The organism is Streptococcus oralis subsp. tigurinus, from assembly GCF_002096275.1.
GTDB classification, from domain to species: domain Bacteria; phylum Bacillota; class Bacilli; order Lactobacillales; family Streptococcaceae; genus Streptococcus; species Streptococcus oralis_CN.
Genome location: NZ_NCUG01000018.1, coordinates 517,960 through 957,826 on the forward strand (window position 1 = coordinate 517,960; position 439,867 = coordinate 957,826).

Consider the following 439,867-nt stretch of genomic DNA (forward strand, 5'->3'; position numbering starts at 1 on the left):
AAACTGTTGAAAGTTTTGTGGATAGTAGGGTGAAATAACAAGATAATTCATAGGCAACTCCTTTTATAGATTCATGTGACCAAGGAAATAAGGCATTTGTTTACGCCACCAATCCCAGTCATGGGCAACATCATGTCCCCACTCAGCAAACCAGGCAGGGATTTGTTTCTTGTCAAAGGCTTCTTTCAGTTTGTAGAAGGACGGCAGACCATCTTGTTCCCAAGCACCGAGACCCGTACAGACGACAATCTCCGCCTGACGGTAACGATCGATAAACCAGCTGTCATTCTGATTCCAAATATAATCTACTGGCGAGTTCTGGTAAATAGCATCATCATTGTAGTAATCGCCGACAAAGAAACGTGCGTCGTAAACACCACTGAGGGCAATCACCTTGGTAAAGACATCTGGATGCTGGAGGAAGAAATTGAGTGCATGGTAGCCTCCCATCGAGCAACCTGTCGTCATCATGCCATCAAACCAACCTGTCTTATGCTTGATAAAAGGAATGGCCTCCTCAATCACATAGCGTTCGTAAGCACGGTGCATCTCTGCTTGGTCATGACCATTTTTCCAAGTAGCCAACCAGCTCTCGCTGTCCACACTGGATAGAGTAAAGAACTGAACACGGCCTTCCTCGATAAAGGAAGCACAGGCATCAATCATGCCAAAATCATAGTATTCATTGTGACTGCCACCAGATGAAGCAAAAACCACAACTGGAATCCCAGCGTGTCCATAACGGTTGAGGTACATTTCACGGTTGAGGTTACCACTCCAGTGGCTAAGATGTTCAATATGCATTGGCTTTCTCCTTTCTTAACTTACCATTTCTCTGCAAAAAAACGGAGACAGTCTGGTAAATTTTCCGACCAAGGGATTTCACTATGGATAGCACCAGACTGAACTTTCAAGACAAGATTATCCAAGCCTACTCCACCTGCAATCAAATCATGATAATAGCGAAGCGATGAGTCGATATAGGCTTGCTTGATATTGCCAGCCATCAGAGTCTTGTCCGTATCATCTGCTTCTTCCGTTCCAACATAGATAAAAATGCGCTGTTCAGGCGACAATTTCTTGCGCTCGATATAGCGGTTAAAGGCTTCTTGGTGAAGCCAGTTAGCAGATGAGAAGACACCTAGACAACCAATTCGGTCTTGGTACTCTAGTCCGATAAACTGGGTAATATTGCCTCCTAGTGACGAACCAATCATAGCCGTGTGCTGGCGATCAGCTTTGGTTCGGTAGGTTTCATCGATAAAAGGCTTGACCACCTCCATGACAAACTCGGCATACTCCACACCCTTACCGCCAAACTGCTGGCCTGGGATAGGAGATTCTTGAAACTTCCAAGCCGCATACTCATTCATCCGCCCCATTCCGTCATTATCTATAGCAACGACAATCATGCGACTGATGTCAGGATTTCGTTTAATAGCCGGAATGATCTTCCATGAGTGTCCGATATAAGACTCCTTGCTGTAAAAGACATTTTGTCCATCATGAAAGTAAACAACAGGATAAAAACGGTCTGTGTCTTTCTCGTAGTCCTTAGGCAGAAGCACACGCACACGACGCTCTTTTCCTGTATAAGGAACCTTGAGTTTGTGTTCTTTCATTTTTAAGTAAAAGTAGGAATGATTCATTGTCAGAAAACTCTCTATATTCAAAATTTTATCTCATTATACCATAAAAATAGAAAAAAAGTCAGTAATTGTCCATTTTAAGGATAAATAACTAACTTTTTCATTTATTTTTCTGAATTCTTCTGGATTTTCTGATTAGAGGAGATTGTCAATTAACTCATCGACAGCATCTTTTTCAACCTGGGGAGTGATTTCAGTAATCATGATACCAGCCACTGCTCGCTCAACCAAGCCTTCAACATCCATGCGTGCTTCATACTGCTCTGCATTCTTAATTTTAGGATTGGTCTTAGGACGATCAGGCGCAAAAATAGTACAGCAGTCTTCAAACGGTTGGATAGAAATATCAAAGGTATCGATTTCCTGGGCGATGTCAATGATTTCCAACTTGTCCATCGTAACCACAGGGCGGATGATGGGAGTGTTAGTCACAGCGTTGATAGCCTGCATGCTTTCCAAGGTCTGGCTGGCTACTTGACCAAGACTTTCCCCATTGATGATAACTAAACCATTTCGTACCTCACGGATACGGTCAGTAATGCGCATCATAAAACGACGAGTCAAGGTCATGAGGTAGGCTTCTGGCGCTTTAGTCTTGATTTCCTCTTGAATCTCTGTGAAAGGCACTTCGATAAACTGGATATTGCCGCCAAACTTGGTTAATTTACGGGTCAAATCTTGGGCCTTTTTAAGGGCACCAGGACTCGTGTAAGGTGGGCTGGCAAAGTGAACGGCCTCAATATCTACTCCACGTTTAAGGGCTAGATAACCTGCTACAGGCGAGTCAATCCCTCCTGACAACATGAGCATACCCTTACCAGAAGTACCCACAGGCAAACCACCTGCTCCTCGAATAGTCTCATAGGAAAGATAAGCTGCTTCCTCACGAATCTCCACCTGAAGATTGATGTCCGGATTTTTCATTTGAGCTTGGACATTTGGAATAGCTTCGAATACAGCTCCACCAAGTGTTTGGTTGAGTTCACGACTGTCGAGTTCAAAGTTGTGGTCGCTGCGCTTACTAGAAATCTTAAAGGTCATGCTTTCCTTGTAGATTTCCTTCATAATCTCTTGAACAGAAGACTTCAGAACTTCTACGGACTTTTCGACCTTATATACTGGAGAAAAATTCTGAATCCCGAAGACTTGTTTGAGAGATTCTGCAACTGCTGTGTAGTCGGCTCCATTCAGGTAAGCGTGGGCACGGTCGCGATCAGCAGTTACCTTAACTTGGGGATAGATGGACAAAACGTCCGAAATATTATTACGAAGTTTATTGATGAACCGCATACGGTTTTTGCCCTTGGTTGATAACTCTCCGTAGCGAATCATAATTTCTGAATACTGCATGAATGCTCCTATCTTACTTTTCTAGTTTGATTGTAAATTAATTTTAGTTTGGTCAAGAATTGCTCGACCTGACTCATATCATTTTCAAGATCTAGGCTAAGACGCACAGCTGACTGGGCCTTATCTTTTTCCACTCCCATAGCAATCAAGGTCCCTGCAGGTTTTCCAGCCTTGGATGAACAAGCCGAGGTTGTGGAAATGAAAATGTCATAGTCTTCAAAGGCGTGAACGATGACTTCACCACGAACACCCTTAATCCCAAAAGTCAAGATATGAGGGGCAAAATCATCCTCATCTGAAAAGACAAAAATATCTGGATAATCCAGAAGGGCTTGACGAATGACTGATTTCATCTGCCCTGTCTTATTAGTAAAGATATCTAACTTTTCCATAGATAAACGGAGAGATTTTGCTGTCGCTGCAATCCCTGCCACATTTTCAGTTGTCGAACGATAGTCTCGCTCCTGACCACCACCAGTCAACAGAGGCGTAATTTTCTTACCAGACTTGATATAGACAAAGCCAACACCTCTGACACCATGAAACTTATGACTCGAAAAGGTCGCAAAATCCACTCGATCTGTCAGATATTTTTCAGTCGGAATCTTAGCGAGTGCCTGAACTGCATCAACGTGGAAGGAAATAGTTGGCTTGTCTGCCAACAGTTCTGAGATAGCCTCAATAGGTTGAATAGACCCAATTTCATTGTTTACTGCCATAATGGAGACGAGGGTCGTATCAGGTCGTATCAAAGCTCCTAGAGTCTCAACATCCACAAACCCTTTCTCATCAACTGGAGCAAAATCCACCTCAAAACCTTGACTTTTCAGCCAGAGGGCTGATTCCTTAACTGCTGGATGTTCAATGGCTGATACGATGATGTGCTTGCCAAACTGGGCTTTTTCAAAGGCCACTCCTTTGATGACCCAGTTATCTCCTTCTGTTCCACCAGAGGTAAAGAAGATTTCGTCACTTTTCTTACCAATCAAATCCGCAATTTGCTGACGGGAAGCATCTAAAATTCGTGTTGCCTGATCTCCCAAACGATGGAGACTGGATGGATTTCCTACAATTTTCGAAGCGACCTGAGTATAAGTTTCAAGTGCTTCAGGATAAGGCTTGGTCGTTGCCGAATTATCAAAGTAGATCATGTTTTCTCACGCTTTCTAAAATCACTTCTTCTATTGTATCATGAAACGAAGCTTGCGACAAGAAAGGGCAAGTCCTCTTTTTTTAAGATTTTTTTAAAGAAATGAGGTATAATAAATCATAATTAAAGGAGAGTATCATGTCTAACTATCATAGAACTTCAAAACCAAAAACAGAACACATCAAAAAGGGATTTACTGTCTTTCAAAAAACGATTGCTACCATCGGTAGTATCCTTGGCCTAATCACCGCTACTATCACCATCATGAACGCCATGGATAATAGCAAAAACAATAAAAAAGAACCGACGACAACCCAAACAACTGTTGTCAAGGAGATTCAAAAGGAATCCCCTCAGGAAAATACTACACCTAACAAGGACAACACTTCTACTAAAGAAAATATCCCGCAAGAAGAAACTTCTCAATCCAACACGAAAGAGGAGAAAAAAGAAGAACAGAAAATAACAACTCAGGATTCTTCTACACCTTCCTCAACAAAAGAAACAACTGATAGTGGAAACTCGTCCAAAACGACTAGTTCCGAAAACAAAAGCAATCAATAACTACTAAAATAGCTTCCTTCCAGCTTTGGAAAGAAGCTATTTTTTATTGTTGCAATACTTTTCGTGGTTTGGTTCCCTCAGCTGGACCGATGACACCTGCCATTTCGAGTTCTTCCATCAGGCGGGTCGCACGGTTAAATCCAACCGACAAACGACGCTGAATCATCGAAGCACTGGCTTTCTGCGTCTCGATAACCAGAGCCTTAGCTTCTTCAAAAAGCGGATCGCCACCAGCTTCACCATCTGAAAATTCTCCTTCATTTTCAGAAACCTCACCTGGGTCAAAACTCTCATCATAGTCCGCATCCGCCTGAGCCTTGATGAAGTTTACGATGCGTTCAACATCATCATCCGAGATAAAGGATCCTTGCAGACGGACTGGGTGATTCTCATCGATTGGTTTAAAGAGCATGTCTCCTCGACCGAGCAATTTTTCTGCTCCATTCTCATCCAAGATGGTTCGTGAATCTGTGCCTGATGAAACTGCAAAAGCCACACGAGAGGGGACATTGGCCTTGATAAGACCAGAGATAACATCGACTGATGGACGTTGCGTTGCGAGAATCATGTGAATCCCTGCGGCACGCGCCTTCTGTCCGAGACGAATAATGGCATCTTCCACTTCCTTGCTAGCCACCATCATGAGGTCTGCCAACTCATCTACAATGACAACAATTAAAGGCAGCGGTACTTGTCTGTACTCAGACTGGGCATTGAATTCCTCGACCTTGGCATTGTAACCAGCGATATTTCGTACACCAACCTTAGCGAAGAGTTCATAACGGTTTTCCATCTCATCCACAACCTTTTGCAGAGCCTTGCTGGCCTTGCGTGGATTAGTCACAACGGGAATCAAGAGATGGGGAATGTCGTTATAAACCGATAACTCAACCATCTTTGGATCCACCATCATAAACTTGACCTGGTCTGGTCTTGCTTTCATAAGAATGCTAGCGATAATACCATTAACTGCGACTGACTTCCCTGATCCCGTTGAACCTGCAACAAGTAAGTGGGGCATTTTGGAAAGGTCAAAGGTGCGAGCAGTTCCATTGACAGCCTTACCCAGAGGAATTTCGAGGAGATTTTCTGGTTTTGTTTGAGACTGTTCCCAGAGTTCTCGGAAGGAAACAGTCGCGATTTCTGAGTTAGGAACCTCAATGCCGACTAAGGATTTACCAGGTATTGGTGCTTCAATCCGGACGTCCTTGGCCGCCAAAGCTAGCGCTAAGTCGTCAGCCAAGTTAGAAATGCGATTAACTCGGACTCCCACTGCTGGCTTGACTTCATACTTAGTTACTGATGGGCCGATTTCAGCCCGTTCAACCGTTACCTTGATACCAAAGCTGGCAAAGGTTTCTTCTAAGATTTTGATATTTTCTCGAACAATCTTCTTTTCCTTGGACTGATCTTTGGGTTTATCTGGCGCAAAGAGTTGCAAGCTTGGCAGCTTGTATTCAAGGGCTTCCTTAGCAGAAAAATCAACCTGCACCTCTTCATCCTCAAAATCTTCTTTCTCGTCTGGAACTTCAACGTCAGCTTGAGGGAGGATAATCTCGGGTTCACTCCATTCTTTTTCAGGAATTGGTGGAAGATCATAGTCTGGAACTTCTGGTAAGATTTCTCCAGTTTCAGGATCTACAGAAGGAAGCGGTAGTGCATCCTGTTCTTCTTGTTCTCTCTTGATTCTTGCTGCTTCTTCAGCTTCTTGACGAGTCTTATCTTCTTCTCTCTTGATGAAGCGTTCCTGTTTTCTCTGTTCCTGTTTTTCCATGAAGGATCTGAACTGAGCTCCAATAAAGGCTGCAACATCATAAATAGACCAAGGACTGACCAAGAGAGCCCCAACTAGAATCAAAAAAACTCCAATAAAGTACGATCCGATATTGGAGAAAAGAAAGGATATGGGGATGTAAAGTCCAACACCTAGCAGACCTCCACCAGCAAAGCTAGTCACCCGGATACCAGTCAGATCCGTCATAACTTGAGCCAAGGTCCCTTTTAGAACTGACTGCTCCAAACCAAACTTCCAGACAAGATAGGCCTCAAAAATCAAGAGCAAGCCAGCAAAGATACAGAGAAATCCTGACAGAAGCCCCTCTTGCTTGCGTATCCATTTAAAAAGAAAAAGATAGATGAGGAGGCCACCTATAGCCACATAAGCTAAACTTCCGACTAACAGTCGAATGAGATTATAAAGGGTGATACCCGCAGCACCAAGCTTGAGAGCTGCAATAATCAACAATAAGGCAATTCCTAAGGAAATCAACATCCTCTGGATAGCCTGTTTTCTTTCGAGTTCTGCTTTAGACGGTCTCCGTCTTGTTTTACTTGTATTCTTGTTTGCCATGCTTCTATTATACCATATTTCAGAAACATCTAGAGAAATCAAAAAAATGACTGCATCTACTAGACACAATCATCTTTCGTTGATATTTCTGAATTTTCTATTCTATATGATTTTTCAACAACCTTGTCTCACTACTTCTTCAAAAATCTAATTGCTGATTTTCTTGCCTTCTCAATCTTTTCGATTTCCAACTTCTCTACAGCAGATGTAGGAATCCATTTTTTCCCAAATAAAACTTGAGCTGCTTCTATCATCAGAGCACAAGCCCGAAAGTCCTTTTCTTCTGGAATCGCCTCTCGAAACAAATCCTTCGTTTTCTCCATCAAGACTTCTTTTTCAACTTGATGAAAAGATAATTGCATCAAACTACTGGCAGACCAGGCACGACAAAGTGCATCTTGGTCAGTCAAGAGATGTTGCCCTAAGATTTCTATCTCACTTATTGAACCAATCCAACCTAGGGCAATGATTAGCTTTCTACGATTCGAAGCTTCTGAACTAGGTAAAAGAGAGATTAGAACAGGAAGTACTTGCTTGCAAGAAGATGCATAAAAATCTCTATGTCTTACTTTGGAAAGGATTTTCGCTAGGAAATAAACAATCAAAATGCGTTGACTCTCATCTTCCTCTTGATTGAGAGTTTCCAAAAGATAGTCTATTCCCTCCTGCCCATGCTGGTCAAAACTTGCTTCAAAATTTAGGTCAGTTCCTTCCTCCCAATCGTTGCAAATGAGTTCAAAATGAAAGGCAATTTCTGGGCTCCTACCTAAATCAGCTATAAAATGAATTCGTTTAGAATCAGGAAAATCTTCCTCCACCAAGCTGGCATAGGTTCCTTGTAACGCTTCTTTTGTAAGACTTTTGCGACCGAACTGTTCCTTTTCTAGTTTGTCGATTCCTTCTTTTCTAGAATCACTCATGACACTTATCTCCTCTAAGATATTTGTAGAACTTCAGCATTCTATCATTTAAATTCTCTAAGATTTACCTCTATTATATCACTTTGAAGACCGTTCTCCCTAACTCCATCATCAAAAAATGACTGCCCACTTTCGTGTTCAGTCATTTGAGTATTTGTGATTATTTTTCTAATGGTTTACGAAGGTAACCATAAACCACACCACTTACAATTGCGCCTACCAAGACAGAGGCAAGGTAAAGAAGGGCATTTGAAGTTAGGGCGATAACGAAGATTCCTCCGTGTGGTGCCATGAGTTTGATACCTGCAAGACCAACGAGTCCACCTGCTACTGCCGATCCAAGGATGAAACTTGGAATCGCACGAGCTGGGTCAGCTGCACCAAAAGGAATCGCTCCCTCAGTGATGAATGACAAGCCCATGATGATGTTTGTCAAACCAGAGTTGCGTTCTTCTTTGCTAAATTTGTCTTTGAAAAGAAGAGTTGCGACAAAGATTGCAAGTGGAGGCACCATTCCTCCAGCCATAACTGCTGCCATGGCTACAGAACCGCCTGAAGAAACAGTCGCTGCAAGCGTACCTGTACCAAAGACATAGGCTGCTTTATTGACAGGTCCACCCATGTCGACAGCCATCATACCACCAAGAACGATACCGAGAAGGACCGCTGAGCCTCCTCCAAGTCCGCCAAGGAAGTCATTCATAGCAGTGTTGATTGCTGCCATTGGAATGTTGACAGCCAGCATGACAAATCCTGTCAAAATAGTTCCAAGAAGTGGCAAGAGAAGGATTGATTTAGCACCTTCAAGTGAACGAGGAACTTTAACGTATTTCTTGATGGCAAGAACTAAAGCACCTGCGATAAATCCACCAACAAGGGCACCTAGGAAACCAGATGAGACACCTGCAAGAGTTGAAGTTGCTTCACCACCTGCAGCATAAGGAATTTTACCAAAGGCAAAACCTTCTTTGGCAATAGCACCAGCCACAAAACCAGCGACCAAACCAGGTTTTTCAGCGATAGAGTAGGCAACATATCCTGCAAAGACTGGGAGCATCAAGCCAAAGGCAGCGCCACCGATTTTCATGAACATGGAAGCTAGCTCATGGTAGGATCCGAGATTACCAAGACTATCTTGTGGTACACCAAAAGCTCCGTCGATTAAGAAGGCGAGGGCAATCATGATACCACCACCGATAACGAATGGCAACATTTGTGATACACCACTCATTAAGTGTTTGTAGAAGGCACCACCTATACTTTGTTTTTCATTAGAAGCTGTTGCAGCTTTTGCTCCATGAGCAGCATGGTAAACTTCAGCATCTCCTGATAGGGCCAAGTTGATCAGCTCTTCTGTCTTACGGATACCGTCTGCAACTGGACGATTAACCAAAGGTTTTCCATCGAAACGATCCATCTCAACAGCCTTGTCAGCTGCGATGATAACTGCTTTAGCCTTACGGATATCTTCTGCAGTTAGTTGATTTCCAACACCACTTGCACCGTTGGTTTCAACCTTGATCCCAACACCCATTTCAGCAGCTACTTTTTGAAGGGCTTCTTGGGCCATGTAAGTGTGGGCAATCCCTGTTGTACAAGCTGTAACAGCTACGATAAAGTCGCCAGAGTCATTAGCAGGTACTGGGATAGGATCCTCAGCTTTTTCTGAAGCTTGGTTAAATAGTTCGATAACTTGATCTGCAGATGTTACTTGGCGAAGTTTGTCAGCAAAACCGTCTTTCATCAAGTATTGAGACAATTCTGCCAAGGCTGCCAAGTGAGTGTCATTGGCACCTTCTGGAGCCGCAATCATGAAGAAAAGGTCCGTAGGTTGCCCATCCAAGCTTTCATAGTCAACACCCTTGTTTGACTTAGCAAAGAGAACCGTCGCTTCTTTGACAGCAGAGTTCTTGCTGTGAGGCATAGCGATTCCGTCACCCAAGCCAGTGGAAGTGAGAGCTTCACGCGCTAAAATGCCTTCTTTAAAGGTTTCAAAATCTGTCACATAACCGTGATCTACCAAGCTATGAATCATCTCTTCGATAGCTGCTGTTTTTTCAGTTGCTTGCAAATCCAGCAACATGACGTCTTTTCTCAATAGGTCTTGAATTTTCATCGTTTTTCTACCTCAACTTTTTCATATGTTTCTTTAATAAAGTCCGCTGTTGCCAAGTCATCTGAGAAGGTCGTTGCTGTTCCACAAGCAACTCCCCATTTGAAGGCTTCTACTGCATCTTTAGATTTGACAAATTCACCTGTAAACCCAGCGACCATTGAGTCACCAGCCCCGACTGAATTTTTCACTGTTCCCTTGATGGGCTTAGCGAAGTATGCTCCTTCAGATGTGACAAGAAGGGCACCGTCACCAGCCATAGAGATAATGACGTTTTGAGCTCCTTTGGCCAGTAACTGACGAGCATATTTCTCGATTTCATCTAAACTTTCGAGTTTCACTCCAAAGATAGCTCCAAGCTCGTGATTATTTGGTTTGACCAAAAGTGGCTGATAGTCCAAGCTATCAATCAAGGTCTGTCCTTCAAAGTCACAAACCACTTGGGCACCAGTCTTGCGTGTCAATGCAATCAAATCCTTATAGATAACATTGCCTAGGTTCTTAGCACTCGAACCCGCAAACACAACCGTATCTTCTGCTGTCAGACTTGAAAGAATGGCTTTTAACTCTTCTAGCTGAGCCGGTTCCACATTTGGACCAGTCCCGTTGATTTCTGTTTCTTGGTCTGCTTTAATCTTGACATTGATGCGAGTATCTTCTGCTACTTGGACAAAACGAGTTTCGATTTCTTCTTTTGAAAGGGTATCTGTGATAAATTTACCAGTAAATCCACCGATAAATCCAGTCGCAGTATTAGGAATATCCAAGCGCTTCAAAACACGGCTAACATTGATTCCTTTCCCACCAGCAAACTTATCATCACTGTCCATACGATTGACACTGCCGACTTGAACTTGGTCCAAGCGCACGATATAGTCTATGGATGGATTAAGTGTGACTGTATAAATCATACTTCTATTACCTCCGTTTTCTTCTTAATAGCCTGCAAGAGCTCATGCCCTTGATTTGTAATAACAATGGCGCGTTTGAGAGGTGCTACCTTGGCAAAGCAAGTTTGACCAATCTTTGACGAATCAACCAAGACATAGGTTTGTTTGGCATTCTCTAAAATAGCACGCTTAACGGCTCCCTCCTCCATATCTGGAGTCGTATAATAACCATCGTCGATACCATTCATCCCGATAAAGGCACGGTCAAAGTGCAATTGATTGATTTGGTTAAGAGCAACGCCCCCGATACATGCATCTGTTGCCATCTTGACACTTCCTCCAACCATGACAGTTGGAATTTGTTTTTCAACCAACTGAACCGCATGGTGAATGGAGTTGGTAACAACTGTGATATTCTTATTAACCAATTCCTTGATTAAAAAAGCAGTTGTCGTTCCAGCATCAATAAAGATAACATCTTGTTCCTTAATAAGAGAGGCTGCTTTTTGAGCCAGTAGCTTCTTCTCTTGAAGGTTTTTGACAGATTTTTCTTGGATGGTTTCTTCTTCCTGCAAGGAGTGGGGTAATTCTGCTCCACCATGCACACGGCGAAGCTTGTTTTCTGCCTCCAACTCATCCAAATCTCTTCGTACCGTTGATTCTGATGTTTCTAATAGACTAACCAATTTTTCTAGGGAAACTACATTATGTTTATTTAACTCCTCTAAAATCAGTTGCTTCCGCTCAGTTTTTAACACCAAATCACCTCCTGTTATCGTTTACACTATTCATTCTAGCACAATCCCTACCAAAGTCAAGCATTTTTTATCATTTTCTTTCAAAATCTATCATTTTTCTCATTTCCAAAATTTTTATTGCAAGATAAGTGGCTTTATGGTAGACTATTTGAGTAAGTATTGGAAGATTACTCAAGAGGCTTAAGAGGCCGTGTTGGAAACGCGGTAGGCGTATAACAGCGTGCGTGGGTTCGAATCCCATGTCTTCCGTAGAAAAGAAAAATTATTTTTTAGATACAACAAATGTTGTATCTTTTTTTCTATCCCTTTTTAAAAAAAGAATACCAAGGAATACCAAAGGCAAAAACAAAAAACGTTGATTTAACAACGTTTTTCCAAGGTTGGTGAAAGAATAATGGAGCCGGTGGGAGTCGAACCCACGTCCAAACACCTGCCAACATATTTGTCTACAACCATAGGTTATGTATTGTTTTAACAGTCCCTCGACACATAACTCAAGCCTAGGAACTGCGAGTCTATTAATCTCTTATCAAACCACTAGACAAGGCTTGATCGTATCTCGCTAATCATAAGACCTGTCATTGAACACGAGCAATCCAAATCAGGTCACGCCTGCTGGTTTTTAGGCAGCTAAAGCGTAAGAAGTGTTATTTTTTGCAGTTATATTTAACTGAGCGTTTACGTAGCCACACGGGTTGCAAAATATGCCTCATAATGCCTGTCGAATCCGTAACGACCCCAGGATGTTAGAACTATTATAACCTATCTTCAAAAAAAATGCAAAATCAAGCCGTTTCTTTAGAAAAGAACCCCTTTTAAGGCTTCTGATAAGGCTTGATAACCGGCTACACTTAGATGGAGGCCATCTGTTGTATAGTCTTTTTTGAGTTGTCCTTCTGTATCTGTCAAACTATCATAAACAGGCACAAAATCTACCTGCATATAGGCGGATGCTAGAGCCTCATAGGCTTGATTCCATTCTCTGATCTTTTCATTGGTTCGGATATAAACAGTCTGCTTGTATCTCTCTCCCTCATTGACTGGCAAAATGGAAAGGAGCTTTATTTGTGATAGCGGATAATCTCGGGCAATCGATTGGATTACACGCTCGAGATTATCCAAGGCTTCATTCATGGGAATATCTTTTCCAATATCATTTGTCCCAATTAGGAGAACAATTTGATCGACAGCATCACCATACAGATGGGCGTCTAGATTCTCTAATAACAATCTCGTCTGGTAGCCTCGGACACCCCGATTAACAATCGTCTTGGCAACCCCAAACAACTCTTGAAGAGGGTAATATTCCACTATCGAATCACCAATAAAGATGATATCTGGCTCTAGAACAGATACTTGATTCAATTCACGATACTTGGTTTGAATTTTTTCCTGCTCCTTTAAGAGCCAATTCTCTAATAACTGTACTGCCACCCTATCCCTCTTTCTCTAACCAATTCTCTAGAACTTGATAAACGCCCGCCTGGCTGTTAGCTGGTGCTAGGGCAGTCGCAACTGCCTTGACATTATCATCTGCATTTTCCATCGCATAGGCAATTCCAGCCAGCTCTAACATTTCGACATCATTTTCACTGTCACCAAAAGCCATGACTTGTTCCGATTGCAAATTCCAGCGCTTGAGTAATTCTTCCAATCCCCAAGCCTTGTGAACACCAGCCTGTAGGATATCGATACAACCATAACCACTGGAAACAGCTCTTACATGCCCATTAAAGAGGTCATTGATTTCCCGCAAAACAGAACTTGATCGTTCTTCACCAACGACCATGCTCATTTTAAGCACTCCACCAAAGAGATCCGATCTGAGCTCTTCAACAAAGTTTGTATGCCGATAGAGTTTTTCAATCATCTCAGGAGTCATAAATTTATCAAGTTCTGTAAAAACAGTTCCTTTCTTGACAAAACTCCCATTCATACTGGTAACGACGAACTGATCTCGACACTCTCTCCCTTTAAAATGAAGGAGAGCCTTGTCAACCATAGCATCATCCCAGGTCTGAGCTTGAAGTAATGTATCATACTCAAATATACGAGCACCGTTAGCAACAACCAAGATCACTCGACTCGCCAAGTGTTCTAATAATTGCCTCATTCGATGAACCTCATTTCCCGTCGCAATGACAAAACGGATATCCCTTTGATCCAGCTGATCTAAAATCTTTTCCAAGCGGGGCAGATCCAGCTGACCTCTCGGGTCTAGCAAGGTTCCATCCATGTCTGTTGCAATTAATTTAATCGTCATCATATCTCCTTTAGGGTGAGCACCTACCACTTCAACCCTATATGTTCATTCATTTCTTTATAGGCCGTGTCAATTCGTTCCTTGGTCGCCTCGTCCAACTTGTCACGATGACTGCCTCCCTCGATGAAGTCCTCTAGGATATAGGTCTGATAGAGGAAGAGCGGATAGCCTTCTGGAGAGTAAGTCCCTTTGGGTGTTCGATTGACCCAAGTAGGATGCGCTTTGGCCGTTTCAATCCTTGTCTTGCCATCTTTTTTCTTAATGGTCACATCCATGAGAACACCGCGCTCCGTCCACTTGGCATTTTCCTCGTCTTGCATGGTTTCAATGCGTTGATTTGAGAGGAAATTTCCCATGGAGTAGATGATCAGTTTTTTGTCACCATCTTTTTCAACTGTTTCAGCAGGTTCAACGACGTGAGGATGCCCTCCAAATATAATATCTGCTCCCCAGTCAATCATCTTGTGGTACAGTGTTTTCTGTTCTTCCGTTGGTTCTAGCTGGTACTCAATTCCCATCTGAGGCATGATGACAGTAATATCCGCTTCCTTCTCTGCACGCTCGATTTCCGCCTTCATCTTATCTTCATTCAAATCAGAAAGATAGCGATTATAGTCCTCTTGAGAGATATACTGCTCAATGCCATTAAAACCGTAAGAATAGGCTAGGAGAGCTACCTTGATACCATTGACTTCCTTGATAACTAGTGGAGCTTGGTCACGGGATTCATGTGTGTAGACTCCTATGGGTGTCATCCCTGCCTTTTCAATAGCTTCTGCTGTCGAAACCACTCCCTCAATTTGAGAATCCAAGATGTGATTATGAGCCAAGTCTAGAACTTGGTAGCCTGCATCCTTGATCGCATCCATGACTTCCCCTGGTGCATTAAAGAGAGGATAGCCTGCCAAGTAGTGGTCCTTGTTCACCGTTCCTTCAAAGTCACCAAGCACTAAATCCGCTTGTTTGAGCCAGGGTTTTACATACTCAAAATTTTCATGGAAATCATAGGTTCCATCTTCTTTCAGAGCTGTTCGGTAGATAGGAATATGGTAGAGAAGGTCACCATTTGCCATGATACGAGCTGTCGTTTCGGCAGACTGATTTTCCTTAGACTGACTAGACGTCTGAGCAGAATCAACTGTTTGACCACTCGGACTTGTTCCCTTGTTCCCTTGTACTGCTTGGGTCAACAAGTTCAATCCCATGGACAAGGCAACTGCAAGCAATAACACAATAATAAACTGAGCATTTGTCCAAGATTTATAATTCCTAAAGAAACCAATACTACTCTTCAACAATCCAAAAATAGGACCATGAGACCGTCTATCTTGTCGCTTTTCCATCTTTATTCCCCCCTTGCTTTTACTGCAAGTCTTTTCTTTTATTATACCACAGACAAAAGAGGAATACCGTTTATTATATTATTTTTTAGGAACTTCTGTGACTTTCTTTCTCGCCTATTTTGTGTTATCATGTAGAGGTAATGAAAGGAGAGAAAATGTCTGCTATAGAACGTATTACAAAAGCTGCTCATTTAATTAATATGAACGATATTATCCGTGAGGGGAACCCAACTTTACGCGCGGTTGCTGAGGAGGTCACTTTTCCACTGTCTGACCAGGAAATCATCCTTGGAGAAAAGATGATGCAATTCCTCAAAAATTCTCAGGATCCTGTTATGGCTGAGAAAATGGGCTTGCGTGGTGGGGTTGGATTGGCCGCTCCTCAGTTAGATATCTCAAAACGCATTATCGCTGTTTTAGTGCCCAATATTGTGGAAGAAGGTGAAACTCCTCAGGAAGCCTACGACCTGCAAGCTGTTATGTACAATCCAAAAATCGTCTCTCACTCTGTTCAGGACGCCGCCCTCGGTGAAGGAGAAGGGTGCCTATCTGTCGACCGTGTAGTTCCAGGCTATGTTGTTCGTCATGCCCGCGTCACTGTTGATTACTTTGACAAGGACGGAGAAAAACACCGCATCAAGCTCAAAGGATACAACTCTATCGTTGTCCAACATGAAATTGACCACATCAACGGAATCATGTTCTACGATCGTATCAATGAGAAAGACCCATTTGCTATCAAAGATGGACTCCTCATCCTCGAATAAAGAAAATCCCGTTGCAAGACGGGGTTTTGTGTTATAATAGAGGCATGAAAACAAATGATATTGTCTATGGCGTCCATGCCGTTACTGAAGCCCTCCTTGCAAACACTGGAAACAAACTTTACCTCCAAGAAGATCTCCGAGGTAAGAATGTTGAGAAAGTCAAGGAACTGGCTGCTGAGAAAAAGATATCCATCTCTTGGACTTCAAAAAAATCCCTCTCTGAAATGACCGAAGGCGCTGTCCACCAAGGTTTTGTTCTACGAGTGTCCGAATTTGCCTATAGCGATCTGGATCACATCCTTGCAAAAACACGCCAAGAAGAAAATCCACTTCTATTGATTCTGGATGGTCTAACTGACCCTCACAACTTAGGTTCTATCTTAAGGACTGCTGATGCGACCAATGTTTCAGGTGTCATCATTCCCAAGCACCGTGCCGTCGGAGTGACTCCTGTCGTTGCCAAAACGGCCACAGGTGCTATTGAGCATGTACCGATTGCGCGAGTGACCAACCTCAGTCAAACTCTAGACAAACTCAAGGATGAAGGATTCTGGACCTTTGGAACGGATATGAACGGTACTCCTTGCCACAAGTGGAATACAAAAGGGAAAATCGCCCTCATCATCGGAAATGAAGGAAAAGGCATCTCTAGCAATATCAAAAAACAGGTTGATGAGATGATTACCATTCCGATGAATGGGCATGTTCAAAGCCTCAATGCCAGTGTTGCTGCAGCCATTCTCATGTACGAAGTTTTCCGAAACAGACTATAAAAAAGTTTCCAGTCATCTGATTGGAAACTTTTTTATGATTATACTCAATGAAAATCAAAGAGCAAACTAGGAAGCTAGCCGTAGACAGCTCAAAGCACTGCTTTGAGGTTGTAGATAAGACTGACGAAGTCAGCTCAAAACACTGTTTTGAGGTTGTGGATAGAACTGACGAAGTCAGTACCCATACCTACGGCAAGGTGAAGCTGACGTGGTTTGAAGAGATTTTCGAAGTGTATTAACTATGTTCTGTAATAAATTTATAGGCTTCTTGACCAGCGATAGCCCCATCTCCAACTGCTGTTGTTACTTGGCGAAGGTCTTTCTGGCGAACATCCCCAACCGCAAAGATACCGTCAACGCCAGTTTTCATGTGATTGTCTGTTACGATCCAGCCTGCCTGATCTTGAATATTCAAATCCTTAACAAAATCGCTAACAGGATCCAAACCAACATAGATAAAGACACCACCGAAGGCTTGCTCTGTCACTTGACCTGTTTTTACATTTTCAAATACGACAGATTCTACTCGGTTTTCACCTTTGATTTCCTTGACGACAGAGTCCCAGATAAAGTTGACTTTCTCATTAGCAAAGGCACGGTCTTGCAACACCTTTTGGGCACGAAGTTGGTCGCGACGGTGAACAATGGTAACAGTCTTGGCAAAGCGAGTCAAGAAGAGGGCTTCTTCTACCGCTGAATCTCCACCACCGACTACGAGCAAGTCTTGGTCACGGAAGAAAGCTCCATCACAGACTGCACAGTAAGAAACACCACGACTGTTCAGTTCTTCTTCTCCGGGAACCCCCAAAAGACGGTGTTTTGACCCAGTTGCCACGATGACAGTACGGGTTTCGTAAACTTGATCATCAGTGATTACCTTCTTAAAGTCACCCTTGTCTTCAATATTTTCAACATAGCCATAAAGATGCTCCACTCCAAGGTTTTCAAGTGGTTCAAACATCTTTTCAGCCAATTCAGGTCCACTAATATTTGCATAACCTGGATAGTTTTCAATATCAGATGTGTTATTCATTTGCCCACCTGGCAGACCACCTTCAATCAAAGCCACTTTCAGATTGCTGCGAGCGGCATATAAGGCAGCGGTCATTCCCGCAGGTCCAGCACCGATAATAATCGTATCGTACATTTCGATTCCTTCTTTCTTGTTGTAACTATCTTTATTCTAACTTATTCTTGCTAGTCACGCAAGGATTATGCCTTGAAAACCAAGAGCAAACTCATGACGGCAAAGGATAACACCGGAACGACCAAAACTCCAATCATAATCATATCATAGAGATGAGCTTGACGAGCCTTGGCTGTCTTGTCCACACCAGACATGGCTCTCAATCCAATCCAAATCCCCAGAAAAATCACGACAAGGATGGTCGTTAAGATCAAACTCTCGAAATATAAAGAAAACAGTTGCAGCAGCATGATCTCTCTCGTTTCTATCTTTTTTAAAGAGTAAACTCAGCTAGTCCAACTAACTGAGTTTTCCTTTTTCTATTATATCAAATATAAGTTCGTTTGTAACTAGCGAAGAATTCTTTTGTTCGTTCTTCTTTCGGATGATTGATGATTTCATCCGGTGTGCCAGACTCGATGATTTTCCCTTTATCTAGGAATAAAACCTTATCTGCCACTTGGGTTACAAAAGACATATCGTGACTGACCAAAATCATGGTCTGACCTGACTTGGCAGCGTCTGCAATAGACTTTTCTACTTCACCGACCAACTCTGGGTCAAGGGCTGAAGTGGGCTCATCCAAGAGCAAGACATCTGGTTTCATAGCAAGCGCACGCGCGAGGGCAACCCGTTGCTTTTGTCCACCTGATAAATGGCGAGGATAATGGTTTTCACGGTCAGAAAGACCAACCTTGGCCAACTCTTCCTTAGCGATTTTTGTTGCTTCATCGTCCGATAATTTTTTAACGACAACCAAACCTTCCTTGACATTGTCAAGAGCAGTTCGGCGTTCAAACAAATTAAATTGTTGGAAAACCATGGACAACTTGCGACGAAGGGTTAGGATCTCTTCTTGGCTAATCTTAGAAAAATCAACTTTAAAATTGTCAATCTGAATCGTTCCACTATCTGGAGTTTCAAGGTAGTTCAAACTACGAAGAAAGGTTGACTTCCCAGCTCCAGATGAACCAATCAAAGCCACTACCTCACCTTTTTGAATATCCAAGTCCAGATGATCCAAGACAGTCTGTCCTGAAAAGGATTTGCTTAAATTCGAAATCTTAATCATTAACGAAGGTCTCCTTTCACATCTGTAGACACTGTATCAGGTGCAGAAATAGCCATTTTTCTCTCAATGAAACGACCGAGGCTTTCAATTCCGATATTGACTACCCAATAAACAAGAGCAACGGAGATGAAGCGTTCAAAATAGCGGTAATCAGCTCCACCCAAAATCTGAGCTTGGGCAAAAACTTCCACAACACCTGCGCTAAAGGCTAGAGAAGTCCCCTTGGTCAAACCGATAAGGGAGTTAATCAAAGTCGGTGTCGCTACCACCGCCGCATTTGGAATAATCACGCGACGGTAAACTTGCGCACGAGTCATACCCAAACTGCGTGCCGCCTCAATTTCACCTGGATTAACAGAAAGGATGGCTGCACGAATCGTTTCACTTGCATAAGCCGCCTCATTAAAAGCAAAGGCCACAATCGCAAAAAGCGCTGCTGGAATCGCATTGATATTGAGACCAGTGCCCCATTGCTGGTTGATAGCTTTCAGTGCTAAAGGAATTCCGTAGTAAGTCAACATAAGTTGGACTAGGATTGGGGTACCTTTTAAGAAGCTGACAAAAAAGGCCTGCAAGGGATATAGAATCTTAACACGATTGATTTTAACAATGGCGAAAACCAAGGCCAGCACCAAGCCAAAAATCGCACCTCCAAGCGTCAACATCAAGGTTGTAGGCAGTTGTTGGACAATCCTTGGAATTCCATCAAAAACCGAACGCAAGCTAAAGAGCTTACCATCCGGAATGAGCTGCATCAAACTTTGGTACCAATCTGATGCTAAAAATGTTGTAACAGTCATAAAAACATCCTCTCCTGATAATGATTCATTCTATCATACTTCTGCTCGCAAGCAAATTATTTGCTACGGGCTGATCAGACTTTGTCTATCTTCTAGTTTATCACACTTTAAAACAGGGAGGCTATATATTTTACCTATCAAGGAGATAAATAAAAACTATCTCAAACCTAAGTCCTCATAGGTTTTTCTATAGCCGATTTGTTTAACAGCACCATTCTCCACCAAAATTGGACGTTTCAATAACATGCCATCACTCGCTAGAAGCTTGGCTACTTCTTGTTTTGACAAACTTCCCACCTTATCTTTCAAGCCCAGTTCACGGTATTTGATCCCGCTAGTATTGAAAAATTGTTTCACTTCAAAACCAGAAGTTTCCAACCAGTTCAAAATCACGTCTTCACTTGGGGTTTCTTCTACGATGTGGATATTTTGGTATTCCAGTCCAAGTTTATCCAATTCATTTTTTGCTTTCTTACAAGTTGAACATTTTGGGTATTCGATAAATTCTAACATCTTCTTTTCTTTCTATTTTTTATTTTCTTGAAATGCTACACCTTCATGTTGCAAGAGCCAGGCTTTCTTTTCGACTCCAGATGCATAGCCTGTCAGACGATTGCCTGATCCCAGCACACGGTGGCAGGGTACGAGGATGGACCAAGGATTACGCCCCACTGCTCCGCCAATCGCTTGGGCAGAAGCCACTTGCAGGTCTTGAGCTATTTGTCCGTAAGTTACTGTTTGACCATAAGGAATGTCCTGTAAGTAAGCCCAGACTCGCTTTTCAAAATCTGTTCCAATGGGAGCCAAGGGTAAGTCAGATAGATCCTGAACACTGCCTTCGAAATAGGTATCTAAATAGGAAATAACTTGCTCTAATACAGGATGGCTAGCAACTTCTTCTATCGTTTCGTCTCCTAATCCCCTTTCAAAATGAGTTTGGCCCTGTACCCAAATTCCATACAGATATTGCTCGTCAGCAACTAAGGATAAGGTTCCAATTGGCGACGGGTAGAGCATTTTTGCGTACTTTTTCTGCTTCATTTTTTTAATTTCTGATAGGCCAAACGTTCCCCATCAACTGGAACTTTTCCGACCTGCTGAAATCCTAGCTTTTCAAAAATATGCTGCATGGCCTTGTTTTCTTCATGTGTATCTGAACGAAAATCTAGATAATCAAAACCTTCAATCAAGCCTTCTAGGAAAGTCTGAGCAACACCTTGTCCTTGGACATCTGCTGCCACAGCGATACGGTGAAAGACCAGATATTCTGACTCTCCCCCCTGCCAACTTCCTTCATAAATGGCTTCATAGGCTTCCTCTGGGCTCTTGGTCACAGCAGCATAGGCTAGCAGTTCTCCTTCTTCCAAGGAAACATAGGCTTGGCCTGAGATGATATCGTCAATAATGATGTCAGCATTTGGATAGCCATTTTGCCACTGGTCGCTACCAGACTCAGCTAAGCACTTTTTAGCATCCTCCATCACCTGCATAATTGCATCTACTTCGTTTGGAAAAGCTAAACGAATCTCCATCTTTTCTCCTCATTTCTAACTATTTTCTCTCATCATAGCATAATTTAAAGCTTTCTACAAGCAGTTGAAACTTGACTTTTGTTTTTTATTATTTTATAATCTAGTTATTAAAACTAGATAAAAAGGAGTTGGAAATGAATTCTAACTTTTCCTACCCAAAATGGGAAGACATCCCAAACATTGACCTCTATCTGGATCAGGTTTTGCTTTATGTCAATCAAGTCTGCGCCCCCATCTCTCCGGATAAAGAAAAGGGCCTGACCGCATCTATGGTCAATAACTATGTCAAACATGGTTACCTGATAAAGCCTGACAAGAAGAAATACCAACGCAAACAGATTGCCCGTTTGATTGCTATCACTACTCTCAAATCTGTCTTTTCGATTCAAGAAATCGCTCAGACACTGAATACTCTACACACTTATGCAAGCTCAGACCAGCTCTACGATGCTTTTGTGGACTACATGAACCATGGGATCGATCCAGAGAATCCTATTATCCAAACCAGCTGTCAAACGGTTAAACTCTATCATCAAACTCTAGACTTAATCCTTAACAAAGAAGAGGAGGAAATCCAATGAATACCAGTCTAAAACTCAGTAAAAAGCTCAGTTTTGGAGAGGAAATTGCTAATAGTGTGACCCATGCTGTGGGTGCCGTTATCATGCTCATCCTACTCCCTATTTCATCCACCTATAGTTATGAAGCACACGGATTTTTATCATCTTTTGGTGTTTCAATCTTTGTTATCAGTCTCTTTCTCATGTTCCTCTCGTCAACCATTTACCACTCTATGGCCTATGGTTCGACCCACAAATACGTTTTGCGAATCATCGATCACTCTATGATTTATGTGGCCATAGCGGGCTCTTATACACCAGTCGTATTAACTTTGATGAATAACTGGTTTGGCTATCTGATTATTGCCATTCAGTGGGGAACGACCATCTTTGGCATCCTCTATAAAATCTTTGCTAAAAAGGTCAATGAGAAATTCAGCCTTGCTCTTTATTTGATCATGGGCTGGTTGGTTCTGGCTATCATTCCAGCCATTATCAGTCAAACAACGCCAATTTTCTGGAGTCTCATGGTAACTGGTGGACTCTGTTATACAGTTGGAGCTGGATTTTACGCTAAGAAAAAACCTTATTTCCACATGATTTGGCATCTCTTTATCCTAGCAGCATCTGCACTTCAATATATCGCGATTGTTTATTACATGTAAAAAAGTTGAGAATCATTTTCTCAACTTTTTTCTTTACACATATTGATAAAATACTGGTGCAAGCGAGCATCATCTGTCAATTCTGGATGAAAAGAGGTTACCAGCATATTTTTTTCTTGAGTTGCAACGATTTGATCGTCTACTGTTGCTAGAATTTCTACACCCTCTCCAACACTGCTGATAATTGGTCCACGGATAAAGGTCATGGGAATCTGACCAACTCCCTTACATTCTGCCTCTGTATAGAAACTTCCTAGTTGGCGCCCATAGGCATTGCGCTCTACTACTATGTCCATAGTCGCTAGATGACTTTCTTCCTGAGAAGTAATTTCCTTAGCCAGCAAAATCAAACCCGCACAGGTTCCAAAGACTGGTAAGCCATTGAGAATGGCTTCTCGGATGGGAAGCAGCATGTTCTGGTCTCGTAAGAGCTTGCCCATGGTTGTAGACTCACCGCCAGGTAATATCAAACCGGACAAGTCACTCTGATGTTGTTGAAAATCCTCTAAATTTCTGATTTCGACACTAACAACACCTAACTTTTCTAGCACTTTTGCATGTTCTGCAAAGGCGCCTTGCAAGGCTAATATTCCAATTTTCATCTATTTTCCTCGCTCAGCCATGAGAATTCGGATTTCATTCTCATTGATACCAACCATGGCTTCACCTAGGTCTTCAGAGATTTGAGCCAGAATTTGAGGATTTTGGTAGTTGGTTACGGCCTTAACAATAGCACTTGCTCGTTTAACTGGGTCGCCTGACTTGAAAATACCTGAACCGACAAAGACGCCCTCTGCCCCCAATTGCATCATCAGCGCAGCATCTGCAGGTGTTGCCACACCTCCAGCTGCAAAGTTAACAACTGGCAATTTTCCATGTTCGTGGACGTATTGGACCAATTCTACAGGAACTTGCAAGTCCTTGGCAGCTACATAAAGTTCATCTTCGCGTAGGTTTTGAATACGGCGAATTTCTTGATTCATCATGCGCATATGACGAACGGCTTGAACAATGTCTCCTGTACCCGGTTCTCCTTTGGTACGAATCATAGAAGCTCCTTCAGCGATACGACGCAAGGCTTCACCCAAGTCCTTAGCTCCACAGACAAAAGGAACTTGGAGTTCCTTCTTATCCACATGGAAACGGTCGTCAGCTGGAGCAAGTACTTCACTCTCATCGATATAGTCAATCTCAATAGCCTCTAAAATCTGAGCTTCAACAAAATGCCCGATTCTGACCTTGGCCATCACTGGAATACTGACCGCTTCTTGGATTTCCTTAATCATCTTTGGGTCGCTCATACGGGAAACTCCACCAGCTGCACGAATATCAGCTGGAATCCGCTCCAAGGCCATAACAGCTGCCGCACCAGCAGCCTCTGCAATACAAGCCTGTTCAGGGTTCTGAACATCCATGATAACCCCACCTTTGAGCATCTGCGCCAAATTTTTATTCAGTTCATAACGATTTTCAGTCATTTCTCAATCCTCATCATTTGTATTGGTAGCTACCATTTCATTTTAAGCCAGATTAGAATGAAGTACAAGATAGAAAAACAATAATTGTCTGGGTACAGTAACATAAAAAACTATCTGACCTTAATATAAGGCCAGATAGCTCAGCTATTGTTATTTTTCAGCTGTAAGTGCAGCCATTGTGATGTAGTTGTATGGTTTGTTGAAATGTGGCAAGAAGAATAGGTCTGTCAAGGCCAATTTATCGATTGTTACATGCTCCTGGATAGCAAGTGAGAACATGTGGATTCCCATACTGATAGCAGCATCATGTGAAACCATTTGTGCACCAAGGATTTCGCGGCTGTCTTTGTCAAAAACAATCTTGATGGCAACTTCGTGGTTGTCATGCTTCATAAATTCTGGTTTTTGAAGATCGTTAAAGCCAGTTTCAGTTGCATTGTAACCTGCTGCTTTTGCTTTTTCAAGAGTCAAACCAGTTGAAACCATGTGAAGACCATAGATTGAAATACCGTTTGAGCCTTGCACACCGATTCCTTCCAATTCATGTCCACAAGCATTGTAAGCACCAACGATACCAGTACGTACAGCGTTAGATGCAAGAGCGATGTAGCTTGTATCTTTACGAGCATTGTCATAAACAGTTGCACAGTCACCAACAGCGTATACACCTGGGATAGATGTTTCTTGTTTCTTGTCTACAAGGAAGGCACCGTTGCGGAAGAGTTCAATCTTACCATCTGCAAGAGCTGTGTTTGGACGGAAACCAACAGCAAGAACCACCATATCCACATCAAATGTTTCTTTGTCAGTTACCAAGCGTTCTACTTTGCCGTCACCTTGGATTGCTTTAACAGTTTGACCAAGTGCCAAGCGGATGTTATGGTCTTCCAAGTTCTTAGCCATCATTTGAGTGAAGTCTTTGTCGTAGTAGCCGTTCAAGACAGTATCTACGATGTCAACAAGAACAACTTCTTTTCCAAGACGTTCAAAGGCTTCAGCAAGCTCAACACCAATATAACCACCACCAACAACAGCGATGCGCTCAAGGTGTTTGCTCTTGTCAGCAAGTTTTTCGATGACTTCTTCTGCATTTTGGTACAACTTAACAAATTGAACATTTTCAAGTGTTGCTTTGAATTCGCGGTTACCCTTAACGATTTCAACACCTTCGATTGGAGGCAAGATTGGAGTTGAACCAGTTGCAAAGATTAATTTATCATAAGACTCTTTGTGTTCTTTACCTTCAACTTCAGCAGTCACAACTTTGTTATCGTAGTCAATTGAAAGAACTGGTGAGTTCATGTAAATTTTAGCACCTTTTGCTTCCAATTTTTCTTTATCAGAGTAGAAGAGACCTTCTGGGCCATCAATTTGTTCCCCGATCCAAAGCGCCATTCCACAACCAAGGAATGAAATATTTGAGTTTTGGTCAAATACTACGATTTCGTTCTCATGACCAAAGTTATCCAACATCGTATTAATACAAGCTGTACCAGCATGGTTAGCACCAACTACAACGATTTTACTCATAGAAAAATTCCTACCTTTAATTTTTGATTTACTTTTCTAGTATATCATTTACTGTTAGCGTTTACAAGGTATTTGCTCAGAATTCTCTTTTTTTCAGAAAAAAATACACTTAATATTAACAGGCCTTATTTTTCTATCGTTTTCGTTCTAATTTTGAGCATATTTCTTGACTTTTTTGTCAAAATTCATTTGTGAAAACGCTGACTTTATGGTATGCTAGTTACATGGAAATAAAATGTAAGGGGTTTAATTTTTCTTTAACCAACTTATATTGAATGATTTCCTATGAAAAGAAAGGAGCTGGTAGCTTGTCTCTTCATTCACGTTCTGAACGGCTAATGGGAACAACTATCACGATTTCATTAGTAGATGAGCGGGCAGAAATCCTGCTTCAGGGCGCTTTTGACTTGCTCAAGGAGCTCGAATACCGTTTCAACGCCAATAGTCAAGAATCCGAACTGATGGAAATCAACTACCAGGCTGGAATCGCACCTGTTAAGGTTCATCCTGACCTATTTGAACTGATTGCTCTTGGACTAGAGCACAGCCTAGCTCCCTCTAGCCATCTAAATATCAGTATCGGTCCCTTGATTCAAACCTGGCGAATCGGATTTGCAGATGCACGACTTCCAGAGTTAAACGAAATCGAAGCTGTCTTGCCCCTAGTTGACCCGCATTTTATCAAGTTGGATCCGACTAGCTCTACTGTTTTTTTAGGGAAGAAAGGAATGAAGCTTGATCTAGGTTGCTTAGCCAAGGGCTATAGTGCAGATAAGGTTGCCCAGTATTTAAAAGCACACGGTGTCACCTCTGCCTTGATCAATCTCGGAGGAAATATCCTCACCATCGGGAATAACCAAGCTAAAGAAGGGAAAGCCTGGCAGATTGGGATTCAAGATCCGCAAAATCCTCGTGGCAATCATCTCCTAACCATTCCTGCGTCTAACAAATCCGTTGTCACTTCAGGTATCTATGAACGCCACCTGACAGTAGATGGAAAAGACTATCACCATATCTTTGATAGTGAGACAGGATTCCCTGTCGAAACAGACCTCGCTAGCCTAACGATTGTCTCTGATAAATCCGTTGATGGTGAGATATGGACAACACGCCTTTTCGGAGAACGAAGCGCTTCTATCCTCTGGCAAGTCGAAAGTATAGATGGGATTGAAGCCATCCTCATCGACAAAGAGGGACGCCTTGCATGTTCTTCAGGCCTTCAAAATTGTATTATGTAAAAAGAGAAAGGAAATCTCATGCTAAAACTTATTGCCATTGTTGGAACGAACTCTAAACGTTCTACAAACCGCCAACTGCTCCAATACATGCAAAAACACTTTGCTGATAAAGCTGAAATTGAACTCGTTGAAATCAAGGATATCCCTGTTTTCAACAAACCAGCAGATAAGCAACTTCCAGATGAAATTCTTGAAATTGCTGCTAAAATTGAAGCATCTGACGGTGTGATTATCGGTACTCCTGAGTACGACCACTCTATCCCTGCGGTTTTGATGAGCGCTCTTGCTTGGCTATCTTACGGTATCTACCCACTTTTGAACAAACCAATCATGATCACTGGTGCTTCTTACGGTACACTTGGTTCATCTCGTGCCCAATTGCAACTTCGTCAAATCTTGAATGCTCCTGAAATCAAGGCAAATGTTCTTCCAGATGAATTCTTGCTCTCACACTCTCTTCAAGCATTTAACCCAAGTGGCGACTTGGTTGACCTTGATGTCATCAAGAAATTGGATGCCATCTTTGATGACTTCCGTATCTTTGTGAAGATTACTGAAAAATTGCGCAATGCACAAGAATTGCTTCGCAAAGATGCCGAAGAATTTGACTGGGAAAATTTGTAAGATAGGAGACCGAAAGAATGAAATTTGTTGGACTTGTTGGATCAAACTACGATCAATCATATAACCGCAAACTCTTGGAATTTATCCGTCGAAATTTCAAATTCAAATTTGAATTAGAAGTTCTTGAAATCGACGAAGTTCCAATGTTTAACCAAGACGAAAAATGGGACGAAAGTTTCCAATTGCGCTTCTTGTATAACAAGATTACACGTGCTGATGGTGTCATTATCGCCACTCCTGAGCACAACCACACTATCTCAGCTTCACTCAAATCTGTACTTGAATGGCTTTCATACGAAGTTCATCCATTTGAAAACAAGCCTGTTATGATTGTAGGTGCATCATACTACGACCAAGGAACATCACGTGCCCAAGTTCACCTCCGTAAAATCCTTGATGCTCCAGGTGTCAATGCCTACACGCTTCCAGGTAACGAATTCCTTCTTGGTAAAGCTAAGGAAGCTTTTGATAACGACGGAAATATCACCAACGAAGGCACTGTTAAATTCCTTGAAACTTGCTTAGATAACTTTGTAAAATACGTAGGAGTCGTTTCGAAATTGAAAAAACCAAAACCAATCGAACCAGAAGACTTGGATTGTGGAAAACCAATCGCTACAACCATCACAGAAGTTGATCCTGACGATCCAGAATGGGTAGAAAAAGTTGCTGCAATCACTGGAGCTGTTTCTGGTGATACCTATGTCAAACTGGACCACGGTATCCTGACAGTTAACCAAATTGATATGTTCTTGAAAGCTATGCCATTTGAATTGACATACGCTGACGATAACAACCAATTCCTCTACTACAATAACGCTCACCAAGATCCAGACACCATGTTTGCCAAACGTGTACCACCTCAATCAGGTAACCGTATGTCGACTGTTCATGGATCTCTTCCACCAGCACGTATGAAGAATGTAGAGTGGGTTATCGGAACACTTCGTAACGGAAACCAAGAATACGTCCGTACAATCGTTCCAGGTTCTCCTGCAGGTGTCATCAACACCCACAACTACCAAGCGATGTACTATCCTGACGGATCATACGCTGGTATCAATGAAATTGTCTTTAACTTCCAACCATGGCTTGACTGGTACCTAAAAGAGACTGGTCAACGTTTGGTAGGTGGTAGCGGACCATTTGCTCCTGCCGCTGGAGGTCATGGAGACGCTGATGCTACTTCTGGCGCTTCTGATTCAGGTGACGCTGGAGGCCACGGTGGTGGCGCAGACGCTACTTCTGGCGCAAGTAACTAAGAAACACAAAAGGAGCCAAATGGCTCCTTTTTTATTGCAACAGAAAAGGGGATTGTAAATCATCTACAAACCCCTTTCATTTTATGAGTTAGGATCATCCAAACTACGACCATGTAAACCTTTTTCACGTTGCACTTGGCGTAGTTTTTCTGGCGTTACGTCATTTCCTTCCTCGTCCACAATTTTAATTCCTTCAATATGGTGACGAACAGCACGACGATATCCTTCAATGTATTCCTCACGAAGTTTAGCTTGTTCCACTTTTTCAGCAGAAGTTAAGCCTTCTGTTTTTTTCTTTTTAGCGAGCTCGTTGATACGAGCGATTTTTTTTGAATCCATGTTTATCTCCTTTGTAAAAAGATACAGTTTGTTTAATAGAGAGTCTACTTGGTATTGATTTGGTTAAAGCGTGCAAGCTTAGCTGCTTTCCTGGTCAATTGCGACAAGATGGCCAATCGATTTTGACGAATATCTTGATCATCGGTCATTACCATAGTATTCTCAAAGAAAGCATCAATAATTGGGCTAAGCGCAAAGAGTTGTTCTAATTGCTGACTTGCAGTCCCTGATAAAACGAGTGACTCTACTGCTTCCGCCAAGGCTTTCTCTTCTTCATTTTCAAAAAGAGCAGAATCAACTGTTTCAGATCCTTCAGCTTTCTCAGACAAGTTGAAAGCACGTGAGAGAGATTCGACAGATGATTTGAAGTTTTCTTCTTTGCTTGCTTCTACAAGAGCACTTACTGCTTCCAACATATCCGCCACGACAAAGTTCGAACTTGCAAGGACTGCCTCCTTAATGTCTTTCGGAGTAGAACCCATCATCTTATCAACACGAGCCTTGATAAAGTCCATGACCTCTGCTTTATTTCCATAAGTCAAGCTGTCAAATTTCAAAGTGTAAAGGCTATCAATCAACTCATCCATGGCAATGTGCCAACCAAAAGCATCCAAGATACGAACAACACCTTGAGTTGCACGACGAAGGGCATAAGGGTCATTAGAACCTGATGGAATCAAACCCACTGAGAAGAAACTCAAAATCGTATCCAATTTGTCTGCAATGGCTAGAATGGCTCCAATCTTGCTCTCTGGGAGAGCTCCGTCCGCTGATGTAGGCATGTAGTGTTCACGAATGGAAGCCGCAACTGCTGGAGTTTCCCCAGCAAGAAGGGCATATTTCTCACCCATAATTCCTTGGAGTTCATCAAACTCACCAACCATCCCTGTCAACAAGTCAAACTTATAAATGGATGCTGCGCGGGCAAGATCAATCGTTTCATCCACTGATAAACCAGCTTTTTCCGCCAAAAGGACGGCAATCTGACCTGTACGAATCATGTGTTCACGAAGGGAACCAATCTTTTCATGGAAGGTCACCTGGTTCAATTTTTCAACAAGGTCAGAAATCACCAATTTTTGGTCTTCACGCCAGAAGAATTCACCGTCTTCCAAACGGGCAACCAAGACTTTTTCATTACCCTTGATGACATTTCCCAAATACTCTGCGTTTCCATTACGAACAGAAATGAAGTTTGGCAAGAGTTTACCGTCTTGATCACGAACAACAAAGTAACGTTGGTGTTCCTTCATCGAAGTCACCAAAACTTCTTCTGGAACTTCAAGGTATTTGGCATCAAAACTTCCCATGAAGGCAGTTGGGTATTCAACCAAGTTCAAGACTTCGTTCAGCAAGTCAGCATCAATCTCGATACGTACACCATGTTTTGCCTCGATTTCTTTGATTTGGTCAACAATCATTTGCTCACGTTCACGAGGATCCGCGATTACAAACTGCTTACGAAGGTCTTCTTCGTAGCTCAATGCTGACTGAATCTTAGTTTCTTGTCCCAAGAAACGATGACCACGGCTCACACGACCGCCCTTGATATCAAGGAAATCCAGATCAAACTCCTGCTCGTCCAAGAGAACTGTCAAAGTGTGCACAGGGCGGATATATTCAAAAGTATTGTTAGCCCAGTGCATGCTGACAGGGAAAGTCAATGACTTCAAGACATCTACTACACCTGGAACAATGTTCTCAACTGGTTGGCCCACTTCTTCCTTGGTAACATAGACGTATTCTTCACCCTTGATTTCACGGAATTCAATATCCTCAACTGTCAAGCCTTTCCCACGGACAAATCCTTGAGCTGCTTTGGTGAAGTTTCCATCACCATCCAAGGCAATTTTCTTTGCTGGTCCCTTGAAATCTTCTGTCAAATCAGACTGTTTGTCTGCAAGACCAGTGACACGAACAGCCAAACGGCGTGGTGTTGAGAAGGTTTGAATGGCTTCAAAAGATAGGCGATTTTCTTTGAGAAAGGCTGCCATTTTTTCACCTAGTTGTTTTTCGCTTGGAGTTACTACGTAGGCTGGTAACTCTTCAAGACCGAGTTCTACTAATAAGTTTTTTGTCATGTTTTTTCTCCGAAAGGTATCTTTTTATTTTCCAGTTTGCCTTATGTGATTGGCACGCAAGCAACCAACTTCGTTGTTTCATTGCTAAAATTGGAGTCGAAAGTCTCCAATTTTGCCTAGTATCCTTAGCTTCACTAAGGATACCTTCATCACTGCGGCAACTGGATCAGGGCTCACTCCGTTCGCCCATTTTCGTAATTTGTCACTCTCTTTATTCTGCGTCTTCTGCTAAGAGTTTAGCTCGTGTCGCCTCATCCAAAAGTGGGTAGCCTAGGCGTTTGCGTTCCGCAACAAAGGTTTTAGCTACGACACGGGCCAAGTTACGGATACGAGCGATATAGCCCGCACGCTCGGTTACAGATACGGCACCACGCGCATCAAGCAGGTTAAAGGTATGTGAACATTTGAGAACATAGTCATAGGCAGGGTGAACCAAGCCTTCTTCCAAGGCACGACCAGCTTCCTTTTCAAACTTATCAAAGTTTTCAAGCAACATTTCTTGATCAGAAATTTCAAATGAATATTTTGAATGTTCGTACTCAGGCTGGATGAAGATTTCTCCGTATTTAACACCATCGGCCCACTCGATATCATAGACAGAATCAACTTCCTGAATATAAGAAGCCAAGCGTTCCAAACCATAGGTAACTTCCGCAGTCACAGGGCCAGTTGCCAATCCACCAACTTGTTGGAAATACGTGAACTGAGTGATTTCCATCCCATCAAGCCAAACTTCCCATCCAAGACCAGCTGAACCAGTTGATGGATTTTCCCAGTTGTCTTCAACGAAACGAATATCGTGTTCCAAAGGATTGATACCTAATTTTTCCAAAGACTCAAGGTAAAGTTCTTGGATGTTTGATGGAGAAGGCTTCATAACTACTTGGAATTGGTGGTGTTGGTAAAGACGGTTAGGATTTTCCCCGTAACGACCGTCAGCAGGACGACGTGATGGCTCTACATAAGCCGCATTCCATGGCTCAGGCCCGATAGCACGAAGGAAAGTGTACGGACTCATGGTTCCCGCACCTTTTTCATTGTCATAAGCCTGCATAAGCATACAACCTTGGTCATTCCAAAATTGTTGCAAAGTAAGGATGATTTCCTGGAAAGTCAATTTTTTAGACATTATTTACTCCTTTTTATAAATTCTTGTGACTTTGGATACAAAAAGAACCGTGTCTTTACTCCTAAGTCTGTGACCTAGGGGCGTCAGAAACGCGGTTCCACCCTAATTTATTACTTCATTGTTTTTTAAAATACGACAGAAAGCGCCAGTTTCTTACCTTGTCCTACTTGGCTCCCACTATCCCAAGCTCGCTTGAAGAACGCCATAAGACTTTCTTTCCTAGCTAGTATTATAGCAGATTTTCTAGTTAGTGTAAACCAAAAATGAGTCTGAAAACAAAGTTCCAGACTCATTTAATAGTAAAGCTTCAGAAACTCCTGTTTAAGGATGTCTTTTCGCTTTTGGTTTTTTGCCATGTAGATTTCTCTTGGCTTGTTTCAATGCTGTAATGGCATCTTTGACATCTTCTTGGCTCGCTCCTGGATCATTAAGGAGTTCCTGTGCCTCTTTAAAAGTTAGAAGATAAGCTGCTTTTTCTTTCTTGTCTGCATAGATAAATCTCGCATTCTTTTCTTGGAAAAGGCGTTCATCCTTGACCAGTTTCTTCAGACTAGAGAAGTCAGTAGCTTTGCCATTTAATTTGCTTTTAGCCGTCGCTAGGGCAATGAGAGATTGGTCAATTTGATCCTGTTTGACTTTAGGATCCACAGCTAGTAAGGCAATTTCTTGGAAGGCACGATCATAAGCTCGACGTACTTTTTCCTTGGCATTAGCATATCGTCCAGTTTTAGTCGTTGCATAGTAAGCTTTCATAGCTTCTTTCAAGGCTGTAACGTTCGAATCTTTTCCATCCAAAGCTTTACCAGCAGCCTCAAGACTAGCGAGAACGCCATCAATCAATTCTTGCTTTAATTTGCTTGACAAGGCTGACTGTGCCACTTGGAAAGCTCGGTCATAAGCTTTTCTCTTATCTGCACTACTATTAAAGTAACGAGACGTTTCTACCAGTTCTTTTTGTTGATTTACCGCAGCAATCAGGGCCAACTTAGACACAACAGATAGACGCAAAGCATTATTTCGACCTGGCTGAACGAGCAAGGAAACGAGATCTTCAAGGAGTTCATATCCAGTTGGCAAGGTGACTTGTACAGTATAACGACCTGTAGCAACTTTCTTACCAAAGGCGTATTGACCGTATTTTTCAGCAGGAAGAGTGATACTTGTCCCATCTTCTCCTTTCAGAACCACTGTAGTCGTCTTTGAAACGGCTTGATTGAAGGAAACAGATACTGGTGCATATTCTAGGAGATTTGCTAGGAAGGTAATGGTTTGGAAACTATTTTCTTCCGTCAAGTCAAACTCTTGGGACAAGGCACTGATAAATTTCAATTCTGTTCGATCATAACTGAAAATTTCTGCTGTATAATGACCAAATTGTAAGAAATGAATCGCTTTTGTCTTGTCAACATCGACATATTGCCCCTTGCTATTTTTGATTCGATAGACGTAGAGGGTATCAATATCTTGATTTGTTTTTGCATCCTTCAAGGCAATTTTCACTCGACCACTATTTTGATCGCGCACAAGTTCAGCAAGTGAGATATAGTCTACATTTCCTGCATAGTCCTCAACAAGATAGTAAATATTAGCCTTGTCAACATCCTTAGGAAGTGTATAACTACCGTCAGCATTGGCCTTAATCAGATGGGTGTTCTCAAGCGCACGGGTTCCAGACTGGTCTTTCTCAGATAGAACCATGGTCCCTTTCTGGTCAAATGGTGTGATATAGAAGACTTTTTCTGAAAGGATACCGCCTTGACCCACATCTTTTGGTTTTCGAGCTACGAATTCTTGATTTCCATCTTTAAAGCGAATATAACCACTTGTGATGACAGGTTTTTGAGTATCAATCTGAATTTTAAAGGTTGTGTGTTGTTCTTTAGCTCCTGGAACGTCTGGTGTGTAACTAATAACATAGTCATATAAACCATCTGCAACGGTATTGCCATCAAAATCCTGACCTCTCCAAGCAGTATTATCTAGAATATAACTCTTCAGATTTCTACTGTCACCATCAAAGTAATTCTTACGAAGATCCTTTGCATCACCCTCCCAAATAGGATGTTCATGCTTGGTATCCGTAGCCGCATAAACTGTAGCCCGAAGATTTACAAGATTTCTCAAAGCAACCGTTTTGTATTCAACCAGGTCTTTGTTTCCATCATCATTTGGAGAAATGGCAATACGGACATTCCCTTTTTCGTCCAACTGAAGAATATGCTTACCTTCAGCATTTTGTTCAATCCCCAGAACGGTAATTCGGCGTCCTTGGCGTTGACCTTTAGAAACTAGAAGGTCATTTTGCAAGGTGGCTAGATAGGTCGCATCATTAGAGTAGTTAACTGCAGGATTTTCCTTGTCTACTTCTGTGTAAAATCCATTTTTTCCTTCTCGAACAAGGTTGTAAATTGGTTTTTCGACAGCGGGGAGATTTTGGAATTCACCTCGGAAGCCCATAAATGCAAGACTCACAACATCCCCATCATCTGCTGGATCTACAAATCGAACAAACCCTTCAAGGAAATAGCCATTTGGCATTTGTTTGCTGAGTTCAGCAGCAAATTTTCGAGCATCCACTTTAACAGTGACTGTTTGACTGCTGTGGGCTTTGACCGTCACTTCAGGCCAGACTGTCTCCGTTAGTTTTCGAGGTCGAAGGGTGAATTTTCCATCTTGGACCTCGTCTGTATTGGTATTCACTACCATCTTGAGAGTACGGTCAGTATCTGAAATATTGTGTACAGTGACCTTGAAAGTAAATTGATCTCCAACATTTCCCAAAGTCACACTTGGATAACCATTTTCACCCGTTACATAGAGGTCTGTTGACACTGCAGCAGCTGTGTCCACAATACCAGAACCTTGCTGACGAGGAGAGGTATAAGTGCCTGTGTCCTTATTAACATGTGGTTTTGCAGTTGACATGATCAAGGCCTTGACAGTCTCTGATACTTGCTCAGGAGTCAATTCTGGATGGTGTTTTTGAAGGTATTCCTTAACCAGAACTGCAACACCCGTAACGTGAGGAGCCGCCATACTGGTTCCGCTGATACTACCGTAGGTATTGTCATTAAAGGATGAGTAGATATTGCCGCCAGGAGCTGTCACGTCTGGTTTCAATTGTCCATCGGTAGTCACTCCCCAACTTGAAAAGTCAGATAGCTGATTGGCTACATCAGAAGGACGATTATCCATCTTACCATTAAAAACAATCTTGTAGTTTCCTGATTTTAATGCTTCACCATACTGTTTAGAAATAAATACAGAAGGAATTTTCTTTGCTTCATCATCAATAGCCATATTGATGTTTGCACCTTCTACATTATTGTAGATCAAAGCACCAACTGCACCGTGTTTTCGTGCATTTTTGATCTTCTCTGAAAAGTTCATGGCTCCACGCTGAATGAGGGCAAGTTTCCCAGTTAAATCCAACTTCGCAAAATCTTCTTCACGACCTAACCCTGCTTCGACGTACTCATACTCTTTTCCTTTTTCAAAGTCCTTATCTGCTTCAGGTTGATTATAATCAAATTTTCCGTTATGAAGGCCGGCATTTCCCTCTAGACCTTTGACTTCAAAAACCGCTGTTGTCAATGTTTTGTTGTTGACAGAAGCAACTGAAATAGAATCCTCAACAGTGGATGGATTTCCAACCAAGCCATAGTCTGGGTTTTCGGCTAGTGGTTTTGAATAGCCATTTCCGAATGTATTGCTATTTCCTGCTGAGATAAGAACAGAAACTCCCTTGGCACGAGCCCGTTTGATGGCATCCACAATATCAGAACCAGCATCCACCATAGAACCTGTGCTAGATCCTAAACTCATATTAATAGCATCTGCTCCCAAGGCAACTGCGTCATCAATCGCCTTTACATAAAGGGCAGAACTGGTCGTTTTTTGGCGGTCTGAAAAGACACGCATAAACATAACTTGAGCTTCTGGCGCCACACCATAGACCTTTTCACCATTTGGTGCTTCTTTATCAGGGTTTCCAGCTGCAATCCCTGTTACGTGCATCCCATGAGAAGTTCTTTCTGCTTCTTTGATTTTATCTGTTCCGTCAAAGTAATCGTAGGCATAGACAACCTTATCATTATACCATTTACCGTAGTCGATTCCAGCAGCCTTTTTAGCTGCTTCGATGGCTTCCTTGTTTTTAAATTTTGCTTTTGACGGATCCGAAATTCGAAGAACCTCATGATTCAAATCAAGCCCAGAGTCAATAATGGCAACAACGGTCCCCGTCCCCTTGTAACCAGCCTTCCAAGTTTTTGGTACTGTGATGATATCATTGCTTGAAAGACTATTGGGTTTTGCAGACTCAGCTTTTTCTTGTTCTTTTTCAGTAGTTGCCGTTTCTCCAGTAGTTTTAGGAGCTGTCGTTGCTTGAGCCTCTTTGTTCTCTATGTTAGAAGCCTTCTCAGTAGCAGGCGCTGGACTGGTAGCTACTGTTGTTTCTTTTTGAACGACACCTTGATTTTCTTCATTTGCAACTGTGCTATCTTTTCCTGATTCTTGGGGTTCAGCAGTTTTATCAACCGAAGCTTCTACCTTAGCATCTTGTTTACTAGCATCCTCTTTAGAAGTTTCAGCTTCTTGTTTCTCTCCAACAACTGGAGCTATCCCATTAGTATTGGTTTGGTCAGTTGAAGAGTTTGAGTGTTTATCGTCTTTTAGCTCTGTCTTGATTGCCTGAGTTTGGGCTTGATTTTCACCTGTACTCTGCTCATTGGCATTAACTTGACTTGCTCCAAAAACCAAAGCAGTTCCCAATAAAACTGAAGCAAGACCAAATTTGTATTTCCGTAATGAAAAACGTTGTCGTCTATCCATAAATAATCTCCTTTTTCTTTAAAGTATACCTATTATAACGCAAATAATCAAAAATTTTCATAAAAATCTGAATTGTCACAAAAATGTAATATTTACGTATATATTTTTCTTATTTAATTTTATCATTCGTGTTATTTGCTCTATCAAACCAATATTTTCTAAATTTGTTCATTTATTTCAATTCATAAAATTATTTTATTATACAAATAATTTGGATTTTTATACACAAAAAGACTAGGATTTAAAATTCCTAGTCTTTGTTATTTCGGTATAAATCGATTTTAAAAATTAAAAATCCATCTCATCCACACGAGGTGCTCCAGAAGTCACTGAGATAGTCTTTAAGACTTCTCGCTCGTCTTTGCTGAGTTCAATTCCAAAACAGTCAAGATTGCTCTGGATGCGAGAGGCTGTCACTGACTTAGGTAGAGGTAAAAAACCTTCTGCCAAACTCCAAGCCAAGGCAATTTGAGCCACTGATTTCCCATGCTTAGCAGCAATTTCTTGGACTTCTTTCTGTTCAAACAACTCCCCTTGCCCAAAAGGCCCCCAAGCCTCTAGGAGAATTCCTTTCTCTCTACAGTAGTCAACCACTTCCTCTTGATAAACTCCTGGTGCCAAGCGTACCTGATTGACCGCCGGAATGACTCTTACTGTCTCAAGCAAAGCATCCAAATGATGGGGAAGGAAATTACTAACGCCGATAGCACGGATTTTGCCTTCTTGGTAAAGATCCTCCATCGCTCTCCAGACTTCAGCATTGCGAGTTTTCCATTCGTCATTTTCTCTTAAAGGTTTTGGATTTGGCCAATGGATAAGATACAAATCTAGATAATCCAATCCCAGTTTTTCCATTGATTCTTCAAATGCTTGGCGGGTTTCATCATAGCTGTGATTGGTATTCCAAAGTTTAGTCGTTACAAAGATTTCTTGGCGTGGAACACCGCTATCTCGAATAGCACGACCAACACTCTCCTCATTTTTATAGATAGCTGCAGTATCGATATGACGATAACCAGCCTTTAAAGCTTCTAAAACAGCTTGGTAGGCTACTTCTCCATTTTCAGCCTTCCATGTTCCAAATCCTAGAACAGGAATTGAAACTCCATTATTAAGGGTGTAAGATTTCATCGTTTTTCCTTTCTATGTGAAGAAAATCTAAAGAAACAAAATCCTGATTACCAGTACGCTTGCTCCTTTAGATTTTAACAATTATTGATCACGATCGTAATAGATCTCGTGAGACTTCAAGCGAGAATTGAGCAATTCGGGAACGGTTACAAATGTATACCCTTCACCCTTTAAATACTCAATGACACTTGGTAGGGAATTAACAGAAGGACCATGGATATCATGCATGAGAATGATGGAACCATTACGAACTTGGTGTTGAATTTCTGTCAAAATAGCAGCTTCATTCTTACTCTTCCAGTCTAAACTATCCACATCCCACATGATAAAACTCAAGTCAAGGCTATTTCGAATATCATCAGTAATGGCACCATAAGGTGGGCGCATCAGTTTAGAGCTTGATCCTAAAACTTGAGTCAACAAATCTTCTGTATCAGTGATTTGCTTTTTAGCATCTTCGAGGGATAATTTAGAAAGGATAGGGTGATCCCAGCTATGATTTCCCACAACATGACCTTCCGATTTCATTCGTTTCAGAAGATCTTCATTTCCTGCTATGTTTTTTCCAAGTACAAAGAAGGTTGCCTTTACACCGTACTTAGATAAGGTATCCAAAGCTTGTGGAGTTGTAGTCGGATTTGGACCATCATCAAAGGTCAAGGCAACAACCTTTTTATTTTTCTTAGCAAAGTAAGATTGGTAGAGTTCCGCATCCTTTTCTAATAGATAAGAAGACTCAATGACATCAAAGAAACTGGATATTGGTAAAGCAATTTCTTCAACAGTCTCTCCAGGATTAGCAGGATAAAGGATGATTTGACTATCTTTATAATCAAAACTCCAAGATGCCAAATCCTGATCTGTGAAGCTCTTTATAACTTGATCAATTTTTGCCTGGTCAAGTTTCTTATCTTCTAGAGTTGATTTGATTTGACTCAGTAAGAGTTCCTTAGCCTTGCTTGCATCTTTGAAGAGTTTACTGAGGTCAAAAGCTTTCCCATCTTCAGTCAAGAAAATTTTCCCTAAGGAAGTCTTTTCTTTTTCTTCAACCTTTGCTGCAGACAAATCATAGACTTGCCTACTGATATTACGAGCAACAACTCCCTTAAGGACAGGATCCAGCTGCTCTGTATAATAAAAGACCAGATCCTCTTTATCTTCTAGATTTTCTTTGATATCTTGGTTGATTTTTTCTCTAATAGACGCAATGACCTCCTCTCCTTGCAGAGGGTAGTAGGCAATCACCTCAGCTTGCCCTTTTCGGAAATGGTCCTTCTGACTACCTGAGTTGAATTGCTGGTCCTTTTCGCTTTTTAACGCTTCAATTTTTTGTTCATAAGATTGCTTTTGTAGAACCTTGTAGCCAATGGCACTTCCCAAAAGAATCATAGCGATTCCTAAGATTCCAACAAAGGAAAGCAATATACTTCTCTTTTTATCGTGAGAAACACGGTTCATATTTTTCTTCATATTTCCATCATATCAAATCAAAGCTATTATTTCAATGATAAACAGATAATCTAGCTCCATTTCAAAAAATAAAGAAAAAGCTTAGAATTCTCTAAGCTTCTATTTTAAAAGCGAATTGCTTCACGTGTTTTTTCATATGAAGTCACAAAACGATTTGTAACTCCTGGTTCTGCAACTTCCAAGGCTTGAGAAATCTTCTCAAATGATGCCCGATAGTCAAACTCTTTCTCAAAAATTTCAAGTGCTTCGTTGAAAGCCTCTTGGATGCGTTCATCAAATGAACGGTAGCGATTTGAGTATTGGAGAAGTTGCTCTGTCAAAGTTGCATACTGAACAATGTCATATGTTTCTGTCTCAAGTACTGCCATATCATTCGTTGCAATTTCAAGAATTCGCTTAACAGATTCAATATTAACCTGCGGTTGTTCTAGCTCCGCCATCAAATCTTCAGTGTTATGACTTGCAGTAAAGAAGAGTTTCAAGAAACTTTGAGGGATTCCTGGTAAGTTTCGCTTCTCCATGTAACGTTTGATAGTGTGCAAACGATTCACATAGACATTTGCTTTTTGGCGAGCATTGAGGTCATCTTTTTCAATTTGCGCAAGTCGTTCGCTCACAGAAATTTGCTCATCTTCAATATCTTTGAGATTGCTTTGAAGCATTTCCAACTGTTCTTCAAGAACAGAATAGGCTTGAGCAGATTCTCTTTGGTCCTCTGTTACTTCTAAAATAGCGGTATCAAGTGCAGCTAATTCTTTTTGAAGACGGCGGACATGATTCCCATCACTTTCTGGAAGAAGATAAGTTTTATTTAGGCGTTCAAGATCCTGAACAAGCACCTGGTTATTTTCCTTCAAGTGGTTGAGATAGGTTGGAAGTGTTGAGAGGAGATTCTCAACGACTTTTTGAGCCTCAATTTCATGAGTGAAAATATCATAAAGTGCATTGATTTCTTCTTGAATGCGATTATTTTCATACTCTGCATTGTCCAACTCCAACTGACGAATGTTTTCTTGATTATTCTTCAAAGATTCATGCAAGAGTTGGAAACGTGACTCAATATCTGTTTCAATAAAGTGGTATTTGGCATCCAACAGCTTACGATAGCCCTCTTCCAAATCTGCTAATTGGTCTGGTAATTCCTTTGTCAAGGTTTCAACAAGAGCTGGAATACGATCAACAATATGCGTTAGAGCAAGAATATGATTTTCAGTATCATCTAAGATTGCTGCAGCTTCAACTGGGTCACCTGATGAGTTAAGGGTAACGAATTGAGAGAATTCCGATTGGATATTTTCCAATTGTTTCTCAATCTCAGGAAGAGCTTTCCCATATTTCTCTGAGTCCTCTGCAACCGTATGTTGAAGGGTTTCAAACAAGTCCAAAGCATGTAGGACGCGACCACTGTTCTTAGACTCTTGCTTTTCGAGTTCAGAAAGGGCATTGCGAATAGCTGCAATATCCTCCTCAATCAAACTAATCTGGCTTTCAATTTGATCAATCTTGTGAGCTGCTTTAAAGAAACGGAAAGAATTATTGTAGTTTTCAGCTTCAAAGAGGTGATTTTCGATGTCTGCAAATGAGTTCAGAGATAAATCAACCCATTTTTGATTCCATTCACGAAAGGTTACCTGACTTTGACCAATCAAGTGCATATTTTTAACGGCTTCAACCTCATCATTTACAGGAAGATTGTAGAGTTCTTCTTTTCTTTCTTCAAGCGCCGTTAATCTGCTTACATTACGCTTACGTAGAAAAATGGCTGTTACATAAGCTAAAATCAAAATGATCGCAATCGCAACCATTAGATAAATTAGTTGTCCATTAGACATATCAAACTCCTTTTATACTAGAAACAATCGTAATGATTATATCATATTTTTTAAACCAAGGGAACTATTTCCCACATTTTTTAAACGTCAAGTGTACTGTAAACAGCGTTTTCTTCGATAAATTCGCGACGAGGCTCTACCCGATCGCCCATTAACATATCAAAGATTCTATCTGCTTCAGCAGCATCATCTACTGAAACACGTGCCATCAAGCGATGTTCTGGATCCATGGTTGTTTCCCACAATTGGTGATCATCCATTTCTCCCAGACCTTTATAACGTTGGATGGTGGGCTTTGAGCGCCCTTCACTATGACGTGCTAAGGCTTCTTGGAGTTTAATTTCTTGATCTGTACCTGGCTGGATGTATTCTTTGATCTCACTTCCAACTTTGACCCCATAAATCGGTGGTTGGGCAATATAAACATAACCAGCTTCTAGGATTGGTTTCATGTAGCGGTAAATCAAGGTTAGCAAGAGAGTTCGAATGTGGGCACCATCGACATCGGCATCGGTCATCAAAACGAGTTTTTGGTAACGAGCCTTAGTAACATCAAATTCTGCGCCAAATCCTGTCCCCATGGCTGTGAAGAGACTCCGAATTTCTTCGTTAGCAAGAATTTTATCCATGCTAGCCTTTTCAACGTTCAAGATTTTACCACGAATTGGTAAGATAGCTTGGAACTCACGGTTACGACCAGATTTAGCTGATCCACCAGCCGAGTCTCCTTCGACGATGAAGAGTTCGGTTTCAGCAGGATTATTTGAAGAACAGTCTGCTAGTTTTCCTGGAAGATTGGAAATTTCCAAACCAGATTTCTTGCGAGTGACTTCACGCGCACGCTTGGCAGCCACACGAGCCTTGGCAGCCAAAATTCCTTTTTCCACGATACGCTTGGCAATCTGTGGATTTTCCATGAGAAAATCAGAGAAGGCATCGCTGAAGAGACGATTGGTAATCTTAACTACTTCACTATTGCCCAGCTTTGTCTTGGTTTGCCCTTCAAACTGCGGATTTGGATGCTTGACAGAGATCACAGCAGTCAAACCTTCACGGACATCTTCCCCTGTTAGATTGTCTTCATTGTCTTTTAGTAATTTATTTTTACGAGCATAATCGTTGATAACACGCGTCAGTGCTGTACGGAAACCTTGCTCATGCGTTCCACCTTCATGGGTGTGAATGTTATTGGCGAAACTCATGACATTTTCGTGGTAACCGGTTGTGTACTGCATGGCTACTTCAACAGTAATATCATCCATCTCACCGTCTGTGTAGATTGGTGTGTCAAAGATAACATCCTTGTTCTCGTTGATGTATTCAACATAGCTAGCAATCCCGCCCTCATAATGGTAATGTTTAGTCTGTTCGAGACCTTCACGCTTATCTGTGATGGAGATTCGAAGACCTCGGTTCAAAAAGGCTAGTTCTTGAATACGTTTATTCAATTTGTCAAAATCAAAGGTCGTTGTTTCTGTAAAAATCTCTGGATCCGGTGTGAAGTGAACTGTTGTTCCGGTTCTATCCGTATCTCCAATCACCTCAAGATCAGCAACGACATTCCCACGGTGGTATTCTTGATAATAAATTTTTCCGTTTTTATGAACCCGAACATCTAGTTGAGTTGAGAGGGCATTTACTACTGATGAACCCACACCGTGCAATCCACCTGATACCTTATATCCGCCACCGCCGAACTTTCCTCCAGCGTGAAGAACAGTAAAGACGGTCTCAACAGCAGGACGTCCTGTCTTTTCCTGAATGTCAACAGGGATACCACGTCCATCATCCACAACGGTGATGGAATTATCTGGCTCAATAAGGACTTGGATATGACTGGCAAATCCTGCTAAGGCTTCATCAATTGAATTATCAACGATTTCCCATACTAGATGGTGAAGGCCTTCTTTTGAGGTCGATCCAATATACATACCTGGACGCATACGAACAGCTTCCAGCCCCTCCAAAACTTGAATTTGACTGGCATCATAATCCTGTGCCTGTTGATTTTTGATTTCTTCTGTCATTTTTTCCCTTTTCTTACATGTCTATTGCTTGTCTCAGTGTCGCAACGTTTTTAAAAAGATAGGCATCTAAGCCGGCAGCTTTACCTGCTTCTACATCAATATTTCTGTCTCCAATGACCAAACCGGATGAGATATGATATTTATCACGTAAATAAATCATAGACTCTGGATCTGGTTTCCGTTTGAAACCAGAACTGGCAGTAACGACTTCTGTGAAATAGTCAGCTATCTGAGTCTTTGCAAGAAGTTCTAGCACTTGGTCATTTCGATGAGAGACTAAGAAATGACGGCCACCCTTGTCAGAGATGTCTTTTAGTAACTCTGGAATTCCCTCAAACAAAACTGGGTACTCTAGCTCACGCGCTTCATTCTCTTTGTAGTTTTCTAAAAAATTCTCGATGGCTGGGGCAAACTTCTCAATGGCAAAAGCTGTCGAAACCTTCAAGGCTTCGTAAACACGGTCGTGTTCTTGCTCTATTCCGTATTGGGCTAAGGTCTCTACAAAGGCCGCTGTAGAAGTCTCATAATTATCCAATAGGGTACCACCTAAATCCCATATATAGTCACGATATTTCATACCCTTCATTATACCATTTTTTTACGAAAAAAGCGATGATTTCCTAGATTTTTCCAAGTAAAAAACGAGAGTTTAACCCTCGTTTTACTGTTGATTTTCAAAGACATCTCGATAGAGCATGCCGACTCGTAAACTTTCTGCATCTCCTCCCAACTGCTCTACCAGCTCATAGGCAAAGGCAAGGGCAGTTGACGGTCCTCGGCTAGTTGTCAGATTGCCATCCACAACTACTGTTTCCTTTCGGTAAATTCCGTCACTGATGTTTTCCTGAACACCGTCATAACAGGTAAAGTGCTTGTCTTTCAGGACACCTGCTTGATGGAGGGCGATTGGAGCTGCACAGATAGCTGCAACTTTCTTTCCTGCTTGGTCAAAGGCTTTAATCTGTGAAATGAGGGCTTGATTATCCCGTAGGTGAGCTGAGCCTGGCATACCACCTGGAAGAACTACCAAGTCATAGTCGGACAAATCGCCATCAAAGATACGGTCGGCTTTTACCTGAATGCCATGTGATCCTGTCACCTGCTCTTCAAATCCTACCATATCGCATGAAATGTTTGCTCGACGCAAGACATCAACTACTGTCAAGGCTTCAATTTCTTCAAAACCCTGGGCTAAGATAACTGCTACTTTTGCCATAGTGGCCTCCTTATTTGATTTGTTTTAGGACGACTTTCTTTCGTTTGAATGGAACTTTTCCGCTTTTCTCCTCCGCTAGGTTGGTCTGGTAACTCATAGATAAGAGGAGACCGACACCGATGAGGTTACTAATAATAGCGGAGCCCCCTTGAGAAATGAAAGGCAGAGGAATCCCTGTCAAAGGAAGTAAGCCTGTCACGGCACCGATATTTTCAAAGATATGGAAGAGCAACATCATGATAAATCCAGTCGAAATGTAGGTGTAGAACTGGTTATTTGACCTGAGCGTAATCTTCAACATCCGGTAAATAAGAAGCAAGTACAGGGCAACCACAAAGACTGAACCAATGAAGCCAAAGTCTTCAGCAATTACGGTGAAAATCATATCACTTTCACGTACTGGAATGAGGAGATTGGACACATTGAAACCCTGTCCAAACAAGCCACCACTTCCAATCGCAATTTGCCCCTGCGCCTGTTGGTAAGTCGTTGTTTGCGCAAAGTCAAAGGGATTGAGCCAAGCCAAAATACGGTTGATCTGGTAGGTTGGCATCCCGATCTGATGCAAGAAGGCACGTCCATCCTTGCTTATAAATATGGCCATGAAGCCTGCAACTGCAGTCACTCCTGTCGCAAAAACAGGAATGATAATCTTCCACGAAACTCCTGAAAGAAGAACCATACCGGAAAAAATAGCTACAAAGACCAAGGCAGTCCCTAAGTCACTTTGTAGGGCTAAAAGGACCAGCACTGGGATAGTAAAGCCAATCATCCAAATAATCAACAGGAAATCCAAGGGAATAGTCCGTCGCCATTCCTTGTGTTTTTGAGTGAATTGTACAATGACTCGAGCTAGCATCAAGATATAGGAAATCTTCATGAACTCAGATGGCTGAAAGAGTGTCGTTCCACCAATCGATACCCAGTTCTTGGCACCTGTTGACGCTACAAGATTCGGATTGTAGAAAACAAGAGGGAGGACCATCAAAGCTAGCCCTAGACCATAAAGATAAGGAGTCACCTTCCATAAAAACTCAGTATTGAAGAACATGACCACAAAACCAATGACAAGGCCCAAGGAAATCCAAGCGATTTGCTGGCCTAGTATTGGTAACACATTATTTGGATAGTCATGACTAACTGCTATATAAATGGCCACTACTCCAATCACCAGTAAACAAAACACTGGTAGAAGGAGGCTATAATCGACTCGAGAGTCGAAGGAACGTTTCATATTTTTTACCTTTTCTCTTTCTTGGATTTTTCTTTCATTCTATTGCGACGGGATTGGAGAAAATCAGCTACAGCAGGCTCTAGCTGTTCTCTAGAAAGAACCTGAACAGCCCTTTCTTTTGACAAGGTCTGGGCGATTTGTTTGCCGTAGCGCTTGCTGACAACACGACTGTCTAAGATTACAGCAACCGAACCTTGGTCAGGTCGTCTAACAGTACGACCAAAGGCTTGCTTTAGCCGAATGATAGCCATCGGTAACTGATAATCATAGAAAGGATTTTTCCCTTCTTGACGTAGTTCTTGGTTTAACTTTTTGGTTAACGGCTCTTGGGGATTTTGGAAAGGCAATCTCGGAATCACTTGAAGTACAAATGGATGGGTTGAAAAATCAACTCCTTCCCAGAAACTACCTGTTCCAAGTAAGATCTGTCGTTCACCTTTTTCAAAACGTTTTTTCAGTTGGCTTGGTTCCCCATTTTTATATTGAGCTAGATGCGGTTGGTCGATCAGGCCCGAAACTGCCAGTAACATCTCTTTTGAGGTAAACAAAACCAATAAGGGTTCTTGAAAAGTTTGTAAACTTCGAATGACAGAAGCCACTTCACTCGCATAGTCAAAAGGTGAAACTTCTGTCACAAGAGGAAAGTCATTGATTAAAAAGACTTCTTGTTGCTCCTGCTTTGCTACATCAAGCTTAACAAGCGGAGCATCTGGAAATCCCAATAAATCTGCTAAGGAAACCCGATTGCTGATTTCAAGAGTGGCCGATACTCCTAGGAGCCTACAATCTTCTGGCAATAAATCTGCTAGTATAAAGCGGCCTTTTTTACTTGAACAAATCAGGACATCCTTGCTCGATTTCTCTGCTGGAGCAAGCCAAAATTCACGGTCCGCCGTAAAAAAGTTTGCAAGCTCTCTATACTCTGGAAGAGCTAGCTCCGAAAAATGTTGGCGCAACTGTTCGAGAGAATCCAACCACTTTCCATTCTTAAGACCCGACTGATACTGGTCCATCGAGTAACGACATTCAAAGCCGATACTCTCAAGCAAGCGTTTCTGAACCAAATCTTCCTCTGTCTCTAAGGACTTATCAAGCTGGGTTACAAGTTCCTCAAGTCGATAAGCCTGCTGGGCCAGATTTTCAAGAGCTAGTAGCATTTTTTGAGCTTCATCCAAGATCACCAATCGGTTGTCGACAAACTCGGGATTGTCTTCCAAACGAGTAACCAGATAGGCATGATTGGTCAGAAGAACACGACTGGTCTTGGCCTTGTCCTGCCCTCGTTTCCAAAAATCTTCTGTAGCAAATAAACTTTTCTTTGAAAGCTTGCCATCGTGGACTAGTTCTGGCAGAAAATGCTGATAGCGATAAAGCTGCCCGATTTCATCCAAGTCACCTGTCTCTGTCTCTGTTAGCCAGATGAGCAGTTGCATTTTAAAGCGTGTGAAAAGGCGATTGGACTCCGGTCGATGGAGAACTCGGTGAAAGGCATCCAGTTTTAAATAATTTTGAGGACCCTTGAGACTATGAATTTCCAGATGGAAGACCTCTTTTAAGCGCTGACCTTCTTCTTGCATGATTTGATTTTGAAGAATTTTGGTCGGAACACTCACTAAGATACCTGCTTGACTCTCCAAGTTCAAAGCTGGGAGGAGATAACCATAAGTCTTGCCCAGTCCCGTTTGAGCTTGGATAAAGGAAGTCTGGTCTTCTTCCAATAATTGCTCAATCTTCTCCGCAAATTCCAACTGTTGCGGACGCTCCTCCAGCCCCAATAAAGAAATATTTTTAGCAAAATCTTTGGATAACTTTCGTGGGACTAAGGCTTTGCTTTCCTTTCTGAGGAAAAGCCCATGAAGCTCCATCAAGTCTGGCGAAGATAAGAGCGATTGTTGCTGATAGACCTCCTCAATCACCAGATAACTTTCATAGAGAAGGTTGTCTGCAAGGTTTAATAAGCTTTCTAAGAGCCCTTTAGGTAGCTCAAAAAGTTTTTGACGCATGTAAAGCAAGAGTTCAGCTGTTGCCTGAGCATCTGACAGAGCAGTATGGGCATGTTCCAGCTCAATGCCCAACTCTTGACAAAGGATACCTAAGTTATACTTTTCAAACTGAGGATACAAAACTTGGGCAAGCTCAACTGTATCCACCCGCGGTGTGCGCAATTCATATCCTTCAAAAAAGAGAAATTCTGCAAGAAGGTTGGCATCAAACTGTACATTGTGCGCAACAAAAATACCGTCCTTAACCAATTCAAAAATTTTTCCAGCCACCTGAGAAAACTCTGGTGCCGCAGCCAAACGCTGATCGGTCAGACCCGTTAATTCTTTGATATGAGAATCCAAGGGTTCGTGGGGATTGACATCAGTCGCATACTGATCGATGATTTCACCATTCTCAATCACCACAATGCCTACTTGAATAATTTTTGCCTTGCTTCCGGTGCTGGTCGCCTCTAAATCAACGACCACATACCGATCATTTCTCGCATTCATCATTAAAAATTATATCAAAAAAAGCATGATTTGACACCCCTCAACTTTGATAACAATCTCGCTTCCCTTTTGAGTTTGAGTAAAAATCAAGACCTTAAAAGTGAGAATTCCTCGTAAGTTCAGCAGTTTGTCGCTGGTTCTGAGGTATTTGAAAACCTTATTAACAAAGCTACATCAACATAAAAAGACAACCAAGGTATTAGCTGCCTTTTTGAGATATTTTTTTCATTGTTTTCGGAAGAGCTTTACTAATTTCTGTTGGCAAGACAAGATAGTTTTCTTGAGCAAGTTCTTGCGCGATAGCTGAATGAAGGTGAGTCGCTACCACCACTCTCTCATAGAGGCTGACTTGGTCAAACTGACCTGTAAATCCTGCAATCATCCCAGCCAGTGTATCTCCCATTCCACCAGTTGCTTGATAGGGGCCTCCAACCTGTAACTGATAATATTCAGACTGACCAGCTTGCCAGATACGAGTTGCTGGACCTTTCTCGACTAAAATCGTTCCTTGAGGAAAAGCTGAAAGAGCCCTAGCAGTCGTCTCTGTATTTTGATGGTCAAGAACTATACCAGACAGTCTTTCCCATTCCTTTTGGTGGGGAGTTAGGATGAGCTGACTGGAAGGAAGTGGTAACTGGCCTTTTGCTAAGATGCCCAAAGCACCACCATCTACAATCAAAATCTGGTCACTTCTGAGGTTGTTAAAAACCCATTTTACGAGTTCTTCTCCGAATGCATCCTCTCGCAAACCCGGACCTAACAAGACAACCTCTGCCTTTTCTAACTGTTCTTTTAACAATTGCTGGTCTTGAAGAGAAAATGCCATGGCCTCAGGTAAATGACTGTGCAGAGCCGGAATGTTCTCCTTATCCGTGCCAACAGTCACCAACCCTGCACCACTTTTGACAGCTGCCAAGGCAGCCATGATGATGGCTCCACCATAAGGATAGGTCCCACCAAGCAAGAGCAGACGGCCATAGTCTCCTTTATGACTGGTACGAGAACGTTCAATAATGACTTTTTCTAATAAAGTTTGATCAATCACTTTCATCGTTTTTTCCCTCTCTATTCATTATACTATAAAGTTTATTGACCTTGCATCTTAAACATAAATCTCTTCCTTCATATAGAAAAAGAGAGGACAAAGCCCCTCTACGAAATATCTCTTTTTTCAAAGTCAATTAATTTCTTTTTTACTTTTTGCGACAAAGATAGCAGATAGAGCTAGTCCAACACTTGCCAAGAAAATAGCTGTTTCTGACTGTTTCTCACCAGTTTCTGGCAATCTCTTGTCTTCTTTGGCAATTTGAACTGGTGCTCCTGAAGTCTGAGTTTTTTCTAACGAACTTAGCTTGAACTCTGGTTTCTCTACTGTCGGTGCTGCCTGGTCGCCTACTGTTGATAAGGGACCTGTGTAAGCTGGGAGCTCATGTTTAAAGGCCATAACGGAGTTGACTCCGCCCTGGAACTCAGGTTTCTCTACCATTGGAGCAGCTTGGTCACCTACTGTTGCTAGCGGGCCTGTGTATTCTGGCAATTCATGCACTAGAGCCATCACTGCATTGACGCCACCCTTGAACTCAGGTTTCTCTACTGTTGGAGCAGCTTGATCACCTACTGTCGCTACTGGGCCTGTGTACTCTGGAAGTTCATGTATTAGGGCTTCAACTGCATTGACACCACCTGTGAATTCAGGAACCTCAAGAACGGGTGCTGGCTCTTCGCCCTCGCTTGACTGAACCGGTTCTTCTGTTAATTCTTGATGGAAGCTTGCCAATTCATAAAACTCAGCCTTGCCACCTTCCCAGGCTAATTTGACATCTAGAAGAGTGCCACCATTTCGGATAGCGAAGGTTTGGAGACTAGATGTAATGGCACCGAGGTCTGTCCAACTGTCTTGACCATCCTTGAGTGTTCTAGCAAGAACACGTGCCTTAGCTCCTTCAGGAAGACTGGAAACGAGACGAAGGTGGTTGGCATTGGTTGGCTCAGATAAGTGATACACCAATTCGCCCTTGTCTTTTTCAGACTTGTAGCTGGTCAAGACTTTTCCGTCTACAAGATTATTATAAAGGTTGCCCTGGCTTTCTCCACCGTTTCCTTCTACTGTTGGATCATTGATTGGTTTGACAAATTCACCATCGTTGATGACCAATTCTGTAAAGCCTACAAAACGGGCATCATAGTCTGCTGTATAGAGGACACGGAGATAGTTAGCTTTAACTGGTGTCGTCAATTCACCCTCGATGTAGCGATTTCCTGGCATCTTAGAATCGTGTGTCCAACCATCTGTCAATGAATCATCGTGTTGGCTGTTGGCCACACCATCTCCCACTGTCACAACATCTGTCCAAGTTTTACCATCTTGGCTGACTTGGATCTTACCATCACGAAGATAGTTTTGAGTTCCGTCTTGGATGTAGGCTCTGATCTTCTTGATGGTGCGTTCGCTGCCAAGTTTCAATGTTACATGACCATCTTTACGAGCATAGTCTGAAAACTCAACGAAGTTGTTATAAACACCATCAAACAGTTGATCTAGGTTGTTCAGCTTACGAACATCATTGCTTCCGTATGTTGGATGAATGCCCATAGTTGTAGATTCTAGTTTGGTTGGTTGCACTTCTTTGGTTGTCACAAGGAGAGAAGTGGCTGTCACAGCTTGTTCCTGATCTGTTTTATTGACCAGACGAACATAACGTACCAAGTGGCTCACCACAGATCTGTCTGTCAACTGGCTAGCCGGCGTCCATTCTTGCGCATTTGCAGAGTACTCTAGAGTAAGAGCTGGATTGGCCTGACCTTGGAGCTGGATGCTCTTGATCTGATGGATACGGTCAAGTTTCATACCTAGATAGCTATTTGCAGGAAGTTTAGTTCCAGCTGGAATTTGAAGTTCATAATGTCCCAAGCTATCCACTACCGGCGTTTCCTTCAAGGCATCGACGTTGGTGTCTGTTAAGTCAAAATTTGGACTATCGACATCTACTGTAAATTCCGCAATTCTCCACCACTTATTTAAGGTTTGTGTATTGCGAATGCGAACAAAACGAGTTGTAAATTCTTTCACAATATCAGAAGTTCGTTGCCCTGATAAATTTTGAAGCGTTGTCCAATTTGTACCATCTGCAGAATATTCGATGACACCAGATGCTAGTTTGTCTCGTTCCCCTTGCATCAGATGAACTCGTTTTACTTTGTGCAGCCCACCTAAGTCCATTTTTACCCAGGCTTGCGCTGGTGTGACATTAGTCTGATCAACATGTGCCATCATGGATTCTGTGTTTTCTCGACCATCTTGCATCTGAACAACACTTGTTCCATATTTGTAAACAAGGTTTGGACTTAAACTAATAGTGCCCCTAACCTTCCTACTACCCAATTCTAGGGGTCTGTTAACAGCAATTTCACGCATGGCAAGCCAAGCATTATCCTTCTTAGCTGTTGCTATCATACGAACAGCTTGAGCTGTGATATCGAGGTCATTAAATTCCAGAATACGTTCTCTACCAGTATAAGCGGGGCTCGTTATGGCTATCCATTCTCCATGTTCATTTTGATATTCAACAAGAGCATTACTAAAGGTATAATTATCGGCCGTATTAGTACTCGTAGCGAAACCTAATTTGTGTATTTTAATTGCCTTATTAAAGCGCAAGCCTACATAATCGCCTCTCTCAATCACAATGGTTGTTTTGGCAATCACATGTGTATCAAAGTCACCATCTGTGACTTCTTTCAATCCGCCTTCTATTCCAGCACGATTCGTAATAAATGTTGTCACAAGTTTATCTGGATTCAACATTGCTTGGATATGTAAGGCTAAGTATTCTTTGAGATTATTGATAAATGGTCGAATATGTTGGACACCAAATTCTGCGTATTCATAATGGTCAACGTAAAAGAAGGCATACTTAACTGACTGGTCATAATGTTTGACTCCGGCCTGATAATACTCCCACACCTTGGCATCATTCTTTTCAGTAAGACCTTCTGTAGCTGTTAGGAAAGCTTCAAGCGCGTTCATTTGATCTACTGTATTCTCTAACCAATAGTGAATTTGTTCGATTAATTTCTGATCACCTTTTTCTTTAAGTAATAGAGCATTGGCTTTCAAACCAGCAAAAATTTCCCTCAACTCTTTTCTTTCAGTATCCAGATTTTGACCAGATTTGAGTTTGTTATAGAATTCTGTCAATTTTGGAGCCAATTCTACAGACTCTTCTAATTTAGTGACATGGGGAGGTCTATTTTGATTGCGCATGTGTTTTCCGAGTTCTCGAAAAGCCTTCGAAACACTGCTTTCTTCAAAATGATCATTAACTACATAGTTAAAGGCCATATCGTTGATTTGTTCTGCTTCTTCTACACTTCTCCATTGTTTCCATCCATACTGAGCCATATCAAAAAGTGCCACTTTAGATGCTTCAGATTGTTGCATTGGATTTAGCATAATTCCTTGTGCAAGTGATAAATCAACATTTGGATGTAAGAATTTTTCACCACCTCCAAGAATTAGGTGGGGTTTTGTATTATCATTACATGGCCAGTTAATCCAGAACTGAATTGGACGGTAAGTCTTACCACCTTCTGTTAAATTTTTCTTTAAGTTCGTTAAGAATGTTTGGTCAACAGCCCCCCAGACCTTTCCACCAGTAAGAGTTAAATGGACATTTTCAGGAAGATGTTCATTCAAGGTTCGAAGTTCAGCTTCAGTTCCTTGCCCCATGTACCAGGCAGGAACAAAAATCATATCTTTACGGAGACCACTGTATGTTGTTTGTTTTTCAGTCAACCAATTTGTGATATCCTTCATCAAGCGAACATAACTATGGTAACCACCAACTGGGCTTGGTGCATCATCTGCAAGCACGCCAAATTCACGCACTCCCACGTCCAACAACTGAGTAAACTTAGCCTTTATGGTTGCAAGATCAGCCTGGTAATGCGCTTCATTGCCAAAGCGGATACGATTGTTCATAAATGGATGGATGGTCCAAACATAACGTGTTTTCGTTTGATTACCGACACGTGCAAGTTCTCGGATTTCAGCCAGTTTTTCTTCTGGGTAAAGTTCACGCCATTTCTTATTGTGGTATGGATCATCTTTTGGTGCGAAATAGTATTGAGTTAACTTCAATTCACTTCCATAACGCATCAATTCTTTACGATTTTCATTAGACCATGGATTTCCATAGTAACCTTCGATAAACCCACGGTTCTTGATTTCAGTGTAATCTTCCACTGTCACATTGCGAAGGACTGGCACTTGACTTTCCTTGAGCATATGTTTCAAGGTTGTCAAACCATAAAAGACCGCATCTGTGTCTTTTCCGACGATGGAGATATAGTTGTCCTTGATGGTCAGAGCATAAGCATCAATTTTGTCAAAGAGACCTGCGGAAACCTTGGACAAGTTTTGTTCTGCTTGTGAACCTTGTCCATGCACTCCAAGATAGATATTAGTTGCGTCAGAAACGGTCGTTGTACTAATTTTGTAAGATACTTGATTGTCCTGCAAAACGCTCTTCAAGCGATTGCGAGTATAGATATCGAGTTGATCGCCCATTACCAGATTGACTTGCTTACGAAGGGCTGTGACACCTTCTCCATAAGTCACTTTTTGTGGAGTTGGAAAGACCTTGTACTCTTTTTTGAGATAGTCTGAGCTCTTGCTGGCAGCTTCAATACTGGCTTCGCTAGCTGGTTTGCTTGCTGTAAATTGATTGGCCAATTCAACTGTTCCATCACCTGTTTGCTCTACTTTTGGAGTTTCAGGTGTAATTGGTTGACTAGGTTTAGCGATTTCTTTATCATTTTGTCCTCCACTCATGGCTTCAGACGGATTTGTTTCATTCTCTGGAATTCTAGGTGCTTCAGCTGGTTTAAGATTATTTGTCGAATCAGTAGAACCAATCGTTCCTGTAGTTTCTCCATTTCCAACTGTCGAGCTAGCTTCCTTCCCAGCATTTTCTTCTGCTTTCTTCAAAACTGCTGCAAGTTCATCAGGTAACTTTTCCAATGGCTGAGCTTGAGTTATAGTTCCCTCTTTATCTCCTACATTACCTGTTTCTGCTGCCTCTACTAAATTAACACCAAAGATACTGGCACCAATCATAATAGAAGCTACTCCAATAGCGAATTTACGAATACTGTAATGACAACGTTTATTGAAAAAATTTTTATCCATCTTTATCTTATCTCCTTTCATCCAAACACGAAAGTAAACGATTCCATTTTTACTAGTAAAGACGGAGAGGCCTAATCGGTCCTCTCCATCTCTTCAACTCATTTATCGATGTGATTTTTTATCATCGACTAAGCTATACCAATAGGATAGCATTAGACGCACAAACTAATCCTCTTTTCGTTTTGCAGTTAATAGGGCTGCTGACAAGGCCAAGCTAACACCTGCCAAGAAAATGGCTGTTTCAGATTCTCCCTCACCTGTTTCTGGTAATCTATTTTGCTCTTCTTTTACTACTGAAACATTTGGTTTTATAGTCTGGTCATGAGCTAATAGCTCTACTGGATAATCTGGTTTTTCAAGAACAGGCGCTTCCTCATTTCCTACCGTGGCTAGAACACCATGATACTCTGGAAGTTTATGTTCTAGAGCCATTACAGCATTAACGCCACCCTTAAATTCAGGTTTCTCAACGCTTGGTGCCGCTTGATCTCCTACAGTAGCAAGAGTTCCTGTGTATTCTGGAACTTCGTTTACTGCTGCTTCTACAAAGTTAGCACCTCCTTTGAATTCTGGAACTTCATTGACTGGAGCTAGCTCCTCGCCTTTACTACTTGAAATAGATGCTTTCACTCCTACTTCAACAATGCGATCCTGAGCCTTTCTTTCTTCAGAATGAACAAGACTTCTAGTAGTACCCAAAACTTGAATATAGTCAACTTTTTCTCCATCTTGTCCTTCAGAAACGATACGACGTTGACCTTGAGCAAGTTCAGGGTTTTCACGAATAACTTCTTTAAACGGAAGCGGAGTCTTTTCAATTTCCAAACTTGGAGTTTCTGCTACTAAATTCTTAACGCCTTCTGTTGGTGTTGTTTGGAAGGTAGACTTAAAGTGTAAACGATATTCTTTCACCAGATTTCCATCTTTGGAAACAAGACGAACCAGTGTTGGAAGATTGGCATTTCCAGAATCCACAACTGTAACTACTCCATGTCCACTAGTTGTTGCAGTGACTTTTGGTTTTGAACCCATTGTTGTTAGAGTGTAATCTGTCACATTTGGATCAAAGTTTTCCAATGCTTTTCCGTCGATCGAAATAGTCGCTGATGGTGTTTCCACTTCTAATCCCTTGCCTGCAGAGTAGGCTGTAAATTCTACAAGTGCAAGACCATTGGTGGTAGCCTTACGAGTCATGCGCGCACGAATAGCTGTCGTTTGAACCGGTTCAAAGTTAAACTCGATTGGTTTACCAGCTACTAATTCTCCAGAAGCTTTGTAAGAAATTGGTGCCCAATTTTCTGCCTTGTTAAATGGATGATCGGCATTTTCTTCGTAACGAGAAATCGTACTTGGTTCTGTAAAAGCAGGACCAATATATCTTTCTAGAACCATTTTCTCTGGAGCATCTGTGCCACTATCTTTAAAGAACTGAATGGCTACTTTCCCAATAGATTGAGAAGCAATTTTTCCATCCTTCTTAAAGAGTAATCCAACAGAAGTTTCTTGATTTTTCGGAGTACGAGACCAGTTTGTCCAACGTCCATCTTCATTGTATTTTCCATCATTGATATAGAAAATTCGATCATGTGAAGCTGCTTGAGTATCGTTCGTTGTCGAAGCAAAGGCTTTAGAATCAGTTTCATTGTTGCTTGGATTTTCTGAAATGACTTGATTGCCTTTAGCAACAACTGTCACCTGCATTTTAGTCGTTAGATTTGTACCAATGACATGACCGGTAACTTCAAATGTTCCCTCATGCTCTGTCGCATGTTCAGGAATAGCATCCCACTTCACTGCAAGTTTATCTGTAGTCCAATTAGTTGAAGTTGGATAATAAACACTTACTTCTGAAGGAAGTTGAAGATTGTCTCCAACATTCAAGATTTTAGCACTGTTTTCTGCAGCAAGAGGTTGACTAGTTTCTCTCTCATCATTGCGGAAAATTCGATATTCTTTCAACACCGTACCATCTTCTGCTTTCAAGATAAGACGTGTTGCACCTTTTGGACTTGTTGCAGGAACAACTGTTACCAAACCATTATTGCTAGCTGTTGCTGTGATTTCTTTGCTAGATTGAGGAATATAGTAATCTGTCTTAGATGGATTAAAATGTTCAAGATCCTTGCCATCTACCTTGATAGAAATCTCTGAACTTGTTTCACTTAAGACCTTGTTTCCAAGCACAGTTAGCTCTGTCAGACCAACACCTGATGTTCCATCTGCTTTCTTCATACGAATACGAACAGCGTAGGTTTCGACCTTGTCAAATGTGAAGTGATTGGTTTGAGTTGCAGACAGCTGACTTGGAGCATGTAAGTTTTCAACTGCTTTCCAATTGTCTGGATTATTAAATGGATGATTGCTATCTCGTTGCGCATGACTGACATCACTTGGTAAATCTGGAATTTCTTTACCTACATAATATTCAACTACATATTCTTTTGGAAGACCAATTGCTCCATCAGTATAGAAATCAACCGACAAATTGTTGACAAAACGCTTCGTCAAGTCTCCTGAATTACCAAATAAGATAGAAGCCCAGTCATTATCAGTATTTGTTCTCCAAGTAGTCCATCTATTTTTAGCATCTGATGGCGTTCTTGATACAGTCAAATCGTTCAAGGTGTTGGCTGTGTCATCTCCTCCTGTATTGGATACAATGGCAGCTGGTAATTGTGAACCTGTCCATTGTTTAGAGATATTATTTCCAGCAACCACTTGACTAGACACTCGAACATGAGCTTTAGTTGTCAGATTGCTACCTACTAAACGACCATTGATTTCATAGACCCCTTCAGTTTGACTAAAGTTGGCTGGAACCTGATCCCAAACAACATCTTTATAGATAGTTGTTCCGTTAGAATGGTAAGCCCGAACATTAGCTGGCAATTGAACCGTCTCACCCTTAGGTACTGTGAGACTGATTTCCTCTGCAACTTGCAATCCTTCAACCGTTACAGTCGCTTGAGCTTCAATATCTGTGCCTTCCACATGTCCTTTAAGCGTAAAGCTATGATAGTGCCCCAACTCTTTTTCATCTACCTTATCCCAAGCTACAGATACTTTGCGTGGCAAGCCCTTATCAAATTCTGCTCCAACTTCTTTAGGTAGATTCGGTTGCTGATTGATATCTGTAGAAACAGACACAGGATGAAGTTTCACAATCTTCTTGCTGACTTTATTTTCTTTAATCACCACTTCAGTGGTTACAGATTCTGTTTTCTCTGTTTGATTATCGATTCGAGGTGTCAAAGTCACTCTTCCCTTAGTATAGAGCAATAGATTCTGACCATTCACCTCAAGATGTCCCCCATCAGATGATTTAGCTTCTAAGTGAATATCTGAAGCCGAAAACTCTGTTTGTGAACCATCCTCATAACGACCAATGACGTGATAAGTTAATACTTGATCTTCAGTGGCAGTTTCTTTTCCTTCTACAACCACTTCCAAACGTTTCAAAGCAGGAGCTTCCTTCACAAACTGAATTAAGTAAGTTTGAACCAAGTCACCCTTTTGGTCACTCAAGAAGACAGAAGCCTGATAACCATTATCAGCAGAAACTTGCTGAACAGTTACTTGATATCCGGTAGTCTGAGCTCCAACACTTGGAATAGTTGCAGTGTAAGGAAGGGATACACGGTAATAGGTCTTGCCAGACTCAAAATTCTCAAGAGCTTTACCCCCAACAGTAAGTCCTGTAATGCTACTTGTTGTTTCCTTACTACTTGCGATAAAGGTTGCAGTCACTTCACGGTCGTCATCTACCAATTTACCAGTAGCCTCCGTACGTCCACCTTCCTTGTTCAAAGCAGCAGGGTCTTTCAAGGTCCAAGAAACAACATCAGTATCAATCAAGCTACCATCTGTCAGAACAGCTGTGACCGTTTTATCCAAATCAGCCGCATTCGTTCCAACTGGGACTGTAGCAACTTTTGGTAACCATCTATCTAAAGCAATCACTTTAACAAGTGCCTCAGCTTTAGTTTCTAAACCTTCTACACGTCCAGATACTTTTTTCTCACCTGCGCTTGTAAGCAAGTCAGATGGCATTTCCCAAGTTACAGTCTTTTCCTCAACACTACCGTCACTATAAATAGCTGTTACTGTTTGAGGTAATTCAGGATTTGTCGTCACATCAGTTGTTGCTTTTACAGGAGCAAAGGCTACAAAGTGACGATTTTCTTTCTTACCAGACACCGTTGCGACCGTTGCGCTATCAGATGTCAAACCAGCAGAATCTGCATAAAGAGTAAATTTACCTTCTTTTTCTGTTGATTTTACAATGACAACCCCTTTACCATTGAAAGCACGTCTTTGCCATGTTCCATCTGCTTGAGCTTTGTAGCGTTCACGACTAGCTTGTTCTCCATTATCCACACCAACGATTTGTCCCTGACCATGAAGATTGAAATGAACAAGATTGTTAGCTGTAGGAACCACATTACCATCGCCATCAACAATTTCATAATGGATGTAGGATAGGTCCTTTCCATCTGCAGTGATAACATGCTCTTCTTTAGTCAGACGAACTCTTGCTGGCTCCCCAGCAGTTGTCACACTATCACGCGCAATTTCGTTGCCATTTTCATCTCGAGCAATCGCAGTCAGTGTGCCTGGTTGGTATTTCACAAGCCACTCAAGATACAATTCACTTGGTTTAGCTCCCTCATGATATGGACGTCCATCTTCTGTCCTTTTCTTAGTAAATTCCTTTTTACCAAGCGACTCTCCATTTAAGAACAATTCGACGCTTGCAGCATTTGAGAAGGTACGAACCGGAACCTTTCCATCAATCAGCATCTTGCGATCCTTAAGGGTCTCTTCAGTCCAGTTCCAATGTGGTAAAATGCGAACAGTTGGCTTTTCTTTAGCACTATACCATTCACTACGGTAAAGGTAGAAATCATTCTTTGGTAAACCAGCTGTATCAATAATACCAAAGTAAGAGCTCTTGACAGGTGTACTATCTTGGTTATGCCATGGAGTCGGTTCTCCAATATAGTCAATTCCTGTCCAGATAAATTGTCCAGCATAGCCAGCACGATCACGGTCAAAAGTCCATGATTCAGTAGCTGTTCTTCCCCATCCAACACGGTCATTACCATAGTCAGATTGTTCATAGTGACGATTTGGACGATTGTCATGTCCAAGGATTTGAGCAGGGTTATAATAAGAATCACGCGTCCTAGTAGCTGAAGAGGTTTCAGAACCATAAATGAGCCAGTCTGGATGCGCTCTACGAACAGCATCATAATTACGTTCACCATAGTTCATACCGACAGCATCCATAATTTCTGCGAGTTTCAAGAAATCACCTGTCGCTGCACGACTAAATTTGTTTTCCCCCATGGTTACATAACGCTCAGTATCAATCGCTTTGATAACTGCCTTCAAGCGTTTAGCAGTTTCGATAGAACGAGGACTACCATTTGCCTCCTCTACTTCATTTCCAAGAGACCACATGACGATAGACGGATTGTTCTTATCACGTTCTACCATTGTTCTGAGATCAAAATCAGACCACTTCTCACCCTTCTTAGCCTCCGGATGAGTTGCATCTTGATCAAAGAACCGTCCATAGTCGTAAGTCTTCTTGCCACCATACCAAGTATCAAAAGCTTCCTCTTGAACCAAAAGACCTAAACTAGCTGCAGCATCAAGCAACTGAGGACTCGCTGGATTGTGGGTTGTTCGAATAGAGTTAACCCCCATATCTTTCAAGAGTTTTAATTTACGATAGGTAGCCTTATAATTCTCTTCTGCCCCCAAGGCTCCATTGTCATGGTGAATACTTACTCCGTGGAATTTCATGCGTTCACCATTCAGAGAGAAACCTTCCTTAGCAGTCCAATTGAAATAACGGTAACCAAATGTATCTTCTGTTACATCAACTAGTTGACCTTCTTTATAAACCTTTGTTTTCAACACATACAGTTGAGGATGATAACTTTTTGTCGTCCAAAGAGTTGGTTTATTAACTAGGATTGTTTGTCTGAAATCTGCAGTTTCATTTTCTGCTAAATTCTTCGTTTCAGAGCGGACTAATTCTGAAACAACCTTACCTTCCTTAGTAAAAATTTGTTGTTCCACAAAGACTTTAGCAGCCTTCTTATCCGTATTTTTAATCTTACTTTGAACCTGTGTTTCAACATTCCCTTCTTTTTGCTCAGCAAGTTTTGGAGTAGTGATATGATTACCATTTTCGGCAACATGGACTTTATCACGATAACTAAGGGTTACATCACGATAAATCCCACTTCCTGAATACCAACGACTACTTGGTTGCTTATTGGTCACTTGAACAGTAATTGAATTTTCACTACCATCCTTGTTTAAAAAATCTGTGATATCATATGAAAAATGATTATAGCCACTTGGATAATGTCCGACAAATTTACCATTTACATAGACCTTTGAATCCATGTAAACCCCATCAAAATTGATACGAACATCCTTATTCTTGTCTGCTTCGTCTAATATGAAAGTCTTACGATACCAAGCTGTTCCACCATTTAACTGCCCACCTTCATTACGAGCGGGAGACTTGTGATCAAAGTCAAAATAAATACTCCAATCATGAGGAAGATTCAATTTAGACCAATCATGAACATCCACATCTTTTTTTGAAAAATCTCCTTGGGCATTTAGTTTAAAATACCAATCTTTATTAAAATCTTGTTTTCGTTCCGATAATAGCTGTTTTTCCTTTTCAACTTCGGCTTTGTTTGACTCTCTAGACAGCACTTGCGATTTTTCAGAAGAAGGTTTAATCTCTGTGTCTGCTTTCACTTGGTCCTTTTCAGAAGTTTTTTTAGAATCCTCTTTCACTTCTGTTCCAGCTGTTACTGCAGATTCAACAGGCTTTGGATTTGCCTCTTCAGATTTCTGTTTGTTATCAGCCTTGTTTCCTTCTTCTACTTTATTTGGAGTTTCCCCTTTAGGACTAACCAATTCACGACTACTCTCGTTAGTAGGTGTAGTAGGTTCTGTATCCTTAGTCACTTTGTCTTCTGCCGATTCAGCTTTTGGTTTTACAAACTCACGCCCACCATTCTCATCAGCCTTTGCAATAGCAGCTACCACATCATCGGGAAGCTTATCTAAAGGTTGAGCTTGATGAACAGTTGTTTCTTCTGTTTTAGCATTGGATGAATCCACCTCATCAGCTTGTACAGCAGAAATACCAAATATACTAGCTCCAATCATTACAGATGCCGCACCTATTGCAAATTTACGAATGCTATAATGACAACGTTTATCAAAAAGTCTTTTGTTCATTAAAATCCTCATTTCTTTTTCTTGATACAAAGTAAGCGTTTACTTTATTTTAAAAAATAACCTCCTTCTGAATACACAAACAAGTACCAAGTTTTATAATATATTTTATATATTAAATATATCAAAAGGCACCTTAAATTGCAATTATTTTCCATTAATTGAACCCAATAAAATGATATATAAGAAGGGCTCATTTAAAAGGAATAGTTGCAATGAAAATAGCTTTCGATTCTAGACTCTTTCTACTACAAATTGAATTCCATTAATATCTTTTTCAAACTTCAAATTTATAGTTTATAGACTGCATTACTCTACATAAAAAGAAGGCGAACCTCCTTCTACACTATTTTCCCTTAAATTCCGCAAAAGTCTGTAAGATTTTAGCTGCCACTGCTGGAGAAGGTTCTCCTTTTAGCTCTAACGTGTCATCTGCATATGGAGTAAGACCAGCAAAGTCTCCTATCTGGACTGAATAGAGCGACGTTTTAAACAGTTCAATATCGTTTTGGTCATTTCCAAAAGCGATGAAGTTCTCCCCACATAATTTTTCAACAGTTGTTGCCTTATGAGTATCTAAGGGATTAACATAAAGGCACTTTTCATGCGCATGATAAGACAGATGAGCCTGTCCTAGTCTTTCTAACTGACCAAGCAGATCATCAAGCAAATTCTCATGGTCACCCATATAAACGACTACCTTAATCGGAGTACCCAAGTCCTCAAGTTTCTGATGACGAGCCGCCTTTAGGGGGTCCACACTAGAAATAAATGGAATCTTCTCTACAATCTGACCACTATAGTCAAAGCAATCATCTACAAAGAAAGGGAGATTATAAGTCTGGCAATAATCCACTAGAGCCTGATAAACTTTAGCATCGAGATTCCTTTCGAAGATAGCCTTCCCCAGATGATAGGCTACGCCTCCATTCAACCCTATGACCAAGCGCTGACTGAGTTCAGAACCTAATAAACCCAAACAATCCCGATAAGAGCGAGCTGAGGCAAATACAAGCTCATGCCCATAATCTTCAGCCTTTAAAAGAACCTGCTTAATCTCTTCATCTATGGTCATATAGTCAAAAGATAGTGTTCCATCCAGGTCAAATACGAATTTCATCTTCCTAGTCCTCGTTTAGTGTTCGAAGCGCTGCTTGATAGGTTTGCTCCATTAGCATGGTAATAGTCATAGGGCCAACTCCACCCGGTACAGGTGTGATGTGGCTGGCAAGTGGTGCAACAGCATCATAATCAACATCTCCACAAAGCTTGCCATTCTCATCTCGGTTCATCCCAACGTCAATGACAACCGCTCCCGGTTTGACAAAGTCAGCTGTCACAAACTTAGCGCGACCGATAGCAACCACAAGGATATCCGCCTTAGCAGCCACCTTGGCAAGATGATGGGTGCGTGAGTGTGTCAAGGTCACTGTTGCATTTTTAGCTAAAAGAAGCTGAGCCATCGGTTTTCCAACAATATTTGAACGACCGATAACAACTGCATTTTTACCTTCTAGATCAATTCCATACTCATGAAACATTTCCATAATTCCTGCAGGTGTCGAAGGAATCATAACTGGATGACCAGACCAGAGACGACCCATGTTTAGGGGATGGAAACCATCCACGTCTTTTTCGGGGTCAATGGCTAATAAAACTGCCTCTTCGTCAATATGTTTTGGCAAAGGTAATTGAACCAAAATCCCATGCCAAGCTGGATCTTGATTGTATTTGGCAATCAAGTCTAACAATTCCGCTTGGGTAATGGTCTCTGGAACTCGCACTACTTCACTACGGAAGCCAGCAGCGAGAGCTGACCGTTCCTTATTGCGAACGTAGACTTGGCTGGCAGGATTGTCCCCCACCAAAATCACTACCAATCCTGGAACTAGACCTGTTTCTTCTTTTAGTTTAGCCGTCTTCTCAGCCAACTGTCCTTGTAACTTAGCCGCAAGAGCCTTCCCATCAATAATCTGTGCCATATCTCTTCCCTTTTCTATCAGATATCTTCTATTATAACAAAAAATACCTTGTCATTCTAACATTTCTTGACTAATGGACCTTATAGTCAAAAACTATAAGAAAAAGCCCTTATCGAGCTTTTTTACCTATTTATATTAGGCAAATCTGTCATGCTTTCTTTTTAAACTTTAGGAGCCGGTAAGACTTCATACATATCCTTAATTAATCTCATTAGAAATGACTTATCTTCAAGGTCTTCTATCAAAATCATCTCTTTGGCTCCTTCATAAGGACGTTCAAGCCTAGTCTGTCCCAGTTGATCCATGACCACCTTCACAGGCTTCAGTAACAAACGATTATCATAGATTCCCCCAATAATCTTCTCACGATAATAAAGGATATACTCTCCCATCATTGGACGATAACTCATCTCCTCTAGCTCTGATAGCTGTTCGAGAATAAAATCTAAATATTCTTTACTGGAAGCCATAATGCCTACTCCATTTCTTCTAAAAATGAGGTCTTACAAAACCTTACTCAAAAATTCCTTGGTCCGTTGCTCTTTTGTTTGATCGAAAATCTCCTCTGGTGTTCCATCTTCGACAACAACTCCATCCGCCATAAAGATAACACGGTCTGCTACCTCACGCGCAAAGCCCATTTCATGAGTCACAATCACCATGGTCATCCCTGATTTAGCGAGGTCTTGCATCACAGCTAGAACTTCTCCAACCATCTCAGGGTCTAGGGCTGAAGTCGGCTCATCAAAGAGCAAAACATCTGGTTCCATAGCAAGTCCACGTGCAATAGCAATCCGTTGTTGCTGACCACCTGACAAACTCTGTGGATAGGCCGTTACCTTATCTGGCAAACCAACTTTTTCTAACAGTTCCTGTGCTCTTTTCTCCGCAACTTCCTTGCTTTCACCTTTGGTTTTAATTGGTGACAAAGTGATATTTTCCATCACTGTCATATTGGGAAAGAGGTTGAATTGTTGGAATACCATGCCCATCTTTTCACGCATAGCAAAAAGGTCATTTTTCTTATCAGTGATATCAACTCCTTCAAAGATAACCTTACCTTTACTTGCTTCTTCAAGGAGATTCATCGAACGAAGGAGAGTTGACTTCCCGCTCCCTGACGGTCCGATAATGACCACAACTTCTCCACGTTTAATCTCAAGATTGATGCCTTTTAAAACTTCATTTTTCCCAAAAGACTTATGTAGTTCTTCAATTTTAATCAAAGTTTCTGTCATTATTTCTTGTCTCCTTGTCCAATATGTTTTTCAAATGCTTTCAACGCCACTGTCAAAACAGAGGTCATAATCAAATAGTAAAAGGCTGCAAATAAAAGGGGAGTCAACGGTAAATAAGTTGTTGTTGCTACAGTCGTTGCACCATTCCACAACTCCATCACCCCAATTGCCGACAAGAGGGAACTATCCTTGATAATGGTGATAAATTCATTTCCCAGCGCTGGAAGAATATTCTTGATAGCTTGTGGCAAAATGACATAACGCATGGCATTTTTCGGACGAATACCGAGAGAATATGCGGCCTCTAACTGCCCTTTAGGAACCGCATTGATCCCCGCACGAACAGTTTCTGAAACGTAAGCTCCACTGTTCATAGAAATAATCAGAATACCAGGAATCAAACGAGAAAGATCAACTCCTAAAATTCCCACTTGGATAGTCGGAGCATTGATATGCATAAGAGCAAAGGCAATCATAATCTGAACCATCATCGGAGTTCCACGGAAAATCCAAACATACACATTTGCAAACCAAACGAGTGGTTTAAAGCGTGATCGCTGAGCAAAGGCCAGTAACACACCTATAATGGTCCCTAAGCAGACAACAAGGATGGAAATCAATACGGTAATCAGAGCACCATAGTTAAAATACGGTAAATACTTTGGTAAAAAAGAGAAATTCATATTCAATCAACTTTCTATGTATTAGATTGTATGATTATAACATGAATTGAATTAAAATGCAATCCTTTTTCCCTAATTTTAACAATTAACTTGATCGAATAGAGAAATAGAGAGAAATCACAGTTTTTTTCTAGTCAACTACCTCTTGTTTATGGTAAAATAGAAACGATAAGAAATGGAGGAGAATCAAAATGGAATCACATTTGGTTAGAATCATTAACCGCCTAGAAGCAATGACAAAAGATGGTGGAAATCTAAAACGTAATTTTGAACGTGAAGGTGTTGTTGTCGCAGAAGTTGCATACAGCCACGACGAAGAAAACGGATCACTCTTCACCCTTCGCGATGTAGAAGCTCGTGAAACTTATACCTTTGATAGCATTGATTTGATTGCAATGGAGATCTACGAACTTCTTTACTAATATAAAAACAACGGGCAGTAAGTCCCGATGAATGAGAATCCTTTTTGTCACCACAAATGGGATTTTTTCTTACCTTCAATGTCGCTTGATTCTCCATAAATCCTTCTTTTAAAAACGACCACTTCCCAATCTTTTTACTTGCTTTACACCTTAATCATGCTATAATGAGAGTATAAAACTTTGACTATTCTTGACCTTTTCTTAGGCCAAGTATACGAATGAAATGAGGTAGATGTATGCTCTGTCAAAACTGTAAAATAAACGACTCAACAATTCATCTGTATACCAATATCAATGGACAGCAAAAACAAATTGATCTCTGTCAAAACTGCTATAAAATTATCAAAACAGATCCAAATAATACCCTCTTTAAAGGAATGACTGACTTAAATAATCATGACTTTGATCCTTTCGGCGACTTTTTCAATGATTTGAACAATTTCAAACCTTCTTCTAATAACGTCCCTCCAACTCAATCTGGTGGAGGATATGGAGGAAACGGTGGTTATGGACCTCAAAACCGAGGCCCACTTCAAACACCTCCTAGTCAAGAAAAAGGACTCCTAGAGGAATATGGTATCAATATTACTGAGATTGCTCGTCGGGGAGATATTGACCCTGTTATCGGTCGAGATGAGGAGATTATCCGCGTTATCGAAATCCTCAACCGTCGAACCAAGAACAATCCTGTCCTCATCGGAGAACCGGGTGTTGGTAAAACAGCCGTTGTGGAAGGTCTAGCTCAGAAGATTGTCGATGGTGATGTTCCCCATAAACTCCAAGGCAAGCAGGTCATCCGTCTGGATGTGGTTAGTCTAGTCCAAGGAACAGGGATTCGAGGCCAATTTGAAGAACGTATGCAAAAGCTCATGGAAGAAATTCGCAAACGTGAGGATATCATCCTCTTTATCGATGAAATCCATGAAATTGTTGGTGCGGGATCTGCTGGCGATGGCAATATGGATGCAGGCAATATCCTCAAACCTGCTCTTGCCCGTGGTGAATTGCAAATGGTCGGTGCCACTACTCTCAATGAATACCGCATCATTGAAAAAGATGCTGCCCTCGAGCGCCGTATGCAGCCTGTCAAGGTAGATGAACCAACTGTCGAAGAAACCATTATCATCCTTAAAGGGGTTCAAAAGAAATACGAAGACTACCATCACGTCAAGTATACTGATGCTGCCATCGAAGCTGCTGCAAATCTTTCCAACCGCTACATCCAAGACCGCTTCTTGCCAGACAAGGCTATTGACCTGTTGGACGAAGCTGGTTCTAAGATGAATCTGACACTGAACTTTGTTGATCCTAAAGTGATTGATCAGCGCTTGATTGAGGCTGAAAATCTCAAGGCTCAAGCTACACGAGAGGAAGATTTTGAAAAGGCTGCTTATTTCCGCGATCAGATTGCCAAGTACAAGGAAATGCAGAAAAACAAGGTGACCGATCAGGATACTCCAATCATCAGCGAGAAAACCATTGAACATATCATTGAGCAGAAAACCAATATCCCTGTTGGAGAACTCAAAGAAAAAGAACAGTCTCAGCTTATCCATCTAGCAGACGACCTCAAGGCCCATGTTATAGGTCAAGATGAAGCTGTCGATAAGATTGCCAAAGCCATCCGTCGTAATCGTGTTGGACTTGGAACTCCTAACCGGCCAATCGGAAGCTTCCTCTTTGTCGGACCAACTGGTGTCGGTAAGACAGAACTCTCTAAGCAACTAGCCATTGAGCTCTTTGGTTCTGCTGACAGCATGATTCGCTTTGATATGAGTGAATACATGGAAAAACACAGTGTGGCTAAATTGGTCGGAGCCCCTCCAGGTTATGTTGGTTATGATGAAGCTGGGCAGCTGACTGAAAAGGTTCGTCGCAATCCCTACTCTCTCATCCTTCTCGATGAAGTGGAAAAAGCTCACCCAGATGTTATGCACATGTTCCTTCAAGTATTGGACGATGGTCGTTTGACAGATGGGCAAGGACGAACAGTTAGCTTTAAGGATGCTATCATTATCATGACCTCAAATGCGGGTACTGGTAAGGCCGAAGCCAGCGTTGGTTTTGGGGCAGCTCGTGAAGGTCGAACCAACTCTGTTCTCGGTGAACTCGGCAACTTCTTTAGCCCTGAATTTATGAACCGTTTTGATGGCATCATCGAATTTAAACCTCTCAGCAAGGACAATCTTCTCCAAATCGTCGAACTCATGCTAGCGGATGTCAACAAACGCCTCTCTAGCAACAATATCCACCTCGATGTGACGAACAAGGTCAAGGAAAAGTTGGTTGACTTAGGTTATGATCCAAAAATGGGGGCGCGCCCACTCCGCCGTACCATTCAAGACCATATCGAGGATGCTATCACCGACTACTACCTTGAAAACCCAAGTGAAAAAGACCTCAAGGCAGTCATGACAAGCAATGGCAATATTCAAATCAAATCTGCTAAAAAAACTGAAAAAACAGAAGAGATTGCTTCTGAAATAGAAGAATAAATCTCATAAAAAGAACAGGAAACAAGATTTCCTGTTCTTTTTTTAATTCTCTTCTTGAATTTGATAGCGAAGAATTGTTTTTAATTTGCTTGGCTCCGTTCGATGAAGGTTATTGAGATAAATTTCTCGGTGGACTTCCGAAGTTCTTTTGAGTTTATGAAGTTGACAAAAATGCTCCATCTCTGCAAAAGTCTCATTTTCAGTATCAAAAGGTCCTACATGAAGCATAGCAAGACTTTGGCCCTCTTCTATCATTTCAAAACGAATAGCCTCATAGAGAATATTTGGCTTCTTGATTATGACCTCTTCCAAAGCTTTTTCAAATAGTTCTCTCGTAATAAAATCGGGTTGCCCAATCATAATGCTATAAGAAAGCTCACTTTTTACCAGTTCTCCCTCCTTCTCCTTTTTCCATACACCTTCTAAAGGAAAGACAGTAAAATCAGTGTAAACATCATCCAGAGGAGCTTTTTTATACTTCATCTTTATCGCATAGGCTAAGGCATATAAGGCCCCTACGCGTTCTGAAAAATCTTCTTAATTTGGATCACCTTTACCATCAATCACGATATAGGATTGACCTGATACCTGCAGGATGCTGGGCCTAGCTTTCACTTGATAAAGATCTTTTGCTTCTTTTCTCCATTCGTATTTCATTTGGTTCTTCTCCTTTCTATCTCTAGTATAGCACCAAAACCCTGATATCTTTTGTCAAGGTTTGTAAAGTTTTTGGATTTTTTCTAATCTAGAAAGCAATTCCTTCTTCAGATGATTGGGGGCGAGTATTTCCACCCCATCTAGATAAGACAGGAGGTAAGTATACAGACTTTCATGCTCTGGTAGGACTGTCTTGACATAATAACACCCATTTTTCCCCAAGCTAATCTCATCTTCTGAAAAATCTTCATAAACCCGGAAAGCAAGCTTGGGACTAAACTTCAAGGAAACTTCGATTTGATGTGCCACTTGATCTGAGCCATCAACCCAATCCTCCACATTTTTCTGCTTCATAGTTTCAGTTGTTAGGTGATAATTCCTAATTCTGGATAATTTGAAAAAACGCCACTCTTCTTTCAAACAACAGTAGGCATGAAGGTACCAATCTCTCTTTTTAAATACGAGTCTAAAAGGCTCGACTGTACGAATCGTTTTCTGACCACACCCACCTAGATAAGTAATCACCAGTTGCCTTTTCTCTAGAATAGCATGTTTGATGTTATCGAATAATTCTTTTTGACCTTCTCGCTTTCTCCAGTCAGTCAAGTCTACTTCTATCCAAGGGCTAGTAGAAACTTGAAAAATAGATTCCAATTTTTCAAGTAACAGGTCTTGCCTATCATCGGTCAGGGCTTGAATTCCTTGCAAAGCTGACAGAAGTTCTAATTTTTCATCCTCCGATACGAGAGTACGATCCAGAACAAAGTCTTTCATTAAAAAGATCCCACCTGCCTTTCCAGGAACTGAATAAAGAGGAATTCCCGCCATACTCAACCGCTCAATATCGCGATAAATCGTTCGTACAGATACTTCAAACAATCGAGCTAATTCAGGAGCCGTTGTACTGCCTTTTTCTAAAAGTAGATATAGGATACGAAATAGTCTTGATTCTGCCATAAAATCACCTCTCTTTTATTATACCAGTTATAGTGCTAGGGTTGGAAAGTTTAACTAGACAAGTATTGATCAAGACAAAGTAGCTATTTCTGCACCAGTTCGTTGGTTTATTCTTGACAGCTAGCCCCTTGTCCATTATGATAATAATAAAGATACTAGATAATGAGGAAAATGCAATGGCAAACCCAACTTTTGGTGAAAAAAAAGAGAATGTGACCTACCAGCCCCGCTATGGTGTGTACGCAGTTATTCCGGATGCGGAGAAAAAACAAATTGTCTTAGTTCAAGCTCCCAATGGTGCTTGGTTCTTGCCAGGTGGAGAGATTGAAGCAGGCGAAGACCATCAAGAAGCACTGAAGAGAGAACTAATCGAAGAACTTGGCTTTACAGCTGAGATTGGAACCTATTATGGGCAAGCTGATGAGTATTTCTACTCTCGCCACCGTGATACCTACTACTACAATCCAGCTTATCTCTATGAAGCTATTTCTTTCAAAGAAGCACAAAAACCATTGGAAGATTTTAATCATATTGTTTGGTTTCCTATTAATGAGGCAATTGAAAAACTCAAACGTGGTAGCCATAAATGGGGAATAGAAGCTTGGAAAATCCAGCATGGAATTGACTAAAATACACGATTTTATCCAAAAAGTGCTATAATAGAGTTAGAAAATCGGAGGAACTGTTATGAAGCTTATCAATACGACAAACTCACACTCGCAACTTGTTAAAAGCCAATTAGAAAGCACAGACGCAACTCTTGTCGAGGTCTATTCTGCTGGAAACACAGATGTAGTTTTCACACAAGCCCCGCTTCACTATGAAATCCTCATTTCCAACAAACACCGTGCTATTCGTGAACCTGAAATCGAAACTATCCAAGACTTCTTCTTGAAACGTAAAATCGATAAAGGAAGCATTGATGAAGCTAATATCAAGACGCTTTATTCAGATAAATTGATTGAGATTTCAATCCCTATAAAATGAGAAGACCAGCCAAAAGCTGGTTTTCTTTTGCAAAAAAGATTGGTAGTGCACAGCTACCAATCTTTTAATTTTATTTCACAGCTTCTTTCAAAGCATCTACCTTGTCTAATCGTTCCCATGGAAGGTCAATATCTGTACGTCCCATGTGTCCATAAGCCGCTGTTTGACGGTAAATTGGACGTTTGAGATCCAGCATTTGGATAATTCCTGCAGGGCGAAGGTCAAAGATTTGACGGGCTGCTTTTTCAAGTTTGCTTTCAGCTACTGTTCCTGTACCGAAGGTATCGATACGGACAGAAACAGGCTGCGCAACACCAATAGCATAGGCCAATTGAACTTCTGCTTTCTTGGCAAGACCCGCTGCAACAATATTTTTAGCAATGTAGCGAGCTGCATAAGAGGCTGAACGGTCCACCTTCGTCGCATCCTTACCTGAGAAGGCACCACCACCATGACGAGAGTAGCCACCATAGGTATCCACGATAATCTTACGACCAGTCAAACCTGAGTCCCCTTGAGGTCCACCGATTACAAAGCGACCAGTTGGATTGATGAAGAATTTTGTCTGCTCATCCAAGTAAGAAACTGGGATCACCTCTTTGATAACCTTGTTAATCACATCATTGTGAATTTGTTCATTGCTAACTTCTGGGTCGTGCTGAGTTGAAATAACGACTGTATCCACACGTACTGGACGATCATTTTCATCATACTCAACCGTAACTTGTGATTTAGCATCTGGACGAAGGTAACTGATTTCACCAGATTTACGAAGTTCTGCCAAACGACGAACCAGTTTGTGGCTGAGTGAAATTGGCAATGGCATGAGTTCTTCTGTTTCATCCACTGCGAATCCAAACATAAGACCCTGGTCCCCAGCACCAATCAAGTCAAGCGGATCTTGATCTGCATTTCCACGAACTTCCAAGGCTTCATTAACACCTTGGGCGATATCTGGTGACTGCTCAACAAGTGACGGATGAACTCCCACCGTCTCCGCAGAAAAACCATACTCTGTATTGGTATAACCAATCTCTGCAATGGTATCACGAACCACACGGTTGATATCCACATAAGCATTTGTAGAAATTTCACCAAAAACATGGACGGAACCAGTGTAGACAGCTGTCTCAGCAGCAACGTGCGCATCTGGATCTTTAGCTAAAATAGCATCCAAAATCGCATCTGAAATTTGGTCTGCAATCTTATCCGGATGCCCCTCAGATACAGATTCAGACGTGAATAATTTACGTTCTGACATAAAAATGTCCCCCCCTTAAAAAATATTGTTATAGAGTTACAAAGTACTGATAGGTATTTCTATAGTCTAAGAGTTACGACGCGAAAGAAATAAAAACGATGTTTTTTTATTTCTGAAGCTAGTAAGGTGCATAGGGTGACCGCGTTATAGCGGCAACCGTAGAAGGACGAGCGACTTTGGAGCCGTCATTCTTTACGAGTTACAAAGTACTGATAGAAATTTCTACCATCTTATCGGGACTATATAACCTTATCATTATACCACTTTTTACTCATTTTTGCATTCTTTTCGAAAATTTATAAAACGAAAGTACAAAAAGGAGCCATTCAGCTCCAATTTTGTTCTTAAAATGTTTGGCGTTTGGCTTTCCGCTCTGCACGGCCACGAGCACGATTTTCAGCACGCTTGGTTTTGCGACGTTTTTCATCCACCGCCCATTTAATCTTCTTCTTGTAGCCTGGTTTGACTTTTTTCTTTTTCTTTTTAACCAAGCCAATCATTTCGATATCAAGCTTGTCCTGCTTCTTTTCACGATTGGCACGACGATCACGGTCATAGGTATCTTGAAACTCTCCGTCTTTGACCATCTTAGGAGTAAACTTGATTCCTAATTTCTCCAACTCACGGATATCCGAGTCATCGCTTGGCTGGTAAAGGGTAATAGCTGTACCAGGCAGTCCGTTGCGCCCAGTTCGTCCAACTCGGTGAACAAAGAAGGACAAGTCTTGCGGAATAGCATCATTGATAACATGGCTAACACCTTCAATGTCAATTCCACGCGCTGCTAAGTCCGTTGCGACAATGTACTCAAAATCAAGGTTCTTCACCTGATTCATGATCCGTTTGCGTTCACGAGGGGCAATATCTCCATGAATCTTTGCTACCTTCAATCCTTTGGCAGTCAAGTAGGCATGCAATTCATCAGCACGCGTTTTTGTGTTAACAAAGATCATTGCCAAATAAGGTTGCATCAACTGAGTCAGTTGGTAAATCTGAGCATTCTTATCTCGTCCCTTAGTTGAAATCAACCAGTTATCAATCGTATCTGAGATGACTGTCTTGGTCTTGATTTTCTCCATAACAGGATTTGACAAGTATTTTTTCAAGAACGGTTGCAATTTTTGTGGAATAGTTGCTGAAAAGACCATGAATTGCAAGTCTTTTGGAAGGCTTCCTGCAATCTTATCAACGGTTTCCAAGAATCCCATATCCAAGGTCATATCGGCTTCATCAACCACAAAGGTCTTGGCCTTGTGAATAGCCAAATCACCAGATTTGACCAAGTCATAGATGCGACCTGGCGTTCCAATAACGATATGTGGTTGGTTGCTGGCAAGTTTTTCAATCTGACGCGCCTTATCCGTACCACCTACATAATTAACCACACGAACTTCGACATCTGAGTGAGCTGCAATCTGACGAGCTGCTTGGTAGATTTGAGTGGCTAACTCACGACTTGGTGCAGTAATGACTGCTTGCACACTATCGCTAGTTTCATCTAATTGCTGGAAAATTGGTAATAAGAAAGTATGAGTCTTTCCTGAACCTGTTTTTGACTCGCCCACCAAGTCACGACCTGCCAAGACAATAGGAATCAACTTTTCCTGAACTTCGGTAGGAGTCGTAAACTTCAACTCCTCCAATGCCTTTTCTATATAGTTTTTAAACTGAAATTTCGTAAATGACATATTATCCTCGATTCTATCCTTTCAATTATACCATATTTTGTCCTATTTCAGTAGCTTCATTTGAATCTCAGTCCTGTATTAAAGATTCAAATAGCTTAAAAGGTTGGAACCTCTGATTCCAACCTCTTTCATTATTTCCAGGTCAATACAGCATTCAAACCATAGTGGTCACTGACTTGTGGACCATTTTGGCCATCAAAAACTACATGCAAACTTTCCACTTCTAAGTCTTTTGTCGTAAAGACATAGTCGATTCGTAGTGGTTCGGTATTGCCTTTCCAGCCATCAATTTCTGGTGGAACGGTATAGCTACCACTTCTTTCTTTCGCAACTTCAAACGCGTCTTGTAATCCTAATGGGCTAGCTAAAATCGCTTGATAGCCTTCCTGACCAGCTGGGTTGTTGAAATCTCCAGCTAAAATCAGAGGTTTGTTCAACTCTTTTAATACAGCCTCAAATCGTGCCCATTCTTCTTGGAAACCTTTATCCCACCAAGAGAGATGGACACTTGCAAGAGCCAATTCCTTGCCTTCAACTTCTGTCTCAGCCAAGGCAACGCGACGAGTATGGTAGTCCGTTGGATCATCTACATCTGATACTAAAATCTCACGCGCCTTAATAGGTGTTTTGGATAAGATAGCTACACCTTCATGGTAGCGGTCATAGCCTATATGGTTGTAAGCCCAAGTCCAGTAGTAGTTTTTCCCTTTCTCAGACATTTTTTCGACCAGAAGTCGTACATAGTGATCCTGATGAATGGGTTCTGCTGATGGCAAAGCTTGATAGTGATTGTTAACCTCTACCTCCGGCGAAGTCATTTCTTGATTAATTTCTTGAAAACAGATCAAATCATAATCTTTGTCAAGAATATCTTGGAGCAAGAGCTGGAATTTTTCCTCTGCTTCTTTTTCCATCCAACTATGAGTATTGAGTGTTAAAAATTTCATGCTTTTCTCCTAAAACAAGAGGTTGGAAAACAGCTTCCAACCTCGAGTATATTACAATTCTACTTTAGCAACTGCTGTTTTAGCTGCAAGAGAACCTGTTTGTTCTAATTTAACTGATTTGATAGCATCACCATTTGTAAAGACAACCACTGTTGATGTTTCACGACCTGCTGCACGGATAGCATCCAAGTCAGCTGTAACAAGAAGATCACCTGCTGCAACCTTTTGTCCTTCAGAAACGTGAACAGTAAATGGTTTTCCTTCAAGGCTTACAGTATCCAAACCAATATGAACAAGTACTTCAAGACCTGATTCAGTAACAAGTCCAAGTGCATGTTTTGTTGGGAAGATACTTGATACAGTACCTGTAACTGGAGATACAATGTTTCCATTTGCTGGTTCTACTGCAAAACCATCACCCATCATTTTTTGAGCAAAGACCGGATCTTTCACTTGTTCCAAGGCAATAACTTGACCGTCAGCTACTGAGTAAACTTCCTCAGTTACACCTTTAAAATGTACAGTATTTTTTTGAGCTTCTGTCATTTGGCTTGGAAGAGTTTCAGGAATTACTTCACCTGAGTCAAGGATATCTTGGATATCAGATTTCAATACGTCAGCTTTTGGTCCGTAGATAGCTTGGACACCTTGTCCTTTCATGACAAGCCCCATAGCGCCTTCGGCTTTCCATTGTTCCTCAGTACCAACACGATCTGCATCCTTAACAGTTACACGAAGACGAGTCATACATGCATCTACATCTACGATGTTTGCACGACCACCAAGAAGGTTAATGATATTTACAGCTTGAGAAGCCGCTGCAACTTTTGTTTCTCCTGGAGCTGCATCTTCTGATGCTCCTTCAGCAGTTTCATAGTTTCCGTTACGTCCTGGAGTTGCATAGTTGAATTTCTTAATCATGAAGTTGGCAATGAAGTACATGATGACTGCAAAGAGGACAGTTACCCAGATAAAGTTAATGATATCCATACCAAGACCAGCGTTGATAGCTAGCGGAGTACGAGTCAAGAATTCAATTGAACCGAATGAGTGCACACGAAGGTGAACAATATCAGCCATAGCGAAGGCAGCACCTTGAACAACAGAATATACAAGATAAAGAGGTGTTGCAACAAACATGAACATGTATTCGATTGGTTCAGTAACCCCTGTCAAGAAAGTTGCAAGAGCTGTTGCAATCATCATTCCTTTGTATTGGTGTTTCTTGTCTGCTTCAACATTACGGTAAATAGCAACAGCCACACCCATCAAGATACCAAATGAACCAATCATTTGTCCAACTTTGAAACGAGCTGGGTGAACAGTATCTAACAAGTGTTGGTATTGACTAGCATCAGTACCTTTAAGGTTTACAAGGTCTGTTACCCATGCAAGCCATAGTGGGTCTTGACCGAATACTTGAGTACCTTTAGCTGCACCAGTTAAAATGTCATAAGTACCACCAAGAGCTGTATAGTTCATTGGGATTGTCAACATGTGGTGAAGACCAAATGGCAAGAGCAAACGTTCCAAAGTACCATACAAGAATGGTGCGAGAACTGGAGCAGTTTCTTGAGAGTTGGCAATCCAAATACCAAAGTTATTGATACCTGTTTGAACTACTGGCCAGAAAGCTGCAAGTACAATTGCTGCAATAGCTGAACGAAGGATGACAACGAATGGTACGAAGCGTTTTCCGTTAAAGAATGAAAGGGCATCTGGAAGTTTACGGAAGTTGTAGTATTTGTTAAAGGCAGTTGCCCCTACAAAACCTGAGATAATCCCTACAAACACCCCCATGTTAAGGGCTGGTGCCTCAAGTACGCTAATGAAGTAATCAGCAACCTTGATAGAGTTACCAAAGAGTGTTGATACCATTGCGTTAGGATCTTTCAACATATCACTGCTTACACTAAAGATTGTACCAGTAATACGGTTAATTAAGATAAAGGCAAGTCCTGCTGCAAAAGCACCGCCTGCACGTTCTTTAGCCCAGCTACCACCGATAGCAAGAGCAAACAAAATATGAAGGTTACCGATAACTCCCCAACCGATTTGCTCAAGAATTCCACCTGTAATAACAAGTGGGGCAAGATTTGGGTCAATCAATGCAAGCGACTTACCGATTGAAATCATCAATCCAGCCGCTGGCATAACAGCGATAACCACCATCAATGCCTTACCGAATTTTTGCCAAAATTCGAAAGACAAGACATTTTTGAATGTATCTTTCATCATTCAAATCTCCTTTATTTTATTTAGGCAAACGTTTTACGAAAACGTTTGCACTTATTTATAATTCAATTATACCACTTTATTTTTTTTTGTAAAGGCTTTTATAAAAAAATTGTCTACTTTTTTTAATTTTTAGAAGAAAAAAGAGAAGTTTACGAAAACTTCTCTTTTAAAAATGTATCATTTTTCTGATTTGTTCTGCAATTTGCATTTATATCCAATTAGATTTTCAAGAATCGACGCATCGAAATTCCTGAACCAATTGAACCAATGAAAATTCCGATTACAAATAGTAGAACTGTCATCAAAGGGACAAACACATCTGGCGTAATCATTGATAAGTTTTGACCTACCAAGGATTTATTGACCGATTGATAAACGATATTGTAAACAAAGAATACAAGAACTGAGGGGATCGCTGCGCCAAGCAAGCCAATAAAAGCACCTTCTAGCAAGAATGGGCCACGGATATAACCATTTCTCGCTCCAACAAGACGCATGATCTGAATCTCACGACTACGTGAAATAATGGTAATACGGATGGTATTGGAAATAAGGAAGACTGCGATAAAAATCAAGAGCCCTGCAATAACCAATCCCCAAACACGGATAAAGGAAGCCAGTTCGAAAAGTCGTTGAGTGTTGGCTCCACCATCTTGAACTTCTGATACTCCCTCAATTTTCTTCGCTTCTTCAGCTACTGTTTTAACATCACTTGGAGAATTTGTATCAACTATATAGGCATCATAGAGAGGATTTGCATCCCCTTCAAAGACTTTCCAATCGTCACCCATGGTTTCCGTTAATTTTTCATACTGTTCTTCTTTGCTTGAGAAGGTAACACTTTTTACAGCTGGCATAGCTTTCAAAGCGTCATAGACCTTGTGGTAGTCATTATTGGTAACTGTCTGACCTTCTTTTTCAATCGTTTCACTGTTATCTGCTACATCCTTACGAATGTAGACCATAACACGAACGTTGTTTTCAATATCGGTAGCCAGTTTTGCTGTATTAAAAATTACAGATGCAAACAGGGCAACGAGTGTTAAGGTAATCATAACCGAACTCACTGCTGCTACTGTCATCCAGCCATTTCGTTTTAAACTCTTTAATGATTCAAATAAATGGCGAAAAAATCTACTAATCATCGTATCCATATTCTCCTTTAGCTTCGTCACGAACGACACGGCCATTTTCAATGGCAATGACACGGTGGCGCAAGGTATTTACGATTTGGCTGTTGTGGGTCGCCATCAAAACAGTTGTACCTTGAAGATTGATGCGTTCCAACAGATTCATAATTTCCCACGAATTATCTGGGTCCAAGTTTCCTGTTGGTTCATCAGCAATCAATACTTTAGGATTGTTGACAATCGCACGGGCAATCGCAATCCGTTGCTGTTCTCCACCTGAGAGTTCATTCGGGAAAGAACGAACCTTGTGTTTTAAACCTACTAGGTCCAATACTTCCATAACACGTTTTTTGATGTTACGGCGATTCTCTCCGATAACTTCCATTGCGTAGGCAATATTCTCATAAACCGTTTTCTTAGGCAAGAGTTTGTAATCTTGAAAGACAACCCCAACACTACGACGTAGAAGTGGGATATCTTTCTTCTTGATTTTAACTAGATTAAAGCCTGCAACTGATAGGCTTCCTTTTTCGATCTTTACTTCTCGGTATAAAGCTCGAATAAAGGTTGACTTACCTGCCCCAGAAGGTCCTACGATATAGGCAAACTCTCCTGGTTCAATGGTGACAGAGACACCACGCAGGGCAGTCGTTCCATTGTCATACTTTTTGACAACATCTCTCATTTCAATGATTGACATATGAGTTCCTTTCTTTCTTAGCTAATTCGCCACTTGAGGTAGGCATCGATGAAACCATCAAGGTCTCCATCCATAACCTTATCTACTTGGGAAACTTCAAAGCTTGTACGGTGATCTTTTACCATAGTATAAGGTGTGAAGACATAAGAACGAATCTGACTTCCCCATGTAATTTCTTTTTTCTCACCTTTGAGGGAATCAACTTCCGCAGCTTTCTTTTCTTGCTCCATCTGATAGAGTTTAGCCTGCAACATCTTCATGGCACGATCTCTATTTCCATACTGGGTACGATCGACCGTTGATTGGACGACAGTTCCTGTAGGAATGTGTGTCAAACGCACACCTGTTGAAACTTTATTTACGTTTTGTCCACCAGCACCACCTGAACGGAAGGTATCCATTTTGATATCATCTTCACGAATCTCCACTTCGATAGTATCATCCAGTTCAGGCATAACCTCTACGGATGTAAATGAAGTATGGCGACGTTTGGCAGAGTCAAATGGTGAAATACGGACCAAACGGTGAACACCCATTTCTGATTTAAGTAGGCCATAAGCATTCGATCCTTCAAAAGACAAGGTCACAGACTTGATACCTGCTTCATCACCTGCCTGGTAATCCAAAACTTCTACTTTAAAGCCTTTGGCATTTCCATAACGAGTGTACATGCGGAGCAACATATCACCCCAGTCCTGAGCCTCAGTACCACCAGATCCTGGATGAATTTCCAAGATGGCATTATTATGGTCATAAGGTTCTGACAAGAGAAGGGTCATCTCGTAGTTGGCCATCATCTTATCCAACTCGGTTAGCTGCTCGACCAGTTCATCATGGACTGACTCGTCTTCTGCTAAGAAGTCCAATAAAATCTCAACTTCATCCTGCAACTCTTCCATTTTACGGAAGGTATTGTAGGTATTTTTTAATTCATTTAATTCTTGCGACGTTTTTTGGGCCGCGATATTATCGTTCCAAAAATCAGGTTCTGTCATCTTGTTTTCCAAGATGGCAATCTCTTCCTCTAAGCCTTCGAGGTCAAAGAGACCCCCTGAAAGAAGCTAATTTTTCACGATTTGCGTCAATTTTTTGACGAATTTCTGAAATGTCCATAGATACTCCTTTTCATATCGTTTTATTATACCATAATCTCTCATTTCTTTCCATATTTTGCTTTTCACCGCTTTTTGTGGCAGAAAAAAAGAGGCCCTAAAGCCTCTGGTTTAAAGGACTTTGGCAGAGGTATGAATGATCTCCTCCACTTGAATTCCTTCTTTTTCAAACTTATCCTTTAATGAAGTCAAATCGATTTTTCCATCAATTTGAACTTCAATGACGACCTTGCCATCCTTACGCGGAATATTAACTGTGTGCGAGATATTTAGATTTTCTTCTACGATTAGAGCTACAATTTTTCCCAGTACTCCGACTTCATTTTCTGTAATGAAACGAACACGAATACCCTCTTCTCCGTATCCGGCGATTTCCAAGAAAGCCTGAAAAACATCGCGGTCTGTAATTACGCCGTAGACCTGATGATTGTCTACGACTGGTAATATCCCAATTTTATTTTTCAGCATCAGATAGGTTGCATCTTCTAGACTAGCATAGCCAGAAACAGTCACGACATCTCGAATCATTACATCTTTTACTTTGGTTTTATTCAGAAGATAATTCATCTCATAGATAGAGAGACTGGTTGCTTTAGATGGACTGGCTTCCGCAATGGTTCCTTCTGTTACCAATCCGACTAATTGATCATTTTCGATAACAGGTAAACGGTGCAAACCTTGCTCGCGCATCAAATCTGCTGCGTGTGCTACAGTCGTATCTGGACTGATATAAACTACCTTACGGGTCATGAAATCTTTAACTGCCATGGGACTTCTCCTTCTACATTGCTACTTTTATTATACACTTTCTTAGAAAATCTATCAAACGCTTTCATCTCTTTTTCAAGATTTTGAATAATCTGAGAAGTTTGCATAAAATGCCAGTGTAAGTTGGAAGGGAACCGAAGTCCCCTCTCTTCTTAAATCGTAACAGTGTCTCGATCTTTTATCATATAACGTTTCAATGGGCTAAGGCTAGCTAGCCAGTATAGTAGGCCACCAAACAGCGCCGTAAAACCACTACCCGTTGTGATTAAAAAGATTGGACTTTGAATTTGTGCAGTTACAGGGTTGTAAACAAATAGTACCGCTACTAATAAAGAGATAAATACGCAAGACAAGCCAACTAAGTTAAATCCTTTAGTAAACTCGTAGGCGTCATGCCCTTCAAGGAAATAGGCTGAACGCAAATCGAGTTTTCGTTTTCTTAAGATAAAATAGTCGACAACAATCATACCAATAATTGGCCCCTGAATATAGGCAGCTAGGGAGATGAAGGATCCAAAATACTCTTCTACTCCTCCCCAGATAGTGAGTAGACTCACATAAACCATGGCAATCCAAACCATTAGTTTATAGCTTACTTTTGGCATCCCGCTTTTGACAATCATACAGTTCACATACGATCCTGTCCCCTGGGTTCCAATATTGGCAAAGGCTACTAGTAGTAAACTTAAGAGTGCAAAGGCTGGGGTGCTTAGAGTTGATAGCATGGTTGTTGGATCACTTTCATAAACACCTGTTTTGACAAACATGGCTAGTGCCATCACTCCACCTGTTGCAACGAAGAATGGAGCCACAACTCCGTATGATAAGGCTGTAGCCCAATAACCACTACGTTCTGATTTTGCTAAACGCGGTAAAACCAATGCCTGTGTAGACCAAGAAAAGGCAAAGGCAACATTTCCTTCTCCAGAGAGCATGAAGCGTTCTAATGGCGTCAAATCTCCTTGAGTGGCAGGTTGGATATTCATAATATCAGTTATAGGAACAGCGACAAAGCAGATTCCAACGATAATCAGACCGACAATCAACAAGGCGATAACCAAGAAGCGATTGGTCCATTTAATCACTTCTGGACCTCCAAGAGCAATGAGAGTCCCAAGAAGAACACAGAGGGTACCAAGAATAGGTGCCCATACTCCCTTGTCCAAACCAAGACCAAAATTGTTTGCCAAATGGATCATGGAACTGGCAAAAAGATTGGCCGCAACAGCGTACCAGCCAAAGTTAGCCAAGCTAATAATGGTTGATAACAGAGCCACACCTCTTTTTCCTAGAACAGCTCTCAACCAAATCCACAAATCAATTCCATATTTAACCGCAAACAAAATAGGGAGACATTCAATAAAGACCCAAATAATGTTAAAACTAAAAATATTAATCAACATTTGATTAAAGGTCAAATATTGAGCTACATAAGCCCCTTGGGTATAACACCAAGTAGCAATTGCAAAACCACTTGTCGATAGAAAGAGATCCCAGAAAGAATACTGACGATCCTTATTGGTCATGGGAACAATTCCTGTTATGGTTTCTTGTTGGATATAGTCATTCATTTTAGACATATTATTGAATTCCTCCCGTCATTGCTAAGATAATCAAAATAAGGTTGATTAGGACTATGGAGATGATTAAAATGAAATCACTTTTTAAAAAGGGTTGAACAAACTCGTAGTTTGGTGACTCCATTTCTTCCAATCTTCTCTTTGTTTCAGCTGCTACTAATTCTTCAATTTCGGATGTCGTTTTCATCTCAGTTTTCCTCCAAATACAAATCAAGGGCCAGTTGTCCATATTGTTTGGTATAGCGATACCAGATGTAAAGAAATTCACCAACTGGTTTTCCGACACTCTCCTGGAACAAAGCCCATAAGAACCAATAATATGAGGTCACTGCGACATAAGCTAAGTAGTGACGCTTGGTTTTTTTATCTGGTACTTCTTGTAGATACAATTCAAGTACCCTTTCGGCATCATTTACAGTATAATTGGAACAAGCGATAAAGGTGCCCAAATCTCCTGCTGGCTCTCCCATTCCAGAATATTCCCAATCAATCAAACTCATTTCGCCTGCTTCATTTAACAAAAAATTAGGACTATAGGAATCTCCATGACAAAGAACAATCTGTTTGGGATCCTTCTGTAAATAATTTTTGAGAATTGAAACAGTTTGATCCAATTCCTCGAGACCATCAAACTCGAATCGATTTCTAGCCTTTAATTTTTCTCTAAAATCATCAATTCCTTCAAATTGGTCAAAGGAATGTCCCGTTTTTTCTCCAGATTGGTGTAACCGTCTCAAGAGATCCATTGCTTGTGCCACATCATCCCAATTTTCATAATCAAGTTGCTTAGCATTAGGGATAAATTCTGAAATTTTCCAGCCCTCATCCTTGTTCATGGTAACAAAGGTACGGTCAATCTTCAATTTTGCAGCAATTTCCATGGAAGCTGCCTCGCTAGCACGATCGATATAATTCTCCGTTCCTCTACCTGGATGACGGTAAACATATTTCCTCCCTAGGCAGTCAAATGAAAACGAAGTGTTGGTCAAACCGTCTTTTAGGGGTTTAATATTGACAATATCTGAAGCCACACACTTTAATGTCTTACAGATATTATCAATAATAGCTGAGTCTGCATTTACCAAATAACGTTCATCAAATTGACGTAGTTCATCCAGTGAATCAAATTCTTTAACACTATCCGCTGAATAGTGGCGAGCTTCTAAAAGGAGTTCCTTGACATGGCGACTATAGTAATCCTCCCAAAGCTGTTCCCGATAAGGTTCGTGCTTAAACTCGGTTTCTAAAATTTCCTTGAATTTCTCGCTAAATACACGGTCGAAATAAACGTGCCCCACCATGGCCCAAGTATTTTCTCCACCAATCTGGATATCAATGATCGTGTGATTCGAATCCTCTATAGCACAATATTCATCCGTTTGACCTTCTGCAAATATCGTCGAGTAGTAACCTCTATAAATATATTGCTCAAACGGATTTTCCACAAAATAATTATCTGATGAACAAATATAAGTGTTGGAAAGTTGATTTTTAACCAACATAAGAGATGAACAGTTATTGTATTTGTAGTAATCATTATTCACTACAATTTTTACGCCAAACTTCTCTGCAAGATAGAACATTTTTTCTTGAAGATACCCTACGATAACGATTATGTCTTCTATTCCTGCTTCTTGCAGTTGTCTGATTTCCCTCTCTATTAAGCGTTCCCCCTTAACTTGAAGCAATCCTTTAGGAATTTCATAAGACAAAGGAGCAAAACGGCTACTCATGCCAGCAGCCATTATAATAGCATTTTCTACTCGATAGGGTTCTAAAACTTTCTGGCCTAGTTCTGTTAAGTGAAGCTCCTCATCAATCCACTTCTCTTCTTTCAGTTTTTTCAACAATGTGTTAATTGTTCCTAAAGATAGGTCTAACTCTTCAGCTAACTGTCTCTGAGTAAATGTATTTTCTTTATGTGTCAACATAAAACGCAAAAGTTTAAATTGTTTTTCTGTTACCATCTCTCAGTCCTCCTGTTCAATTTCCACTTACCCATATTATAATATGAACAAAAAGGACTGTCAATTCAAATAGGGAAACAATGAGTAAAAATTAAGACCTTCTTCCCTTTCCTGAAAAACATATACATAAAAGAGCTCCTTATTCTGGAGCCCTGAAATATTTTATATTTTTGATAAGTAGTCGTATTAGGTTTCGCTTGGTTGCAATCCTTATCTGCCGACTAAAAAGGTCCCCCGGACTATAGAGGGATTGCTTGCGCAATCTCCATCCACAACCTAAACTAGTCTCCCAGACTAGTTTAGCCACCTAGGTATGCTTTTCTGACTTCTTCTGATGAGGCGAGTTCTCTTCCTGTTCCTGATAGGACAATCTTTCCTGTTTCAAGGACATAACCACGGTCAGAGATAGCGAGGGCCTTGTTAGCGTTCTGTTCAATTAGAAGAACTGTTGTTCCTTGCTTCTGAATATCTTGAATGATATCAAAAATTTCTTGTATAAAGATAGGGGCAAGTCCCATTGACGGCTCATCCAAGAGGAGGAGCTTAGGTGTAGACATGAGAGCGCGTCCCATAGCCAGCATCTGCTGTTCACCGCCTGAAAGAGTTGCCGCATCTTGGTTTTTGCGTTCTTCCAGACGAGGGAAACGTGAAAAGACTTTTTTCAAGTTGGCTTGATTTTCTTCACGATTTTTCTTTAAAAAGGCTCCCATTTCTAAGTTTTCCATAACAGTCAATCCTGGGAAAACATGGCGTCCCTCAGGAACTTGTGAAAGGCCACCTGCCACGATTTTTTGAGCTGGCAACTTTTGAATTTCTTTTCCTAAAAACTGAATTTTACCAGCACTTGGACGAACCAAACCTGAAAGGGTACGAAGAATGGTTGTTTTACCGGCACCATTGGCACCTATCAAGGAAACAACTTCACCTTCATTAACCTCGAAACTTACATCACGAACTGCTTGGATCATACCGTAATGCACAGAGAGGTTTTCAACTTTTAACATAGACATTAGGCTTCACCTCCTAGATAAGCTTCGATAACACGTTTATTCGTCTTAATTTCGTCAGGAGTTCCCTGAGCAATCAAGCGACCATATTCAAGAACATAGATACGCTCAGTGACTTCCATAACCAAATTCATGTCGTGTTCGATGAGCATGATGGTAATTTTAAATTCATCTTTGATACGACGGATCAATTCTGTCAATTCAGCTGTTTCTTGTGGATTCATACCAGCTGCAGGTTCATCCAAAAAGAGGATCTTAGGTTCAGTTGCCAGAGCACGAACGATTTCTAATCGACGTTGTTGACCATAGGCCAGATTCTTAGCAAGAGTATCTGCGTCACTATCCAAATCAAAGATCTTCAACAAGTCCAAAGCTTTGCTTTTTAATTCTTCCTCATTCTTATAAAAAGCTGGCAGACGTAGAAAGCTCGCAAGGACATGCTGTTTATGATGATTGCTAAATGCGATCAAAACATTTTCCAAAACTGTCAAGTCCTTGAACAAACGAATATTTTGGAAGGTACGACTGAGACCAAGTGAAGCAATCTTATAAGGAGTTTTCCCATTTAGGAGGTGACCATCTAATGTCACAGTACCTTCGCTTGGTTCATAAACACCAGTCAAGAGATTGAAAAGGGTTGTTTTACCAGCCCCGTTTGGTCCGATCAAACCAACCAATTCTCCCTCGTTCAATTCAAGAGTGACATCTCCAACAGCTGTTAGACCGCCAAAATGTTTGGTTAATTGTTTAACTTCAAGTAGTGCCATTAGTTTTGTCCCTCCTTCTTAGATTTTTTAAAGAAACGTGATAGACTTAATTCCCATGTCCCAAGAAGTCCACCTGGTCTGAAGATCATCACCAACACAAGAGCCAAGGCGTAGATGATCATACGTACGCTAGCAACATCCTGAAGGAGCATATTTAAAATTCCTAAAACAATCGCTGAAACGATGGTACCAGTAATAGATCCAAGTCCACCAAATACAACGATAATCAACACGTTGATGGAATTAATAAAGGTGTAATCTTTTGGCACAACAGATCCGATAAAACCAGCCTGAAGTGAACCAGCAATACTTGCTGTAATGGCACCAAAGACAAAAGCGATAATCTTGATCTTTGTAGTGTTTACCCCAACGGATTCAGCAGCAATCTCATCCTCACGAACAGATAGAGTAGAGCGTCCGATTGGACTACGTAGGAAGTTGAGAGTTGCAATAGTTGTGACCACCACAAAAAGATAAACCATTTGCCAATTGGTAAAGTTTGGAATACCCAAGATACCAGCAGCACCGTTGGTCAAACTTCCACCATTAACAATAAAGATACGAATGATTTCTGAGACACCTAGTGTTGCAACTGCCAGGTAGTCACCCTTCAAGCGTAGTGTTGGGATCCCAACGAGCAAAGCGACTGCACCAGAAATCAAGGCACCCAAGATCATTGCTCCAAAGAAGGCACCATAGGTTGGTGATTTTGAACCAATAATCGCTGCTGCATAAGCCCCAATCGCCATAAAGCCTGCATGACCGAGTGAGAATTGTCCTGAAAAACCAACGATTAAGTTCAGACCTACTGCAAGGATGATATTAATCCCAATTTGTTCTAAAATTTGAACATGGAATAGATTGAGAATACCAGCAGAAACCAGTACGCTAATTAATCCATAACCCGCTAACAGAAGGAATAACCAGAGAATATTTACTTTAAGATTTGTCTTCATTGTTTACACCTTCTCTTTCACATTCTTACCAAGGATACCCGCAGGTCGAACAATCAGAATCAGAAGCAAGATTCCATAAACGATGGCATCACGGAAATCAGACATACCAAAGGCAGTTGCAAAAGTTTCCAACAAGCCAATCACAAATCCCCCTAGAGCTGCACCAGGAATAATCCCGATACCACCGAGTACGGCCGCAACGAATGATTTCAGACCTGGAGTCACACCCATCAAAGGTTCAAGAGAGTTGTAGTAAAGGGCAATGAGGACACCTGCTGCACCAGCAAGGGCTGAACCCAAAGCAAAGGTAAAGCTGATTGTACGATTTACATTAATTCCCATCAATTGAGCAGCATCACTATCAACTGATACCGCACGCATGGCTTTCCCCATTTTTGTTTTTTGGACGATCAATTGCAATAAAACCATCAAGAGTACAGAAACTGCTAAAATCATCAATTGAACATTTGTCAAGCTAATTGGCCCGAAATCAAAACGGACGGTTTCAATTGCTTGAGGGAAGGCACGAGTATTGGCGCCCACGAGATAAACCATTCCGTATTCCAGTAGGAAAGACACCCCGATGGCAGTAATCAATACAGCAATGCGTGTAGAGTGTCGCAAAGGACGGTAGGCAAGAAATTCAATCACAACACCAAGTAGTGCGGTTCCTGCCATTGAAATAATCAAAGCTAAAAAGAAATCCATTTGGAAGGAATTAATCAAAAAGTAACCAATAAAGGCACCTATCATATAAATATCACCGTGGGCGAAGTTGATGAGTTTGATAATTCCATAAACCATGGTATAACCCAAGGCCAAAAGTGCATAAACACTACCCAGAATTAAACCATTCACAAGTTGTTGGAGCATAGCATTCACTCTTTTCTATCGTTATTTTTTAGAAAATTTTCATCATTTTCACAAGTTCATAAACACCGAAACAGGGAGTGAGTCAAAGGCTCATTCCCTATTTCAACTACTATTCTAATGTTATGGTTTTACAACTTCTGCTGCTTCTACTTTACCATTGTTCATAGTCATCATGTAAGCAGTTTTCACTGTATTGTGGTCAGCATCAAAGCTTGTTTGACCAGTTACACCATCAAAATCTTTGGTTTTAGCAAGGTTGTCCTTGATTTCACCTGAGTTTTTAGCACCTTTTGCAGCATTTGCTACTAGGTAAACTGAGTCATAGGCCAAGGCTGAGAAGGTTGAAGGCTCTTCATTGTATTTAGCACGGTATGCTTCAAGGAAGGCTTTAGCTTTTTCAGAAACATCAACTGTAGTTGAGAATCCTGAGATGAAGTAAATGTTTGATGCTTTTTCAGCTGTTGCTTGTTGAACAAATTCTTCACCGTTAAATCCATCACCACCAACGATTGGTTTATCAATTCCCATACCACGGGCTTGGTTTACGATTTTACCTGCTTCTGTGTAGTAGCCTGGGACAACGATAGCGTCAAACTCTTTCCCTTTCATTTTAGTAAGGGCCGCTTGGAAGTCTGTATCACCTGCTACAAACGTTTCATCTGCTACAATCTCACCCTTATAGGTTTCACGGAAAGATTTAGCAATACCTTTAGCATAGTCACTAGCATTGTCAGTATAAAGAACAACCTTCTTAGCATTCAATTTGTTTGTCACATAGTTTGAAATAATCTTCCCTTGGAAGCTATCTTGGAATGTTCCGATAAATAGGTAATCTTGACCTTTAGTCAATCCATCTTGAGTAGCACTTGGTGAGATCAATGGCACTCCTGCTTTGGTAGCGTTAGCTACAGCTGCAGCAGTTGCACCAGATGTCGCAGGTCCTACAATAGCTGCTACTTTTGATTGGGTTACAAGGTTCGTTGTAACAGAAGCTGCTTCGGCAGTTTCTGACTTGTTGTCTTTGTCTACAACTTCGATTTGTTTTCCATCGATACCACCTGCAGCATTGATTTCATCAACAGCAAGTTGAGCACCTTTTTGTTCAGAAGTACCATAGGCAGCTACAGCACCTGTTTCTTCAAAGTTAAAACCGATTTTGATTGTCTTTTCATCGACTGAGTTACCAGCAGCGTTTGAGGCTCCTGATTTGACCTCTCCACAAGCAGCGAGAAGGGCTACGCTAGCAAGGGCCACAAAAGATAGGGCAAATTTTTTCTTCATTTTTAATCTCCTTATAATGTTGTTCCAAAATAGTATGTTAAGAATATACCGAATTATCAGAAAATTGTCAACCTTTTTATTCACTTTTTTAAATGATAACGTTTTCTTCATTTCGATAGAGATTCCCAACAAAAGGAGTTTCTAACTCTTGAATGTGACACCGTCTAATTTTCTTGATATATCTTTCCTTACCTAATCTCTCAACTAAGTCATCTAGCTCCTCAGTTGGAACATAGAGCTGCAAGTAACGATGTTTTTTGGAATGGTAACAGATATCACCGTATTCCTGAAGTTTTTTTGCATCCCGATTATAGTAGAGATAGATGATTAATCCTGATCGATTTGTTTTTTCAAACATGAGGAATCCTCTTTCTAAGAAATCTTCCCCTATTATACCAAAAAAAGCAAACCCCGTCGAGTTTGCTTTTTAGGTTGGTTAGCTCAAAGAGTTGTTGGCCATGATTTCATCAATAAAACCATACTCAAGTGTTTCTTGGGCACTCATCCAGTAATCACGTTCTGCGTCTACATGAATTTGCTCAACTGTTTTACCAGAGTTATCTGCAAGAATTTGCTCCAAAGTCTTACGAGTTTTAAGTAAGTGCTCTGCAGCGATTGCCATATCTGTCTGTTGGGTACCACCACCTGTACCACCCATTGGTTGGTGAATCATGTACTCTGCATTTGGAAGCATGAAACGTTTGCCTTTTGCGCCACTTGATGCAATGACAGTCCCCATGGATGCAGCCATCCCCATAACGATGGTTTGGACATCTGCCTTGATAAAGTTCATGGTATCAACGATTGCCAAACCAGCTGAAACAGAGCCCCCAGGTGTATTGACATAAAGGTAAATATCTTTTGTACTGTCTTGGGCATCCAAGAAGAGCAATTGGGCAATAACGGAGTTGGCCATGTTGTCTTCAACTGGTCCAGTCAACATGATGATACGATCTTTTAGTAGACGTGAGTAAATATCATATGAACGTTCTCCACGGCTTGTTTGTTCAATAACTACAGGAATCATTCATTTCTCCTTTTAATGTTAAATTTTCTTAGTCTTACGACTCAATACAGAACTATTATATCTTTTTGGTCAAAAAAGGTCAAATTTTTGCTCTATTCTCTAAACAGAAACAAAAACTCAACCTCCTTTCAAGTCAAAAACGAACTTCTAGTTTCAATATTTACTTTGGGATTTTATTTAGTACCAAACAAGCGGTCTCCAGCATCTCCAAGACCTGGAACGATATAACCGTGTTCGTTCAAGCGTTCATCCATGGCTGCTGTAAAGATTTCTACATCAGGGTGAGCTTCTTGAAGAGCTTTCACTCCCTCTGGAGCAGATACTAGGCAGACAAACTTGATATTTGATGCACCACGTTTTTTAAGCGAATCTACAGCCAAGATTGCTGAGCCACCTGTTGCAAGCATTGGGTCAACGACAAAGATTTGACGTTGGTCAATATCTTCAGGCAATTTCACCAAGTATTCAACTGGTTGAAGGGTTTCTTCATCACGGTACATACCGATGTGTCCAACTTTTGCTGCTGGAACCAGATTCAAGAGACCATCTACCATCCCGATACCTGCACGCAAAATTGGGACAATCGCCAATTTTTTACCAGCCAATTGTTTTTGAACGGTCTTTGTGATAGGTGTTTCGATTTCCACGTCTTCAAGTGGAAGATCACGAAGTACTTCATATCCCATCAACATTGCAATCTCGTCTACTAGTTCACGAAAAGCTTTTGTAGAAGTATCTGTACGTCGCAAGATTGACAATTTGTGTTGAATGAGTGGATGATTAATGACTTCAATTTTTCCCATTTTCTGAATTCCTTCTTTCAATTTATTCTTCTTATTATATCAAAAAACGGTTTAAAAATCTCTCTAAACCATTTATTTTAATTAATTTTTAAATCAAATCTGCCTCTTGAAGAGCTGTCTGAACAGTCTCTAATGGTAAATGGGTTAACTCGGTGCCTTTTTCATGATAAAGGTACTGGGCATAGTCATCCATTCGGTACTGGTTGATATAAACTACGCGCTTGCAACCAACTTGAAGCAGTTGTTTGGTGCAGTTCAGACAAGGGAAATGGGTCACATAGGCTGTAAATCCTCTGGGAACCCCTCTCTCAGCCCCCTGGAGAATAGCATTGACCTCAGCGTGAAGGGTACGGACACAGTGACCTTCAATGACCAGACATTCGTGGTCGATACAGTGCTCCGTTCCTGATACGGAACCATTGTAGCCTGTTGAAATCACCTTATTGTCCTTAACGAGGACAGCTCCCACTTTTGCACGTTTGCAGGTTGAACGATTGGCAATCAGTAAGGCCTGGGCTGCAAAGTACTCATCCCAAGCCAGTCTTTTTTCTGTCATAATTCTTCTCCTTATCCCCTATTTTTTGAAAAATGGCAAGCGTAAATCTGCAATCTTTTCTGCTGGAACCTTCATGCCATCCTTGATCCATTTGAGCAGAACCGATACGATGGCAGAACTCCAAAAGGAATGAAGGTAGCTGCTGACACCTTTTGATTTTCCGTGGTATTTTTCTAGAAATTCCTGCATGGCTTGGACGAGAATCTTTTCCAAGTGGTAGTCCAGAGCAAGTTGGATAACCCTGGCTTCTTTCTTGGCTGCTCGAAAAAGGTGAACCCAGACTAGATAAAGGTCCGTTTTGACATCGTAGTGGCTCAACTGTTCCATGATGTTATGGACACTGCGTTTAAAAACGCTTTCCAAAATTTCTTCTTTAGAGTCATAGTTACGATAGAAGGCGGCACGAGAGACGCCCGCTCGCTTGACCAGCTCCGAAATGCTGATCTTGGCCAAATCTTTTTTTTCTAGAAGTTGCAAAAGAGCCGTCTCGATCGCTTCTCTGGTCAAGAAATTGGATTCTTGATTTGATTTTCTGAGATTTTCAAGAGATTTTTCAGATATTCTACGTTCAGACATAACAATTTCTTTCTACTTGTGACAACAGACGGATGGTGCTTTTGTTTCAAGGGCTTTCATGATATAATTGTAAAAAAAGACAGAACCTTTGTCAATGTATAAGTGACAAAGATGGAGAATTTCTATGACTTGGAAGATTGTGGCTGACTCTGGTTGTGATTATCGTCAACTAGCAACTCCCGCTATCGATACTGAATTTGTTAGTGTTCCTTTAACCATTCAAGTGGCTGATCAGGTCTTTATTGATGATGCCAATCTCGACATTGACCACATGATGGAAACTATGTATGCGACTTCTGAGGCTTCAAAATCAGCTTGTCCTAGCCCTGATGATTACTTACGTGCATTCGAAGATGCCAAGCATATCTTTGTCGTTACCATCACTGGTACCCTTTCTGGTAGTCATAATAGTGCACAACTCGCTAAAAATATCTACCTTGAAGAACACCCTGACACTCAGATTCATGTGATTGATAGTTTATCTGCAGGTGGGGAAGTTGACTTGATTGTCGAAAAAATCAATGATTTGATTGACCAGGGACTTTCTTTTGAGGAAATTGTTGAAGCTATTACAGCCTACCAAGAAAAAACAAAGTTGCTCTTTGTCCTCGCTAATGTCGATAACTTGGTAAAAAATGGCCGTTTGAGCAAACTTATCGGTACAGTTGTTGGTCTTCTCAACATTCGTATGGTCGGGGAAGCAAGTGAAACTGGAACCTTAGAACTGCTCCAGAAAGCGCGTGGACCAAAAAAATCCCTTCAAGCAGCCTATGAAGAGCTCATCAAGGCTGGCTATGCTGGTGGCCGTATCGTCATGGCTCATCGCAGCAATGAAAAATTCTGTCAGCAATTGTCGGAACGCTTGCTGGAAACCTTCCCTCAAGCTGAAATTAAGATTCTTCCAACATCTGGTCTCTGCAGTTTCTATGCAGAAGATGGCGGTTTGTTGATGGGATATGAAATTAACTAAGATCATGAGCAACAAGAGATGCCAAGCATCTCTTGTTTTTTGTGGTACAATAGATTTATGAAACATTTTGATACTATTGTCATTGGTGGAGGGCCTGCTGGTATGATGGCTGCGATTTCCAGTAGCTTTTATGGTCAGAAACCCCTTCTCATCGAGAAAAATCGCAAACTTGGGAAAAAATTAGCTGGAACGGGCGGTGGTCGCTGCAATGTGACCAATAACGGAAGTTTAGATGACCTACTAGCTGGTATCCCTGGAAATGGACGCTTTCTGTACAGTGTCTTTTCCCAGTTTGATAACCATGATATCATCAATTTTTTTACAGAGAATGGTGTTAAGCTTAAGGTCGAGGACCACGGACGTGTCTTTCCTGCTACTGACAAATCTCGAACCATTATTGAAGCCTTGGAAAAGAAAATCGTTGAGCTAGGCGGACAAGTTCTCACTCAAACAGAAATTGTTTCGGTTAAAAAAATAGACGACCAGTTTGTCCTCAAGTCCGCAGACCAAATCTTCACTTGCGATAAACTCATTGTCACAACTGGTGGAAAATCCTACCCTTCCACTGGTTCAACTGGTTTTGGTCACGAGATTGCCCGCCATTTTAAGCACACCATTACCAATCTTGAAGCCGCTGAGAGTCCTTTGTTGACTGATTTTCCACATAAGGCCTTACAGGGAATTTCCCTAGATGACGTGACCCTAAGCTATGGCAAGCATGTCATCACTCATGATCTGCTCTTTACCCACTTTGGTTTATCTGGTCCAGCTGCTCTGCGTATATCTAGCTTTGTCAAGGGTGGGGAGGTTCTCTCTCTCGATGTCTTGCCCCAACTTTCTGAGAGTGACTTGGTTGCATTTCTAGAAGAAAATCGGGAAAAATCCTTGAAAAATGCTTTAAAAACCTTGTTGCCAGAACGCCTAGCTGAATTTTTCGTGCAAGGCTATCCTGAAAAAGTCAAACAGCTAACTGAAAAAGATCGTGACCAGCTTGTCCAATCTATCAAGGCTCTCAAAATTCCTGTCACTGGTAAAATGTCATTGGCTAAGTCCTTTGTCACCAAAGGAGGCGTCAGTCTTAAGGAAATCAATCCTAAAACTCTGGAAAGCAAACTCGTTCCTGGCCTCCACTTTGCTGGCGAGGTACTGGATATCAATGCCCACACAGGTGGCTTTAACATCACTTCTGCCCTCTGTACCGGCTGGGTGGCAGGAAGTCTACATTATGATTAAAATGCTTAAAGGAAAGGTCCTATGAACAGACGAGAAACAGTCGAATTTGTCAATATGTGTATGATTCAAAACGGAGACAAGGTTCTGGTTCAAGATCGAGTTAATCCTGACTGGCCTGGCATTACTTTTCCTGGTGGTCATGTTGAACGTGGCGAATCCTTTGTCGATGCTGTCATTCGTGAAGTGAAAGAAGAAACTGGTCTAACCATTTCCAAACCCCAACTCTGTGGTATCAAAAACTGGTACGATGACAAGGATTATCGTTATGTCGTCCTTTTTTACAAGACAAAACACTTTACTGGTGAACTCCAGTCTTCAGACGAAGGGAAAGTTTGGTGGGAGAATTTTGACAATCTATCTCATCTAAAACTTGCAACCGATGATATGTCTGATATGCTTCGTGTGTTTCTAGAAGAAGATCTCAGTGAATTCTTTTACTACAAAGACGGTGACGACTGGTTTTATGACTTGAAGTAAAAAAATAGGCTAGGAAATTCCTAGCCTATTTATTCTGCATTTGTCCGAACGTAAGCTGCAATGGCATCTGATGTGTATTGAGCTGTACCAGGTCCAAACTTGTCAATGTTCTCCTTAAACTCAGGGTTGTAGACATATCCTTTACCGATATGTCCGAAGACTTCAATAGAGCAGTCAAATCCATAAGTACGAATGGCTTGCAAGAGATTGGCTGCTTGCTCTTGGTTTTCAGTTGCTGTTGCAGGTAAACTAGCTTGAAGATTTTGCGCCAAAGTTTGAAAGACTTGGTTAAAGGCAGCCGTAGCTTCGTCTTCGTGACCTTTTTGGCGTTCGAGGGATTGATCCATAACTTCTTGCCCATATTTCTCTACCGCTTCTTGGTGGTATTTTTGATGATCTTGATAGCTAAATCCAGTGAATTTTTCCTCAATCGTCATTTTTCTTTCTCCTTTTTGTTCTTGAATAGTTTTTTGCAAGGTGGAAATCAAGGTATCCAGATGTTCCCTTTCTCGAGTCAAATAGTCCAACTGCCTAGTCAAATGAGGCAATAAATCTGTCCTTTCTTCCTTTAATAGCTCCGCTATTTTCTCTAAAGAAAAGCCTAGATATTTGTAGTAAAGAATGACCTGAAGGCGTTCCAAATCCTCTTGACTATAGGTTCGATAGCCGTTTTCCGACTTTAAAGGAACCAAAATTCCTATCTTATCGTAGTGATGCAGGGTCTTGACAGAGACGCCCGAAAGCTGCGCAGCTTCTTTTATATGGTACATGATTTCCTCCTTACATTGATAGTATAACCCCTCCCCTTAGGTCAGAGTCAAGCGTTTTTGAGAAAATTTTTTAACTTTTTTGAGAAAGGTGTGAAAACTTGAAAATGGTTTTCTTGACAGGCCTTAGAAAACATGATAGGATAGTCAAGTCTATCAATCAAACAGTAGGCTCATAGAGAGCCATTGAGAGAAGGCTATTTGACAACTCAAGTAGCCTTTTCTTATTTAAAAAACGAGATTGGAATTTCAACTATGTCAGAAAAATCACAATGGGGTTCAAAACTAGGCTTTATTCTAGCATCTGCTGGTTCAGCCATCGGACTTGGAGCCGTTTGGAAGTTTCCCTACATGACTGCTGCTAATGGCGGTGGAGGCTTTTTACTGGTCTTTCTCATTTCCACTACTTTAATTGGTTTCCCGCTCCTGCTGGCTGAATTTGCCCTTGGCCGTAGTGCTGGCGTTTCCGCTATTAAAACCTTTGGAAAACTTGGCAAGAATAACAAGTACAACTTTATCGGTTGGATTGGTGCCTTTGCCCTCTTTATCCTTCTCTCCTTTTACAGTGTTATTGGAGGATGGATTCTAGTCTATCTGGGTATTGAGTTTGGGAAATTGTTCCAACTTGGTGGAACGGGTGATTATGCTCAGTTATTTACTTCAATCATTTCAAATCCAGCCATTGCCCTAGGAGCTCAAGCTGCCTTTATCTTATTGAATATCTTTATTGTATCACGTGGGGTTCAAAAAGGGATCGAAAGAGCTTCGAAAGTCATGATGCCCCTGCTCTTTATCATCTTTGTCGTGATCATCGGGCGCTCTCTCAGCTTGCCAAATGCCATGGAAGGCGTTCTTTACTTCCTAAAACCAGACTTTTCAAAACTGACCAGTGCTGGTCTCCTCTATGCTCTGGGACAATCTTTCTTTGCCCTTTCACTAGGGGTTACAGCCATGCTGACCTATGCGTCCTACTTGGACAAAAAAACTAATTTGGACAAAAAAACTAATCTGGTCCAGTCAGGGATTTCCATCGTAGCCATGAACATCTCGGTATCCATCATGGCGGGATTAGCCATTTTCCCAGCCATGTCAGCCTTCAATATCCAGTCTGAAGGGGGACCAAGCCTGCTCTTTATCGTCTTGCCCTAACTCTTTGACAAGATGCCTTTTGGAACAATTTTCTACATCCTCTTCCTCTTGCTCTTCCTCTTTGCGACAGTCACTTCTTCTGTCGTGATGCTGGAAATCAATGTGGGCAATATCACCAATCAGGACAACCGCAAACGTGCTAACTGGAGTGCTATTTTAGGAATCTTGACCTTTGTCTTTGGAATTCCTTCAGCCCTATCCTATGGAGTCATGGCTGATGTTCACATCTTTGGGAAGACCTTCTTTGACGCTATGGACTTCTTGGTTTCCAATCTCCTCATGCCATTTGGAGCCCTCTGCCTTTCTCTCTTTACAGGCTATATCTTTAAGAAAGCTCTTGCTATGGGGGAATTGCATCTTGATGAAAGACCATGGAAACAGGGACTTTTCCAAGTCTGGCTCTTCCTTCTTCGTTTTATCATTCCTATCATCATCATTGTGGTTTTTATCGCCCAATTTATGTAATCAAAAAGGACTTGAGTAGTAAACTCAGGCCCTTTCTTTTTATGGATGACTAACAATCAATTCCAAACCTTGTCCTTCCAGAGTCCAAGCTTCAACATCACTAGGTAAGATAAAGTGGCTACCTTTTTGGATTGGATAGTTTTTCCCGTCAACAGTCAGTTGACCCTGACCAGCCAAGACACTCAACAAGCTATAGTCAGCTGTCTTTTCAAAGTCAACTTTTCCAGTAATTTCCCACTTGTAAACTGCGAAGAAGTCATTAGACACAAGAAGAGTTGAACGCAGGTCATCAGCTTTGACAGTCACGGGACGGCTATTTGCAGGCTCGCCAATGTTCAAAACATCGATGGATTTTTCAAGGTGAAGTTCACGCAAATTGCCCTTGTCATCCTTACGGTCAAAGTCATAGACACGGTAAGTGGTATCGCTAGACTGCTGGGTTTCAAGAATCAAGATGCCTGCACCGATAGCGTGCATGGTACCACTTGGCACATAGAAGAAATCTCCAGCCTTAACTGGCACTTTTGTCAGTAAGGCATCCCAGTTCTTGTCTTCAATTTGCTGGCGGAGTTCTTCTTTTGACTTAGCATTATGGCCATAGATAATCTCTGATCCTTCGTCTGCTGCGATGATGTACCAACACTCTGTTTTTCCGAGCTCGCCTTCATGTTCTAGTCCATAGGCATCGTCTGGGTGAACTTGGACACTGAGCCAGTCATTGGCATCGAGAATCTTGGTCAAAAGTGGAAATACAGGCTCTGGACGGTTACCAAATAATTCACGGTGTTCCGCATACAAAGTAGCTAGATCTGTTCCCTCGTAGCGACCATTGGCGACCTTGGAAACCCCATTTGGGTGAGCTGAGATAGCCCAGTATTCTCCGATTTTTTCACTTGGAATGTCATAGCCAAACTCATCACGTAGCTTGGTTCCACCCCAAATTTTTTCTTGCATAACTGATTGTAAAAATAATGGTTCTGACATCTTATTCTCCTGTCTGTTTTTCTCACTTCATTATAGCAAAAAGCCTGATCTAATTGAACTCTTTTTCACATCTTATAAAGTAGAGAGAAGATTTTATAAAAATAGTGAACAAATGTGCTCTACTTAATACTTGCACCATTGCTGGCAATGACATCCTTGTACCAGTAGAAGGATTTCTTCTTGCTCCGTTTGAGACTTCCTTGACCTGCATTATCACGATCCACATAGATAAAACCATAGCGCTTGTTCATTTCGCCTGTTCCAGCTGAAACCAGATCTATACAACCCCAAGTCGTATAACCAAGCAATTCAACGCCATCTTGGTAAATAGCATCTCGCATAGCCTTGATGTGGGCTTCTAGATAAGCAATCCGATAGTCATCTTCCACATAACCATTCTCATCAGGGGTATCCATGGCACCGAGTCCATTTTCTACGATGAACATAGGCTTTTGGTAACGATCCCAGATGGCATTGAGGGTGATACGAAGGCCAAGTGGGTCAATCTGCCAACCCCATTCTGAGGATTCCAGATAAGGATTTTTGAGAGAGGCAAAGACATTTCCAGCAGCTAATTCTTTAACTTCTGGATTCCCTGAGGCCACTCGACTTGCATAGTAAGAGAAGGAAACAAAGTCAACAGTATAATTCTTCAATAAGTCTAGATCCTCTGCCGTCATTTCTATCTTGATTCCCTCGCGTTCCCACTGCTTCTTGGCGTAGTTTGGGTATTCCCCACGCGCTTGAACATCAATGAAGAAGTAACTCTTGCGATCTTCCTCCATAGCAGCCCAGTAGTCTCTCGGATGGGCTGTGTTAGGATAGTATTGCCCTGCTGCCAACATACATCCCACCCTGTTTTCTGGGTCAATTTCGTGGGCCAGCTTAGTCGCCATGGCCGAGGCTACCAACTCATGGTGGGCGGCTTGGTATTTAACCTGTTCTTGATTTTCTCCTTCTTCAAAACAAAGCCCAGCTCCCATAAAAGGTGCATGAAGAATCATGTTGATTTCATTGAAGGTAAGCCAGTATTTGACCAAACCCTTATAACGGGTAAAGAGTGTACGACAAAGTTTTTCATAGAAGTCTAACATCCGACGATTGCGCCAACCACCGTACTCCCTGATTAAGTGCATGGGGCAATCGAAATGCGTGATGGTCACCAGTGGTTCAATTCCATACTTGTGGCATTCCTTAAATAAATCCTCATAAAAAGCTAGACCAGCTTCATTTGGCTCTGCTTCGTCACCTTGAGGAAAAATTCGAGTCCAAGCAATGGAAAGTCGATAGGTTTTAAATCCCATTTCTGCAAAAAGCGCAATATCTTCCTTATAATGATGGTACATATCAATGGCTTTCTTTGCTGGGTAAAAATAGCCCTCCTCAAAAGAAAACATCTTTTTCTGACCTGTAATAATGGCCTCACGGTCTGGACCAATCGGCACCACATCCACATTAGCAAGACCACGGCCGTCCTGATTATAAGCACCCTCACATTGATTAGCCGCCGTAGCACCACCCCAGAGGAATCCTTCTGGAAATTGACCATTTTCTGTCATCGCTTTACCTCGATTGATTTATTACTTCTATTATACTAAAAAGGAGGCAAAAAGTTTTGAACTCTCTGGATAATGATAGCACTAAACTTACTTTTATATATACGAAAAAAAGACTGAAACCAATCTTCTTTTAAATCAAAGCTGTGATAGCCGTTACTAGGCCAAAAACGATACCTGGCGCATTAGCAGCTGCAAGGGGAATATCTCTTTCTTTCTTGAAAAGACCGTAATAAACCCATAGACTACAGTTGATGGCTGCGACTAAGGGTTGGATGAAGTTGCCTTTTTGACCAGCCAAGTTGTTCATGATTTGTGGGAAGTAAGAGACATACATCATAACGGACATGAAGGTCGCTACCCAACCCAAAATTTTCATTTGTTTTTCAGATATTTTATAACCTCTCTTATCTTTACTGAATCTTATTTTATAATCTTCTCACAAAACAATCAAGTTTTTTAACCTTTTATTAGAATAATGTAAACTATCGCAGTCTGGTGATAAGAAAAAGACCGGACTACTCCGATCTTTTCAAGTTCCGCTCTAAGAATGTTTAAATTTTTAGATAAAAAATTTGATAATAGCATTACCTATTTCATACGATAAAAGTCAATTACTAGGCCAGCAGGGCCTTTAACTAGTAGCGATTCCGTTCCCCAATCAGTTACAGCCGGACCGTGTAAAATCTCGACACCAATTTCTTTCAATCGTTGATAGTTCTGGTCTACATCCTCAACCTCAATATGAAGAATGATTCCTGACTGAAAATCTTCCAAAGGAATCAAATGATTTTGGGACAACATAAGACAATGACTGCCAATCGTAAACTGAGCAAAACTGTCATCAACATAATCGGACTTTTTATCCAAAATACGCTCCAAGTCAGCACAGACTTGGGGAACATCTGAAACGATAATATCTAATTGATTTAAATTCATTTACTATCCTCCACAAAAAGACCGGATTGCTCCGATCTTTTCAAGTTCTGCTCTAAGAAAATCAAAGAATAAACAAGGAATCGAACCGCAGGCAGTACTGGGGTACGGCAAGGTGAAGATGACACAGTTTACATTTGATTTTCGACGAGAAGAATTACTTGATTGCGCGTGATTGCAAACCTTCTTCTTCCAAGAAGAGGCGGAATGGTACGAGTTCTTCTGCTTCGTATTTTTCCTTGAAGGCTTTGATTGCTTCTTCTGAGTGAAGTTTTGGATCGAGTTCAAGTACTTCTACTGGAAGTGGACGATGTTGAGAGATGCGAGCATCGATCACAACAGTTTTACCTTCTTTGTTCAATTTAACAGCTTCTGCAACAACTGCATCAATATCTTCGATACGGTCAACTGTAAATCCTACAGCACCTTGCGCTTCAGCGATTTTCGCATAGTCAGCATTAGGGAAGTCACAACCAAACAAGTGTTTGTTTGTGTCTTCGTATTTGTCCTTGATGAAGGCATATTTACCATTTGAGAAGACAACGTTGATAACTGGAAGGTCGTATTGAACGTTTGTGATAACGTCTGGGTAGCACATGTTGAATGCACCGTCACCCATGATGTTCCATACTTGGCGATCTGGATTGTCTTTCTTAGCAGCGATACCACCAGGAAGGGCAATACCCATTGTCGCAAAGAGTGGAGATGTACGCCACATGTTCTTAGGTGTCATGTGAAGGTGACGAGTAGATGTTTGAGTAGTGTCACCTACGTCGATTGAGTAGATAGCGTCTTGATCAGCATGTTTGTTGATTGCATTGTAAACTTGATACAATTGCAATTCACCCTCAGTTTTACCTTCGAGTTTGTTCATGTAATCACGCCAGTTTTGGTTGTTCTTAACGTTTGCACGCCACCATGGAGTAGATTCTACTGGATTTACTTTGTCAAGGATTGCTTTCGCTGCTTGACCTGCATCACCAAGGATAGAAGCATCAAGGGCATGACGTTTACCAAGTTTGTAAGGGTCGATATCCACTTGGATGAATTTTTCAGTATTCTTGAATGCTTCGTACACTTCAGCAAACGGGAAGTTTGAACCAAGGAAAAGAACTGTGTCTGCTTCGAAGACCACTTCGTTGGCTGGTTTCCAACCAACACGGTAAGCAGAACCTGTCAAACCTTCGTAGTTCCATTCGAAAGCTTCAAAGTTTTTACCAGTTGTGATGATTGGTGCTTTGATTTTACGTGACAATTCAGTGATCACTTCACCAGCTTTGACACCACCGTAACCAGCGTAGATAACTGGACGTTCAGCATTGTTCAAGATTTCAACAGCTTTGTCGATTTCAACTTCGTTCAAAGCAGGAGCGATGAATGAACGCTCGTATGAACCTGAACCGTAGTATGAGTTTTCGTCGATTTCTTGGAAACCGAAGTTTACTGGGATTTCAACAACAGCTGGACCCTTTTTAGAAACTGCAGCGCGGCAAGCTTCGTCGATTACTTTTGGCAATTGCTCAGCGTAAGCTACACGTTTGTTGTAAACAGCGATACCGTTGTACATTGGGTTTTGGTTCAATTCTTGGAAGGCATCCATGTTGAGTTCGTTAACTGGACGTGATCCAAGGATAGCAAGGAATGGAGTGTTATCCATAGCTGCATCGTAAACACCGTTAATCAAGTGAGTCGCACCTGGACCACCTGAACCAACTGCAACTCCGATTGAGCCTCCGAATTTAGCTTGCATGACCGCTGCAAGAGCACCTGTTTCTTCGTGTCGAACTTGCAAGAAGCGGATATCTTTATCTTCAGCCAAAGCGTCCATCAATGAGCTGAGTGTTCCTGATGGGATACCGTAGATTGTGTCTACGCCCCATGTTTTCAATACGTTAAGCATTGCTGCAGATGCAGTAATTTTCCCTTGAGTCATAATGATAACTCTCCTTCAAATATTTTTAAAACTTGATAAATCCGTTTTCATATACTAATTGGAAACGTTTCAGCAAATTTTTACTCTACTACTTTACCACATTTGTTTTGGGTATCCTAAGAATGTGCTCAGAAGTTTTTATTCTCTATTACAGTACAGTTTGAAAACGTTTTATGTAACTGTTTTATAATAATACTCAATGAAAATCAAAGAGCAAACTAGGAAGCTAACCGCAGGTTGCTCAAAACACTGTTTTGAGGTTGCAGATAGAACTGACGTGGTTTGAAGAGATTTTCGAAGAGTATAAAAAGCGAGCAAGCTCGCTTTTAGTCTATTTTACTAAAGTTTAGTAAGAGTGAACTGGTCAGAACAGATACAGAACTAAAGGCCATGGCTAGACCTGCCAGTTCTGGATTGAGGGCCAATCCAACACCAGAAAAGATTCCTGCTGCAATCGGAATTCCGACGACATTGTAGATAAAGGCCCAGAAAAGATTGAGCAGAATACGGTTAAAGGTTTTCTTACTCATGTCAAAGGCACGAACCACTCCTAGGAGGTTATTAGTTGTCAACACTAAATCTGCTGACTCGATGGCGATATCCGTTCCAGCTCCCATAGCAATCCCCACATCTGCTACACTGAGGGCAGGAGCATCATTGATGCCATCACCAACAAAGGCTACTTTCCCAGCTGCTTGTAGTTTATGGATTTCATGGGCTTTTTCTTCTGGTAGGACGCCTGCAATGACCTCTTCGATTCCGATTTGATCTGCAATAGCACGCGCCACACCAGCATTATCTCCTGTCAGCATGACTGTTTTAAGACCACGTTTTTTCAACTGACTGATGGCTAGCTTAGCATTTTCCTTGGGAATATCTTGCAAAGCAAGCAAGCCTTTGATTTCATTATCAACAGCCAAGAAAACAACTGTCTTAGCTTCTTTTTCTAGTTCTTCTAGTTTTTCCTGATAAGCGCTGGAAATATCCATACTATCTAGCATTTTAGCATTTCCAAGTAAGACTTGTTTCCCAGCTATTTGCCCTGAAACACCTTTTCCGTGCAAGGCTTGGAAATTTTCGACAGTTTGAAACTCAAGTCCAGCTTCACTTGCTCTCTTGACAACAGCCTCAGCCAGTGGGTGTTGAGAAGCTTCTTCCAAGGAGGCAGCTAAGCCGAGCACTTCTGTCTCATCGCCAATGATATCAGTGACCACTGGTTTTCCTTCCGTCAAAGTCCCTGTCTTATCAAACACAATAGTTTGGACTTTCTGAATTTCCTGTAAGACTGTTCCATTTTTGAGAAGAACCCCCATTTTGGCACTGCGTCCTGTCCCTACCATAAGAGCTGTCGGTGTTGCAAGACCCAAGGCACAAGGGCAGGCAATAATCAAAACCGCAACTCCATAGAGAAGAGAAGACACAAAGCTAGCTCCAAGCACGACTACACTATCCCTGAGCAAAACGAACCAAACCCAAAAGGTCACGATTCCTAAAATGACAACTGCTGGGACAAAAATCCCTGAAATCTTATCCGTCAAGTCCTGAATCGGTGCGCGGCTAGTCTGAGCTTTCTTTACAAAGTCTACAATCTGTGCCAAAACAGTCTCTGAGCCAACCTTTTCTGCCCTAAAAATAAGCGTTCCGCTATTATTGATAGTTGAGCCAATGACAGTATCTCCAACTGTCTTGTCCACTGGCAGGCTCTCACCTGTCACCATGGATTCATCTATGCTGGACACACCTTCCACTACGACACCATCAACTGCAATCTTTTCACCTGGACGCACTCGAACCAGGTCGCCTACCTTGACTTGGTCCAAGGGAACTTGAACATAGCTATCATCACGCAAGACTTCCGCTGTTTTAGCCTGCAAATCCAGTAGTTTCTCCACAGCTTGGGAAGTATTTTTCCTCATTTTCTCTTCAAAAACTGCCCCCAAAAGAACGAAGAAGAGGATAAATCCAGCACTTTCAAAGTAGACAGGGAGCCCAGCGAAGAGGGCAACTAAACTATAGAAATAGGCCACTAGAGTTCCCAAAGCAACCAAGGTATCCATGTTGGCATTGTGTTTTTTAAAGCTGGCCCAAGCACTCTGGATATAAGGACCACCTGCTACTAACATAATAGGCGTTGTGGCTAGAAAGGTTCCCCAATGCATGACTTGGTGACTGATACTACCTGTCAACATCCCAATCATGAGAATCACAAGAGGCACAGTAAAGATACTAGTAATCCAAAAACGCTGTAAAAGTGATAAAGATTTTCGAGTCTTCTCAACAACTGTATAACTGCCCTTTTGCATTTTCATTCCACATGAGAATTCATGCTCACCCAACTCTTGAGGTGTAAAACGAATCACCTTTTCCTCGTCTACTCCGATTGGTTCCAAGATTCCTTCTTCTTCAAAAAGAATTTCCTTGTAACAGTTTGAAGGGGTGGCACGGTGAAAGGTAATTTCCGCCGGAATCCCTTTCTGAAGCTGGATATGGGCTGGATGATATCCTTTTTCAGCTGTGATATGGATTTTTTGAATGCCATTTTCCAGGCTTGCTTTCACAATTTCTGTCATCATTTCCTCCTACTCTACAATCATCTTGCCGTGCATCATGTTCATACCACATGCAAAGCCAAATTCTCCAGCCTGCTCAGGCGTGATTTCCACTACATACTCTTCACCTATAGGAAGATCCGCATGCACACCAAAGTCTGGAAAAACAATCTGATCCAAACAAGGTGAAGGGTCCTTGCGGTCAAAGACAATGCGGGCTGGTACTGATTTCTTGAGGATAATCAACTCAGGCGTATAGCCCCCCATGACTTCCACTCGAATCTCTTGGTAGCCCTTTTTTTGCTGGGCCTTTTGTCCAGATCTTTCAGGCTTTTTGAAAAACCAAAACAAGATAAACGCGATAAGGGCAATACAAATAATGGTTACAATACTATTTAACATGACGTCTCCTTTACATACAATTACATCTTACTTCAGCAACTGCGCTAGCTTTTTTCTCAGAAATCACAGCTTCTAAGTCTTCCAAGTCAGCCTGAGTAAAATCACATTCGGCAATCAAATCAGCCAACAAGTTCTTAATCCTACGAGAACAAACCTTGTCCTTGATATCTTGGACAAGTAAATCCCGACTTTGGTCCAAAGTTAAAAGGGCTGAATAGACAAAGAACTTGCCTTCTTTTTTCCTTGTCAGACACTCTTTCTCAACCAAACGAGCCAAAAGAGTTTGAATGGTCGACTTGGACCAGTCGAACCGCTCCGCCAGAACCCTGATCAAATCCGTACTGGTCTGCTCTCCTTGCATCCAAATAATCTTCATGACCTGCCATTCTGCATCTGAAATCTGCATAATCACACCTCCTAAATCTACATTTGTCGATTACAGTTATTAGTATACTCTCAAAATCTACATTTGTCAATTATAATTTTTATTATTTTTTCGAAAAATAGAATTCTAATCATGTAACGAGAGATTTGCAGTCAAATTTTACTATATAAACTATAAAAATATGCTATACTGAAGAAAAAAGAAAACAACCACTAGGGGTGCGTAAAGCTGAGATTAACGACTGTTAGATCCCTTTGACTCAATCTAGGTAATGCTGGCTGATGGAAGTGGAAATGATAATGAGGACTACTTGTCTTCTATTGCTTTCCTGAAACAGACTAGCTTGTTCTTAAGAATACAAACTTCAGTTGGTTGGGAGGTTTTAGATGACTTATTTACCCGTTGCTCTGACCATTGCAGGGACTGACCCTAGTGGCGGTGCTGGCATTATGGCTGATTTAAAGTCATTCCAAGCTAGAGATGTCTATGGAATGGCCGTTGTGACCAGTCTTGTCGCTCAAAATACCAGAGGTGTTCAGCTAATTGAGCACGTTTCTCCTCAAATGTTGAAAGCTCAATTGGATAGTGTCTTTTCGGATATCAAGCCTCAGGCTGTAAAAACAGGGATGTTGGCAACTACTGAGATCATGGAGATCATCCAACCCTATCTTAAAAAGCTGGACTGTCCCTATGTTCTTGACCCTGTTATGGTCGCTACGAGTGGGGATACCCTGATTGATTCTAGTGCCAGAGACTACCTAAAAACAAATCTGCTTCCCCTTGCAACCATTATCACTCCGAATCTTCCTGAGGCGGAAGAGATTGTTGGTTTTTCGATTCATGATCCAGAAGACATGCAGCGTGCTGGTCGCCTGATTATAAAAGAATTTGGTCCTCAGTCCGTTGTTATCAAAGGTGGTCATCTTGAAGGTGGTGCCAAGGATTTCCTCTTTACCAAGGATGAACAATTTGTCTGGGAAAGTCCAAGAATTCAAACTTGTCACACCCATGGTACCGGATGTACCTTTGCTGCTGTGATTACTGCTGAACTAGCCAAGGGCAGAAGTCTTTACCAGGCAGTTGATAAGGCCAAGGCTTTTATCACAAAAGCCATCCAAGATGCTCCTCAACTCGGTCATGGTTCTGGACCAGTCAACCATACAACTTTTAAAGATTAAGAAAAAAACTCTCTAGTTCCTACTTTAAGGGAATTAGAGAGTTTTTGATTAGGAAATCATGTCATCCAGCTTTGTTAAAAAGGCGTGCGCTTTTGCCTCAATATCTTCTGCCTGCATCAAATCACGTACAACAGCTACTCCAGCTATACCCGTGCCGATAAGTTGGTCAATATTCTCTGAAGTCAAGCCTCCGATAGCAACTACTGGAATGGCGACCGTTTGGCAAATTGTTTTCAAGGTTGAAATCAGAGTGATAGGCGCATTTTCCTTGGTGGTTGTCGGGAAAATGGCTCCTGTTCCCAAGTAATCCGCACCCCATGTTTCTGCTTCGAGGGCTCTTTTAACTGTTTTAGCAGTGACACCTAGGATTTTTTCAGGACCCAAGACTTTGCGGGCAACCGAAACTGGTAGTTCATCGTCGCCAATATGCAAACCTGCAGCATCGACTGCAAGACAGATATCCAACCGATCATCGATAATTAAGGGGACTTGGTAGGCATCTGTTATTTCCTTGACTTGTTTTGCCAGTTGATAATATTGATTGGTGGTGAGATTTTTTTCTCGTAGTTGGATGATGGTAACACCTGAACGACAAGCCGTCTCGATTTTTTCAAGAAAGCTTTCCAAGGAATCTTGGTAGCGATTGGTTACTAGATACAGTTTAAGTACTTTTCTATTCATAAAAGTCTCCTTTGATGGCTTCTAGCCAATTTTCGTCTCTTTTTAGGAGAGAGAGTTGATTGAGAACTTGATATCGAAAATCTTCCAATCCCATTCCTTGAACAACTATTCTCTCAGCAGCGATATTGAGATAAGAAACTGCTAGGCAAGAAGCTTCAAAAGCAGTCTTTCCTTGGCTGAGAAAAACGGCTGTCAAGGCTCCAACCAGGTCTCCTGTCCCTGTTATCCAGTCCAATTCTGCACAGCCATTCCTCAATACAGCAACCTGGTTCTCCGAAACGATGAGATCCTTGGGGCCAGTGACTAGGAACGACATACCAGGATAGGTCTGACACCAGTCTTTCAAGACTTGAAGCAGATCCTCAGTTTCTTGATCTTTAGCACTAGCATCAACCCCAACTCCGTGGTGCTTTAAACCAACAAGGCTTCGGATTTCTGACATATTTCCTTTAAGGACCGTGGGCTTGTATTCTAAAAGTTCTCTGACTAGTCCCTTACGAATGGGGGAAGCCGCAACGCCAACCGCATCTACTACCATTGGGAGAGAAGCTTGGTTTGCATAAGTAGCTGCCATACGGATTGCTTTTTCCTTCTCAGCTGACAAATGCCCCAAATTGATGAAGAGAGCCTGACTTTGCTTAGTAAAATCAAAAACCTCACGAGGGTCATCTGCCATGACTGGTTTAGATCCCAGAGTCAAAATGCCGTTGGCCAGCATCTCACAAGAAATCTCATTGGTAATACAGTGAATCAAGGAACTGGTTGCCAGAGGGAAAGGATTTGTCAATTTCTGCATCATTCTATCCTTTCTCCAAAGAAATATCCCTGCACTTTTTTAAAGAATTCCTGCTTGATCAAAAATCGAAAGGCGAGGAAAGCTATGGCTGTACCGATCAAGGTTGCTCCGAAAAATCGAGGGGTGTAGATAAACCAGCTGAGCTTGGCCGCAGATCCGGTAAAGAGAACCATGACAGGATAGGAAACAATGGAACCGATTATCCCCGTTCCCAAGATTTCTCCTAGGGCAGAAAAGTAAAATTTTCTACCGTACTTATAAAAGAGACCTGCAAGGAGGGCTCCAAAGGTAGCTCCTGTTAGGGCCAAAGGCGGAATGCCTTGAGTAGACATACGGATAAAGGCTGTGACTGTAGCCATGACCAAGGCATAAACAGGTCCCATCAAAATTCCTGCAAGAATGTTGACTACACTGGACATCGGTGCCATCCCTTCAATTCGAAAGATGGGTGTAAGAACTACGTCAAGAGCAATCATCATGGATAAAATGGTTAATTTGTGAACTTGTAGTTGGTGGTTTCTCATTTTCTATTTCTTCTCTTTTTCTAAGGACTGCAAATCACTTGTCCAGGTTTGATGTTGGTAAGCCATCTCCCAAAACTTGGCTTCCATATGGACACTTCGATGGAAGGCCTCTAGCATTTTTTGTTTGTCCGTCTCATTGCTTTCTCGATAGAGTTGATTAACCAGCTCTTCTTCCTCTTTAATCTGCTGTTCTAATTCATCGGTGATATAGGTTTCAATCCACTGTTGATAGAGAGGATTCGGGGATGGTTTGCGATTAAGTGCCTTGCCCAAATCATGGTATAACCAAGGACAAGGCAGCAAGCTAGCAAAAGCAATGCCCAAGTTTGGTTCTGCAAACTGTCGATAAATATGAGAAATGTAATGATAACAGGTTGGAGCGATCGGTTGCTCGTCCATTTCCTGGTCGCTGATTCCTAATTCCTTGAAAAATTGTTGGCGGATAAACAACTCACCATCCACTAGACTCTGGGCATTTTGTTTCAAGAGTTTTTTCATTTCCTCGTTTGAAGTCTTATCAGCCAAGAGGTGATAGGCTTCTGAAAAAGACTTCAGATAGTAGGCATCCTGAATCAGGTAATAGCGGAAAATAGAAGGTTCTAACGTTCCCTCTTGTAACTGTAATACAAATGGGTGATGAAAGGAAGCCTGCCAAGCTTCCCTGGATAATTCCATCGCAATATCTGTAAATTCCATAATAACTCCTTTATAAAAATAAACCGGTTTGAAGCAATAAAAAGAAAAGCAGGTAGATCAATTTTGTCCTTTGAGGAATATAAAAAGTCCGATAACTATTCTCCAATTGTGCATGTTCGTCATATCCGTGAGCAGATAGAGCTCTCAGGTAAAGATGGCGCCATCTAAAAACCGTCATCAGAACCTTGCTGTAAATCAAGGGCGACCAAACATGCAGTTTTTGACCACGCAGTAAGCAAGCTTCCTTGAGGGACTTGATTTCCTGCTGAATGAGGGGAAAGGAATTGAATACCACAATCAAGGCATAGGCCCAAGAACGCGATAACCCCTTTTGAGCCAAGTACAAGAGAAGCTCTTTTAGGGAAATACTAGAAACAAAGACAAGACCAATACAAACCGTCACAAAAGCTCTCGTTCCAAGTATCACTGCCTGCGAAGCATCCCCATGTAACTGTACTGCCCAATAGTTAGCGAAGGATGGCAAAATGGCGAGCAGAATCATCCAAGCCAATACTTTAAATCGACGATAATAGAGCATAAAGAGGATGCAAAATGCGGCTACCGAAAGATTAAGAGCAATCGAAGGAATGAAGGATGTTTCCAAGGATAAAATTAGAAAGAAGAGGCTGATAACTGGTGTCTTGGTTGCTACTTTGATCATACTACCTCACCTCCCCTTGAGTATTCCTACTCAGAAAACTGAGAGGTTTGCTGATTGTCACATCTTTAATATGACGGAGACCCTCACTAGTCATCTCAATCCAATAATCAACCACAGAGATCAAGGGATCTAAACGATGGCTAATGATCAAAAAACTTCTTCCTTGATTTCTCTCCTCCACAATCCACTGACAAAAATAATGGCAAGCTCTATCATCCAAACCTGCAAAAGGTTCATCTAGCAAGATCACAGAGGCCTTACTAGTCAAGATGGTCAATAGCTGAAGAATCTTTTGCTGGCCACCACTTAATTGATAGGGACTCTTATCAAGCGCCTGCTCCAGATTAAAATATCGTAAAGCTTGGAAAATTCGCTGATTTCTTTCAGAATCAGGTCCATCTAATTGAAGCTCTTCTCGCAGACTGGCTCTGATAAACTGCTTCTCAGCTTCCTGAACAACACCCGTCAGGTCACGGTACAAACTCTTTTTCTTTTTCAGGACTGTCCCCTTCCAGGTAATGCGCCCCTCATACTTTTGAAATTGAAGAATAGACCGAAAGAGGGTTGATTTCCCGACACCATTATCACCCAAGATACAGGAAATTCCTTGGTAGATAGTAAAATCCGCAATTGAAAAGAGGGGGCGATGATCTAGCTCACAAGTCGTTCTGTCCATATGGAATAGTTTTGGACTAGAAGCAACCTCCTTTGAAGGGACCTGTGTCATCTCAGAGCAAGGGATTTTATTTATTTCCCTTAGTTGCCCCCCTCTCAGCTCCACCATATGGTCAATGTAGGCTTCATAATCTGATAAATCATGGTCACACAGGATGACTGTCTTCCCATTAGAGGCCAACTCTTTTAGAATCTCCAATATCTCGATTCTGCTCTTGCGGTCAATGGAAGCAAAGGGCTCATCCAAGAGATAGACCCTAGGATTCATGGCAAAGAGAACAGCCAAAGCAGCCTTTTGCTTTTCCCCACCTGATAGGTGATGAATGGGACGGTGCAAGATTGTCTCGCAACGACATTGCCGAACCACCTCAGCTATTTTAGAATCAATTTCCTGAACGGGATGTCCGATATTCTCCAAGGTAAAAATCAGCTCCTCAAACAAGTTCTCCATAGTAAATTGATGATTGGGATTTTGAAAGAGAATGCCAACCGTCTGGACACGTTCGACAATAGAAAGCTGACTGACCTCGCTCCCATCTATCAGGACTTGACCACTATAAGGTAAGGAAGTGACCTGGGCAATGATTTGAAAAAGGCTGGATTTTCCTGAACCACTGCTCCCAACTAACAAGGTAAAAGCTTGCGCATGAAAAGGAAAATCAATCGGTTCCGAAAAGATTGGGGACTGAATCTCCCGTAATTCCAGGCCCATCTATGCCTTTCCTCCAGCCGCAAACTGATGATAGAGTTTAACAATGGCACGAACCAAGATGGTACAGAAGAAAAAGACGGAAATAAAACGCACCACCAGCAAGGAAAGGACAAAAGGAAGGGAGAAGGCATAGTAACCTAATTTAATGTATTCATAGACAAAGCTAAAAAGGGTAATCCCAATACTATTAGCAGTTAGAGAGAGCCAACTTTCATAGCGATTCTTGGTCACAAGAAAGCCAAATTCACTTCCCAGACCTTGAACCAAGCCGGACAACAGAGCACCTAGACCGAATTGGCTACCATAAAGAACTTCAGCTAGCGCAGCGAGCACTTCTCCAATCGTTGCACTTCCGACTCTTGGAACAAAGGTAGCCGCAATAGGCGCAGCCATACACCAGAGACCAAAGAGGATTTCATTGGCAAAGGCCTGCAAACCAAGAGGGGCTAAGATTAGTGTGAGAATATCAAACAGATAGCCTGAACCCACAAAAACGCCACCAAAAAAGATAGATAAGAAAGCAAGCAAGATAACATCTTTTAACTGCCATTTTTTCAACATAAAAAACTCCTTTTTTAAAGAAAAGTGGGGCATTCAAGTAGAGCTACCAAAAGGCTTGCCGTCAAGCCTATCCTCTTTTGATAAACAAAAAAACTCCAATTACAAACGAGAATTAGAGTTTACCTTACAAGATTAGACAGTTCTTTTCGACATACGAAAAAACCTTTTCACATTTCCCTTCGCCAGTTTTAACTGTATCAGGTTCAATGGGTATCATCTCAGCCTAAAGCACCCCAAATGTCTTTATTATTTAATTATATAATTATTTTAACAGACGATTTATTCTAGTTCAAGGAATTGAACTGGAAATACAGCCTTGTACTCAAAAAGACAGCAGATCTTTCTTTTGCAAAAAATAAATGACTTATTTGATGGATTAGCTATTTGAACTGAATCTGGACATATCTTTTTAGAAAAAAGAAAATCCTACTCCCTCAGAATCCAAGGAAAAGTTGATGCCTATTGTTCACTCATTTCCCGAACAGTTTTTTCTATATTTTTTGCATACGATATTGCTGAAATGATTGAAACGCCGTCAACATTGGTCTTCATAATATCTTTAATATGTTGCGTCTGTATCCCACCAATTGCAACTAAGGGAATTTGTGGCAATAGTTTTCTCATCAATTTAAGACCTTCATAACCTATAGCACCACCAGCATCATCTTTTGACTGGGTATCAAATACAGGACCAACACCAACATAATCTACATATTCAACTTTTGATTGTTGAAATTCTTCCTCGTTTTTTATAGAAAGACCAATTATTTTATCTGGCATCAATTTTCTAATTTCATCAACACCAAGATCATCCTGTCCTACATGTACACCATCAGCATCAATTTCCATTGCCAAATCAATATCATCATTAACAATAAACGGAACATTGTATTTTTTACAAAGATCCTGTAGTTTAATTGCTAATTCGACTTTTTCTTTACCTTCTAAGGCTCCCTCACCTTTTTCACGGAATTGAAATAAGGTTATACCACCTTTTAAGGCTTCCTCAACGACTCTATATATATCTTTTCCTTGGCAAGTAGTCGTTCCACAAATAAAATATAGTTTTAGTAATTCTTTATGAAACATCTTACTTCACTCTTTTGAATTCCTTTACATCTTCGTCTGTAATCTCGTATAAGGCATTTATAAATTCAACTTTAAATGTTCCAGGAAGATGCCCATTTGGACGTTTTTCTGCCATTTCTCCAGCGATATTGTAAACCAACATTGCTGTTTCTAATGATTTCAATTCTTGACCTTTTTCAAGTCCGATAAAGCTTGCTACTACAGCACCTAATAAGCATCCTGTCCCAATAACTTTTGGCATCATGGCACTACCATTATGAATCGTTACAACTTCTCCATTAACCGCAATGGCATCCACTTCACCTGTTACTACTATTGGAATATTGAACTTTTTATTTGCTGCTAGAGCAATTTCATCAATATTATCTACGCCTGCACTATCTACTCCTTTAGATGCCACATTTATTCCTACTAAAGAGGCAATCTCGCCAGCATTTCCCCTAATCGCTGCCAGTTTGTAATTATTGATTAGATCATCTGCTACTTTTTTTCTATATTCTCCTGCTCCACAGGCTACAGGATCTAAAACTGCAGGAACATTATATTTTTCAGCAATTTTTAGTGCCTCTTGGTACAGCTTCCAATTATTATCCGTTAAAGTCCCAATGTTAATCAATAATCCTCCAGCATATTTTAATAGATCTTCTAAGTCTGCTGGGTACTCGCTCATAGCTGGTGAGGCACCCAGTGCTACTAATCCATTTGCTGTAAAGTTTTTTACAACATCATTGGTGATACAGATTACTAATGGTGCTTTTTCTTTTAATAATTTTAAACTTGTCATATTGAAATCCTTCCTTTTCACTTTATACGATCTACTGATTTCGATTTATCTCTATCTTTCGTTAAGAAATTTTTCAGTTACATTGAATGATTTACCTCATCAAATTTGTCAGTATCCTGAACTTTCCCTAAGCATCATAACCAATATCAAAAAAGGCTAATTCTAAAGCGACTGCTTGGTTCCAGCGTTGCTTAAGTTCTGTCAAATCTTCTCGACCTTTTCCGACACGATTGAGTTCGTCAACCAGAAATTGAACCCACTCTGCAAAGAAAGGACCTCTGTGGAGATTAATCCATTCCGAATGAATATAGGCTTCAGGTAGAGCCAAATCTTTAGAACCCCAGTCTAAATAGAGACCTTCTGCAATGACCAGCATGACTAAAAGATGGGCATAGTCTGATGATGATACAGCAGAATACATAAGCTCCTGAAAGGCTTTTGTTACAGGATGCAAGGTCACTTCCAGATAGTCATTCTCAGATACTTTTAAATCTTTGAAAGCTTTTTGGAAATAACCGTCTTCATCTGCTTCAAGAAAGCCTAGTTGCTTGGCAAAACGAAGCTTGGATTCAAGCTGGTCTGCGTGGGCTACGCAAGCACCCAGCATGGATAAGAAGGCATCAAAGAAGTGATAATCTTGAATTAGGTAGTCTTTTAAGACCTTATTCTCAATTGTCCCCGCAAAAAGTTCCTTAACAAAACGATGATTGATTGCAGCCTGCCAATCCTTCTGACTGCTTTTTAATAATTCTCCAACAGTCAAACCTGGCTGAGATGCATAGTCTTGTCTTTCCATATTTACTTTTCCTCTCTTTACTCGTTCGTAATCAACAAAACATCAAGAAAATCCTAGTTTTACTTGACCTTTTTAAAGAAAATCAAGGGCGTTCAAGAAAAGCTACCTAAATGCTTTGTATCACCTTCATCCAGTTTATATAAACAAAAAAACTCCAATTACAATCAAGAATTAGAGTTTAGCTTACAAGATTAGATCGTTCATTTCGCCATACGAAAAAACGTTTCACATTTCCCTTCGCCAGTCTTAACTGTATCAGGTTCAATGGGTATCATCTCAGCCTAAAGCACCCCAAATGTCTTTATTATTTAATTACTGCACCAGTATAGCAAAAAATGAAAGCCCTAGCAAGATATTTGACTGAAAAATATATTTATATAGATTTCAATGGTAATTTATTCTTCCTATAGACGAAGAAAAACCTCCACATCAAGTGGAGGCAAGCTATTTTATCAATACAATTTTAAGTCACGAGGGTCAACTGGGAAGGTTGGATTGTATGGGTTGTGACGGAGTTTGAAGTGTTTGACATCTTCAATAGTCTGAGTTCCAGATAACTGCATAACTGTCTTCAATTCTGCATTCAAGTGTTCAAAGACTTGACGCACACCAACACTACCGCCGAGAGCCAAGCCATAGATAACCGGGCGGCCAATAGCTACCAAGTCTGCTCCTGAAGCCAAGGCTTTAAAGACGTGTTGGCCACGACGAATACCAGAGTCAAAGACAATTGGTACGCGTTTGTCAACTGCTTCTGCTACTTCTTGAAGTGAGTCAAAGGCAGCTGGCCCACCGTCGATTTGACGGCCACCATGGTTGGTTACCCAGATACCAGAAGCTCCAGCAGCAAGCGAACGTTCAACGTCCTCACGGCATTGTGGCCCCTTGACATAAACAGGAAGTCCTGAGTATTCAGCGATAAATTCTACATCTCGTGGAGATAGGCGCTGTTTAGCTGATTTGTAAACAAAGTCCATTGATTTACCAGCACCTTCTGGCAGGTATTCTTCAACAATCGGCATGCCAACTGGGAAGACAAAACCATTACGCTTATCGACCTCACGATTGCCCCCTACCGTAGCATCAGCCGTCAAGACAATCGCTTTATAACCTTCAGCCTTCACACGGTCCATGATGTGGCGATTGATACCATCATCTTTACTAAAGTAAAACTGGAACCAATGAGGTGTCCCTTGAAGGGCTTCCGTAATTTCTGGAAGGTCGACAGTAGAGTAAGAGCTGGTTGTATAGAGAGAACCAAACTCATGCACACCACGCGCAGTCGCCACTTCACCCTGTTCATTTGCCAATTTATGAGCCGCAACAGGCGCCATAATGATTGGTGAAGACAATTTTTCGCCTGCAAATTCAATCTCTGTACTTGGATTTTCTACATTGCAAAGTGTATGAGGAACGATGAGTTTGTGGTTAAAGGCACGAATATTCTCACGCAAAGTGAAAGTATCCTCCGCCCCACTAGCGATATAGCCAAATGCTGCTTTAGGAATAACTTGTTGCGCCATTGGCTCCAAATCATAGGTATTGATGAAATCTACATGACCTTCTGCATTGCTTGTTTTGTATGACATAAAATGTCCTCCTTGATAAGTAAGCGTTTACTTTGTATATTACAAAAAATATTCTAACTCTTTTTTCAAAATTTTTCAAATATTTTGTTTGGAAATTTCATACTTTCAATCATTTTACAGCGATAATTAAAAATGATGAACTTTCTTAAGTTATGGAAATTCAAATAATCTTTTCATTTTCTAATACTTTATCATCAAATTGTTCATCTAGTATAGTTGCTGAGTGATAAAGTTCCTTTGCTTTATTTTTATCATTTTCAAAATAAAGATAGCACTTAGCTTCAAATACTGAAATTCCAGGTTTATAGACTTGCAACGTTGTTACTGATAAAATTTCATTCATCTTTTTTACTAGAGATATCATATGTTTATAGTCATTATGAACAACATAAACAACCGCTATGGCACAAAGAACTGATAGTAGCTCTACATTATACATTTCATCACTAACTAATTGCTGTTTCAACAACTTAATCCGAAAATCATCTAATGCTCTCTTCTATAAATCAAGTCTTGACATTGCATAGCAAAATAATCAATTAATAGTAAATCATTGAATGTGTAAACTTGCTTTAGTGTTACTTGCTTAAAATAATCATCAAAAATATCTTCAGCGAAACTACCTGTCCCTGTTCTTATCAAGTCTAATATTCTTTCAATCAAGTCTAGACTCAGCAACTCTTCCTCAGGAAGAGCTAGTTCTTTATTTTCAAGAAAAGTATCTATCGGAACTTCTAATCGCTTAGATAAATATTGTAACTTAGTAATTGTTGGCAAGGATTGCCCAAGCTCAGTACGCATCAGCTGTTTGATTATTAAGTCAGCTTCTGTCCACAGACCTCTTCTCTCGTCAATTTGTGACGTTCACGTTTCTGTCTTACTCTATGACCAATTTCAGTTTTAATATCTGTTGTCATTCTTACCTCTAACCACAATCCATAAATTAACATACTTTTAATTCTTCGGCTAAAAATTAACAATAATTCTTTTTCAAATCCGTCATATTATTTTCCAAAACTTGGATGTCTTGGCTGACTTTGAGAATGACAATGCTGCCTTGAATACTGGAGATGACTTGACGGGCCTGCAACTGCGCCCGCTCTTCTGACCAGTCAGCATGCAGGTCTTGCAAGAGGCTAGCTAACTTCTCTGTCCACTGGGTCATAAAATCATTGAGAGGACAGCGGAAGTTCTCATCTTCTGTGGACAATGCCACAATCAGATTACCAATTGGGCAACCATAAAAGACCGTCTGACTTTCATGAAATTGATAAACCCAGTCAATCATATCCGAAAATTTGTCACTGTCAGACTTGTCTGCTTTAAAAATATCTTCAAAAAGCTCTTTTCGCCAATTTGCTAAAATATCTTGAATGACCGTCAAACCAATTTCCTTCTTAGATTTGAAATAATAATAAAGCTGCCCCTTGCCAACATCAGCTGCCTCCATGATGTCACTGATGGAGGTGGCCACATAACCCTTCTGATAAATCAATTCCTCAGCACTTTGTAAAATACGCTCTTTAACGCTCATCTGCTCACCTCTCTTTTTTACTATTATAGCATATTCAGAGTCTGGGACCAAACCATTGAAATCACCTCCTTTTGCCACTGTTTTATCATTAAAATTTTTGTTCTGAGCAAATTGATTTACAAATTCAATTCTAGATGTTATTATAATTGTACCGAACGGTCAGTATGTAACTAAAACTACCATTTGGAAAATCATCAAACTAACAGTCTAAATTCCTATTGGCTGTTAATCAAATCATATTAGGAGGAATCATGTTCAATCAGAAAAATGTCGCATTTGTTATCACAGACCCGCAAGTTGAATTCTTAAAATCTACTGGTAAAGGATTCGGAGCAACTAAAGATGTTCTTGAAAAAGTTAATACTATTGAAAATCTGACAAAGCTTTTCGCTCTTGCTCAAGAGCGTGGCTACAAGCGTTTTATCTCACCGCACTACTTCTATCCACACGATCACAAGTGGCAATTTAAAGCTGCTGGTGAAACGATGATGATTGAAAACGAAATGTTTTGGCGTGATAGCCAGTATTCAGCAATTCCAGAAGGCTCTGGAGCAGATATGATTGAAGAGATTAAACCATTTTTGGATGAAGATACTATTGTTGTCAACGGACATAAAATCTTTGGCCCAGAAAGCAACGACCTTAACCTTCAACTCCGCAAAAATGGTATCGACACCGTCATCTTGGCTGGTATGAATGCTAATCTCTGCGTGGATTCACACATGCGTGAACTCATAGAATTAGGCTACAATGTCATTGTTGTTAACGATGCTGTCGGTGCTCCAGGTGAAGAAGCCTACCAAGCTGCACTAACAAACTACGGCTACATTGCCAACCAAGTTTTGACAACTGAGGAAGTTATCGCTCAACTTTAGTATTAAAAACAAAATCAGGTAATCCTAGTGACTACCTGATTTTCTATGTCTTAAGCATCTTGCCAATTTTCTTGGTCTTCTTTAAAGCGTTTTAGAAGGTCGAGACCTTCTGGTGTGATATAGCCTTCTTCTTGGGCTAGGTGAATGAGTTCACTGTAGTTTGAAAGAGTCACCAATTTCACACCTGCGTCTGCGAAGTTCTTATCTGATTTTGGCAATTGATAGCTGAAAATCGCTACGACACCAAGAACATCAGCTCCTTCGCGTTTTGCAGCTGCTACGGCTTCAAGAACAGACCCACCCGTTGAAATGAGGTCTTCAACCACTACCATTTTTTGACCTTGAGCTACACGACCTTCGATTTGATTACCAGCACCGTGGTCTTTTGGTTTGCTACGGATGTAGGCAAAAGGCAAGTTCATCTTGTCAGCAATGATCGCTCCGTGTGGAATCCCTGCTGTCGCAGTTCCTGCAATCACTTCTACTTCTGGAAATTCTGCTTTAATAGCTTCCACAAAACCATTTTCAATCAAGGTACGAGTTTCAGGATAGGCAAGCGTCACACGATTATCCGTATAAATCGGTGACTTGATACCAGATGCCCAAGTGAAAGGCTCCTCTGGTTTAAGGTAAACAGCTTGGATTTTCAAGAGGTGGCTAGCGATATCTTTAGCAAGTGTCATAGTATTCTCCTTTTATTTTTATAATCTATTTCTTTAATTTCTGTCTTGGTTCTGGTTCCATTCATCCTTGATAGCATGATAAGCTGCAACAGGATCCTCAGCTTGGGTAATCGGACGTCCTACTACGATATAGTCACTACCGATTTGATAGGCATCCGCTGGTGTCATGACACGTTTTTGGTCTCCAACCGCAGCTCCTGCCGGACGAATTCCTGGTGTCAGACAGATAAAATCTGGATTGGTGGCCTGCTTGATGAGTTGCACTTCCTGAGCTGAGCAAACGACACCATCCAAGCCCGCTTCAGCTGTCTTCTTGGCATAGTGAATCACAGACTCTTGCAGGCTGGTTTGGATATTTTGAAAATCCTGCATCTGGCTTTCCGACGTTGATGTAAGCTGGGTCACAGCGATCAATTTGGCTTGTGTCCCTAGACCTTCACGCGCAGCCCTCATCATCTCCACACCACCAGCAGCATGAACATTGGTCATGTCTACACCAAGCCGAGATAAGACCTTCATGGCAGATTTGACTGTATTTGGAATGTCATGTAGCTTGAGATCCAGAAAGACACTATGACCCAGTGACTTCAAATAACGGACAACTTCTGGACCTTCCGCATAATAAAGCTCCATCCCCACTTTTAGATAAAGACTTTCTTCTGCTGGGAAAAGAGATAAAAATTCCTTGACCGCCTCAAAACTAGGAAAATCAAGAGCAATAACTGGACGATGTTCACGCATACTTTTCTCCTTTTACCTTTGCGAGCAAGAGAGTATGGCCAAAAACAAACCACGAAAAAAGGAACCTGCCAACAGCAAGGTTCCACGAAAAATGGGTAGTCTCCACCCCTTCACCGTCTAACCTTAGCTGCCTCTCTGGACTGCTTTAAAGGTTTTTTTCTATTCTATTATTTATAGTAGGACTTGTCAAGCAAAAACTCGAAACTGGACTTCTATACCATTCAAAATCAAGAGGAAAAGTTAGTCTAACGACTCTGTGATTGCTGGCTCGTTTGACTTCCCTGTTCTTCTTGTTTTTTCTTTTCTTCTTCCTGTTTTTTCTTCTCAGCTTCCTTGGCCTCTTGTTTGGCTTTTTCCTCAGCCTCTTCTATCAATTTATCCGCTATGGTATAGCTGTATGCTCCAGCCTCCATATCGACTACACTCGGCTCTGTCAATTGGGGCTTGATTTTGCTGTAATAAGGCAATTTCTTGCTCAATTCTGACAAGGGAACCAAAATCTCATCTGTGTCCAGCATAGTAATTTTTAAAAGATCTGCTGTTGCCTTGCTTGGCGCTAATTCGATTTTCTGGATTTGACTCTTGATATCCTCACTGATGGTAGATAATCCTGTGATCAGTTCTTTCACCTGCTGCTCGTCATTAAAGGTAACTGTCAGATAAGTCTCAGGCAAGTTTAAGCGATTTACAGGAGTTGACTCAACCCTACCACTAGAAAGAATTGGATAATATTCTTCACCAGATACATAATAACCGACAATATCAAACTCCTTAACCTCAATCGTAAAGTTAGTCGGAAATTGATAGTCAATCTTCGCTGATTCTATCCAATGGTTGGACTTGATTCGCTCAGCGTATGTTTCCTTATCCAACAATAGAGCTAAAGTATAGTCACTATCTTGAATTCCAGAAGCCTGTTTGATGTCATCCGCCTGCGTGTTACTATTTCCCTTAACCTCGATATTTTTGATGGTCGAAAGTGGAGTCAACAGATAGACTGAAAAAAGGAGGACTAGGACACTGGGTACCAAGATACTCACAGCTCGCCAAATATGAACAGGCGCAATTTTAAGCTTGGCTGGTTTGGCTGGGTTCTCTGGTTTTTCTTTTTTCTTCTCTTTTTCTTCTTTGACTTTAGGATCACCCTTTTTAGATTTTTCTTCTTTTTCGGATGATTCTTCGTCTGGAACAGTTTCGTTCTGGTCGGAATCACTTGATAACTTCTTACTTTCCTCTAACGACTTAGAGTTTTTCCCCATTCGAGCCTGTTTTTCCTTTTCCTTCTCCTCAGCTAGGGCAGCTTCTTCCTCAGCCTTCTTCTTCAGGTATTCCTGGTTTCGTTTCTGCCATTCAGACAATTCTTGCTTCTGGTTTGATTCTTTGTTCTTATCCTTTGACATTGATATTCCTTATGCTAGGTCTTTTCTTAGTAGATCGTAAAAATCTGCAAGAGATTTCAATTCAGTCGAAGCTTTCATGCTAGCTTGGTACTGATCCTTGTGACTAAGCAAGTGACTGAGTTTCTCCTCCAAGCTTTCCAAGGTCAAGTCACTTTCTTGAAGTTCTTCTGCATAGCCCTTTTTAACAAAATAGGCAGCATTTTCAATCTGATCTCCTCGGCTCGCCTCACGTCCAAGAGGAACAATGAGATGGAGTTTCGCCATGGCCAAGAGTTCAAAAATCGTATTGGCACCACCACGCGTTACCACCACATCTGCCATCTCCATCAAGGGTTGATAGAGATCTGTCACATAATCAACACGAAAGAGATTTTGACTCAACTCATTGAGGTTTGAATCTCCAGTTAAATTGATAATATTGTAGCGCTCTGTCAGTTCTTGCTTATGATCAGTCACCAATTGGTTAAATACACGAGCTCCTGCAGAACCACCGACAAATAATACCGTTGGCAATTTAGGATCAAAGTGGGTTTGGATATCCACCAATTCATCTGGTTCTGAAGTTTTTTGCTCTGAAACCTTTGTTACTGCTCCCACATGCTCGACTTTTGCGAGACCAGCAGCCTGCTCAAATGTTGAATACATCTTAGTTGCGAATTTATAGGCAATTTTATTGGCCAAGCCCATAGATAGGTCCGATTCGTGAATAAAGACAGGTACTCCTGACACACGCGCTGCGATAACCGGCGGTACTGAGACAAATCCTCCTTTAGAAAAAAGAGCCTGTGGACGCAGTCGTAACATGATAAAGAGGGATTGGACAATTCCCCAACCAACTTTGAAGACATCCAGCATATTTTGCCAAGAAAAATAGCGACGCAACTTCCCAGTCGCAATAGAATGGAAAGTAACATCCAAACCTGACTTGAGGATTTCTTGGTGTTCGATTCCGTGTTTATCACCAATGTAGTGAACTTCCCAGCCGTCTTCGATGAACTTAGGCATTAACAAAAGGTTGAGGGTGACATGTCCAACCGTCCCCCCGCCTGTAAAGACAATTTTTTTCATATTATTCCTTTAACTCCGCTACTGTGTCGATAAAGAGGTCGCCACGTACTTCAAAGTTAGCATACATATCCCAGCTAGCATTTGCAGGACTGAGGAGAACTACATCTCCTTCTGTCGCAAGCTCATAGGCCTTGCGGGTCGCATCAGCAATATCTGTTGCATCTACATAAGCCACACTAGCCTTATCCGCTGCCCGTTTGACACGTTCTGCAGACTGACCGAGGATGACCATCTTCTTGAGCCCAGTAATATCTGGCACCAATTCGTCAAACTCATTGCCACGGTCCAAACCACCTGCAATTAAGATGACCTTGCTGTTGTCAAATCCTGACAAGGCTTTTTGAGTGGCCAGGATATTGGTTGATTTGCTATCATTATAGAATTTGACCCCCTTGATTTCATCCACAAATTGGAGACGATGTTTGACACCACCAAAGGCTGAAAGAGTTTCCTTGATGGTTTGATTGTCCACACCACGGAGTTTGGCTACTGCAATGGTCGCAAGGGCGTTTTCCACATTGTGACTACCTGGCACTCCGATCTCATCAGCTGCCATGACTAGTTCCCCACGGAAATAGAGTTGACCATCTGCAAGATAGGCTCCATCAACCTTTTCCAATGTTGAAAATGGAACAACAGTAGCCTGTGTTTTGCTAGCCAATTCTTTTGCCAAGTCTTGGTTAAAGTTCAAGACAAGGAAATCAGCTGCTGTCATATTATTTTGGATATTCCACTTAGCTGCCACATACTCCTCAAAAGAACCATGATAGTCGATATGAGTGGGCATGAGGTTGGTAATAACCGCAATCTCAGGATGGAATTCTTGGACACCCATCAGTTGGAAAGAAGAAAGTTCCATGACGAGCGTGTCCTTGGCTGTCGCAGTTTGAGCCACTTGACTAGCAGGATAGCCGATGTTCCCTGACAAAAGACCATGTTGACCAGCAGCAGTTAAAACTTCCCCAATCATCGTCGTTGTGGTTGTTTTCCCATTTGAACCCGTGATACCGATAATTGGCGCTTCTGAGATTAAATAAGCCAATTCCACCTCAGTCAGGACTGGAATCCCTTTCGCCAATGCCTTTTCAATCATGGGATTGCTATACGGAATACCTGGATTTTTCACCATCAGAGCGAAATCTTCATCCAACAATTCCAAAGGATGCCCACCAGTGACAACCTTGATTCCCTCTTCTAGCAAGCTTTGAGCAGCAGGATTTTCCTCAAAAGGTTTGCTGTCATTTACTGTCACAATGGCACCTAGCTTGTCCAATAAACGGGCTGCAGACTCACCAGACTTAGCCAAACCTAAAACAAGTACTTTCTTATTTTTAAATTGATCGATTACTTTCATGTCTCAAACTCCATTTCTACTCCTACTATTTTACCATTTTTATGGAAATAAAAAAGCCACAAAGTGTATTTGTGACTCTTTCTTCTAACTTAATGTTCTCTTATCATCTATGTGATAAATCGGTAACTCGAATTACTTGATCCACTTGCTCCCAGATAAGAGGATTGTGGGTCGCAATAATAATAGTTCGATTCGGATTTTTTAAAGATTCTAGGATAGAAAGTAATTCCTCAGAGTTTTTGGGGTCTAAGGAAGCGGTTGGTTCATCTGCGAGAATCAAAGGTGGATCCTTTAAAATTATCTTCGCTAGTGCAACACGTTGTGCTTCTCCTCCTGATAATTCAAAGATAGGTTGCTTTAAATCTAAATAAGAGAGGTTAACACGGTTTAGAGCTTGTTTCATCAAAGAGATTTTCTCTTTTTCTTTCAACTTATTACCAACTAAACCCAGATTGAGATTCTCTTTGACGGTTTGACTTTCAATTAAGCCAAAATCTTGAAATAAGTATCCTAAGTAATCTCTAAAGAAAACAGAAGGCTTGATGTCCTTAAGAGAAGTGCCATCATAGATAATTTCTCCATTGTCATATGGCTCTAATCGTCCAATCATATTCAAGAGGGTTGTCTTACCACAGCCACTTGTACCGATTAAGGCATAAATTTTCCCACCTTCAAATTGAAGATTAGTATCTGAAAATAGCTGACGGCTTCCAAATTTTTTAGATATATTCTTTAGTTCAATCATCCTATTTTCCTTTCATAATGGTCATAGAAACACGAGATTCTTTCTGTGCTTGACGGTAGAGAGTCAGTATAGCACTAACGAGGAAGATCGATAAAGTTACCAATCCAATCACCACATCCCGACTACGCCAAATAAAGAGACTCGCACCGAATACAAAACTAGCAAATTGACTAATCATATACTGAGCGTGCGTTTCAAAAAATCGCAAACCAGAAATTCGTTTAATCAAAATCTCACGACGGAATTGTTCAAAATAAAGAAGATTCACAGAATAAAAGAGAAGCAAAGAACTCGCGATTCCAATAATAGCTCCTAAAATAAGGGTTAGAGTTTGTGTTTGAACCTCATAGTAACGTGCGAGGTAAACACTTCGTCCCTCCTTGAGGTAGGATACTTGATCATAAATTCCTGCATTTTTCAAGAGTTTAATCCCATCTTCATATCCTTTGACAAAGATATTCTTACCAGCATTGATAGACCAACTAGATAAGGATGTAAAACTATCACCTGTAGAAGTCGGCGTGAATACCACTAAAATCGGATCCGTCAAATACTGAGTGGATACGGGGTTCTCACCGTTATTATAAACAAATCGCTTTTCTCCCATTGAAAGATAACTAACGTGCGCTTTCATCTCATAATCCAAAGGAGCACTTGCCTCCTCACCAGATTTTCCATAATAACTCAATCTTTCTTCAAAGATTTTTTTTAGTTCTGCTTCTTGAGAGCGCAAATGTTCTGGGAGCAAGAGGACAAACTCACCTTTTTGGAGATGGGCTAACTTCTGTTTGGTCTCAGCATCTACCACGACCTTTTCCTTCTCCAAATAACTAGGACTAACATAGAGCGTATTAGCATCTGGACTATAGGTATCCAGTGTCTCTCCCTGTTCATTTTTTCCTTGAGGATTTGCAAAATTAATGAGATTATCTTTTACAAATAGAGCCTGTTCTTTTTCAACTGCTTCTTTGGAAAATTCATACCACTTATTCTGATTTTCTGTATCTTTTACTCTATCACCTAAGCCAAAAGAAATTTGATAATAGTCTGCTCTGTCCTGCCATGCTTGTTTTGAAATTTCAAGTTCTTTCAATCGTTGGTAAGACGTCAAACCTATCTTAACAGCGTAGCCTACTGTAAAGACAGCAACCAACTGACACAATAGGGTTAAAGCCATCAAGCGTTTAAGGGGTAATCTCCCCTTAATAACAGGAACTAATGCTTTGTAACTCAAACTCATTAGATAAAGAAGCATTAGTAAAATTGAAATCGCCAATAAAAACAACAGATAGAAACTAATCCCAAAACCATAGGTAGCTAACAAGATAGGATAAAACAAACCTTGACTAAAAAGAACGACTCCCCCACCTAGGAAGGAAAGGAGGGCTGATAGAAGGAGCCATTTGATATCAGTAGATAAAGAATGCCCCATGATGGATAAGAGAGTCTGACCAGAAAAGAGTTTTATACCTGCTGCTCTCATTTCCTTAATCCGAGTAATAATCACCAGAGCAAAGAAAGATAAGCCAAATATCGCTAAACTAATTAAAATAAGGGGAATTAGTAACATTCTAAAAGCAAGAGTATAGGGCGGTGTCTTTCGGTCAGGAATTGCTTTATAACCCAAATCTCCTAATTTATCGGCTAGCTTTTCTTTCGTCAAGGAGCCTGATAAAATGAGATAACTATTTAGTGGATCACTACGTTCACGACTTTCTTGGCTAGCTTCTTGGAATTCTTTTGGTAATGTTCCCTTACCATAAGTTGCATAAGTAAAGTGAGTCGTCCCATCCTTACTCGGCTCTACGATTCTTCTAGCTATTAAACTCTGTTCTGAGTTTACAAACTTCTCCAATTCCTGTTCAAATACCTCACGCGTCGGTTCCTGAGTATCTTTTTTGACACGAAGTAAGGAGACGGAATCATAGCTTGCATATAAATATTGTGGAGCACGTAAGACAATAATCCAAGCAAGGAAGAAGCTGAGAAAAAAAGTTGATAATAATATGAATAGTTTCTTCATAGTAGACTCCTTGTGGTGAAAATTGATTTCAGGAGGTAAGATTTCAGAGTATGAAATCGATTTCTATTTATCGCAAATATATCACCATTATGATAAATTGTCAATAGATTTTAGCAAAATATAATTATATTTTTTGGACTAACTTTTTAAACTTCTATAACAATATAGAGCTCTTAAAATGTGGAAAAAAACTCACTTGAACAAAATATTTTTAGGTTTATTCCTTTTTGCAAGAAATGGAATCTTAGACTTTCCGTTGTGATAAAAATGCCTGAAAACAATAGATTTCAGGCATTCGGAAACTTTGAGACTATAGGCTCAAAGTTTAGGTATGGAATTTCGAAGAAAGTCGCTACCGTCCGTAATCACCTAAGGAAAGTCTTAAAATCTTATTTTAAATTGAAAAAGAGAGCCACAGCTCTCTTTCTTTTTATCTTCTCTTACCCTTTTTTACAGGCATGAGCGTAATGTCTCTCAAGCTAAAGTAGGCTAGGGCCAGCATGGCGATTGTGACAAAGAATTCTGTCGGTAATTGGAAGATCTGCAAGATGGACAACATCAGCAAAATCAAGAGTGCAACAACTACAAAGACCAAGATAACGATGTTGACTGTTCCTTTAATGCTTTGTGGTGTCGCAAATACATAGAGTAGTAATAAGAGGATTCCTATGATTAAATAAACCATCTTTATCTCTTTCTAGCTCTTATTCAGCTGATTTTTTCTTTTTGTTGGCTTTCTCGCGCTCTGCCTTGTTGAGGATTTGCTTGCGCAAACGGATAGACTCAGGCGTAACTTCCATGTACTCATCGTCGTTCAAGAACTCAAGTGACTCTTCAAGTGTCAAGATACGAGGTGTCTTGATAACCGCTGTTTGGTCCTTAGTAGCTGAACGGACGTTGGTCATTTGTTTCGCCTTAGTGATGTTAACTGTCAAGTCATTTTCACGAGAGTTTTCACCGATAATCATTCCTTCATAAACCTCAGTACCTGGGTTAACAAAGATGGTTCCGCGTTCTTCGATAGACATGATTGAGTATGTTGTAGCCTTACCAGCATCGATGGAAACAAGGGCACCACGGTGACGTCCACCAATTTCACCTGGAATGAGTGGCAAGTATTGGTCGAAGGTATGGTTCATGATACCGTAACCACGAGTCATTGACAAGAACTCAGTTGAGTAACCGATCAAACCACGCGCTGGAACTAGGAAGACCAAACGAGTTTGACCATTACCAGTTGAAATCATATCCAACATTTCACCCTTACGTTCAGAAAGGCTTTGGATAACAGATCCTTGGTATTCTTCTGGAGTATCGATTTGAACACGTTCAAATGGCTCACATTTAACACCATCAATCTCTTTTACAATAACTTCTGGACGAGATACTTGAAGTTCATATCCTTCACGACGCATGGTTTCGATCAGGATAGACAAGTGCAATTCTCCACGACCTGAAACAGTCCATTTATCTGGTGAATCAGTTGGGTCAACACGAAGGGAAACGTCTGTTTGCAATTCTGCTTGCAAGCGTTCTTCCACCTTACGAGACGTTACCCATTTACCTTCCTTACCAGCAAATGGTGAGTTGTTGACCAAGAAAGTCATTTGAAGAGTTGGCTCATCGATGTGTAGGATTGGAAGTGGTTCAACAGCGTCTGTTGGAGTAATGGTTTCACCGACAAAGATATCTTCCATACCGGAAACGGCAATCAAGTCACCTGCTTTAGCTTCTTGGATTTCACGACGTTCCAAACCAAAGAAACCGAAGAGTTTTGTAACACGGAAGTTCTTCGTTGTACCATCTAGTTTAGAAAGGGTAACTTGGTCCCCAACTTTCACACTACCACGGAAGACACGACCGATACCGATACGACCTACGAAGTCATTGTAGTCCAAAAGTGACACTTGGAATTGAAGTGGCTCATCAGAGTTGTCTACTGGAGCTGGAATATGGTCGATGATGGTATCAAAGATTGGTGCCATTGTTTTTTCTTGATCAGCTGGATCGTCTGACAATGAAGATGTTCCGTTGATCGCTGAAGCATACACCACTGGGAAGTCAAGCTGGTCATCATCTGCACCAAGCTCGATGAAAAGTTCCAAGACTTCGTCCACTACTTCTGCTGGACGAGCTGATGGCTTGTCGATTTTGTTAACAACCACGATTGGGACAAGGTCTTGTTCCAAGGCTTTTTTCAATACGAAACGAGTTTGTGGCATGGTTCCTTCGTAGGCATCTACGACCAAAACAACACCGTCAACCATTTTCATGATACGCTCAACTTCTCCACCGAAGTCCGCGTGTCCTGGTGTGTCCATGATATTGATACGAGTTCCCTTGTAGGCAACGGCTGTATTTTTCGCAAGGATGGTAATTCCACGCTCTTTTTCGATATCGTTTGAGTCCATAGCGCGCTCTGCCAATTCAGTACGTGCATCAAGCGTTTCTGATTGTTTCAATAATTCGTCAACGAGGGTTGTTTTACCGTGGTCAACGTGGGCGATAATCGCAATGTTACGGATATCTTCTCTTAATTTTGTCATGATTTCCTCTAATATTTAAATTTTTATTTCTAACTGAACAATTATACCACAGTCTCATTCAAAAATCACAGTTCAGCTAAGTGTAAATGTTTTCACTCTGCTTTTCTAGTCAAGGCAACTCTTTTCAAAGTCAGAGACTTATGATAAGATAAGCTGGTATGCGTTTAGATAGATTATTAGCCCAAGAAATGGTCAGTCGCAAGGCTATGAAACAGGCACTTTTGAAAAAAGAAATCCTAGTGAACGATTGCCCAGCCAGCTCCCTCGCTCAAAATGTCGACACTGGATTACAAAAACTAGTCTTTCAAGGACGGCAGATTCAAGGATACGAGCACAACTACCTCATGCTTCATAAGCCAAAAGGAGTCGTTACAGCGAGCAAGGATAAGAAACTGCCAACCGTCATGGACCTACTCCCTAAAAATATCCAGTCAGACCAACTCTATGCGATAGGCAGGCTAGACCGCGATACGACAGGACTGCTCCTTTTGACAGACAATGGACCTCTTGGTTTTCAACTCCTCCATCCTCAATATCATGTGGATAAAACTTACCAAGTCAAGGTTAATGGACTGATCACCCCAGACCATATCCAAAAGTTCAAAGATGGAATCGTCTTTTTAGATGGAACACTCTGCAAACCAGCCAAACTAGAAATTCTATCCTCAAACCCAACAGAGAGCCATGCCTCTATTACCATCTCAGAAGGAAAATTTCATCAGGTTAAAAAAATGTTCCTCTCAGTTGGTGTCAAGGTGACTGCCTTAAAAAGAGTCCAGTTCGGCGATTTTACATTAAATTCAGAGCTATCAGAAGGGCAATACCGTCCCTTAAATCCAGAGGAATTGGAAATCATAAAAAACTACTTAGAGATGAGTCGATAAAATAAAAAAGCTTTAAATTTAAAGCTTTTTTGTTTATTGCTTATCTAAAAAATACTGCGACAGCTACAATTCTAAAAAATACTGCGACAGTTACAATCCAGTTAAGTACAGAAACCACAAGTCCTACGATGTTGAGAATTTTTTCTGTTTTATAGTCTAGTCCAGATTCTTTTTGGTATGAAAAAGCCAAGACCAATCCTATGATCCCCAAAATCAGACCTACTATTGGAAATAGCAAACCAAGGACGATAGATAAGATACCTAAAATAAGTGAAGGTTTTTTCTTTTGTTGTGAATTCATATTATAAAATCTCCTTAAATTTATTATAAATGATGATACCTTAAGATACTAGCTTTATCTATCATTCGACAGTTTTTTAAAGAATCTTAGCTAGTCTTCACTTTCCCTTTCCAAGAATCCAATCCATAAGAAAGGATATAAATCTCAGAGAAACCTTGTTTTTTCAAATAAAGTGCTGCATTGGTCACTCGTTGTCCACGTTGGTTTTCGTAGAGAAGGACAGGTTTATCCTTACGAAGGGCTGCAAGGCTTGACTTCAATTGACTTGAAGGAATATTGCGCGCACCAAGAATGTGTTTTCTGTGAAATTCTGCTGCATCACGGACATCAATCAACTGTCCTTTCCGAATCAAGGCTTCAAACTCTGCATTGTCCACAATCTTAGCCGCACGACGAATACGAAGGTAGTTATAGCCCATCCATGCCACCATCGCCAGAATAAGTGCCCATAAAATCCAAGTAACCATTAGTTCATTTCTCCATTTTTCTCTAAGTAGTCTAATTCTATCTTGTGCTCCCTGCGGAGAACAGCTTCCGCTTCTAGGTAATCTAGCTTGTCCATGAGACCTGCATCATAGATCCGAGAGAGTTCGAGCTTCATCAGTTCAATATCATACAAACGCTTCCCCATGTAAACAATAATGCCAAACTGTTTGAGAAATTGCTGCACATCATAGAATGTTTTCATAGCTTCCATTTTAGCAAATTCTAGACTTTTTTTCAATACTGGACCGGCTCTTTCCCCCTATTTTCTTCGTCTTCATTGCCCATTCTTCCGCAAGTATGGTACAATAAAAACATGAGAATTCAACAACTACACTATATTATCAAAATTGTCGAAACTGGCTCCATGAATGAAGCAGCCAAGCAACTCTTTATCACCCAACCCAGTCTCTCAAATGCCGTTCGAGACTTGGAAAATGAAATGGGCATTGAAATCTTTATCCGCAATCCCAAGGGCATTACCTTGACCCGTGATGGGATGGAGTTTCTCTCTTATGCCCGTCAGGTCGTTGAGCAAACCCAACTTCTGGAGGAACGTTATAAAAATCCTGTCGCCCACCGCGAACTTTTCAGCGTTTCTTCTCAACACTATGCTTTTGTAGTCAATGCCTTTGTCTCTCTGCTCAAGAAAAGTGATATGGAAAAATACGAGCTCTTCCTTCGTGAAACGCGGACTTGGGAGATTATCGATGACGTCAAGAACTTCCGTAGTGAGGTCGGTGTCCTCTTTTTAAATAGCTACAATCGCGATGTTTTAACGAAAATGCTAGATGACAATCACCTGCTAGCCCACCACCTCTTTACCGCTCAACCCCATATCTTTGTTAGCAAGACCAACCCGCTAGCTAAAAAAGACAAGGTCAAACTGGCTGATTTGGAAGACTTTCCTTATCTGAGTTACGACCAGGGGACGCACAACTCCTTCTACTTTTCAGAGGAGATTCTTTCACAAGAGCACCACAAGAAATCCATTGTTGTCAGTGACCGCGCCACCCTCTTTAATCTTTTGATTGGTTTGGACGGTTACACCATTGCAACAGGGATTTTGAACAGTAACCTCAACGGAGACAATATCGTTTCCATTCCGCTGGACATTGACGACCCGATTGAACTAGTCTATATCCAGCATGAAAAAACCAGCCTATCTAAGATGGGCGAACGCTTTATCGAATACTTACTAGAAGAAGTTCAATTCGATAATTAATAAAAAATGAAAAAGGGAAAAAGAAAAAGTTAGGAAATAGAAAGTGAAAAAGATACTACTGACCAGTGCTTTAATCCTTTCAATCGCAGGATTAGCACCCGCATCCGTCTTAGGAGAAGAAAACACAACACAATCCACATCTGCTGTCAAGGAAGCAATTGCCAAAGAAGAAAAGAAAGAGTCGAGTGTTGAGGAAAACTCTAAATCAGAGGTGCTTCCGAAAATAGATGTGCAAGAAAACAAGCCAAAAAAAGAAGGGTGGTACCAAGAAAATCACCACTGGCGTTTTTACCAAGATGATAAACCTGCTTTGAACTGGAAACAAATCCAAGGCAAATGGTACTACTTCGATCAAGATGGTAATCGTCTTCATTCTACTGTCTACAAAGGCTATGCCTTTGACCAAGATGGGGTTATGGTAGAAAATAGCTGGACCAGTTTGGACAACCAATGGTATTATGCTGATCCCTCTGGGCGACTTGCTCAGAACACCTGGAAAAAAATTAACGGCTCCTGGTACTATTTTGACCAAACTGGAAGCATGCTCAGCAACACCTCCGTTGACGGCTATCTGCTCACAAATAGTGGGGCTATGGCAGAAAATGGTTGGATTAAATTAGACCAAAATTGGTATTATGTCACACCATCTAGCAGAATCTCACAAGACAAGTGGGAGAAAATCAACGGTTCTTGGTATTATTTTGATAAAAACGGCGTGATGCTCAGCCAGACAACCATTGGTGCCTACCTGCTAGGCGGTAGCGGAGCCATGGCTGAAAACTCTTGGGTGAAAATCAATGAAAATTGGTATTACGCTAATGAATATGGGAAATATAGCCAAGACAAATGGGAGAAAATCAATGGTTCTTGGTATGCTTTTAAACAAAATGGAGTCATGCTTTCCAATAAATGGAAAGGAAGCTACTACCTCAAAGCCAGTGGAGCCATGGCGGAAAAAGAATGGATCTTCGATAAATCCTACAATAGCTGGTTCTATCTAAAAGCGGATGGCCGTTATGCAAATCAGGAGTGGATTGGGGCATACTACCTCAAGTCTGGCGGTTATATGGCCAAGAATGAGTGGATTTACGACGACTATTACAAGGCTCGTTACTATCTGGACGATAGTGGACATTATGTATCAGGGACTTACAAGATAGACGGCAAGGAACACTTGTTCCAAAAATACGGCCAATGGATTTCTGAAGTTTCAACTGAAGGTGGATTTACAAAAGGTCAATACAGCAATACCATCTTCCTAGATCCTGGACATGGTGGTCAAGATTCTGGTGCCTTTTACTACAATGTCGCTGAGAAAGATCTCAATATGCAGATTTACCGCAAACTTCGCGCTAAGTTAGAAGAACTGGGCTACAAGGTCCTCACCTCTCGTGATAGCGATATTGATGTTGACTTTGTTACCGAACGTTCTCGTATGGTTAATAAAACCAACTCTGACATCTTTATCAGTATTCACTTCAACGCTACTGGTAATACCTACTCAAAAGCGAGCGGTATTCAAACCTACTCCTATAGAGATGAACCTGATTATCCAAGTAAGATTAATCAATACTGGCACAACCACCCTGATCGTATGAGTGAAAGCAAACGCCTCGCTGTTGCTATCCACTCCTCTCTTCTAGCAGAAACAGGAGCTAAGGATGCCGGCTTATTGGAAAGCAGCTTTGCCGTACTACGCGAAACAGCCAAACCAGCCGTTCTCCTAGAGCTTGGTTATATGGATAATTTCACCGAAAACCAACAAATCAGAGATAGCCACTACCAAGATAAACTGGTCGCAGGCATCGTAAAGGGGATCCAAAAATATTACGCTGGTCAGTAAAAAAAAGTCTCGAGAAATCTCGAGACTTTTTATTTGCCTTCTTTTTTATCCTTATCAGGAAAGAGGTAACCAAGTCCTACACAAGCTAGCACACCGGCACCAATCACCAAACCACTTGAAATTGGCAACAGATCAAAAATAGCATTTGCAATGATAAAGGCGATGATCAAGCACATGAGACTGGCCTTGTAGTCTTTTTTCAAAAAGTTTTCTATCGTGAAATAGAGGAACAATCCTACCGGAATGAGTAACCAGAGATTGACATCCAAACTTGGCCATCCAACAGATCCGAAATACAATACTAGCGCTGCTGCTACTAAAAATACAAGTCCCAATAATTTTTTCATTTTTTTGTCTCCATTTTCTTTTTTGGTTCTTGAGTTGTCTGATACTGACCTCTCATGCCCTTACATGAATCATTATAGCAGAGATTTTCCCCCAGAACAACCTCTTTTGCCTATCTGGTCTCTATCTCAGTCTAAGTGGTTGAATATTACCGACAACAAAAAAAGAAGCCTAATTAAGGCTTCTTGATTCTGCCGATTGCAACAGTATTTTTGAACGAATACAATCTAGTTTTTCTTTTCCTTAGATTCTAGAGAAGATTTGATTGCTTCACGCTCAGCCTGTAGTTGAGCTAAATTCTTCTCCTCTTCATCAAGTTTACTGGCATCTGGTTTCACACGATAATAAACATCTTCTGGTTTCATTAACATCGCTTCATATTGTTGTCCAGAAAAAAGTCTTTCCTCAGCATGATTACTTTTATCCGTAATCTTTCCATCATCCCCAGGTTGCATAACAACTCCGCTTGGCACAGCTACTACTACAAATCCTCCAGCAACAGAATCTTTTACCCATGCACTGATAGACGCTGTCTCAGGGTTACGACTATCTTGACCTTTTGATACCTTTAATCCAACTACAGATTCGTACTTTTGATCATTTGTAAACCAAGTCGCACGTACTTCTCCAGAATCATTAATAATGTATTCATTACCAGATTGACTACGCCAAGTACCTTCTAAACTAGACAGATCATTGTTCTTGATTGCTTCAATATCTAGTTTTGGAACGGTAGTTTCTTTCTTCAACTTGCTAACAAGTGCTTCTGCTTCCGTAATTTTGGTATCTAAAGCAGTCAGTTGATTCTTGAGTTTTTGAATTTCCTCTTGTTTATCCTTATCAGTCTCATCTATTTTTCCTTGGTTTGTAGACGATTGACTTGTTGACTCTGTAGTTGAAACGGCAGACGATGCTTGATTTGACTCTTTCTTTCCAATCAAAGAATGCGAGAAAATACTTACCAAGATGAGAGTGACTGAAGCAGCGAGTGCTAGGCCAATATAGATTTTTATTTTTTTATTTGGAGTCAACTTTGATTCAGACCGCTTACGTCCATTGATCTCTTCAAATTGTTTTTCCCGTTCTTTCTTATTCATAATTTTCTCCTTTTTGATTTATATTCAGCCAAGCTTGCGATACTTCATTCGTTATTATCCACGGGTTTTTATAATTTTTAGAAAACCTATGCAAAAAATTCTAGAATGATTAACAGCCTATAGTCCTCTAAAACGGAACGAAAACAAGTGCTTATTAAAATATATTATACCACAAAAAATAAATTTTAGTTTTTATTTATAAGCAGGAGTTTCAGACGTTAAATAGAACCTATCTCAAACGTTCCACCTTTCCTATATTTACAAAAAAAGAAGCCCGCTTGGACTTCTTGATTCTGCCGATTGCAGGGCTTGAACCTGTGACCTACGCGTTACGAGTGCGTTGCTCTACCAACTGAGCTAAATCGGCGATTACCCTTTTAGTATAGCACTCTGAGAATAGATGTCAAGAAATTTTTATCTTAATTAGACAAAGCCTGTCCTGAGACAAGGCTTTGAGTTTCTTCCTTTTACGAACCCGCACTTTCGTAGGCATCTAAGCCCTTGTCCCATAGTTTCAAAGAAATGATAAAGAAGACAAGGGAAATCAGAATCAAACCACCAATATTAAAGAGTCCATCCTTGTCCTGCAAGAAATAGCTGGCAGGATAGTAGGCCGTAAAGGCGAAAGGCACAATAAAGCTAATTAACCAACGAAGGAGCGAATTGTAAATGGAAATCGGGTACTTGGCAAAGTCATTAAACATATAAAAAATGTAAATCATGGCTCCTGACTGCTTGGTCCAAAAAGCGATACTGGCAGTCGCGATTTTCAAGGAAGTATAAATCAAAGTCGCAAAAGGAATACAAACTAGGAAAAGCAGGAATTTTGGAAGAGTCCAAGCAATGCTAGTCACCGTAGTCCCTAGTAAAATGCCACCGACCAAAAGTTCGCCCAAGGCATCAATCTGAAAGGTCTCGACTAGGATGTGAAAGAGAGGATTGATAGGACGAGTCAGATACTTATCAAACTCTCCCTTTCGGACTAAGCGTTGTCCCAGTGCCCAGAGATTATCAAAAAAGAGATGATCCAATCCCTTGGGAATCAAGGAAAATCCATAGATAAAGGCAATCTCTTGGAAGGTCCAGCCTTCTAGGGATGGAATGTGTTGAAAGATGACATTGAGAAACAAGAGGTTCAGGCCTTGGGTCAGAAAAACTCCTAACACGCCCACCACAAAATCTACCTTGTATTCCATGATTTGCTTGATGTACTGTCTGATAAAAATCAGATGCATGCGTTGATATTTTTTCATACTAACCTCCCTGAATGGTGATAAAGGACTGGACTCGTTTCCAAATCAACTGAGACAAGCCCACCATCACTAAGAGCCAGAAAAACTGGAGCAAAAGCGCGTGAAGAACCTGGCTGGCATCGTATTTCCCAACGATAATCATGACCGGAGTGTAAATCAAAGATGAGAAAGGCAAGAAGGACAGAATATCTGAAACAATCTTGGGAAAGAAAGCCAAAGGAATCAAACTCCCAGACATAAAGGCCACTATGGAAGTCTTGAGTAGATTGGAACCCCAAAGATTCTTAAACACAAAGGCTGAAAATCCAAAGCAAATATTAAAGAAAAAGTTAATCAGATAGGCTAGGGTTAAGCTAAAGAGATAAAGGATGGTTAATCCCAGTACTTCTACAACCCCTTGCCCAGATAAGATTTTCATCAAGACAATGACACTTAAAAATGGCAGTCCAACAGAGATAAAAATCAACCACTTGGAGCCAAGCTCGGTAAAGAGGTAAGAAGCCGCAAAATGCACTGGTCTCAACAAGCGCATGATAATGGAACCATCCTTGACCTCCTCCCCAATCATAAAGGACGAATCTGACCTAGTCAGAAGATTGGTCACAAAACTCATAATGATGTAGAGGGTGATATCTGCCATACTAAAGCCCTGAATCAAAGACTCTTGCGAAGAATCAAAGACAGCCTTCCAGAGATAAAAAGCCACAAAAGCCCCCATGACATCGCCAATCCGATAGAGAATAAAGTTGACTCGATAGGTGATCAACTCCTGAATCCCTGCATTGATAAAGGGTTTATAACGTCTCCACAATTTGACCATCTTAGAGCTCCTTCCGATAGAAGCGACGGATAATATCCTCAATATCCGTATCCATCATCTTCAAATCACGGACTTCAAAATCAGATAGGGTTTGCTTGATAATATCAGCCGACTGGTAGCGGGAACTATCGAATTCAATATTGAGGCTGTTTCCTTGTCTATCAATGGTCATATCAGGCAGGCCTTCATAGTGAGAAAGGAGATGACTTTGACCTGGTACCAGTTCAAAAGAAAGAGTCTTCATCTTGCCAAAGGTCTCCTTGAGCTGGCTAACCGTTCCATCAAAAATCTCTTGCCCCTTATCAATCATGAAAATCCGATCACAAAGTTGCTCAATGTCGCTCAGGTCGTGAGTGGTCAAGAGAATGGTTGTTTCTTCCTCCTGATTAATCTGGGTAATAGCCCGACGAATATTGTCCTTGACCGAAACGTCCAAACCAATGGTTGGCTCATCTAAAAAGAGAACCTTGGGATTGTGGAGCAAGGAAGCTGCAATATCCGCCCGCATCCGTTGCCCAAGTGAAAGAGTTCGCACGGGGTCCTTGATAAATTCCTTCAAATCCAAGACTTCATTCAAAAAATCCATGCGTTTATGAAAGAGCGAGTCCGGCACATCGTATATCTCTTTCAAAACTGTGTAAGTCTCTTGCAGTGCCAAATCCCACCATAGCTGGGTGCGTTGTCCAAAAACCACTCCAATATCCTTGACATAATCTTGGCGATTGTCCTGTGGAATCTTGCCGTTAATCCGACAAAAACCAGATGTCGGTTTTAAAATTCCTGTCAGCATTTTGATGGTTGTCGACTTCCCAGCACCATTGGCTCCGATAAAGCCTAGAATCTGCCCCTTGGGTACCTCAAAAGTCAAATCCTTGACCGCTTCAAAGGTCTGCTTTTCAGGATGAATAAAGGAGCGCAAAGCTCCCTTTAACCCCGGCTCCTTTACTGTCTTCACAAAATTTTTCTGAAGATGTTCCACTTCTATCATTGCCATATTTCTCTCCCTATCGTAAGGAATAGAAACATCGTATTTTTGACTACAAATATTCTAAATCCTTACCTTCTAAATCTTCTACATTTTATTATTACAAAAGACTTTATACCAACCTATTATAGTTCAATAAAAAACGGAATGCAAGCGTTTGCCTGTAGATTGTGAAATTAGATACTTCTCTCTTAATGTAATACTTTTGAATCAAAAATTCTTGTTTGATAATTTCTTTAAAACACAAAAAACCTGCCCTTAGGGGCAGGTTCTTTCTGTATTGTTCAGCTAAATTATGCTTTACCTTCTGAACCGAATACGTCGATACGTTCTTCAACAGCTTCTGTAATTGCTTCGAAACCTGGTTTCAAGAATTTACGTGGGTCAAAGAGTTTCTTCTTATCGTATTCTGCTTCGTTTGCTTCGTATTCAGCAACAAATTTACGAGTTGCGTTAGCAAATGCGATTTGGCATTCAGTATTAACGTTAACTTTCGCAACACCAAGTTTGATAGCTGCTTGGATTTGGTCATCAGGAATACCTGAACCACCATGCAATACGATTGGGAAGCCTGGAACTGCTTCTGTCAATTTTTGCAAGTGATCAAGGTGAAGACCTTTCCAGTTTGCTGGGTAAGGACCGTGGATGTTACCGATACCAGCTGCCAAGAAGTCAATACCAGTTGCAACCATTGCTTTAGCATCTTCAATTGGAGCCAATTCGCCATCACCAATGATTCCGTCTTCTTCACCACCGATAGTACCAACTTCAGCTTCTACTGATACGCCGTTTGCATGAGCAAATTCTACAACTTTACGAGCTTTTTCAAGGTTTTCTTCAACTGGAAGGTGTGAACCGTCAAACATAACTGAAGTATAACCAACTCGGATACATTCAAGTGCATCTTCATAATGACCATGGTCAAGGTGAATAGCAACTGGTACAGTAATTCCCATTGATTCTACAAGGTTTTCGATGAGAAGTTTACATACTTTGTAACCACCCATGTATTTCGCAGCACCCATAGAAGTTTGGATCAAAACTGGAGCTTTTTTAGCTTCTGCTGCGCGCAAGATAGCTTGAGTCCACTCAAGGTTGTTTGTGTTAAATCCACCAACTGCATAACCGTTGTCACGAGCTGCTTGGACAAATTTTTCTGCTGAAACGATTGCCATTTTATCAGGCCTCCTGTATATTTTTATGGGTCAACCCATTTACATTGTTCATTTTATCACTTTTTGATAAAAAAAGCTAGTTTTTCCCATGCTTTAGATTGAATTTCTTCTAATCCGATTAATGTAAACCCTTTCTTTTTTGATCTTGGCTAACTCTAGGAAAGCGTATAAAGAAAGTCAAGCGATCATCCTGCCTTTCAAAACGATAAGGCAATTTCTCATGTTCTAATAAACTTTTGACCACAAAGATCCCCATTCCCGAGCCCTTGGCCTTACGACTAGCATTGTCAGAAAAAGACTGGGCCAGTTTTTCTTGTTCTTCAGGACTACAGCTATTCTCGATAAAGAGTTCTCCTCCTCTTTCTCCTATGCGAACCAAGCCACCTGGAGTGGAGTGCTTGATAGCATTGCTGATGAGATTCGATAGGATTAGTTTCATGACAGATGGGTTTATATAAGCCTGCTGATGAGTTAGGCTAATGTCTACATGAAGTTCTCTCTCCTTGGCGAGCAAAACATAATCTGTGACCAAACTTTGCGTCATCTGAAGGAGGTCAATCTCTTCTTTCTCCTCTCGCAATTCCTGCACAGAAGAAAGAGACAATATCTGGAGAACATGGTGACTGAGGTCATCCACAATCCCCAAGGCAACTCTCAGATAGTGGTCTCTATCCTTATAACGACCGATATTTTCTTTCATATTTTCGATTAGGATTTTGAGACTAGCCAGAGGAGTTTTCAATTCATGAGAAGCCCCTCGTAGAAATTCGACCTTCATCTTCTCCAGCTGGAGAATAGCTTCATTTTTCTCATGCAAGTCCGCAATAACAGTCAGAAGATGCTGGTAAAGGCTATTGATTTGTTCCTTGAGATCACCTATCTCATCCTTAGAGTCCACGCGCAATCGCACTTGATCATCCAGATCCATCATCCGACGGGTCACCCGCTTGATTTCCAAAATCGGTGCAACAATGATCCGAGCATAGATATAGGCTACCAAGAGGGAAATCAGAAAGGATGCCAACAAGGTATAGGGGAGAAACTGAAGACTAATCTGCTCTGCTTCCTTTTGCAAATCCATGGACGCTAGAAACTGGAGAGTCATAGTTCCACCATCTTGCGTTTTTACCTCGCGTTCTTCAATGAAGAGTGAAGTTGTCTGACGAGCTGTATCTAGTGGAAAATTATCCTTAACCTCTAACTTGTCCTCAGTCATCTCACCCTTAACAGACCCTTTGATATCACTGGTCTGGGAATACAAGTCTAACACTTGCTCGATACTCTGCCTATCCTTTCCGTCAAGGGACTGGGCAATGGCTGTCGCTTTCTGGCCAATGGTTTCCTGACGATGACTTAGATAAGTTGATGGAAAGAGAAAATAAATGGCTAAATGAAGACAAATAACCAGAACACTAAAAATCGAGAAGGTATAGATAAATATTTTAGTAAATAGACCTGTTCGTTTCATTTTCGCTCCAATTTATAACCAACATTGCGCACAGTGAGGATACAATCCAAGTCTAGCTTTTTCCGCAGTTCCTTGATATAGACATCAATGACACGGTCAAAGGGAACCTCATCTGTCGCCTTCCAGACCGCATCGATAATCTGAGAACGGGTCAAGGCCCGTCCTTCATTTTTCACCAGATAGTCCAGAATTTCCAACTCTTTGGCATTGATAGCCACTTCTTCTCCTGCTAGGCTTGCACTATAACTCTCAAAGTCCACCTTGGTATCCTTATAGGAAAAGGTTCGTCCCGTATCGTAGTAGCGCTTGAAAATTGCATCTACCCTCACTTTTAGAAGGGAGAGAGAGAAGGGCTTTTCCAGATAACCATCTGCCAGAGAGGCAAAGGCACTCATCTTGTATTCCTCATCCTGAAAGGCGGTCAGCATCAAGACAGGAACCTGACTGGTTTTACGAATCTCAGCTAGGACTTCGAGGCCATTAAGCTTGGGCATCTGGATATCCAGCAGTACCAGAGCAACTTCATAGCTGGAAAATTTTTCCAGAGCTTCCTGACCGTCTGCTGCCTCAATGGTTTCATAACCACAATCCGTCAAATAGTCACTGATCCCCTCACGGATCATCTCTTCATCCTCTACAATCAAAATTTTCATAGAAAAAACGTTTCACATTCCTTTAAATTTCTTGTAAATCTTTCTATTTTGCCTTGATAGGACCTCTTCCTATCAAGGCAAAATAGATAAAAATGCTACCTATATTATACCCCATTTAGGGGAGAATAGGTAGCAAGTTTTTTATTCGCTATCGAGCAAGAGTTCTTTTGGTTGTTTTCTAAGGAGATTGCTTGAAGCAAGTGCCATAACAAGAACGACTAGAACTAAAGCAAGGACAAAGACGATGATAAAGTCTGATGTCTGAATGGAAATGTCTAAGCTCGACAAGGTCTTGCTAAAGCCATCTACTTCTGCACCACCACCAAGGTTAGAAGCCTGTGCCGCCTTACTTGCTTGTTTGGCAACACCTGAAGTAACATTGGCTAGGACGGTGTTTCCGATTGCACGAGCTGTATAGTTGGCTAGGAAGTAAGCAGAAACGAGAGCAGGGATAGCAATCAGGATAGATTCGGTGATGAATTGCCCCAAGATACTTGCCTGCTTGAGACCGATAGAGAGGAGAATTCCCACCTCCTTGCGACGGGCGTTGATCCAAAGGCTAAGTAAGAGTGCAAGGAGAAGGACTGAGAAGCTCAAGCTACCCCAGAAGAGAAGATTGGCCATCTTGTACATACCAGAGATGGATTGCTCTAGAGCTGGGTAGTTAGAGGAGCTCTTCACAAGTGTGTAGCTCTTCCAGTTAATACCACTGATACCATTCAACTCTTTCATGACGTCATCCAAGTTCTTGTCTGCTGTTACAAAGAAGGTTGCGTCCCCATAAATAGCTGTATCTTCTGTGTATCCATAAAGTTTTGCAGCAGTGTGAATGTCTGTGATAGCTGTGTTTTCATAGAGTTCTTGTGAATAGGTTACTGCCGACTTATTGTGACCATCAAAGAGTCCCTTGATTGTCACTTCAACTGTTTCCTTGGCTCCTTTTTCATTGTCTGCATCATAGATATTGGAGTCCAATTTGACCTTATCACCGACTTTCCAGCCGTGTTTAGCTGCCAAGTCCTTGTGCATGAGGATCTTGTCTTTGTCGTCGTTGCTTAGGTGCTCACCTTCAACCAGCTTATATGAGCCAGAGACAAACTTATCTTCTTTAGAGGAGTCATTGACACCTGTAATCATCAAACTGCTGCCAAACCGTTTTGCTCGGTCAGCAGTGAGATTTTTCTTGGTTTCTGGCGTTTCAATGAGGTCATATCCAGTCAAATCTCCGATAGCATTGATGCGTTTAACATAAGACTCGATGGCCTTGTTTTCGGTGATTTTTTTGATGTCCTCACCCTTGATATTCCCAGAACCACGGGGCGTTCCTTGATTGACGCGACGATTGATTTGCATGGAGAAGCTATTGGTGATATTTTTAAATGTCTCCTGAGAAGCCTTGGCAGTAGCTCCCTTGATCGACAAGCCGACCAAACTCAAGCTCGCCATGAGGAGAATGATCAGGAAGATAACAATCGATTTGAAAAACTTCCTTGTAACATAGGCAAATGCGTTGTGTAACATAGGTTCCCTTTCTAGATTTGATTTAATAATTCTATCAAAACAAGCTCATCTTATTTAGTAGTGTTGCGAGTTTCAGTCAGTTTCTTATTCTTCAATTCAAGTGTAATATCTGACGCTTGTGCCACTTCCTTACTGTGGGTGACGACAATCACACATTTACCTGTTTTCTCAGCAAGTGACTTGAGCAGTTCGATAATATCTCCAGCAGTTTTAGGGTCCAGATTTCCTGTTGGCTCATCAGCTAGAATAACTGGAGCTTCTGAGACCAAACTGCGAGCAATAGCAACACGTTGCTGTTGACCACCTGATAACTGGAGAACGTTCCGCTTGATCTGACTTTCATCCAAACCAAGTTCAAGAAGTGTATCCTTGCTTGCTTTTTTGTTGACCAAGCGGATATTTTCCAGCGGAGAAAGATAATCTATCAAGTTATAATTTTGAAAGACCAGGGAAATATGGTGCATGCGATGATAGGAATATCCCTTATTCCGAATGTCCTCTCCTTGGAAAAGGATAGAACCTTCAACAGGACTATCTAGACCAGCCAGTAGGGACAAGAGAGTGGATTTTCCTGCTCCTGACTCACCAATGATACTATAAAACTTTCCAGGTTCAAAATTATACTTGATCTGATATAAAACTGCCTCAGCAGTGTTCTTATAACGGTAGGTAACATCTTGCAATTGTAATAAAGTCATGATTTCTCCTTCTTAACTAATAGATGATAAAATTTCTTTCGGTGATTTTCTAAATAAGAATAGGAAACAAAGGGCTACAGACAAGCAACTAATCAGGAGCAGAAAAACATAGGATTCTGCAAAGGATAGGAGACTAGTTGATAGACCGCTTGCTTTGGCCAGCGTGTCCTGTAAGGTTGCCTGATCTCCACTGGCTAGTACAGTTTGGAGTAGATAGGATGTGATGGCATTTCCCGCAACAAATGATGGAAGCAAAGCTCCAAAAGATACCAACACCACCTCTAAACAGAACTGTAGGAAGATTGAGCTCTTGCCTTTTCCAAGTGCCAGTAAAATCCCTACTTCGTAGACCCTTTCTCTCAACCAGAGAGACAAGACCAAGATTAATGCTCCTGCTCCTGCTATCAACATCCCATAAAGGAAGATGGTGAGGAAGGTTTGGAAGGTCGCAACTGAGTCTTTAATTTGTTCAAAGGCCTTGTTTTCCTTCTCAACTTGGTAACCTTGACTTTCCAAAGCCAAGTTTTCGACCTGCTTCATGAGTCCGTCCATTTCCTTAGGATTTTCTACATAGAAACGCGCTGCACTGACCTGCGGTTCACTATTTCCCAGAAGCGTTTGGCTGCTTTCATAGTCTGTAAAGACTTGGTTTTCACTGAAGTCAGAAGACAAGCCTGTGAACTTTTCTTGTTTTTTACCAGAAAAGATTCCGACGATTTCAAACTCGACTGTTTGACCACTTGTGCCTTCAGCTTGACCTGCATCCAAGCGAATCTTATCATGAAGCGAAAGACCGTTCTTCTTAGCCAACTCTTCGTGGATCAAGATTTTCTTTGAATCCCCTTTTTGCAAATGTCGGCCTTCTTTTAGATTGAAAGCTGAACTGGTAAAGGTGACATCCTTGGATGAATCCTCAAGAGCCGTTAAGCTGACCAAATTCTTGTCAGCAGCTGATAAATCATCACGTTCAACGCTCTGTTCACCACTGACCGCTTCCTTGTCTTTTAGTTTTGCGACCGTCTCGAGTTCAGGAGAGACATTTTCCAGTCCCTTAATCTTGCTAACTGATGCTAGGTCCGATAACTTGAAGGTCTGACCGTTTTCTATCTTCTTAATAGAAAAAGAGGTATTTAGAGATTTGTAAAGATTGCTTTCTACTGTTTTGTTGGACTTCATCAGCGTCAAACAGGCTGAAATTCCGGCCAAAAGGACCAATAAAATCAGAAATAAAATAAAACTTCTCAGTCGTTTTCTGCTGACATAAGCCCAAGCTCTTTGGATTGGATTCATTTGTCACCTCCATGTTTATAAGGCTATTATAAAATCCAAATATGAAATGTTTATGAAATCAAAAAATTTTTTGAAAAAAAAAAAAACAAAAAAGTTAGCGAACGCTAACTTTTCTCATATAGAATGCGTTTTACCAATCAAAAATATACTCCATTTTATAAATGCTGGAACCGTCTTTCAGCTTAGCATTTTCCATTTCCTAAGTTCTTCATTTTCTGACTTGTGTCTGAGAAAATTCTTGATAGAATGAAATGGAAAACTCAGTTTAAATGTTCTGATACAATGACTGTTCTTGATGCCAATATTTTTCGATATACGAAACGTAGCCTCTAGTTTTCTTTGTAAAAATAAAAAGAGCTAGCCAAAGCTAACTCTTATCCTATGCGGAGAGAGGGACTTGAACCCTCACGACCTAAAGCGGTCACAGGATCCTTAGTCCTGCGCGTCTGCCAATTCCGCCATCCCCGCGTCGATTACTTTACTAGTATATCAACTTTCAAAATCTTTGTCAACACTTTTTTCAGATTTTTTTCATTTTTCCAAGGGAATTATTCTTGGATTTCAGCCAGATTTTCATCCAGCAACTTGGCTCCCAAAGTGTTCTTAAAATGACCAAGAGCAAACTGATGATTTTCTGACCAAATAGAGGCAACCGCAGGCTTGACAATCTCGATTTGATAACCTAAATTATAGGCATCAATAGCCGTATGAAGAACACAAATATCAGTCAGGACTCCAGTTAGGATGACTGTATCTACACGACGTTCCCGCAAACGGATATCTAAGTCCGTTCCTGAAAATGCTGAATAGTGACGTTTGTCCATCCAAAAGACGCGACTATCCGCCTCATGCTCAGCATAAAAATCAGCTAGAGGGCCATAAAGGTTACGCCCACTAGTTCCGATGATGTTATGCGGTGGAAAGAGCTTGCTTTCTGGGTGGAATGTATCCTTCTCTTCATGGGCATCAATGGTGAAAAAGACATAGTCCCCACGTTCAAAAGCCAATCTGGTCACTCGATTGATTGCCTCTGATATGGCTTGAGCAGGTGCCCCTGCAGTCAGCTTTCCATGGTCTGCTACGAAATCCTCTGTATAGTCAATTGAGATTAAAGCCTTTGCCATTAGTAGTCCCTCTTTTTCACTTCCTCAAAAATATCACCAATTAGAACTTTGAGATAAGTCCCCTTCATTCCGAGTGAACGGCTCTCAATAATTCCTGCTGACTCCAGTTTACGAAGCGCATTGACAATCACCGAGCGTGTAATGCCAATACGGTCTGCAATAACAGATGCAGTCAACTGTCCTTCATTTCCATCCAATTCAGCTAAAATAGCTGATACGGCACGAAGTTCTGAATAAGAAAGGGTATTGACCGCCATGGTAACAGCAGTACGACGACGAATATTTTTCTCATCCTCTTCACGTTGGAAGTTCAAGAGTTGAATCCCTACCACCGTGCTCGCAATCTCAACAAGAATCAAATCTTCATCTTCAAATTTCTTATCATTGCGCCAAATAATCAAGGAACCTAGGCGAATCCCTGATACATGAATCGGAGCAATGGTCGTCAAACCATCTGGAAAATCCGCACGGCTCTCTACAGGGAAAATGGTCAAATCATGTTCAACAGGAAGGTTGGCTTCCGTATCATAGATCATGTTTGCACCTTGAATATAATCATCTGGAAAAATCTTAGTTTGAAAAAACTGCTCTACACGATCTGTATTCGTTTTATAACGCATGAAGTAGCCTAAAAGGCGCCCCTTGCTATTCACAATACAAGCGTTACAATCAATAATATCTGCCAACTGGCGTGTGATCGCATTGTAAGGAAGTTCATCTTGGAGTTGCTCTTCTGAGCGCTTTAGAATAGAAGTGATTTTTCTTGTTTTTTCTAATAAATGTGCCATTTTTTACCTCGCATATAATCGCTTCCATTATAACATAGAAAAGTCTTTATTTCAATAATTATCTGAAAATTGCTTATTTAATTGCAATTTTGAACAGCAAAAATATTTTAGAAAAAAAGCGTTTTTTTATTGACATCCTATTTTATTTTTGATATTATAACATTATAAGAAGATGACATGATAAATCCCTTTCCGTTTCACCTATCCTTTACTATCACCATCTTCTTTTACTATCGGTCTCCTTATATATAAAAGCGATTCACAGTGTGAATCGCTTTTTTCTATTTATCTCCTTTGTTACGAATAACAAAGCCGGTTTTCTTTTCGCTTGAAGTGTTGCGAGGTTTTTTATTGTCTTTATTACGGTAACGTCTGTCTTTATCAAAACGATCGTTCCCACGACTGCCTTTCTTGAAATCATCACGGCGACCATTGCCACGGCGATCACGATCTCGACGGTCGTCCCCACGACGGCCTCCTCGACCTCCCTTACCTTTGCCGCCAAAGCAATTACCTGATGGTTTAAATGGCAGTGGTTTTTCACGCGCAATCTCCACTTCAGGAAGGCTGTCTGGATCTTGGACTGTCAGGCTCAAGATATACATAGCCAATTCTTCTGGACTAAATTCAGCAGCTAACTTACGAGCATCTTTAGCAAATTTCTCAAAGTTCCCACGAATTGCCTCGTCTGCGAAGTCTCGTTCGATTTTCTTGAGCGCTACTTGCTTCTTAGCTTGGAAGGCTTCTTCTGCTGTTGCTGGTTTCAAGCCTTTCATGCGTTTCTTAGTCAAGTTTTCGATGATTTGAAGGTAGCCCATTTCATTTGGTGCTACGAAAGTAATAGATTGACCTGACTTACCAGCACGACCTGTACGACCGATACGGTGAACGTAACTTTCAGGATCTTGTGGAATATCGTAGTTGTAGACATGGGTCACACCTGAGATATCCAAACCACGTGCTGCCACGTCTGTCGCAACCAAAACATCAAGATTCCCATTTTTAAAATCACGAAGAACACGAAGACGTTTGTTTTGGTCTAAGTCGCCATGAATTCCTTCTGCACGGAAGCCACGAATTTTAAGTCCACGAGTCAATTCATCTACACGGCGTTTGGTACGACCAAATACAATAGCAAGTTCTGGTTGTTCCACATCCATGAGACGTGTCATAGTATCAAATTTCTCTTGTTCCTTGACACGGATATAGTACTGATCTACCAATTCTGTTGTCAATTCCTTGGCAGCAATCTTGACATGTTCAGGTTCTTTCATAAACTGAACACCGATACGTTTGATAGCATCTGGCATGGTTGCTGAGAAGAGCAAGGTTTGACGATTTTCAGGGACACGGGAAATGATGGCTTCAATGTCTTCAAGGAAGCCCATATTGAGCATTTCATCCGCTTCGTCAAGGATAAGCGTTTCAATATCTTGTAATTTCAAGGCCTTGCGTTTAATCAAGTCCAAGAGACGGCCTGGTGTTCCGACTACGATGTGAGCACCCGATTTAAGGGCCTTGATTTGTTTTTCAATGCTGGAACCACCGTAAACTGAGCGAACTTTCACTCCTTTGCTACGGCCAAAGCGGAACAGTTCTTCTTGGCTTTGGACAGCGAGTTCACGAGTTGGAGCGATAACCAAGGCTTGGATGGTCGCTTCTTCTGTACGGATTTTTTCAAGGGTTGGCAAGCCAAAGGCTGCAGTTTTCCCTGTACCTGTCTGAGCTTGACCGATAACGTCTTTTCCTTCGAGAGCCAAGGGAATGGTCTGTTCTTGGATGGGACTGGCTTCTACAAATCCAGCTTTTTCAATCTCTGCTAGCAATTCAGCAGACAAGTTAAATTCATTAAATTTCACGTTTTTCTTCTTTCTAAAGGTGGTGCGAAGCCACCCTATAGGGCTTTAGTTTATACTTTTCTTTTCATGACGTATCTTCAACAAAAACGAGATACCGTGTTGCTTCTTTTCCACGAAAGAAAAGTACTGGTTTCTTTGCAACTTATCTAGTATAACACAAGAGCGGGGCAAAAGATAGTCTAACCACTTGATTAAAACATGTAAACGATTTTCTAGCTGTAAAGTAGCCTGAAACTTGTTTATCAAAGGATTTGAAGGGACCATTTCAAACGTACTTCATTTCCCGTAGCAGATTTGTGCAAAAGTTTTTTTCTTGTGCTAGAATTAAATCAAATAGGAGGATTTAAAAATGTTAACATACGATTTAATTGTCATTGGATTTGGTAAAGCCGGTAAGACTTTGGCTGCTAAGATGAATGCGGCTGGAAAAAAAGTTGCTGTCATCGAGCGCAGTAAAGCGATGTATGGTGGTACTTGCATTAATATTGCTTGTATCCCAACCAAGACTATGATTGTAGCGGCTGAAAAGGGCTGGTCATTTGACGATACCATGAAAGAGCGTGGTGCGGTGACTGGTCGTCTTAACGCTAAAAATTATAAAATGTTGGCCGATAATGGCGTTGATGTCATTGATGCAGAGGCACATTTCGTGTCAAATAAGGTGATCGAGATCCAGGCTGGTGACGAAAAACAAGAAATGACTGCTGAAACAATCGTCATCAACACTGGCGCTGTTTCAAACGTCTTGCCAATTCCTGGACTTGCTACAAGTAAAAATGTCTTTGACTCAACAGGTATCCAAAACTTGGACAAATTGCCTGAAAAACTTGGAGTCCTTGGTGGTGGAAACATCGGTCTTGAATTTGCTGGACTCTACAACAAACTTGGTAGCAAAGTCACAGTCCTAGATGCCTTGGATACATTCCTTCCTCGTGCAGAACCTTCCATCGCAGCTCTTGCTAAACAATACATGGAAGAAGACGGTATTGAATTGCTTCAAAACATCCATACTACTGAAATCAAAAACGACGGTGATCAAGTCCTCGTCGTAACTGAAAAGGAAACTTACCGTTTCGATGCCCTTCTCTACGCAACTGGACGTAAACCGAATGTAGAACCACTTCAACTTGAAAATACAGATATTGAACTAACGGAGCGTGGTGCTATCAAGGTCGACAAACACTGCCAAACAAACGTTCCTGGTGTCTTTGCAGTTGGAGACGTCAATGGTGGACTTCAATTCACCTACATTTCACTTGATGACTTCCGTGTTGTCTACAGCTACCTTGCTGGAGATGGCAGCTACACACTTGAAGACCGTCTCAATGTACCAAACACCATGTTCATCACACCAGCTCTTTCTCAAGTTGGCTTGACGGAAAGCCAAGCAGCTGATTTGAAACTCCCTTACGCTGTTAAGGAAATCCCTGTTGCTACTATGCCTCGTGGTCACGTAAATGGAGACCTTCGCGGAGCCTTCAAAGCTGTTGTCAATACTGAAACAAAAGAGATTCTCGGTGCAACTATCTTCTCAGAAGGTTCTCAAGAAATCATCAACATCATCACTGTTGCTATGGACAACAAGATCCCTTACACTTACTTCACAAAACAAATCTTCACTCACCCAACCTTGGCTGAGAACTTGAATGACTTGTTTGCGATTTAAGTTGAAGTCTTATCTTATCTCACAGCCCTCTTTGGGCTGTTTTTGTTTCTGCGAAATCTCAAACCTATCTTTTCTCTCTTTTATGATATAATAGAAACATGAAATTAAAAACTACTTTGGGCCTCCTAGCTGGGCGTTCTTCTCACTTCATCTTGAGCCGTCTTGGCCGAGGAAGTACGCTCCCAGGAAAACTCGCCCTTCAATTCGATAAAGATATTTTACAAAACCTAGCTAAGAACTACGAGATTGTCGTGGTCACTGGAACCAACGGGAAAACCCTGACAACTGCCCTCACTGTCGGCATTTTAAAAGAGGTTTATGGTCGGGTTCTGACTAATCAAAGCGGTGCCAATATGATTACAGGGATTACGACAACCTTCTTGACGGCCAAATCCTCTAAAACTGGAAAAAATATTGCAGTCCTTGAAATTGACGAAGCCAGTCTTTCTCGTATCTGTGACTATATCCATCCTAGCCTTTTTGTCATCACTAATATCTTCCGTGACCAGATGGACCGCTATGGTGAGATTTACACGACTTATAAGATGATTTTGGATGCCATTCGTAAGGTGCCTACGGCTACTGTTCTCCTCAATGGTGACAGTCCACTTTTCTACAAGCCAGCTATTCCAAACCCAGTACAGTATTTTGGTTTTGACTTGGAAAAAGGGCCAGCCCAACTGGCTCACTACAATACCGAAGGGATTCTCTGTCCTGACTGCCAAGGCATCCTCAAATACGAGCACAATACCTACGCCAACTTGGGTGCCTATATCTGTGAAAATTGTGGCTGCAAACGTCCTGACTTGGACTACCGTCTGACAGACTTGGTTGAGTTGACCAACAATCGCTCCCGCTTTGTCATTGACGGACAAGAATACGGAATCCAAGTCGGTGGACTTTACAACATCTACAATGCCCTTGCTGCGGTTGCTATTGCCCGTTTCCTCGGCGCAGATTCGCAACGGATCAAGCAAGGATTTGATAAGAGCCGTGCTGTCTTTGGTCGTCAGGAAACCTTCCATATCGGTGATAAGGAATGTACCCTTGTCCTCATCAAGAATCCTGTTGGTGCAACTCAGGCTATCGAGATGATTAAACTAGCGCCTTATCCATTTAGCCTTTCTGTCCTTCTCAACGCCAACTATGCAGATGGAATAGATACCAGCTGGATCTGGGATGCGGACTTTGAACAAATCACTGACATGGACATTCCTGAAATCAACGCAGGCGGTGTTCGTCATTCTGAAATCGCGCGTCGTCTACGGGTGACAGGCTATCCAGCTGATAAAATCACTGAAACAAGCAATCTAGAGCAAGTTCTCAAAACCATTGAGAACCAAAATTGCAAGCATGCCTATATCCTGGCTACTTATACTGCTATGCTGGAATTCCGCGAACTGCTGGCTAGTCGTCAGATTGTTAGAAAGGAGATGAACTAATGGTTTATACTTCACTTTCCTCAAAAGCTGGCAACTACCCTTATCAGCTCAACATTGCCCACCTCTATGGAAACCTCATGAATACCTACGGGGACAATGGAAACATTCTCATGCTCAAGTATGTGGCTGAAAAACTGGGGGCACATGTGACGGTTGACATCGTTTCTCTCCATGATGACTTTGATGAAAACCACTACGACATCGCCTTTTTCGGTGGTGGTCAAGACTTTGAACAAAGTATCATCGCAGGAGACCTATCTGCTAAAAAAGAGAGCATTGACAACTACATTCAAAACGACGGTGTTGTTCTAGCCATCTGCGGTGGTTTTCAACTATTGGGACAATATTATGTTGAAGCTTCAGGTAAACGCATCGAAGGGCTCGGTGTCATGGGCCACTATACGCTCAACCAGACCAATAACCGCTTTATCGGTGACATCAAGATTCATAATGACGAATTCGATGAAACCTACTATGGCTTTGAAAATCACCAGGGACGTACCTTCCTCTCAGATGACCAAAAACCACTGGGTCAGGTTATCTATGGAAATGGAAATAACGAAGAAAAGATCGGCGAAGGGGTTCATTATAAGAATGTCTTTGGTTCCTACTTCCACGGACCTATCCTCTCACGCAATGCCAATCTGGCTTATCGCCTAGTCACTACTGCCCTCCGAAAAAAATACGGTCAGGACATCCAACTTCCTGCCTATGAGGATATTCTCAGTCAAGAAATCGCTGAAGAATACAGCGACGTGAAAAGCAAGGCTGACTTTTCTTAAACTAAGGAAAATTAGATAAAAGAACTCCACTATCCTGTCGGAGTTCTTTTTGCCTGTTCTTTTACCCTTCTCTCTTGCATTTTCTCTCTTTTTTTGCCAAAATAGAGGGGTAGAAAGAAGGTAGCATATGTCTAAATTACAACAAATCATAACATATCTTGAATCAGAAAAACTAGACGTCGCTGTCGTATCTGACCCCGTCACTATTAATTACCTCACTGGTTTTTACAGTGACCCTCATGAACGCCAAATGTTCCTTTTTGTCCTAGCGGACCGGGAACCTCTCCTTTTTGTCCCAGCCCTTGAAGTGGAGCGTGCAACCAGCACTGTTTCCTTCCCAGTAGTGGGCTATGTGGATTCTGAAAATCCATGGCAAAAAATTAAAAATGCCTTGCCACAGCACGATTTCAAACGTGTCGCTGTCGAGTTTGACAATCTCATCTTAACCAAATACCATGGTTTGAAAGCAGTCTTTGAAACTGCTGAGTTTGAAAACCTCACTCCTCGCATCCAACGCATGCGCCTCATCAAATCAGCTGACGAAGTGCAAAAAATGATGGTTGCAGGTCTCTATGCTGATAAAGCTGTAAAAGTTGGTTTTGACAATATCTCTCTTGATAAAACAGAGACAGATATCATTGCACAAATCGACTTTGCCTTAAAACGTGAAGGCTATGAAATGAGTTTTGATACCATGGTCTTGACTGGTGACAATGCTGCAAATCCACACGGAATTCCTGGTGCAAACAAGGTCGAAAAAGACGCCCTTCTCCTCTTTGACCTGGGTGTTATGGTCAATGGCTACGCATCAGATATGACTCGTACAGTCGCTGTCGGCAAACCAGACCAATTCAAGAAAGATATTTACAACTTGACCCTTGAAGCCCAACAAGCTGCTCTTGACTTTATCAAACCTGGTGTGACTGCTCATGAAGTAGACCGCGCTGCCCGTGAAGTCATCGAAAAAGCTGGTTACGGTGAGTACTTCAACCACCGTCTCGGTCACGGTATCGGTATGGATGTCCACGAATTCCCATCTATCATGGAAGGAAATGACATGGTCATCGAAGAAGGCATGTGCTTCTCTGTTGAACCAGGTATCTATATCCCTGGTAAAGTCGGCGTTCGTATCGAAGACTGTGGTGTTGTTACCAAGGATGGCTTTGACCTCTTTACAAGCACTAGCAAAGAAATCCTTTATTTTGATTAATATTCTTCGAAAATCTTCCCACAATAAAACGCATAATATCAAGGCTTTTCAACACCTGATATTATGCGTTTTTCTGATTTTTAAAACTTTTCTCCAGCCGCTTTACTTAATTTTCTTAATACTCTGACTAAGCACAAACCCTACAACCATACCCACGATATTTTGCAGGAAGTTTGGTAGGATTTCTGGTAGGGCTGCCGCCCAGCCATTCATCAAAGTTGAACCCAAGGCGTAGCCTCCTACCATGACAATAGTAGCTAAGATAAGGCCTAGCCATTGCCATTTCCCTTTAAATCCTGCGAAAAATCCCTGCAAGCCATGGTTGATCAAGCTAAAGAACATCCACTGAGGGTAGCCTGATAAGAGGTCAATCAAGAAACCTGCTAGACCTCCAACGACAGCCCCCTCTTTACTACCAAAGTAGAAGGCCGCAAAGAAGATACCTACATCTAAAAGAGTTAGAATACCTGTTGGCGTTGGAATTTTTAAGAAATAACCTAGAACTACAGAAAGGGCGGTTAATAGAGATACAAGGGCGATTTTAGTTGTTTTGGTTTGCTTCATATTGTCTTACTCCATATTGATCTGCTTGTGCAATAGCACGGTAAACGAAAGCTTTAGAACTTTCTACTGCTGGTAAAAGTTCATCACCTTTAACCAAGTGACTGGCGATGCTTGAGGCAAATGTACAACCTGCACCAGCATTTTGGCCTTGAATGACTGGATTTTCTAGGACTGTAAAGTTTTGTCCATCATAAAAGACATCTACAGCCTTGTCCTGACTAAGGCGATTGCCTCCCTTGATAATAACTGCTGGCGCTCCTAAATCATGTAATTTCTGTGCTGCTACCTTCATATCTTCCAAGGTTTTGATCTCTTGACCCGCCAACAATTCTGCTTCAGGAAGATTTGGCGTAATCACACTGACATGAGGGAAAAAGCGAATCAACTCCTGACAGAGTTCACTGACAGCCACATCGTGCGTTTCTTTGCAGACCAAAACGGGGTCCAATACCACAGGCACTCCTGGACGTTGCTTGATAAAGTCCAGTGCCTTCTCAGCCACACTGACAGTAGGGAGAAGGCCAATCTTAACCCCTGCAAACTCGACATCACGCAAGCTGTTCAACTCATGTTGAAAAATAGTATCATCTATAGGGAAGACTTCAAAGCCCTTTTCTGTCAAGGCTGTCAAACAAGTCACTGCTACAAAACCATGCAAGCCGTTCAAGGTATAGGTCGCCAAATCAGCTGACAAACCTCCACCACTAAAAATATCATTCCCAGAAAGTGCTAAAATACGATTATTCTTCATATCGAATCTCCTTTAAATACAAGCCATTTGGTGCGGCCGTGGGACCTGCAAGCTGCCTGTCTTTTTTCTCCAAAATCAGGTCAATCTGCTCAACTGGCATGCGGTTGTTGCCGATTTTGAGTAGCGTCCCCACCATATTGCGAATCTGCTTATACAAGAAACCATTTCCAGAAAAGGTAAAGGTCAAAAACTGGCCTGTCTCATCGACTGTTAGACTCGCTTCTGTGATGGTGCGAACCTTATCCTCCACACTAGTCCCAGAAGCTGTAAAACCAGTGAAATCGTGGGTTCCCTCTAGCTTTTTGATGGCCGCCTGCATCCGTTCCACATCAAGTGGATAAGGAAAGTGAGTGGTATAGTGACGACGCATAGGATTTTTGGGACGCCCCCTATCCACGATAAACTCATAGGTCTTGCTATGCTTAGCATAACGGCAATGAAAATCATCTGCCACAATATCAATCAAAATCACATCGATATCTTCAGGAGACTGGGTATCTAGAGCAAAACGGAGTTTTTCCTCATCCATCTGATAAGGCAGGTCAAAATGAATAACCTGTCCCAGAGCATGGACCCCACTATCAGTCCTACCAGCACCGTGTACAGTGATGGCTTGTCCTTTATTCAGTTTCGTTAAGGTTTTTTCGATTTCCTCTTGAACGCTCCGCGCATGAGGCTGCCGCTGAAAACCAGCAAATGCATACCCGTCATAGGAAATAATTGCTTTATATCTTGTCATAACTTCTATTTTATCAGGAAATAAAAGTGTAAACAAGTTTAAAAAACAATAATTGTCTGGGTACAAAATTCCCAAAAAGAAAAACTTAGGAAACCAATCCTAAGCTCTTTTTTGAAGTGCGTACATAACAAAAATAGAAGTGACAATCAACCAGCATCCTAGAATGGTGAAGACCAACATACCGTTTTGAGTCACCAAGCCAATCGCCCCAAGAATGAAAGGTGTCGTAAAGGCTCCAAAGCTACATCCTAGCACTGCAAAAGATGTTGCCTGATTAAGGAGCTTGGCTGGGATTCTTTCAGAAAGAAGCTGAAAGACAGTCGTCAAGGCCACACTGTAAGAAAAACCTGCCACAACACTTCCAACTACCATCACACCCAATGACGGAGACAAGGCAATCACAATCTGCCCCAATCCAAAGGTGATACCTGACCAAAGGAGCAACCTTTCTTTAAACAGAGAGATAAAGAAAGAAAAACTCACACCTGCCAAGATACCAATCAACTGCATGATACTTAAAACCAAACTCGATAACTGGGCATCCCCTAGACCTCTTTCCACCATCAGACTAGGAATACGAATGGTGATAGCTGTGTTGGTACAGACAACAACTGCTGCTTCGACAGCCAATAGAAAAATTAAGCCTTTCATCTGTCCTGTCAAACGAATTGTTTCGGCCTCTTTTTTCTTTGTTTCTTTCTTTTCTTTCCCATAAGGGACAAAGAGCAGATAAAGGATCAATACTAAAAATCCCGCACTGTAGGCCAAGAAGGTCACTGTCCATCCCAAGGATAAGAGTTGACCTACCACTAGAGTCAAAATCGACGCCCCGACAACTTCTGCTGATCCGCGGAGACCCAGCATCTGAATCCGTGTCTTTCCATGATAGCGTTCGCTGATGATGGAAATAGCCTTGGCATTGATCATCCCCACACCCAAACCAAATAAAATCCGCATCGCAAAGACAAAGTTGTACTCCTGATACCAGAAGGGAGCTGTTCCACCGATAGAGAGGATGAGAAGTCCCAGACTAATCTGAAGTCTCTCAGGAAACAATCGCTCCAAAAACCCATTTAAAACCAGCATAATCATGATCCCAAAAGAAGGGAGACTGACCAGGAGCTCGATTTGTTCTTTGGGGTATCCTTGATAGTAGTCAAACATGGCTGGCAGAGCACTTGAGATGGAAAAGGAGGTAATCAAAACGAGGGAGAGGGCCAAAATACTAGCCCGTTCTAAATATTGTTTCATGAATTTTCTTTCTGTATATTTCTCACTGTTGATCCTTTTAAAAGGAAGATGGCAAGAAAAGAAGGAGCCCGATTGAACTAGAGACTCCGTCCTAACTTTCCTAATAGGAAGACTATTTTCGCTTGATTTGCTTGATTAGGTAGAAGATAAATCCTGCAACCATATACGCCGCAAAAATGATCAAACACCATTTGATAACCACGTCCCAACCCTTGTTCACATTTAAAAAGAAATAAGGGAAGGGATTGTCCTTGGAATTCGGAATATTGAGTTTTAAGACCAAGCCATTAAACAAGGCAAAAATCATATAAACCAAGGGCAAGATGGTCCACAAGACTGGATCCCAGATCTTGTATTGACCCCGTTTATCAAAGAAGAGGGTGTCGGCTAAAAACCAGAGTGGAACGATATAGTGGCAAAGGAAATTTTCCACACGGTAAAAGTCTGTCGCAATCGGAGCAAGCATAAAATGGTAAATCACACAGGTAATCATGATACTCATGGTAACACCACCCTTGAGACGAAGCAAGGTCGGACTTTGCCAATTTTCACCTGAACGGCTCATCACACGGAGCAGATAGCCCGTGAAAATCGTTACCAAAAGATTGGACAACACTGTGTAGTAAAGGAGCATACCAAAGCCACCGTGCTTGGTAATCTCCAAATAAACTCCTGTAAATGCCGCTAAGAACAAGAGCACACGACTATAAAAAATAAATTTGTAGTTCAGTTTCATGGCTAGATTTTCTTAACAAATTCTGACTTGAGTTTCATAGCTCCAAAACCATCAATCTTACAGTCGATGTTGTGGTCACCTTCTACGATACGGATATTTTTAACGCGAGTTCCTTGTTTCAAATCCTTTGGCGCACCTTTTACTTTCAAGTCTTTGATAAGGGTTACAGTATCGCCGTCAGCCAATTTATTTCCATTGGCATCGATAGCAACAACGCCTTCTTCTACTTCTGCAACTTCTGCAGGGTTCCACTCATAGGCACACTCTGGGCAGACCAAGAGACTTCCGTCTTCGTAGACATATTCTGAATTACATTTTGGGCAATTTGGTAAGTTGTTCATAAGTCCTCCTTAAACTAACAATTATTCTTTAAAATTCATATGTTATTGAACAGCAACTATTATACCGTAAAATCCTACTTTTGACAATGTGTCCTAAGTCCAGCAAACAAAAAAATCATGCAACTTTTTACAGTTACATGACTTTTAAAAGATGATTGGTCATGGGCACTTATCAGGCACCTCATGATAAAAGGGGTAGCAACTATATTTTACAAACCAGAAGCTTGTCCAAGTTCTGCTGCAAGCATCCAAACTGTTTTCTCAAGTTCAGCCTTAGCCCCAACAAAGATATCGTTTGTAACATCATCGCCTTCTTCGTCAGTTACATCCAAAGCTTTTTGGAAAAGAGTGATGAGGTAGCGATAAATAGCTAGAACACGTTCCAAGCTTTCTTCAACGTTACGGAATTCTCCTTCTTCTTCTTCGATTTCACTGTGTTGAAGGAATTCTGTCAAAGTAGAGTATGGTTTGCCACCAAGAGTGATCAAGCGTTCGCTGATTTCATCAAGGTAACCATCAAGGCTATCCATGTATTCATCCATCTTAGGATGCCATACCATAAAACCACGTCCACGCATGTACCAGTGTACTTGATGAAGAGCGATATGCGCTACGTACAAGTCTGCTACTGCTTGGTTCAATACTTCCTTTGTTTTTGCCAATGCTACTGGCGCTGTTTTAGATAATGTTGTTACGTCTTTTAATGCATCTTTTTTCAATTCAACCATTTTTTTCACCTCATAATATTATTTTTGTAACCATATTTATTGATTACTACCTCAGTATACTACACCTAGTAGACAAAAGCAAGAAAATTAACCCATATTAAAAAAGTTGTAATTGACTGATAATTTAAGAAAAATATACAGTCTTTAAAAAAAGACAGTCTTAGCAGACTGTCTGGAATAACCTAGATTATTTTACAAAGTCAAGCAATGCCAAGAAGCTTTCAGCTTCAAGTGATGCTCCACCAACAAGAGCTCCGTCCACATCTGGACAAGCCATGTATTCTGCAACATTTTCAGGTTTAACTGAACCACCGTATTGAACACGAACTTTGTCAGCAACTTCTTGACCGAAGTCAGCAGCTACAACATCACGAACAACTTTACACATTTTTTGTGCGTCGTCTTGTGAAGCTGATTTACCAGTACCGATAGCCCAGATTGGCTCATAAGCGATAACGGATGCAGCAACTTGTTCAGCAGTCAATCCAGCCAAAGCAGCAGATACTTGGGCACCTACGAATTCAGCAGCTTTACCAGCTTCGTAAGTTTCAAGTGATTCACCACAACAGATGATTGGAAGCATACCGTTTGCAAAGATTGCTTTTGCTTTTTTATTGATATCTTCGTCAGTTTCATGGAAGTAGTCACGACGCTCTGAGTGACCGATAACAACGTAGTCAGTACCGATTTCATTCAAAACTTGTGGGCTAGTTTCACCAGTGAAAGCACCTGCATTTTCAAAGTAGCAGTTTTGAGCAGCAACTTTAAGGTTTGAACCTTTAGCAGCAGCAAGAACAGCTGTCAAATCAACTGCAGGAGCTGCGATACCTGCTTCAACAAGGTCTGATGAAGGAAGTTTTGAGGCAACGGCTTCAACGAATGCTTTTGCTTCTTCTGGATTTTTGTTCATTTTCCAGTTACCAGCGATAAATGGTTTACGTGACATTTCACATACCTCTTTTTTCATTTTATTCACTATTATTCTATCATATTTATAAAGAGCTTGCAAACCTTACTCTAATTTTCAAGATTTTTCAAGCGACTAATCTTGCCACAAATTCATGGCATCGAGGAAATCAGCCGAAGCCTGAACTTGTTTGGGATTGTTTGCTTCTCGCTCTGCTCGTTTGGCCTCTACCTGAGCCACAGACTGAATACCTTCATGGCGCCAGTTTCGTAGGATTGCCTGAATATATTTCCAGTTTGGCTTGCCATTGAGAACAGCCTCTCGGAGAGCTTCCTTGATCAAATCCGCCTTAACTCCATCTTCTTTGACCGTCTTAGAAAGATCTTCGATTTCAAATGGTGTTAATAAGCGTCCCAATTCCTGCTGAAAAGTTTCAACCAGATCCTTCAATTGATTCTGCGGATTTGGGGCAGTTGTATCTGGAGTTTGGTTGTCTAGCAAGCTATCCAAGCGTTCAAAAGCCAAACTAGCATCAAAAATGAGCTCAATCTCCCCATTTAGTTCAATCGTTCGGTATTGTAGTAGCCCATTTTCAGTCAAATTTGAAATAGATTGGTTGACATCTGCCACCTCTTTCCCAATGATTTCAGCAATCTGACTAGGTGAAACATCTCCTAGGGCTGTGGTATTTTGTAAATAGAAAAATTGCCAGACCAGAAAATCTTCGCTGGAAGGAAAGAGTTCCTTAAAATGCAAGAGCAGGGCACTTGGCAAAACCAAGTTCCCTGATTTAAAAGCGTCAAAATATGTCATAATTCCTCTTATAGATATCCAAATGCAGCCGCATCATCCTCTACCTTTCTCCAGTCAAAAGGGGTTTCTTGATAAACTGCATAGTTTACCCAATTGCTGAAAAAGAGGGCAGCTGATGAAGACCAACAGAGACAGGGCGTCTCATTTACATCATCATTTTTAAAGTAGTTCTCTGGGATATGAGGGTCGAGTCCCGCCTCATAATCACGAAAATACTCTCTTGCCAAAGTGTCACGATCGTACTCCAAATGACCAAAACTATAAATCTCACGCAAATCTCGACTAGCTAGGATAGAAACCCCAACCTCAGGACCTTCTGACAGAATCTCCAGATTGGTCTTGTTTAAGATTTCTTCTTTTAAAATCTCAGTATGACGAGAATGAGGAGCTACATAGCGATCATCAAAACCTCTAAAAAGAAGGTGCCCTTCTTTCAAGGTGTCCTGTGGATAAATTCCTGATAGTTTCCGATCCATCTGGTGCTTTTCAACGCCATAGCGAACATATAGACCTGCTTGAGCTCCCCAACAGATATGGAGGGTTGAAAAAACATGCGTCTTGGACCATTCGATGACCTGCTTGAATTCCTCCCAATAGTCCACTTCCTCAAATGGTAAATGCTCAATCGGAGCCCCTGTGATAATCATCCCATCAAAATACTCGTCCTTGACTTCAGGAAAAGTTTTATAAAAAGTCTCCATATGCTCTGCACGAGTCGTCTTGGAACGGTGGCTCTCCATATAGAGAAAGTCTATGTCCAATTGCAAAGGAGTATTTGCTAAATGCCGTAACAACTGGGTCTCTGTGACCACTTTTTTGGGCATTAGGTTTAAAATCAAAATTTTCAAGGGACGGATATCTTGGTGGGCCGCACGTTGATCATCCATGACAAAGATATTCTCTGTCCGTAAAATCTCAACAGCTGGCAATTTTTTATCAATTCGAATCGGCATAACCTTCTCCTAACTGTACTCTTTTAGAAATAATTGAATGTGTTTGAAGTCAAATCTCAAACACTTAGTCCCTTTATTATACTGTATGAAGATATAGTTTTCAATTATAGTTTTTCTCTAACTAGCTATAGTTAATTTATATAGCAGATGAAGAGAAAACAGCCCCAAGGACTGTTTTTCATTAATAATGCATAAGTACCTTGTAATCGTAATCTCCGATTTTTTCACGGCCTTTAAGCTCATCCAACTCAATCAAGAAAGCACAACCGGCTACAATTCCACCAAGTCTTTCAATCATCTCAATCGTTGCTTTTACAGTTCCACCTGTTGCCAAAAGATCATCTACGATGAGAACACGTTGACCTGGTTTAATCGCATCAGCATGCATGGTCAAGGTATCAATACCGTACTCTTTCTCATAGTCAGCAGAAATGACTTCACGTGGCAATTTCCCTGGTTTACGAACGGGTGCAAAGCCAATCCCCAACTCAAAAGCAACTGGGCAACCAACAATAAATCCACGAGCCTCTGGACCCACAATCATGTCGATCTTCTTGTCTGTTGCATACTGAACAATTTCACGAACAGCGTAGCTATAGGCATTACCATCTGCCATCAATGGGCTGATATCACGGAAGGTGATACCTTCCTTAGGATAATTTTCAATCGTTGCGATATAATCTTTTAAATTCATCTTTTTCTTTCTTTCAAAGTTTTTACTCTCTATTATACCACATTTTCTGTGAAAGAAGAAGAGGAAAAGCACTATTCTCTTGCTTCATCAGGCTATTAATAGAGTTATTTTACCTGGAATAAACTTATCATCAAAAAAACGAGCACATTCGTACTCGTTTTTAAAAATCTGTTAATTAAAGTGAGTTTACGTCAACCTTGATACCAACACCTTGAGTAGTTGTGATTGTCAAGTTTGTTACGTAAGTTCCTTTAGCTGTAGCTGGTTTTGCTTTTTGGATTGTTTCGTTGAAAGCTTTAAAGTTTTCAACCAATTTTTCAGCTTCAAATGATACTTTACCGATGATTGCTTGAACGTTACCTGCACGATCAGCACGGTAAGTGATTTTACCACCTTTAGACTCTTCAACTGCTTTAGCAACATCCATTGTTACAGTACCAGTTTTAGGGTTTGGCATCAAGTTACGTGGTCCAAGGACACGTCCAAGACGTCCAACAAGAGCCATCATGTCAGGTGTAGCGATAACTACGTCGAAGTCCAACCAACCGTCGTTGATTTTCGCAACAAGGTCATCTTCACCAACAAAGTCTGCACCAGCAGCTTTTGCTTCTTCAGCTTTTGCACCACGTGCGAAAACAAGAACGCGTGAAGTTTTACCAGTACCGTTTGGCAATACCATTGCTCCACGGATTTGTTGGTCAGCTTTTTTAACGTCGATGTTCAAGTTGTAAGCAACTTCTACAGTTGCGTCAAATTTTGCAAAGTTAGTTTCTTTTGCAAGTGCTACAGCTTCTTCTACACTGTATGCTTTTGTGCTGTCGATTTTCTCAAGAGCAGCACGAAGTTGTTTGCTTTTTTTAGCCATTTTCTATTCTCCTTGTAAGTGGTTCAATCGATTTTCATCTCCCACGTCACTTCTCGAAATGATGAAGTCTTGCGGGTTATATTGGGGGTGTTATTGATTAGTCAACAACAGTGAATCCCATAGAACGAGCAGTACCTTCGATCATACGCATTGCAGACTCAATGTTTGCTGCGTTCAAATCTGGCATCTTAGTTTCTGCAATTTCTTGTACTTGTGCACGAGTAACTGTAGCAACTTTAGTTTTGTTAGGTGTACCTGATCCTTTTTCAACACCTGCAGCTTTTTTCAAAAGAACAGCAGCTGGTGGTGTTTTTGTAACGAAAGTAAATGATTTGTCTTCGTATACTGAGATAACAACTGGAATGATCATACCAGCTTGGTCAGCTGTACGAGCGTTGAACTCTTTTGTGAATCCCATGATGTTGATACCAGCTTGACCAAGAGCAGGTCCAACTGGTGGAGCTGGTGTAGCTTTACCAGCAGGGATTTGCAATTTTACAAGTTTTTCGACTTTTTTAGCCATTTTTAAATCCTCCTTTGTGGTTTTGGCGGTAATTAAAGATTTTTACCTCCCACAAGTATGCTTTACACATACCTTTCCATTATACACTATTTATCTAAAAATGCAAGAGAAAAATTACTTTTTTAATCGACGTAATCTCCGCCTTCAAAGCCGTAGTACTCTTCCAAACTGAGACCACTTGCAGCAATTTCTTTGGCTTCTTTTCCGACGTAGCGAAGATGCCATTCTTCCGCCATGTAGCCAGTCTCTTTTTCCTTGCCTTTGAGATAGCGAACAACAAAGCCATAGTCAGCCGCATGATCCAAGAGCCACTGAGCCGCCTTCCCCTCTGTCACCAATTCTCCATTAGTCCCAATCAAATCAAAAGCAAGACCTGTTTGGTGTTCACTATAACCTGGGCGAGCCGAGTAGCGATCTGCTGCTTCCTTACCGTCTTGATTCACATAGTCTTGATAAAGTTTGGTTTGAGTTTCATAACTTCTAAAACCACTGTAGTGATCACTGATTGGGTAGCCAGCTGCTTGCATTGCTGCAATGAGCTTCAGCAACTCTGCTTTAGCTGTTGGATTTTCTCCTGGATTATAGTCTTTTGACAAAGGATAGTGCTTATTAGCTATGACGATTTCATCGTACTTCCCTTGAATACTATAATAGTCTCCCTTATTGACAACTTCTGCCTTCTTCTGACTAGAGGCTTGGGATTTGTTCCCTACAGTTCCTTCAGGTTGACTAGTTTGTTCCGTTTTTTGAGTGTTTTCTTCATTTTTAGGTTTTTCTTGAGAACATGCTGCTAGGGTTACTGCTAGCAAACCAGATAAAACGATGTATCTTTTTTTCATTTTTTCTTCCTCTCTTATACCAAGTGCTTCTCTAATTCATCGGATAAGGCTTTAATCATTTGTTCCAACTCATGGGATTTCACTTGGCAATCTTCTGCCGCCATTTCTTCCCATGGCACCCACCAGACTGGACCACGGCCATTCAATCCATGACCCTTCATATCACCTGATCGTCTTGGAAAGAGGTGCCAGTGAGCGTGGGCATCTCCATTTCCTAGGAGTTCAATATTCATTTTTTCAGCTTTAAACGTTTTGGCAACAGCTTCTTGGACCAAACTCATTTCCTCTAGAAAACGCAATTTTTCAGAAGTCTCCATATGGTGGAGTTCTGTGACATGCTCTTTTGCCAGAAATAAGGTATAGCCCTTAAAGTATTGGTGGTCTCCAATGACAACATAGCCTGTTTCTAGTTCTTTTACAAAGTAGGGATTTTCCCCTGCCTTGATCAGGTCTATCCGCTCACAAATAAGGCACATGAGTCTCTCCTTTCAACTCTAATAAGTTCAAAATATCTTGAGCCTGACAGCTCGAGATTAGCTATATTTGCATTCTCAAGTATATAGGGATTAAATCACTCACTGCCAATCCCTGCTTTATTTACCCCTTGGATATCCGCTGTCATGCTATCCCTATCCTCAGCTGTTTCAAAGTCATGAAAGTTGTAATTAAGGTAAAAGAGTCGGTGTTTATAGATCATCATTCCCCTCACTCTTATCTTTGTGAAATAAATCCTTAATCTTATTTAAAAATGGAATAACTTTAAAATAATTTCTAAAGCGTCTCTTACCTAACTTAGGTTCCTGTAATTTTCTATATTCTTCACTATAAATTGTAGATACTTTACCAATTTCATTTTCCCCGAAAATGATAGCTTTTAAAATTACTTCACCAACAATTAGAATAAGTGAAACTATTCCAACAAGAGGAACTATAAAAACATTATTATGCGAATTATAGGAATAATACGCTGTTATAACATCAACTGCGACAATAAAGAAAAGGAAAGCTATAAAGCCTATTTCAGATTTTCTATCATCGATTTCATTAACACTTAATTCCGGGAGTAAAAAAATTAAAATCACTGCCAAAATTAAGCAACAAGCTAATATTGGAGAGAATTCAGTAGGTTGTTCGATAAAACGATTATACACAGAGTAAATGAGAAATAGCTGAAGTAATAACATCGCATACTGCAATAAATAAAACCATATTTTAGCTGAACTTATGAGCGAAATATTTTTTTCTACTTTTATATCTAGTAATCGTTTAGAAATCTGTATCCGATGAGCTAGTTCTTTTAAATCTTTTATTTGAAGTTTTTGAGAAGCAAGTTTATTCTCTATAATTTCTATTTGGTACCATACATATCCATCATCTTCTATCCACTGATATTTACCAAAAGTTTGTATTTTTCGTCCATACGGATTAATTTTTTGAGAAATTTTAAAAAGTAGTTTTTCTAAATCTGGATTAGCAATCCCTTTATCTACCAGTTCATCGGCATAAACAACTAGTTCTTTAAAGTTTTCTTGTTTATTTTCATACACGTATTCACGATATTCTTCTTTTTTCTTTTGGAAATAAGCATACAAACCCGAAATTAGCCCTGTTATTATGGCAGGAGTTGCTAATTGTTTCAGCATTTCAAACATAATACTTCATCGCCCCTTTACTCCACCAACTCACTTCTAAGATAAACATCTACCATACGCTCAGTCGCCACTACTGAATCAATGTGTGTTCGTTCGTAAGAGTGACTGGACTCAATACCAGCTCCAAGGAGGGCATGTTTGACCTCTGCTCCTGCAGACATAGCCGCTGAAGCATCCGAACCGTAAAATGGATAAATGTCGAGCTTAAATGGAATATCTTGCTCCTTTGCCAAAGCCACTAAATGTTGACGGAAGTCATAGTGATAGGGACCTGAAGCGTCCTTGACACAGATAGACACTGTATATTCATCCGTCTGCTGGTCATCGCCCATAGCTCCCATATCCACAGCTAGATATTCCACTACTTGAGCTGGAATATTGGAGTTAGCACCATGGCCCACCTCTTCGAAGACTGAAAAAGCAAAATGAGTTGTTACTGGCAATGCAATCCCCTCTTCCTTATAAACACGAAGAAGATTGAGCAAAATCGCTGCGCTGACTTTGTCGTCCAAGTGACGTGACTTGATAAAACCAGTCTCTGTCACAACTGTTCGCGGATCGAAACTAATAAAGTCGCCAACCTCGATGCCCAAGGCGCGGGTTTCTTTTTCATTGGTTACTTTTGCATCCAAACGCACTTCCATATTGTCCTGCGTGCGTTCTGCAGTTCCTGCATCTTTGTAGACATGGCATGAAGTCTGGTGGATGAGGATGGTTCCAGATACCTTTTGACCTGTGCTAGCCACATGAACGGTACAGTTTTCTCCCTCAATCATGTTCCAGGGAAAACCACCGATACGATCCAATTTGAGACGACCATCCGGTTTGACTGCACGAACAATAGCACCTAGCGTATCCACATGGGCAGTCACATAGCGCTGTTGGTCATCATTTTGACCTTTAATAGTAACATTGATACCACCCTTGGCTGTGCGAACAGGCTGGTAACCAAGTTTCTCTAAAGTATGGACTAGATAGTCTGAAATCTCACGAGTAAAACCTGTCGGAGATGCAATAGCGGTTAATTCTTTGATATAGTTTATAGTTTGATTCATTTCTTCACCTCTTTTGCTACCTATTATAGCATATTTCAGTAGAGAGGAAAAAAGAAAAATCACTCCTGTAAAGTTGACTTACAAAAGTGATTTCTATTTTTTATTCCATCTCAAAAGCATCACTCTCTTGTTTGTTTGGTAAAACCAAGGAAAGTAATATTCCGATAATTGCTGGCACCAACCATGGTAGAGAGGCAGCTGCAAACGGAAGAGCATTGACGAGATTTGCTAGAAACTCAATCTTAAAGGAACTTCCAAGAACACTTGCAAGAGCAATTGCTGTGACTACTCCAATTGTTAACTGCATGCCCGGTTTTGATAGGGCGAAAAACTTATTAACAATCACGATCATCACAATGGCGATGGTGATTGGGTACAAGATTACCAGTACTGGCACTGAGTACTTAATGATTGCATCCAAACCGAGGTTTGCAATGGCAAATCCAATCAAGGTAAAGGCAGTTGCATAAACCTTGTAGCTGATTTGAGGGAAACGACCGTTAAAGAACTCTGCTGTCGACACAATCAATCCAACTGTCGTTGTGAAGCAGGTTACAGTTACCATAACAGCAAGGAAGAGTTGAGCTGTTGAACCAAAGATTTCCTGAGTTGCTTGAGACAAGATATAAACACCTGGTGTTCCACTCTTCATCACTTCAGCTGGTACAGGGAAGTGATTTCCAAGGAATCCTAAACCGATGTAAAGGGCACTAAAAGCAAGAGCTACAACGATACCAACAACCCAAATAGTTGAAATGTACTCTTTCTTACTTGAGAATCCAAGTTGTTTCAAGGTTTGAACAGCAATCACACTAAAAGCCACTGAGGCAAGGGCATCCAAGGTGTTATAACCTTCTAGGAAACCTGTACCAAAGGCAGAAGATTGATAGGCTGCTGAAGCTGCTTGAGGACTGGTTCCACCATATTTGAAGGCACCTAGTACAACTAGGATAACGATCAACAAAGCAAAGACTGGCGTTAAAATACGTCCGATTCGATCCAAAATCTTTGAAGGATTGAGTGAAATCAGATAGGCTGCTGCAAAGTAAAGCACGGTAAAGATAATCAATCCTAGACCTTTATTTGCTTCAGACAAGAGGGGGCTAATCCCAACTTCGTAAGCTGTTGTTGCTGTACGTGGGATAGCAAAGAAGGGACCAATCGATAGATAGAGGACTGCAAGATAAAGAGTCGCAAACCAAGGTGAGATTTTCTTAGAAATCTCGTGAATGTATCCTTTAGGATTGAGCGTTCCGATGATAAGCGTTAGGACAGCAATCCCGACACCCGAAAATACAAAACCTGCGATGGCAGGAAGAAACTGTTCTCCAGATAAAGCACCTAGAGAAGGCGGAAAAATCAAGTTCCCCGCACCAAAAAATATTCCAAACAGGAGTAAGCCTGTTAGGGCACCTTTTTTAGCCATAATAATCTCCTTCATATTTCTAAAATACTGACCTAGTATATCACGAATAAGAGTATGAAAAAAGCATCACGAAGTAAATATTGAATGTTTTCAATATTTTTAAAAATAAGAATTATCTAAAAACAAAATTCTCCTACCTAGTCCACACCAAATAGGAGAAATGCAAAATTTTAAAGATTTTCAAAGGCCGTCATACCACCTTGAACATTGATGACCTTATATCCATACTCCTCCAAGAACTGACAAGCACGCGCTGATCTCATTCCAGATTTGCAAATGACATAATGCAAGAGGTCCTTATCCAATCGATCATAGATATCAGCTAATTGACTAAGTGGTAGGTTCTGAGCACCTTCTAAATGAAGAGCTTCAAATTCATCTACTTCCCTCACATCCAATACAGAAAGGGACTCTTTCTGGTAAAGTTGGTAAAATTTGTCAAAAACAATTTCTTTCATCATTTCTTCTTTTTGATGCCATTAAGGCAAGATTAAAACCCCATAGGTAAATCCAATCGACTCTAAAAATCGGAACAAGTCTTGGGTTTTAATAAAGATGGTCTTTTCATTATTATTAGGATGGAAAGTCATGATATCCTCCGATACAATGTCCTTATCAAAATAAACTAGAATATCTTTTTCTTCATTATTTAACAAACCAAAAGGTGATACTGTTCCTGCTGGTAGGGTCATTTTCTCAGCCAAGGAGTCCAATGAGGCCATTCGAATTCGATCGGCTCCCACTTGAACTTTAAAGTCATCCATATCCAATCGTTTCTTGTCATCCATTATGAGTAGATAGTACTGAGTTTTCTTCCTATTGGTCAAAAACATGGACTTAGTCCGGACTCCTTCCATTCCTTCAATATAGCTATCCGCCTGCTCTGTCGTAAATACAGGTGGGTGCTCCACCACATCAAAGGTGATTCCCAACTCTTGCAAGGTATTAGCTACTTGTTGATAAGCATCCATAGTTTTTCTCCTTTATTGATGAATAATCTTTTGTACCAATGCTTTCAACTCTGGCACCACTTCTGACTCAAACCAAGGATTTTTGGCCATCCAAATTTGGTTTCGCGGTGACGGGTGCACCAGAGGGAAAAATTCTGGCAAGTAATCCTGATAGTGTCGAACTCTCTCTGTTACCTTACCACTGATTTTCTCATTAAGATAGTAGGCCTGAGCATATTGTCCAATCAAAAGGGTCAATTCAATATTTGGACATTCCTTGAGGAGTTGTGGATGCCATTTTTCTGCGAAACCTGTACGAGGAGGAAGATCTCCTGACTTGCCATGTCCTGGAAAGTAAAAATCCATTGGCAGAACTGCAAAATAACCTGAATTGTAAAAAGTGTCTTCGTCAACACCAAACCACTCACGCAGACGATCACCACTCTTATCCTTCCAATAAATCCCAGCTTCTTGCGTTTTAAACCCCGGAGCTTGACCGACAATATTGATGCGAGCAGTTTTTGACGCCGCAAAGAGAGGGTCGATTCCGCGTTCTGTGTAGCTGGCATTCTGTGGATCAGCCATAATAGCTTTCTTGATTCTTTCAATTTGAGACATCTGTTTTCCCTCCAAAAAGAAGTCTAAGATTAGAATCTCAGACTTCTATATCATTATTTGATCAATTCATAGATAGCTTCGGCATAGATTGCTGCTGCTCTGAAGAGGTCGTCCAAGGCGATAAATTCATTGGCTTGGTGCATGGTATCGATAGAATCTGGGAACATAGCACCGTAGGCAACACCACGTTCTAGCAAACGACCAAAGGTACCGCCACCGATAACTTGCTCATGACCTTTAAGCCCAGTTTGTTTTTCATAGACATTCAACAAGGTTTGTACAAGTGGATCTTCCATTGGCACATAGTGAGGGGTGTGACCGTGTTCAGAAAGACTAACTGAAGCAACTGGCAAGGTCTCAAGGATTGACTTGATCTGCTCTGGACTTGTTCCTTTTGGATAACGGAAGTTGAGGGCAATCGTATTGTCAGCGCTTGTTTCATCGAAGCGGAAAACACCTGCATTCATAGAAAGGGCACCCATCTTTTCATCCACATGAGCCACCTTGAGATTTTTACCCTCATGGTCATTCAAGAGAATCTTACCAGCGATGTCGAGGTAGTCTTTTGCTGGTCCAGCAAAGTCAAATTGGCTGAGGAAGAGTGCTAGGTAAGTAGCTCCATTGACACCTGAGGCAGGCATAGCACCATGGGCCGATTTACCAATGATGGTCACCTTGTATTGGCCAGCTTCTTCTTGGATTTCTCCTCTGAGTTTGTGTTCAGTGACGAAGACATCTAGTTTTCCTTGCAAGTCAGTCAAGTCACCTGAAACGACTGCTGTTGCTGATTCAGGTACCATGTTTTCACGCAAACCACCTGTGAAGCTGTGAAGACGAGCTACACCAGTATTTTCACCTGCAAAGTGAAGATATTCTGTGATGTTTCCTTTTTCACCGTTGATGATAGGAAATTCAGCATCTGGAGAGAAACCGAAGTCTGGTTTCGCAAGTCCTACGTGCTCAAAGTAGTAGTCCATGTCTGCCCAACCTGATTCTTCGTCTGTTCCGACAATGAAACGAACTTTCTTAGAAGTTGGAAGGCCCAATTCTTTGATGATTTTCAAACCATAATAACAAGCTGTTGTAGGCCCCTTGTCATCTGAAGCTCCACGCGCATAAAGGCGACCGTCTTTGATAGTTGGTGTATAAGGGTCTGTGTCCCAACCGCTACCAGCTGGCACCACGTCCATGTGGGCAAAGATTCCGAGAACTTCTTCTCCTTCACCAAACTCAAAATGTCCTGCGTAGTTATCAACATTTTTAGTTGGATAGCCATCGCGGTCTGCGATTTCAAGAAATTTTTCCAAGGCTTTTACCGGCCCAGGTCCAAATGGATGCTGCGCATCTACCTTGCTGTCATCACGTTCAGAGTTGATTTCTAAAAGGCTAAACAAGTCAGCCAAGAGGTCTTCTTTGCGTTTTTCTACTTCTGCTGTAAAATCAATTGCTGTCATTTTTTCTTCCTTCTATCTTTTCTCGATGATTTCATCCACTGGCAAGCGGTAGCTTGGTTCCAATTTTTCATCTGTGTAACCTACCGTAATCAAGAGTTCTGGGCGGAAACGGTCTTCGATATCCAAAACCTCATTGGCTTTTGATTTGTCAAATCCAAGAATAATATTAGAACCAATTCCCTGGTCAGTCAGTGCAAGAACCAAGTTCATAGCTACTAGTCCTGCATTAAGAGCTAGATAGTCGCTGATCTGTTGCTCACTGTAACGTGCAAATTCAGCAGGCAGATTCTTCATAAAATATTGAAGTTGCTCTTCTGAGAAATTCTTTGCGCCACCAACACGGGCAATCTTGCGGGCACGTTTAGCAAGGTCTGTATCTGTAAACAAGGCAATGGTTACAGGTGCTGATGACACCTGCTCAAAGTTCGAACCGTATGCCAATTTTGCCAATTCAGCATTTTTCTCACGAACGACTACAAACTTCCATGGCTGGCTGTTATGGGCACTTGGGGCTAAGGTTGCGATTTCAATAGCCGTACGTACATCTTTGGGATCCACCGGCTTATCAGTGAAATGCTTGGTTGCATGACGTTTTTTATTTAATTCAAGAAATTTCATAATCGATTTCCTTTTCTAATTCTACTGCTTCCATTCTACCATAATTTGAAAGAGCTTGCAGAGATTTTTCATAGAGTTAGTACTTCTTTCAAACTCTCTACTATCCACTTGTAGCTCTTTATGTAGGTATCGTTTTGGATTTAAACAAATCAAAAAGCAGGTGATAATTCACCTACTTTCTCATATTATTGACCAGATGTGTATGGAGCAACTGCTTTATAAGCCGCTTCCAGCGCTTTCTTCATTGTGTCACGTCCAGTTTTCAACTGTTGAACAAATAGAGTACGCGTTTGTTCTGGCACTACTGTATCATCAGAACCAATACTTGAAAGGCTTTCGTTAAATGACTCTCTTACAGTCTCCATAGACTTAAGCGCGGGTTCAACTTGGGCGTTATATGCTTCTTTTCCACTCTCTGGAATTTTTTCCCCAATTTCAACTGCATGCTTTTTATAATTGTCGACTAGTTTACCAAAGACTTTCTTCACATCTCCAACAGTTTTAGCATTGTCAATTTCTTCATCGGTGATCAAAACAACCTCATTATTTTCTGTCTTTGAACTAGACGTTGTTGATGAAGTCTCTGAAGAAGAAGTTTGTTCTACAGAGCTTGAAGCCTTAGTCGAAGAATCAGACGTTGTTTTCCCTGAACATGCTGCTAAAACAACAACAGATAAAAGAGCCATACTGGCTGTAATAATTTTCTTCATAATGTTCTCCTTTTTATTAAGAATTGAGTTCATTGTATAACAAAATAATTTCAATGTCAAACTTTAGCTAAGGCATCTTTTTTTCCTCATCGTCTGACTCTTTTCTAAGCGATTCGACTACAAACCTCACTTCAAAATATGGGCTACCCGCTTTATTTCTAACTTTGCAGAAAATCAAAATAATCTTTTACATCCTCTACATACCCGTGCTTTTCGATTAAACTAGCCAAAAGTTCCAGATTGTGCCCCCGATAGTTGTCATCTCTACGTAGTTCTTCATACATTTCGATAAAGGGAAGCCCCTTGGACTTGGCCAATTCTAACTCCGCTTCATAGTCATAAGCAACCTTACGGAATTGGATATTGACCAATTCCCCATCTTCCACTTCTACCACGGCATACTGGGCACGGTGATTTTTTAACGCCTCCCAATCAAAATAGGGCATGCCAATTGTACCTGGATTGATGATTTGTTGCCCTTGGCTTCCATAACGAAGCAACTGCTTGTGGACATGACCATAGACTGCCACGTCCGTTTCCTCATCTAGGAGTTGGTCAAATTTATCTGTGTTATTCCCAACAGACAAGTCACCACCATAGTTCTTATTTGGCAAATTATGAGAAAGAGAAAAGCGTAGCCCATCAACTTCTTTCTTTTCTAGCATAGGTAAGCTTCGTAGCCAGACAATCGTTTCAGGATCCATTCGCTCCATCAAATACTGTGTCATACGCAAGAGCTGAACTTCCTGTGGGTCTTCTAAGCCATATTGCCCATCTAAAGCCTCAAGGACACAATCATCCCAATTGCCTCGAACACTTGCCGTGATAGGAAGGCCTTTTAGCAGGGAGACTAGGTCATTTGCACCGGGACCGGGAAGAAAAATATCTCCCATAAGCCAATATTCACTGGCTCCTTGAGTTTTAGCATCTGCAATCACCGCTTCTAGCGCTGTCACATTGCCATGAATATCTGATAAAATTGCGATTTTATGGTTCATGATGATTTTCCTTTTTCTATTTCATCTAGCCAATTGTGAAACTCCCAACGAAGAGGATTTTCCTTGCCTACTTTTTGTCTCAAATAACCTTGATATTGAAGATAGAAAGCGTAATCTCCCCAACTACTCCACACTTGAGAAGGTCTTGGGATACACAACTTTTTATTAGCCCTCTCTAACACGATGTTATCTATCGGTACGTGTAAAAAAGGAAAAACGGAGTCTAGGGGTACAGCCTCCAGCATATAGAGATACTTGAAAGTCATATTAATCCACTTTTGAGCATGACCGTAAGTGAATCGAATCCCATTTGAGCGATAGCAATCTATCAAAACATCACAAGTCCTATGATGCCAACTATCAAAATCAGTTTGACACAGCTTGTCCCGATTCAAGAGATTTAAAATCGCTTCTTTGATACACTTAGAAGCTCGATTTCTCATCTCCAAGCGCTGTTCATCTGGCATGCCATGAAATCGCAAGGTTCGATTAAAATCAAGATAGGCTCGAGTAGTTGCAGCTAAAAATAAATCTTTTGAATTCCCAAAGTAAGCAAATCGTAAAAAAAGGAGTATATCTCTGTCAATCTCAATCCTATTCATTTCTTCTACTTTCTATCTAGATACTTATTCTAATTCTTTTAATGGTTCCGCCACTTGAGCCAATTCCACTTCTTCCTGAGGGTTCAACTTTCTCTGAACAGCTTCTGCGACTACCCTTGGCACACCAACTTCGACAATCTCATCCAAACTGGCTTCCTTGATTTTAGTGAGAGACTTAAAATGTTTCATGAGATTTTGCTTGCGTTTAGGTCCCAATCCTTCAATCCCATCCAGTTGTGATGAAAAGGAATTTTTGGAGCGCAGTTGCCGGTGGAAAGTGATAGCAAAGCGGTGCACCTCATCTTGGATGCGTTGGAGGAGGAAAAATTCCTGAGAATTGCGAGACAACTCCACCACCTCCAGCGGATCTCCAAAGAGCAATTCATGGGTTTGGTGCTTGTCATTCTTTTGCAAACCAGCAATTGGGATATCCAAGCCCAGCTCTTCTTGGATGACCTGCTTAGCAATATTGACTTGACCTTGTCCCCCATCAATTACAATCAAATCTGGAGGAGTCAAACCGTCACGTTGAACTCGACCATAACGCCTGCGAATAACCTCTCGCATACTAGCATAGTCATCTGGACCTACAACCGTTTTTATCTTGTACTTTCGGTAGTCTTTTTTACTCGGTTTGCCATTAACAAAGACCACCATAGCTGAAACAGGGCTGGTTCCCATGATATTAGAGTTATCAAAGGACTCGATGCGAACCGGAGTCGGGATTTGGAGCAAACGTCCCAGATTTTCAATAGCCCCTTGGGTCTTTTCGACAGATTTTTCTAGCAGGTTAAATTTCTGCTCTAGGCTGACTCGAGCATTTTTTATAGCTAGATTGACCAGTTGTTTTTTCTCTCCGCGCTGGGGCTTGAGAATCTTGGTATCCACCAAGGCCTTAACGGCTTCTTCATCGATATCCTGCGGAATCAGCACCTCATTGGGAACCAGGTGGGATTTTTCTTGATAGAATTGTCCCACATAGGTCAAGAAGTCCTCGTCCGGATCATTGTAATAGGGGAAAAGATTGACATCCCGCTCAATGAGCTTGCCCTGACGGACAAAGAAAACCTGCACGCACATCCAACCCTTGTCCACATAGTAGCCAAAAACATCGCGATTTTGCAAATCTTTGGCCATGACCCTTTGCTTAGTCCGAAGCGTTCCAATCGCCTGAATCAAGTCACGGTATTCCGCCGCACGTTCAAACTCCATACTTTGAGCTGCCTTTGCCATCTTCCCCTTGAGGTCATCTATGATTTTGTCATCCTGCCCCTTTAGGAAATCAGAAACCTCCTGAGCCATGGACTTGAAATAAGCCTCATCTTTCTTACAGATGGTGTGGGCCATACATTGGCCGATATGGTAGTAAAAACAGACCTTAGAGGGCGGGTTGGTACACTTACGAAAAGGAAAAATCCTATCTAAAAGTCGCTTGATTTCATTGGCTGCCCCCACATCTGGATAGGGACCAAAGTAGAGACCACCGTCCTTTTTGACCTGACGGGTGATAATCAATCGAGGATAGCGCTCATTGGTAATTTTGATAAAAGGATAGGACTTATCATCCTTGAGCATGATATTGTACTTGGGCTTATTTTCCTTGATGAGGTTGATTTCTAGGAGAAGTGCCTCAATATTGGACTCAGTGACGATAAATTCAAAATCTACAATTTCAGACACCAGTGCCTCCGTCTTGGTATCGTGACTCCCACGGAAATAGGAGCGCACGCGATTGCGTAGATTTTTAGCCTTTCCTACATAGATAATGGTGCCATTTTTATCCTTGTGAATGTAACAACCAGGGCTGGTCGGCAAGAGCTCTAGTTTTGATTTGATTAAGTTATTCATAGTTCCATTATAGCAAAAAGCCTGTAACAGGACGAACAAAAAGCCCCACCGATCACTTGATGGAGAGGAGCTTTGATTTCATTTCGGATTGCACTGACTTCATCTAGTCGCTACTGGTATAGAGCTCTTGAACAGCCTTCACATCCTGAGGCTGAATTCCATAGTAGGAACCTGCTGGCTGCATGACAGAAGTTTCGTTGGTATGATCCAATCCGATGGCATGCCCCAGCTCGTGCTCCGCCGTGTGCACGATCCGTTCATAAGAATAACCATAGTTTGGATTGGATAGATAATAGTGATTCAGGCGAACCGTTACAGATATAAATTGTTTGGTTAACAAATTAGTTTGACTCTCGGCTTGACCAGCTACAGCTGTCGATCCATCATTCATTTCACTTGCCACAATATCTGCTTGGCTAGAATCCGCTACCACCTCAAAGGTAAAGGCTCCCGTTTGATTCCAGTTTTTTATAGCTTCTGCATAGGCACCTTAGAAGGTCTCATCCATTTGAGGTTCAATATAGATGCGAGCTGAGGCCTGAGCCCACTTGCCTTCTGCATGTTGGTGACTGTCTGTCTGAGACAAGACCTCCAGCGTTCCCGTCTCCTTCCACTGATTCCAGCCACCTTGACCAATCTTACTCATTTTTTCAACCTGATTGACCGCAGAATGAAAATCACCTGTCAGATACCAAACCACTCCAAAGGCAATGAGAAGTAGAATGACCACAGTCCAAACCAGACGCCAAAAGAAACGCCAAATTCCCAAAAGAAATTGGAGAAATAATCGAATAATCCAGAACATGACACTCCACCTTTCATAAAAATAAGAATCTATCTCAAAATCGATGGTCTCCCATAATCAAGATAGATTCTCTATTTTACTCAAAAAACTGAAAGAAACCTAAAACTAAGATAAGCGCTCTTCCAAAACAAAGTTAATTGGGAGAGTAGCTAAAAAACGCTCCAATTGTTTTTCCCAGTAGTACCACTCATGAGTGCCAGCACTATGACTATAGGTCACTTCAAAACCAAGTTTCTTGAGGTTCTTCACTGCTAGGTTATTGGCAGAGTAGAGATAATCTTGCTCACCACACCAAGCCCAAAGTTTGGTTTTTTTATCCGATTTCGTAGCAATACTTTCAAGCGAATGAGGGCTAGTTGTCCAGTCTTTGATTTCTCCAAAAACTCCTCTCCAGTAGGCAAGTGAGCCCATATCCTGACTTTCAGGAGAAAATTCTTGAAAACTGAGCGCACCAGAAAAACTAGCCGCATGAGAAAAACGATTGGTTGCGAGAGCCAGTTTGAAGGAACCATAACCACCCATGGATAGACCTGCTATGAAGGTCTTTTCTCGCTTGCTGGTCATATTGGGGAAGAAGCGTTTCATGACTTGGGGGAGTTCTTCTGCTAGAGCAGTAAAGTAGTTAAAACCGTACTGGGTATCTGTGTACCAGCCATTATTTGTATTGGGCATGATAACAATGAGATTGGTCCCGCGCAACAAGCGCTCGACATTGGTTCGCTTGAGCCAGCTATTCTGATTTCCTGACATTCCGTGCAAAAGATAAAGGACAGGAATATCTGTGCAATCTGGTTCAGTCACTCGACTAGCATCTGGATAGAGCACGGTGACGCCCCACTCCATATCCAAAACTTCAGAGTAATACTCGATATTCATAACTGCCATGGTTTTCTCCTTTATACTATTCTATAAGAAAAAGCCGAATTTCGACTTTTTCCGTAGGTATTCTGCTGATTATTTAGCTTCCATCACGACTGGCAAGATTGCTGGACGACGCTTGGTTTGATCAAAGAGGTACTTGGTCAGATTGTCACGAACCTTGCCTTTGAGATCTGCCCAGTCAAAGTCATCACCTTGAAGATACTCCTCTACCGTTTGGTTAATCAATTCTGAACTTTCACGGAGAATGTCGCGACTTTTCTTAAGGTAGATAAATCCACGCGTATGAACACGAGCCTTAGCCACAATCTTCTTCTCACGACGGTTAACAGTGATGGCCACGATAAAGATTCCATCCTCTGACAAGACCTTACGGTCGCGAAGAACGACATTCCCAACATCACCAATGGCATTTCCATCAATCATGACATCGCCTGCAGAAACTGCTCCAGCTGGGACAAAGTCTCCATGTTCATAGGACATGGTCGTTCCCTTTTTAGGGATGAAAATGCGCTCTGGCAACATTCCAACTGCCATAGCAGCCTTGGCATGCGCATCCAACTCACGGTACTCCCCTTGGACAGGGAAAAGATATTTCGGTTGCAAAAGATTGATCATCAACTGCAAATCACGCGCATTTCCGTGTCCTGATACTCGCAAGCTCTGGGTAATGAGTTTTACCACACCACCAGCTTGGTAAATCATATTTTCAACGCGAGCCACAACCGCTTCTTTGGCGGTAGATGGAGTTGTTACAACATAAACCAAGTCCCCATCCTTGATTTCTACATAACGGTGGCGCCCAACGGACATCTTGCGAAGTCCATTGATGGGTTCACCCATACGACCTGTCTCTAGGATAATCAACTCATGGTCTTCAAAACGAGACATTTCTTTTGGTTTAATCAAAAGGCTTTCATTAGCCAGGGATAATTTTTTGAGACGAATCGCTGTACGAACGATATTTTCAACATCAAATCCAGTCAAAACGACTCGACGGCCAGTCTCCGCAGCTGCATCAAAAACCTGCTGGATACGAGAAAGGTTGCTGGCAACTGCTGCAACGATGATACGACCGTCCCAATCAGCGATGGTTTGGGTAATTTCATCCCCAACTTCACTCTCACTCGCCACCTGGATATTGCTGTCTGCATTTGCAGAATCACTGAGAAGTGCCAAGACACCATCACGACCGATTTCAGCTAAACGCGCAAAATCCGTCGCATAGGATTCACTAGCCGTCTGGTCAAATTTGAAGTCGCCTGTGTAAACAATGTTCCCTTTTTGTGTTTTCAACACAACTCCCAGACTCTCTGGGATAGAGTGAGTCGTACGGAAGAAGGAAACAACCGTTCCCCCAAAGTCAATCTCCGTATCCTCATCAATCACATGAAAGTCATTGAATTTCTTAACAGCATCATTTCCTTTGACAAAGAGTTTTGCCAACTCGATGGTTAATTCAGAGCCAAACACAGGCACCTTAGCCTCAGCCAAAAGGTAAGGCAGAGCTCCAATGGCATCCGCATGTCCGTGGGTCAAGAAGACCCCAGCGATACGATCGCTATTTTCAAAAAGGTATTCCATATTTGGAATGACAACGTCTACCCCAAGTTGTTCATTCTCAGGGTATTTAAGCCCTGCATCCAAAACAAAGATAGATTCATCGATTTCAGCAATGTACATATTTTTCCCATTTTCTCGTACACCACCTAGTGTTGTTAAACTGATATTACTCATTTTCCCTCCGAAACTTAATTTATCTTGATTATAGGGTAGGTTTACCCTCTTATTCTAAAAGTTCTAAAACTCTCAGCCGAATCTTTTCCTACCATTATACCATTTTTTTGATGATTTTCAAAACGAAGATTTGTTTTCAAAAAAGAGCTGGTTACCCAACTCTTTCCTATCTGCTATTCTTTTTCCATTAAAAAATCATACATTTCCTGCACTGTCCCCAGCGCCATTATTTCTTGATCTTTGACGGTTTGTTTGAGATTTTGGTAAATCTGACTTTCAGCAATTTCCCTTTTCGACGCTTCTTTATTGACTGTCATGACACCATCTTTGATAGTTACAAAGCCCAGTTCCTCAAATACTTGGATCATCTTGACCAGCAAGATTTGTTGGATATTGAGATAAGCCGCCAAATCTTTCAGCTTGTAGCGAATATCAAACTCAGGGAACTGGTAAATGGTCTTGTACAATTTAGCAAACTGTTCTCTAGTCCCATAACCTGTTAGATAGTAGGCCTTGTCAATGTCGTTCTTGAAATAAACTGCAGAGAAACTTTGTTCCTGAAAAACGGTCTTCAGCAGGGTAATATCCTCAGGAATGGTTTTCACAACCACAGCATCACTATCCGCCAGATTTGGCAGTGCTCCAGCAAAGTCCAAGACTGGAACCCCTTCTGGCAAGACTGCATTCTTCCCACGAATATTAAAGAGTTGAACACCTTCCACACGCGCATCCACCATCATCAACTGGAGAGCAGTTTGGCCATTCCATTGGTTGACAGACAGGGTGACTGCCAATTCTAGATTCTTGGTTTGAGAAAACTCTGTCGCCCATCTTCCTTGACCGAAGGCCACCACTTCAAAACTCGCCTCACCCTTGGAAATTTTCAGCTTGAGATGGGCATTGCCCGCCCCCATACTGCGAGCACTCTCGACATTGAAATCCCTGAGATAAAAAACAGGTTTCTGATTGTCCATCCCAAAAGGTGCCAAACGTTCAAAACTTTTAACCGTTTCTAAGCTAAGTGTCTCCAAATCCAGTTCTTCATCTAGATTTAACTTATTCTTACCACTAGCATCTGCTCCTTTTTCACGGATATAGTCCTCCAAGACCTGAGATAAATCTGAAAGTTTCTCCACTTCTAGCGTCATACCCGCCGCTCCAGCATGACCTCCAAAGGCGATGAAGAGCTCCCGATGGGGATCCAAGGCTTCAAAAATATCGACCGCTTCCACACTACGAGCACTGCCCTTGGCACGACCGTCTTCTATATTAAGAACGATAACTGTCTGCCCTAGTTCTTCCAGCAAGCGCCCAGCCACGATACCCAGAACTCCAGGATTCCAACCTTCCTTGGCCAAGACCTGGACTTTCTTCTCAGGATCTACCATTGTCTTGGCTTCTTCATAGATGGATTGTACGATTTCCTTACGCTCTTCGTTTTTTTGGTGAATCATAAGGGCAATCTCATGTGCCTCCTCGTCATCAAATCCAGTCAACAAATCAATGGCTGGATTAGGATCATCCAAGCGACCCAAGGCATTTAATCGAGGGGCAATCTGGAAACCAACCGTTTCTTCAGTTACTTCATTAGCAGCAATCCCAGCCATGTCCAGCATTTCTTGCAGACCTATGCGTTGAGTATGCCCCAACATTTCCAGACCATATTGAACCAAGATACGGTTTTCATCCGTCAAACTGACCATATCTGCAATGGTACCAATAGCAACCAAATCAAGCAACTCCACTTGCACTTCTTCTAAAAGAGCGCAAGCCAGCTTGAAAGCCACTCCGCAACCAGCCAACTGTTTGAAAGGATAGTCCGCATCTGGATGCTCGGGATGAACAATCGCATAAGCATCTGGCAAGGTTTCAGGCATGGAGTGGTGGTCAGTCACAATGACATCTACTCCCATAGACTGGGCCAATTCAATCGCCTCATGACCTGCAACCCCATTATCCACCGTCACAATCAAGGAAATTCCCTCTTGCTCGATAAAGTATTTATAAACACTGGCATTGGGACCATAGCCATCTGTAAAACGATTGGGCAGGTAAACACGGCACTCGGCACCAAGTTGTTCCAAACTTTCCTTAATAATCGAAGCTGAGGTCATGCCATCCGCATCATAGTCTCCATAGATGAGAATATTCTCCCCTTGTTCAATAGCCTGACGAATCCGTTCCACTGCCTTATCCATATCATGGAGCAGATAAGGGTCATGCAAGTCCTCCAAGGAAGGTTCTAAAAACTTCTTCAGACTTTTCTCATCCTGAATCCCTCTTTCAAATAATAACCGAGCCACCTCAGGACCCAGTCCAGCCTTCTTGGCTATCTTTGTAAAATCCGCATCTTCAACCTGCGGGGCAAACTGCCATTCATAAGTAGGAGTTATCAAAAAAACATCCACTCTTTCTAAGAATTCTATCGTTTCATTATAACATGATTTAGGCATTTTCTCTATTCAGATTGCTTTTTTATAACATTTTAGTGAATTTTTTTCAGATATGATTTGACAAGAACACTCTTTTGTTGTAAAATCATGTTATAAAATCTAACACAAAGGAGATCTCTCATGGCTTTAGTAGAATTTAAAAACGTCGAAAAATATTACGGAGACTACCACGCACTCCGCGACATCAATCTCCGTTTTGAAAAAGGACAAGTTGTTGTCCTGCTTGGACCTTCCGGCTCTGGGAAGTCCACTCTTATCAGTACGATCAATGGTTTAGAGGCTGTTGACAAAGGAAGTCTCCTGGTCAATGGGCACCAAGTAGCAGGTGCTAGTCAGAAAGATTTAGTTCCTCTTCGTAAGGAAGTCGGCATGGTTTTTCAACATTTTAATCTTTATCCACACAAAACAGTGTTAGAAAATGTAACACTCGCGCCCATAAAAGTTCTAGGAATTGATAAAAAAGAAGCTGAAAAAACAGCCCAAAAATATCTGGAATTTGTAAATATGTGGGACAAGAAAGATTCCTATCCCGCCATGCTATCTGGTGGACAAAAACAACGGATTGCCATTGCACGCGGCCTCGCTATGCATCCCGAACTCCTCCTCTTTGATGAGCCAACATCTGCCCTTGACCCTGAGACTATCGGAGATGTTCTAGCAGTTATGCAAAAACTGGCACATGACGGGATGAATATGATCATCGTTACCCACGAAATGGGATTTGCTCGAGAGGTTGCGGACCGCATCATCTTTATGGCTGACGGAGAAGTTTTGGTGGATACGACAGATGTCGATGACTTTTTCGACAATCCAAGCGAACCTCGTGCCCAACAATTCCTCAGCAAAATTATCAACCACGAAAGTGATAAAGTCAAATAAGGAGGCGCCTATGAAAAAGAAATTCTTTTTATCCGCATTATTAATTAGCCTTTTCAGCCTTGCTGCTGCCAAACCAGTCGAGGCCGATACTAGCGTCGCAGACATTCAAAAAAGAGGCGAACTAGTTGTTGGTGTCAAACAAGACGTTCCCAATTTTGGCTACAAGGATCCCAAGACAGGGACTTATTCTGGTATCGAAACCGACTTAGCCAAGATGATTGCAGATGATCTCAAGATCAAGGTTCGCTACGTTCCTGTTACCGCTCAAACCCGTGGACCACTTCTTGACAATGAACAGGTCGATTTGGATATCGCGACCTTTACCATCACAGAAGAACGTAAAAAACTCTACAACTTCACCAGTCCCTACTATACGGACGCTTCTGGTTTTTTGGTCAATAAATCTGCCAACATCAAAAATATTGAAGACCTAAATGGCAAAACCATCGGCGTTGCCCAAGGCTCCATCACACAACGCTTGATTACCGAACTGGGTAAAAAGAAAGGTCTGAAGTTTAAATTCGTCGAACTTGGTTCTTACCCAGAATTGATTACTTCCCTTCACGCTCACCGTATTGATGCCTTTTCCGTGGACCGCTCTATCCTGTCTGGCTACACCAGTAAACGAACAGAGCTCCTAGATGATAGTTTCAAGCCATCTGACTACGGTATTGTTACCAAGAAGTCAAACACTGAACTCAACGACTATCTTGATAACTTGGTCACTAAATGGAGCACGGATGGTAGTTTGCAGAAACTTTATGACCGTTACAAGCTCAAACCATCTAGCCATACTGCAGATTAAGGAGGATATCCCATGACAGATTTATCATCTTGGACAGCCTATTTTCAGGATTTTGGACAATTTTTCAATGGTTTCCTCTTCACTCTTACCCTAGCTATCGGATCCTTTATCCTAGCTATGGTCTTAGGAATCATCTTTGGAGTCCTATCAACTAGCAAACATCAAATTTTAAGAATTTTGGCTCGTATCTTTGTCGAATTTTACCAAAACACCCCCCTCTTGGTGCAGTTTGTCATCGTTTTTTATGGCCTACCCCTTATCAGTGATCACACCATCATGATTCCGATTTATTGGACAGCTGTTCTCTGCGTCGGACTTTATCACGGTGCCTATATTGCTGAGGTTATTCGTTCAGGGATTCAGTCCATCCCTAATGGTCAGATGGAGGCCGCCTTATCACAAGGTTTCACCTATATCAGTGCCATGCGCTTGATTATCTTGCCTCAGGCCTTCCGTATCATTCTCCCTCCTTTGACCAACCAAATCGTTAACCTTATCAAGAATACTTCAACGGTTGCTATCATCTCTGGAGTAGACTTGATGTTTGTGACCAAGTCTTGGTCAGCTCTCAACGGAAACTACATCCCAGCCTTTCTAGGTGCTGCCCTACTCTACTTTGCCCTTTGCTTCCCTGTTGCCCAATTTGGCCGCAAGATGGAGCAAGCCAATAAAAAAGCCTATTCACTTTAGGAGGTTACTATGGAATCTATTTTAGAAGTTTTGACCCCAGATAACCTAGTCTTTATCTTTAAAGGATTTGGCTTGACCCTCTATATCTCTCTGATTGCCATTGTCCTCTCTACCCTGATTGGGACGGTACTTGCGGTTATGCGAAATGGGAAAAATCCTGTCTTGCGAATCATCTCCAGCATTTACATCGAGTTTGTGCGTAACGTTCCCAACCTCCTCTGGATTTTCACCATCTTTTTGGTGTTTAAGATGAAGTCCACACCAGCAGGTATTACTGCTTTTACCCTTTTTACCTCAGCAGCCCTAGCTGAGATTATCCGAGGCGGTCTCAACGCCGTAGACAAGGGACAATACGAAGCAGGAATGTCTCAGGGATTTACCTCCGTACAAATCCTCTACCATATCATTCTCCCGCAAGCGATCCGTAAAATGCTACCAGCCATCATTTCCCAGTTTGTGACAGTGATCAAGGATACCAGTCTTCTCTACTCTGTTATCGCCCTACAAGAACTCTTTGGAGCCAGTCAAATCCTCATGGGACGTTATTTCGAACCAGAGCAGGTCTTCAGCCTCTATATCCTGATTGCCCTCATCTACTTCAGCTTTAACCTAGCAATTTCAAGTCTATCCCGCATGCTTGCCAAACGGTGGCAACAAGCTGCGGAATAAAAACGAAATGTGAACTCAAAACAAGGGTCCACATTTTTTGCTATAAATGAAAAAGAGCAACCCAACACTATGCAAACGTTTTACTTTTTGGTAAAATGACTTTAAAACCATAAAGCAAGGAGAAAAATCATGATCCACGAACTTTACAAAGAATTCTCTCAACTGGAACAAGTAGAAGCTATCGCTCTTGGTGGTTCACGTGCAGGACAAGACTACGATCAAAATTCTGACTATGATGTCTATGTCTATCTTAACTCACCTATTGACGAGAAAACTCGTCAAATCATTCTTAGCAACTATTGCTCCTATATGGAAATTGGAAACCAGTTTTGGGAGTTAGAGGATGACTGTGTACTAAACAACGGTATTGAAATCGAGTTGATTTATCGTTCGCTGGAGTCGTTTGAACAAGAATTGAACTCAACCGTTTTTCAACACAAAGCTCAAAACGCTTATACAACCTGTATGTGGCATAATCTACTCCACAGCAAGATTCTATACGATCCGAATGGACACTATGCTTCGCTCCAAAGAACTTACCAGATTCCCTATCCACAGGAACTCAAAAAGCAAATCATTGAAAGGCAACTCCTTTTGCTAGAACAAGCCATGCCTGCCTTCTCTCACCAAATAGAAAAAGCTATCAAACGCCAAGATCTTCTCAGTATGAATCATCGTACAAGTGAATTCTTTGCTTCCTACTTTGACTTGTTATTTGCGCTCAATGAGCAAACCCATCCTGGTGAAAAACGAATGTTGGAGTACGCAAAGACCAATTGTACTCTCCTCCCTAAACAATTTGAAGAAACTATTCGCAAGTATTTCCAACTACTCTATCAACCACAACAAGGAGAACAAGCGATCGTAACCTTGCAAACTATCCTGAAGGAACTAAAAGCCATTTTGCCATAGACCAAAAAGAAAATGTGAACCTCTGTTGCTGTTCACATTTTTATTTGTCGTTGACTGTAAAATTCTAGTCTACTCATATTCAGTTGCCTATTTTTGACTCTCTCTGAAAATCTGCAACTAGGTTAGAAATTGTTCAATTGATTGACGAGCAATCATGAAGCCGTTCCAACAACCGCACTCACAATCACTTACCCTGCTCTTTCATTACTAGTGACAATTTTTCCCTTAGGGTTACTACAAGATTTTTTAGAGATTCTAACAAGAATTACAATATGAATTTTACATATTACCATAGAACACCTCTATAGGAGAAAATCAGAGCTAAAATTAATAAAATATAGAAGGCGATAAAAAGCCATCTCATCTTCACACATAGAGCAATATATTCTCTGATAAAGGCCGATGGGATATAGTAGGCGGCTGTACGGCAACCAAGACCATCTCCCTTCATCCCAATACGGCGAGCATAGGTACTGGTACGAAAAACATGATAATCATTGGTCACAAAGAGAAAACGTGGACTGGTCACCAGCCTCTCTCCCATTTCTTTTGAGAAGAGAAGATTCTCATAGGTTGTCGTTGAACCTTCCTCTAGGAGAATTGCTTCTCTCGGAACATCCGTCTCTTCCAGCAAATAATTACAAATTGCCTGAGCTTCGGAAATCTTCTCATCTCCACCTCGACCACCACTTGCGATGATTTTAACATTGGGATTGAGAGACTGGTGATAAGCTTCTACTGCCTTGTCAATGCGACTCTTCAGTAAGGGAGTCACTTTTTCTCCATTCAATAAGCCTGCTCCGTGAATGATAATAAAATCATAATATTTTTTCTTAGGAATAAAAAGATACAGGATAGAATAAAGCAGAAATCCTGCAAAGGCAAAACCAAAAATCAAATACGAATAAATCAAAAAGAAAAAGATAATATTCACTAGATGATTGGTATAAAACAAGCCCTTGGTATCGCTCACTCGAATCGCCATGATCACAAAAAAGAATAGAATCACACAACCTAATCCTAGAGACAAATAATTTGCCTTGGATTTTCCTTCTTTTTTCAATAACACAAATCCATTATAAATAAGGAAAAAACCACTTAGAAAAACTAAAAGAGGCAGCAGGAGAAAAATCCCTGCAAAGAAAACCATGTGCACTTCTTTCTGTCCAGCTTCGTAAAAAAGATTGGCAATGGACATATAAGAAAAGAGCAGAGACAAAAGTAAGAGAGCTGGATTCCAGAGACTGCGATTGTCCCTTAAAAACGAAACGAGAAAAAGTAGGACAAAAAATCCTGTGATAAAGTACATAGTCTCCTCCTTTGATGACTACATTGTACCATAATTGTAGCAATAGAAAAAGAGGAGCCTAGCCCTCTTATTTTACAATTCTTGCTTCTGCATCTGCCACAACCTGAGCCAGACTCATCTGACGAAGTTGATTTTCCATAGCTACTTGGATATCCAGCAATTTCTGATCCAAGACCTTATGAATATTAGCCCCTACTGGACAGTTAGGATTGGGATTGTCATGGAAACTAAAGAGCTTACCAGATTTTCCTAAACATTCAACAGCCTGATAAACATCAAAAAGGCTAATATCTTGGAGGTCTTTGATAATTTCGGTACCACCCGTCCCACGCGCAACTGAAATCAATCCTGCTTTTTTGAGTTGCGACAAAGTCTTACGGATAATGACTGGATTAACTCCAACGCTAGCTGCGAGAAAATCACTGGTCACCTTGCTTTCCTGGCCCTTGATAGCAATGATAATTAGCATATGGGTCGCAATGGTAAATCGACTTGAAATTTGCATTTTGTTCCCCTTTCACCTGAGATTCTCATCATCTCTCTTCTCATACTCATTATACCCCTTTTTGATGTCATGTCAATCATTACTACTATCTAACCATGCATCCAACTCAATATCATGCCCCTGTTCTTGGGCAATCTCATACAGAAGTTCCTGGTTATGAGTGTGGTGAATCCCATTTACCAAACTTTCATAGTAGACCTGGAAATAGGGGAGCTTTAAATCTTTGGCCAACTGCAATTCAGCTTCTACATCATAATCCACTCGACGAAAATCAACATCAGACAAACCTGCTTCATCAAACTCTAAAATCATATACTGGGCCCGTAGGTCCTTACGTAATCCCGCATCTAAAAAGAAGGGTTGTCCAATGGACCCTGGATTAAGAATCAACTGTCCATCACTTCCATAACGAAGCAACTGTTGGTGGATATGACCATATACTGCGATGGAGGCATGCGGTTCCGTCACTAATCTATCAAAATCTTCTTGTTTTCCCGTATGAATCAACTCCCTACCCCAGTTTTTATCAGGGAGATGGTGAGTGATTCCCACCATCAAATCACCAAACTGACGATGAAGTTGCATGGGGTGATTGTGGAGGTCTTCGATTTCTTCAGGGCTGATTTCTTCTAATATATACTGGCATTGACGTAGGAGGTAGCGATGACTAGCTTTTGTCAAATCTAGCTTACGATGCAAACCTCGCCAGAGACTATTCTCCCAATTACCAAGAACTCTTACAGTAATAGGCAAAGCCACTAAAAGATTCAATATCCTTCTACGTCCTGTTCCTGGCATAAGAATATCCCCCAAAAGCCAGTACTCATCTACATTTGCCTTTTTAGCATCAGTCAGTACAGCTTCCAAGGCGCTTGTATTCCCATGTATGTCTGAAAGAACTGCTATTTTGGTCATTCTTTCTCCTCAATTTTTCTTACTTCTTATGCTAGTATTATAACAAAAAAATTCAGAAAGCTTATTATTTCTGCCTATCATAACATCTTGTAAGAGCTTCCAAATCGTGCTATAATATAGGTAGAGAGTTCCCCTTCATTTAGGATTATGTGGTCTTCAACATCTCTCAATTTTTGCAGATTGGAGGACTATTGCCATGCGGAAATATCTTAAGTATATTCCATACTACCTTGTCATTTTCTTCTTTTACTGGCCCCTCTATGAGTTGCTTTTACTGCTGATATCTGATTCTTATACGCTGAAGGGACTTTACATTTATAACATTCTCCTCTTTTCTCCCCTAGTAACCTTTATCGTATCGCTACTTTATAGCTATCGATTTCGTTTCTCACTTTGGTGGCTACTCGGTATTGGTCTGGTCTTTTGCTTTACCATCATCACCTTTGGTGAGTTCATCCTGCTTTACTTCCTAGCCTATGAACTCTTTGCCCTACTTGGCTTGGCTGCTGGCATGGGTATCAAGCATGTCTTCCAGCGGAAGAAAAACAAAAAAATTATACAAAAACCTTGAAAATTCTCGCAATCATGCTATAATAATGCATAGAGACAAGTCACTTAGTCCCTTTCTACTAGAGAGTGCGTGGTTGCTGGAAACGCATAGAAAGCCTAAACTGATACTACTCTACTGACTTTTATGCAAACATAAAACGGTGGCTACGTTAAAGCCAATCTGAGGTGTTCCTCTTTTTTGAGGAACATAAATGAAGGTGGAACCACGTTGCGACGTCCTTTTAAGGATGTCGCTTTTTGATTTATTAACGAAAAAATCAAAAGGAATTTCTATTTATATTTCAAGGGCACCTTCACCATAACTAGGCTAATAAAAACTTTATAAGGAGAAAATCATGATTAAGATTACTTTCCCAGATGGCGCTGTTCGTGAATTCGAATCTGGCGTGACAACTTTTGAAATTGCCCAATCTATCAGCAATTCCCTCGCTAAAAAAGCCTTGGCTGGTAAATTCAACGGCAAACTCATCGACACTACTCGTGCTATCACTGATGATGGAAGCATCGAAATCGTGACGCCTGATCACGAAGATGCTCTGCCAATCTTGCGCCACTCAGCTGCTCACTTGTTTGCCCAAGCAGCTCGTCGCCTCTTCCCAGACATTCATTTGGGTGTCGGTCCAGCTATCGAAGATGGCTTCTACTACGATACCGACAATACTGCTGGTCAAATCTCTAACGAGGACCTGCCTCGTATCGAAGAAGAAATGAAAAAAATCGTTAAAGAAAACTTCCCATCAATCCGTGAAGAAGTTACCAAAGACGAGGCCCGTGAAATCTTCAAGAACGACCCTTACAAATTGGAATTGATTGAAGAACACTCAGAAGACGAAGGCGGTTTGACTATCTACCGTCAGGGCGAATACGTGGACCTCTGCCGTGGTCCGCACGTCCCATCAACAGGTCGTATCCAAATCTTTCACCTGCTCAACGTAGCTGGTGCCTACTGGCGTGGAAATAGCGACAACGCAATGATGCAACGAATCTACGGTACAGCTTGGTTTGACAAGAAAGACTTGAAGAACTACCTTCAAATGCGTGAAGAAGCCAAGGAACGTGACCACCGTAAACTCGGTAAAGAGCTTGACCTCTTCATGATTTCACAAGAAGTCGGACAAGGTTTACCATTCTGGTTACCAAACGGTGCCACTATCCGTCGTGAATTGGAACGCTACATTGTCGACAAGGAAATCGCTGCAGGCTATCAACATGTTTACACTCCACCAATTGCCTCAGTGGAACTCTATAAAACTTCTGGTCACTGGGATCACTACCGTGAAGATATGTTCCCAACTATGGACATGGGGGACGGTGAAGAGTTTGTCCTCCGCCCAATGAACTGTCCTCACCATATCGAAGTTTATAAACACCATGTACACTCATACCGTGAATTACCAATCCGTATCGCTGAGATTGGCATGATGCACCGATATGAAAAATCTGGCGCCCTTACAGGCCTTCAACGTGTACGTGAAATGTCCCTAAATGATGGTCATACTTTTGTAGCTCCAGAACAAATTGAGGAAGAATTCAAGAAAATTCTTCAATTGATTATCGATGTGTATGAAGACTTTAATTTGACAGATTACCGTTTCCGCTTGTCTTATCGTGACCCAGAAGATAAACACAAATACTTTGACAACGATGAGATGTGGGAAAATGCACAACGCATGTTGAAAGCAGCTATGGATGATATGGAACTGGACTACTTTGAAGCTGAAGGTGAAGCAGCCTTTTACGGACCAAAATTGGATATCCAGGTTAAAACTGCCCTCGGTAAAGAAGAAACCCTTTCTACTATCCAGCTTGACTTCTTGCTTCCAGAACGCTTCGACCTCAAATATGTTGGAGCAGATGGTGAGGAACACCGTCCAGTCATGATTCACCGTGGGGTTATCTCAACCATGGAACGCTTCACAGCTATCTTAATTGAGAACTACAAGGGTGCCTTCCCAACATGGCTTGCACCACATCAAGTGACCCTTATCCCAGTATCTAACGAAAAACATGTGGACTACGCTTGGGAAGTAGCCAAGAAACTCCGTGACCGTGGTGTCCGTGCAGATGTAGATGAGCGCAATGAAAAAATGCAGTTCAAGATCCGCGCTTCTCAAACAAGCAAGATTCCTTACCAATTGATCGTTGGTGACAAGGAAATGGAAGACGGAACTGTCAACGTTCGTTGCTACGGCCAAAAAGAAACACAAACTATCCCAGTTGATGACTTTATTCAAGCTATCCTAACTGATATCGCCAACAAATCACGCGTTGAGAAATAAAACAATCACTGTCTGAGAAACATTTTTCAGTAAGAAAAAGCAACAACTATTTCAGCTGTTGCTTTTTATATTTTATTTAATCTGAGCTAGTAGTGATTGGTCAAACCACCACAAATGGTATCCTCATAAACAATCCTTTCTATCCACTAACTGTTGGATATAGGATATCCTCCCAAAATTTGCTTCCATGAGTTAGAAAAGTTGACTATCCTCAATCCTTATCTGCTTCATTTTCTTTTACGATATCTTTTTGTGAATCCTTTTCAGAGAGTTTTTGATCAATATACTTGTTAATGGTTTCATAAAATTCCTTGGTCGTATCACTGTCTAATTTTGTCGAATTATGAACTTGATTGACTTTTAATTGAACAGATTGAATACCGTAAGAGGCTTGTTTTTGATGGAGCGTTTCTAATTCTTCGTCTGAAATCGGATCTCCAACAACCGTCAAGACCAATTCATTGTTCCTTGACTTGTAGACTTGATTGATGACCGTGTGATTGACTAACTCTTTTGCTATAAACTGTTTGATTCCTTCTTTTCGCGCTTGATCTATCGACAGAGTGACTGCTGAATAGCTGGCTGGAAGAACCAATAATACAATCAAGGATATCAAGCCAATTCTCATTTTAATATTTAGCTCTTTAAATGAACTTAAGGGAGATTTCCTCATCAAAATTCTTGTTCCAACAATGTTGGTTAGCATGATAAAGACACAATTGATCAAGAAAAGATAGAGAGCTCCAAATAAAAATCGTACATTTCCATTAGCTAAACCATAGCCTGCAGTACAGATAGGTGGCATCAGAGCTGTTGCAATGGCTACTCCTGGCACGATATTGTTTGCTTCTTTTTTCCTTGAACCAATTACGCCTGCTATCCCACCAGCAATAGCAATGAGAACATCCCAAATGGTTGGAGAGGTTCGTGCAATCAATTCGCTACTTTCATAAGATAAGGGAGAAATCCAGAAATACAGAGCCGAGACAAGCAAGCTGACCAATACTTGAGTAAATAAAACCTCTAGAGATTGCTTGATTAAACGCGTATCAAAAATAGCTAAACCAAATCCGAGTCCAACAATCGATGTCATAAGAGGGGAAATCAGCATGGCTCCAATAATGACAGCTGTTGAATTCATATTTAGACCTATAGAGGCAATAAAAATCGCACACATCAAAATCACTGTATCTCTTAATCGAACATGAAGATCATCATATAATTTCTCACGGTATTCACGTGTTGAATAGTTTCCGGACATTGGTTACTCCTTTTATTTCATATAATCTTGTTTCTGCTTGGATGATGGTAGAGAGACTTCTGTCCAATCTTACATATTTTTAATTCTCACCTGTTATTCTTTTGAAAATTATCCTTTAAATATCCGTCAGTCCATCCTTAGCATTATATCAAAAATTTTACAGTCTTTATCTGAAGAAATCTATCAATTGAACAGATAGAGAAAGTTATCGTCAACCTCATGGTATCATCGACTACTTCAATGACCTTGAGAACTAAACTAAGCATATGATAAGCAAAGGCCAATGGAGAAATGCAAAAATTACAGGAAGGAAGAAAACTGTCAAGATTTGCTTGTTAATGGTTTGCTTAATCTGCTTTTGATCTAGACCTACCTGTTCGTTTGTGGTCTTCATATCCCTCAGAGATTTGTTTATAGTAGATAAAATAATTTACTAGGCTACACGGTTAAAGATAGAAAAGCCCAGTTGTTTTATCCTGGGCTCTTATCTACTCTTCTCACTCAAGGACTAGGTTCACTTGAGCAAACTGAATCCGCACTGTCGTTCCTTTTCCGACCTCAGACTCGATACGAATCTGGTGACCCAGTTCTTCAGAAATTTTCTTGGATAGGTAGAGGCCAAGTCCAGACGACTGCTGGGTCAAACGCCCATTGTAGCCTGAAAAACCACGTTCAAAGACTCGGAGTACATCACTGTTTTTAATCCCAATCCCCGTATCCTTGATACAGAGTTCCTGATCTTCCATATAGATCTCCAAACCACCTTGCTTGGTGTATTTGAGGCTGTTTGAGAGGATTTGTTCAATGACGACCAACAACCACTTCTTATCGGTCACGATGGTTTTGTCTAAGTCATGTAGATTGACTGTCAGCCCCTTCTGGATAAAGAAAAGAGCGTACTTACGAACCATCTCCTTGACCAAGTCCTCCACTTGAACCTTTTCAAAGACCAAGTCATCGTGAAAACTCTCTAAACGCAGGTACTGTAAAACCAGATTGGTATAGGAGTCAATCTTGAAAATTTCCTGTTCCAGCTGCTGTTTGACCTCCCGATCAGAGACTTCTGCTACCAAAAGGCGACTAGCAGCAATGGGGGTCTTGATCTGGTGAACCCACAAGGTATAGTAATCAAGCAAATCCGTCAGCTTGCTTTGGGCTTCCGACTTCTTTTGATACAATTCAGACTCTCGCTCTTCGAGTTTCTCTGCCAGCGCACATTCCAGAGGGGACTTGGGATCTCTTTCAGCATAGAGTACTTCCTGCCGGTAAATCTGAGCTTCTGCAAAAATATCCCAAACCAAAAATAAAAGGGTTAAAAAGCTACTGAGGAGGAAAAAATAGAAGAAATAAAATCCTATACTAGCGAATAAAAACTGAAAGAGAAAAACAAGAAAACCCAATGAAAAAATATAGACAAAAAGACGACTGCGAGAACGCAGATAGGCCAGAAAAAATAATTTCCAATCAAGCATGTTTCAGTCCGTACCCTATTCCCTTCTTGGTTTCGATAAATCCTGCCAAGCCTTGCTCCTCCAACTTTTTGCGCAAGCGAGCAACGTTGACAGACAAGGTATTGTCATCGATGAAAAAGTCGCTATTCCAGAGTTCCCTCATCAGGTCATCACGCGCCACGATATTACCCGCATGTTCAAACAAAATCCGCAAAATCTGAAATTCATTCTTGGTCAAACTCAGGACTTCCCCCTGATAGTGCAGGTCCATAGACTTGGTATTGAGGATCACACCCGCATACTCCAGCAGACTTTCATCCCGTCCAAACTCATAGGAACGGCGCAACAATCCCTGAACCTTGGCAAGGAGCACCTGCTGGTCAAAAGGTTTGGTTATAAAATCATCCGCACCCATATTGATCGCCATGACAATATCCATCGCCTGATCTCTCGAAGACAGAAACATGATAGGTACCTGAGAAATCTTACGAATCTCCTGGCACCAGTGGTAACCATTAAAAAGAGGCAAACCAATATCCATGAGGACCAAATGAGGTTCTGATTGAACAAAAAGGCTCAATACTTCCATAAAATCTTCTACCAAAACAACCTCAAAGCCCCACTCAGAAAGCAGTTTCCCCACTTGTTGTCGAATGACTTGGTCATCTTCTACTAGTAAAATCTTGTGCATGCGCTCCTCCTTTGCTCTTATTATAACAGATTTTCCCCATGGATAAAATGCAAACCTGTATTTAAACCAGCTCGCTAGCAATATAGCAAAATCTAGTAAGCCCACTAGCTAATTCTTGGTAAATGTGATAGGATAAACATAGAGAAAGGAGCTTTTATGGCCAATATTTTTGACTACCTCAATGATGTAGCATACGATTCCTTTTATGACCTCCCCGTGAATGAGTTAGATGTTCTTGCCTTGACTGAGTTGACCTACCTTGCTTTTGATAATGTAATCACCCAAGAACCAAAGCGCCTCATAGATCTAGCACATCAAATCCCTAGAGACACGACGATGTTGACCAATAAAAACCGTCTCCAGTTGTTGAATCAGCTCGCTCAACACAAACGCTTTAAAAATTGCAAGCTCTCAGACTTTATCAACGATATTGATCCTGAATTGCAAAAACAGTTTGCAGCCATGACTTATCGTATCAGTCTCGATACCTATTTGCTTGTCTTTCGCGGAACGGATGACAGCATCATTGGCTGGAAAGAAGATTTCCATATGACCTATATGAAGGAAATCCCTGCTCAAAAACATGCCCTTCAGTATTTAGAGGACTTTTTTGCCCAACATCCTAATCAAAAGGTTATTCTAGCAGGACATTCAAAAGGGGGCAATCTAGCTGTCTATGCTGCCAGTCAACTTGATCCAAACTTGCAGAAAAATATTATCTCTGTCTACACTTTTGATGCACCTGGGCTTCACAAGGAACTAACCGAAACATCAGGCTATCAAAATATGATGAAACGAACGAAAGTATTTGTCCCACAAGGTTCTATCATCGGGATGATGCTGGAAATTCCTGATAAAAAAATCGTCGTTCGAAGCACTGCCTTGGGTGGCATCGCCCAGCACGATACCTTTAGTTGGCAGGTTGAAAACAAACACTTTGTCCAACTAGACGAGACCAATAGTGATAGTCAGCAAGTCGATACAACCTTCAAGGAATGGGTTGAAACAGTTCCTGACGAGGAACTACAACTCTACTTCGACCTCTTTTTCGGAATCATTCTCGATGCAGGCATCTCCTCTATCAACGATCTTTCTTCCTTCAAGGTCATTGAACACATTCATCAACTCTTTGTCCAAGCTCAATCCCTCACTCCCGAAGAAAGAGAAACCATGGGGCGCTTAACCCAACTCTTGATTGACACCCGATACCAGGCTTGGAAAAATCGTCAAGGCACGAAAAAGACTTTCTGATACCCTAAGTATCCTCTTCTATGCTATACTTAGTTTAGTACATTCTTTGAGATTGGAGCCAGTATGAAAATCCATAAAACCGTGAATCCCATTGCCTATGAAAATACTTATTATCTAGAAGGGGACCAACACCTGATTGTGGTTGACCCAGGTAGCCATTGGGAAGCTATCCGCAAGACTATCGAGAAAATCAACAAACCAGTCTGTGCGATTCTCCTGACCCACACCCACTACGACCATATTATGAGTCTGGACTTGGTTCGTGAAACTTTTGGAAATCCTCCAGTTTATGTAGCAGAGAGCGAAGCTAGCTGGCTTTACACTCCAGTCGATAATCTCTCTGGTCTCCCTCGTCACGATGATATGGCAGATGTGGTCGCAAAACCTGCAGAGCACACCTTTGTCTTTCATGAAGAATACCAGCTTGAGGAATTTCGTTTTACAGTTCTACCAACCCCAGGGCACTCTATCGGCGGCGTTTCCCTGGTCTTTCCTGATGCTCATCTAGTCTTGACCGGAGATGCTCTATTCCGAGAAACCATCGGACGGACAGACCTTCCTACAGGTAGCACGGAACAACTCCTTCATAGCATTCAGACGCAGCTCTTCACCCTCCCTAACTACGACGTCTATCCTGGACACGGGCCAGCTACGACTATCGCTCACGAAAAGACTTTTAATCCCTTTTTCTAGCAAGCAAAAAACCAAGGATAGCATCCTTGGTTTTTGTTTTACCAAATAATCACACGGTCCTCTGGTGAACGCCACATACCATCGCCTTCTTTGACATCATAGGTTGTAAAGAAGTCATCAAAGTTTGGCACTTGGACATTGACACGGAGCTTAGCTGGCGCGTGTACATCGACACTGGCCATGAGTTTCATCAACTCCGGACGGCCTTTCATACGCCAGATACGAGCAAAGTTGTGGAAGAATTCTTCAGCAGAGAAGTCTGGTTCTCTCTTGGCAGCTTCAAGGGCTGCAGCGATCCCTCCTAAGTCGGCAACATTTTCTGATACGGTTAGTTTTCCGTTGATCCTTGCTCCGTAAGATTCTTGACCATCAAACTGGTCGATAACTTTCTGAGTCTTTTCCTTGAAGGCAGCATAGTCATTCTCAGTCCACCAATCCTTGAGGCTACCATTTTCATCAAAGGAAGCACCATTTGTATCAAAGGCATGAGAAATCTCATGGGCAATAACAGCACCAATACCACCATAGTTGGCTGAAGACGACTGATGCAAGTCATAGAATGGAGCCTGTAAAATAGCAGCTGGGAAGACAATCAAGTTCTTCTGAGGATTGTAGTAGGCATTGACCATGTGAGCTGGCATTCCCCACTCCTTGTAATCAACCGGCTGGTTCCACTTGCTCCAGCTGTGCTTGATTTCCACACGCGCAAAGGCTAAGGCATTCTCAAAGAGACTGGCAGTTTCGTCCACTACCTTATCCTTGTAGCGTTCTGGCAATTCCTCTGGATAACCGATATAAGGCTTGATGACATTGAGTTTGACAATGGCCTTGTCACGCGTTTCAGGTGTGAGCCAGTCGTTCTTAGCCAAGCGTTCCTTATAAACATCAATCATAGTCGCTACTTTTTTCTCTACGTCTGCCTTAGCTTCTGGAGAGAATTTTTCATGCGCGTACCAGAGACCCAGAGCTTGCTTGAAAGGACCTTGGGCCAAGTGATAAGCTGCCTTGACCTTATCCTGAGCTTCTGGAACACCTGAAAGGGCACGTCCATAGGCACCTGACAAAACACGAATCTCGTCTGTGAGATAGCTGGTTGAAAGATTGACTACGCCCAAAATCAAAGTCGCCTTAAGCAAAGGCCATGCTTCTTCACTATAGAATTGATCAGCTGCTTGCCAGAAACGTTCCTCGTCTACGATAACCTTGTCTGGAGTCTGTCTAAGAACAGTTTGGAAGAAATCATCCAAAGGTAGGGCAGGAGCAAATTTCTTGAAATCTTCATAAGCGTATGGATGGTAGAGTTTAGCATATTCTGAACTTTCTTCGTTAGAAAGCACCACAGCCGCAATGCGACGGTCCAATTCCAATCGTTTCTCTAGTAAGTCTGCGATTTCCTCATCTGAAAAATCATAGGCTTTGAGTAGATTCGTAGTACTTTCCTTCCAAAGCGTCAAGAGCTCCTCACGTTGAGGATGGTCTTCAGCATAGTAGGTTGTATCTGGCAAGATTGTTCCTGGTGCACTTGCCCAGAGAACATTGGTTCTGGCATCCATAAAGTCTGGTGATACTCCAAATGGAAGGAAGTTTGGTTTACCTGCTAGTTCAAACGCTGCTAGTTTGCTGGTGAAATCTGCAAAGCTCTCCAAATCTTGGTACTCCTTGAGCAGAGGAAGGACAGGCTTGATCCTATCTGCTTCTCTCTTGTCAAAATCACGTACCATACGATGGTACTTAACAAAGTTTGCGAGGATAGCATCCTCTGGGACATCCTCTCCTGCCAACCACTTGTCCGTAGTTGCCAGCATCAACTCTTCAATTTCCTCATCAAGGTCAATAAAACCACCTGTTCGAGATTTGTCAGCTGGAATGACAGCTGTTTTTTCCCATTCGCCATTGATTGCATCATAAAAATCGTCTTGATAACGTGTCATCTTGTTCTCGCTTTCATTTTTCACTTATTCCTAGCTTAGCAAAAAACACAGGAGAATGCAATTAAAAATAAATTTCTTGTATCTTTCATTTTATTGTTGTTTTATTAAATTTTTTAAAAATTAACTTGACTTAATTTTTTTTTTAATGTATATTAAATACGGGAGGGAGGAATTTGTTATGATACGTATTGAACACCTCAGCGTCTCCTACAAAGAAACGCTGGCACTAAAGGATATCTCACTAGTGCTCCACGGACCAACTATTACCGGAATTATTGGTCCAAATGGTGCTGGAAAATCAACTTTATTAAAAGGTATGTTAGGAATTATCCCACATGAAGGTCAGGCCTTTCTCGACGACAAAGAAGTCAAGAAATCTTTACATCGAGTTGCCTATGTCGAGCAAAAAATCCATATCGACTACAATTTCCCTATCAAGGTCAAGGAATGTGTCTCTCTGGGACTCTATCCATCCATCCCGCTCTTCCACACTTTAAAGGCCAGCCACTGGAAAAAAGTGGCAGAAGCACTTGAAATCGTTGGACTCTCAGACTATGCTGATCGCCAAATCAGCCAGCTCTCAGGAGGACAATTCCAACGTGTTTTGATTGCCCGCTGCCTAGTACAGGAAGCTGACTACATCTTTCTAGATGAGCCTTTTGTCGGGATTGACTCGATCAGTGAAGAGATTATCATGAATACGCTGAGAGACCTAAAAAAATCTGGTAAAACAGTTCTCATCGTCCATCATGACCTCAGCAAAGTCCCCCATTATTTCGACCAAGTTTTGCTTCTCAATCGAGAATTAATAGACCTTGGTCCGACCGAAGAAACCTTTACCGAGGTCAATCTCAAAAAGGCCTACGGTAGCAAACTCTTTTTCAATGGAGGTGACCTATGATAGCAGAATTTATCAATGGATTGCAAAATTTCCATTTCCTACAAAACGCCTTGATAACAGCTATTGTCATCGGAGTTGTTGCTGGAGCTGTGGGATGTTTTATCATCCTACGTGGGATGTCTCTCATGGGGGATGCCATCTCTCACGCAGTTTTGCCCGGCGTAGCCCTTTCCTTTATCCTGGGAATTGATTTCTTTATTGGAGCGATCATCTTTGGTTTGATGGCTTCCATCATCATTACCTACATCAAGGGAAACTCTATCATCAAGAGTGACACTGCCATTGGTATTACCTTTTCATCTTTCTTAGCCTTAGGTGTCATCTTGATTAGTGTTGCCAAGAGTTCGACAGACCTCTTCCATATCCTTTTTGGGAATATCCTCGCTGTCCAAGATACGGACATGTGGATTACCATTGGTGTGGGGGCATTGATTCTCTTGATTATTGGGATTTTCTTTAAACAACTATTGATTACATCCTTTGACGAGCTCCTGGCTAAAGCAATGGGAATGCCCGTTAATTTCTACCACTATCTACTCATGGTGCTCTTGACCCTTGTGTCAGTCACTGCCATGCAAAGTGTCGGAACCATTCTTATCGTGGCCATGTTGATCACCCCAGCTGCGACGGCTTACCTTTATGCTAATAGCCTAAAGAGCATGATTTTTCTTTCATCAGGCCTAGGAGCTCTGGCTTCTGTTGTAGGGCTCTTTATCGGCTATAGTTTCAATCTCGCAGCAGGATCGAGCATCGTGCTCACATCCGCCAGCTTCTTTCTAATCAGTTTCTTTATCTCTCCTAAGCAACGATACTTGAAACTGAAAAACAAAAAAATCATTAAATAACGGGGAAACCCTTCTGGAGGAATCTAATGAAAAAATTAGGTACATTGCTTGTACTCTTTCTTTCCGTCATTGCTCTTGTAGCATGTGCTAGCGGAAAAAAAGATACGGCTTCTGGTCAAAAACTAAAAGTTGTTGCTACAAACTCAATCATCGCTGATATTACAAAAAATATCGCTGGTGACAAGATTGATCTTCATAGTATCGTTCCTGTTGGTCAAGACCCACACGAATACGAACCACTTCCTGAAGACGTTAAGAAAACTTCTCAAGCTGACTTGATTTTCTATAACGGTATCAACCTTGAAACAGGTGGCAATGCTTGGTTTACCAAATTGGTCGAAAATGCCAAGAAAACTGAAAACAAAGACTACTTTGCAGTCAGCGAAGGCGTTGATGTTATCTACCTTGAAGGCCAAAACGAGAAAGGCAAAGAAGACCCACACGCTTGGCTCAACCTTGAAAATGGGATGATTTATGCTAAAAATATCGCTAAACAGTTGATTGCAAAAGATCCTAGCAACAAGGAATTCTACGAAAAAAATCTCAAAGACTATACTGAAAAACTAGATAAACTAGACAAGGAAGCCAAAGAGAAATTTAACAATATCCCTGCTGAGAAGAAACTCATCGTAACCAGCGAAGGATGCTTCAAATACTTCTCTAAAGCCTACGGTGTTCCAAGTGCCTACATCTGGGAAATCAACACGGAAGAAGAAGGAACCCCTGAACAAATCAAGACCTTGGTTGAAAAACTTCGCCAAACAAAAGTTCCATCCCTCTTTGTTGAATCAAGTGTCGATGACCGTCCAATGAAGACTGTTTCACAAGACACAAATATCCCAATTTACGCGCAAATCTTTACTGACTCAATCGCTGAAGAAGGTAAAGAAGGTGACAGCTACTACAACATGATGAAATACAACCTTGACAAGATTGCTGAAGGTTTGTCAAAATAATCCATTAAAAACGTCATTCTCACCGAATTGGCGTTTTTTCAATTTCCGGTCAAATCATTGGAAAAATCTGACAATTCTCGGTAAAATAAAAGAAAAAAGAATGGAGTAGTTTCATGACCACTTTTCTCGGAAATCCTGTAACCTTCACAGGTAAACAACTGCAAGTAGGAGACAAGGCACTCGACTTTTCCCTCACTACAACCGATCTCTCTAAAAAAACACTAGCTGACTTTGATGGAAAGAAAAAAGTTTTGAGTGTTGTCCCTTCTATCGATACTGGTATCTGCTCAACGCAAACACGTCGATTCAATCAAGAACTAGCTAACCTCGACAATACCGTCGTTCTTACTGTTTCTATGGACCTACCATTTGCCCAAGGACGCTGGTGCGGGGCTGAAGGCCTTGACAATGCCATCATGCTTTCAGACTACTTTGACCATTCTTTCGGGCGCGATTATGCCCTCTTGATCAACGAATGGCATCTCCTTGCACGTGCTGTCTTTGTTCTCGACACTGATAATGTCATCCGTTACGTAGAATACGTTGATAACATCAACACGGAACCAGACTTTGAAGCTGCTATTGCTGCAGTGAAAGAACTGGACTAAAATCAAAGCCATTAGGGCAGAAGGCTAGAGAAATCTAGCTTTTTTTGATATACTAGATGGAGAGAAAAGACAAGAGGAAACGAATGACGCCAAACAAAGAAGATTATCTAAAATGTATTTATGAAATCGGTACGGAGATGCAAAAAATTACCAATAAAGAAATTGCTGCCCGTATGCAAGTCTCTCCACCTGCCGTAACAGAGATGATCAAACGCATGAAAAGTGAAAATCTCATCCTCAAGGATAAGGAGAACGGCTATCTATTGACAGATATTGGCCTCAAACTGGTCTCAGAACTCTATCGCAAACACCGGTTGATTGAAGTCTTTCTAGTTCACCATCTCGACTATACCAGTGACCAGATCCACGAAGAAGCTGAGGTCCTAGAGCACACTGTATCCGATCTCTTCGTAGAGAGACTGGATAAACTACTGGGCTTCCCTAAAACCTGCCCCCACGGTGGAACCATACCAGCTGAGGGAGAACTTTTGGTCGAAATCAATAACTTACCACTAGCAGAGACCAAGGAAGCTGGAACCTACCTCCTGACTCGGGTTCACGATAGCTTTGATCTGCTCAAATACTTAGAAAAGCATGAAATTCATATCGGTGACCAGCTCCAAGTCAAACAGTTTGATAATTTTTCCAATACTTTTACACTGGTCAACAAAGGTGAAGACCTCCAAGTTAGCATCGATATCGCCAAACAACTCTATGTCGAAAAAATCAACTAACCCCTTATTCCTGAAAGAAATTCCTTTTAGGGATTTTTTATCATTTTGCTTGTAACTCCCATTCGTTTGGTGTAGAATGAAGTTAGAGAAAAGAGGGAGGTTTTCCTATGAAAAAGATCTTTAGACTACACTTCGCAGCCATTGCAGTCTCTGATTTGCTACTATTTACATTTTTTTACACCAGATCCGAGACATCTTTGGACTGGCTCCTACTCTCTGGCTTCATTTTAATCCTTGCTCAGGGATTACTGCTATTTCGCTTGGTCTTCCGACTCAAACATCATTCCCCTGAGATTTATCCTCAAATCAATAAAAAGATTCGCTTCTACTATTTGGGGGTGCTCATCAGCGATTTTCTATTATTTGTCCTTTTAACCTTCGCTAGTTCTCAGCGATTTTCCTCTCTTATGCCAATCGTCACTGCTTGTCATTCTACTTTTTATTATATGACGGCTAACTACCTAAGAGAAAACTATTCAGACTTTTACGACAAACACATTTCTTTATGCGATTGTTTCTAAACAAAAACCAAGCCGACTGGCTTGGTTTTCTTATCTATTTTTTGTATCAAGGATAATGGTGACCGGTCCGTCATTTACCAGCTCCACCTGCATATCCGCTCCAAAGATACCTGTCTGAACAGGTACTTCTTGTACTAGCTTTTGATTAAGAGCCTCATAGAAGGCAGCTGCCATATCCGGCTTGGCTGCTCCTGTAAAGGCGGGACGATTGCCTTTCTTGGTATCCGCAAAGAGGGTAAACTGAGAAATAGAAAGGAATTCTCCTTCAATATCCTTGACAGACAGGTTCATCTTGCCTTCTTCGTCTGAAAAAATCCGCATGTTAATGAGCTTTCTCACAGCATAGTCTAAATCTTCCTCTTGGTCCTCTGGGCCAACACCGACCAGTAATAAGAGTCCCTGATTGATTTTCCCATGAACCTGACCTTCGATAATCACTTGGGCTTTCTTGACTCGTTGAATGATGATTTTCATAATAGCCTTTCTAGTAACTGAAGGGAGAATTAGCCGTTGGTCCGTTTGACGGAGTAAACCTCTGGCACACTCTTAATCTTGTCCACGACTGTGGTCAGTGTAGAGAGGTTGGAAATACCAAAGGAGACATGGATATTGGCAAATTTCATATCCTTAGTTGGTTGAGCATTAACGGTTGAGATATTCTTGGTCGTGTTTGAGAGAACTTGTAAAACATCGTTTAAAAGCCCTGTACGGTTGAGACCATAGATATCGATGTGGGCAGTGTATTCCTTGCTTGAGAATTGATCTTCCCATTCCACATCAAGGAGACGTTGCTCGTAGTTTTCTTGGGCACGGAGATTCATACAGTCCACACGGTGAATAGCCACACCGCGTCCCTTAGTAATGTAACCGACAATGTCGTCACCCGGAACTGGATTGCAACACTTGGCAATCCGAACTAGGAGACCTGAAGCACCTTCAATGACCACGCCACCCTCATGCTTGACCTTGAGTGTTTCTTTGTTTTCAACCTTAACTTCGCCACCTTTGACAAGCTCTTCTGCTTCCGCCTTGGCCTTGGCACGTTCTTCCTCACGGCGTTCCTTTTCGGTCAAACGGTTAAAGACGGTAATAGCGCCAATTTCTCCAAAACCAATGGCTGCATAGAGGGCTTCCTCTGTCTTGTAGCTGGTCTTTTGAAGGACCTCGTCCATGTGACGCTTGTCCATGAATTTATTGGCTACATAGCCGTTTTCTTGGAACTGGGCCATCAACATTTCACGGCCCTTGTTTACGGATAATTCCTTGTCTTGATTTTTAAAGAACTGGCGAATCTTGTTGCGCGCCTTGCTGGTCTTGACCATGTTGAGCCAGTCACGACTCGGACCAAAGGAGTTGGGGTTGGTGATAATTTCAACCTGATCCCCTGTCTTGAGCTTGGTTGTCAGCGGAACCATACGGCCATTGACCTTAGCACCGGTCGCTTTTTCACCGACTTTGGTATGAATTTCATAGGCAAAGTCAATCGGTCCTGAATCTTTTGGAAGGGAGCGGACCGCACCATCTGGGGTAAAAACGTAAATCTCCTCCGCCAGATAGTTTTCTTTAACAGAGTCCACAAATTCCTTGGCATCATCAGCCTGGTCTTGGAGCTCCATCATCTCCTTGATCCAGTTCATCCCAATAGCAGATTCCTTGCTGTTGACCTGCCCTTTAATGCCTTTCTTATAGGCCCAGTGAGCTGCTACCCCGTACTCAGCCACTTCGTGCATTTCCTTGGTCCGAATCTGGAATTCAATCGGCCCTTTTGGCCCATAAACAGTTGTATGGATGGACTGGTAACCATTGGCCTTACGATTGGCGATATAGTCTTTGAAGCGACCTGGCATGGGTTTCCAAAGTTCATGCACATAACCCAACATGGCGTAAACATCACTCTGGGTATCTAAGATACAGCGAATGGCAATCAGGTCATAAATCTCCTCAAAGCGTTTCTTCTTATCCTGCATCTTGCGATAGATCGAATAGATATGCTTAGGACGACCATAGATTTTTCCTTTGAGATTGCGTTCGGTAGCATACTCTTCCAACTTGGTTACGACTTCGTCGACCAGAGCCTCACGTTCTCTGCGTTTTTCCTTCATCATGTGGGTGATTTTGTAAAACTCAGTTGGATTGAGGTAACGGAAAGATAGATCTTCCAACTCCCACTTAACACTGGAAATCCCTAGACGATGAGCAAGTGGTGCATAAATTTCCATGGTTTCTCTGGAGATCCGTTCTTGCTTGTCCTTTCGAAGGTGTTTGAGAGTCCGCATATTGTGCAAACGGTCCGATAATTTAACCAAGATAACACGGATATCCTCAGACATGGCCATAAGCATCTTGCGGTGATTTTCAGCTAATTGTTCCTCGAGTGATTTGTACTCAACCTTACCAAGTTTGGTCACCCCATCAACGATAATCCGAACATCATGACCAAACTCTCTCTCCAGATCATCCAGTGTCGCATCTGTGTCTTCAACCACGTCATGCAAAAAACCACAGGCAACGGTTACGGCATCCAGCTTGAGCTTAGCCAGAATTCCTGCTACCTGAATGGGATGGATAATATAGGGCTCACCTGATTTCCGAAACTGCCCACTATGACAATCAACTGCGTAAATCAATGCTTTTTGTACAAAAGCAACGTCTTCCTTTGTTAAATATTCTCTCGTTAAAGCGACTACCTGATCGCCCGTCAAATTCACTTCTTTCGGCATCTATACTCTCCAATTCTTCCTACCATTTTATCACTTTTTTAAGGATATGAAAACTAGAAAAGCCTGTTTTTATGCCAATACCAATCATTAAAAAAACACTACCAGATTTCTCGAGCAGTGTTTTGACATTTCATTTGCTTAGTAAACTGTTTTTTCAGTTTCTACGTCGAAGAAGTGTGCTTTGTTCAAGTCAAATCCAAGTTCAACTGTTGCACCTGTTTGCAAGTAGTCACGAGCATCCACTTTGGCAACAAATTCATCTTTACCAACTTGGCAGTAAAGGTGAGATTCTGAACCAAGCAATTCTGATACAGAGATGGTTGCTTTAACCACTGATTCTGGGAATGTTTCAAGGAAAGCAGGTTCTGCATTCACATCTTCTGGACGGATACCGAAGATCAATTCTTTTCCTTCATAGCCTTTGTCACGAAGCACTTTCAATGCTCCTTCTGGAACTTTCAAACGGAAACCGTCTGAAACAATTTCGCTACCAACCAATTTCACATTGATGAAGTTCATAGCTGGGCTTCCGATGAATCCTGCTACGAATTTATTAACTGGGTTTTTGTAAACTTCTTGAGGAGTACCGATTTGTTCTACACGTCCGATAGTACCTGTACCAGCAGGGTTCTTAGTTGCTGACATGATAACGATACGGTCCGCAAGTGTCATCGCTTCTGTTTGGTCGTGAGTTACGTAGATAGTTGTAGCTCCGATACGACGGTGAATCTTCGCAATTTCAGCACGCATTGATACACGAAGTTTGGCATCCAAGTTTGACAAAGGTTCATCCATCAAGAAAACTTTTGCATCACGGACGATCGCACGACCCATGGCAACACGTTGACGTTGACCACCTGAAAGGTCAGCTGGTTTACGATCCAAGAATTCTTTCAAGCCAAGGATTGCTGCAGCTTCTTGAACACGTTTGTCAATGTCTTCCTTGCTGTATTTACGCAATTTCAAACCGAAAGCCATGTTGTCATATACAGTCATGTGTGGGTAAAGAGCGTAGTTTTGGAATACCATGGCGATGTCACGGTCTTTTGGAGCTACGTCGTTGACAACTACACCATCAATAGATGCGGTACCTTCTGTGATGTCTTCAAGACCAGCAATCATACGAAGAGTTGTTGATTTACCACATCCTGAAGGACCTACGAAAACGATAAATTCTTTATCTTTGATGTCCAAGTTGAAGTCTTCAACTGAATAGTGTTCGCTGTTTGGATATTTTTTGTAAATATTTTTAAGATTTAATTCTACCATCGAGGTGAACTCCTTTTGTCTTTTGATAGTTTTATTATAAATGAAAACGCTTTACATTTCTATGGCAAGGTGACCAAAAAAATAAAAAAGTTCTGTGCAACTTGCACAAAACTTTAGAGAATATCTGGTAAAATCAACTGATAACACAAGGTAAGGTCCGTTAACTCCTTCAACTGAAGCCCTGTCAATTCTTCCCATTTGTCAATCTTGTATTGAAGAGAATTGCGGTGCAGATAGAGTTGCTGGGCTGTTTTAGTCAGAACAGCACTGTTTTCCCAAAGGGAGAGAATGATTTCCTGAATCTGGTCCTGATCCAAGATCATCTGGTGCAGGCATTCCTTGATTACCTTCAGGTCCACAAGTCTTTCCCCCATACTCCAAAGATAGAGCTGTGAAAAAGTGTGAACTCCTTGATGGCCCTGACGCCACCAAGTCTTAAACAAATCCCGCTCCGCTTTGATCAAGTCGGACAGAGCCTGATACCCAGCCTGTGACCAGACCTGCCCCAACATGATAGACAGACGAAGACCAAAGTCATACTCAACTGCCTCAATCGTATCGGATAAGATTGAGCGGACAGAGCTGTATTTATCTTGTTGAAGAACAAATACATAATCCTGAGCACCAACCTGTAGCACTGTTTGGCAGTTGGGAAAAAGAGTCCGCATCATGTCTAGCCAAGAAGTTAGATTTTCCTGTTGGAAATAGGAAAGATGGCAATAAACCAGCTGAATCTTTTTAAAAGTTTGAGGCGCCTGCCCCTTTCCCTCAATCAGATAGGAATACCAAGGATTGAGCGAACGAGCCTGCTCCTGCTGGGTTAAAAGGGCAATTAACTGCTTTTCACGTTCAGTGAGATTGGTCTCCTCCAGTAAAATCCACTGTTGAGAAGATAGAGGAAGTGTAAGATATCCTAGTTTCTCTATTGGCTGATCTGAAATCTGAGCCTCAGGAAACCAGTCTAGTAATTCTTTTGCAAGCATTTCTACGCCTCCACTTTTTGGATACACCACGAAATCAAGGTCTCTAGACGCCCCATATTTTCAGTCAGATGGAGATAGCCCATCACTGCTTCAAAACCTGTAGACATGCGGTAGGTCACCACATCAGCATTTTTAGCCTTTGTATGACTATTGGTATTGCGACCTCGTTTATAGATTTCTTCTTCCTTTTCCGTCAAGACATGCTCCTCCAACATGAGGGCAATCAGACGAGCCTGAGCCTTGGCAGACACATACTTGGTCGCCTCTTGGTGAAGTTTATTGGGCTTGGTCATGCCTTTGAGGATGAGGTGGCGGCGAATATACATGGAATAAACCGCATCCCCCTCAAAAGCCAGCGCAATCCCATTAATGAGATTAACATCAATCACGTGTCCACCTCACTCCATCCTTGGTGTCAAGGAGCTTAATTCCTTGAGCAGCCAATTGGTCACGGATTTGGTCTGCTGTTGCAAAGTCACGATTCGCACGCGCCTCTTGACGTTTTTGGATTAAGGCTTCAATTTCTGCATCCAAAACTTCCTCTACAAAGACAATACCAAAGACCTCCAACATATCCGCAAGAGCTTGCTTAACACTTGCATCATAGTTGCCGGAGTTGATCCACTTAGCCATTTCAAAGACAACTGTGATGCCATTGGCAGAGTTAAAGTCCTCATCCATGGCTGCTACAAACTTATCTTTAAAGGCTTGTAACTCTTGAATATCTACAGTCTCAGAAAATGGTTGCTCGTAAGTGTTCTTCAGATATTTGAGATTAGTCTCGGCATCACGCACTGCCTTTTCCGTAAAGTTGATTGGTTTACGGTAATGCTGAGTGGCAAAGAAGAATCGAAGCACTTGGCCATCAATAGTCTTCAATGCATCATGCACAGTGATAAAGTTACCCAAGGACTTAGACATCTTGACATTATCAATGTTAACAAAGCCGTTGTGCATCCAGTAGTTGGCGAAAATCTTGCCTGTTTTGGCTTCTGACTGGGCAATTTCATTGGTATGATGCGGAAACTCCAGATCGGCTCCACCACCGTGAATATCAATGGTATCGCCCAAAATCTCTGTCGACATGACCGAACACTCGATATGCCAGCCCGGACGACCAGGTCCCCATGGACTGTCCCAAGAAATCTCGCCTGATTTTGCAGCTTTCCAAAGAGCAAAGTCTACAGGATTTTCCTTGCGAGCTGTTTCTTCATCTGTACGACCTGAAGCACCCAGTTCCAAGTCTTCCAAGGTTTTATTAGCCAATTTGGCGTAGTTGTGGGATTTTTCCACACGGAAGTAAACATCCCCTTGACTCTCGTAAGCATAACCTTTTTCAATCAAGTCAGCTACAAAACGAATGATGTCAGCCATAAACTCTACTACACGTGGATGACGAGTCGCAGGCTTGACGCCCAAGGCCGTCACGTCTTCACGAAAGGCAGCGATGTACTTGTCTGCAACCTCCTGAGGCGTGATGCCTTCTTCCCTGGCACGGTTGATAATCTTATCATCCACATCCGTGAAATTGGAAATATAGGTAACCTCATACCCACGGTATTCGAAATAACGTCGAATGGTATCAAAAGCCACTGTTGAACGGGCATTCCCAACATGGATATAGTTGTAGACGGTTGGCCCACAGACATACATCTTAACCTTGCCGTCCTCAATCGGGACAAATTCTCGCAAATCACGAGACATGGTGTCGTAGATTTTAATCATAAAATAATAGTCAGGAAAGCTAAAATCCAAGAACTGTTAGTTTCATCACTAAGAGTTCAATTGAATTTCAGTCCGAATATCTCTACACTTCGGAATCCCTTGCTCCTTTCTCATTCAGATAAACCACCTGAGTCTGTTTGACAAAGCCAATTTTTTCATACAAGCGCTTGGCACCTACATTGCTATCTTCCACTGCAATCTGAAATTCCTTATCATTTTGCCCAATTAGTTGGTTGACAAGGGATTTTGCTAAGTAACTTCCATAGCCTTTCCCACGTTCAGGTTCCGATATTGCTAAACCGTAGAAGTAATTCGTATTAGTCGATAAATCTACCGTGCAAGTTCCAATAACCTGACCGTCTTTTAATAAAATATATAGGCGACTTTCTGGATCTTTCAGAGCTTCAGCGACATATCTATCCTCAACTTCTCTAGATTCATGTTCCTCTGAAAATGCCTGAAATTTCAACTGACTAATTTGATCCTGATACGAACTATCTGCTAACAAAACTTCAAGATTGGAAACATTTGCTAACGGATAAGGTTTTCTATCCTTGCCTAACCAGGTTTCTGTCTCTTCATCCTCGACCAATCCCCAGTTGCTGACAAAATCAGAATGGCGGTCTAGAAAAACACGCTCTGTCTGAAAAGTAACTGAATGAATCGGAAAAGAAGCTATTTCTCTCTCAAAACTAGTAAACAATGCACGCGCAACCCCCTGACGGCGATGATCTGGATGAACCAGTATCGTCACTTCCACATCTTGGTCATCTGCATAGACAGTTAATAAACCAACAAGTTCGCCTTTTTCATAATAAAGGAAAAAGGCGGGCATGTTTGGGTCAAAATTAAGCATGTTAGAAAGATAGGGATCACGATAGGTACCGTCATAGTTTTGGCAACAGTTAATTAGTTTTTTCGCCTCAGATAACTCCTCTTGGCTTAACTTGTTTCTTGCTTGAATCATATAGGTAACCTCTACAACCCCGACGATCTGTGACTGGCTTCTTTAGCCTGCTCGAGTTTATTGACGTAGTACTCTCGTTTTTCTTCGACTTCGTGGATCGTTGGCTCATCCTTCTGTCCATGAACTCGGACGATCTTAGCCGGAATACCGACAACTGTCACATCACTAGGTACGTCTGCCACGACTACTGCAGCAGCACCGACCTTGGCATTTGCACCAATTTCTACAGGACCAATAACTTGGGCATGTGCTGATATAAGGGCACCCTGACGAACGGTCGGATGGCGTTTGCCACAGTCTTTTCCTGTCCCACCGAGAGTCACTCCATGATAGAGCAGAACGCCTTTTTCAACAATCGCCGTCTCTCCAATCACCAGACCTGAACCATGGTCGATAAAGACACCTGAATCAATCTGGGCACCCGGATGAATCTCAATCTGAGTCCAAAAGCGCCAAAATTGACTGTGCATTCGAGCCAAGAGTTTGAAGCCGTGCTTCCAGAGAAAATGCGAGAGACGGTGGGCAGCCAAGGCCTTGACACCTGGATAAGTCAGCAAAACTTCCAAACTGTTGCGTGCCGCTGGATCATTTTCTTTTACAATATCAATGGTTTCGCGCCACCATCCCATACATTTCTCCTTTTCTTATTCTGAATCTTTTGGTGTTTCTGTAACTTCTTTCTTCGGTTTGTGATCCTTGTGATGACGTGGACGGTGAGGTCGCTCAGACTTTTCGCCTTTTTCATCATGCTCAGGTTTTGGCGGACGAGGAAGAAGTGCCTTCATAGAGGCATCGATACGGCCTTTTTCATCAATCTTGATAACCTTAACATCGACTTCATCACCGATAGCTACCAAATCCTCGACACGGTTGGTACGAGTCCAAGCCATTTCAGAAATGTGCACAAGTGCATCTGTCTTATCAAAGAGGTTGACAAAGGCACCGAATTTCTCGATACGAACAACCTTAGCATGGTAAACTTCATCCACTTTGGCTTCACGAACCAAACCAGCGATAATTTCTTTGGTACGGTTAATGGCATCTTGGTCGCTAGAGTAGATAGAAACATTACCTTCTTCGTCGATATCAATCTTAACGCCAGTTTCAGCGATAATCTTGTCGATGGTTTCTCCACCTTTACCGATGACAATCTTAATCTTGTCCACATCAATCTTGATGGTATCAATTTTCGGTGCAGTTGGAGCCAATTCTGGACGAACTTCTGGGATGGTTGCTTCAATCACATCAAGGATTTCAAAACGAGCTTTCTTGGCTTGAGCAAGAGCCTCAGTCAAGATTTCTGCAGTAATTCCCTGGATCTTGATATCCATTTGGAGGGCTGTAATCCCGTCACGAGTACCTGCAACTTTAAAGTCCATATCTCCAAAGTGGTCTTCCAATCCTTGGATATCTGTCAATACTGTATAGTTGTTTCCGTCGGAGATGAGACCCATGGCAATACCAGCTACTGGCGCTTTGATTGGCACACCACCAGCCATAAGGGCAAGAGTTCCCGCACAGATAGATGCTTGAGATGAAGAACCGTTTGATTCCAAGACTTCTGCTACCAAGCGGATTGCATATGGGAATTCTTCCAAACTTGGCAAGACTTGAGCAAGAGCACGCTCACCGAGAGCACCGTGACCAATTTCACGACGACCTGGCGCACCATAACGACCAGTTTCCCCGACAGAGTATTGAGGGAAGTTATAGTGGTGCATAAAGCGTTTCTTGTACTCTGGATCCAAACCATCAATAGTCTGAGTTTCACCCATCGGTGCCAAGGTCAAGACTGAAAGAGCCTGAGTTTGCCCACGAGTGAAGAGACCTGAACCGTGCACACGAGGAAGGAAGTCAACAACCGCATCCAAAGGACGGATTTCATCGACCTTACGCCCGTCAGGACGCACCTTGTCTTCTGTGATCAAACGGCGCACTTCAGCGTGTTCCATTTGTTCCAAGATTTCAGCCACATCACGCATGATTCGTTCAAATTCTTCGTGGTCTGCATATTTTTCTTCATACACAGCAGTCACTTGGTCTTTAACTGCTTGAGTTGCAGCTTCACGAGCCAATTTTTCTTCTACTTGGACAGCTTTTTGGAGGTCGCTGTTGTAGGCTGCGATGATTTCAGCCTGCAAGTCCGCATCCACATGAAGCAATTCCACTTCCGCTTTTTCCTTACCAACTGCCGCAACGATTTCTTCTTGGAAGGCAATCAATTCTTTGACTGCTTCGTGCCCTTTCAGAAGGGCTTCCAACATGATTTCTTCTGACAATTCTTTGGCACCAGACTCTACCATGTTGATGGCGTGCTTGGTACCAGCTACTGTCAATTCAAGAAGAGATTGCTCTGCTTGTTCTTGAGTAGGGTTGATGATGATTTGGCCATCTACATAACCCACTTGTACCCCAGCAATAGGTCCGTCAAATGGAATATCTGAGATAGAAAGTGCCAAGGATGAACCAAACATAGCTGCCATCGGTGCAGATGCATTTTCATCATAAGAAAGGACCGTGTTAATCACTTGTACTTCGTTACGGAAACCTTCCGCAAACATAGGACGGATTGGACGGTCAATCAAACGCGCTGTCAAGGTCGCATCTGTTGATGGACGTCCTTCACGTTTCATAAAGCCACCAGGAAACTTCCCGGCCGCATACATTTTTTCTTCGTAGTTGACTTGAAGAGGGAAGAAATCCCCAGTTGCCATCTTCTTAGACATGACGGCAGCAGTCAAGACAGTTGACTCACCGTAACGCACGACAACAGAGCCATTTGCTTGCTTAGCAACCTGACCAGTCTCTACGATTAACTCACGACCCGCAAAAGTCGTTTGAAACACTTGTTTTGTCATTTTAATCCCCTTTGGATTGATGAAATTATACGCCTTGCCTACAAAGATCAAGATACTAAGGTCGCAAAAAGCAAAGTAAAAATAGGAAACTGGCGAAGTCTTCGATGAAGAAAAGACAGTTTATCTTTTTTACACAGCTTTTCGGCCGGGTTCAATTACACAAGATACTAAGCCGTTAAGCAACTCAAAGGAAAATAGGAAATCGAACGACGGAGCGACTGCTCCTAGGTAGATTTATCTTTTTCCACAGAGTTGTAGGCGTGTTCAGTTACGCAGGATACAAATCATTAGAAAGGATTGATGCTAAAGCATCTAAGCCTTTCACGCTAATCGCTATCATGCGATTAGGTAAATGCTTTACTAACTCCCTTGTCAAATAATATCGATTTGACTCGCTCGTGTCGCTAAACCTTGCAGTTTGAATGCATTGTATTATTTTATACCCTCATCTTTGTATCAAGTACGTACAGAGTCTATTTTATCATATTTTTCTTAAAAATGCGGGCTTTTCTATTAAAAAGGAACCATTCCCCCATGAAAAGAGGAATGGTTTGTTGTTTATTCTATTTAGCAAATTCTTTGGCTTTCACATCTGTCATTTTTTATTTAAAAGCAAGTGAATGACAAGCTGTCGTCTCAGTACTAAAAGAGTCGATTATCCCAAAGACTGATGGTTAAACAAGGCATGGGTTGCTTGGTGGATGTATTTTGCTGTTTCAGCATTGTTCATGGTGTAGAGATGCACACCTGCGACATCCTGGGTCACCAAGTCCACGATCTGATCCACGGCATAGGCAAGTCCTGCTGCTCTGAGCGACTCAGGGTCATGCTCATACTTGTCTAAGATGGCCTTGAATTTACGTGGAAGGTGGATATTCTCACACGTTTTCAAGAGACGGAGAGCCTGATTTCGATTCAGAATTGGCATAATCCCCGCATGAATAGGAACATCAATCCCTGCCAAGGTACACTTGTCTTGGAAATCATAGAAACGCTCATTGTCAAAGAAAAGCTGCGTTACAAGGCTTGAACAGCCTGCATCCACTTTCTTCTTGAGATTTTGAATATCCGAGATCTGGTTTGGCGAGTCAGGGTGCCCTTCTGGATAGCAAGCGCCAACAATATCAAAGTGAGGGGCTTGTTCCTTGATGAACTCGATCAAGTCCGTTGCATAGCGGAAATCTTTTTGAGGCTCCACATCAGGAATAATATCCCCACGTAAGGCCAAGATTTTCTGTACCCCAACCTTGTCCAAGTCTGCAATGGTTTCAGCAACCTTTTCCTTGGTAAGATAGATAGCTGGCAAGTGGGCAATAGTTGGAATCGCTAAGTCATTCTGAATAAAGTCAGCCAAACGAACCGTTGTTTCCTTGATATTAAATTTATTATTGCTGGCGGTCACACTGATAAAGTGCGGTGTTAACTCTCGCATATCCTGCAAGGCAGAAATAATTTTATCATTACCCACTGCTGGGTTTGGAGGGAACACTTCAAATGAGAGTGACGGTGTTTGGCGTGACATATGTAATAACCTTTTCTAGTTGATTTCTTTTTGAACAACCATTGTATGGAGAGAAATCTTATCTTACAATTTCTCACGCGCAGCTTTTGCTGCTTCTACAAGGCGGATTAAGCTTTCTTTTGTTTCTGGAATACCACGTGTTTTCAAACCGCAGTCAGGATTAATCCAAACTTTCTTGCTTGGTACTTTGGCAAGGATAGCATCAATTGTGTGGTCGATTTCGCCTTCGTTTGGCACACGAGGAGAGTGGATATCGTAAACCCCAGGTCCCACTTCTGTTTGGAAGTTTTTCGCTTTGAGTTCGTCCAAGATTTCAAGGTTTGAACGGCTGGCTTCAAAGGAAATAACGTCCGCATCCATGTTGTCGATAGCTGGGATGATATCTGTAAATTCTGAGTAACACATGTGAGTGTGGATTTGAGTATCTGGCGCAACTGTAGAGTGTACCAAGCGGAAGGCTGGAATAGCCCAGTCAAGGTAGTCTTCATACCAGTCGCTACGACGGAGTGGCAATTTCTCACGAAGAGCAGCCTCGTCGATTTGGATGATTTTCACACCTGCAGCTTCAAGGTCAAGAACTTCATCCTTGATTGCAAGAGCAATTTGAAGAGTAGAATCCTTGATCGAGATGTCTTCACGTGGGAATGACCAGTTAAGGATGGTAACAGGCCCAGTCAACATACCTTTAACAGGTTTGTCAGTACGGCTTTGTGCGTAGCTAGACCATTTCACAGTGATTGGGTTGAGACGAGTGACATCACCCCAGATGATTGGTGGTTTAACCCCACGCATACCGTATGATTGTACCCAACCATTCTTAGAGAAGAGGTAACCTGACAGGTTTTGACCAAAGTACTCAACCATGTCGTTACGCTCGAACTCACCGTGTACAAGCACGTCAAATCCAACTTCTTCTTGCCATTTGATCCATTCATCGATAGTTTCAGCAAGGAAAGCGTCGTACTCTTCTTGTGACAATTCACCCTTACGGTAAGCCAAACGTTTGGCACGGACTTCCTTAGTTTGAGGGAATGAACCGATAGTTGTTGTTGGAAGAGCTGGAAGTTTAAAGGCTTCTTCTTGGATAGCTTCACGTTCTGCAAAGGCTGGCAAACGAGTGTAGTCTGCGTCTGTCAATCCAGCGATACGCGCACGAAGTTCTGCATTTTCACCCACACGCTCAGTCGCAAAGAGTTCTTTGTTAGCTGCAAGAGCTTCTGCATCTTGACCATTGCGGATAGCATCCAAGTCACGAAGTTCTTCCAATTTTTCAACTGCAAAGGCAAAGTGGTTCAAGATTGCTGGTTCAAATTCTTCGTTAGCTGTTGTAAATGGCACATGAAGAAGTGAACATGAACTTGTCAAGACAATGTTTTCAGCTGGGATTTGCTCAAGAACAGCCAAGCTCTTTTCGTAGTTGTTGCGCCAGATGTTTTTACCATTGACAATACCTGCATAGAGAGTCTTGTCAGCTGGGAAACCACCTTTCACAAGTTCAAGAGTTTTCTTACCTTCAACGAAGTCCAAACCGATGGCATCTACTGGCAAGTTCACAAGGTCAGAGTAGACGTCACGAACGTCACCGAAGTAAGTTTGAAGCAAAACTTCAAGACCTTTTTTATCAGCCAAGAGTTTGTTGTAGAGGTTCAAGAAGAGAGCTTTTTCTTCAGCTGTCAAATCTTTGACAAGAGCCGCTTCGTCGAGTTGGATGCGAGTCGCACCAAGTTCAGCTAATTTAGCAAAAACTTCTTGGTAAGCAGCTACTAAGCTGTCTACGAAGTCTTCTGCTTTCACGCCTTCTTCAAAGTCTGACAATTGAAGGAAAGTGAATGGACCGACGAGAACTGGACGAGTTTTGAGACCAAGTTCTTTTGCTTCTTGGAATTCATCAAAAATCTTGTGACCTGCCAATTTTACTTGAGTGTCTTTTTCAAACTTAGGAACGATGTAATGGTAGTTAGTGTTGAACCATTTCTTCATCGGAAGGGCACGCACGTCCCCTTTTTCTCCTTGGTAACCACGCGCCAAAGCAAAGTAGCGCTCAAGGTCAGACAAGTCCAAGTTTTGAACGGATGCAGGTACCACGTTGAAAAGGAAAGCTGCATCTAAGAAGTTGTCATAGTGAGAAAAGTCATTTGATGGGATTTCAGTGATGCCTTTTTCTTTGACAATGTTCCAGTGTTTTGCACGCAATTCTTTAGCCGCAGCCAAGAGTTCTTCTTCTGAGATTTCTTTTCTAAAGTATTTTTCAGTTGTAAATTTTAATTCGCGGAACTCACCCAAACGAGGGAAACCGATGATCGTAGTTGACATGATGTGTCCTCCAAAATTTGTTGTTGAAACTATCTTAACAGAAAAGAAACTGTCTGTATAATTGTAAATAATTAGGCTTTGATATAGTTTGAAACTATATCACTCTTTTAGACAACTGAAAAAGACTTGAGACCAGTGTCTCAAATCCTTTGTATAGCTTGTTTTGTGGCTGTATTTTAGTTGGAATGCTCAAACGAGCTATTGGCGATTCTCATCAGTGACTATGGCTTGCTATTAGAAAAGACTATAGGTTGATTTTCTTTTGTAATTCTGATATTTCCCTGGAAAAGTGCGGACGGGAGCAAATTACTTCGTAATTTCATCCCTAATTTTTGAGCAAAAATGTCTCAAAAATCCCGTCCTAGATAATAATAAATTATTATCTAGAATACCACTATAGCGGGAAATATCCTATAAAAGCTCACTTCGTTCGCCCTTGGCTTTCAAATACAACTCAAAAGTTATTAAAAGTAAATCCTAATATTCATAAAAAGGAGACCTTAGAAAAACTCTAAAGGTCTCATCTTTATTATTCGAAAAAATTACGAGAAGAGTTATAATGTGGAGCTAATCCTGACTCTTACTCCAGCTCAATGCCTTTCTCTCGGAGATTAGCCAAACACTCCTCATAGTATTCTGCATCATGCTCACTATAGACGGGATTGCCCAACTTTTCCTCAGGCAAGTCTTGATAAGGATGACAGGTCTTTCCACGGTAGTTCTTATCCAGCCATTCTGGACTGACATTGTAGCCACGGTCAGCCATCTCCTCCATGATCAAGCGATGATAGGCATAGAGGTGATAAGGCGAGTGAGTAAAGACATAGTCCACAGTCGCATGTTTTTTGCCCCAACCATTGCCACGCAGGGCGCAGCACTCTCGATGTTGCCCCAAAAGTTGCGGACGGGGAAGTTGTGAAATCAAAGCCTCATGCCAAAGTCTCATGGGAGTCTCCTTTCAGTAAGGTCGAATGTTGCAAGTAGGTATTGGGATAGCGATCAAGCAACTCTCGAGTCTTAGCAATCAAGTCTTCCTTGGAAACCTGACCAAAGCGGTAGCGATCCAGCAAGAGCATATAGTCCTTGCGCTCGGAATCTGTCGCTTTCTTTTTGAAATAGCCCCAAATATGCTGAAAGGCATTGCAAACCTGACCTCTGTGTTCTGGGATTTGACAGGCACGGTCAATCATATCTTGAACCAGACTCAGCTCCACTTTTTCATTCTTCAAGTATTGGCGAATCTCATTGTAAATATTGCTGGAATGACTCAAAACGAGGTATTTGTTTCTAGCCCAGAGTTGTTGGCACTGGGATTTTTGGTTAGTTTGTTCCATGTTTCTCCTTGTTAACTATCAGTTTCCAGGAAATATGGAAACAAAGTTGTATCTAAAAAATGAGCGAATTATGAGCGAATAAAGAGTGTTTTTTGTAGTTCCTGATTTTTCTAATAAACCTTGTTCGACAACCCCTTAAATACCTGAATATGTCTCTACTAACAACTGAATCTTACGTAAAACTTCTTGCTTTTTCCGTTCACGCGCTCCCTGTCGACGAGAAGTTGGCGGAATAATCGAATCCAAATCAGTCCCACTATTTTCAGCATAACCTCGTTGAATTGATTTGTCTATGAATAATTGGTAATCAGCTACAAGTTTCTCAGACTCAGCTAGATCATGGATTGCGATTTTCTTGCGCTCCTTACCATATTCGTAGAAAGCATTGATAATCCCATCATGATCTTTCAATTTTTGCAAATCGGTGTCATTGATAAATCCAATAACCAACTCTTCTTTGGCACGAATATCGATACTAGAACGAATCACACGACTAACTTCTGCTTTCATTACTTCTTTAGACTCAGAATTCTTCGATTTTTCAACAATCAATGCCAGAATATAGTCTAGGTTGATCTCATCTGTTTTTAAGAGTTCAATTTCAAATTCAACATCTGAAAGGTCAATCTCTAAATCTTTGGTCTTTTCATAGTTTTTCAGATTTAAGAATTCATCTCGAATTTCCACATAGGCGCTTCTTAAATCCTGAAGATAACCTTCAGAAATAGGTTTGTCGATTTCTTGGAATTCGTCATAATTCCGAAGAACATTATCAAGTTTCAACAACTCGCCAAACAACTTAACAAACTCTTTTTTCTCATGTTCTGTTTCAATTTCTTGCGGATTTGGGAATTTCTCAAGAATTTCCTGACAGACTGCTGTATAGCCTTTTACCTCGATACCTGTTACCTGATCGACAAAACCATCCATGTATTCGCTAAAGCTTTTTTCTAAGATGATTTCAAGTTTGTTTGTATCCCCAAAAACTTTAATAGCTTCTTGCGTAGCCTTTTCTAAATCACGGAAACAAACAATATTCCCAAAAGGTTTAACCTTGTTAAAAATTCGATTGGTTCTCGAGAATGCTTGAATCAAACCATGATAACGAAGGTTTTTATCGACAAAGAGAGTATTCATGGTTGGAGCATCAAATCCCGTCAAGAACATACCCACTACAATCAGCAAATCCACTTCTTTAGACTTAACTCTCTTAGAAAGGTCACGATAGTAATTTTGAAACTCTTTCCCATCAGTTGAGAAGTTAGTCTTGAACATGTGATTATAGTCATCAATCGCTTTTTCCAGAAACTCTTTAGAAGATTGTGGCATGGCTGTATCTTGCGGTTCGAGCTCTTCATCTTGAATTTCCCCATAAGCTGACTGTTCTTCATTTGGTGCGAAGCTAAAGATGGTTGCAACTTTCAAGCGTTTAGCTTCTGGTAAAGTTGCTTGTTGTCGCTGGAGTTCATCATAGTATAACTTAGCAGCTTCAATACTTTGTACAGCTAGCATGGCATTAAATCCAAACAGTTGTTTTTGCTTATGAGTATAATGTTGATTTCGATGCGTTTTGTCATTATAAACTCTCAACAGGTACTCTGTGATGGTTGCTATCCGTTCTGGATGCAAAAGGAGTTCCTTCTCCATCTTTTTGAGTTTCTTCTCATCAGACTCTTGACCAACTGCTTTTTCTGCTTCTCTATATTTATTGATTTCAGGCTTGATATAGTTATAGTCAACCTTGAACTTCAATACTTTTTTATCTCGAATAGCATCTGTGATAACGTAATTATGAAGTTGTTCTCCAAAAACTTCCTGGGTCGTTTCACCCGTTAAGCTATTTTCTGGGAAAATCGGTGTTCCTGTAAATCCATACAAAGCGTACTGTTTAAAGGCCTTCTTAATCCGCTTCTGCGCCTTCCCAAACTGCGAACGATGACACTCATCAAAAATCAAGACACATTTCTTAGCATAGACTTCATGATTTGGATTTGCTGTGATAAACTTGTTTAACTTTTGAATAGTTGTGACAATGATTCGATCATCATTTTCTTCGATACTTCGTTGGAGTTCTTTTGTATTGTTACTACCATTGACTGAATTTGGCTGGAATTTTTGATACTCCTTCATGGTTTGATAGTCTAAGTCTTTTCTATCCACCACAAAAATCACTTTGTCAATATAGTCCAACTCTGTTGCCAAACGAGCAGTTTTAAAGCTGGTCAAGGTTTTCCCTGAACCCGTCGTATGCCAGATATAGCCACAGGCATTGATCGTACCGAAATTCTTCATTTCATTTGTGGAATGAATCTTTCGTAAAATACTCTCCGTTGCTGCTATCTGATAAGGGCGCATGATGAGCAAGGTATTATCAGCATCAAAAACACAATACTTGGTTAAAACTTCTAAAAGAACTCGTTTGCTCAAAAAGGTAACGGTAAAGTCTTCAAGGTCATGAATTGTTTTATTTTTACGGTCTGCCCATTCACAGGTGAACTCATAATGATTTTTATTTTGAGCTGTCGTATTTGCAAAGTAGCGTGTATAAGTGCCATTCGAAATCACAAAAATCTGAATATATTTGTATAAAGAATTTTCACTATTGAAACTTTCCTTACTATATCTATGGATTTGTTCAAAAGCTTCTTTAAGGCTAACCCCGCGTCTCTTTAATTCAATCTGAACTAATGGAAGACCATTCACTAAAATCGTGACATCATAACGGTTGGTATGGCTACCCACTTGGGTCACTTGGTTGATAACCTGCATGCTGTTATTGTGAATGTTTTTCTTGTCAAGGATGAAAATATTTTTTATCCGTCCATCATCAAAAATAAAGTCATAGATATGATTTTCTTGGATTTTTCGTGTTTTTTCAACTAGCCCTTCATTAGGACAGTCCAGATACTTCACTACAAAGCGTTGCCACTCTGCATCCGTAAAGGTCACCTTATTGAGCTTTTCAATTTGAACCTTGGCATTTGATAAGAGCTCTTCAGGTGTATGGATATCTAGTCGTTCGTAGTTAAGATAATTAACCAAATCAGAAATCAGCTGATTTTCTAGATCAGCCTCTGACTGGTATTCTCTATCTGTGCGATACTCTGGTTGATACTCAGCCAAGAGAATCCCTTCATTTGTTTCCGCAATTACTTCATGTACCTTTGAATAATCAACCATAGTATGCTTCCTTGTTTGTTTTAATTGAGATTCTATCTCAAAATGATGAAAGAATTTATCTAGTAAAGTGTAATAATTGTTCTCTCCAGTATTCATACTGTTTCTGTCTTAGTTCGATTTCTTTTGGAAGACCTTCAGAAAGAGAGTTGGTTAGGGTGTTAAAATTGTCAAGAATAGAGACGATTCTTTTTTGTTCAGTGAGTGATGGTAAGTAGAACGTTACTTTATCAATAGCATCCTTCGATAATCTAGGAATACTAGCCTTTCGAACCTGTGATTTAAGTCTATCTTGCTTACTTAACAAGACATAGTACATAAATTTATCAGAAATATTATCTGACGTCTCTAATGTGTAGACATCATCTGCTGCCCAAAAGTCCACAGCGCTATAGCCAATTTCACCAGCCGCCCCTGCACAAATTACAAAACTAGTATTTTTCACTCTGTTTGATTCGGTATAATATCCCAAGGGCGCCAAACTATTTTGATAAACTGGAACACTTCCTGAAGTAGTTAGTTGCTTTCTAACAAGACGTTTCCCACGTTTCAAATTGACAACTTGTCCGACCTTCACTCGAATTGGACCAAATACCCACTGTAATAGCCTGATAAGAGCGGAATTGTCCCACTCCTCTACTCTACTCTCAGTGTACTCGCCTTCAGCGACGAATGTCAAGAGTTTTTCTCTAAAATATTCATACTGTTTTTGACGAAGTTCAATCTCCTTGGGTAGTCCGATGTTTAGGTCATTACAAACCTTGTCAAAGTTGTCTAGAACTTGAACAATACGAGACTGAATTTCGAGAGAAGGGACTGGGATTTTGAACGTTTTTATCATCCCCGCATTGATATTAGATTGCGATCCTTGTCCCATTGATTTTAATATTTCGTAATTATAAGTCAACCAGTGGTAAACATAACGATAATTTGCTATATCTTCATCTACCTCAATGTTACAGCATGCTTGATTTGTTGTTAATGGAATTTTGGCAATACCTACTTTTGCAGCAGTTGCTCCGTACATAGCCACTATAACCGCGTTTTTTTCAATCCATTTAGCCGATGAATTCGCTAATCCTTCTTCCGTTATGCTTAATTCTGTATCATAAATCTCCCGAAAATCCACCTCTTGAGTTCTAAGCCAAGGAATTGAACCTCCATAATATAAGCTATTTGATCTATCCGGTGTCCCTCCAGACGTTACCTTCTTAGAAACATCTAGAAGTGTCTTCCACTCAACCTGATAGACTTCATCCTCAAATGATAAGAGTTTATCTCGATAATAAGAGTATTGCTTTTTACGTGAGGTCAATTCTGAGGTCAATTCTGAGGTCAATTCTGTAACATACTCAGTCATTTTGTCAAGTTTTTGCACGATTTTTTCTTGAATTTCTAGAGAAGGGGTTGGAATTAGGAGTTTTGAAACGTCCTTAGGATATACATGCGGCACACCTGAACCTTTTTTCAAACTAAAAATAATTTCTTGTTTTTCCAGAAGACAATGATATAAATACTTCGTATTTAACATTTCCTCAAATGGTTTAATAGAAAAAGCATCTGATACAAAGATAGGTTCTTTCCAATACATCACAAAACCTGCATATGCTCCACTACCTGCAACAGTTATTGTTTCACCTTCTCTGTTAAATTCTCCATGGAAGTATGCAGGTTTCTGACCTCCAGAAATAACTGGATAAGGTCCATCAGTAGCTGTTTTATAGGTAATTGTTTTCCCACGTTTTAAAAATGCCACTTCCCCCAACTCTTTCCACTCAACAGAACAGTTTTGAATTTCTTCCAGGATGTTCATATCATACTTCCTCATTTCTTTAGCACTACTTCCCACTCCTCCACAAATCCAATATGATGCAGATGAATCACTGTTTGATAGCGTTTAATGAGTGCTGACAATTCACATAAAAATCCTTCATTCCATTTTTTCTTATCAGGGTAGAGACTTTTAACTGCGTAAAGTTGCGCCATTAGTCTATTTCTCAATTTACTATTTTCATTCATAAGAGCAGGGAGTTGACCAGGTATCTTTGTGAAGCTTGTGTAGTATAATCGATTATAATGGGCGCAGTAATTTCTTAAAACCACTGCAACTTCTAGATAGGTTCTAATTTGAGTGGACTTTATACCGACATTTTTAGCAATTTCTTGTTGAATATCTATCGGAGAATCTGCAAAAAATTTCGAAGTCATTCCAAAAGTAAAAAATTCTACTAAAACCCAAATAGGGAATTCTCCATCATATTTTCGCTGATGATGCTTATAAATCGGGCTTTTCTGTCTATGGCTCAATTCTTTTTCAATATCTTCTAAAAATTCATCATGTTTATGAAATTTATTAAAATTAATCACTTCTTTATAAGCTAAAGCTCCGTATTTGTTTCCATGATGATAGGCAACTTGAGTCCTAAAATACAACTCAATATCCTCTAAATACTTGAAAATAAGCAAACGTAACTCTGCATCAAAACAAGCAATTCCATAGATTTTCTCCAAAGAAACCTTACTAGAATCATACTTCTGCGTGTCTTTATCACGAAAAGGTAAAAAATAAGCAGTTAGCCGATAATAATTAACCTTTTGTAAAATATCAATCGCATACTCCTTTGATTTGATATCTTTACAACCGTGCTCAATTAATTTGGCTACCTGCTCATCCCAAGTTTTAAATTCTTTAATTTTCATAATAACTTCCGTATAAAAAAATGTCCGCCTTGTCACATCAAAGAGAGGTGGGCGGTCCTATCAATTCTATTATACCGTTTTTAGCAGATAATTCAAGGATTTTTTTACTTTTTTTAAAATTATTTTCAATATAGTATACACAATAACCAATCACTAAAATAATGTCGAGATTATAGTAGGCAACTTTTTTCGACTGAGTTTCCCCAGCCATTGCACCGTGACGAGTGGTTGTCAACTGATAGTTGACAACCACTGTTTCATCCAATTCACCATCCTCAAATATTGCCTTGATATGTTTACTAATGTTTTGCTTGGAAGTTTGAAAGAGCTCAGCTAGTTCTTGTTGGGTCAGCCAGACCGTTCCATTATCCAAGTGAAGCTCAATAGCGGACTTGCCATCATCTGTTCTATAGAGAATCACATCATTTGCCATGGCTCAATTCCTCTACAATCTTGTCTATCTCTGCACGCAAGTAATCAATCTTAGTAACAGTCTCAGCAATTTCTTTATTGAGCACATCAATATCAATCTTCTCACGAGTGTTTTCTTGTTCAACATAGGTTGAGACAGATAGATTGTAATCTTGATCTGAGCCAATCACCTCATTATCAACAAGAGCAGATTTATAGTCAACATTTTGATAATTAGAGAATAATTCAACTATATGCTCGATATTGCTATCCGTCAAGACGTTGTTATTGGTTTCTTTTTTGAATTCTTTACTCGCATCAATAAAGAGTGTTTTATTTTCAAGTTTATTCTTCGCCAGAACTAAAATCGTAGTTGCGATAGAAGTTCCAAAGAAGAGGTTGTCTGGAAGGGCAATGACTGCTTCAACAAAGTTGTTATCTACCAGATACTGTCGAATGGTCTTTTCAGCTCCTCCACGATAGAAAATTCCTGGGAAACAAACAATGGCTGCCCGACCTTTATTGGACAAGTGGTTTAGACTATGCATGATAAAGGCAAAGTCAGCTTTTGACTTAGGAGCTAACTTACCAGCTGGTGCAAAACGATCATCGTTTATCAGAGTTGGATTTCCATCTCCCACCCATTTAACAGAATACGGAGGGTTAGAAACAATAGCATCAAAAGGCTTTTCTTCCAAATGCTGAGGATTTAAGAGAGTATCTCCTCGCTTAATATCAAAATTATTGTAGTTGATATTGTGCAAGAACATATTCATACGAGCCAAGTTGTAATTGGTCATATTGATTTCCTGACCAAAGAATCCATCTTCCAAGATATGATCTTCGTATTGTTTTTTCATTTGAAGAAGGAGAGAGCCTGAACCACATGTCGGGTCATAGACCTTATTAATCTTGTCCTTACCAACCATGACTAGCCGAGCTAACAGTTTAGATACTGTCTGTGGTGTGAAAAATTCACCACCACTTTTTCCTGCATTACTAGCATAGTTGGAAATCAAGAACTCATAGGCATCCCCAAAGGCATCGATGTCATTTTCCTCAAAGTTGCCAAAGTTAATGCTATTGATACCATTAAGAATATCAGAAAGTCGTTTATTTTTTTCTGGAACAGTTCCACCAAGGATGTTGCTTCGGGTATCCAAGTTATCAAACAGACCTTTGATATCATCTTCTGATTTGAAGCCAATCGCTGACTTCTCAATATCTTGGAAAATATTGGCCAATTCTTCGTTTAGATTTTCATTTTGCGAGGCGTTCTCGACCACATTTTCAAAGAGTTGACTCGGAAGGATAAAGAATCCCTTATCCTCAACTGTTCCTGGTTTGAAATCTTGCTCAGCTTCTTGGTCACTTAAGTCAGCATAACGGAATTCTAAGTCGCCAGCCTCATGCTCAGCACGGTCAAAATAGTCTGCCATGTGCTCTGAAATAAAGCGATAGAAAAGGATACCTAGGATATATTGTTTAAAATCCCAACCATCTACAGCTCCACGAACATCGTCCGCAATTGCCCAGATTTTACGATGCAGCTCTTTGCGTTCTGCATTTTCTTTACTTGCCATTTTTACTTCCCTTATTTAATGCATTATCTTCTCTATTTTATCATATTTCAAGAAAAACCAATTGAACTAAGAATGAAATTGTATCCTAAAAGTTAGACAGAAAAAATCTAACTTTTAGGATGCAGTACAGAAGAGCGAGCGGTTTTCATTTTAGAGTGAATTCTGTATCCTAATGCCTTTTCAATTTTTTTCTTTCTATTTTTTAATTGTGACAACATTAGATTAGAAGTATTTGGACTAATTTTATCAAATATTTCCTGGGACCTCTGAGCATATTTTATAAAATTGCTAGGATATTTTTTTGATTTTCCAAAATCAGTATACAATGAGTAAATTTTGTGACGATTTGGTAACTTCTTTAAACCTTTCTTCCTTTGAATATATCTAGATTTGTATATCAATTTTCTACCTTCACGATAAAATTTATAGATACTCTTTTCACGAATTTTGACATTATTACCATCAAATCTAAACCCTAAATAATCTATAGCATTTACTTTGTTATGTTCATTCAATAACAAAGTATCATTAATAAAAAATTTTTTATTTTTATCAGTCTGTAAATGAATTTTATTCTCATCTGATAATTCTTTTAATAAATTTGTAATCGCCTCTACAAAATTATTTCCATACCTAGAATACAGTTTTTCAACATCTAATACAATTATAAAATCATCAGAATATCTTTGATAAAAACCATCAAATTCTTTTGAAAGTTCAGCTAACTTCCTATCAAAATCAATAGCATAGATATTAGCAAAAATTCCACTTAATGAATTTCCTTGAGGGATTCCAAAAATATTTTTGTTTAATTTGCATTTATTATATTTCTGATATTTTCTAAAATCACCTATACTACGAAAATAACTAGCATCATTTTTCAGTACCAAAGAATCATCAGAAAAATCTAAAGTACTTTTTTCAATAAAAGCAAATTTAGTTAGTGATTTATATATGTTATACCAATCACTGGGTAATTGTTGAACTTTTAATACTCTCTGCAATCTATCCTTTAATAATTTGTGATCCAATGTATCAAAAAATTTTTCAAAATCACCAATAATTACAAAAGCATTGTCTTGCTTCTCTATAAAAGAAATCGCCTCCGCAGCGAAATCTATACTACTTTGATGTTGTTTATTCGTACGATATGCCACCGAGAAGAAATTTAATTCATTATCCTCCATCCACTCATTGTAGCAAATGTTTAGTAAGTCAGAGTAATATTTATATATCAAACCATCTAAATGGCCTGCATACATTAGAGGACGAATCTTAAACTTTACAGGTCTACCATCAATATTACTAAACTCATAACCAACGTACTTAGAACTCTTCCGCTCATAACGCAAAAAAGGAAGAAAGCTATGATGAGCAACCTTCTCCGGATTTTTAATATAATCTATTACGTCATCAATTTTAATTCGTTTATCAATATGACGATATTTCTTACACTTATACGACTTGAAATTTATTTTTTCCATAAAACAAAAGGAGCAATATTAGCAATAGGTCGGTATTCCTATAACAAAAGCTAATATTGCACACTTATTAATTTATTTTATAATACCGAATACCAAATTAGTCACGAATGTCAGAACGATTTCTTCAAAGAAATCCATCAGTAATTCCTCCAATTCTTTAAACTGGTTGATTTGACTAAGAGTCGAACGAAGATGAGGACGTTGTCGAAGTTCGAATCCAAACTGCCGACCGAGGCAGATTGCAGTAATAATCAAAATTAACATCTTCTCATCTATATTAATTATAGCACAATTTGTAGCTTGCAAGCAAGTGTCTATCATTGTGACAGATAAATTCGACTTCCCATACGGCTGAACCTATGGACAACTTTATTTTACCATTTTAAAAAACGAAGTCAAGTAATAATTAATTCAATATTTAACTATATTTAGTAATTATTTCAGAACTGATAAATTTTAAAATTAACTAACGATTCGAAGGAAACCTGCTAGGCATACACTCCGTCTGTCAGATAGAGACTCTTACTATTTTTAGATTTTAACTTTTCTAGCTTTAGAATACATCTAAACTTTAGGAAAGATGACTATTCGAAAGCTCGAAGACCCCAAAACTTTCTCAGATAGACTATTCAAAGCTTAGAATGCTCATAAATTTATGTATTTCTTATTATTCTAAGTTTAGAATGCATGTAAACTTTAGGAAGTCTATGTCTTCGAAACTTCGAATAGCTACCTACCCTACTCGAATCGGCTTTTAACCTTCTTCTTAGTCAAGATACGGTCGTTTTTGTTAGAGAGAGCTTGGATACGAGCTTCAAGAAGGATTTTCCGTCCGGCCTCTGTTCGTGTGTAGATCAGGTGATAACGTCCAATAGTTGGCGTCAGAAAGTCGAGGAATTTCTGTGCATCTTCCTTGCGCTTGTCAAAAAGACTAGGAACGACATAGTAAGGTGACTGACCTTGTCGGACCTTATCCGCCTTCAAGAGATAGCGCTGATTGTCCACTGGAGCAAAGAACTCTCCCACAGTCTGTGCAAACAGCTCCTTGTCCCTCATGCTTCCTCCCTTGAGATAGGCAAAAACCATATAGTTGTCCTTGTCCTCCTCTACCTGAACACGGGATTGATCGTCTATTAGATGCCCCGAATCTAGCAGAGACTTTCGGATCTGCTCACCAAGGAATTGCATACGCCTATAGGGGCTTTTATAGAGGAGATAGCGTGATGTAGCAAAAGCTAGAAAGAGGAGACAGGCTGCCGTAAGCCACCAAACTCTAATCAGTCTCAATCTAAACAACAAGAACAATAAATCCACTGCTAGGAGCAACAGAGACATGCGAACCCATTTTAATGCATCAAACTGGAGCATGATTGGAATCTTCTGTTGTTGAGCAGCGACTTCAGTGACAATCTCAAATCGATCCGCCACTACGAGAGCATCTTGCCATTTTTTGCGCAAGCCTGCTCGATCCTTGGAGAGACTCTTAACTCGCTCATTATACTCGCTGATTTGCTTTTTCCTAAAGGGGGGCTTTGGAAAATCCAAACGATCCAAACCGGTCTCAATACTCTCCTGATTATAGGCCAAGCCAAGAAAATGCTCCATCCGTCGCGACAAGGTCTGCAGATCCTGATTGCTCTCTGGTCTAGGCTCCTCACCAGGAAGAGTGATAAGTGCTTGCGCTTGAACGGCTACCAGATGCCAGATGTTACTGGTCTTTTCTGGATGTCCCGGCCAGATACGAATGGCACGGCCACGCATCTGGTTACTTAGCATAAAGCTCCCCACAAAGCTTCCGAGTATTAGGGAATTAACACAAGGAGCATCCCAACCCTCTCCGAGGAGAGATTTGGTTCCGACTAGGACTTGAATCTGCCCTCGTTGAAAAAGCTCCGTTACTGCCGCTACGATTCCCTTAGCTGAGCTAGGGAAACCAACCTGCACATAATCTTTTGGATCCAAGTGACCAATAGATGAGAAACTAAGAGGAACCTGAGGCAAGAGTTCCTTCAACTCTGCTACCACATCGGTAGGCAAAATAACGACACTACCTGACAAGACAGCCAAAGATACAGGGATCTCTTGCTCCTGAGCTTTTCGACGAATGCTTTCAAAATAAGGGAGAACCCCCAACTGAGAAATGGTCGCCTGATCATCTCCCAGATAGGTGGCAAAATCCTTGCGAATATAGTCAGCTAGTACTAACTGTCTCAGTTCCTGACCTAGACTTTCATACTCCGTCAAAAAGATATCGGCAACGGCAGACAACTTCCCCAGAGATTGGGTTAAAAGTTGGTCAGAAGCCTTAGACTTAACCAGATAAACCTGACGTTTTTCCACCAACCCACGAGCCTTCAAGTCAGCCTCTAACTTTTTCTTATATCCATCTAGATCCTCATACCAATCTGGTGTCTGATAGAGCATGCTCTGCAACAGTGTCTCCAGCCAGTAGGAGGTCAACGGTGGAAGCTTTTGAGTTCCCAGTAAATTTTGCAAAGAGGGAGGAATCGTTAACCCCTGAGAATGCATATAAATCAACATAGCAGACAAGTACTTGGGATCTTCTAAGAGCAAATCAGATAAAATATCCCCTTTGAGGACCTTAGACCCTGCTACAAATGTTTGAAAATCAGGATCGACTATAAGGTGATGAATATAGTCCCACTTTCTATCTTCAAACTGCCTGAGGTGTTCCGACTCTTCAGCTGTTGGTGAACAGATATAAACAAAATCCTGATGAGGGCAGAGGGTGTCTTCCTTGACTAGTTCAGGTACCGTGATTTCTTGGTCAATTTCCCCACACATTCGGATATAGCGTTCCCAGAGTTCAGGTTCGCTGTCATAAGGTGGTGTCGCTGTCAGGGAGATGACTTGCAACTGTCCATACTGCTTGCGAAAGGCTTCCAGACTTTTCCACCATTCATTGCGCAGGTGGTGGCATTCGTCCAAGCAAAGAGTAGCAACTTTCTGAGCTCTTAGACTTGCAAGCAAATCGAACCCCACAAAATCCTCTGCTTCTCCATCTTCTTGTGATTGCAGTTGGTTCATGGCACTATGAAAAGCCTGATAGGTCACAATCGTTAATGCCTTCATCTCCTTTAAGTTTTGGGAAACGAGGTCTGAAAGCCTCTGACCCTCCCCTAGAAATGCAGTTTGAATCCTATCTACCCATTGTTCACGAATGGTGACAGTCGGAACTAAGATGAGGGCTGGGTTGCCAAAACGAGCGATTAGCTCGATACCAATGGTGGTCTTTCCAGACCCTGGGGCAGCCACTAGATGAACATGACCGTCTGCTTGATAGTCCTGAAAACGATCCAAGATCTGTTTTTGATATTGGCGCCAGCTTCCTTTAAAGTTTAAACCTAACATGATACCCCTCATTCTATACCGTCATTTTCTTATTCTCATTTTACCACACTTATTTCTCCAGTCAGATAATCCAGATAGTTTTTCTTCCCAAAATATGATATAGTAGTATCATACTATCTATGAGGAGTTTACATGTCACAGGATAAGCAAATGAAAGCTGTTTCTCCCCTTCTACAGCAAGTCATCAATATCTCATCTATCGTCGGGGGAGTCGGCACCTTGATTTTCTGTATTTGGGCCTATCAGGCAGGAGTTTTACAGTCCAAAGAAACCCTATCGGCCTTTATCCAGCAAGCTGGGGTTTGGGGACCACCACTCTTTATCTTTTTACAGATTCTACAAACCGTTGTTCCGATCATTCCGGGAGCTTTGACCTCAGTGGCTGGGGTCTTTATTTACGGCCACATCATTGGAACCATCTATAACTATGTCGGTATCGTGATTGGCTGTGCCATTATCTTTTACCTCGTGCGCCTCTACGGAGCCGCCTTTGTCCAGTCGGTCGTAAGCAAGCGCACCTATGATAAGTACATCGGCTGGTTAGATAAGGGCAATCGCTTCGAGCGTTTCTTTATCTTTATGATGATCTGGCCTGTTAGCCCAGCTGACTTTCTCTGTATGCTGGCAGCATTGACCAAGATGACCTTCAAGCGCTACATGATTATCATCGTTCTGACCAAGCCCTTTACCCTAGTAGTTTATACTTATGGTTTGACTTATATCATTGATTTCTTCTGGCAGATGTTTTGAGAATAGAAAAATCCGTTTGGAAAACCAAACGGATTTTGTGGTTTATTTTGAAACTTCTTTTGCAAGGACAAAGTTTCCAAGTGTAGCAGAACCATTGCCTGCGACTGCTGGCGTCACGATGTAGTCACGCACGTCTGGTACTGGTAGATAGCCGTTGAGAAGAGCTGTAAATTTCTCACGCACACGGTCCAGCATGTGTTGTTGTGCCATGACTCCACCACCAAAGACGATCACATCTGGACGGAAAGTCACTGTAGCGTTGACCGCAGCTTGAGCGATATAGTAGGCTTGGACATCCCAGACAGAGTTGTTGAGTTCGATGTTTTCACCACGAACACCTGTACGAGCTTCCAAACTTGGTCCAGCAGCAAAGCCTTCCAAACAGCCCTTGTGGAATGGACAAACACCATTGAATTCTTTTTCAATATCCATTGGGTGTTTGGCTACATAGTAGTGACCCATTTCAGGGTGACCGACACCACCGATAAACTCACCACGTTGGATGACACCTGCACCGATTCCTGTACCGATAGTGTAGTAGACCAAGTTCTCGATACGGCCACCAGCATTGTTACGGGCAACTACTTCACCGTAGGCAGAGCTGTTTACGTCTGTGGTGAAATACATGGGTACATTTAGGGCGCGACGAAGGGCACCAAGCAAGTCTACATTTGCCCAGTGAGGTTTCGGAGTTGTTGTGATAAAGCCATAAGTTTTTGAGTTTTTGTCGATATCGATCGGACCAAATGAACCGACAGCAAGACCTGCAAGATTATCGAATTTTGAAAAGAATTCGATGGTTTTATCGATAGTCTCGATAGGAGTTGTTGTAGGAAACTGTGTTTTTTCTACAACGTTAAAATTTTCATCTCCGACAGCACAGACAAACTTTGTACCGCCCGCTTCTAAGCTTCCGTATAATTTTGTCATGATAAACCTCTTGTTTTTATTTTCTTTATTATAGCATACTTCAAAAAGTTACTTTTCTCTATATTTTAGTTTTTCCTCTGTAAATCTTACTATCTAATAAAAACGAACAAACATATCATTTGTTCGTTTTCACTTTAGAAAGGATTGATTAGATTTTCACTTCAATAACGGCATCACCCTTAACAACTGAACCGCTTGCGACTGGTGTCACAGAAGCGTAGTCTGCTGTGTTGGTTACGATAACCATTGTTGTGTCGTCAAGACCTGCAGCAGCGATTTTGTTTGAGTCAAAGGTTCCAAGAACGTCACCTGCTTTGACCTTGTCTCCTTGAGCAACTTTTGCTTCAAAACCTTCACCATTCATAGATACAGTATCGATACCAACGTGGATCAAGATTTCAGCTCCATTTGCTGTCTTCAAACCGTAAGCATGTCCTGTAGCAAAGGCGATCGATACTTCGGCATCAGCTGGTGCGTAAACCACGCCTTGGCTTGGTTTTACAGCGATTCCTTGTCCCATTGCACCACTTGAAAATACTGGGTCATTGACATTCTCAAGAGCAACTACGTCACCAACGATAGGAGTTTGGATTGTTTCATTTTGAAGAGTATCAAACTCTTCCACTACTGGTGCTTCTACTGTAGTTTCAGTAACTGTTTCTGCAGTTGCTGCTGCAGCCTCATCAGCAAAGACACCTGCCGCTTTTGTTTTACCATAGAAATAAGTTAAAGCAAAGGCTGCAACAAATGAAATCACTTCTGCAACTACATACATAGGGATTGAACCTGCTTTAATAGATAGGAATCCGATAAATCCAGCTGCTCCCAAAGAAACTGCAATGACATGGGTCAAACCTGCCACAAAGGCACCAACTGCTGAACCAGCAAGAGCACAGAAGAATGGGAATTTATATTTCAAGTTCACCCCAAATAGGGCAGGCTCAGTAATCCCAAGGAAAGCAGAGACAGCCGCAGAACTTGACAATCCTTTAGTTTTAGCATTTTTAGTCAAGAAGTAGATTGCGAGAGTGGCTGCACCTTGCGCCACGTTTGCCATTGAAGCAACAACAAAGATGTAGTCACCAAATCCAGTACCGTTATTATTGTATGCCGATAATAACTGAGTTTCAATAGCAGGGAATGATTGGTGAAGCCCCGTCATAACAATCAATGAGTATGTTCCACCAAAGAGCCCCATACCAAATGCACCTGTAGTATTGTATAGCCATACAATGACATTAGTAATCGCATCAGAAACCACCAACATCACAGGACCAATAACTGTAAAAGTTAGGAATCCTGTAATCATAACTGATAAAAGCGGAGTAAAGGTGAAGTCAACCGCAGAAGGCAATTTCTTGTGGAAGAATTTTTCTAAAGTTGCCAACAACCAGACAGCTACAAGGACTGGGATTACTTGATAAGCATAGTTTGTTTGTGTAACATGGAAACCTAAAATATCCCAAAAAGCTTCTTTACCACCCAAATCTGGTGTGGTCATAATCATACCGATAGCCGCACCAAGAAATTGGTTTGCCCCAAAACGTTTAGCCGCTGAAATCCCTACTAAAACAGGTAAGAACATAAATGGGGCAGCAGACATCAATTGAATCATCGCTGAGATCCCTTTGATAGCAGGGTACATGTCTTCAATCGATTGAGGTCCAAATAAGTCTGGTGATGTCAAGAAGTTACGTAATGCCATCAAAAGACCACCCGCAACTAATGCAGGAATGATTGGAACAAAGATGTCTGACAAAAGCTTAATCAAATCCATCAATGGATTAAATTTTTTGTCTTTATTCACAATCTCTTTTAAATCATCTGTGGAAGCTTCTTTCAAACCTGTTTTTTTGATGATTTCTGCATATACAAAGTTAACGTCTCCGGGACCAATAATAATTTGGTATTGTCCGTTAGTGCTAAAAGTTCCCTTCACATCCGCATTATTATCTAGAGCTACTTGGTTCACTTTCGTTTCATCTTTTAACACCAGACGAAGGCGAGTCGCACAATGTGCTGCAGCTACAAGATTCTCTTTGCCGACAGCCTCAATGACCTCGGCAGCAACTTTACTATAATCCATAGCAAAAATCTCCTTATAAAAACTTTGTTCTTGTTTGAAAGCGATTTTATTCGCCCTACGACTATTATTTTATCACGTTTCTAAAATATGTCAAGCGTTTTGCAGAACTTTTTATTTTCTTTATTTTTTCTCTGATTATTTTTGCTCGTTTTTGAGGAAATTTTCTTTTTCCTCAAAAAAATATCTTTATATTTGAGGAATCAAGGCTTTTATTTACATTTTCTTTCATTTTTTCGTGAAAATTTACCAGATTCCCTTTGTTTGATTTCTAGCAATCGTTTGACATATTTTTCTTTTTTTTAACATAAAAGACTTGCTTTTTTTGCCGAAAACGTTTACTATTAATAATAGAATAGAACTTATGGAGGAAAGATAAAATGGAATGGACAACTGAGCGTCGTTATAGACCCTATGAAGATTGGACGCAAGAAGAAATCCAACATATAAAGGAAAAGATGGCACAATCTCCTTGGCATACTCGTTACCATGTTGAGCCAAAAACAGGACTTCTCAATGATCCAAATGGCTTTTCTTACTTTGATGGGAAGTGGATCCTCTTTTACCAAAACTTCCCCTTTGGTGCAGCCCACGGTTTGAAATCTTGGGCACAGCTAGAAAGTGATGATTTAGTGCACTTCACAGAAACTGGAATCAAAATTTTGCCAGATACTCCATTGGATAGTCACGGTGCCTACTCTGGTTCTGCCATGCAGTTTGGCGATAACTTGTTCCTATTTTATACAGGAAATGTCCGTGATGAAAACTGGATTCGTCACCCATACCAGATTGGTGCTTTGATGGATAAGGATGGCAAGATTACGAAAATTGACAAAATCTTGATTGGCCAACCATCTGACTCTACTGACCACTTCCGCGACCCGCAAATTTTTAACTTCAAAAGTCAATACTATGCTATCGTCGGTGGACAGGACTTGGAGAAAAAAGGCTTCGTCCGTCTCTACAAGGCTGTTGACAACGACTACACAAACTGGCAAGCAGTTGGCGACCTTGACTTCGCTAACGATCGCACTGCCTACATGATGGAATGCCCAAATCTGGTCTTTGTAGGGGAGCAACCTGTCCTTCTCTACTGTCCACAAGGATTGGATAAAAAAGTTCTAGACTACGATAATATCTTTCCAAATATGTACAAAATCGGGGCTTCCTTTGATCCTGAAAATGCCAAAATGGTCGATGTGTCTCCATTGCAAAATCTAGACTATGGTTTCGAAGCCTATGCGACTCAAGCCTTCAACGCTCCAGATGGACGTGCACTAGCAGTAAGTTGGCTTGGGTTACCAGATGTTTCTTACCCATCTGACCGTTTTGACCACCAAGGAACCTTCTCATTGGTCAAAGAACTCACTATCAAAGATGGCAAACTCTACCAATATCCTGTCTCAGCTGTCAAAGAACTTCGTTCTTCTGAAGAGGTCTTCTCAAACCGTACTCAAACCAATAACACCTATGAACTCGAACTCAACTTGGAGGCCAATAGTCAAAGCGAGATTGTCTTGCTCGCTGACAAAGAAGGCAAGGGGCTTTCAATCAACTTTGACCTTGTCAATGGAGAGGTGACAGTGGATCGTAGTCAGGCTGGTGAACAGTACGCCCAAGAATTTGGTACAACTCGTTCTTGCCCTATTGATAACCAAGCTACTACTGCCACTATCTTCATCGACAAGTCAGTCTTTGAAATTTTCATCAATAAAGGAGAAAAAGTATTTTCTGGTCGTGTCTTCCCACATGCGGACCAAAATGGTATCCTCATCAAATCTGGAAACCCAACTGGAACTTACTATGAATTAGATTATGGTCGCAAAACTAACTGATGTCGCAAAACTTGCAGGCGTCAGCCCCACTACCGTCTCACGGGTCATCAATAAAAAGGGTTATCTATCTGAGAAAACCATTCAAAAGGTAAATGAAGCCATGCGAGAGCTAGGCTACAAACCTAACAATCTGGCTCGAAGTCTCCAAGGAAAATCTGCCAAGTTGATTGGACTTATTTTTCCAAACATCAGTCATGTCTTTTATGCGGAGTTGATTGACAAGTTGGAACACCAACTCTTCAAAAATGGTTACAAGACCATCATCTGTAACAGCGAACATGACTCTGAAAAAGAACGGGAGTACATTGAAATGCTGGAGGCCAATCAGGTAGACGGTATCATTTCTGGAAGTCACAACTTGGGAATTGAAGACTACAATCGTGTGACGGCACCGATCATTTCCTTTGACCGAAATCTGTCTCCAGACATTCCTGTCGTCTCCTCTGATAACTACGGTGGCGGAGTCCTCGCTGCCCAAACTCTGGTCAAGACAGGCGCCCAGTCTATCATCATGATTACAGGAAATGACAACTCGAACTCACCAACTGGACTGCGTCATGCTGGTTTTGCATCTGTACTCCCAAAAGCTCCTATTATCAATGTTTCGAGTGACTTCTCTCCCGTCAGAAAGGAAATGGAAATCAAGAATATCTTGACTCATCAGAAACCAGATGCCATCTTTGCTTCGGATGATTTGACAGCTATTCTGGTCATTAAAATTGCTCAGGAACTGGGAATTTCTGTTCCTGAGGAGCTCAAGGTCATTGGCTATGATGGAACTTACTTTATCGAGAACTACTATCCTCATTTGACAACGATTAAGCAGCCTATGAAAGAGATTGCCCAACTCACTGTTGATCTCCTCTTGCAGAAGATTGAAGGTAAAGAGGTCGCGACAACCGGTTACTTCTTACCCGTTACTCTATTACCTGGAAAAAGTATTTAATACTCTTCGCAAATCTCTTCAAACCGCGTCAGCGTCGCCTTACCGTAGATATATGTAACTGACTTCGTCAGTCTTATCTACAACCTCAAAGCAGTGCTTTGAACAGCCTGCAGCTAGCTTCCTAGTTTTCTTTTTGATTTTCATTGACTATAAGCACAAAAAAACTCAGACGAATGCGTCTGAGTTTTTTATGATCGTAAATTTTCCAGATAGCGCTGGGCTGTCTCTAAGTTAAAGGTTTTATCTGTGATGAGGCGCTCAACGAGGGGAGCAACCTCGGACTCACTAGCACCAGCTAGGAGAGCTAGGGATTTGGCCTGCAATTTCATGTGACCCTGCTGGATGCCCGTACTGACCAAGGCTTTGAGAGCCGCAAAGTTTTGTGCAAGACCGATAGACACGATAATTTGAGCTAATTCTTTGGCAGAAGGATTTCCCAGTAGTTCGTGACTAAGAGCTACACGGGGGTTGAGACCGATAGAGCCACCCTTGGTCGCTACAGGCATAGGTAGGGTCATCTCACCGACCAGTTCTTCTCTTTCCATGTCCAGCTTCCATTGACTGAGACCTTGATAGCGTCCATCTCGACTGGCAAAGGCATGAGCCCCAGCTTCGATAGCACGCCAGTCATTACCCGTGGCGATTAAAATGGCATCGATACCATTAAAAATCCCTTTATTGTGAGTAGCTGCTCGGTAAGGATCTGCCTGTGCAAACTGGCTAGCCAAAGCTATTTTCTCTGCTATTTCTCTGGCTTCATCCTTTTGTCGGCTCAAGTAGCGAAAGGCAATACGACAGCTTGCAGTTACCAGAGAATCGGTCGCATAATTGGACAGGATTCCCATGAGACTCTGTCCCTGACTGAGTTCTTCTAAGACTGGTTTCAAAGCTTCCAGCATAGTGTTGAGCATATTGGCTCCCATGGCTTCCTGGGTATCGACATGGAGATAGACAACGAGAAAGTCTGCTTCTCCCTTGATCTGCTCTACATGCAAATCACGCGCCCCACCACCACGTTTAACGATAGAAGGATAGGCTTGATTGGCAAGTTCCAAGAGTTCGGCTTTCTTACTGGCAATCTTCGCTTGCGCTTGTTCAGGATTAGCAACTTGGTAAAGGGCTACCTGACCAATCATCTGACGCTGATGAACCTGAGCAGTAAAACCGCCTGCTCGCTTGATAATTTTGCTGGCATAGCTAGCCGCAGCAACCACTGAGGGTTCTTCTGTCACATAAGGAACTGTATAATCCTGACCATTCACCAAAAGTTCTGGAATGATGGAATAAGGCAGAGAAAAAGTTCCTACCACGTTTTCACTCAGCTGGTCTGCAACAGCCAGGCTGACTTGTTCATCCTGCTCTAGACTGGTTTGCTTTTCAGGACTAAGGAGCGCCTGAGCTCGCAACAACTCCAGGCGCTCATGGTATGATTTTTTAGAAAATCCATTCCAACTTATCTTCATTATTTTTCAACCTTGCTATAACGGCGTTGGTGGTCGACAATCTCCACCAAGGCATAGTCTTGATGTTCATAAGCTGCAAATTGGGCTGAACCAGATTCATCCAACTCTACCTCTTCGAAGAAGACTTTTTCATAGTCTGTAACAGATAAGACTGTACGCTGCTGGAGTTTGTTCAAGCGATCCTTATCAAGGTAAGTTTCATAGCCTTCAACCAGTTCTCCACTAAAGAACTCTGAAACCGCTCCACTTCCGTAACTGTAGAGGACAATTTTATCTCCAGCCTTCAAATTTTCTGCATTTTCCAAAAGGGAGAGAAGCCCAAGGAAGAGGGAACCTGTGTAGATATTCCCAATCATCTGACTGTAGAGAATGGACTTATCAAAGTTTTCTTGCAGACTATCCTTTTTTTCCTGAGACAAAGTCTTATCCATCATCTTGCGCAAGCCTTTTAGGGCCAACTTAGGGTAAGGTAAGTGGAAGCAGATGGCCGCAAAATCATTCATAGTCCAATCATAACGTTTCTTGTATTCATCCCAAGTCGTCGTAAGACTGTCAAGATATTGCTGAGTTGAGTATAAGCCGTTTACATAAGGAGTGGTTGAATAGTTTGGGCGCCAGAAATCCATAATATCACGCGTTTGGGCAACATTATCATTGTTAAAGGCCATGGTACGCGGATTTTGCGTAATCAACATCGCCACACTCCCAGCTCCCTGAGTTGGTTCACCTGGAGCCGCTACACCATACTTGGCAATATCGCTAGCGATGACCAAGACCTTGGACTTTGGAGAATTTTCCACATGCAACTTGGCATAATGGAGGGCAGCTGTTGCTCCGTAACAAGCTTCTTTGATTTCAAAACTGCGAGCGAACGGCTGGATACCTAATAGACCGTGAACAAAGACCGCCGCTGCCTTACTCTGGTCAATCCCTGACTCGGTCGCCACGATGACCATGTCGATTTCTTCTTTTTCTTTATCTGTCAAAATAGAGTTACTTGCACTGGCAGCTAAGGTGACAACATCCTCAGTCAATGGTGCAATGCTAATTTCGTTTAATAAGAGACCCTTACTATATTTATTCGGATCAACTCCTCTTGCTTCTGCTAGGTCTTGTAATTTCAAGACATATTGACTGGTTGCAAAACCAATCTTATCAATACCGATTGTCATATTTACCTCTGTTTTTTCATTCATTGTAAAAAATCGTTCTATTCTATTTTATCACAAATAGGAACAAATGAGAGAAAAAAGACTTGATTCAAAAAATCAAGTCTTTGCTTTGACAGCATTAGGAGGATATGCCTCGCTGTTTTCGGATATAGTAATAAAGCTTCAGAATCACTGTTCCACTTGCCATCCCGATAGAAATGACCAGAGCCAACATAACTACTAGTGTTGCACTGGTAAGGGCATGACTGTAATCGCCTGTCACAAAGAAAGCTGTCGTTCGATAGGATAGATAACCTGGCACCAAGGGGGCAAGAATGGCCAAGACAAAGACCACTGCTGGCGTCTTATAGACAATACTTAGAATCTGACTGATGCAAGAACCAACCACCGCTGCGATAAAGGTCGCAACAATAACATTGGTTGGTTCTTTAAGTACAAGGTAGAGGAGCCAGACACCCATTCCCAGAACACCACCAGGTAGGAGCATAGAGCGTTGAACATTCAGTACGATTAGAAAGGTGATAATGGCGAGTAAACTCGCTACTGCTTGGAGTAAAATACTTGTTAGAGTCATCTTATGTCATCAAAACTAGGGCGACGGAGGTACCGGCCCCTAAAGCGAGGGTAATGAGCAGGGATTCAAACATCTTGCTCATACCAGAGTTGATATGGTTGGTCATGATATCCCGAACTGCATTTGTCAGAGCAATGCCCGGAACAAAGGGCATGACGGCTCCCGCTATGATCAAGTCTGCCGTCGAAGGAAATCCTGTATAGCGGGCCCAGAACTGGGCAATCAAGCCAAAAACAAAGGCACCCGCAAAGGCGGTTACAAAAGGAATGCGGACAAACTTCTCTACATAGAGAGAAAAAGCAAAACCAAGTAAGGTCGCAATGGCTGCACCAAAAGCATCATAGGTATTCCCCCCGAACATAATCGAGAAAAAAGGGGCACTGAGAGTTGCTGCAATAGTCACTTGGAACTTGGTATAAGGAAGAGCTTGATTTCTGATTTCCTTTAGCCTTTCAAAAGCCGTAGAGAGATCGATCTGCCCTCCGACAAGCTCCCGTGATACTTGGTTCACATCGCAGACTTTTTCGATGTTGTAGGAGGAAGAAGTTACCCGTTTCATACGAGAAATATTGGTATTCTCAATAGAAAAGAAAATAGCTGCTGGCATGGCAAGAACGTTGCAATCCACTATTCCCTGTGAATGAGCGATACGGATCATGGTGTCCTCCACCCGATAAATCTCCGAACCGCTTTTTAAGAGAATGGTTCCAGCTAGCATAATCACATCAATGACGGCATTCAACTCTCTCGATTCGTCCATTTTCTCCTCCTTTTCTGCTTCCTATATTTTATCACAAAAATCAATGAAAAAAAATCTTTGTCATGAAATCATGACAAAGATTCGTTTAATCTCGAGAACTTTCACGTGTTCCTTCACTATTTGATTGACTAGTTGAAGGAGTGTTTCCTTGTTGGTTCCCCTGATTTGGAGTTGTAGAAGAACCTTGGTTCCCACGTTGTGCAGAACTAGAAGATGAAGTTGACGGTGGTGTTTTCGGTTTGTAGATGGAAAGTTTGATACGCGTGCTAGCAAGGTCAACCTGTTCACCCGCTTTTGGTGTTTGATCTACAACTGTACCTTCTGCTGTCCCTTCAGGAGCAGTCGAAACCTCGACAACCTCAATATTGGCCTCTTTTACACCGACAATCTGAGTCAAATTATTCTTTGTAAATTCGAGACTTGAACCAATATAACTTGGCATAGAAACGCTTGTTACTTTCTTAGCAACCGTTAAAGTAATTGTGCTGGCTTTTGAAAGATCATAAGTCGTACCTGCCGCAGGACTTTGTTTGAGAATGGTTCCAGGTTCGCTTTCGCTGGATTCTTCCTCTTCCATCTTGATTAGATTTTCAGGAACCTTCTTCTCCTTGAGTTCAGCTACGACATCCGTATACTTACGTCCGACATAATTGCTCAATTGAAAGGATTGCTTACCAGAAGAAACAATCAAATTGACCTTGGTTCCTTCTTTTCGGCCGCTACCAGCTTCTGGATCCGTTCGAATAACACGTCCTTCTGCTACGGTATCGCTGGCCTCTGACTTTTCTTCACCAGCTTCAAACTTGGATTTTTTAAGAGCTTCCTTAGCCTCAGCAACGGTTTGTCCAGCTACGTTAGGAATAGCAATCGTTGCTGGTGTTCTTGACAAAATCCAGACCAAAGAGGCTGCAACCAATAGAAGACTAGCCAAAAGAATCATATAGCGAGCCTTAAACTTCCGTTTCTTGGCTGGCTTTGGCGCTGGAGCCGGCTCTGCCACTGGTTGAGTTGCTTTCTTTGGCTGAGGGCGTTCTTCTTGCGTCGGAGCTTTAGGAATCGATGTCAGTGTACTTTGTGGAACTTTAGGTAAAGTCTTCGTATCCGCCTTACTCGCATCGTCAAAGACCAGTTTCGGTTCATTCCGACGATTATAAGACAAGCTAGTTGACAAGTCCATATACATTTCTGAAACAGACTGATAGCGATCAGACAATTTCTTAGCAGTTGCCTTGATGACAACATTTTCCAAAGCCTGAGGGACAGATGGGTTTTCAGCAATGACGGACGGAAGTGGCTTCTGGAAATGCTGAAGGGCAATCGTAACCGCACTATCCCCATCATAAGGGATATGTCCCGTCAGCATTTCATAGAAAATAATCCCCATCGCATAGATATCACTCTGGAAGGTCGCTTTTGAACCACGCGCTTGCTCAGGTGACAAATAATGAACCGAACCCAGCATCGAGTTGGTCTGGGTCAGACTCGTCTCTGCAAAGGCCACTGCAATCCCAAAGTCAGTAACTTTAGCAGTTCCATCTGGTGTCAAGAGGATATTTTGAGGTTTCAAATCTCGGTGAACAATTCCTCTAGCATGAGCTAAACGCATAGCCAAAAGAATCTGTCCCATAATCCGAACCGCCTCTTCATTTGAAAGAGGATAGTGTTCTTTGATATAACGCTTGAGGTCAAGTCCTGCTACGTATTCCATAGCTAGGTACTGTTGGCCATCTTCCTCACCGATATCTGTTATCCGGACGATATGAGGATGGTCCAGATCCGCCATAGCCCTCGCTTCCCGCTGGAAACGTGCCACAGCAATCGGGTCCGTCTGGTAGTTGGTCCTCAGGACCTTAACTGCCACCTCTTCCCCATCTAGGATCAAATCCTTGGCCAAGTAAACATCTGCCATGCCTCCTCGACCAATCTGCTTGACAATCCGATACCGCCCGGCAAAAATCTTGCCGATTTGGATCATTCTGCCGCCTCCTCGTTCATGTAAACAAGGGCAACCGTAATGTTGTCTAAACCTCCTGCATTGTTAGCGAAACGAATGAGGGTGGCCGCCTTGTCTGCTAGGGAAATATCACTGGTTACAATATCATAAATTTCGCTTGCCGAAATCATATTGGTCAAACCATCACTATTGAGCAAGAGATAATCTCCTAACTCCAGTGTAATCATCCCAAAATCAGGCTGGATTTCATCTTTTTGTCCGATAGACTGTGTGATGATATTCTTTTGAGGGTGAGTTTCTGCCTCTTCTGGAGTCAATTGACCAGCCTTGAGCAATTCATTAACCAAGGAATGGTCACTCGTCAACTGGTGGTATTCTTCTCCACGAATCAAACCGATACGAGAATCTCCAATGTGAGCATAGATGGCTTGGTTGTCAATAAACGCAACAGCTTCTAGCGTTGTCCCCATGCCTCTGTATGCTTCGTCCTGACCTAGTTGATGAATTTTTTGATTTTCAATCTCCAGGTAGTGGGCAAACCACTCACGAACTTCATTGACTGAGTTAATTTGGGTATCCACCCAATCCACACCGAGGTCTGTGACTGCCATCTCACTAGCGATATTTCCTGCACGGTGTCCTCCCATCCCGTCAGCCAAGATGATCATAGTGCGTCCTGCTCGGTTGACAAAGTGATTGACATAGTCCTGATTATTTGTACGTTTCTGACCAACATCTGTTAATAATGCTATTTCCATTGTGTCAGTTCCTTCCTATTCTGATATCTTGCAAAATTGGCTGATAAAGAATCCATCACTTCCATACAATTCAGGAGTAATCAGGATGCAGCCATCTTTCAGGATATCTTTGCATTCGTGTTCTAGTTTAACCTGCTCAAACTCGGGATGACTTTCTAAAAACGCCTCAACGACTTGAAAGTTCTCCTCAGAGACAATAGTACAGGTACTATACGTTATTATACCACCTTTTCGTAGTGTTTGACAAACACTACCTAATATTTCCAGCTGAATTTCCTGTAGGGACGTGAAATCTGCTGTTTCTTTATTGTATTTGATGTCTGGTTTGCGACGTAAGAGCCCAATACCAGAACAGGGAGCATCTACCAAAATCTTATCAAAAGAGTCCCGACCGAAAAACTCATGCACTTTTCTGGCATCCAATTTTTGCGTTTGCACTCGATCTGCCACACTCAGACGTTGGGCATTTTCTTGGATTAAGTCCAACTTATGGTCATACAAGTCCAAAGCTGTCACCTTACCAGATATGAGGTAAGAGGCCATATGGGCTGTTTTACCGCCCGGAGCCGCACAGGCATCCAGGACCTGTTCATCACCTTGTAAATCAAGAGTCGGAGCAACCAATTGACTGGACTCGTCTTGGATGGTTATAGCCCCTTCTGCGAACAAATCATGTCCTGCAAAGTGGCCTTGCTCCTTGACCAGACCAGTGGCCGCCAAAGGGGAATCAGTCGCCTCTAACACGGCTTTGATTTCCTCTTTTCGACTCAAGTCAGTCACCCGAATACTGGCTTTGTTACGCACCAAAAGACTTTTAAAGATGGCTTGTGCTCGCTCTTCACCGTATTCTTCCTTGAGCTTAGACACTAGCCAAACTGGGAGAGAATAGGCAATGGAATCACGCTTGTTTTTGCGTTTGATAGTTGCAATATCTGGCCACCCTTCTCGCAAGATACGACGAAGAACAGCATTGACTAGCTTTTCACTGCCTTGTTTACGAACTTTTGCCAGTTCTACCGCTTCATTTACAACGGCATGATCAGGCACCTTATCTAGAAAACGGACTTGGTAGACGCTCATGAGAAGAAGAACATAGAGCCAGTTATCTAGCTTGTCTCGGTCTTCAATAAAGTGGGACAGATACCATTCCAGAGTCAGTTTGCGGGCTACCGTTCCGTAGACAATCTCTGTCACCAAACCCTTGTCTGCTGCTGAGAGGTGACTGCCCTTGAGGTGTTTATTTAAGGCAATATTGGAGTATGCTTGATTGACCAAAACATCCTCTAGTACTGCTAGAGCTAGACTTCTAGCCGTTTCTACTTTAGTCACCAAATCGTTCTCCTACAGTTAATGTACGTCCAACTCCGTTGAGGAAGGATACGATATCCATCTTAGGCTTACCAGCTGGTTGCACTTGCTTGAGAGACAGAGCACCTTCAGCCGCTGCAACGATTAATTCTTTCTTGCCAATTGAGAGGATCTCACCTGGAGCTCCCTGACCTTCTACTGGTAGGACTTCATAGATCTTAAAGCGGTCGCCTTTGAGAAAAGTATGGGCAACAGGCCATGGATTCATCCCACGGATTTGGTTGAAGAGTTGACGGTTGGTCTTGGTCCAGTCCAGCTTTTCTTCCTCTGGCTTAATATTTGGCGAGAAAGTGACTTGACTAGAATCTTGTGGTTCAGGTTTGATCTCCCCAGCAATATAGCCAGGAAGGGTGTCCAAAAGCAAGTCACGACCAACAATCGCTAATTTCTCAAATAAGGTTCCAACATTATCCTCATCTGTGATGGGAATACTGCGACGGGAAATCATGTCTCCTGCATCCATTTCCTTAACCATCTCCATAATGGTCACACCAGCTTCCTTATCCCCTTGAATCAAGGCATAATGAATGGGTGCGCCACCACGGTGTTTGGGAAGAAGGGAAGCGTGAACGTTGACTGCAAAATCCATGCTATAAAGGAGTTTACTTGGGAGAAACTGCCCAAAAGCAGCAGTGATAATCCCATCCGCCCCTAAATTCATAATGGCTTCCATCTCTGGACTTCCAGATAATTTTTCAGGTTGGTAGATAGGGAGACCCGCTTCTTTGGCGGCCTGCTTGACTGGGGTTTCTTGGATCACTTTTTTACGGCCGACAGCGCGGTCAGGCTGGGTTACAACAGCTAGGATCTCGTAACGATCATCTGATAACAAACCCTTCAAAACTGTTGCTGAAAAGTCGGGTGTCCCCATAAAGATTAGTTTTGTCATTTCTTCTCCTTCTTATAAAAATTGCTGCGGTTCGTGGTCAATGCTGAGACGAAGCTCGCTATTTTCCCGTTCTTGAGTCAAGGCCAAAACTCGATTGAGGGTTGGTCCTAGTTCATCTTCTAAACGGTATTTAATCAAAATCTGGTAATGATAAAGGTTGTGGGTACGGGCAATGGGTTTTGGTGTCGGTCCAAGGATTTTACTAGTTTCCGATAAACCTGATCGCAAAATTCCCATGACTTCATAGGCACGTTTGACAACCTCTTCTTCTTTCTTGTGAGAGAGGGTAATCCCAATAGTGAAATAATAAGGCGGGTAGCCGAGTTGGCGTCTGATGCCCATTTCATAAACGTAAAAACCTTCATAATCCTGTTCCTTGGCAAATCGAATGGCATAATGCTCAGGATTGTATGACTGAATCAAGACCTGCCCAGCTTTTTCCGCACGTCCTGCACGACCAGCCACCTGAGTTAAGAGTTGGAAGGTTCTCTCAGAAGAACGGAAATCAGGCAGATTCAAGGCCGTATCTGCATTAAGAACTCCGACCAGAGTCACATTTGGAAAATCCAAGCCCTTGGCAATCATCTGAGTTCCCAACAAGATATCTGCTTCCCCTCGGCCAAACTGGTCAAGAAGAGCTTGGTGACTGCCTTTCTTACGGGTCGTATCCACATCCATCCGCAGAATGCGTGCCTGAGGAAAGAGCTCTGCTAGCTCATCATAGGCTTTCTGAGTCCCCGTCCCGTAGTAACGAATACTGCGACTCTGACAGTTGGGACAGACATGAGGAATTCCCTTAGAAAAGCCACAGTAATGGCAGTTCATAGTCTTGGTATCCATATGCAGGGTGAGAGAAATGTCACAGTTGGGACAAGTATCCACCGTCCCACAATCCCTACACATAACAAAGCTAGAATAACCCCGACGATTGAGCATGAGGACTACCTGCTCTTTTTTATCTAGGCGATCTTGAATGGCCTCTAGCAAAGGGGGCGTAAAGTTTGATGTCTCATTCTGCCCGATATAGTCCCGAAAGTCAATCACTTGAACCTCAGGAATAGTGGCTAAAGGATTGGCCCGTTGGGTTAGACGTAAGTGGTGATAGACACCTTTTCCAGCCCTCGCACGGCTTTCTAAGCTCGGTGTCGCCGAACCAAGGACCAGAGCCGCTTGATTGTACTGGGCCCGTAAAATGGCGACCTCTCTAGCATGGTAACGTGGATTGCTGTCTTGCTTGTAGCTGGCTTCATGCTCTTCATCGATAATGATAACACCTAGATTTTTTATAGGTGCAAAGATGGCCGATCTGGCTCCAACCACAACTTGAGCATCTCCGCGCTCGACCTTGCGCCATTCATCGTACTTTTCACCATTAGACAGGCCTGAGTGAAGAATAGCTACTTTCTCGCCGAAACGAGCAATGAAACGCTCCGTCATTTGTGGCGTCAGAGAAATCTCAGGTACCAGCAAAATGGCCGTCTTACCATTATCCAAGGCCCCTTGTATAATCTGTAAGTAAACCTCTGTTTTCCCACTTCCTGTAATCCCTTGAAGGAGGAAAGGAGGCTGTTGACTGCCAATAGCACTGATAACAGCATCGCGAGCTTGTCTTTGCTCTGGGTTCAGCTCCAAAGGTCTACTTACTTCAATGCCTTCAAAATAAGCAGCTGAACGTTGCACTTCCTTTTGTACTAGGGTTAGAGCTCCTTGCTCCACAAAAAAGTTGACTTGCTCGCGTGAGTAGGATTCTAACAAGCTAGCCAGAGGAGCACTTCCAGGATGAGATAGCAAATAGTCTCTCAGCTCTGCCTTTTTCTTAGCACGCGCAGAAATCTCAATCTGCTCTAGTCGAGTAGCATCAACCTCATACCAAGACTGGGTCTTGACCTTCTTCTGATCGACAGCCTGGTACTCTAAGCGGAGCAGACCTTTTCTGGTCAAGCGCATCATTTCTGCCTGCTTGGCCAAATCTAGAGAAGAAAAGGCTAGCGAATCTTCTGAACCAAACAAGCGCTCTTTGTCTGCCTGACTTAGGCCTTCTAGAGGATAGAGAATTTTATCATAACTGGAGTTTAAAAATCCTGGTAACATGGCTTTTAGAATGGAGATTTTGTAAGAAAAGACTGACTTGCGTAGCTCCTCAGCTAGCCAGAGTTGCTCCTGAGTCAAGACTGGAGAAAAGTCCAGCACTTCTGCAATCTCTTTCAAGTCCTGATTTGCCACTTCTTCATCCGACTGGGACTCCAAGCCCAACACAATTCCTTGGATCAAACGATTGCCCTTGCCGAAGGGGACATGGACCCGCATACCGGCTTCCAGCATCTCTACAAATTCCTCAGGGACCTTGTAGCTGTATGGCTGGTCCGTCTGCATCAGGGGAACATCCACGATAATCTTTGCGATAGCCATCTTCTCACCTCCTTCTTGTCAGCACATTCTTGCAATAGAAAAAATAAGATTGAGTCCCCCCAACCTTAAATTTTTTCACCATCTTCTTTTTCTTTAGCAATTTGCTCTTTGATTTTCTTTTCTTCTTCTTCTCTGCGGCGTTTTTCTTCTTCGATACGGAGACGAACCGCTTCACGTTTTCCTTCTGGATCTGGGTGAATGGTTACATTTCCTGACTCGATTTCTTCCAAAGCGCGAAGAGTTGATTTTTCAGACTTAAACTCTTGAGTTGCTGGTGCGCCTGCTTCTAGTTCGTGGGCGCGTTTTGCTTCCAAGATTACGAGTGAATATTTTGATGGTACCTTGTCCAGCAAGGTATCAATAGAGGGTTTTAACATCATTTGCTTGTACCTGTTTCCTATAGTTTATCGAGTAGTTGGAGATTTTGGCAACATCTCCTGGTAGTGACCAATGACACGGTCCACACGGAAGTGTTCTGCTTCGATCACACGCTTGACACGTTCAGCAGCGAGGGGCACCTGATCGTTGACAATGGCATAATCATACTCACGCATGAGGGCAATTTCTTCCTTAGCTTTTTCGATTCGTTGGGCAATCACTTCAGCGCTATCTGTTCCACGACCTACCAAACGATCCTGCAATTCATCCAAATCTGGTGGTGTTAGGAAGATAAAGACAGCATCTGGAACCTTTTTCTTAACCTGAAGGGCTCCTTGAACTTCAATCTCAAGGAAGACATCGATTCCCTTGTCTAGGGTTTCGTTGACATAGGTCAGAGGAGTTCCATAGTAGTTACCGACATATTCTGCATATTCCAACATCTGACCTTGACGGATCAGCTCTTCAAACTCTTCACGAGTACGGAAGAAATAGTCCACTCCGTCCACTTCACCAGGACGTTGCGCGCGTGTCGTCATCGATACAGAGTATTGAAATTGATTCTCAGAACTCTCAAAAATCTCTCTTCTAACCGTTCCTTTCCCAACTCCTGAAGGACCAGAAAAAACGATTAGCAAGCCTCGGTCTGCCATTATGTCTCCTTTAGTTAGTCTGTGAAATAAAGTAAAATTTCTCTCGGATAGTGATGATAGCATCAGTTATCCTTCTACAGTCTTTCTATCTAGTGTAACAAAAAAGCAGTAATTTTTCAACTGCTCTTTCTTATTTATTTAGCATAATCTACTGCACGAAGTTCGCGGATCACGGTTACCTTGATATTTCCTGGGTAATCGAGATTGTTTTCAATTTTCTCACGAACTTTGTGAGCCAAGATTGTGACTTTGTCGTCCTTGATTTGTCCTGGATTAACCATGATACGGATTTCACGTCCTGCTTGAAGGGCGAAGCTATTTTGCACCCCTTCAAAGCCATTAGCGATTTCTTCCAAATCATGGAGACGCTTGATATAACTTTCAAGAGATTCACTACGAGCACCTGGACGCGCTGCACTCAAGGCATCTGCTGCAGCAACGATCACTGCAATGACGCTTTCGGCTTCGACATCCCCGTGGTGGCTAGCAATAGTATTCACCACAACTGGGTGTTCCTTGTACTTACGAGCCAACTCCGTACCAATCTCAACGTGACTGCCTTCAATCTCGCGGTCAATAGCTTTCCCTATGTCATGAAGGAATCCAGCGCGACGGGCAAGAGCTGCATTTTCACCAAGTTCACTCGCAATGATACCAGATAACTTAGCAACCTCAATCGAATGACGCAAAACATTTTGTCCATAAGAAGTACGGAACTGCAAGCGTCCCATGATCTTCATCAAGTCTGGATGAAGGTTTGGCGCACCAATCTCATAGGCAGCAGCCTCACCATATTCACGGATTTTATTGTCAATCTCCTGACGATTTTTCTCCACCAACTCCTCAATACGAGCTGGGTGGATACGGCCATCCTTGAGCAACATTTCCATGGTCATACGAGCAATTTCACGACGAATCGGATCAAATCCTGACAAGGTCACCACTTCCGGTGTATCGTCGATAATCACATCGACCCCTGTCAAACTTTCAAAGGTACGAATATTTCGACCTTCACGTCCGATAATGCGCCCCTTCATGGTATCATCCGGTAGGTGAACTGTCGAGTTTGTTGACTCTGCTACATAGTCACCAGCGATACGCTGCATAGCCTGAACCAAGATATCTTTCGCAATCTTGTCTGAACGTTCCTTGACTTCTTGCTCAGCCTCACGAATGCGACTAGCAATTTCCTTGGTCAAGTTTTCCTCTGTCTGAGCCAAGATAATATCTCGAGCCTCAGTTTGGGAAAGGGAACCGATACGTTCAAGTTCAGCTTCTTTTTGTCTTTCGACTTCCTCTAATTGCTCTTCACGTGCATCAAGGTTTTTTGCTCTATCAGAAATACTTTGTTCTTTTTGTTCAAGTGTTTTTTCTTTGTTCGTCAAATTGTCGTCTTTGCGGTCAAGGCTCGTAGCTCTCTCCGTCAAACGACTTTCGATTTGCTTGAGTTCCTGACGTTCTGACTTAAATTCAGCGTCCACTTCTTCACGGTATTTTCTGGCTTCCTCTTTGGCCTCCAATAGTGCTTCTTTTTTAAGAGACTTGCTTTCGCTCTTGGCTTCATTTAGCAATAAATCCGCTTCACGCTCAGCTTGTCCTCGTAAATTAGTTGCTTCTTGTTCAGCATTTAGAAGCATCAACTCTGCAGCCTCTTGAGATGATTTCATCTTAGCTGAGATGCTGACATATCCAATGACTAAACCAATGATGACGGCAAAAACAGCAATCGCAAGTGTCATGATTTCCATGTTTTTACCTCATTAAATTTGTTTATCGAATGACATACATTCCTTAATATTCTATCATAAAAAACCGATTTTCACAAACCCAAATTGAAGAGTTTTGTGTGAATTTTAGAAGAAATCCCTTGGATATTCAAGCAAAATTAAGAATCTTTAAAAATTTAAATTTCCACGAAAAACGAAGCAAAAAAGTCCACCTTTCAGTAGACTTAGTTTGTTTCTATTCTAATCGGAACTCTGCCGAAATTCTGCTCTGCTATACTTGGCTGTCCTAGTTGGTAGATCTGATCTGCCTTTTGGGTCATGGTATCCCAAGGTTCTTTTCCAATTCGGCTGACTAGATGGATCTGACCTTTCAGAGATTTAAGATGTTGTCTGCCTTTTTCGGTAAAGCCAAGGACATGGATGGCTTCTGGCAAGTCGCTTTCTCTGCCCTGCACCAAGATATAGGTCAAGAGTCGTCGTACACGCGCCTTGGTGTAGCGTTTGGTCGCAACCTCCTCGACCAATTCCTCCACAGACTGGACCGTCTTGATGGCATCCTTGATGCGTACAGCCATTTCTTGATTGACCTGATAGATGGTCGTTAGGTCTGGATTTGACAAGATTTGATAGCGGAGAAAGGGAAAATAGTCATCCCAGCTCACCTTACACACCTGCTCAAAGAGGGCAACAGAGGGCATAAAGCGTTCTAAGAAATCTTGGTCTGATTGATGCTGGCGGAGAGCTGTTGCCGAGGCAAATTCCACATTCTTGTCCACAGAATGATAACCAGCTCCCTGACGTTGAATTGGATGAAGGCTGATGTTTCGCCCTGCTACCGCCTTGGCATAGGCAAGAGCAAGGACATGATTGGGCGTCTTGCCTGAAAAATTAAGACCAGCAAATTCCTTCCACATGGCTTGGGTTTTCTGGGGATAGGAGAGAGAATCAGGCAGATTTTCCACAAATTTCTCCATTTCATCACCTTGCTTTGTGTATAAGTCAGAAATTTTCTGGTAATCCAGAACTTCCTCTGTCCCAAAAGCTAGTCTATCAATCCCTAATCGAGCCAAGATATCCACAGCCCCTTGACCAAAGAAGTCTGCTGCCTGAACACTGATTAAAAAGGGCAATTCCACTACCAGATCAGCGCCATTTTCAAGCGCCATCTGGGCCCGTGTCCACTTGTCCACGATAGCAGGCTCCCCACGCTGCATGAAATTCCCAGACATAGCAACGATTTTCAGTCCCTTTGCCTGTTCCAGCAGGTATTTGTGCCCATTATGAAAAGGATTGAACTCTGCGATAATACCGGTAATGGTCATAGTAATCTCCTAGATAAAAGGAGCCCAAAAGGCTCCTTTTATTTTTGATTTTTTCCCTCAGATTCACGTAATAACTCTAGTACATTAACAGTCGGCAAAACTATTGCCTCCTTACTGTCCAAGCTTGATAACATAGAGACAAAACTTCTTAAATAAGGATAAATAATTGATGTCCCATTAATAGCTAAAAATTTATTTGGATCCTCATCCCCGATTTTATCTATATTTATTTCAAAATAACCGGCTAGTTTTACAAACAACTCTCTCCTGTTCTCTGTATCTAAAATTTTTGAACTTAGAACAACTCTACCTTCCTTTTTAGATTCTGTAGTACCTATATTTAAATCTAAATTTAAAGTTCTTTCATCATCTGATAAATCAACATTTCTTAACAATTTAATTTCTTCGATTTCATATTTTTGTAAATATATAACTGGTTTTTCCATTTATCTCACTCTTTTCATTATGCTACAAATTTAGCACTTGAAATATCACATAAGCTAGAAACTGAATAAGTGGCTCTGGTAAATGATTTTTTTACATCCATATCGTTACCACCTATTTTACTTATTTGTGTAGAAGAATTATTAAATGAATAAGAAACTCCATGGTTAATTTCAGACAACAAGTCATCTGATACATCATATTCTTCAACATAATAATGGTCTGATTCATTGTCAACACGTTTAATAAAATCATTTAATAGATTATCGTCATTCTTTAAAGACTCTAAAAACTGTTTCAATTTTTCCTTTTGGGTCATGATTCCTTCTCCTCTACATATTCCTTCCTCGTTATTATATCAGAATTTCCTTCTTTAAGGCAATAAATAACCTTGATATATGGAGTTATTTTTGTTCCCTTTAAAATTTCAGGTTTTCGTTTGCTTTTAGAATAATAGTTTCCTGCTTCTTTTACTAATTTACAATTATTCTCTTTACAATACTCATCGATAATTTTTCCAATTCTTCGCTCTTTACCATCCTTATTTTTCAATGTTTGTGCTAAATTTTCTACTAACTCAATAGTTTCCCAATCAGTTAAATCTAACAATTCACTTTCTTCATCATAAGTCAAATAAATTTTTGCAATCTTAATATTTGCTGGAGCTTCACCGTGTTTTTTCTTTTGATCATACCAATACCGAGCATTAGATATATTATCCCAAAAATACATACCTGCTCCAGCCCAAAAATCATCATTTTTATGACTGCTTATTACTAATTCTGAGTGCTCAACCAAAGAAATGATTTTTTTACTACTGTTACAATGATAACACGCTGTTGTTGAGTTCCTATTCATATTTTTCCCTACGCTTTGAAAATACATTATACCATAAAATCTCAAAAATTGATACTTACTCCTACTTCTGCGCGACAAAAAACCAACGTCTACTGTTTTCTATTGGCTCCTTGTCCTCAAAGTCCGCAAAGAGTTTGAAGGACTTGAATCCTGCCTGTTCCAGCAAAATATCATAGGTCAAAACCTCATAAGTCCGTTCCTCATGCACTTCATCGTGGCGACTAAAGGAACCGTCAGCCTCCTTGATAAAGAAGGTCAACTCATGGGCGATGGAGTGAGGAGCTTCGTCCTCATAGGTGTCCCAAAGCATGGCAAAATCTTCCGCATTTTCATGGTAAGAATAGCCTGGGAATACTTCATCTGTCTGATAGGTCGAATGCACATCAAAGATAAAGACTCCATCTTCATTAAGCGAATTATACACTTCCTTAAAGACGTCTCCTACTTCCACCTCATCCTGCATGTAGCAGATAGAGTCCGAGTAGCACGTAACAAAGTCGTATTGACCTGCTTTGGACAAATCCAGCATGTTGCCTTCAATAAAATCAATCTTTTGCTTGGCTGAAGCCGCTCTCTTCTCCGCAATCTTCAGCATATCCGCGCTTAAATCAAGTCCAGTCACATCAAAACCAGCCTGAGAAAAGCGGACAGACTGGATGCCCGTCCCACAAGCCAGCTCCAAAAGTTTCTTTCTCTCCTTGGTCTTTGGCAAATGACGCAGCGAAAAATCCGTCCATTTGTCGTATAAACTATCATCCATCACAGCATCGTAAACAGCCGCAAAGGTTTCATATGTCGCCATAAAACATGATACCAAGAGCCTCAATGGCAAACACCACTCGCTCTATACCTTTCTATCACTTTCCTTTTAAAATAAGCAAAGAAACCCAGTTGACTACAACTGAGTTCGATTGTAACGCTATAGTCTTTTCGTTTGCTTTTAGTACTAGGCAACGAATTGCAGGCATAACTAGAGTTAGGCAAAATGAGTTAACGCCGTAATAAAAGATAAAGGAAAAGACTATAAAGTTTCAGATAAATCTACAGAATCTGCCTCATGCCATAGTTTTTCTAGGTTATAGTGGGCACGCATTTCTTCTGAGAAGATATGCACAACGACACCGCCGAGGTCTAGTAAAACCCAGCCTCCAGCTGCATCACCTTCAACATGACTGCCTTTAAAGCCTGCTTCCGCTACTTTTTCACGGATATTATCTGCGATAGCGTCCAACTGACGGCTATTCATCGAGCTTGTAATGACAAAGTAGTCCGTAACACTGGTCAAATCTTGTACGTCAAGTGCGAGGATATCCTCCGCACGTTTCTCATCAGCCGCTTTCACGACTAGTTCTAGTAATTCTTTTTCGTTCATTTAGTCCTCTTTCTAGAAAATATGTTTGTAATCTAGGACATCTGCAAAGCGCCCCTCCCAAATGCCCTCATAAAATTCATTTATCGTTTCTGCTGGAATGTCATCGCCATCAAACGTTGTGCAAGTTCCTTCTGGAATAATAAGCTGATAGCCATATTCAAAGGCAACCTTGACAGAGGTATCCACACAATATTCTGTCTGCATACCACATAAAACTAATTTTTCAATCCCCTGTTTATCCAAGTATTCTTTTAAACCAGTTCCTTTGAAAATACTGTTATACTTCTTCTGAAAGACCTTTTCATTAGGTTTTCGATTTAAAAACTCAGATAACTGCCAATCTTCTGATGTTTGAGCTTCAGAGTCCTCAATATGTTGAACATAAATAATTTCGATATTCTTGCTTCTAGCCTGGTTTTGTAAATAAGAAATTTTTTCCAATAGACTATTTATCTGAAAACCGGTTTCCACTAAAATATTCTGAACATCAATGATTATAAAAGCCGTCTTCATTAGTCCTCTTTCAAATAGTGCACAAAGGCGTTATAGGTTTCAAGGGTTTGGGGATAGATGGGGAATCCCTGATGGGCTAGATGCTCCACGGTACGAGCCGTTTCGTAGGCCACTGCCTTATTGAGTGATAGACTTGCAATTTCACGCGCCACATCTACGCCTGGAAAGGCACGATTGTGTTCGATATAATCTGCGACGTAGATGACCTTATCTAGCTCGGTCATCTGACCAGCCCCGACTGTATGGATTTCAATGGCTCGCAGGATTTCAGAATCTTGTAAATCCAAGTCTTCTTGAAGCTTGTAAATTCCGACCATGCCATGCCAGACATTGTTTCCCCAGTTTTTGAGGTCGGGGTCTAGCTGGTAACGGTCAATCAAATCCAGAAATTCCTGATCTGACAACTTTTTAGCATAATCGTGGAGAAGTCCTGCTAGACCTGCTTTCTCACTATCCACACCAAAGCGCTGAGCCAATTCTATGGCCGCACGCTCTACACCTAGACAATGGGTTAAACGTTTTTCAGGTAGAAGCTCTGCCATTTTTTCCAACAAAGCCTCACGTGAACAGTTAATATAGTCTTGATAGGCCATCAGTAGATCCCCTCCTTCTCGATGTAGTCTAGCACTGGCTGAGGTAGGAGAAAGTTGGGCTTTCGACCTTGGGCAAAGAAGTCACGCACCATGCTGGACGAGATGTCCATGAGAGGCACATCCACCCAGATAACTGGATAGGAAGTCCCTGCCTTGTATCGTGGACGCTGAACCCCTACAAACTGAACCATTTCGACCAGCTCATCAATTCGATACCACTTAGGCAGATAGTCCACCATATCAGCCCCAATAATGAAGTAATAATCCGTATCTGGATGTTGCTCTGTCAAAATCTTCATGGTGTCGTAGGTGTAGGAAATTCCCTTGCGCTCTAACTCGATTGTTTCAATGGCTAAGCCTTCAATCCCCTCAATCGCCAACTCAAGCATCTTGAGCCGATGGTGCTCGGGGATAGTTTCCTTTTTATCTACATGAGGTGGTTGGTATTCGGGCATGAGCAGGACTTGGTCCAGTCCCAACTGTTGTCGCACTTGATCCGCCACAACAAGATGGGCATTGTGAACGGGATTAAAATTCCCTCCTAGAATCCCGACTTGTTTGCGTTTTTTCTCCTTGATTTCTGGCTCCAACTCTACCTTGGTAAAGGGAGTCAATAATTCGATTGCCATAGGCTCGTCTTCCTTTAATTCTCTGTAAAAACAGTTGTTTGGAGTAAGTTTTAGATTTCTTTGACTTTCTTGGAAATCTTGCGATTTTCTTTCTTGCTAGATTGTTTATACAAAATCAAGATGCGTCCGATTTTTTGGACTGTATCCACACCGATTTCTTCTTCCAAGATTTCAGCTACTTCGTGGATGTTTTCATCTGTGTTTTGCAAGAGCGTAACTTTAATCAATTCGCGTGCGTCAAGAGCTTGACGGACGCTGGTTTTGATTTGGTCGTTGAGCCCATTTTTCCCGATTTGGATGATGGGTTTGAGGGTGTGTGCCTGGCTGTTGAGGAAGGCACGTTGTTTTGATGTTAATGACATAATTTCTTTAAAAGAGTTTCTTTTTATACTTTTCTGAAGTGGTGACGGATGTCAGCAAAGTCCTTCGGACTTTCATGACTAAAATTTGAGCCCAAGGTCTCAAATTTTCCGCAGTTGGTACAATCACTTGTACCAACTGACACCACGGCGAAAAGTATTCGTTATGGGCTCGCAGAGCTCGCCCGAATCCAGACAGCTCTTTCCTTTCTGTGTTTAAATGATTGCTTTGCGTGTGACGACGGCGACGCCTTCTGGGGCCCAGACGGCGACTTTGGCGGTGCCTGTTACGCGGATCCAGCCTAGTCCTGAGATGACTAGGTCTGTCTTATCCTTGATGGTAAAGACATGTTGAACTAGTTTTGGAAAGTCTTCTTTTTCCTTGCTATTTGGTGGTGTGAGAAGGGTTCCGAGGTGCTTGTCATAGAAGGCACTAGCGCCTTCTAGCTTGGTACGGTGGAGTTTGAGTTCGTTGTCAAAAAAAGCAGTAAATCCTTGTTTTTCTCCTGATATAAAGTCAAAGCGTCCGAGACCACCTAGAAACAGGGTTTGTTCAGGGTTAAGCTGATAGGTTTTGGGCTTGATTTCCTTTTTAGGGCTGACATACTTGAGGTTTTTGGCCGTCAAGTAGTGGGCCATCTGGTGGCGGTGGATAATCCCTGGCGTATCGTAAATATAAGATCCGTCGTCGAGCGGAATCTCAATCTTGTCCAAGGTTGTTCCTGGGAAACGCGAAGTCGTGATGACATTTTGGTCACCCGTGATTTCTTGGATAATGGCGTTGATAAGGGTTGACTTTCCAACGTTGGTCACGCCAACCACGTAGACATCACGGCCCTTGCGATAGTGCTCGATTTTATCAATGACTTCCTTAATAGCATGCTTATTCTGAGCCGAAGTCAGGACGACATCCACAGGACGAAGACCTTCTTCGTGGGCACGTTCCATGAGCCACTGGCTAATCTTGCCCGGTTTAACTGACTTGGGCAGGATATCTTTCTTATTTCCAACCAAGAGGACATCATTGCCCGATACAAAACGTGGTAAGCCTGGAATAACAGAGCCATTAAAGTCAAAGATATCAATGACATTGACTACCAAGGCATCGCTGTCTCCCACCTCGTGCAAGAGTTTGAGGAAATCATCGTCCGTCAACTGGACATCAGTGATTTCATTGTAGTGGCGGAGACGGAAACAGCGTTGACAATAAACTTCTCCAGTCTCCAAACCTTTTTCAAGTGCCGACTGGGGAGTAAATCCAAGACCAGCCTTGTCTGTCGTCTGAATGGTTGCTCCACATCCAATACAGAGAATTTCTTCCATAGTTAAATTCCTTTTTTATATGTAATCGGTCCGTACTTTTCAGTGATTTTTCGCATGACACGGCGCTCGCGAGCTCGATTGATCTGCGTTTTGATCGAGTCGTGTTGGACCAAGGGTTTGACCAAGATTGAGCGAATACCTGCACGATGCGCTGCGCGAATATCCGTCATGAGTTGGTCGCCGACCATGACCACTTCATTTTTCTCGTAGTGAAATTCCTTCATGGCACGGTCAATCCCAAATGTGAAAGGCTTCAAGGCCCAATAAACGTAATCAATCCCAAATTTCTCAACTGCGCGTTGGACCCGTTTTTTGGTGTTATTTGAGACCACGATGATGCGAATGCCTGCATCCCGGAGATCATGTAGCCATTGCTTCATCTCTGGTGTCCCATCAGGGTTGTTCCAAGCAATGAGGGTATTGTCCAAGTCGACCAAAACAGCCTTGATTCCCTGCGCCTGCAGGCTTGGGACTGTCAGATTATAGACTGCTTCCACAGCAAAATCTGGCATATAATTTTCAATCGCCATTCTGGCTCCTTTTCTTTTTAATTTCTAGCAATTTTCTTTAAACATTGAGCTAAGACTGCCCATAAAATGAGACTAGCTATCAAAATATAAATCCAAGCATTCGGTTCATCTGTAAACGGTAAGGGAACATTCATTCCGAAAAATCCTGTAATAACCGCAAGGATAGCTAGCAAGACTGAGATAATTGTCAAAGTTGTCAAATTATCATTCAGATTATTATTTAGGATGTTGTTGTAAGAGGCTGAGAGTTGTTGCAAGACTTGAGATATTAAGTCTGTCATTGAAACCAACTGATGGGCTTCAATCATAGCATCGTCAAACTGCTCTCTTTCTACCTCATTAAGATTACGATAAAGAGCATGCCCTTGAATGTGTTCCAAGAGGAGACGATTTTGTTTAGCGGCAGCTGTCAGGTAAACCATACCAGTTTCCAAGTCAGAGAGGGCGAAAAGATTTTTTTTAGTTGTTTTTTGACGAAGAAGTGCACTGATTTCATCCTTGCTTTTATCCATCTCTTCAATAACTGGATAGTAAGCATTGCTAATAATCTCTAAACTGGCAAAAAGAAATTTGTAGATTGAAATAATTTCATGGCTTTCAAGGTAGGTTGCCATGCGTTTAATCACATAAGTATTCTTGTGATTGCTGATAGTAATCAGCCGTTGTTTTTCAACGATAAAGGTCATCGGAATCGCTTCATAATATTCTTTGTCTTTTTCTAAATCAAGAACATTATAAATAAAGGTTACCGTCTCCGTTTCACGGTTATAATCCATATGAGCTCGTTCATTTCTATCCAGAGCATACTCAATGGTTTCCTTGTCCAATCCATAGATGTCAGAAAGATCTTCCATATTTTTAATCTTATCCACATCAAGGTCTATCCAAGTACGATCGTGACCTAATTTTTTCTCTACAAATAGCATACTCTCTCCTTTACCAAACTCCTTCTATTGTACCACAAATCTACCAAAATAGCAGAGCTACTCTGTGCGGGAAAAGTTGCTAACAACAGTGATATTACGATTGGGAACAAAGTGAAGGGCTTGATCATCACCTCGCAGTTGCGTTGTACGGATCCCTACGCTAACGACCTTTCCAGAAACGGTAATCGGTCCATTTGTGAGGACCACTTCATCACCCACATCAAGCTGGCGTTCAAAGAGGATGAAAAAGCCATTGATGACATCGGATAGAAAGCCTTGCGCCCCCATACCAATGGCCACCCCAGCAATTCCCGCACCAGCAAGGAGGCTAGAAACCGGCAAACCTAAAATAGACAGGATGCAGTAGATCAAAAAGAAATAAAGAATGTAGTTAAAGACATTCTCCAGCAAACGCGAGATGGTCTTTTGTCTTCCTGCATCTCGATTTGAAAATTTAAGCGAGGGCTTGACAATCTTTCGTACAGTCGCATGAAGCATCTTTTTAGCTATATAAAATAGTAAAAACAAAATCAAAAGAGAAATCACCTTGGTCAAGAGATTCTCTAACATGGTTGTTAAATCAAGTTTATCAAAATAGCGTTGAAAAAAATCTTGCATATAAAACTCCTTTTTCCTATTATACCATAAAATCGTCCTTCTCTTTTCTTTCATAATTATTCAATCATCATCTCCGTTTTCAAAATATCACTTGCCTCTATAGCATATTTATACTATAATTATAAACAATACATTTTGAAGGAGACTGATATGAAACGAATCATTAGAGCCTGGACCAAGGCAAGCCTCATCAAACGAATCCTTATTGGAATGATTTTTGGAGCGACATTGGGGATGCTCTTTCCAAACCTTACAGGAATCGGTCTGCTTGGAGATCTCTTTGTAGGCGGACTGAAGACCATCGCTCCTATTCTAGTTTTTGCCCTTGTTGCCAATGCCCTTTCCCAACACCAAAAGGGACAAAACACCAATATGAAGACTGTTATTTTCCTATACTTGCTTGGAACCTTTGCTGCTGCATTGGTAGCTGTTCTAGCTAGTTTCTTACTGCCTGTGCAAATCACCCTGACCAGTGCAAATACAGAAGTTGCTGCTCCTGATGGTATCGGTCAAGTCCTCAGCAACCTCTTGCTCAAACTGGTGGACAATCCCTTGAATGCCATTGTTGAAGCCAACTATATCGGGATTCTCTCTTGGGCAGTCGTCTTTGGCTTGGCTATGAGAGAGGCAAGTAAACACAGTAAAGAATTACTGAAAACCATGGCGGATGTCACCTCTAAAATCGTGGAATGGATTATCAATCTAGCACCCTTTGGGATTTTAGGTTTGGTGTTTAAGACCATCTCTGACAAGGGCATTGCCAGTCTGGCTAACTACGGTGTCCTCCTAGGACTCTTGATTGCTACCATGGCCTTTGTAGCTCTCATCGTCAACCCACTCATCGCCTTTCTCTTTATAAGGAAAAATCCCTATCCCCTTGTTTTGAAATGCCTACGTGTCAGTGGTATTACAGCCTTTTTCACTCGTAGCTCTGCCGCCAATATCCCTGTCAATATGAAACTCTGCCAAGACTTGGGACTGAATCCTGACACCTACTCTGTCTCCATCCCGCTTGGTTCGACCATCAACATGGCTGGCGCTGCCGTTACCATAAATGTCCTGACCCTGGCTGCCGTCAATACACTCGGAATCTCGGTAGACTTTGGGACAGCATTTGTGCTCAGTGTAGTGGCTGCCATTTCTGCCTGCGGGGCCTCTGGGATCGCTGGGGGATCCCTTCTCCTCATTCCTGTCGCTTGTAGCCTCTTTGGGATTTCCAACGACTTGGCTATGCAGGTTGTCGGAGTCGGTTTTGTGATTGGGATCGTTCAAGACTCCTGCGAAACAGCCCTGAACTCTTCAACAGATGTCCTCTTTACAGCGGTTGCCGAGTATGCTACAAACCGAAAACTTCGCCCCTAGTCTCTGATTCCTCGTTAAACACTCGATTCTATTAGTTTAGGAAATTTTCATGTCCCTCACTCAACGTACGACAAAACTGATCTTAGCGACCTGTCTCGCTTGTTTTCTCGCTTATTTTTTAGATTTATCATCAGCAGTTTCAGCTGGAATTATCGCCCTATTAAGCCTCTCCGACACGCGCAGAAACACGCTGAAGTTGGCTCGTAACCGCCTCTTTTCCATGCTACTAGCGCTCGCTATCGGTGTTCTAGCCTTTCAGCTTACGGGCTTTCACATCTGGAGCCTGGGCCTCTATCTGGCTCTCTATGTCCCTCTTGCTTACAAAATGGGCTGGGAAATCGGCATCACCCCTAGCAGTGTCTTGGTCAGTCATCTCTTGGTACAGGAGTCTACTTCCCCAGAGCTCTTGCTTAATGAAATACTCCTCTTTCTCATCGGGACAAGCTTTGCCCTATTGGTCAACCTTTACATGCCTTCTCGCGAGAAAGCCATCCAAAGCTACCACCTTCAGGTCGAAGAAAAGTTAAAAGACATCCTGCTTCGCTTTAAATACTATCTGTCAAGAGGAGACGGACGCAATCAAGCCCAACTCGTTGACCAATTAGACAACCTCCTCGATGAAGCTCTCAAACTGGTCTACCTGGATCACTCGGATCATCTCTTTCACCAGACGGACTACCACATCCACTACTTTGAGATGAGGCAGCGACAAAGTCGCATCCTGCGAAATATGGCCCAGCAGATTAATACCTGCCATCTGGCCGCAAGTGAGAGTTTGATCTTGGCCCAGCTCTTTTCTAAGATTGCTGCCCAGCTAAGTCAGACCAATCCTGCTCATGACCTACTTGATGACATCGAACGCTATCTGCAAGTCTTCCGCAATCGGAGTCTCCCTAAAACACGTGAGGAGTTTGAAACCCGTGCTACCCTCCTGCAGCTACTACGCGAAGCCGAAACCTTTATCCAGGTTAAGGTCGATTTTTACCAGAAATATGGAAACTAGAAAAACCTCAGAAGAATTCATGTAACATGATTTCTATGAGGTTTTTAATTTACCTTTGACTTCAATTACCTTTACTATATGAAAATAAATCCAAATTCCACGAATCAAAATCATTCGGGGACTTGTCCTAATGAAGTGTTTAGGGAAGCTGCCATAGCGGTTACCGATTGTTAGATTACGACACTGAGTTTTACAAATCGATTCCATTTGTAAAACTCAGTTAGTGAGGCAGTTAGGTAGTTCGATTCCTTACCATTACGACGGAAAAATCCACGAATCGATAATATTCGTGGATTTTTACTAGTGAAGCGTTTAGGTAGACCGCCATAGCGGTTACCGTCAAATGACAGCAACTTTATGTTGCTAGTCATTTGTAACGATTTACATTTTTTCCTCCAACTCTACGTCTGGATACTTGTCCGCAAACCAGCGGAGGGCAAAGTCATTTTCAAAGAGGAAGACTGGTTGGTCAAAGCGGTCCTTGGCCAAAATATTGCGGCTTGAGGACATCCGTTCATCCAAGTCCTCAGGCTTGATCCAACGAACGGTCTTTTTACCCATTGGGCTCATGACTACTTCTGCATTGTACTCGCCTTCCATGCGGTGCTTAAAGACTTCAAACTGGAGTTGTCCCACAGCCCCTAGCATGTACTCGCCAGTTTGGTAATTCTTATAAAGCTGAATGGCTCCTTCTTGCACCAATTGCTCAATCCCTTTGTGGAAAGATTTTTGTTTCATAACGTTCTTAGCAGAAACTTTCATGAAAATCTCAGGGGTAAAGGTTGGCAGTGGTTCAAATTCAAACTTATTTTTTCCAACTGTCAAGGTATCCCCAACCTGATAAGTACCAGTATCGTAAACCCCGATAATATCACCTGCCACGGCATTGGTCACATTCTCACGACTTTCCGCCATAAACTGGGTGACATTAGAAAGCTTGGCAGTCTTCCCAGTACGAGGAAGATTAACACTCATCCCACGCTCAAATTCGCCCGATACGATACGGACAAAGGCGATGCGGTCACGGTGACGAGGGTCCATATTGGCTTGGATTTTAAAGACAAATCCTGAGAAATCCTTGTCATAAGGATCCACAATTTCTCCGTCTGTTTTCTTGTGCCCATGTGGTTCTGGAGCAAACTTAAGGAAGGTCTCAAGGAAGGTCTGCACCCCAAAGTTAGTGAGGGCTGAACCGAAGAAGACCGGAGTCAGTTCTCCTTCAAGAATAGCTTCTTCCGAAAATTCATTTCCTGCTTCTTGCAAAAGTTCGATATCGTCCTTAACCTGAGCGTAGAAAGGATTGCTGCCAAAAAGCTGGTCACCATCTTCTAGACTGGCAAAACGCTCATCCCCTTTATAAAGTTCTAAACGTTGGTTATAGAGGTCATACAAGCCCTCAAAAGCTTTCCCCATCCCGATTGGCCAGTTCATTGGATAGCTGGCAATCCCCAATACTTCTTCTAGTTCTTGCAAGAGATCCAGTGGCTCACGGCCATCACGGTCCAGCTTGTTCATAAAGGTAAAGACAGGAATGCCACGGTGTTTGACAACCTCAAACAATTTCTTGGTTTGGGCCTCGATACCCTTGGCAGAGTCGACGACCATGACCGCAGCATCCACCGCCATCAAGGTACGATAAGTATCTTCTGAGAAGTCCTCGTGCCCTGGGGTGTCAAGGATGTTGACGCGCTTTCCATCATAGTCAAACTGCATGACAGATGAGGTTACCGAAATACCACGTTGTTTCTCGATATCCATCCAGTCAGACTTGGCAAAAGTCCCTGTTTTCTTTCCTTTTACCGTACCAGCCTCACGAATCTCGCCCCCAAAGTAGAGCAACTGCTCAGTAATGGTTGTTTTCCCCGCGTCCGGGTGAGAAATAATGGCAAAGGTACGGCGTTTCTTGATTTCTTCTTGAATAGTCATAAGTTCTCTTTCTTTGATTTTCTATTTTTAGTTGTTTCAGTAGTTAAGAATGATTTTTACATTGGATTTTACTATTCCTTTCAACTCTCCATTATAGCGGATTTTGGGGAGTTTTTCAATTGCTCATCCGATGAAAAGGCAAGCTAGAGCACAGATTGCGCCTGATTTCTCTTTTTCCACCGTTCCTTGAACAAGATATCAAAGAGAACAAGAGCCAGTGAAAGGATGACCGACACAAGGAGGTACTTTAGCCATAGAGGAGCATTCGAGATAAACGGTGTATCTCTTAAGAGACCATAATTTCCACCCGTCACCTGATTAACCCCAACTAGAAAGAGATTGAGGATAAAGGTATAGGCTACAATCATATATTTCTTGAGCAAGGTCTTATCATAGTGATTCATCAAGTAAACCAAGGAATTCACCAAAAGGGCATAGTGGCCAATCAAAAATGAAAAACTGGTAATATGAGGAAAATCATAGGGGTCAAAAACGGGGTAAACCAAAGCAAAGACCGCTCCACTTGCTCCTAAGAGGGCAAAATATTGCTTGCTTCGCCATTTATCAGGCAAGAAAACCACCGCAAACATAGCCAAACGGCAATGATAAAATGGAAGGCTATTAGAAAATGGAATCCCAAAACCAACATACCAACTATATAGGGCTAGCAACTGGAGAATCTGAATCCACTTAAACAAGCGGACAAATTTCGGATTTTGGTGATAAGCAAGTGCTCCATAAATACAAAGCACTAAAAGAAGCATCATAGCCCCATACCAAAAGAGTGGAATAGGAGGAGGAACCGTCTGAGATCTGGTGATAAATTGATGGAACATATTTTTATCCTAACTCTTATTTTCTCTATTCTCTAGTTTAACCATTATAGCGAATTAAAAGCGATTTTTCAATTTCTATTTCTTTTCAGTTTGGCTCCCTTATTTATAGGAAAATATGGTAAAATAGAACAGACTAAAAATCATCATTTCACGAAAGGATGTAAGATGAAAATTACGCAAGAAGAGGTAACACACGTTGCCAATCTTTCAAAATTAAGATTCTCTGAAGAAGAAACTGCTGCCTTTGCAACAACCTTGTCTAAGATTGTTGATATGGTTGAATTGCTGGGCGAAGTCGACACAACTGGTGTCGCACCTACTACGACCATGGCAGACCGCAAGACTGTACTCCGCCCTGATGTGGCCGAAGAAGGAACTGACCGTGATCGCTTGTTTAAAAACGTACCTGAAAAAGAAAACTACTATATCAAGGTACCAGCTATCCTAGACGATGGAGGAGATGCCTAATGACTTTTAATTATAAAACCATTGAAGAGTTACACAATCTCCTTGTTTCTAAGGAAATTTCAGCAACTGAATTGACCCAAGCTACACTTGAAGATATCAAATCTCGCGAGACAGCTATCAACGCTTTTGTTACCATCGCTGAGGAGCAAGCACTTGCCCAAGCTAAGGCTATTGATGAAGCTGGAATCGACGCCGACAATGTTCTTTCAGGAATTCCACTGGCTGTTAAGGATAATATTTCTACTGACGGCATCCTCACAACTGCTGCCTCAAAAATGCTCTACAACTACGAGCCAATCTTTGATGCGACAGCTGTCGCCAATGCCAAATCTAAGGGTATGATTGTTGTCGGAAAAACCAACATGGACGAGTTTGCCATGGGTGGTTCAGGTGAAACTTCCCACTACGGAGCGACTAAAAATGCTTGGGACCACAGCAAAGTTCCTGGTGGTTCATCTAGCGGTTCCGCAGCTTCTGTAGCTTCAGGACAAGTCCGTTTGTCACTTGGTTCTGATACTGGTGGTTCCATCCGCCAACCTGCTGCCTTCAACGGGATCGTTGGTCTCAAGCCAACCTACGGAACAGTTTCTCGTTTCGGTCTCATTGCCTTCGGTAGCTCATTAGATCAAATCGGACCTTTCGCACCAACTGTTAAGGAAAATGCCCTCTTGCTCAATGCGATTGCCAGCGAAGATGCCAAAGACTCGACTTCTGCTCCTGTCCGCATTGCCGACTTTACTTCAAAAATCGGTCAAGACATCAAGGGCATGAAAATCGCTTTGCCTAAGGAATACCTCGGTGAAGGAATCGACCCAGAGGTTAAGGAAAGAATCCTGAACGCCGCTAAACACTTTGAAAAACTTGGTGCCATCGTCGAAGAAGTCAGCCTTCCTCACTCTAAATACGGTGTTGCCGTTTACTACATCATCGCTTCATCAGAAGCCTCATCAAACTTGCAACGCTTTGACGGTATCCGTTATGGCTACCGCGCAGAAGATGCAAGCAACCTTGATGAAATCTATGTAAACAGCCGTAGCCAAGGTTTCGGTGAAGAAGTGAAACGCCGTATCATGCTTGGAACATTTAGCCTTTCATCAGGTTACTATGATGCCTATTACAAGAAGGCTGGACAAGTTCGTACCCTCATCATCCAAGATTTCGAAAACGTCTTTGCGGATTACGATTTAATCCTAGGACCAACTGCTCCAAGCGTTGCCTATGACTTGGATTCACTCAACCACGATCCAGTTGCCATGTACTTGGCTGACCTTTTGACCATCCCAGTCAACTTAGCTGGTCTCCCAGGAATTTCAATTCCTGCTGGATTCTCTCAAGGTCTACCAGTCGGTCTGCAATTGATTGGTCCTAAATACTCAGAAGAAACCATTTACCAAGCTGCTGCTGCTTTTGAGGCGACAACAGACTACCACAAACAACAACCCGTGATTTTTGGAGGTGATAACTAATGAACTTTGAAACAGTCATTGGACTTGAAGTCCACGTTGAGCTCAACACCAATTCAAAAATCTTCTCACCTACATCTGCCCACTTTGGGAATGACCAAAATGCCAACACCAACGTGATTGACTGGTCTTTCCCAGGTGTCCTGCCTGTTCTCAATAAAGGTGTTGTTGATGCCGGAATCAAGGCTGCTCTTGCCCTCAACATGGACATCCACAAAAAAATGCACTTTGACCGCAAGAACTACTTCTATCCTGATAATCCAAAAGCCTACCAAATTTCTCAATTTGATGAGCCAATCGGTTATAACGGCTGGATTGAAGTGGAGCTAGAAGACGGTACGACCAAGAAAATCGGTATCGAACGTGCTCACCTAGAAGAAGACGCTGGTAAGAACACCCACGGTACAGATGGCTACTCTTATGTTGACCTCAACCGCCAAGGGGTGCCATTGATTGAGATTGTATCTGAAGCCGACATGCGTTCTCCTGAAGAAGCCTATGCTTATCTGACTGCCCTCAAGGAAGTCATCCAGTACGCTGGCATTTCTGACGTTAAGATGGAAGAAGGTTCTATGCGTGTGGATGCCAACATCTCGCTTCGTCCTTATGGTCAAGAGAAATTCGGTACCAAGACTGAGTTAAAGAACCTCAACTCCTTCTCCAATGTCCGTAAAGGGCTTGAATACGAAGTCCAACGTCAAGCTGAAATCCTTCGCTCAGGTGGTCAAATTCGTCAAGAAACACGCCGTTACGACGAAGCTAACAAGGCAACCATCCTCATGCGTGTCAAGGAAGGAGCTGCAGACTACCGCTACTTCCCAGAACCAGACCTACCTCTCTTTGAAATTTCAGATGAGTGGATCGAAGAAATGCGTACAGAATTGCCAGAATTTCCAAAAGAACGCCGTGCGCGCTACGTATCTGACCTTGGCTTGTCAGACTACGATGCTAGCCAGTTGACTGCAAACAAAGTCACTTCTGACTTCTTTGAAAAAGCTGTTGCCCTCGGTGGCGATGCTAAGCAAGTCTCAAATTGGCTTCAAGGTGAAGTCGCTCAATTCTTGAATGCTGAAGGCAAGACACTGGAACAAATCGAGTTGACACCAGAAAACTTGGTTGAAATGATTGCCATCATCGAAGACGGCACTATCTCTTCTAAGATTGCCAAAAAAGTCTTTGTTCATCTGGCTAAAAATGGCGGTGGCGCGCGTGAATACGTGGAAAAAGCAGGCTTGGTTCAAATCTCAGATCCAGCTATCTTGATTCCAATCATCCACCAAGTCTTTGCCGATAACGAAGCCGCTGTCGCCGACTTCAAGTCAGGAAAACGAAACGCAGACAAGGCCTTCACAGGATTCCTTATGAAGGCAACCAAAGGCCAAGCTAATCCACAAGTCGCCCTTAAACTGCTTGCACAGGAATTGGCGAAGTTGAAAGAAAGTGAGTAATTTACTCTTTAAACACTTTTTTCTACTTTTAAAACGAGAATGAGACAAGGGGAATAAATGAACAAATTTTTACGATTGCTATTTGTCTTAGTCATCATCGCTATGTTAGGCGCTTCTATACTACAAATTTTCTTTCCATCATACATGGGAAGTCACTCCGGGTACGGAATATCTGCTGGTTGGCAACGAGAAATTGGAATATGGAATTTAGCTGTATTGATTATTATTCTCGCTATCAATATTAAATACGATTGGTTCTATCTACAAATCGCACTTCTTGCTCTCATTATTGGTGGAATTGGAATAGGAACAAATCACTTACTCAATTATATGGAGTATCACTCTCCTGTAAATGCTATCGGTGCTTTTGAAAATTACTTGCTAGCAATAGGATGGATTGTGGGATGGCTCATCGAGCGCCATTCCATAAAGAAGCTAAATGCTAGTAAATAACACCTAGTATATCTTAGATGATTTTTAAAGGTTATTAAATAGTTTAATAATCATTCAAATTCAGAATTCTACCTTTTCAATCATATAGTTAGGAGACACATGAAAAAGTTTTACGCTCTCTTAATGACCTGTTTATTACTTGTTTTTCTATCCGTGCCTCAAATCGTTGATGCGGGTGTTGGACATTCCAGAAGTGGAGGGAGCAGCCGCAGTAGCTCCAGAAGTAGTAGCCGCTCAAGTGGAGGTGGAAGTCGTTCTGGCGGCTCATCCTATCACTACTACCGCTCTGGATACGGATCATCCTCTGACAGTTCTACTAGCTCTCCCGATCTAGGATTTATGTTCATATTAGTCGGAGGAATCATACTAGTTGTTATCGTCAAATCCTTGCAGAGTAAGTCTGGAGATTCGAGTTCAACCTACACTAGTAATGATTATCAGACGCTCCATCGTCGAGTTGAACACAACACACTGGCCATTAGCCGTGTGAAATACGGGGATCCAAACTTTGACGCGGAAGCCTTCACATCTTGGGTTAAGGAAGTCTACCTTAAATTGCAGGTTGCCTGGACTGAGAAAAATTGGAACTCTGTCCGCGCTTTGGAAAGTACCAGTCTCTACTCTCAACATAGTACCCAACTTGAGGACCATATTCGAGCTAAAACAACTAATGTTTTAGAGAAAGTCTGTATCGAAAATGTTCGCATCAAGGAGTTCATTGAAAATCCTGACGGAAACGATACCTTAGTGGTGATTCTGTCATCTACCTTGCGGGACTATGTCATTGACGATGAGACTCGTCGTGTCCTCGAAGGAGATCCTAAAAAAGATCTCTTCACCGTGTATCAATTGAACTTTATCCGTCAACATGGTAGCCAAACGCAAGCAGTCAATCCAGACCAAGTTGTGAGCGACCACTGTCCAAACTGTGGCGCCCCATTAAAAATCTCTGCAGTTAGCGAGTGTGACTACTGTGGTGCCAATCTCTCTCGCAGTCCAAACCAATGGGTACTTGATACCTATGATGTTGTGGATGAAGACGAGCTTTATAATTAGGAGGAATTATGGGATTTATACGTGCAGCCTTATCAGCAGGCTTAAATAGTTTTAATGATAGTAAATTCAAGGAAGCCATTGTCCTTCCAGATAATGTCTCTGGCGACGCCTTGGCCATCAAGGGGCAATTACTCACTAAAGACCCAGATGGACGTTCTCGTCACAGCAATCAAAATACAGGCCTCTTGTCAGATGGCAGTGTGGTTATCGTTCCCCAAGGCTATACCGCTGTTTTGGTAAACAACGGTACCTTCCTTGGTGAGGTCCTTGAAGCTGGTAGCCACGAATGGCAAGCTGGTGATAACGCCTGGCTCCTTGAAAAAGGTGGTTTAAAAGGCACTTGGGAAAACTTTAAAAACCGTTTCTCTTTTGGTGGACAAGTCATCACTCAACAAGAAATCATCTTTATTCGCATGCAACCTATTGCAGGTAATAAGTTCGGCACACAAAATGCGGTCGAATACTTCAGCGAACGTTACCAACAACTGCTTAACATCCGTTTCTATGGCTTGTTTGATGTAAAAATAGCAGACCCAGTCCTCTTCTACGTAAGTTCTGTTAGCCGTCAAATTACTGACGGACAGCCATTTACTCTCCAAGAGGTAGCTCAAGGAACGCTCCGTCAAAATATCGCGCCGAAAATCGCGATTGCCATTGCCAAGTATACCAACGAAAACAAGGTAGATATCTATACCCTCAATGCCAACCAAGACACCTTTAACGAATTCGCTAAACAAGAGGTCAACAAGGTTTGGACAGGCCTCTACGGAATTGAAGCAACTAATATCTTGCTTGAAGACCTCAGCTACGACCAAGAAAGTCTTGATATCGTTCGCAAGCTTGATAGTGAGCTCGTGGCAATGAAGTACAACACGATTGAAATCGAAGAACGCCGTGCTCGTAACGAAGCACTTATTGCTGCAGCTGCCAATGAAGGGAATGGCAATGGGATGAACATGTTTATGGGTATGAGTCTTGGCCAAACTCTCGGTGGTCAACTAAGCCAACAAGTCCAAAATCAAGCACCGGCCCAAAACACTGGGCAAACTGCCAGCAAGAATTTTTACATCGAAGTCGATGGAAAATACGTCCTCGTTACCAAAGACGAAGATGGAAATATCGTACCAGTCAACTAATTAAGCTCCTTTTGACATTTGAGTAATGTTGTCTTTTATGGTACAATAAAGAGTAAATTATTTTATTAAAGAGGTAAAAACATGATTGAAGCAAGTAAATTAAAAGCTGGTATGACCTTTGAAACAGCTGACGGAAAATTAATTCGCGTTTTGGAAGCTAGCCACCACAAACCAGGTAAAGGGAACACAATCATGCGTATGAAATTGCGTGATGTCCGTACTGGTTCTACATTTGACACAAGCTATCGTCCAGAGGAAAAATTTGAACAAGCCATCATCGAGACAGTCCCAGCTCAATACTTGTACAAAATGGATGACACAGCCTACTTCATGAATACAGAAACTTACGACCAATACGAAATTCCTGTAGTCAATGTTGAAAACGAATTGCTTTACATCCTTGAAAACTCTGATGTGAAGATCCAATTCTACGGAACTGAAGTGATCGGTGTTACCGTTCCTACTACTGTCGAATTGACAGTTGCAGAAACTCAACCATCTATCAAAGGTGCTACTGTTACAGGTTCTGGTAAACCAGCAACGATGGAAACTGGACTTGTCGTAAACGTTCCAGACTTCATCGAAGCAGGACAAAAACTCGTTATCAACACTGCAGAAGGAACTTACGTTTCTCGTGCCTAATCTCTAGAAAGAGGTCATTCTATGGGAATTGAAGAACAACTTGGCGAAATCGTTATCGCCCCACGTGTACTTGAAAAAATCATTGCTATTGCTACTGCAAAAGTAGAGGGTGTTCACTCTTTTTCAAACAAATCAGTATCTGATACCCTTTCAAAACTTTCACTCGGCCGTGGCGTTTATCTAAAAAACGTGGACGAAGAACTCACAGCTGATATCTACCTCTACCTAGAGTACGGAGTAAAAGTTCCTAAGGTAGCAGTTGCTATCCAGAAAGCTGTTAAAGATGCAGTCCGCAATATGGCTGATGTAGAACTCGCTGCTATCAATATTCACGTTGCAGGTATCGTTCCAGATAAAACACCAAAACCAGAATTGAAAGATCTATTTGACGAGGACTTCCTCAATGACTAGTCCACTATTAGAATCTAGACGCCAACTCCGTAAATGCGCATTTCAAGCTCTCATGAGCCTTGAATTCGGTACGGATGTCGAAACTGCTTGTCGTTTCGCCTATACTCATGACCGTGAAGATACGGATGTACAACTTCCAGCCTTTTTGACAGACCTCGTTTCTGGTGTTCAGGCTAAAAAGGAAGAACTAGACAAGCAAATCACACAGCATTTAAAAGCAGGTTGGACCATCGAGCGTTTAACACTCGTGGAGAGAAACCTCCTTCGCTTGGGAGTCTTTGAAATCATTTCATTTGACACCCCTCAGCTGGTTGCTGTAAATGAAGCTATCGAGCTTGCAAAGGACTTCTCAGATCAAAAATCTGCCCGTTTTATCAATGGACTGCTCAGCCAGTTTGTAACAGAAGAACAGTAAACAGAAAAAGTGTTTGACAGCTGTCAAACACTTTTTTCTTTGCCTTCCACTATCTAAAAAAATGATAATAGATGTAATTGTAAATAAAAATCCAGATAGGTTTTGCATGATTGAGAAAGTTGAAAAAACTATGACAGAGAATTGTTAATTTAAGATTGTCGGTAGAACGATAAATAAGGGCGAAAAAGAGACCAATCAGACTATAATATAATAAACTAATTGGGTCTCGGTGAGATAGTATCAAATGACTAAGTCCAAAGATAAGGCCTGATAAGATGACATCTAAATAGTACTTTGACTTAGGAAAGAAGGTGTTCATAAAATACCCACGATCAAGCGTCTCTTCCAAAATAGGACCAATAACGACAGTTAAGATAAAACTAAGAACTGTAGATAGAAAAGTTGGTTGCCCATTTGAAAGAACCACGGTAAAATAGACATCATGAATATTCCTATGATTAATCAAATGAGCAAAGCGTGCCCAAAAATTACCGAGAATCTGATGAACCACATAACATGCAAACAAGTAAAAGATAGTTGACCAGTTCCAGCTCTTTTTCTCAAAGATAAAGAGCAGCTTTTGCTTTTTTAACCACCAAATTAATAGAAGGAAACTTCCTACTAATCCCATTGTTAAAATAAGAGAGTAGACATCAGCGCCTAACCCTAAAATTATCGCTACATACAAACCAATTGTTTGTGGTAAATAGGTAGATAGTAAAATAATAAGCAAAAGTATTCCAAATTGTCTTAGTTTCTTTGTGTTTTTCATCGTACTTTTTTGAAAGATTATCCTGCTCGGAAGCCGTACTTCCAAGCATCCCTATAAGAATTAAGTGCCCCTTGCTCCATACAGGGAGCAAATTCTCTATAATATAACCATCTACCATAACCATCTTCCCAAATAGCAAGACCGCCTGAAACTTGGTCTAAGTCTTTAGACGAAAGAACTGTAAATGTTTTTGTACCTGTCATTGCAAGTACATCCTTAAAATTAATTTTTGTCAGCTTATATCTACAGTATAGATCTTTTTTGTCTATTTTATAGTCTATCTCCTCAACTGTCAATTTTTCGTCCTGAAATGTATGGTCTCTAGAAAAAAATGAGACCTTTCTAGTCTCATTTAGTCATTCTTAATATTTTCTAAAGCGCTGGTAACGTTCTTCAATAAGTTGGTCGAGTGGTAGTTCTTGCAACCTATCTAGTTCTGCACGTAATTCATTTTTAACACAAGCTAGCAGTTCTTTACTTGAGAAATCCTCTTCTGGAATTATCTTGTCTACGATTCCCATTTCTAGGAGTTCATGTGAAGTGATTTTCATCAATTCTGCTGCTTCCATAGCACGACTGCCATCCTTCCAAAGGATAGAGGCAAATCCTTCAGGGCTAAGTACTGCGTAGATTGAGTTTTCTAACATCCAGACACGGTCAGCCACGGCTAATGCTAATGCCCCACCAGACCCTCCTTCACCGATAATAATGGCAATGATTGGAACCTTGAGGTCGCTCATTTCCATCAGGTTTCGAGCAATTGCTTCACCTTGTCCACGTTCCTCGGCTCCAACACCTGGGTAAGCACCTGCCGTATTGATAAAGGTCACAACTGGACGATCAAACTTCTCCGCTTGTTTCATCAGGCGCAAGGCCTTGCGATATCCTTCTGGATGAGGTTGCCCGAAATTTCGTTTGAGGTTGTCATGAAGACTCTTCCCCTTTTGGATACCGACGACAGTTACTGCTTGGTCACCTAACCAGCCAATTCCACCGATAACCGCACCATCATCACGAAAAGACCGATCTCCATGCAATTCGATAAACTCTTCAAAGATTCCATTGGCAAAATCAAGTGCAGTCAAGCGACTCTGCTCGCGTGCCTCTCTGACTATTTTTGCAATATTCATCCGCGACTTCCTCCATGCAATCTCACTAATTTAGCAATTGTTTCAGGCAATTCTCTCCGTTTGACAATTGCATCAACAAATCCATGTTCAAGCAAAAATTCTGCCTTTTGGAAGTCATCCGGCAAGGTCTCACGAACTGTATTTTCGATAACACGACGCCCAGCAAACCCAACCAAACTTTGGGGTTCCGCTAGGATAATATCACCCTCCATAGCAAAAGAAGCAGTCACCCCACCTGTTGTCGGATCGGTTAAAATAGTTAGGTAAAAAAGTCCTGCCTTGGAATGGCGTTGAACTGCCGCAGAAATCTTAGCCATCTGCATCAAACTCATGATTCCTTCTTGCATACGGGCTCCACCAGAAGCTGTGAAGAGAACGACTGGCAAGTTTTCTAACGTTGCATACTCAAACAAGCGCGTGATTTTTTCACCCACAACGGTTCCCATAGAAGCCATGATAAAGTTTGAATCCATGATCCCAAGGGCAACTTTTTGCCCCTTGATGCTAGCTGTACCAGTTAGTACGGCTTCATCCAAACCTGTCTTTTCACGCATTGTTGCAAGTTTTTTCTGGTAGCCAGGAAAGTTTAATGGATCTTGAGTTTCAATACCTGTAAACATCTCCACAAAGCTGTCAGAATCAATCGTCAAATCCAAGCGTTCCTGAGCTGAAATACGGAAAGTATAGCTACAATGGGGACAAATTCGTTCGCTCCCAAGATCCTTTTGGTAAATGGTGTGTTTACAACCAGGACACTGGGAGAAGAGTTCATCCGGAACCTCAGGCTTGGCTTGTGGTTTCTGCCTTACGGAACGGTTAGGATTGATCCGAATATACTTATCCTTTTTACTAAATAGAGCCATAACTCCCCCTTTTAGTTCTCATACTGTTTGAAAGTCTATTCTTTTTCTTGGTATTTTGGCAAGAAAGTTTCCATCAAGAAGGAAGTATCGTAATCACCAGCGATAACTCGGCGGTCTGAAATCAGATCCAACTGGAAGTCTGCATTGGTTTGCACTCCTTCAATATCAAGTTCATAAAGCGCCCGTTGCATTTTCATCAAGGCATCAAAACGATTCTCCCCATGAACAATGATTTTGGCAATCATACTATCATAGTAAGGGGGAATGGTATAACCTGGATAAACTGCTGAGTCCACGCGCAAGCCAACTCCACCACTTGGTAGATAGAGATTGGTAATTTTCCCTGGACTTGGAGCAAAGTTAAATGCTGGATTTTCCGCATTGATCCGGCACTCGATAGCATGACCTCGTAGGACGATATCTTCTTGTTTGAAAGGTAAAGGTTGCCCGGCAGCAATGCGAATCTGTTCCTTGACGATATCAACACCTGAAACAAACTCTGTGACTGGGTGTTCAACTTGCACACGAGTATTCATTTCCATGAAGTAGAAATTGCCACTCGCTTCATCGAGAAGAAATTCAATCGTCCCTGCATTTTCATAGCCTACAGACTCTGCTGCACGAACAGCCGCAGCACCAATTTCATGACGAAGGGTTTTGCCAATCGCAATAGATGGGCTTTCTTCTAAGACCTTTTGGTTATTCCGTTGGAGTGAACAATCCCGTTCACCAAGATGGACAACATGACCCTCTTGGTCCGCAAGGATCTGAACCTCAATATGGCGAGCTGGATAGATCACACGCTCAATATACATAGCGCCATTTCCAAAATTGGCCTTGGCTTCACTGGATGCTGTTTCAAAGGCTGCGACCAAATCTTCTGCCTTTTCAACCTTACGAATCCCTTTTCCACCACCACCTGCCGATGCCTTAAGCATGACTGGATAGCCAATTTTTTCTGCAACTGCAAGCGCCTCTTCAGCCGTGTGAACTTCACCATCAGATCCTGGGATAACTGGAACCCCAGCCTTGATCATTTGCTCACGCGCATTGATCTTATCTCCCATGGTATCCATTACAGCCCCAGAAGGACCGATGAACTTAATCCCCACTTCATCACACATCGTGGCAAACTTGGAGTTTTCGCTAAGAAAACCAAAACCTGGGTGGATGGCTTCTGCTTCTGTCAAGACTGCAGCAGACAAAATAGCGTTGATATTGAGATAAGATTCTGTCGCCTTACCAGGTCCAATACAGATAGCTTCATCCGCTAGGAGTGTGTGAAGAGCTTCCTTATCAGCAGTTGAATAAACTGCTACGGTTACAATGCCCAATTCACGCGCAGCTCGAATAATGCGAACCGCAATCTCACCACGGTTGGCAATCAAAATTTTACGAAACATGGAGAACCTCCTTAGTTTCCAATTGCAAAGGTAAGAGTACCACTCGCTGCAAGCTTACCATCTACTTCAGCCTTTGCTTCAACCACAGCAATCGTACCACGACGTTTGACAAAAGTAGCCGTCATAACTAATTGGTCACCTGGTACAACTTGCTTCTTGAACTTAACCTTGTCCATGCCAGCATAGAAGACCAGTTTCCCTTTATTTTCAGGTTTGGACAATTCCAAGACACCAGCAGTCTGAGCCAAGGCTTCCATGATAAGAACACCTGGCATAACTGGGTATTGAGGAAAATGACCATTGAAGAAAGGTTCGTTGATGGTCACATTTTTAATGGCAACAATGGTATCCTCGCTCACTTCCAAGACACGATCCACTAGGAGCATGGGGTAGCGATGGGGTAGAGCTTCTTTGATTCCTTGAATATCGATCATTTGATACGTACCAATCCTTTACCGAACTCAACCATTTCTTCATTTGAAACGAGAATTTCTGTCACCACACCATCCTTAGGTGCAGGAATTTCATTCATAACTTTCATGGCTTCGATAATCACCAAAGTCTGACCTTTTTTAACACTGTCTCCAACTGTGACAAAGGCAGGTTTATCTGGTCCAGCGGCCAAATAAGCCACCCCTACAAGTGGACTTTCAACGACATCACCCTCTGGAGCAACCGTCGTTTCAGCTAGTGCTGGAGCTTCTTCCACTGCACTCTCTACTGGAGTTGAAGGGACAGAAACTACTGGACTAGGAGCCACTGCAGCTGGCGCTGGAGCAACTTGAGCTGGTGCTTCAGAAGCTATTCTTGCTTCATTCTTACTGAACTGCAATTCGTCCGTTCCGTTTTTATAAGAAAATTCTCTCAAACTTGATTGGTCAAATTGAGCCATCAAGTCCTTGATCTCATTTAAATTCATAATTATTTATTCTCCCAACGTTTGAAAGCAAGAACCGCATTGTGTCCACCAAAACCAAAAGTGTTTGAAATAGCATAAGGGATTTCTTGCTCCAAGCCTTGTCCATAAACGACATTCGCTTCGATATAGTCTGACAACTCACTTGTTCCAGCTGTCATTGGTACATAGTTATGACGCATGGCTTCGATGGTAGCGATGGCTTCCACTGCTCCTGCAGCACCAAGCAAGTGTCCTGTGAAGGACTTAGTTGAAGATACAGGTACTTCTTTACCAAGAACAGCTACGATCGCACCACTTTCTCCTTTTTCATTAGCAGGAGTTGAAGTTCCGTGGGCGTTGACGTAAGCTACTTGCTCTGGAGAAATTTCTGCTTCTTCCAAAGCCAGTTTAATCGCCTTAATCGCACCTTGACCTTCTGGATGAGGTGAAGTCATATGGTAAGCATCACAGGTATTTCCATAACCAACTACTTCAGCCAAGATAGTTGCACCACGTTTTTCAGCATGTTCAAGGCTTTCAAGAACCAACATCCCTGAACCTTCTCCCATCACAAAACCATTACGGTCTTTGTCAAACGGAATAGAAGCACGAGTTGGATCTTCTGTAGTTGATAGAGCAGTCAATGCTTGGAAACCAGCGATGGCAAAAGGAGTGATAGATGATTCTGATCCACCTACTAACATGACATCTTGGAAACCAAACTTGATTGAACGGAAGGCATCCCCAATGGCATCATTTGATGAGGCACAGGCTGTATTGATTGATTTACAAACACCGTTTGCTCCAAAGCGCATGGCAACATTTCCCGAAGCCATATTTGGCAAGGCTTTTGGAAGTGTCAATGGCTTAACACGTTTTGGGCCTTTTTCATGAAGACGGATAACTTGGTCTTCGATTTCTTTAATTCCCCCAATACCTGAGGCAACGATGACACCAAAACGATCTTTATCAATTGCTTCTACATCAAGATTTGCATTTGTCACCGCTTCTTGAGCTGCGTACAAGGCATACAAAGAATAGTTATCAAAACGGTTGGTATCTTTTTTGACAAAGTATTTATCAAAGGGGAAATCTTGAACTTCTGCCGCATTGTGCACAGCAAATTCGCTGTGGTCAAACTTAGTGATTTCTCCAATTCCAATCTTCCCAGTTTGCAAACTGTTCCAAAATTCTTCTGGAGTATTTCCGATAGGAGAGGTCAATCCATAACCTGTTACTACAACTCGATTTAGTTTCATCTGTCTTACCTATATCTTTCCTTATTTTTTACATGCTAAGTCCGCCATCAACAGCGAGAACTTGTCCTGTCAAATAATCCTGTCCAGCCAGGAACACTGTAGCATCTGCGATATGTTCTGCTTGTCCAAAATGTTTCATTGGGATTTGTGCCAATGTCGCTTCCTTGACCTTATCAGACAAAACAGCAGTCATATCCGATTCGATCATCCCTGGGGCAAGAGCATTTACGCGTACATTGCGATTGGCAACTTCACGTGCTACTGACTTGGTAAAACCAATCAAACCTGCTTTAGAAGCTGCATAGTTGGCCTGCCCAATATTTCCCATCAAACCGACCACACTGGACATATTGATGATCGCACCTTCACGTGCCTTTATCATCTGTTTCAAGACTGCTTGCGTCATATTGAAGGCACCTGTCAAGTTGATTTTAATCACCTTTTCAAAGTCCTCTTCGGTCATCTTGAGCATAAGCGTATCTTGAGTGATCCCAGCATTGTTGACCAAGACATCGACAGAACCGAGTTCTGCAATTGCTTGATTTACCATACGCTTGGCATCTGCAAAGTCTGAAACATCACCTGAGATTGGTACCACTTTGACGCCGTAGTTTGAAAACTCAGCCAGCAATTCTTCTGAGATTGCTCCACGACTATTCAAGACTACATTCGCACCTAGTTTGGCAAATTTGTGAGCAATGGCAAGTCCGATACCACGACTTGAACCTGTAACAAAGATATTTTTATTTTTTAGTTGCATTCTATTCTCCTATTTCCTGTTGTATTTTCTGGGAGAAGGGGTCACTAGTTTCCTAGCAAAGCATCCAAGCTTGTTTGATCTTCAACGTTAGCTAGCTGAGCAGTTTTATCGATTTTTTTGACAAAGCCTGATAGGACCTTGCCAGGACCAATTTCAATAAAGTTGGTTACCCCAGCATCCTGCATCACAGCAATACTTTCATAAAAACGAACAGGTTCTTTCACCTGACGCGTCAAGAGCTCTTGGATTCGATCTTTTTCCATAACAGCAGCTTCCGTATTGCCGACTAGAGGACAAGTAAAATCAGAAAAACTCACTTCCTCAAGAGCTCCAGCTAGTTGCTGACTGGCTGGCTCTAAAAGTGCTGTATGGAAAGGGCCAGATACATTTAAAGGAATCAATCGTTTTGCTCCTGCTTCCTGCAAGAGTTCAACTGCGCGGTCAACCGCAGCCGCCTCACCACCGATGACGATTTGGCTTGGGGTGTTGTAGTTAGCTGGAGTCACTACTCCAACTTTAGAGGCTGTTTCACAAGCTTCCTCAATCACTTCAACTGGAGTGTTTAGGACGGCAACCATCTTTCCAGAACCTGCAGGTGCAGCCTCTTCCATATAAGCACCACGTTTAGCAACCAAGGCAACTGCATCCTCAAAGTCCAAAGCACCACTTGCTACAAGAGCAGAATATTCCCCAAGAGACAGTCCTGCCACCATATCTGGCTGGTAGCCTTTTTCTTTCAATAGTCGGTAAATAGCAACGGATGTAGCTAGAATAGCTGGCTGCGTGTAACGAGTCTGATTTAACTTGGCTTCTTCCTTGTCAATCAAGTCACGAAGGTCATACCCTAAGACTTGGCTAGCTTGGTCAATTGTTTCCTTGACGATAGGGTAGCGATCATAAAGATCACGTCCCATCCCTAGATACTGAGCACCTTGGCCCGCAAATAGAAAGGCTGTTTTAGTCATTTCTTGTAACTCCTGCCCAACGAGCAGCTTCTTCTTGAATTTTTTCAGCTGCACCGTAGTAGATATCTTTTAAGATTTCTTCAACAGTTTCTTCTTTAGAAATCAAACCTGCAATCTGGCCGGCCATCACTGAACCGCCATCCACATCACCATGGACAACAGCTTTAGCTAAAGCTCCTGCACCCATTTGCTCAAAGATTTCTAAATCTGGATTTTCTTGTTTAAAGGCATCCTTTTCAGCCTGCTCAAAATCACGAGTCAACTGGTTTTTAATGGCACGAACTGCGTGGCCAAAATGTTGTGCTGAAATCGTTGTATCAATATCACGAGCTTTTAAAATTTTAGCTTTATAATTTGGATGAGCATTAGACTCTTTGGCAACTACAAAACGAGTTCCTACTTGAACAGCTTCTGCGCCAAGCATAAACCCAGCCGCTGCCCCCTCACCATCTGCAATACCACCGGCAGCAATAACTGGAATTGAAACAGCTGCAGCAACTTGGCGAACCAAGGTCATCGTTGTTAATTTACCAATGTGTCCACCAGCTTCCATCCCTTCTGCAATGACGGCATCCGCACCAATTTTTTCCATGCGTTTTGCCAAAGCAACACTTGGAACAACAGGAATAACTGTAATTCCTGCATCATGGAAACGGTTCATGTATTTACTTGGATTTCCAGCACCAGTTGTAACCACCTTAACCCCTTCTTCAATCACGAGATCAACGATATCTTCTACAAAAGGTGACAAGAGCATGATGTTGACACCAAAAGGTTTATCCGTAAGTGATTTGATTTTATCGATATTAGCCTTTACGACCTCTTTAGGGGCATTTCCACCACCGATGATTCCCAAACCACCAGCTTTTGATACTGCACCAGCCAAGTCGCCATCAGCAACCCAGGCCATTCCTCCTTGAAAAATAGGATAATCAATGTTCAATAATTCTGTAATACGTGTTTTCATAGTGCCTCCATCATTCCTTGCTTACGTAATAGTTCGATAAGTTTATCATTTGAATTTCAAACTATTACCTAAACAAGAGGGAGCGGGTCTCCCCTACTCCTTCTAGTAATATGCTAATTATTTTGTTTGCTCTTCAACGTAAGCAACCAAGTCACCAACTGTTTTCAAGTTATCTTCTGCTTCGATTTGGATATCAAAAGCATCTTCAATTTCAGAGATTACTTGGAACAAGTCCAATGAATCTGCATCCAAATCATCAAAAGTAGATTCAAGTGTTACTTCTGATGCGTCTTTCCCAAGTTCTTCAACGATAATTTCTTGTACTTTTTCAAATACTGCCATGATAGGACTCCTTTAAAATATAAAATTTTATAACTATGTGTTTACCACATGATTACCTAGATTGTAAGAATGAGTGTGCCCCATGTCAAACCTCCACCGAAGCCTGATAGGAGAATCGTCTGGCTACCATCTAAACGAATCATGCCATTCTCCACACACTCTGAGAGCAAAATCGGGATACTTGCTGCACTGGTATTTCCATACTCCATCATATTGGCAGGAAGCTTGTCTCGGTCTACACCGATTTTCTTAGCCATCTTATCCAAAATGCGGATATTTGCCTGATGAAGTAAGAGATAATCCAATTCCGATGCTGCTATTGGACCATTTTCAATGGTTTCTTTGATTGATCTAGCAACATCACGATTTGCAAAATCAAAAACTGCTCGTCCATCCATCCTCAGAAAAGCAGGAACTGCTTCTTGATCTGAGAAAGGCGAAGCCAAAACCGTTTGACCATAGGTCAAACACTCACTCCGAGAACCATCCGTATAGAGACTTTCCACAAGGAAGTGACGTGTTTCGCTCGCTTCCAAGAGAACCCCACCAGCACCATCCCCAAAGAGAACAGCTGTCGAACGATCTGACCAATCAACTGCCTTGGATAAGGTTTCAGCCCCGATAACAATCCCTTTTTTGAACTGTCCAGAACTTAAAAACTTTTCTGCAGTTGAGAGAGCGAATACAAAGCCACTACAAGCTGCTGTCAAATCAAAGGCGAAAGCTCTATGCGCTCCGATATTCGCCTGAACTCGAGCTGCCGTAGAAGGCATCATCGAATCTGGAGTAATCGTCGCTACAATGATAAAATCAATCTTATCCGCTGTTAAGCTCCCTTTAGCCAACAAGCTCTTAGCTACTTCTGTCGCCAAGTCACTTGTAGACTCAGTTTTTGAGATATGTCTCTGTTTAATTCCTGTCCGACTTGAAATCCACTCATCGCTTGTATCCATGATTTGGGCTAAGTCATGATTAGTGACCACTTGCTCTGGAACATAATGAGCAACCTGGCTTATCTTTGCAAAAGCCATTATTTCAAATCCTCCAAAAATTGATAAAGGTTCGTTAAGCCTCTGCCCATGACTTCTTTTTCCTCAGGGCTCATGCCATCGATGATTTTTTCGACCATGGCCTTGTGGAACCGTTTATGAAGGCGGTGAACCAAACGACCTTTCTTTGTCAAATGCAGATAGACCACACGACGGTCTTGATCAGAACGAATACGCTCAATGTAACCCTTTCTTTCTAGGTTATTCAAGCTCGTCGTAACTGTTCCCAGGGTCACCATCAGTTCTTTGGAAACCTTACTAGGCGTCGCCTCAGGGAACTTTCCAATCACATCGATCGTGTGCATTTCTTTGATGGAGATGTCTTTGAATCGACTACCTCGTAAGCTAACCTCCTCAATCACAAGGACGTTATTGAAAATAGATGTTAAATAATCATTTACTTGTTGGTAGTCCAAACTTTTTCCCTCCTCCTCAAAAAAACTTTCACAATCAAAACATTTGATAGAAAAAGTATAACAAACTTCAAAGATTTGTGCAAGTGTTTTTTTATTTTCCTGAAAATTTTGGTCTTCTTCTTTCAGAATGTGCTCGAACCCCTTCTTTAAAATCTTCAGTTAAAGATAAAGATTCCTGCAGTTTCAATTCCAATTCGGCATAATCTTGCCAATCTTTAAATTGACTTTGCCAAACTAACTTTTTAATCGCTGCGTATGAGTTTGCTGAACCTCGTCTTAATTTTTTCAGAACTTGTTCTCTTGTTTTTTCTAATTTGTCAGCTTCACAAACGCGGTATACTACGCCCCATTCCAGTGCTTTTTCTGCGGTCAAGGCTTCACCTGTCATAGCAAGTTGTGCAGCTCGTGTTACCCCGATACTACGACTCAAGAGATGAATCCCACCAGCGTCCGGCGCCAACCCAACTCCAACAAAGGCTTGGATGAATTTTGCCTTGTCAGTCGCCAAGCAAAAATCAACTGCTACTGCCATATTTGCCGCAGCACCTGCAACTGCTCCATCTACCTCCATCAAAACAGGCTTAGGAATTTGCTTGATTTTAAAAGAAATTGTATTGACTAATTCTGCAATCTTATTCAAAGAAGGAATGTCATCCTCATCCACTGCACGCTTCATCTCAACCAAATCTCCCCCAACTGAAAAGACCTTCCCATTCGCATTAATCAAGATGAACTGAACAGCTTGATCCTGCTCTGCTAGGGTCAAAGCTTCTAAAATCTCCTCACACATTGGGATATGGAAACCATTTGCCACTTCGGGACGATTCAAAGTAATAATAGCCAGATCATCTACGATCTGATATAAGATATGATTCATAGCTTCTCCTTTTCTTTTGTAAGATAATGAAATTATTTTATTTTCAAAGTATACCTTTTTTTGGATAAAGAGGCAAGGAAAAACTAAAGGAAAGTGTCTCACCTGATTATTTACCCATCATTTATGAGTGTGAGTAAAATTTGACTCTCTTACTTTTAAACTGTTGTCGCTTTTCAGAATAAGTTAGCATTTACTTCTATTGTAATAGGGAGCTATTTTCTTCATTGAAAAATGCCCCTCTTTCTGCTATAATCGTATAAAATACTTACTTGAGGAGTCTTTATGAAGGTTGTAAAATTTGGTGGAAGTTCGCTTGCCTCTGCTGGCCAGTTAGAAAAAGTTTTAAACATCGTTAAAAGTGATAAGGAACGCCGTTTTGTAGTCGTTTCTGCACCCGGAAAACGCAATGCTGAAGATACTAAGGTAACCGATGCCTTGATTAAATACTATCGCGACTATGTGGCGGGAAATGATATCAATGTTAGTCAAAGCTGGATTATTGACCGTTATGCCGCTATGGTTAGTGAACTAGGCCTAAAACCTGCTGTTTTAGAAAAAATCTCTAAAAGTATTCGGGCCTTGGCAACTCTTCCTATAGAGGACAATGAATTTCTCTACGATACTTTCTTAGCAGCTGGAGAAAATAATAATGCCAAACTCATTGCAGCCTACTTTAACCAAAACGGCATTGATGCACGTTATGTTCATCCAAGAGAAGCTGGAATCGTTGTCACAAGTGAACCAGGAAACGCACGTATCATTCCATCTAGTTATGACAAGATTGAAGGCTTGGCTGATAGCAACGAAGTCCTTGTCATCCCTGGTTTCTTTGGTGTGACTAAGGAAAATCAAATCTGTACTTTCTCACGTGGGGGTTCAGATATTACTGGTTCCATTATCGCAGCAGGTGTTAAGGCTGATCTCTATGAAAACTTTACGGACGTAGACGGTATCTTCGCTGCCCACCCTGGTATTATCCATCAACCACACTCCATTCCTGAATTAACCTACCGTGAAATGCGTGAGTTGGCTTACGCCGGATTTTCTGTCCTTCATGATGAGGCCCTTCTACCTGCCTACCGCGGAAAAATTCCTCTTGTTATCAAGAATACCAACAACCCTGATCATCCAGGAACTCGTATCGTTCTAAAACACAGTAGCGATAAATTCCCAGTCGTTGGGATCGCTGGTGATTCTGGATTCGTCAGCATCAACATGTCAAAATACCTCATGAACCGCGAGGTTGGATTCGGTCGTAAGATTCTTCAAATCCTTGAAGATCTTAACATTGGTTGGGAACATATGCCAACAGGTATCGATGATCTTTCAATCATCCTTCGTTCCCGTGAATTGACTCCTATCAAGGAGGAAGAAATTCTGCGTCAGTTAGTTCAAAAGGCCGAAGTGGACCATGCTGAAATCGAACATGACCTTTCAATCATTATGATTGTCGGAGAAAAGATGAAGAGCCATATCGGGGTAACTGCTACTGCAACACGCGCTCTATCTGAAAACAAAATCAACATCCAGATGATGTCCCAAGGCTCAAGTGAAGTTTCCATCATGTTTGTTGTCAATAAAGATCAAGAAAAGGCAGCTATCAAGGCTCTCTACCACGCCTTTTTCGATGAAAGTAAGGAAGATTAATCATGGCCCAATCACTCAATAAAGTCATTGACCTACAAACCACTGGAACATCCTATCTTTCCATCTCGGGAAAAGTCGGAAAATTTCTAGTTGGGGATCAAGCCTTAGAGTTTTATCCTGATGTCAATGTCGAACAATATATCCAAATTCCTTGGTCAAGTATTCAGCAAATTGGAGCCAACGTAAGTGGTCGCAAAATCAGTCGCCACTTTGAAGTCTTCACTGATCAAGGAAAATTCCTCTTTGCTTCCAAAGACTCTGGAGCTATTCTCAAAATCGCTCGGGAAAGACTTGGCAATGACAAGGTTGTGAAACTTCCTACTTTACTCCAGACCATTGGTCAAAAATTCAAAAATCTATTTGCAAAAAAGTAGAAACTTTAGTATAATCATAGCAACGGATAAGTAGGTTATCCTCTTCTTCCAGAAAGTCTGCGGGTGCTGCGAGCAGATAGGAGGGGTAAGTGAAATTCTACCGTTAGTAACAATTACATACACAATCAAGTGCACACCTGTGAAGTTGGATGGAACCGTGGCCCTGCCACTCCAACGCTTTGTCAGGTGTGTTTTTTTCATAAAGGAGTTCTTATGTTAGATATTAAACGTATTCGTACAGACTTTGATGCTGTCGCAGAAAAATTGGCTACACGTGGTGTAGATCCTGCTGTCTTAAACGAGATGAAAGAAATCGATGCTAAACGTCGTGACATCTTGGTCAAGGTTGAAAACCTCAAGGCAGAACGCAACACGGTTTCTGCTGAGATTGCCCAAGCCAAGCGCAACAAGGAAAATGCCGATGACAAGATTGCTGCGATGCAAACTCTATCTGCTGAAGTCAAAGCCTTGGATGCTGAATTGGCAGACATCGATGCTAAATTAACAGAATTCACCACTACTCTTCCAAACATCCCCGCTGACAGTGTTCCTATCGGAGCTGACGAAGATGACAATGTGGAAGTCCGCCGTTGGGGTACTCCACGTGAGTTTGACTTCGAACCAAAAGCTCACTGGGATCTTGGTGAAGATCTTGGTATCCTTGACTGGGAACGTGGAGCAAAAGTTACTGGTGCTCGCTTCCTCTTCTATAAAGGGCTTGGTGCTCGTTTGGAACGCGCTATCTACAACTTTATGTTGGATGAGCATGGAAAAGAGGGCTATACTGAAGTCATCACACCATACATGGTTAACCATGATTCTATGTTTGGTACTGGTCAATATCCAAAATTCAAGGAAGATACTTTTGAATTGAAAGACACTAATTATGTCCTTATTCCTACCGCCGAAGTGCCTTTGACAAACTACTATCGCGATGAAATCCTTGACGGCAAGGACCTACCAATCTACTTCACTGCTATGAGTCCATCATTCCGTTCTGAGGCTGGTTCTGCTGGTCGTGATACTCGTGGTTTGATTCGTCTGCACCAATTCCACAAGGTTGAAATGGTCAAATTTGCCAAACCAGAGGAATCGTATGAAGAATTAGAAAAAATGACGGCCAACGCTGAAAACATCCTTCAAAAACTCAATCTTCCGTACCGCGTTGTTGCACTCTCTACTGGAGACATGGGCTTCTCAGCTGCTAAGACTTACGACTTAGAAGTTTGGATTCCAGCGCAAAATACCTATCGTGAAATCTCAAGCTGTTCAAATACAGAAGATTTCCAAGCCCGTCGTGCCCAAATCCGTTACCGTGATGAAGCCGATGGCAAGGTTAAACTCCTTCACACCTTGAACGGTTCTGGACTTGCAGTTGGGCGTACAGTAGCTGCCATTCTTGAAAACTACCAAAACGCAGATGGTTCTGTGACCATCCCTGAAGTTCTTCGTCCATATATGGGTGGCGCTGAAGTTATCAAACCATAAAAAATAAGGCCTAGCTATTTCTAGCTAGACCTTTTTTCGTAACCAAATCAGATAAGCACCCAATACAAAGAATAAAATAGTTAGGCATAGAACAGTTTCAGCCAACACCAGATAATCCAGAAATGGAAGTTTCAAAATTCCCTGAGCCATCTTGAGCGAGGTAGCTGTGATAATAGTTGGAAAGGTGAGGGCTGAGAAGGCTGGTTGAAAGCCTTGTTTTAGAATATTAGGCAGGCGAGTTAAAACAAAGAAAAAGAAGGATTGAGAAGCCAAAATCATGACGATTAAGAGCCAAGTCGGTAAGCTGGCTCCTCCAACTCGAACCAGAGAAGCCAAGAGTAGAGAGAAAGGAGCACAGTAGATCCCTTCTTGTCCAAGCAAGGCTAGTGGAAGTGGATGTTTCTTTAAATCGCTATAAATAAGCGGATAGAGATAGAAGGTTAGGAGAAAACCAAAAGTCACTGTTAGGTAGGCAATCTGTATTAGACCAACGACTGGATAGGTCAAGGCAGCCACTGCTATCCCCACATAGAGAACCGTCCAGCTTGGAGTCGCATGAGTCCTCCGACCCGAACAAGCAAATTTGATGGTGAAACCAGCAATCAAGACCAAATCCAAGAGAAATGAAAACCACCAGAGCCCTTGCGCTACTAAAGGAAGAGCAGGGAACAAGCGAAAGACATAGGTCGATAAAATCATCCCGGCCATGGGAAAGGTGGCCATTCCTGACAAAAGAGAGGGCTTGGTTAATTCTCGCTTGGTTTCAGACCAATTTCCTAGATGAAAAAGGAGAAAAAAGATCCATAGGACCAATCCTGTCAAACTAAATAAGTGTGACAGAACCGGCCAAGTATCTGCAATCAGATTTCCTGCACCTGCTAAACCTAATAAACAGCCAGAAAATACCAAGGGGAGCTTTTTCATTCGAGCCTCCAATAATCATGTTATTATTAGTATAGCATAAAAGCGCTTAAATGAGGACTTAAAAAATGAAGTTCGATTATTTCAGACTTCATTTTTTCTCAGATATGAATTAAGCATACGGTTGCAATTCTGGGTTAATAGGCGTATTGGCTAGGTTGTTGGCATAGTTGCAAAGGCTGGCTAGGCTGACACCCAGAACCACATCCAAGGCATTTTGTTGCGTATAGCCAGCTTCTAAAAATTCACTAAGCGCTTCATCCCCTACACGCCCTTTGGTATTGATGACTGCCAAGGTAAACTTGGCTAGAGTATCTAGCTTAGGATCTGTCTCGATTGGAGTACGGTTGCGGAGGGCTTGGAGAAGATCATCATTCATCTGGATTTGTTTGATTGAAAAGGCTGTGTGACCTGCGACGCAGAAAGCACAACCATTGGTTACGGCAGCTGTGATTTGCACTACTTCGCGTTCCACTGGTGTCAGACTATTGCGACGGTTGATGGCTCCGACAGTTCGGTAGGCTTCAAGCGCGGTTGGGGCATTGGCCAAGAGACCGATTAGGTTGGGAATATAGCCATTGTTGTCTTTTTGTACTGTTTCAAGAACTTCTTTTACTTCTGCTGGTGCTGATTCTACTGTGTGGATGGTAAATGTTGTCATAAGAAACCTCTTTTCATTTTATTGTTATTTAGTCTATCATAGAATTTTCCCCTTGGATAATATATATTTTCAATCGCCTTGATAAGAAATGTCTATGAAATGAAAAAATCACACTAAAAGTGTGATTGGATTAGTTCTTAAAATACCTCTTAGTCTCAGCAATGACGACTGGCGACAAGACTAAGAGGGCAATCAAGTTTGGCAAAGCCATCAGGGCATTGACGATATCTGCAATAATCCAGACCATATCCAACTCGATAAATCCTCCCAACAAGACCATGACTACAAAGACTACACGATAGAGCCAGATAAAACGAACACCAAAGAGAAACTCAAAACAGCGTTCTCCGTAGTAGTTCCATCCGAGGATTGTCGTAAAGGCAAAGAGCACAAGGAAGAGGGTCAAAAGAGCAGGTCCAAAGTGTGAAAAAACTGTTGAAAAGGCTGACTGGGTCAAGGCAACTCCATTCAAATCACCACTCCAAACCCCAGTTACCAAGATTGTTAAACCAGTCAACGTACAGATAATGAGGGTATCAATAAAGGTTCCTGTCATGGAAATCAAGCCTTGCTCGACAGGCTCATTTGTCTTAGCCGCAGCCGCTGCAATGGGAGCAGAACCAAGACCAGATTCGTTAGAAAAGACTCCTCTCGCCACACCATTCTGAATAGCCATCCGAATGCTGGCACCTGCAAAGCCACCTACCGCAGCCGCTGGACTAAAGGCTGAAGTAAAGATGAGAGCAAGTGTAGCTGGGATTTTCTCGATATTAAAGAGAATAACTGTAAGAGTTCCCAGAATATAGACAATAGCCATAAAAGGAACCACTGCTGTCGAAACTTTTGATATGGATTTGAGACCACCAAAGACGGCAATCCCTACAAAAATGGATAAAATCAGAGCCGTGATAGCTGGATCAACTTGGGCTGTATTTTGAATGGATTCTGTAATCGAATTGACTTGGGTAAAGGTACCAATCCCTAGAAGGGCTACCAATACACCCGCTAGGGCAAAGAAGATAGCAAGTGGACGCCACTTTTCTCCCATCCCCAAAAGGATGTAATGCATGGGTCCTCCAGCTACAGCTCCATTTGCATCCTTTGTGCGATATTTGATGGCTAGCAAGCCTTCGGCATACTTGGTCGCCATCCCAAAGAAGGCTGCCATCCACATCCAAAAGAGGGCTCCTGGTCCCCCAACCTTAATGGCTGTTGCGACCCCGATGATATTTCCCGTACCAACGGTGGCTGCTAGAGCCGTACAGAGAGCAGCAAAGCTCGACACATCGCCGTGCCCCTTGTCCTTGGTAAAGATCAGCTGAAAGGCCTTAGGGAGACGAGCCACCTGCAAAAGGCCTAGTCGGATGGTCAAATAGATACCCGTTCCGACCAATAAGATCAAGAGGGGAGGCCCCCAAACGAAAGCATCAAGCGCTTTTAGCAATTCTAACATATCCTTCTCCTATCTTTCAACCCCAAAAGAAAGAGCACATGCAAGATACATGTACTCTGGAATGCTTAGATAAATGCCAAAAAGCGGTCTATCCTAGCTCTGTCCTTTTACCTGAGAGTTTGAGCAGTTACCTGCCTTGCCCCTTCGGTGCCTTTACGGTCTCTCCAGAGTTCCGTCCATTTACAGTCATGGAAAACAAACCTTTCTCCACTTCTATTAAACTTCATTCGGTGTTGGTATTTTATTTTTTATTATTCTACAAGAAAAGTTAGCCTTTGTCAATATATTCTATAAAAATTTTTGACTTTTCATTTCTTTTTTCAGAAAGAGTGAATCCTTCTTCTCTCTATCCTTTAAAGGTTACAATGGTGGCGCCACTGCCGCCAGCATTTTGTGGAGCATAGCCGAAACTCTTAACATGCTTGTTTCTTTGTAGGTATTTGGTGACTCCTTCACGTATGACTCCCGTTCCGATACCATGGATGATGTCGACTTGCGCCATGTTATTGAGCAGGGCTTGGTCAATAAAGGCGTCCAGCTCATTCATGGCTTCTTCGTACCGTTTGCCTCGGAGATCCAGTCTGGCTTGCGGACCACGACCAGAAGCTCGTTTGACGACATTGACTTGTTTTTTCTTGACTGGGGCTTCTTGTTGAGCCTGAACAAGATCAAATTCTTTCTCTTCCAAGGTCATCTTGATCAAACCAACTTGGGCTTCCCAACGGCCGTCCTTAAGTTGATTGGTCAAGGTTCCACGTTGGCCATAACTGAGAACCACAATGTCATCTCCCACCTTTGGAGCTCGTTTTTTCTTGGCCTTTTGAAGGACCTTGTTTTTAGACAAGTCGACTTTTTCAGGGGCCAATTTCTTCAGCTCAGCCTTGGCTTCAATGATTTCATGGGGTTTGAGTTGAGACTTACTATGGAGGTTCTTGAGAATCTGGTCACTCTCACTTAGAGCAAGTTCCACAATCTCGGCAGCCTGTTCACGCGCCTTGTTGAGCTCAGTTTCCTTTTCACGATTGAGTTCGTTGTAGAGTTTTTTGAGTGCTCGATTCATCTTGAGATTCTCTTGCTCGACCTCACGGATATTGTCCAAGCGTTTGCGACTTTCAAGCGTTTGCTCTTCTAATTGTTCAATGATGCGATTGACATCATTATCTTGATTGACCTGCTGGCTGGCATCTCCTACGATGACATCTGACAAGCCCAGACGTTTGGCAATTTCAAAGGCATTGCTTCGACCAGGAACTCCCTGCATAAAGCGATAGGTCGGACGCAAGCTGGCTGTATCAAACTCCATGCTGGCATTTTGCACAAAAGCTGTCTCGATACCATAAGCCTTGAGTTCTGGATAGTGGGTCGTAGCCATAGTCTTGACCTGACGCAGACGAAGATCCTCCAGAATAGCCATAGCAAGGGCGGCTCCCTCTTGAGGATCTGTACCAGCCCCGAGCTCATCTAGCAATAAGAGCGAGTGCTGATTGACCTTGCCAAGAATATCTACGATATTGGTCATGTGGCTGGAGAAGGTAGACAAGCTCTGCTCAATAGACTGTTCATCGCCAATATCCGCGAAGATTTCCTCGAAAATACCGACACGGCTCCCCTTATCAGCTAGAATGGGCAATCCTGACTGGGCCATGAGTTGGGTCAAGCCCAGGGTTTTGAGCATGATGGTCTTCCCACCTGTATTGGGACCTGTAATGACAATAGCTGTTAATTCCTTACCAAAGTGTACATCGTTTGCAACAGCATTTTTGACCAAAGGATGGCGAACATGAAGGAGTTGAATCTCTTGGTTCTCTGAAAGCTGAGGAACAACTGCTTGTCTTTCTTGGATGAAACGCACCTTGGCACGAATCAAGTCTAAATGGCCGATAATCCATGCGTCATTAGCAATCTCTGCAGCATGAGGGCGGACCCGTTCTGAGAGCTCCTGCAGGATGCGGATCATCTCATAGCGTTCGTCTGCTCGCAGACTAGCGATTTCTTCGCTCAGCTTGACCACTTCACGGGGTTCGATATAGACCGTGTTTCCACTGGCAGAGATGTCATGGACAACACCCGCAATCTTGTTGCGATAGGTGTTCTTGACTGGTAAGACTTGACGGCCATTTCTGCTAGCGATAATGCCTTCCGTCAACATCTGAGATTTTTGTTTAAGTAAGTCTTGCAAGACATCTCGAACTTGACTCTCGCTATCATGGATTTTCCGGCGAATGCGTGCTAGCTCTTCACTGGCGAAATTTTCGATAAATCCTACATCATTTAGAGATTGAAGACTCCCTTGCAAGTGTGGGAACTCATGCAGTTTTTCAAACCATCTCGCCAACTGCTCCAAGCGTACGTTTTCGAGATTGGTATAAAATCCTTGCAACTCTCTGCTAGCCAGCAAGACCCGTTTGAGGAGCAAGAACTCCTCGATATTGAGGTCCGCCCCCATCTCCAGACGCTTGCAAACAGCTGATATCTCACGCGTCGCTAGGATGGTAAAGTGAGGTTGCTCCACAAATAGGGCTTGCATTTCCTCCATCTCTGTAAAGGCTTGTTTGATCTTATCCGCCTTGGCAGTTGGAGCCAAGCCTTTTAGCTCCTCTAGGCCTTGTTCTGTCAGGAGATGCGGTTCAAACAAGGCCTTGATTTTATTAAATTCTAATGTTTCTAGTATTTTTGTATTCATATTCTTTCCTTGTATGCTTGTTTACAAGACCGTAGCGCCTAGAAATTTTTGGACTTTATCTAACCCTAGTCGTCCAATCTGTAAACAAAGGGCTAGGAAAAATCCCGCCCTTTTTATCCGATTAAATTTGTCACCCAAAGTTGTTTGATAAGGTTTGTCGTAAAAGGGACACTTTGGATGATATGTTTGGCTACTATACTTTTTTCGAGTGAATTTTGAATGACTGCCAGAGGCACTGTTGCGAGAATGGTCAGAGCCATTTGCAAGACAAATAAGGTTACCAATAGAGACAAAACGCCTGCTCCCATACGCAACCATTTAACATCAAGCTTTTTAGTTGGAATCAAGTGTAGGAACAAACCGATAAAACGTCCGATACTGTAACAAATTCCAAAAACTAAAAGATAGGCTAGACCCGCATAAAAGACCTTATCTAGATGAAACAGTTGGTCTGAAGGGAAGAAAAAGGTGCCCTGTCCTTCCTGAGGATTGGCATAAGGGATAAGTAAGTGGAAGTGTTCTCCCAGTGATTTATAAAACTGTCCCGCAACAAAGGCTGAAATCACTGCAACGATGAAATAATAAACTTGCAGCACCAAACCTCTACGGTAACCGATGTAAAAGCCCCAAGCAAGAACCAATAAGAGTAGGATTGAAATCATAGGGAATCCTCAATCTTGCTCTGTTCTTGTTTGGCAGCAATTAACTTGTGGCGGAGTTCTAACAACTCTTGTTCCTTGTCATCAAATTCAATTTCACGATTGAGCTGTGTAGACAGACAGTTGACCGCCAAAAGAAGCGCAATGGTTTCATCATCCGCCCCAGGCATTTGTTCTTTAATTGCTTGGTATTTTTCAGTCGCAACCTTGGCAATTTCCTCCATAAAGAGGTTGTCATGCTCGGTTGTCAAGGTTAATGTCTTTTTCCCGAATGTAAACTTATATCGATTTAGATTTGCCATAAAATTCACCTCACGATATTATACCAAATTTCGCTAACTTTGTCAGTTTTTACCAATTCTCCTGCTTTTGTGGTACAATAGAGACTATGGCAAGTATCACACTCACACCAAGTGAACAGGAAATTCAGAGCTTTTTAACTCAATATCAGAAAGCTCTCGCTCCTAGTAAAAATCCCTATATCCGCTATTTTTTGCGCTTCCCTCAGGCGACTGTTTCCATCTATACTTCAGGAAAAGTCCTCCTGCAAGGCGAAGCTGCTGAGCAATACGCCAGTTTCTTTGGCTACCAAGTTCAACAAGAAAACAGTGGACAAAATTTTCCTATGATTGGGACTGATGAGGTGGGAAATGGTTCCTACTTTGGTGGGCTAGCTGTCGTGGCTTCCTTCGTGACACCTGACCAGCATGACTTCTTGCGAAAACTCGGTGTGGGGGATTCCAAGACTCTGACAGACCAAAAGATTCGTCAGATTGCCCCTATCCTCAAGGAAAAAATCCAGCACCAAGCGCTCCTCCTCTCACCTAGCAAGTATAACGAAGTTATTGGAGAGCGTTACAATGCTGTTTCTGTAAAGGTTGCCCTTCACAACCAGGCTATCTTTCTCCTCCTTCAAAAAGGAGTCCAGCCAGAGAAAATCGTGATTGATGCTTTTACAAGTCCTAAAAACTATGACAAGTACTTGGCGCAAGAAGCCAACCGTTTTCCAAACAAAATTAGCTTAGAAGAAAAAGCCGAGGGCAAATACCTGGCTGTTGCCGTTAGCTCCATCATCGCGCGGGATCTCTTCCTTGAGAACTTGGAAAATCTTGGACGAGAACTAGGCTATCAACTGCCAAGTGGCGCTGGAACTGCATCTGATAAGGTTGCCAGTAAAATCCTGCAGGCCTATGGCATGAAAGGACTTCATTTCTGTGCCAAACTACATTTTAAAAACACTGAAAAAGCCAAAGCACTTCTAGAAAGGTGAGTTATGAATTTGTTTAAAACATTTCTAAAAGAATGGGGAGTTTTCTTCCTGATTATTGCGCTGGTCGGCCTTAGCCGTATCTTCCTTTGGAGCAATGTCCGTGTGGAGGGGCACTCTATGGATCCTACCCTGGCCGACGGAGAGGTTCTCTTCGTTGTTAAACACCTCCCAATTGACCGCTTCGATATCGTGGTTGCGCATGAGGAAGACGGAAATAAAGACATTGTCAAAAGGGTCATCGGCATGCCTGGAGATACCATCCGCTACGAAAATGACAAACTCTTTATCAACGATGAAGAAACGGATGAACCCTACCTAGCTGAATATCTCAACTTGTTCAAAACAGAAAAGTTGCAAAACACCTATACTGGCAAAGGATTTGAAGGCAATAAGGGAGTTTACTTTAGAGAACTTGCTCAAAAGGCACAGGCTTTTACAGTTGATGTCAATTCCAATACCAGCTTCAGCTTTACTGTCCCTCAAGGCGAATACCTTCTCCTTGGTGACGATCGTCTAGTCTCTAGCGACAGCCGCCATGTCGGTACCTTCAAGGCCAGCGATATCAAGGGCGAAGCAAAATTCCGTTTCTGGCCACTTAACCGTATCGGAACTTTTTAAGATAAGGAAGAGGCCGAGAATGCTAAGTCTCAGTCTCTTTTTCTATTGCGAGAAGAAGGCCTTTTAGTCTCCTAGTTTGTTGAAAGAAACTAAGGATTAAACTCTCATGAACTCATGTAAAGGAAACCTATGGAAGTTTATTTTTCAGGCACCATTGAACGTATTATTTTTGAAAATCCCAGTAATTTTTATCGCATTCTCCTCCTAGATATCGAAGATACCGATGCGGAGGACTTTGACGATTTTGAAATCATCGTTACCGGAACCATGGCGGACGTGATCGAGGGTGAAGACTATACTTTTTGGGGACAAATCGTTCAGCACTCCAAGTATGGGGAACAGCTACAGATCAGTCGTTATGAGCGAGCAAAACCCACTAAGAATGGGCTAGTCAAATACTTTTCTAGCAGTCATTTCAAGGGGATTGGTCTCAAAACGGCCCAAAAAATCGTTGATAGCTATGGTGACAATACCATAGACGAAATTCTGGAGCATCCTGAAAAGCTGGAAAGCATTGCTGGACTCTCTGCCAAAAACCGTGAGGCTTTTGTCTCCACCCTCCGTCTCAACTATGGGACAGAAATGGTCTTAGCCAAACTAGCCAACTACGGGATTCCCAATAAACTAGCCTTTCAGATTCAAGACTTTTACAAGGAAGAAACACTGGATGTGGTTGAAAATTATCCCTACCAACTGGTTGAAGATATCAAGGGCTTGGGTTTTACCATTGCTGACCAATTAGCTGCCGAACTAGGCATCGAAAGTCAAGCTCCTGAACGCTTCCGTGCTGGCCTTGTCCATAGTCTTTTTCAGGGATGTATGGATACGGGCGATACCTATATGGAAGCCCGAGATTTGCTGGAACAAACCCTGACTCTCCTTGAATCTTCTCGCCCCGTGGAACTCGATCCCAGCCAAGTAGCTCAGGAATTATCTCATCTGATTGAAGAAGATAAGGTTCAGCAGATTGATACCAAAATCTTTGATAACAGCCTCTTTTTCGCCGAAGAAGGCATCCGCAGTCACTTGGTTCGTATCCTTGAAAAAGAAAAGCAGAAAAGTCAGGATTTGGAAACCATTCACAAGCATATCTCTACTGTCGAGCAAGAACTTGGGATTCAGTACGATACTATTCAAAAACAAGCTATCTGCGACGCTATCCAGAACAAGGTCTTTATCCTAACAGGTGGGCCTGGTACAGGTAAGACGACTGTTATCAATGGAATTATCACTGTTTATGCACTCTTAGAAGGACTTGACCTCAGGAAAAAAAGCAACCTGCCGATTCTTCTCGCTGCACCAACTGGTCGAGCGGCTCGGCGCATGAATGAATTGACAGGTTTGCCTAGCGCTACTATACACCGCCATTTGGGAATGACGGGTGACGATGATACCAGCCATCTGGAAGATTATCTGGATGCCGACTTCATCATCGTGGACGAGTTTTCTATGGTGGACACTTGGCTAGCCAACCAACTCTTCTCCAATATCTCCTCTAACAGCAAAATTCTCATCGTGGGTGATAGCGACCAGTTACCTTCTGTTAGTCCTGGACAAGTCCTGGCTGACCTGCTCCAGATACCTCTGATTCCGCAGACGCGCTTGGAACGGATTTATCGTCAGAGTGAAGAATCAACTATCGTCACCTTAGCTAGCCAGATTCGACAAGGCATCTTGCCAGCAGATTTCACCCAGAAAAAAGCTGATCGCTCCTACTTTGAAATCGCTAGTGGCCATATCCCAGCTACCATTGAGAAAATCCTCGGTGCTGCCCTCAGAAGTGGCATTCCGGCTCATGATATTCAGGTGTTAGCGCCTATGTATCGAGGAACTGCTGGCATTGACGCCATCAACCAACTCATGCAAGACCTGCTCAATCCTCAGCAAAAGAGGCAAGTTAGCTTTGAAGCAACTCAGTGTCACTATCGAACAGGGGACAAGGTCATTCACCTAGTCAACGATGCCGAAGTCAATGTCTTTAACGGAGACCTAGGCTACATCACAGACCTGATTCCTGGAAAATACACCGAGTCCAAACAAGACGAGATTGTCATTGATTTTGATGGCAATGAGGTCATCTATCCACGCAACGAATGGTACAAGATTCGACTAGCCTATGCCATGAGTATTCATAAGTCTCAGGGAAGTGAGTTTCCTGTTGTCATCCTGCCCATCACCAGTGCTAGCAAGCGCATGCTGGAGCGAAATCTCATCTACACAGCTATCACACGGGCCAAGAGCAAGCTCATCCTTCTTGGTGAATTACAGGCCTTTGACTATGCAGTCAAGCATATCGGGACTGCCCGCAAGACCTATCTGACTGAGCGTTTCAGTGATTTAATTGAAAATAAAATTGAAGAAAGCAAACAAGCCTTCTCTGAAACTGCCACATCAAGTGACTCTGAACAATCCCACATCCTCACCGAGGAAAACTGGTCTAGTATTCCAGCCATGATCGGGATTACAGATGCAGACCTCAAAGAGATTTTTGGAAAATAGACAAGCAAAAAGCCCACCTAGTCAGGTGGGCTTTTTCTCTTTTAAGATTATTTTACTGTTGCAGTGCTTGTGATCAATTCAACAGCTTTTTTGATAGTGATATCGTGTTTCAACATGTCAGCTGAAAGCAAGTTTTGTACTTGAGCCACTTCCATGTTGTAGTCTGCTGCCAATTGCTCAATTTCTTTTTGGATTTCTTCTTCTGAAGCGTCAAATCCTTCAGCTTTGGCAACTGCTTCGATAACAAGGTTAGTCTTCGTACGTGACTCAGCTTCTGCTTCGTATTGTTTGTGAAGGTCTTCTTGAGTAGTTCCAGTGATTTGGAAGTACATGTCAGGGTTGATCCCTTGACGTTGCAAGTTTCCAAGGAATTCATTTACTGAACGGTGAACTTCTTCATGGATCATTTCTTCTGGAAGTTCTACGATTTCAGCGTTTTCTACAGCTTTATCGATTGCTGCACCTTCAACGGCATCTTTGTATGCTTCTTCTTTCGCAGCAGTCAATTCTTTGCGGTATTTTTCTTTCAATTCGTCAAGAGTTTCCACTTCTTCGTCGATATCTTTTGCAAGTTCATCATCAAGAGCTGGAACTTCTTTAGCTTTTACTTCGTGGATAGTTGTCACGAATTTAGCTTCTTTACCTGCAAGGTCTTCTGCTTGGTAGTCTTCTGGGAATGTTACAACAACATCAACAGTTTCGCCAGCTGAGTGTCCAACCAATTGGTCTTCGAAACCAGGGATGAATTGACCTGATCCAAGTCCAAGTGAGAAGTTTTCACCTTTTCCACCGTCAAATTCAACACCGTCGATAGAACCAACGAAGTCAATAACAACAGTGTCGCCATTTTCAGCAGCGCCTTCTTTGATAACCAATTCAGCCAAGTTGTTGCGTTCGCGTTCGATACGTTCTTCAACGTCAGCGTCTGTCACTTCTTTTTCTACATCAACTGATACTTCAAGGTTTTTGTAGTCGCCCAATTTTACTTCAGGTTTTGTCACGACTTCAGCAGTGATAACCCAGTCTTGACCTTTTTCCATTGAAGTTACGTCAATTTTTGGTTGCGCAACCACTTCAAGACCAGCTTCTTTTACTGCAGCTTCATAAGCGTTTGGCAAAAGTGCGTTCATTGCATCTTGATAAAGAGCTTCTTCACCAAATTTTTGGTCGAAGATAGGGCGTGGAAGGTGACCTTTACGGAAACCAGGAACGTTAAGAGTTTTCTTTACTGAGTTAAATACACGGTCCAATTCTGGTTTGATTTGGTCTTGAGAGATAGTGAAAGTCAAGACACCACGGTTTGTTTCTTTGTTTTCAAATGATACAGACATTCTGTCATTTCTCCTTAAAATTTTTAATACAGTCCATTATACCATATGATAGCGACTTTTTTCAAGTAATGAATGCGCTTTTCAATAGTGCTAGAGGTACTTGCTCGCTTCTCTGATAATAAGTTCAGACATTCTCTTCTTATTTTTTTCAATAAAACGTGCTACCCATTCAGGATTGGTTTTAGAGTAGTCTCTTAGAGCCCAGCCGATGGCTTTGTTGATAAAAAATTCTGTCTGGTCCAGATTGTTGAGCAGAATCTTTTCCATCAGTTGGACATTTGTCTTCTCTTTTCTTAACAACTGGTGATCAATAGCAACTCGTCTCAGCCAGATATTGTCTGAGAGGCTCCATTTTAAAAGCATTTCTTCAAGTTCCGGGTGGTTGGACACCAGACTTCCTACTACTCGATCTAGGATATCTACCGTGTCCCACCAAGACTTGGTCACGACCAGACGCTCAAGTTTAGGCAAATCATCCTTCGTTAGATAAGACTGCATGGCTTTCAAATAGTTGGCAGCTACATATTGGTATTCTCTAGGCTCCTTTTCCCAGCAGATATCTACAAAATCCCAGTCAATAACTCTTGTTTTTTTCGCTTCTGGAAAATACTTTTTATAGAGGGCATTTCTTTCAGGACCTGCAATACCTAGAAAGGGAAATTGATGGCGCATATAGGCTTCCATAGGCCCTGCTTTTTCAGGGTCTTTTGCTGCTTCTAGCTCCTCAAGTAAATCTGCAAGACTCATCTAAAAGTCCTCCTGCCCGACCAAGTGGTGCTGAAAGGCATAGACCGCCGCCTGAGTGCGATCGCTGACCTCAAGCTTGGCAAGGATGTTGGACACATGGGTCTTGACCGTCTTGAGAGAGATAAAGAGTTCATCTGCAATGCGTTGATTTTCGTAGCCCTTGGCGATGAGTTGAAGTACGTCTCGCTCACGCGCAGTCAGCTCCTCATGAAGCTCCATATGATTACGGTGGTATTCAACCTTCTTGCTGACCTCTTGTTCAATGGCCAGCTCGCCAGCAGCCACCTTACGGACAGCATGGAGCAATTCATCTGCACTTGAAGTCTTAAGCATATAGCCTTTGGCACCAGCATTCAAGACCGGCATGATTTTTTCATTGTCCAAGTAAGAGGTCACAATCAATATCTTGGCTTCAGGCCATTCTTTGAGGATGACCAAGGTAGCATCAATCCCGTTCATCTCAGGCATGACAATATCCATGACAATGACATCTGGGCGCAGTTCCAAGGCCAAGTCAATACCTTGAGACCCATTGGCAGCCTCGCCCACAACTTCCACATCGTCTTGGAGATCAAAATAGCTCTTCAAGCCCAATCGGACCATTTCATGGTCATCTACCAGTAAAATTTTCATCTCTACTCCTTTATCATTCCTTGTCTAGCAGGGGAATACGGATATCAACCGCCAGTCCTTGCTTAGGTGCTGTCAAAAGTTGAACCGTTCCTGCCATATCTTCAACCCGCTCCTTGATGTTTCGCAGTCCATAACTCAAGTCATCTAAACTTCCTAACTGGAAGCCAATCCCATTGTCCACCACCTTCAGCTGCAATTCTACCTCTGTCTGATAGAGGTAGACATCTAGGCAAGATGCCTGGGCATGGCGGAGGGTATTGCTGATCAATTCCTGTAAAATACGGAAGATATGTTCTTCAATCTTCTTAGGCAATTTAGACACATTTTGCTTGAGGCTTACCTTGAGATCACTCTTGTCCTCAAGCTCTTTTAAGAGGATTTGAATCCCCTCAATCAAACTCTTCTCTTCCAACTCAACAGGTCGCAAATGTAGGAGCAAGACCCGCAAATCTTTCTGGGCTGTTTCGAGAATGGCTGCAACACTTTGCAACTGGGTCTGCATCTTTTCTCTATCCAGCTTCAAAGCCTGCTGGCTGACACCTGATAAAATCATATGGGCCGCAAACAACTCCTGACTAACCGTATCGTGCAAGTCACGTGCTATCCGCTTCCGTTCTTTCTCGATGATTGCTTCTTCCTTGACCAGGCCTTGATTTTCAGCCTTTTGAACAGCCTCTGTCAAGAGGTTAAGCTTGCCAGACAAGGAATTAAAACTGGCATCCAAATCTGGATCTGCAAAGGCAACCACCTCTTTTCCTGCTAGGAGCCGCTTGAGATTAACCTGCATTTTTCTGCGAGAAATTTCTTCCATCACGCGCCAAAAAAGGACAAAAAAGAAGGTCATGGAAAGGCTAAAGACCAAAATCAAGAAGATGAGTTTCTCTGTTTTCTCGATATCCTGTAGCAAATAGGACCAATCAAGATTTAGAATATCAAGCAGACTATTAGCCAAAAAGAGAATAAAGAGGAGTGAAGTCAGCCCGATTAATAGGTACGATTGCTTTTTCATCCTCTGACCACCTCCACATCGCCAACCATAGTAGTTAGGAAAATTTTGACGCTCTTGTTACTCTTTAGATAGTCCCTGGTTTCCTGATGATAATGTTCATTACGAAGGGCTCGCTTGGGTTGATGGAGGAAAGTTAAATCTCCATAGAGGCAGTTAACACTGAGGCTGATTTCCACATCAACAGGTACGATAATCCTAGTCGTTCCGACCATCTTTCTAAGGATAATGACATTGTCATGATTGGTTAGGATAACTCTTTCCAAATGAATGGTATCCTTGCCCATGAGGCGAAAGAGATTGATATCGTCAAATTGGCAGGTCTGGTGGCTAGAGAAATGATGGAGATTGCCAAACCAAGGATTGCGTTCATTTTTAACCGTTACCACCTCTTCAAAGACCAAGTCGGTCTCCTCTCTTTCTTGATTCATCATCGGATAGAGAAGAAAGAGACTGTATATGACCGCTACAAAGATAGCTAATATCACGAAGGGGTTGAGCATGACGATGAAAAAGAAAAGAATAGTCGCCATAAGGAGGAAAACATTGTTGCCTTCTTTACCTGTATAATAGCGGAGCAAGAGCAAGAAGAGGAATAGAATCAGCAGAAAACGCGAAAAATGCTCTGATACCATCAAAATCAGAGCTCCCGTCAATAGACAGGCTTCAATAAATAAAAAGATTTGAAATTTTTTCATAGACGCATCCTCTCCCTTCTATTTTATCACAATTCAAAAAAGTCACCTCGGTCTGAGGATGGAAAAAGGAGATGGGACAGAAATCGCTCTTAGAAGCTTGGTTTCATCAACTCACTACAGTTGACAAAAGGCTACAAAAAAGGGCGGGATTCTTGTCCCGACCTCTCTACATCTGATCTTTTGCTTCTTTGAGTTTGCCATAAAGAATATAGTCTACGTTTTGCAAATCCGCTATGGTGGCACAGTTAAGGGCACACATGATCAAACGCAGATCGTCTTTCCAGCCTTGGACAATGCCAATCACCTCTTCGACGGAATAGGTTTCAATCAACTCTAGAACGGTACGTGACAGTCCCACAGCCTTGGCTCCAAAGACCAGGCACTTAATCATATCAAGCGGGTTCCGAACACCTCCACTGACCAAGAGTTCGACCTTGTCTTTCCAGCCTTGGGCATTGAGAAGGGCTTGCATGGTAGATTGTCCCCATTGATTGAGGTAGTCACGCTGACCACTACGACGGTTTTCAATGTAGGCAAAACTGGTACCACCACGACCTGACAGGTCAAAGGTTCGAACACCCAGTTCATAGGCTCTCCCGATGGTCTTGGCATCCATGCCAAAACCGACTTCTTTTAAAACAAGAGGAACAGGGATGCGCTTGCTATAATCTGCTAGATGCGATTGCCAGCTTCTGAACTTCCTTTCTCCCTCGGGCATTAGCAATTCCTGCATGACATTGACATGCACCTGCAGGAGAACAGGATCCATTGCTTGCACAGTCTGAAGTCCTAGGTCAACAGGCTTGTCCAATCCAATATTGGTTCCAAGGAGGAGATTTGGATGGCTAGATTTGACAGAAAAAGAGCCATCTGTTGGATCTTTTAGGGCTGCGCTATAAGAACCCGTCACAAACAAAATCCCACAAGCTTCTGCCACCTGAGCTAGCTTTTGATTGATTTCTTTACCTTTTTCGCTCCCACCTGTCATGGCATTGATATAAAAAGGAAAGTCCCACTTTCGACCAGCAAACTCTGTCGACAGATCAATTTCATCTAAATCATAAAGAGGTAAGGAAGAATGAATCAACTCCACCTCATCAAAGCTATTATAGGAACTTTTCTGCTCAAGGGCATAGCGGATATGCTCGTCCTTACGATTTGTCGTCATGTCCTATCCTTTCTTGGTATAAGAGCTCAATCCCCAGATCAGCCCAGCGATTTTTTATGGTTTCAGTTGATTGCACATCAAAACTCAAGGCAATGCCACAGTCACCACCACCAGCGCCGCTACTCTTGGCAACAGCCTGCAAATCTTGACTGGCTTCTTTCAACTGTCTAAGCGAAGGCGTGTAAATATCTGCGCTCAAGCCTTCTAAAAGCTGGCTGGCTGTTTCCACCTGCTCGATGATGTTTTCTGCATTCCCCTGCTCCAAGGCTTCTACCAAAGCAGACACCATTGCTTTTGAGGATGTTAAAAAATTCTGGTCTATGTTTTGTTTGATTTGTTGGACCATATCACTAGACACAGCTACTTGCTTGGTCCATCCCACTAGGAAATCACATTCTAGGCCTGGTTTTACTTGTGAGATAGAAAAGCCCCAATCACGCTCCAAAACTGTTGCCAAGTTTTCTTCTTCCAAACACGCAGCTATCTTCTTCCGATCAAAAGACTGGTAGAGAACCAAATCTTCTGCCACAATACAGGCAAGGTCTCCCATAGAACCATTGTCGCCTCGCTTGAGCAAGACCGCGCTAGCCAGCTTGAACAAGAGTTCCGGATCAACCGTAATATCATATAGAGCCAGCAGGGCCTTGATCACCAAGACAACGACGCTACCGCTAGAACCCAGACCAAACTTTTTCCCTTCCCGTTCCATTTTTCCACGGATTTCCAAGGAAAAAGGTCGTAAGGTCTTGCTACGGTAAGTGAGAAAATCTTCCACTAGAGAAATCGTTTCTTGAATCAAGCTGTAGTCAGGATTTGGCGTCAAGTCCACTGCGAAATCAAACAGATCTGAATAGATACGGTAGCTATCAGAAAAGGCAATCTCCCCCCTCATATAGATAGGTATCGCCTTTATCAAGGCCAACTGTCCTGATTCTAAAATGGCGTACTCACCAGCCCAATAGAGTTTTCCACAAGTCTTAACAGCAATCATCTTGGCTCAAATCCTTTGTTTTTGACACAATCAAGCGATAACGTTGACCTAAGATTTCAGATAAATGCTCCAAGTCTTTCTCCTGACAGAGAACCTTGACATTGGGACCAGCATCCATAGTAAAGTAGCAGGCCTCCCCTTGCTCGCGAAGTTGACGGACAAAGTCCATCGCTTCATAAGTCGCATCCGTCAGATATGAAAAGGCTGGCGATGCTGTCTTTGTCGTAGCGTGCATAGCAAGGGCGTTTTTCTCCGTTAATTCCCCAACCTTGGCAAAATCATTCTCTTTGAGATAGACCAGCATATCCTGATAGTCCTTCTCAGACTGACGCACCCAGTCGTCAAAAGTCGTCGAGGTTTCCACACAGAGTTTCATCCCATCACGGCTAGAAATTGGTTTTTTCTTGTCCTCTAGCACCAACATAATCATAGCTAGTTTCAAGTCTGTCTCTACAGGGTAAATCTCCCCACTATCCTTATCCCAAGCACCTAGTGGTCCATAAAAACTGCGAGAGGAAGAACCTGAAGCGAACTTAGCCTCCTGCGCCAACTGACTCCGATTCAAACCAAGCTGGAAATAAGCATTACAAGCCTTGACCAAGGCGGACAAACCACTAGAACTAGAGGACAAGCCCGCCGCAGTCGGCATATTGTTTTGGGTATCAATACGGACAAAGCCCCCACCATCTGGACGGTAGCGGTCAATAATCTTACTCATCTTAGTATGTTCAGCATCATTTTGTAACTGACCATTGATATAAAATGCATCAGCCGTCGCATCCTTCGGTAGAGGCGACAAGGTCGTCTCTGTGTACATGTTTTCCAACGTCAGAGAGATGCTGCTAGTAGCAGGAACCATCTCTTTTTCTTTTTTCTTTCCCCAGTATTTGATAATGGCAATATTTGCGTAGGAACGTACTGTTACAGGCTCTCGATCCATGTCTGAACAGCTCCTTTCTCTTCTAATCGTTTTGTTAGTTCTTGAGCGTGTGTCAAATTGGTTGCCAAGGCTATGATACAGCCTCCTAGCCCACCACCACTCATCTTGGCACCTAGAGCACCATGGCTAAGAGCCGTTTCAACGAGGGAGTCTGCCTCAGGGCTGCTGACACCAATTTCTTTTAAATGTAAATGCGCTTGACTGAGGATTTGTCCCAGTTTTTCAGCATCTTTTCGTCTAATCGCATCTTCTGCCTGCTGGGTCAATTCTCCCAAGGCATGCAAAAACGGCAGAGCATCCTTACCCTTACTTTGAACCACTTGGATAGCTTCACGAGTGTGACCATACACGCCCGTGTCAGCAATCACCAAATAGGCAGATAGATCCATCTCAAGCTCTGTAAATCCAACGTTTTTAATAAAGCGAATAGGTCGATCACTGAGACAGGTCTTGGCATCCAAACCACTCGGATTCATATGAGCAATCATCTCCGCCCGATTGACCAAGATTTCTAATATATCATGAGGCAGGTCGGCTTGATAGTAGTCAAAAACAGCTCGAATGGCTGCTATGCTGATAGCTGCTGACGAACCCATTCCCCGTTTTTCAGGGATAGCCGAGTCAATCACACAGCGAATGCAGGCTTCTTTGATATCCAAATACTCCAGCGAAGCATAAACCGCCATGGACAGGGTGTCCTCCTCATAGAGACGCCACGGACTTTCAGCAGGGACCACCTTACAAGTCACTTCCACCTCTAAGAGAGGCAGGGAAATGGCAGGATAGCCGTATACAACAGCGTGCTCTCCTATTAAAATAATCTTACTATGTGCCTGACCGACACCAACTTTTTTTGTCATGTTTTCCTTTAACCAGACGAAAAGACCGTCTCATTTCATACAGTAGTATTTTCTCCTATCTATTTTATTATATTTTCACAAAAAAAGCGATTGTTTCCTTCACAATCGCCTCTTTCATTATTGGACCCATTCGCCATTATAGTTGACCGTATAGCCATCCACTGTGGTGTTGACTGCTAAAGCACCGGAGCTATAAGCGTAGTACCATTTGCCATTGACCTGGAACCAACCAGTCTTCATATCACCATTACTTGCGTTTAGATAATACCAAGTCGAACCTTCCTGATACCAGCCAGTCGCCATAGCTCCTGATGAACGGAGGTAGTACCACTTGTTCCCAAGGTATTGCCAGCCCGTTTTCATATCACCATTTTCAGCATCTAAATAATACCAAGTTGAGCCTTCCTGGTACCAACCAGTTGCCATGGCTCCTAATGAATGGAGGTAGTACCACTTATTGCCAAGTTGTTGCCAACCAGTTTGCATGATACCAGTTTCTGGATCTAGATAGTACCAAGTTGAGTTATCCTTGGCCCAACCACGCACTGGCTCCCCAACCGTTAAACTGTTGATACGAGCATCAAAGCCACCACTCTTCTGTAAATAATACCAATACCCTTCGTCATAAATCCAACCGGTTTTTAAAGTGTGATAGCTACGCTGATCTTCAAAATAATAGACTCGTTTCTCTGCTGGACTATCATATTGTTCCCCATGATGTTTGTTGGTATTTGTAGCAGTTTTTGCTTCTAAAACTTGCTTGCCAACAAATTCTTGTAGTACCCCATCTTGACCAAAGTAATACCATTTTGGCATTGGCATATATTCTAATCTTAAACCATTTGGGTAAGGACCAATTGTACTACCTTTAGATGGAAACGGGATATATTGCCAGCCGACAACCATCTCTCCAGATAAAGAATCAAAGTAATAGTACTTCCCATCAATCACTCGCCAGTAGGTTTCTTTGAGTTCTCCCTTCTTATAGTAGGTTCTACCATTTTCTTGGACAAATTGCCAGCCTTCTGAATCAGTATCATCCGCAAAGACGGTGCTTGTCGCTAGCAAAGCAAAGCAAAAGACCGCGAGTCCAACTTGCATCATTATTTTAAATTTTTTCATTCGATCTTTCCTCCATAACTGATTGTAGCAAAGACTTTACTGTATGTCAATATATAGAAACTTCTCAAAAAAAGCAGTTACATAACTGCAACTGCTTTTCTATTCTTGCATGGTGTACCCAACACCACGCACGGTTTTAATGTAGCTTTTTTGACCTTTTACATCAAGCTTGCTACGTAGATAACGGATATAAACATCCACGATATTGGTCTCTGTCGCACTTTCGTACTTCCAAACACTTTCCAACAACTGCTCACGAGTCAAGACCTTCTTGCTTCCCATGAGAGTGGCCAAAAGGTCATACTCACGGCGCGTCAGAGCAATCATCTCCTCGCCACGATAAACAGTATGATGTTCTACATCCATACGCAAATTGCGGTAAGACGTTGGGACCTTCATCTGACTACAGTGTTGGTCGATAAAGTCCCGACCTCGGAAAATCGCTGAAATACGAGCAACTAGATTATCAATAATCACTGGCTTATAGATGTAAGAAACGGCGAAGCGCTGGATTGTCTCAATCTGGTCTTGCAATTCTTCGCGATGGTCCAAGACCATGATCACTGAGGCTGGTTTTGTTCGACTCAGCCTCTCTGCAAAATCCTGGGCCGTCATATCCCCCAGACGAGCATTCAGTAAAATCAAGTCATAATCTGTCTGGAGAGCCATGGAAAGGGCTTTTTGCCCCTCCTCTACCAGATCAACACGGTATTGCTCTTTTTGGAGTTCCAGACTGAGAAAATGAGCGAGATTTCGTTCTTTCTCAAGTAATAAAATCCGTTTCCCCATGGCAGACCTACTTATTTTTCGTCATACCAAGAGTAGTGGAATGTTCCTTCTTTGTCTTTACGTTGGTAAGTGTGGGCACCAAAGTAGTCACGTTGCGCTTGGATCAAGTTAGCAGGAAGGTCAGCTGAACGGTAGCTATCAAAGTAAGTAATAGCTGCTGAGAAAGTTGGCACTGGTACACCAGCTTGAACAGCAAGAGCTACGATATCACGCACTGCTTGTTGGTACTTAGCAGTAACATCCAAGAAGTACTCATCCAAGAGAAGGTTAGCAAGATCAGCATCGCGGTTGTAGGCATCTGTGATCTTTTGCAAGAAACGTGAACGGATGATACATCCATCGCGCCAGATAGATGCGATGTCCGCAAATGGCAAGTTCCAGTTATTTTCTTTAGAAGCCACACGCAATTGGGCAAAACCTTGTGCGTATGAAATGATTTTTGAGAAGTAAAGAGCTTGACGAATCTTTTCGATCAACTCAGCCTTGTCACCTTCAAATTTGAAAGTAGCTGGTTTTGGAAGGACCTTGCTAGCATGTACACGCTCTTCTTTGTATGTGGAGATGTAGCGGGCAAAGACTGACTCAGTAATCAGTGACAATGGCACACCAAGGTCAAGTGCTGATTGGCTAGTCCATTTACCAGTTCCTTTGTTTCCTGCAGCATCCAGGATGTAGTCTACGATTGGTCCATCTTGACCTTCATCGTCTTTACGGCTCAAGATATCAGCTGTGATTTCGATCAAGTAGCTGTCCAATTCACCCTTGTTCCACTCAGTAAAGATTTCAGCCATGTCTTCTGCAGAAAGGCCAAGCAAGTGTTGCATGAGGTCATAGCTTTCTGCGATCAATTGCATGTCACCATACTCGATACCGTTGTGGACCATTTTCACATAGTGACCAGCTCCATCAGGACCGATGTAAGTCACACATGGTTTGCCATCTTCTGGTGCTTTAGCTGAAATTTCTTCGAGAACATCAGCAACCAATTCGTAGGCTTCTTTTTGTCCACCAGGCATGATAGAAGGACCTTCAAGGGCACCTTTTTCACCACCAGAGACACCTGTACCGATGAAGTTGATACCTGAGTTTGCCAACTCTTCATTACGACGGATGGTATCTTTGTAGAAAGTGTTTCCTCCGTCAATCAAGATATCACCCTTGTCAAGGTGTGGAAGAAGGGCTTGAATTGTAGCATCTGTACCAGGTCCAGCTTGAACCATGAGCATGATACGACGAGGTTTTTCGATTGAGTTTACAAAGCTTTCCACGTCATAGCTTGGCACAAAGTTCTTTTCAGGATGGCAAGCAATCACGTCTTCTGTTTTTTCTTTACTACGGTTGTAAATAGCAACTGTATAACCACGAGATTCGATATTTAGGGCAAGGTTACGACCCATTACGGCCATACCTACGACACCAAAGTTAGCTTTTGTCATGTGACACTCCTCTTATTTCATTTGTTTTATTTTATCATTTTTACCTATGAAAGGAAAGAATTTTGTAACGGACTCCTAATAGTCCAAGTCATCTGCATGACCAGAACCATTCCCTACAAAGTAACCCGTCTTACAGTTGAGGGTGAAGAGGTAGGTTCCATCTGGTTTGTAGAGGTTGTAATAGCCGTTTCCGTTTACAATATTGACACGTTCGAGAATGTATTGGTTGCCAGTGATGTAGCCACGTGCACGTGATGTTGCTAGGATCTGTTCCAATACACCATCTGCAAACGTCCAAGCAGGGTTATTGCTATCGTCTACAGCTGATTGGTTATACGGTACACGACTAAGTCCTCTCTGTAGATTTACACCATCACCAGATAAACCACCATTTGTATCTCTAGCTGGTTCCGTAGTGCTTGTTGAAGGCGTCGTACTGCTTGGATGGCTTTCTGTAGCGGAACTTGAACTTGCTTGACTTGAGCTAGAACTTGAAGGAGCTGTTTGTTGACTCTTACCAAGGCTAATCGCCTGAGCTAACAGTTTATCAAGCTCTGTATTTCCCGTTTTAACTTCCGTGAACTTAGCATCCGCCTTGGCTTTAGCATTGGTATCCAAGACACCGTCAGTAATAGCTGGACTTTCAAAGAGGGCATTGATATCTTGAATGGCCTTGATTTGAGTTGCTAGGCTATCGTATTTTGACTTAGCTAGTGTATAATCACGGCTACCTTCTAACTTATCTAGCAAGTTTTTTAGCTGGCTCAACTTATCGAACTGGCTATTTTTTAAAGCAGTCTTATTGGCATCTGTATAGAAGGCATCATAAAGCGTGTTGAACTCTTGCAAGTCGGTTTGCGATTCTTGATTTCCTGAAGATGCTTGAGAAGACTGAATTTCTTGGTTTGAACGAGATACCTGACGGTAGACATAATACGTCCCAGCAAGAACAAGAATCGCAGCTACCACAGAAACGATAGTAATCAGACGTTTCTTTTTAGAGCCTGTTTCAGGTTCCGTCTGTACTGATCGTGATAGGGAAGTATAGGTTTCTTCTTGTTCCTCATTTTCCTCATTCATTTCCTTGGATGCTGTTTCTGTTAAAACGAGGGGCTCTATTTCAGCACTTTCTTCATCTTGAAGTGGAGGAACAAACTGAGTAGTCTCTTCATTTTCTATCTCTTCAACAGATTCCTCGGAAACCACATCTGAACCTTCTACCTCTCCAGAAAGTTCACTTGTTTCACGAACTTCTTGGATCAATTCCTCTAAGTTTCGAGTAGAAGCCAATTCTTCTTTTTCAAACTGACGAGTTTCGAACTTATCTGCCTCGATCTCTTCGCGGTGCTGTTTGATGTATTTGTCCAAGATATTGTCTTCAGGCAATACTCCAGCCTCAACCTCTTCATTCTTACGAATTGCTTGACCAACAGTCAAATCTTTTGCTTCGTCAAAGTCGAATTGTGGCTCTTGCTGTTCTTTTTTATGACGATCATGTCTTTTCTTGCTCATGAGTTTACCTTTCTATTTTACCTCTTGGCGTTTCACCCGCTGACCAAAGTATTGATACAAATCCACTTTTAAGGTCCCGTTATAGAGTTTTCGTTTTTTATCTGCTGGACTTCCGTACTTACTTTCAAAAGCTTCATCACTCGTCAGGATAAACTTACTCCAGGTTTTCAGTGGTGCAAAGACCTGTCCCATCTCAGCATAAAGTTTCGTAACTCCTGCATCATCGGACAAGCGCTCCCCATATGGTGGATTGGAAATGATAACGCCATTGATCTTGTCTGAGCGCAAATCTTGTACCCGCATTTGCTTAAAGGTGATATCTCCTGCAACACCTGCTGCTTGGGCATTTGCCTTGGCAATTTCTACCATACGAGCATCAATATCACAGCCCATGATATCCAGCTCTATCTCACGATTGATTTTCTTAGCAGCATCAGTACGGACCTCTTGGATTAATCGATCGCTGACCCAGTTCCATTCCTCAAAAGCAAAGGAACGGCGAAGACCCGGCGCCATCTTTCTAGCAATCATAACCGCCTCGATACAGAAAGTTCCTGAACCACAGGTCGGATCAATCAAAGGTTTGTCTGGATACCAGTTAGAGAGTTGTAAAATGGCCGCTGCCATGTTTTCCTTGATAGGAGCTCCACCCTTTTCCGCACGATAACCGCGCTTAAAGAGGCTAGAACCTGTCGTATCAATCATGACAGTTGCCACATCCTTGAGGATGGACACCTCAATCTTAAACTCAGGACCATTTTCCATCAGTGGAACACCTTCTGGGCGGGCATAGTATTTTTGTAATTTCTTCACAACAGCTTTCTTAGAAATAGCCTGAACACTGGGCTCATTATGAAGTTTTGACTTAACACATTTGGCCTTTGAAATCGGGAAACGCGCCCCAAGTGGGAGATAGTTTTCCCACTCTAGAGCAAAAACACCTTGAAAAAGCTCTTCAAAGGTCTTAGCTGGAAAACTTCCGACCACAATCTTGATGCGATCCGCTGCACGAAGCCAAAGATTGGTCTCAATGATTGCCTTCACATCTCCTTGGAAGCGGACACGCCCATTTTCAACCTGGCAATCATAACCAAGGTCTCGCACCTCACGTCCAACGACAGCCTCGAGACCCGCCGCAGCAGTTGCGATTAAATTAAATTGTTCTTTCATTTCTAGTCTTGCAAGACCTTTCTCTTGTTCACTTTAAAAAATGAGGTTGAGAAAGATTCTCAGCCCCAACCTATATGCAATTTTCTATAAGCCATGTTTTGTTCCAGAAGTGACTAGGACCACTTCCTTCGATAATCATCTGTCTACCGCTAACAGCATGGAGCTGCTAGCAGCCAGAGTACTACGTTCGTTTCCGTGCACTCCATGCCCCGACCAAAATTTGGGTTGCTAGCTTGAGGGGTTTACCGCGTTCCACTCTCTCTGTTTCCAGAAAGACTCCGTCACTGTGGCACTTTCAAGCCTATTCTGACCTATCCGAAGACTTAGCCATTTCGACTGCCGTAACGATCACTCGTCCCTAGGCTTATGAATTCGCCTAGCACAAACACTACAGGCATCACAGCCTGTGCTAGCATGGACTTTCCTCATGAAAAGAGAACCTCTTCACGCGATTATCCAAAAATTGCACTCATTCCTTAGTTAATTATCAATCTTGGTTGTCTAAGATTTGCTTACCAAATACTTCTTTTTCGAGGCGATTTAAGCGTTTCAAAATATCAAAGTTTGTCATTGAAGTAGAAGCTGTTACTTCAATAGAGTCTGGTTGAGTTGGAGCCGCCTGTGGTTTACGAGACAACTCCTCCTTCAAATCAGCAATTTCTTGGCGAAGGGATTTAACCAGAGCTGCGTAGGTTTCATAATCCTTAATCACATCATCGAGGAATTCATCTACCTCTGCTTTACTGTATCCACGTACTTCACGTCCAAACTCTTGTTCAAAAATATCTTTTGCTGAAAATATAATACTTGCCATGTCTCTCTCCATTCTGGGTTACTAGTATTATTATATAAAAAAATACAAGTAAAAATCAAGGTCAAAGGGTCACTTTTCAGAAAAATTTTCTGCTAGTTCATTTAACTCATCAAATGTTAATTGCCTTGTAACATAGTCCGCTTGATTTTTCATCATTTGGTAAAAATATTGTAACTTAGTTTTGTTTTCTTCATCGTAAAAAAGATAGCAAATATCTGTGTTCTCCAGTAAGAATTTCTGATAATCACGTAGTTGTCCCTTGTGTTCATACTGTGGATAGGCATATTTGACAAAATCAACTTGCTTGAATTCGCTCAACTTCACTTGATTGGCTTCATTCCAGTTACTGCCATGGGTTTCAAAATCAAAAATGGTCGCCAGCTGAAATCCATAGTCTATTTTCATGTCTTTCGCCACCTGAAGTACCCAGTACTCAAAGCCCAGAGCCCCAGTAAAGACAAGCCAGGTCACCTCTTCCTCCGCTAGACGCTCCAGGTCTCTCCGAATAGCTGTTTTGATAATATCAACGCGAATATCCTTGTCATTAAAGAGACCAAGGTCGAAGGCAGAATAACCTAAAATCAAGGCTGTTGTCATTTTTAACCCTTTCTTTGTAAATTTATGATATAATAGAGTGATGTTATTGTACCAATAAGGAGAATTATGGTCAACTATCCACATAAAATTTCATCACAGAAGAGACAAGCTCCCCCGTCACAAACTAAAAATTTCGCAAATCGGGGAATGTCTTTTGAAAAGATGATCAATGCAACGAACGACTACTATTTGTCGCATGGGTTAGCAGTGATTCACAAGAAACCGACTCCCATCCAAATCGTACGTGTCGACTATCCCCAACGAAGTCGTGCCAAGATTGTTGAAGCCTACTTTAGACAAGCTTCAACTACTGACTATTCAGGGGTTTATGATGGATACTACATCGACTTTGAAGCGAAGGAAACCAGGCAAAAACATGCGATTCCGATGAAGAATTTTCATCTCCATCAGATTCAGCATATGGAACAGGTCCTTGCCCAGCGAGGAATCTGCTTTGTCCTTCTTCACTTTGCTTCTCAGCAAGAAACTTATTTATTGCCGGCTGTTGACCTGATTCGTTTCTATCATCAAGATAAGGGACAAAAGTCAATGCCACTTGGATATATTCGAGAAAATGGATATAGGATTGAGCTGGGTGCCTTTCCCCAGATTCCCTATCTCGATATTATCAAAGAACATTTACTAGGTGGTAAAACAAGATGAACAAACAAACTATCCTGCGAATAGCTAAATATATCAGTATCTGCTTCTTAACTGTATTTATCGCAGCTATTATGCTGGGCGGAGGTCTCTTTCTCTACTATGTTAGCAATGCTCCAGCCCTATCTGAAAGTAAACTGGTCGCTACAACGTCAAGTAAGATCTATGACAGCAATGATGAACTTATCGCTGATCTTGGATCAGAACGTCGGGTCAATGCCCAAGCAAACGAAATACCGACCGATTTGGTCAACGCTATTGTTTCGATTGAGGATCATCGCTTCTTTAATCACCGAGGAATCGACACGATCCGTATCCTAGGTGCTACCCTACGAAACCTTCGTGGTGGTGGAGGCCTGCAAGGAGCTTCAACCTTGACGCAGCAGTTGATCAAGTTAACCTATTTCTCTACGTCAACTTCTGACCAAACCCTTTCTCGTAAGGCCCAGGAAGCTTGGTTAGCCGTTCAGCTAGAACAAAAAGCGACTAAACAAGAGATTTTGACCTACTACATCAACAAGGTTTACATGTCAAACGGTAACTACGGAATGCAGACGGCTGCCCAAAGTTACTATGGCAAGGATCTCAAAGATCTAAGCATTCCTCAATTGGCTCTCCTTGCTGGTATGCCTCAGGCTCCAAACCAATATGATCCATACTCGCATCCAGAAGCCGCTCAAGAACGTCGTAATCTCGTCCTCTCTGAGATGAAGGGGCAAGGTTACATTACAGCTGAGCAATATGAAAAAGCGATTAATACTCCGATTACAGATGGACTTCAAAGTCTAAAATCGGCTAATAGTTATCCTCCATACATGGACAACTATCTCAAAGAGGTGATTGACCAAGTTGAACAGGAAACAGGTTACAACCTTTTAACTACGGGTATGGAAGTCTACACAAACGTTGATTCTAAGGTCCAACAACGTCTCTGGGATATTTACAATACGGACGAGTATGTCAACTATCCAGATGATGAGTTACAGGTGGCCTCTACTATCGTTGATGTCACAAACGGGAAAGTCATTGCCCAATTAGGTGCTCGCCACCAATCAAGTAACGTTTCCTTTGGAATAAACCAGGCTGTAGAAACTAACCGTGACTGGGGTTCTACCATGAAGCCTATTACAGACTATGCTCCTGCTTTGGAATACGGCGTTTATGATTCAACTGCTTCGATTGTTCACGATAGTCCTTATAATTATCCTGGAACCTCTACCCCTGTCTATAACTGGGATAAGAGTTACTTTGGCAACATAACACTCCAGTATGCTCTCCAGCAATCACGGAATGTGCCGGCTGTAGAAACGCTAGAGAAAGTAGGACTTGATCGTGCCAAGACGTTTCTAAATGGACTCGGTATTGACTACCCAAGCATACACTATGCTAATGCTATTTCAAGTAATACAACCGAATCTGACAAAAGGTATGGAGCAAGTAGCGAGAAGATGGCTGCGGCTTATGCTGCTTTTGCCAATGGCGGTATCTACCACAAACCTATGTATATCAATAAGATTGTCTTTAGTGATGGCAGTTCAAAAGAATTCTCTGATTCTGGTACACGTGCTATGAAAGAAACGACAGCCTATATGATGACAGATATGATGAAAACCGTTTTGGCATACGGAACTGGTCGAGGAGCCTACCTCCCTTGGCTACCACAAGCTGGTAAAACTGGTACGTCAAACTATACAGATGATGAGATTGAAAACTACATTAAAAATACGGGTTATGTAGCTCCGGACGAAATGTTCGTTGGCTATACTCGTAAATATTCAATGGCCGTTTGGACTGGTTACTCGAACCGCCTTACTCCTATCGTTGGTGATGGCTTCTATGTTGCTGCTAAGGTTTACCGTTCGATGATGACTTATCTATCTGAAGATGATCATCCTGGTGACTGGACTATGCCAGAAGGACTCTACAGAGGTGGAGAATTTGTCTTTAAAAATGGTGCTCGTTCTACATGGACTACACCTGCTCCACAGCAAGCCCCAACACCTGAAAGTTCTAGCTCAACATCTGAGAGCTCGACTTCTCAGTCAAGCTCAACTACTCCAAGCACAAATACAAGCACAAATAATAGTACGACTACCAATCCTAACAATAATACGCAACAATCAAATACAACCCCTGGCCAACAAAACCAGAATCCGCAACCAGCACAACCATAACATTTATCACCCAGAGTATTCTGGGTGATTTTTTTATAGCAGTATCGTATTTATATGATTAGCAAAAGCCTGAGAAGAAATCTTCTCAGGCTTTCTGCGTACTATAAGCCTCATTGGAAAAGATGAGAAACTGATTTTGTAATCTTGTTAAGAGGTTTTGTTGAATACTAGTCTTTCTTTGTTTTTGCTACAAAGAGAGCAGATAGGGCTAGGCTAACACCTGCTAGGAAGAGGGCTAAATCAGATTGACTCTCACCAGTTGCTGGCAAGATTTGTTCAGCTGTTTCTGGTCTAGCTATTTCTTGCTTATAATCTGGCGTCTTACCTTGATCGGAAGCTAAAGAGCTAAGTTTAAACTCAGGTTTCTCTACTGTTGGAGCGGCTTGATCGCCTACTGTCGATAATGATCCTGTGTACTCTGGAAGCTCATGTACCAAGGCTTCAGCTGCATTGACACCACCCTTAAACTCAGGTTTCTCTACTGTTGGAGCGGCTTGATCGCCTACTGTCGATAATGGTCCTGTGTACTCTGGAAGTTCATGTACTAGGGCTTCAACTGCATTGACACCACCATTAAACTCAGGCTTCTCAACTGTCGGTGCCGCTTGGTCTCCAGCTGTCCCAAGTGGGCCTGTGTATTCTGGTACTTCATGCACTGCTGCTTCAGCTGCATTGACACCACCTGTGAATTCAGGAACCTCCAGAACTGGTGGTTGCTCTTCACCCTTGCTTGATTGAACCGATTCTTCTGTTAATTCTTGATAAAAGCTAGCCAATTCATAAAACTCAGCCTTGCCACCTTCCCAGACTAATTTGACGTCTAGAAGAGAGCCACCATTTCGGATAGCGAAGGTTTGGAGACTGGATGTAATGGCACCGAGGTCTAGCCAGCTGTCTTGCCCATCCTTGAGTGTTCTAGCAAGAACACGTGCTTGCGCTCCTTCAGGAAGACTAGAGACAAGACGAAGATGGTTGGCATTAGTTGGCTCAGACAAGTGATACACCAACTCTCCCTTCTCTTTTTCAGACTTATAGCTGGTCAAGACTTTTCCGTCTACAAGATTGTTGTAGAGGTTGCCTTGGCTTTCTCCACTACTTCCTTCTACTGTTGGATCATTGATTGGTTTGACAAATTCACCGTCATTGATCACTAATTCTGTAAAGCCTACAAAACGGGCATCATAATCCGCTGTATAGAGGACACGGAGATAGTTGGCTTTGACTGGTGTCGTCAATTCACCCTCTATGTAGCGATTTCCTGGTATCTTAGAATCATGTGTCCAACCATCTGTCAATGAATCATCGTGTTGGCTATTGGCTACACCATCTCCTACTGTCACGACATCTGTCCAAGTTTTACCATCTTGGCTGACTTGGATCTTACCATCACGAAGATAGTTTTGCGTTCCGTCTTGGATGTAGGCTCTGATCTTCTTGATGGTACGTTCGCTACCAAGCTTCAAGGTTACGTGACCATCTTTATGGGCGTAGTCTGAAAACTCAACGAAGTTGTTGTAAACACCGTCAAATAGTTGATCTAGGTTGTTCAGTTTACGAACATCATTGCTTCCGTATGTTGGGTGAATTCCCATAGTTGTAGATTCTAGTTTGGTTGGTTGCACTTCTTTGGTTGTCACAAGGAGAGAAGTGGCTGTCACAGCTTGTTCCTGATCTGTTTTATTGACCAGACGAACATAACGTACCAAGTGACTCACTACAGATCTGTCTGTCAACTGGCTAGCTGGCGTCCACTCTTGCGCATTTGCAGAGTACTCAAGGCTAAGAGCAGGGTTGGCCTGACCTTGGAGCTGGATGCTCTTGATTTGATGGATACGGTCAAGCTTCATTCCTAGATAGCTATGAGCAGGGAGTTTGGTTCCAGCTGGAATCTGAAGCTCGTAACTGCCCAAGCTATCCACTACCGGCGTTTCCTTCAAGGATTCCACGTTGGTGTCTGTTAACTCACTATTTCCAGAGCGTGTCTCAACAGAGAAGTCCTGGATACGCCACCAGAGGTCGAGGGCCTTGGTATTGCGAACTCGAATATAACGAGCATTGATCGCTCTAGTCACTTCCTTGGTTTGCTCACCTGCCAAGCGATCGAGTTCCTGCCAAGTAGTGCCGTCTGTAGAGTACTCAAGTACACCTGTGGCAAGCTTATCACCCGTTCCTTGGCGGAGTCGTACTTTAGTGACTGACTTGACTTCACCGAGGTCAAGTTGTGCCCAGGCATCAACTGGTGTCGTATTGCTACCGTCAGCGTTTGCCATCATGGCTTCTGTATTGTCCTTGCCATCAGTGATTTGACGAGCTGAGGTATTTAGTTTGTAAACTAAGTTTGAGCTTAGACTAACTGTCGTTGCTTGTTGGCTACGAGCTTTTTCAACTGGACGGTTGACTGCAATTTCCTGAACTGCAAACCAAGTATTCTCGCGATCTGCTGTCGCAATCATGCGAACTGCCTTGGCCTTGATAGTGAGATTTTCAAACTTAAGTAGGGATTCATTTCCGACATAACTTGGCTCTTTCAAGGTTACCCAGTTATCGTTTTCATCTAGATACTGCACTTCTGCCTTACTAAAAGTATCACGTGGATTTGCCTGCGTTCCCATAGCAAAGGTCAAGGTTTGAATCGCTACTGGTTTGTTGAACTTCATACCAATATAATCACCTGTCTTGATGCTATTTGGTGATTTAATAATCGCATGAGTTGCCAAATCGCCATCCGTCACTTCTGCCAAACCACCTTCTACACCTGTTCGATTGGTGATAAAGGTGCTGATGATTTGGTCTGGATGCAAGACTTTTTGAACTTCAGACGCTAGAACTTCTTTCAAGGATAGGATAAATGGACGAATGTGTTGAACACCCAATTCAGCTTTTTCCATATGGTCTACATAATGGAAGGTGTGAGTTTGAGACTGTTCGTACAATTTCAAACCTTTATAGTAGCTATCCCAAAGTTTGGCTGCATCGTTTGTAGCCATGGCTTCAGTTCCTGTAAGGAAGGCATCGAGAGCATTCATTTGATCGATTGCATTATCCAACCAATAGTGGATTTGGGCAACCATTTTTTTATCGCCTGATGCTTTATAGAGTTCGGCTGCTTCTTTAATCTTGGCAAATTCTGCACGCAAGGCTGCACGTTCTGCAGTCACATCCTGACCTGCTTTGAGTTTGGTCATGAAGTCTGTTAATTTTGGAGCCAAGTCTACCGATTCTTCTAGTTTGACGACACGATTATCCATGTTTTGGTTGATCATGTGCTTACCAAGTTCACGGAAGGCTGCCGATACCTTGCTATCTTCAAAATGACCATTTTCTACAAAGTTGAAGGCAATGTCATTGATTTTCTTAGCTTCTTCTTCTGATTTCCACTGTTTCCATGAGTATTGAGCTCCTGAAAAGAGGGCAATCTTAGATGGTTCAGACTGTTGCATTGGGTTCAACATGATACCAGATAGCAAGCTTGGATCCACATTTGGATGAAGGAATTTCTCACCACCACCTAGAATCAAGTGTTGTTTAGAGTTATCTGTTACAGGCCAGTTAATCCAAAGTGAAACTGGGCGATAGGTCTTGCCACCTGCGGATAGATTGTTCTTGAGAGTTGAAAGGAAGCTTTCAGAGACTTCACCCCAAATTTTACCACCCGTCAAGGTCATGGATGTTGAACTTGGGAGATTTTCATTGAGGGATTTCAACTCATCTTCACGTCCATTACCCCAATACTGGCCAGGAACAAAGATCATTTCTTTACGAAGACCGCTGTAAGTTCCCTGCATTTCAGTCAACCACTTGGTCATATCTTGCATCAAGCGGTTGTAGTTATTGTAGCCTCCGACTGGGCTTGGAGCATCATCTGCAAGGATACCAAATTCGCGGACACCCACTTTCATCAACTGGGTAAATTTAGCCTTGATGGTTGCCAAATCTTCTTGGTAGTGCGCTTCATTGCCAAAGCGGATGCGGTTGTTCATGAATGGATGGATGGTCCAGACATAGCGAGTTTTACTTTGATTTCCGACGCGAGCAAGTTCACGGATTTCAGCTAGTTTTTCTTCTGGATAGAGTTCACGCCATTTCTTGTTATGGTATGGATCATCTTTTGGTGCAAAGAAGTATTGGTTCAATTTCAAATCACCACCAAAACGCATGAGTTCCGCGCGATCTGCATTAGACCATGGGTTTCCATAGTAACCTTCGATGAAACCACGGTTCTTGAGCTCTGCGTAATCTTCCACCGTTACATTACGAAGAACTGGAACGTGACTTTCCTTGAGCATATGTTTCAAGGTTGTCAAACCATAGAAGACTGCATCTGTATCTTTTCCGACGATGGAAATCGAGTTATCCTTGATGGTCAAAGCATAGGCATCAATCTTGTCAAAGAGGCCTGTTGAAACGTTTGACAAGTTTTGTTCTGCTTGTGAACCTTGTCCATGCACTCCAAGATAGATATTGGTTGCGCCTGCAACTGCAGATTTACCTGTTGTATAAGATACTTGATTGTCCTGCAAGACACTCTTCAAGCGATTGCGAGTATAGATATCGAGCTGATCCCCCATAACCAGATTGACTTGCTTACGAAGAGCCGTCACGCCTTCGCCATAGGTCACTTTTTGTGGAGTTGGGAAGACCTTGTACTCTTTCTTAAGATAGTCATTGCTCTTGCTAGCAGCTGCAATGCTGTCTTCGCTAGCTGGTTTGCTTGCAGTGAATTGATCTGCCAATTCAACTGTTCCATCGCCAGTTTGCTCAACTTTTGGTTTTTCTGGTGTAGTTGGTTTTTCTGGTTGACTTGGTGCAGGCGTTTCTTGCTCTTCTTTGACAGGTTTCAATAGATGAACTTCAGCAGCACTTGCAAAACCACCAACGCCTTCCAATACTTTCAACTCAATCTTGTTGGTATGTACCGCCGCAAAGTTGACTGTTTTTTCTTGGGCGTTGTTGTCCCAGCTTCCTTCTGAAACCTTGACCATTTGGCCATCTTTTTGTGCGTAGATTTCGTAGCGCGTCACAACGCCATTTCCACCACCTGGACGTGGGAGATAAGTCAATCCATTGACTTTTTCTGCTTCTTTCAAGGTCATAGTAAGGGTGTATGGCGCAGTGTCACCAGTCCACTTAGTATGCCAGAAGGTATTTGGATCATTATCAAAGGCCTTTTCAACAGCGCCTTCAGTCGCGTTTCCTGGAAGTTGCTGACTGCTTGCGGTTGCAGTAATCTTATCATTTGAAATCAAACGAGGATTTACAAATGGTTTGTCTGACAACTCTGCACTATGCAAGATTCCTTTGAATCCACCGATGCTTTCAAGCGGTAGTACCAAGCTATTGTGGGCAAAACGAGGGTGGGCTGGATTTGCGATACGCTCAATCTTTTCACCATCCACATAGACTTCTGTTGATTGTGGTTTGGTCACGATGGAGATTTGATAGCGTTTGTTCTTTTCAAGTTTCTTCTTGAACTGGATATGGAACTGTTCAAATTGATAAGCAAGATAGCCGTCTTTATCAGCTAGATAGATACGGTTGTCCCCACTTGTTGAGAAGGTTTGTTCACCGTCTCCAGTGACAGTTACATCAAACTTCAAGACGTGACTTGGACCAACATCACCTGCCAAGCCTTCAATACTGCTGTCTTTCTCAAAAGCCAATCCTTGCTCGCTTGTCTTCACCTTCTTACTTGCATAGTTCTTGACTGTTTCAGAATTGATGGTAAACAAGTCGCTTTGATCAATCTCTTTATCAGGATTTGACTGTGGCGCATAAGGACTCGTTGGTAGGGTGCGTTCTGCAAAGGTCGCAGCTGCACGGTCAGATCCCCAAGTGCGCTCTGCAGTGGTTTGCATGCTCTTAAAGAAGCGTTTAAAGATATCATAAGAGGTCAAACCTGTCTCATGAAGGTCGATATTGTCATTCCAAACTGCGTGCCCGCCACCAATAATACTTGGATGAGAAGCTGGTAGAAGTGGACCTCCACCTGTTCTAAAATCATTCGGTGTCCAGCTATTGTACTGGCGTTCGTAGTTGGCATAGTCCCCGTAGGCTGCTTGACTATTGCTTCCACTTGGGACACTATATGTCGGCACATCCGTGATGTTAATAATCTTAGCTCCCTGAGCAATGGCTTCATTTGGTCGTTGCCAGCCAATGCTCCAGATATCAACTTCTACTCCGTTCCAATCAACAGGAGTGCTCCCACGTTTCGCACTGAGCGAGCCCCAGATACGAGGGGTATAGCCTTTTCCTTTAATGTATTTGATAAGGTCATTGACATAGCGGCGATAGCTTTCTCTGCTGCCATAGTATTCATCCGTTCCGATATGAACAGTTGATACCCCATGAAGTGGTGCATCTGGACCATCGAGGAGTTTGTCATAAACTGATTTGACAAAAGCCAGCGTTTCATCGTATTTTTTATCTAGGTCCAGCATAGCTACGCGCTCGACATTATGCTTGCCTGCATAATCGCTCAAACTACCTTGATACATGAGGTCTGGGCGGACTTTGACAAAGGACAAGGCGTGACCTGGTGTGTCAATTTCTGGTACTAGGTTGATATGCAAGGCCTTGGCCAATTTAATCAGATTTTGCATTTCTTCTTTAGTATAATGCTCATCTGATGTTAATTTTTGACCATTCGTACCGACAATATCGGTCTCCAAACGGAAACCAGTCTTGGCATGTTCAAGTACATACTTGAGTTGTTCTTCTGGACTTAAATTCTTACCTGCCAAGTGTTCCTTAAGGAAGATATAGTTATCATTAAGGTGCAACTGCAAGTCGTTCATCTTGTAGTAAGCCATGTTGAGCATGATGTCTACAAGGGTGTCATAAGGGATAAATTTACGACCTGTATCCAGCATAAAGCCACGGTGGCTGAAACTTGGGAAATCACGAATTTCGCCATTTTGTAGGTCTGTTTCTCCCATTTGAAGAAGAGTACGAGTTGCATAGAAGGCTCCTGTGTTCGTTGCAGCTTCAATGGTAATCACATCATCTTGGATAGTGATTCCATAGCCTTCCTTGCCATAACCTTTGTTTTCAACCTTTTTAAATTCGATTCGTTTTTGAGCCTGTTTGTCACCTGTTGCAAGTTCCAATCCACGGCTTGCAAGGTCTGACTGGTAGAAGGTTGCAGCCTGATCAAATTCTGAATCTCCTGTCGCAAGAACTGTATCTGAAGTGATAGAAGATTGACCTTCTTTTCCATACCATTGTTGAACAGCTGGCGCTACTTTTGGTTTCACACCCACACCCTCGTCCTGATGTAGTCCCTTGATGACTACTTCAAATTCCTTAGTGAAAGTATGGCTGTCTTTGATTTGCTGCACCATAACCTTAACGCGTTGATCTGTCAGAGGTTTATAGATACGATTTTGAAGGTCAATTACACCTTGTTTATTGCTACCGATAAGACTGACTTTTCCTGGTAAAGTTGGTAAGACAAGGGACTGTCCATCTTCTGCTACTGTTAGTTCGGTTACTTGGCGGATATCCGTTACCTTACTATGGTCCGGAACGTTAGAATAAGCTCGAATTTCTTGGATTCCAACGTTTCTCCAGTTCATTGTTCCCGCTTGATAATCATTGACCTCCAGTTTGAGGTACTTAGCTTTAATACTTTCAACTAGGTCTACTTTCTCATCTAAAACAGGATCTCCAGTCTTGGTATGAGCGAGTTTCCATTGTTTTTCTCCGTTAGCGCCCACGTCTTCTTGACCTGCGTAGTAGAGACTCCAAGATTTGATATTGGGATCATTTTGCCCATTACGAAGACGACGATCCCAGTCTATTTCTACATGCTTGATGAGGGTAGTTTTTGGAAGAGTTAATTCAAAAGTTGGTTTTGGTACATCTTTATCCGTAGCCCAACGAGTATTGTCATCTCCATCGATAGCCTTATCTGCAGTAAAGTTGGTTCCAGTCTCATGGTTGCTCGCCTGAGCTGTAGCACCTTCGAGATGGTTGACATCTTCTCTATCTTCGATTGTCTTCTCAGCTGGTTTTACTGCTGGTGTAGTGGTTTCCGCAGGTTGTTTGTCTGCCTTTGGTGTTTCAACCGGTTTCGGCGTTTCTGCTGGCTTGGGACTTGCAGGACTTGCCTCTGGTTTTGCCTCTTCACTTGCTGCAGGATTGCTTCCCTCATCTGTCGCTGGAGTTTCTTCATGACTTGCTTCTGTTGCAGCTTCTGCATCCGCCTTTTCAAGCGCAGCGGCTAAATCATCTGGTAACTTATCCAGTGCTTGAACATGAGTGATACTTCCCTCTGTCTCTGAAGGTGTTGCTGTTTCTGCCGCCTGAACCATATTGGCGCCAAAGATACTAGCACCAATCATAACGGAGACTGCACCGATTGCAAATTTTCTTATACTATAGTGACAGCGTTTCTCAAAAAAATGTCTATCCATCTTTCTCCTATTCCTTTCATCCGCATACATGAGTAAGCGGTATCATTTCTCCTTTGAAAAAGGAGAGAACCAAGAGGTCCTCTCCGGCTGTTTGTTCCCTTTTGATTCGAGTTGCTTTGAACAGCTGAAATCAAATCTCATTAATCTTCTTTACGTTTTGTCGCAAGAACCGCAGCAGATAAAGCGATACTCACACTTGCTAAGAAGAGGGCTACTTCTGAACTGTGCTCCCCTGTAGCAGGTAGTTTTTCTTCATCTTTAGCTCCCGGAGTTTTGGTATCAGCTACTGGACTTGAAGTGAGCGGGTACTCAGGTTTTTCAACTGTTGGAACTGCTTGATCTCCAGCTGTAGCCAATACACCTGTGTAGGCTGGTTTCTCGTTTACCAAGGCTTGGACCGCATTGACTCCTCCCTTAAACTCTGGGACTTCATGCACAGCTGCTTCAACTGCATTAACCCCACCCTTGAACTCAGGGACTTCATGTACAGCTGCTTCTGCTGCATTGACACTACCCTTGAACTCAGGAACTTCGTGTATAGCTGCTTCTGCTGCATTGACGCCACCCTTGAACTCAGGCAAGTCATGAACAGCTGCTTCTGCTGCATTGACTCCACCCTTAAACTCAGGGACTTCATGTACAGCTGCTTCTGCTGCATTGACGCCACCTTTGAATTCAGGTACATCAAGAACTGGTGGTTGTTCTTCACCCTTGCTACTTGTTGGAGCATCTGGTTTCGTAGCAGAATCTTTTAATTGGTTGAGATAATCTGCGAAGTAGGCTACCATTCTTTCCGTTAAGAGATGGTTATCCGTCGCATATTTCATGCTTGCCTGAACGCTAGCTACTTCCTCTTGATTTTCTTTGTCTGTCAATTTCTGAGCCTTAGCCAAAGCTGCTTCATAAGCTGACATGTCAAGCGGTGTTTCTGCTACCTGTGGACGGGTAAAGATGAGTTCCGCTGCAGATTGGTATTTATCGCCACCATCTCCGTAAGTCTTGGTACCTGTAAGGACAATTTTCTTAGCCTTAATTGTCTTGCCAAAGTCAATGTCTTTTGGCTTGTTGTTATCTGGCCAATCAGTTGCAGTAAAGGTATACTCCTTGCCAGACTCATCTGTGACAACCAGTTTTACATCTCGCAAGTTCCCATTTGAACCTGAACCACGTGGTACATAACGAAGTCCTGTGATTTCAGTAGGTTCTTTCAAGACCATAGTTGCAGGCTTGCCTACATCTCCTCCATTCCAAGATGTATGCCATAGGCTAGATACATTACCATCAAAAGCATTCTCTAGGCCTTCACCTGGTTGAGCTGGCGCATCCAAACTTTCAAAGTCTTCTGCTACCAAGGCTGTTTTCTTCTGAACCAAAGCATTCTTCAAGGCTTCAATCTTGGCAATCTCTGCACGCGCATCTTCTACGCTAATGTCATCATCTGCTTGGCTGAGATTAAAGACTGCTTCTTTCAATGCGTCCATAGACTCTTTGGTGTAGTTAGTCATGGCTACAGTTGGCAAGTAGTTCTTCAGAGCATTTTCTGTCAACATCTTACCTGTTAGAGTAATTTCTTCGATTTGAAGATTATCCATCATGAAGTCGTTATAACCACGGAAGTTGGCATTTCCACCAGAATCACCACGAGTATTGCTTGTATTTCCAGTTGAGTAGATACCTACCCAAGTATCACCTGTTTCTGCACCAGTCACGAGGAAGGTTGCCTTCTTGGCTTTCTTAGAATCTGTCCAGGTATTTGGCAATTCATGCATTTCCAAGTTGCTTGCTTTCGTACCACGGTTACCAGATTGGAATTCTCCCTTACCAACTACAAAGGCATAGGTATTGTCAGAACCTGCTTCGTATTCAAAGGTTACACGGTAGGTCTTACCAGCTTCAAATCGGAAGTTTTGTGGGATGGTTTGGTAAACCAAGTTACGACGGCTAACTAGTCCATTGGTCTTCAATGACCAATTTCCATCGATAACATCATCAACTTTCTTACCGTTCCAACCACGTTGTGTATATGGATCATGCTTTTCAGACAAGTGAGTACGGTTATCTTCAACACCTTCGACACCGCCCACTACGAATGGGAAGATACCCTGAGCAACATTTTCAAAGTCTTGTTTGAAGGTGCCTTTACCTGTATCATGGTTTTCTCCGTACATGCTTGAATTATTTTCAAAGGTACGAATTTCATCAAAGTAAGTTGCTTCATCACCAGCTTCACGACTCAAAGTAAGAGTAACATTTGATACGTCAGAACCAGTTGTAAAGAAGGCGTACATGTTTTGGAAGTAACTTGTATTGTCAACTGTAGCATTATCACGACGTGTATTGTGGGCGTAAGCCTTAACATAGTTGAGAGCGAGAGACTTATTGGTATAAGTAGTCACTTCTTTTTCACCAGTATTCACAGTGATGCTCGCCTTGGCATTACTACGGTTATCGACACCCACATAAACGGCATACTTAGTATTTGGTTTCAAGCCAGTTAATTTCTGAGTAAGGCTGACCTTGCTCTTATTGCCTTGGATACGAAGCATTTCATTTGCACCCTGTGATTTGACAATTTCTGCCTTAGAAGCATCACCAGAAATGGTCCAGTGTTTCAAGGTTCCGCTGTTAAATCCTTGGTCATAGATGTGCATGCCTTCGCTCCATGACATTTCAGGATTGGTTTGTTTCGAACGATAGAGAACGTATGGTTGATTAGCTAGAAGGTCTAGGGTAATCTTGCCATCTTTTACAGTTAGTTCTTGCTCTTCTGTCTTACCTTGGTCAGTTAGCTTGTAAAGGTAAACCTTGCTCTTTGTCCAATCACTCGGAAGGGTCCAAGTTGTTGCACCGGCCTGCGTATTGAAGTAGTACATTTTTTCCTTATCAGTAGGAAGTTTCTTACCATTCGCATCCCAGTTCCAAGGAGTCAAGTAAGCTGAACCATCTTGGATGACACGTCCGTTGAGCGTTACTGTACGTTCACGGTACTGTAGGCTATTGACATCATTAGACTTACGAGTTACAACAACCTTGTTACCTGCTGCATCGACTAGCTCAACCTTCATTTCTGGAGTCCATTTATAGGTGCTACCGTTATCGGTCATGGTAACTGGTGTACCATTTTCCCATTTACTTACAGTGAAGTGTTGGAAGTACTTAGTCATGACGTCATGGGCAAATAAGTTGGTTACATAGCCATTGTAATCACTCCGTCCTTGCCATCCTTCAAAGTCTTTCATGCTGTAGCCACCTAGAAGTGGGTAATCTGCTGCACCACCGTAACTTCTATAGTCCCCTACCCAAGCATCTTTTTGATGGTTACGAATAAAGCGCGTGATGGCACTGTTGATACCTTTATTGGTGTAGCCACCATAGGTCAAGTCAGCTGCCCAGTGATGGAAGGTAGAGTCGTACTCACCACCGTGTCCCCACTCAATCGCAAAGCGCCAGCCTTGTTTATTGATTTCTTTTGCAAGAACGTGGGTAGCCCAAGCACCGTTATCACCTGATTGGCCATTGCCCCAAACGTCCACATAGATAAAATCGAGGCCATCACCAAGTTTTTTCTTCAAGTCTTCCCAGCGAGCCAAACGTCCATGCGCTAAATCATAAGCAGCATCAATGTTGATACCTTGGTCTAGCCAGTTCCATCCGTAGCTGTAGCTTCCATCTGGACTCTTACGAAGGATTTTTTCATTGAAGTATTTAGATTCTGGGTAAGTTTCAGAAGCGTTAACGTGGATACCAATGTGGGCACCGTACTTCTTAGCTTTCTCAATCAAGGTCTTAAAGTCTTCAACACCACCAATACGTTTACCAATATCAGCATAGTTCAAGTGGCCTGAGTCATGACCTTCACTACCATAACCTTTAAGGAGAACACCTTGCCCAAGACCATCTGTGTGGAGATTGATTTTCTTGATACCATCTAGAGTCATAAGGAACGGATTTTGGGCTTGAGAACCAAAGTTCATCGCGATACGATAAGCTGTGATATCCTTGACTTTTTCCCAACCTTGAGGGTTGTTCATGATGCTACGATAAGCAATGGCACCATCCTGCCAATCGACTTTCTTGTCTGCGTTGGCATCTTCAGTGATAACAACCTTAGCACTTGGAAGTTCCTTCGTGTATTCTGGGAAAACAATGCCCTTATAAGCTTTTTCCCATTGCCATTCAGAGCTGTGGATTCCTACATAGTTGGCATTTCCGACCGTTTCCTTGTAGGCTGTCAAACGGGTCCAGTCATAAGAACCCCCACCGTAGCTGTTTTGAGAGTTGCTCCAGACACCTGCAGCAAGCTTATCTGTAGAAACAAATCCATACATGTAACCCTTAGCTAGGTCTTTCATTGGATTGGTTACATCGATATGATCATCCCCGCTGACATGCGTATTGTTTGACATGGTTGCCCCATCAAACTTAGCCCCAGCTTGATCACTTGAAACAGAGACTAAAGCATTACCAAGGAAACTAATAGAAGAAAGCAGTTTTCTTTCGTCATCAATCTTTTGACCTGGAGTGACTTGATTGTGGTTGACAATCTTGGTCACATCAAAGTGCAACTGATTATCAACAACTTGCAGACGGACCGTCATTTCTGCATTGATAAGATTAGCATCATCGCGAAGCTTCATCAAGTACTCTGCAGTTGTCTCATTGATTTTTTTGTAAGTAACTTCAGGTGTGACTTCGTGTTTGTTGATAAATACTTTATTGAATTGTTGGACTTGTCCTGGCAAGGTATGCCCGTTCAAACTGTATTCTTTAATACGAGGGAAGGCTTGGTCAATTACTGCCTTAAGTACCTTAGACTGGATCGTATCATAAGTCACCTTGCTATCGTCAACAACCGGACCTGTTTCTTTCTGGGCAGGAGTATCATCCGCTTTTACGCCTTCTTGATTGTCTGTTTTAACGCTGACAACTGTACGCTCATTGCCATAGGAACCAGCTTTTAGGACGATTTTCTTCTCATTTTTGAGAGTTTCATTAACAGCTGCTGGCAAAGTGACCGTATCAAAGAGTTTCTCATCATTATTCGTTGCATTGAGTTGTCCATCTGACTTGAGGGTAATTGATAGGCGGTTAATTGATCCTGTCTCAGGCGCTGCTACACGTCCCCCCTTATACCAGGTGCTATCGGTTGGAGATTTATACTCCCAGAACCAGCCGTCCTTGTCATAACCAACAAAAACATTGTTCTTGGTATCTTTAAATTTCAAGAAGACACCAAAGCGTGATTTGCCCTTTTCAGAATCATCTTTGAAGGTTAAATCAACAGTCGCATTTCCATTAGCATCAACTGTCAATCCTTGTTTTTCAAACAAGGCTGGTTTATCGCCATTGTCGTTCTGTGCAGTTGAGGACAATTGATTGTAGCGGACACCTTTTTCTTCACGAACCATAACTGTTCCCTGTTGTTCTTTATTCGCTACTGTTTGCCATTCAGGAGTCACTGTCTTAGGTGTTTCAGGTTTCGCAGCTGCAGGTTTATCCTCTTTTGGTTTTTCTTCAGCTGGTTTTTCTTTCTCTTCCAAGTCTGCTGGTTTCACACTTGAAATTCCCTGCATGTGGTCTTGAATCCATTTTAGTTGAGCTGGTGAGAAGAGAATGCCTCCGCTCCGTTTTCCAACTACACCATTTTGATGAACACCGACTAATTTGCCTTCTGTATCAAAGATACCGCCGCCACTAGCACCCGGTTTTCCTCCTTGGTAACCAATCCCTTGGACACCTTCTCCGTATGGTTCCGCAAAATCAACTGTAGTATTGACAATCGGATTCAATTTCCCTTCTGGATAACCAAAGACATGAAGTTTATCTCCGATTTTCTTAACTACTGGCTTTTTGGTTACTTCAACAGGCGTATTTTCCAGAACAGTTCGCAATCGAACAAGGGCTAAATCATTCTTGTAGCCTTTTAGGAAACCTTCACGATCCCAGTGAATAATGTCTTTTTTACTAAATTTAACATCTGGTAAGCCTGGATAAGAGATGCTATAGATATCCCCATCACCCTTATCATTATCAACAACCTTACGGATATTGCCGTCTTGACTATCCTTGATAAAGTTATGAGAAACCGTTAAGACAAGGTCTTTTGCAACGACAATACCACTACCTTCTCCTGATGGCGTCTTGATCTTAACAGTTGCGCCGTAGTTTAATTCCCCATTGGTAGTCTTAGCCACATCTTCTGGGACGAGCTTCCCAGTATCTTGGGCCAATTGATCTTTGTCAACTTCACGCCCATTGTCTTCGGCTTTCTCCAACTTATCTTCTAATTCTTTTGGCAGATTGCTTGGCTTTTCAGACTTTTCTTTTTCTTGAGCCAACAACTCTTCTTCTGTTTGAGGGCCTTCAGTAGTTTCAGCTGAACCAGGATTCTGAGCAGCAGCTTCCTTGTCAAAATCGTGCCCCTCATCACTAGCCTTCTTATCCAAATCAGCTAGTTCACTCGGTAAATTAGTTGTTGAACCAACCCTTGCTTGATCAGCCAACACTGGGGCAGTAGCAAAGAAAGTCGCTCCAATCATCACCGAAGCTACTCCAAGCGTAAACTTACGAATACTAAACTTACAGCGTTTTTCAAAAAATTGTTTATCCATAAACTCCTTAATCCTTTCACTTTACAGTAAGCGTTTACATTTCTTTTTTAAAAAATACTCCTTTCTCTGAAAGTACCGTGCTTAACTGTCATAAATAAAAAAATAATTATGCTTTTAATATAACAAATAATATCTAAGAAAGCAATAGGAAAAAAGGAAAATTCGCAAAAATTTCTCAAGACACCCCAAATTTAAAAGCTCGCTTTAAAGATATAAAAAGGACTTAGCATCCAAGAGGAATACTAAATCCTTTCTCATATCCTGCAAAATTATTTCACATGGTTTGCGAGGTCTTCTTGAGCCTTCTTATTAGACTCTTCTTTTTCTTTCAACCAGTTTTCTTGAGCTTTTTGATACTCTTCTGTTGTTACTGCCTTATCTTGTACATCTAGGTATTTATACAAGAGGGCTTCGCTCATACCCTTGTTACCAGAGTATGCAAACGGAAGTGTAAATGGTACCATCTTAGACAACATTGGACGACCAGTTTGAGAAGTTGTTGGGATGAGCAAGGCACTGTCTGTCAACCAAGCTTGGGCAGCAGCATATTTTTCATAACGTTTTGAAACGTCAGTAGTTTCTTCCCCAGCTTCCACAACCATTTTTTCGTAGTCTTCCAAACCAACTTGCTTGGCAGCAGCGTTGTTTGTTCCTGAGTCAAATCCTAGGTAAGTCTTTGTATTTTCCCCTACAGATGGTTTGATAATATCAAGGTAGGTGGAAGGGTCTGCAAAGTCTGGAGACCAACCCACGTTATCTGAGATATCCCAGTCTTCTCCAGCCGCAGTTTCAGCAAAGTAAGTGATGTTCAAGACATCGTCTTTTTGAAGTTGTTGAATATCGACAACCACATTATCAGATCCTAAGTTTTTTTCAACTGACTGTTTAAAAGATTGGACACGTTGAACTTTTGTTGTATTGGTTTGGTCTACAGGCATATCCAAGTGGATTGGGAATTTCACACCTTCCGCTTGGAGAGCTGTCTTAGCTTTAGCAAACTCTGCTTTGGCCTTATCTGGGTTGTAGAGTCCATCTTGAGCATCATCCAAGTTCACGTTGCTCCACTCATCACCATAAGTCACCAATTTATCTTTGACCATTTCGCCAAAGTTCTTTCCATCTGCCTGTACAAATGTAGGAGGAACAAATAAGTTACGAAGCAGTTTGGTAGCTCCGCTTGCACCATTTACTTGAGAAGCATAGGCTGTTCTATCGAAACCAAAAGCAAGAGCTTGACGGAAGTCTTTGTTTAGAAGAGCTTTCTTGGTTGATGTTTTTTCTTCATCCGTTGTCTTAGAAGTGTACTTATAAGACTGACGATCAATATTCGTACCGACTAAATAAGTAGTAGAGTCTTGTTGTGTATAAACGATATTGTCTTTGAATGTTTTTTCAGTCTCTGGGTAGCTAGCGCTTGTTGGGAAGAGACGAGCCATTGTAAAGCTGCCGTCTTTGAAAGCTTCAGTTGGTTTGTTGGTATCTTGTCCATCCCAGAATGATAATTTAACCTTATCGATATGGACATTGTCCTTATCCCAGTAGTTAGGATTTTTCGCAAATTCGACAGAAGATTTAGCAACAATTGATTTGAGTAAGAACGGACCATTGTAGAGAATACTGCTTGAGTCAGTTCCCTTAGCGAAGTCATCCCCTTTAGAGTTCAAGAACTCTTCATTTACTGGGGCCAAAACTCCCATCGTTGTCTTAGAATTCCAGAAGCTTTCTGGCTTGTTCAATGTGTACTGAACTGTATAATCATCAAGGGCCTTGATTCCTACTTGAGAGAAGTCTGTAATTTCTCCTTTAACATAGGCGTCCAATCCTTTGATTGATTCTTGAACTAAATAAAGACCATCAGATTTTTTATCAGCAGCATATTTAAGTCCTGTTACAAAGTCTTGAGCTTTGACTTCTGCGTATTCCTCACCTTCAGAGGTATACCATTTTGCATCCTTACGAAGCGTATACGTGTAAGTCAAGCCGTCCTTAGATACAGACCAATCCTCAGCCATAGATGGCACAAAGTTACCATAGCGGTCATTTTCGAGCAAACCATCAATAACATTGCTCGTAATATTTGCTGTAGCTGCCTTACCAGTTGTCAAATAGTTGAGGTTGTCAGGGTCTGTTTCATAGATATATGAGAATGTTTTCTCACCTTTAGCACTTGAACTTGATCCAGAGCAAGCAGCTAGAGCCGCAGCTGCCAACAAGGTTACACCCGCAAGGGCAAATAGTTTTGAACTTTTCATCATTTTCTCCTTTAAAATTTACATCCCATTATAGACCCTTTTCACAAAGTTGTCAACAGAATTTTCAGAATTTTTGAATGATTTTAGCATTTTCTGAAAAATATTTTTTTGATAGATATCCTTAGTATTAAATTCCAATTTGTATAATTTACGATTTCCAAAATACAAACGGTCAAACCAAAGGTAAAAATCAGATTTTTTATCATTTTTTTGCTATGATTAGATATAAGAAAATCTGAGGAGGAGACAATGATATTAATTACAGGTGCAAATGGTCAGCTCGGTACCGAACTACGTTATTTACTAGATGAACGAAATGTGGACTATGTTGCAGTGGATGTGACCGAAATGGATATCACTAATACTGAAATGGTTGATAAGGTATTTGCTGAGGTCAAGCCAACTCTGGTCTATCATTGTGCAGCCTACACTGCTGTGGATGCGGCTGAAGACGAGGGGAAAGAACTGGATTTTACCATAAACGTAACTGGAACTGAAAATGTAGCCAAGGCCTCTGAGAAATACGGAGCTACCCTGGTCTATATCTCAACAGACTATGTCTTTGATGGGAAAAAACCCGTTGGACAAGAATGGGAAGTCGATGACCTACCTGATCCGCAGACAGAGTACGGGCGTACCAAGCGAATGGGTGAAGAACTCGTTGAAAATCTTACATCACAGCATTACATCATCCGTACTGCTTGGGTCTTTGGAAATTATGGCAAAAACTTTGTCTTTACCATGCAAAATCTTGCCAAAACCCATAAAACTCTCACTGTAGTTAACGACCAACACGGTCGCCCAACCTGGACACGTACCTTGGCTGAGTTCATGACCTACTTGACTGAAAATCTAAAAGAATTTGGCTACTACCACTTATCAAATGACTCAACTGAAGACACCACTTGGTATGACTTTGCTGTTGAAATTCTTAAGGACAGTGATGTTGAAGTAGTACCAGTAGACTCCAGCAAGTTCCCTGCTAAGGCTAAACGTCCCCTCAACTCAACCATGAGTTTAGCCAAAGCGAAGGCAACAGGTTTCGTCATTCCAACATGGCAAGATGCCCTTAAAGAGTTTTATAAACAAGAAGTAAGAAAATAAAAGATTACGACATACATAAAAAGCAAGGGACCTTGAGTTCTCTTGCTTTTTAGTATGCATTTAGTTAATTACTTGTTGCGTTTTAGCATAGTTAGCCTCGACGGCTTCTTTTTCAGATTTCCACCAGTCTTGGTTGTCTGTGTACCACTTAATGGTCTCTTTGAGACCTGCTTCAAAGTTGGTAAACTCGGGTTTCCATCCTAGTTCATCACGAAGTTTGCTGGCATCGATGGCATAGCGGAGATCGTGACCAGCTCGATCTGTCACGTGGTCATAAGCGTCAGCTGGTTGCCCCATTTCCTTGAGAATGAGTTCCAGCACTTCTTTATTATTCTTCTCACCATCCGCACCAATCAAGTAGGTTTCACCGATTTGACCTTTGGTCAGAATCGTCCAAACACCTGAAGAATGGTCATTGGTATGAATCCAGTCACGGACATTCTTACCTTCACCGTAAAGTTTTGGCTTGATACCGCTCAAGATATTGGTGATTTGGCGCGGAATGAACTTCTCGATGTGCTGATAAGGACCATAGTTGTTTGAACAGTTAGAAATAGTCGCTTTGACACCAAATGAGCGAACCCAAGCTTTGACAATCAAGTCTGAAGCTGCCTTTGTTGATGAGTAAGGCGAGCTTGGATTGTACTTGGTTTCAGCTGTGAACTTCTCACCTGGACCTTCTCCATGACCTGGCAAATCTTCACGCAGAGGCAGATCACCATAGACTTCGTCAGTCGACACATGGTGGAAACGAAGGTTATATCTACGAGCTGCTTCCAATAGAGTGTAGGTCCCGATGAAGTTAGTGTAGATAAAGGGGCTCGGGTCATTGAGCGAGTTGTCATTATGGCTTTCTGCAGCGTAATGAACGATAGCATCCGCTTCAGCCGCTAACTTGTCTACCAAGGCTGCATCAGCAATATCTCCAACAACCAACTCAACACGGTCACCTAAAATTTCTTCAATGTTGGCACGATTACCCGCATAAGTCAGCTTGTCCAGCACTGTCACATGGACGTCTGGAAAGTTCTTGTAAACATAATGAACAAAGTTAGAACCGATAAAACCAGCCCCACCTGTCACGATGATATTTTTGTATTCAGTCATTTTTATTCCTTAACTTTTTTACAAATCTTCTTTTCTTAATGGTTTTACATCCTTAAGTAATGGATGATGTTTATCTGCTTCTGAGACCTCTGCTTCTGCTAGGTTTTCCCACTGGATGCCCAAAGCTGGGTCTGCATAGTTGACAAAAGCATATTTAGGCTTGAGTTCAAGTGCCCAGTAGTCATTGACCAGATAGCTATAAGAAACTGTATCCGAGAGCACTTGGAAACCATTGGCTACGCCACGAGGGACAAAGATTCCCTTACTTGCATCAATCTCTGTCTGATAAACATTTCCAAAAGTCTTACCCTCGCGCAGGTCCACCCAAGAACCCAGAACCTTGCCACCATCTGCTACTGAGATGTACTTGTCCCAAGGTTCAGCATGGAGGCCTCGAAGAACATTTTTACGAGAAAAGCTGACATTATTTTGCAGTTTCCCTTCAGCAAAGAAGCTTTCAGGAAAGCCAAGTGGCACCATCTTTTCCTTCTGGAAATTTTCCTTAAACCAGCCACGATTGTCACCATGAACTGGAATATCAAACTCTAACATACCTGGAATGGCATCAATTTTACGCACCGCAAGTATTTTTCCGAAAAATTTATCTGTCATCTAGATTTCTCCAATCAAACGGAGCAAGTATTGCCCGTATTCATTCTTCTTGAGAGGTTGCGCCAACTTCAGCACATCTTCGCGGCTGATATAACCCATTCGGTAGGCTATTTCTTCCAGGTTGGCAACCTGAACATTTTGCATCCGTTGAACTGTTTCGATATATTGGGAAGCCTCTAACAGACTCTCATGCGTCCCTGTATCCAACCAGGCAAAACCACGTCCCATAACTTCAACTGACAAATCCCCACGCTTCAAATAAGCATTGTTAACATCTGTGATTTCCAACTCGCCACGAGCGCTTGGTTTGATCTGTTTAGCAATCTCCACAACATCATTATCATAGAAATAAAGACCTGTCACTGCATAGTTGGATCGAGGATTCTCCGGTTTTTCTTCTATGGAAATAGCATTCATGTCTGTATCAAACTCGACCACACCAAAACGCTCTGGATCCTTCACTTGGTAGCCAAAAACAGTCGCACCCTTCTCTTTCTTGGCTGCCTTTTGAAGCATTCTGCTCAAACCAGGTCCATGATAGATATTATCTCCTAAAATCAAGGCAACACTATCGTCACCGATAAATTCTTCACCGATAAGAAAAGCCTGAGCAAGTCCATCTGGACTTGGCTGTTCCGCATAAGAAAGTTTAATCCCAAATTCGGAACCATCCAAGAGCAAGTCCTTAAAGCGGGGCAAATCCTGTGGTGTTGAGATGATCAAAATGTCCTTAATCCCAGCCAACATCAAGGTTGACAAAGGATAGTAAATCATGGGTTTATCATAAACTGGCATCAGCTGTTTTGACGCAGCTCGAGTAAGTGGGTACAATCGGGTACCTGAACCACCCGCAAGAATTATACCTTTCATAATAGGCTTCCTTTCTGGCTAATTACCTATCTTATATTATATTTCATTTTGTCCCAAATTCCCTAAGGAATTTACTTCAATTTGGATAAGGCAGCTTTTAAATAGGCTCCGTCTCGAAGAGCAGCTCCAACTTTCCTAGCCTGTTCTGAAAGTTCCTTATAATCTTGAAGTGTCAAATCATCTAGTACTTTTTGGAGGTCGTGTAGAGAATCAACTGCTAGACCACATTGTTTATCCAGAACAAAATGTGCGAGAGCCGACTCTTTCCAGACTACGACAGGAAATCCCGAAGCCAAATAAAGCGACGCCTTATGAGAGTTGTTATAGCGAAGGTATTCACCAAAGACGCCACTACAGGTTTCAGCGCTATCACCATCCCAGACAAGCCCAAAACCACCCTCAAGTGCTGCAGGAAGCTCATCAGGTAAGAAAGACCCAAAGTAAGTCTCATTCGCAAGAGATCTGCTCTCGTCGAAACCAACACCATAAAGGTTATAAGCAGGTTCTTCAGGAAGAGAGTAAAGATATCCAGCTTTTTCTTGGGCTAAATTCCCTGCTACAATGATTGGCAGATTCTTAGTTAGACCTGTCTTCTCCTGGAAATTTGGAATCAAATAATCGAAAATGCCTAGGCTAACAATCTTATTTTCCGCAATTCCTTTATCCACCAAAACAGATTTCATGATTGAATTGTGGGCGATGATCCCATCAGCTGCACCAAGTAGACCTGATTCTTGAATTTGAATGCGAATCTTATGTTTCAAAGGGAAATCCTCAACATTGACATAACGAAGAGCTTCTAAATCATGGATAATAAAACTAACTTTTACACCTTTTTTTTGAACTCTTTTTACATGATGAGTTGTGAAAAAGCTGTGATGAATCATTGGGAACTGGATAAGTAACTCATCTCCCTTTTTAAGTTGGCTCAAAGTCTTACCAAAAGCTTTAGATTTATGAAGTTGTGCTTTAAGTGTACTCATCTCGTACCAATTATCAACCGAAAGAACCAAGGCTTTATAGCCCTCCCTCTTTACAATTTCTTCAACATCATCATTCACACAAAGCAGTTTTTTATGTTTATCTTTAAAGATACTCTCTAATCGATCCACTTGATTTAGGTCTATCGACTCTCCAAAATTCTTTGACATAGGATAAAACCGATTACTTTCAATTTGCCAATGCTGACAGATGTATTGATTAACATCCACTCCATAGTCTCTAATTTTATTTCGTGACGTTTTATCTAATGTTTTTCCCTCAATTTCCCATAAATGTGCCAAGGTACTCTTTTTCATCGGAACAGGTAAATGCTGGTTCACGTATCCCGTCGGGCCCCATGGCAAGAGTAAAAAGTTTTTCAAAACCAAGGAACCATAACGGAAATTAAAGAATTTCCAAGGTGAAGTTTTCAAAGCCTTCTTATTAGGAAAATGACGATAGATTAATTCAACATTATTGTGATAAGTATTCGTAAATGGTGACCAAGGAACTAAAGCATCATAAACCGCTAAAAGCTTAGGTTGCCCATTCCTATAAAAATCTGAAGGTTTACTGTCTCTGATTAAGTACATATCATCATTGAAATAGAGATAATTTTCCGACAAGCCTTCAATCCGATGGAGATTAAGCTCAATAGCTGCTGAATTATAAGTAGGTAGAAACTCTTTAGGGATAAATTCCTTATGCGTAACCAACCTCAATTTGGGGTGAGCCAGGTTCAACCATTCAGGTTTCTGACCATTGGTAATTAGAAATACCTTATTGACCCAAGAAGCATGTTTTTCAATCATACGGAACCAATGATTCAATGTTCCATAATCACGGTATCTCATGTCGCTATCAATATGATGATCCGAACCATTAATTTGCCCTGCAACTATTTGCTTTTCACAGATAAATTCTGGATCGCTCCCATCTACCCATAGTACCACTATATCAATTTTCTCTTGTGTCATTTTATTCAAATTCTTTTTCAACGACTTCAAGAGCACGCTCAATAACGACATGCATGTCGTAGTATTTATAGTCTGCTAGGCGGCCACAGAAGATGACCTTGTCATTTTTTGCTGCTTCTTCTTGGTACTTAGCAAACATAGCGTTGTTCTTTTCATCGTTGATTGGGTAATATGGTTCGTCTCCACGTTTCCAATCAGCTGGGTACTCACGAGTGATAACCGTCTTTGGTTGAGTACCATACTCGAAATGCTTGTGTTCGATGATACGAGTATAAGGAATCTCACGTTCTGTATAGTTGACCACAGCATTCCCTTGATGATTTTCCTCATCCAAGATTTCGTGCTCAAAACGAAGACTACGGTATTCCAATTCTCCATGTTTGTAGTCGAAGTACTGGTCAATCATCCCAGTAAAGACAACTTTATCAGCTGATTTTTCCAACTCTTCACGATTAGCAAAGAAATCAACCCCAAGTTCTACTTCTACATCGCCTAGCATGTTTTCGATAATGACGTTGTAGCCACCGATTGGAATCCCTTGGTAACGGTCGTTAAAGTAGTTATTATCAAAGGTCAAACGCACTGGAAGGCGCTTGATGATAAATGGAGGAAGGTCTGTTGCAGAACGTCCCCATTGCTTTTCTGTATAGCCCTTGATCAACTTTTCATAGATATCTGGACCAATCAGCTTGATAGCTTGTTCTTCCAAGTTCTTAGGCTCAATATCTTTCATGTCAGCCGTTTGCTCTGCAATCTTATCCTTGACTTCTTGTGGTGTCTTAGTTCCCCACATAGCGTAGAAGGTATTCATGTTGAAAGGAAGATTGTAGAGGCTACCCTTGTAGTTAGCCACTGGTGAGTTGATATAGTTATTGAATTCAGCGAATTGGTTGATATAGTCCCACACTTTTTTGTTAGAAGTATGGAAAATGTGGGCACCATACTTGTGGACATTGATGTCTTCAACATTTTCACAGTAGATATTGCCACCGATGTGATTACGTTTGTCAATCACTTTTACTTTTTTCCCACGTTTTGTAGCTTCATGTGCAAAGATTGCTCCAGACAAACCTGCACCAACGATAAGATAGTCGTACACTTTATTCTCCTTTTTATAATTTGACGATTCGATTGAAATAAGGAATTTTCATTAATAAACTAACAACAATTAAACTTACACACAAAGTGAGTATTGGAAAAAGTAAATACGCACCTGTATAACTAAAACCAAGCAATTTTTCTAACACTTTCATAACATAAGTATGTACTATGAAAACTCCCATTGTTTGATTAGAAAGGGAAACAATCCACTTATATTTGCTTTCTTTCAAAGAGAGTGTCAATATCGTCAAGAAAACTCCTAAACTTACAATTTTTACAAAAAGAATATCATAAAAATATTCCGCAAAAAGATTATGGTAAATGGTTTTAGCTAAGAAAAATAGTATTACCGGGGTAATCAACAGCAACAGTACTGCAACTATTTTCATCCATCTCTTAAAACCATTTTTTATAAACTCTTTATCAAATTGAGCTACCAAACCTCCTAAAAAGTAATAGAAAAACCACGTCCATAATCTAAATGTTTGTATAACATAGGACTGTAACGGCGTTTGAATTATAATATTTGCCAACTCAAAAATTAAACCAATAGTGGCAAAGAAAGATAGAATGTATAAGTATCTTCTTTTTGAATTCAGAATCTTTCTTAAAATAGGTAGACATAAATAAATGAGTATCAGTGCACCAAAAAACCAAAACTGAAAGAAATAACCTTTTTGCACCATCGAACCAATAATTTTTTTGACAGGATTAACTGCAAAATCTCGTTTAAGCAACCAAACGATAGTAGTCCATGACGACACTGTAATTAGAATCCATTTTACTTTCTCCAGTATGTAGGAATAGGTTATATTCCTCTTTCCTAACAATAAATAACCATTGACCATAAAAAACAGAGGTATAGAGTAGGTACCTAAGTAATATAAATACGCCAATAGATTCCAAGAACCTGTGTCTTTAAATCCAATCATTGTTGTATGAAGTAGAACAACTCCAATACATGCAAGCACTTTTATTAAATCTAAATTAATATTCCGAGTTTTATGCATTCTATTTTTTCCCAACGATTTGTTTTAATTCTTTTACATCTACCACTTTCAGAGATAGAATTGCAAAAAGATAAATGATTCCGCCAAGCACTGCAAAAACTAGAACATTTAAGGTTGGCGAAAAATGTATAACTGTTTTTGAACCTAGCAAAATGCCATACATGATAGCTGATGATAGAATAATTTTTGTCATAGATCCAATAATAGGAACTTCTTTTAGGTATCTGCGGGTAAAGTATAATTGGATCGCCCACACTAGCGCCTCTGTTAAGACAGAAACAATGGCTGCTCCGATATAACCAAGTTTAGGAAGGAATAATAAGTTTAATCCTACACTGATAATTGCAGGAGCCGTTGTTGAAATCATGAATTCTTTATTTCGGTTATGAGGGATCAATATCTGAATTCCCATAATATTGGTCCAACCGATAAAGAACATACGAAAGATCATAATGGCAATTGCATAGCGTGCATCCTGAAAATCTTGACCAAGGAAAAATTGAACAAAATCAGCATTGACAATCAAGATCCCTGCCATCATTGGAAAAATGACTAAATTATAAATCAAAAAGGACATTTGGTGCATCTTGTTGACAGCCTTGTGGTCCCCTGAGGATAAGAGGTTCGATACCCGAGGCAACATGACACTCCCCAGTGAGGTTACCAAAGTCAACAAAATATTGACTAATTTTAAGGCCTGGTCGTAAATACCTACATCCTTTGTAGATGCGAGAGCTCCCAGCATAGTCCGGTCAAGGGTTACATAGAGGGAAATGGCAATCTGTGGTAAGAAGAGCAGAATAACCGGTTTTAAATGCACCCGTGCATAAGCCATATCAAAATGTGGTTTCCCAATGAACTCCCGAGCAGGTAGCCACATGCTTAACTGACCTAATAGCTCAAAGATCGTTAGTAGAAACACATAAAGATAAAGGTCATTGGCAGATTTAACGAACAAGAAGATGGAGATCACTCCAACTAGCTTAACCGTAATATTTCGAACCGTAATCTTGCGGAAGTCCTCCAACCCTTGAAAAAGCCAGGAAATATCGATCCCTTTTGAAACCAAACTGAGTCCCAAAATATAGGCTACAGGATTTTGCATGGATGGAAGCATCAAACAAAACAAAGCATAGAGGAGGATAGAAACAAATGTCGCTCCTAACTGGAGGGTATAGATCCCCCAAAAATTCTTTCGGATCTCTTGTAGGTGTCCTGAAATCTCCTTAGTACCGTAATTGGCCACCCCTAAAGTCGCCAGAAGGATAAAGTAGGTGACAATGGAGTTGAAATAACCGTAAGTTCCTAAATCTTCAGAGCTAAATACCCGAGTAACATACGGGGTGGTGATAATCGGTAGAATAATCACCAGCAGCTGGTAGGAGAGATTATAAGCGTAATTTTTTAAAACTTTCATAAGTACAATAACTTGTTTCAGCCTTCCTTTGAATCTGACGAATACTCTTCTTTATTCAATTTTTGCATCCTCATTCAGAATAAACAGGCGACTGATAAATAAGATTAATGGGGAATAACGAAGAACCAACATCTGAGGGTCGAACATTCCATGGATAATCATAATTCCTAGGCAAGCCAGTATGATATCTTTTTGAATGGATATGAAATATTTCATAACTTTAGTAAGAGCAAACAACATAAAGGCACTGACAATCAAGCCATCAATAACCAATAATTGAACAAAAGAGCTATCAATATAATTGTAATTACTAGTGAAATTTCCAAACATATCAAGAGTTGTAAAGGAAATTGGTTGCCCTAACCAAGATACACCAAAATTTTGAAAACCATTGACACTGAGACGCAAGCGATTATGCGTAAATTGATCGACTAAGTGAAATAAATTGCCAGATGAATAAAAACAAAAATACAAGATAACCGCTAAAGCTACAATAAAACCGTACTGCGCAAGTGCCTTTGACCAGAAATTTCCCACGATAAACTCTTTTTTAAAGATTTTAATACTCAACAAAGCATAGGTTAGCATCAAAATACTTAAGTAAAATGGACTAGATGTAGAAGTTTGTTGGTACATATAAATTGTAGCCAAGAGTAAGGCAAACAATTCAAGGTAAGAAATCCTTTTACCACGAAACATCAGATAAGTACACAAAGCAAAGAACAGTCTCTGTGACGCAAATGATACATAGTTAAATCCTAGACTAAAACGGTAGCCACCATCTGCATTCATAAACATATTGGCAATCATACCTTTTTGACTGGCATAAATTGTCAAACAAAGTACCAGGAATGTCGCTACAGAAAAAGTTCCTAGTAATTTCCTAAAATCAATATCTCTAGCAGAAAAAACAAGAAGCAACACATTTATATCTAACAATCCATCGCGATTTTTTGCAACTATAAACATTGCAATAAAAAATGCCGTTACTATTAATAATTGTTGCCAATGAAATCTAAAGTAATATAGCGTTTTCGGAAAGTTCATCAACTCCTTTATCAACAGCATAATAATTGTAAAGTAAAGGAGTAAACGATAAAGCGATAGAAAACCATCTAATCGCACAAAATAAGTGGTTGTAACTAACGAAGCAACAACAACCCATATAAACAGAGTGAATAAATAAATTTTTTCTGAGATAAAACGATGGTTCATCACAACAGTCATCCAAACCTTTCAATCATGATCATATAGTCTTATTACTGGTATCTATAAAAACCTTTCACAACTAAATAGCGAATTCCCCTATTTTATCAAGGTTTGCAGTTTTTTTAAAAAAATTACTGTCCGATACATTCTGAAATGTAGTAACCGTCTAACTAGAGGGTGAAGCGGAGAAGTAGTTTTTTTTAGCAAGACAATCATCTCTTGATTTCTGCACAACATCTCAACACAGTGTCGTTTTTTAGAAAGAGACATCTTTTGCTTTGATATGTTCTGAATATTACTCATCAGGATGCGCGCCTTTATTTGATCTATAAATTGATCATCATGGATATTCCAGCTTGTCATCAACTGATCAACTTTTCCTAGTTCTTCCAATTGATAGTTCATCCGATTAGGATTATACTGTCCCATCGCAGAATCTACTCTTCCTGAAATATAGACATAATAACCAGATTTCACCAAGAAAACTGCATTGACATGTTGATAAACATTCAGATTGAAACGAACATCTTCTCCCAATTCATAGGATTCAAAAACAATTTCATGTTCCTCCAGGAATTCTCTACGGTAAATTTTATTCCAAACAGTATACATCATGTCTGTTAAACATAATTCTTGAAAAAGCGCAATAAAATCACTTTTGTCTTTTTTTCCTTCAATAGGAAGTATGTTTGCCGATCGATTGATTTCTGATAAGTTCTTTTCAATCGAATTATAGTAACTAAACACCAATAAGTCTAATTGTGAATCTAATTGACTTTCCACATCTGAAAATAAATTTCCCACAAGATAGTCATCCGCATCTACAAAATAAATGAACTCGCCTTTCGCTTTGGCTAAACCAAAATTACGGGCTGAGCCGACCCCTTTATTTGGAATATGATAAGCTGTAATATTTGAAAACTGAGCCGCATAATCTTCACAGATTTGACCACTCTGATCTTTGGAGCCATTATCAATCAACAAAATTTCCAAATCTGCATAATTTTGAGCAAGTAGACTACCGATACAACGAGGGAGATAATTCTCTACATTGTATACAGGTATAATGACTGAATACTTCAACATAATCCCCTAAATTCCTCTCACTTCATCCCTTGAATAGTGAAAGCAAGATTTAATAAATGCAAACGATACAACAAATATTTGATTCTATTTGGAATAGATTTCACTTCACTACACGTCATTTTATTTTTTTCTAATTCCTGTTTCACTTCACTTGTAATCTCACCATAATTTTTATCCAATTTAGATTTATACAAACTTGCCAATATATGAATCAATCCGTTCACATAATATCGCTGAGAAATTTGTAACTCCTCTTTATTCAATTGTGAACGAACAAAATCAGAATAGAAAATATCTTTATAAAATCCAAACATATCACTAAACTTCTGCTCATTCCAAGACTGTGTAATGGAATCAGGATTATCAATTAAATAGTGATAATACTTTTGATTGGTAGCAAAGACATTCTTGGTTGAAAGAAAAAGCTTGTAATTGGTTCCCAAGTCTTCATAATATTTTCCTTTCGGAAAAGAAATATTATTATCAATAAATAGAGACTTTTTATATATTTTGTCGTTGGCAAAACCTGTGATATAACTATGCTTGAGCATTTGGACAAAAGCATCTTTACCTCCAAACACTTGAGTTACTAATGGATCTGAAACTATAGCATCTTCTTCACCCTTCACAAACTCACGGTTAAAAGAAACAAGCTCAAACTCTTGGGATTCCAACACCTCTGCTAATTCTGTAAAAGTTTGTGGCTCAAGCCAGTCATCAGAATCAGGAAAATAAACATATTCACCCTTAGCATGTAAAATACCAGTATTGCGAGCTTCAGAAAGGCCTCCATTTTCTTTATGAATAACTGAGATAAAGTCATAAGCTTTAACATAATCATCACAGATTTGAGGAGAACTATCTGTACTTCCGTCATCTACAAGCAAAATATCATAATTATGCCACCCTTGGACAAGTACGCTTTCTACACAACGTTTTAAATACTTTTCGACATTATAAACTGGAATTACAACAGTTAAAAGTGGTTTCATAGATTCTTCACCTAAATTTTTATTTTATGTTAAATCTTCCCTATCCTTATTCAATCAGGTAACAGCATTAAAATAGCGGTGGTAAGTTTTCAAACCAATCCCAACATGTCCTTGCTTCTCTGCTGATTTGAAATGAACTAAGGAAGGTAGATCACTATCATTCTTCGAAGAGAAGATGACCTTACCCTTATATGGAAGCTCTTCAAACTCTTTCATCAACTCGTAAGTACAAGCATCATTATCATTGAACTTGAAATACAAATTATCCCAATGAATTCTTTCTATACGGCGTTGCCATTTTTGAGTTGCTTCTTCTTCATCTGCATAATGTAAGAAATGCAATTCGACATCATCTAAAAGGGCCAGGGGATAAGCATTATCAAAGTCTTTGATGTATTTTGATTCCTTAATAAATGTCAAAGGGATATTCCCACTCAAATAGTGTTTTAGATTCTTGAGTATCTTGATGTAATCAGGAGAAAAGACAAACAACCCTACAAATGGAGTTTGATAAGGCAAGCCCAATTCCTGATAGACTTTTCCAGCCCAACAATTATCACAAATGATCGTAAAATTTTTATTCTTAAGTCTTCGTCTAGGAATAAAGTTAATAATTGGATAAACAATTGGTTTTAATTTATTCTTAATTTTTTCAGTATTCATCTTAGTATTTCTTATATAGCTCTGAGAAATTCCGAATATAACTTTCCAACGAAAAGAATTCTTTTTGACGTCGGACAGATGCACTTCCTAACTGTCCTCTTTTCTCGGTATTGTCAGCTAATTCTTGAATAGCCTTAGACAATTCTTCAGGTTGATTTGGAGTGGCTAGAAGACCGTTTTCGCCCTCCTTAACCATTTCACAGACACCACCATGTCGGTAACCCGCTACAGGCTTACCACAGGCCATGGCTTCTAGTACAACTGTTGGCAGTGGATCTGGATTGGTACTTGGCAAGACAAAGATATCAAACATATTATAAAGTTCTGTCGTCTTACTATAATAGTCGATTCGCTTAATTTGTTTAGCTACTGGTGTGTCTAAAATGGCTTTTTTCAACTCATCCACACGCCACTCTTCACCTTTAAATGCACTACCTGCTAAAAAGGCTACTGCTTTGGGATTGGCCTGTAAGATTGGAGTAACAGCTTCTAGGAAGTCTCCTTGACCTTTCCATGCATTTACTCGACCAACCATACCGATGACAAGCGCATCTTGTGCGATACCAAATTGATCACGGACGGCCTTGACCTCCATTTCATGATAGACTGCATTGTCAACACCATTATAAATGACTTGAACTTGGTCATCTTTTACAAAGTGAGACTGCTTGACGTGGTTGGCTACAGCATTTGAAACCGTTACAATCGTATCAGCATAACGTCCCATCAAAAAGTTGATGAAATCTGAGATTGCTTTTGGTTTCACAATAATTTCATGCACATGCCAAATCAAAGGAAGTTTCAATTTACGTTTGAGATAAATCCCCTCAAGTACTGCAGTAGTATTGTTGTGAATGAGAGTAATTCCATTTTCCTTGACATAGTTGGCAATTTGTTTAGAATAACGGTGATAGGAGCCAAAATACTCAAGAATTCCCTTAGGATTAAAATATTTACGGCGCAAGATTGGATAATCAATAACTTTAACTTTAACACCAACACTCTCCAGAGCACCCACTAAGACACCATCATTGGGTAAAATAACGTGTGTTTCAAATTCGTCATTATTCAAACCTTTAATAAGCTCCAACAAAACCTTGTCAGCACCATACATTTCTGCACCAGCATGCAAGTATAAAATCCGTTTCATTCTTTACCCTTTAAACACTTCTTCATAATCTGACACAATCTTTTCCCATGTGAAAGCTGAGAGGATTCTTTGGCTTGACTTGAAATCTAAATCAGTTATTGTAACCTGATCAAATCCTTCTACTTCCTCAATGACGCGTGCCAACTCGTCTTTTTTCCAATAAATAGCCCCGTCTTCACCAACCTCACGGTTAAAGCCAACATCTAGCAACAAATTCAGTTTTGTAGATGCTAGAGCTTCCAGTAGAGAAGGGTTGGTCCCTCCAACCTCATGCCCATGGAAATAGGCAAAAGCATTCTCACGAATGTACTTGAGCAACTCTTGGTCATAGACCGTACCGACAAATTTGACCCTAGGATCTTTGTCAAAACCAGTTTCCTGTAACAACTGGTCGTAAAATTTATTTTGCTCCACATTTGTGATGAGGACAAAGTCCTTCTTAGACTTGGACTTGATAAATTCACGAATCATAGCTTCGTAGTTGTTTTCAGGGACGAATCTCCCCACCACTAGATAATAGCCATTTTCACTGACTCCTTTTTCCTGATACCAATTCCGGACTTTGGTATCTTCTGCTTGCAGTCTTGAAGGAGCAGTATCCGTTCCATAGGCAATATAGGTGGTCTTTGGTTGATACTGTTTATAGTCCTCTAGGATATATCTTTCGATATTTTTGCTATCACATACCAATAAATCAGCATGCTTGACCATGAGTTGCTCTGAGAATTTCCAGTACTTACGAACCGGCAGGCTCCATTTTGCTCGTAGCCATTCATGACCATCTGGATTTACCAGCAACCGTCCACCGATCGCACGAATCTTTTTCTTGAGACCAGAAATAAAAGGCCCGATGCGACAAGCTAAAATGTAAAAGATCGGAGCCTCGTCCTTGTTTTCCTTAGCCAATTCAATAGCCTTGTTGACCGCCGCAATATCGTAAGCGATGGCACGAGCCGGTCCAATATTGGGTACATCAATGTTGAAACAAATGGCCCCATTATGCTCAAACTGGTCATCCATGATGCCAGATTTAGCTGAATTTTCACGCATACAAGCAACATAGTATTGTATGTTGCTGTCTTTTTGATATTCGGTTAATTTTTCAACAAAGGTTTCAAATCCTCCATACTTAGCAGGAATTCCCTTTGAACCAATAATATAAACTGACTGTTTCATTTCTCTCCTAACAGGCTGAGGGCACAAATCACTTCGCCCCTTCTCTCATAAATACCACTTTGACGGTCTTTAACAATATTTCGATATCTTTCCAGATGGTCCAATCATCAATGTAGGCCACGTCCAACTTGACAACATCATCAAAGTCCGTGATTTTACTACGACCACTCACCTGCCATAGACCAGTAATTCCTGGCTTAAAACTAAGACGACGTTTTTGTTCAGGAGTATATTTTTCATACTCATCAACTGTTGGGGGACGTGTTCCAACCAAACTCATATCTCCCATTAAAACATTCCAAAACTGAGGGAGTTCATCTAGACTGGTCTTACGGATAAATCTCCCTATCTTTGTTATACGAGGATCATCATCGACTTTAAACATACCACCTTGCATGGTATTTTGTGCAAGGAGCTCTTGTTTCTTTTTCTCAGCATCCACGCACATAGATCTAAATTTATAAAAAGTGAAATGTCGACCATTTTTTCCGATACGAGTTTGAGAAAAAATAGCGGGTCCGCCATCTTTTCGAATCATTGGAACTAAAACAATACTCACCAAGCCACAAATAAGTAGCCCGATAATTGAACCTATGATATCAATGAAACGTTTAGCAATGACATGGCTTGTCTTATAAAATTTTGTAGAAAACGTAATGACATTCAAGCCTGCCATTCCGCGAATCTTTTTATCACTACCTAGATAGTTATTAAAGGCATTCAGATTGACTGTCACGTCAATTCCCATTGTTTCAAAAAGAGAGATGAACTCCCCGATGTCATACTCTTCACTTGGTAAATTGATAAAAACTTCATCAACAACTTCATGGGTAGCAAAGTCTAAGATGTTCTCTGCAGGTACAACGGTTACGGATGCATGCTGAAAATTAGGCTGATCCAAAACACTGACCGCCACCAATTCCCAAAAAATCTCTCCCGACTCTATCAGTCTATCCACAACTTTCTCAACTCTGGAAGTCGCTGTTATCAAGAATATCTTTTTACTCCCCTTGAAATTTGGAAAGATACGTCTCCTATAGCGTTTAATGCACAGATTCAACAAATACAACAAAATAGAATGTATTGTCAAAAAATAAATCATGCCTCGTCTAGAGATACCAAAACGATCTTCTAAAAAGAAGTTTGAAATACTGATGGCTAAAGCAAAGAAAACGATATATTTTATAGTGCTGATAAACTCAGCTAAATAACCCCTTTTAAAAAAATCACGCTCATAATCACTGATGTTAAAAACAACAAAATGCAGAATGAACAAGATGATAACAGAGGTGTTCACAATCTCTGTTTCTCGAACAAAACTAAGTAAATAAGCTAATATAATGACAAGAAAACTCTGGATTATCGCCAAAGTAATCTTCAATCCCTTTTCTTCCATAATCTATTTCCTAAGCCATCTCTTATTTTTTCCCGTAAGAACCATAAGCTCCATATGATCCATATTTTTCAACCGAGGTATTCAATTTATTTAACACAATCCCTAAGAATGGTTTACTTGTTTGTTCCAATTGTTCTTTGGCTTTTTGGATATCACGTCGATTTGTTTCACCAGCTGCAGTCACTAAAATCGAAGCATCACATTTCTGAGTGATGATAGCCGCATCAATCACAACTCCGATAGGAGCGGTGTCCACAATGATGTAATCGAAGTACTTTTGCAAAGTATCAAGCATAGTCTTAAAATTCTCACTTTGCAATAAAGCTGTTGGATTGGGAGAAACGGAACCAGCTTGAATGACAAACAAATTTTCAACATTCGTATCACATAACCCTTGTGATAAATCTGTTGTTCCAGATAAGAACTCTGTTAATCCTGTAATCTTTTCACGTGATTTAAAAACACCTGACATGACAGAATTACGAATATCGGCATCAATTAAAAGCGTCTTATATCCAGCACGCGCAAAGGCCCAAGCAATATTGGTAGAAGTAGTTGACTTCCCTTCCCCTGGTTTCACTGATGTAATTGAAATAACTTTTAAGTTATTTCCGCTCAATTGTATATTGGTACGAAGCGCATTGTAATATTCCTCTGCTTTTCTTGCCTGATTCAATTTTTTGTGTGCGATTTCTAACGTTGGCATTCTTCTCTCCTATTTCAATTTATCCAATTTTGGAACAACTCCTAATAATGCAATTTGCATAACATTCTCAACGTCTTCTGGTCGTTTAATCCGTGTATCCAGGAGTTCGATAAGGAGAACCGTGACAATCATCACAACCGCTCCAGCAAGAAATCCAATCATGGTATTACGACGAATGTTTGGTGAAGATGGCGAGGTCGCTGGACGAGCTTCTTCGAGTGTCGTCACATCCGAAACCCGTGTAACACTAATAATCTTTTGAGCTGCAACCTCCCTCAATGAGTTGGCAATACGACTTGCTTCTTCAGGTGCACGATCTGTAACAGAAATAGATACGATACGTGTATCAACCGGAACTGTTACCTTAACTTTTTTAGTAAAATCCTTTGGAGAAAGATCCAGTTTCAAATCCGTTGCAACCTTCTCCAAAACGTCTTGAGAAAGAATAATTTCGCGATAGTCTTTAACCAAGTAAGATCCTGCTTGCAAATCTTGGTTTGTTGGCCCTGACTTATCTCCCTGATTACGATTAACTACATAGATACGTGTCGTACTGGTATATTCAGGCTTTACGATAAAGCTACTATAGGCAAAGGCTACTACCCCAGTTACGATCGCTACCAGTGCAATTAGAAATTTCCGTTTCCAAAGGATTTTAAGCAAGTGAAATACATCAATTTCCATCATATTTTGTTCTTTCATTGTTTCTCCTAAATCAATTGATCCATTATTATTTTTCGTGGGTTATCTTTGAAAAGTTCCTTCGCCTTATCTTCGCTATACTTTTTAGCAATGATATCATAGGCTTCTTCCATATGAGGTGGTCTACAATCCAAGTTATGCATATCGCTAGCAATGACATGAACTAGATCACGTTCCAAGAAATACCGAGCTCTCTTTTTCATGAATTTGTAGGTTTCTCCAAAGAGTTTTGGTTTCAAGACATGAGAACTATTGACCTGGGTATAGCACCCCATATCAATCAGCTCCTGAACTCGCTTTTCATTATTTTCTAGAGCATCATAACGCTCAATATGGGCAATAACTGGTGTGATCCCTAACATGAGAATATCGCTCAATCCTTTATGTATATCTCGATAGGGTGTATTCATACTAAACTCAATCAAAGCATAGCGACTATCATTAAGTGTTGGAATCAATTTCTTTTCCAATTTTTCGACAACATCTGGCGTATAGTATATTTCTGCGCCATAGGCGATGACAAGATCATCTGCCACTTCCTTGGCCATTTCGCGAACTTTCAAAAAGTTAGTTGCTATTTTCTCTTCTGGTGTCTCAAACATCCCTTTCCGACGATGAGACGTAGAAACAATGGTCCTGACCCCTTGACTATAGGCTTCTCTTAAAAGGTTTTTACTCTCCTCTATCGACTTTGGACCATCATCCACATCAAAAACGATGTGTGAATGGATGTCTATCATGCTACTTACCCTCCATCACATCTTTGATAGCTGCCTTGGCTGCAGCCAAGCTACTTTCATCAATTTCCATCATATAGAGGTTGCTATCTGGCATAGCGTAGGATGGAAGATCCGTTCTACCAGTTCCTTTTAAGTCTTGGGAATTAACCTTATACTGACCACCACTATCCAACTGTGTATTAACCAAGTCCATCATGGTTTCCAAAGGCATATTAGTCTGAAGAGAATCTTGCAATCCTTGAATAATGTTGTCATAATTCTTTAAAGCCTCTGTCGAGGTTAGCTTCTGAATGATGGCAACAATGACTTTTTGCTGGTTCCGACCGCGGTCGCGGTCTCCATCCGCTAGAGAGTAGCGTTCGCGGACAAAACCAAGGGCTCTTTCAGAGTCTAGATGGACATTCCCAACAGGAAAATGGTACTGCCCATGCAAAGAAGTGAAATCTTGGTCATTATAAACATCCACACCACCTAGAAGGTCAATCAATTTCAAGAAAGAGGTAAAATTCAAACGAACATAGTAGTTAATATCAACTCCATATAGGTTTTCCAAGGTATGAATTGATGAGTCCACTCCATAAATCCCCGCGTGAGTCAATTTGTCCTTTTGGTTATTTCCTCCGTCCGCGATCGGAACATAAGAATCTCGAGGTGTTGTGGTGAGAAGGATTTTCTTAGTATCTCGATTTACAGTCATCAAGATGTTGACGTCTGAACGCGAAACTGAACTGATAGGACCGTAGGTATCAATACCACTGATATAAATATTAAAGGATTGATTCTTAGATACCTTTGGTGCCGCAACATCCTTGGTTAGTTTTTTCGTATAGATTTTCTTAATCTTCGAAGCATAATCTGGATACTCCGCTTCAATGATGTTTTCAAAGACACTGTTCAAGACAATCGCTTTCGCATCACCTGAAATCAAGCTCTTATAGGCTGCTAAGTAAGATGCACTTTGTTCAACCGCCAAGTCTTTGCTCTGAGTCATCTTAATATCCGCTATCAATTTTTGGATATTGTCATTATCCGTTTCAGTCGGACCCGTTACACTTTCCAACTGGGTAACGTTGTTAATTTCACTATCTTTTAAAACCACAACACTCATCGAATATTCTGAGTAGTTTGATGTCGCATTGATGTGATTAGTCAAGCCCACAAATTGGTGCAGAGCAAATAGCGAAACCGAACTAGTCAGCACCGCAAGTACCAAAAAGAAAATCGTGAACTTTTCGGCTTTCTTATATACTATTAAAAGTAGAGCTGCGACAATAGATAGTAAAACTAGAACTGTAGCTAAGATATTGAGATGTCTAAAGGCCAGGATGTTATGTCTAAAAATTAAGAACAACAAAGAGCCACTCAATAATAAATAAATGGCTAATAAGGCTATATTAATACTTCGCTTCACATTTCCTGAACGATTTCTCTTTGAACGTCTACTCATGGTAATCCCCTATACACGTTAATAATTATAATTATTATATCACAATCATGAAAGAAATTCCATCCATTCCTGCTATTATCAGCGTTTTCATTCATTTTTTCTTAGATATATTTTGAATTTATGACTTTCATTAACGGAATCCTTGATAAAACAAAAACAAGACCCCTTATTATGGGGCCCCATTTCTGTTTTTATTTGATATGATTTTCAAACTCTTTTTGGCTCTTTTCGATAGCCTTTTTACTTTCTTCTTCCCACTTAGCCTTGGCTTCGTCAAATTGTTTCTTGGTAACAGGGTCTTTTTGCAGTCTCATGTACTTATAATTATTTCCGTCACCCTTGATACCCACTAGGGAGTAGGCACGTGTAAACGGAGTTACCTTAGTTACAGAGGCTGTCCCACCATTTGACATAGCAGACATGATTAGAGAATTGTCAATCATCCAAGCTTGGGCTTTGGCGTATTTTTCATAACGCTTAGCGACATCTTTGTTCTCGGCATCTGCTTCTTTCAGGAGTTGTGTATAGGTATCTAGCCCCAAACTCTTGATGAGCTCTTGGTCTTCCTTGGCATCAAGGCCAAAAATCTTGAGATAGAAGCCGGTTTCAGCATTGAAGGGATCTAGATAAGTTGATGGATCCTGGTAATCACCAACCCAACCATCAAAGTTTAAGTCGTAGTCACGAGCTGCTGGATTTGGCGCTAGGAAGGCAACATTTCCAAAGTCATCTGTAGAAAGCTGTTGAACATCAATGACGATATTGTCAGAACCTAGTACTGTTTCAAGGGTTTGTTTAACCGAGTTCATACCAGAAACCGCATTTTTATTTGTCTGATCAACAGGGACATCCAAATGGATTGGGAAAGTCACGTCTTGAGCTTCCAATTCCTTTTTAGCTTCCGCAAATTTTGCTTGGGCCTTTTCCTTGTTAAAGTATGCATCTTGAGCGTCTGCCAAATTGATACCTGACCACTCAGTTCCATAGTTTACAAGTTTAGAAGCTGTCACTTCTCCAAAGGTCTTATCTCCCACTTGGACAAAAGTTGGTGGAACCAAAGTATTTCGAAGGGTTTTGCTCGCTGCTTCTTCACCGTTAGATTGAGCAGAGTAGGCTGTTCGATCAATACCAAAGTTGATAGCCTGACGGAAATTTTTATTTAAGATAGCTGTTTGAGCTGATTTCTTTTGTTCGTCTGTTGTTTTAGCGGTATGATTATAGGTTTTTCGGTTGACGTTAAAGTTAAAGTACCAAGATGTCTTGTCTTGCAAGCTATAAACGATATTGTCTTGGTATTTTTCTTTTGTCTTGGCATAGTTCGAACTATTTGGATAGACTCCCGCAATCGAGTAGGCGCCATTTTCAAAGTTTCGAATGGTCATCTCCTGATCTGACCCATCAAAGTAGGCTAACTTAACTTTTTCAATAGTTACTTTATCTTGGTCATAATAGTGTGGATTCTTCACATACTCGATCGAAGATTTTGATGTGAAATCTTTTAACAGATATGGGCCATTATAAAGGATACTGTCTGGTGTCAAGGTACCAAAATCTTTATCCTTTGATTTCAAGAACTCTTCGTTGACTGGAAAAAGAATACTATTGGTTGTCTTTGAATTCCAGTACGGTTCTGGTCGAGTCAAAGTGTACTCGACTGTGTAGTCATCCAAGGCTTTGACACCAACAGTTGAAAAGTCATTAGTCACACCCGTCACATAGCCATCTAATCCCTTGATTGAATTTTGGATCAGATCCATGGCTTGCCCCTTGTTGTCAGCGGCATATTTGATCCCAGTGACAAAATCCTGAGCCTTGACTGATGCATATTCCTCACCATCAGCTGTATACCACTTGGCATCTTTTCTGAGCTTGTAGGTATAGGTCAAACCATCTGATGAAACGGACCAATCCTCCGCAAGAGCAGGTACGAGGTTCCCATAACTGTCGTTTTCTAGCAGACCATCTACGAGATTGGTAATAACGGCAGTGTTATCTGCATAATAATCTAGAAGATAGTTGAAAGTTGTTGGATTCGCACTAAATGTTGATGAATAAGTGCTAGTACCTGTGTTGGACTGTCCACATGCAGAGATCAAAATCCCTGTCGCTAAGACAAGACCTGTCCCGATTAGTCTTTTTTTCATTTTGATCATCATTCACTCCTTTATGTCACTTTTTATAACATAGCCGTATTTTATCAAATTTATTCAAAAATGTAAAGTTACTGCTTTTATGACAACTGGTGTCTCAAAACAAAAAAGGAAGCACAGTTTCCTGCAACTTCCTTTTCTGTTTATAAATTACTTGACGTGTTTTTCAAGTTCTTTTTGGTATTTGGCATTTGTTTCGATTTTTTCTTGTTGCCATTTCTTGAAGGCTTCTTCGTATTCTTTTGCAGTCACAACGTCATTTTGCAATTCCAAACCTTTGAACACAAATGGGTCTCCCTTGATTCCGACTTGAGAGTATGCTTTTGTGAATGGTACAGTTCGGCTAACAGTTGGAGAACCACCTGAAGAAGCAACTGGAATCAAGAGCGAGCTATCAGACACCCAAGCTTGAGCTTTGGCGTATTTTTCATAACGCTTATTGAGGTCGCTAGTTTCAGCTGCAGCATCATCCAAGAGTTTCTTGTATTCGTCCAGTCCAACTTGAGCCATCACTTCTGGATCTTTTCCGCGAGTGATTCCCAAGTGTTTAAGGGCAGAACCCTTCTTGGCATCAAGAATGTTTAGGTAGGTAGCTGGGTCTTGATAGTCTGGTCCCCAACCAGTTCCGTTCAAATCATAGTCTTTTTGAGATGGCACCTTGGCTTGAGACGTAATGCTCATTTTTTCATTATCGGTCATTTGAAGGACATCGACAATGACATTCTCTGTACCAAGTGATGATTCGATTGACTGCTTGAGTGAATTGGTTTGTTGAACCGCGATTACATCTGTTTGTTCAACAGGAATGTCCAAATGGATTGGGAAGGTAACCCCCTTGGCTTGCAATTCTGTCTTAGCTTTAGCAAAGGCTGCCTTAGCTTTTTCAGGACTGTAAATCGTATCCTTGCCATCTGTAAGAGCTACATCTTTCCACTGGTCACCATAAGAAACGAGCTCTGCCTGAGCCAACTCTCCAAAAGTTTTTTCACCTACTTGAACGTAGTCATGAGGCACTAGGCTATTACGGATAATCTTGTCTGCACCTTCTTCACCATTCAACTGAGCCGTGTAAGAGTGACGATCAAGAGCAAAGTTCAGCGCCTGACGGAAGTTCTTATTAAGAAGAGCTTCTTTTGTTGATGTTTTTTGAGCCTCGTCTGTTTTAGCTGTTTTATTATAAGACTGGCGGTTTACGTTAACAGTGAGGTAGTAGCTTGTCGCTTCTTGTGGACTGTAAACAATCTTATCGCCGTACTCTTGTTTAGTCGACTCAAAGTTTGAGCTTGTTGGGAAGAGACGGGCTGTTGTATAAGCACCTTGTGTAAAGCTACGAATCAAAGATTCTTGGTCTGATCCATCGTAGAAAGTTAGTTTAATATTGTCAATCTTGACATTGTCTTTATCCCAGTAGTTTGGATTCTTTTCATATTCAATGACTGATTTTGAAGTCAATGATTTCAAGAAATAAGGACCATTATATAGGATACCTGATGGGGTTGGTGCACCGTAGTCGCTCCCTTTAGAATTCAAAAATTCTTCATTAACTGGAAGCATGGTTGCAGTTGTGACCTTAGAGTTCCAGAAACTTTCTGGTTTGTTGAGCGTGTATTCTACCGTGTAATCATCAACAGCCTTAACTCCTACAGTAGAGAAATCATTGCTTTCCCCACTGATATACTCTGCCAAACCTTTGATAGAATCTTGAATCAAAGTAAGACCATCTGATTTTCCATCAGCTGCGTGTTTTAGACCCGTAACAAAGTCCTGAGCCTTGACTTCAGCATACTCTTCTCCCTCAGAAGTATACCATTTTACACCCTTACGAAGTTTGTAGGTATAAGTCAAGCCATCTTTAGAAACGGACCAGTCTTCTGCAAGCGATGGAATTAAGTTTCCATACTTATCATTTTCCAAGAGGCCATCGACAACGTTCGCTATAACATCAGAAGTTGAACTCTTGCTCGTCACACTATAGTCCAAAGATGATGGATCCATAGCATAGACATAAGAGAATGTCTTGGGCGCATCAGCCTTCTTTTCACTTTGCCCACAAGCTGTTAACAGAAGGGCTGTGCTCAGAACGGCACCTGCTCCTAAGAGCCACTTTTTCGATCTCATAAGTAATCTCCTTTAAGATAGTATTTTCACCATTATACCCTATTTTTTCATAAAAGCAAGGGCTTTCGACAGATTTTTTAGAAAATTCTAACAAATATTTTTAAAGACTTTTCTACATAATTTTTACTAAAAAGACCCCAAGCTACAAAAGCTTGAGGTTCCCTTATTTTAATCCGTTAGTTCCACACAGAAAGCATCCCATGGTGCCAAGATTTGTTTTTCAACTGTTTCTTGAGTCACAGTGTTTTCAATCAAGACAGATTTAACTTTTCCTTCTACTGAAAAGTTTTGTTTTTCATTGGACAGGTTAGCCACAACTAAGAAACGACGGTCACCGTCCTTACGGATATAAGCAAAGATCTTGTCAGCTGTATCAAGCAATTCAAAGTCAGCTCGAATCAGCCAGCTGTTCTCCTTACGGATTTGAACCAACTTCTGATAGGTATAGAAAATAGAATCTGGATTTGCCAGTGCTTCTTGAACGTTGATTTCTTCGTAGTTTGGATTAACTGCCAACCAAGGTTGACCTGTTGAGAAGCCAGCATTTTTGCTTTCATCCCATTGCATCGGAGTACGTGCATTATCACGACCGATGACACGGATGCTGTCCATGATTTCCTCTATAGAAACGCCTTTCTCAAGAGCTTCACGCGCATAGTTGAGGGATTCAATATCTTCTACTTGGTCCAGTGTTTCAAATGGATAGTTGGTCATCCCAATCTCCTCACCTTGGTAGATATAAGGAGTCCCTCTCATAAGATGAAGTAGGATTGCAAAGGCTTTGGCAGATTTCTCACGGTATTCTTGGTCATTTCCCCAGATAGAAACGATACGAGGAAGGTCATGGTTGTTCCAGAAGAGGGAATTCCAGCCGTCTTCAACTCCTAACTCAGTCTGCCATTTGTTAAAAATCTCTTTTAACTTCCCTACATTTAACTCTTTTTGGTAATGCCACTTAGGTTGCCCTTCCTGATACTGAAGACAGATGTGTTCAAACTGGAAGACCATAGACAATTCTTGCCCCTTTGGATCCGAGTAGAGCTTAGCAATCTCTGGCGTTGCTCCCCAGGTCTCCCCTACTGTCAAGAGATCCTTATCTCCAAAGGTCGCCTGATTCATTTCCTTGAGATAGGGATGGAGCATAGGACCATTATTGACTACTTTCTCGTCAGGAATTTTCCCAATCATGTCAATGACATCCATACGGAAGCCACCAATACCTTTATCAATCCAGAAGTTCATCATCTCGTAAATTTTTTGGCGCAGTTTTTCATTCTCCCAGTTGAGATCAGGCTGTTTCTTGCTGAAAAAGTGAAGATAGTATTGATCTGATTTTTCATCGTATTCCCAAGCAGACCCACTAAAGATAGACTCCAAATCATTGGGCTCATCCCGCCAGATATAGTAGTCTCGCTCGGGACTGTCAGGATTTTCACAGGCCTCGACAAACCAAGTATGCTCATCCGAGGTATGATTGACCACCAAGTCCATGATAATTCGAATATCGCGCTTCCTAGCTTCTGCGATGAGTTGGTCCATGTCCTCCATAGTCCCGAAAATAGCTGCAATTGCTTGATAATCAGCAATATCATAGCCATTATCATCCATAGGACTGTCATAAACGGGAGAAAGCCAAATCGCTGTGATTCCTAACTTAGCTAGATAGTCTAACTTACTAGTAATTCCTGACAAATCGCCAATTCCATCTCCGTTACTGTCCATGAAACTCTTTGGATAGACTTGATAGACTACGGCATTGTGCCACCATTTTTCTTGCATCTGTTTACCTCATTATTTTAATAATCTATAGTCTATGATAGCGCTTTTTAAAACTTAGTGCAAGCGTTTGCCTAATCTTTTTAATTTCTTTTTTGGCTCCATAGTTTCCTATCTTCCAATTTTTTATTATAATAGAGGTCAGAGGTAAAAAAATGAAAAAACAAGCTTTTAGTTCTGAACAATATCTGAATCTACAGCGCAACCACATCTTGGAGCGCATTAACCAATTTGATGGCAAGCTCTATTTGGAGTTTGGTGGCAAAATGTTAGAAGATTTCCACGCTGCTCGTGTACTTCCTGGTTATGAGCCTGACAATAAAATCAAGCTCTTGCAAGAATTGAAAGAGCAGGTTGAGGTTGTTATCGCCATTAATGCAAGCAACATCGAACATTCTAAAGCACGTGGCGACCTAGGCATTTCTTATGACCAAGAAGTTCTTCGTTTGATTGACAAATTCAATGAACTGGGAATTTTTGTTGGTTCGGTTGTCATCACACAATACGCTGGCCAACCCGCTGCAGATGCCTTCCGCAACCAGTTAGATAAAAACGGGATTGATTCCTATCTTCATTATCCGATCAAAGGATACCCGACTGATATGGACCACATCATCTCTCCAGAAGGCATGGGAAAAAACGACTACATCAAAACCAGTCGCAACTTGATTGTCGTAACCGCTCCTGGACCTGGTTCTGGAAAATTGGCAACTTGTATGTCAAACATGTACCATGACCAACTCAATGGCATCAAGTCTGGTTACGCTAAGTTTGAAACCTTCCCAGTCTGGAACCTGCCCCTTCATCATCCAGTCAACTTGGCCTATGAGGCTGCCACCGCAGACCTTGACGATGTCAATATGATTGACCCTTTCCATCTCCAAACCTACGGAGAAACCACTGTCAATTACAACCGTGATATCGAAATCTTCCCAGTACTCAAACGTATGTTGGAACGTATTCTCGGTGAATCTCCATACGCTTCACCAACAGACATGGGTGTCAACATGGTTGGCTTCGCTATTACAGATGATGAAGCTGCTGTCGAAGCTTCTAAACAAGAAATCATCCGCCGTTACTATCAAACAGTTCTTGACTTCAAGGCTGAAAAAGTCGGAGAAACTGCTGTCAAGAAGATTGAACTTCTCATGAACGACCTCGGTATCACACCTGCAGACCGTAAGGTTGCTGTCGCAGCACGCCAAAAGGCAGAAGAAACCGGTGGGCCTGCCCTTGCTCTCGAATTGCCATCTGGTGACATTGTCACTGGTAAAAACTCAGAACTCTTTGGCCCTACAGCTGCCGCCTTGATCAACGCCATTAAGAAATCAGCTGATATCGCTAAAGAAGTAAAACTAATCGAGCCTGAAGTCGTCAAACCAATCCAAGGCCTTAAAATCAACCATCTCGGTAGTCGCAATCCACGCCTGCATTCAAATGAAATCCTGATTGCGCTAGCCATCACAGCTATGGAAAATCCAGATGCTGCGCGTGCCATGGAAGAACTTGGGAACCTCAAAGGTAGCGAAGCACACTCTACCATCATTTTGACCGATGAAGACAAGAATGTCCTTCGCAAACTAGGCATCAACGTAACCTTTGACCCATACTACCAATACGACCGCTTGTATCGGAAGTAAATAAACAAGGCTGGACAAAAACTCAATTTGAGAGAATAATCCAGTAAATCTTTACATAATAAAAAAATCAAACGCATAATATCAAGTCTTTTGGACACTTGGTATTATGCGTTTTTATGATTTTCCATTCTCATTTATTTCAATGAAATTGTCAACTCAACACAAGCTCCTCCTTGCTCTGGATTGAGCAGGGTTAGACAACCACCATGCAAGAGAGCGACCTGCTTAGAAAAGGCTAAGCCGATACCATGATGGGGATTAGCTGAATTGCGGCTTTGGTCACTCTGGTAAAAGAGCCGTTCCGCTCCCAGTAGCATCTCCTCTGAAAATGAAGGGCCGTTGTTCCAGATAGCAAAAACCAACTGGTCCTGCTGCACTGATACCGTTAGCTTGACTTCCTTTTGATCCTGGTCTGCATGTTCAAGCGCATTCAGTAAAATATTGAGCAAAGCCCGTTTGAGATAGTCCAAATGAATCGACAAAATCAGACTAAGATCACAATCTTCTTGGAGATAAAAACGATAGCTTTCCTGTTTACTGAACAGTGCCCAATCGTCCTGGAGATAGGCCAAAAAGTCCTCTAAGGAAAGCTGACTGAACTGATTAGAATCAATCTGAAAAGCCTTAGCGTAATCAATAAGAGAGCCACAATATTCTTCCATCTTGTAACTAGCCTGCAAAATCTCAGCAGCATAGTCTGCCTGTGGCTGGCCTAACTGCGCCATTTCCAAGAGCTCAGCATTACCCTTAATCACAGTTAGGGGCGTTTTCAAATCGTGCGATGTCGCTGATAGCTGTAAAATCAACTCCTGATTATGCCGCTGCTCTTTTTCTAGAAGACGAGCATTTTCTTGGTGGCTGCTCCGTAAATCGCTATAGACTTCGAGCATTTCCTCGATCCGAAAAAGCTGGCTTTGATTTTCTTCTAAAAGCTTCTTACTCGTTAGCATTTTTATTTCCCTGTCGATTTTTCGGAGCAATTTCAAAATATGATAAAAAGTAATCAGCAGCAAGCTCCCCGCCCAAAAGAACAAGGTGAAAAGAACGTGATCACTTCCTTGCGTAAATTCATAACCTATAAGCACAAAAATCAAAACATGGAAAAAGACGATTTTTAAACTAGTTGTCCAGACTAGGCTTTTGAAATTACGGGTTCTAATTGCCATCTATAGCCTACTCCTCTCACTGTTGTGATTGCTTGTAGCCCTTCTTGTTTACATTTTTGACGAATCTGATATACGTATTCTGAGATGGAACGAAGCTGTGTTTCTGAGCTTTCTGGATAAAGCAAGGTATGAAGACGTTCAGCTGAAAAGGTCTGCTTGGGATTGCTAGCTAGTAAATGTAGCAGCTTAAACTCCCGCTCTGAAAATTTCAAGACTTTACTAAAACAGGCAACTTCGTAGCGCTCTGGATAAAATTGGCAAGAAGCAATTTCAGAATATCGCTCCTCACGTCTTTCCTCCCGCCGAAGATGAGCTCTGACGCGCGCCAGCAATTCTTTGGTTCCAAAAGGTTTGACAATATAGTCATCTGCTCCGCGAAAGAGCCCTTCCACTTTGTCCGCCTCCAATTCCTTAGCCGTCAGAAAGATGATTGGACACGAAAGATGAGGACGAATGTAGGAACACAGCTCAAAACCATTAACAGGCTCCATCATCACATCCAGCAGAATCAAGTCATATCCGACAAAATATGTCAGCTCTAGGTCTTCTATCCGATCAAGCGTCGTCACATCATAAGCATCTAGCTCTAGGACGTTTTTCACCAGCTTCAAAATGCTCTGGTCGTCATCAACCACCAAAATACGATACTGTCTCATGATTTCCATTATAGCATACCTCTAGCGAACATCTCGTTTCAAGGTTAAGAATATAGCAGAGCTCCAAACCAAAGCTAACCATAACAGCTGTATTCCCAGCCCTGAGAGATCTATTGAATGCTGAAGTCCTTCATACTCAAAAAGATTTAGCGTAGCCAGATCGGGCAGGTATTTTGCTTCTTTGATGAAAGTCGCCAATAAACGGCTGAGACCAATCAAGAGAGGGAAGAGCACCGACACCGGCACAACCCAAGATTGAAATAGCAAAGCGAGGCCAGCAGTTAAAAAAGCCAGAAAAATATTGCTGAGAAGACCAAAAGAGCTGTAATAGAGGAATTTCTCTAGTAAGGACCAGCTAAAGCTTAGGTCAAAACGAGCCAGCATAACAAGGAAACAGCTGCCTATCATGACACTGTAGAGAACCAAGAGCAGCAAGTCCAGAAAAAGGAATTTCCCAGCCAACCAAGCCTTTCTATTTGATACGGTTAGAAAATTCGTTCGCATCCCAGACTTGACAAACTCCTGGGCAAAATAGAGAGAAGTAAAGATGACGATGACAGGCTGCGCCAGATAGAGGGCATGCAAAACCTCGCTCAGAGCCTTCGTCTGACCAACTGCTGTCTGACTGTAGTCAAGATTCATCAGAAAAAATGGAACAGCTACCATAGCCACTAAGGCTGCACCAAGAGCGAGATAATAAGAACGGAACTTAATCCATTCACTTCTAAGCAGAGCTTTTATCATCAGTATCGCCCTCCTAAATCCGTCTTCAAAAAGCGCAGAGAAGCCATGCCGCCGATGACTAGCAACCATGCACCAAGTATCAACAGCCCTTGCAAGGGATTGTTAGCATATTGGGAAGTTGGCGTTGCAGCAAACAACTCTCCTGCTGGCTGTGGCAAATAAGTCCCCCAACTCGTGTGAGCTGCCAGGTAGTTTCCAAGATTATAGATCTGTGGTACGAGAAAAAGCAGAGGAACTAGCATGGTCCGAGCCAATAAACCTAACAAAAACGAAAGGATTCCCAATAAGGTCAGAGATAAGGTTTTCCACAAAATCAAACTCCAAGCTGCCTGATTGAGCAGAATCGGATCAAGTCCTTCCTTTCCTAAAGCGAGATGCATGGCCATATAACTAAAGTAGATTGATAAAAAGCTAGTGGCAAGAGAAAAGCAAGTAAAGGTCACGAGTTTCCCCACAAGCAACTTCAGGCGGCTATTACAGGTCAAGAGACTGGTTCTCAAGCTATGAGACTGAAATTCCATAGCTCCCAAAATTCCAGCTAAAATGACAAAAACCATGACCGCCATAGAAGCCCCGTTGAGACCTAGATATTCCAGCGGATCAATGGCGTTTATCAGATTAGGAACCGTCTCAGGCGTAGCATCCAAGCCGATAGACAGATACTGTCGGCCCTCCAACCAGGATACGACAGGCACCAATAGCAGCATGAAGGCCACACTCACTTTGAAAGCCTTGATTGAGCGGATTTTCAACCATTCTGAATGCAATAAAGACATCGCTTCCTTCATCTTAAACCTCCTCTGTCAAATCAAAGAAGAGATCTTCTAGACTGTCTGAATCTTGCAGCACCTCTTCCAATCGTCCTTGCTCAATAATTCGCCCATGATGAATCAAGACCACATCATCTGTCACCATTTGCACCTCTGACAGGATGTGGGATGATAGAAGTACCGTTTTCCCTAAATCAGCCTGCTGACGGATGAACTTTCTAAACCACTTAATCCCACTTGGATCCAGTCCATTGGTCGGTTCATCTAATATAAGAAACTGAGGATCACCTAGCAAAGCTGCTGCCAAACCCAACCGCTGACCCTCCCCCAGAGACAGGCTTGACAAGAGTTCCTTCCTCTTATGAGCGATTCCAGTCATCTCCAAAACCTCATCAATCCGAGACTTGGGAATAGCATTACTCGCCGCAATAATTCTCAAGTGGTCATAGACCTTTCGATTTGGCAAACCGCCAATGCCGTCAAAGGCTGCACCTACCGTTCTGAGCGGATAGATCATTGACTGATAGGTTTGCCCATCAAAAGTAGCCGCTCCTGCTGTCGCCCGATCTAACCCCAAGAGAATCCTCAAGGTCGAACTTTTCCCTGCACCATTCGGGCCCAGAAAAGCTGTAATCCGCCCGCTTCTAGCTGTAAAAGAAATATCTTCTAAAATCTGCTTACTGCCATGCTTTTTGCAAACGCCTTCTATTTTCACCATATGTTCCATACTGAACTCCTTTATCTTTATTTTCTACAGTATATCCAATCTAGTTCAGAATTAGTTCAGAAATCAAGCAAAAATTCTAAAAGTTGACTCCATCTTTCAGAAGTTGCTCTAGCTTCATTAGAAAGAACTCAGTTTTTCTTTATAATTCTGCGAGTTTTGTATGGAGACTTTGTTATAATGCTAGTCTCAAAAAGTCATTTATCAAACTTCATCAAGAGCAGTCTTTATGATATAATGAAAGAAGAAAACTGAAAGGATTTACCATGTCAAAAGAAGTTATTGTTGAAAGTTTTGAACTTGACCACACCATTGTTAAAGCACCCTATGTTCGCTTGATTGGGGAAGAAACAGGACCAAAGGGAGATGTCATCTCCAACTTTGATATCCGCTTGGTGCAACCAAATGAAGACTCTATCCCTACCGCTGGCCTTCACACCATTGAGCACCTCTTAGCCAAACTCATCCGTACCCGCATTGACGGCATGATTGACTGCTCGCCCTTCGGTTGCCGTACTGGTTTCCACATGATTATGTGGGGACGCCATACTAGCGCTGAAATTGCAGCTGTTATCAAGGACTCGCTCAAGGAAATCGCTGAGACTACTACTTGGGAAGATGTCCCTGGAACAACCATCGAATCTTGCGGAAACTACAAGGACCACAGCCTCTTTTCTGCTAAGGAATGGGCGAAGCTCATCCTGGAACAAGGAATCTCAGATGATGCCTTTGAGCGTCATGTCATCTAAACACAAAAGGAACCAGCTTTTTAGCTAGTTCCTTCTTTTTTTATTCTCAAAATCGCGAGTTAGGCTTTTTCACGAATGACCAAAACGCCATCTTCCATATCTGCTTCCAGATGTTTGGCATCTAGATGATCCAAGTGGAAGTCTGTCACCTTATCACGAATTTGTTGTTCAACCACGCGACGGAGAGGACGAACACCCATAACTTCGTCATAGCCTTCTTCTGTGATAAAGTCCTTAGCTGCTTGGCTAACTTCAAGGTCGATTCCTTTCTTAGCCAAGGTTTGGTTGACTTCAGCCAACATCAAGTCCACAATCTTAGAAAGGTCTTCCTTATTCAAGTGTGAGAACTCGATAACTGCATTAAAGCGATTGAGGAATTCTGGACGGAAGTATGGTTTCAAACGATCCATTAATTCTGGTTTGTCTGCATCTTCCGTCAAGTTAGCTTCATAGCCAAATCCAGCATTTGATGTTGCGATAATGACAGTGTTTTTGAAGTTCACGGTATTTCCTTGACCATCAGTTAAACGACCGTCATCCAAGACTTGGAGGAGAAGGGTAATGACTTGAGGATCAGCTTTTTCAATTTCGTCCAAGAGAATGATAGAATAAGGATTACGACGAACTCGTTCTGTCAAGGTATTGCTATTGTCATCATACCCCACATAACCTGCTGTTGTACCGATTAACTTAGAAACAGCTGTGCGGTCACTATATTCAGACATATCCAAACGGATAATCGCATCCTTGGTTCCAAACATATCGAGCGCCAATTGCTTAGCAAGCTCGGTCTTCCCAACCCCAGTAGGCCCTACAAAGAGGAAGCTACCGATTGGGCGATTGCCTTCATCAAATCCTGCACGGTTACGACGGATAGCACGAGCCACTGCTTCTACTGCCTTATCTTGGCCGATAACCTTGTGTTCCAAACGATGAGCCATATCTTTCAAACGTTCGATGTCTGATGCTCCCATTTGTGATACCGGAATACCAGTCATACGTTCTACAGATTCAGCCACATCGTTGACACTCGCAGTCACCTTCATATCTTCTGTGTGGTTTTCGATTTTCTTTTCTAATTCTGCAATGCGTGTTTTAGCATTAAGAGCTGCTTCAAAGTCTTCTGCCTCAACTGCTTTTTCTTGCTTGTCTTTTTCCGCCTCAATCTCCCGTTCGACAGCATGAACATCTGTTACTGGATGTTGAGCTGCCAAGTGAGCTGCCGTTACATCGACAAGGTCAATAGCCTTATCTGGCAAGCTGCGTTGAGGAATGTATTGGACAGAATAATCCACTGCTGCTTTCAAGACTTCATCTGGCAAGATGACATTGTGGTGTTGTTGATAGAGGTCACGAATTCCTTGAAGGATTTTAAAGGTATCCTCTGCTGAAGGAGCATTGACCTTGACTTCGTTGAAACGACGAGCAAGAGCTGCATTCTTCAAGATGGTGTTACGGTATTCGTCTTGAGTCGTTGCCCCAATCACTGTCAACTCACCTCGAGAAAGAGCTGGTTTGAGAATATCTGCAAGACCTTTAGAACCACTGTCTCCACCGATTGAGCCAGCGCCAAGGATTTGGTGAATTTCATCAAAGAAGAGGATAATATTCCCTGCTTCTTTCACTTCGTTGACTAGGTTTTGGACATTTTCTTCAAAGCTACCACGGTATTGAGTACCAGCCTCAAGACCTGAGATATCAATAGAAATGATTTCCTTGTTCTTAATAGCAGCTGGAACATCTCCATTCACAATCGCCTGAGCTAGGCCTTCGACAACGGCTGTCTTACCAACACCCGCATCTCCGACAAGTACAGGATTGTTCTTAGTACGACGTGAAAGGATTTCAGATGTTTCTTGAATTTCCTTGTTTCGTCCGATAACAGGATCCAACTTGCCCTCACGAGCTTCTGCGGTCAAGTTACGACCTAGTTTAGCAAGGACACCGTCTTGTTTCATACCTGAAGCGTGTTGTTGCATTTGTCCATCAACTTCTGCATTTCCTGGCAATTGACCAGTTGCACGATAGTGAGCAAATTCCTCAGGCGTCACTTCTCGTCCATTAATTAAGTAGCGACGGTTTTCAGAACTATATCCTCGCATACCTCCCATCAATTGGTTAAATAAATCATCCATGTTGTTAAAGTTATTAAAGTTGTTGTTCATATTCTTTACCTCGTTAATTGTTAATTAATTGCGATCTCTGATATTGACTATCTTTGACCTTTGTTTTAAAAATTTTAGACTAGCTAAATCGCTACCCTACGTATAATTTCTGGTTTTTCTTTCTTAAATAAGCCTTCTATCATCTTCTTTTCAAAGTCTGTTAGATTTAACATAGGCCTCACCCCTTTCTAGGGTATCTATTATACATTTTCAAGAAATAGAGTCATTAAAAATGAGTTTTTCTAAGGAAATCATTTTCCTTATGTTTCTACTATATCACATTGGTCAGTAAAAGTCAATAACTTTTTGACCAAATTTGACTATTTTTTAAAAAGTTTTTAAAGCACAAGAAAACCAGTTAGATTAACTGGCTTTCTTTCTATTCTAATTGAATATTAGCTCAATGCATCATCCATTGAAAGAACTTCGTGGAAGACACGTTGTGTCAATTCAGTTTTTTGTTCTGGAGTGAGGTATTTGGTGTTTACACAGTATCCTGAGATACGAACGATGACATCTTCGCCATTCATAATCTTGTCATAAACATCGTTCAAGTCCATAACGTTCAAGTTAACGTGTTGTCCACCGTTTTCGAAGTAACCATCAAGGATTGTTACCAAGTTATCCACTTGTTCGTCACGAGTTTTACCAAGAGCACGTGGAGAAACTTGAGTTGTCAATGAGATACCGTCAGCTGCGTAACCAAAGTCAAGGCTAGCAAGTGAGTTCAAGTTTTGCAACCATCCACCTTTAGCTTTGTTAGATGGGTTCGCACCTGGTGAGAAGAATTCAAGTTTAGACAAGTTCACTGAACCATCTTCGTTGAGGTATACACCCTTGTGGACTGGCGAGTTACCAGTTTGTTTAGAGTATGCAACGTTAGATGTGATGGTCAAAAGTGATACTGTAGCTTCTGCGTTCTTGTAGAGTTTGTGGCTACGTAGACGAGTTGTGTAAGCTTCGATCAACCATTCTGCCAATTCGTTTGAACGTGGGTCATCTTCACCCCAACGTGGGTATTCACCGATTGTTTCGTAATCGTAGATGTAGCCATCCTCGTCACGGATTGGTTTAACTGTAGCGTACTTGATTGCTGACAATGTGTCAACAGTATTGGCAAATCCACAGATACCGAATCCCATGTTAGCACGTTGTTTAGTTGGCAAGAAGGCCATTTGAACCGCTTCGTAGTTGTACTTATCAGTCATGTAGTGGATGATGTTCAAAGCATCTACGTAAGTGTCAGTCAACCAGTCAAGAGATTTTTCAAAGTTCGCTTTAACTGATTCGAATTCAAGAATTTCGTCACGGATAGGATCGATGTCAAATACCTTGTAGTCTTTGTGAACATCGTCGTAACCACCGTTCAAACCAGTAAGAAGGGCTTTCAATACGTTAACACGAGCACCGAAGTACTGGATGTTGTGGCGTTGTTCTTCATTTTCTGGGTCAAGTGGTGACACACAGCATGAGATACAGCTCATTTCACCATATCCGTCTTTAGCCATTGTTGTTACACCTTCGTATTGGATAGAAGAGTGTTTGTGGCTCATGTGCATACAGTAGCGACGGAAGTTGTATGGCAATTTATCAGTCCAAAGAACTGTCAAGTTTGGTTCTGGAGAGTTACCGATATTGTCAAGAGTGTTCAAGAAACGGTAGTCCATCTTAGTAACACGGTGACGACCGTCGTTACCCATACCAGCCATAGAAGTTGTGATGAAGGTTGGGTCACCTGAGTACAATTGGTCATAAGCTTTTGTACGAGCAAATTTAACTGTACGAAGTTTCATAACGAAATCATCAACGAACTCTTGGATTTCTGATTCAGTAAATGTACCACGAGCAAGGTCACGTTCTGCAAAGATATCCAATACGATTGGCACACGTCCTAGAGATGTAGCAGCACCGTTGATCACACGGCAGACAGCCATGAAGGCGATGTTAACCCATTGGATAGCTTCTTTGACGTTCATCGCTGGTTTGCGAACGTCAACACCGTAAAGGTCACCCAAGCGAACAACTTGTTGCAATGCTTGGTATTGAAGGTTTACTTCTTCGCGAAGACGGATTGTTTCTTCATCAATTTCTTTAATTGCATTCCAGTCGTTTACTTTTTCTTGCATCAAGTAGTCTGCACCGTAAAGAGCAAGACGTGCGTAAACACCGATGATACGTCCACGTGAGTAAGCATCTGGAAGACCAGTTACAGTGTGAGCGTGACGAGCACGACGGATATTTGAAGTGTAAGCACGGAAAATACCGTCGTTAACTGTTGTTACGTATTTTGTGAAGATTTCGTGAACAGCTGGATCTGGTTCGTATCCATTTTCTTTTAAAGTAGTTTCAGCCATACGGATACCACCTTTTGGCATGAAGTTCAATTTGAAGAGTTCATCGTTTTGGATACCAAAAATCAATTCGTTTTCTTTGTCGATAAATCCAGCAGGAATATCAGCAATAGATGTTGGACGAGTGTCCATTGGGAAACGAGTTTCTTCGTAATGTGCTTTTGTTTCTTCTACAATTTTTTTGATGTGAAGTGAACGTTCTGTTGGTCCAGCAAGGAAACTTTCATCTCCATCGTAAGGTGTATAGTTAGCTTGAACGAAGCGAGAAATACTTGCTTTTTCTTTCCAATCTACGCCTTTGAAGCCTTCCCAAGCTTTATCAAAAATATCTTGTGCTTCAACAACTGTCTTAACAACCATGTTAATGTCCTCATTTTTCTTTCTAGTAACAACTATCTGTTACATTCATAAGTCAAGTATACCACACAGTAACCGATTTCAACAAGGAGAAAACAGCCTTTTTAGCGCTTTCTTTTATAATACAGGCTGTTTTTTGATATTATCTGTATTATATTTTTGAAAGTTAGACTACTCTTTTCCATTTTTTCAGAAAAAACGGTATAATGAGAAAGAAAATACGGCTAGAAAGGAAGCTAAATGCTCATATTTCCATTGATTAATGATTTGTCTAGAAAAATCATCCATATCGACATGGATGCCTTTTTTGCTGCGGTGGAAATACGAGACAATCCTAAGTTAAAGGGCAAACCTGTCATCATCGGGAGTGACCCCAGACAAACAGGTGGACGTGGTGTCGTTTCTACCTGTAGCTATGAGGCGCGAGCTTTTGGTGTTCATTCAGCCATGAGCTCTAAAGAAGCTTATGAGCGCTGTCCCCAAGCTATCTTTATCTCAGGAAATTATGAAAAGTATAAGACTGTGGGACTTGAGATTCGTGCTATTTTTAAACGCTACACTGATTTGATTGAACCTATGAGTATTGACGAGGCATACTTGGATGTAACGGAAAATAAACTCGGTATCAAGTCAGCTGTCAAAATAGCCCGCCTCATCCAACAAGATATCTGGCAGGAGCTACATCTGACTGCTTCTGCAGGCGTCTCTTATAACAAATTCTTAGCTAAAATGGCTAGTGACTATCAAAAACCACATGGTTTAACAGTCATCCTCCCAGATCAGGCTGAGGATTTTCTCAAACAAATGGACATTGCTAAATTTCACGGTGTGGGCAAAAAAACAGTTGAACGGCTTCATGAAATGGGCATTTATACTGGTGAAGACTTATTGGCTGTTTCTGAAGTCACTTTAATCGATCGGTTTGGTAGACTTGGTTTTGATCTTTATCGAAAGGCTAGGGGCATTCATAATTCACCGGTCAAGGCCAATCGTATTCGCAAGTCCATTGGCAAGGAAAAAACCTACGGAAAAATCCTGCAAGTAGAAGAAGACATCAAAAAAGAGCTGACTCTTCTCTCCGAAAAGGTAGCTCTCAATCTCAGCACGCAGGACAAAGCTGGAAAAATCATTATCCTCAAAATACGATATGCTGACTTTTCCACTCTAACTAGACGAAAAAGCCTCCCAAAAGCAACACAGGACGCTAGTCAGATTTCTCAAACTGCCCTTCAACTCTACGAAGAACTAGCTGAAAAAGAAAAAGGCATCCGTTTACTAGGAGTCACAGTAACAGGATTTTAAAAAGCTTGAAGGAAGATTCCCTCAAGCTTTTTCTTATACAAATAAACGCACAAAACTATAGAGCAACAAGACACTACCGAGTACGATACGGTATTTACCAAAGAGGGTAAAGTCGTGCTTCTTCACATAGCCAGTCAAGAAGCGAATAGCAACCATGCTGACCGCGAAGGCAACACCCATAGCAACCAAAAGCAGGAATAGTTGTCCAAAACTCAAAAGTTGACCTGCTTTAATAAATTTGAAAATCTTTAAAGCACTGGCTCCGAACATAACAGGAATTCCGAGATAGAAGGTAAACTCTGTTACGACAGAGCGACTTGTTCCATTCAACAAACCACCAACGATAGTTGCACCTGAACGGCTCGTTCCTGGGAAGAGGGCGAGGACTTGGAAGAGTCCGATATAGAGAGCTGTCTTGTAGGGAAGCTTTTCAAGTTCTGTGATTGTTGGTTCAATAGCTTGCGCCTTATTTCTTTTTTCAAGATAGATAAAGGCAACACCATAGATAATCAACATAATCGCAACTGATACCATATTATGAAAATGAGTGTCAAACCAATCATCCAGCTTAAAGACTAACAATAAAGGCAAGGTCGCAACGAGGACTTTTGACCACAATTGCCAAGTTCGACGGACTTCCACCTTATTTTTACCAGGTTTGAAGGGATTGAGCTTGTTAAAGTAAATCACCATAACCGCTAAGATAGCACCGAGCTGAATGACAACATTAAACATGGACATGAAGGCTTCATTTTGGTCCTTGTATTGTACAAATTCTTCAACCAAGATCAAGTGACCCGTACTTGAAATGGGCAACCATTCTGTAATTCCTTCAACAATCCCAAAAAAGATCGACTTCAAAATTTCAATAAGATACATGTATTACTCCTTTTTCTGTCCTCTATTATAACATAATTTCGGATTCTGCGATAGGTTTTTTAGAAGGCACCGATGCTACCACCGCCTCCGCCTCCTGAGAATCCTCCACCTGAAGAACCACTTCCAGAAGATACGGAGTAGGTACTTGCTGTGTTTGCAATACTAGCATAGTGACTCATTTGAGCAGTTGAATGATAAAACATGCTGTGCCAGCCATAAGCTACATAAAGATTGATATCTGGATTCTCAACTTGAATCTGATAAGATTTCATCAAATGACTCACCTTGTCCGCATAACCAAATAAAGTAGCATAGACAAGGAGGCGATTCCAAAGAACAATACTCTCTAATTCTGCCTTGTCTAGATGGGCGATATCGCGAAGCATGTTTTCAAAACTAGTCCAGAGATAGTACGCTTCTAGTCCTTCTTCGTTTAAAACACCATCACGAGTATCAAATCGGGTTGTCCAATAATAGACGGCAGCTAACATCAAGCTCACAAACCCAAGGATAGGAAGTGGCAGGGAAAGATACCCGTGAGCATCCAAACTGTACAAGAACCAGCCAAAACCAACGAAAGCAGGTAGAAGCGTAGAGACACCTATCGTCAATCGCAAGATTTTTTCGCCATTACTCAGTGGACGATAATAATCTGGAAGTTGCAAAGAGGAAACCCGCTTTCTCACCCCATCCTGCATCTGCTTCAGAGCTTGCTCGAAAGACGACTTAAGCTTACGTCCTGTTTTCTGAATCCTTTTTTCATCAGCTGCTTTTGCACCTTGGTAAAGACTAGTTGACACTTGGTAATCTGCAAACAAATCTGAAACAAGCACTTCTTCTCTTCCTGAAAAGGCCAAATTAAGACAATCTTTTTCAAAACTTGCCAATCCTTTTTCTTTTACGACTTTTAGACGGACCTCATCTCCATTTGAGATGATTGAAATATTTCCACGGTCGATCACATCCAATAAGGTTGCCTGAACGAGTTGGTCAAAGGTGAACTTCCCTCCTCCCTTGGTCAAGGGACTGACTTCCTCTAAAGAAGTGGAGTAAACAGATTCCGATAAAACCATCGGTTCTAAGTCCATTGGCGGTTCGTAGAGACGGTGATTTTTAGCATGTTTCTTCGATGGGGAGGTTTTTCTTCGGTAAATGCGATAGAAAATGACACTAAAGACTAAAGAAAGCGAGAGTAAAAAAGGGATAACCCACGTAACCAGAGCTTTGCTTTGAGCTTTTTCAGCAGCAATGGACTCCTCTATTTTTTCAAATTCTGCTAAACGATTGCCCTTCAATCCCTGATCCAAAGCTGTTCCAAAATCTTTTCTAGGCCAATAGGCATGCAATTCAACCCCACGCTGACGAGGTATGTTCTGCAAATGAACACGATAATCACCACCTGTCTTCTCTACCTTGCCCTCTGTAAAGAGTTTCCCTGTATGAAAGAAAAGTTTTTCAGCTCCATTAAAGCCTGTTACCCGAAACTCAAAATTTTCGATAGGTTCTGAACTATCTGTCAAGGGTTGCCAATTAAGTTCCGCGATATCATCATATAGAAATAGGAGGTTTTTTAGTTGCCATGTGATTACCACTTCAACGGTATCCCCTTCTTGGCCTGGATTATACACTTTTACAGTATAACCTTCCGATTCTTCTATCACTTCACTATTGACATTCTCAATGGCGCTAGCATTTTTCCATAACTGAACCTTCGGACTGGGATCTATTTCAAAGCCCTTTGGCATCTTACCAGAACGGCCAAGTCCTACTAGTTGTCCATTAAAGTCTTCATCAAAATAATAGACTACTTTCTCCCTAAATTCTGCCGTATTATCTGCATGAATATACAAATCACCTTGATAAGAGCGAATCTTAAAATCAACCGCAAAAACAGAGAGTGGTAAAATACAAAACAAGCTAAATAAAAGCACGAAAAAAGTCTTTTTCATAACACAATCCCCTTTTTATCTTTGCTATCATTATATCATTTTTTATAAGTAAAGGCTTACTTGTATTGAAAATCTCACCATTTTTAGATACAATAGAGAGAAGTCATTTTTAGACTAGAAATAGGAGAAAACATGAAAAAATTATGCTTATCTATTCTTGCTAGCCTAGCCCTTATATTAGGACTAGCTAGCCAAGTCCAAGCCGACGAATATTTACGCATCGGGATGGAGGCAGCTTACGCTCCCTTTAACTGGACCCAAGACGACGATAGTAATGGTGCTGTTAAAATCGACGGTACCAACCAATATGCCAACGGCTACGATGTTCAAATCGCTAAAAAAATTGCCAAAGATCTAGGTAAGGAACCTTTGGTCGTGAAAACCAAGTGGGAAGGACTTGTTCCAGCCCTTACTTCTGGTAAAATCGATATGATCATTGCTGGTATGAGCCCAACCGCTGAACGTAAACAAGAAATTGCTTTTTCAAGCAGTTACTATACTAGCGAGCCAGTTCTATTGGTCAAAAAGGACTCTGCCTATGCAAATGCCAAATCTTTGGAAGATTTTAGCGGAGCAAAAATCACTTCTCAACAAGGTGTTTACCTTTATGATTTGATTTCTCAAATTCCAGGTGCCAAAAAAGAAACAGCTATGGGGGACTTCGCTCAGATGCGTCAAGCTTTGGAGGCTGGTGTTATTGATGCCTATGTTTCTGAACGACCTGAAGCAATGACCGCTGAGTCTGCTAACGCTAAGTTCAAAATGATCCAACCCCAACCAGGTTTCAAAACTGGCGAAGAAGATACAGCTATCGCCATTGGACTTCGTAAAGATGACAGTCGTATCAGCCAAATCAATGCGAGTATTGAAACCATCTCTAAGGATGAGCAAGTAGCCCTCATGGATCGTATGATTCAGGAGCAACCTGCCGAAGCCACAACAACTGAAGAAAGTAGCAGTAATTTCTTCAGCCAAGTTGCTAAAATTCTTTCTGAAAACTGGCAACAGCTCGTGCGTGGTGCTGGTATCACACTCTTAATCTCCATTATCGGAACTATCGTAGGTCTCATTATCGGTCTTGCCATTGGTGTCTTCCGTACTGCTCCTCTCTCGGAAAACAAAGCCATTTACAGCCTACAAAAACTAGTCGGTTGGATCCTCAATGTCTATATTGAAATCTTCCGTGGTACACCGATGATTGTTCAATCCATGGTTATCTACTATGGGACTGCTCAAGCTTTCGGTATCAATCTCGACCGGACACTGGCTGCTATCTTTATCGTCTCAATCAACACGGGTGCCTACATGACAGAAATCGTTCGTGGTGGTATTCTAGCAGTTGACAAGGGACAGTTCGAAGCTGCAACTGCTCTTGGTATGACCCACAATCAAACCATGCGTAAGATTGTCCTTCCTCAGGTTGTCCGTAATATTCTACCTGCTACTGGTAATGAGTTTGTCATCAATATCAAAGATACCTCTGTATTGAACGTTATTTCAGTTGTCGAGCTTTATTTCTCAGGAAATACTGTAGCGACGCAAACCTATCAATACTTCCAGACCTTTACCATCATTGCAGTGATTTACTTTGTCCTCACCTTCACTGTGACCCGTATCCTACGTTTTATCGAACGCTATATGGACATGGACACTTACACTACAGGTGCTAACCAAATGCAAACGGGGGATTTGAAAAAATGACACAACCAATCCTTGAAATCAAACACCTAAAAAAATCCTATGGACAAAATGAAGTGCTAAAAGACATTTCTCTCACCGTCCATAAAGGAGAGGTTATTTCCATCATCGGAAGCTCGGGAAGCGGAAAATCAACCTTCCTTCGTTCAATCAATTTACTCGAAACACCTACAGGAGGAGAGATTCTCTATCGCGGAGAAAACGTCCTCGAAAAAGGCTATAACCTCACCCATTATCGTGAAAAGCTCGGTATGGTTTTCCAATCTTTCAATCTCTTTGAAAATCTGAATGTCCTCGAAAATACCATCGTCGCCCAAACGACAGTACTCAAACGTGACCACTCTGAAGCTGAAAAAATTGCCAAAGAGAATCTTGAAAAAGTTGGTATGGGAGAACGTTACTGGCAAGCCAAGCCGAAGCAACTTTCAGGTGGACAAAAGCAACGTGTAGCTATCGCTCGTGCACTCTCCATGAATCCTGACGCTATTCTCTTCGACGAACCAACATCTGCCCTTGACCCCGAAATGGTCGGAGAAGTCCTCAAAATTATGCAGGACCTAGCTCAAGAAGGCTTGACCATGATTGTTGTAACCCACGAAATGGAATTTGCTCGCGACGTCTCCCATCGTGTCATCTTCATGGACAAGGGAATCATTGCAGAAGAAGGTAAACCTGAAGAACTCTTCACGAACCCTAAAGAAGAACGGACAAAAGAATTCCTTCAGCGTTATCTCAATTAATAAATAAAGACTGCATACAGAATGCAGTCTTTTTAGTTTGTAATTGTAAAAAAAGGCAGACTCGATTCAGGAATCTGCCTGTGACCACAGTTCAATCTTCAAATTTTTCATGATTTTTTTCATAGAAATCGATTAAACTAAGAGCTGTTTCAAATGAAATATTTTTAACTTTTGCGCGTCCTTGTGCTAGGGCAATGATAGACATTTCACGCGCATTCGTTTCTTTAGAGATACGGTATCCTGTAATTTTCTTATCACGAACCCAGCCAACAACTGCTTCTACCTTTTCAAAGTTTGACTTAACCATGTTCTTCTCCTGAATTATTCTTTACAATTCTTAATTGTATACGTTTTTATTTCATCTGTCAATAAAAAAACATATATTCGTCACAACTATATTATTCTGCATATTTTTATTTGGCTTTTAAAGCCGATAATATATGAGTTCTTATATCCTCAACTCCATTAGGATTTGCTGGTAGGAAGATTGTATTATTACCTTCTTTTTCTGCAAAATTATTCAACGTATCTAAATACTGGTTCGTTAATAGGATAGACATGATTTGTTCTTCAGTCAGCTCAACATTAGCTCCCTTTAACTCTTTGATAGAATCAGCCAGTCCGTCAACAATCGCTTTACGCTGTTCTGCAATCCCTACACCATGTAGGCGATCTTTTTCTGCTTCTGCTTCTGCTGCGGTCACGATCTTAATCTTATCTGCTTCAGCAAGTTCTTGCGCTGCAACTCTCTTACGTTGAGCCGCATTGATTTCATTCATTGATTGTTTTACTTCAGCATCAGGTTCAACCTTAGTAATCAGCGTTTTGACAATGATATACCCATACGTAGACATTTCTTCTGCCACTTGTTTTTGAACTTCTAAGGCGATTTCATCCTTCTTCTCAAACAACTCATCTAGGGTTAACTTTGGTACAGATGAGCGCAAAGCATCTTCAATATAGGATTTGATTTGGGCTTCTGGACGCATCAATTTATAATAGGCATCTGTGACATTGTTTTCATTCACTCGATACTGAGTTGCCACATTCATCGTTACAAATACATTATCTTGCGTCTTTGTCTCTACAACGATTTCACTCTGCAACAAGCGTAGTTGTACTCTTGCCGCAATTCTATCAATCCCAAAGGGAGCCCGCAAATGAATACCACTATTGCTCAACTTTTGGTATTTACCAAAGCGTTCTATGATAGCGACAGATTGTTGTCGAACCACATACACAGAACTAACCATAATCACTGATGCAATCACCACTAAAAACAATAAAACAAGTAAAATTTGTAAAACCATGGGAATCTCCCCCTTTCATCACCCTCATTATAACACCATCGTTATCATTACGCAAATAATATGATAATAATTTTATTTTAGTTTAAACTAACATATTATACAATGTTTCATTTCCATTCAAATTAATATAAGACGGGTCAAACTTTTCCATTCGATGAATCAATCCAGCATAATCATGCTTATTGGCAAGAGCAATCCCAATCAATACAGGGCCTGTCCCCTTGCTTGCTCGTTTGATATATTCAAAACGAGTGATGTCATCATTTGGCCCCAAAATGTCATTTACAAACTCTCGGAGAGCTCCTGGACGCTGTGGGAAATTCACTACAAAGTAATGCTTGATTCCATCGTAAATCAAGGCACGTTCTTCCATCTCTGGCATGCGGTTGATATCGTTATTTCCTCCAGAAATAATACAACAAATCGTCTTGCCTTTGATATAGTCTGATAAAACTTCCAAGGCTGCAACACTAGCAGCCCCTGCTGGTTCCGCTACAATTCCTTGCTTGGAATAAAGATCAATCAAGGTTTCAGAAATCAAGCCCTCGTCCACCCCAATCAGCGTTTCAACATTCTTACGGGTCGCTTCATAGGTCAACTGTCCAACCTTCTGTACGGCTATCCCATCGGCAAACTTATCAATTTCTTTGAGTTTAACTGGTCCCCCAGCCTCAAAGGCAGCTTTCATAGAGCGAGCACCATTAGCTTCTACACCAATTACTTCGATAGCGGGATTGGTTTCTTTGATATAGGTCGAAACCCCTGCAATCAGTCCGCCACCACCTACCGGAACTAGTACTGTATCAAAATCAATAGAATCTTTACGAGCTTCTTCAAGAATTTCATAGGCTACAGTCCCTTGACCTGCTTGGACATGAGCATCATCAAAGGGATCAATGAAGGTGCGGTTTTCCGACAGTGTAAACTCTTGAGCTGCTTTAGCTGAGGCATCAAAGGTATCTCCAACTAGTTTAATGGTCACGAAGTCTCCACCAAAAAAGCGGACCTGTCCAATCTTTTGTTGCGGTGTTGTGATGGGCATAAAGATGGTTGCAGGAATCTTCATCTCATTACAAGTATAGGCGACGCCTTGGGCGTGATTTCCTGCAGAGGCACAGACTACACCACGCTCACGTTCTTCTTTTGTTAATTGAGAAATGGCATAATAGGCTCCGCGAATCTTAAAAGAACGAACACGCTGGGCATTTTCCTTCTTCAAATAAATCTTAGCACCATACTTCTCTGATAAATAATGATCATAATCAAGTGGAGTATTGACTACTACACCACTCAATACTTTGTGGGCTTTCACCACGTCTTTTGCACTTAGCATTGTCTCCTCCTCAAATACTGTTTAAGATAAAAAGCGAGTTAGGTACCCCCAACTCGCCTTCTGTTTTTCTTCACAAGAATTAGTTGTAGATTTTGAATGCGTCGTCGTCATTTTTACCAACGAATGGCATTGCTTTACGCAATTCAGCACCAACTTTTTCAATTTCAAGGTTAGCTGCTTGTTCACGGTAAGCAGTCAATTTTGGACGTCCAGCCTTGTAGTCATTTACAAAGTCATTTGCAAATTTACCATTTTGGATATCTGCCAAAACAGCTTTCATGTTTTCTTTGACTTGCTCAGTAATCACACGTGGACCTGATACATAGTCACCGTATTCAGCAGTGTTTGAAATAGATTGACGCATTTTCTTGAATCCACCTTCATAGATCAAGTCAACGATCAATTTCATTTCATGAAGAACTTCAAAGTAAGCCAATTCTGGGGCGTATCCTGCTTCTGTCAAGACTTCAAAGCCTGCTTCGATAAGGGCAGTCAAGCCACCACAAAGTACGGCTTGTTCACCAAACAAATCTTCTTCAGTTTCTTCTTTGTAAGTTGTTTCAAGTAAACCAACACGAGCTGCTCCAATACCTTTACACCAGTCCATAGCAATGTTTTTCGCATTTCCTGTAGCGTCTTGGTAGACTGCATAAAGAGCTGGCACACCAAATCCTTCTTCGTAAGTACGACGTACCAAATGTCCTGGTCCTTTAGGAGCACACATGAAGACATCCACATCTGCAGGTACTTTGATAAATTCAAAGTGGATGTTGAAACCATGAGCAAATCCAACTGCATTTCCAGCTTCTAAGTTTGGAGCGATTTCTGCTTCGTACAATTCTTGTTGGATTTCGTCTGGTGCCAAGATCATGATAACGTCAGCCAATTTAGTTGCTTCTGCTACTGTATAAGTGTCAAATCCATCTTCTTTTGCTTTGTCAAAAGATTTACCAGGACGTACACCGATGATGACATCACGACCTGAGTCACGCAAGTTTTGCGCATGCGCATGTCCTTGTGAACCATAACCGATTACGGCGATTTTTTTACCATCAAGCGCTGCTACTTTAACATCTTTTTCGTATTCCATTTGAACTGCCATAGTTTTTCTCTCTTTTCTATTTTTTATTGCCTTTTAGGCTGGTTTAACAAACTTATGCTGGATTTTATACTCAATAAAAATCAAAGAGTATTAGTCGCGGGTAAATCCAGTTGCACCCGTACGAGCGATATTTTTAATACCGTATGGTCGAATCACTCGCAATAAAGCTTCACTCTTCTCAGCATTTCCAGTCATCTGAATAGTGATTGAGCTTGGAGCCACATCTACTACCGTTGCACGGAAAGGTTGGATAATGGCCAAGATTTCTGCACGCTTTTCAGCAGGAGCAGATACCTTCACCAAGATAACTTCTCTTTCCAAGTGTGGTTTATCTGTGATATCTCGAATGCGAATCACATCAATCTGACGATTGAGCTGTTTAATGATTTGCTCTACTTCATCATGAGAAGCTACATCAATAATGATGGTGATACGAGATACATTGGGGTTCTCTGTCGCACCAACTGAGATACTCTCAATGTTGACCTGACGACGAGATAGGACACCTGTAAAGCGATTGAGGACTCCCGAACGATTTTGTAGTTTTGCAGTTAACATTCTACGCATGGAACTTCACCCCCAACATCTCATGATTGCTCTTACCAGCTGGTACCATCGGTAAAACCTGTTCCTTACGAGAAATATCCACCTCGATAAACATCGGCACATCCTCCAGAATGACTTCTAGATCCTTCTCTATCGTCTCTGGATTATCAAATTTATAGTTTTTGATACCGTAAGCCTGTGCCATCAGCTGGAAGTCAGGAAGTGTATCAAAGACTGACTCGGAAGTTCTACCCTCATAGAAGGATTCCTGCCACTGACGAACCATTCCTAGTGAGTGGTTATTCAACATGACAACCTTAATCGGCACCTTGTAGATGTTTAGGATTGCTAGCTCTTGGTTGGTCATTTGGAAACCACCATCACCGACAAAAAGGATAACCTCTTTTTCTGGATTTGCAATCTTGGCTCCAATAGCTGCAGGAACTCCGAAGCCCATGGTACCCAAGCCACCTGAAGTTACCAATTGACGTTCATTTTGGTAAGAATAATACTGAGCTGTCCACATTTGGTGTTGACCTACGTCTGTGACAACAATGGCATCTCCATTCGTCAACTCACCGATGCGTTCAATAACGGCCTGAGGCTGAACCACACGTTCTTTCTTATCATAAGAACGAACTCGATTCTTGTCCTTGGTGACTTTTTCAATCCACTTTTCAGTATTGTTATGAACAGTTGGTTCTGCTAGTAGCATCTGCAAGGCTTTCTTAGCATCGCCCACCACTGGAATATCTGCACTGATAATCTTACCAATCTCGGCTGGATCAATGTCGATATGAGCAACCTTGGCATTTTTAGCAAAGGTCTTAGGATTTCCAGTCAAGCGGTCATCGAAACGACAACCAATACTAATCATAAAGTCGGCTTCCGTCATGGCAATATTAGCTGCGAAAGACCCGTGCATGCCTCCCATTCCAAGAAAGAGCGGATGACTCGTCGCAATCGTACCTTGCCCTAAAAGACTGGTCACGACTGGAATTTGGTAACGTTCAGCAAACTCATTGAGTTCTGTAGCTGCTTCTGCATAACTAACTCCACCACCTGCCAATAAAACAGGTTTCTTGGCTTTTGACAATTGCTTCAAGATTTTCTTGATTTGCATGTCATTTGGCTCTAGAGTCGGTTGATAACTTGGCAAATTCACTTCGGGTGAATAGATGAAATCTGTCTCTAAGGCAGATACGTCTTTTGGTAGGTCAATCACGACGGGCCCTGGACGACCTGTCGTTGCGATATGGACAGCTTCCGTAATGATGCGAGGAATATCTGCCGTCTCACGAACTTGGTAATTGTACTTAGTGATTGGCATGGTAATGCCCACGATGTCTGCCTCCTGAAAGGCATCCTTCCCAATCCCTGCACGCGCCACCTGACCTGTAAAGACCAAAAGGGGAACGCTATCACTCATGGCATCTGCAATCCCTGTAATGGCATTTGTAGCTCCCGGTCCACTCGTGACGACAGCAACACCCAACTTTCCAGTTGATTTGGCATATCCTTCAGCTTCGTGCAAACAACCTTGCTCATGGCGTCCTAAAATGTGGCGAATGCCTTTAAAATTATATATCGCATCATAAAAAGGCAAGACAGCACCACCAGGATAGCCAAATATGGTATCAATTCCTAAATCACGAAGTGTTTCCAAAACTAGGTCCGACCCCGTCTTAGGAGATTCTAAACTGATTTTCTCCATTGTTCCCCTTTCTCTTCTCTTAAAAATAGCTTGTTACTATCATACCATTTTTTCAAAAATTTTCAAGATAAAAGAAGCAATTTTCTGAATTTTCTATCTAAAAGTGTATTTATGAATCTTTTTCTCATTTTTATTAACTTTTCTACGGAATTAGGAACCTTTATTTACTTTAATTTATCAAATTAGAATATTTTCTTTCTGGATAAAATTAATAACTCTCTCACTTAGCGACTAAATTTGTATACTATATTCAGCAAAAATGAATAGTTAAAGACAAAAAAAGGAAGCCACCAAGTGACTTCCTTCTATTGCGAAGACAGATTATTCTTCACCTTTGTTTTTCTTAATGATTTCTTCTTGTACTGACTTAGGTACATCTTCGTAGTGGTCAAATACCATCATGAATGTACCACGTCCTTGAGATGCAGAACGAAGAACTGTTGCGTAACCGAACATTTCAGCAAGTGGAACGTAAGCACGAACGATTTGGCTGTTACCGTGTGCTTCCATACCATCTACACGTCCACGACGAGCAGTCACGTGGCCCATAACATCACCAAGGTTTTCTTCTGGAACAGTGATGGTTACAAGCATCATTGGTTCAAGGATAGCTGGTTGTGCAGTCTTAGCAGCCTCTTTAAGTGCAAGAGATGCAGCGATCTTGAAGGCAGTTTCAGATGAGTCAACATCGTGGTATGAACCATCGTAAAGCTTAGCTTTAACGTCAACCATTGGGTAACCTGCAAGAACACCGTTAGCCATAGATTCTACCAAACCTTTTTCAACCGCTGGGATAAATTCACGAGGAACCACACCACCGACGATTGCGTTTTCGAATTCGAATCCTTTACCTTCTTCGTTTGGAGTAAATTCAATCCATACATCACCGAATTGACCTTTACCACCAGACTGACGTTTGAAGAATCCACGTGCTTGAGTAGAAGCGCGGAATGTTTCACGGTAAGATACTTGAGGAGCACCTACGTTCGCTTCAACTTTGAACTCACGACGCATACGGTCAACAAGGACGTCAAGGTGAAGCTCACCCATACCAGAGATAACTGTTTCACCAGTTTCAACGTTTGTTTCAACACGGAATGTTGGATCTTCTTCAGCCAATTTTTGAAGGGCGATACCCATCTTGTCTTGGTCTGCTTTAGATTTTGGCTCAACCATCAATTGGATAACTGGTTCTGGAACGTCGATTGATTCAAGGATGATTTTAGCTTTTTCATCAGTCAATGAGTCACCAGTTGTCGTATCTTTCAAACCAACGGCAGCTGCGATATCACCTGAGTAAACAGTGTCGATTTCTTGGCGGCTGTTAGCGTGCATTTGAAGGATACGTCCGATACGTTCACGTTTACCTTTAGAAGTATTCAATACGTATGAACCTGATTGAAGAACACCTGAGTAAACACGGAAGAACGTCAAACGACCTACGAATGGGTCTGTCATGATCTTGAAGGCAAGAGCTGCGAATGGCTCTTCGTCAGATGCTGGACGAGTTTCTTCTTCATCTGTATCTGGGTTAACACCTTTGATCGCTGGGATGTCAAGTGGGCTTGGAAGGTAGTCGATAACCGCATCAAGCATCAATTGAACCCCTTTGTTTTTGAAGGCAGAACCACACAATACTGGGAAGAATTCAACATTGATAGTAGCTTTACGGATACCCGCTTTCAATTCTTCGTTAGTGATTTCTTCACCTTCGAGGTATTTCATCATCAAATCTTCATCAGTTTCAGCAACTGCTTCGATCAATTTTTCACGGTATTCTTGTGCTTGTTCAAGATATTCAGCTGGAATATCCTCTTCAAGGATATCTGTACCAAGGTCGTTTGTATAGATTTCAGCTTTCATCTTGATCAAGTCGATGATACCACGGAAATCATCTTCAGCACCGATTGGCAATTGGATTGGATGTGCGTTTGCTTGAAGACGGTCGTGAAGTGTGCTTACTGAGTAAAGGAAGTCAGCACCGATTTTGTCCATTTTGTTGGCAAATACGATACGTGGAACTCCGTACTCAGTTGCTTGACGCCAAACTGTTTCAGTTTGAGGCTCAACACCTGATTGTGAGTCAAGAACAGTAACCGCACCGTCCAATACACGAAGAGAACGTTGTACTTCAATTGTGAAGTCCACGTGCCCTGGTGTGTCGATGATGTTTACGCGATGGTTGTTCCATTGAGCTGTTGTCGCAGCAGATGTGATAGTGATACCACGTTCTTGCTCTTGCTCCATCCAGTCCATTTGTGACGCACCTTCGTGAGTTTCACCGATTTTGTGGATTTTACCAGTGTAGTAAAGAATACGCTCAGTAGTTGTTGTTTTACCGGCATCGACGTGAGCCATGATACCGATATTACGAGTTTTTTCAAGTGAAAATTCGCGTGCCATGAGGTTTGTTTCTCCTATTTATTTTTGATTTCTATTCTATTATAACACGATTTTAATAAAAACGGATAGGCAGGACCTACCCGTTCTCAATGTTTATCTTGTTTTTGTTGGTTTCAACTTGTAGACAAGTTGAATTGAACTCGGGCTAGAAGCTCAAGTTAGCTGAGTTGAACTCAATTGAACTCGGGCTAAAAGCTCGGAAAATAGATAAGCTTTCCTAGAATCTTTGATTCTGCGTCAAGCTTTCTAATTTTCAGTCGCTTTTTTAACGCCCTTAGTATCTTATTCTTACCAACGGAAGTGTGCGAAGGCACGGTTAGCTTCAGCCATACGGTGAGTGTCTTCACGTTTCTTAACAGCTGCACCAGTGTTGTTAGCAGCGTCCAAGATTTCTTTTGCAAGACGGTCTTGCATTGTGTGTTCACCACGAAGGCGAGCGATGGTTACCAACCAACGAAGTCCAAGTGTTGTACGACGTTCTGGACGAACTTCAACTGGGACTTGGTAGTTAGATCCACCAACACGACGTGCACGTACTTCAAGTACAGGCATGATGTTTTCCATAGCTGTTTCAAATACTTCAAGTGCATCGTTGCCAGTAGCTTCTTTGATTTGCTCAAAAGCACCGTAAACGATTGAAGCAGCTGTACCACGTTTACCATCAAGCATAACGCGGTTGATAAGACGAGTAACTAGTTGTGAATTGTAAAGCGGATCTGGCAATACGTCACGTTTTGGAGCTCTATTTTTACGACTCATTTCTCTTTATCCCCTTTCCTTATGCTTTTGGACGTTTAGTACCGTATTTAGAACGGCCTTGTTTACGATCGTTAACACCTGCAGTATCAAGTGCACCACGGACGATATGGTAACGTACCCCTGGAAGGTCTTTTACACGTCCACCACGAAGAAGCACCACGCTGTGTTCTTGCAAGTTGTGTCCGATACCTGGGATGTAGGCAGTAACTTCGATAAGGTTGCTCAAACGTACACGAGCAAATTTACGAAGGGCTGAGTTAGGTTTTTTAGGTGTCATTGTTCCAACACGAGTTGCAACACCACGTTTTTGTGGTGAAGAAACGTTTGTTTGAACTTTTTTATGACTGTTGTAACCAACGTTCAAAGCTGGTGATTTAGATTTTTCTACTTTTGATTTACGCGGTTTGCGAACCAATTGGTTAATTGTAGGCATCTACATACTCCTGTGTTTTTTTATTTTTGGTGATGATACACTTGGTGACAGCTACCATCTGTGTGTACTTTTGCAACATTTGTCAGCACGTCCCTGTACACTTTTGAGAGACCAAAAGTAAAAAGTACCGTCTATTATTGTAACACAATTTTTCCTTCATTGTCAAGATATTTTTCATTTTTATTCTGATCTTTTCACTCTTTGACACTAGCTTTCACCGCTTTTCTAAACCAGAAAAGGAGGCGATTTGCCTCCTCCTTTCTAGTATGGTTTTCCTTTGATTCAAGTTGTCATTTCGGAATTGTTTAACCCTTCTTATCAAAGCCAACCAGATTCTTTTGCAATGTTGGCTGCCTCCGTTCGATTACTAGCCTCTAGTTTCGAAAGAATATTGGTGACATAGTTTCGGACGGTTCCATTTGATAGATAGAGTTGGTCTGCGATTTCTTGGTTAGACAAGCCCTGAGCAATTCCCTTTAAAACAGCGATTTCTTGCTCTGTTAACGGATTGGGATGCGTCATCACTACTTCCATCAATTCAGGTGAATATTCCTTACGTCCTTCAAGGACAGTGTGTAAGGTTTGCATGAGGTCTGCAATGCTCCTTTCTTTCAAGACATAGGCATCTACTCCAGCCTTGATTGCACGTTCAAAATAGCCAGGGCGCTTGAAGGTCGTCACCACAACCACCTTTGTTTCTGGCTTTTCTGCTCGTATCCACTCCAAAACTTCGAGGCCTGTCTTAACAGGCATCTCTACATCAAGAATGGCGATATCAACAGACTCTTTTTCTAGGAGTTGGATTGCTTCTTGGCCATCCTTGGCTTGTAGGACAGACTCCACATCTGGTTGAAAGGTAAGCAACTGGCACATAGCATCTCGCAACATACTTTGATCTTCTGCAACAAGTAGTTTCATCTTAGTTTCTCTCCTTATAAGGTAGTCGAACCTGCACTTCTGTTGGACACTTCTGACTGATCACCCTTACCTCTCCCGAAAATGGAAGGACACGATCTCGAACGGTATGGAGTTCATCTCCTTTTAGAGAAGCAAAGCCACAGCCATCATCTCTCACTGTTAGAATGAGTTCCTTCTCAGTTCGTTCTAATTTCAAGTAAGCTTTCGATGCTTTGGCATGTTTGATGATGTTGGTCACTAACTCGAGTAAAATCATGGAGGCCGTTGATTCTAATTCCTGAGTTAGGCTAGCTGTATCTAGTTGGTGATTGATTTCCGTTTCAATTCCTGCAATTTCCAGCATTTTTTTAACAGTCGTAAATTCGGAAGCAAGGGTTCTGGTTTTAAGATTTTCGATAATTGTACGAACTTCATTCATGGATTCTTTGCTGATCTGATGAATTTCTTTTAATTCTTTTTCCACTTGAGGATAGGCCTGCATTTGAAGAAGCTGGAGGGCAAGGTCCGTCTTCACACTCAGCATGGCAAAAGTATGACCTAGACTGTCATGAAGATCCTGACCGATACGACTGCGTTCATTTTCAGCCAAGAAAAGATTAAGCTTGGCATTTTGCTTTCTCTTTTCTTCTTTTAATTCTTCTGTCGTTCGAATTCGATAGAGACCAAAAGTCAAGGCATCAGAAAAGACAAAAGTCACTAAGAAAAAGAGCAGTTGCCAGGGACTAACTTGATCGACCATATAAATCCCTGCCAAAATTAACGGTTGCAAGACAATAAAACTGACAAAACGCCAAGAGTGAAAAGAAATCTCATCCAGTTGGTAAATAAGGAGATTGGATAAATAAAAGATAAACCAAGCAAAGCTCGCATTCAGCCAGACGGAACTGTAAAAAATGTAAGCAAACATGATCCACCAAGCCAGCCACTGCACAGTGCGATTCTGACTGACTAAAACCGAATAGAAAGCTAGGACAAATAGTAGAGTCCATAACAAGGTTAAAAGCGGGTACTCTCCAACGATGACACCCGCTATAGGAAAGATGATAAACACTGTTGAAATATGAAACATATAATGAGTGTTTTTTAATTTTTCCAACATAGATTTATTTTACCTCGATCCGTTTTTTCAGTTGAATGACCAAGACACCAAAGAAAACTGTATAACCTAGTACAACCAAGGCGGCAAGAATGTTAAACTCGTGGTGCTCCAAATAAGTAGAGACAACCTGCATCAGTTGATAGGTTGGGGTCAGTTTTCCAATGGATTGGAGCCATTCTGGGAAGGAACTCAAAGGGAACCAGAGTCCACCGAGGACAGCCAAAGCAATATAGGCAATATTTCCAATAACCGTCATCAATTGAGCACTGGGAAGCAAACTCACCAAGACCCCCATGCTGATAAAGACCACGCTTCCGACCAGCAACATAACTCCAATCACCAACCAATCAAGCCAAGGAAGAGTTACTCCACGGACAAAATGACCAACTGAAAAGACAACTATAATTGATAACAAGAAAGTCAGTAGAGTACTGAACAGTTTTGATACATAATATTCTACCATAGAAACAGGAGAATGTTGAATCAATTTTTGCCAGTTGTTTGTCTTATCAGACTCGAGTGTACTAGGGATACTGAAAAAGGCGCTTGACATGATACTAAAGAGCGTCATGGCAAAAAGATAGGCTTGAAGAACAATTTCTGGAATATCTGACCCTGACATCATACCAGAAAATATAAGATAAAACACACTTGGGAGTCCGATGGAAAGCAAGTAGTAGACGGCTTGCCGTTTCATTTGAATGATTTCCACTTTCATGAGACTTGTCATATTTTTCATCGTCAATCTCCTTTAATCTTGAGTCGTTTCGAAGATACTGTCTAAGAGAGTTCGATTGCGAACTTCAATTTCTTCGATCGTGCAGCCCTGTTCTTGCAAGGCTTTCCATACCTGGCTAGCTTCTTTGGTTGTGAAGGAAAGAGCATTTTGCTTGATTTCAAGCTCTTGAACCTGGTCCAAAGTGCTGATAAATTCCTGATAAGTTAGAGGTAACGTAAAATGTTTTTCTTGTTCTTCACCACGCATGGCATAAGGCGTCGTATCGCGAATCAATTCTCCCTTATGGAGAACCAAAATGCGGTCAGCCGTATGCTCCACCTCTTCGATATAGTGAGAAGAATAGACAATGGTGACACCTTTTTTCTTTAACTGATTGACAATTTCCCAAAAATGCTGACGTGTCGAGGTATCCATGGCAGCAGTTGGCTCGTCTAAAAATAGAATTTTCGGACGACCTATTAAAGACAACACAAAAGAGAACAAACGTTTTTGCCCACCAGACAACTTGCCCGCTAGTTGATTTTTCTGCTTGTCTGAGAATCTTAGCAAGTCATCAATTTCTTTGTCTGAAAGGCTGTCGGGATAAAGTGACTTGAAAAATGATAGAAGTTCTTTCACTTTCAAGCTTTGAACAACTGCATTTTCTTGAGGCAAGACAGAAATAAGCTGCTTTAATCGAGGATCTGTTGGAGCAAAGCCTTGAATGGCGACCTGACCTGAGCTCATGAACTTGTCCCCCAAGAGGCAATCAATCAAGGTTGTTTTTCCTGCTCCGTTAGGCCCAATCAAGGCGACACATTCACCATGATGGATTTCAAAAGAGATGTTCCGCAAGATCTCCTTGTCTTTTATTTTCTTACTCAATTTCTCAACTTTAATCACAGTCATGAGATTCTCCTTTCAACCACTTCATTCCCATAGGGAAAACAACGAAAATCATAAATCCAAAACCCCAAGCACCACGAATAAATTGGCGAAGCAAGGTTTGGTCAAACCAACCAGTAAACATTTCCACTAACCATACTAAGAGTGACAGGCCGATAAAGAGATAGATGATTGTTTTTTTCATTCCTCAAACTCCTTTTTCACATCTCTGACCAATTTCAAACCTTCTCTGACAAGCCAAGACATCATTCCAAAGCCAGCAAAGAGCTCCCAAGGAAAATGGTAGAAACCCTCGTCCAATCCTGAAAACATGAGATAGGTCATAACTCCTGCTGCTACTAAACTCACTGCGACAATCATTTTATTTTTCATTTCTTCTTCCTCCATTTCATACTTCAATTATAGTCCTTTGAAGTTAGAGGAGCTAGATGCTTCTGTCACTAGGAAATATGACAAATGTCATAAAAAAAGAAAGTTGCAAAATCAACTTTCTTTTTAATCGATTAAATTTTTATTCCACACTGAAAAGATATGGATATACAGGTTGTTGACCTTGGTGAATCTCTACTTCAACATCTTCAAATTCCTCTGCGATTTCTTGGGCGATTTGGTTAGCCAATTCTTCACTTCCATCTTCACCAATATAGAAGGTTACGATTTCACTATCTTCGTTCAACATATGTTTCAATGTTTCTGTCAAGGTTTGATGCATGTCAGGGTTTGACACGAGGATTTTCCCATCGACCATACCAAGATTGTCATTTTCATGAATTGCTAATCCATCGATAGTTGTATCACGAACGGCTGTTGTTACACTACCACTTACGACATCACCAAGGGCTGCAGTCATACGTTCTTTGTTTTCTTCGATTGATTTGCTTGGATCAAAGGCAAGAAGACTGGTCAACCCTTGAGGAATTGTACGTGCTTCTACAACAACAGCAGGTTGTTCAAGCACTTCAGCCGCAGACTGAGCTGCCATAAAGATATTTTTGTTGTTTGGCAAGAAGATGATGTTGCGAGCATTGACCTGTTCAACAGCCTTGATAAAGTCTTCTGTTGAAGGGTTCATCGTCTGCCCACCTTCGATGACATAATCCACACCTTGGGCACGGAAGATATCTGCTAAACCTTGACCAGCTACTACTGCGATAAGGGCATACTCTTTTGTTTCAGCAGGCTTGTTTCCTTGAGTTGCTTCTTTTTCAACTTGCGCCTCGTGTTGATTACGCATATTGTCCACTTTTACCTTGATCAAGCTACCATATTTGAGACCTTCTTGCATGACAAGACCTGGATCTTCTGTATGGACGTGAACTTTGACGATTTCATCATCATTGACAACAAGTAGAGAGTCACCTAAGTCATTCAAGTAGTTACGGAATTCATCGTAGTCAAAGTCCTTAGAATAAGTTGGACCTTGTTTGAGAGCTACCATGATCTCTGTACAGTAACCGAAGGTAATATCCTCAGTTGCCACATGCCCTGCTACAGACTTGTGGTGCTCTGCATTGATCATTTCACTCATGTTGGCAGGAGTCGCTACAAAGTCTTCAGAAGCACTGTATTCACCAGTAAGAGCTGAAAGGAAGCCTTCGTAGATGAAGACCAAACCTTGACCACCTGAGTCTACCACACCAACTTCCTTAAGGACTGGAAGCATTTCTGGTGTCTTAGCCAAAGCTGCTTTCGCGCCTTCCAAGGCTGCACGCATGACCTCAACAGTATCATCTGTTTGCTCCGCTTTTTTCTTGGCACCAATGGCTGCACCACGAGAAACTGTTAAAATAGTTCCTTCGACTGGTTTCATAACTGCTTTATAAGCTACTTCGACACCGGATTGGAAGGCAAGAGCCAAGTCTTGACCTGTTAATTCATCTTTTTCCTTGATAGCCTGAGAGAAGCCACGGAAGAGCTGAGAAGTGATAACCCCTGAGTTCCCACGCGCACCCATCAAGAGCCCTTTGGCAAGAATGCTCGCTACTTCTCCAACTGTAGAAGCAGGCTTGTCTGCTACTTCTTTGGCACCATTTTCAATGGTCATTCCCATGTTTGTCCCAGTATCTCCATCTGGAACTGGAAAGACGTTTAATGAATTGACATATTCTGCTTGCTTATTCAAACGAGTTGATGCAGCCTGCACCATCTCTTGGAATAAACTGGTAGTAATTTTTGACACGATTATTCTCCTACAACTTTGATATTTTGAATGTAGACATTCACAGTCTGAGCAGTAATTCCTAGTTGATTTTCTAAACTAAAACGAACACGCTCTTGAATGTTTTTTGACACTTCGCTTATCTTTACTCCGTAGCTCAATACGGTATAAACATCAACTGCAATGCTACCATCTTCGGCTGCCTTCACGACAACACCCTTAGAATAATTTTCCTTACCAAGGAGGGCTTGGAAATTGTCTTTGAGGGCATTTTTACTAGCCATACCGACCACTCCAAAAATCTCGGTTGCGGCACCACCTACTACGGTTGCAATCACTTCATCTGTCAGTTCGATTTGACCATCTTTTGTATTAATTTTTACAGTCATTTTTTTTACCTCAACTAGTTGATACTCTATTTTATCATATTTCAGCCCAAGTGTAAAAGCAGAATGCTGTATTGGCGGATATTTACTCTATTTTTCAAATGATTTTATCCATAGAGCAAAAGAAAAAGACCTAAGCGGTCTTTTCATCTTTATTAAACGCGTTCAACTTTACCTGATTTCAAAGCACGAGCTGAAGCCCAAACTTTTTTAGGTTTACCATCGATAAGAACAGTAACTTTTTGAAGGTTTGGTTTTACGGCACGTTTTGTTTGGTTCATCGCGTGTGAACGGTTGTTTCCTGATACAGTCTTACGACCTGTAAAGTAACATACTTTAGCCATTGTGTTTTCCTCCTATTAGATCTAATATAGCGGATGTGCTAGCACCACATACCGTACTATGTTATCACACTTTCTCGAATTTATCAAGGGCCTAAACTATTTTTTTATTTAACGTAAACAACTCCAAGTTTACCAAAAGCGACTTCCCCACGGATAATCAAGGTTTTGTTTGTTGGCGCTACAGGAGCATCTGCCTTAGCTGCACCAAAGGAGGTTTCTACTTTCAAATCGACACGCCAGTGTTGTGGAACATAGACAGTTGCATTCCCGAAGGCCACTTCAATATTTAAAGTTGCAAAATCACCTAACATCTCTGCATTATCATAGTAGATTTTTGCATCTCCAAAAGCAACTTCAACTTGGTCATCTACAAGATCTTGATCTTGCTTATAGAAGGTCCCACTACCAAAAGCGACTTCCTTATCCGTGATGACTGTTCGTTCACCGTTGTACCACCATTTTTTCCCGTACCAAAACTTACTTGAGCGAGTGAGATATCCGACACCTAGCACTGCTAAGATACTAGCCCAAAACAAAGACTGGTTTGGAATAGGCAAAATGTTATAAAAATGATTGGCAATCATGAGGGCTACTAGAGCGGTAAAAACTGCCGATGTTAGATGACGACGAAGCAAAGCCTCAACTGATTGGTAGGCAAAAAAGACGATACCGATCAAGGGCCATATTTTGCCATCCAAAGAAGGGATTCCAAAATTTCCTTGCAGCAAGATCCAGGCTGCTAAAACCAATAAAATAATACCAAATGCTTTCTTTTTCATGTTTTTTACCTCATGTTTCTTAGATTTTCTTTTAGGAGGGACTGGTAATGTCGTGAGACATGAACCTCCTTGTGCGTCTGATAAAAGGAAATGGTGCCCGTTCCTGAAAAGGACTTGTCCACTGAGTAAATCTGACGGATGTTTGCAATGGTCGACTTGGATACCCGACTGAAATAGCGAGGCAAGATGGTCTCCAACTCATAGAGCTTGAGGCGAACCTCATAGGCTTCTTTCTGGGTATGGGCGTAGATCTTGCTCCCTTCTGTTTCAAAGAAGAGAATTTCTGACAGGTCTAGATAATATTCACCTGTTCCCTTGTAAAAAGTTAACCTCGGAGCCTTTGACTCTTGCAAGAGCCGTTGCAAGTCTGCAATTTCATCTGTCAAAGCAGGGGTCTTGATGACAATTTCAGTCTCCTCTAAATTGCCGTCAATCTCAATTCGTAACTTCATCACATCTCCTTTCTGACTCTACTATATCAAAGCTAAGTTAGGAATACAAGGGTAAAAAAGCAAGTGGTCAATATGAAGCAGTAAGTGGTTGTAGGACTAGCTTAACTTACATGTCAGAATGGGAAGAAAAGGAACCCCCACACCAGACCGCAAATATAGCCAACCAAGACGTCCTTTGGATAATGCACACCCCCTAAAACCCTCACCAATCCCAGCAAAGCTGAAAAGAGCAGGCATGCTAAGCCAACAGGTAGACTAGCATGCAGACAGGCCATGGAGATGATGGTTGCCGAAAAGACATGGCGACTGGGCATCGACTGTCCCGAACTATCCTTTTCAAGCAGAGGACTGATGTCCCAAGTTTCATAAGGTCGCGGGTGGTTGATTTTCTTACGAAAAAGAGACAAAATCACAAAGCCCGAGGCAGGGATAAACAAATAAATCCCAACTTGCTGACCCAGTCCTAGTTTCAGGTAAGTGGTGACTAGCAAAATCAGATAGACCAGGGGCATGGTGACTGTCATCAAGCGATTAAAACTGCGTAACAGAAATAGAAGGGTGGGATGACTGGTGAGCCTGGAGCTGATATTTCGATACCATTCTTGATAATTTTTCATTTATACTTCTCATTCATTACCTTGTTTTTGTCTACCGGTGAGGCATTTGTCTTCTAGTATAGTGCAGAAAAAGAAGGCCGTCAAGCCTTCTTTAGATTTATTCTTCTGCTTCGTCTTCTGTAAATTGACTATTGTACAAGTCAGCGTAGAAGCCACCTTGCGCCATCAACTCCTCATGGTTTCCTTGCTCAATGATATTGCCATCTTTCATGACAAGAATCAAGTCGGCATTACGAATAGTTGACAAGCGGTGGGCGATGACAAAGGAAGTTCGACCCTCCATCAAACGGTCCATAGCTTTTTGAATCAACTCCTCTGTACGTGTGTCGACTGAGGATGTCGCTTCATCCAAAATCAAGAGCGGTGCATCTTTCAACAAAGCACGAGCAATGGTTAAGAGTTGTTTTTGTCCGACAGACAAGGTCACGGTATCGTCCAAGATAGTGTCGTAACCGTCTGGCAAGGTCATGATAAAGTGGTGGATTCCCACAGCCTTGCTGGCTTCCATCATCCGCTCATCACTGATGTCTGTCTGATTATAGATCAGGTTCTCTCGAATCGTTCCCTCAAAGAGCCAAGTGTCTTGCAAGACCATTGAAAAGGCATCGTGTACTTCCGAGCGCTTCATGTCCTTGGTATCAACACCATCAATACGGATGCTTCCCTCATCAATCTCATAGAACTTCATCAAAAGATTGACAATGGTTGTCTTACCAGCTCCAGTCGGTCCAACGATTGCGACCTTTTGACCTGCATGAGCTGTCGCAGAAAAGTCATGGATGATGGTGCGCTCTGGTGTATAGCCAAAGGACACGTGATCAAAGACTACTTCCCCTTTCATGTTGCTCAATTGTCTTTCCTTATGAGATTCATCTTGCATCTCTGCTTCAGCCAAAAATTCTAATACACGAGTCATGGCTGCACTCGCTTGTTGCAAGCTCGTAATCCCTTGGGCAATCTGTGACAGAGGTTGAGAGAAGGTCCGTACGTAAATCATAAAGGCTACGATAATCCCTATAGTGATATGCCCTTCTAACGCCAGCGCGGCCCCAACGATGATGACTAATACATAACTAAAGTTCCCAACAAAAATCATGGCTGGCATCATGATACCAGAGATAAATTGAGATTTCCAGATACTGTCATGCAAGTCTTGGTTTAAACCAGCAAATCTCGCTTTGGAGGTATCTACTGCGTTGTAGCTGGTCACTACATTGTGTCCAGAGTACATCTCTTCCACATAACCATTGACGGCTGCTAGATTATTTTGTTGAGCTTTAAAATAACCCTGTGACTTGGCCATGATTACGGAAACCGCTGCAAAACCAACAAGGGTTGATACAACGGTTACCAATGCCAAAATCCAGTTCATCCCAAACATGGTCACCAAGACAGCAATCAACAAGAAACTAGCTGAAAGAACTGTCCCTAGACTTTGGTTGAGAGATTGCGCTGCTGTATCCACATCATTGGTCACGCGCGAAAGGGTATCTCCTTGTGAATGACGGTCAAAATAGCCAAGTGGCAAACGATTAATCTTTTCAGCGATAGCCGTCCGCAAGCGTTTTGAAAAATGTTGGATACTCGTTGAAAAGATATAGGCCTGTGTATAGTTAAGGATGGCGCCAAATACATAGAGAATCACTAAAAAGCTAGCAATACTTGACACAGCCTCTAAATCAATTCCTGTCATCAAGCCATCTGAAATCAAGTTAGTAATTTCTTTAATCTTAGTTGGACCATAAACGGTAATGATACTTGAAATGACTGCAGCCACAACTGCTATTAGGAGAGGGAGTTGGAGGCCTGCCATATAAGGTTTGCACTGTTTCCAGACCGAAACTTTTTTATTTTCCATGTTCCAATTCCTCCTTCGATAGTTGTGAGTAGGCAATTTCTTGGTAGACTTCGTTGGTTGCAAGAAGTTCCTTGTGGGTGCCTTGTCCCACGACTTTACCTTGATCCAAAACTAAGATCAGGTCGGCGTCCATAATAGTAGAAATCCGTTGCGCTACGATGAGCTTGGTCATGGATTTTGTTTTCTCAGCTAGCTCTTGGCGAAGGACACGATCTGTCTTGTAGTCCAAGGCTGAGAAAGAGTCATCAAAGATGAGAATCTCTGGTTTACGAGCCAAGGCACGCGCAATGGCCAAACGCTGTCTTTGACCTCCTGAGAAGTTGGTTCCACCTTGGGCTACTTCTGATGCAAGACCTGCTTCCTTATCCTCTATGAAGCTTTTAGACTGGGCCAATTCAAGGGCTTGCCACATAGTAGCTTCGCTTAGAGGAGTTTCTTTGCTCTTACCAAAATCTAAGTTCTCCTTGACATCTCCAGAAAAGAGCACAGCTTTTTGAGGAATATAACCAACCTTGTTGCGCAAATCTTCCAAGTCATAGTCTTGAACATTAACTTCGTCCACTAGGATTTCTCCATCTGAAACGTCGTAAAAACGAGGTAAGAGGTTGACTAGGGTGGACTTACCTGATCCAGTCGATCCAATGAAGGCTACGGTTTGACCCGCTTCTGCTTTGAAAGTGACATGTTCCACGACTGCTTCAGAATTTTTAGAGTAGCGGAAAGTCACATCACGGAATTCCACTTGTCCTTGAATTAAAGGATCCGCCGTCTGTGCATGACTAGGATTTTCAATAGAAGGATGCAGATCCAATACTTGATTGATACGTCCTGCCGAAACCAAGGTACGAGGAAGAACGATAAAGAGTGCTCCCATGAGAAGGAAGCCCATCACGACCTGCATAGCATAGGACATGAAGACCACCATATCACTAAAGAGTGGCAAACGTTCTGCCAAACTTGCGTCGTTGATGATATAGGCACCAATCCAGTAAATGGCTAAACTTAGTCCACTTGAAATGGCCATCATGATCGGGTTCATAATCGCCATCAATCGATTGACAAAGAGGTTGAGACGCGTCACTTCATCATTGGCTGCTTCAAATTTTTCATCTTGGTAATCTTCCGCATTGTATGCACGAACAACTCGAATCCCAGTCAAGCTTTCACGAGTGATGCTATTGAGTTTATCTGTCAATTTTTGGATGACAGATTGTTTTGGAAAGGCCAGAGTCATGAGAATAGTGGTCATCAAGACATTCACAATAACAGCCACAACGACTGCCCAGAGCCAGTATTCCGACTTCCCAAGGATTTTTCCAATGGCCCAGATGGCCATGATAGGCCCACGAGTCACTACCTGTAAGCCCATAGTAAAGAGCATCTGAATCTGAGTGATATCATTGGTCGTCCGAGTCAAGAGACTTGGGATTGAAAAACGTTTGATCTCTGTCTGCGAAAAATCCAAAACCTGATGAAATACATCAGTGCGTAGATGGGTTGTATAGGATGCTGCAACGCGAGCGGCAAAGAAACCAACCATAACAGATGAAAAGAAAGCCAATAAAGACAAACCAATCATCTTCGCAGCTGGTGACCAGAGTGCATCCAACTGCGTTCCAGACGTTCCAAGTAACTCTGTAATTTGTGAAATGTAGGTCGGTACCTCTAACTCGAGATAGACCGAGAAACAAGTGAAAAGAATCGTAAGGACAATCATCCCCCACTCTTTTCCTGTAATACGTTTAGCGAGTTTCTTCATTCTCTCCTCCTATCTTCTCAACATTTTCTTGCAACTGACCGAGGACCTTTTCAAAAATTGCCAAGTCCGACTTTGAAACACCCTCTAGCAGACTCTGATCAATCCGATCAAAAAAAGCCTTAACTTCTTGCATCTGCGAACGCGATTTATCCGTCAAGCGAACAAACTTTGCCCGCTTATCACTCGGGCTGACCTCTAGCTCAACCAAACCATTTTGTACCATGCGCTTGACTAGATTACTCGCAACAGATTTAGTAATATTGAGTTCCTGCTCGATATCCTTAATTAAGACCAGATTTTCAGACTGTTCTTGGCAATCTAAAAAACGCAGAACCTGCCCCTGCGGTCCACCCATAAATTCAATGCCACATCGCTTGGCTTCTTTCTGTACCATCAGATGAACCTGGTGTCCAAAGCGTTTAAACATCAACATTGGCTTGTCCATGATTGCTCCTTTCTCACGATTGAATATAGTTCTCAGGAGAACTAATTAAGTTTCCATGAGAACTATTTTATCACTTTCAGAAGAGATGTCAAGAAAAAAGTTTCCTAGAGAACTATTTTAGTCTGAATTGACATTGGAGAATATTTTCTCTATAATAAACACTAGCTACCGTGGATAGGAATCCATTCACTCGATGAAGGGAGAAAACGTTCAAATGAAACCAGAAGAACAAAAAGTTTTAGGGATTTTAGCAACCATTTTTGGAGCCATCGCACTTTTAGGGTCCTGGATCCCGTTTATTAACTATCTATCGTTTTTCATCGCTATTGTCGCGTTGATCTTAGGTATTATCGGACTTATTGCCAATCTCAAAAAACGGAAAACAATGGCCATTATCGGAACATCTCTCGCAGTTGCTTCTGTTGTACTTTTCTTTACGACCCAGATACTGTACGCTAATGTCTACAAAGATTTTATCAGAGAGTTTAACCGTTCCTATAGAGAAGCTAGTTCCTCAATGGAACGCGACTTGACAGATGATACCATTGATTCACTCCCCGAAGATGAGGAAGAAGACGATACCTTCACTTGGACACAAGAACAGTTCGACGCTTTAATTGAAGGTGACCTTGATAACAAAGGAAAAGGTGGTACCAACTACAAGGATATTATCAAAAAACACGGACTGCCAGACTCCGAGTTTGATTCCACTATTGAGGGCTACGACACAAAGAAAATTACCTATATTGGCATTGATGATAGAATCAAGACCGTTACTCTAACCTTTGTAAAACAGGATAATGGTCAACTCTTACTAGTTCATAAAATAGCTGTAGGCCTAGGAGAAAGCCAGCAGCAAAGAGATTCTGGAACCAGAATCTAATCTCAAATATAAAAAGCGAACAGCTAGCAAGTCTGTTCGCTTTTTTATTAGAATCCATCGACATTTGTGTAGATCTTTTGGACGTCCTCATCATCCTCAAGAACGCTGTAAAGTTTTTCAAAGGTTTCCAAATCTTCACCTGACAACTCAACTTCTGACTGAGGAATCATTTCCAATTCAGTCACTTGAAATTCTTCAATACCAGACTCACGAAGGGCAACGATAGCCTTATGAAGGTCTGTTGGAGCTGTGTAAACAGTGATTGTTCCTTCTTCCGCTTCTACATCATCCACATCAATATCTGCTTCAAGCAACAATTCAAAGATAGCATCCGCATCATCACCAGCAAATACGATAACACCCTTGTTGTCAAAGAGGTAAGAAACAGAACCTGAAGCACCCATGTTTCCGCCATTTTTACCAAAAGCAGCACGAACGTTCGCAGCTGTACGGTTGACGTTTGAAGTCAAGGTATCCACAATCAGCATAGAACCATTTGGTCCAAATCCTTCGTAACGTCCTTCTGTAAAGGTTTCGTCTGTGTTTCCTTTTGCCTTATCGATAGCCTTATCAATAACGTGTTTCGGCACTTGCGCTTGTTTAGCACGATCGATAACGAATTTCAAAGCAGTGTTTGATTCTGGATCTGGTTCCCCTTTTTTAGCTGCTACATAGATTTCTACACCAAATTTTGCATATACTTTAGAGTTAGCTCCATCTTTAGCCGTTTTCTTGGCTACGATATTGGCCCATTTACGTCCCATTAGGAATCTCCTTTTTTCACATTTTAATCTTTCTTATTATAACACAAGTCTAGCTGATTTTCACTAGAGGAAATGGATTTTCTTTTGCAAAGCAAGCTAGGCTTTCCCTCCGACTGCCACGATTTTCTTGCCTTCTTTTATCCAAGGGTGTCGGGAAAGGGAGAAGTAAAGTTGGACAGTCATCACAACCCAGAGTAGCGGTTCACAGAGAATAACACCTGTATAGCCTGTCCAAGGAATAATCCAAGCTACGAAAATAATTTTCCCAAACAATTCTATAAAGCTAGATATAAGTGGCAAAAGTTTTTGGCCTAGTCCCTGCAAGCTATTTCTATAAATCAATAAAAGGCTTAAAAATGGATAGAATACCGAACTGATACATAAGTACAAGGTCCCGTTTTCTACCAAATAGCTGTCTGTCGAACTCGCCAAGAAAGAAACTAGGCTAGGACTGGCAAAAAATAGGAAAACACAGGCAAAGGCCGCCCAAGACATACTCAAATAGCTCCCTAAACGAAGACCTTGAACAATACGTTCGGGACGTTTCGCCCCAAAGTTTTGAGAGATAAAAGTCGTCATCGATGCTGAAATAGCTGTCATTGGCAGCAAGGCAAAGGCCATGATTCGCCGTGCTGCCGTTTGAGCACTGATAATGACTGCACCAAAACTATTGACAGAGGATTGCAAAATGACACTTCCGATAGAGACGATTGACCCCATCAGACCCATGGCTAGTCCCTGCTCCAAGAGATCCACATAGAGAGCCTTATTCCATTTGAAATGTTTCAAGCCTGGAAGAAGCTCTGGAACACTCTTACGAATATAAAAATAACAGAGAATAGCTGACAGACCTTGCGAGATAATAGTCGCAAGACCAGCAGACTGAACACCCAGATGCAGTTGCGTAATAAAATACAAATCCAAGATCACATTAACGATAGCTGAGAAGATAAGAAAAGCAAGAGCCGCAAGGCTATCACCAATCGAGCGCAGTAAGCCTGCAAAAAGATTGTAAGCAAAACTAACCCCTACACAGGTAACAATCATGGAGATGTACTCATAGGATTGAGGAAGGATTTCTACAGGTGTCTCTAAATATTGCAAGAGTGGATAAAGACCGAAGAAGCCTATCAGCATGACAAGAGCACTCAGGATGGCACCCAGAATCCAAGTTGCTGCAACAGCTTCTTTAATCTTAGCAAAATTACGAGCACCGTAAAGACGAGCGATGACAACTCCCATCCCATTTCCAACTCCGAGGGCAAAGCCGATAATCAGATCAAAGATAGCCGTCGTTGCTCCTACTGCTGCTAGGGATTCTTGTCCAAGGAACCGCCCTACAATCAAGACGTCAGCTGTATTATATAGTTGTTGGAAGATATTGGACAACAGAATTGGAAGGGCGAAGCTCAAAAGTGAGGGAAGAATGGAGCCATGAATCAGGTCCACTGTTCGTTTTTTATTCATAAAGATATTATATCAGCTTTCCAGAGGACCGACAAGATTCTTTAACGAATCCTGAAATCAATTGCTTACAGAGAGACAATTTGCTATAATCAAGAAAAGGAGGTCATTTATGAGTTTGACCAGTCAATTAATAACCGATGTGTTTCCAGATCTTGATAAAGTTGAAAAGCTAAATAACGAAGCTTTCCCCGAGGAAGAACGAGTCCCTCTTTCTGAGTTTTTGCGCTATCAGGACCGAGATGACGCCCACTTTTTTGCTTTTTATAACGAAGAAGAATTTGTTGGCTTTGCTTTTGCCATCTCCAACCAAAATGCCTTCTATATTAGCTTTTTTGCCATCATGCCTCACTTAAGAAGTCACGGGTACGGGAAGGAAATTATCGACAAACTAACTGATTTTTACCAGCGGACCATGTTGCTTGAAGTGGAGCGATTGGATGAAGAATGCGATAACTTGGAACAAAGAAAAGCTCGTATGAGCTTCTATCAACAAAATGGCTTTAAAACAGCTAACGCTTTTCTAGAGTATGATGGCTTGAGTTTTGAAATTCTCTACCGCGGTGACCATTTCGACGAGGAAGCCTATCGCGACATCTTCCAAAAATTACAAGATGAACATTATTTTGACTTTCATATCAAATACAGACGCTTTAGTGATCATTAGTTGTTTCAAGGAAGAGAAGTCTAATGAACTTTCTCACGATAAAACGCATAATATCAAGGTTATGAATACTTGATATTATGCGTTTTTATAATTTTGAAATCTTTCCCTAGTTTTATCTTTATTCTTCAATTTCGATTTCAAGTCCATCGCCTAGGTCAAGCGTCACTTCTTGGTTAGGTGCTAGATCTTCTGCGACAGAAGTAGGAACGGTTCCCTCTTCATCTTCAATCAAACCGTATTGAACACGAACCTGATGGTCAATCTCATCAAAAATCTCTGGGTGATCTGCCAAGTATTTCTTAGCATTCTCTGATCCTTGCCCGATTTTTTCACCCTTGTAAGAGTACCATGCTCCTGCTTTTTGGATAATATCGAGATCACTTGCAATCTTCAAGAGCTCACCGGTCTTAGAAATCCCTTCTCCGTACATGATTTCAACAAAGGCTTCCTTAAATGGTGGAGCCACCTTGTTTTTCACGACCTTAATTTTGGTTTCCTTACCGACATTGGTATCTTTTTGGTCACCAGTTCCCTTGATTTGTGTGCTTCCACGAACATCCAAACGGACTGAAGCGTAGAATTTCAGAGCACGTCCACCAGGTGTTGTTTCAGGATTTCCAAACATGACCCCAACTTTTTCACGCAACTGGTTGATAAAGATGGCAATTGTTTTGGTCTTATTGATAGAAGCACCAAGTTTACGCATGGCCTGGCTCATCATACGAGCTTGCAAACCAACGTGACTATCTCCAATATCCCCATCAATTTCCGCACGAGGTACAAGGGCCGCAACTGAGTCGATAACGACGAGGTCAACTGCACCTGAGTCAATCAATTTTCCTGCAATTTCAAGGCCTTGCTCACCTGAGTCTGGCTGTGACAAGAGTAACTCATCAATGTTCACACCAAGGGCTGCAGCATAGGCTGGGTCAAGAGCATGTTCCGCATCGATAAAGGCTGCAATACCACCTTCTTTCTGTGCTTGCGCGACAGCGTGAAGGGCAACCGTTGTCTTACCAGAAGACTCTGGTCCATAAATTTCGATGATACGTCCCTTAGGATAACCACCTGAACCAAGAGCAATGTCCAGAGCCAAGGACCCTGAGCTCATCACTTGAACTTTTTGCTCCGCACGCTCGCCCAAACGCATGATTGAGCCTTTACCAAAGTCTTTCTCAATCAATTTAAGAGCATCGTTCAAGGCTTTTTCACGATCCGCTCCAAACTTTTTTGAAATTTCATCTAATTTTTTTGGTTTTTTCGCCATTCTATTCTCCTATATTCTACTGGTCCTTAGACCTATTTACTATTATATCAAAAGTTAGTCACTTAATAAAGTCTTGCGAACTAGGTTAAAGGCATGCATAACCGCGATGTGACGTACATCTGCTCGACTTCTGCCTCCAATATTAACTTTGATGACCTCAGTTCCTTGCTCCTGTGCCAATCCTATAAAGACTGTCCCAGCTGGATGCCCCTCTAAGCTATCTGGCCCTGCCACACCCGTCAAACTGACTCCGTACTCAGACTGAGTCTTGAGTCGTGCCTGCTCTGCCATTTTTCGAGCCGTAAACTCAGAAACGACTCCGTACTCTTTCAGCTCTTGCTCGGAAATATCCAGCATCTTAGACTTTTCTTCTAGACTGTAGGTAACAAACCCTCCATTAAAGATAGCTGAAACACCTGAAAAGTCTGCTAAAGTAGCCTGAAAGAGACCTGCCGTCAAGCTTTCTGCCGCAGTAATGCTTTTCTGTCTCTTCTTTAGCTCTTCTACAACGACACTTGCGAGACTGGTTTCTTCCCCATATCCATAACAGATGTCTCGCAGAGAAATTCCCTCAAAAGTCTGACGATCCAAGATTTGATTTTCTAGGATATCCAGCACTCGATCAGCCTTTTCTTGACTGACTGCTTTTGTGGACAAGCGCAAGGTCACTTCTCCCGTCTTGGCATACGGCGCCAAGGTCGGATCTGTTTGATGGTCAATCAAATCCGCCAAAATGGTCACCAACTGACTCTCCCCAATTCCAAAGAAACGGAGCACTCGTGAATAGAGCTTAGTACCAGTCATTAACTTGGGTAAGAGCTGATTTAAGACCATGGGTTTCAACTCACTTGGCGGTCCTGGAAGGACTACGTAGGTCACGCCATCTACTTCCGACACCCCTCCTACTGCTAAACCAGTCTCATTTGGTAGTGGGGTCGCCCCTTCTACAATTTGGGCTTGCCGCTCATTATTTGGTGTTCGCGCATAGTCTGGCCTTTGGGCAAAAAAGATATCTAGTTTTTCCTGCGCTTGAGGATTAAACTCTAGATTTTTTCCCAAAAATTTAGCCAGAGTTTGTTTGGTCAAATCATCCTTGGTTGGTCCCAAGCCCCCTGTCAAAATCACAAGATTACTACGTTGACTCGCAATCTCAAGCAAGGACAAAAGACGAGCTTCATTGTCTCCGACAGCTGTTTGAAAATAAACATCTACCCCGATTTCGGCTAACTTCTCTGATAAAAACTGAGCATTGGTATTGACGATCTGCCCTGTTAAAATTTCTGTTCCGACAGCAATAATTTCTGCTTTCATTTTTCCTCCTATTTATCTATTCGAATTTTTTTGAAAAAATCGCAGGAAATTTCCCACGATTTGATTCTTTGTTTTATTCTACCTCTTCGTTTGAAACACTAGTACTGGTTGAAGGCGCTGTCCGACCAAAGGCTGTTTCGTACAGTACCGCATTGGTTTCCAATTCTGTCACTGGCGCTTTACCCAGTGAACTACGCAAGAGATTTTGCATTTCGAGCATATGTTCTGAAGTGACAATCTGATAAGAAATCCCTTGTAGCTCAGCATCTTCTCCGCGCAATTGATGCGTCTCAATATTTTTGAAAGAATCTTGATAGCCGAGCAATTGTGGAATGCTCTTAGCTGATAAGTCCACATTGGTCTGCATGTTATCACTCAAAGCTTTGAGGATACCTTGATAATGGCTCACACTGTTTAGGCTCAAAACCTTCTCAACGATTTTTTGAATGACTTCACGTTGACGCTTTTGACGGCCGTAGTCTCCTTCAGGGTCTTGGTAACGCATCCGTGAATACACCAAGGCTTCCTCACCATTCAAGTTTTGTTCCCCAACACCAATGGAAATCTTATTAAACTCTTCTTGGTCAGTGATAGAAATTGGAAAACCAAGTGTATTGTTGACGGTGATCCCACCAACTGCATCCACCAATTGTTGAAGGCCTTGCATGTTGACCATTACATAGCGGTCAATGTGGATATTCATCATCTTTTGAATAGTAGAAATTGCAAGTTCCGCACCACCATTAGCATAGGCCGCATTGAGTTTGGCTTCCTGAACTTGGCCATTTTCATTCTCGATCTTAGTCAAAATATCCCGTTCCAAACTCATCATAGTGGTTTTCTTTGTTTTGGGATTAACCGTCAGGAGTATCATAGAATCACTATTCCCTGCCCACGGATCTGTACGTTCCGAATTTCCCGTATCTACCCCCATCAAGAGGATAGTCAGTGGCTCCGTCGCTTCGATAACGTTGGTTTCTTCCCCGATTTTTTTGTAAGTCTTTTTACTTAGGGTTTCTGTTCCCTGTTGGTAGATGGTATAGCCATAAACCGCTACACCTAAAACTGTTACTGCTAGGAAACCTAGAACCATTCCAATTAATTTTTTAATCATCTTGTTATTCATCTATCAATTTGCCCATCAGACAAACATCTAAAAATATCCCTTCTGCTAAATAGGCTCCTCTTTCTTGCAAGCCTTCTATGATAAATCCCATTTTTGAATAGAGGTGGATAGCAGCCTCATTTCGTTTTTGTACACTAAGTTGCAAACGGCGCAAGACACCACTGGCTTTAGCCCACTCGATGCCTTCTTCTAGAAGTATAGTCGCCAAGCCTTGGTTCCAAAATTTCTTGCGAACTGCTAGAAAAACATCTCCAATATGCCGAACTCTTAAATGTTGATCCGCTGTGATATTTAAGATACCTGCAATCTCATCATTCAGTAAGGCGAGAAGAGTAATTTGATTCTCCGATGCAGCTTGTTTTTCGATAAAAAGAGCCATTTCAGACGCTGTCATCATGATACCATTTTCATCTAGGCTAGTGAGGTCTGTCTCTTGACCGACACAATCTAAAAATGCAATCAAAGCTGTAGCATCTGAAGTCTCTGCCTCACGAATGCACAACTCATACTCCATCATGAAGCTCCTTGATGAGTTGTTCAGCCCGAGGGCCATGAGCCGTAAAATGAAGACAACGACCCTCTGCTTCTTTCAAAATTTCCAATTCCAAATAGGAATCTGGTAAATCCTCACCCAAAAGATGCCCCCACTCAATAACAGTCACACCGCCACCAAAGAGAAACTCATCCAAGTCAATAGAATCAGCGTCTCCTTCGATACGGTAGACATCCAAGTGGTAAAGTAGCAGACGCCCTTCATACTCTCTCACGATAGTATAAGTTGGACTTTTAATCATCTGACGGATATCCAAACCCTTGGCAAGGCCTTTTGTAAAGGTTGTTTTACCCGCACCCAACTCTCCCGTCAAGATCAGAACATCGTCTTTTTGAAGCAAATGACCTAATCTTTCTCCGAGAGCTCGAAGCTCTTCTTCATTTTTTGTGTACATGTTACTATTATACCAAAAAGTTTTCTTTTGTGTGAATTTTCTTTATAGACTTACTATGCTAAATTTATAGTTCTCCTTGCCTTCCTCAGAAAAAGGTAAAAATACAAATAACAAATAAAACATCGCGAATCACATGTCCGTAAAATGAAATTTCCCTTTGCACGGATTTTGGAAAGAGGAAACGCGCACATAAAAAACCGAGACCGATATAAAGGAGAATGGAGGAGATCGTTACGGGATTTCTCAAGAAAATAATCGTGCCTAAAACGGAAATCACAACCGTTCTCTTCTTGTTGAGATGGTTGTCCATATCCCGAATATATTTATCAAAAGGTAAGAAAATCCATAGATCTACTCCCAGCAAGAAAAAGAAGGACGGCAGAAAGAGGTCAACAAGATCCTGCTGCAATTTGCTAGTGGTTTGGATGCTTTCTGTGAGAACCAGACAGGTTGCCAGAAGATTGACTACTAAAAGAAGGCTATAAACAAGGCTTACTTTCTTTTGAACACGCAAAATACTATGACTTTTCTGACCCAAGGTATGGAAGTAATTAATCCCAGCACAAAAGCCAGAAACTCCCACTATGAGAATTAAAAAATAGACATTTCCTTCTCTTAAGGATAAAAATGATTCCTTCCACAATAAACAACTTCCAAATAAAATTTGAGCGACAGCTAATAATAATAAAACACGAATTGATTTCATCATTTCCTTTTCTTCCTCCGTATAAGAAATTATACTCTGACAGGATTAGAAAATGATAAATGACTTCCAAAATGTCACATTAGGACGCTGAACGGTACAAAAAACAGTTCCGTCATTCACAGAACTGTTCTCTTCTAATCTAATCCTTAAACCAGAGGGCGATTTCTCGTTTAGCTGACTCTTCTGAATCTGACCCATGTACGACGTTTTGAATGGCTTGATTTTCTCCTGCCGCCTTAGCAAAATCCCCCCGGATGGTCCCCGGAAGAGCCTCTTCTGGACGAGTAGCCCCCATCATGTCACGCCAGCTTTCAATTACCTTGGGACCTGAAATGATTCCCACAATTATTGGACCTGAGGTCATAAATTGGCGGATAGGAAGATAAAAACTTTTTCCAACTAAGTCGCGATAATGTTGGTCAATCAAATCTTCTGAAACTGTTGAACGTAACTCTAATTTTTCGAGTTTGAAACCACGTCGCTCAATTCTTTTCAAAACCTCGCCAACTAGACCTCTCTTCACACCATCTGGCTTAATGATAAAGAATGTTTGTTCCATATAAATCCCCTTGTCATTTTAGTTCTTCTATTCTACCACACTTTATGAAAAAGTTGGAAAATTTTCTGAAATTAGCAAGCTCTATCATTTCTAAAGTAGGTAAATCTTAATATTCAAATTGCCTGAAGAAGCCTGCCGATAATAAGAGCCTTAACGTTAAGTTTCATCCATAACCTAACACAAAACTTGAAGAACTTTGACAACTTTAAAACTAGAATTCTCATTGCTTTGAATATCAAAAAGAGAGAACCAATCTGATTCTCTCTCGTGCTTAGTTATATGTCATCCACTACAATTGACAAAGAACCTATCATCTCTGCCTTTTTATTCTTCTTTTCAACTATAAACTTATAAAACTTATTCAAGTAAGTTAGCTTAATGACCTCTAAGCACTATCCTTTACAGTAGTGTTGTTCTTCCTTACTTCTACTATCCTTGATTCTTACGTCTATATCCCATTAGCATCAGTAATACTCCTGAGGCTAACATTATCCATGCATATTGGGATACGTTACTTGCATCTCCCGTTTTAGGCAATATCTTGTTATTACTTGTACTTGGTACTTCTGGTTTATTAGATTCTGGATCATTTGGTGTAGAAGGTTTTGTTGGAGTCTTTTCCTTATTGGTAATCGTGAAGCCTTCTTTCACGCTTCCCTCATAACGGACACCATACCATTTGCCTGCAAGCTGAATGTTGTTTGAAATTTCGCCAACTTCTTTGACGGTGTACTGATGGGCTTCTCCACCCAAAGTCGCGGATACTGGTAATTGCTCAAAGGTGGCTGTCCAGTTATTATCTGACGTCAGCTCTTGTAACTGACCTGTGCCCACGCCGTCTTTGTAGAGTTCTACTTTGACACTATCTACAGGCGCAGATACATCGTTACCAGCTGAATCTTCCCATTCTTTTGTGACCGTGATCGCTCGGGTTGGTGGGATCATTGGAGCCCACGGAGTCTTTTCCTTATTGGTAATGGTGAAGCCTTCTTTCATGCTTCCTGCGTAACCGACTCCATACCACTTGCCTGTCACTTGAATGTTGTTTAAGATTTCGCCAACTTCTTTGACGGTGTACTGATGAGCTTCGCCACCAAGGGTCGCAGAGACTGGCTGTTGCTCAAAGCTGGCTGTCCAGTTGTTGGCTTTGGTCAACTCTTGTACTTGACCAGTTGCCACGCCGTCTTTATAGAGTTCGACTGTGACACTGTCTACAGGCGCGTCGATCTTGTTGCCATCTGACCCTTGCCACTCTTTTGTGACCGTGATCGCTCGGGTTGGAATTTCCATTGGTGCCCATATTAAAGACCAAATTGCATATAACTCTACATCTTTATCAATTGTTCCTGTCTTAAATGTATCTCCCTTTGAATACATAGTGCCTTTACCGTCAGCTTGTGTATTCCATCCCTTGAAGAGATATCCAGATCGTTTCATCGTACCTGCATCTAAGACCGTTACCTTATCAGTATCGGCATCATTTCCATTTTCTGTAATGGATGGATAGTATTCGTTATTATCCTTTGGTGCTTCTCCAGTTACATCAGCGTGATTTTTATTATAATTTACCTTTCCATAAACAATAATATCGTACTCCGCTTTTACGGTATCTTCAGGTATTGCCTGATCGCTACTAGCTAATGTGTTTGTTGTTGTAACTTCAGCTTTAATTTTTCCCGTAGATTTTCCTCTTATTTTACCACCACCATCAACATCAGCCACATCATTTGCAACTCAATATATTTTAATTCAGGAGATACAGTAGGATGATCACTTGTTGCAACAGCTTTTGCCGCTCCTTCTTCTGACTCTTCTCCAACATGTATCTTAACAGGCTCTGTTTTTATCTTGGGTACTCTTATAAGTCCGCAACCTATAATTTCAAGAGGTTTTTCTTTTACTAATTCAGGTAATTCAGCTGTTATATAGCTTGTTCTATCAAAGTCAGAATTTTTTGTTTCTTCCATCTCAGAGTGATTGGCTTTCAATGTTAGTTTAGTTTCGCCATCTGGCATCGTAACTTTTACCCATTGACCAGCCTCATTTATAAAACTCTTTAATTCATATTTTCCATTTTCATCTGTAGTTGAACTATGAATCAAAGTATTAGCAGGAATTAACTTGTTATTAATAGTCATATCATGATTAGGAGAATATAGTTCAAGTTTAACACCTTTTGCTTTTGTTTCCCCCTCATCAAGTTTTCCATTTTCATTTTTATCCCACCATACATCTGATGAAATAACTGCATAATTCCCATAAATATATTTTGCAGGATTTATATATCCACTCGTTTTAACTCCTGTATAATCAGTCGTTTCAAAACTTCCACCAATATATGCTTCAAGTTCATCCGTTGTCGTTTTCGCATGAGTTTTAAGCGGTAACTTAATATTGACCTGACTGCCTTTAGGAAGTTCTCCCAAATCAAGTTTAACATGAGTTACTTGTTCCCAATCTGTTACATCCGCTGCAGAAATAAATGTATTTCCACCATCTATACTATAACTAAACTCTTGTTTTCCTGGACGACTATCTCCCATAACTGCAACTTCACCGGTCAAATACATATCCACTTGGGTTTTCGGTGTTTGAACAGTTTCGTTTTGCTGAGTATATGATATGGATTTATCTTTTTTAGGAATTTCAATAATAGCCTTAAAATCCTTAAATCCATCTGAGTCTGGTGCTTGAACGAAGAAATCTCCTCGTAAATTATCTCTTTCATCCGGATAGAAAGTCTGTGTAGGGAATTTACTTCCCGCTGTTCCATAGACGATATTATCATATTTTCCGGGGAATAAATTTGAACCTACGGCAGTATTCTTAGCTACAACTACTTGTACCTTGCTTAAATCTATTCCAAATAATTTCTTTTCTTTGGTAGCATCAAGAGCATTTGCTGCATTTTCTGATAATTGGAATAAATCTCCTTCAATCTTTGCATGGCTATAATATTCATTTTTACTTCCATCCAGCTTCGTTTCAAGTGGACTCATATCATAATAAACCATTCCATAAGGATAATGTTCATTTTCTCCCGGAGATGTAACACTTGTGTATCTAAAACTCTTCAGTGCAATGACAACTGGATCTTCCATAAATTTAAGTACACTATCATTGTAGTAATAATAGTAAGAAAAAGCTTTATTCTTAGTAATTTCTCTAAATTGTCTATTTAAAGCTTGTATGCCCGCTTCTGTAATAGACATTTTAATCCATACTCTACCATCAGCATCTGTAACTTGTTTAATAATAACATTGCCAGATGCATTATCAAATCCTAAAAACTTACACTTATCTACATCTGCAGCAAATTGTTTATCTTTTATTTCTACATAAGCGGATTCAGGAATTCCATAAGGCATCTTACCCGCTTCGGGCATGTCTGAGTTCATAGCATAAGCGTAAGCTTTTGTATTAAATTTAACCTTTTGAGTACTTGTTCCTGATTGAGAAATAGAATTATTTGTATCATTACCTGAAGGCTCAATCACATTATCGGCAGTCTTATTTGTAACGATGTAAGTTCTAGTAAGAATACCATAACGTTGCGGTAGTTTTATACTATTCCATGTTCTACCACCAAAGTCTTGCCCTTTTCCTGCATCATGAATATGATTTCCATCGCTACAACTTTCATTATAATATTTGCCTTCTAAATTTTGAACAAAGTAATTTGGACCATACCATGCACCTTTTTCCTTTTCTATAGTTAATGGATTGCCTTTAAAATCAGTATTTCTAAGTTCATATTCAATATTGGAAAATAATACTGCTTCTCCTGTTTCTTTATCGGCAAATGGCTCAATATTATATACTCCATCATAAGTTAAAACTATACTTGATAAATGTTCAATATCCCTATTAATTCCAAGGTCTATTTTTGTTCCATCTTCAATATTTCCAATATTATATACTTTTTCTGTACCCTCTATTCCAAGTACATTATCCGCAGTTTTATAAATAATTTTCCAACCACTTAAGGATTTATTTGCTGTAAATTTCCCAGTCAAAAGTCCAGTTTTGTCAGCCTTAGAATCAAGTCCTTTGAGATTCAAAGTTCCCACTGTCAAATCAATTCTTGGATTTTTCGTTACAGGAGAAAATTCTTTCTTCGTTCCATAATCAAAGAACAATTTCCAAGTATCATAAAAAGTTCCATTCTCCGCTTGATTTGGATATAATACATTTTCCTTTAATCTATCACCAGTACTCTCAGCTTTCAAAGGTGTACATTTCTTTTGAGTTACAGTTGTCCAGAAGAAATCATCCTTTGCTTTTCCACTCACATTATTAACAGGACTTTTCACAGCTTTATTAGCTTCATAATCAAAATTATCATTTGCATCCGCAGTTGGATCAGTAGATTTTGCAGAATATTTTATCTGCAAATGTCCTGTAGCTGTAGGTGTAACATAAATATCAAATTTACTTTGAGCAAATGACTGTCTTCTAACATTTTCCTTATAGTTACCAGCAAAATGTGTACTTGCATTAAAAGTATCATTGTTTAAGTACTCCCAATGAACTTCAACTTTAGTTACTCTTCCACCAGAAGTGTCAAATTTAACTTCAGGAAAATTATGGACTTTATTTGCTAAATGAACAGGTGAATTTACATCTGCTGTGTGTTCATTACCATCTGCTGTAGTATAAACTACTTTTGCTACTTTATAAGAATCTGTATTCCATGTTTGAGCAGTTCCTTTCCATGCAGTAGGTTGAATTTCTTCAGGAAATTCATAAGTTTCAACTGTTGCACCAGTTTTATTCTTTGGAAAATACTCATTCCATTCTCCATTGGCATCTTTTAGAATATAATATTCATTACTTAAACGTGTATAGCCAACATCAGAATACTTTGCATCTGCAGAAACTGCATTTGCAGTATAAAATCCTCCAGCATTTTTATAAAGTTGATATCCAGGTCCAGCAAAACTATGAATTTCATATCCATCGACAGTATTAGCTTTCATAGTTTTAATCTTTACGCCTTGTCCATCAGCGCTGATAACAACTTCCTTTTTGCCGTCTGTTCCATTTGGAGTTTCAAAAACAAATTCAGGTGTTGTAGCTTCATATAAAGTATCTGAACCAATATTGTCGATTCCATCAGGAACTTGCCAAATAGGTGAAAATCCCTTTGTAAATGCATCGTTCCATTTGTGGTCACTTCCATTATTATAGAGAGGTTTCCTTGGTGTTATGAGATAGTAATTTCCCTTACCATCACCATCATTTTTCATTTCACTGACCTTGGCATAATAAGCAAGATCTAAATCATATAAACCATTTCTGATTTGTAATTTTTGTAAAATGAAATTTCCTTCAACACTTCCATTTTTCGGAACATAAACCTTGATATGTTTTAAACTCATTAGAGGAGTATCCGCGTCATGAATTGTTCCTTGCTTATAATAATAGTAATCTTTGTTACCAGTAAATGGACCACTTGCAGGATCTGTATCATAAAATCTTATGAATCCAGAATTCGCAATCTTCGCCAGACTACTTGCATTTAGATGACGATTTCCTGTTACTGTAGTTTTAGGATCGTCATAATTTGTTGGTGACATTCTCCATTTATATTCTGATGAATTTCCTGTACTATTAATCGGTGTGTTATTTTCTCCTTCACAGGCAGTAACATTCAGTTTTGTTTCAAGTTTTCCTTCAGCAATCCACTTTTTACATTCTTCATCTGTTAAACTACGTCTATTAAAGGCGATATTAAATACCAAACTTGAACCTCCGCCCAAAGATCGAAGGAAATTATCATTGATATCATAGATAATTTTTGTAACTTTATCATAATTAGTTTGTGCTGCTGAATCTAATGGTATTACATTCCCCCTTGCATCAAGCAATGTAATTTTTTCAAACTGAACTCCTTCAATTCCGGGATTCGCTAATTTAAATCCGTAAGTTGGTAAATCGACAACAATTTTTTGATCTCCAAACTCATTACTCCCATCATCTTTTGTACGGAAAAAAGGAGTATAGTTTATGGTAAACAATGTATCCGTCATAGTTGCCAAATTATATGGATTTACTGATGTTCCATCTCCATTTGATGTATCTTTAATCTTATGATTGTCATCATATACCATAAGTTTACCATTATCCATTGGAGCTCCGGGATTCAAAGAAACTGATTTCGTTAAAGATTGATTAAATTTAGGCTTAGTTGTTTCTTCTTTAACTTCTGACTCATCCTCTTTTGTTTCATCTTTAGTTTCCTGCTTATCTTTTTGTTCTTCAGGAGCTATCTTTTCTTCAGCTTCCTTATCAGTTTTTTTAGAATCTGTTTTATTGTCCTGTTTATCTGCTTGATCCTCAGGAGCTATCTTTTCTTTAGTTTCATTACCAGTTTTTTTGACATCTGTCATTGTATCTTTAGCTAATACTCCTTCTGCAAAAACAACAGTGTTCGGAACAATTATCCCAAACAGCATTATAAAAACTAAGAATAAAGCCGTTAATTTTTGTAGTGTTTTCGTATTATCCATCAATTTCATCCACTCCAATCTATATTAGAATATCTGATATTCCAATATTGAAAATAAAAAATTATTTTTAGATAGTAATTAAATGCCTATAAATATAGCATATCTATAGCAGTTTAAGCATTGAATATTATACCAAGAACAGTTTGAAAAATCTACCTTTTTCATTCATTTTAGCTCTATAATATTTGTAGTGGATAACATCTCCTCAGATATTATGGAGCTTTTTAAACACAGACAAAAAGTAGCAGAAAAACTATAATGAAAGCACCACAGAATTGCTCGAAATAAAATTGGAGGTGACCAACACGCTCGTCAAGAACATGAGACGTCATGCATTCGATTTTTGAAACTTTAAAAACATTAAAACTAAAATTCTTGTCGCTTTCAACATTACAAAAGAAAGAACCAATATGATTCTCTCTCGTGCTTAGTTATATGTTGCCCACTACAGTTGAAAAAGAGGCCAAACAAAAGAGAACCCGAAGGTTCTCTTATTTACTTTTATTCTACAGTTTCTTCAGATTGGATTTCCACAGTTTCATCTACTGGAGCAAGTTCTGTCTTTTCTTGTTCAGGAGCCAGATATTCTGCGTCATTGATTGCCTGTGGTTCAAGATTACGGTAGCGAGCCATACCAGTACCTGCTGGGATGATCTTACCAATAATAACATTTTCCTTGAGTCCAAGGAGATGGTCTTTCTTACCACGGATGGCCGCATCTGTAAGGACACGAGTTGTTTCCTGGAAGGAAGCCGCTGACAAGAAACTGTTTGTTTCAAGTGAGGCTTTGGTAATTCCCATAAGAACTGGGCGACCAGTCGCTGGAACCCCACCTGCGATAAGGACATCTTTATTAGCATCTGTAAAATCGTTAATGTCTAAAAGGGTACCCATGAGAAGATCTGTATCACCTGGATCCATGACACGGACTTTACGGATCATTTGACGAACCATAACCTCGATGTGTTTGTCACCGATTTCTACCCCTTGACTACGGTAAACTTTTTGGACTTCACCGAGAAGGTAAGTTTCAACTGACAAGACATCACGAACAGCAAGGAGATGTTTTGGTTGGATAGAACCCTCTGTCAATGCTGCACCACGAGAAACTTGGTCTCCAACTTCAACACGCATACGTGCTGTAAATGGAACGACGTATTCACCTTCGCCAGTTTCACCCTTAACAAAGACTTTCTTCGTACGAGTTGACGCGTCTTCTTCAATGGCGGTAACTTGTCCCTTGACCTCTGTGATGACCGCTTCCCCTTTTGGATTGCGGGCTTCAAAGATTTCTTGGACACGAGGAAGACCTTGAGTGATATCGGTATTTGAGGCAACTCCACCCGTGTGGAAGGTACGCATTGTAAGTTGTGTACCAGGTTCCCCGATAGATTGGGCAGCGATTGTACCAACTGCTTCACCAACTTCAACCGCATCACCAGTCGCCAAGTTGATACCGTAACAGTGACGGCAGACACCATGACGAGTGTTACATGTAAATACGGAACGGATAGTCACTTCTTCCACACCAGCATTGACAATCTCGCGCGCCTTGTCTTCTGTAATCAACTCATTTGGACCAATGATAACTTCGCCAGTTTCTGGGTGTTTAACAGTTTTCTTAGTGTAACGACCATTGAGACGTTCTTCGAGAGACTCGATCATCTCTTTTCCTTCTGCGATAGAGCGGATCAAGAGACCACGGTCTGTTCCACAGTCGTCCTCACGGATGATAACGTCTTGGGCGACGTCAACCAAACGACGAGTCAAGTAACCTGAGTCGGCTGTCTTAAGGGCCGTATCGGTCATACCTTTACGGGCACCGTGAGTTGAGAAGAACATTTCGAGTACTGACAAACCTTCGCGGAAGTTTGAAAGGATTGGCAATTCCATGATACGTCCGTTCGGAGCGGCCATCAGACCACGCATACCGGCAAGTTGTGAGAAGTTCGAGATGTTACCACGGGCTCCTGAGTCCATCATCATAACGATTGGGTTCTTCGGATCTTGATTATCAACCAAGCGTTTTTCCAATTTCTCACGAGCTGCACGCCATTCAGCTGTAACGGCATTGTAACGTTCATCATCAGTGATCAAACCACGACGGAACTGTTTTGTGATTTGTTCTACACGCTTATGAGATTCTTCGATGATTTCAGCCTTGTCTTCAACCACTGGGATATCAGCAATCCCCACTGTCAATCCAGCAAGTGTTGAATGATGGTAGCCTAAGTCTTTCAATCGGTCCAAGAATGCGGAAGTTTCTGTTGTACGGAAACGTTTGAAAATCTCAGCGATGATATTTCCAAGGTTTTTCTTCTTGAATGGAGGATTGAGTTCAAGGTTGCGAATGGCTTCCTTGATATCGCCACCTAGTGGCAAGAAGTACTTAGCTGGGAGCCCTTCTGTCAAGTTCGCATTATTTGGTTCTTGCAAGTAAGGTAGACCCTCTGGCATGATGTCGTTGAAGAGGATTTTACCAACTGTTGTAAGCAAGACCTTGTGTTTTTGCTCTTCTGTCCATGGTTTATTGAGGCTGTCTGTCGCGATACCAACACGTGAGTGGAGGTGAACATAGCCATTGCGGTAAGCCATGACAGCTTCGTCACGGTCTTTGAAGACCATTCCTTCACCTTCACGACCAGCTTCTTCCATCGTCAAGTAGTAGTTACCCAAAACCATGTCCTGAGATGGGGTAACAACTGGTTTACCATCTTTCGGGTTCAAGATGTGCTCAGCAGCGAGCATGAGGATACGAGCTTCTGCTTGAGCCTCTTCTGAAAGCGGTACGTGGATGGCCATTTGGTCCCCGTCAAAGTCGGCATTGTAGGCTTCACAGACAAGCGGGTGCAAACGAAGGGCCTTACCATCGATCAAGACTGGCTCGAAGGCTTGGATACCCAAACGGTGAAGGGTCGGTGCGCGGTTCAAAAGGACTGGGTGTTCTTTGATTACTTCTTCGAGGATATCCCAGATACGTTCATCTCCACGTTCTACCAAGCGTTTAGCCGCTTTAACGTTTTGCACGATGTCACGGGCAACGATTTCACGCATCACAAATGGTTTAAAGAGCTCGATCGCCATTTCGCGTGGCACACCACATTGGTACATCTTAAGAGTTGGACCAACAGCGATAACGGAACGTCCTGAGAAGTCAACACGTTTACCGAGCAAGTTTTGACGGAAGCGTCCTTGTTTACCTTTGAGCATGTGGCTCAATGATTTGAGTGGACGGCTACCTGGTCCTGTGATTGGACGACCACGACGACCATTGTCAATCAAAGCGTCAACCGCTTCTTGAAGCATACGCTTCTCATTTTGAACGATGATACCAGGTGCATTCAACTCAAGCAAACGAGCCAAACGGTTGTTACGGTTGATAACACGGCGGTAAAGGTCGTTCAAGTCAGATGAGGCAAAACGGCCACCATCCAACTGCAACATTGGACGGAGATCTGGTGGAATAACTGGGAGGATGTTAAGAACCATCCATTCAGGTTTGTTCCCAGACTTGTAAAAGGCATCCAAAACATCCAAACGACGGATAGCTTTGACACGTTTTTGTCCAGTAGCTGTTTTCAACTCTTCTTTGAGTTCAGCAATTTCTTTTTCAAGATCTACTTGTTTCAAAAGGTCTTGAATGGCTTCGGCACCCATCTTGGCAACGAATGATCCATAGCCATACTCACGCAAGCGCTCACGGTATTCGCGCTCTGTCATGATAGACTTGTGCTCAAGTGGTGTATCCTTAGGATCAATCACCACATAAGCCGCAAAGTAGATAACTTCCTCGAGGGCACGAGGGCTCATATCAAGGGTCAAGCCCATACGGCTTGGAATCCCCTTGAAATACCAGATGTGAGATACAGGAGCTTTCAACTCGATGTGCCCCATACGCTCACGACGAACTTTTGTACGCGTTACTTCAACCCCACAACGGTCACAAACAATCCCTCTGTAACGAATGCGTTTGTACTTACCACAAGCACATTCCCAGTCTTTTGTAGGACCAAAGATGACTTCGTCAAAGAGTCCTTCACGTTCTGGTTTCAACGTACGGTAATTGATTGTTTCAGGTTTTTTGACTTCTCCATAAGACCATGAACGGACTTTGCTTGGAGAAGCTAGGGTGATTTGCATACTTTTAAAACGATTTACATCAACCACTATTTCTTCCCTTTCTATTCTAAGTGAACTGCTTATTCTTGTTCAGCAGTTTCTTCTGTTGCTTCCGCTTTTGTTGCTTTCTCTGCTTCTTCAGCTTCAAAGGCTGCTTTAGCCTCTTGGGCTGCTTTTTCGCGGGCTTTTTCAAGGTCATCTACGTGGATGACATCTTCGTCCATTCCTTCATCCAAGTCGCGAAGTTCCACTTCTTGGTCATCTTCGTCAAGAACACGCATGTCAAGACCAAGAGATTGCAATTCTTTGACAAGAACTCGGAAGGATTCTGGAACACCTGGTTTTGGAATTGGTTTTCCTTTTGTAATAGCTTCATAAGCTTTCAAACGTCCGTTGATATCGTCAGACTTGTAAGTCAAGATTTCTTGAAGGACATTTGACGCACCGTAGGCTTCAAGGGCCCAAACCTCCATCTCACCGAAACGTTGTCCACCAAACTGAGCTTTACCTCCGAGTGGTTGTTGGGTAACGGTTGAGTATGGTCCGACTGAACGCGCGTGCAATTTATCATCAACCATGTGGTGGAGTTTGATCATGTACATGACACCAACTGATACACGGTTGTCAAACGGCTCACCTGTACGGCCATCGTAAAGGATTGTTTTAGCATCGCTGTCCATACCTGCTTCTTTAACGGTTGACCAAAGGTCTTCAGAACTTGCTCCGTCAAAGACTGGTGTTGCGATGTGGATACCAAGAGTACGGGCTGCCATACCAAGGTGGAGCTCCATAACCTGACCGATATTCATACGTGATGGCACCCCAAGTGGGTTCAACATGATATCGACTGGAGTTCCATCTGGAAGGTAAGGCATGTCTTCTACAGGAACGATACGAGAGACAACCCCTTTGTTTCCGTGACGTCCGGCCATCTTATCTCCGACCTTGATCTTACGTTTTTGAGCGATGTAGACGCGAACCAGCATGTTAACACCTGATTGCAACTCATCTCCATTTGCACGTGTAAAGATCTTAACATCACGAACGACACCATCAGCACCGTGAGGTACACGGAGAGAAGTGTCACGCACTTCACGAGACTTGTCTCCGAAGATAGCGTGCAAGAGACGTTCTTCAGCTGAAAGGTCTTTTTCACCCTTAGGTGTGACTTTACCTACAAGAATATCGCCTTCTTTAACTTCGGCACCAATACGGATAATTCCCATTTCGTCAAGGTTTTTAAGGGCATCTTCCCCAACGTTTGGAATTTCACGAGTAATTTCTTCAGGCCCAAGCTTTGTATCACGCGTTTCTGATTCGTATTCTTCGAGGTGGACAGATGTGTAGACATCGTCTTTGACTAAGCGTTCGCTCATGATAACGGCATCTTCGAAGTTGTAACCTTCCCAAGTCATGTAGGCAACGATTGGGTTTTGTCCAAGCGCCATTTCTCCATTTTCCATAGAAGGTCCGTCAGCGATAAAGTCGCCTTTTTCAACGACATCACCAACTTTAACGAGGGTACGTTGGTTGTAGGCAGTACCTGAGTTTGAACGGCGGAATTTTTGAATGTGGTAAACATCTAGGGAACCATCTTCACGGCGAACTTCTACCTTGTCCGCATCTGCGTAGGTAACTTTACCATCATGCTGAGCAATCACAGCTGCTCCAGAGTCATGGGCTGCTTGGTATTCCATACCAGTACCAACGTAAGGTGCTTTTGGATCAATCAATGGCACAGCCTGACGTTGCATGTTGGCACCCATGAGGGCACGGTTGGAGTCATCGTTTTCCAAGAAAGGAATACATGCAGTCGCAACGGCAACTACCTGTTTTGGTGAAACGTCCATGTAGTCAACTACTTCTGCTGGGTACTCTTGGTTGACCCCTTGGTGACGTCCCATGACAACCTTCTCAGCAAAAGTACCATCTTCATTAAGACGAGAGTTAGCCTGTGCTACAGTAAATTCATCTTCTTCATCGGCTGTCAACCAAACGATTTCATTCGTAACAACACCTGTTTCACGGTCAACCTTACGGTATGGTGTTTGAACAAATCCATACTTATTCAAGTGCCCGTAAGATGACAAGTTATTGATCAAACCGATGTTAGGTCCTTCAGGTGTCTCGATTGGACACATACGACCATAGTGAGTGTAGTGCACGTCACGGACTTCATATCCAGCACGGTCACGAGTCAAACCACCAGGCCCTAAGGCTGACAAACGACGTTTGTGAGACAACTCAGAAAGTGGGTTGTGTTGGTCCATGAACTGGGACAATTGTGAGGAACCAAAGAATTCTTTGATCGCAGCTGTCACAGGGCGGATGTTGATAATTTGTTGCGGTGTCAAAACTTCATTGTCCTGAACAGACATACGTTCACGGACGTTACGTTCCATACGAGAAAGTCCAAGACGTACTTGGTTTGCAAGCAATTCACCAACTGCACGGATACGACGGTTTCCAAGGTGGTCGATATCATCCACACGTCCGATACCTTCTGCCAAGTTGAGGAAGTAGCTCATCTCTGCAAGGATATCCGCAGGAGTTACAACACGAACCTTGTCATCTGGATTGGCATTTCCGATGATGGTTACGACACGGTCTGGGTCCGTTGGGGCAACAACCTTGAATTTTTGAAGGACAACTGGTTCTGTCAGAACAGCTGCATCGTTTGGAATATAAACGATCTTGTTCAAGTCGCCATCCAAGTGGCTCTCGATACTTTCGATCACGCTACGAGTCATAGCGGTACCAGCTTCTACCAAGATTTCACCCGTTTCAGGATCTACCAATGGCTCAGCGATGGTTTGGTTGAGCAAGCGTGTTTTGATGTTCAATTTTTTATTAATCTTGTATCGACCAACGGCTGCTAAGTCATAGCGACGTGGATCAAAGAAACGTGCCACAAGCAAGCTACGTGAGCTTTCAGCAGTTTTAGGCTCACCTGGACGAAGGCGTTCGTAAATTTCTTTCAAGGCTTCGTCTGTACGAGAGTCCATTGGATTCTTGTGGATATCTTTTTCAACAGTATTGCGAACCAATTCGCTATCACCAAAGATATCAAAGATTTCATCATCACCTGAGAAACCAAGCGCACGAACCAAGGTCGTAAATGGAATCTTACGAGTACGGTCGATACGAGTATAAGCGATGTCTTTTGAGTCGCTTTCAAGTTCCAACCAAGCTCCACGGTTAGGGATAACAGTAGAACCGTAACCCACTTTACCGTTCTTGTCTACTTTGTCATTAAAGTAAACACCTGGTGAGCGAACCAACTGAGAAACGATAATACGTTCACCACCATTGATGATGAAAGTACCCATCTCAGTCATGATTGGGAAATCACCAAAGAAGACTTCTTGAGTCTTGATTTCGCCTGTTTCTTTATTAATCAAGCGGAAGGTTACAAAAATTGGTGCTGAGTAGCTAGCATCGTGGATACGAGCTTCTTCGAGCGTATATTTTGGTTCCTTGATTTCATAGCCAACAAATTCCAACTCCATTGTGTCTGTGAAGTTTGAAATTGGCAATACATCTTCAAATACTTCCTTAAGTCCGTGGTCTAGGAAATCTTTGAATGAATCCGTTTGAATTTCAATCAAATTTGGTAAGTCAAGAACTTCTTTGATTCTTGAAAAACTACGACGGGTACGATGTTTCCCGTATTGAACGTCATGTCCTGCCAAGATGATTCTCCTTTGTAAATAAATTCCAAGCCTTGTCAATCAGGCTTTTCTAATCGTCATATGGTTTTAAAAACCCCTATCACCGTGTCCCTTTGACAAATTTTCAGAATCTTTAAATCTTTGTTACAAGCACTCAAAAACCTGAAAAAAAGCACAAAAAGAGCAGCTAAATCTGACTTTTTCAGAAGATTTAACTGCTGTGAGCCTTGTCTGGACAATATTTCAGACAAAACCTACGACAAATGATTACTCATATTATACCTTATTTAGCCAGATTTTTCAAGGTTTTTTTACTACTTTTTAAACAATCTTTTCCTATATATTATTTTAAAATTTCAAGAGAATGAAGCATTATATTTTCTCTTCAAAACTAGGAAAACGCTTGCACTAATGTTTACCTCGTGCTATACTGTTAGGGAACAACTACACAAGGAGAATTGTGATGAAAAAGATCCCATCTCAAACTGAGAAAAAAATGATTTATGGTATCCGTTCCTTGAAGAACGGAGCTGGTTCTATCCTTATTGGTGCCAGCATTGTCTTGCTTTCTGCTGCAATGCCAACTATTTCAGCTAACGAAAACCTTCCTCAAACTCAGGAAAATACTAGCGCTGTGACCAAGGCCCCTACTGAGACTGAAACGAGTCAAACTCAAAAGGAAACGCCTATTTCTGAACAAAAGAATGCAAACGCTTCCCTTGACAATAAAAAGGAAGCCCTAGCAACTGACACTGCTCTAGCAGCTGAAACACCTAAAAAAGAAGACGCTACTACAAGCCAGCCCAACAGCAAAGAAGAGAAAGTAGATACTAGCACTTCGACGCCAAGTTCTGATCAAAAACCACAAGCAGACACTAGTTCTGAAGAACCAATCGAAGACAACTACTTCCGCATTCATGTGAAAAAACTTCCTGAGGAAAACAAGGATTCCCAAGGTCTTTGGACTTGGGACGATGTTGAAAAACCTTCTGAAAACTGGCCCAATGGAGCCAAGTCCTTCAAGGATGCCAAGCAAGATGACTACGGCTATTATCTAGATGTCAAACTCAAAAATGAGCAAGCCAAGAAAGTCAGCTTCCTTATCAACAATACCAAGGGGGATAACCTGACAGGGGACCGTTCGGTAGAGCGCCTCTCTCCAAAAATGAACGAGGCCTGGCTAGATGAAAACTACAAGGTATACAACTACCGTCCTCAACCAGCAGGAACTGTCCGTGTCAACTACTATCGCACCGATGGCAACTATGACAAAAAATCTCTCTGGTATTGGGGCGATGTCAAGAATCCAAGCAGTGGAGAATGGCCTGACGGAACAGACTTCACTGCAACTGGAAAACATGGCCGTTACATTGACATTCCACTCAATGAAGCTGCAAGAGAATTTGGATTTTTATTACTAGACGAAAGCAAGAAAGGCGATGATGTGAAAATCAGAAAAGAAGATTATAAATTCACTGATCTAAAAAATCACAGCCAAATCTTCCTTAAAGATGATGATGAAACCATCTACACTAACCCCTACTATGTGCACGATATCCGCATGACTGGTGCCCAACACGTGGCTAAGTCTCGTATCGAAAGCAGCTTTTCTACCCTAGTTGGAGCTAAGAAAGACGATATCCTCAAACACTCCAGCATCACTGATTACCAAGGGAATAAAGTAGCTATCACAGATGTGGAAGTGGATGAGGCAGGTAAAAAAGTGACCTATATCGGCGACTTCTCTGACACTCAACACCCGTACACTGTCAGCTACAATTCAGACCGATTTACCACACGTTCAAGCTGGCGCCTCAAGGATGAGTCCTACAGTTACGACGGTCCACTCGGCGCAACTCTAAAAGAAGATGGCAAGCGGGTTGATCTCACCCTCTGGTCTCCAAGTGCTGATAAGGTTTCCGTTGTCGTCTATGACAAGAAAGACCCTGAAAAGGTAGTCGGAACTGTCGCCCTTGAAAAAGGAGAAAAAGGAACCTGGAAACAAACTCTAGATGCAAACTCGGGTCTCGGTATTAGCAACTACACTGGCTACTACTACCACTACCAAATCGAGCGCCAAGGTAAAACCGTTCTCGTTCTTGACCCTTATGCCAAGTCACTAGCAGCTTGGAACAGTGACCTAGCAAAAACAGATGCCGCTCATAAGGTCGCTAAAGCTGCCTTTGTCGACCCATCCAAACTAGGACCGCAAGACTTGACCTATGGGAAGATTCGCAACTTCAAATCGCGCGAAGATGCTGTCATCTATGAAGCCCATGTTCGTGACTTCACTTCGGATCCTGCCATCGCAAAAGACTTGACCAAGCCATTTGGTACCTTTGAAGCCTTTATCGAAAAATTAGACTATCTCAAAGACTTGGGTGTGACCCACATCCAGCTCCTTCCAGTCTTGTCTTACTACTTTGTCAATGAATTAAAAAACCATGAACGTTTGTCTGCCTACGCTTCAAGCAACAGCAATTACAACTGGGGATATGACCCTCAAAACTACTTCTCCTTGACTGGTATGTACTCAAGCGATCCTAAGGATCCAGAAAAACGAATTGCCGAATTCAAAAACCTCATCAACGAAATCCACAAACGTGGCATGGGGGCTATCTTGGATGTGGTCTACAACCATACTGCCAATGTTGATATTTTTGAAGATATTGAGCCAAACTACTATCACTTTATGGACGCAGACGGAACTCCACGTACTAGCTTCGGAGGCGGCCGTTTGGGAACAACCCACTACATGTCTAAACGTGTCTTGGTAGACTCTATCAAGTATCTGGTTGAAACCTACAAAGTAGATGGTTTCCGTTTCGATATGATGGGAGATCACGATGCAGCTTCTATTGAAGAAGCTTACAAGGCTGCACGCGCCCTCAATCCAAATCTTATCATGCTAGGTGAAGGCTGGAGAACCTATACTGGCGATGAAAATACGCCTGTACAACCTGCTGACCAAGATTGGATGAAGAAAACAGATACTGTCGCTGTCTTTTCAGACGACATCCGTAACAACCTCAAGTCTGGCTATCCAAACGAAGGGCAGCCTGCCTTTATCACAGGTGGCAAACGAGATATCAATACCATCTTTAAAAATCTCATTGCCCAACCAACTAACTTTGAGGCTGACAATCCTGGAGATGTTATCCAGTATATCGCAGCCCATGATAACTTGACACTCTTTGACATCATTGCCCAGTCTATCAAAAAAGACCCAAGCAAGGCGGAAAACTACGCTGAGATCCATCGCCGTTTGCGACTTGGAAACCTCATGGTCTTGACTGCTCAAGGAACTCCGTTTATCCACTCTGGTCAGGAATATGGACGTACCAAACAATTCCTTGACCCAGCCTACAAGACTCCTGTTCCTGAAGATAAGGTTCCAAACAAGTCTCACTTGTTGCGCGACAAGGACGGCAAGCCATTTGTCTATCCTTACTTTATCCATGACTCTTACGACTCTAGTGATGCCGTCAACAAGTTTGATTGGACCAAGGCTACAGATAGGAAAGCATATCCTGAAAATGTCAAGAGCCGTGACTACATGAAAGGATTGATTGCTCTTCGTCAATCTACAGACGCCTTCCGACTCAAGAGTCTACAAGATATCAAAGAGCGCGTCCAACTCATTACTGTCCCAGGACAAAATGGTGTTGAAAAAGAAGATGTAGTCATCGGCTACCAAATCACTGCTCCGAATGGAGATATCTACGCAGTCTTTGTCAATGCAGATGATAAGGCTCGCGAATTCAACTTAGGAACTGCCTTTGCTCACTTGAGAAAGGCCGAAGTTCTCGCAGATGAAAACCAAGCCGGACCAGTAGGAATCGCTAACCCTCAAGGTCTCGAATGGACTGAAAAAGGCTTGAAATTGAACGCTCTCACTGCCGTTATTCTCCGCTTGTCTCAAGGTGGTGCCATCGTCGCTCCAGCTGTGGAAGAAAAACCAGAATTTGATCTTTCTAGCTTGGAAGTTGAACCAGAACAAGGTCAAGCTCAAAGCCTAGCAGCCAATCCTGAAACTCAAGAAACTACTACAGAGACTCTTTCTCAAAAACTCCTTCCAAACACAGGAACTGAGAATAAATCCCTTCTTGCCCTTGCTGGATTCAGTCTCCTTGCCCTTCTCGGACTTGGATGGTTGATAAAAAACAAGAAAAAGAACTAATACTCAATGAAAATCAAAGAATAAACTAGAAAGCTAGCCACAGGACTGCTCAAAGCACCGCTTTGAGGTTGTTGATAAGGCAAAGCTGACCTGGTTTAAAGAGATTTTCGAAGAGTATAACCTAGCCCTCCTATAGAGAAAACACCCCATGGTTAGAAGAATCTTCTAGTCATGGGGTGTTGTTTTTATGATACACTTATCTATTAAATCATATATTCTACGCTATAGGTGGCATCTGATAAGATACGAGCTAAGAACTGCTTGGTACGTTCTTCCTGCGGACGACCAAAGAAGTCGTGGGGGTTATTCTCCTCTACGATACGGCCTCCGTCCATGAAAATAACGTGGTTAGCGACATCCCTAGCAAATCCCATCTCATGCGTGACGACCACCATGGTCACACCTTCTCCCGCCAACTGTTTCAGAACATCTAAAACATCTCCAACCAACTCAGGATCTAGTGCAGATGTTGGTTCATCTAGCAAAATGACCTCTGGCTTGACGGCAATAGCACGCGCAATTCCTATTCGTTGTTGTTGCCCTCCAGATAGCTGGGAAGGGTAGTAGTCTTTGTAGGCCAGTAAACCAACTTTTCCCAAGGCAGATTCTGCACGTTTGAGCGCTTCTTCCTTAGGAACTTTACGAGCCACGATTAGACCTTCTAGAATATTTTCCAGAGCAGTTTTGTTTGCAAAAAGATTGTAGTGTTGGAAAACAAAGGCTGTTTTTTGGCGAATTTCTAGAATGTCTTTCTTGCTTAATTTGGCTAAGTCATAGGTCTTTCCTGCCAAGGTCAAACGGCCACTGTCAGCTTTTTCTAAGTGGTTGAGACAACGGAGAAAGGTCGTTTTCCCCGAACCTGATGGTCCTAAGATAACGACTACATCCCCTTGATTGACCTGGAGATTGACATCCTCCAGGACCTGCCTCTCACCAAATGTTTTTGCGATATGTTCTACTTGTAACATCTTGTCCTCCTATACAAAACGCGCGCTAGATGCTTTCGCTCTCTTTTCTTTTTTCACATAGCCTTTTTCTAACACAGAAAAGCCCCACTGAATCAAACCACAGATCAAAATATACTGCAAAAAGATCACAAAATAAGACTCAAAATACTGGTAACCGTAGGACGCTTCCACACGAGCAATAGCGGTGATATCCTTGATAGTCATAACAAAGACCAGAGAGGTCCCTTTGACGATATTGATCACCAGATTGGCCAAGTTAGGCAAGGCTGAGCGCAGGGCTTGAGGAAAAACAATCCTTAGATAGGCCTGGGTCGTAGTCAGCCCAATCGCATGCGCCGCCTCTAGTTGTCCCTTGTCCACCGTCAAGATAGCTGAACGCAAAATCTCCGATAAACTCCCGACTGTCATCAAACTATAAATGATAAAGGCATAATAGAGAGGATCAAGCTTGAAAATATCAAAGTCGCTTCCTATGCTTTTGAGAAGTTGATTCAGCAGACTTGGAAACAAACTATAAAAGAAGAGAATCAATAAAATCGGAGGAGTCGCTCGGATAAACGCCAGATAGACCAGAGAAAAACTCCTCACCCCTCGAACCTTGTAAATCTGCCCCAAGGCCAAAAATAGAGCCGGTAAAAAGCTTAAGACCATAGCCACAATCATGATAATCAAGGTGATTGGCACACCCTTCAAGGTCTCAAGAAAGGTCTTTACAATATAGTCTATATCCATTTCTTACCTCCCTTTTGTTTCCAAAGACTTCTCAAGCAAACGACTCAAGCTAGAAATAACTAAGGCAATCCCCCAATAAAGAAGCGCAACTGCCGTATAGGTTTCCAGCGAGTAGTTCCCTAAATTGCGACTGATCAAGAGATTGCCTGCACCCATAACATCAACGAAACCAATCGTATAGGCCAAGGCAGCATCCCGCATGAGATTGAGAATAGCGGTCGTTATATTGGGAAGAGCAACCTGAAAAGCTTGGGGAAAAATGATTCTCCAAAAAGTCTGACTTGGAGTCAAACCAATACTAAGCCCGGCCTCTGTCTGCCCCTTTGGAATAGCTTGATAGGCCGCCTTGAAGACCTCGGCAACAATAGCCGCAAACAAGAGAATCATCGTCAGGAGAACAAAAATAGTTTTAGACCAGTTGTTGATATCCAAACCAAGCCACCATTTCAGAAATTCTGGCAAGCCATAAAAGACTAGAAAAAGCAAGACAATCGGCGGTGTACAACGAAGGGTGAAAATATAGCCTTTGGAAATCGCTGCAAAACTCTTGTCTTCTCCTACTCGCGCCCAGGCCAAGAGACCTCCAAAAAGGGAACCAAGAAGAGTGGTAAAAAAGAGAATGGACAAGGTCATAGGAAGTGCCTGCCATAAGGTCGGCAAAAACTGAAAGACCTTGGAAAAATCATAAGAAACCATGCAAAACCCTTTCTAGTCTTAGAATTTCTGGTCTAGTCTTTGTCTACGTAACTAAAGACATCTTCTTTAAAGTATTGCTGAGATAGCTTAGCAAGCGTGCCATCTTCTTTCAACTCTTTAATTGCTTTTTCGTATTCTTTAGCGAATTGCTCACCCTTTTCATCACGGTGAATCAAGGGATAAGTTGGAATGCCCTTATATGGGAACCAGCTGAGTTTATCTGCATATTGGTGGTAAGGGCCATCTTCTGCGGTAACTGCTTTTTCAAAGGACAGTTTGATATCAAAGAAGGCATCATAACGTCCTTCTAAGACCCAGGCATAGGCATCTGCCACCTTAAAGGATTCTGCTGCAGTTAGCTCAATTGGTGCATCTTGATGTTTTTCGTTGTAGCTAGTGATGACATTCCATTGAGCATTCTGTGGAGAGATGGGAACCAATTTCCCTTTATTCTTAGCAAAGTCATCAATGGTTTTGTATTTCTGTTCATCTTCTTTTCTGACAGTAAATCCGATGATGCTCGCTCCGACTGGTTCAGATGGAATGACAAACTTTTTAGCTCGTTCATCTGTGTACCAAGCTCCCTTGGTTCCGATGTCATACTTACCTGATTCCAGACCAATCAAGAGGTCGTCATCACTGGTACCCGTATATTCAAATTGATAGTTTGCCAACTTCTCATCAACAGCCTTCAAAACAGCTACTTCATAACCATCTGATTCTCCTTTTTCATTGACAAAGTCATAAGGTACATAGTTTTGTGTATGGGCAACCTTCAAGGTTATGACTTCAGCAGACGAAGCCGTTTCTCCCTCCTTGGCTGGAGCGCCAGCTAAACTTCTCCCGATAATCGTTGCCCCAATTACTGCAACAACTGCTACACCACCGATAATCCATGCTTTTTTACTCATCTTTTTCTCCTTTAGTTTTCAAGCGCTTCTCTCACCCACTGGATACATTCAACTGCGATATCACTTGGAATGGTACAATCTGCCCCAAGTACCAAGCCCTGTTCCCCAGCTTCTGCAACTAGTTTCTTTGCCTCAGCCTGAATGGCATCCTTGCTACCAGTATACAGCAAGCCTGTCTTGCCATTTTCGAATCCTCCAAGAACCGTACGTCCCTTGAAAATCTCACGACCTTCCTTGAGAGTGATTCCCTCTGGTCCTACAGCCCAGTTAAAGACTTGGGCTGTATAGTCTGCAAAAAGGTGAATATCATTTCGCGCCCCCTCGTAGCCACAGATATGAAGAACTGTGACGCCACCAACAGCACTAGCCGCTTCCAGAACAGTTATCTCGCTAGGTGCAATGACAGCTTGATACTCTGCTGCCGACACTCGTTGATCTTGGATACTCTGCACGCTGAGGTAGATTCCATCAGCACCAGCCTCTTCGATGACAGCTCGGCTGAGACTCGCAATATCCTCTGCAATCACATCCAACACCTTCTTAAGAGATTTAGGATCTTCCACCAGAAAGTCCGCGATAAGGTCATCCCCACCAGACACTTTCCCAAGCAGCCACTTGAGATAGGTCACAGGAGCAAAAATATTGTAAATCGCAACGATATCTTCTGTAAATTCTTGCTTGATTTTCTTAACCAAGTCCACTTGCTCTTTTATCCAAGCGTGCTCTGGTCCGAGTGGTTGAATAGTTGCCAATTCTTGAAGTGATTTTCCTTTGGCAATCGCTGGATTTGGATAAGCAAAGTAGCCATCACTCATGAGTTTGATAAAGTCTGGCTGAACTTCTCGGATAAAGCGCTTATGGCCCTCGATATTCTTCTCGATAATAGCTGGATTTGAGAAACCGTGTAGCCATTCGTCTTCGGATGTGAAATGGTGCCAAAAGCCAATTGGCACACGATCAACCTTTTCACCTTTAAATGCTTTTAAAACCCATTCTTTTTTTTCTGACATTCTTATTCTCCATTTCTTACTTTTTCAACTAATAAACTGCTTGCGATATCATTCGAGCGTAGAAAGGGGAGACTGGACTTGGAAAAATCCTGAACTCCACGACATCTCTCTCCATTTTTGCAGTGCCCATTTTTTACGACACTTATGGCGATCAAGGCCAGCAAACCGACAACTGCAATGAAGATGCCCCATCTTTTACTTTTCATAGCTCCTCCTTTTAGAGAACCGCTGCCTGCCGAATCCAGTCCAACCTCTCTAAGTCAAAGTCATCTGGAACAGTACAGTCAGCTCCCAGAAGAACCCCTTTACTACCTGCTTCAGCCAGTAACCGTCTTGTTTCATTTTGCAATTCCGCCTTGGAACCTTGATAAAGCAAGCTTTTCTTGCCATTTTCAAATCCACCTAAAACGGCCTTGCCTGGAAACGACTCTTGACCCTGTGTCAAACTAACATCCTCATGATGAGTCGCCCAATTGACCACTTGAGCTGGATAGTCCTTAAATATCGTCACATCATTGCTCGCACCTTCAAAACCACAGATATGGAGGATATTGGTCCCACCAACCTGATTAGCTGCCTCCAAAATCGCTATATTGCTCGGTTCGATATAGGTTTGATAGAGGGCTGGTGTGATGCGCTCATCCTGAATTTCCTGGGTGCTGAGGTAAATCCCGTCAACACCACCTTCCTGGATGATTTTCTGAGTTAAGGAAGCAATGTCTTTTGCAATCACATCTAGAATAGCTCTGAATCGCTCAGGATTTTCAAGCAATAGATCAGCCACTTCCTTATCTCCCCGTGAAGTTTCTGTACGGAACCAGCGCTTGAGGTAGGAGATAGGCGAAAAGATATTGTAGAAAGAAGCGATCTCTTCAGTAAAGGTCTCTCGAATCGCTTGTACCACTTCCACCTGTTGCTGAATCCACGGGTGTCCCTCACCAATCGACTCAATAGAAGTCAGCTCCCGAATGCTTGCGATCTTAGGACTATAGACATTACTTGGATAAAGGAAAAAACCATCGCTCATAATTTTGACAAAATCAGGACGAATCCTTTCCACATAGCTGCGATGCCCTTCAACACTCTTTTGAAAGATACGTGGATTATTTAATCCTTGCCCCTTTTCTTCGAGTGTTACAAAATGAAACCAAAATCCCACAGGAACTCTTTCCACTTCATCGCCTCGAATCGCTCTAAAGACTAGATCTCTTTTACTTGCCATACCTTTCTCCTTCCATTTGGATTGAAACCATCTTACCACTCCTTTTCCCCTTTTCCCAATATATATTGACTATCGACTCGATTGGAAATTTTTATATCTATAAAGAAAAAATCCCTGAAAAGCTTGATGTTACTAGCCTTTCAAAGATTCACTTTATTTTCATCTATTTTTCAAAAAGAAGCTGATATAGATTTTCTATCAAGCCGATTGGATTTTTTTATATCCATCTTCATTCCAAAATTAAGTACATAATTTTATTCTAATACCAAATCACTACTGAAAATTTATTTTCTTCCAATATTTTCTTGCACAAATCCCATGAAAACGCTACAATATTAATAGACTATTATTAGGAGGATGGGATTATGAAAATATCCAAAGTTACCATTACAATTGCTTCTACACTTGCTTCCGTCATTTTACTGACTGGCTGTGGCACAAATTCGGCAAATTCACAGACAACACAAAGTAGTACATCTGATAATCAGGTTACAATGACCTATGATCAGTTGCGTTCAAGAGAAAACACTATGTCAACCCTTTGGTATCAAAAAGCAGCTGAAACCAAGGCACTCTATCTACAAGGTTACAATGTCGCTACTGATCGTTTGAAAGAACTACTAAAAACACAGACAGATAAACCCTACTCTATCGTTTTGGACTTGGACGAAACCGTACTAGACAACAGTCCTTATCAAGCGCAAAATGTCAAAGACGGAACAGCATTTACCCCAGAAAACTGGGATGTCTGGGTAAAAAAGGCCGCAGCCAAGGCTGTACCAGGTGCTAAAGACTTCCTCCAATTTGCAGACCAAAACGGTGTCCAAATTTACTATGTATCTGACCGCACGATAGATCAGGTAGATGATACGATCAAAAACCTAGAAAATGAAGGGATTCCTGTACAAAGCCGCGATCATCTCATGTTCTTAGAAAAAGGCGTCAAATCTAAAGAAGGTCGTAGACAAGCAGTCCAAGAAAAAACCAACTTAGTCATGCTACTAGGAGACAATCTTGTGGACTTTGCAGAGTTTTCAAAGACCTCTGAAACTGAGCGCGACCAAAAATTAGAGGAATTACAAAAAGAGTTTGGTGAGAAATTCATCATTTTCCCTAACCCAATGTACGGATCATGGGAAAGCACTGTTTACAATGGTAATAAATTGGATGCCAAGGGTCAAACTGAAGAGCGCCAAAAAAACTTACAAGGTTTTGATAAATAAAATAAGGGAGCCATATACCAGTTTACACCAACCACAAAATATCGTATTTGAGAGAATATCAAAAAAGACGATTTTCAAGCGGAAATCGTCTTTTAATAGGACAGACTTCTCCAATTCAAAATGTACTTCATTTAGTATATGTGTAGCTATAAATCATATTTTCTAAGTGGTTTATACATGACTGTTCGTCAGGGAAAGCAAATATGCAAAATTTAGAAATTTTGATATAATAGAACTATCAAAAAGTAAAGGAATGATTGGTATGAAAGCAATCACAGCTCACAGCTCACAGCTCACAGCTCACAGCTCACAGCTCACAGCTCACAGCTCACAGCTCACAGCTCACAGCTCACAGCTCACAGCTCACAGCTCAC

At 41.6% G+C, this 439,867-nt stretch carries 386 protein-coding genes, 3 tRNA genes, 2 other RNA genes, 10 pseudogenes and 4 riboswitches (1 of these 405 cut by a window edge); of the genes and pseudogenes, 74 read left to right on the forward strand and 327 right to left on the reverse strand.

Going from position 1 to position 439,867, the window contains the following annotated elements; genetic code table 11:
- From B7725_RS07690 to B7725_RS07710, 5 genes are all read right to left on the reverse strand, one after another.
- Positions 1-51, reverse strand: the beginning of a protein-coding gene (locus B7725_RS07690) for an ATP-grasp domain-containing protein (protein ID WP_084875486.1). It extends 1,116 nt beyond the left edge of the window; only the first 51 of its 1,167 coding nucleotides appear in the window; its start codon is at positions 49-51; the stop codon falls past the left edge of the window.
- A gap of 12 nt (positions 52-63) precedes the next feature.
- Complete coding sequence (locus B7725_RS07695) at positions 64-804, reverse strand: esterase family protein (protein ID WP_084875488.1); 741 nt, start codon at positions 802-804, stop codon at positions 64-66.
- A 20-nt stretch (positions 805-824) separates the two neighbouring features.
- Complete coding sequence (locus tag B7725_RS07700; protein WP_042767727.1) at positions 825-1,649, reverse strand: alpha/beta hydrolase; 825 nt, start codon at positions 1,647-1,649, stop codon at positions 825-827.
- A 135-nt stretch (positions 1,650-1,784) separates the two neighbouring features.
- The gene (gene thiI, locus B7725_RS07705) at positions 1,785-2,999 is read right to left on the reverse strand and encodes a tRNA uracil 4-sulfurtransferase ThiI (protein WP_084875489.1); all 1,215 of its coding nucleotides are present in this window, start codon (positions 2,997-2,999) and stop codon (positions 1,785-1,787) included.
- Between the two features lie 8 nt (positions 3,000-3,007).
- Complete coding sequence (locus B7725_RS07710; protein ID WP_084875491.1) at positions 3,008-4,150, reverse strand: cysteine desulfurase family protein; 1,143 nt, start codon at positions 4,148-4,150, stop codon at positions 3,008-3,010.
- A 137-nt stretch (positions 4,151-4,287) separates the two neighbouring features.
- On the opposite strand from B7725_RS07710, the gene B7725_RS07715 reads away from it, so the two are divergent.
- Positions 4,288-4,713, forward strand: coding sequence for a DUF6556 family protein (locus tag B7725_RS07715; protein WP_084875492.1), 426 nt, complete (start codon positions 4,288-4,290; stop codon positions 4,711-4,713).
- Between the two features lie 43 nt (positions 4,714-4,756).
- Here the strand turns inward: B7725_RS07715 and B7725_RS07720 are convergent, their stop codons facing one another.
- From B7725_RS07720 to B7725_RS07740, 5 genes are all read right to left on the reverse strand, one after another.
- Positions 4,757-7,063 carry a DNA translocase FtsK gene (locus B7725_RS07720; RefSeq protein ID WP_084875494.1) on the reverse strand — a complete coding sequence of 769 codons (2,307 nt, stop codon included), beginning with the start codon at positions 7,061-7,063 and terminating at the stop codon, positions 4,757-4,759.
- 131 nt (positions 7,064-7,194) lie between these two features.
- Entirely contained in the window at positions 7,195-7,983 is a 789-nt protein-coding gene (locus B7725_RS07725) for a HEAT repeat domain-containing protein (protein WP_001285303.1), read from the reverse strand.
- Between the two features lie 160 nt (positions 7,984-8,143).
- A complete protein-coding gene (locus B7725_RS07730) occupies positions 8,144-10,099 on the reverse strand; it encodes a PTS fructose transporter subunit IIABC (RefSeq protein ID WP_084875496.1) in 1,956 nt (651 codons plus the stop codon).
- The gene (gene pfkB, locus B7725_RS07735) at positions 10,096-11,007 is read right to left on the reverse strand and encodes a 1-phosphofructokinase (RefSeq protein ID WP_084875497.1); all 912 of its coding nucleotides are present in this window, start codon (positions 11,005-11,007) and stop codon (positions 10,096-10,098) included. The genes B7725_RS07730 and pfkB overlap by 4 nt, the downstream gene beginning before the upstream one ends.
- Entirely contained in the window at positions 11,004-11,744 is a 741-nt protein-coding gene (locus B7725_RS07740) for a DeoR/GlpR family DNA-binding transcription regulator (RefSeq protein ID WP_084875499.1), read from the reverse strand. The genes pfkB and B7725_RS07740 overlap by 4 nt, the downstream gene beginning before the upstream one ends.
- 161 nt (positions 11,745-11,905) lie before the next feature.
- On the opposite strand from B7725_RS07740, the gene B7725_RS07745 reads away from it, so the two are divergent.
- A tRNA-Ser gene (locus B7725_RS07745) sits at positions 11,906-11,993 on the forward strand.
- Between the two features lie 143 nt (positions 11,994-12,136).
- On the opposite strand, the gene ssrA is transcribed toward B7725_RS07745, so the two are convergent.
- The 4 genes from ssrA to B7725_RS07765 all read right to left on the reverse strand — a co-directional run bounded on the left by ssrA (position 12,137) and on the right by B7725_RS07765 (position 15,350).
- Positions 12,137-12,484, reverse strand: a transfer-messenger RNA (tmRNA) gene (ssrA, locus tag B7725_RS07750).
- Between the two features lie 58 nt (positions 12,485-12,542).
- Positions 12,543-13,178 (reverse strand): SGNH/GDSL hydrolase family protein, encoded by a 636-nt coding sequence (locus tag B7725_RS07755; RefSeq protein WP_084875500.1) that lies wholly within the window; start codon positions 13,176-13,178, stop codon positions 12,543-12,545.
- 1 nt (position 13,179) lies between these two features.
- Positions 13,180-14,007 (reverse strand): Cof-type HAD-IIB family hydrolase, encoded by an 828-nt coding sequence (locus B7725_RS07760; RefSeq protein WP_084875502.1) that lies wholly within the window; start codon positions 14,005-14,007, stop codon positions 13,180-13,182.
- 23 nt (positions 14,008-14,030) lie between these two features.
- Positions 14,031-15,350 carry a CapA family protein gene (locus tag B7725_RS07765; protein WP_084875504.1) on the reverse strand — a complete coding sequence of 440 codons (1,320 nt, stop codon included), beginning with the start codon at positions 15,348-15,350 and terminating at the stop codon, positions 14,031-14,033.
- 155 nt (positions 15,351-15,505) lie between these two features.
- On the opposite strand from B7725_RS07765, the gene def reads away from it, so the two are divergent.
- On the forward strand, positions 15,506-16,117 hold the full coding sequence (gene def, locus B7725_RS07770; RefSeq protein WP_001272963.1) for a peptide deformylase: 612 nt from the start codon (positions 15,506-15,508) through the stop codon (positions 16,115-16,117).
- A 44-nt stretch (positions 16,118-16,161) separates the two neighbouring features.
- Positions 16,162-16,890 carry a 23S rRNA (guanosine(2251)-2'-O)-methyltransferase RlmB gene (rlmB, locus tag B7725_RS07775; protein ID WP_084875505.1) on the forward strand — a complete coding sequence of 243 codons (729 nt, stop codon included), beginning with the start codon at positions 16,162-16,164 and terminating at the stop codon, positions 16,888-16,890.
- A gap of 235 nt (positions 16,891-17,125) precedes the next feature.
- Here rlmB and trxB read toward each other — a convergent pair whose 3' ends face one another.
- The 7 genes from trxB to B7725_RS07815 form a co-directional block, all read right to left on the reverse strand.
- Positions 17,126-18,037, reverse strand: a complete 912-nt coding sequence (trxB, locus tag B7725_RS07785) for a thioredoxin-disulfide reductase (RefSeq protein WP_084875508.1) — start codon at positions 18,035-18,037, stop codon at positions 17,126-17,128.
- 65 nt (positions 18,038-18,102) lie between these two features.
- Positions 18,103-18,327: a DUF4059 family protein gene (locus B7725_RS07790; RefSeq protein WP_000926603.1), complete on the reverse strand. Its 225-nt coding sequence runs from the start codon at positions 18,325-18,327 to the stop codon at positions 18,103-18,105.
- 77 nt (positions 18,328-18,404) lie between these two features.
- Positions 18,405-19,148, reverse strand: a complete 744-nt coding sequence (locus tag B7725_RS07795; protein WP_084875510.1) for an amino acid ABC transporter ATP-binding protein — start codon at positions 19,146-19,148, stop codon at positions 18,405-18,407.
- On the reverse strand, positions 19,148-19,948 hold the full coding sequence (locus tag B7725_RS07800; RefSeq protein ID WP_084875512.1) for an amino acid ABC transporter permease: 801 nt from the start codon (positions 19,946-19,948) through the stop codon (positions 19,148-19,150). The genes B7725_RS07795 and B7725_RS07800 overlap by 1 nt, the downstream gene beginning before the upstream one ends.
- 156 nt (positions 19,949-20,104) lie before the next feature.
- On the reverse strand, positions 20,105-20,461 hold the full coding sequence (locus tag B7725_RS07805) for an arsenate reductase family protein (protein ID WP_061597821.1): 357 nt from the start codon (positions 20,459-20,461) through the stop codon (positions 20,105-20,107).
- Positions 20,462-20,473: 12 nt separating this feature from the next.
- A complete protein-coding gene (locus tag B7725_RS07810; protein ID WP_061597822.1) occupies positions 20,474-20,989 on the reverse strand; it encodes a methylated-DNA--[protein]-cysteine S-methyltransferase in 516 nt (171 codons plus the stop codon).
- Entirely contained in the window at positions 20,986-21,480 is a 495-nt protein-coding gene (locus B7725_RS07815; protein ID WP_061597823.1) for a GNAT family N-acetyltransferase, read from the reverse strand. The genes B7725_RS07810 and B7725_RS07815 overlap by 4 nt, the downstream gene beginning before the upstream one ends.
- 134 nt (positions 21,481-21,614) lie before the next feature.
- Between B7725_RS07815 and B7725_RS07820 the strand changes: the two genes are divergently transcribed.
- Both B7725_RS07820 and trhA read left to right on the forward strand, forming a co-directional pair.
- Positions 21,615-22,061, forward strand: coding sequence for a DUF1836 domain-containing protein (locus B7725_RS07820; RefSeq protein ID WP_084875513.1), 447 nt, complete (start codon positions 21,615-21,617; stop codon positions 22,059-22,061).
- The gene (gene trhA / locus B7725_RS07825; protein ID WP_001097972.1) at positions 22,058-22,705 is read left to right on the forward strand and encodes a PAQR family membrane homeostasis protein TrhA; all 648 of its coding nucleotides are present in this window, start codon (positions 22,058-22,060) and stop codon (positions 22,703-22,705) included. The genes B7725_RS07820 and trhA overlap by 4 nt, the downstream gene beginning before the upstream one ends.
- A 20-nt stretch (positions 22,706-22,725) precedes the next feature.
- Here the strand turns inward: trhA and pdxT are convergent, their stop codons facing one another.
- The 3 genes from pdxT to nox all read right to left on the reverse strand — a co-directional run bounded on the left by pdxT (position 22,726) and on the right by nox (position 25,713).
- A complete protein-coding gene (gene pdxT / locus B7725_RS07830; RefSeq protein WP_084875515.1) occupies positions 22,726-23,307 on the reverse strand; it encodes a pyridoxal 5'-phosphate synthase glutaminase subunit PdxT in 582 nt (193 codons plus the stop codon).
- Positions 23,308-24,183 carry a pyridoxal 5'-phosphate synthase lyase subunit PdxS gene (gene pdxS, locus B7725_RS07835; RefSeq protein WP_084875517.1) on the reverse strand — a complete coding sequence of 292 codons (876 nt, stop codon included), beginning with the start codon at positions 24,181-24,183 and terminating at the stop codon, positions 23,308-23,310.
- 150 nt (positions 24,184-24,333) lie between these two features.
- The gene (nox, locus tag B7725_RS07840) at positions 24,334-25,713 is read right to left on the reverse strand and encodes a H2O-forming NADH oxidase (protein ID WP_000036760.1); all 1,380 of its coding nucleotides are present in this window, start codon (positions 25,711-25,713) and stop codon (positions 24,334-24,336) included.
- Between the two features lie 308 nt (positions 25,714-26,021).
- Between nox and B7725_RS07845 the strand changes: the two genes are divergently transcribed.
- From B7725_RS07845 to B7725_RS07855, 3 genes are read left to right on the forward strand one after another with little or no spacing between them, the layout of a single operon-like run.
- Complete coding sequence (locus B7725_RS07845; RefSeq protein ID WP_084875958.1) at positions 26,022-26,951, forward strand: FAD:protein FMN transferase; 930 nt, start codon at positions 26,022-26,024, stop codon at positions 26,949-26,951.
- 18 nt (positions 26,952-26,969) lie between these two features.
- On the forward strand, positions 26,970-27,575 hold the full coding sequence (locus B7725_RS07850) for an NADPH-dependent FMN reductase (protein WP_084875518.1): 606 nt from the start codon (positions 26,970-26,972) through the stop codon (positions 27,573-27,575).
- Positions 27,576-27,592: 17 nt separating this feature from the next.
- The gene (locus B7725_RS07855) at positions 27,593-28,837 is read left to right on the forward strand and encodes an NAD(P)H-dependent oxidoreductase (protein WP_000673665.1); all 1,245 of its coding nucleotides are present in this window, start codon (positions 27,593-27,595) and stop codon (positions 28,835-28,837) included.
- A gap of 81 nt (positions 28,838-28,918) precedes the next feature.
- Here the strand turns inward: B7725_RS07855 and B7725_RS07860 are convergent, their stop codons facing one another.
- From B7725_RS07860 to B7725_RS07955, 21 genes and pseudogenes are all read right to left on the reverse strand, one after another.
- The gene (locus B7725_RS07860; RefSeq protein ID WP_000377481.1) at positions 28,919-29,176 is read right to left on the reverse strand and encodes a DUF896 family protein; all 258 of its coding nucleotides are present in this window, start codon (positions 29,174-29,176) and stop codon (positions 28,919-28,921) included.
- A gap of 44 nt (positions 29,177-29,220) precedes the next feature.
- Positions 29,221-31,257 carry a glycine--tRNA ligase subunit beta gene (glyS, locus tag B7725_RS07865; protein ID WP_084875520.1) on the reverse strand — a complete coding sequence of 679 codons (2,037 nt, stop codon included), beginning with the start codon at positions 31,255-31,257 and terminating at the stop codon, positions 29,221-29,223.
- A gap of 211 nt (positions 31,258-31,468) precedes the next feature.
- Complete coding sequence (gene glyQ, locus B7725_RS07870) at positions 31,469-32,386, reverse strand: glycine--tRNA ligase subunit alpha (protein ID WP_000038733.1); 918 nt, start codon at positions 32,384-32,386, stop codon at positions 31,469-31,471.
- A 321-nt stretch (positions 32,387-32,707) separates the two neighbouring features.
- Positions 32,708-37,219, reverse strand: a complete 4,512-nt coding sequence (locus B7725_RS07875; protein WP_084875522.1) for a S8 family serine peptidase — start codon at positions 37,217-37,219, stop codon at positions 32,708-32,710.
- 288 nt (positions 37,220-37,507) lie between these two features.
- Positions 37,508-38,350 (reverse strand): aldo/keto reductase, encoded by an 843-nt coding sequence (locus B7725_RS07880; RefSeq protein ID WP_084875524.1) that lies wholly within the window; start codon positions 38,348-38,350, stop codon positions 37,508-37,510.
- Positions 38,351-38,431: 81 nt separating this feature from the next.
- On the reverse strand, positions 38,432-39,820 hold the full coding sequence (gene pgdA / locus B7725_RS07885; RefSeq protein WP_084875525.1) for a peptidoglycan-N-acetylglucosamine deacetylase PgdA: 1,389 nt from the start codon (positions 39,818-39,820) through the stop codon (positions 38,432-38,434).
- A gap of 104 nt (positions 39,821-39,924) precedes the next feature.
- Positions 39,925-41,652 carry a septation ring formation regulator EzrA gene (gene ezrA / locus B7725_RS07890; RefSeq protein ID WP_000064792.1) on the reverse strand — a complete coding sequence of 576 codons (1,728 nt, stop codon included), beginning with the start codon at positions 41,650-41,652 and terminating at the stop codon, positions 39,925-39,927.
- An 80-nt stretch (positions 41,653-41,732) separates the two neighbouring features.
- Positions 41,733-43,679, reverse strand: coding sequence for a DNA topoisomerase (ATP-hydrolyzing) subunit B (gene gyrB, locus B7725_RS07895; protein WP_084875527.1), 1,947 nt, complete (start codon positions 43,677-43,679; stop codon positions 41,733-41,735).
- A gap of 13 nt (positions 43,680-43,692) precedes the next feature.
- The gene (locus B7725_RS07900; protein ID WP_007520338.1) at positions 43,693-44,256 is read right to left on the reverse strand and encodes an HAD-IA family hydrolase; all 564 of its coding nucleotides are present in this window, start codon (positions 44,254-44,256) and stop codon (positions 43,693-43,695) included.
- Positions 44,257-44,340: 84 nt separating this feature from the next.
- On the reverse strand, positions 44,341-44,895 hold the full coding sequence (locus tag B7725_RS07905; protein WP_084875529.1) for a DJ-1 family glyoxalase III: 555 nt from the start codon (positions 44,893-44,895) through the stop codon (positions 44,341-44,343).
- A gap of 10 nt (positions 44,896-44,905) precedes the next feature.
- Positions 44,906-46,129 carry an FtsW/RodA/SpoVE family cell cycle protein gene (locus tag B7725_RS07910; protein ID WP_084875531.1) on the reverse strand — a complete coding sequence of 408 codons (1,224 nt, stop codon included), beginning with the start codon at positions 46,127-46,129 and terminating at the stop codon, positions 44,906-44,908.
- Positions 46,130-46,134: 5 nt separating this feature from the next.
- Complete coding sequence (locus tag B7725_RS07915; RefSeq protein ID WP_394335035.1) at positions 46,135-48,624, reverse strand: bifunctional DnaQ family exonuclease/ATP-dependent helicase; 2,490 nt, start codon at positions 48,622-48,624, stop codon at positions 46,135-46,137.
- Positions 48,625-48,823: 199 nt separating this feature from the next.
- Positions 48,824-49,675: an NAD(P)H-hydrate dehydratase gene (locus B7725_RS07920; RefSeq protein WP_084875534.1), complete on the reverse strand. Its 852-nt coding sequence runs from the start codon at positions 49,673-49,675 to the stop codon at positions 48,824-48,826.
- Between the two features lie 126 nt (positions 49,676-49,801).
- Positions 49,802-54,427 (reverse strand): annotated as a pseudogene (locus B7725_RS07925) (SIALI-17 repeat-containing surface protein); the annotation flags it as partial.
- A 279-nt stretch (positions 54,428-54,706) separates the two neighbouring features.
- Positions 54,707-54,835, reverse strand: a pseudogene (locus B7725_RS10225) (YSIRK-type signal peptide-containing protein); the annotation flags it as partial.
- A 144-nt stretch (positions 54,836-54,979) separates the two neighbouring features.
- Positions 54,980-62,092, reverse strand: coding sequence for an SIALI-17 repeat-containing surface protein (locus B7725_RS07930; RefSeq protein WP_084875537.1), 7,113 nt, complete (start codon positions 62,090-62,092; stop codon positions 54,980-54,982).
- Between the two features lie 343 nt (positions 62,093-62,435).
- A complete protein-coding gene (locus B7725_RS07935) occupies positions 62,436-63,209 on the reverse strand; it encodes an HAD hydrolase family protein (protein ID WP_084875539.1) in 774 nt (257 codons plus the stop codon).
- A 4-nt stretch (positions 63,210-63,213) separates the two neighbouring features.
- Positions 63,214-64,071 (reverse strand): bifunctional methylenetetrahydrofolate dehydrogenase/methenyltetrahydrofolate cyclohydrolase, encoded by an 858-nt coding sequence (locus B7725_RS07940; protein WP_000057224.1) that lies wholly within the window; start codon positions 64,069-64,071, stop codon positions 63,214-63,216.
- Between the two features lie 161 nt (positions 64,072-64,232).
- Entirely contained in the window at positions 64,233-64,541 is a 309-nt protein-coding gene (locus tag B7725_RS07945; RefSeq protein WP_084875540.1) for a TfoX/Sxy family protein, read from the reverse strand.
- A gap of 33 nt (positions 64,542-64,574) precedes the next feature.
- Complete coding sequence (locus B7725_RS07950) at positions 64,575-65,309, reverse strand: amino acid ABC transporter ATP-binding protein (protein WP_084875542.1); 735 nt, start codon at positions 65,307-65,309, stop codon at positions 64,575-64,577.
- On the reverse strand, positions 65,309-65,992 hold the full coding sequence (locus tag B7725_RS07955; protein WP_001011622.1) for an amino acid ABC transporter permease: 684 nt from the start codon (positions 65,990-65,992) through the stop codon (positions 65,309-65,311). The genes B7725_RS07950 and B7725_RS07955 overlap by 1 nt, the downstream gene beginning before the upstream one ends.
- 191 nt (positions 65,993-66,183) lie before the next feature.
- Here B7725_RS07955 and B7725_RS07960 point away from each other — a divergent pair, with 191 nt between their 5' ends.
- Both B7725_RS07960 and B7725_RS07965 read left to right on the forward strand, forming a co-directional pair.
- Positions 66,184-66,414, forward strand: a complete 231-nt coding sequence (locus B7725_RS07960) for a DUF1797 family protein (protein WP_000443577.1) — start codon at positions 66,184-66,186, stop codon at positions 66,412-66,414.
- Positions 66,415-66,650: 236 nt separating this feature from the next.
- A complete protein-coding gene (locus B7725_RS07965) occupies positions 66,651-68,909 on the forward strand; it encodes an ATP-dependent Clp protease ATP-binding subunit (RefSeq protein WP_084875544.1) in 2,259 nt (752 codons plus the stop codon).
- 42 nt (positions 68,910-68,951) lie between these two features.
- On the opposite strand, the pseudogene B7725_RS07970 reads toward B7725_RS07965, so the two are convergent.
- Both B7725_RS07970 and B7725_RS07975 read right to left on the reverse strand, forming a co-directional pair.
- A pseudogene (locus B7725_RS07970) lies at positions 68,952-69,566 on the reverse strand (GyrI-like domain-containing protein).
- Positions 69,567-69,620: 54 nt separating this feature from the next.
- Positions 69,621-70,523 (reverse strand): helix-turn-helix transcriptional regulator, encoded by a 903-nt coding sequence (locus B7725_RS07975; protein ID WP_084875545.1) that lies wholly within the window; start codon positions 70,521-70,523, stop codon positions 69,621-69,623.
- A gap of 176 nt (positions 70,524-70,699) precedes the next feature.
- Here B7725_RS07975 and B7725_RS07980 point away from each other — a divergent pair, with 176 nt between their 5' ends.
- Together B7725_RS07980 and B7725_RS07985 are read left to right on the forward strand one after the other, a co-directional pair.
- Positions 70,700-71,152 carry an NUDIX hydrolase gene (locus tag B7725_RS07980; protein WP_084875547.1) on the forward strand — a complete coding sequence of 151 codons (453 nt, stop codon included), beginning with the start codon at positions 70,700-70,702 and terminating at the stop codon, positions 71,150-71,152.
- 58 nt (positions 71,153-71,210) lie between these two features.
- On the forward strand, positions 71,211-71,510 hold the full coding sequence (locus B7725_RS07985) for a DUF1827 family protein (RefSeq protein ID WP_000767205.1): 300 nt from the start codon (positions 71,211-71,213) through the stop codon (positions 71,508-71,510).
- A 70-nt stretch (positions 71,511-71,580) separates the two neighbouring features.
- On the opposite strand, the gene metK is transcribed toward B7725_RS07985, so the two are convergent.
- The 21 genes from metK to B7725_RS08100 form a co-directional block, all read right to left on the reverse strand.
- Positions 71,581-72,771 carry a methionine adenosyltransferase gene (gene metK / locus B7725_RS07990; protein ID WP_084875549.1) on the reverse strand — a complete coding sequence of 397 codons (1,191 nt, stop codon included), beginning with the start codon at positions 72,769-72,771 and terminating at the stop codon, positions 71,581-71,583.
- A 344-nt stretch (positions 72,772-73,115) separates the two neighbouring features.
- Positions 73,116-74,459 carry a DEAD/DEAH box helicase gene (locus B7725_RS07995; protein ID WP_084875550.1) on the reverse strand — a complete coding sequence of 448 codons (1,344 nt, stop codon included), beginning with the start codon at positions 74,457-74,459 and terminating at the stop codon, positions 73,116-73,118.
- Positions 74,460-74,590: 131 nt separating this feature from the next.
- Entirely contained in the window at positions 74,591-75,406 is an 816-nt protein-coding gene (locus tag B7725_RS08000; protein ID WP_084875551.1) for an endonuclease/exonuclease/phosphatase family protein, read from the reverse strand.
- A 51-nt stretch (positions 75,407-75,457) separates the two neighbouring features.
- Entirely contained in the window at positions 75,458-77,644 is a 2,187-nt protein-coding gene (locus B7725_RS08005; RefSeq protein WP_084875553.1) for a PTS transporter subunit IIBC, read from the reverse strand.
- Positions 77,645-77,862: 218 nt separating this feature from the next.
- Positions 77,863-78,789, reverse strand: coding sequence for a permease-like cell division protein FtsX (gene ftsX / locus B7725_RS08010; protein WP_000625557.1), 927 nt, complete (start codon positions 78,787-78,789; stop codon positions 77,863-77,865).
- A complete protein-coding gene (gene ftsE, locus B7725_RS08015) occupies positions 78,782-79,474 on the reverse strand; it encodes a cell division ATP-binding protein FtsE (RefSeq protein ID WP_000022271.1) in 693 nt (230 codons plus the stop codon). The genes ftsX and ftsE overlap by 8 nt, the downstream gene beginning before the upstream one ends.
- Before the next feature lie 17 nt (positions 79,475-79,491).
- A protein-coding gene (gene prfB, locus B7725_RS08020; protein ID WP_142357357.1) for a peptide chain release factor 2 occupies positions 79,492-80,587 on the reverse strand; the annotation gives its coding sequence in 2 pieces (ribosomal slippage) (positions 79,492-80,514 and positions 80,516-80,587; 1,095 coding nt in all).
- Between the two features lie 110 nt (positions 80,588-80,697).
- Positions 80,698-81,354: a CBS domain-containing protein gene (locus B7725_RS08030; protein ID WP_084875556.1), complete on the reverse strand. Its 657-nt coding sequence runs from the start codon at positions 81,352-81,354 to the stop codon at positions 80,698-80,700.
- Positions 81,355-81,506: 152 nt separating this feature from the next.
- Positions 81,507-82,934: a cytosine permease gene (locus tag B7725_RS08035; protein ID WP_000041471.1), complete on the reverse strand. Its 1,428-nt coding sequence runs from the start codon at positions 82,932-82,934 to the stop codon at positions 81,507-81,509.
- 1 nt (position 82,935) lies between these two features.
- On the reverse strand, positions 82,936-83,121 hold the full coding sequence (locus B7725_RS08040; protein WP_033584961.1) for a hypothetical protein: 186 nt from the start codon (positions 83,119-83,121) through the stop codon (positions 82,936-82,938).
- A gap of 1 nt (position 83,122) precedes the next feature.
- Positions 83,123-84,901, reverse strand: coding sequence for a phosphotransferase (locus tag B7725_RS08045; RefSeq protein ID WP_084875558.1), 1,779 nt, complete (start codon positions 84,899-84,901; stop codon positions 83,123-83,125).
- Positions 84,902-85,200: 299 nt separating this feature from the next.
- The gene (locus tag B7725_RS08050; RefSeq protein WP_033605913.1) at positions 85,201-85,911 is read right to left on the reverse strand and encodes an ABC transporter ATP-binding protein; all 711 of its coding nucleotides are present in this window, start codon (positions 85,909-85,911) and stop codon (positions 85,201-85,203) included.
- Entirely contained in the window at positions 85,911-86,675 is a 765-nt protein-coding gene (locus B7725_RS08055) for an ABC transporter ATP-binding protein (protein ID WP_001186017.1), read from the reverse strand. Before B7725_RS08055 ends, B7725_RS08050 begins: the two co-directional genes overlap by 1 nt.
- On the reverse strand, positions 86,675-87,631 hold the full coding sequence (locus B7725_RS08060; protein ID WP_084875559.1) for a branched-chain amino acid ABC transporter permease: 957 nt from the start codon (positions 87,629-87,631) through the stop codon (positions 86,675-86,677). Before B7725_RS08060 ends, B7725_RS08055 begins: the two co-directional genes overlap by 1 nt.
- Before the next feature lie 3 nt (positions 87,632-87,634).
- Positions 87,635-88,504: a branched-chain amino acid ABC transporter permease gene (locus B7725_RS08065; protein WP_000941407.1), complete on the reverse strand. Its 870-nt coding sequence runs from the start codon at positions 88,502-88,504 to the stop codon at positions 87,635-87,637.
- 120 nt (positions 88,505-88,624) lie between these two features.
- Positions 88,625-89,785 carry an ABC transporter substrate-binding protein gene (locus tag B7725_RS08070; protein WP_000726111.1) on the reverse strand — a complete coding sequence of 387 codons (1,161 nt, stop codon included), beginning with the start codon at positions 89,783-89,785 and terminating at the stop codon, positions 88,625-88,627.
- A gap of 88 nt (positions 89,786-89,873) precedes the next feature.
- On the reverse strand, positions 89,874-90,143 hold the full coding sequence (locus tag B7725_RS08075; protein ID WP_000462108.1) for a YlbG family protein: 270 nt from the start codon (positions 90,141-90,143) through the stop codon (positions 89,874-89,876).
- Between the two features lie 78 nt (positions 90,144-90,221).
- Entirely contained in the window at positions 90,222-90,812 is a 591-nt protein-coding gene (clpP, locus tag B7725_RS08085; RefSeq protein ID WP_000613469.1) for an ATP-dependent Clp protease proteolytic subunit ClpP, read from the reverse strand.
- A 173-nt stretch (positions 90,813-90,985) separates the two neighbouring features.
- Positions 90,986-91,615, reverse strand: coding sequence for a uracil phosphoribosyltransferase (upp, locus tag B7725_RS08090; protein ID WP_084875561.1), 630 nt, complete (start codon positions 91,613-91,615; stop codon positions 90,986-90,988).
- Between the two features lie 88 nt (positions 91,616-91,703).
- The gene (locus B7725_RS08095) at positions 91,704-92,171 is read right to left on the reverse strand and encodes a deoxycytidylate deaminase (protein ID WP_000136990.1); all 468 of its coding nucleotides are present in this window, start codon (positions 92,169-92,171) and stop codon (positions 91,704-91,706) included.
- Positions 92,172-92,189: 18 nt separating this feature from the next.
- A complete protein-coding gene (locus B7725_RS08100; RefSeq protein ID WP_084875563.1) occupies positions 92,190-92,747 on the reverse strand; it encodes a TetR/AcrR family transcriptional regulator in 558 nt (185 codons plus the stop codon).
- A 124-nt stretch (positions 92,748-92,871) separates the two neighbouring features.
- Between B7725_RS08100 and B7725_RS08105 the strand changes: the two genes are divergently transcribed.
- From B7725_RS08105 to B7725_RS08115, 3 genes are read left to right on the forward strand one after another with little or no spacing between them, the layout of a single operon-like run.
- Positions 92,872-93,717: a DegV family protein gene (locus B7725_RS08105; RefSeq protein WP_084875565.1), complete on the forward strand. Its 846-nt coding sequence runs from the start codon at positions 92,872-92,874 to the stop codon at positions 93,715-93,717.
- A gap of 57 nt (positions 93,718-93,774) precedes the next feature.
- The gene (locus B7725_RS08110) at positions 93,775-94,950 is read left to right on the forward strand and encodes a BaiN/RdsA family NAD(P)/FAD-dependent oxidoreductase (RefSeq protein ID WP_084875566.1); all 1,176 of its coding nucleotides are present in this window, start codon (positions 93,775-93,777) and stop codon (positions 94,948-94,950) included.
- A gap of 21 nt (positions 94,951-94,971) precedes the next feature.
- Positions 94,972-95,427: an 8-oxo-dGTP diphosphatase gene (locus B7725_RS08115; protein WP_084875568.1), complete on the forward strand. Its 456-nt coding sequence runs from the start codon at positions 94,972-94,974 to the stop codon at positions 95,425-95,427.
- Positions 95,428-95,456: 29 nt separating this feature from the next.
- Here B7725_RS08115 and B7725_RS08120 read toward each other — a convergent pair whose 3' ends face one another.
- Positions 95,457-96,197 carry a MerR family transcriptional regulator gene (locus B7725_RS08120; protein ID WP_084875570.1) on the reverse strand — a complete coding sequence of 247 codons (741 nt, stop codon included), beginning with the start codon at positions 96,195-96,197 and terminating at the stop codon, positions 95,457-95,459.
- 252 nt (positions 96,198-96,449) lie between these two features.
- On the opposite strand from B7725_RS08120, the pseudogene B7725_RS08130 reads away from it, so the two are divergent.
- A pseudogene (locus B7725_RS08130) lies at positions 96,450-97,808 on the forward strand (sodium-dependent transporter).
- A gap of 39 nt (positions 97,809-97,847) precedes the next feature.
- On the opposite strand, the gene manA reads toward B7725_RS08130, so the two are convergent.
- The 8 genes from manA to B7725_RS08175 form a co-directional block, all read right to left on the reverse strand.
- On the reverse strand, positions 97,848-98,792 hold the full coding sequence (gene manA / locus B7725_RS08135; protein ID WP_084875571.1) for a mannose-6-phosphate isomerase, class I: 945 nt from the start codon (positions 98,790-98,792) through the stop codon (positions 97,848-97,850).
- Between the two features lie 119 nt (positions 98,793-98,911).
- Positions 98,912-100,351, reverse strand: a complete 1,440-nt coding sequence (locus tag B7725_RS08140; RefSeq protein ID WP_084875573.1) for a 6-phospho-beta-glucosidase — start codon at positions 100,349-100,351, stop codon at positions 98,912-98,914.
- Between the two features lie 130 nt (positions 100,352-100,481).
- Positions 100,482-100,742, reverse strand: a complete 261-nt coding sequence (locus tag B7725_RS08145) for a SemiSWEET family transporter (protein ID WP_001291473.1) — start codon at positions 100,740-100,742, stop codon at positions 100,482-100,484.
- A gap of 197 nt (positions 100,743-100,939) precedes the next feature.
- Positions 100,940-101,287 (reverse strand): VOC family protein, encoded by a 348-nt coding sequence (locus tag B7725_RS08150; protein WP_084875575.1) that lies wholly within the window; start codon positions 101,285-101,287, stop codon positions 100,940-100,942.
- A 154-nt stretch (positions 101,288-101,441) separates the two neighbouring features.
- Complete coding sequence (gene spxB / locus B7725_RS08155) at positions 101,442-103,217, reverse strand: pyruvate oxidase (protein WP_000191808.1); 1,776 nt, start codon at positions 103,215-103,217, stop codon at positions 101,442-101,444.
- 326 nt (positions 103,218-103,543) lie between these two features.
- On the reverse strand, positions 103,544-105,787 hold the full coding sequence (locus B7725_RS08165) for a heavy metal translocating P-type ATPase (RefSeq protein WP_084875579.1): 2,244 nt from the start codon (positions 105,785-105,787) through the stop codon (positions 103,544-103,546).
- Between the two features lie 9 nt (positions 105,788-105,796).
- Positions 105,797-106,168, reverse strand: coding sequence for a cupredoxin domain-containing protein (locus B7725_RS08170; RefSeq protein ID WP_084875581.1), 372 nt, complete (start codon positions 106,166-106,168; stop codon positions 105,797-105,799).
- A gap of 10 nt (positions 106,169-106,178) precedes the next feature.
- Positions 106,179-106,574, reverse strand: a complete 396-nt coding sequence (locus tag B7725_RS08175) for a CopY/TcrY family copper transport repressor (protein WP_061419290.1) — start codon at positions 106,572-106,574, stop codon at positions 106,179-106,181.
- 183 nt (positions 106,575-106,757) lie between these two features.
- Positions 106,758-106,856, forward strand: a riboswitch (TPP riboswitch).
- A gap of 83 nt (positions 106,857-106,939) precedes the next feature.
- Here B7725_RS08175 and thiD point away from each other — a divergent pair.
- Complete coding sequence (gene thiD / locus B7725_RS08180; RefSeq protein ID WP_084875583.1) at positions 106,940-107,731, forward strand: bifunctional hydroxymethylpyrimidine kinase/phosphomethylpyrimidine kinase; 792 nt, start codon at positions 106,940-106,942, stop codon at positions 107,729-107,731.
- Between the two features lie 48 nt (positions 107,732-107,779).
- Here the strand turns inward: thiD and thiE (B7725_RS08185) are convergent, their stop codons facing one another.
- The 14 genes from thiE (B7725_RS08185) to B7725_RS08250 all read right to left on the reverse strand — a co-directional run bounded on the left by thiE (B7725_RS08185) (position 107,780) and on the right by B7725_RS08250 (position 118,829).
- Positions 107,780-108,412 (reverse strand): thiamine phosphate synthase, encoded by a 633-nt coding sequence (thiE, locus tag B7725_RS08185; protein ID WP_084875585.1) that lies wholly within the window; start codon positions 108,410-108,412, stop codon positions 107,780-107,782.
- Positions 108,405-109,208 carry a hydroxyethylthiazole kinase gene (gene thiM / locus B7725_RS08190; RefSeq protein ID WP_084875960.1) on the reverse strand — a complete coding sequence of 268 codons (804 nt, stop codon included), beginning with the start codon at positions 109,206-109,208 and terminating at the stop codon, positions 108,405-108,407. Before thiM (B7725_RS08190) ends, thiE (B7725_RS08185) begins: the two co-directional genes overlap by 8 nt.
- Positions 109,208-109,732: an energy coupling factor transporter S component ThiW gene (thiW, locus tag B7725_RS08195; RefSeq protein WP_001244057.1), complete on the reverse strand. Its 525-nt coding sequence runs from the start codon at positions 109,730-109,732 to the stop codon at positions 109,208-109,210. The genes thiM (B7725_RS08190) and thiW overlap by 1 nt, the downstream gene beginning before the upstream one ends.
- A gap of 3 nt (positions 109,733-109,735) precedes the next feature.
- Positions 109,736-110,428, reverse strand: coding sequence for a thiaminase II (gene tenA, locus B7725_RS08200; protein WP_084875587.1), 693 nt, complete (start codon positions 110,426-110,428; stop codon positions 109,736-109,738).
- A gap of 10 nt (positions 110,429-110,438) precedes the next feature.
- The gene (locus B7725_RS08205) at positions 110,439-111,089 is read right to left on the reverse strand and encodes an energy-coupling factor transporter transmembrane component T (protein WP_084875589.1); all 651 of its coding nucleotides are present in this window, start codon (positions 111,087-111,089) and stop codon (positions 110,439-110,441) included.
- 1 nt (position 111,090) lies between these two features.
- Positions 111,091-112,476 (reverse strand): ATP-binding cassette domain-containing protein, encoded by a 1,386-nt coding sequence (locus B7725_RS08210; RefSeq protein ID WP_084875591.1) that lies wholly within the window; start codon positions 112,474-112,476, stop codon positions 111,091-111,093.
- Positions 112,477-113,037, reverse strand: a complete 561-nt coding sequence (locus B7725_RS08215) for an ECF transporter S component (protein ID WP_162279024.1) — start codon at positions 113,035-113,037, stop codon at positions 112,477-112,479.
- Between the two features lie 157 nt (positions 113,038-113,194).
- Positions 113,195-113,283: riboswitch (TPP riboswitch) on the reverse strand.
- A 213-nt stretch (positions 113,284-113,496) separates the two neighbouring features.
- The gene (thiE, locus tag B7725_RS08220) at positions 113,497-114,126 is read right to left on the reverse strand and encodes a thiamine phosphate synthase (protein WP_033605926.1); all 630 of its coding nucleotides are present in this window, start codon (positions 114,124-114,126) and stop codon (positions 113,497-113,499) included.
- A 1-nt stretch (position 114,127) separates the two neighbouring features.
- Positions 114,128-114,910 carry a hydroxyethylthiazole kinase gene (thiM, locus tag B7725_RS08225; RefSeq protein WP_033605927.1) on the reverse strand — a complete coding sequence of 261 codons (783 nt, stop codon included), beginning with the start codon at positions 114,908-114,910 and terminating at the stop codon, positions 114,128-114,130.
- Positions 114,911-115,037: 127 nt separating this feature from the next.
- Positions 115,038-115,706, reverse strand: coding sequence for a TenA family protein (locus B7725_RS08230; protein WP_084875594.1), 669 nt, complete (start codon positions 115,704-115,706; stop codon positions 115,038-115,040).
- A 215-nt stretch (positions 115,707-115,921) separates the two neighbouring features.
- Positions 115,922-116,010, reverse strand: a riboswitch (TPP riboswitch).
- A gap of 148 nt (positions 116,011-116,158) precedes the next feature.
- Complete coding sequence (gene lctO, locus B7725_RS08235) at positions 116,159-117,295, reverse strand: L-lactate oxidase (RefSeq protein WP_000120723.1); 1,137 nt, start codon at positions 117,293-117,295, stop codon at positions 116,159-116,161.
- A 160-nt stretch (positions 117,296-117,455) separates the two neighbouring features.
- Positions 117,456-117,761, reverse strand: a complete 306-nt coding sequence (locus B7725_RS10230; protein ID WP_193431824.1) for a hypothetical protein — start codon at positions 117,759-117,761, stop codon at positions 117,456-117,458.
- Between the two features lie 20 nt (positions 117,762-117,781).
- Positions 117,782-118,096, reverse strand: a complete 315-nt coding sequence (locus tag B7725_RS10235) for a hypothetical protein (protein ID WP_002880183.1) — start codon at positions 118,094-118,096, stop codon at positions 117,782-117,784.
- A 172-nt stretch (positions 118,097-118,268) separates the two neighbouring features.
- On the reverse strand, positions 118,269-118,829 hold the full coding sequence (locus B7725_RS08250) for a TetR/AcrR family transcriptional regulator (protein WP_084875596.1): 561 nt from the start codon (positions 118,827-118,829) through the stop codon (positions 118,269-118,271).
- Between the two features lie 251 nt (positions 118,830-119,080).
- Between B7725_RS08250 and B7725_RS08255 the strand changes: the two genes are divergently transcribed.
- Complete coding sequence (locus B7725_RS08255; RefSeq protein WP_084857112.1) at positions 119,081-119,704, forward strand: cysteine hydrolase family protein; 624 nt, start codon at positions 119,081-119,083, stop codon at positions 119,702-119,704.
- Between the two features lie 50 nt (positions 119,705-119,754).
- On the opposite strand, the gene pyrE is transcribed toward B7725_RS08255, so the two are convergent.
- The 9 genes from pyrE to typA form a co-directional block, all read right to left on the reverse strand.
- A complete protein-coding gene (gene pyrE, locus B7725_RS08260) occupies positions 119,755-120,387 on the reverse strand; it encodes an orotate phosphoribosyltransferase (RefSeq protein WP_084875598.1) in 633 nt (210 codons plus the stop codon).
- A 33-nt stretch (positions 120,388-120,420) separates the two neighbouring features.
- Complete coding sequence (gene pyrF / locus B7725_RS08265) at positions 120,421-121,128, reverse strand: orotidine-5'-phosphate decarboxylase (RefSeq protein WP_084875600.1); 708 nt, start codon at positions 121,126-121,128, stop codon at positions 120,421-120,423.
- A 245-nt stretch (positions 121,129-121,373) separates the two neighbouring features.
- Entirely contained in the window at positions 121,374-122,528 is a 1,155-nt protein-coding gene (locus B7725_RS08270) for a cell division protein FtsQ/DivIB (protein WP_084875602.1), read from the reverse strand.
- 9 nt (positions 122,529-122,537) lie between these two features.
- Complete coding sequence (locus B7725_RS08275; RefSeq protein WP_084875604.1) at positions 122,538-123,596, reverse strand: UDP-N-acetylglucosamine--N-acetylmuramyl-(pentapeptide) pyrophosphoryl-undecaprenol N-acetylglucosamine transferase; 1,059 nt, start codon at positions 123,594-123,596, stop codon at positions 122,538-122,540.
- A 1-nt stretch (position 123,597) separates the two neighbouring features.
- The gene (murD, locus tag B7725_RS08280; RefSeq protein ID WP_084875606.1) at positions 123,598-124,950 is read right to left on the reverse strand and encodes a UDP-N-acetylmuramoyl-L-alanine--D-glutamate ligase; all 1,353 of its coding nucleotides are present in this window, start codon (positions 124,948-124,950) and stop codon (positions 123,598-123,600) included.
- Positions 124,951-125,053: 103 nt separating this feature from the next.
- Entirely contained in the window at positions 125,054-125,695 is a 642-nt protein-coding gene (locus B7725_RS08285; protein ID WP_000571298.1) for an ABC transporter ATP-binding protein, read from the reverse strand.
- 1 nt (position 125,696) lies between these two features.
- Positions 125,697-127,718 (reverse strand): bacteriocin-associated integral membrane family protein, encoded by a 2,022-nt coding sequence (locus tag B7725_RS08290; protein ID WP_084875608.1) that lies wholly within the window; start codon positions 127,716-127,718, stop codon positions 125,697-125,699.
- Positions 127,719-128,148: 430 nt separating this feature from the next.
- Positions 128,149-128,403, reverse strand: coding sequence for a DUF3165 family protein (locus B7725_RS08295; protein ID WP_000262659.1), 255 nt, complete (start codon positions 128,401-128,403; stop codon positions 128,149-128,151).
- Positions 128,404-128,422: 19 nt separating this feature from the next.
- Positions 128,423-130,264 (reverse strand): translational GTPase TypA, encoded by a 1,842-nt coding sequence (gene typA / locus B7725_RS08300; protein WP_061418213.1) that lies wholly within the window; start codon positions 130,262-130,264, stop codon positions 128,423-128,425.
- Positions 130,265-130,422: 158 nt separating this feature from the next.
- On the opposite strand from typA, the gene B7725_RS08305 reads away from it, so the two are divergent.
- Positions 130,423-131,148: a pseudouridine synthase gene (locus tag B7725_RS08305; protein WP_084875610.1), complete on the forward strand. Its 726-nt coding sequence runs from the start codon at positions 130,423-130,425 to the stop codon at positions 131,146-131,148.
- 40 nt (positions 131,149-131,188) lie between these two features.
- Here B7725_RS08305 and B7725_RS08310 read toward each other — a convergent pair whose 3' ends face one another.
- From B7725_RS08310 to B7725_RS08320, 3 genes are all read right to left on the reverse strand, one after another.
- Positions 131,189-131,449, reverse strand: a complete 261-nt coding sequence (locus B7725_RS08310; protein ID WP_001088136.1) for a hypothetical protein — start codon at positions 131,447-131,449, stop codon at positions 131,189-131,191.
- Positions 131,450-131,535: 86 nt separating this feature from the next.
- The gene (locus B7725_RS08315) at positions 131,536-131,916 is read right to left on the reverse strand and encodes a rhodanese-like domain-containing protein (RefSeq protein WP_084875613.1); all 381 of its coding nucleotides are present in this window, start codon (positions 131,914-131,916) and stop codon (positions 131,536-131,538) included.
- Entirely contained in the window at positions 131,916-132,173 is a 258-nt protein-coding gene (locus B7725_RS08320; RefSeq protein WP_193431719.1) for a YqgQ family protein, read from the reverse strand. Before B7725_RS08320 ends, B7725_RS08315 begins: the two co-directional genes overlap by 1 nt.
- 75 nt (positions 132,174-132,248) lie before the next feature.
- On the opposite strand from B7725_RS08320, the gene B7725_RS08325 reads away from it, so the two are divergent.
- Positions 132,249-133,157 (forward strand): LysR family transcriptional regulator, encoded by a 909-nt coding sequence (locus tag B7725_RS08325; RefSeq protein ID WP_001222584.1) that lies wholly within the window; start codon positions 132,249-132,251, stop codon positions 133,155-133,157.
- Between the two features lie 43 nt (positions 133,158-133,200).
- The gene (locus B7725_RS08330) at positions 133,201-135,000 is read left to right on the forward strand and encodes an N-acetylmuramoyl-L-alanine amidase (protein ID WP_084875615.1); all 1,800 of its coding nucleotides are present in this window, start codon (positions 133,201-133,203) and stop codon (positions 134,998-135,000) included.
- 29 nt (positions 135,001-135,029) lie between these two features.
- Here B7725_RS08330 and B7725_RS08335 read toward each other — a convergent pair whose 3' ends face one another.
- The 16 genes from B7725_RS08335 to B7725_RS08415 form a co-directional block, all read right to left on the reverse strand.
- Positions 135,030-135,347, reverse strand: coding sequence for a hypothetical protein (locus tag B7725_RS08335; protein WP_084875617.1), 318 nt, complete (start codon positions 135,345-135,347; stop codon positions 135,030-135,032).
- A gap of 225 nt (positions 135,348-135,572) precedes the next feature.
- Entirely contained in the window at positions 135,573-136,442 is an 870-nt protein-coding gene (locus tag B7725_RS08340) for a DUF6287 domain-containing protein (protein ID WP_084875619.1), read from the reverse strand.
- A 294-nt stretch (positions 136,443-136,736) separates the two neighbouring features.
- A tRNA-Thr gene (locus B7725_RS08345) sits at positions 136,737-136,809 on the reverse strand.
- Positions 136,810-136,909: 100 nt separating this feature from the next.
- Positions 136,910-137,695: an ABC transporter permease gene (locus B7725_RS08350; RefSeq protein WP_084875620.1), complete on the reverse strand. Its 786-nt coding sequence runs from the start codon at positions 137,693-137,695 to the stop codon at positions 136,910-136,912.
- 1 nt (position 137,696) lies between these two features.
- Complete coding sequence (locus tag B7725_RS08355; protein WP_084875621.1) at positions 137,697-138,515, reverse strand: ABC transporter permease; 819 nt, start codon at positions 138,513-138,515, stop codon at positions 137,697-137,699.
- A 1-nt stretch (position 138,516) separates the two neighbouring features.
- Positions 138,517-139,509, reverse strand: a complete 993-nt coding sequence (locus tag B7725_RS08360; RefSeq protein WP_084875623.1) for an ABC transporter ATP-binding protein — start codon at positions 139,507-139,509, stop codon at positions 138,517-138,519.
- 284 nt (positions 139,510-139,793) lie between these two features.
- Positions 139,794-140,675, reverse strand: a complete 882-nt coding sequence (locus B7725_RS08370; RefSeq protein ID WP_001019007.1) for a class II fructose-bisphosphate aldolase — start codon at positions 140,673-140,675, stop codon at positions 139,794-139,796.
- A 118-nt stretch (positions 140,676-140,793) separates the two neighbouring features.
- Entirely contained in the window at positions 140,794-142,143 is a 1,350-nt protein-coding gene (vncS, locus tag B7725_RS08375) for a sensor histidine kinase VncS (protein WP_084875625.1), read from the reverse strand.
- Positions 142,140-142,796 (reverse strand): response regulator transcription factor VncR, encoded by a 657-nt coding sequence (gene vncR / locus B7725_RS08380; RefSeq protein ID WP_084875627.1) that lies wholly within the window; start codon positions 142,794-142,796, stop codon positions 142,140-142,142. Before vncR ends, vncS begins: the two co-directional genes overlap by 4 nt.
- Before the next feature lie 141 nt (positions 142,797-142,937).
- Complete coding sequence (vex3, locus tag B7725_RS08385; protein ID WP_084875629.1) at positions 142,938-144,317, reverse strand: ABC transporter permease subunit Vex3; 1,380 nt, start codon at positions 144,315-144,317, stop codon at positions 142,938-142,940.
- A 50-nt stretch (positions 144,318-144,367) separates the two neighbouring features.
- Positions 144,368-145,015: an ABC transporter ATP-binding subunit Vex2 gene (vex2, locus tag B7725_RS08390; protein ID WP_000173736.1), complete on the reverse strand. Its 648-nt coding sequence runs from the start codon at positions 145,013-145,015 to the stop codon at positions 144,368-144,370.
- Between the two features lie 12 nt (positions 145,016-145,027).
- On the reverse strand, positions 145,028-146,305 hold the full coding sequence (locus B7725_RS08395; RefSeq protein WP_084875631.1) for an ABC transporter permease: 1,278 nt from the start codon (positions 146,303-146,305) through the stop codon (positions 145,028-145,030).
- A gap of 382 nt (positions 146,306-146,687) precedes the next feature.
- Positions 146,688-146,773 (reverse strand) — tRNA-Leu (locus B7725_RS08400).
- An 80-nt stretch (positions 146,774-146,853) separates the two neighbouring features.
- Entirely contained in the window at positions 146,854-147,429 is a 576-nt protein-coding gene (locus B7725_RS08405) for a cysteine hydrolase family protein (RefSeq protein ID WP_084875633.1), read from the reverse strand.
- Positions 147,429-148,217, reverse strand: coding sequence for a GTP-sensing pleiotropic transcriptional regulator CodY (gene codY / locus B7725_RS08410; RefSeq protein WP_000940727.1), 789 nt, complete (start codon positions 148,215-148,217; stop codon positions 147,429-147,431). Before codY ends, B7725_RS08405 begins: the two co-directional genes overlap by 1 nt.
- A gap of 281 nt (positions 148,218-148,498) precedes the next feature.
- On the reverse strand, positions 148,499-150,076 hold the full coding sequence (locus B7725_RS08415; protein WP_084875635.1) for a DEAD/DEAH box helicase: 1,578 nt from the start codon (positions 150,074-150,076) through the stop codon (positions 148,499-148,501).
- Positions 150,077-150,425: 349 nt separating this feature from the next.
- Here B7725_RS08415 and B7725_RS08420 point away from each other — a divergent pair, with 349 nt between their 5' ends.
- The 4 genes from B7725_RS08420 to B7725_RS08435 all read left to right on the forward strand — a co-directional run bounded on the left by B7725_RS08420 (position 150,426) and on the right by B7725_RS08435 (position 155,176).
- Positions 150,426-151,742 (forward strand): FAD-containing oxidoreductase, encoded by a 1,317-nt coding sequence (locus B7725_RS08420; RefSeq protein ID WP_000958903.1) that lies wholly within the window; start codon positions 150,426-150,428, stop codon positions 151,740-151,742.
- A gap of 98 nt (positions 151,743-151,840) precedes the next feature.
- The gene (murT, locus tag B7725_RS08425) at positions 151,841-153,184 is read left to right on the forward strand and encodes a lipid II isoglutaminyl synthase subunit MurT (RefSeq protein ID WP_084875636.1); all 1,344 of its coding nucleotides are present in this window, start codon (positions 151,841-151,843) and stop codon (positions 153,182-153,184) included.
- The gene (gene gatD / locus B7725_RS08430) at positions 153,184-153,966 is read left to right on the forward strand and encodes a lipid II isoglutaminyl synthase subunit GatD (RefSeq protein ID WP_084875638.1); all 783 of its coding nucleotides are present in this window, start codon (positions 153,184-153,186) and stop codon (positions 153,964-153,966) included. The genes murT and gatD overlap by 1 nt, the downstream gene beginning before the upstream one ends.
- A gap of 127 nt (positions 153,967-154,093) precedes the next feature.
- A complete protein-coding gene (locus B7725_RS08435; RefSeq protein WP_084875639.1) occupies positions 154,094-155,176 on the forward strand; it encodes a M24 family metallopeptidase in 1,083 nt (360 codons plus the stop codon).
- A 102-nt stretch (positions 155,177-155,278) separates the two neighbouring features.
- Here B7725_RS08435 and B7725_RS08440 read toward each other — a convergent pair whose 3' ends face one another.
- The 32 genes and pseudogenes from B7725_RS08440 to recJ form a co-directional block, all read right to left on the reverse strand.
- A complete protein-coding gene (locus B7725_RS08440; protein WP_084875641.1) occupies positions 155,279-155,740 on the reverse strand; it encodes an ECF transporter S component in 462 nt (153 codons plus the stop codon).
- The gene (locus B7725_RS08445) at positions 155,718-156,491 is read right to left on the reverse strand and encodes a bifunctional hydroxymethylpyrimidine kinase/phosphomethylpyrimidine kinase (protein WP_084875643.1); all 774 of its coding nucleotides are present in this window, start codon (positions 156,489-156,491) and stop codon (positions 155,718-155,720) included. Before B7725_RS08445 ends, B7725_RS08440 begins: the two co-directional genes overlap by 23 nt.
- Positions 156,481-157,230 (reverse strand): tRNA pseudouridine(38-40) synthase TruA, encoded by a 750-nt coding sequence (gene truA / locus B7725_RS08450; protein WP_084875644.1) that lies wholly within the window; start codon positions 157,228-157,230, stop codon positions 156,481-156,483. The genes B7725_RS08445 and truA overlap by 11 nt, the downstream gene beginning before the upstream one ends.
- A 99-nt stretch (positions 157,231-157,329) precedes the next feature.
- Positions 157,330-158,481, reverse strand: coding sequence for an MFS transporter (locus B7725_RS08455; protein WP_084875646.1), 1,152 nt, complete (start codon positions 158,479-158,481; stop codon positions 157,330-157,332).
- Positions 158,482-158,593: 112 nt separating this feature from the next.
- Positions 158,594-159,217, reverse strand: coding sequence for a Pr6Pr family membrane protein (locus tag B7725_RS08460; protein ID WP_000775204.1), 624 nt, complete (start codon positions 159,215-159,217; stop codon positions 158,594-158,596).
- A 2-nt stretch (positions 159,218-159,219) separates the two neighbouring features.
- A complete protein-coding gene (locus B7725_RS08465; RefSeq protein ID WP_001061600.1) occupies positions 159,220-159,558 on the reverse strand; it encodes a zinc ribbon domain-containing protein YjdM in 339 nt (112 codons plus the stop codon).
- Between the two features lie 209 nt (positions 159,559-159,767).
- On the reverse strand, positions 159,768-160,286 hold the full coding sequence (locus tag B7725_RS08470; RefSeq protein ID WP_084875648.1) for a Dps family protein: 519 nt from the start codon (positions 160,284-160,286) through the stop codon (positions 159,768-159,770).
- A 187-nt stretch (positions 160,287-160,473) separates the two neighbouring features.
- Positions 160,474-161,232 carry a triose-phosphate isomerase gene (gene tpiA, locus B7725_RS08475; RefSeq protein ID WP_007520446.1) on the reverse strand — a complete coding sequence of 253 codons (759 nt, stop codon included), beginning with the start codon at positions 161,230-161,232 and terminating at the stop codon, positions 160,474-160,476.
- A gap of 96 nt (positions 161,233-161,328) precedes the next feature.
- Positions 161,329-162,006 carry a DnaD domain-containing protein gene (locus tag B7725_RS08480; RefSeq protein WP_070535625.1) on the reverse strand — a complete coding sequence of 226 codons (678 nt, stop codon included), beginning with the start codon at positions 162,004-162,006 and terminating at the stop codon, positions 161,329-161,331.
- A gap of 8 nt (positions 162,007-162,014) precedes the next feature.
- Positions 162,015-162,959, reverse strand: a complete 945-nt coding sequence (gene metA, locus B7725_RS08485) for a homoserine O-acetyltransferase MetA (protein WP_084875650.1) — start codon at positions 162,957-162,959, stop codon at positions 162,015-162,017.
- Between the two features lie 181 nt (positions 162,960-163,140).
- Entirely contained in the window at positions 163,141-163,653 is a 513-nt protein-coding gene (locus B7725_RS08490) for an adenine phosphoribosyltransferase (RefSeq protein ID WP_001049315.1), read from the reverse strand.
- A gap of 175 nt (positions 163,654-163,828) precedes the next feature.
- Complete coding sequence (rplA, locus tag B7725_RS08495) at positions 163,829-164,518, reverse strand: 50S ribosomal protein L1 (RefSeq protein ID WP_001085675.1); 690 nt, start codon at positions 164,516-164,518, stop codon at positions 163,829-163,831.
- A gap of 97 nt (positions 164,519-164,615) precedes the next feature.
- Positions 164,616-165,041 (reverse strand): 50S ribosomal protein L11, encoded by a 426-nt coding sequence (rplK, locus tag B7725_RS08500; protein WP_001085808.1) that lies wholly within the window; start codon positions 165,039-165,041, stop codon positions 164,616-164,618.
- 122 nt (positions 165,042-165,163) lie between these two features.
- Positions 165,164-165,880: an LD-carboxypeptidase LdcB/DacB gene (gene ldcB, locus B7725_RS08505; RefSeq protein ID WP_084875652.1), complete on the reverse strand. Its 717-nt coding sequence runs from the start codon at positions 165,878-165,880 to the stop codon at positions 165,164-165,166.
- 14 nt (positions 165,881-165,894) lie between these two features.
- The gene (locus tag B7725_RS08510) at positions 165,895-166,356 is read right to left on the reverse strand and encodes an HIT family protein (RefSeq protein WP_084875654.1); all 462 of its coding nucleotides are present in this window, start codon (positions 166,354-166,356) and stop codon (positions 165,895-165,897) included.
- A gap of 95 nt (positions 166,357-166,451) precedes the next feature.
- Entirely contained in the window at positions 166,452-166,580 is a 129-nt protein-coding gene (locus B7725_RS10240; RefSeq protein ID WP_275655512.1) for a hypothetical protein, read from the reverse strand.
- Positions 166,567-167,532 carry a hypothetical protein gene (locus B7725_RS08515; RefSeq protein ID WP_084875656.1) on the reverse strand — a complete coding sequence of 322 codons (966 nt, stop codon included), beginning with the start codon at positions 167,530-167,532 and terminating at the stop codon, positions 166,567-166,569. Before B7725_RS08515 ends, B7725_RS10240 begins: the two co-directional genes overlap by 14 nt.
- A gap of 17 nt (positions 167,533-167,549) precedes the next feature.
- Positions 167,550-168,587, reverse strand: coding sequence for a M42 family metallopeptidase (locus tag B7725_RS08520; protein ID WP_084875658.1), 1,038 nt, complete (start codon positions 168,585-168,587; stop codon positions 167,550-167,552).
- A gap of 100 nt (positions 168,588-168,687) precedes the next feature.
- A complete protein-coding gene (brnQ, locus tag B7725_RS08525; protein ID WP_162279025.1) occupies positions 168,688-170,013 on the reverse strand; it encodes a branched-chain amino acid transport system II carrier protein in 1,326 nt (441 codons plus the stop codon).
- Between the two features lie 170 nt (positions 170,014-170,183).
- Positions 170,184-170,471, reverse strand: a complete 288-nt coding sequence (locus B7725_RS08530; RefSeq protein WP_084875662.1) for a rhodanese-like domain-containing protein — start codon at positions 170,469-170,471, stop codon at positions 170,184-170,186.
- Positions 170,472-170,492: 21 nt separating this feature from the next.
- A complete protein-coding gene (locus tag B7725_RS08535) occupies positions 170,493-170,984 on the reverse strand; it encodes a prolyl-tRNA synthetase associated domain-containing protein (protein ID WP_084875664.1) in 492 nt (163 codons plus the stop codon).
- Between the two features lie 12 nt (positions 170,985-170,996).
- The gene (locus B7725_RS08540; RefSeq protein WP_084875666.1) at positions 170,997-171,581 is read right to left on the reverse strand and encodes a uracil-DNA glycosylase family protein; all 585 of its coding nucleotides are present in this window, start codon (positions 171,579-171,581) and stop codon (positions 170,997-170,999) included.
- A 53-nt stretch (positions 171,582-171,634) separates the two neighbouring features.
- The gene (pepV, locus tag B7725_RS08545; protein WP_084875668.1) at positions 171,635-173,035 is read right to left on the reverse strand and encodes a dipeptidase PepV; all 1,401 of its coding nucleotides are present in this window, start codon (positions 173,033-173,035) and stop codon (positions 171,635-171,637) included.
- A gap of 12 nt (positions 173,036-173,047) precedes the next feature.
- A complete protein-coding gene (locus B7725_RS08550; protein ID WP_084875670.1) occupies positions 173,048-173,653 on the reverse strand; it encodes a nitroreductase family protein in 606 nt (201 codons plus the stop codon).
- A 185-nt stretch (positions 173,654-173,838) separates the two neighbouring features.
- On the reverse strand, positions 173,839-174,363 hold the full coding sequence (locus B7725_RS08555; RefSeq protein WP_000720912.1) for a hypothetical protein: 525 nt from the start codon (positions 174,361-174,363) through the stop codon (positions 173,839-173,841).
- 158 nt (positions 174,364-174,521) lie between these two features.
- A complete protein-coding gene (locus B7725_RS08560; protein WP_084875672.1) occupies positions 174,522-175,361 on the reverse strand; it encodes a metallophosphoesterase family protein in 840 nt (279 codons plus the stop codon).
- Positions 175,358-175,963: a hypothetical protein gene (locus tag B7725_RS08565; RefSeq protein ID WP_084875674.1), complete on the reverse strand. Its 606-nt coding sequence runs from the start codon at positions 175,961-175,963 to the stop codon at positions 175,358-175,360. Before B7725_RS08565 ends, B7725_RS08560 begins: the two co-directional genes overlap by 4 nt.
- A 24-nt stretch (positions 175,964-175,987) precedes the next feature.
- Positions 175,988-177,811 carry an excinuclease ABC subunit UvrC gene (gene uvrC, locus B7725_RS08570; RefSeq protein WP_084875676.1) on the reverse strand — a complete coding sequence of 608 codons (1,824 nt, stop codon included), beginning with the start codon at positions 177,809-177,811 and terminating at the stop codon, positions 175,988-175,990.
- Positions 177,812-177,914: 103 nt separating this feature from the next.
- Positions 177,915-178,616: pseudogene (locus B7725_RS08575) on the reverse strand (matrixin family metalloprotease).
- Positions 178,617-178,721: 105 nt separating this feature from the next.
- Complete coding sequence (locus B7725_RS08580; protein WP_084875678.1) at positions 178,722-179,501, reverse strand: alpha/beta hydrolase; 780 nt, start codon at positions 179,499-179,501, stop codon at positions 178,722-178,724.
- 69 nt (positions 179,502-179,570) lie between these two features.
- The gene (locus B7725_RS08585; RefSeq protein ID WP_084875680.1) at positions 179,571-181,232 is read right to left on the reverse strand and encodes a ribonuclease J; all 1,662 of its coding nucleotides are present in this window, start codon (positions 181,230-181,232) and stop codon (positions 179,571-179,573) included.
- A 173-nt stretch (positions 181,233-181,405) separates the two neighbouring features.
- A complete protein-coding gene (gene recJ / locus B7725_RS08590; RefSeq protein WP_162279032.1) occupies positions 181,406-183,628 on the reverse strand; it encodes a single-stranded-DNA-specific exonuclease RecJ in 2,223 nt (740 codons plus the stop codon).
- A 177-nt stretch (positions 183,629-183,805) separates the two neighbouring features.
- Here recJ and B7725_RS08595 point away from each other — a divergent pair, with 177 nt between their 5' ends.
- The 5 genes from B7725_RS08595 to B7725_RS08615 all read left to right on the forward strand — a co-directional run bounded on the left by B7725_RS08595 (position 183,806) and on the right by B7725_RS08615 (position 187,640).
- The gene (locus B7725_RS08595; protein ID WP_084875682.1) at positions 183,806-184,564 is read left to right on the forward strand and encodes an amino acid ABC transporter ATP-binding protein; all 759 of its coding nucleotides are present in this window, start codon (positions 183,806-183,808) and stop codon (positions 184,562-184,564) included.
- A gap of 10 nt (positions 184,565-184,574) precedes the next feature.
- Positions 184,575-185,369: a transporter substrate-binding domain-containing protein gene (locus B7725_RS08600; RefSeq protein ID WP_084875684.1), complete on the forward strand. Its 795-nt coding sequence runs from the start codon at positions 184,575-184,577 to the stop codon at positions 185,367-185,369.
- A 12-nt stretch (positions 185,370-185,381) separates the two neighbouring features.
- The gene (locus tag B7725_RS08605; RefSeq protein WP_084875686.1) at positions 185,382-186,059 is read left to right on the forward strand and encodes an amino acid ABC transporter permease; all 678 of its coding nucleotides are present in this window, start codon (positions 185,382-185,384) and stop codon (positions 186,057-186,059) included.
- A 9-nt stretch (positions 186,060-186,068) separates the two neighbouring features.
- Positions 186,069-186,728: an amino acid ABC transporter permease gene (locus tag B7725_RS08610; RefSeq protein ID WP_084875688.1), complete on the forward strand. Its 660-nt coding sequence runs from the start codon at positions 186,069-186,071 to the stop codon at positions 186,726-186,728.
- A gap of 129 nt (positions 186,729-186,857) precedes the next feature.
- Positions 186,858-187,640 (forward strand): DUF4037 domain-containing protein, encoded by a 783-nt coding sequence (locus B7725_RS08615; RefSeq protein ID WP_084875690.1) that lies wholly within the window; start codon positions 186,858-186,860, stop codon positions 187,638-187,640.
- A gap of 286 nt (positions 187,641-187,926) precedes the next feature.
- Here B7725_RS08615 and B7725_RS08620 read toward each other — a convergent pair whose 3' ends face one another.
- The 3 genes from B7725_RS08620 to B7725_RS08630 all read right to left on the reverse strand — a co-directional run bounded on the left by B7725_RS08620 (position 187,927) and on the right by B7725_RS08630 (position 190,369).
- Positions 187,927-188,949 (reverse strand): YdcF family protein, encoded by a 1,023-nt coding sequence (locus tag B7725_RS08620; RefSeq protein ID WP_084875692.1) that lies wholly within the window; start codon positions 188,947-188,949, stop codon positions 187,927-187,929.
- Between the two features lie 67 nt (positions 188,950-189,016).
- On the reverse strand, positions 189,017-189,454 hold the full coding sequence (locus B7725_RS08625) for an Rrf2 family transcriptional regulator (RefSeq protein WP_084875694.1): 438 nt from the start codon (positions 189,452-189,454) through the stop codon (positions 189,017-189,019).
- A 72-nt stretch (positions 189,455-189,526) separates the two neighbouring features.
- A complete protein-coding gene (locus B7725_RS08630) occupies positions 189,527-190,369 on the reverse strand; it encodes a metallophosphoesterase family protein (protein WP_084875696.1) in 843 nt (280 codons plus the stop codon).
- Positions 190,370-190,565: 196 nt separating this feature from the next.
- Here B7725_RS08630 and B7725_RS08635 point away from each other — a divergent pair, with 196 nt between their 5' ends.
- Together B7725_RS08635 and thrS are read left to right on the forward strand one after the other, a co-directional pair.
- The gene (locus B7725_RS08635; RefSeq protein ID WP_084875698.1) at positions 190,566-190,940 is read left to right on the forward strand and encodes a hypothetical protein; all 375 of its coding nucleotides are present in this window, start codon (positions 190,566-190,568) and stop codon (positions 190,938-190,940) included.
- A gap of 334 nt (positions 190,941-191,274) precedes the next feature.
- On the forward strand, positions 191,275-193,218 hold the full coding sequence (gene thrS / locus B7725_RS08640; protein ID WP_084875699.1) for a threonine--tRNA ligase: 1,944 nt from the start codon (positions 191,275-191,277) through the stop codon (positions 193,216-193,218).
- A 211-nt stretch (positions 193,219-193,429) separates the two neighbouring features.
- On the opposite strand, the gene B7725_RS08645 is transcribed toward thrS, so the two are convergent.
- The 4 genes and pseudogenes from B7725_RS08645 to B7725_RS08660 all read right to left on the reverse strand — a co-directional run bounded on the left by B7725_RS08645 (position 193,430) and on the right by B7725_RS08660 (position 196,621).
- Complete coding sequence (locus B7725_RS08645) at positions 193,430-194,479, reverse strand: DUF389 domain-containing protein (RefSeq protein WP_084875701.1); 1,050 nt, start codon at positions 194,477-194,479, stop codon at positions 193,430-193,432.
- 143 nt (positions 194,480-194,622) lie between these two features.
- Positions 194,623-194,901, reverse strand: a pseudogene (locus B7725_RS08650) (ABC transporter permease); the annotation flags it as partial.
- Between the two features lie 75 nt (positions 194,902-194,976).
- Entirely contained in the window at positions 194,977-195,951 is a 975-nt protein-coding gene (locus tag B7725_RS08655) for a HAMP domain-containing histidine kinase (RefSeq protein ID WP_084875702.1), read from the reverse strand.
- Positions 195,944-196,621, reverse strand: a complete 678-nt coding sequence (locus B7725_RS08660) for a response regulator transcription factor (protein ID WP_084875705.1) — start codon at positions 196,619-196,621, stop codon at positions 195,944-195,946. Before B7725_RS08660 ends, B7725_RS08655 begins: the two co-directional genes overlap by 8 nt.
- Before the next feature lie 156 nt (positions 196,622-196,777).
- Here B7725_RS08660 and B7725_RS08665 point away from each other — a divergent pair, with 156 nt between their 5' ends.
- Together B7725_RS08665 and B7725_RS08670 are read left to right on the forward strand one after the other, a co-directional pair.
- A complete protein-coding gene (locus B7725_RS08665) occupies positions 196,778-197,872 on the forward strand; it encodes a DUF2974 domain-containing protein (RefSeq protein WP_084875706.1) in 1,095 nt (364 codons plus the stop codon).
- Positions 197,873-197,935: 63 nt separating this feature from the next.
- Entirely contained in the window at positions 197,936-198,565 is a 630-nt protein-coding gene (locus tag B7725_RS08670; protein WP_033583455.1) for an MBL fold metallo-hydrolase, read from the forward strand.
- Between the two features lie 38 nt (positions 198,566-198,603).
- Here B7725_RS08670 and B7725_RS08675 read toward each other — a convergent pair whose 3' ends face one another.
- Positions 198,604-200,496, reverse strand: coding sequence for a M13 family metallopeptidase (locus tag B7725_RS08675; protein WP_084875707.1), 1,893 nt, complete (start codon positions 200,494-200,496; stop codon positions 198,604-198,606).
- Positions 200,497-200,674: 178 nt separating this feature from the next.
- Between B7725_RS08675 and B7725_RS08680 the strand changes: the two genes are divergently transcribed.
- From B7725_RS08680 to B7725_RS10165, 6 genes are all read left to right on the forward strand, one after another.
- Entirely contained in the window at positions 200,675-201,397 is a 723-nt protein-coding gene (locus B7725_RS08680) for a metal ABC transporter ATP-binding protein (protein ID WP_084875708.1), read from the forward strand.
- Positions 201,394-202,242 carry a metal ABC transporter permease gene (locus B7725_RS08685; protein ID WP_033605977.1) on the forward strand — a complete coding sequence of 283 codons (849 nt, stop codon included), beginning with the start codon at positions 201,394-201,396 and terminating at the stop codon, positions 202,240-202,242. The genes B7725_RS08680 and B7725_RS08685 overlap by 4 nt, the downstream gene beginning before the upstream one ends.
- 26 nt (positions 202,243-202,268) lie before the next feature.
- Positions 202,269-203,198 (forward strand): metal ABC transporter substrate-binding protein, encoded by a 930-nt coding sequence (locus B7725_RS08690; RefSeq protein WP_084875709.1) that lies wholly within the window; start codon positions 202,269-202,271, stop codon positions 203,196-203,198.
- Positions 203,199-203,311: 113 nt separating this feature from the next.
- Positions 203,312-203,806: a thiol peroxidase gene (gene tpx / locus B7725_RS08695; protein ID WP_000206539.1), complete on the forward strand. Its 495-nt coding sequence runs from the start codon at positions 203,312-203,314 to the stop codon at positions 203,804-203,806.
- Between the two features lie 83 nt (positions 203,807-203,889).
- Positions 203,890-204,540, forward strand: a complete 651-nt coding sequence (locus B7725_RS08700; RefSeq protein ID WP_084875711.1) for a metal-dependent transcriptional regulator — start codon at positions 203,890-203,892, stop codon at positions 204,538-204,540.
- A gap of 107 nt (positions 204,541-204,647) precedes the next feature.
- Complete coding sequence (locus tag B7725_RS10165; protein WP_084875713.1) at positions 204,648-205,061, forward strand: hypothetical protein; 414 nt, start codon at positions 204,648-204,650, stop codon at positions 205,059-205,061.
- Positions 205,062-205,091: 30 nt separating this feature from the next.
- On the opposite strand, the gene dtd is transcribed toward B7725_RS10165, so the two are convergent.
- The 21 genes and pseudogenes from dtd to B7725_RS08820 form a co-directional block, all read right to left on the reverse strand.
- The gene (gene dtd / locus B7725_RS08710; RefSeq protein ID WP_084875714.1) at positions 205,092-205,535 is read right to left on the reverse strand and encodes a D-aminoacyl-tRNA deacylase; all 444 of its coding nucleotides are present in this window, start codon (positions 205,533-205,535) and stop codon (positions 205,092-205,094) included.
- A gap of 29 nt (positions 205,536-205,564) precedes the next feature.
- Positions 205,565-207,781, reverse strand: coding sequence for a RelA/SpoT family protein (locus B7725_RS08715; RefSeq protein WP_001123780.1), 2,217 nt, complete (start codon positions 207,779-207,781; stop codon positions 205,565-205,567).
- A 138-nt stretch (positions 207,782-207,919) separates the two neighbouring features.
- Positions 207,920-209,050, reverse strand: coding sequence for an ABC transporter ATP-binding protein (locus tag B7725_RS08720; RefSeq protein WP_000229944.1), 1,131 nt, complete (start codon positions 209,048-209,050; stop codon positions 207,920-207,922).
- Positions 209,051-209,163: 113 nt separating this feature from the next.
- Positions 209,164-210,033 (reverse strand): helix-turn-helix domain-containing protein, encoded by an 870-nt coding sequence (locus B7725_RS08725; RefSeq protein WP_084875716.1) that lies wholly within the window; start codon positions 210,031-210,033, stop codon positions 209,164-209,166.
- 2 nt (positions 210,034-210,035) lie between these two features.
- Positions 210,036-210,422, reverse strand: a complete 387-nt coding sequence (locus tag B7725_RS08730; protein ID WP_084875718.1) for a Mini-ribonuclease 3 — start codon at positions 210,420-210,422, stop codon at positions 210,036-210,038.
- The gene (gene cysS / locus B7725_RS08735; protein WP_084875720.1) at positions 210,415-211,758 is read right to left on the reverse strand and encodes a cysteine--tRNA ligase; all 1,344 of its coding nucleotides are present in this window, start codon (positions 211,756-211,758) and stop codon (positions 210,415-210,417) included. The genes B7725_RS08730 and cysS overlap by 8 nt, the downstream gene beginning before the upstream one ends.
- Positions 211,759-211,840: 82 nt before the next feature.
- A complete protein-coding gene (locus tag B7725_RS08745; protein ID WP_084875722.1) occupies positions 211,841-212,725 on the reverse strand; it encodes a GNAT family N-acetyltransferase in 885 nt (294 codons plus the stop codon).
- 11 nt (positions 212,726-212,736) lie between these two features.
- Positions 212,737-213,354 (reverse strand): serine O-acetyltransferase, encoded by a 618-nt coding sequence (cysE, locus tag B7725_RS08750; RefSeq protein WP_084875724.1) that lies wholly within the window; start codon positions 213,352-213,354, stop codon positions 212,737-212,739.
- A 15-nt stretch (positions 213,355-213,369) separates the two neighbouring features.
- Entirely contained in the window at positions 213,370-215,583 is a 2,214-nt protein-coding gene (gene pnp, locus B7725_RS08755; protein ID WP_084875726.1) for a polyribonucleotide nucleotidyltransferase, read from the reverse strand.
- A 655-nt stretch (positions 215,584-216,238) separates the two neighbouring features.
- Entirely contained in the window at positions 216,239-217,105 is an 867-nt protein-coding gene (gene metF, locus B7725_RS08765) for a methylenetetrahydrofolate reductase [NAD(P)H] (RefSeq protein ID WP_025168823.1), read from the reverse strand.
- 63 nt (positions 217,106-217,168) lie between these two features.
- The gene (metE, locus tag B7725_RS08770) at positions 217,169-219,418 is read right to left on the reverse strand and encodes a 5-methyltetrahydropteroyltriglutamate--homocysteine S-methyltransferase (RefSeq protein ID WP_084875728.1); all 2,250 of its coding nucleotides are present in this window, start codon (positions 219,416-219,418) and stop codon (positions 217,169-217,171) included.
- Positions 219,419-219,998: 580 nt separating this feature from the next.
- Positions 219,999-220,364 carry a TIGR02328 family protein gene (locus B7725_RS08775; protein WP_084875731.1) on the reverse strand — a complete coding sequence of 122 codons (366 nt, stop codon included), beginning with the start codon at positions 220,362-220,364 and terminating at the stop codon, positions 219,999-220,001.
- Positions 220,348-220,752: a YbgA family protein gene (locus B7725_RS08780; RefSeq protein WP_084875733.1), complete on the reverse strand. Its 405-nt coding sequence runs from the start codon at positions 220,750-220,752 to the stop codon at positions 220,348-220,350. Before B7725_RS08780 ends, B7725_RS08775 begins: the two co-directional genes overlap by 17 nt.
- Before the next feature lie 135 nt (positions 220,753-220,887).
- Positions 220,888-223,932 carry a type I restriction endonuclease subunit R gene (locus B7725_RS08785; RefSeq protein WP_084875735.1) on the reverse strand — a complete coding sequence of 1,015 codons (3,045 nt, stop codon included), beginning with the start codon at positions 223,930-223,932 and terminating at the stop codon, positions 220,888-220,890.
- Positions 223,933-223,987: 55 nt separating this feature from the next.
- Complete coding sequence (locus tag B7725_RS08790) at positions 223,988-225,742, reverse strand: restriction endonuclease subunit S (protein WP_084875736.1); 1,755 nt, start codon at positions 225,740-225,742, stop codon at positions 223,988-223,990.
- Between the two features lie 11 nt (positions 225,743-225,753).
- A complete protein-coding gene (locus B7725_RS08795; protein ID WP_084875738.1) occupies positions 225,754-226,629 on the reverse strand; it encodes an Abi family protein in 876 nt (291 codons plus the stop codon).
- A gap of 136 nt (positions 226,630-226,765) precedes the next feature.
- Positions 226,766-227,062 (reverse strand): annotated as a pseudogene (locus tag B7725_RS08800) (cell filamentation protein Fic); the annotation flags it as partial.
- On the reverse strand, positions 227,052-228,623 hold the full coding sequence (locus tag B7725_RS08805; protein WP_084875740.1) for a type I restriction-modification system subunit M: 1,572 nt from the start codon (positions 228,621-228,623) through the stop codon (positions 227,052-227,054). The pseudogene B7725_RS08800 and the gene B7725_RS08805, both read right to left, overlap by 11 nt.
- A 107-nt stretch (positions 228,624-228,730) precedes the next feature.
- Positions 228,731-230,107 carry a reverse transcriptase domain-containing protein gene (locus B7725_RS08810; RefSeq protein ID WP_084875743.1) on the reverse strand — a complete coding sequence of 459 codons (1,377 nt, stop codon included), beginning with the start codon at positions 230,105-230,107 and terminating at the stop codon, positions 228,731-228,733.
- 72 nt (positions 230,108-230,179) lie between these two features.
- Entirely contained in the window at positions 230,180-230,371 is a 192-nt protein-coding gene (locus B7725_RS08815) for a hypothetical protein (RefSeq protein WP_142357359.1), read from the reverse strand.
- 474 nt (positions 230,372-230,845) lie between these two features.
- Positions 230,846-233,479, reverse strand: coding sequence for a DEAD/DEAH box helicase family protein (locus B7725_RS08820; protein ID WP_084875747.1), 2,634 nt, complete (start codon positions 233,477-233,479; stop codon positions 230,846-230,848).
- 132 nt (positions 233,480-233,611) lie between these two features.
- Here B7725_RS08820 and B7725_RS08825 point away from each other — a divergent pair, with 132 nt between their 5' ends.
- Entirely contained in the window at positions 233,612-234,229 is a 618-nt protein-coding gene (locus B7725_RS08825; RefSeq protein WP_061421318.1) for a TVP38/TMEM64 family protein, read from the forward strand.
- 42 nt (positions 234,230-234,271) lie between these two features.
- Here the strand turns inward: B7725_RS08825 and scrK are convergent, their stop codons facing one another.
- Complete coding sequence (gene scrK, locus B7725_RS08830; protein ID WP_084875749.1) at positions 234,272-235,159, reverse strand: fructokinase ScrK; 888 nt, start codon at positions 235,157-235,159, stop codon at positions 234,272-234,274.
- A 148-nt stretch (positions 235,160-235,307) separates the two neighbouring features.
- Positions 235,308-237,245 (reverse strand): sucrose-specific PTS transporter subunit IIBC, encoded by a 1,938-nt coding sequence (locus B7725_RS08835; RefSeq protein WP_084875751.1) that lies wholly within the window; start codon positions 237,243-237,245, stop codon positions 235,308-235,310.
- A 377-nt stretch (positions 237,246-237,622) separates the two neighbouring features.
- Between B7725_RS08835 and B7725_RS08840 the strand changes: the two genes are divergently transcribed.
- The gene (locus B7725_RS08840; protein WP_084875753.1) at positions 237,623-239,077 is read left to right on the forward strand and encodes a sucrose-6-phosphate hydrolase; all 1,455 of its coding nucleotides are present in this window, start codon (positions 237,623-237,625) and stop codon (positions 239,075-239,077) included.
- Positions 239,058-240,023, forward strand: a complete 966-nt coding sequence (locus tag B7725_RS08845; protein ID WP_000225991.1) for a LacI family DNA-binding transcriptional regulator — start codon at positions 239,058-239,060, stop codon at positions 240,021-240,023. Before B7725_RS08840 ends, B7725_RS08845 begins: the two co-directional genes overlap by 20 nt.
- Before the next feature lie 188 nt (positions 240,024-240,211).
- Here B7725_RS08845 and B7725_RS08855 read toward each other — a convergent pair whose 3' ends face one another.
- From B7725_RS08855 to B7725_RS08980, 26 genes are all read right to left on the reverse strand, one after another.
- Positions 240,212-241,486: a hydroxymethylglutaryl-CoA reductase, degradative gene (locus tag B7725_RS08855; RefSeq protein ID WP_084875756.1), complete on the reverse strand. Its 1,275-nt coding sequence runs from the start codon at positions 241,484-241,486 to the stop codon at positions 240,212-240,214.
- Positions 241,486-242,658 (reverse strand): hydroxymethylglutaryl-CoA synthase, encoded by a 1,173-nt coding sequence (locus B7725_RS08860; RefSeq protein ID WP_162279033.1) that lies wholly within the window; start codon positions 242,656-242,658, stop codon positions 241,486-241,488. The genes B7725_RS08855 and B7725_RS08860 overlap by 1 nt, the downstream gene beginning before the upstream one ends.
- Positions 242,659-242,776: 118 nt before the next feature.
- Positions 242,777-243,232 carry a threonine/serine exporter family protein gene (locus B7725_RS08865; protein ID WP_000176910.1) on the reverse strand — a complete coding sequence of 152 codons (456 nt, stop codon included), beginning with the start codon at positions 243,230-243,232 and terminating at the stop codon, positions 242,777-242,779.
- Position 243,233: 1 nt separating this feature from the next.
- The gene (locus B7725_RS08870; protein WP_000344546.1) at positions 243,234-243,992 is read right to left on the reverse strand and encodes a threonine/serine exporter family protein; all 759 of its coding nucleotides are present in this window, start codon (positions 243,990-243,992) and stop codon (positions 243,234-243,236) included.
- Between the two features lie 85 nt (positions 243,993-244,077).
- The gene (pknB, locus tag B7725_RS08875) at positions 244,078-245,967 is read right to left on the reverse strand and encodes a Stk1 family PASTA domain-containing Ser/Thr kinase (RefSeq protein WP_084875759.1); all 1,890 of its coding nucleotides are present in this window, start codon (positions 245,965-245,967) and stop codon (positions 244,078-244,080) included.
- Positions 245,964-246,704, reverse strand: a complete 741-nt coding sequence (locus B7725_RS08880; protein ID WP_084875761.1) for a Stp1/IreP family PP2C-type Ser/Thr phosphatase — start codon at positions 246,702-246,704, stop codon at positions 245,964-245,966. Before B7725_RS08880 ends, pknB begins: the two co-directional genes overlap by 4 nt.
- Positions 246,705-246,719: 15 nt before the next feature.
- On the reverse strand, positions 246,720-248,033 hold the full coding sequence (gene rsmB, locus B7725_RS08885; protein ID WP_162279026.1) for a 16S rRNA (cytosine(967)-C(5))-methyltransferase RsmB: 1,314 nt from the start codon (positions 248,031-248,033) through the stop codon (positions 246,720-246,722).
- Positions 248,026-248,961 carry a methionyl-tRNA formyltransferase gene (gene fmt / locus B7725_RS08890; RefSeq protein ID WP_084875765.1) on the reverse strand — a complete coding sequence of 312 codons (936 nt, stop codon included), beginning with the start codon at positions 248,959-248,961 and terminating at the stop codon, positions 248,026-248,028. Before fmt ends, rsmB begins: the two co-directional genes overlap by 8 nt.
- Before the next feature lie 12 nt (positions 248,962-248,973).
- The gene (locus B7725_RS08895) at positions 248,974-251,370 is read right to left on the reverse strand and encodes a primosomal protein N' (protein WP_084875767.1); all 2,397 of its coding nucleotides are present in this window, start codon (positions 251,368-251,370) and stop codon (positions 248,974-248,976) included.
- A 65-nt stretch (positions 251,371-251,435) separates the two neighbouring features.
- On the reverse strand, positions 251,436-251,750 hold the full coding sequence (rpoZ, locus tag B7725_RS08900) for a DNA-directed RNA polymerase subunit omega (protein WP_002875802.1): 315 nt from the start codon (positions 251,748-251,750) through the stop codon (positions 251,436-251,438).
- Positions 251,751-251,774: 24 nt separating this feature from the next.
- Entirely contained in the window at positions 251,775-252,401 is a 627-nt protein-coding gene (gene gmk / locus B7725_RS08905) for a guanylate kinase (RefSeq protein ID WP_000775041.1), read from the reverse strand.
- Between the two features lie 134 nt (positions 252,402-252,535).
- Positions 252,536-254,149, reverse strand: coding sequence for a ribonuclease Y (locus B7725_RS08910; RefSeq protein WP_084875769.1), 1,614 nt, complete (start codon positions 254,147-254,149; stop codon positions 252,536-252,538).
- Between the two features lie 203 nt (positions 254,150-254,352).
- A complete protein-coding gene (locus tag B7725_RS08915; protein ID WP_084875771.1) occupies positions 254,353-255,450 on the reverse strand; it encodes a nucleotidyltransferase in 1,098 nt (365 codons plus the stop codon).
- Positions 255,451-255,488: 38 nt separating this feature from the next.
- Positions 255,489-255,896, reverse strand: coding sequence for a protein-export chaperone SecB (locus B7725_RS08920; protein ID WP_084875773.1), 408 nt, complete (start codon positions 255,894-255,896; stop codon positions 255,489-255,491).
- 17 nt (positions 255,897-255,913) lie between these two features.
- Entirely contained in the window at positions 255,914-256,213 is a 300-nt protein-coding gene (locus B7725_RS08925) for a hypothetical protein (protein ID WP_084875775.1), read from the reverse strand.
- Positions 256,210-256,797: a hypothetical protein gene (locus tag B7725_RS08930; RefSeq protein WP_158085815.1), complete on the reverse strand. Its 588-nt coding sequence runs from the start codon at positions 256,795-256,797 to the stop codon at positions 256,210-256,212. The genes B7725_RS08925 and B7725_RS08930 overlap by 4 nt, the downstream gene beginning before the upstream one ends.
- A gap of 16 nt (positions 256,798-256,813) precedes the next feature.
- Complete coding sequence (locus B7725_RS08935; protein ID WP_084875779.1) at positions 256,814-257,554, reverse strand: class I SAM-dependent DNA methyltransferase; 741 nt, start codon at positions 257,552-257,554, stop codon at positions 256,814-256,816.
- A gap of 219 nt (positions 257,555-257,773) precedes the next feature.
- Positions 257,774-258,124, reverse strand: coding sequence for a ribosome silencing factor (gene rsfS, locus B7725_RS08940; protein ID WP_084875781.1), 351 nt, complete (start codon positions 258,122-258,124; stop codon positions 257,774-257,776).
- 12 nt (positions 258,125-258,136) lie between these two features.
- Positions 258,137-258,637 carry a cysteine hydrolase family protein gene (locus tag B7725_RS08945; RefSeq protein ID WP_084875783.1) on the reverse strand — a complete coding sequence of 167 codons (501 nt, stop codon included), beginning with the start codon at positions 258,635-258,637 and terminating at the stop codon, positions 258,137-258,139.
- Positions 258,637-259,230, reverse strand: coding sequence for a bis(5'-nucleosyl)-tetraphosphatase (symmetrical) YqeK (gene yqeK, locus B7725_RS08950; RefSeq protein WP_061588410.1), 594 nt, complete (start codon positions 259,228-259,230; stop codon positions 258,637-258,639). The genes B7725_RS08945 and yqeK overlap by 1 nt, the downstream gene beginning before the upstream one ends.
- Complete coding sequence (locus B7725_RS08955) at positions 259,230-259,859, reverse strand: nicotinate-nucleotide adenylyltransferase (RefSeq protein ID WP_084875785.1); 630 nt, start codon at positions 259,857-259,859, stop codon at positions 259,230-259,232. Before B7725_RS08955 ends, yqeK begins: the two co-directional genes overlap by 1 nt.
- Positions 259,860-259,909: 50 nt before the next feature.
- The gene (gene yhbY, locus B7725_RS08960) at positions 259,910-260,221 is read right to left on the reverse strand and encodes a ribosome assembly RNA-binding protein YhbY (protein ID WP_000060171.1); all 312 of its coding nucleotides are present in this window, start codon (positions 260,219-260,221) and stop codon (positions 259,910-259,912) included.
- Between the two features lie 213 nt (positions 260,222-260,434).
- On the reverse strand, positions 260,435-261,541 hold the full coding sequence (yqeH, locus tag B7725_RS08965; protein WP_000391189.1) for a ribosome biogenesis GTPase YqeH: 1,107 nt from the start codon (positions 261,539-261,541) through the stop codon (positions 260,435-260,437).
- A 2-nt stretch (positions 261,542-261,543) separates the two neighbouring features.
- The gene (locus tag B7725_RS08970) at positions 261,544-262,071 is read right to left on the reverse strand and encodes a YqeG family HAD IIIA-type phosphatase (protein ID WP_084875787.1); all 528 of its coding nucleotides are present in this window, start codon (positions 262,069-262,071) and stop codon (positions 261,544-261,546) included.
- Positions 262,072-262,088: 17 nt separating this feature from the next.
- Positions 262,089-262,997 carry a magnesium transporter CorA family protein gene (locus B7725_RS08975; protein WP_000899718.1) on the reverse strand — a complete coding sequence of 303 codons (909 nt, stop codon included), beginning with the start codon at positions 262,995-262,997 and terminating at the stop codon, positions 262,089-262,091.
- 57 nt (positions 262,998-263,054) lie between these two features.
- Positions 263,055-263,615 carry a mechanosensitive ion channel family protein gene (locus tag B7725_RS08980; RefSeq protein WP_049477878.1) on the reverse strand — a complete coding sequence of 187 codons (561 nt, stop codon included), beginning with the start codon at positions 263,613-263,615 and terminating at the stop codon, positions 263,055-263,057.
- 150 nt (positions 263,616-263,765) lie between these two features.
- On the opposite strand from B7725_RS08980, the gene sstT reads away from it, so the two are divergent.
- Positions 263,766-264,977 carry a serine/threonine transporter SstT gene (sstT, locus tag B7725_RS08985; RefSeq protein WP_084875788.1) on the forward strand — a complete coding sequence of 404 codons (1,212 nt, stop codon included), beginning with the start codon at positions 263,766-263,768 and terminating at the stop codon, positions 264,975-264,977.
- Positions 264,978-265,026: 49 nt separating this feature from the next.
- Positions 265,027-265,980: an aromatic acid exporter family protein gene (locus B7725_RS08990; RefSeq protein WP_084875790.1), complete on the forward strand. Its 954-nt coding sequence runs from the start codon at positions 265,027-265,029 to the stop codon at positions 265,978-265,980.
- Positions 265,981-266,150: 170 nt separating this feature from the next.
- Here the strand turns inward: B7725_RS08990 and B7725_RS09890 are convergent, their stop codons facing one another.
- From B7725_RS09890 to B7725_RS09000, 3 genes are all read right to left on the reverse strand, one after another.
- Positions 266,151-266,351: a hypothetical protein gene (locus tag B7725_RS09890; protein WP_142357361.1), complete on the reverse strand. Its 201-nt coding sequence runs from the start codon at positions 266,349-266,351 to the stop codon at positions 266,151-266,153.
- 10 nt (positions 266,352-266,361) lie between these two features.
- Positions 266,362-267,906 carry a peptide chain release factor 3 gene (locus B7725_RS08995; protein WP_061588416.1) on the reverse strand — a complete coding sequence of 515 codons (1,545 nt, stop codon included), beginning with the start codon at positions 267,904-267,906 and terminating at the stop codon, positions 266,362-266,364.
- Between the two features lie 143 nt (positions 267,907-268,049).
- Positions 268,050-268,742: a YwaF family protein gene (locus B7725_RS09000; protein WP_084875791.1), complete on the reverse strand. Its 693-nt coding sequence runs from the start codon at positions 268,740-268,742 to the stop codon at positions 268,050-268,052.
- Positions 268,743-268,907: 165 nt separating this feature from the next.
- On the opposite strand from B7725_RS09000, the gene gatC reads away from it, so the two are divergent.
- From gatC to nusB, 9 genes are all read left to right on the forward strand, one after another.
- Positions 268,908-269,210 (forward strand): Asp-tRNA(Asn)/Glu-tRNA(Gln) amidotransferase subunit GatC, encoded by a 303-nt coding sequence (gene gatC, locus B7725_RS09005; protein WP_000705420.1) that lies wholly within the window; start codon positions 268,908-268,910, stop codon positions 269,208-269,210.
- Positions 269,210-270,676, forward strand: a complete 1,467-nt coding sequence (gatA, locus tag B7725_RS09010) for an Asp-tRNA(Asn)/Glu-tRNA(Gln) amidotransferase subunit GatA (protein ID WP_084875793.1) — start codon at positions 269,210-269,212, stop codon at positions 270,674-270,676. The genes gatC and gatA overlap by 1 nt, the downstream gene beginning before the upstream one ends.
- A complete protein-coding gene (gene gatB, locus B7725_RS09015) occupies positions 270,676-272,121 on the forward strand; it encodes an Asp-tRNA(Asn)/Glu-tRNA(Gln) amidotransferase subunit GatB (protein ID WP_084875794.1) in 1,446 nt (481 codons plus the stop codon). The genes gatA and gatB overlap by 1 nt, the downstream gene beginning before the upstream one ends.
- A 57-nt stretch (positions 272,122-272,178) precedes the next feature.
- Complete coding sequence (locus B7725_RS09020) at positions 272,179-272,574, forward strand: hypothetical protein (RefSeq protein WP_084875796.1); 396 nt, start codon at positions 272,179-272,181, stop codon at positions 272,572-272,574.
- 99 nt (positions 272,575-272,673) lie between these two features.
- Positions 272,674-273,630, forward strand: a complete 957-nt coding sequence (locus B7725_RS09025; RefSeq protein WP_009729833.1) for a zinc-ribbon domain-containing transport protein — start codon at positions 272,674-272,676, stop codon at positions 273,628-273,630.
- 8 nt (positions 273,631-273,638) lie between these two features.
- Entirely contained in the window at positions 273,639-274,766 is a 1,128-nt protein-coding gene (locus B7725_RS09030; protein ID WP_084875797.1) for an SPFH domain-containing protein, read from the forward strand.
- 81 nt (positions 274,767-274,847) lie between these two features.
- On the forward strand, positions 274,848-275,408 hold the full coding sequence (gene efp, locus B7725_RS09035; RefSeq protein WP_000568640.1) for an elongation factor P: 561 nt from the start codon (positions 274,848-274,850) through the stop codon (positions 275,406-275,408).
- Between the two features lie 21 nt (positions 275,409-275,429).
- A complete protein-coding gene (locus B7725_RS09040) occupies positions 275,430-275,819 on the forward strand; it encodes an Asp23/Gls24 family envelope stress response protein (protein WP_000510584.1) in 390 nt (129 codons plus the stop codon).
- Positions 275,812-276,234, forward strand: a complete 423-nt coding sequence (gene nusB / locus B7725_RS09045) for a transcription antitermination factor NusB (RefSeq protein ID WP_084875799.1) — start codon at positions 275,812-275,814, stop codon at positions 276,232-276,234. The genes B7725_RS09040 and nusB overlap by 8 nt, the downstream gene beginning before the upstream one ends.
- 49 nt (positions 276,235-276,283) lie before the next feature.
- Here the strand turns inward: nusB and B7725_RS09050 are convergent, their stop codons facing one another.
- The 15 genes from B7725_RS09050 to B7725_RS09120 form a co-directional block, all read right to left on the reverse strand.
- Positions 276,284-277,006 (reverse strand): CPBP family intramembrane glutamic endopeptidase, encoded by a 723-nt coding sequence (locus B7725_RS09050; protein WP_084875801.1) that lies wholly within the window; start codon positions 277,004-277,006, stop codon positions 276,284-276,286.
- Between the two features lie 17 nt (positions 277,007-277,023).
- A complete protein-coding gene (gene briC / locus B7725_RS09895; RefSeq protein ID WP_142357363.1) occupies positions 277,024-277,209 on the reverse strand; it encodes a biofilm-regulating peptide BriC in 186 nt (61 codons plus the stop codon).
- A 159-nt stretch (positions 277,210-277,368) separates the two neighbouring features.
- Positions 277,369-278,136 (reverse strand): acetyl-CoA carboxylase carboxyl transferase subunit alpha, encoded by a 768-nt coding sequence (locus B7725_RS09060; protein ID WP_033606028.1) that lies wholly within the window; start codon positions 278,134-278,136, stop codon positions 277,369-277,371.
- Positions 278,133-278,999 carry an acetyl-CoA carboxylase, carboxyltransferase subunit beta gene (gene accD / locus B7725_RS09065; protein ID WP_033606029.1) on the reverse strand — a complete coding sequence of 289 codons (867 nt, stop codon included), beginning with the start codon at positions 278,997-278,999 and terminating at the stop codon, positions 278,133-278,135. Before accD ends, B7725_RS09060 begins: the two co-directional genes overlap by 4 nt.
- Before the next feature lie 35 nt (positions 279,000-279,034).
- Positions 279,035-280,402 carry an acetyl-CoA carboxylase biotin carboxylase subunit gene (gene accC / locus B7725_RS09070; protein ID WP_033606030.1) on the reverse strand — a complete coding sequence of 456 codons (1,368 nt, stop codon included), beginning with the start codon at positions 280,400-280,402 and terminating at the stop codon, positions 279,035-279,037.
- Between the two features lie 11 nt (positions 280,403-280,413).
- Positions 280,414-280,836 (reverse strand): 3-hydroxyacyl-ACP dehydratase FabZ, encoded by a 423-nt coding sequence (fabZ, locus tag B7725_RS09075; RefSeq protein WP_000565515.1) that lies wholly within the window; start codon positions 280,834-280,836, stop codon positions 280,414-280,416.
- Positions 280,833-281,321 (reverse strand): acetyl-CoA carboxylase biotin carboxyl carrier protein, encoded by a 489-nt coding sequence (gene accB / locus B7725_RS09080; protein WP_033606031.1) that lies wholly within the window; start codon positions 281,319-281,321, stop codon positions 280,833-280,835. Before accB ends, fabZ begins: the two co-directional genes overlap by 4 nt.
- Positions 281,322-281,323: 2 nt before the next feature.
- Complete coding sequence (gene fabF / locus B7725_RS09085) at positions 281,324-282,559, reverse strand: beta-ketoacyl-ACP synthase II (RefSeq protein ID WP_000774046.1); 1,236 nt, start codon at positions 282,557-282,559, stop codon at positions 281,324-281,326.
- A gap of 28 nt (positions 282,560-282,587) precedes the next feature.
- Positions 282,588-283,319 (reverse strand): 3-oxoacyl-[acyl-carrier-protein] reductase, encoded by a 732-nt coding sequence (fabG, locus tag B7725_RS09090; protein WP_057488698.1) that lies wholly within the window; start codon positions 283,317-283,319, stop codon positions 282,588-282,590.
- Positions 283,320-283,363: 44 nt separating this feature from the next.
- A complete protein-coding gene (gene fabD / locus B7725_RS09095) occupies positions 283,364-284,284 on the reverse strand; it encodes an ACP S-malonyltransferase (protein ID WP_084875803.1) in 921 nt (306 codons plus the stop codon).
- Positions 284,277-285,251 carry an enoyl-[acyl-carrier-protein] reductase FabK gene (gene fabK, locus B7725_RS09100; RefSeq protein ID WP_000857447.1) on the reverse strand — a complete coding sequence of 325 codons (975 nt, stop codon included), beginning with the start codon at positions 285,249-285,251 and terminating at the stop codon, positions 284,277-284,279. Before fabK ends, fabD begins: the two co-directional genes overlap by 8 nt.
- 117 nt (positions 285,252-285,368) lie before the next feature.
- Positions 285,369-285,593, reverse strand: a complete 225-nt coding sequence (locus tag B7725_RS09105; protein ID WP_000257840.1) for an acyl carrier protein — start codon at positions 285,591-285,593, stop codon at positions 285,369-285,371.
- A 56-nt stretch (positions 285,594-285,649) separates the two neighbouring features.
- Complete coding sequence (locus B7725_RS09110) at positions 285,650-286,624, reverse strand: beta-ketoacyl-ACP synthase III (RefSeq protein ID WP_084875804.1); 975 nt, start codon at positions 286,622-286,624, stop codon at positions 285,650-285,652.
- Positions 286,624-287,058 carry a fatty acid biosynthesis transcriptional regulator FabT gene (gene fabT, locus B7725_RS09115; RefSeq protein ID WP_000386335.1) on the reverse strand — a complete coding sequence of 145 codons (435 nt, stop codon included), beginning with the start codon at positions 287,056-287,058 and terminating at the stop codon, positions 286,624-286,626. Before fabT ends, B7725_RS09110 begins: the two co-directional genes overlap by 1 nt.
- A 91-nt stretch (positions 287,059-287,149) precedes the next feature.
- Positions 287,150-287,935 carry an enoyl-CoA hydratase gene (locus B7725_RS09120; protein ID WP_084875806.1) on the reverse strand — a complete coding sequence of 262 codons (786 nt, stop codon included), beginning with the start codon at positions 287,933-287,935 and terminating at the stop codon, positions 287,150-287,152.
- A 282-nt stretch (positions 287,936-288,217) separates the two neighbouring features.
- Here B7725_RS09120 and B7725_RS09125 point away from each other — a divergent pair, with 282 nt between their 5' ends.
- The 3 genes from B7725_RS09125 to serS all read left to right on the forward strand — a co-directional run bounded on the left by B7725_RS09125 (position 288,218) and on the right by serS (position 291,444).
- On the forward strand, positions 288,218-289,582 hold the full coding sequence (locus tag B7725_RS09125) for an aspartate kinase (protein ID WP_084875808.1): 1,365 nt from the start codon (positions 288,218-288,220) through the stop codon (positions 289,580-289,582).
- Positions 289,583-289,584: 2 nt separating this feature from the next.
- The gene (locus tag B7725_RS09130; protein WP_033583758.1) at positions 289,585-289,956 is read left to right on the forward strand and encodes a DUF956 family protein; all 372 of its coding nucleotides are present in this window, start codon (positions 289,585-289,587) and stop codon (positions 289,954-289,956) included.
- 213 nt (positions 289,957-290,169) lie between these two features.
- Positions 290,170-291,444: a serine--tRNA ligase gene (gene serS, locus B7725_RS09135; protein ID WP_084875809.1), complete on the forward strand. Its 1,275-nt coding sequence runs from the start codon at positions 290,170-290,172 to the stop codon at positions 291,442-291,444.
- A 24-nt stretch (positions 291,445-291,468) separates the two neighbouring features.
- Here the strand turns inward: serS and B7725_RS09140 are convergent, their stop codons facing one another.
- From B7725_RS09140 to zapA, 6 genes are all read right to left on the reverse strand, one after another.
- The gene (locus tag B7725_RS09140; RefSeq protein WP_084875811.1) at positions 291,469-292,368 is read right to left on the reverse strand and encodes a TDT family transporter; all 900 of its coding nucleotides are present in this window, start codon (positions 292,366-292,368) and stop codon (positions 291,469-291,471) included.
- A gap of 109 nt (positions 292,369-292,477) precedes the next feature.
- Complete coding sequence (locus tag B7725_RS09145; RefSeq protein WP_025171447.1) at positions 292,478-293,026, reverse strand: carboxymuconolactone decarboxylase family protein; 549 nt, start codon at positions 293,024-293,026, stop codon at positions 292,478-292,480.
- A gap of 130 nt (positions 293,027-293,156) precedes the next feature.
- Positions 293,157-294,479, reverse strand: coding sequence for an alanine/glycine:cation symporter family protein (locus tag B7725_RS09150; RefSeq protein WP_084875813.1), 1,323 nt, complete (start codon positions 294,477-294,479; stop codon positions 293,157-293,159).
- 89 nt (positions 294,480-294,568) lie between these two features.
- A riboswitch (glycine riboswitch) is annotated at positions 294,569-294,657 on the reverse strand.
- Positions 294,658-294,825: 168 nt separating this feature from the next.
- The gene (locus B7725_RS09155) at positions 294,826-297,162 is read right to left on the reverse strand and encodes an endonuclease MutS2 (RefSeq protein ID WP_084875815.1); all 2,337 of its coding nucleotides are present in this window, start codon (positions 297,160-297,162) and stop codon (positions 294,826-294,828) included.
- Positions 297,163-297,275: 113 nt separating this feature from the next.
- A complete protein-coding gene (locus B7725_RS09160; RefSeq protein ID WP_084875817.1) occupies positions 297,276-297,824 on the reverse strand; it encodes a CvpA family protein in 549 nt (182 codons plus the stop codon).
- A complete protein-coding gene (gene zapA, locus B7725_RS09165) occupies positions 297,821-298,123 on the reverse strand; it encodes a cell division protein ZapA (protein ID WP_084875819.1) in 303 nt (100 codons plus the stop codon). Before zapA ends, B7725_RS09160 begins: the two co-directional genes overlap by 4 nt.
- Positions 298,124-298,209: 86 nt before the next feature.
- Between zapA and rnhC the strand changes: the two genes are divergently transcribed.
- The 3 genes from rnhC to recD2 all read left to right on the forward strand — a co-directional run bounded on the left by rnhC (position 298,210) and on the right by recD2 (position 302,208).
- Positions 298,210-299,091: a ribonuclease HIII gene (gene rnhC, locus B7725_RS09170; protein WP_084875821.1), complete on the forward strand. Its 882-nt coding sequence runs from the start codon at positions 298,210-298,212 to the stop codon at positions 299,089-299,091.
- A gap of 3 nt (positions 299,092-299,094) precedes the next feature.
- Entirely contained in the window at positions 299,095-299,709 is a 615-nt protein-coding gene (gene lepB, locus B7725_RS09175) for a signal peptidase I (protein ID WP_084875823.1), read from the forward strand.
- 129 nt (positions 299,710-299,838) lie between these two features.
- Entirely contained in the window at positions 299,839-302,208 is a 2,370-nt protein-coding gene (recD2, locus tag B7725_RS09180; protein WP_084875825.1) for an SF1B family DNA helicase RecD2, read from the forward strand.
- 47 nt (positions 302,209-302,255) lie between these two features.
- Here recD2 and tig read toward each other — a convergent pair whose 3' ends face one another.
- From tig to B7725_RS09265, 17 genes are all read right to left on the reverse strand, one after another.
- A complete protein-coding gene (tig, locus tag B7725_RS09185; RefSeq protein ID WP_000116506.1) occupies positions 302,256-303,539 on the reverse strand; it encodes a trigger factor in 1,284 nt (427 codons plus the stop codon).
- Between the two features lie 90 nt (positions 303,540-303,629).
- A complete protein-coding gene (locus B7725_RS09190; RefSeq protein WP_084875826.1) occupies positions 303,630-304,286 on the reverse strand; it encodes a DNA alkylation repair protein in 657 nt (218 codons plus the stop codon).
- On the reverse strand, positions 304,287-304,919 hold the full coding sequence (locus B7725_RS09195) for a response regulator transcription factor (protein ID WP_084875828.1): 633 nt from the start codon (positions 304,917-304,919) through the stop codon (positions 304,287-304,289).
- A 13-nt stretch (positions 304,920-304,932) separates the two neighbouring features.
- Positions 304,933-305,928 carry an envelope stress sensor histidine kinase LiaS gene (locus tag B7725_RS09200; RefSeq protein ID WP_084875830.1) on the reverse strand — a complete coding sequence of 332 codons (996 nt, stop codon included), beginning with the start codon at positions 305,926-305,928 and terminating at the stop codon, positions 304,933-304,935.
- A complete protein-coding gene (gene liaF / locus B7725_RS09205; protein ID WP_084875831.1) occupies positions 305,925-306,623 on the reverse strand; it encodes a cell wall-active antibiotics response protein LiaF in 699 nt (232 codons plus the stop codon). The genes B7725_RS09200 and liaF overlap by 4 nt, the downstream gene beginning before the upstream one ends.
- Positions 306,624-306,789: 166 nt before the next feature.
- Positions 306,790-307,791: a type 2 isopentenyl-diphosphate Delta-isomerase gene (fni, locus tag B7725_RS09210; RefSeq protein WP_084875833.1), complete on the reverse strand. Its 1,002-nt coding sequence runs from the start codon at positions 307,789-307,791 to the stop codon at positions 306,790-306,792.
- Positions 307,775-308,782: a phosphomevalonate kinase gene (locus tag B7725_RS09215; protein WP_084875835.1), complete on the reverse strand. Its 1,008-nt coding sequence runs from the start codon at positions 308,780-308,782 to the stop codon at positions 307,775-307,777. The genes fni and B7725_RS09215 overlap by 17 nt, the downstream gene beginning before the upstream one ends.
- Positions 308,769-309,722, reverse strand: a complete 954-nt coding sequence (gene mvaD / locus B7725_RS09220; protein ID WP_084875836.1) for a diphosphomevalonate decarboxylase — start codon at positions 309,720-309,722, stop codon at positions 308,769-308,771. The genes B7725_RS09215 and mvaD overlap by 14 nt, the downstream gene beginning before the upstream one ends.
- Positions 309,704-310,582: a mevalonate kinase gene (gene mvk / locus B7725_RS09225; protein ID WP_084875838.1), complete on the reverse strand. Its 879-nt coding sequence runs from the start codon at positions 310,580-310,582 to the stop codon at positions 309,704-309,706. Before mvk ends, mvaD begins: the two co-directional genes overlap by 19 nt.
- Before the next feature lie 117 nt (positions 310,583-310,699).
- A complete protein-coding gene (cbpF, locus tag B7725_RS09230) occupies positions 310,700-311,704 on the reverse strand; it encodes a choline-binding protein CbpF (RefSeq protein WP_084875840.1) in 1,005 nt (334 codons plus the stop codon).
- A gap of 99 nt (positions 311,705-311,803) precedes the next feature.
- On the reverse strand, positions 311,804-312,493 hold the full coding sequence (locus B7725_RS09235) for a response regulator transcription factor (protein WP_007520625.1): 690 nt from the start codon (positions 312,491-312,493) through the stop codon (positions 311,804-311,806).
- Positions 312,494-312,504: 11 nt separating this feature from the next.
- Positions 312,505-313,929 (reverse strand): NADP-dependent phosphogluconate dehydrogenase, encoded by a 1,425-nt coding sequence (gene gndA / locus B7725_RS09240; RefSeq protein WP_061587344.1) that lies wholly within the window; start codon positions 313,927-313,929, stop codon positions 312,505-312,507.
- Positions 313,930-314,004: 75 nt separating this feature from the next.
- Entirely contained in the window at positions 314,005-315,441 is a 1,437-nt protein-coding gene (gene mapZ, locus B7725_RS09245) for a cell division site-positioning protein MapZ (protein ID WP_084875841.1), read from the reverse strand.
- A 12-nt stretch (positions 315,442-315,453) separates the two neighbouring features.
- Complete coding sequence (locus tag B7725_RS09250) at positions 315,454-316,611, reverse strand: THUMP domain-containing class I SAM-dependent RNA methyltransferase (protein ID WP_084875843.1); 1,158 nt, start codon at positions 316,609-316,611, stop codon at positions 315,454-315,456.
- A gap of 82 nt (positions 316,612-316,693) precedes the next feature.
- Positions 316,694-317,075: RNase P RNA component class B (rnpB, locus tag B7725_RS09255), an RNA gene on the reverse strand.
- Between the two features lie 23 nt (positions 317,076-317,098).
- On the reverse strand, positions 317,099-317,425 hold the full coding sequence (gpsB, locus tag B7725_RS09260; protein ID WP_000146527.1) for a cell division regulator GpsB: 327 nt from the start codon (positions 317,423-317,425) through the stop codon (positions 317,099-317,101).
- A gap of 69 nt (positions 317,426-317,494) precedes the next feature.
- A complete protein-coding gene (locus B7725_RS09265) occupies positions 317,495-318,022 on the reverse strand; it encodes an SLOG family protein (RefSeq protein ID WP_084875845.1) in 528 nt (175 codons plus the stop codon).
- 66 nt (positions 318,023-318,088) lie between these two features.
- On the opposite strand from B7725_RS09265, the gene recU reads away from it, so the two are divergent.
- Together recU and pbp1a are read left to right on the forward strand one after the other, a co-directional pair.
- The gene (recU, locus tag B7725_RS09270) at positions 318,089-318,685 is read left to right on the forward strand and encodes a Holliday junction resolvase RecU (protein WP_084875846.1); all 597 of its coding nucleotides are present in this window, start codon (positions 318,089-318,091) and stop codon (positions 318,683-318,685) included.
- Positions 318,682-320,856 (forward strand): penicillin-binding protein PBP1A, encoded by a 2,175-nt coding sequence (gene pbp1a, locus B7725_RS09275; protein WP_084875848.1) that lies wholly within the window; start codon positions 318,682-318,684, stop codon positions 320,854-320,856. The genes recU and pbp1a overlap by 4 nt, the downstream gene beginning before the upstream one ends.
- A gap of 167 nt (positions 320,857-321,023) precedes the next feature.
- Here pbp1a and B7725_RS09280 read toward each other — a convergent pair whose 3' ends face one another.
- The 3 genes from B7725_RS09280 to B7725_RS09290 all read right to left on the reverse strand — a co-directional run bounded on the left by B7725_RS09280 (position 321,024) and on the right by B7725_RS09290 (position 338,136).
- Positions 321,024-329,273, reverse strand: a complete 8,250-nt coding sequence (locus tag B7725_RS09280) for an SIALI-17 repeat-containing surface protein (protein ID WP_084875849.1) — start codon at positions 329,271-329,273, stop codon at positions 321,024-321,026.
- A 140-nt stretch (positions 329,274-329,413) separates the two neighbouring features.
- Positions 329,414-335,884, reverse strand: coding sequence for a SpGH101 family endo-alpha-N-acetylgalactosaminidase (locus B7725_RS09285; RefSeq protein WP_084875851.1), 6,471 nt, complete (start codon positions 335,882-335,884; stop codon positions 329,414-329,416).
- Between the two features lie 269 nt (positions 335,885-336,153).
- Positions 336,154-338,136 carry a peptide ABC transporter substrate-binding protein gene (locus B7725_RS09290; protein WP_000842554.1) on the reverse strand — a complete coding sequence of 661 codons (1,983 nt, stop codon included), beginning with the start codon at positions 338,134-338,136 and terminating at the stop codon, positions 336,154-336,156.
- A gap of 249 nt (positions 338,137-338,385) precedes the next feature.
- On the opposite strand from B7725_RS09290, the gene rfbD reads away from it, so the two are divergent.
- Entirely contained in the window at positions 338,386-339,240 is an 855-nt protein-coding gene (rfbD, locus tag B7725_RS09295) for a dTDP-4-dehydrorhamnose reductase (RefSeq protein ID WP_084875852.1), read from the forward strand.
- Between the two features lie 60 nt (positions 339,241-339,300).
- Here rfbD and rfbB read toward each other — a convergent pair whose 3' ends face one another.
- The 22 genes and pseudogenes from rfbB to B7725_RS09400 form a co-directional block, all read right to left on the reverse strand.
- Positions 339,301-340,347: a dTDP-glucose 4,6-dehydratase gene (gene rfbB / locus B7725_RS09300; protein WP_084875854.1), complete on the reverse strand. Its 1,047-nt coding sequence runs from the start codon at positions 340,345-340,347 to the stop codon at positions 339,301-339,303.
- A gap of 18 nt (positions 340,348-340,365) precedes the next feature.
- Positions 340,366-340,959, reverse strand: a complete 594-nt coding sequence (locus B7725_RS09305; protein ID WP_084875855.1) for a dTDP-4-dehydrorhamnose 3,5-epimerase family protein — start codon at positions 340,957-340,959, stop codon at positions 340,366-340,368.
- A complete protein-coding gene (gene rfbA / locus B7725_RS09310; RefSeq protein WP_049519434.1) occupies positions 340,960-341,829 on the reverse strand; it encodes a glucose-1-phosphate thymidylyltransferase RfbA in 870 nt (289 codons plus the stop codon).
- A gap of 71 nt (positions 341,830-341,900) precedes the next feature.
- Positions 341,901-342,884, reverse strand: a pseudogene (locus B7725_RS10015) (galactofuranosyltransferase); the annotation flags it as partial.
- Positions 342,873-343,787 (reverse strand): annotated as a pseudogene (locus B7725_RS10020) (stealth family protein); the annotation flags it as partial. The pseudogenes B7725_RS10015 and B7725_RS10020, both read right to left, overlap by 12 nt.
- Position 343,788: 1 nt before the next feature.
- Positions 343,789-344,886 (reverse strand): UDP-galactopyranose mutase, encoded by a 1,098-nt coding sequence (gene glf / locus B7725_RS09320; RefSeq protein WP_084875858.1) that lies wholly within the window; start codon positions 344,884-344,886, stop codon positions 343,789-343,791.
- A 13-nt stretch (positions 344,887-344,899) separates the two neighbouring features.
- On the reverse strand, positions 344,900-345,898 hold the full coding sequence (locus B7725_RS09325; protein WP_084875860.1) for an acyltransferase: 999 nt from the start codon (positions 345,896-345,898) through the stop codon (positions 344,900-344,902).
- 1 nt (position 345,899) lies between these two features.
- The gene (locus B7725_RS09330) at positions 345,900-347,315 is read right to left on the reverse strand and encodes a flippase (protein ID WP_084875863.1); all 1,416 of its coding nucleotides are present in this window, start codon (positions 347,313-347,315) and stop codon (positions 345,900-345,902) included.
- Between the two features lie 51 nt (positions 347,316-347,366).
- Complete coding sequence (locus B7725_RS09335) at positions 347,367-348,542, reverse strand: polymerase (RefSeq protein ID WP_193431825.1); 1,176 nt, start codon at positions 348,540-348,542, stop codon at positions 347,367-347,369.
- Positions 348,543-348,620: 78 nt separating this feature from the next.
- Positions 348,621-349,610, reverse strand: coding sequence for a glycosyltransferase family 2 protein (locus B7725_RS09340; RefSeq protein ID WP_084875865.1), 990 nt, complete (start codon positions 349,608-349,610; stop codon positions 348,621-348,623).
- 17 nt (positions 349,611-349,627) lie between these two features.
- Positions 349,628-350,602: a glycosyltransferase family 2 protein gene (locus tag B7725_RS09345; RefSeq protein WP_084875867.1), complete on the reverse strand. Its 975-nt coding sequence runs from the start codon at positions 350,600-350,602 to the stop codon at positions 349,628-349,630.
- Between the two features lie 54 nt (positions 350,603-350,656).
- Positions 350,657-351,265: a DUF1919 domain-containing protein gene (locus B7725_RS09350; RefSeq protein WP_084875869.1), complete on the reverse strand. Its 609-nt coding sequence runs from the start codon at positions 351,263-351,265 to the stop codon at positions 350,657-350,659.
- Between the two features lies 1 nt (position 351,266).
- Positions 351,267-352,415, reverse strand: a complete 1,149-nt coding sequence (locus B7725_RS09355; RefSeq protein WP_084875871.1) for a glycosyltransferase family 4 protein — start codon at positions 352,413-352,415, stop codon at positions 351,267-351,269.
- Between the two features lie 3 nt (positions 352,416-352,418).
- On the reverse strand, positions 352,419-353,591 hold the full coding sequence (cps2T, locus tag B7725_RS09360) for a beta 1-4 rhamnosyltransferase Cps2T (protein WP_084875873.1): 1,173 nt from the start codon (positions 353,589-353,591) through the stop codon (positions 352,419-352,421).
- Positions 353,592-353,619: 28 nt separating this feature from the next.
- Positions 353,620-354,987 carry a sugar transferase gene (locus tag B7725_RS09365; RefSeq protein WP_084875875.1) on the reverse strand — a complete coding sequence of 456 codons (1,368 nt, stop codon included), beginning with the start codon at positions 354,985-354,987 and terminating at the stop codon, positions 353,620-353,622.
- Positions 354,988-355,009: 22 nt separating this feature from the next.
- Positions 355,010-355,693: a tyrosine-protein kinase gene (locus tag B7725_RS09370; protein ID WP_084875877.1), complete on the reverse strand. Its 684-nt coding sequence runs from the start codon at positions 355,691-355,693 to the stop codon at positions 355,010-355,012.
- 9 nt (positions 355,694-355,702) lie between these two features.
- A complete protein-coding gene (locus B7725_RS09375) occupies positions 355,703-356,395 on the reverse strand; it encodes a capsular polysaccharide biosynthesis protein (RefSeq protein WP_084875879.1) in 693 nt (230 codons plus the stop codon).
- 8 nt (positions 356,396-356,403) lie between these two features.
- On the reverse strand, positions 356,404-357,135 hold the full coding sequence (cps4B, locus tag B7725_RS09380) for a capsular polysaccharide biosynthesis protein Cps4B (protein WP_084875880.1): 732 nt from the start codon (positions 357,133-357,135) through the stop codon (positions 356,404-356,406).
- 1 nt (position 357,136) lies between these two features.
- The gene (cpsA, locus tag B7725_RS09385; protein ID WP_084875882.1) at positions 357,137-358,582 is read right to left on the reverse strand and encodes an LCP family glycopolymer transferase CpsA; all 1,446 of its coding nucleotides are present in this window, start codon (positions 358,580-358,582) and stop codon (positions 357,137-357,139) included.
- Positions 358,583-358,773: 191 nt separating this feature from the next.
- Positions 358,774-360,735 carry a peptide ABC transporter substrate-binding protein gene (locus tag B7725_RS09390; RefSeq protein WP_084875883.1) on the reverse strand — a complete coding sequence of 654 codons (1,962 nt, stop codon included), beginning with the start codon at positions 360,733-360,735 and terminating at the stop codon, positions 358,774-358,776.
- Positions 360,736-360,882: 147 nt separating this feature from the next.
- Positions 360,883-362,850, reverse strand: a complete 1,968-nt coding sequence (locus B7725_RS09395) for a peptide ABC transporter substrate-binding protein (protein ID WP_084875885.1) — start codon at positions 362,848-362,850, stop codon at positions 360,883-360,885.
- Positions 362,851-363,018: 168 nt separating this feature from the next.
- Positions 363,019-364,629 (reverse strand): glycoside hydrolase family 13 protein, encoded by a 1,611-nt coding sequence (locus B7725_RS09400; protein WP_084875887.1) that lies wholly within the window; start codon positions 364,627-364,629, stop codon positions 363,019-363,021.
- 152 nt (positions 364,630-364,781) lie between these two features.
- Between B7725_RS09400 and B7725_RS09405 the strand changes: the two genes are divergently transcribed.
- Positions 364,782-366,266 (forward strand): DUF1846 domain-containing protein, encoded by a 1,485-nt coding sequence (locus B7725_RS09405; protein WP_084875889.1) that lies wholly within the window; start codon positions 364,782-364,784, stop codon positions 366,264-366,266.
- Between the two features lie 134 nt (positions 366,267-366,400).
- On the opposite strand, the gene B7725_RS09410 is transcribed toward B7725_RS09405, so the two are convergent.
- The 5 genes from B7725_RS09410 to B7725_RS09430 are packed head-to-tail and all read right to left on the reverse strand — an operon-like array spanning position 366,401 to position 370,329.
- Positions 366,401-367,432, reverse strand: a complete 1,032-nt coding sequence (locus B7725_RS09410; RefSeq protein WP_084875891.1) for a sensor histidine kinase — start codon at positions 367,430-367,432, stop codon at positions 366,401-366,403.
- Positions 367,399-368,097 carry a response regulator transcription factor gene (locus tag B7725_RS09415; protein WP_084875893.1) on the reverse strand — a complete coding sequence of 233 codons (699 nt, stop codon included), beginning with the start codon at positions 368,095-368,097 and terminating at the stop codon, positions 367,399-367,401. The genes B7725_RS09410 and B7725_RS09415 overlap by 34 nt, the downstream gene beginning before the upstream one ends.
- 12 nt (positions 368,098-368,109) lie before the next feature.
- On the reverse strand, positions 368,110-368,832 hold the full coding sequence (locus tag B7725_RS09420; protein WP_084875895.1) for a lantibiotic ABC transporter permease: 723 nt from the start codon (positions 368,830-368,832) through the stop codon (positions 368,110-368,112).
- Complete coding sequence (locus B7725_RS09425; protein WP_084875897.1) at positions 368,832-369,620, reverse strand: ABC transporter permease; 789 nt, start codon at positions 369,618-369,620, stop codon at positions 368,832-368,834. Before B7725_RS09425 ends, B7725_RS09420 begins: the two co-directional genes overlap by 1 nt.
- A 1-nt stretch (position 369,621) precedes the next feature.
- Positions 369,622-370,329, reverse strand: coding sequence for an ABC transporter ATP-binding protein (locus B7725_RS09430; RefSeq protein ID WP_000400708.1), 708 nt, complete (start codon positions 370,327-370,329; stop codon positions 369,622-369,624).
- Positions 370,330-370,592: 263 nt separating this feature from the next.
- Here B7725_RS09430 and B7725_RS09435 point away from each other — a divergent pair, with 263 nt between their 5' ends.
- A complete protein-coding gene (locus B7725_RS09435) occupies positions 370,593-371,075 on the forward strand; it encodes an S-ribosylhomocysteine lyase (protein WP_000032557.1) in 483 nt (160 codons plus the stop codon).
- A 59-nt stretch (positions 371,076-371,134) separates the two neighbouring features.
- Here B7725_RS09435 and B7725_RS09440 read toward each other — a convergent pair whose 3' ends face one another.
- Positions 371,135-373,240, reverse strand: a complete 2,106-nt coding sequence (locus B7725_RS09440) for an ATP-dependent Clp protease ATP-binding subunit (RefSeq protein WP_084875899.1) — start codon at positions 373,238-373,240, stop codon at positions 371,135-371,137.
- Between the two features lie 395 nt (positions 373,241-373,635).
- On the reverse strand, positions 373,636-375,951 hold the full coding sequence (gene pflB / locus B7725_RS09445) for a formate C-acetyltransferase (RefSeq protein ID WP_084875901.1): 2,316 nt from the start codon (positions 375,949-375,951) through the stop codon (positions 373,636-373,638).
- Positions 375,952-376,188: 237 nt separating this feature from the next.
- Here pflB and dinB point away from each other — a divergent pair, with 237 nt between their 5' ends.
- Entirely contained in the window at positions 376,189-377,250 is a 1,062-nt protein-coding gene (gene dinB, locus B7725_RS09450; RefSeq protein WP_084875903.1) for a DNA polymerase IV, read from the forward strand.
- A gap of 33 nt (positions 377,251-377,283) precedes the next feature.
- On the opposite strand, the gene B7725_RS09455 is transcribed toward dinB, so the two are convergent.
- Together B7725_RS09455 and B7725_RS09460 are read right to left on the reverse strand one after the other, a co-directional pair.
- Entirely contained in the window at positions 377,284-378,129 is an 846-nt protein-coding gene (locus B7725_RS09455) for an undecaprenyl-diphosphate phosphatase (RefSeq protein WP_009729779.1), read from the reverse strand.
- 59 nt (positions 378,130-378,188) lie between these two features.
- The gene (locus B7725_RS09460; protein ID WP_084875905.1) at positions 378,189-380,078 is read right to left on the reverse strand and encodes a DUF2207 domain-containing protein; all 1,890 of its coding nucleotides are present in this window, start codon (positions 380,076-380,078) and stop codon (positions 378,189-378,191) included.
- Between the two features lie 132 nt (positions 380,079-380,210).
- Here B7725_RS09460 and B7725_RS09465 point away from each other — a divergent pair, with 132 nt between their 5' ends.
- Positions 380,211-381,779 carry an ABC transporter substrate-binding protein/permease gene (locus tag B7725_RS09465; protein ID WP_084875907.1) on the forward strand — a complete coding sequence of 523 codons (1,569 nt, stop codon included), beginning with the start codon at positions 380,211-380,213 and terminating at the stop codon, positions 381,777-381,779.
- A complete protein-coding gene (locus tag B7725_RS09470) occupies positions 381,776-382,516 on the forward strand; it encodes an amino acid ABC transporter ATP-binding protein (protein WP_000193353.1) in 741 nt (246 codons plus the stop codon). The genes B7725_RS09465 and B7725_RS09470 overlap by 4 nt, the downstream gene beginning before the upstream one ends.
- 91 nt (positions 382,517-382,607) lie before the next feature.
- Here B7725_RS09470 and B7725_RS09475 read toward each other — a convergent pair whose 3' ends face one another.
- The 24 genes from B7725_RS09475 to B7725_RS09600 all read right to left on the reverse strand — a co-directional run bounded on the left by B7725_RS09475 (position 382,608) and on the right by B7725_RS09600 (position 404,555).
- Positions 382,608-382,823, reverse strand: a complete 216-nt coding sequence (locus B7725_RS09475) for a capsule biosynthesis transcriptional regulator (RefSeq protein ID WP_000241003.1) — start codon at positions 382,821-382,823, stop codon at positions 382,608-382,610.
- A 106-nt stretch (positions 382,824-382,929) separates the two neighbouring features.
- Complete coding sequence (locus B7725_RS09480; RefSeq protein ID WP_084875908.1) at positions 382,930-383,826, reverse strand: SPFH domain-containing protein; 897 nt, start codon at positions 383,824-383,826, stop codon at positions 382,930-382,932.
- Between the two features lie 82 nt (positions 383,827-383,908).
- The gene (gene ilvA / locus B7725_RS09485; RefSeq protein WP_084875910.1) at positions 383,909-385,159 is read right to left on the reverse strand and encodes a threonine ammonia-lyase IlvA; all 1,251 of its coding nucleotides are present in this window, start codon (positions 385,157-385,159) and stop codon (positions 383,909-383,911) included.
- Positions 385,160-385,238: 79 nt separating this feature from the next.
- Positions 385,239-386,261, reverse strand: a complete 1,023-nt coding sequence (gene ilvC / locus B7725_RS09490) for a ketol-acid reductoisomerase (RefSeq protein ID WP_084875912.1) — start codon at positions 386,259-386,261, stop codon at positions 385,239-385,241.
- A 90-nt stretch (positions 386,262-386,351) separates the two neighbouring features.
- A complete protein-coding gene (gene ilvN / locus B7725_RS09495) occupies positions 386,352-386,828 on the reverse strand; it encodes an acetolactate synthase small subunit (RefSeq protein ID WP_001253808.1) in 477 nt (158 codons plus the stop codon).
- Positions 386,821-388,521 carry an acetolactate synthase large subunit gene (locus B7725_RS09500; RefSeq protein WP_084875913.1) on the reverse strand — a complete coding sequence of 567 codons (1,701 nt, stop codon included), beginning with the start codon at positions 388,519-388,521 and terminating at the stop codon, positions 386,821-386,823. The genes ilvN and B7725_RS09500 overlap by 8 nt, the downstream gene beginning before the upstream one ends.
- A 321-nt stretch (positions 388,522-388,842) precedes the next feature.
- A complete protein-coding gene (gene fusA, locus B7725_RS09505; protein WP_000090343.1) occupies positions 388,843-390,924 on the reverse strand; it encodes an elongation factor G in 2,082 nt (693 codons plus the stop codon).
- 288 nt (positions 390,925-391,212) lie between these two features.
- Entirely contained in the window at positions 391,213-391,683 is a 471-nt protein-coding gene (gene rpsG / locus B7725_RS09510) for a 30S ribosomal protein S7 (protein ID WP_000087873.1), read from the reverse strand.
- 19 nt (positions 391,684-391,702) lie between these two features.
- Positions 391,703-392,116: a 30S ribosomal protein S12 gene (gene rpsL / locus B7725_RS09515; protein ID WP_001142332.1), complete on the reverse strand. Its 414-nt coding sequence runs from the start codon at positions 392,114-392,116 to the stop codon at positions 391,703-391,705.
- A gap of 318 nt (positions 392,117-392,434) precedes the next feature.
- Positions 392,435-393,034, reverse strand: a complete 600-nt coding sequence (locus B7725_RS09530) for a response regulator transcription factor (RefSeq protein ID WP_084875916.1) — start codon at positions 393,032-393,034, stop codon at positions 392,435-392,437.
- Between the two features lies 1 nt (position 393,035).
- The gene (locus B7725_RS09535) at positions 393,036-394,133 is read right to left on the reverse strand and encodes a sensor histidine kinase (protein WP_084875918.1); all 1,098 of its coding nucleotides are present in this window, start codon (positions 394,131-394,133) and stop codon (positions 393,036-393,038) included.
- 4 nt (positions 394,134-394,137) lie between these two features.
- Positions 394,138-394,872, reverse strand: a complete 735-nt coding sequence (locus tag B7725_RS09540) for an ABC transporter permease (protein WP_084875920.1) — start codon at positions 394,870-394,872, stop codon at positions 394,138-394,140.
- A gap of 12 nt (positions 394,873-394,884) precedes the next feature.
- The gene (locus B7725_RS09545) at positions 394,885-395,760 is read right to left on the reverse strand and encodes an ABC transporter ATP-binding protein (RefSeq protein WP_084875921.1); all 876 of its coding nucleotides are present in this window, start codon (positions 395,758-395,760) and stop codon (positions 394,885-394,887) included.
- Positions 395,747-395,941: a hypothetical protein gene (locus B7725_RS09550; RefSeq protein ID WP_061865285.1), complete on the reverse strand. Its 195-nt coding sequence runs from the start codon at positions 395,939-395,941 to the stop codon at positions 395,747-395,749. Before B7725_RS09550 ends, B7725_RS09545 begins: the two co-directional genes overlap by 14 nt.
- Complete coding sequence (locus tag B7725_RS09555) at positions 395,938-396,144, reverse strand: hypothetical protein (RefSeq protein WP_000390701.1); 207 nt, start codon at positions 396,142-396,144, stop codon at positions 395,938-395,940. Before B7725_RS09555 ends, B7725_RS09550 begins: the two co-directional genes overlap by 4 nt.
- Positions 396,145-396,268: 124 nt before the next feature.
- Positions 396,269-397,936, reverse strand: a complete 1,668-nt coding sequence (locus B7725_RS09560) for a DAK2 domain-containing protein (protein ID WP_084875923.1) — start codon at positions 397,934-397,936, stop codon at positions 396,269-396,271.
- A gap of 2 nt (positions 397,937-397,938) precedes the next feature.
- Complete coding sequence (locus B7725_RS09565; RefSeq protein ID WP_000216438.1) at positions 397,939-398,304, reverse strand: Asp23/Gls24 family envelope stress response protein; 366 nt, start codon at positions 398,302-398,304, stop codon at positions 397,939-397,941.
- 152 nt (positions 398,305-398,456) lie between these two features.
- The gene (rpmB, locus tag B7725_RS09570; protein WP_001140948.1) at positions 398,457-398,645 is read right to left on the reverse strand and encodes a 50S ribosomal protein L28; all 189 of its coding nucleotides are present in this window, start codon (positions 398,643-398,645) and stop codon (positions 398,457-398,459) included.
- 104 nt (positions 398,646-398,749) lie between these two features.
- On the reverse strand, positions 398,750-399,424 hold the full coding sequence (locus B7725_RS09575; RefSeq protein WP_084875924.1) for a LiaF transmembrane domain-containing protein: 675 nt from the start codon (positions 399,422-399,424) through the stop codon (positions 398,750-398,752).
- A gap of 5 nt (positions 399,425-399,429) precedes the next feature.
- Positions 399,430-399,876, reverse strand: coding sequence for a LytTR family DNA-binding domain-containing protein (locus B7725_RS09580; protein WP_084875926.1), 447 nt, complete (start codon positions 399,874-399,876; stop codon positions 399,430-399,432).
- 113 nt (positions 399,877-399,989) lie between these two features.
- Positions 399,990-400,493, reverse strand: a complete 504-nt coding sequence (locus B7725_RS09585; RefSeq protein ID WP_084875927.1) for a phosphatase PAP2 family protein — start codon at positions 400,491-400,493, stop codon at positions 399,990-399,992.
- A 97-nt stretch (positions 400,494-400,590) separates the two neighbouring features.
- Positions 400,591-402,351, reverse strand: coding sequence for an ABC transporter ATP-binding protein (locus tag B7725_RS09590; RefSeq protein ID WP_084875929.1), 1,761 nt, complete (start codon positions 402,349-402,351; stop codon positions 400,591-400,593).
- Positions 402,341-404,110, reverse strand: a complete 1,770-nt coding sequence (locus tag B7725_RS09595) for an ABC transporter ATP-binding protein (RefSeq protein ID WP_084875930.1) — start codon at positions 404,108-404,110, stop codon at positions 402,341-402,343. Before B7725_RS09595 ends, B7725_RS09590 begins: the two co-directional genes overlap by 11 nt.
- A complete protein-coding gene (locus tag B7725_RS09600) occupies positions 404,094-404,555 on the reverse strand; it encodes a MarR family winged helix-turn-helix transcriptional regulator (RefSeq protein ID WP_084875932.1) in 462 nt (153 codons plus the stop codon). The genes B7725_RS09595 and B7725_RS09600 overlap by 17 nt, the downstream gene beginning before the upstream one ends.
- A 193-nt stretch (positions 404,556-404,748) precedes the next feature.
- Between B7725_RS09600 and B7725_RS09605 the strand changes: the two genes are divergently transcribed.
- Positions 404,749-405,438, forward strand: coding sequence for a DUF308 domain-containing protein (locus tag B7725_RS09605; protein WP_084875933.1), 690 nt, complete (start codon positions 404,749-404,751; stop codon positions 405,436-405,438).
- Between the two features lie 47 nt (positions 405,439-405,485).
- Here B7725_RS09605 and B7725_RS09610 read toward each other — a convergent pair whose 3' ends face one another.
- On the reverse strand, positions 405,486-406,202 hold the full coding sequence (locus B7725_RS09610) for a YebC/PmpR family DNA-binding transcriptional regulator (RefSeq protein ID WP_000532898.1): 717 nt from the start codon (positions 406,200-406,202) through the stop codon (positions 405,486-405,488).
- Positions 406,203-406,298: 96 nt separating this feature from the next.
- Positions 406,299-407,669, reverse strand: a complete 1,371-nt coding sequence (locus tag B7725_RS09615) for an MATE family efflux transporter (RefSeq protein ID WP_084875935.1) — start codon at positions 407,667-407,669, stop codon at positions 406,299-406,301.
- A 109-nt stretch (positions 407,670-407,778) separates the two neighbouring features.
- On the opposite strand from B7725_RS09615, the gene B7725_RS09620 reads away from it, so the two are divergent.
- Positions 407,779-408,333, forward strand: coding sequence for a GNAT family N-acetyltransferase (locus B7725_RS09620; RefSeq protein ID WP_000060288.1), 555 nt, complete (start codon positions 407,779-407,781; stop codon positions 408,331-408,333).
- 118 nt (positions 408,334-408,451) lie between these two features.
- Here B7725_RS09620 and recA read toward each other — a convergent pair whose 3' ends face one another.
- The 9 genes from recA to B7725_RS10040 form a co-directional block, all read right to left on the reverse strand.
- On the reverse strand, positions 408,452-409,600 hold the full coding sequence (gene recA / locus B7725_RS09625) for a recombinase RecA (protein WP_001085448.1): 1,149 nt from the start codon (positions 409,598-409,600) through the stop codon (positions 408,452-408,454).
- A 54-nt stretch (positions 409,601-409,654) separates the two neighbouring features.
- Complete coding sequence (locus B7725_RS09630; RefSeq protein WP_084875936.1) at positions 409,655-410,911, reverse strand: competence/damage-inducible protein A; 1,257 nt, start codon at positions 410,909-410,911, stop codon at positions 409,655-409,657.
- Between the two features lie 73 nt (positions 410,912-410,984).
- Positions 410,985-412,025: a glycopolymer--peptidoglycan transferase LytR gene (gene lytR / locus B7725_RS09635; protein ID WP_084875969.1), complete on the reverse strand. Its 1,041-nt coding sequence runs from the start codon at positions 412,023-412,025 to the stop codon at positions 410,985-410,987.
- A gap of 4 nt (positions 412,026-412,029) precedes the next feature.
- Entirely contained in the window at positions 412,030-412,551 is a 522-nt protein-coding gene (locus B7725_RS09640; protein ID WP_000455522.1) for a GNAT family N-acetyltransferase, read from the reverse strand.
- Positions 412,541-412,984, reverse strand: a complete 444-nt coding sequence (gene tsaE, locus B7725_RS09645) for a tRNA (adenosine(37)-N6)-threonylcarbamoyltransferase complex ATPase subunit type 1 TsaE (RefSeq protein WP_084875938.1) — start codon at positions 412,982-412,984, stop codon at positions 412,541-412,543. The genes B7725_RS09640 and tsaE overlap by 11 nt, the downstream gene beginning before the upstream one ends.
- Positions 412,985-413,069: 85 nt before the next feature.
- The gene (locus B7725_RS09650; RefSeq protein ID WP_007520749.1) at positions 413,070-413,693 is read right to left on the reverse strand and encodes a hypothetical protein; all 624 of its coding nucleotides are present in this window, start codon (positions 413,691-413,693) and stop codon (positions 413,070-413,072) included.
- A gap of 136 nt (positions 413,694-413,829) precedes the next feature.
- Positions 413,830-414,249, reverse strand: a complete 420-nt coding sequence (ndk, locus tag B7725_RS09655) for a nucleoside-diphosphate kinase (protein WP_033585778.1) — start codon at positions 414,247-414,249, stop codon at positions 413,830-413,832.
- A 429-nt stretch (positions 414,250-414,678) separates the two neighbouring features.
- Positions 414,679-415,686 carry a Cna B-type domain-containing protein gene (locus B7725_RS10035; RefSeq protein WP_205012940.1) on the reverse strand — a complete coding sequence of 336 codons (1,008 nt, stop codon included), beginning with the start codon at positions 415,684-415,686 and terminating at the stop codon, positions 414,679-414,681.
- Positions 415,687-415,940: 254 nt separating this feature from the next.
- Positions 415,941-420,761, reverse strand: a complete 4,821-nt coding sequence (locus B7725_RS10040; RefSeq protein ID WP_205012941.1) for an SdrD B-like domain-containing protein — start codon at positions 420,759-420,761, stop codon at positions 415,941-415,943.
- 287 nt (positions 420,762-421,048) lie between these two features.
- Between B7725_RS10040 and B7725_RS10170 the strand changes: the two are divergent.
- Positions 421,049-421,192: pseudogene (locus B7725_RS10170) on the forward strand (ISL3 family transposase); the annotation flags it as partial.
- A gap of 70 nt (positions 421,193-421,262) precedes the next feature.
- On the opposite strand, the gene rpoC reads toward B7725_RS10170, so the two are convergent.
- Positions 421,263-424,928 (reverse strand): DNA-directed RNA polymerase subunit beta', encoded by a 3,666-nt coding sequence (rpoC, locus tag B7725_RS09670; protein ID WP_000228781.1) that lies wholly within the window; start codon positions 424,926-424,928, stop codon positions 421,263-421,265.
- Between the two features lie 32 nt (positions 424,929-424,960).
- Positions 424,961-428,572: a DNA-directed RNA polymerase subunit beta gene (gene rpoB, locus B7725_RS09675; protein WP_084875939.1), complete on the reverse strand. Its 3,612-nt coding sequence runs from the start codon at positions 428,570-428,572 to the stop codon at positions 424,961-424,963.
- A gap of 442 nt (positions 428,573-429,014) precedes the next feature.
- Here rpoB and B7725_RS09680 point away from each other — a divergent pair, with 442 nt between their 5' ends.
- Positions 429,015-432,731 carry a pullulanase gene (locus tag B7725_RS09680; protein WP_084875941.1) on the forward strand — a complete coding sequence of 1,239 codons (3,717 nt, stop codon included), beginning with the start codon at positions 429,015-429,017 and terminating at the stop codon, positions 432,729-432,731.
- Between the two features lie 203 nt (positions 432,732-432,934).
- Here the strand turns inward: B7725_RS09680 and B7725_RS09690 are convergent, their stop codons facing one another.
- The 7 genes from B7725_RS09690 to B7725_RS09720 are packed head-to-tail and all read right to left on the reverse strand — an operon-like array spanning position 432,935 to position 438,270.
- Entirely contained in the window at positions 432,935-433,699 is a 765-nt protein-coding gene (locus B7725_RS09690) for an amino acid ABC transporter ATP-binding protein (RefSeq protein ID WP_084875943.1), read from the reverse strand.
- Between the two features lie 9 nt (positions 433,700-433,708).
- A complete protein-coding gene (locus B7725_RS09695; protein ID WP_084875944.1) occupies positions 433,709-434,431 on the reverse strand; it encodes an amino acid ABC transporter permease in 723 nt (240 codons plus the stop codon).
- Positions 434,432-434,434: 3 nt separating this feature from the next.
- On the reverse strand, positions 434,435-435,127 hold the full coding sequence (locus B7725_RS09700; RefSeq protein WP_000255465.1) for an amino acid ABC transporter permease: 693 nt from the start codon (positions 435,125-435,127) through the stop codon (positions 434,435-434,437).
- 32 nt (positions 435,128-435,159) lie between these two features.
- A complete protein-coding gene (locus tag B7725_RS09705) occupies positions 435,160-436,038 on the reverse strand; it encodes a transporter substrate-binding domain-containing protein (RefSeq protein ID WP_049478849.1) in 879 nt (292 codons plus the stop codon).
- Between the two features lie 11 nt (positions 436,039-436,049).
- On the reverse strand, positions 436,050-437,048 hold the full coding sequence (locus B7725_RS09710) for a uroporphyrinogen decarboxylase family protein (RefSeq protein WP_084875946.1): 999 nt from the start codon (positions 437,046-437,048) through the stop codon (positions 436,050-436,052).
- A gap of 2 nt (positions 437,049-437,050) precedes the next feature.
- On the reverse strand, positions 437,051-437,254 hold the full coding sequence (locus B7725_RS09715; protein ID WP_000837735.1) for a hypothetical protein: 204 nt from the start codon (positions 437,252-437,254) through the stop codon (positions 437,051-437,053).
- An 11-nt stretch (positions 437,255-437,265) separates the two neighbouring features.
- Positions 437,266-438,270: a uroporphyrinogen decarboxylase family protein gene (locus B7725_RS09720; RefSeq protein ID WP_084875947.1), complete on the reverse strand. Its 1,005-nt coding sequence runs from the start codon at positions 438,268-438,270 to the stop codon at positions 437,266-437,268.
- A gap of 365 nt (positions 438,271-438,635) precedes the next feature.
- On the opposite strand from B7725_RS09720, the gene B7725_RS09725 reads away from it, so the two are divergent.
- Positions 438,636-439,493 carry a 5'-nucleotidase, lipoprotein e(P4) family gene (locus B7725_RS09725; protein WP_000703383.1) on the forward strand — a complete coding sequence of 286 codons (858 nt, stop codon included), beginning with the start codon at positions 438,636-438,638 and terminating at the stop codon, positions 439,491-439,493.
- Positions 439,494-439,867 lie beyond the last annotated feature (374 nt).

What these genes read in the sequence shown, in the direction of transcription:
- B7725_RS08550 (WP_084875670.1), bottom strand. Translation starts at nt 173,653, where the DNA reads ATGAAATTTCTTGAATTAAATAAAAAACGTCATGCAACCAAGCATTTC.
- B7725_RS08275 (WP_084875604.1), bottom strand. Translation starts at nt 123,596, where the DNA reads ATGAAAAAAATTGTCTTTACAGGCGGGGGGACGGTTGGACATGTCACC.
- B7725_RS07915 (WP_394335035.1), bottom strand. Translation starts at nt 48,624, where the DNA reads ATGAATGCGAGAAATGATCGGTATGTGGTCGTTGATTTAGAGGCGACC.
- B7725_RS07795 (WP_084875510.1), bottom strand. Translation starts at nt 19,148, where the DNA reads ATGATTAAGATTTCGAATTTAAGCAAATCCTTTTCAGGACAGACTGTC.
- B7725_RS09620 (WP_000060288.1), top strand. Translation starts at nt 407,779, where the DNA reads ATGAGTTTGACCAGTCAATTAATAACCGATGTGTTTCCAGATCTTGAT.
- B7725_RS08665 (WP_084875706.1), top strand. Translation starts at nt 196,778, where the DNA reads ATGGCCAATATTTTTGACTACCTCAATGATGTAGCATACGATTCCTTT.
- B7725_RS08820 (WP_084875747.1), bottom strand. Translation starts at nt 233,479, where the DNA reads ATGTTAGGTTTAAACTTTAAAGGAAGCTGGCGCCAATATCAAAAACAG.
- B7725_RS08310 (WP_001088136.1), bottom strand. Translation starts at nt 131,449, where the DNA reads ATGAATTCACAACAAAAGAAAAAACCTTCACTTATTTTAGGTATCTTA.
- B7725_RS07710 (WP_084875491.1), bottom strand. Translation starts at nt 4,150, where the DNA reads ATGATCTACTTTGATAATTCGGCAACGACCAAGCCTTATCCTGAAGCA.
- B7725_RS08055 (WP_001186017.1), bottom strand. Translation starts at nt 86,675, where the DNA reads ATGGCACTACTTGAAGTTAAACAATTAACCAAACATTTTGGCGGTCTA.
- B7725_RS08340 (WP_084875619.1), bottom strand. Translation starts at nt 136,442, where the DNA reads ATGAATAAGAAAGAACGGGAAAAACAATTTGAAGAGATCAATGGACGT.
- B7725_RS07880 (WP_084875524.1), bottom strand. Translation starts at nt 38,350, where the DNA reads ATGAAATCTTACACCCTTAATAATGGAGTTTCAATTCCTGTTCTAGGA.
- B7725_RS07860 (WP_000377481.1), bottom strand. Translation starts at nt 29,176, where the DNA reads ATGGATTCAAAAAAAATCGCTCGTATCAACGAGCTCGCTAAAAAGAAA.
- B7725_RS08995 (WP_061588416.1), bottom strand. Translation starts at nt 267,906, where the DNA reads ATGACTATTCAAGAAGAAATCAAGAAACGCCGTACCTTTGCCATTATT.
- B7725_RS07940 (WP_000057224.1), bottom strand. Translation starts at nt 64,071, where the DNA reads ATGGCACAGATTATTGATGGGAAGGCTCTTGCGGCTAAGTTACAAGGA.
- B7725_RS07985 (WP_000767205.1), top strand. Translation starts at nt 71,211, where the DNA reads ATGAAGCTTATCAATACGACAAACTCACACTCGCAACTTGTTAAAAGC.
- mapZ (WP_084875841.1), bottom strand. Translation starts at nt 315,441, where the DNA reads ATGAGCAAGAAAAGACATGATCGTCATAAAAAAGAACAGCAAGAGCCA.
- B7725_RS09030 (WP_084875797.1), top strand. Translation starts at nt 273,639, where the DNA reads ATGGGATTTATACGTGCAGCCTTATCAGCAGGCTTAAATAGTTTTAAT.
- B7725_RS09325 (WP_084875860.1), bottom strand. Translation starts at nt 345,898, where the DNA reads ATGCATAAAACTCGGAATATTAATTTAGATTTAATAAAAGTGCTTGCA.
- B7725_RS08605 (WP_084875686.1), top strand. Translation starts at nt 185,382, where the DNA reads ATGACAGATTTATCATCTTGGACAGCCTATTTTCAGGATTTTGGACAA.
- fabZ (WP_000565515.1), bottom strand. Translation starts at nt 280,836, where the DNA reads ATGATCGATATTCAAGGAATCAAAGAAGCTCTACCCCATCGCTACCCC.
- B7725_RS07910 (WP_084875531.1), bottom strand. Translation starts at nt 46,129, where the DNA reads ATGAAACGTTCCTTCGACTCTCGAGTCGATTATAGCCTCCTTCTACCA.
- B7725_RS09595 (WP_084875930.1), bottom strand. Translation starts at nt 404,110, where the DNA reads ATGAAGAAACTCGCTAAACGTATTACAGGAAAAGAGTGGGGGATGATT.
- B7725_RS08805 (WP_084875740.1), bottom strand. Translation starts at nt 228,623, where the DNA reads ATGGCAAGTAAAGAAAATGCAGAACGCAAAGAGCTGCATCGTAAAATC.
- B7725_RS07725 (WP_001285303.1), bottom strand. Translation starts at nt 7,983, where the DNA reads ATGAGTGATTCTAGAAAAGAAGGAATCGACAAACTAGAAAAGGAACAG.
- B7725_RS08635 (WP_084875698.1), top strand. Translation starts at nt 190,566, where the DNA reads ATGCGGAAATATCTTAAGTATATTCCATACTACCTTGTCATTTTCTTC.
- B7725_RS07805 (WP_061597821.1), bottom strand. Translation starts at nt 20,461, where the DNA reads ATGTTAGAATTTATCGAATACCCAAAATGTTCAACTTGTAAGAAAGCA.
- B7725_RS09695 (WP_084875944.1), bottom strand. Translation starts at nt 434,431, where the DNA reads ATGGATATAGACTATATTGTAAAGACCTTTCTTGAGACCTTGAAGGGT.
- B7725_RS09585 (WP_084875927.1), bottom strand. Translation starts at nt 400,493, where the DNA reads ATGAAAAATTATCAAGAATGGTATCGAAATATCAGCTCCAGGCTCACC.
- B7725_RS10040 (WP_205012941.1), bottom strand. Translation starts at nt 420,761, where the DNA reads ATGGATAATACGAAAACACTACAAAAATTAACGGCTTTATTCTTAGTT.
- B7725_RS08975 (WP_000899718.1), bottom strand. Translation starts at nt 262,997, where the DNA reads ATGCTATTTGTAGAGAAAAAATTAGGTCACGATCGTACTTGGATAGAC.
- codY (WP_000940727.1), bottom strand. Translation starts at nt 148,217, where the DNA reads ATGGCACATTTATTAGAAAAAACAAGAAAAATCACTTCTATTCTAAAG.
- B7725_RS08470 (WP_084875648.1), bottom strand. Translation starts at nt 160,286, where the DNA reads ATGGTTGAATTGAAAAAAGATGCATTAAAAGACGTAACAACATTATCT.
- B7725_RS09405 (WP_084875889.1), top strand. Translation starts at nt 364,782, where the DNA reads ATGAAAAAACAAGCTTTTAGTTCTGAACAATATCTGAATCTACAGCGC.
- ndk (WP_033585778.1), bottom strand. Translation starts at nt 414,249, where the DNA reads ATGGAACAAACATTCTTTATCATTAAGCCAGATGGTGTGAAGAGAGGT.
- B7725_RS07800 (WP_084875512.1), bottom strand. Translation starts at nt 19,948, where the DNA reads ATGACTGTTACAACATTTTTAGCATCAGATTGGTACCAAAGTTTGATG.
- B7725_RS08035 (WP_000041471.1), bottom strand. Translation starts at nt 82,934, where the DNA reads ATGTCTAAAATGAATGACTATATCCAACAAGAAACCATAACAGGAATT.
- B7725_RS09680 (WP_084875941.1), top strand. Translation starts at nt 429,015, where the DNA reads ATGAAAAAGATCCCATCTCAAACTGAGAAAAAAATGATTTATGGTATC.
- B7725_RS09540 (WP_084875920.1), bottom strand. Translation starts at nt 394,872, where the DNA reads ATGAAAAATATGACAAGTCTCATGAAAGTGGAAATCATTCAAATGAAA.
- B7725_RS08420 (WP_000958903.1), top strand. Translation starts at nt 150,426, where the DNA reads ATGTTAACATACGATTTAATTGTCATTGGATTTGGTAAAGCCGGTAAG.
- B7725_RS08215 (WP_162279024.1), bottom strand. Translation starts at nt 113,037, where the DNA reads ATGTTGAAAAAATGGCAGTTAAAAGATGTTATCTTGCTTGCTTTCTTA.
- B7725_RS08625 (WP_084875694.1), bottom strand. Translation starts at nt 189,454, where the DNA reads ATGCAAATTTCAAGTCGATTTACCATTGCGACCCATATGCTAATTATC.
- B7725_RS08920 (WP_084875773.1), bottom strand. Translation starts at nt 255,896, where the DNA reads ATGGAAAAACCAGTTATATATTTACAAAAATATGAAATCGAAGAAATT.
- B7725_RS09305 (WP_084875855.1), bottom strand. Translation starts at nt 340,959, where the DNA reads ATGACAGATAAATTTTTCGGAAAAATACTTGCGGTGCGTAAAATTGAT.
- yhbY (WP_000060171.1), bottom strand. Translation starts at nt 260,221, where the DNA reads ATGTCATTAACATCAAAACAACGTGCCTTCCTCAACAGCCAGGCACAC.
- trxB (WP_084875508.1), bottom strand. Translation starts at nt 18,037, where the DNA reads ATGTACGATACGATTATTATCGGTGCTGGACCTGCGGGAATGACCGCT.
- B7725_RS08250 (WP_084875596.1), bottom strand. Translation starts at nt 118,829, where the DNA reads ATGAGCGTTAAAGAGCGTATTTTACAAAGTGCTGAGGAATTGATTTAT.
- B7725_RS07950 (WP_084875542.1), bottom strand. Translation starts at nt 65,309, where the DNA reads ATGACAGAAACTTTGATTAAAATTGAAGAACTACATAAGTCTTTTGGG.
- B7725_RS08810 (WP_084875743.1), bottom strand. Translation starts at nt 230,107, where the DNA reads ATGGAAAAAATAAATTTCAAGTCGTATAAGTGTAAGAAATATCGTCAT.
- fni (WP_084875833.1), bottom strand. Translation starts at nt 307,791, where the DNA reads ATGACGACAAATCGTAAGGACGAGCATATCCGCTATGCCCTTGAGCAG.
- B7725_RS08855 (WP_084875756.1), bottom strand. Translation starts at nt 241,486, where the DNA reads ATGAAGATAAGTTGGAATGGATTTTCTAAAAAATCATACCATGAGCGC.
- B7725_RS09280 (WP_084875849.1), bottom strand. Translation starts at nt 329,273, where the DNA reads ATGGATAGACATTTTTTTGAGAAACGCTGTCACTATAGTATAAGAAAA.
- rfbD (WP_084875852.1), top strand. Translation starts at nt 338,386, where the DNA reads ATGATATTAATTACAGGTGCAAATGGTCAGCTCGGTACCGAACTACGT.
- gatC (WP_000705420.1), top strand. Translation starts at nt 268,908, where the DNA reads ATGAAAATTACGCAAGAAGAGGTAACACACGTTGCCAATCTTTCAAAA.
- accB (WP_033606031.1), bottom strand. Translation starts at nt 281,321, where the DNA reads ATGAATTTAAATGAGATCAAGGACTTGATGGCTCAATTTGACCAATCA.
- B7725_RS08630 (WP_084875696.1), bottom strand. Translation starts at nt 190,369, where the DNA reads ATGACCAAAATAGCAGTTCTTTCAGACATACATGGGAATACAAGCGCC.
- B7725_RS07720 (WP_084875494.1), bottom strand. Translation starts at nt 7,063, where the DNA reads ATGGCAAACAAGAATACAAGTAAAACAAGACGGAGACCGTCTAAAGCA.
- B7725_RS08865 (WP_000176910.1), bottom strand. Translation starts at nt 243,232, where the DNA reads ATGACTCTAACAAGTATTTTACTCCAAGCAGTAGCGAGTTTACTCGCC.
- accD (WP_033606029.1), bottom strand. Translation starts at nt 278,999, where the DNA reads ATGGCTCTATTTAGTAAAAAGGATAAGTATATTCGGATCAATCCTAAC.
- B7725_RS07900 (WP_007520338.1), bottom strand. Translation starts at nt 44,256, where the DNA reads ATGAAATATCGTGACTATATATGGGATTTAGGTGGTACCCTATTGGAT.
- ldcB (WP_084875652.1), bottom strand. Translation starts at nt 165,880, where the DNA reads ATGAAAAAAAGATACATCGTTTTATCTGGTTTGCTAGCAGTAACCCTA.
- B7725_RS08255 (WP_084857112.1), top strand. Translation starts at nt 119,081, where the DNA reads ATGTTCAATCAGAAAAATGTCGCATTTGTTATCACAGACCCGCAAGTT.
- vex2 (WP_000173736.1), bottom strand. Translation starts at nt 145,015, where the DNA reads ATGACTTTATTACAATTGCAAGATGTTACCTACCGTTATAAGAACACT.
- trhA (WP_001097972.1), top strand. Translation starts at nt 22,058, where the DNA reads ATGAATACCAGTCTAAAACTCAGTAAAAAGCTCAGTTTTGGAGAGGAA.
- B7725_RS08565 (WP_084875674.1), bottom strand. Translation starts at nt 175,963, where the DNA reads ATGAATAGGATTGAGATTGACAGAGATATACTCCTTTTTTTACGATTT.
- lytR (WP_084875969.1), bottom strand. Translation starts at nt 412,025, where the DNA reads ATGATTAAAAAATTAATTGGAATGGTTCTAGGTTTCCTAGCAGTAACA.
- B7725_RS09410 (WP_084875891.1), bottom strand. Translation starts at nt 367,432, where the DNA reads ATGGCAATTAGAACCCGTAATTTCAAAAGCCTAGTCTGGACAACTAGT.
- B7725_RS08170 (WP_084875581.1), bottom strand. Translation starts at nt 106,168, where the DNA reads ATGTTAAATAGTATTGTAACCATTATTTGTATTGCCCTTATCGCGTTT.
- B7725_RS09615 (WP_084875935.1), bottom strand. Translation starts at nt 407,669, where the DNA reads ATGAATAAAAAACGAACAGTGGACCTGATTCATGGCTCCATTCTTCCC.
- B7725_RS08620 (WP_084875692.1), bottom strand. Translation starts at nt 188,949, where the DNA reads ATGTACTTTATCACAGGATTTTTTGTCCTACTTTTTCTCGTTTCGTTT.
- B7725_RS09440 (WP_084875899.1), bottom strand. Translation starts at nt 373,240, where the DNA reads ATGAACAACAACTTTAATAACTTTAACAACATGGATGATTTATTTAAC.
- B7725_RS08680 (WP_084875708.1), top strand. Translation starts at nt 200,675, where the DNA reads ATGATACGTATTGAACACCTCAGCGTCTCCTACAAAGAAACGCTGGCA.
- gatA (WP_084875793.1), top strand. Translation starts at nt 269,210, where the DNA reads ATGACTTTTAATTATAAAACCATTGAAGAGTTACACAATCTCCTTGTT.
- B7725_RS09145 (WP_025171447.1), bottom strand. Translation starts at nt 293,026, where the DNA reads ATGACAACATTTACCATCCACACAGTAGAATCAGCACCAGCAGAAGTA.
- B7725_RS08955 (WP_084875785.1), bottom strand. Translation starts at nt 259,859, where the DNA reads ATGGCAATCGAATTATTGACTCCCTTTACCAAGGTAGAGTTGGAGCCA.
- B7725_RS08925 (WP_084875775.1), bottom strand. Translation starts at nt 256,213, where the DNA reads ATGACCCAAAAGGAAAAATTGAAACAGTTTTTAGAGTCTTTAAAGAAT.
- gmk (WP_000775041.1), bottom strand. Translation starts at nt 252,401, where the DNA reads ATGGCAGACCGAGGCTTGCTAATCGTTTTTTCTGGTCCTTCAGGAGTT.
- accC (WP_033606030.1), bottom strand. Translation starts at nt 280,402, where the DNA reads ATGTTTCGTAAAATTTTGATTGCCAACCGTGGTGAGATTGCGGTTCGC.
- thiE (WP_033605926.1), bottom strand. Translation starts at nt 114,126, where the DNA reads ATGTTTCATAAAGAATTACTAAAACTATATTTTATTTGTGGAACGACT.
- B7725_RS08910 (WP_084875769.1), bottom strand. Translation starts at nt 254,149, where the DNA reads ATGGAAATCATGACACTTGCGATTGCTGTTTTTGCCGTCATCATTGGT.
- B7725_RS09370 (WP_084875877.1), bottom strand. Translation starts at nt 355,693, where the DNA reads ATGCCAACGTTAGAAATCGCACACAAAAAATTGAATCAGGCAAGAAAA.
- briC (WP_142357363.1), bottom strand. Translation starts at nt 277,209, where the DNA reads ATGACAGGTACAAAAACATTTACAGTTCTTTCGTCTAAAGACTTAGAC.
- B7725_RS09580 (WP_084875926.1), bottom strand. Translation starts at nt 399,876, where the DNA reads ATGAAGTTACGAATTGAGATTGACGGCAATTTAGAGGAGACTGAAATT.
- B7725_RS09640 (WP_000455522.1), bottom strand. Translation starts at nt 412,551, where the DNA reads ATGGAGTATGAGTTGTGCATTCGTGAGGCAGAGACTTCAGATGCTACA.
- B7725_RS07700 (WP_042767727.1), bottom strand. Translation starts at nt 1,649, where the DNA reads ATGAATCATTCCTACTTTTACTTAAAAATGAAAGAACACAAACTCAAG.
- B7725_RS09190 (WP_084875826.1), bottom strand. Translation starts at nt 304,286, where the DNA reads ATGAGTCTTGCAGATTTACTTGAGGAGCTAGAAGCAGCAAAAGACCCT.
- B7725_RS09725 (WP_000703383.1), top strand. Translation starts at nt 438,636, where the DNA reads ATGAAAATATCCAAAGTTACCATTACAATTGCTTCTACACTTGCTTCC.
- B7725_RS09650 (WP_007520749.1), bottom strand. Translation starts at nt 413,693, where the DNA reads ATGATGAAATCAATTCGTGTTTTATTATTATTAGCTGTCGCTCAAATT.
- B7725_RS09125 (WP_084875808.1), top strand. Translation starts at nt 288,218, where the DNA reads ATGAAGGTTGTAAAATTTGGTGGAAGTTCGCTTGCCTCTGCTGGCCAG.
- B7725_RS09435 (WP_000032557.1), top strand. Translation starts at nt 370,593, where the DNA reads ATGTCAAAAGAAGTTATTGTTGAAAGTTTTGAACTTGACCACACCATT.
- cbpF (WP_084875840.1), bottom strand. Translation starts at nt 311,704, where the DNA reads ATGAAAAAATTTAAAATAATGATGCAAGTTGGACTCGCGGTCTTTTGC.
- B7725_RS08520 (WP_084875658.1), bottom strand. Translation starts at nt 168,587, where the DNA reads ATGAATCAAACTATAAACTATATCAAAGAATTAACCGCTATTGCATCT.
- B7725_RS07875 (WP_084875522.1), bottom strand. Translation starts at nt 37,219, where the DNA reads ATGGATAGACGACAACGTTTTTCATTACGGAAATACAAATTTGGTCTT.
- gatD (WP_084875638.1), top strand. Translation starts at nt 153,184, where the DNA reads ATGGTTTATACTTCACTTTCCTCAAAAGCTGGCAACTACCCTTATCAG.
- B7725_RS09040 (WP_000510584.1), top strand. Translation starts at nt 275,430, where the DNA reads ATGGGAATTGAAGAACAACTTGGCGAAATCGTTATCGCCCCACGTGTA.
- B7725_RS09575 (WP_084875924.1), bottom strand. Translation starts at nt 399,424, where the DNA reads ATGAAAAAGAAAGCATTTGGTATTATTTTATTGGTTTTAGCAGCCTGG.
- B7725_RS08095 (WP_000136990.1), bottom strand. Translation starts at nt 92,171, where the DNA reads ATGACAGAAAAAAGACTGGCTTGGGATGAGTACTTTGCAGCCCAGGCC.
- vncR (WP_084875627.1), bottom strand. Translation starts at nt 142,796, where the DNA reads ATGAAAATTTTGATTGTAGAGGATGAAGAGATGATCCGTGAGGGGATC.
- B7725_RS09025 (WP_009729833.1), top strand. Translation starts at nt 272,674, where the DNA reads ATGAAAAAGTTTTACGCTCTCTTAATGACCTGTTTATTACTTGTTTTT.
- pbp1a (WP_084875848.1), top strand. Translation starts at nt 318,682, where the DNA reads ATGAACAAACAAACTATCCTGCGAATAGCTAAATATATCAGTATCTGC.
- B7725_RS08315 (WP_084875613.1), bottom strand. Translation starts at nt 131,916, where the DNA reads ATGGTTACTTGGATTTTATGGGCACTTATTCTGGCGATGGTGGCATGG.
- B7725_RS09890 (WP_142357361.1), bottom strand. Translation starts at nt 266,351, where the DNA reads ATGACTAGCAACATAAAGTTGCTGTCATTTGACGGTAACCGCTATGGC.
- B7725_RS09465 (WP_084875907.1), top strand. Translation starts at nt 380,211, where the DNA reads ATGAAAAAATTATGCTTATCTATTCTTGCTAGCCTAGCCCTTATATTA.
- B7725_RS08720 (WP_000229944.1), bottom strand. Translation starts at nt 209,050, where the DNA reads ATGGTAGAATTAAATCTTAAAAATATTTACAAAAAATATCCAAACAGC.
- B7725_RS07715 (WP_084875492.1), top strand. Translation starts at nt 4,288, where the DNA reads ATGTCTAACTATCATAGAACTTCAAAACCAAAAACAGAACACATCAAA.
- B7725_RS08165 (WP_084875579.1), bottom strand. Translation starts at nt 105,787, where the DNA reads ATGACAGAAATTGTGAAAGCAAGCCTGGAAAATGGCATTCAAAAAATC.
- B7725_RS08120 (WP_084875570.1), bottom strand. Translation starts at nt 96,197, where the DNA reads ATGTACCATATAAAAGAAGCTGCGCAGCTTTCGGGCGTCTCTGTCAAG.
- B7725_RS08935 (WP_084875779.1), bottom strand. Translation starts at nt 257,554, where the DNA reads ATGGCGACATATGAAACCTTTGCGGCTGTTTACGATGCTGTGATGGAT.
- pdxS (WP_084875517.1), bottom strand. Translation starts at nt 24,183, where the DNA reads ATGACTGAAAATCGTTATGAACTGAATAAAAATTTGGCGCAGATGCTC.
- glyS (WP_084875520.1), bottom strand. Translation starts at nt 31,257, where the DNA reads ATGACAAAAAACTTATTAGTAGAACTCGGTCTTGAAGAGTTACCAGCC.
- B7725_RS07995 (WP_084875550.1), bottom strand. Translation starts at nt 74,459, where the DNA reads ATGTCATTTACGAAATTTCAGTTTAAAAACTATATAGAAAAGGCATTG.
- B7725_RS08350 (WP_084875620.1), bottom strand. Translation starts at nt 137,695, where the DNA reads ATGAAAAAATATCAACGCATGCATCTGATTTTTATCAGACAGTACATC.
- B7725_RS08870 (WP_000344546.1), bottom strand. Translation starts at nt 243,992, where the DNA reads ATGGACGAATCGAGAGAGTTGAATGCCGTCATTGATGTGATTATGCTA.
- pknB (WP_084875759.1), bottom strand. Translation starts at nt 245,967, where the DNA reads ATGATCCAAATCGGCAAGATTTTTGCCGGGCGGTATCGGATTGTCAAG.
- metE (WP_084875728.1), bottom strand. Translation starts at nt 219,418, where the DNA reads ATGTCAACTACGATCATCGGTTTCCCTCGTTTGGGTGAGTTCCGCGAA.
- B7725_RS09550 (WP_061865285.1), bottom strand. Translation starts at nt 395,941, where the DNA reads ATGAAAAAAACAATCATCTATCTCTTTATCGGCCTGTCACTCTTAGTA.
- B7725_RS08785 (WP_084875735.1), bottom strand. Translation starts at nt 223,932, where the DNA reads ATGGTTGATTATTCAAAGGTACATGAAGTAATTGCGGAAACAAATGAA.
- B7725_RS08700 (WP_084875711.1), top strand. Translation starts at nt 203,890, where the DNA reads ATGACGCCAAACAAAGAAGATTATCTAAAATGTATTTATGAAATCGGT.
- B7725_RS10235 (WP_002880183.1), bottom strand. Translation starts at nt 118,096, where the DNA reads ATGCGTACTGAGCTTGGGCAATCCTTGCCAACAATTACTAAGTTACAA.
- pepV (WP_084875668.1), bottom strand. Translation starts at nt 173,035, where the DNA reads ATGACAGCAATTGATTTTACAGCAGAAGTAGAAAAACGCAAAGAAGAC.
- B7725_RS07855 (WP_000673665.1), top strand. Translation starts at nt 27,593, where the DNA reads ATGAAATTTGTTGGACTTGTTGGATCAAACTACGATCAATCATATAAC.
- rpoZ (WP_002875802.1), bottom strand. Translation starts at nt 251,750, where the DNA reads ATGATGTTAAAACCCTCTATTGATACCTTGCTGGACAAGGTACCATCA.
- B7725_RS09500 (WP_084875913.1), bottom strand. Translation starts at nt 388,521, where the DNA reads ATGGAGAAAATCAGTTTAGAATCTCCTAAGACGGGGTCGGACCTAGTT.
- ftsE (WP_000022271.1), bottom strand. Translation starts at nt 79,474, where the DNA reads ATGTCAATCATTGAAATGAGAGATGTTGTCAAAAAGTATGACAATGGA.
- B7725_RS09265 (WP_084875845.1), bottom strand. Translation starts at nt 318,022, where the DNA reads ATGACAACAGCCTTGATTTTAGGTTATTCTGCCTTCGACCTTGGTCTC.
- B7725_RS07850 (WP_084875518.1), top strand. Translation starts at nt 26,970, where the DNA reads ATGCTAAAACTTATTGCCATTGTTGGAACGAACTCTAAACGTTCTACA.
- B7725_RS08780 (WP_084875733.1), bottom strand. Translation starts at nt 220,752, where the DNA reads ATGGAACAAACTAACCAAAAATCCCAGTGCCAACAACTCTGGGCTAGA.
- thiI (WP_084875489.1), bottom strand. Translation starts at nt 2,999, where the DNA reads ATGCAGTATTCAGAAATTATGATTCGCTACGGAGAGTTATCAACCAAG.
- yqeH (WP_000391189.1), bottom strand. Translation starts at nt 261,541, where the DNA reads ATGGAAGAAATTCTCTGTATTGGATGTGGAGCAACCATTCAGACGACA.
- rplA (WP_001085675.1), bottom strand. Translation starts at nt 164,518, where the DNA reads ATGGCTAAAAAAAGCAAACAACTTCGTGCTGCTCTTGAGAAAATCGAC.
- vex3 (WP_084875629.1), bottom strand. Translation starts at nt 144,317, where the DNA reads ATGTTACACAACGCATTTGCCTATGTTACAAGGAAGTTTTTCAAATCG.
- ilvA (WP_084875910.1), bottom strand. Translation starts at nt 385,159, where the DNA reads ATGCTAAGTGCAAAAGACGTGGTGAAAGCCCACAAAGTATTGAGTGGT.
- B7725_RS09395 (WP_084875885.1), bottom strand. Translation starts at nt 362,850, where the DNA reads ATGAGATCGAAAAAGTGGCTCTTAGGAGCAGGTGCCGTTCTGAGCACA.
- mvk (WP_084875838.1), bottom strand. Translation starts at nt 310,582, where the DNA reads ATGACAAAAAAAGTTGGTGTCGGTCAGGCACATAGTAAGATTATTTTA.
- B7725_RS08585 (WP_084875680.1), bottom strand. Translation starts at nt 181,232, where the DNA reads ATGAGTAATATCAGTTTAACAACACTAGGTGGTGTACGAGAAAATGGG.
- typA (WP_061418213.1), bottom strand. Translation starts at nt 130,264, where the DNA reads ATGACAAAATTAAGAGAAGATATCCGTAACATTGCGATTATCGCCCAC.
- B7725_RS08795 (WP_084875738.1), bottom strand. Translation starts at nt 226,629, where the DNA reads ATGAAAATTAAAGAATTTAAAACTTGGGATGAGCAGGTAGCCAAATTA.
- B7725_RS07965 (WP_084875544.1), top strand. Translation starts at nt 66,651, where the DNA reads ATGCTCTGTCAAAACTGTAAAATAAACGACTCAACAATTCATCTGTAT.
- rfbA (WP_049519434.1), bottom strand. Translation starts at nt 341,829, where the DNA reads ATGAAAGGTATAATTCTTGCGGGTGGTTCAGGTACCCGATTGTACCCA.
- B7725_RS07760 (WP_084875502.1), bottom strand. Translation starts at nt 14,007, where the DNA reads ATGACGATTAAATTAATTGCAACAGACATGGATGGAACCTTGCTAGAC.
- cps2T (WP_084875873.1), bottom strand. Translation starts at nt 353,591, where the DNA reads ATGAAACAGTCAGTTTATATTATTGGTTCAAAGGGAATTCCTGCTAAG.
- thiE (WP_084875585.1), bottom strand. Translation starts at nt 108,412, where the DNA reads ATGAATAGAAAAGTACTTAAACTGTATCTAGTAACCAATCGCTACCAA.
- B7725_RS08295 (WP_000262659.1), bottom strand. Translation starts at nt 128,403, where the DNA reads ATGGTTTATTTAATCATAGGAATCCTCTTATTACTACTCTATGTATTT.
- thiM (WP_033605927.1), bottom strand. Translation starts at nt 114,910, where the DNA reads ATGACAAGTTTAAAATTATTAAAAGAAAAAGCACCATTAGTAATCTGT.
- B7725_RS09110 (WP_084875804.1), bottom strand. Translation starts at nt 286,624, where the DNA reads ATGGCTTTTGCAAAGATAAGCCAGGTTGCTCATTATGTTCCAGAGCAA.
- fmt (WP_084875765.1), bottom strand. Translation starts at nt 248,961, where the DNA reads ATGACAAAACTAATCTTTATGGGGACACCCGACTTTTCAGCAACAGTT.
- dinB (WP_084875903.1), top strand. Translation starts at nt 376,189, where the DNA reads ATGCTCATATTTCCATTGATTAATGATTTGTCTAGAAAAATCATCCAT.
- B7725_RS09610 (WP_000532898.1), bottom strand. Translation starts at nt 406,202, where the DNA reads ATGGGACGTAAATGGGCCAATATCGTAGCCAAGAAAACGGCTAAAGAT.
- B7725_RS08555 (WP_000720912.1), bottom strand. Translation starts at nt 174,363, where the DNA reads ATGAAGAAAATTATTACAGCCAGTATGGCTCTTTTATCTGTTGTTGTT.
- tenA (WP_084875587.1), bottom strand. Translation starts at nt 110,428, where the DNA reads ATGGAATTTACAGATATTGCGATGGAATTATCCAGGGAAGCTTGGCAG.
- B7725_RS08880 (WP_084875761.1), bottom strand. Translation starts at nt 246,704, where the DNA reads ATGGAAATAGCATTATTAACAGATGTTGGTCAGAAACGTACAAATAAT.
- B7725_RS08530 (WP_084875662.1), bottom strand. Translation starts at nt 170,471, where the DNA reads ATGAAAGAAATTGTTTTTGACAAATTTTACCAACTTTACCAGAAAGAG.
- gatB (WP_084875794.1), top strand. Translation starts at nt 270,676, where the DNA reads ATGAACTTTGAAACAGTCATTGGACTTGAAGTCCACGTTGAGCTCAAC.
- B7725_RS07815 (WP_061597823.1), bottom strand. Translation starts at nt 21,480, where the DNA reads ATGGAGATTCGTTTAGCTTTTCCAAACGAAGTAGATGCAATTATGCAG.
- B7725_RS08405 (WP_084875633.1), bottom strand. Translation starts at nt 147,429, where the DNA reads ATGGCAAAGGCTTTAATCTCAATTGACTATACAGAGGATTTCGTAGCA.
- B7725_RS09235 (WP_007520625.1), bottom strand. Translation starts at nt 312,493, where the DNA reads ATGGGGAAACGGATTTTATTACTTGAGAAAGAACGAAATCTCGCTCAT.
- cysS (WP_084875720.1), bottom strand. Translation starts at nt 211,758, where the DNA reads ATGATTAAAATCTACGACACCATGTCTCGTGATTTGCGAGAATTTGTC.
- B7725_RS07765 (WP_084875504.1), bottom strand. Translation starts at nt 15,350, where the DNA reads ATGGAAAAGCGACAAGATAGACGGTCTCATGGTCCTATTTTTGGATTG.
- B7725_RS09150 (WP_084875813.1), bottom strand. Translation starts at nt 294,479, where the DNA reads ATGTTAGAATTGCTAAAAGCGCTTGATGCTTTCGTTTGGGGGCCTCCC.
- B7725_RS09000 (WP_084875791.1), bottom strand. Translation starts at nt 268,742, where the DNA reads ATGTTCCATCAATTTATCACCAGATCTCAGACGGTTCCTCCTCCTATT.
- tsaE (WP_084875938.1), bottom strand. Translation starts at nt 412,984, where the DNA reads ATGTACACAAAAAATGAAGAAGAGCTTCGAGCTCTCGGAGAAAGATTA.
- B7725_RS09340 (WP_084875865.1), bottom strand. Translation starts at nt 349,610, where the DNA reads ATGTTGAAGTATTCAGTCATTATACCTGTATACAATGTAGAGAATTAT.
- B7725_RS08065 (WP_000941407.1), bottom strand. Translation starts at nt 88,504, where the DNA reads ATGCTCCAACAACTTGTGAATGGTTTAATTCTGGGTAGTGTTTATGCA.
- B7725_RS09460 (WP_084875905.1), bottom strand. Translation starts at nt 380,078, where the DNA reads ATGAAAAAGACTTTTTTCGTGCTTTTATTTAGCTTGTTTTGTATTTTA.
- B7725_RS08355 (WP_084875621.1), bottom strand. Translation starts at nt 138,515, where the DNA reads ATGGTCAAATTGTGGAGACGTTATAAACCCTTTATCAATGCAGGGATT.
- B7725_RS09200 (WP_084875830.1), bottom strand. Translation starts at nt 305,928, where the DNA reads ATGAAAAAGCAATCGTACCTATTAATCGGGCTGACTTCACTCCTCTTT.
- B7725_RS09105 (WP_000257840.1), bottom strand. Translation starts at nt 285,593, where the DNA reads ATGGCAGTATTTGAAAAAGTACAAGAAATTATCGTTGAAGAACTTGGG.
- B7725_RS09605 (WP_084875933.1), top strand. Translation starts at nt 404,749, where the DNA reads ATGAAGGGAGAAAACGTTCAAATGAAACCAGAAGAACAAAAAGTTTTA.
- B7725_RS08685 (WP_033605977.1), top strand. Translation starts at nt 201,394, where the DNA reads ATGATAGCAGAATTTATCAATGGATTGCAAAATTTCCATTTCCTACAA.
- B7725_RS09060 (WP_033606028.1), bottom strand. Translation starts at nt 278,136, where the DNA reads ATGAATATTGCAAAAATAGTCAGAGAGGCACGCGAGCAGAGTCGCTTG.
- murD (WP_084875606.1), bottom strand. Translation starts at nt 124,950, where the DNA reads ATGAAAGTAATCGATCAATTTAAAAATAAGAAAGTACTTGTTTTAGGT.
- B7725_RS09470 (WP_000193353.1), top strand. Translation starts at nt 381,776, where the DNA reads ATGACACAACCAATCCTTGAAATCAAACACCTAAAAAAATCCTATGGA.
- murT (WP_084875636.1), top strand. Translation starts at nt 151,841, where the DNA reads ATGAAATTAAAAACTACTTTGGGCCTCCTAGCTGGGCGTTCTTCTCAC.
- B7725_RS09400 (WP_084875887.1), bottom strand. Translation starts at nt 364,629, where the DNA reads ATGCAAGAAAAATGGTGGCACAATGCCGTAGTCTATCAAGTCTATCCA.
- B7725_RS08175 (WP_061419290.1), bottom strand. Translation starts at nt 106,574, where the DNA reads ATGCAGATTTCAGATGCAGAATGGCAGGTCATGAAGATTATTTGGATG.
- B7725_RS07960 (WP_000443577.1), top strand. Translation starts at nt 66,184, where the DNA reads ATGGAATCACATTTGGTTAGAATCATTAACCGCCTAGAAGCAATGACA.
- B7725_RS08840 (WP_084875753.1), top strand. Translation starts at nt 237,623, where the DNA reads ATGGAATGGACAACTGAGCGTCGTTATAGACCCTATGAAGATTGGACG.
- B7725_RS10165 (WP_084875713.1), top strand. Translation starts at nt 204,648, where the DNA reads ATGAAAAAGATCTTTAGACTACACTTCGCAGCCATTGCAGTCTCTGAT.
- B7725_RS08510 (WP_084875654.1), bottom strand. Translation starts at nt 166,356, where the DNA reads ATGTGCCTTATTTGTGAGCGGATAGACCTGATCAAGGCAGGGGAAAAT.
- B7725_RS08150 (WP_084875575.1), bottom strand. Translation starts at nt 101,287, where the DNA reads ATGAATTTAAATCAATTAGATATTATCGTTTCAGATGTTCCCCAAGTC.
- ilvC (WP_084875912.1), bottom strand. Translation starts at nt 386,261, where the DNA reads ATGGCAGTTCAAATGGAATACGAAAAAGATGTTAAAGTAGCAGCGCTT.
- B7725_RS08835 (WP_084875751.1), bottom strand. Translation starts at nt 237,245, where the DNA reads ATGGATTATAGTAAAGTTGCTGCCGAGGTCATTGAGGCTGTCGGCAAA.
- B7725_RS07820 (WP_084875513.1), top strand. Translation starts at nt 21,615, where the DNA reads ATGAATTCTAACTTTTCCTACCCAAAATGGGAAGACATCCCAAACATT.
- fabK (WP_000857447.1), bottom strand. Translation starts at nt 285,251, where the DNA reads ATGAAAACACGTATTACAGAATTATTGAACATTGATTATCCTATTTTT.
- pgdA (WP_084875525.1), bottom strand. Translation starts at nt 39,820, where the DNA reads ATGAAGAAAAATATGAACCGTGTTTCTCACGATAAAAAGAGAAGTATA.
- B7725_RS09545 (WP_084875921.1), bottom strand. Translation starts at nt 395,760, where the DNA reads ATGACTGTGATTAAAGTTGAGAAATTGAGTAAGAAAATAAAAGACAAG.
- B7725_RS09530 (WP_084875916.1), bottom strand. Translation starts at nt 393,034, where the DNA reads ATGAAACTACTTGTTGCAGAAGATCAAAGTATGTTGCGAGATGCTATG.
- B7725_RS09195 (WP_084875828.1), bottom strand. Translation starts at nt 304,919, where the DNA reads ATGAAAATTTTACTGGTAGATGACCATGAAATGGTCCGATTGGGCTTG.
- rpsG (WP_000087873.1), bottom strand. Translation starts at nt 391,683, where the DNA reads ATGAGTCGTAAAAATAGAGCTCCAAAACGTGACGTATTGCCAGATCCG.
- yqeK (WP_061588410.1), bottom strand. Translation starts at nt 259,230, where the DNA reads ATGGCCTATCAAGACTATATTAACTGTTCACGTGAGGCTTTGTTGGAA.
- B7725_RS08980 (WP_049477878.1), bottom strand. Translation starts at nt 263,615, where the DNA reads ATGCAAGATTTTTTTCAACGCTATTTTGATAAACTTGATTTAACAACC.
- B7725_RS08395 (WP_084875631.1), bottom strand. Translation starts at nt 146,305, where the DNA reads ATGAATCCAATCCAAAGAGCTTGGGCTTATGTCAGCAGAAAACGACTG.
- mvaD (WP_084875836.1), bottom strand. Translation starts at nt 309,722, where the DNA reads ATGGATCGAGAGCCTGTAACAGTACGTTCCTACGCAAATATTGCCATT.
- B7725_RS07790 (WP_000926603.1), bottom strand. Translation starts at nt 18,327, where the DNA reads ATGCTGCTGCAACTGTTTTCTTTATATTTCGAGAGTTTGATCTTAACG.
- B7725_RS09475 (WP_000241003.1), bottom strand. Translation starts at nt 382,823, where the DNA reads ATGGTTAAGTCAAACTTTGAAAAGGTAGAAGCAGTTGTTGGCTGGGTT.
- B7725_RS08845 (WP_000225991.1), top strand. Translation starts at nt 239,058, where the DNA reads ATGGTCGCAAAACTAACTGATGTCGCAAAACTTGCAGGCGTCAGCCCC.
- B7725_RS08655 (WP_084875702.1), bottom strand. Translation starts at nt 195,951, where the DNA reads ATGCTTGATTGGAAATTATTTTTTCTGGCCTATCTGCGTTCTCGCAGT.
- B7725_RS08815 (WP_142357359.1), bottom strand. Translation starts at nt 230,371, where the DNA reads ATGTTAATTTTGATTATTACTGCAATCTGCCTCGGTCGGCAGTTTGGA.
- fusA (WP_000090343.1), bottom strand. Translation starts at nt 390,924, where the DNA reads ATGGCACGCGAATTTTCACTTGAAAAAACTCGTAATATCGGTATCATG.
- B7725_RS07730 (WP_084875496.1), bottom strand. Translation starts at nt 10,099, where the DNA reads ATGAAAATTCAAGACCTATTGAGAAAAGACGTCATGTTGCTGGATTTG.
- cpsA (WP_084875882.1), bottom strand. Translation starts at nt 358,582, where the DNA reads ATGAGTAGACGTTCAAAGAGAAATCGTTCAGGAAATGTGAAGCGAAGT.
- B7725_RS08990 (WP_084875790.1), top strand. Translation starts at nt 265,027, where the DNA reads ATGTCCCTCACTCAACGTACGACAAAACTGATCTTAGCGACCTGTCTC.
- B7725_RS07975 (WP_084875545.1), bottom strand. Translation starts at nt 70,523, where the DNA reads ATGGCAGAATCAAGACTATTTCGTATCCTATATCTACTTTTAGAAAAA.
- pnp (WP_084875726.1), bottom strand. Translation starts at nt 215,583, where the DNA reads ATGACAAAACAAGTGTTTCAAACGACTTTTGCGGGTCGTGAGTTAATC.
- B7725_RS08460 (WP_000775204.1), bottom strand. Translation starts at nt 159,217, where the DNA reads ATGAAACTGAACTACAAATTTATTTTTTATAGTCGTGTGCTCTTGTTC.
- recU (WP_084875846.1), top strand. Translation starts at nt 318,089, where the DNA reads ATGGTCAACTATCCACATAAAATTTCATCACAGAAGAGACAAGCTCCC.
- tig (WP_000116506.1), bottom strand. Translation starts at nt 303,539, where the DNA reads ATGTCTGTATCATTTGAAAACAAAGAAACAAACCGTGGTGTCTTGACT.
- B7725_RS08540 (WP_084875666.1), bottom strand. Translation starts at nt 171,581, where the DNA reads ATGTCTCAAATTGAAAGAATCAAGAAAGCTATTATGGCTGATCCACAG.
- B7725_RS08535 (WP_084875664.1), bottom strand. Translation starts at nt 170,984, where the DNA reads ATGGATGCTTATCAACAAGTAGCTAATACCTTGCAAGAGTTGGGAATC.
- def (WP_001272963.1), top strand. Translation starts at nt 15,506, where the DNA reads ATGTCTGCTATAGAACGTATTACAAAAGCTGCTCATTTAATTAATATG.
- recA (WP_001085448.1), bottom strand. Translation starts at nt 409,600, where the DNA reads ATGGCGAAAAAACCAAAAAAATTAGATGAAATTTCAAAAAAGTTTGGA.
- B7725_RS09350 (WP_084875869.1), bottom strand. Translation starts at nt 351,265, where the DNA reads ATGAATACTGAAAAAATTAAGAATAAATTAAAACCAATTGTTTATCCA.
- ezrA (WP_000064792.1), bottom strand. Translation starts at nt 41,652, where the DNA reads ATGTCTAATGGACAACTAATTTATCTAATGGTTGCGATTGCGATCATT.
- B7725_RS08050 (WP_033605913.1), bottom strand. Translation starts at nt 85,911, where the DNA reads ATGTCTATGTTAAAAGTTGAAAACCTCTCTGTGCATTACGGTATGATC.
- fabD (WP_084875803.1), bottom strand. Translation starts at nt 284,284, where the DNA reads ATGACTAAAACAGCCTTTCTATTTGCGGGCCAAGGTGCTCAGTATCTA.
- rplK (WP_001085808.1), bottom strand. Translation starts at nt 165,041, where the DNA reads ATGGCTAAAAAAGTCGAAAAACTTGTAAAATTGCAAATCCCTGCTGGT.
- rlmB (WP_084875505.1), top strand. Translation starts at nt 16,162, where the DNA reads ATGAAAACAAATGATATTGTCTATGGCGTCCATGCCGTTACTGAAGCC.
- rfbB (WP_084875854.1), bottom strand. Translation starts at nt 340,347, where the DNA reads ATGACTGAATACAAAAATATCATCGTGACAGGTGGGGCTGGTTTTATC.
- spxB (WP_000191808.1), bottom strand. Translation starts at nt 103,217, where the DNA reads ATGACTCAAGGGAAAATTACTGCATCTGCAGCAATGCTTAACGTATTG.
- B7725_RS07905 (WP_084875529.1), bottom strand. Translation starts at nt 44,895, where the DNA reads ATGGCAAAAGTAGCAGTTATCTTAGCCCAGGGTTTTGAAGAAATTGAA.
- B7725_RS09290 (WP_000842554.1), bottom strand. Translation starts at nt 338,136, where the DNA reads ATGAAAAGTTCAAAACTATTTGCCCTTGCGGGTGTAACCTTGTTGGCA.
- B7725_RS08370 (WP_001019007.1), bottom strand. Translation starts at nt 140,675, where the DNA reads ATGGCAATCGTTTCAGCAGAAAAATTTGTCCAAGCAGCTCGTGACAAC.
- B7725_RS09130 (WP_033583758.1), top strand. Translation starts at nt 289,585, where the DNA reads ATGGCCCAATCACTCAATAAAGTCATTGACCTACAAACCACTGGAACA.
- B7725_RS09390 (WP_084875883.1), bottom strand. Translation starts at nt 360,735, where the DNA reads ATGATCAAAATGAAAAAAAGACTAATCGGGACAGGTCTTGTCTTAGCG.
- B7725_RS08580 (WP_084875678.1), bottom strand. Translation starts at nt 179,501, where the DNA reads ATGGCAGTTATGAATATCGAGTATTACTCTGAAGTTTTGGATATGGAG.
- ilvN (WP_001253808.1), bottom strand. Translation starts at nt 386,828, where the DNA reads ATGCGTAGAATGTTAACTGCAAAACTACAAAATCGTTCGGGAGTCCTC.
- B7725_RS08455 (WP_084875646.1), bottom strand. Translation starts at nt 158,481, where the DNA reads ATGAAACAATATTTAGAACGGGCTAGTATTTTGGCCCTCTCCCTCGTT.
- B7725_RS09590 (WP_084875929.1), bottom strand. Translation starts at nt 402,351, where the DNA reads ATGGAAAATAAAAAAGTTTCGGTCTGGAAACAGTGCAAACCTTATATG.
- clpP (WP_000613469.1), bottom strand. Translation starts at nt 90,812, where the DNA reads ATGATTCCTGTAGTTATTGAACAAACAAGCCGTGGAGAACGTTCATAT.
- B7725_RS07945 (WP_084875540.1), bottom strand. Translation starts at nt 64,541, where the DNA reads ATGGCTTCCAGTAAAGAATATTTAGATTTTATTCTCGAACAGCTATCA.
- B7725_RS08005 (WP_084875553.1), bottom strand. Translation starts at nt 77,644, where the DNA reads ATGATGAAAGATACATTCAAAAATGTCTTGTCTTTCGAATTTTGGCAA.
- B7725_RS07920 (WP_084875534.1), bottom strand. Translation starts at nt 49,675, where the DNA reads ATGAAAGTGATTGATCAAACTTTATTAGAAAAAGTCATTATTGAACGT.
- efp (WP_000568640.1), top strand. Translation starts at nt 274,848, where the DNA reads ATGATTGAAGCAAGTAAATTAAAAGCTGGTATGACCTTTGAAACAGCT.
- thiM (WP_084875960.1), bottom strand. Translation starts at nt 109,208, where the DNA reads ATGCAGAAATTGACAAATCCTTTCCCTCTGGCAACCAGTTCCTTGATT.
- B7725_RS09690 (WP_084875943.1), bottom strand. Translation starts at nt 433,699, where the DNA reads ATGTTACAAGTAGAACATATCGCAAAAACATTTGGTGAGAGGCAGGTC.
- B7725_RS08895 (WP_084875767.1), bottom strand. Translation starts at nt 251,370, where the DNA reads ATGGCTATCGCAAAGATTATCGTGGATGTTCCCCTGATGCAGACGGAC.
- B7725_RS09345 (WP_084875867.1), bottom strand. Translation starts at nt 350,602, where the DNA reads ATGAAACCACTTTTAACTGTTGTAATTCCAGTTTATAATGTCGAAAAG.
- B7725_RS08070 (WP_000726111.1), bottom strand. Translation starts at nt 89,785, where the DNA reads ATGAAGAAAAAATTTGCCCTATCTTTTGTGGCCCTTGCTAGCGTAGCC.
- B7725_RS09425 (WP_084875897.1), bottom strand. Translation starts at nt 369,620, where the DNA reads ATGAAGGAAGCGATGTCTTTATTGCATTCAGAATGGTTGAAAATCCGC.
- dtd (WP_084875714.1), bottom strand. Translation starts at nt 205,535, where the DNA reads ATGAAAATCATCATTCAACGAGTCAAGAAAGCCCAAGTGATTATCGAA.
- thiW (WP_001244057.1), bottom strand. Translation starts at nt 109,732, where the DNA reads ATGAGAAACCACCAACTACAAGTTCACAAATTAACCATTTTATCCATG.
- fabF (WP_000774046.1), bottom strand. Translation starts at nt 282,559, where the DNA reads ATGAAACTAAATCGAGTTGTAGTAACAGGTTATGGATTGACCTCTCCT.
- B7725_RS09415 (WP_084875893.1), bottom strand. Translation starts at nt 368,097, where the DNA reads ATGGAAATCATGAGACAGTATCGTATTTTGGTGGTTGATGACGACCAG.
- B7725_RS07810 (WP_061597822.1), bottom strand. Translation starts at nt 20,989, where the DNA reads ATGAAGCAGAAAAAGTACGCAAAAATGCTCTACCCGTCGCCAATTGGA.
- B7725_RS09715 (WP_000837735.1), bottom strand. Translation starts at nt 437,254, where the DNA reads ATGAAAAGTAAAAGATGGGGCATCTTCATTGCAGTTGTCGGTTTGCTG.
- B7725_RS09565 (WP_000216438.1), bottom strand. Translation starts at nt 398,304, where the DNA reads ATGACTGTAAAAATTAATACAAAAGATGGTCAAATCGAACTGACAGAT.
- B7725_RS09375 (WP_084875879.1), bottom strand. Translation starts at nt 356,395, where the DNA reads ATGAAAGAACAAAATATGATGGAAATTGATGTATTTCACTTGCTTAAA.
- B7725_RS07695 (WP_084875488.1), bottom strand. Translation starts at nt 804, where the DNA reads ATGCATATTGAACATCTTAGCCACTGGAGTGGTAACCTCAACCGTGAA.
- B7725_RS09535 (WP_084875918.1), bottom strand. Translation starts at nt 394,133, where the DNA reads ATGTTGGAAAAATTAAAAAACACTCATTATATGTTTCATATTTCAACA.
- B7725_RS09285 (WP_084875851.1), bottom strand. Translation starts at nt 335,884, where the DNA reads ATGGATAAACAATTTTTTGAAAAACGCTGTAAGTTTAGTATTCGTAAG.
- B7725_RS08600 (WP_084875684.1), top strand. Translation starts at nt 184,575, where the DNA reads ATGAAAAAGAAATTCTTTTTATCCGCATTATTAATTAGCCTTTTCAGC.
- B7725_RS08675 (WP_084875707.1), bottom strand. Translation starts at nt 200,496, where the DNA reads ATGACACGTTATCAAGACGATTTTTATGATGCAATCAATGGCGAATGG.
- B7725_RS08860 (WP_162279033.1), bottom strand. Translation starts at nt 242,658, where the DNA reads ATGACAATCGGTATTGATAAGATTGGTTTTGCAACCAGTCAATATGTC.
- vncS (WP_084875625.1), bottom strand. Translation starts at nt 142,143, where the DNA reads ATGAAACGAACAGGTCTATTTACTAAAATATTTATCTATACCTTCTCG.
- B7725_RS08335 (WP_084875617.1), bottom strand. Translation starts at nt 135,347, where the DNA reads ATGAAAAAATTATTGGGACTTGTATTTTTAGTAGCAGCAGCGCTAGTA.
- fabG (WP_057488698.1), bottom strand. Translation starts at nt 283,319, where the DNA reads ATGCAACTAAAAAATAAAAATATCTTTGTTACAGGTTCAAGTCGTGGT.
- B7725_RS09120 (WP_084875806.1), bottom strand. Translation starts at nt 287,935, where the DNA reads ATGAATCATATCTTATATCAGATCGTAGATGATCTGGCTATTATTACT.
- thrS (WP_084875699.1), top strand. Translation starts at nt 191,275, where the DNA reads ATGATTAAGATTACTTTCCCAGATGGCGCTGTTCGTGAATTCGAATCT.
- rpmB (WP_001140948.1), bottom strand. Translation starts at nt 398,645, where the DNA reads ATGGCTAAAGTATGTTACTTTACAGGTCGTAAGACTGTATCAGGAAAC.
- B7725_RS08230 (WP_084875594.1), bottom strand. Translation starts at nt 115,706, where the DNA reads ATGGAAAGACAAGACTATGCATCTCAGCCAGGTTTGACTGTTGGAGAA.
- rpsL (WP_001142332.1), bottom strand. Translation starts at nt 392,116, where the DNA reads ATGCCTACAATTAACCAATTGGTTCGCAAACCGCGTAAATCAAAAGTA.
- rsfS (WP_084875781.1), bottom strand. Translation starts at nt 258,124, where the DNA reads ATGAACGAAAAAGAATTACTAGAACTAGTCGTGAAAGCGGCTGATGAG.
- B7725_RS09480 (WP_084875908.1), bottom strand. Translation starts at nt 383,826, where the DNA reads ATGGTTTTACAAATTTTACTTGTTTTATTGTTTTTAGTGGTGATTGCA.
- B7725_RS08040 (WP_033584961.1), bottom strand. Translation starts at nt 83,121, where the DNA reads ATGAAAACGACATCCGAAATTGAAGAATTAGTAGCAGCTGAAACAAAG.
- B7725_RS08775 (WP_084875731.1), bottom strand. Translation starts at nt 220,364, where the DNA reads ATGAGACTTTGGCATGAGGCTTTGATTTCACAACTTCCCCGTCCGCAA.
- B7725_RS09355 (WP_084875871.1), bottom strand. Translation starts at nt 352,415, where the DNA reads ATGAAACGGATTTTATACTTGCATGCTGGTGCAGAAATGTATGGTGCT.
- B7725_RS09630 (WP_084875936.1), bottom strand. Translation starts at nt 410,911, where the DNA reads ATGAAAGCAGAAATTATTGCTGTCGGAACAGAAATTTTAACAGGGCAG.
- B7725_RS08105 (WP_084875565.1), top strand. Translation starts at nt 92,872, where the DNA reads ATGACTTGGAAGATTGTGGCTGACTCTGGTTGTGATTATCGTCAACTA.
- B7725_RS07930 (WP_084875537.1), bottom strand. Translation starts at nt 62,092, where the DNA reads ATGAACAAAAGACTTTTTGATAAACGTTGTCATTATAGCATTCGTAAA.
- serS (WP_084875809.1), top strand. Translation starts at nt 290,170, where the DNA reads ATGTTAGATATTAAACGTATTCGTACAGACTTTGATGCTGTCGCAGAA.
- B7725_RS09710 (WP_084875946.1), bottom strand. Translation starts at nt 437,048, where the DNA reads ATGTCAGAAAAAAAAGAATGGGTTTTAAAAGCATTTAAAGGTGAAAAG.
- B7725_RS09455 (WP_009729779.1), bottom strand. Translation starts at nt 378,129, where the DNA reads ATGTATCTTATTGAAATTTTGAAGTCGATCTTTTTTGGGATTGTTGAA.
- B7725_RS08060 (WP_084875559.1), bottom strand. Translation starts at nt 87,631, where the DNA reads ATGAAGACAAATCTTAAAGTAAATATTCTCTGGTTATTCCTTCTGTTA.
- B7725_RS08745 (WP_084875722.1), bottom strand. Translation starts at nt 212,725, where the DNA reads ATGATTCAAGCAAGAAACAAGTTAAGCCAAGAGGAGTTATCTGAGGCG.
- nox (WP_000036760.1), bottom strand. Translation starts at nt 25,713, where the DNA reads ATGAGTAAAATCGTTGTAGTTGGTGCTAACCATGCTGGTACAGCTTGT.
- B7725_RS08305 (WP_084875610.1), top strand. Translation starts at nt 130,423, where the DNA reads ATGCGTTTAGATAGATTATTAGCCCAAGAAATGGTCAGTCGCAAGGCT.
- B7725_RS09020 (WP_084875796.1), top strand. Translation starts at nt 272,179, where the DNA reads ATGAACAAATTTTTACGATTGCTATTTGTCTTAGTCATCATCGCTATG.
- B7725_RS09250 (WP_084875843.1), bottom strand. Translation starts at nt 316,611, where the DNA reads ATGAAAGAACAATTTAATTTAATCGCAACTGCTGCGGCGGGTCTCGAG.
- B7725_RS08285 (WP_000571298.1), bottom strand. Translation starts at nt 125,695, where the DNA reads ATGATTGAACTAAAGAATATATCTAAAAAATTTGGAAGCCGTCAGCTA.
- B7725_RS08000 (WP_084875551.1), bottom strand. Translation starts at nt 75,406, where the DNA reads ATGAAATTTTTAACACTCAATACTCATAGTTGGATGGAAAAAGAAGCA.
- B7725_RS08610 (WP_084875688.1), top strand. Translation starts at nt 186,069, where the DNA reads ATGGAATCTATTTTAGAAGTTTTGACCCCAGATAACCTAGTCTTTATC.
- B7725_RS09160 (WP_084875817.1), bottom strand. Translation starts at nt 297,824, where the DNA reads ATGATTTCAATCCTACTCTTATTGGTTCTTGCTTGGGGCTTTTACATC.
- nusB (WP_084875799.1), top strand. Translation starts at nt 275,812, where the DNA reads ATGACTAGTCCACTATTAGAATCTAGACGCCAACTCCGTAAATGCGCA.
- B7725_RS08465 (WP_001061600.1), bottom strand. Translation starts at nt 159,558, where the DNA reads ATGAACAACTTACCAAATTGCCCAAAATGTAATTCAGAATATGTCTAC.
- B7725_RS08660 (WP_084875705.1), bottom strand. Translation starts at nt 196,621, where the DNA reads ATGCACAAGATTTTACTAGTAGAAGATGACCAAGTCATTCGACAACAA.
- gndA (WP_061587344.1), bottom strand. Translation starts at nt 313,929, where the DNA reads ATGACAAAAGCTAACTTTGGTGTCGTAGGTATGGCCGTAATGGGTCGT.
- B7725_RS09335 (WP_193431825.1), bottom strand. Translation starts at nt 348,542, where the DNA reads ATGACTGTTGTGATGAACCATCGTTTTATCTCAGAAAAAATTTATTTA.
- B7725_RS08615 (WP_084875690.1), top strand. Translation starts at nt 186,858, where the DNA reads ATGATCCACGAACTTTACAAAGAATTCTCTCAACTGGAACAAGTAGAA.
- uvrC (WP_084875676.1), bottom strand. Translation starts at nt 177,811, where the DNA reads ATGAATAACTTAATCAAATCAAAACTAGAGCTCTTGCCGACCAGCCCT.
- B7725_RS08210 (WP_084875591.1), bottom strand. Translation starts at nt 112,476, where the DNA reads ATGGGCCTGGAATTACGGGAGATTCAGTCCCCAATCTTTTCGGAACCG.
- B7725_RS07955 (WP_001011622.1), bottom strand. Translation starts at nt 65,992, where the DNA reads ATGAATTTCTCTTTTTTACCAAAGTATTTACCGTATTTTAACTATGGT.
- pdxT (WP_084875515.1), bottom strand. Translation starts at nt 23,307, where the DNA reads ATGAAAATTGGAATATTAGCCTTGCAAGGCGCCTTTGCAGAACATGCA.
- B7725_RS10240 (WP_275655512.1), bottom strand. Translation starts at nt 166,580, where the DNA reads ATGATGATCTATAAACACCGACTCTTTTACCTTAATTACAACTTTCAT.
- lctO (WP_000120723.1), bottom strand. Translation starts at nt 117,295, where the DNA reads ATGTCATACAAAACAAGCAATGCAGAAGGTCATGTAGATTTCATCAAT.
- B7725_RS08110 (WP_084875566.1), top strand. Translation starts at nt 93,775, where the DNA reads ATGAAACATTTTGATACTATTGTCATTGGTGGAGGGCCTGCTGGTATG.
- ftsX (WP_000625557.1), bottom strand. Translation starts at nt 78,789, where the DNA reads ATGATTAGTAGATTTTTTCGCCATTTATTTGAATCATTAAAGAGTTTA.
- B7725_RS08725 (WP_084875716.1), bottom strand. Translation starts at nt 210,033, where the DNA reads ATGCTTGCAAAAGAATTACTAGACTGGTTTCCTGAGGCTCAGATTTCA.
- B7725_RS08825 (WP_061421318.1), top strand. Translation starts at nt 233,612, where the DNA reads ATGTCACAGGATAAGCAAATGAAAGCTGTTTCTCCCCTTCTACAGCAA.
- pyrF (WP_084875600.1), bottom strand. Translation starts at nt 121,128, where the DNA reads ATGCGTGAACATCGTCCAGTTATTGCTCTTGATTTTCCTAGTTTTGAG.
- B7725_RS09140 (WP_084875811.1), bottom strand. Translation starts at nt 292,368, where the DNA reads ATGAAAAAGCTCCCCTTGGTATTTTCTGGCTGTTTATTAGGTTTAGCA.
- B7725_RS08690 (WP_084875709.1), top strand. Translation starts at nt 202,269, where the DNA reads ATGAAAAAATTAGGTACATTGCTTGTACTCTTTCTTTCCGTCATTGCT.
- B7725_RS07935 (WP_084875539.1), bottom strand. Translation starts at nt 63,209, where the DNA reads ATGAAATTCGTATTTGACCTGGATGGAACACTATCTTTTGACTATATG.
- gyrB (WP_084875527.1), bottom strand. Translation starts at nt 43,679, where the DNA reads ATGACAGAAGAAATCAAAAATCAACAGGCACAGGATTATGATGCCAGT.
- B7725_RS09700 (WP_000255465.1), bottom strand. Translation starts at nt 435,127, where the DNA reads ATGGTTTCTTATGATTTTTCCAAGGTCTTTCAGTTTTTGCCGACCTTA.
- pflB (WP_084875901.1), bottom strand. Translation starts at nt 375,951, where the DNA reads ATGGTTGTTAAGACAGTTGTTGAAGCACAAGATATTTTTGATAAAGCT.
- scrK (WP_084875749.1), bottom strand. Translation starts at nt 235,159, where the DNA reads ATGACAAAATTATACGGAAGCTTAGAAGCGGGCGGTACAAAGTTTGTC.
- manA (WP_084875571.1), bottom strand. Translation starts at nt 98,792, where the DNA reads ATGTCAGAACCATTATTTTTACAATCAGTTATGCAAGAAAAAATTTGG.
- B7725_RS08790 (WP_084875736.1), bottom strand. Translation starts at nt 225,742, where the DNA reads ATGAACATCCTGGAAGAAATTCAAAACTGTTCTGTTGAGTGGAAAGAG.
- pfkB (WP_084875497.1), bottom strand. Translation starts at nt 11,007, where the DNA reads ATGATTTATACAGTCACACTTAATCCATCCATAGACTATATCGTGCGC.
- metK (WP_084875549.1), bottom strand. Translation starts at nt 72,771, where the DNA reads ATGTCAGAACGTAAATTATTCACGTCTGAATCTGTATCTGAGGGGCAT.
- B7725_RS08445 (WP_084875643.1), bottom strand. Translation starts at nt 156,491, where the DNA reads ATGAAGAATAATCGTATTTTAGCACTTTCTGGGAATGATATTTTTAGT.
- brnQ (WP_162279025.1), bottom strand. Translation starts at nt 170,013, where the DNA reads ATGGCTAAAAAAGGTGCCCTAACAGGCTTACTCCTGTTTGGAATATTT.
- B7725_RS10035 (WP_205012940.1), bottom strand. Translation starts at nt 415,686, where the DNA reads ATGAAACGATCTGGATATCTCTTCAAGGGATGGAATACACAAGCTGAC.
- B7725_RS08645 (WP_084875701.1), bottom strand. Translation starts at nt 194,479, where the DNA reads ATGTCCGGAAACTATTCAACACGTGAATACCGTGAGAAATTATATGAT.
- B7725_RS08290 (WP_084875608.1), bottom strand. Translation starts at nt 127,718, where the DNA reads ATGAAGAAACTATTCATATTATTATCAACTTTTTTTCTCAGCTTCTTC.
- B7725_RS08435 (WP_084875639.1), top strand. Translation starts at nt 154,094, where the DNA reads ATGTCTAAATTACAACAAATCATAACATATCTTGAATCAGAAAAACTA.
- B7725_RS09050 (WP_084875801.1), bottom strand. Translation starts at nt 277,006, where the DNA reads ATGAAAAACACAAAGAAACTAAGACAATTTGGAATACTTTTGCTTATT.
- B7725_RS09420 (WP_084875895.1), bottom strand. Translation starts at nt 368,832, where the DNA reads ATGATAAAAGCTCTGCTTAGAAGTGAATGGATTAAGTTCCGTTCTTAT.
- B7725_RS08270 (WP_084875602.1), bottom strand. Translation starts at nt 122,528, where the DNA reads ATGTCAAAGGATAAGAACAAAGAATCAAACCAGAAGCAAGAATTGTCT.
- B7725_RS08075 (WP_000462108.1), bottom strand. Translation starts at nt 90,143, where the DNA reads ATGTTTGAAAAAACAAATCGATCAGGATTAATCATCTATCTCTACTAT.
- B7725_RS08440 (WP_084875641.1), bottom strand. Translation starts at nt 155,740, where the DNA reads ATGAAGCAAACCAAAACAACTAAAATCGCCCTTGTATCTCTATTAACC.
- recD2 (WP_084875825.1), top strand. Translation starts at nt 299,839, where the DNA reads ATGGAAGTTTATTTTTCAGGCACCATTGAACGTATTATTTTTGAAAAT.
- tpx (WP_000206539.1), top strand. Translation starts at nt 203,312, where the DNA reads ATGACCACTTTTCTCGGAAATCCTGTAACCTTCACAGGTAAACAACTG.
- B7725_RS09600 (WP_084875932.1), bottom strand. Translation starts at nt 404,555, where the DNA reads ATGGACAAGCCAATGTTGATGTTTAAACGCTTTGGACACCAGGTTCAT.
- B7725_RS08945 (WP_084875783.1), bottom strand. Translation starts at nt 258,637, where the DNA reads ATGAAGACGGCTTTTATAATCATTGATGTTCAGAATATTTTAGTGGAA.
- B7725_RS08325 (WP_001222584.1), top strand. Translation starts at nt 132,249, where the DNA reads ATGAGAATTCAACAACTACACTATATTATCAAAATTGTCGAAACTGGC.
- rnhC (WP_084875821.1), top strand. Translation starts at nt 298,210, where the DNA reads ATGGCAAGTATCACACTCACACCAAGTGAACAGGAAATTCAGAGCTTT.
- B7725_RS09215 (WP_084875835.1), bottom strand. Translation starts at nt 308,782, where the DNA reads ATGATTGCTGTTAAGACTTGTGGAAAACTCTATTGGGCTGGTGAGTAC.
- truA (WP_084875644.1), bottom strand. Translation starts at nt 157,230, where the DNA reads ATGACAAGATATAAAGCAATTATTTCCTATGACGGGTATGCATTTGCT.
- B7725_RS08515 (WP_084875656.1), bottom strand. Translation starts at nt 167,532, where the DNA reads ATGTTTGAAATGCTGAAACAATTAGCAACTCCTGCCATAATAACAGGG.
- B7725_RS09155 (WP_084875815.1), bottom strand. Translation starts at nt 297,162, where the DNA reads ATGAATACAAAAATACTAGAAACATTAGAATTTAATAAAATCAAGGCC.
- B7725_RS08560 (WP_084875672.1), bottom strand. Translation starts at nt 175,361, where the DNA reads ATGAACCATAAAATCGCAATTTTATCAGATATTCATGGCAATGTGACA.
- B7725_RS09365 (WP_084875875.1), bottom strand. Translation starts at nt 354,987, where the DNA reads ATGGAAGAAAAGGGATTGAAGATTACTTTGGCGATAATCCAGAGTTTT.
- metF (WP_025168823.1), bottom strand. Translation starts at nt 217,105, where the DNA reads ATGTCACGCCAAACACCGTCACTCTCATTTGAAGTGTTCCCTCCAAAC.
- sstT (WP_084875788.1), top strand. Translation starts at nt 263,766, where the DNA reads ATGAAACGAATCATTAGAGCCTGGACCAAGGCAAGCCTCATCAAACGA.
- B7725_RS08205 (WP_084875589.1), bottom strand. Translation starts at nt 111,089, where the DNA reads ATGATCAAAGTAGCAACCAAGACACCAGTTATCAGCCTCTTCTTTCTA.
- cps4B (WP_084875880.1), bottom strand. Translation starts at nt 357,135, where the DNA reads ATGATAGACATCCATTCACACATCGTTTTTGATGTGGATGATGGTCCA.
- B7725_RS08915 (WP_084875771.1), bottom strand. Translation starts at nt 255,450, where the DNA reads ATGACCATTACCGGTATTATCGCAGAGTTCAATCCTTTTCATAATGGG.
- B7725_RS08970 (WP_084875787.1), bottom strand. Translation starts at nt 262,071, where the DNA reads ATGGCGATTGAAAATTATATGCCAGATTTTGCTGTGGAAGCAGTCTAT.
- liaF (WP_084875831.1), bottom strand. Translation starts at nt 306,623, where the DNA reads ATGAAAAAATTTCAAATCTTTTTATTTATTGAAGCCTGTCTATTGACG.
- lepB (WP_084875823.1), top strand. Translation starts at nt 299,095, where the DNA reads ATGAATTTGTTTAAAACATTTCTAAAAGAATGGGGAGTTTTCTTCCTG.
- B7725_RS09720 (WP_084875947.1), bottom strand. Translation starts at nt 438,270, where the DNA reads ATGGCAAGTAAAAGAGATCTAGTCTTTAGAGCGATTCGAGGCGATGAA.
- pyrE (WP_084875598.1), bottom strand. Translation starts at nt 120,387, where the DNA reads ATGACACTTGCTAAAGATATCGCTAGCCACCTCTTGAAAATCCAAGCT.
- B7725_RS08140 (WP_084875573.1), bottom strand. Translation starts at nt 100,351, where the DNA reads ATGACAGAAAATGGTCAATTTCCAGAAGGATTCCTCTGGGGTGGTGCT.
- B7725_RS09330 (WP_084875863.1), bottom strand. Translation starts at nt 347,315, where the DNA reads ATGAAAGTTTTAAAAAATTACGCTTATAATCTCTCCTACCAGCTGCTG.
- tpiA (WP_007520446.1), bottom strand. Translation starts at nt 161,232, where the DNA reads ATGTCACGTAAACCATTTATCGCTGGTAACTGGAAAATGAACAAAAAT.
- gpsB (WP_000146527.1), bottom strand. Translation starts at nt 317,425, where the DNA reads ATGGCAAGTATTATATTTTCAGCAAAAGATATTTTTGAACAAGAGTTT.
- B7725_RS08490 (WP_001049315.1), bottom strand. Translation starts at nt 163,653, where the DNA reads ATGAATTTAAAAGATTATATCGCAACGATTGAAAATTATCCTAAGGAA.
- B7725_RS08030 (WP_084875556.1), bottom strand. Translation starts at nt 81,354, where the DNA reads ATGGCAGTTAAAGATTTCATGACCCGTAAGGTAGTTTATATCAGTCCA.
- B7725_RS08480 (WP_070535625.1), bottom strand. Translation starts at nt 162,006, where the DNA reads ATGACATATTTTGACGCTTTTAAATCAGGGAACTTGGTTTTGCCAAGT.
- thiD (WP_084875583.1), top strand. Translation starts at nt 106,940, where the DNA reads ATGACTTATTTACCCGTTGCTCTGACCATTGCAGGGACTGACCCTAGT.
- B7725_RS08115 (WP_084875568.1), top strand. Translation starts at nt 94,972, where the DNA reads ATGAACAGACGAGAAACAGTCGAATTTGTCAATATGTGTATGATTCAA.
- B7725_RS09705 (WP_049478849.1), bottom strand. Translation starts at nt 436,038, where the DNA reads ATGAGTAAAAAAGCATGGATTATCGGTGGTGTAGCAGTTGTTGCAGTA.
- B7725_RS08045 (WP_084875558.1), bottom strand. Translation starts at nt 84,901, where the DNA reads ATGGTAACAGAAAAACAATTTAAACTTTTGCGTTTTATGTTGACACAT.
- B7725_RS09555 (WP_000390701.1), bottom strand. Translation starts at nt 396,144, where the DNA reads ATGGAGGAAGAAGAAATGAAAAATAAAATGATTGTCGCAGTGAGTTTA.
- zapA (WP_084875819.1), bottom strand. Translation starts at nt 298,123, where the DNA reads ATGGCAAATCTAAATCGATATAAGTTTACATTCGGGAAAAAGACATTA.
- glyQ (WP_000038733.1), bottom strand. Translation starts at nt 32,386, where the DNA reads ATGTCTAAAAAATTGACTTTCCAGGAAATCATCCTTACTTTGCAACAA.
- B7725_RS08360 (WP_084875623.1), bottom strand. Translation starts at nt 139,509, where the DNA reads ATGGCAATGATAGAAGTGGAACATCTTCAGAAAAATTTTGTGAAGACA.
- upp (WP_084875561.1), bottom strand. Translation starts at nt 91,615, where the DNA reads ATGGGAAAAATTGAAGTCATTAATCATCCACTCATTCAACACAAATTG.
- B7725_RS07980 (WP_084875547.1), top strand. Translation starts at nt 70,700, where the DNA reads ATGGCAAACCCAACTTTTGGTGAAAAAAAAGAGAATGTGACCTACCAG.
- metA (WP_084875650.1), bottom strand. Translation starts at nt 162,959, where the DNA reads ATGCCGATTCGAATTGATAAAAAATTGCCAGCTGTTGAGATTTTACGG.
- B7725_RS08715 (WP_001123780.1), bottom strand. Translation starts at nt 207,781, where the DNA reads ATGCCGAAAGAAGTGAATTTGACGGGCGATCAGGTAGTCGCTTTAACG.
- B7725_RS08670 (WP_033583455.1), top strand. Translation starts at nt 197,936, where the DNA reads ATGAAAATCCATAAAACCGTGAATCCCATTGCCTATGAAAATACTTAT.
- B7725_RS08595 (WP_084875682.1), top strand. Translation starts at nt 183,806, where the DNA reads ATGGCTTTAGTAGAATTTAAAAACGTCGAAAAATATTACGGAGACTAC.
- cysE (WP_084875724.1), bottom strand. Translation starts at nt 213,354, where the DNA reads ATGGGATGGTGGCGCGAAACCATTGATATTGTAAAAGAAAATGATCCA.
- B7725_RS08100 (WP_084875563.1), bottom strand. Translation starts at nt 92,747, where the DNA reads ATGTCTGAACGTAGAATATCTGAAAAATCTCTTGAAAATCTCAGAAAA.
- B7725_RS09430 (WP_000400708.1), bottom strand. Translation starts at nt 370,329, where the DNA reads ATGGAACATATGGTGAAAATAGAAGGCGTTTGCAAAAAGCATGGCAGT.